The following is a 461373-nucleotide window of genomic DNA, read 5'->3' on the forward strand; positions in this document are numbered from 1 at the left end:
AAAAAGCGTACTAATGAGGATGATTGTTATCGAGACTTAATTCGAAAAGAAGTTGCTTTAAAACCGTTTTTGCAGAGGGTTCTAATGTCCAAATACCGAGCATTCTGTTCAACGCGGCGCGATATGCTCTGTTTTTGAGTAGGAAGGCGAGCGTGCTCGTATCGTTGCTCAAAACATGCATTTGTACGACTGTGAGCTCAGCTTTGTTTTCGATATCAATTTTCTGAAGATTGAAAGCAGGCAGGAATGAACACTCGTACCAAATCTCAATGATCTCTCGAAGTTCGATTTCTTCTTCAGGCACGTCACTGCCCTGAAATATATGATTCTCAGGAATTGCGGATAAGTAAGCAACATCAAGCTTGTCTGCAACGAATGTGTACATTTGTTTCCTTGTTACCTGTGGTATTGGGTCGAATCATCTCTCTCACTTATGATTTTGTCAATTACATCCATGTCGCGAAATGACGAATTGTGAGTAAGCGTTATGATTTAGCTCAAACTGTTTAAGTATTTGTCTGTTAAGCCAAAATATTTCAAGTTTCCATCTGGCTCTAGAACCAAACTCATGTTGGATGTGGCGATTAAGCCGGGATCATTGGTCGAAAAAATGACTGTCTTATTCAGCAACTTATCGCTGAACAAACGGTTAAAGTATTGCGCGTTTTCTTGCTCGGCACCGTTGAAGGGCTCATCAATAATTATCAGAGATTGCTCACAGTTACCCAAGCCAAGGGCCAAACGAAGTTTTTGCTGAATTCCGTTTGGAAGGCCTTTGCACTTATCGACACTCAATTGAGTCGCTAAGCCTTCTGGTAGCCATTCGTCCAGTTCGAAGAAGCTCACCATCTCTTGCATCTTGTCTGTTGGAATCAACCCGTTGTGTAGAATGAAGTTGGTTTCTAGTGAGCCTTCAAAAATATGCAGGTTAAAAGGGATGTAGTTAATTGAGGTGCGATAACGGTAGCTATTGAACTGCTTGATGTTGTAGCCGTCAACGGATACTGCGCCTTGATAACGATCCTCTAAGCCAGCAATGATTGAGATGAGTGTTGTTTTTCCGCAGCCAGTTGGGCCACAAATGACCACTTTTGCACTGGGTGGTATCTTAAAACCAAGGTTGGTTAAGCCGGTCGCCGCACCTGCATATCTGTGACTGACTCCGCTGCCCATAATGCTGCCTTGGAACTGGCGAATAGGCGGGCTCTTCTCTAAGGTTAATTTGTCATCATTCATCGACATCAAGTTATTGATCTGTGCTGATGACGCCTTGATGGATTGAAACTTAGATATCGAGTTATAGATACCCATGATTGGGCCTAGTGCTTTCCAAACGAGAATAACGGTCGCAAGCATGGCACCAGCATCAGAAGTCCCTTCCATTACGCCGATTACTGCGGTTACGATACTTGCAGTACCAATCACCTGAATCAAACTACCGCCAGCGGCCTGAATCTTACTGTTAGTCACGGCAACGTTCTCGGCATCACTGGTGCTTTGCATGTGCGAAGCACTGAATCGAGATTGAACGACACGAAGTAAAGGCAGGCCTTGGATAGTTTTGATACCACGAAGGATTTCATTCCATTGATAAGAGACCATCGCATTAGCGCGAGAGCTTTTGGATGTGGCTTGCGAGTAGATATAGCGAGAATACACACAGAACACCAACATCAAAATTAAGCCACCCATCACTACAAGCGCTGCCGTACCCGACATCAGGGCAATCGCGATGATAAATACAATCACAAACGGCATATCAAAATAGCTAAGTGTTGATTCTGCGGTCACTAAGCGTCGGAAGGTATCGATATCTTTCAAACGAGCCAACTGAGACGAAACCCCAGCGGTTGACGTCATCGCGTAGGGCAGCCAGAGAAGTTTCGATATTACGGCTTGTGAGATGTGCACCGCGAGATCTTTACCGGACGTGGCAATGATATTTACCCGCATTTTCTTAAAAAAGTATTCAGAGAAGCCAACAATAATGGCAAATAAGGTTAACCAATAGAGTGTGGCTTGAGAGCTCGAAGTCAGTGCGAAGTTATACACACTCATAATAAAGAATGGCTGCAATGCACCGAGAATACTGATGACGAAGCTGAGAATGATTAGGCTTTTAAGTTCATTGTTGTAACGATAGAAAGCGTATTTTATCCAATTGCTTCTGTCTTGCGATTCCGGCGGTGGTTCACGGAATAGACGAGAATATTCGCTAATCGAAATCAGCAAACAGGGCTTTTTACACATTGGGTATTCAATGGTGTTGTTGTTCGTGTAATCAAACAAGAGTAACTTTCCATCCTTAGTACCTAAGAAAATGGCGCTAAGGTTCTCTATCTCAATAAAGCATGGGTGAGGGTACTGATCGATATTCTCGAGAGTCTTTAGCTTGGTCACATCACAGCGGTATCCAAGACGCTCTATGGTCGCAGTAAAACTGTCACTGTCTTTTTGTTTGGGAATAAAAGCGTCACTGAGAATAGACGGCGTGCCTTCCCATTCCAGTGCAATTAAGGTGTAAGCTAAGCCACGAATCAGCGGTGACTGACTGTAGCGTTCATCATAACCACTTGCTTCAAAGTCCAACACCCGCTGCGGAACATTGTTGAAATCAACTAGGATGCTCATTGATCACCTCCGGTAAGTTTTACGCGTTTGAGGCGGTGGTTTAGTTTGTCCATCTTGTTACTGGCGATGATTAGGATTTTGTCATTGGCACGATAGGCGGTACTGGTCAGCACCACTCGTGCAAATTCCTCATCATAGACACAATCGATATCATCAAATATCAATACACGCTTACTGGCGAGCAGGGCGTGAACCAATAATAAGGCGTAACCTACTTGGCGTGAGAATGGATTGCGCATGTGGCCTTTGAGTTCTGTGTAAAAACCAGCAGGAAGCCCATCGATTTGTGCCTTGATGTTCATGGTTTCACACAGCGCAAACGCCGTGTTATTAAGGCTTGGTCGAAAACAGGTTAGGTTATCAATAATGGTCCCTTCCACGAATGAGCTTGTTTTATCGACCATCAGCACGCTGTTACGCCAAACGTTGTAGTTGACGTCATCCAGAGGCGTGTCATTAATCATGATGTCCAGTTTGTTATCGCTGTTCTGGCGAGTAATACAGTTGGCAAGGTGTGTTTTGCCTGAGCCACTTTTCCCTGTCAGTAAATAGGCTTGCCCAAGTTCGAACTCGATACGCTGTTTTTCAGAATACTTAACCGAAATACGTTCAACCTCTGTTGTCTCATGCTGATGTTCAACCGAAGCCGCCAGCTCAAGCAGTTCGGCGATACGTTGTATATGGAGTTTGTTTAACTCCCAACGGCTCGCGGTGCGCATCACTTGTTGGTAAGGCGCAAAATAACGGTTGGTTAGCATGATGATCGCGGCCATGATGCCTTGGCTAGATTCCATATTGATAACGGCCGTTGCTAGTACCACAACAACACAAGCTATAGAAAGCTGTTGGATGAGCGCCAATATTAGGCTGAAGTTCGATTCAATCTGCTCATATTTGATGTTCTCAACTTCGCGCTCTTCGACCATTTGTGTCATCAGGCTTTCAACGCGGTATTCCATATTTCGAGCTTTGATATCAAGCGGGCTAGAGATGATCTCGATGATTTTGGAGGTGGTTAACCCTTCGATGTCTGACTTATTCTGCAAACTACCAATCTTTTGTTTGGAAAGGCTCCACGCGAAAATAGCCAAGATGACAGAGGCAATCAGAAGTGTAATACCAGCCCATATGTTGATGAGTCCTATGATAAGGATGGTAATCAAACTGACAGCAAGGTTGATCAGTGCTCGAACCGATTCTCCACCAAAAAAGGTTTTCAGTTCTGGAATGGTCGAAATACGCTCCAAATATTCACCGGGCTCTAAACGGCGGAATTTAGAGATCTCAGCCAAACAGATGGATTGAAATACCTTATTGGTTAAGTTGGTCTCAAACTGCCTCATGATGACAGAGGAAATCTTCTCTTCCTGATTTTTCAGGTGGTAGTCAAGGAAGATGGAAATCAAGATAATCGCAAACAGTAAGAACAGAGTATCTTGTGCTTGGTTGGGTAACACTCGGTCAAAAATGATCAGAATAGAGAAGGGCAGTACCAAGCCAAACAGGGTCGATATTATCGTTGAGAAAGTCAGATAACACTTATCTGCCATATTTATCTTTTGCGAAAATTGCTCAGTTTGCATTACGACCTCCTTTTCTCAATGACTCCGTTGAGAGAAGGTGTTTCGGCACCAAATCTTGATTGTTTCGCCCTTCAATATCGCTCATCAATTGCATGATGCTCTCTATCGATTGAATTGAGAGTATGCCTTTAATTTGCTCAAGCTTGATGGTCTCGATGATGTAGTCGTATCGTGCGCTTTCATAGTCTCTCAAAGCGCTGAACAGTTTACTTTCCGCCGCCAGCAAGTCGGTGATGGTACGCGTGCCTAATTGGTAGGCTCTTTGGATCCCTTTATAAGATGCGTAGTTGGCGCGAATGATGTTTTCGAAACTGCTTATAGACTGCGAGAAATCGTTAATGTTGAGTACTGAGGTGTTCACGTTGTTACGTGTGGTGTAAAGCGAATCTTGATAAAGCAGCTCGGTACGTTCAATCGCCGTCGATGATTTTTGATAGCCGTAGTAATCAGAGCCACCAGACAAGATAGGCACGGCGAGGTTCAAGCCAACACTGGTTGAGTTACTTTCGCCTGTGGCTGTAATGTCGGTTTTGTCGTAGTTATTGGCGTCATCATGTCGATAGCTGGCTGAAAGCGACACGGTCGGTAAGAAGTTCGAACCGCTCTCTTTCAAGCTTCTGCGGCTTCTCTCTACGTTTTTCTTTGCCACCAACAAGTCGTTATTCAGCTTTAACGCCTGATCCATGATCGTGCGTTGTTCGGTTTCGCTGATCTCTTTTAAAGGTACGCTTTCATAGATATCTTGCGACGGAGTGATAGGGTACTGAATTTGAATAGAGAGCCCGTTGAGAATGACACGACGATCTTTTTGCAAGGTTCTTAAACGGTTCGAAACACCTTCTTTCTGAGCAATCACTTCGTACAGCTCACTGGCAGCTGTATTTCCTAACTCCACATTACGTCGCATTTGATGTTCACGCGTCTCAGACGATTTAAGCTCAACTTTAGTCGCTTTTATCTGTGCGTTGTTTTTCAAATACTCAAAGTATTGAGAACCGATTTCCGAAATAGTGCTTTGAATTTTGTTTTCGTGCTTAACTTCTTCGATATTGAAGTCAAGCTTAGCCGTCCCATATTTAAAAATGTCGCCAAGATTGAATATGGATTGCGAAAGAGAAAGGCTGTAGCTGTTTGAGTTATAGCTAGAGGTTTCATCGGGAACGCTCGATAGTAAGGTTTCATTCTCGTTCCATGTGGTATCGGCTGCACCATTGAGTGAAGGCAGAAACTTAGAGCGACTGATCCCTATGTTGTATTCGTTCTCTTCCACACCTTTATCACTGGCGCGAAGGGACAGGCTGTTTTGTAGGCCGAGCTCTACCGCCTCTAGCAGGGTAGTCGCCGATGCCGAAGGTGTCGTGCTTAAAGCAAGCGCAGCCATGATGCTGCTAGTTAAGTTTTTGTACCGCCACATACTTGTTGATCACCTTGATTATTTGGTCACTTTTATAAGGTTTGCTGATCACGTAATCCATTCCGGCTTCGATACAAGCCTGGTGTTCGTTACTGCTGGTCAATGCGGTTGCACCTATGATGGTACAAGGATTTTTCTCGTTTTCTTGTTCAAACTGGCGAATACGTTTTGTGGCTTCAATGCCGCCCATACCCGGCATGATGCAGTCCATGAAAATGATGTCTGAGCGTTTATTCATGAAGTGCTTCACTGCGTCAGCGCCATCGCCAACCATGTCTGGTTCATATTCTTGCTTGGTAAGGATTCGTTTAAGTAAAATCTGCTGAACTCGGTCATCTTCTACGATAAGGAATGAGCTATTCTCCATTTGTTCTTCCGAGGCTTCAGCTTCCATAATGGTGAGCAAGTTAGGAATAAACTCATAAGGAATCGCAGGGGAGTTGATGATCTTATCGACGAAGCTGTGACACTCTTGCGCATGCTGAGTGTTGGTTACCGATAACAGCAACTTGGTATTTGGGTGGTTCTTAAGTTGAGATTTCACTGTCTTACTCAGTGACGGTAACTTGTTGGGTTCAAAGGTATCGGTGAGCATAATCGCATCGTAATCACCAAAGGTCTTCGCCGCTGAAAATAACTCATTGGCAGTCCGAATTTCGGTGATATCTAGCCCCAAATTACTGAGCATTTTCTTCATCACATCGATGCGAACTTGAGTGTTGGCGCACAGCAGTAAACGCTTGCCGTCGAAGCGAGTCTTTTCTGTGTGGAAATTCTTCGCCTTGAGATCAAGCTCAATCTGAAAACGTTCCTGCGTACCCGATTGGAACCAGTGACTTTCGTAATACCCGTAATCTTTTAATACGCTTTTTGCTAAGTCGTCTGTGCTTGCGGTGTGGTCCTTGTGACTGCTCCAATGGAGTTTATTGAGCTTGGCTACAGAGACATCTAACGTTGAAAGGAAGTTTAGATTGATGGTAACTCGGGTATTTTCCATGTCTGAAGCCGCCCCAGATTCAATCGTCACAAATAGTTTCTTATTTGATTTGAGTTGAATGGCATTGGAAAGCTGTAGGAACAATATCCAGAACAAGCTGGTGGATTGGCCTTCTACGCGATTGGGTAAGTTGTCGGAAATAAAGCAGTCCAATTGGCTTTCATTGCGTTGTACTTTGGCGCTGATATGAATCATCAATTCAGATAACACGCTCAGTAGAGAAAACTCTTTCGACTTGCTTTCCGTACCCTGTGAAATCAATCGATTATAGTTTTCTGCTAGCTCGGATAGGGTGCTACATGCAGACGTAATATCCTTCGCCATTAAAACGCCGTTTTCATCGGTTTCTTGAACGAGATATTGGACACCACCATTAATGGTGTTGGTGATCCCACGAATCTCATAGCCGATGAGTGCATACAACTGTTTGTAGAGATCGTTATTGCGCTTCTGGTCTTCCAATTTACTGAAGATCAGCTTGAGATGAGAGTAGATCTGACGCTGTTTGGGATTGATGCTCACTTCATTAAGAAGCTCTTCAAGCCTTTGTAAATCTAACTGTTTTAGTTCTTGATACAGAGCATCGAACTCATAGTCGATTTCGCGTTCGTTAGAGCTGGATTTCTTCAGTTTCAACATGGCGACAGCGTTAGATAGAACCGTTATCACGGCCAGTATTACGACCACCATAAACAACCAAACGAAGAACTCGTTTTTCTCAGACATCAAATCGCTCGCATGGTTGTTGAACATGGTGCGGTAGTTGTCATCCATCTGCAGATAGTTGTTGGTCAGTGAGAGATATAAATCGAGTACATCGGCACGTGCTTTAGCGCTATCGGAGAAACGGTTAATCGCTAATTCCAGTTGCGTGTATTCAGTTGCTCCAACCAAGCTGAACTCTGTTTTGTTCAAAGAGGCTAGCGACCTAAATTCATCTATTTCACGCTTCAAGTTAACTAGATTGAATTCGTTAGTACCACAAGTGTCGTTACTTAAGCACTGCTGCAGAGTTTGAATATCTTGTTCGATGGTCTGATTAAGCTTCTGAGCTTGTATGAGCAGTGGGGCACTTTGCACTTTCGCGACTGAATCTACTTTTGACCAAGAAAAGTATAAATAGAAAGCGAGCGCAGCCAGTACAATGCTAAACAATATGCTCAGTCGCAGGGCGGGTACAGAAATATTGTATGAAGGTTTTCCGCTCATTGATTACCTCTCATCGAAAGCATCTTCGATGGCTGACATCACCGGCTTCGCTGCGTATTCGATCACGCGACGCGAGCCTGTTTTTACATCGGCGGTAAATTCCATATAAGGTGATAATTTGTATTGAGTGCCTCCTCGTTCAAGAAAGTTTCGGTCAATTTCAATCTCTGCTAAATAGAACTCAGCGTCTTCTTCTTCGTATGATGAACGGCTGATTGAGGCGATGGTTCCCTCAACAAACCCGTATTTTGCAAAGTTATAGGTATCCATTTTCACTTTCACTGCCTGACCAATTTCGACAAATCCCATGTCTTTACGTGGGATCTTCGCTTCACCGTGAAGGGAGTTATTGATCGGTGCAATATCGGCGATACTCTCACCTGGCGGAATCACAGCCGAACGGAAATTGAAGTGCAGTTTGTCGACCACACCATCCACCGGAGAGTAGACAACTAGGCGATCAACCTTGTCGGAATGCTGCGGTTGTAAGATTCGCTTCAGCTTTAGGTCTTTATTCGCTTGAATGATTTGCGCTTGATACTCAGAGTTTCGATTCTCAACTAAGTCACGGTGTTGTTTTTCCAGTTTGTCGAGCTGAAAACGTTCGTTCATGACCGACTCATCAAGGTTCTCAATCTCACGTACCATATTGGATTCTTGTACTTTCATGTTGAGGACGTCGACATAAGACGCCATCTCTTCTTTATAAAGCGTATTTTTGATGTTGAGTTGTTTGCGAATGAGCGATAGTTGGTTCTCTGAACTTTTACGACGCTTAAGCATTGATTTAATCAGGGAGTTTTTGTGTTTAATATCGTGGGTAATGAGCTCTTCATTTGAACGGTTTTTAGAGAACTCTTGTCGCCATGTATTCATGTTGACCTGAACTTGTTCTGGAAATTTTTCGATATAAGAAGCGAAGTTGGGTTCTACCATGTCGCGTAAGCTTTCATAACGAATCTTATCGAGCTCTATCTGAATAATCTCAGTATTCACGGTATCGAGTTGTGTGTTGCGGTCTAGTGAGCGAATTCGTGCGATCGGCTGTCCTTCATAAACGACTTCTCCTTTTCGGACTAACATCTCTTCCAATATGCCGCCTTCTAGGTGTTGCACCTTCTCAACGTCAGATTCCAACAACAGTTCACCACGTACAGAAACGACGATGTCTATACGCGCTTGTGATGCCACGGCGATAGCGACTAAAGCGAGTAGGAATATGATGAGCAACGTTTTGTGAACACTGGTCATGGCACTTGCAAGCACAATGGTGTCATCAGCTGTGACCTTAGAAGCCTCATTATTAGAAACGAGCGCTTTTCTTAAGTGATGTTCTATTTGGTTATTGCTCATGACTACCTCGATGACTTGTCATCTATTACTTCCTTAATGTCCAACAAGTGATTGATTTGTCGATTGACGTTGTGCAATTCAGTTTTTACATCCTCTAAAAGATCTTCTGGTGCAGGGAATTCGTGCTTACTCAAATGTTCCAATTTGGCCATTTTGGGTGGCAAGTCTTGATCGCACAGTAAAGTTAAGATGGTCTTTAATCTCTTTGAGTAGTTGTTGAGCTCATCAAAACGGTCACTTTTATGAAGCATTTCTATGTTGATCGCTGCGTCTGAAAAGTCCTTATAAAAATCGCCTAATAGCAATTGAAGCCCTTTGTGGTTGTTGTCGATTGAACGCAGCAAACTCGTCATGTCTATCATCATTCCACCGCCGTAATTGCTTTAATCACAATAACTAAGGATGTTTAAAGGTAGTTTTCAAATTTTTTTTGATTCTTTATGCATAAAAAGAAAAATATGAAAAATGTTGTATAAAAACTTGGTTTTTCAAAATGGTGTCCTTTAATGCCTCTAAATACGATCAGTTAGCTAGTAGCAACGGAGGCTGTAATGGCAGGCGAAAATAACCAAAACAACCAAAATGAAGATCTCAATGACGCGGTAGAACAAACGGACACGAACGACGCGGGTACGCCCTCCCAGCAGCAGAATCAACAAAATCAACAAAATACGATTGCGTCGACAATAGCGACGGGTGCTGAAAACACGGATGCGGCCGACGAGGTTAATCAGGCTTTAGAAGACAATCCGAGTGGCGCAGGTAATGCTGAAGATGCGTCGGCTTCTGGTGCGGCTGTTCAAGAAGAGACGCCAGAAAGCGATGGAGATTCGGACGCAGCACAATCCAATGTAGTCGGTGGTGCGGCTTCGGAAGCTGGCTCGGACAATGCTGCTGGCAGTGGTGGCGGAGCGGGTGCTGGCGCTCAAGCAGTAGGTGGCGATAACGCAGAGTCTGCGACAGGTGGAGCAGACGCTGAAGGTAATGAAGAACAAGGCCAAGCTGCACGTACTTCAGCAGCGCCGAGTGAGACATCTTCAGAGTCGGATGACCAACAAGTTGGTGATGAGCTAGATTCACAAACAGTAGAAGAGACATTTGCAGTTGATGTTCAAGCTTCTGACGAAGAGACCATCAGCGAAGTAGAAGATGACTTTGATTCTGAAACAGTAAGCGAAACGTTCAAAATCAAAGTCGAAAGTGACAATGATGCGCCAGAAGCTGAACAAGATCTGGCTTACATCATAGATGAAGATGGCTCCATAACATTCACTCAAGAACAATTACTCGAATACGCAAGTGATGTAGATGGGGACGAGCTTGTTGCTTCCAACGTTCAAGTTGGTGCAGATGCAACCGTTCAAGATAATGGTGATGGTACTTTCACCGTTGTTCCTTCATCTGACTTTAATGGTGAACTTGGCCTTACTTTCGACATCAGTGATGGCCAAGAAACGATTAGTAGCGCAATTGATTTAACGGTACGTCCTATTAATGACGCGCCTGTTCCTGAAGATAAAACGTTTGAAATAGAGGAAGACGGAACTCTTGTCTTCACCGACGCTGATCTTCTTTCTGGCGCAACGGACATCGAAGGTGACAACCTAACGGTTGAAGGTGTGACCTACGATGGCGGCGACGGTATCCTTACTGATAACGGTAATGGTACATACACCTTCGCACCAAACGAGAACTTCAATGGCGATGTAAACTTTGGTTTTGATGTATCAGATGGCACCGATACAGTATCTGCCAATATTGATGTGAGCGTGACAGCGGTTGATGATGCGCCAGTGTCGGGTGACTTAGCTTATTCAGTAGATGAAGATGGTTCGATTCGCCTAAGTCAAGAACAGCTACTTTCTCAAGCATCTGACGTAGAAGGCGATGACCTAACTGCTAGTGGTCTTACAGTTGGCGGTGATGCAACGGTCGTTGCTAACGATGACGGAAGCTTCACGATCACGCCAGATGAGAACTTCAACGGTGACATCGATATCAGCTTCGATATCTCAGATGGCACCAACACAGTTCAAGCCTCTGCAGACTTAACTGTTAACCCAGTTAATGATTTACCAGTTCCTCAAGATCAACAGTTCAGCGTGGAAGAAGACGGCACGTTAATCTTTACCGATGCAGACCTGTTAACAGGCGCTACTGACATTGAAGGTGACAACCTAACGGTTGAAGGTGTGACCTACGATGGTGGCGAAGGTATCCTGACCGACAACGGTAACGGTACTTACACCTTTGCACCGAACGAGAACTTCAATGGTGACGTAAACTTCGGCTTTGATGTGTCAGATGGCACCGATACGGTCTCTGCGAATATTGATGTGAGTGTTACGGCGGTTGATGATGCGCCAGTATCAGGTGACCTAGCTTACTCAATTGACGAAGACGGCTCGATTCGTTTGAGCCAAGAACAGCTGCTTTCTCAAGCATCTGACGTAGAAGGCGATGACCTGACGGCCAGCGGCCTAACGGTTGGTGGTGATGCAACCGTCGTTGCTAACGATGACGGCAGCTTCACGATTACGCCAGATGAGAACTTCAATGGTGACATCGATATTAGCTTTGATATCTCAGATGGCATCAATACCGTTCAAGCTTCTGCAGATCTAACGGTTAACCCAGTTAATGACCTGCCAGTACCACAAGACCAACAGTTCAGCGTTGAAGAAGATGGTACGTTAATCTTCACTGATGCCGACCTGTTAACCGGTGCAACGGACATTGAAGGCGACAACCTTACGGTTGAAGGTGTGACCTACGACGGTGGCGACGGTATTCTTACTGATAACGGTAATGGTACGTACACATTCGCTCCAAACGAAAACTTCAATGGTGACGTAAACTTCGGTTTTGATGTATCAGATGGTACCGATACGGTCTCTGCAAACATCGACGTAAGCGTAACTGCAGTTGATGATGCGCCGGTATCGGGCGACCTAGCGTACTCAATCGATGAAGATGGTTCGATTCGTCTAAGCCAAGAGCAATTGCTTTCTCAAGCATCTGATGTTGAAGGCGATGACCTAACTGCAAGCAGCCTAACCGTTGATGGTGATGCGACGGTTGTAGCTAACGATGACGGCAGTTTCACGATTACGCCAGATGAGAACTTCAATGGTGACATCGATATCAGCTTCGATATCTCTGATGGCACTAATACTGTTCAAGCTTCTGCAGACCTAACCGTTAACCCAGTAAACGACCTACCAGTGCCTCAAGATCAACAGTTCAGCGTTGAAGAAGACGGTACGCTTATCTTTACTGATGCAGACTTGTTAACAGGTGCAACGGACATTGAAGGCGATAACCTTACTGTTGAAGACGTGACCTACGATGGTGGCGACGGTATTCTTACCGACAACGGCAACGGGACTTACACCTTTGCTCCGAATGAGAACTTCAATGGCGACGTAAACTTCGGTTTTGATGTGTCAGATGGTACCGATACGGTGTCAGCGAACATTGATGTGAGTGTGACTGCGGTTGATGATGCGCCAGTATCGGGCGACCTCGCGTACTCAATCGACGAAGATGGTTCGATTCGTCTAAGCCAAGAGCAATTACTGTCTCAAGCATCTGATGTGGAAGGCGATGACCTAACTGCTAGTGGTCTTACAGTTGGCGGTGATGCGACGGTTGTAGTTAACGATGACGGCAGTTTCACCATCACGCCAGATGAGAACTTCAATGGCGACATCGATATCAGCTTTGATATCTCAGATGGCTCTAATACGGTTCAAGCCTCTGCAGACTTAACCGTTAACCCAGTTAATGACCTGCCAGTACCTCAAGATCAACAGTTCAGTATTGCAGAAGACGGTACTTTACTGTTCACAGACGCGGATCTGCTTACAGGCGCTACAGACGTTGAAGGCGATAACCTAACGGTTGAAGGTATCACTTATGAAGGGACTGATGGCGTACTGACTGACTTGGGTGAGGGCTCATACAGCTTTGCTCCAAACGAAAACTTCAATGGTGATGTAAGCTTTAGCTTCGATGTGTCAGACGGTACAGATACCGTGTCTGCAAACATTGATGTTAGCGTGACTCCTGAGAACGATCCGCCAGTTGCGGGTTCAACGTCCTACACGGTGAATGAAGACAATTCGATTACCATTTCTGATGCACAACTATTGGCAACATCTTCAGATATTGAAGGTGATGTATCGATAGACAGCGTGACTTACTCTGGTAGTGACGGTGTCCTTGAAATCAATGGTAACGGCACTTACACCTTCTCGCCAAATGAGAACTTCAGCGGTGAAATTGCACTTGATGTGGTTGTTGCTGATGAAGATGGTGCGACCGACGCGACGACTGCGGGGATCAATGTTCTTGAAGTGAACGATCCGCCGGTTGCAGGCCCAACGTCTTACACCATTGATGAAGACTCAGTACTGACCTTCAGTGAGTCACAAGTGCTACTGAATGCCTCAGATGTAGAAGGGGATGTTGAGCTTGTTGGTATTAGCTACGATGGCCCTGAGGGTATCTTCTCAGTAAATGGTGATGGCACTTGTAGCTTCGCTCCGAATGAGAACTTTAATGGCCAAGTTCAGCTTGATGTCACCATTCGTGATGAAGATGGTGCAGAGGTTGAAACCGTCATCAATGTTGACGTACTGCCAATCAATGATGCGCCAGTATCCGGTGATTTGGCTTACAACGTTAACGAAGATGGTTCAATCACATTGAGCCAAGAACAGCTGTTGTCTCAAGCGTCGGATGTTGAGGGTGAGGATCTAACCGCAAGCGACTTAACGGTAGATGGTAACGCAACAGTAACCGCCAATGACGATGGTAGCTTTACCATCGTTCCAGATGCGAACTTCAATGGTGACATTGATATTCAATTCAACATCACTGACGGTACTGACACGGTTCAAGCAACCGCCGATCTTACTGTTAACCCAGTTAATGACTTGCCGGTTCCTCAAGACCAACAATTCAGTATTGCAGAAGACGGTACGCTGCAATTTACAGATGCCGACTTACTTACCGGTGCCACCGATATTGATGGCGACGACTTAACCGTTGAAGGTATTAGCTATACAGGTGGTGATGGCGTACTGACCGACCACGGTGATGGTACTTATACCTTTGCGCCAAATGAAAACTTCAATGGCGATGTGAACTTTAGTTTCGATGTGTCTGATGGTACAGAAACGGTCAGCGCTAACATTGACGTCAGTGTGACTCCTGAGAACGATCCGCCAGTTGCGGGTTCAACCTCGTACATGGTCAACGAAGACAATGCCATCACAATTTCTGATGAGCAGTTGCTAGCAAACTCTTCTGACGTTGAAGGTGAAGTGTCGATTGACAGCGTAACTTACAGCGGCACAGATGGTGTGTTCCAAGATAATGGTGACGGCAGTTATACCTTCCTTCCTAATGAAAACTTCAGTGGCGATATCAGCCTTGACGTTATTGTTGCTGATGAAGACGGTTCGATTGATGAGACCACCGCGGGTATTACCGTTCTAGAAGTGAATGATCCACCTGTTGCAGGGCCTACGTCTTACACCATTGATGAAGACTCCGTTCTTACATTCAGCGAATCTCAGATTCTAGTGAATGCTTCAGACGTTGAGGGCGATGTAGAGCTAGTCGGCATCAATTACGATGGTGAAGACGGTATCTTCACGGTAAATGGTGATGGTACATGCAGCTTCGCACCAAACGAAAACTTCAATGGTCAGGTTCAACTGGGTGTGACCATTCAAGATGCAGATGGCGCGACGGTAGAGACACAGATTAATGTTGATGTACTGCCAATTAACGATCCACCAGTATCGGGCGATTTGGCTTACACCATCAACGAAGACAGCTCCATCACACTAAGCCAAGATCAGTTATTGGCGCGAGCTGGTGATATTGATAGCGAGAACCTAGAAGCTATTAACCTTTCTACGGATGAAAACGCGACCATCGAACAAAACGACGATGGTAGCTACACCATTACACCGGACGCTGATTACAACGGCGACCTAGATCTAAGCTTCGACATCATCGACAACGATGGTGGTGAGGTTCAAGTTGGCCTAGATATCACAGTTAATCCACTGAACGACTTGCCACAAGCGCAAAATCAACAGTTCACGATTGAAGAAGATGGCACATTACTGTTTACCGATGAAGACCTACTTGCTGGAGCATCGGATATTGATGGTGATGAGCTATCGATTGAAAACGTACTTTACACAGGTGCAGATGGCGTTCTGAGTGACAACGGTGACGGTACTTACAGCTTTGCACCAAACGAGAACTTCAATGGTGATGTTCAATTCTCATTCGATGTCTCTGATGGTACAGGTTCAACGGCTGCGGTTATCGATGTTAGCGTAACACCAGAGAACGATCCGCCAGTAGCGGGCTCAACCTCTTACACAGTGCAAGAAGATGGCCAAATCACCATCAGTGATGAGCAGCTATTAGCGAACTCTTCCGATGTTGAAGGTGATGTCGCTCTATCAAGTGTTAGTTACACTGGTGACGACGGTTCGTTCGTTGATAACGGTAATGGCACCTACACCTTCACGCCAAATGAAAACTTCGACGGAGACATCTCACTAGATGTTGTCGTCGTTGACGAAGGCGGTGCAACGGCGACAACGACAGCGGGCATTGATGTTATTGCTGTGAATGACGGCCCTGAAACATCTGGTATTCAGGCTGAAGTCGACGAAGATAATTCAATCACCATTACTCAAGAGCAGTTACTTGCGAATGCGACCGATGTTGAGGGTGATGAGCTAACGGCAACTAACCTACAAACTAACGATCCTGACGCGACGATTGTTGCGAATGACGATGGTTCATTCACCATCACGCACACAGAAAACTTCAATGGCGAGTTGGACTTCACATACAGCATCAATGATGCTGACAATGAAGTTCTGACCACTCTCGATCTAACGGTTAATCCAGTTAATGATGCGCCAGAAGCGGGCGAAGAGATCTTCATCCAAGCGCAAGAAGATCAAACGGTTGGTGTGACGCTTCGTGAAGAACCTGCACTACGTTTAGACCAAGCGCCAGAAAACGGCATCATTGAAGCGAATGTTAATGATGAGTGGGTGGTGCTGGAAGTAGGGCAAGAAGTACCGGCTGATACAGAAGTACGCTTTGTTCCAAGTGAGGGGGCTCTTGCTGAAGGCACACATACTACGCAAATTGGTACCTTCGACGATAACGCTAGCGTAGACGATTGGGGTACAGAAGTTGACCCTTACACTCGTGAGTTCTCGGATGGTGATTTAACGGTTACGGTTCAAAGTAACGATGATCCGCTTGGTGCTTGGAATGGTAACACCCACATAGGTCACGGCCTTGGTGATACCGATCGCCAAGGGTTGAGTGGTGATGAAAAACTGACTATTTCAGTTGAAGGTCAAGACATCAATGAAATCAGTTTCCACCTAGATGGTTTAGGTGGTTGGTTCATGGAAGAATCGCGTCACTTTACAGAAGTAGAAATCAAAGCGTTCAATGAGGACGGTGACCTAATTGACTCGATGACTTACCACAAAGAAGACCGTGGTACTTTCGAGACAGACTACACGCTAACCGTTGACCAACCAGTGTCTTACTTTGAACTGGGTACAGTGCAAGGTAATGGTACTTACGTGGTTCAAAACATGACAGTGTCACAAACTTGTCATGATGAAGCTGTGTTTACATCGATTGGTGTAGATGGCTCAGAGATTACTGAAACGGTTGAGTTGAATATCCATGCGGGTGACAACGAAATCGAACTAACGGCTGATCTTCCGAATATTACTGTCGATACCGATGGTTCTGCCCAGTTTGCTTCGGTTGTAATTACCGAAGAGCAACTACTGGCGCAAGCATCTGATATTGATGGCGACGACCTTGATATTGAAAATCTAGAGCTAGTGGGTGAAAACTCAGAGCATGCAACACTCACCGATAATGGTGATGGCACTTGGACGGTAACACCGGATGAAAACTTCCATGGTGAAATCGAACTCGGTTACCAAGTTACGGATGGTGAGCTGACAGACAGCAACATCATCAACATCAACTTCGAATCAGTAAATGATGCGCCAATCGTTTCTGGCCCGATTGTTCTATCGACAGATGAAGATGAAGGTATCACGTTCAGTGCAGATGACTTGCTAGCGAACACCACAGATGTGGAAGGCGATACGCTGTCTATTTCTGACATCACTTACGGTGGTGATAACGGTGACTTGGTCGACAACGGCGATGGTACGTTTACCTTCATGCCGAATGAAAACTTCAATGGTGAAATCGACATCGACTACAAGGTGTTTGATGGTACTGATGAAGTTGCAACGCACCTAGACCTAACCGTTGTACCTGTCAATGATGTACCGGTTCCGGGCGAGCCATTGCATACCCAAATGCTTGAAAACGGCTCCATGATCATCGAAGCGAAAGACCTATTGTCTGGTGCGACCGATGTTGATGGCGACATTCTTCATGTCGAAAACCTATTACTTGCAGACCAAACGCAAGGTACGTTAACGGATAACGGTGATAATACCTTTACCTTCGAACCTGCAGAGAACTTCTCTGGTGAAGTGAATCTGACCTTCAATATCAGTGATGGTCAAGCAAGCGCGCCAAGTACTGCAAGAGTTGACGTTGAAATTGTCAATGAAGGCCCAGAGGTTAGTGGCCCAATTGAAGCCGCTGTTGATGAAGATGGGTCAATCACTATCACTCAAGAGGATCTGTTAGCGAATGCAACCGATGTGGATGGCGATAACCTTGAAGCGGTTAACTTTGCGACCAACGATCCAAATGCTGTGATAGTCGAAAACTCAGACGGTAGTTTCACTATCACACCAAGTGCAGACTTCTTTGGTGAGATTGAATTTACTTACGATGTCACTGACGCGATTGAGACCGTGGCTGCCGACCTCAACTTAACCGTAAATCCAATCAACGATGCGCCAGACGTTCCAGACATGTCTTTCGCTACGGAAGATGGTCAAGCGATTACTATTACCGAAGCTGAATTACTGGCACAAGCGACAGACGTTGAAGGTGATGAACTGTCAGTTGTGAATGTAACGAGCGCAAGCGAAACGGTAGAAGTAACAGACAATGGCGATGGAACATACACATTAACACCAGAGCAGGGCTTCTTCGGTAACGTTGACTTAGCATTTGATGTGAGCGATGGCACTGATGTGGTTGCCGCAAACATCGACCTAAAAGTTGAGTTCGTCAACGATGCGCCAGAAGCGACGCCAATGGTGGCAGATGTCGACGAAGATGGTTCAATCCTCGTTACACAAGAAATGTTGTTGGAGAACGCGAGCGACCAAGATGGCGATGAGCTGTTTGCAAGCGCGCTTGAAACTAACGATCCAAATGCCAGCATTGTAGACAATGGTGATGGCACGTACACCGTGACACCTTCAGAGAACTTCAATGGTGATATTGCATTCACCTATGAGGTGAGCGACGGTGAGCTGAGCACGTCTAATGATATGACATTGACCGTTAATCCGGTGAATGACATTCCAATTGTTGCCCCAGGAATGTACCACATTGAAGAGGATGGCAGCATCCTGTTCACTCAAGAAGATCTGTTGAGCGGTGCGATTGATCTTGATGGCGACGACCTCAGCGTTACTAGCATCAATTACTCTGGCGATGAAGGCACAATCACCGACAATGGTGACGGCACGTTTAGCTTCGTTCCTGAAGAGCATTTCAGTGGTGATCTGCAGTTCAGCTTTACTGTGACAGACGGTACGGATGAGGTTGAACAAGACCTTAACGTTCATATTGAAGCAGTTGCGGATGCGCCGGATCTTGTGATAACCGATGGCGACGGCGTTAACGTTGATGACCAAGCTATTTTGGTTGAGCCCGGCGGCATTGTTGAGCTTAATATTGCGGCTGCGCTAGTAGACCAAGATCTATCAGAAACACTGACGGTAACAGTAGATGGTGTTCCAGAAGGTTCGGTTATTCAATACGATAATGAAGGCGTTCTGAATGACCAAGAAAACGGTATCACCAGTTATAACGATACTGAAATCACAGTAACGTTTGAAGGCGAAACCGCGGGATACCAAAATGCAGCGGGTTACTACAAAGTCGATGAAGACGGCAACATCACAGGTGTTGAAGTTGTCTACGAGAATGCATCACAAGTGGGTGGCGGCGGTGACCTTGTCCCTGGGCAAGATCAGTTCAGCTTCCAAGTTGAGGAAGGTGAGAGCTTTAACCTGTTCTTGATTCCAAACGGACATCAGCACAACGACTTTGATGCGATGCAAGACGGTCAGTACGAGTTCCGTGCTGAGGATGGTTCGCCTGCGAACATGGATACGGTTGATCCTCAACTTGTCTTTGTTGCGGCAGATGGAACCGAGACTGTGATTCAAGGCCAGAATGGTGACGCGATCTTCCATGGTGGTTCAAGCTCTCAGCTAAACCAAGATGGTATCGAACATACTCGCACGACGGTTAATGAAGACGGCGAGCTGGTTTACGGCTTTGAAGATTTGTATGGCGGCGGTGATGCTGACTACACAGATTTCAACTTCACAATCGATGTGGGTGAAGTGAACAGCCAAATCTACAGCGGTGAAGTGACCGTTGGCCCTGATGGTACGGTGAACTTACCGACAACGGCTATCGAAAATTCACTACAAATCCAGTTACCAGAAGACTTCAACGAACAGCTTGAAGTTCATGTAACCGCAACCGCAACAGAGCTATCGAATGATGATTCTGAAACGGTCTCTCAAACCATCTACATTAATGCGACAGGCGCGCACATTGAGCACGCACCTGAAGCGCTGCCTGTTGCAGCAACAGTAGAAGAAGATGGTTCTATCACCATTACGCAAGAAGATTTGTTAGCTAATGCTCGAGATCTCGATGGCGACCAACTAACAGCGCTTAACTTAGCGACTGATGATGACAGCGTAACTATCACAGACAACGGTGATGGTACGTACACATTAACGCCAGATGCTGATTTCAATGGCGATGTGAGCTTTACGTTTGATGTGTCTGATGGTGATGATGTTGTCTCTACCAATCTAGAGTTAACAGTTTCACCAGTGAATGACGGTCCAGAAGCACAAGACCAGGCATTCACAGTCGGCGAAGATGGCGTGTTAACTTTCAATGATCAAGACCTATTAACAGGTGCAACGGACATTGAAGGAGACGACCTAAGTGTTGAAGGTGTAACTTACACTGGCGCAGACGGTGTCCTAACCGACAATGGCGATGGCACATACAGCTTCGCGCCAAACGAAAACTTCAATGGCGATGTAAACTTCTCGTTCAATGTATCAGATGGTACCGATACGGTAAGCGCCAACATTGATGTCAGCGTGACGCCAGAGAATGATCCACCAGTTGCGGGTAGCACGTCTTACACGGTTCATGAAGACAACTCTATTACGATCAGTAACGAACAATTGCTAGCGAACTCTTCGGATATCGAAGGCGAAGTCGCAATTGATAACGTGACTTACAGTGGTAGCGACGGTGTTCTGGAAATCAACGGTGACGGCACATATACCTTCTCTCCAAACGAGAACTTCAATGGCGAAGTTAGCCTAGATGTTGTCGTGACGGATGAAGATGGAGCGACTGAAGCAACAACGGCGGGTATAACTGTCCTTGAGGTGAACGATCCGCCAGTTGCTGGCCCAACGTCATACACCGTCGATGAAGATTCAGTACTGACTTTCAATGAGTCTCAAGTTCTGCTGAACGCTTCTGATATTGAAGGTGATGTTGAGCTTGTTGAGATCAATTACGATGGCCCAGACGGTATCTTCTCTATCAATGGTGACGGTACATGTAGTTTCGCTCCGAATGAAAACTTCAACGGCCAAGTGCAATTGGATGTGACCATTCAAGATGAAGACGGCGCTCAAGTTGATACGTTTATTACGGTTGATGTATTACCAATCAACGACGTACCAGTATCAGGCGACCTTGCATACAGTGTTGAAGAAGACGGTTCGATTACCTTGAGCCAAGAGCAGCTTCTTTCTCAAGCAAGCGATGTAGATGGCGACGACCTGACTGCTTCTAACTTGATTGTTGATGGAGAAGCGACGGTTGTTGCTAACGATGACGGCAGCTTTACCATTACGCCAGATGCGAACTTCAATGGTGACATTGACCTAACGTTCGACATTAGCGACGGTACAGATACGCTTGTTGCGACGGCTGACCTAACCGTTAATCCAGTTAATGACCTTCCACAACCACAAGACCAAACGTTCAGCATTGGCGAAGACGGCATCTTGAACTTCACAGATGAAGACTTGCTAACAGGTGCTACCGATATCGATGGGGATGACCTATCGGTTGAAGGCGTGACTTACACAGGTGCCGACGGTGTTCTTACTGACAATGGCGACGGAAGCTACAGCTTTGCGCCAAACGAGAACTTCAATGGTGATGTAAACTTCAGTTTTGATGTGTCAGATGGCACGGATACGGTTCAAGCCAACATTGATGTCAGCGTGACACCAGAGAATGATCCACCAGTGGCGGGTAGCACGTCTTACACCGTTCATGAAGACAACTCAATTACCATCAGCGACGAACAGTTACTTGCTAACTCTTCGGACATTGAAGGTGATGTGGCAGTCGATAGTGTGACTTACACTGGCGCTAATGGTGTCTTTGAAGACAACGGTGACGGTACTTACACCTTCTCACCAAACGAAAACTTCAATGGTGATGTGAGCCTAAATGTTGTCGTTACCGATGAAGAGGGTGCAACAGAAGCGACAACCGCGGGTATTACTGTACTTGAGGTGAACGACCCGCCAATCGCAGGTGTAACAACTTACTCTGTGAATGAAGATGAAGTGATTACCATCAGTTCTGAACAGCTGTTGGCGAATGCTTCAGATATCGAAGGTGAAGTGGCGATTGATAGCGTTAACTACACAGGCGCTGACGGTATCTTTACTGACAATGGTGATGGCACATTTAGCTTCGCACCGAACGCAAACTTCGACGGTGATGTAAGCCTGGATGTTGTCGTTACTGATGAAGACGGCGCAACCGCAACTACCACTGCAAACATTGATGTTCTGCCTGTGAACGATGCTCCGGTATCGGGCGACTTGGCGTACAGTGTGGACGAAGATGGTTCAATTACGTTGAGCCAAGAGCAATTGCTTGCTCAAGCGAGCGATGTTGACGGCGATGACTTAACAGCGGCTAACCTAACCGTTGGTGGTGATGCGACCGTCACTGCAAACGATGACGGTAGCTTTACTATCACACCAGATGCGAACTTCAATGGCGACATTGATTTGAACTTCGACATTACCGATGGTGATGCGACGCTTCAAGCAACGGCTGATCTTACCGTTAACCCTGTCAATGACTTGCCAACAGTCGGTGAGCCACAGTTTGTGACTCAAGAAGACACGAGCTTTACCTTCACAGAAGAGCAACTGCTGCAAAATGCAGGCGATATTGATGGCGATAACCTATCGGTTGAAAATGTGGCTTCAGATAGTGGTACTTTGGTTGATAACGGCGACGGCACTTACACTTTTGCTCCGAATGAAAACTTCGATGGCAATGTGAATGTGACCTTCGACGTGAATGACGGTACAGCGACAGTACCAGCAGATGCGACGATTGATGTTCAATCTGTGGTTGATATGCCAGAGCTGTCGATTGCGTCTGACTTGGTGATTGCTTCAGACAACTTCGAGTCTGGCTCGAACGGCTGGAATACGGGCACTGAAAGCTCACAAGGCTTCGAATCAGGTGACATGCTAGGTCGTATTGGTGGCACTGGTGGCGATGAAGCAGTCAGCAAAACTTACGACATTCCAAGTGATGTGAGCGAAGTTAATATCTCGTTCAGTTTCTACGAAATTGATTCTTGGGATGGTGAGTCATTCCAAATCTTTGTCGGCGGCGAAGAGCTTACTTCGTTAGACAACTCGGCGTTCCAAACTCAAGATGGCACGACAACGTTGTACGATTCAGCGGGCAATGAAGTGGGTGAAGTCGTTCACGGCGTGTCGCAAGGTGAAGGCTTCAGTGGTTGGAACGACCAAGCACACCAAATCAACCTAACCGTACCAGTTGAAGATGGTCAACTTGAGTTAGGCTTCGGTTCAACCTTGAACCAAGGTGTGAGTGATGAGTCGTTTGGCATCGATAACATTGAAATCACAGTGTCTGATGCGGATTACCAAATTATTGGTACCGAAGATACGCCAGTACCACTGGATATTGATGCGGCGTTAACCGATACCGATGGTTCAGAAAATCTCGCTATCTTGATTGAAGATGTACCAGAAGGCAGCTCGCTTTCTGCAGGTACCGATAACGGTGATGGTACATGGTCATTGCAACCAGGTGAGCTAGAAGGGTTAGAGTTTATTCCTTCAGGTGACTTCAATGGTGATGTGGTTCTAACCGTGAATGCGACATCAACGGATGTTGATACGGGCACCACCGCAACGGCAACGCAAGATGTGACGATTCATATCTCGCCAGCGAATGATGCGCCAGAAGTTGATGGTGATATCAGTGCCGTTACGGCCGAAGATAACAGTATCACGCTAACTCAAGAGCAGTTGCTAGAGCACGCTGTCGATATTGATGGTGATGACCTATCCGCAATCAATCTAACCACTAATGACGAAAATGCGACCGTTGAAATGAACGACGATGGCAGCTTCACCATTACTCCGAGTGAAAACTTCAACGGTAATATCGAATTTAGTTACGATGTCACCGATGGGGAAGAGATGGTCGCTGCTGGCCTAGACTTGACGGTAACACCAGTCAATGACGCGCCAGAGCCACAAGACCAAGCATTCACTATTGGTGAAGATGGGGTTCTTAACTTCACTGACGCTGACCTGTTAACAGGTGCAACGGATGTTGAAGGTGATGACCTGACGGTAGAAGGTGTGACATACACGGGTGCTGATGGCGTTCTTACTGATAATGGCGACGGAAGCTACAGCTTTGCGCCAAACGAGAACTTCAATGGTGATGTGAACTTCAGCTTTGATGTGTCAGATGGCACAGATACGGTTCAAGCCAACATTGATGTGAGTGTGACGCCAGAGAACGATCCACCAGTGGCGGGTAGTACGTCGTACACTGTGCATGAAGACAACTCAATCACGATCAGTAACGAACAGCTACTAGCCAACTCTTCAGACATTGAAGGTGAAGTTGCGATTGATAGCGTGACTTACACAGACAGTGACGGTGTATTCGAAGACAACGGTGACGGCACGTACACCTTCTCACCAAATGAGAACTTCAATGGTGATGTGAGCTTAGCGGTTGTTGTTACCGATGAAGAAGGAGCAACAGAAGCGACCACAGCAGGAATCACCGTACTTGAGGTGAACGATCCGCCAATCGCAGGTTCTACCAGCTACTCAGTGAACGAAGATGAAGTTATCACCATCAGTGCAGAGCAACTGTTGGCGAACTCTTCTGATATTGAAGGTGAAGTGGCGATTGATAGCGTGAACTACACAGGCGCTGACGGTATATTTACTGATAATGGCGATGGAACATTCAGCTTTGCACCGAACGCAAACTTCGACGGCGATGTTAGCCTCGATGTGGTGGTGACCGATGAAGATGGTGCAACGACGGCCACGACGGCAAGCATTGATGTTCTTCCAATTAACGATCCACCAGTATCGGGTGACTTGGCATACAGCATTGATGAAGATGGTTCGATTACTCTGACTCAAGAGCAGTTGCTATCTCAAGCATCTGATGTGGATGGCGATGACCTGACCGCAAGCAACCTAAGCGCAGGCGACAATGCATCCGTTGTTGATAATGGCGATGGCACCTTTACGGTAACGCCAGATGCTAACTTCAATGGCGATATCGACCTAAGCTTTGATATTTCGGACGGTGCTGAGTCAATTGTGGCGAACGCCGATCTGACGGTTAACCCTGTTAATGACCTGCCAACTAACGACGATGTTTATGCCAATGTTGATGAAGACAACACCATTACTATCACGCAGGAGCAGTTACTTGCGAATGCCGCGGATATTGAAGGTGATGAGCTTGTCGCTTCCGACTTAACCTTAGTGGGTGACGATGCAACGATTGTCGACAATGGCGATGGCACGTTCTCAATCACTCCAAGCGAGAACTTCAATGGCTACATCGATGTTGCCTACAGCATCAGCGATGGCGACACACCAATTGCCGCTAACTTAGGCTTGACGGTTGATCCAGTTAACGACGCGCCAATTGTTTCTGCTGATGTGGCGATAACCATTGAAGAGGATGGCTCATACACCATTACTCAAGAAGAGCTCCTACAATTCGCGACTGACATCGAAGACGATGACATGACCGCAATTATCGGAGAGCCGGGTGATGAAACAACCGTAACCGGTACCGTGTTGGATGCTGAAACTGGCAATCCAATCGCAGGTGCGGATGTGACGTTAACCGACAATGCGGGTCACTCTTACACAGCGGTGACCGATCAATCAGGTAACTACTCTGTGAGCGGTCCTGTTGTTGACCAAGGTACCGTTACTATTGAACAAGAAGGCTCTATTACTAGCAGCTTCCTAGTTCCAGCTGGTGAAGATACCAACGGTGGCGTAACTGCAATATCTGAAGTACTTGAAGAAACAGATATGCGTATCGTGGTCACATGGGGTGAAAGCCCACGTGATATGGACAACCATCTATGGCTCTACGATACAGAAAATGGCAACGAGCTAGACCATATTTATTATCGCGACATGAGCCATGATTTGGGTGAAGGTAATGTCGTTCAGTAAGATGTGGATGACACGAATGGTGGTGGCCCTGAAACCATCACTATTCCAAATTATCAAGATGCTGACATGCACTATTCAGTACACAACTACACCAGCAGAAGTTGGGATGTGGATGGTGTTGAAGATGTACAGGTTCAGGTGTTTGTTGGCGATACATTGGTTGAAACCTTTAGTCCTGACTTATCTGAAAACCCATCGGGTGACCACTGGCATGTATTCGATATCGTGAACGGCGTTATTGTTCCAAGCCAAGATGTCGGTACACAAAACGCGTTTGATTTGCCAACGGCAGAAGAAGCGCTTGCGAATGAAAACAGCATTGATATCTCTGAATTACTAACCGGCGACGAAGATGGCGACTCTGTTGATACCGATGGTAACGAACCAAGTGTTGGTGGTATTTCCATCGACAACGCGCTAATCACTGACAATGGTGACGGCACTTACACCATTACACCGGAAGAGAACTTCAACGGTGAATTCTCCATTAGCTACAACGTGGACGATGGCAACGGAGGGGTTACGCCTGCGGAACTTGACGTTACCGTAACAGCAGTTAACAACCTTTCGGTTATTTACGACCACGACTACACCATTAATGAAGATGGCTCGCTGACCTTTACCGATGAACAGCTATTGGTTGGTGCAACGGATATTGATGGCGATGACCTTTCTGTCGAGTCGGTTAATTACGAAGGCACCGACGGTGTGTTTACGGATAACGGCGATGGCACTTACACCTTCGCTCCAAACGAGAACTTCAATGGTAATGTCGACCTCACTTACGATGTGAGCGATGGTACTGATGTTGTATCGGCGAATATTGATGTTCAAGTGGTTCCAATCAATGACGTACCAGTTGCAGGCACAACCTCTTACAGCGTTGAAGAAGACGGCAGTATTACCCTAAGCGATGCACAACTTCTGGCGAACAGCTCGGACGTTGAAGGGGAAGTGTTTGTCAGCGATGTAAGCTACAGCGGCACTGATGGTGTATTCACTGATAATGGTGATGGTACTTACACCTTTGCTCCAAACGAAAACTTTAACGGTGACATCAGTCTTGATGTCTCTGTTATGGATGAAGATGGCGCAACCGCTGAAACAACCGCAGGTATCGACGTCATTGCTGTTAATGACTTGCCAGTTGCAGGTTCAACGACCTACAGCGTTGACGAAGATAACGTGATTACCATCTCTGAAGCACAGCTTCTTGCGAACAGCTCAGACATTGAAGGTGATGTATCCGTTAGCGACGTTTCCTACTCAGGCGCAGACGGTATCTTTACTGACAATGGTGATGGTACTTACAGCTTCGCACCAAATGAAAACTTCAACGGCAATGTCAGCCTAGATGTCACCGTTGCTGATGAAGAGGGTGCAACGGCTGAAACCACTGCGGGTATTGAAGTTATCGCGGTTAACGACGCGCCAGTGTCAGGTGACTTGGCTTACTCAGTGGGTGAAGATGGTTCAATCACACTAAGCCAAGAGCAGCTGCTTGCTCAAGCATCGGATGTGGACGGCGATGATCTTACCGCTGCCAACCTAACTGCGGGTGATAACGCTACCGTTACGGCAAACGATGATGGTTCATTTACCATTACTCCGGATGCCGACTTCAATGGCGATATTGACCTAAGCTTCGACCTTTCTGATGGTACTGAAGCAGTTGTTGCAACGGCCGACCTTACTGTGAATCCAGTGAATGACATCGCGGTTGTAGAAGATGTCGCTTACACCATTGAAGAAGACGGTTCACTTACCTTTACAGACGAGCAACTGCTAGCGGGTGCTTCTGATATTGATGGTGATGAGCTTTCAGTTGCCGATGTGTCTTACACTGGCGCAGAGGGTGTGTTCACCGACAATGGCGATGGCACTTACACCTTTGCACCGAACGAGAACTTCAATGGTGACGTAAGTCTGGACTTCTCGGTATCTGACGGTACAGAAACGGTTGATGCAAATATCGACGTAACGGTAACAGACGTTAACGATGCACCAGTGGCAGGCGCAACGTCTTACCAAATGAACGAAGATGGCACTATTACATTGAGCCCTGAGCAGTTGATTGCTAATAGCTCCGATGTGGACGGTGAAGTGTCGCTTGATAGCGTGAGCTATTCAGGTGCAGACGGTATCTTGGTTCAAAATGAAGATGGTTCGGTAACGTTCGCACCAAACGAAAACTTTAACGGTGACATCAACCTTGATGTGACGGTTATTGATGACGACGGTGCGACAGCTCAGACTACCGCTGGTATTGAAGTCATTGCAGTTAACGACGCACCAGTGGCCGGAAACGTGGCTTACTCGGTTGATGAAGATGGTTCAATTACGCTATCTCAAGAGCAGTTGCTGGCTAACGCATCCGATGTTGATGGTGATGCACTGACCGCAAGCAACCTATCTGCAGGTGACAATGCGACCGTAACAGCGAACGATGATGGTTCATTTACTATCACTCCGGATGCTGACTTCAACGGAGACATAGACCTAAGCTTCGATGTTTCAGATGGCCTTGAAACTGTTCAAGCTGGCGTCGACCTAACGGTTAACCCAGTCAATGACCTACCAACAGCAGAAGACCAAAACTTTACCGTTGAGGAAGATGGTACGTTAACCTTCACTGACGCTGACCTATTAGCAGGTGCTGCAGACATTGACGGCGATGACTTGTCTATCGCTGACGTGTCTTACACGGGCGCAGAGGGCGTGTTCACTGACAACGGTGATGGCACTTACAGCTTTGCTCCAAACGAGAACTTCAATGGCGATGTAAACCTTGGCTTCACAGTGACTGATGGCACTGAGACAGTCGATGCGAATATTGGTGTGACGGTAACGGATGTTAACGATGCGCCAGTAGCGGGTTCAACGTCTTACCAAATGAACGAAGATGGCACGATAACCATTAGCCCTGAGCAGTTGATTGCTAATAGCTCTGACGTTGATGGCGAAGTGTCGCTTGAAAGCGTGACTTACTCAGGCTCTGACGGCACCTTGGTTCAAAACGATAATGGGTCTGTGACCTTCACGCCAAGCGAGAACTTTAATGGTGATATTAGCCTAGACGTAGTAGTAACCGACGATGACGGTGCAACTGCGACAACAACGGCGGGTATCGAAGTTCTGGCTGTGAACGATGGACCAGAATCTGAGGATGTGAAACTAACCACAGCCGAAGACAGCACCATCCTTATCACACAAGACATGTTGTTAGCTCAAGCTACCGACATCGATAACACCGCAGATGAGCTGTCAGCTTCTGGTCTACAAATCGACTCTAGCTTGGGTGAGTTGCTAGACAACGAAGATGGTACTTGGTCATTTACGCCAAACGAGAACTTCAATGGCGATGTGCCAATGACGTTTAACGTTAGCGATGGCCAAGAGACAATCTCAGTCGACGGCAACATCGATGTCACGCCAGTGAACGATGCACCTGAAGCACCAATGATTGAGATGCAAGGCGAAGAAGATGTGGTCATGGTGATTGACCCTGCTTACATCGCAGATCAAGTAACAGACCTTGATGGCGACGAGATCAGCATCGAGAGCATCACAGTTCGAGCTCCAGCGAACGCAACCTTAACTCAGCAACCAGACGGTATGTATCACTTAGTGACTACTCAAGACTTTAATGGCTTAGTAGAACTCGGTTATCAAGCTACTGACGGTGAAGAAGTGGTTGATGGCTCGCTGAATGTGGATGTCATTCCTGTTAACGACGCACCGTTTAACGTCGGCAACGCAATGATGACCACAAACGAAGATGGCGCGTTCACCTTCGATGCTGGCGACTTGATGAACTTGTTCGGTGACATTGATACCGCTGACCTTGTTGTTTCTCGCATTATCACCGCAGACGGTGAAGATGGCGGAGAAGTAACAGACAACGGTGATGGTACTTGGACATTCACACCAACAGGCGACTTTGCGGGTGTTTCTGACCTACAAGTTGTCGTGAGTGACGGTGAGTTCGAAACGGTTCTCGATGTTCCTGTGTTCGTACGTCCTGTCGCAGATGGCGCGGTTATTTCAACTGACCATGACGGTCCATTGGTGTTCGGTGAGGATGAAACCGGTCACTTAGGACTGAATGTTGGCCTAGTCGATGATTCAGAAACACTAAGTAACCTAGTGATGACAGGTTTCCCTGTTGGATTCGAGGTAACAGATGGTGTGAATACCGTGATGATCACCGAGCCGGGTCAATACATCGACCTGTTCGATTGGGATATTTCAAACATTCAAATGACGCCGCCTGAAGACTTCCATGGTGAATTCTTCGTAACAGTAAGCGCAACAACGGTTGATTATGGAGATGAGCCTGAAGCGTTTGAAGATGGCATCGATTCAGGTGACTTCGAAACTGTGGCGGGTGATTCCATCATCCTAACTGCTGATGACCTAATCGGTTTAGCTGAGAATGTGGATGCTGACAGCGACGATGAAGTGAAACTGGTTCATCTTGCCGACCGCAGCCAAGGTGAGATTGTCGATAATGGCGATGGCACTTGGACGTTCACACCAGCACCAGGTTTCACGGGCGAAGCAGACATTGCTTACGTAGTTGATAAAGATGGCGTGCTTCATGATGAGCAGACTGGCGTGGTCGTGAAAGAGGGCGATTCACAAGAGAATGCAGCACCAGAAGTTAACAGCATCACAACCACTGAAATCGCAGCCGATGCAACCTTGTCGTTCACTGATGAAGACATGTTAGCGAACCTGACCGATGCAGAAGGCGATAGCTTGAGCATTGAGTCAGTGAGCTTGATGGAAGGTCAGGGCGTAATTGAGAGCGATAACCAAGGTAACTATCAATTCACACCTGCTGAAGACTACACCGGCGATGTTCAAGTTGGGTTTATAGCGACTGATGGCGAAAATCGCATCGAAAGCTTCTTCAATGTGGATATCCAAGGCGGAGATGAAGCAGCGGCGAGTGAAGGTTATGCCTTAGCTGATGATGGTTCACTAACTATCACGGATGCACAGCTGGTGGATGAGTTGGGCGTGAGTGATTCTGCACAAGTTGTTGATGTTGCAGACGTGAACGATGCTGGCTTCTTTGCCGAATCAGGTGAAGGTGAGTGGACTTACTGGCCGAACGAAGACTTCGATGGCAATTTAGCGATGAATGTTGAAGTTAACGACGGCGGTGAAGTATCAAGTCACAGCGTAAGCATCCAAGTGGCCGATGAATCAGTGCAAAGTGATGAACCACAAGTCCAAGCTGCTCAAGAAACAGAAGAGCAACAAGTGGAAGTGGCTCAACAAGCTGATGACCAAGCTCAAGATGCTGAAACTGAAGACAGTACAGCAGATGTAACCGCGGCACCGGGCGATACTATTTCTATCTCGATTCCAGATGAGGTGAGTGGTAACGAATCGGTTGATTACGCTGAAATGTCTGGCTTACCTGAGGGTTCCACTGTGAGCAACGCACTGGATAACGGTGATGGTAGCTTCACTATCAGTGGCAACTTAGAGCAACCGGTATCCGTTGAACTTCCAGAAGGTTACGAAGGGACTAGCGAAATCCAATTCCAAGGTTACGACGAGTTGGGTAGCTCAATAGACGGAGCAAGCGGTTCTGTTGAAGTTGAGGTCGATGATCAATACACCATGCAAGGTTCTACTCAAGAGCAGCAACCGGATATGGCAGGTATGGAATCTGGAGGCAGCGACTGGACAAGTTCAGGTGGTCAAGATCAAGGTGTTGACTTCACGGATGACTCTGGAAGCTTCGATTCAGATTCTCAAACTGGAACCGATCAAGGCAACGACTTCGACCAAAGCTCGATTTAATCGAGAGGGCTTAGTTTTAGTCTGAACCGACATTTAGTCTAAACCAACAAGTAGATAGGGCAGCGTAAAGTTGCCCTGAGCAAAGCCATGTAGAGTGACCTTTGCATGGCTTTCTTGTTTGTCGCTGAGATTCATTCTTTGGCTTCAAAAAACTTGAGAATCCACAAGAATGTTCTTAGTTACTATAGAGAGAGTTAAAAAGGAGTGAGGGCATGTATCGTTATGTCAGTTCACCGCAAGCGTCGAAGTACATAGTGCCACCGCCTCAACATCGTGAGTTGTCGAGTGTGGATGTGCCTGAGTCCGAATTAGAGATGCGAGAAATATTGAACAATTGGTTTGCTGATGGTTTAGCGCCCATTATTGAAAGTGAAGATGACTACATCTCTGCGAGCGAACACGTTCGATTTGAAAAGCTTAGCCGCACCGTTGGGATGCTGTTGAGAAACAAAGATTATTATTTTGCGGCTAAGCGGATTTTATCTGTGTGGGAACAAGATTGCCTTGAAACCACTTACATCAATTATCTCATTTTACGCAGTGAGCGAGTCACTTCTTTAAGGTAAATGAATGCTGTGGCATTTGCCAATAGCGATTAGCCATTTAGGGTTCGTGTTCTTACGATCTTTTTGTTTTTCTACCGAATTAGGTAAACAAAACAGGCAAACAAAAAGGGCAAGCTTTGAGGCTCACCCTTAAGGTTCTTTCTTTAATTAACGTTGTTGCTCTCAATTAACGATGCTTTTGTCTAACGTTATTGTTTTACCTGTCGTTATTACTTCTCAGTAGGGTTGAGACTTACACCCAACCATCAAATTTGAGTCGTTTTTGAATTCTCTCGACTGCTTCTTTCTGCATTTGTCTAACACGCTCATTAGAAACATTCACATCTTGCATTTGTCCCACCTCAGACAGTGTTTTCACCTTGTTATCAAAGAAACCAAAACGGTGAATGAGAACCTTCTGTAATTTGGGTGGCAGTGTGTTTATGATTTGCTCTAGAGCTTGGGTAAAAGACTGATCTTCACAATCTTTTTGCGGGTCAGGGATATACTCACTTTCACACTGTTCAAGTACTATCGATGCGTGGCTGATACCAACCGTTGTTGTCACGTCAATAAACCCGCTAAGCGCTACGAGTTGGTCGACACGTTTTGCCTTAACGCCAGAGCTGTCTGACAACTCTGAAATAGAAATCTCTTTACTCATTTTTTTACTTACATCGAGCTTCTTGGACGCGAGGCTATTTATTTCTTTGCATACGTGGGCGGGCAATCGGACAGTACGACCTTTGTTCATCAATGCCGCTTCAATATTCTCTCGAATCCACCATACGGCGTAAGTCGAAAAGCGATAACCGGGTTCGGGGTCGTATTTATCGATTGCTTTGATTAAGCCGATGTTACCTTCCTTGATCAGGTCGAGCAGCGTGAAGTTGTTGCCTTTACGTTTTAGGTAACTCTTTGCGATTTTTACAACAAGTCGCAGGTTTGATTCGATCATGATGTCACGTGCTTGCTTGTCACCAGCGCGATTCAATTTTGCGTAATACACCTCATCTTCACGCGACAGCAGATCAATCCCCACAATATCCTTTAGATAGTGAGCATAAGGTTCTGCAGTGGTAGAAAATGATTCGGTAATGGGTGTTTCATCCGTGAGCCCCTGAAACGCAGCAAAACTGTCATTGTTCATTTCCTTGTCCTTTTTTAGCCGACTGAACGTTTTATTTATTTATTTTATTATTATGCTACCAAGTGATTAACACTTGGTTTCATTAGAGTGTAGATAACAGTTTTTTCTTTACCAATAAATAAAATGCAATTTCGTATGTTTGTGTCACAAAAAGATATACAAATATTTAACTATTTTGCATCTCATCAAGTCTGTTGGTTTTTCATTTAAAACATCAATATAGCGGGTTTATAAAACGCGCGTTATGCATCAGTTCATCTAGATAAATAGGATGAATTTATAGGTATGGGCTGGCTGTATAATTGATAGGGGAAATGAGGCGAAAATTGCAAGAGTAGAGGTTCAATGTTTCCAAGTACCTCAACTCTTTTAGTTGTTTAGATTATAAAGTATCGCCACGTAAGTCTTAATTCTATCGGCTAATAAGTGCTAAGAACCTCATCGATTTGCTGATTGATGATCTTCATTTCGCTGTAGATAACGGAAAGATCATCATCTTGTGGTGCAAGCTTGTTGAATGTGTTTTGTTCAACTCTTTCTAATGCAACAGTCGCCGTTTCTTCCCCAAAACTGGCTAGGATGCCTTTTAAGGTGTGCACGGTAAAATGAAGCTTGCCCCAATCCTGTTGTTGAACCAACTCTTCGATCTCTTGTAGCGAATTGCCATGGTCTTCTTGATATGTAGACAAAACGGCGTAAATGACTTCTCTGTCGTTGTCTAAGTAGGCGTTTAAAGCATCAAAGTCTAGCATGTGGACTCCTGTCGGCTGCATGTTGAAAATGGGCTGGGCGGCTTAGTAGAAAAACCAGATCTTAATGAATCACTGAGCCATTGGCTCCATCTTGGTGGAAGCTCTAGCTGCGCGAGCTGTTTCAAGTATTCGTGTCTAAGGTTTTCTTCTATATGAGCTTTATGGACGGCATATATATAGTCAAGTTTCGCCGCAATTGAATATGGGTAATTGTGAATGTAGTCCTTTAGTTCTTGGATGGAATCGGAATTTTCGATATTTACACAAGTAGAAGGGTCTACATCTTGTGATTCGAGTTGATGGTTTATTGTTTCCCCTCGAGCTTTTAAGCACTCTGCAACTAAGTGGTACAGGGAGTACTCGCCAAAGTGAGTTAAAAGAGGCAGCAATTGAAGCAATAAGTGAGTGGGTTGGTTATAAAAGTTATTTGCTAACAGTGTCGAGGCTCGAATCACTTTCTTGTGAGCAACTTGAGGGCTGTTCTCAATGAGTAAAATATTACTTTGAAATAGGGCAAGGCTGGCCAGAACTTGTTGCTGTTGTTTTACCGGAAGTTTGAGATTTACCAACTCTGTGAATTGATTAGCATGTTCCAGCAGAATACGTTTGTACTTTAATTGAGTCTCACGTTGGTAGGTCGCCTTTAGTGAACTGAAGTGAGCGCTAATGGAATGAATAATATCAATATCGGCAGACGATATATGCGTCGCGTACATGTCACCAAGCTTGATAAGCATCAGGGTGTTGTCGACGTTTTCTGCCAAGTCGATTGCTCTTATCGCACGGTGACTGATGCTAGGTGTCATTTCAAACGCTCTTATGGCCAGTTTAAGTGCGGGCAGTAACATATTATGTTTTTCATAAATGCAGCTTAAACAATCAATAACGTTTAATGACAACGGCTGAGCAATCAGGTAATTGTGGAGCTTTTCTATGGCTAGGTTCGGTTTACCCAAGCTGTCTAGAATTAATGCCTCTGCGACTAATTTGGTCGGGTGCATTTTCGTGTTCGAGTTGTTGATTGTGCTTGAAAGCAAATCCCATTCTTTGCCTCCAATTAAGTGTTCAATCAACGTCGCTTCAAACTGAACGCTATTGCCATTAGGGGAGATCGCTAACGCTTGTGTCAATCGTTCCAGATTAGTGATCGGATATAAGTCATTCAGTTGGGTGAGTTTCTTCGAAACGGACACAGCACTTTGAATCTTCTTGCCTAAAGATTGAGTATTGATCGGTTTAGAAACAAAGTGATGTGCTTCGCCAGAAAGGGCTGTCAATACGGTTTCCTGACGCATATCCCCAGAAACAAGAATTGTGGCGACTGTATGATCGATGAGCCTGTTTCGATAGAGGATCCCCAAAAGCTCAAACCCCGTGAAGGATTGCTCTAAGTGGTAATCGATGAGGAGTACATGAAATGAGTGCGTCTCGACCGCCTTGATGGCTTGTCGATAATCGGTCGCAATAAAGATGCAATCATGTGAAATGCCCAAGCTCGAGAGTTGCTGCTTAATAAGTATTGTTGCGCTCTTAGAGTCGTCGACAATCAAAACCCGCAGGTCTGTTGGTAAGGTCAAATCCATTTTCCTCAATACCAAATGTTATGTTTAATTTAGGTGTCAGGTTGCACATTGTCAAGGTGCCTATATCACATACAAACACTCAATAAACTATTGGTAATTAAAGAGTATTCGATAACATTTATGAAAGCCTTCAAACGTAGGCTACGTTTACCTTATTTTTGTGGGGTTATCCGTGTTTTAGAAATAAAAAAGAGGTAAGCCGATAAGCTTACCTCTTTGTTTTCTTACTCGATTGTTTATTCGAAATGTTGCCTTTTTTGAAGATTTACTTACTAAAAACCAGCGCTAATCACGCATGTTCAAAATCAATACTGCCGCTAGAGCCAAGAACGCCGTCATCATTAAGAACACATCGTTGTAAGCCATAATGGCAGCGTCACGTTGCATTGTACCAAGTAAGCTTGCTTGCGCTTGTTGCATCGCCGTTGCGGCATCACTTCCTGACTGAATGAAAAATGCTTGTTGTTGCTGAAGCGTCTGCCAACCAAGTTGACTCACGGAAGGTAACGACTCCTTGATGTGAGCCAGATGCTCACGGGTTTTGTTGTCGAGTAGCGTAGCGATAATCGCGATGCTGAAAGCGCCACCTAAGTTTCTCATTACGTTGGTTAACGTTGATGCATCTGGTGTATCCATTTTACTGATGTTTTTCATGGCAACCAAAGACAGCGGAACCATAATAAATGGGCTACCGATAGCACGCAGAACCATAGACAAAATCAGCTGTTGCCCACCAAAATCGATTGTCATGTGCGTATTCACGTAACAACTGAAACCGAACATTGCGAAGCCAAAGGTCACCAAGTACTTAGGCTTAATTATCTGTGTTAGCTTGGGCACAATTGGGAATATCAGAAGCTGTGGGAAACCCATCCACATTAGCACTTCACCAATTTCCATCGCGTTATATTGCTGAATTTGAGTGAGATACATCGGCAGCACATAGATAGAGCCAAGCAACGCCATCCCCAAAATCAAATAGGCGATACAGGACATAGCAAACTGCCCATCCCGCAATAGCCGCAGGTTAACCAATGGCTTTTTGTGTTGGAGTTCGTTTATAACGAAATAAACCAAACTCACCGCCGACACGATACTCAAGCCAATAATAAAGCTCGAACTGAACCACTCTTCACGGTTACCTTCTTCTAGTACCACTTCCAAACAACCTAGCCCTAACGCCATGGTGGCAATACCAAACCAGTCCGCTTTTTTCAGGGTGCCAAGGTCGAGCTTTTCATCATCCAAGCCATATCGGATCATGGTGATCACAAGCAAAGCGGGCGGAATATTGATGTAGAAAATATAGTGCCATGAAAAGTTCTCCGTCAGCCAACCACCAAATGTTGGGCCGATCGATGGAGCAAAGGTCGCGGTTACGCCAAACAGTGCCATACCCACGGCACGTTTGTTAACAGGCAATAACTGAATCACTAACGAGAAAGCAAGCGGGATTAAAGCGCCACCACTGAAGCCTTGCATCGCCCGGAACACGATCATCGAGGTCATGTTCCAAGAAAACGAACACAACAAAGATGAAATGGTGAAAATGGCCGTCGTCCACGTGATATAACGGCGTTTACCGAGTGCTTTGGAAAGCCAACCACTGAGTGGAATAGCAATCATCTCTGCGACTAGATAAGACGTAGAGATCCACGAACTTTCATCTAAGGTGGCAGACAGCGCGCCTTGAATATCTTTGAGAGACGAGTTGGTGATCTGAATATCCAAAATCGCCATAAACGCGCCAATCAAACCGCCAAATAGGGCGATCCAATGACGTCTTGAAACCTCGCCATCATCATTAGTGTGGGTGACAACACCAGCGTTACTCATGGTCTAGCCTCGTTTATCGATGGTCGCTACCACAGACAAACCAGGAAGCAGTCGACCTTTCAATTCTTGCTGATCTGGAATGATGATTTTCACCGGTACACGTTGAACGATTTTAGTGAAGTTACCTGTCGCGTTTTCTGGCGGCAGTAGCGCAAACTTTGCACCAGTGGCAGGGGAGAAGCTGTCGACAACGCCTTCGAGTGGTTGTCCCGGAAAGGCATCTAGTTCGACTTCTACCGTTTGGCCTTTGTGAATGCCGCTTAGCTGTGTTTCTTTGAAGTTAGCTTCAATCCACACTTGGTTGTTTGGTACCAAGCTCATCAATGGAGCGCCGGCTTGAATCAACAGACCTTCTCGCACGCTGCGTTTGCCAATTACACCATCTGCTGGCGCGTAAACTTTGGTGTAATCAAGGTTAAGTTGTGCTTGATCTCTTTGTGCTTGAGCTTCAGTCACGGATGCGTTTGCTTGTTCGATTTCACTCGCAATCACGATTAGCTGATCATTACTTGCGACGAGGTTTGCTTTTGCTTCTTCAAGTTCTGCTTGGGTGACTTTTTGTTGTGCGACCATGCTGTCTACTTCATCTTGCGAAGCATAGTTACGCTTTAATAAGCTACGAGAACGCACGACTTGTTGGATTGCACGCTCGTATTCAGCTTGTGCGGAATCAACACGGCTCTCGGCTTGATTTATTTGGCTACGTTGTAACGTTTGTTGAGCGATAAGGTTGTGTACGCTTGATTGAACGACGCTTAAATGCGCATTCGCCTGAGCAAGTGCAGATTGGTAATCACGATCATCAATTTGAACCAACAAGTCACCTTGTTTAACCGATTGGTTATCACTCACGTAAGACTTAACAATATAACCCGACACCTTCGGGCTAATATTAGTGATGTCGCCTTGTAGGTAGGCATTGTCGGTAGATTCAAAGTATTGGCCATAGCCGTACCAATATCCGGCGCCAGCTAGACCTAATGACAGCATGATCGCAGTAGCAATAAGCGGAGCTTTTTTACGTTTTTTTGTGCTTACTGATTGCGAAGCGTTGTTGTTCTCTGTCATTTTTTATTTCTCATTTTGTTTTTATTTAGATGTAACGAATTGTAAATGAATTCGATTGATTGATAAGATAGGAAAAAAAGGAAACACTGTTGCAGTAATCTTACCAATAGGGCTTTTGGAGAAGTACGATGGACTTAAATGCTGTGACTGTTTTTACACAAGTTGTTGATTGTGGGAGTTTCACGCACGCAGCTGAAGCATTGAACATGACCAAGTCGACCGTCAGCCGAAAGCTTGACGAGCTCGAGCAGCACCTAGGTGTGAGGTTGATCACTCGTTCGACACGAAGTTTAGTTTTAACGCCAGAGGGTGAGCGCTTTTATCAGTCGAGCATGCAGATGCAAGAGATCATGAACCAAGCTGAGTTAGAGGTTTCTGCCAATCAGGATTTGATCCGAGGGCAGTTGAAAGTTGTGTTGCCTGTCGAATTGGGACATCAAGTATTAGCCACATACATCCACAGTTTCCTAAAAGAGCACCCAAACGTGACTTTGAACTTAGAACTGTCGAATCGAGAAGTTGACATCATTGCAGAGGGGATCGATCTTTACGCGCAAATTGGTGAGTTGGTGGATTCGAGCTTGGTTTCTCGCTACCTCACAACATCGAAGCGTGTATTGGTAGCCAGCCCTGAGTATTTAGAGCAGTTCGATGAAATCTCTTCGCCCAATGATCTTGAACCGCCATTCAGAATGATTGAGGTGGTGAACAAGGCGGCACGTCTACCTAAGTGGCATTTGCAATTAGAAGGCGGAGAGTCGATTTTGATCGATCTGCCGTGTCAGTTACGGGTGAATACCATCACGGCATGCCTAACAGCTTGTGTGGATGGGCTCGGCTTGGCGGTGCTTCCTGAATTCATTTGTCGGGAACACTTCAAGACAGGTAAGCTGATTCGTTTGTTACCTGAATATGAGATGCCAGAAGTTTCAGTAAGCCTAGTGTATGCAGACAGGCAGTTGATGCCGAAACGTAAAAAGGTCTTTATCGACTATCTACTGACTGCCTTTCAAAATAGGAAGCAAAAGTAACGGGGAAAACCTTAGCGGGTAAATAAGTGCTTAGGCTTCCTATTAATCGCTTTTGCCTAAACCGTATTGAAGCTAACTATGATTGGGCTGCCAGTTGACGACTTGTCCATTCGCCAATATAGCTTTGACCGACAGGGCTGCAATATCAATGTTATCGTGACGAAAGGTCTTGTTGGAGAAGTTGGCAATGATCTTACTCCCGTCACTGAACTCGGTTTGTTGAACTTCGCCGCTTTTGTCTAACCAGTCGAAATCGACCAACTGTTTATCCCATAACTGTTCGTGCATCGGTTCAAAGCCATCTTGATAGTGTTTGAGTGCTTTGATCCTTGGACTTGAACTTGATAAAGCTTCATCTCTGGTCAAGTGAACCATCGGTGGTGTGTTGTACAACATGGCGGTTAAGTCTCGTTCTGCTTGTACATTAGTGAACTTAAGGCTGTCTGAGTGCCAATGGTGCGTATTGATTACTTCATCATGGAAAACGGCTTGGTATAACGGAATTCGGTATTGAGGCGAAAACAGTAGCGACTTGTAGGGCTCTTTAACCTCGGCGGGTTTAAAGAAGAAGTCAGGCTTGTGGTCTGGATACCAACGACCCAAGTAATAGGGAGATCGGCGATTCTCTTTCATGTCTTTATCTGTCCAGCCAAAACCAACCGTTTCTATGCCGTGCGCAAACGCGATGCCTTTTGTTGTTAGGCTGTTGCCGTCTTCAGATCCTAATACTAACGATGGTTGCTCGCTTAGCCACTGCATTCGGTTGTTGAAGGCAGAAAGCATATCCGATTCGTTTGTATCGCCATTGCTGTTGCTATGACTCTTGTTATGACTATCTGTAGAGCCGCTGTAATCCTCACGTGCCATAGCGGTTGCATCAACATCTAAGAACAAGCTGTTGAAGTTGCCGAATTTCATAATGTCTTGAGCGCGCTGCTTTACGTAATCTAAATGGCAATTCGGATTGAGGTAGAATCCGTTACCTCGAAACCCTTTTTTTAGGCTGCCATCCGCTAGTTCAATGGCACAACTCTCACGCATCAGCTCTGGTAATTGAGCGGTTAGCCAGTTGTCGTTCAACTTCGCAGGAATGGCTGTGTTGTAGGAGTCATAGGTGCCGACCAGATATCCTGACTGTTTTGCCAGACCCACAGCGTTAGGTTGATAGAATGCTGGCATCCAATTATCGAATCCGAGCCAAAGTTTGCTTAAGCCTGCCTTATTTAGATTGGCGACCATATCTGAAGACAACGCTTGTCCCCAAGTGTCTGACGAGTTTAGGTAGGGGGAGGCGTGTTCAACCAACCAATTTTTCTTATTCTGAGCTGCCACGTATTGAGCTTTGATCGTGTTGTTTTCGAGTGTCGCAGTACCGACTGGAAATAACACCTGCAACGACTGGCTAATAGAGTCCAACAATAACTGTTTGTGGTACTGACTGAACCAATCTTTGCCCTTGGAGAGTGATGAAAGCTCTCTTTTTGCTTCCTTGGAAACGTTGAGTTTAGAGCCCTTTAGATACCAAGCTTTCAATCCCCACCAGTTACTCACATCTTGGACGCTTAATGGATCTTTACCAAACAAATAAACGTGGCTCGCGCCGATCAACTTACTCACATCTGGATTGCGCTTTTGCTTTGCTACAAGTGTTTCAGACTGGTCATTATCGATGCGCGAATCTCGGTATTGTTTGGCACCATCTAACCACGAGTCTCCGAGGGTGATACGAACAATAAAAGGCTGTGACTGATTGAGCATCGTAAATTGGTGTGATGCCTTCATATCAATTTTTGTCTTTGTATTTGAGGAAGCATTAGAGGATGCATTTGAAAAGAGCAGTTGATTGTTGGTTGCATTGATCATCTGATAGCTAATGAAGTGGTTGTTCTGTTGTGCTGTCCAAAAAGGCATCTTTAGGTCTTGAGTGGTGTTGCTTCTAGAATGGTTGTCGACTAGATAACTACCCCAAAGCTTGTTATTTGTAGGTACACGCATGCCTTCGCTAAAAGGAAGAAATAGGGTCTGAGTTTGTTTTTCTGCAAGATCAAACCACGCCAACTCTACGAGCTGGTTACGTTTCACCTGTATATTTGAAGGGAAGCTGAATTGAAAAGTGAGTTGATCTTGATTTAGTTCCGCCTCAACGTTTATCCCACTAGGTACTAAGGTCCAAGTTGCGGTCTTTGCCGAGTTAGATTTATCGGCAAGACCAATGACTAGATTCGTCACTTTCTGTGATTGGCTATCAACGGAGAGAGCGCCGCTGTTAACGCTTAAGCCGTTCCAATCTATCTCTAAAGTATTCGATGAAATAGAGACGGTATTGTTGTTAGCACTGTTAGCACTGTTAGCGTTGTCGCGAATACTGCTGCCGCTAACGCTGCTATTACTGGTTAGCGTTATTTGGCTCGCTTGTGCATTGGATGAAAACAGACAAGCTGTTGTTAAAGCTACAATGGCACAAGTAGAAAGATTGAGTGGGTGACGTACGCTGAGCATATCTAGATTCCTTAAAGGGTAAGTACGGTCATTACACCCAAGTAGCGTTAGTGCTTTGTCACCTATATGTCTCTATTTTCTGCATTACCTAGTTTTTAATCTTCTTCTGAAAGCATTCAATTAGAAAGGCACCGCGACACACGCTGCACATATTGGACTTCAATCGCGCCTTGGTATTCAAACATTTCAACCGAAGCACTCAAGTGTTTGGCATTAGTCCCTAGTGGGCTTTCTGTGGGAACGGGTGCTTGCGCTGTCTTGATTGGCACTTTGTAGCCTAACAGGTTGTAGTTCTCATCAAACCATTGCCAACTCACATTGGCGTTAGGGCAGTTGTCGATCACCTTCGGTGGCGTGATCACGATATGTGGTTCGCTGAGTTTACTTTCGAGTGTTAACCATCGCTTGCTGTTGTCTAAAGCGACAACAATAGGATAGTGGTTCGAACCTATCCTTAGTTGATAAACACCAGATTCGGGTTTGATAAACATTTCACTAGTCTCAATCTCTTGATACTCATTGTTAGAAGCGAGTTGTCCATCGAGAAGGATTTTACCTCTTGGGGAAGCCAGAGAGATAGGTTGTGTTTGGATTTTCGTGTCTTCACTGAGTTGCTCTGCAGCGACTTTGATTTGATAACCTTGCGATGACAGGCCGTAGCGTCGAATGAAGCTAACTTGAATGTGATGTTTCGTCTCGGTGTCTTGTCTTAGTGAAGTTCCGCATTGAGTTTGACTCAGTATCTCTTGTTTAACTGGCAACCAAAGCTCGCTATCAAGTGTTTGTTGATTGAGTGCGATTTGAAGCTCTTGCCACGCGACTTGAGGTTGTTCATCAAGCAGAGATTGATACGTATGTTGCAATGGTGTGTTGGTAAACCAAGCGGCGTGACACGCAAACGGCAAAGCGCAGATCAACGCGATTAACGAAGTGACTCTCATTATGATTCCCCAGCTAAGCGGTAACCAACGCCGCGATGTGTTTCGATCTTTAGGGTTGGCAGCTTCTGGCGCAAGCGCAGTATGTGATTATCCACGGTTCGGGTACTTGGAAAGGCTTGATAACCCCAAATCTTATTGAGTAATTCATCACGATGAAACACACGACTTTGGTTCTGAACAAACAAGACCAATAACTGGAACTCTTTAGGTTTTAACGTGATCGGGCTTTCATCCAAATAAGCGATTCGTTCAGACAAGCGGACTTCAATGTTGGCGTAATTTAGTTGGCTCACCCCTAACGGACGAAGTTGGGTAATGACTCGAGCAAGCAACTCCTCGTTTGAGAAAGGTTTAGTGACGTAATCTTTGGCACCTGCCATTAAGCCTTCTACGCGTTGCTGGACTTCCACTTTAGCGGTTAACACAATCACAGGAAGCGCTTTGAGGAGTAGCCAATTCGGCAGGTGTCGCAAGCTGTCACCGTCTTCGAGTTGTCGATCCAGTATCACTAGATCGGCGCGGAACCATTGCTTACTGGCACTCTCTGAATCCTTCGCCCAAAGGCATGGGTAACCATTGGACTCAAAGAAGCTGACGAGGCCTTGTCCAAGCAGATGGTCGTCTTCAATCAGCAGTAGGGTGTTCATAAGCTATTTCCAAAATACATCGGGTTGGGTTACGAAGAATAATGAGACGGCCATTCGCTTGTTTCATCAAGTGTTCGACAATAGTCAGGCCAATGCCCATGTTGTCTTGTCTGTGATTGATATTCGGTGTTGCTCGAGATACAAACCGTTGCAGAAAAGAAGGGAAGTGACCTTCGTCTTGCACCTCAATCCTGAGCTTATCAGCGAGTTCTACCATGACCAAAACCTCACCTATACCGTGCTGTTTAGCGTTCTTAATCAAGTTATCTAAGCAGATGGTTAGCCAGTAATACGGTAGGTTAAGTTCAGCATCACTTGAATCACATTTATACTCGATATTGTGCTTTTCACATACATGATCGAGCCACTCTTCTAAGGAAGCGTTTTGCTTCAACAAAGGTTCTGACTGATCCGAACTTAGGTACACTTTACTGTTTTCGGTGAGCTGAGAGAGCCTTTGATAGTCGGATATTAAACGCCAAACCGCATTTTGAGTTTCATCAGAAAAGTCATCGTAGCGATTTCTAAACATCTCGACGGTTAGACCTAGGCTAGTAATTGGCGTGCGCAGTTCATGAGTAAGAAGCTGTAAAACGAACTGCCTCTCTTTTCGTTGCTTTGTTCTTAGGTATAAGACTCTACCGAGTCCGGAAATCAACGTTAACAGCAATGTAAAGATCAAGGTTTTCATGATCAGATTGTCATTGCTAGGCTCGCTTAAGCACACGTTGCTGTAACGAAAAGTACAGGTTTCACCCGTCAAAGATACCTCTTGTCGCTCTGCAATAGGTTGCCAAACATTTAAGGGAATGGCTTTCCAGCCTTGTTCGCCACTTAACCAAAGCACATCATCTTGTTGCCAAGCACGGTATCCACTGAGCAGTGCTTCTCTGCCTTGTGCGCTTAGGTTTTCTAGCTTGTTATATAAAGGGTGCTGAGGGTTGGTAAGACTCAAAAATGGGCGTATCTGCTCGGTCACATCTGGGTAAGCGGCTAAATAACGATCAGCAAAGCTGCCGCCGGCAGGGTGACGTTTGGAGTGTGCTGCGAACCAAATGGAATCCAATGCTTGTTGCTGACACAGAGCGAGCTCGAACTCGATGGCGTCATGTAATGAAGGGTTTTTGTTTTCAATTGCTCGGCAGTGATCGTGTATTGACGCTAACGCTGCGATGTCGTCCCAACTGAATTGGTTGAAATCAGGATAGCGGCTACGTTCATGAAGCAGAACTTTCGGATACTGAGCCAACTCTTGTTGAGATACTAGGATTGGGGATGATTGCCAGCTCAGTTGATACAGGGTTTGCCACTTGTCTTGCAAACTTTGGGCATTGGCTAGAGTTGGGAGCCAAAAGATCAAGCAAAGGGCTAATGTAAACCTGCGCATCCAATCATTCTCGTTAAAAGTCGTGGGGCGAGTCTAAAGAGTTTTGGACGTGATTTGTAACCTGAATGTCAACAAGTGTTCCTTTAACAACAAATTGTCGAGTGGGTCATGTTTTATAAGAATAAGTTAAAAATACAGTAAGTATCATTTTAATGGATTAAACTAGATAATTGTGTACTTATTGTCATTATTAAGCGGATGGAGGGGACTATACTGGGCTCATACCTAATCAGAGGAACCACCATGAAAACACTCATTAAATCAGTATTGGCACTTAGTATCTTAACAGCTGGCTCGGCTCAGGCATTCGAATTAACGAGTAATGATATTCAAGAAGGTCACCCAATGGCGAAGACGTTTGAATATTCAAGTTGGGGTTGTGACGGCGAGAACTTGTCACCGCAGTTGATGTGGAAAGATGCTCCAACAGGAACCAAAAGCTTTGCAATCACGGCTTATGATCCAGATGCACCAACTGAAAGTGGTTTCTGGCACTGGGTCGCGTTTGATATTCCAGCAACAGTGAGTGCGCTACCTCGTGGTGTCGACATCTCTAAAGTGGGTGGCAAAGAAGGCCGCATAGATTATGGAACGGTAGGTTTCGGTGGCGCTTGTCCTCCTGAAAAAGATGGCATGCACCGCTACCAGTTCACGGTTTGGGCATTGCCAACGGATAAGCTCAACCTAGACGAAAACACGCCGTCGGCTGTGGTTGGATTCACGTTAAACAGCATGGCTTTAGGCAAAGCGAAACTGACTACAACTTACACACGTTAATAGCTTTATACACGTTAGTAATTGACACAAGCTAATAAAGCGACCAGTTATTGGTGCGAAAGCTGGTCGTTGATAATAAGTAAACAAGGGGGATGAGATGAATCATCAATATCAAGTGACGATCTTTCGTGCAGAGCAGTTACAAAAACTGCGTAATGTGAGGATTCTATCTCCTAGTATCATTCAGATCATTACAGGCAGTAAGCGCCTGTTTTGGAAAGACTCAGCGGCCGAACTCTCACATTCTGAGCTGTTATTGTGTGAGGCATCAGCGTCATTAAGCTTTGAGAATATGCCCCACAAAGGGCGCTTCTTATCACGAGTGTTCAGCTTTCAATTCCAACCTTCTCAGGCGATGCTTGATTTAAGTGAGGAACGCTCGAATGATCTGGGGCTGCCTAAAGTACAAGCGGATCGTAGCTTACAAGATTCACTCAATGCTCTGTTTTCCTTTGATAGACAAAGCATGAGTAAAGAGACCCAGCAGTTTTGGTTGCAGGGCTTATACCAGCAATTAGCCGAAAAAGGGGTGTTGCATCGATTGTTTGTCAGTGCCAACGTCTCTTTTAGCCAAAAGCTCAGCCATTACCTTTCACATTCACCGGACGAGAAACATCCGTTAGAGTCGGTAGCAGAGCGCTTTGCGATGAGCCGCGCCACGCTTATCCGAAAATTGAAACTTGAAGGCATGCAATATCGAGAGGTTTTGGCTGAAGTTCGGTTGAGTCATGCGCTTTATCTGATGCAAAACGGACAGCAGAATGTGGCGATGTTGGCTCAGTCTTGCGGTTATCAATCGGAAGGGCGTTTTAGTCAGCGCTTTAAAGGGAAGTTTGGTTTGTCGCCAAGTGAATACATCAAAACCGTCGTCAGCAATACAGTCGCGAGCAATAAAGTCGCGACACCATAACCATTCTGTTTGTCCTAAACGCTCACTTTTTTGTCTCGTGCTGCCAATGCAGCGAAAATCGTGCACGCAAATGCAACAGATGCGATCAGCAGAATGGGAACGCTCCAAGAATCGGTTTGAGCATGAAGCTTACCCACCAGCGTTGGACCTGTTGCCGCTAAAGCATAACCAATTCCTTGCGCCATACCCGACAGCGATGCGGCTTGGCTGCTATTCGATGTACGTAAGCCGACAAAAGAGAGCGCAATAATAAACGTAGAGCAGTTGGCTAATCCAAACAGTCCCACCCAAAAGATCGCAAACTCAGGCAAGTACAGCAGCCCAATCAATCCAATAAATACACTCGAAGTACAAAGCGTAATGAGCCATTGTTGGTTATCGCTTTTACCTAAGAACGGCAGTAACAGCAATCCCGGAACCATAGTCGAAAATTGTAGAAATCCGTAGATATAACCCGCATCGATTTCGCTGTAGCCAAGGTCGTTCAAGATCTGTGGAAGCCAGCCTGCCAAAGAATAGAAGGTAAATGAGTTCAGCCCAAGAGCTAGTGTCACTTGCCATGCAACGCCACTCTTGATCATCTTTTTCATCGGAATCGGCTTTTCTTGATGCTTGTTATTGGTCGATGAAGAAGAGCGTTTTCTGATTTTAGGCAACCAGATCATCAGAGCTAATATTGGGAATATTAGGTTCATTAACAGCGCTAATTGCCAACCCGTTATCTTAAATAAGGTTAGATTTGAAAACGGCACCATCAAACTTGAGCCTAACGTCGAACCGATGCCCATCGTAAAAATGTACAAAGAAGTGACTGTCGCAATACGAGTAGGGAAGCTAATTTTCACTACAACGGGCAACAACACGTTACCAATCGCGATACCAAGTCCAATCATTACTGTGCCGATGTATAACGTCGGAATTGCTCCAAAAGAGCGCAGTGTAATACCCGTAGTGATCAAAACTAAGCCTAAGAGCAGGCTAGGTTCTAGACCAATTCGTTGAGATATCTTGGTGACTAATGGTGAAAATAAGGCAAAAGTTAACAGTGGCAAAGCTGTTAAGAATCCAGCAGCCGACGACGTAAGGTTGAGGCCTTCCATAACCTGAGAAAGCACAGGAGCCAAGCTCGTAAAAGGCCCACGAAGGTTAAGTGCTAGGAATAGAATCCCTAACATGACGAAAATGCTATTACGAAGAGAGGCGCTCATAGGTTGTTCTACTGTTTGCTTATGAGAAGACGGGCTAGCCTACAGATCATTGAATGATTACACAAATACCGTTTAAATAGGTTTACTAATGACTGAACCAGCGTCGCGCGCGCTTTACCAAAAAAGGTAATCCATGACCATATTGAATATCCATAAACTCATCTCAGATTTCCCGTTACTTCAACAATTGATTGCATTGGAAGAAGTGGTTTGGTTTAACCCAAATGTGACGACTCTGGAGCGCGGTTTGCCTTATGTGGGTTTAGGCGAACAAGATATCCATGATGCGAGTTTGAGGTTACAAAGGTTTGCCCCTTATCTGGCGAAGGCATTTCCTGAAACTCATGTGACGAATGGCATCATCGAATCTGAGCTTATCGATATCCCTGCAATGAAGTTAGCATTAGAAGCTCATTATCAGCAGCCAATAAAAGGGCGCTTGATGATGAAGAAAGACAGCCATTTACCGATTTCAGGTTCAATCAAAGCGCGCGGTGGTATCTATGAAGTACTAACGCATGCCGAAAAGCTTGCCATTGAAGCGGGGTTACTGTGTGAGAGCGATGACTACAGCAAGTTGCTTGAACCTGAGTTTCGTGACTTCTTCCAACAATACAGCATTGCGGTAGGTTCAACGGGTAATCTAGGCATGTCGATCGGTATCATGAGTGAAAATTGGGCTTTACTGTCTCTGTTCATATGTCGGCAGACGCGAGAGCTTGGAAGAAAAGTAAACTGCGAGAGCACGGTGTTAACGTGGTCGAGTATCAACAAGATTATGGCGTTGCAGTAGAACAAGGACGGAAAGAAGCGGAGCAAGACCCGCGTTGTTTCTTCATTGATGATGAAAACTCACAAACACTGTTCCTTGGTTACTCTGTGGCTGGAGAAAGGCTCAAGAAGCAATTCGAGCAACAGGGGATTGTGGTTAATGAACAGCATCCTTTGTTTGTTTACTTGCCTTGTGGTGTGGGTGGCGGCCCCGGTGGTGTTGCATTTGGATTGAAGATGGCTTTTGGTGATCACGTGCACTGTATTTTTGCTGAGCCAACCCATTCGCCTTGTATGTTGCTCGGTGTTCATACCGGTTTGCATGATGAGATTGCGGTGCAAGATCTGGGTATCGATAACCTCACCGCCGCAGACGGTTTGGCGGTGGGTCGGGCTTCAGGTTTCGTGGGTCGCGCGATGGAGCGCTTGCTTGATGGTTATTACACATTAACCGATGAACGCATGTATCAATTGCTAGGCGAACTGAACCAAGCAGAGGGTATTCAACTTGAACCTTCAGCGTTAGCGGGTATGCCAGGTGCGGTTTATGTTGAGCGAAATAGCGAATACCTTGCTCGTCTACAAATTGATGAATCGACGCTAGCGAATGCAACGCATCTTGTGTGGGCGACTGGTGGAGGCATGGTGCCAGAAGAAGAAATGGCCGCTTACTTGGCGAAGTCATCGGTTTAACCCTAAAGATTTTATAGGCTAAGATTTTTTAAAATATCAGCGGTTAAAAAGATAAGTCATGATAGAAGAGTGTTGTTTATCGGTTGAACGCACTCTTTTTTACTCCTAAATCCAGTCGTTATTCAAACAATAACTTGCGCAGATCGTTATCCGAAACACACATTTTATAAATTAAGCTTCTTAGATGTTCTAACTATCAGTTAGGTTGAGTGGCATTCAACTTGATGGGGATTTAGCAATGCAAACGGATAAAGTGATGCAGACAAGACACATAAACACACCAGAAAAATTACTCCAGCGTTTAGATGCGATTGGGGAGTCTTTGGAAGCATCGGGTAAGGCTCATGCTTTACTGGGATTGGGCTCGGTAGGTATTGAAACAGAACGACTTGATCAGTATTCAGATGTCGATTTTTTCGCGATAGTACAAACGGGGCATAAGCAGTATTTCTTAGACAGCTTGCATTGGCTATCTGATATTCACCCAATCGACTACGCGGTGAGAAACACCGTCGATGGCTATAAAGTCTTATACGCTGACGGAATCTTTTGCGAGTTTGCGGTGTTTGAATCCCACGAGTTAGCGCATATTCCATTTGCTGAAGGGCGCATTGTTTGGCAGCAACCTGAATTTGATACTCAGTGCTGTATCCCACCACAAAAAGGGGCGGCAGAAGCTAATTCGCAAGAGTGGATCATAGGCGAAGCATTAACCAATCTTTATGTGGGTATGTCTCGTCATAACCGAGGCGAAAAGCTGTCGGGCAGTCGGTTCGTTCAATCTTACGCACTTGATCGTTTGATCGATCTTGTGGATCAAACTGAGCATTCTGAGCCTGAATTCGTCGATGAATTTATGTCGGATAGAAGGCTAGAAGCACGCTTTCCTAAGTTTGCTCAATCGCTACCAACCTTTACCCAAGGTTACGAGCGCACGGCTGAATCGGCACTTGCCCAACTAGCGTTCCTCAACACCCACTTCACAGTTAACCAAGCCATGTGTGACCGAATCACTGAACTGTGTTCCAGTAAAGATTAAGCCTATAACCTGTTAATCTTAAGACCTATTTTCTTGGTGCGCGTAAATAACAGTTGTCGCTCGTCTGTATTGTTGATAGGTTTTAACCATGAAATTTAATTCTGCTTCAACTTCAACTTCAATTTTCTTTTGGTGGTGCTCTCAATAGAGCAGCACGGAATACTTACATTCTTTAGCTGCTGGACGGTAGCTAAGAATGTCATCAAAAATGTCGCCTCTTTTTATCTCCAGTAGCCTTTCTAACTTGGAGATACACCATGAATACCAACTCAAACAGCCATACCGACAGCAATAATATTGGCAGTAAGAACAATACCAACAAGCCTGAAATCATTCTGACTGGCGATAGAGCTACTGGGCCTTTGCATTTGGGTCATTACGTCGGTTCACTTAAACAAAGAGTCTCTTTGCAGCATATTCACGACCAAACGATATTGGTCGCTGACATGCAAGGGCTTACCGACAACGCCCATAATCCTTCGAAGGTTTCTTCCAACATTCTCAATGTAGTCGCTGACTATCTTGCGGTGGGTATCGACCCGACCAAGACCACGATTTGTCTGCAATCACAGCTGCCGGTGTTAGCTGAGCTCACCATGTTCTACAGCAATCTTGTTTCTATCGCTCGCTTGGAACGCAATCCAACGGTCAAAAGCGAGATTCAGAACAAGGAGTTTGGTCGCTCTATTCCAGCAGGCTTCCTCACTTATCCAATCTCACAGGCGGCAGACATCACTGCTTTTAACGCGACTTTAGTGCCTGTTGGCGATGATCAATTGCCGATGTTAGAACAAACCAATGAGATAGTAAGGAAAGTGAATTCGCTCGCTGGCAAATCAATCTTGAATGAATGCAGACCGCTTCTCAGCAATGCATCTCGCCTCCCTAGTACCGATGGTAAAAGTAAGATGTCTAAATCGATGGGCAACGCCATTAATTTGGGTGCAACAGAAAAAGAGATCAGAGCTGCAGTCAAATCCATGTATACCGACCCAAATCATCTACGAATTGAAGACCCAGGCAAGGTAGAAGGGAATATCGTGTTCACTTATCTTGATGCTTTTCACACAGACGATAACTATGTCAGTCAACTAAAAGAGCATTACCAAAGAGGTGGGCTAGGCGATGGACAAACTAAGAAAGTGTTGGAAGAGTGCTTACAGGAGATGCTTCGTCCTATTCGTGAAAGAAGATCAGAGTTACTGGATGATAAAGCGCAACTCATCGATATTTTGCGCCAAGGCACACAAGTATCGAGAGAAAGAACAGAAACCGTGTTGTTTGATGTTAAAGAACTATTTGGCCTGAACATCTTGTAGGTCTCTTCAGCGATTATTATTCATCTTTCCCCCTTTCATGCTCACCTATTCATCGGTCGAGTGCCCGATAGCGATCTGATTTCGCCATCGGATACTCGACCTGTGTGAAACCACCAAAGAGGTTATCGTTTACGTGACTTCTTTGGATTGGTTTTAATGCTTGTTACTGTGCGATTTATCACTCCCTATTTATAGAAATAACACTTCAATATTTAGCTAACTATAAGATTTTAAATAAATTTTGGCTGTATATCTCAGTTCGAAATACATCATTAATTATGTTTTGAATTAATCTCACATATGCAACTTAGTTGGTTTCTTTATGTGTAATATCTATCGTTAAGATGTGCGCTCATCGAGTTGATGAATTTATAAAACATAATTATAAAGGTGATGTATGCGTAGTACACATTTACTAATGCTATTTCCGATAGCTTTCACGTCTCAAGCAGCCAACGTTGTCCACTATTCAAAAGTTGATTTGTCTAAAGTGCTTAATAATACAAAACAAGGGTTTACAGCCGTAAGTGAGCCGCTTTCTTATCAAGATATTACCCAAGTCAACATAGACACAACAACGCTGTTACGTAAGAAGCAATTCCATTATGGAGTACCTGTCTACGGACAATCTGTGGTCGTGGATCTTTCTAAGCAAGGTATTGCAACAGCCGTTGATGGCCAAGTCTTAACAGGCATCGAGTCTGATATTGGTTCAACACTACCGCTGATTAACGCTAAACAAGCCGTTGAAATTGCGAAATCAAAGCACAAAGGAATTGCAGCAGCGACCATTCGTGACCCTAATACCGAGCTTGTTATCTGGCTTGATCAACAGGAACAAGCACGCCTCATCTACAAGATTGATTTCTTACAAACCAAAGGAATGGGGCCTTCAAGACCAATTACGCTTGTTGATGCGAAATCGGGAGAGTTACTCGATCAGTGGGAAGGCATTGCTTTCATTGAAGCTGAGGGACCTGGTGGAAACGAGAAAAGCGGTCGTTACTACTTTGGTTCAAATACGGGATTTGGAGGATTTCAAGTTAACTCGAATTGCCAAATGGACAGCCAGAATGTTGTCACTCTGAACATGAACAATCAGCAGAGTTCAGGACAAATACATCGGTTTAGTTGTAACGGTAACAATGGCGTGAACGTTAACAATTATCGCGCAGTGAATGGTGCTTATGCGCCTATGAATGACGCTCATTATTTTGGACAACGTGTATTCGACATGTACCAAGATTGGCTAAATACACGTCCGATTAAGCAAAAACTTACGATGCGTGTTCACTATGGTTCAAACTATGGGAACGCATTTTGGGATGGTCGCCAAATGACATTTGGTGATGGCGACCAATCTATGTACCCGTTAGCGACATGGGATGTAATTGCCCATGAGGTGAGCCACGGTTTTACTGAACAAAACTCCGGACTTGAGTACCGTGGAATGTCAGGCGGTATGAATGAATCTTTCTCAGATGTGGCCGCTGCCGCATTAAGTGAATTTGTGCACGGTAGCTTCAATTGGAAGATGGGCGAGCATGTAATGAAAAATAGTGATGCAATGCGTTACTTCATTCAACCAAGCCAAGATGGTATATCTATTGACCACGTCAACCAATACTATAGCGGCATTGATGTACACCACAGTTCAGGAGTCTTTAATAAAGCGTTCTACCATTTGTCGACAAGTAATAACTGGGGTATTAAAAAAGCGTTTAAGGCCTACGCGACGGCTAACCAGCTTTACTGGACACCTAACTCGGATTTTCAACAAGGTGCTGACGGTGTCTGCAAAGCCGCTAAAGATCTTGGTTATGAAACCTCAGCTGTAAGTTCAGCGTTTAGTCAGGTAGGTATTGATGTTCAAAACTGTGGTGCGGGCCAACCAAATCCAAATCCTAACCCGCCAACTCCAACTCCGGGTGTTGTAGAGCTAGAGATCAATACACCAACGCCTATACAAGGCGAAAGTGAGAATCAACAACAATTTGTGCTTAAGAACGCGCCGGCTGATGAAGTGTGGATTCAGACTTATAATGGCTACGGCGATGTCGATATGTACGTTGCAATCGGTCGACCAGCAACGATCAATGACTATGATTGTTCTTCGACCAATCAGGGTAACCGCGAATACTGTGGTTTTAGTGGGATACAGGGAAGTGACGTATACGTGATGGCTGCTGGGACTCAAGGTTCGATGGATGCGTATGTTGCTGTGAGTGCTGACTTAGAAGCTCCTCAGCCTGAGCCAGAACCAGAACCACAAGGCTTGTGTGACAACCTTCAAGAGTGGAATCCTAACTACTACTATCCTACTGGTGCGGCTGTTCAATATTATGGCCACCGATTCACCGCATCGGTGGACAATTGGGGTGCAGATCCGTTCGATAATTATTGGTATTGGGCATTTGAAGGTGCTTGTTACTAGTTAAAACGGTTTAAAGTGACGTAATACCTATGATAAGGGAGCGCAGTCAGTGCTCCCTTTATTCGTTCAAAGTGAGAAGTGAAGATGTACGCTTATCTTGTGTTAGTAAATCTAACATTAGAGTATGTAACTTAGCGTTATTCAGCATTTAATATTCAACATTTAGTAACGACGAGACAAGGACGATTAAATTGGAAATCAGTCATTTAGATCATTTGGTATTAACCGTGACAGATTTACAAGTTACGGTCGATTTTTACCAACGGGTACTTGGAATGAAGTCTATCGAATTTGGCGAGGGCAGGTTGGCGTTGTCATTTGGGACGCAGAAGATCAATTTACACCTCAGTGGTAGCGAGTTCGAGCCAAAGGCGAGGCGTGTGCAGGTCGGTAGTGCAGATCTCTGCTTTATTACCAATATACCAATATGCCAATTGCTGAAGTCGCCGAACATATCCAAGCGCAAGGCGTCGCGATAGAAGAAGGACCAGTACAGCGAACTGGTGCGACGGGAAATATTGTCTCTGTTTATATTCGAGATCCTGATGGAAACCTGATTGAAGTCTCGAATTATTAGTTTTAGACCTACAATCGTACGCTTTTCTTTACTCTTCAAGTACATGACATTTCACTTTTACGCTGCTCGGTGCTGGATGTAGTTAACCAAATAAATTACAATCGAACGATGTTTTATTAATTCGTGCTTTATCACTATGATGAGAAACTTACTCATATTCATCGTTAGCCTGTTTTTCTTAACAGCTTGCTCTTCAACGAGTCATCATCAGCTAGACGAGAATACATTGAGCAACGAAGACGCAATGTCGAAAAGCTTGGAAGAAGAGAGCAATATCGATGTTGCAACTGATACAAGTGCTGAGACCAACGTTGAATCTTCCCATGAATCGTTCGTTAATCATCAACCAATAACTGATCATGAATCAAACTCAAACCTTGATTCAAATAATGACACGATAACTCACGCCAATGCAGAGCCAGAATCAGTGGAACCTTCTCAAGTAGCAGCGACAGATACAACTCAAAGCGATGCTAAGAGTGGCGGTGAAAAAGGTATCGGAAGCTATTTTATTCGTCATAACCAACCGACTAAGACCGTGATTAAATCACTAGAGGGCGTGACAGATGCATTAAACGTCATGACGTTTGGGATATTTGCCACCGGTAATGGTTAAACCGTTAACCAAGAATACCAACCTAATAGATAGAATTAAACGTGAAGGCGAGCCCAGTGGTTCGCCTTTTTTGATCCTAAATCTGGCCATCACTGTGCTTAATAATCGAGTTCACCTATCTGAGCGTTTGAGTCAAGTGACGGTTAACGAAAATAGGAAATTATTAGTTCTGGAAGGGACTCGCCGAATTTAACGTGTTTGACTTGTTATATGCATCAGAGGTTCTAATACTCATCCGAAAGTAAGCAATGAAATCTAATCTTACAAAGACAACTCTTATATTCATATGTGAGCATAGTAAGATGTTTGCTGTTAGGTTCGGTTTAGGTTTAGTTATCAATATTCTAGGGAAGAAAAATGAACAACAAGAGTGTGTTTTTAAGTGTCGCGATGGTGATGTTGTCAGCTCATGCAAATGCATCAGACGCGAGCCATGAGTCTGTATCAGATGGTGTTATCGCAGAACAAAGAGCGAAGCTTTCTGAAAATACCCAAGGACAAGGTTTTGGACCGCAAGCCCCACGAGATTTGGGTTCATTGAAAGGAACAAATACCAGACTGTTTTCGGATGCCCCTGATTCGACAGCGATGAACTTATGTAATATTCACTTCCATAAAAATGCTGAGCATAAAGGCGGCGAGTTTACTCAATATGCTGGCAACGGTGATGGTAAGGGATTCCAGAGTGGCTTTAAATACACAGGCAAGTTGAGTTCTGCTGAGCTGAAACCATTTGAGGGCAAGGTTTGTCCGAGCGATCATGGTTCTTTGCATTCGGGCGACACCATTGAAGTTCACTATGTTTATTCAACGGCGCAAGTTGAACCGGGTGAAACACTGGGTGCTTGTTTTAACGACGCGATTACCAACCCGCAACTGCGTGTTGAAACTCAAGTCTATGTATTAGTTAATGACGACAAAGCTCTCGACTTTGAAGCATTAGCGAAACACTCTAAAGTCAACGGTTTAAACCAAGCACCAAATATTCCTCAAAATACGGGTTCAGCGATTCAATACGCAGGCTCTACAACGGGTCCTGGTTACAATGAGCAAGGTTCACCTTTCCAAGTAACATGGAGCGTTAGACCACAAGTCGCGAAAGTAAATATCGCGACAGTGGGTAGCTGGTGTGAAGGTAATGACTTTAACGAAGATCACGCCCACGGTGTAAGAAATATAGTCGTAAACCCAGAGTTACTGTCTCCAATCGCTAACTAATCTTGTCACGTTGATTTTCTATCATTGTTTTCGAAGGCGAGCCTCTAGGTTCGCCTTTTTTGTGTCTTAACGAAAAACACTTTGGTGACTGGTGACTGGTGACTGGTTTAAGTTTAAGTTTATGTTTGGGGCTGGTGGGGCTGAGGCTAGGTTTAAGCTTAGTGGGGAAATTACGTGTCACACTTATTCAAAACATGAGTTGTGTTAAACGTGCTTAGTCAAAAACGTTCTTTACCCGAATCGAAGCTCCATGATACGTTCATGATCAATTATGTTGGGTTATAGATAAGGACAGTCCAATGTCATTAGAAGGTGCGATTACATTCTTTATTGCTATGTTTATATTTGGTATTACTCCGGGACCTGGCGTATTTGCCATTTTAGCTCGAGGCATGGTTAATGGTTGGCGAAAGTGCATCACTCTCTCGTTAGGGATGATATGCAGTGATCTTATTTACCTTGCGCTTGCCTGTTTTGGTCTAGCAACGATCGCCGAGAATTGGTCGATTGCGTTTGAGGTGATTCGCTACGTCGGTGCAGCTTATTTGATTTACTTGGGCTATAAGATGTTTAAGAGCTTACCTGAAGTGCAAGGCTCTGCGGAACTTGCGGCCAAACAGAGTCAGAAATCCGAACTCGCAAGTTTCGCGCAAGGCTTTTTGATTTCAGCTTCAAACCCTAAAGTGATTCTGTTTTATATTTCGTTCTTGCCGACTTTCATTGATCTGACAGTTCTGCGCTCACAAGATATTGTCTTGGTTTCTGGTTTAGCATCTGTTGCTCTAATGTCCGGTTTAATGCTTATCGCTGTAGGAGCGGGCAGAATGGCAGGTTTGCTGAAAACGCCACGCGCGCATAGAAGATTAAATCAAAGTGCTGGTGGAATAATGATTGCTGCGGGCTCATATTTGGCGATAAATCGATAAACAAGACTCCTTAAGCAGAAAGGCGAACCGATTGGTTCGCCTTTTTAGTTGCAGGAAAGTATCTAATGTTCGTGCATTACGCGTCTACAAAAATCACTTCACCAGTAAGAAAACCATCGACCGAGCGCTCAAATGCTTTGCCAACAAGCTTGCTCGGTACAGGTTCAAAACCGGGCATCATTTCACCGTAAACATCCCATGCTTCAGCAAGAACGGTCGGGTTAATGACATTGATACGTGTGTTTCTTGGCATTTCATAAGCGACAGTCTTAACGAAGGTATCAATTGCTCCGCTAGTGGTTGCATCAGCAATCGCAAAAGGAATGGGTTTAACATTCAAGATACCGCTAATTAGAGTAAATGAACCGCCATCTGCAATGTACTTTTGGCCGATGCGAACAAGGTTGATTTGCCCCATCATTTTGCTCATTACCGTGGTCATCCATTGACCTTCAGTCATATCCACAAAGGTATTGTATTCGCAGAGGCCAACGGTGTTCACAACCGCATCAAAGTGTCCCACGTTCTTGTACAGCGCTTCAATTGATTGCGGGTCAGTGATATCGACGATGTGGTCGACATCGCCAGAGCGACCCGCTGTGATTACGTTGTGATTGCCTAACCCCATTAGTGCTGCTTGACCCATCTTGCCACGTGCGCCAATTAGAATGATTGTTTTCATGTTGTTCTCCGATCTGTATGTGTTTCGTTTCGATGGAAGAACTTTAATCAAATAGCTAAACAAGTAGAAACAAAGCTTAATTGTGAGTGTTACTGGTTTTTCTTGTTGAGTGTTACACTGACATGGAATCCAACTTCACCGAGCGAGTGCGTGTGAGCAAACTAGACCGATTAGACATAAAGCAACTTAGAGTTTTCCAAGCTTTAATCCGTGAAGAGAACGCCTCCAAAGCCGCGAATCAATTGGGGATGACCCAGCAAGCTGTTAGTGAGCATTTGAAGAAACTGCGAGAAGTGTTTGATGATAGGTTGTTTGTGAGAAAAACCAACGGCTTTGTTCCGACCACCTTTGCACAAGAGTTATCTGTCGGTGTCGATCGTTTACTGATCGACTTCAATTTATTGTTATCTAAAACAAACTTCGTACCAGAGAAAGCAAAAGGGACATTTGTTATTGCAGCGACAGATTACGCACAGCAGATCATTTTGCCGAGCTTAATCGCGCAATTAAGGGAAAAAGCACCGAACTTAAAGCTGATTGTGCGTGATTTTGAAATCGATAATCTGCATGAGCTAATGGAAAGCGGAAAGGTCAATTTAGCGATCGCGTTTCCGGACTACATTCCAAGCAGCTACAAAGTAATCAAGCTGTTTGAAGAGCACCATGTGTGTGTTGCATCTCCTCATGCTTCAATAGCACAAGCCACACCTTCATTGGAGGAGGTGGCTACTTATCCCACCATTATTGCTTCACCATCGCGTCCAAATTTCAAAGGATCGATTGATGAATGGTTTGGTCAGTTTGGGTTAAAGCGCAACGTGGTGGTCTCCGCACCGTGTTTCTCCATCGTGCCCATGTATTTAAACACCACAGATTCTATTGCGTTCTTGCCATCCAGAGCTATTGAAGGGCTCAATTTGGTGACGATCCCAATGGAGCATTCCCCAGAGAGCTTTTCTGTGGTGGCTGCTTGGCACCCGAGGTATAACGAAGATCCACTACAAAAATGGGTGACATCATTGCTCAAGGCTGAGAAATAATTGCTAAAAATAACAGGTCGTATTGACGCCTTTACTGCGACAGAAAACGGGTATTGATAGATGACAGTAAAGTAGGGCACATCTACTGAATCACTCGCATTGTTAAACGAAAGGTTCAACCGATGATTATCCACTACTTGTTTGTTAGTCACATAGGTGCAATTATTTAACGAGTGATATTACTCGGATGCATGTCTTATGATGACTATCGAACAACAGCTTTCTCGGTTGGACCTAAACTTATTAGTGTCGTTGAGTGTTTTAATCAAAGAGAGGAACGTAACGCGCGCAGCCAATACCTTGTATCTGTCTCAGCCTGCGATGAGTCGTACCTTAAGTCGCTTGCGAGAGTTATTTGATGACCCACTGTTTTATCGAGAGTCTAATGGCTTAGTGCCCACGCAAAAAGCGCTAGAACTGCAAGCACCTTTAGAAGAGTTGCTATTGGCGATGCGCAGCCTAGTAACGAAATCTGCGTTTGATCCTGCTGAATGTGTTCAAACCTTTGTTGTCTCTGTACCGCCATTAATGAGTCGGATGCTTTCTGTTCCCCTTGCTGAACGCTTCATGCACGATGCTCCAAACGCCAGTCTTATCGAATATCCCATTGCGAAAACGCCCACCAGTCAGCTGCTGTCACGAGATGTAGATTTTACTATTCACATCGAAGCCCCGAGCAATCCAATCGAATTCCCATACGTGAGTCTTGGACAGATCTATCCGGTATTTTATGTTTCTGAACATCACCCTTTAGCGAAAGCGAAAAATGTCACGCTTGAGCAGTGCCTCGAATCTCGTTTTGTCGACCTCACGCTCGATATTCGCTCGAATTATGGGCTGCAACACCCTGTAGACACTTACTTAGTTAAGAATGGAATGCAGAGAGATATTGCCTTTAAAAGCGGGCAGCTTCTTACGTTGGTGGAAGTGATGCAGAGTTCGAATACAATTTTGGTTGCGACCCACAAATTGACGGAACTAGAGGGAATAGGCGACAAAATAGTGCCAATATTCTCTCTAGATAATGTTCCCGAGTTAATGTTCGAGCTGTTTTTGATTGAGCATAAAAGAACCGTTACCAGCCCTGCCCATCAATGGTTTAAGAACTTAGTGGTGTCTGTGATTGAAGACGTTGTTTGTGAAAGCTGACCTCAACGTCTTTGCTAACACCGCAGCCTAAGTTAAGTTCACCGCTTAGTTCAGATTCCAATTAAACCTAAACGGTGTTCTTTGGGTTTTGGGCGAGTCATTGATGGCTTTTAACAGTGTTTTGGCTTCTGTTAGTGAAACTGAGAGGGAGAAAGAAACTGAGCCTTCAGTATTTTTTGCGTAGCCAAGCTTCAATAACTTCTTCCAAATGTCGTTTGAGTCAGAATCTAGAGGCAGTTGAAGCGTGCCTTTCGACAAGGTTTTTCGCCCCGTAATCTCATAGATAGTTTGCACCGCTTTGCTGTACTGCTTTTCTTCAACGTGTCGACAAAATTGAATATTCAACTTTTTGGTATTCAATTGCTGGCGTGCGACAAAATAACGCTTTAAATCAATAAAATGCTTTCCGATTAGGCGAGCAATCGCAGCAAGGAATATTCCCGCAATGACCAAGTAATACCAATATTGGCTTAGCCAATTCGATAAGGTTTGAGACCCGTCGTTCGATCCTAAAGTGTTGCTTAGTGAGTCTAATAACTTTGCGTCACCGACTTGAAGCGTTTGCTGCTCTACAGTCAACGATTGCAGCTGTTTGGTCTTGGTGTTCCACCATGTCATGGTCTGTTTTGGTAAGACGACTTTCCCTTGTTCTTGCAGGATTAACGTTACCTGTTGTTTGAGTGTCGCGGTATTGGTTTTATTCAGGCGATTAAATACGTTTTCTTTGACTGCTGGTTTGCGATACAACTCAACGCCGGAAATGTCTGGGATGTTGATCTCCGGTAGCAGCATCATGTGTGAGTTTGCCACGCTCAATGTATACGTTGCAGTGACAGCGTGGCCAACTTCGAACTCGTCGGTTAACGGACGATCAGTTGATATTGAAAGCTCAGCATTTGGGCTAACAATCAACGCGTCTGCATCAATGTTGCTCACGGGCATTTTGGATGTAAAGTTAATGGGTTGCGATTGAATCGCACCTTCAACAACGTTGTTGTTGGTAAGCTCTACACTAACGGGAATCTTCAATTCAGGGACGGTAAACTCGCCAGCTTGCATTGGGTATAAGTAGTAACGTGCTTTTTGTGTAAACCACTTAATGCCTTCAATTGTGCGTGCTGAACGAGCGACTTTCTGCTCATCTTTCTTTACGACGGTGTTGGGCATATCTAAGTAAGGTAATGCCAACTCTTCTTGAAAGGGGCGGGTACTCAATACTTCAACGTCGAGTGCGGCTTGTTGTTTCACAGCGACATCTTGAGCTTTAATTTCAACATTCAGCTTCAACTCACCGTCACTGACGAGCTGGTCTAGGTTAGTAGCATTGGCAGGCATTGAAATTAAAAGCATCATCGCTGATAAGACCGCAAACCAACATTTCAGAAGGGCGAATGCTCGGGCTGTCGATTTAGTTTTGTTCATTGCTGTATTCCTGCTGAAATTTTTGTCTTAGAAACTTAGATGGATTCTGTCTGACCTGTTTTAGCCAAACTTGGTCAGAGATCACGAGCTCCTTCTGACTCCCTTCTTTTGGTTCGTCGTCGACCAATTTCCTATCATCAATGACTTTTTCTGAATCTTGTTTTGTCGGTGGTGTGTTCTTGATCTTCTCTATCGCAGCTTCCACAACGGCTAGGTTGTTGGCCGCTTGTTCTGAATACGTTTCGTTGTTCAACAGTTCGTTGTAAAGCGCAGTTGCTTTATCAAATTGAGCTGTATGAGCGTAGCTGTTCGCGACGATTAACTTAGCGAAATCAGTCAACGTTGTCGGTTCGCCACCTTGTTCACCTTTTTGTGGGCTTAATAGGTCAATCGCGCCAAGGAAATCACCTGACAAATAACGACTGTAAGCTTTCCATGTTGGATCATTGAACAGAGCGGCACTTTGCGCGTAGTTGCCTTGCTTGAACTCGACATAAGCGTGTTGATCGCTAGATAGCCAAAAATCAAAAAATGAGTGCTTATCGGAAATTCCCCAAATCAGATTTCCTGCAGTAAGCATAAGCAACAAGTGCATTGGCTTAAGTTTGGATAACCAAGCTAAACGACTGGATTGGTTCGGAGTCGAAGAGGTTGGCTTCGTCAGATTATCAATATTTTGATTGATTACCTTTGGGTTCACTATCTTTTTATTATTTACCACTGTAGCGTCCACCCTTTTCTAAACCACATCAATTGGATAGGCAGCAACAAGAACAGCAACCAATAGCCCGCGTCTAACCAAGGTAGGGCGTTATCGCTGACCGCAAACAGGTTGTTTTGAATGCTTTGATAAACCGCTTCTACATCGCTAGCGTCGTGGGTGAATGAAACCATGTTTCCATGACCTGCTTGCGCCAGTTGTGACAGTGAAGCGAGTTGAGTTTCTGTTAAACCTGCCGTGCCATTTCCGCCACTTTGTGGGTTTTCACCCATCGCCCAAACGATCACTTGGTGTTGCTGTTGTTCAAACGCTTTAGTGAATTCTTCTATCGCTTCGTCATTGGTCTTGTCCGTCAGTATAAAAACCGTTGATGGTGCTTTTGCTTGTGAGATTAGCTCGAGCGTTGGCTTTAACACCGAAGCCGGCTTACTCTCGTTATCTGGCAGCAAGCTTCCATCCAATACATCGAGGAAGTATCGCGTTAACTCTTTGTCTTTGGTGACAGGCATAGCGACATGCGCACTGCCGCCGTATATTACTAAACCAGTTTTTGCGTCGCCTCGCAGTTCAACGAGCTGATTGATCTTCTGTTTAGCACGCTCTAATCGTGACGGCTGAATATCGGTTTTATTCATTGAATCCGAGACATCCAAGGCGATCACCAGCTCGGAATTGTCTTCAAAAAATGGTGAAGGTTGTTGCTGCCACGTTGGGCCCGCCATAATGAGCGTGGCTAGAACCGCAAACACCAAAAACAATCGATTAGGAGAAACTATACGCGCTCGATTTTGGTTGAGAGACAGATGTTCCACCATGTTTTTAGACATCACAGGTTGCCACTGCGCGACTAAATCGTCTTGTTGAACGAGTGCACGATAAAACAACACGAACGGGACCAGTGCAAACAACCATAATGGGCGCATGAAATGAAACTGGGTGATATCGCCACCAAACAATGTATTGAAATCAGTCATTAGTGAGCTCCTCTCTACGGCGAATAACGCGCTTTATTTCTTTTCTACGACGCAGATTTGCACCAAATACGATTAAGGCGGCGAGTAGGTTGCTCACCAGACATACGCCAAATGCATAGTGGTGCAAGCTGTGTTTAGGACGGTGAGAAAAAAGCTCGAACTCTTGCTGTTCTAGTTCATCTATCGTTGCGTAAGCTTGATCGAGTTGCTTTCGGTCCATGGCATGAAACATCTGCCCGCCAGTTGCTGCTGATACCTTCTCCAATGTTGGAAGATCCATCTTGTAGCGACCTTTGGTACTCGGATCACCAATTGCAATGGTGTAAATCTTCACGCCATATTTGGCGGCGATTTCCGCGGCTTTGACAGGAGGCATTTTCGAACTAGTGTCATCACCATCGGTTAGCAGAATCATCACTCGTTGGCGGCTCTGTTCTTGTTCGAATACGGCAATTGATAAGCCAATCGCATCGCCAAAAGCGGTTTGAAATCCAGCGTAGCCAAGCTCAACGTCTTCGAGTAGCGATTGCCACACGTTAATATCTTCAGTAAATGGCGCTTGAACATAAGCGGAGTCGGCAAACAAGATTAACCCTAAGCGGTCATGTTCTCGCTGGGCTGCGAACTCTCGCAACACCTGCTTTGCAATCGTTAAACGGTCGTGTTTGTTACCTTGTTTATCGGCAAAATCCTCTTCTGACATCGAACCTGACAGATCAAGTGCGACCATAATTTCACGAGCGGATTTCTTTTGTTCTATTGGTTCGCCCACCCACATCGGTTTGGCAATCGCGACGATAAGAGCAAGATAGCTGATAATGACCAATAGCCATTGCACTTTACGACGGTTCATCTTGACCGCGGTTTCAGAGGGCTCTTGTGAAGACACGGCAATAAGGCGATCAAAAAAGGGCACTTGAATCGCGCTTTTTGACTCTTTGTAAACAGGCAATAACCAATACACGGCAAACGGTAAACAAAGTAATGTAAACGCTATCGGGTATTCAAATTCAATCATGTGACACCTCGTGATGTTTTATCCAAAGTGCAACGTTCTCCATGATGGCGTTTCGTTTTTCTTCCGTTAATGTCGCTGCTGAAGAGTAGGCGAGTTGAGCAAGTACGCCTGAGAGTTCTGATGTAGAGAACTCGGTTGAAAATTGGCGATTAGTGCAATGGTCATCTAACCATTTTTCCCAATCTGTGCCGGTTAAAGGGGCGACCTCTGTACGAGGGAAGGCGTACAATGCGGTTCTTCGTAGCAGTTGTGGTAGCTTTTGAAATGATGAAATGTCACCAGACTGAGCCTCCAAAGAGAGTTGCTCGAGTTCTACCAAGGCAGCGCGTCGGTATGTGTTTGCTAGGTACTTTTGAATAACTAAATAGACACGATATAAAGTGAAGCACAACAGCAACAAGAGTAGCCAGTACCAGCCTGGGGCATTCGGTAGCCACGAGATACTTTCTGGCAAAGAAGGCTCAGACAAAGAGGCCATTAATGGATTCACGTTGTCTGGCTGTAAAGGTTCAAGCCCAGTGTTAGTCGTCATAGTCTGCATTCTCAGTTATTTAACTCGCGCCGAGTGCTTTTCTAAGCTGAACATCGGTTGGGTCGACTGTGTTGAAAGGCAATACAGGGATTCGATATTTCTTCGCCACTGCCGTGAAATTATCAATGGCTTGAACCACGTCTTTGGCGAATGCATCGCGTAACTGTGCTTCTTGGCCTGATACGGATAATTGCAATTGCCCGTCGCTAAGTACCATCTTGTTAAGCGTGGCTAAATCATGCTCTAGTGGGTCGGTAACATGACACAACACCACATCGTTGTGCTGACAGAGCGCCTTGATTTGCTCTTCGCTACGCTCGTTATAGCCGTAGCCATCGGTAATCAAGATCACTAACCCATCATGCTTAACCAACCTCTGCGCTTGATGAAACAATTTAGCGAAGGAATTGGATTGGGTGTCTTGAGCCTTTCCCGCTTTGAGCTGCTGATTCTTACTCGCAATCTCATTGAGTATTTTGAGTACATGATTTGCGCTGCGTTGTGGTGAAATAGGCAGAGCAGTGCTGTCGTTATAGATAATGGCGCCCACACGATCGGTACTGTCTATGACTTTCCAAGCAATCAAAGCTGCGATTTCTGCAGCAACTACAGATTTCATTCGACCTGTGCTGCCAAAGAACATGCTCGTGCGCTGATCGACCATGACATAAACGTTACGCTCGCGTTCTTCAGAGAATATTTTGACGTGTGGCTTGCCCGTTCTATTCGTCACTTTCCAATCCATGGTGCGAATATCGTCACCAATCTGATAGTGACGCATCTCTTCAAAGTTCAATCCTCGCCCACGTAGCTTCGAAACATGGCGACCTGTTAACGCACTGTTGATTGGCTGATTAGGTAGAAAGTCAAAGCCATGCGCCTTGTATTTCAACAATCGCAATGCCTTTAGATTGGTATAGATATCGGGATCAAGTGTTGGTTTCGTATCCATGGTGACCTCTCGCGTTACGCTACTGCAACTTGAGACAAAATCTCATCGATGACTCTGTCTGAACTGACGCCTTCAGCCAGTGCATCGTACGATAGAATAAGGCGGTGGCGCAGAACCCCATGAACCACGTTACGAACATCATCAGGGTCGACAAAGTCCTTACCGTTTAGCCATGCCATCGCTCGTGAACACTTGTCTAACGCGATGGTTGCACGCGGGCTTGAACCAACACCAATCCATTGTGAAAGGGGTGACTCTGGGTACAACTCTGGTTGTCTTGTTGCCACCACAATCGCGACAATGTATTTAAGAACCGCGTCGCTACAATGAATGTCGCGTAGCTGATCACGAGCATCAAAAATACACTGCGGATCAATGGGGGCGGGCTTCTCAGTGCTTGGTTTTTCCTCACTGCGAACCATCTTAATGATCTGCTCTTCGGCATCCGCATCTGGATAATCGAGATTTATTTTCATGATAAATCTGTCCATTTGCGCTTCTGGCAGCGGATAAGTACCTTCTTGTTCAACCGGGTTTTGTGTCGCTAAAACCATGAATAGATCAGGCAGTTTGTAAGTCTTGCCAGCTACAGTGATTTGACGCTCTTCCATTGCTTCCAACAATGCAGCTTGTACCTTTGCTGGGGAACGGTTGATCTCATCCGCCAGCAATAGATTGTTGAAAACTGGGCCCGGTTGGAAGGTGAGCGTTGGTTTGCCATCTACGTCTTGATATACCTCTGTGCCTGTTACGTCCGAAGGCAACAAATCTGGAGTGAATTGAACACGACCAAGGTCAACTTGTAGGGCAGAAGCCAATGATTTGATAGAACGAGTTTTTGCTGTTCCTGGTAATCCTTCAAGCAATACATTGCCGTTTGTAAGGAGCGCAACCAGTAATGTGTCGACCATATGTTGCTGGCCGATTACTGCGGATTCCATCTGCTGCTTTAGTTGGTTTATAGCGTCTAAAGTTGGGTTCATTTGCTTACCTATTGATTAATTAATCAAGTGAGATTTAGGTCACCAGATGGCGAAAATATAAATATTGTCAGTTAAAGCAATTGTTTAAATCACCTTTGCTAAGGGTAGTCGAAAATAATTTCGTCACACGCGATCAACCTATCCTTATTTACCACTACTTTGGAAATACCAAATATCATGGTCTATAAATAGGCTACTGTATTGTTAGTATTTCAATCAAGAATAATGCTTGATAAGTAACATTACTTCGCTGCATATCTATTATACGGCGATGTCATTTGTGAATTTGTGCTGTCTTGATAACATTGTTCACAAGTTGAGCGGTTAACGAACTAACTGTTCGAACAAAAACAAATGGACTATGTATTGATTTAGCGTTATCGATTTTATTAAAGGTCAACAATGAAAAAATTAGCATTAGTAGTTTTAGGTTTAAGCGCAGTTTCTCTTTCTTCTTACGCAGCTGAAGAGGTTTCAACTCTGACAGAGTTCTTCAATGCCGATGGTGAAGTAACTACCGTCGACAATTACGCGGTGTACGAAACGTCACGCCAATATTTGAAAAACCAAGAGCTTGTTGGCGTTAATAAATTCCTACACAAACGCGAGCTAACGCCAACTGATAAACAGCCTGTGGTTCGAATGAACCGAGACACATACTACTCAATGGCTGTGATTAACGTTTCGCAAGGCGCGACGATTACGCTACCTGAGATTCCTGAAGGTAAATACATGTCGATGGAGGTGATTACAGAAGACCACCGCATTCAGCCAATGCAATACGGTTCTGGTACGTTTGATCTTTCTACACATAGTGGTGACCACGTGTATGTCATCGTTCGTACCGACGCGACGTTCACCAAAGATGAAGTTCACAAAATCCAAGATCAGATGAGCATTGATGCAAAAGCAGACGCTGAATTCATGGCAATGCAAGTGGATGAGAAATCATTCGAGAAGGTCGAGAAAAACCTTAAGATGGAAATGCCAAAGCTACTGAAACGCGATGGTGCTCAGGCGACGTTTGGTATGTTTACCAGCCCTGAAGATGCTTCAAAAGAGATGTTTACCAAAGAGAAGTACGCGGTGGGTGCAGCTATCGGTTGGGGCGGCGCGCAGTTAGATGACAATATCTACGAAGTCTCTGGTAACTTCCCGGCAGACACTTGTCATCAAGCGACCTTTGATGATCCTAAGAACCAAGCGTTTTGGTCGGTAACTGTCTACAACAAACAAGGTTTCATGTTTGGTGAAGTGGCGAACGTAAGCTCAAACACGGCTGAGAAAAATGCAGATGGCACTTACACAGTAAGCTTTGGTTGTGGTGATGATGCGGTAAACAACATCAAAACAGAGAACGATTCTGGTGTGTTTAACTTGGCTTTCCGCCATTACATTCCGAGCCAAAAAGTACGTGATGGATTCCGAGTGCTTCCTTATGTGAAAGTGATTAATTAAAACGATATAGCTTAAACGGAATAGCTTAAAACGATATCGCAAGATATCGATTCAAGAAGCGCGTTATTGCCACTGGCAGTAACGCGCTTTTTTATTTGTTCGATAGCAGTGTCTCTGGCCTATTGCTGTGTATTCGCGCATGTTTTTCTAAACGACTTTATTAATTGTTAATCGGATTTCCCAGTGTAGATTCCGCGTTAGATACGCCATATGTTATGCAAGTGTGACTAACATATGCTTTTCATATAATTTAGCTAAAGTTATCGAGATTTTGACAGATAAAGGATTAGTGGGAGCTCTAACACGAGACAGAACGTGCGAGCTTTGGTTTCAGTTATTGAAACCTTCAGAGAATTTTTAACAAACTTGCGTCGAGACAACCTAAATGAAGAAAACAATCCTATTTGCCGTTTTTATTATGTTTGGCATTGCAGTCGCTGCGAGTATGGCGTCAACCTATTTCATTTCAAGTGAAAAAATCGATGAGATAATATTGAACAAATCTCAAGTTCAAGCTGAATTCTTGGCTGGAAATGCTGGGTATATCTTAGAGAATTCGGATAATCCAGTTCAAGACTTACAAAAGCTGGTGGGTGAGCTGAAACAGCGATCTGATGTCACTTATGCAATTGTTATTGATAGTAACGTAAGCGCTGTTGCACACAGCGATAAAAATAAACTTAATAAGGTTTACGAAGATAGCTATACCGTTAAAGGTGCAACCCAAGGCGTACAATAGTATTCAAAATGGTACGCTGATGTTCAACAAGTGTGGGTGTTTGACATTATGGCACCTATCTACGTCAACGGTCAGCTGTACGGTACCTTTGATATCGGTATTCCGATCACGGAAGTGAGCCAAGCAACGAATGGTATTATTAGCTACCAGCTCGCTTCAATGGTTTTCATTTTTGTTGTTTGTCTCGTTGTTCTATCGCTTCTTCTTAGCAAACTGATGCAGCCTCTCTTGGTATTGAAAAACACATTACACGATATTTCTGAAGGTGATGGTGACCTATCGGTACGTTTGCCCATCAAAGGGAATGACGAAGTTGCTCAAATCTCATCGGCTTTCAATGTGTTCGTTGGCAAGGTGCACGAGATAATTACGCAAACAGTGAATACGGGTGTTGAATTAAATAGCACTGCTATTGGGCTTCGTGAACAGTCACAGCAAGCATTGCAAAGAGGACAAGAGCAGAACGAACAAACCATGTTGGTCGTGACATCTATGAATGAAATGATCGCCACGGTTAATGAAATTGCGTCTAGCGCGGCTGGTGCTGCAAGCGCGGCAAACATGGCGGCGAGTGAAACTCAAGAAGGTCATAAGACGATCGAGAAGACCACAAATTCGATTGCAAACCTTGAAGCCGAAATGAATAGTGCTTCTAACATCATCGTGAGCCTTGCTGATAATACTCAGTCGATCGGTACTATTCTTGACGTTATTCGAGGTATTTCTGAGCAAACAAACTTGCTTGCACTGAACGCTGCGATTGAAGCTGCACGTGCCGGTGAAGCTGGTCGAGGCTTTGCGGTTGTTGCTGATGAAGTTCGTAACCTTGCGACAAAAACAGCACAGTCGACCGATGAAATTGACACTATGATCAACCAACTTCAAACCGAAGCTAAGAACGCTGTTAGCTCGATGAGTAATAGTAAGAACCTAATTGAAGAGGGTACGACTGAAACTGAAATGGCTCGCCAAGCTTTGGAAAAGATTTCAACGCAAGTTTTGGCTATTCTCGATATTAATACGCAAGTCGCAACGGCAACGGAGCAGCAGTCAGCGGTAGCGAATGAAATTAATATGAACATGGATACGGTTAATAGCTCAGTCAAAAACGGTTTGAGCGCAAGTGAGAAATTAGAGCAATCAAGCCAGCACCTGGCAGAGCTATCACAAGTTCTCGATCGTTATGTCGGTTCATTTAAAATCTAGAATTCCCAACATATCTCTTTAAGAGAGGTGTGGGTCTCCAGTTATTTAATAGCGCTTATGTCATACATGAGCGCTATTTTTTTGCGATATGCAGACGCAGATCTCCGATAGAGCGCGACAGAAATGAAGAATGTACCTGCAGTGTAATATCGAAAATTTGACCTATTTAGAAACAACGCGATCAAATAAGACAGTGACAGCAGGCACTTGCTTTTATTTCCGCATGCGTAAGGTCAAAAAATCGACTAAACAACAGCTCTGACGCGACACATAAGGTGTTCCGCCTCTCATCACGATGTATAGTTATTGATAGTTCATTCAGTAATTGTATCTTTAGTTGTCAGTTGATGTGGGTGTTATGAAGAAAAACGGATTTACTTTAATGGAATTAATCATTGTCATCGTGATACTTGGAGTCTTGGCCGTTACAGCAGCTCCGAGGTTTCTTAATATCCAAGAGTCAGCGAGAGAAGCGGTACTTGAAGGTGTTGCGGGTGCAATGGAAGGGGTTATCAAGCAGGTGACTTCTAAAGCCATTATTGTTGGGCTTAACCCGGACGCAACAAACCCAGGTGATCAGAGCAACTATGTAATCGATTTTGGCATTGGTAGCGTTGAAGTAGATTGGGGAACACTTTGCCCTGAAAGTGAAGGCGAATCAGGAGATGCGTTAAATATGCTCGATTTCCTAACTTTGTCGGATGATGACAGCATCATCTCTGAATTAGGTAACAGACACACGGTTGTGGGATATACTCAGCCATTTAGTCAAGCTGACCTTAACAGCAATAACATAACTGATGATGCCTTACCTTCAGGTTGTTATGTTCTTTATGATTCTTTTGGCGGCAGGACAAGTGGAGACACATGTCCAGTAGATGGTTGTGAGTGTACAGTTCGTGTTATGAACGATGAGTGTTAAACCAACCACATCATCTGGTTTATAGAAATTCAATAAAAAAGCGCGTTATTGCCGAGTAGCAATAACGCGCTTTTTTGTCTTAGCTTAATGATTTGTCTTAGCTTAATGTTCGGTCTTAGTTTACCAATGGAGCACTTGCTGGTGGCAAGTCACGCTTCTTAATCACGTATCGCAAGCGAATTAACATCAGCGTCGCTGAAACGCTCAAGCCCGTTAGGATACCAATCCAAAAGCCTTCTTCACCCATTGCTGGAACAATGTGGTCTGTTAAGCCCAACACCATGCCGAGTGGTAGTGCTAAGCCCCAGTATGAAGCGATAGCTAAGATCATTGGGATCTTAGTATCTTTATAGCCACGCAATGCTCCATTAGCAGACGTTTGCAATGCATCGCTGAATTGGTACATAGCTGTAAAGGTCAACAATACCGCTGCCGTTGCACTTATCGCAGGGTCGGTGGTGTAAAGCCTAATGATCCACTCAGGGAATAGAAGGAACATCGCAACCGAAAGTAGCGATATTAATGCTGCAACCAAGATACCGACTTTGCTGCGTTCAATTGCGCCTAGTTCGTCTTTCTCGCCTAGTGCATGTCCAACACGAATCGTAATGCCAAACGAAATACTCATTGGAATCACGTAAGTTAGGCTCGAGATGTTAAGTGCAATTTGTGCGGCTGCTACGTTCTCTGCACCAATACGACCAATCATCAGTGCGATTACCGCAAAGATACTGCCACATACAGCGATGTTCATCCCGATAGGTAAACCTAATCTTAGAAGGTGAAGCATCTCTTTTGCTTTTGGTTTAGCGTCTGCAAAACTAATAATGGTTTTGTAGTGGTGATGACCTTTAATGTAGGAATACAGCATTCCCGACATCAACCAATACACCAAGCTTGTCGCCCAACCACAACCCACAGCGCCCATTTCAGGGAAGCCGAACTTACCGTAGATAAGCACGTAGTTGACCGGAATATTCACCAACAAGCCAACCACAGAAATGATCATTGGCACTTTGGTGTTGTTCATACCTTCACAGAAACCGTTCAAGGTGTAGAACAGGGCAATACCCGGCACACCGAAGGCTAGGGCAAACGCATAGTCACTGCCGATAGGGATGATCTCAGCGGCTACCCCAATCCATTCTAAGATTGGTTTCGCACTCACCAAGTAAGCAATGAGTAATACGCTAGCAATTAATGCCAACCAAACCATCTGGAAGAACTCAACAGAGATACTTTGAAAGTCACGTGAGCCGCGGTGGTAAGCGACAACAGGCGTTAACGCCATAATAACGCCACGCAGTAACAGCAACACAGGAATCCAAAGGCTAGTGCCAAGTGCAATAGCAGCAAGATCGGCAGGGCTTACTTGGCCAGCCATTGTCGTATCGACAAATCCCATCGCTTGGGTCGCTATTTGAGTCAAAATGATTGGAATCGAAAGATGCATAAGCGCACCCGATTCACGAGTAAAAGGACGAAGTTTCGTTAGCATGGAAGTTCACAACACCAATATAAATACACGAATGATGGCAGGATGGCCGGTGTGTATTTTAGGATGTGCCCCGTTGGGCGGGCGACAATATAAACACCTTACCGTATAGGGTCAAGCATTGGATTTATTGAGTTTCACTAGCTTTGAGGTAGGGGCCGATTCTGATGGTCAAAACACAACACTAACTCTCGTAAGTTATTGATTTATTGTAAATCATGCTAGTTGGATAATTTCTATATTTGCCACGCTAATCACTAAGGTTGTGGTATAAGTGATTGTTATGGAAAGACAAAGGCTAGTACAATTGGTGACTAATGAACTAGGCAGAATTTTCTGTAGCACAGCTGTTATACAAATACAGGGATGAAAATGGAAATTACAGTTAAGAAAATATCGAAAAGGTCTCTTTTCAAAATGCTCTTTATCGGCTTTAGCCTGAGCTTCTTTGTCTTCTTTTTAGTATGTGGTATCGCATCTATATTTGGTGCGGAGACTGTAAAGTGGGATGAAACACCAGTAACGGGCATATCAGGCCTGCTGCTCGCCTTGGCTATGTGGCCAATATTTAGTTTGTTTCTAACATTATTTATGTGGTGCTTTGTAGCATTTGGCTTGTGGATTTACTCTTTGGTTAAACCTCTGAACCTGCTCTTTAAAGAAACTGCAGAGCACAATTAACCACTTGTATAACAAGAAGGTTAAGTTTGATTCACAACGTTTGGCACTTTCAATTCAAGCCGATTTTGAGTTTATGGCAAAATGGATTAGCCAAGGTGTTAGCATTCAATTGAGGTCGTAATGTACGAAGTTGTTTATAATATAAAGTTTGAAGGGTTGTGGTCACTTTATTTCGCTCTTCCCGGTTTGTTATTTATATATATATCGGCTGAAGGTTATAAAAATAGAAAGAAATTATCCAGTTGGGATGTGCAAGTTGTTGGTAAGCCAGCGACTGAACAAAGCATAGGTATGGTTTTCAAAATACTCCTTATTTTTTCAGTGCTTTGGACTGCTTTAAGTGGGGGCAGCTTAATAATTCAATTATATTCCCTTTTATCTGATTACGGTCAGGGTGAATATGATGTTGTTGAAGGAAGTGTTGAGAACTTTAACCCGATACCTTATGGAGGGCATCAACAGGAAAGTTTTACTGTTGAGGGTGTTAAATTTAGTTATTCAGACTTTAGTATCTCCCCTGGTTTTAATAATACTAAGTCGCATGGCGGGCCTATAAGAAAAGGGTTAAGGGTGAAGGTATCACATATAGATAATGTAATCCTGAAGCTTGAAGTGATGCGCTAAACACCGTGGTTTTTTATGCTACTTAGGTCTCTACTTAAACAGCATAGTTTTCCTATTCTGTTTGATTGTATAAAAGCGACCCTACGGAAATTATTGGAGGATGTGTCGATGACTTGTCTTAAGTGCCAAGAAAAAAGTGTTACTGATTTTTGTGTTAAAGTGCCTAAAAAATTTCTTTGGTTTTCATGGTATGGATATCAAAGACAGACCTTATGTCGAGAACATTTATTATCGGAATATCGCAAGTCATTTACTACGTCACAAGCACGATTGGTTGTCTTCTCCCCCGACTTTGAATACAAAAGAAAAGGTCTCTATCAATACCTTCCAACTCCATTGCGTGAATTTGAAGAGTTTGCCCTTCACGATAATAAACAAGGGGAAAGAAAAGAAGATTTAATTGCTCTGAAAGAGACCTTTCGAAAATTACGTGGGTTTTGCGAGAAATGCGGCAAACCGGCACAGGTTGCTTTTTTTTGCACTGGTTCTTTTGCATGGGAACAAAAACCTTTTTCACCATGCACGACAAGTGATCAGGTCATCATTTCTTCTATCTGTGCGCAGCCTGAAATTCTGTGTATGCAGTGCTGTTATTCGCAGGTTGAACCCTCATTATCCGCATGCGATTTAAAGCGAATTGGTGGGATTCACGCTCTTCCTCAACATGGAGAGCATTGTATAATTGGGGTTGAAGAATGAAACATGATTATATTTTGCAGACCCGGTTAAAGATGGGGCACACAAATATTACATACTAGTTCTGTTTTTGGTTGTCTCTAAGGCACTGTTGAAAGCGTCCCTTAAGGGCTCAGCTCAAATTTATTGCCACAAAGCTAGTAGAAAAACAAAAAGACCAATCCCAAGCGTTACTTTTAGAAGCAAGCCAAGAGGGGCTCCACCTTTTGGCGCTTTATTGCAACATACCATAATCAGTTCCTAATTCATCGTTGGTTTCACTCAACCTTAAACCTTTCCCTTACGGTAAGGTCAATGCTTTCTTAGTCATATAATCTGAAAAACAAAAAAGCGAACCAAGTGGTTCGCTTTTGTTTATCTAAAATCTACAAAAATTAGTCTTCGTAGTTGTCGATGCTTGGGCAAGAACAGATTAGGTTACGGTCGCCGTATACGTTGTCTACACGGTTAACTGTTGGCCAGTACTTCGAGTTCTTCGTTGCTTTCGATGGGAAGCAAGCCAGTTCGCGAGAGTAAGGGCGATCCCATTCTGCGCCTGAAAGGTCAACTTGAGTGTGCGGTGCGTTCACTAGAGGGTTGTTGTCTAGTGGCCATTCACCGGCTTTCACTGCTGCCATTTCGTGACGGATTGCGATCATCGCTTCACAGAAACGGTCTAGCTCTTCTAAATCTTCAGATTCAGTTGGCTCAACCATTAGCGTGCCTGCTACTGGGAAAGACATCGTAGGTGCGTGGAAACCGAAGTCCATTAGACGCTTAGCAATATCTTCTTCGCTGATGCCTGTGTCTTCTTTAAGCGGACGAATATCGATAATACATTCGTGCGCTACGCGGCCGTTAGTGCCACGGTAAAGAACAGGGTAGTGAGGACGTAGTTTCTCCATCACGTAGTTCGCGTTCAGAATCGCTACTTTCGTTGCGTCTGTTAGGCCAGGTTCGCCCATCATTGCGATGTAAGCCCAAGAGATCGGTAGGATTGAAGCACTACCTAGATCTGCAGCTGATACCGCGTAGTCAGAACCTTGTACACCGTTTTCGATGTGACCTGGTAGGAAAGGTGCTAGGTGCGATTTAACGCCGATAGGACCCATACCCGGACCGCCACCACCGTGTGGGATACAGAATGTTTTGTGTAGGTTCAAGTGAGATACGTCTGAACCGATGAAGCCAGGTGAAGTTAGACCTACTTGAGCGTTCATGTTCGCGCCGTCTAGGTAAACCTGACCGCCCGCTGCGTGTACTTGTTCACACACTTCTTTCACTTGCTCTTCGTATACGCCGTGCGTAGAAGGGTAAGTGATCATGATGCTTGATAGGTTTTCTTTGTGCTTCTCGATTTTCGCTGCTAGGTCTGTCATGTCGATGTTGCCATCTTCATCACACTTAACAACCACTACCTTCATTGAAACCATTGATGCTGTTGCAGGGTTAGTACCGTGCGCAGAGCTTGGAATCAGACAAACGTTACGGTGAGCTTCACCGCGGCTTGCGTGGTAACGTTGAATCGCGATTAGACCTGCGTATTCACCAGATGCACCAGAGTTAGGCTGTAGTGAGAAATCGTCGTAACCAGTGATTTCACATAGCTTCTCTTTTAGATCTTTCGCTAGCGCTGTGTAGCCTGCTGCTTGATCAAGAGGTGCGAATGGGTGAATTGAACCAAACTCAGGCCATGTTACTGGAATCATCTCAGCAGCAGCGTTCAGCTTCATCGTACAGCTGCCCAGTGGGATCATGCCGTGCGTTAGTGAGAAGTCTTTGTTCTCAAGCTGTTTTAGGTAACGCATCATTTGCGTTTCGCTGTGGTGCGTGTTGAATACTGGGTGAGTTAGGAACTCTGATTCACGACGGCAGTTTTCTGGAATTGCTGCAAACTCGTTTGATGCAATGTCAGAAGATAGTGCTTGAACGTCTTCTTTAACGTCGAAGATTGCGAACAGTGCGTTCACGTCGTCGATCGTTGTTGTTTCATCTAAGCTGATACCGATCTTGCCAACAAGTCGACGAAGGTTGATGTCTGCTGCTTGTGCTTTCGCGTACAGTGCATCTGTCTTCTCTTCAGAGTTGATTGTGATGGTATCAAAGAAGCTGTTGTTTGTTAGCTCGTAACCCGCTTTAGTCAAGCCAGCAGCTAGGATAGCTGTCATGTGGTGTGTACGACGAGCAATAGTACGTAGGCCTTCTGCACCGTGGTAAACCGCGTAGAAAGACGCCATGTTTGCTAGAAGTGCTTGAGCTGTACAGATGTTCGATGTCGCTTTCTCGCGGCGGATGTGTTGCTCACGAGTTTGCATTGCCATACGTAGTGCTTGGTTACCGTGCGTATCGATAGATACACCAATTACACGACCTGGCATTGTACGCTTATGCTTTTCACGAGTACCCATGAATGCAGCGTGTGGACCGCCGTAACCCATAGGAACGCCGAAACGTTGCGCTGAACCGATGACTACGTCTGCGCCCATTTCGCCAGCAGGCTTAAGTAGAGCAGAAGCAAGTAGGTCAGTAGCCACTGTAACCAGTGTTTTGTTAGCTTGAGCTTTCGCAATGATGTCTGTTAGGTCACGCACTTCACCCGTTGTACTCGGGTATTGAAGAAGCGCACCAAATACGTCTTGCTCTGGAAGTGTTTCAAGAGCACCAACCATTACTTCAAAACCGATGTACTCAGCACGAGTTTTAACAACTTCTAGTGTTTGAGGGTGAACATCGTCAGCAACGAAGAATACTTTGCTCTTGCTTTTGCCAGCACGCTTACACAGTGTCATTGCTTCGCCAGCCGCTGTCGCTTCATCAAGAAGGGATGCGTTCGCGATTTCCATACCGGTTAGGTCCATTACCATTTGTTGGTAATTGAGTAGAGCTTCAAGGCGACCTTGAGAAATCTCTGGTTGGTATGGTGTGTAAGCTGTGTACCAGCCTGGGTTCTCTAAAACGTTACGTAGAATAACGTTTGGAGTGAATGTGTTGTAGTAGCCTTGGCCAATGAAAGTACGTTTCACTTGGTTTAGGTTAGCGATCTCTTTAAGAGAGGTCAGCATGTCCATTTCGCTCAGTGGCGCAGCAAGTGTCATTGGTTTTTCAAGACGGATTTGTGCAGGAACCGTTTCGTCGATCAGAGCGTCTAAGCTAGTCGCGTTGATCGCATCAAGCATTTTTTGCTGGTCTGCTTTATTAGGGCCGTTATGACGAGCAACAAACTCGTTTTGAGTACCCAAGTCTTTTAGTAATTGGCTTTGAAGTAATTCAGTCATGATATGTTCTACTTTCTCTTTGGAGCCGTGAGCTAGCCCCTAAAATTAAGCTGCTCCAAAGAGCAGCTTTATCGTAATGAGGAACCTATTAGTCTTCTTCGATAGAGCTTAGGTATTCTTCCGCATCTTTAAGGTTGTTTAGTTCAGACGCATCAGACATCTTCACTTTAACAATCCAACCACCTTCATAAGATTCTTCGTTAATTAACTCTGGGCTATCTTCTAATTCTTCGTTGATTTCTACGATTTCGCCAGAGATTGGTGCGTAGATATCAGAAGCTGCTTTCACTGATTCAACTAGAGAGAAGCTTTCGCCAGCTTCGATTTCGTCTCCAGTGTCAGGCAGGTCAACAAACACAACGTCACCTAGCATCTCTTGAGCATGCTCAGAAATACCGATTGTTACAGTACCGTCACCGTTGTCTTTTACCCACTCGTGGCTGTCTGCAAACTTTAGTGTATTGTCCATTGCTTATTCTCCAAAAATTTATGAGGTTTTAATTTAAATCTTAAAAACGGTTTAACGATAAAGAGGGAAGCGTTTGCAAAGCTCTTTAACTTGCTTGCGAACACGTTGCTCAACTTCAGCGTTGCCTTCAGGGCTCTCAACTAAGCCATCAAGTACATCGCCGATCCATTCACCGATAAGTTTGAATTCTTCAGTGCCAAAACCACGACTGGTTCCAGCTGGCGTACCTAAACGAATACCCGAAGTAATCATAGGCTTCTCTGTGTCGAATGGTATGCCATTTTTGTTACATGTGATCCCTGCACGCTCTAATGCTTCTTCAGTTACGTTACCTTTCAAGCCCTTAGGACGAAGGTCAACCAGCATTAGGTGTGTGTCAGTACCGCCAGTCACAATGTCACAACCGCGAGTTTGCAACACTTCAGCAAGAACTTTTGCGTTATCGATCACTGAATCAATATAAGTATTAAATTCTGGGCCAAGTGCTTCGCCAAACGCCACTGCTTTAGCCGCGATAACGTGCATTAGTGGGCCGCCTTGAAGGCCAGGGAACACTGCAGAGTTGATCTTTTTGTTGATGTCTTCGTGATTCGTAAGAATCATACCGCCGCGTGGGCCACGAAGTGTTTTGTGCGTTGTTGTAGTAACAACGTGTGCGTGTGGTAGTGGGCTAGGGTGAGCACCTGTCGCGATAAGACCCGCGATGTGTGCCATATCGACCATTAGGATAGCGCCAACTTCGTCAGCGATTTCACGGAACTTAGCGAAATCAATAACACGTGGGATAGCACTACCACCAGCAATAATCATTTTAGGTTGGCTTTCGATTGCTAAAGCGCGAACCGCTTCGTAATCAATTTCAAGTGTGTCGCGGTCTACGCCATATTGAACGGCGTTGAACCATTTACCAGACATTGCAGGGCGTGCACCGTGTGTAAGGTGGCCACCAGCGTCAAGAGACATACCTAGGATAGTGTCGCCAGGTTGAAGTAGCGCAAGTTTAACTGCACCGTTTGCTTGAGCGCCAGAGTGAGGCTGTACGTTTACGTATTCACATTTGAACAGCTGTTTAGCGCGTTCAATCGCGATAGCTTCAACGGTATCTACGTGCTCACAACCACCGTAGTAACGACGGCCTGGGTAGCCTTCTGCGTATTTGTTGGTTAGGCAAGTGCCTTGAGCTTGCATTACTGCTTTAGAAACGATGTTCTCAGAAGCAATAAGTTCGATTTGTTCGTTTTGACGAGTGTTCTCTGCTTGGATGCCAGCAAATACTGCGTCGTCAGTACCAGATAGGTTCGTAGTGAAAAAACTGTCTAAGCTATGGTTTTGGTAAGCGTTCATTGTCGAGACCTTTCATTAAGCTAATGGTGATTATTTTTATAGTCCATTAGGTCTTACGTTGATTTCTGCATCGGTATCGTTTGCGCTATATAGGTATAGATAAACGTGAATTGCGTTATAAATATACTCTTACAGCGTCTAAGCGATCGTTGTAGGGTCAATGCAGCACGAATTGTTTCCCAAAAAGTTCGGGTAAAAAACAGCTCTTACAAATGTTAAATCTATCATTTGCTGCAAGCCGAAGTAGCATCTCTTCATCTAACAAGTCGATAACATAGCTCCGATAAAATCAATTTTCAACAAAAATTTCCAATAGGAAACAACTTTTCTTGTTTTGCTACGGGGAGCACGCTTTATTTCTCTGTGTGCTCTTTAATCAACAAAGCGCTTCATGCAACAATGAAATTAATAGACAGGAAGCAAGAATTTAATGAGGGACCTATGTCAGAAGACATTTATGATGAGTACCCATCTTTAACGTTGGCGAAGGAAACGTTAGACCAGAATATCGAACCACTTAGGCTTGGCCAGCGTATTAAAGATATCCGCGGCAAGCTTGGGATTACGTTAGAAGAAGCGAGCCAACGTACTGGTTTAGCTCGCTCTACGCTCAGCAAAATTGAGAACGAGCAAATCTCGCCAACTTTCCAAGCGATGCAAAAACTAGCGATGGGCTTACAAATAAATATGCCCCAACTGTTTGAGCCACCAAGGAAAAAGGTCGCAACAGGGCGTCGTGATTTAACAAAGGCCGGTCAAGGTAAACCTCACCCAACCCCAACGTACGAGCATGAACTGCTTGCAACAGAGCTGTCTAATAAGAAGATGATGCCCTTTAAGAGTCGCGTGAGAGCGCGTACTTTTGAAGAGTATAACGATTGGGTACGTCACGACGGTGAAGAGTTTTTGATGATCATCTCTGGTGATGTGATGTTCTACTCAGAATTCTACGAACCTGTGCCAATGAGTGAAGGTGATAGCATGTATTATGATGCCAATATGGGTCACATGCTTATCTCGACCAGCGCAGAAGACGCGCTCATTTTGTGGGTGACAGCAAAATAAATTAACAAAGTTGGAATTTCTTATAGTGAATGCAACCGTTTGCTATTGTTTCTAACGTTAGCCAACAGACGCGATATTGATGTGATAATCATCAATATCGCGTTTTTGTATGCATCGAAAAATTGTTTTTAAATTGTTAAATGTCACATTTTGAACTGTTTTACTATTGTTAAGGGTGTAAAACTGACTCAGGCTTGTTTATTATAGTGAACACGGTTTACTCATGTTGATTGAAGTTTACTGAAGTGAATTCTTAGAAAGTGACTTGTAGAGCTTTTGTACAGCTAACCTGATTTATCAAGCTAACGATATAAGCCTATATAAAAGACATCACTTTTTACTATCTACTGTTTCTAAGGTTAAGACGTCAAGGTGACTAACGCGAATACGCTGAGGTGACTAATGATGAGACTTATCGTTAGAGGCGACTCTAAATAGAGATATAAGCGGCAGACTCGACTTTGGACAGCCTGCAACGCTTCATGGAGAAGAAAATGACTCAAGAACACGCTAATCAAGACCTACTAACAACACCACTGCATGCACTTCATGTTGAAGAGGGTGCAAAAATGGTTCCTTTCGCTGGCTACGATATGCCAGTTCAGTATCCACTAGGTGTAAAGAAAGAGCACTTACACACTCGTGATGCTGCCGGTCTTTTTGATGTTTCTCACATGGGGCAACTTCGTCTTCATGGCGCAAACGCAGCAGCTGTCTTAGAATCTTTGGTTCCTGTAGATATTATTGACCTTCCTTCTGGTAAGCAGCGCTATGCGTTCTTTACCAACGAGCAGGGCGGCATTATGGATGACCTGATGGTGGCTAACCTAGGCGATCACTTGTTTGTTGTTGTTAACGCGGCTTGTAAAACACAAGATATCGACCACCTAACTGCGCACCTTCCAGCTGACGTAGAAATGGAAGTGATTGATGATCGCGCTCTGTTAGCACTTCAAGGCCCTAAAGCGTCTGAAGTTCTTGCTCGTTTCCAACCAAGTGTTGCAGACATGCTGTTCATGGACGTTCAAAAAGTCGATATCGACGGCGTAGAGTGCATCGTAAGCCGCAGTGGTTATACCGGTGAAGACGGCTACGAAATCTCAGTACCGAACGATCACGCTGAAGCACTTGCTCGTAAACTAACATCAGAAGCAGAAGTAGAGTGGATTGGCCTTGGCGCTCGTGACTCACTTCGTCTTGAGTGTGGTCTATGTTTATACGGTCACGACCTAGACACAACGACAACACCAGTAGAAGCTAGCCTTCTATGGGGTATTCAAAAAGTTCGTCGTACTGACGGTGAGCGTGCTGGCGGTTTCCCAGGCGCTGATATCATCCTTGAGCAAATCGCAACGAAAGATGTTCAACGTAAGCGTGTTGGTCTAGTGGGTCAAACTAAAGCACCAGTACGTGAAGGTGCTGAATTGTTCGATGCTGAAGACAACAAGATTGGCGTTGTAACGAGCGGTACTGCTGGCCCTAACGCTGGCAAGCCTGTTTCTATGGCGTACGTTCGTACAGACCTAGCAGCAATTGGCACTGAAGTATTCGCTGACGTTCGTGGCAAGAAGCTACCAATGACAGTAGAAAAAATGCCTTTCGTACCTCAGCGTTACTACCGTGGCTAATCTCTTTTAAGAGAAACCACTAAGCTAAATCAAAGCCTATTGTTTGCTTCTCTGTATTTGAGGGTGTTAACGGTAGGCTTTTTTGTTTTTCGCAACGTATAAACTTAGGATGATTGGCTGAGATAAGTTGTCGATAAATCCGTTTATAAAATGAGAGATGTGGCCATATCGTTACAAATACTTACTATACTCAGGGTCACGCCGTGTTATGGTGTCCACATATCATTTTTATAAATAAGTCGTAGCGGTTACAAGGAGTTAACTATGAATGTGAACTATGCAGTGAGTCCGGTTCGTAAAGCCGTTTTAGGGCTTTTAGCGCCATTGATTTACACATCAAGTGTTATGGCGACAGAAAACTCGGTCGAAAGTACTCCTAATACGGGTGTTACGCCTTATATCGTGAATGGTAGCAATGCTTCGGTCACTGAGTTTCCTTCGATGGCGAGCTTGTTCATTGATCGTATTGATTATGACGGTGTTTACTCTACAGGCCCTTACTGTGGAGCAACAATTTTAGATCCAACGCATATTCTGACGGCAGCACACTGTATTTACGGCAATGAAGAAGGGTAGTTATTTACGGTTGTCGTTCCTCAAATTGAAGATACTTCTCAGTTTCCTAATGGGAACATCCAAAAAGCGCGAGTCTCAGAAGTTTACTATCGCAGTGACTATTCAAATGCGTTGAGTGATCTATTACGCAATGATGTTGCTATTCTTAAGCTAGAAAGCGCACTTAATATCGATTCAGTTAACGATGTGGTTAAGCGTCCTTCCGATGAGAGTTACCGTGTTGGTGTTAATGACTTTGTTGCTGTTGGGCATGGTGATACACGTTCAGGCTTTGACGGGACAACTTTGTTGCAGAAGGCTGACCTGAATTACGTAGACAACGCTACTTGTACTTCAGCCTTTACTGACGGCTCAGCGTTAACTGATAATCAAATCTGTTTTAACGGCGATTACAGCGCATTTACCGGGCTATTTAATGGTACGTGTCAAGGCGATTCAGGCGGCCCAGTGTATTGGAAAGATGGTGCTGACTACAGACAAGTTGGTATTACCAGCTTTGGACCAGATACTTGTGGTGGTAGTGCTACTGTGACATCGGTATTCACTGAAATCCATGATTATGAAGCTTGGATAGACAGTGTGATTGCAGGAACTGAAACCGCTAAGTTTGTTTCTACTGATGCTAAGCGAACAGCTTATGTGAATGCACGTACATCGACTGGCTCTGGTAGCAGTGGCGGTAGTGTTTCATTTGGTTTGCTAGGTATGCTGATGTTGTTCGCGGGTCTTAGAAAAGCCGTGTTACGTTAGAACTTCAATGTTTTGAACAAGTCGACGCTGTATCTAACGATAGCGTCGACTTTTTTATGTCTGCAGGTTTAGCTGTTTAGTCATTTACCCGCTTAGTTGCTTAGTTCTACAACTGCTTTACGGCTGTACCTTTCTAGAATCTCGTCCATCTCTTTTATTGCATCGTTGATGCTTTTAATACCGCCTTGCGCGACATCTTTTTCATCTTGGTTCAACGCAGAAAAAGCCTGTCTTAATTCCTTGTCTTCCAACATGTTCCCGTGCAACAACACTTCTTTGTAAGTGAGTAGCCTATGCTGTACCGCGATAATTTGATTGCGGGTATTTTCTGATTCTAATGCGTGCTTGATACAAGGAAATGCCAATGTATAGCGATTCGCAATTTCCAATTTGACGCCTTCATTATTCGCAATTTGCAATTTTTCTTATTTCCCAACACTTGAATATTCAAGTTTACTAGCCTGTACGCTCGCGACCGATCTAAGTGTCAAAGTTTATGAAACGTAACGTTTTTTAATAATCGAATAATATGCCTTTAATGGCGTATGTAAACCGTTGCGAGTCAATATGGTCTGCTTCTTGCTGAAATTAGGTCATAACTGTCTATTGAGGATAAGCTTATGTCACAAGAACCCATAATCATGGCGCTGATTGATCGCAGGAAGCTCGCCAATTTGTCCCAGGAAAAATTAGCCTCAAGTGCGGGAATGAGTTTAAAAACCTATCAACGAATCGAGCGTGGTGAAGCTGATATCAAAATGTCTCAGTATCGTTCGCTCACGAGGACGTTGAAAGTTACCGATTTGGATGTGGTACTGGATGTCGTTGGCGCATCACAAGCGACAGCGGAAGACGTAGCGGCGGTAAGTCGTTTACTGACTAGCGAAGAGCGCATGCTGTTAATCAAGCTGATTTTGTCGGTCAAAAAACAGCAGTAGAGTTTTGTTCTAATAGGTATCGTCTTTTCTCTAAATAAATAGAGTTAGAGCGGTTGTTTCATGGGTGACGTGTTCACTGGGTGACATGAAACAATTATTCTACTCTTCCACGCAGTTGCTTGGTGGTGCTTCTTTGTTTCTTTCCTTCTAAACGTCTTTTCTGAGAGCCACGTGTCGGCTTAGTTGCTCGTCTTACTTTTTGAACTTTTGTTGCTTCCAAGATAAGTTCTTTCAAACGCACCAAAGCATCATCACGGTTTTGTTCTTGAGTTCTATACTGCTGCGCCTTAATGATAATCACGCCATCTTTAGTGATGCGGCTATCTTTGTGTGCAAGCAGTTTCTCTTTATAGAAATCTGGTAGGGTGGAGTGCTTGATGTCAAAACGCAAATGTATCGCACTTGATACTTTATTGACGTTTTGGCCGCCTGCTCCCTGTGCTCTGATCGCAGTTAACTGGAGTTCCCAGTCTTGAATCGAAACAGAGTTAGATATTTGTAACATAAACATCCATTTTGAACGGTAATATGGGGTCATGATACTGAATATTGGTTATGGTATCAGTAACTTTCTCAAAGAGTGGTAGTAGTGATGAAAATAGATTTAACGGCATATGAAGGATTAATCTTTGATATGGACGGTACGTTGATCGATACAATGCCAGCACATGTAAAGGCGTGGCAGCAAACGGCTGAAGAATTCGGTTTTCATTTTGAAGCGTCTTGGCTGCATAGCTTAGGTGGCATGCCGAGTTATAAGATCGCGGGTGAGGTGAACAGTAAATACGGTTTATCGCTCGACCCACAAGCGGTTTCTACGTTTAAGATGGCGTCGTTTGCTGCGATTGAAGACAAAGGAGATATCATCCCTTGTACGCATTCTCTGTTATTAGAAAATTTAGGTAGCAAGAAGATTGCCGTCGGGACGGGTAGCCAACGTAACAGTGCAGAACAGTTGTTGGACAAAACAGATATCTTGAGCAAGCTCGATATCCTAGTGACAGCAACAGACGTTAAGAATCACAAACCCAACCCAGATACCTTCTTAGATGCGTGTTTTGGTATGGGATTACAGCCAAAGCAGTGTGTTGTGTTTGAAGATACGAACTTAGGTAAACAAGCCGCTCATGCTGCGAAGATGGATTGTATTCTGGTGGTAGAAGGGAACAAGTTAGAGTTTTACCCGGCTCCAAGTTGATCGAGAGCCTAACAAGAGTGCTTGTACTATCTATTGTTAGGCTATTTCACTCATTTCTTTGTCTAGGAATAAGCATACATTGTTTCTACCTGCTGCTTTAGCTTCGTATAACGCTAAATCAGCGCACTTGTAGTTCAGCGCTGGATCATTGGTGATGTTAGTAATGCCGCCACTCACAGTGACTACGTTATCGAGTTCAAGGCTCACAGCAATTCTCAGCCTGTTGAGAACGTATTCAGCTCCTTCTGTTGTGGTGTGAGGCAGAATAACACCAAACTCTTCGCCACCAATGCGAGCAACAAAATCTGTTTCACGGCATTCACGCTGAAGTACTTGAGCGACTGTTTGAATGACTCGATCACCGTAATCGTGCCCAAATCTGTCGTTAATGCGTTTGAAGTAGTCAATATCCAAGATAGCTAAGCAAGATTGTTCGCGAGTAGGGTAACGATTAACACGAGAACATTCGTCACGAAGTTCAAGGTCAAACTTTCTTCGATTCCAGCAACCAGCTAATGCGTCTTTTTCACTTAGATTTCTGAGCTTTTTTTCGAGTTCTTTATGTTTACTAATATCGACAAAAGAAGCGACGTAAAACTGAATCACATCTTTCGAATCTTTGATGGTTTGGATTCGTAGTATTTCAGTGATCAAAGACCCGTCTTTACGGCGATTGACCACTTCACCTTCCCAAACTCCCGTCTTAGTGATAATGCTCCACATCTTGATGTAGAACTCTTGATTGTAGCGACCAGAGGCAAACATCGAAGGCTGACGTCCTTTTACATCTTCCAAATCGTAACCACTCACGCGAGTAAACTCTTGGTTTACTTTGATGATTCGGTTATTTCGGTCAGTAATTACCAAGGCTGACATGCCATTCATCGCGGCTTTAGCCAGTTGGCTATCGATGCTGTTCTTTTTATGGTTACTGTTCCAAAGCACAAAACCTGCTGAGATCATCGAAATTAAGAAAGATAAGGTGATGATCTGTACGAATATGGCTTGTTTTTCTTGTCGGTATTGGCTGCTAAATTGTTGGTTTTCAACATGAAGAACCAAATAAATTGGTCCTTTAAATTGCTTTATTTTAGGGCTGATATCTGAGTGAAAATACCAGTTTTTACCATCAAAGTAGCTAGAAGAGGTATTTTCTTGAATGGCTTTCCAAAGCTCTGGGTAAAGCTTCGCATAGGTTTTATCTGAACGAGATTCAATAAGATGCCCAAACGATTCTTCGATATCAGGGCCCATGATGACATGTCCGGTTCTGTTAAGAATGACAGGGACGGCTGATGATGTACCGATTTGATAAAGAAGGCGGTCGTAGACCTCGAGCATATTAAGGTTAGCAATAAAGTAGCCAATAATACGATCTTCTGAGGCGACGGGTGTCATTATCCTTAGGGCTGGCATCAAAGGGTGGACGACTTCACCATTCTCAATCTCTAAATCGATACCGTTGGAGCTTACTTCTCCAATCTTCAGTCGGTGGAGGTCTTTAAAGTAGCTACGAGCTGATTTGTTCTGCAGTTTATTCTCAGGAACTATTGTCGCTTTATTGTTGTTGTAGTTGATACGGTAAACCTCGTTACCTTCTAGGTCGAGGTAGCGGAGTTGAGAATAGTATTGTTGTCCGCGAGCTAACATCACCCACAGATCTTGCAGAGCTTGTTTATGAACAATTGATGGTTCTTCAATTGCGCGAAGTAACGTTTGAGAGTCTGCGATAGAAGGAACAGAATTAGATATTTGCTCAACAATAACGGCCAGTTCGTGAAAACTGTATTCGATTTGGTTTTGGCTAGACTGCTTAATATTTAGAGTATGCTGAGCATCAATTCTGTCAAGTTCAGAATTGATGTAGAGGGCAGGGACTAATCCTAGGGCAAATATGGTGCATAGAAATTGGCTGACTAGTTTTTTTATACTCGTATTCATCACTGTCCTCAAAGAATCAGCGCAATACTATATATTTTATGGGGTTTTTAATGTGATCTTAACCCAGAACTTAAAACAAGATTTGCATATAACTACGATTTTAGTGCAACTTTTTGCATTCAAGCTTGATTGTTGAGCAATCACTTCGTTAGGAAATGATTGCTTAATATAGAACGCTGGTCTGAAATTTGAGCCAAACTAATCGCGATTAATTGCCGTTTATCTAGCTAAGGACACCTAGTTTAGGCCGATAATATTTCCATTACTATCAATGTCTAATGACATGAAAGCCGGTTTGTCAGGTAAGCCTGGCATGGTCATTACGTTGCCGCACAAAGCGTAGATGAAGCCGGCACCAGCACACAGTTTTAACTCTCTAACGGGTACGTTAAACTGAGTGGGTGCACCCTTTATTTGAGCTTCTGTTGAAATCGATAATGGCGTTTTTGCCAAACAAACCGATAGGTCGCCATAGCCGTGTTGGTTGAACTCAGTCAGTTGTTTTCTTGCCAGTGGTGATAGCGAAATACTTGCTGCGCCGTATCCGACTTCAGCGACTGCCATCAGTTTCTCTTCTAAGCTTTGCTCAGAGTAGTACAAAGGCTTAAATTTACTCTCTGTTTGGCATGCTTTTACCACGGCGTGAGCCAACTGAATTGCACCTTCACCACCTTGACCAAAGGCTTCACTTACTTCAACGCTGACACTTGGGTCAAAGTCGGTGATCATTTGTTTCAAAGTATCGAGCTCTTGAGCTGAATCTTGTGGGAATCGGTTGATCGCAACGACAGTAGGTACTTGGTATTGTTTAACGTTGTTGATGTGCCATTTAAGGTTCTCAAAGCCTGCTGTGAGCGCGTCTTGATCGTCATTAAAGATTGAATCAGGTAATGGAGTACCCGGTCTCAAATCGTATAAACCAGAGTTGGCCTTTAATCCGCGTAATGTTGCGACAACTACGGCGCAATCGGGTTTCTTGTTCGATGCTTTCACTTTTATGTTACACGCTTTCTCAAAGCCCATGTCTGAGCCGAAACCACCTTCTGTCACGACGAAGTCACTCAGTTTTAACGCTATCTTATCAGCAATAATAGATGAGTTACCGTGTGCGATGTTAGCGAAAGGTCCCGCGTGTATTAGAGTAGGAACGCCTTCAAGGGTTTGCATCAATGTTGGTTCAATAGAGTCCTTCATCGTTACTGTCATAGCGCCCGCGACGTTGAAGTCTTCTGCGGTTAATGGCGAACCTTGATTGTTGTATGCGAGTACCACACGGCCGATACGCTTGCGTAGGTCTTGCAGATCATCGGCAAGAGCGAGAATAGCCATCAGCTCTGAAGCGGCTGAGATATCAAAACCATCTTCCCGTTCAAGGCCATTAATTGTTTTGTCTGCTTCGTTTTTGCCTACTGTGATCATGCGTAATGCACGGTCATTATGGTCCAGTACACGTCGCCAAACGATTCTACTAGGATCAATGTTGAGCGCTTTTAAGCCTGAACGTGCTTCAAAGGCTTCTAACCCTTCACGGTGTTCATGATATAAGCGTGCATCAATGGCTGCAGAGGCGAGGTTATGAGCGGCTGTCACGGCATGAATGTCACCAGTGAGGTGAAGGTTTAATTGCTCCATAGGGGCGACTTGAGAGTAACCACCGCCCGCTGCGCCGCCTTTTACACCAAATACTGGGCCCATTGAAGGCTGGCGAATGCAGGCCATCGCAGATTGGTTAATCTTTGCGAGGCCTTGTGCTAATCCAATAGTAGTGACTGTTTTGCCTTCGCCAAGAGGCGTTGGTGTGATAGCGGTCACCACGACCAATTTACCATCTTGTTGGTTGGCGAGGCGTTCAAGTGATGTCAGAGACACTTTAGATTTGTATTGCCCTAATGGCTGATGTTCGTTGTGTTGCAGGCCAACTTGTTTGGCAACTTCACTGATGTTTTTAAGGGGAGTAGAGCGACAAATATCAATATCAGATAGCATATTTGATCCTTATATCAGAACCGAAAGGTGGTACGTAAACGTTTGCGTGGCGATAGTACTGTATAAATTTGCCAAGTAAAGGCAAACCACACGAATTATGTGCTGGAAGATAACAGATCTAAAGAGTCATTGCGCGAGATCAAATCTTAAACGAGCAAAATATTCGTTCTGACTGCCTTCATCTGCAGTTATATTAGTGCTGAATACAAAAAGGGCTGCATATAGCAGCCCTTCAGGAATGGATAGTCTAGCTGGTCATCAACCTCAATGAGTTAACAACCTGGCATGGTTGATTAACGATCCCAGTATGTTTCTTCTAAGCTATCTTCGCGTTCAGGTAGCGCACGAGAAAGGCGAGGAGAGTGCTGAGTCAACACCTCATAGCTTACACGGTTTGCGTACTTACAAATTTGAGACAGTGAAGAGTAAGTTAGACAAGCGTGTTCGTGCTTCTCAGAGTTCGGTACGTTAACGTGATGGTAGCTGTTTGCTGCCATGTCATGTAGCAGTGCTGAAAGTGCACCATCACCAGCGCCGTTGGTGTTCTTAATCTCAAGTGGGCCGCCTAAGTAAGGGCCAATGTGAGAGTACACTTTTACTGGGTCTTTACAGTCTTGCTTACGCATCGCACGGCTGAATTCGTATTTGTTAAATTCAGGAATGTTACCCGGCAGTAACGGAAGCGTTGTTTCGCGTTTCGCTGGTTCGTCAGTGTAGCCTGCCATGTATAAGCCGACAGGGCCTGCCGTGCAGAGAACTAGGTCAACCCACTCAAGAGCTTTGTTCGCAGCCAATAGCGGATCTTTTTCACCCGTTAATGCTTCACCTTCATCTTCATTCATTGCGACGATGGTTACGTTTTCTTTCAGGTATTCTTGCCACCATTCAGCGTTACCTTCGATCACGTACTTCGTGCCAAGTGTCAGTACAACTGGCACATTGTACGCTTTCGCGTATTCAATCGCTTTTTGTACCGCTTTTGGCATCGGATCTTCAGGCTTACCGCGCATTAAGTATGAAGACACAACTAATGCAGACGCTTTTTCAAAAATCTGTTCAGGAATACTTTCAGGAAGCAGCTGGTTCATGTGTCCTTCGTTGATCGCAAACGTACGTTCGCCATCTTCGGTAATGAGCGTGTAACAACGACCAATGGGACCATCAACGGTTTGTAAGTGGTTTAAGTTCATACGAGAAGAAGTGCGGCAAAGGTAGCGGTAACCAAATGAGCCAACTTCAATCTTCTTAGACATTACGCCAAGTAGGACAGATTTGCTGTCTGCAAGAACAGAATAGTTGTGCAGTGTGTTGCCGATAGTATCGCCAGGGTATTGGTGCGTGATCAAACCGCGCTCAACTAACTCTTCATACAGCGCATCTGCTTTACTTTCTTCCAAAACCAGTGAGTGGCCTTTACTCAGCTCGTATTTTTCTAGGAACTCGTTGTCAACACGGGCTTCGATATCAACAATCGTTTGACCTATACCGACAACTGTTGCGCGGTGTAGCTTAGGTGTTTGTTGAATTTGGTTGACCAACGGATCACGGGCGTGAGTTGGAAAGTAGTGTTTAGATTTACGCTGTCCAGGAAATTTCATATGACAAATACAGTGAAAAAATTTTGCCGCATGATATCACATTTTGTTTCTGTTTCTTTCATTTTTATTACATTTTGAATCACCTGCACAATGTCTGTACAGGTGATTCAGCTTACTTTTGCTTCAGACCATTCGCGTGAGACTATTCGGCTGGTACGAGTGTTGCTGGATCTACGTAAGCCTTTGTACCCCATAGCGGAACGGTTGAAAGGCTATGTTTGAAGCTGCCTTCTGTTTCTTTGGTTGTGTAAGATAAGTAAAGCAGCGATTGATTCTCAGCATCGTAGATACGACGAACCTTCATCGTTTTGAAGAAGATACTTTTCGACTGCTTGAATACCACTTCACCTGATTTACTTTTGTCTATTTTAGCAATCATTTCTGGAGTGATTTCGCCTGTTTGACGACAAGAGATAGAACTATCGCTTGGATCGGAAAGACTCAGGTTTGCTTCGATTGATGCAATGTGACAAGTCACACCTTCGATCTTATCGTCATCTAACGATGACATTTTGATATCCTTCATTGTGAAGAATCCCAGAGATACGTCGCCAACCTCGTTGTCCGAACAGCCTGCCAACATTGTGATGATACCTGCTGCTATTAAGGCTTTTTTCATAAGAAGTCCTTTTTATTTATATAGTTCTGTTTACTATAAGGATATTGAAAGCTTGAATACGAGTGTAGAGCTTTTCACCGAGTTCTTAAAGGATGTTATGAGAGAATGAAAAATATGAAGCATTTAAAGTACTTGTTGGCGTTAGTCATGCTCTGTATCCTTTCTGCATGTAGCTCGGCTCCTACGCCGACCATATGTCTCCCAAATAACTGTGATATTTGGGGTTACTAATCTTAGGTACTAAAAGAATGAATAACGAAATACCTGAAAGCGCACATAAGAAAAACCAATGGCTGTTTAGCCAACTCGACATTGCTTATCCCGCAAAGGAGAGCTTGCTAGGTCGAGAACTTTATCAAAGCAGACTCCCATCCAAGAATTACCAACTCCTCGCTCAAGATCAAATTCCTTCCCAAATTGATGAACTGCATAAAGTCGATTTCCATAAACTGACGGTACTTTTTTCACTTAACCAAGCCAGTGTTTATCACGATGAAACCGAAAGGGCACATATGCTTGAGTTCTTGAGTCAGATTATGTTGTCTGATGAGCATGTTTTATACATTGGAACTCAAAATGGTGATGTTGTGGCGAGTGCTATTGTCACAGAAGCGGAAGACTCTCTGTTGATCTCCGACGTGATTATTGAAAACGGTCAAGATATCAACGGCTTTGCTAAGCAGTTACATGATTTTTGGGCACAAGATCATGCTTCTCACGATAAAGTGTGGGTCGAGAACTAAAGATTCTTTGAGAAAGCGTTAATCTAAGTACAATACCCCATCTTTTATAAAGGGTTTTGTATGTACAAGCTATTGATATCAATCGCTGTATTGTGTGTTAGCGCTTTTTCTACAGTCAGTTTTGCTACCGACTGGGATATCAAACGCATCCTAGTTTTACACTCATACGAACCTTCTTACCAATGGACTGCTGACTTTCAGAAAGGGATAGACAGTGCGTTCAGCCAATCTCAAACCGAAGTTAAACTCTCAATCGAGTATTTGGATACAAAGCGCGTCCATAGCTCTGAGTACTACGACTATCTCGCCGATTACTTACAAGCCAAATACGCAGGTTATAAATTTGATGGGGTTATTGCGACTGACGATAACGCGGCTAATTTCCTTGAATCACTGAGTGCGTTGATTGATCGTGCGACACCTATTGTTGCAGCGGGTATCAACGACATAAGCACCGATATGTATGCAGTGTCTGATAGAGCGACTGTGCTTTATGAGAACGATCAGATAGACGTCAATATCAAGCTGATCTCTAAACTAAGACCTAATCTAAAGAACCTCTATTTCATCAATGATTACAGTGTCACTTCTGAGCTAATCCGTAAAGATATAAGCCGTATTATGGCAGACTTTCCATCGATTAATTTGGCCGAAATACGCGATTTGTCACTCAAGCAAACAAGTGAGTTCTTGAAAGGAGTTTCTGCTGACGATGCGGTCTTACTGAGCCACTACAATACTGAGTTAGATCAAGGTGTATATCATACCTATCAAGAGGTCGCGGAAACCTTATCTGCATCGAGCGCCGCACCAGTGTTTGCGTTATGGCAGTTTAATATAGTCGGTGATGTACTCGGAGGTTATGTAAACCACTCGCGTAGCATGGGTGAAGAGGCCGTTAGTGCGTTGGATAAGTATGTGCCTCTTAATTTTTCTACACCTTTAGTTCCTGGTGACAACAAGCGTTTTGTTTTCAATTATCCGGCGCTTAAAAAGTTTGGTATTGGTGATAATGTACTGCCGACAGGATCTGTGATTGTTAACGAGCCTTCCTCCTTTTTACAAAAGAACTTTCAATTGTTGTTGGGCTTAATCATGGTCATTACAGGGCTGAGCGTGATTATCGTGATGCAATTTATTACCCTGCGCCAAAAGAAAGAGTTGGCAAAAAAGAACAAGCGAATCCTTGCACTACAGAAACAAACTTTGAATGTTCAAAAAGACATGATTCATGTGCTGGGTGAAGCCATTGAAACTCGCTCTGGTGAGACGGGTAATCACGTTAAGCGTGTAGCCAAGTTATCCGCTTTGCTTGCTAAGTATCGTGGCTTGAGTCATCGCGAGGTCGAGATGATTGAGATCATCAGCCCAATGCATGATGTCGGTAAGATTTCGGTTCCGGAATCTATCTTGGATAAACCAGGTAAATTGACAGACCAAGAGTGGGATGTAATGAAACTTCACACCACTGCGGGCTACAATTTACTAAAGAGCGGAGCGGGTGATATTACCAACCTCGCGGCAATCATTGCTAACGAACATCATGAGCGTTGGGATGGCGCTGGATACCCTAATGGCAAGGTAGGTGAACAAATTCACTTGTTTGCTCGTATCACTGCCGTAGCCGATGTATTTGACGCACTGCTTAGTGCCCGTTGTTACAAAGAGCCATGGCCATTAGAGATGGTGGTCGACTTGTTCGAGAGAGAGTGTGGCTATCAATTTGATCCTCAGCTAACCAAACTGCTACTGAAACACCTGCCCGAGTTTGTCGCTATCCGAGATTCGTATCCCGATACTGGAGCTGTAGAATATGCGTCTGTACCTTCGATTGAAGTTAAGGTTCTAGAAGAGTCGGTTGTTAGCTAACTCTCGCTCTATCTGAATAGTCTACAAGTCTTGGTTTCTTTATCAATTCACCCTAATCCGACTAGGACGTGGCAATTTATATTTTCCACTAAAATTAAGTCGTTTATGTAAACCTTGTAGTATTTGGTTTTGCAGATTCTGGGTTAATTTGATGAAAGCTGTTGCTTATGTCGAGCCATAAGGTGATCAAGTCCATATTTCGCGAAGAGAAATAAGCCTGCGTCCGCAAACTGTTATCTTAATCATCCCGCGCATTGAAAGAACACTATAGGATAAAACTTGAATTCAATGCGAGTGAGAGAGCTATGCGGTTAGAACAGACTAAATGTGTAATTTTCGATTGTGATGGAACACTCATCGATAGCGAAAAGCTGTGTTGCCAAGCCTTGGTGAATGTATTCACCGGCTTTGGGGCGGAGCTAAACGTTAATGACTGCTATGCGCACTTTCAAGGTGGAAAGCTGGCCGATATCTTAATGGATACACAAGAACGTTTAGGGCTATCTATCTCGATTGATACGCTTGAGCCGTTATATCGTATTGAATTAGAAGCTTTGTTCCAACGTCATTTAAAGCCGATGGATGGTGCCATCGAGCTCATTGAATTCCTAAAGCGACAGGACATCGAATTTTGTATCGCTTCTAATGCGCCTAAGTCTCGGGTTGAATCTTCATTGGCAATGACAGGAATGCTCGATGACTTTAAAGGTAAAGTGTTTTCAGCTTTTGATGCCAACAGCTGGAAGCCTGAACCTGACCTGATTATGTATACAGCCATGAATATGGGCTTTTTACCCAATGAGTGTATCTATGTGGACGATACTTTGAAAGGAATTGAAGCGGGTGTTCGTGCGGGTATTCAATCATTCCGATTGCGCCCAAGTATTAATGAATCAATCGTAGATCCCGAAGCCGACTCATCAGAGGTAGCGGCTCAGGATATCTACAGTTTGGAAGAGATTTCGGTTTGGATTAATGGCAAGCACTGCTCAAGTGGTGGAATACCGAACCCTGCAGCTTTGGTGGGGTAGAGCCTAACTGAAGGCTGACTACCTTACTAAATTGTTTAGTGTGAAAACCGCAAGATGCACAAGTAAATTTTTCTCCACTTTCTGAGAGTAGATATTCGTCGTGTTGGCATAAAGGGCATGTAATGTCGTCGGTGTTTGGTGTTTCTGTTTTATTCATTATGTGTCACCTGCAGCAAGAGGGTAAGCGAAAAAAGACCCGTTTAATTAGATTACCCCTAAGCTCGAATATTAGACAGTTTTGACACTTGATAATCTCGCCTTTGCGACTTGCTTCATGGTAATGATAATCTCATCGTTAAAGACCATGTTTTTCCTGTTGTTATTAAGGGAAGCTGTTATTAACGGAAGTTGTTATTAGTGAAAGTTGCTATTAACGGGCGTTGCTATTAGCGGACGTTGCTATTAACGAACGTCGATAAAAAAGGACTCATGATGAGTCCTTTTTAGTTTCGCTGAATTTAACTTGGTCAGCCTAAGTGATCACTCAAATCTAAGTGCGGTATCTTGCCAAAGTTTTAGACAAAGAAACTGATGCGTCTGTCAGTGTTGACACGCCATTTGAAGAGTTTTGAGCCACTTCTTTAATCACATCGGATTGACTGCGAATATCGTTAAGCTCAGCTGCGATGGTGTTCGCTACGTTGCTTTGCTCGTCCGCTGAGGTTGCAATCTGAATACTCATATCCATTAGCGCTTGAGCGGAGTCAGCAATCGAGTTTACATCGTCCCCAATGTTTGAAATCAGTTGGCTGCTAGTTTGCGCTTGATCGACCGTTTGCTCGGTGATCTTAGCGATATTTTGGCTCTCTTGCTGTAAGCGTTCAATCATCGCTTGGATTTCAACCGTAGCCGACTGAGTGCGACTTGCAAGCGTTCGTACTTCATCAGCAACAACAGCGAAACCACGGCCTTGTTCACCCGCACGAGCAGCTTCGATCGCCGCGTTCAGTGCAAGCAAGTTAGTTTGCTCTGAGATTGCGTTGATCGTCGTGATCACTTCATTAATTTGGCTAGTGTTCACATTCAAGCTGGTAACTGAAGATGAGGTTTGCTCAATCAAAGAAGAGAGTGTGGTGATCTCTGAGATGGCTTGTTGAACTTTCGTATGGCTGTCGTTGATTTGCTGCGCGTCTTGTTCAGTTTGTTCAGTTGAACGTGCTGAAATGTTAGAGACTTCATTGGCTGAAGCCGTCATCTGATCCATGGCAGTAGCAACAGAGTCTAGAGACGCATTCTGGCTCATAATTTGTGTTTCACTGCGCTTCATCTCTGCTTCGAAAGAAGCCGATGTTTCACTCAGCGTTGCTGCACTGTGGTTTACGTTGTTGACTAACTCACTAAGCGTGTCCATTGAACGGTCAAGCGCACAACCAATCGTGCCGAACTCGTCTCGGCCAGGGTGGAAACCAAGGCGTGATGTTAAGTCGCCATCACCAATCTTTTGAGTCGTTGAGTAAAGCACCCACAGTGCGCCGCCTAGGAAAGTCGCTACCCAGTAACAGAAAAGACCAAAAGGCACACACCACAAAAAGCTCAGTAATAAAGTGTACAGTGCTTGCTGCTTTTGATTCTGCGTATCGAGATTTGAAACGGTAAGAGAGTAGTAATTACCATCTTGTGCAATGGCTGTTGCTGTAACTGGACCATTCTTCAATATGGTTGTTTCTTGAGGACGTGTTTGTTGGCTAACTGAACGAACGGAAGCTGGGGAATCTGACGCTGATAAAATGCCTTGCAATTGATATTCAACCTGCTGTTTTGCACTCGCGTCAATTTGTTCCATATTGTTGACGTAGTTGAGGCCAGCGAGGCTTGCCACAGCGACAAAAAAGATAAAGAAAATGACCCAAAACTTGTCGTTGATAGACATTTTAATAAACAGTTTGTCTATCGTTCGAAATTGTACTTCTTTCATAAAAACTCCACGGTAAATCCTTTACCGTGGACTCTAAATAACCGACCTCAATAAAAATGTGATGCCAATCGACTAATTGTGAAAATTAATGATACCAACATATCGTTTATGAGACATCTATCAAGTATTTTTGTTCTCTATGGGTTTATTAGCCCAGAGAAGGCAATAGCCCTACTGAAATAAGGATTTGAATCGCAATGATAAAAACGCCTACGCTGCCAACTAAAAACAACGCTTTACTTCCACCGAGCACTTGGTAAGTCGCTTCTGTACCTTGAGGTTCTACAGAGAAATCCGTGTAACGAATCTTGTATACCATCACTGTCGGCAGCAAAATTGCGAGCACTGAAAGTGCTATGGCTGCGTAGCCCAGAGCTGTAATGAAACCCTGTGGGTAGAACAAGGCAAAACCTAATGGCGGTAAGAAAGTGATAGCGGCCGTTTTAACGCGTTTTGCACTGCCTAGTTTCTTGCTCAGTGAATCCCCCATGAATTCAAATAACCCCAAGCTCACACCAATAAAAGAAGTCAGCAGTGCAAGGTCTGCGAATACGCCAACGATAACGCTAAGGTTTGATTGATGAACGGTTTGTGACAATGAGACTAACAGTGCGCCCAAACTTGTATCCGACAAAAGCTGCTCTTGGCTAATCACACCTAGAGTCACACTCTGCCAGAAAACATAGATGACCAAAGGGAGTGCAGAGCCAATAATCATGACCTTACGTAGAGAGCGAACGTCACCATCTAGGTATCGAACAATTGAAGGGATGCTGCCGTGGAAGCCAAAAGAGGTAAACACGACTGGGATTGCTGCAACAATCAGCCCTTGCTGTAAAGGCATGCTCATTAGGTATTGAGAGGTGATGTTTGGTGCTAGGAAGCTGAGTACCAGTACCATCGCAATCAGTTTAAGTCCGAATAAAACGCGGTTAACTTTATCAACACTGTGCGTACCAATCGTCACAACGCCAGCAACTAACAGTGTGAATAGAAGGGTTGTGATTTGGCCATTAAGCTCAATGCCTGAAATATCCGAGATACGTTGATTAAACTGCGCACCACCGCCTGCAATATAAGCTGCACACAGAGCGTAGAAAAGGAACATAACTGCAAAGCTAGCGATCCACTTACCTTTTGTCCCTAAAATTTTGTCAGCTAGCGTGTGTAGGGTTGCGTCAGAATCAGCGAATTGATGTAGTTCTACCATTAACAATGCAGTAAAGGCCATTAGAGCCCATAAGCCAAGCATTAGAAAAAGTGAGGTTGAAAAGCCAATACCTGCAGAAGCAAGTGGAAGAGCGAGCATGCCAGCACCAATAGTGGTGCCTGCAATGATCAAAGTACTACCAAAAACCTTTGATTTATTCATTGTATATAATTCTTTACGTTAGGGTGTGTTTTCATTGTAATTCTTCTAGCTTAAGCGCATAAACCCAAAGAATATCTCGATTTTTAAGTATTCTGATTGAGTTTAATTCCAAATGCAATGTCTAATGTAATTAAAAATATCCACTGTAAACTATATTTTACGATTGGTGAGTTGGAAGCGCTCAAATGCCCGAAGCAAACGTTTGACCATGATCTGCTTCAAAATTTGTAGAGTAATTTGTTGTACTTGGTGTAAGGTGACAGTACATATGTCGTTCGCGTATACCCCTTTAGCGTAAACAAGCGCTAATGATCGCGAGTAGCTTCAAGCTATAAATATGGAATGGGTAGAGTAGAGTGCGTTCATCAAAGTGACATAATATAAGTCCAAGATGGTGCACTAGTTAATCGGACATCATGTCCGCATCAAGGAATAGAGGGGGCACTATGAGTGACCAATCTTTTAATGACGAAAGTCTTGAGTTGTTAGATGCCATGGAAATTGGCATTGATTTATCTGACTACGAGCAGGCGGTTAAACAATTAGCAGAAGAACTTTTTAAGTCTTCGAACTAGGTTTTACCTGAACTAAAGGTTTCTGTAGTTCAACGTTCTCAAATTAGACAATTCTTAAACTGAGCAAATCTCATTCGCTCACACGTCATAACAAAACTATCCTCATTAAAGTTCGCGAAGATAAACGAGTACGTTTACCATGTTACTTAGTTCTCGATACTTTAATGAGGTTCAATGAACTTTCTCGCACACCTCCACATCGCTCAACACTGTAAAAGTAACTTAGCTGGTAATCTGTTAGGTGACTTCGTTAAAGGCGACCCTAATAAACACTATTCAACCTCGCTTTCAGACGGAATAAGACTTCATCGATTCGTGGATAGTTACACAGACCGTCACGATGTATCCCGATCGGCAAAATCGCTTTTTTTAGACCAAACGCGTCGCTTTGCGCCTATTGCACTGGATGTATTTTGGGATCACTGCTTAGCCAATCATTGGACTCAGTTCTCGCAGCAGACGTTAGAGCATTTTTGTTTCGATAGTCATCAACAGATCTTTGCACATCAAGAGCCACACTGGCCTGAGAACTTCATTACGATTCATCAAAAGATGGCAGAACAACGTTGGCTGGAAAGCTATCAAGACATGTCTTCCATAGAAGTTGTATTGCAACGTATGGCGTTGAGAAGGCCCAAGCTAGGGATGCTCAAAAATTGTTACGACGACCTCGAACGTCACTATGATACGTTGCAGTGTCACTTTAATGAGCTGTATCCCAACGTTTTAGAAGAAGCGAAGCAGTTTAATGCACTTCAAATGAAGAAAAATCAAAAGGAAAGGTAAACAGCGTAATGCAGGTTTGCTACAATCCGCGCCTATTTAATCTTTGAGCATCATACTATGTCTGAATCTACCCAATCTTTTAACCAACTAGGATTGTCTGAGCAACTTCTTACAACGCTATCAGAGCTAAACTTTACGGCTCCGACTAGTGTTCAAGAACAAGCTATTCCATTGGTACTGGAAGGCAAAGATGTACTGGCTGGTGCGCAAACGGGTACCGGTAAAACCGCGGCGTTTGGTTTGCCGATTATTCAAAGATTAATCGAGACTAAAGACAATGTTATTCCGAACCCTAAGCTCGTTCGTGCACTTGTGTTAGTGCCAACGCGTGAATTGGCACAACAGGTGTTTGATAACGTAACGAGTTATGCGAAAGGCACCGATATTAAAGTTGTGGTGGCTTACGGCGGCGTTAGCATGAAGGTTCAAACCGATAACTTACGTGGAGGCGCCGACATTCTTGTAGCGACGCCTGGTCGTCTTATTGACCATATGTTCACCAAGAACATTATGTTAAGCCAAACGGAAGTGCTGGTATTAGACGAAGCAGACCGCATGCTAGATATGGGCTTCATGCCTGACATCAAACGCATTCTTTCTCGCATGAACGACGTACGTCAGACGCTGTTCTTCTCTGCGACGTTCGACAATAAAATTAAAGCGCTTGCACATCGAATGATGCAGTCACCAAGCGAAATTCAAGTTACGCCAAAAAACAGCACCGCTGACACCGTTACCCAGATGGTTTATCCGGTTGATAAATCGCGTAAAAGTGAACTATTGGCTTATTTGATTGGCTCAAAAAACTGGCAACAAGTGTTGGTGTTCACGAAAACTAAGCAGGGTACTGATGCTCTAGTTAAAGAGCTTAAGTTAGACGGCATCAAAGCGGCATCAATCAATGGTGATAAGAGCCAAGGTGCGCGCCAAAAAGCACTGGACGATTTCAAATCAGGCAAGGTGAGAGCGTTGATTGCAACCGACGTGGCAGCTCGTGGTATTGATATCCAGCAGCTAGAACAAGTTGTGAACTATGACATGCCATTTAAAGCTGAAGATTACGTCCACCGCATCGGACGTACTGGCCGCGCAGGTAATACCGGTTTAGCGATTTCTTTGATGAGTCAGGATGAAGCGTACCTATTGGGTGACATTGAACGCTTACTTGATACTCGCTTGCCTCAAGAGTGGCTAGAGGGCTTTGAACCAAGTCTAGAAAAAGATGTAGCCCCCGATCGCGGTGGTCGCAGTAAAAGTCGTTCATCAGAAAAACGTAAGATCAAAGCGAAGCTTAAGATTCACCAAAACCGCGGTAAAGCACGTCGCTAACAAGCTGGACAAAGCTCCAGTTTAAAGATCTATACATATAAAAATGCGCCGTTACAGTTGGTTCTGTAACGGCGCATTTTTGTTTTAAGTAAATCAACTTACGACCAAGGAAAATAAAAACACTGGATTAATGATGTTCTTGATTGCACTTCCATACACAGGGCACTTCATAAATTAGCTCTTCTAGGCTAGTTGGGTTTAGCACCCATTGGTCTTCTATTCTAAACTTGCTGACCATCTGCGTGTTGAAAAGCTGCCAATGCTTAAGTAGGGCATCTTCGGGCGAGGTGACCATATCGCCTTCATTCCAAGTGCTCTCCATGAAGGGAGTTAGGCATACCGCTCCGTGCGCATACATGATCATTTGCCACTTAATCTCATAAATGTTGATCAAATTCTCTGGATTCGCATCGTTATATTGTTCAGCTAACATGTTGATTTCTTTTTCGACATCGCCAACATTGTCGATAAAATAATCGACCAAGTTGTCTTTTTGGCGAACAGAGTCAGTGATAAGTTGCATCGGTTTTCGTGAGTGAATCATGTTGCTAAAAAGGCGCATACTAAATAAATAGATAGTAATGTTTGGTGCGACGCCTTTTGGTAACTCTTCTACTATCTTAGCAATATAAGACTGAAAATAGGCGTGTAAACAATCGCTTATCGCATGCCAGATTTTTTCTTTGCTGCCAAAGTGGTGGCGAATAAGGCTATGCGATACACCTGCTTTCTCACTGATGTTACGAAGCGAAACGCTATCATAACCATGCTCACAGAACATATCCGCAGCAACACCCATGATCAAAAATCTCGTCTCTTCAGCGTCTTTTGCGCTTCTTCTGCCTTGTTTCTTTTCAGTCATCTTCATTTCACACATTTACCTGATTACCACATTCTACACTGTTTTTACTCAAATAAAAAATACTGCACAGGTGGAAAGTAAAGCTTGTGGATTACGGGATTTTGAATATACTGCCCACCTGTGTAATAAATCATAATAATTAAATGGAGAGACATCATGCAGTCCAATTTGTCTATCAATGCCATATCGAGCAAGCGCATGGGAGCTGTAATTACAGCACTATTGCTCGCAGGCTCTTTGACCGGATGTAATAAGGTTCAGTCAGAAGAAACGGTTCAAGTTGTTAAGCCTGTAAAGCTGTTTGAGATTCCTTTGCAGACGGATATCGAGCTTGATAGCTTTATCGCAAAAGTGGATGCAACCGACCGTGCTGCGCTTTCCTTCCAAGTAGGAGGCGACATTGAAACCTTCGATGTTCGTATGGGACAAGAAGTGAATAAAGGTCAGGTGCTCGCCGTATTAGATGCGACGGATTACCGTATTGCGGTTGATGCAGCACAAGCCAAATTTGATCTTGCGAATAGCCAATACAAACAAGCTTCTGAGTTGTACGCGAAAAAGTTAGTCAGTACCGATTACTACGACCAAGCCGTGAACACCTTTACTGCCGCTGACGTTGAGTTGGACCAAGCAAAAACAAACCTTGGCTACACCACCTTAGTTGCTCCATTCGATGGCGTGGTATCGATGGTGTTTGGAAAACAATATCAATTGATCGCAGAAAAGCAGCCTGTACTGAATATTTTGAATCACAGTGAAATGGACGTGACGTTTTCTATTCCAGTATCAAAGCTTGAAGATCGTTCTATTCAAGACCTAACGAGCTCAAACATGTGGGTTGTGATGGATAGCCACCGTGGTATTCGTATCCCGACTCGCTTTAAAGAAATCTCTACACAACCAGATGAAGACACCAACAGCTACCAAGCGGTTGTATCTATCGAAAAGCCGGAAGGCATCAATTTACTTTCTGGGATGACAGCGCAAGTTGAAGTTCAGAAGCATAAATCTGACTACGGTATTGGCATTGTTGATTCAGCTTGGTTAACCAAAGAAGCTGACCATGGTGAGCTATGGCGCTATAACCCTGATTCTCAATTGATTTCTAAAGTACAAGTCCTTCTTGATGAGCAAGGCAAGGTTATTGATGGATTGTCGTCTGGCGACCTTATCGTTGAAGCGGGTGTGGATGTGTTATCCGATGGACAGCAAGTAAAAGCTTGGTTACGTGAGGGCGGTATTTAATGAACCTTTCCAAATTATCAATTGTTGTCGCGTCGGCTATATTGCTTCAAGCCTGTAACAGTGAAGCCGTACACCGTGAACAACCCCCTCTGCTAGTTTCTACCTTTGAAGTTGGCGCGCCGCTGACTGATCAATTCAGAAGTTTTAACGGTCAGGTAATGCCCGCTGAATTGACCCCATTGGCATTTAAGCTCGCAGGCGAAATCCAACAAGTCTTGGTAGAAGCCGGTGACAACGTCGAAAAAGGCCAGCTACTTGCAACCTTAGACAACGCAACGTATCTCCAAGATCTGACTGATGCTAACTCTCAATTCAAACTGGCGAGCAAGCAGTTGGCCCGTGGTACGGAGATGTTTGGTAGCAAGATGTTGTCGCAGTCAGAGTTAGACCAACTAACGGCTAACTATAAGCTGGCATCGGCGAATTTGGCAGCTGCAGAACGCAAGCTAAGTTACACAGAGCTTTTAGCGCCATTTTCCGGGACCGTTTCTACCGTGGACAAGCAACGTTTCGAAAACACGACACCGGGTGAAACACTATTAAGCGTGTACCAGAACGATAAGGTGTATGTACGAATTCAAGTATCAGATTCGATCTTGGCATCGATCAGTCCAGACATGCGTTCAAATAGCTATCGTCCTGAGGCGACCTTTGGCGGTCACACTGGCCAATATCCCCTGACGTATTTGGAGCACACCAGTGAATTGCACCCGCAATCGCGTACTTACGAATTTTGGATGCAGATGCAACAACCTAAAGACGAAATCCTGCCGGGTACCAGCGTTACGGTGAACGTGGATATGGCGAAAGCCGGCTTGAGCGATATTCAAGGCTACCAATTACCAATGACAACTTTAGAAGCGGGTTCTGAAGCGAATCAGTTTTATGTGTGGAAAATGGAAGAAGGACAAGCATTCAAAAGCGAAGTAGAAGTCGACAAGATCAGTGGCCAAGGCGCATTAATCGCTCATGGTGTTGAGCAAGGTGATCGACTCGTAAACTCGAATCTAAGAAAACTCCGTGACGGAATCAAATTGTCAGGAAAAGCAGAATGAACATCGCAGAATATTCAATAAAAAACAAAGTAATCAGCTGGTTATTTCTCGTCATATTGGCCATTGGTGGCGTGACGTCTTTTGGTAATCTATCCCGTTTGGAAGACCCAGCTTTTACTATTAAAGATGCCATGATTATTTCAACTTACCCTGGCGCTACGTCAATGGAAGTTGAAGAAGAGCTGACTTACCCGCTTGAAAAAGAGATAAGACAGCTGCCTTATATCGACAAGATCACTTCGACCTCGTCGAATGGCATGTCTCAAATTATGGTCAGCATGAAGATGGACTACGGTCCAGACGAGCTACCACAAATCTGGGATGAAATGCGCCGTAAGATCAACGATCTACAGCCAACACTACCAAGTGGTGTTAACTCTGTTCAGATCATCGATGATTTTGGTGATGTGTTTGGCGTGATGATCATGTTGACGGGTGATGGATACGATTATGTCGAGCTCAAACAGTATGCTGATTATCTCACACGCGAAATCGAACTGGTTGAAGGCGTAGGCAAGGTAAGTATCGCAGGCGACCAACAAGAGCAATTGTTCGTTGAGATGTCACTTGAGCGTTTAGCGGCGCTGAATCTAGATATGTCGATGGTTACGTCACTGCTATCACAACAAAACAGTGTGGTATCAGCTGGTGAGGTAATGCTCAATGGCCAAAACCTAACCATCAAACCGAATGGCACTTTAAGTACGGTTGAAGAACTAGAAAACTTAATCATTCATGGCCGCGATACAGGTAACTTGATTCGTTTGAAAGATGTCGCTGAGGTAACTCGCGGTATCCAAGAAAAACCGGGCAATGTATTAACTTACAATGGCAAACCAGCAATTAACTTAGGTATTGCGTTCTCTTCAGGCGTAAACGTCGTTGAAATTGGTAACGCGCTTGATGCGGAACTTGATCGCTTAGAAAGCATTAAGCCAGCCGGTGTTGAGTTGAATTACTTCTACAACCAAGCGCAAGAAGTGGACAAGTCCGTTGCTGATTTCTTGATCAGCCTAGTGGAAGCGGTCGCAATTGTTATCATCGTACTTCTGTTCGCGATGGGCTTACGCAGTGGTTTGATCATTGGTTTGGTTCTGCTGCTGACTGTATTCGGTACGTTCATTCTGATGGACTACAACGATGTCGAACTGCACCGTATTTCACTTGGCGCATTGATCATCGCGCTTGGTATGCTGGTGGATAACGCAATTGTTGTCGTTGAAGGTATTCTGGTTGGCCTGAAAAAAGGTAAAACCAAGCTTCAAGCAGCGAAAGACATCGTGACACAAACACAATGGCCACTGTTAGGTGCGACCATTATCGCTATCACAGCGTTTGCACCGATTGGTTTGTCGAAAGATGCAACGGGCGAGTTCATGGGTTCGCTGTTCTGGGTACTGTGTTTCTCACTGTTTTTGAGTTGGGTAACAGCACTAACACTAACGCCATTCCTTGCCGAGATGCTGCTTAAAGAAGAAGACAAGGTTGATGAAAACGTAGACCCTTACAAAGGCATCTTGTTCGTTGTATTTGGTGCGTGCCTGAAAGTAGCTCTTCGATTTAGATGGCTTACTGTAGTAAGTATGGTCGCGCTATTAGCAGTTTCTGTCGTCGGTTTTGGTATGGTGAAGCAGCAGTTCTTCCCGCCATCAAATACGCCAATGTTTTATGTCGACATGTGGATGCCGGAAGGCACTGATGTTCGTGAAACGATCAAGCAGACAGAAAAAGTCGAAAGCTACATTCGTCAACAAGATGACGTGGAGTTTGTGACAACAACGGTTGGGCAGGGTATGCAACGTTTTGCGCTGACATATCAACCAGAGAAAAGTTACGAAGCCTACAGTCAGCTACAAGTTAGAACGACTGACCGTGACACCATGTTCGAAGTCCTAGAAGAGTTAGACAAGGACTTAGCCAACAAATTTGAACAACCTACGTTCCAATTCAAATTGATTGAGTTTGGCCCGTCACCAGCTTCAAAAATCGAGGCTCGTATTAGTGGTGCCGACCCACAAATCTTGCGCAGTATTGCGGTTGAAGTAGAAGATATCTTGTTAGCGGACCCAGGCTCTCGAAATGTTCGTCACGACTGGCGTGAACGTACCAAAGAGCTCGTGCCACTGTTTAACGAATCAAAGGCTCGTCGTCTTGGTATTTCAAAGACGGATCTGTCCGAGACGTTACAGATGGCGTTTGGTGGCTACAACATCGGTTTACTGCGTGATGGTACTCATATGTTGCCTATTGTTGCGCGTTTACCTGAAGCAGAGCGTTTTGATTTTGAATCACTAAACAATGTGAAGATTTGGAGCCCATCGCTGCAAACCTACATTCCAGTTGAACAAGTGATTGATGGTGTAGAGCTTCAATGGTCTGAACCACTGATTCAACGTCGTGATAGAAAACGTACGCTAACCGTACTGGCTGATCACGATGTATTGGGTGATGAAACGCCGGCTAGCTTGTTTGCTCGTGTTAAACCAAAGGTAGAAGCATTAGAGCTACCAGCAGGTTACAACATTAGCTGGGGTGGCGAATACGAAAGTTCGAAAGATGCACAAGAATCTCTATTTGGTTCACTGCCAATGGGTTACTTGTTGATGTTTATCATCACCATGCTTTTGTTTAACTCGCTTCGTAAGCCACTTGTGATTTGGTTTACGGTACCACTTTCTATCATTGGTGTTTCGATTGGTCTGCTAGGGACTAATATGCCATTCAGCTTCACGGCGTTCCTTGGCCTACTGAGCCTAAGCGGCATGATTTTGAAAAACGGTATCGTCCTGCTTGACCAGATCAACACGGAACTCTCAACAGGTAAAGACCCATACCTAGCGGTTGTCGACAGCGCGATCAGTCGTGTGCGACCGGTATCTATGGCAGCACTAACAACTATCTTGGGCATGATTCCCTTGGTATTCGATGCATTTTTCGGCTCGATGGCGATTACCATCATGGCAGGCTTAGGCTTTGCTACCGTACTAACGCTAATAGTAGTACCAGTGATGTTCGCTATTCTATATAGAATCAAACCGTCCACTGCGGGTTATTAGGGAATGATATAAAACAGATTCTTTTAAGCCAGCCCAGTCAAATTCGACTGGGCTTTTTTATTCGTGTTGTCCCGTCATGAAATGTGTTAACACATGAGAGTGGCAAGCGGATACGAATAGGGAAGTATTAAAAAAGCCGCTAACCAATGGTAAAGCGGCTTCCTGTAGAATAGAGAATAGAGGGCAGTTCTAGATTGCGAGGCGGAGATCTAACTCAATCGGCTTTGGCATGGCTAAGTGATAACCTTGATACATATCGAAGCCTAAATTTTGCATCGCTGCGAGTTGTTGTTGGGTTTCTATCCCTTCGATTACCGTCTTCGCACCGATTTGAGTAGCAAGCTTTAGGGCCAACTCCATTTCACTTGTGTCACCTTGTTCAAAATCCAACATCACAGAGCGATCTATCTTGATGATATGAGGATTAATATGGCGAACCCGCTGTTCTGTTGACGCTTGTGTTCCGAAATCATCAACAGCGATTTGAAAACCATTTTCCGCTAATGAATGGGCCGCGTCTTTCAAACGTTCTTCACTCTCTACATTAAGCTCGACCAACTCCATCACAATTTGTTCGCACGATAAGTTAAGCTCATGCAGGCGTTTAGCTAGCAAGCTGTCGCTCACTTTCTCTGCAGCAAATAGCTCGCCAACATTAGGAAGAACATTCAAGAATAGGTGTAAATGACGGATAGTCGACTGTGCGAAGTTGCGTATATGAATGGCTCGGCTCAGCCTCTCGACATTAATTTTGTCTGTGCATGAGGTTTCGTCGGAATGAAAGAAGTGATCAGGGCGAACAATGGCACCTTTGCTGTTCGAAATTCGAACTAAAGCCTCTACACCTATCTGAGTCATAGAAGAATCAAATATAGGTTGGTAGACACTTCTAAGTGTTAGGTCTTGATATTTCGCAATAAACTGCATATCGGCATCCACAGATATACAGCTAATAAATTCACTTCTGTCTGATAAAATCATAGTCGCTAATAAAGGTGTTTATTTAATGACGAGAATATACGTCACGGCTGTCACAATATTGACAGGTGTTACTAAATTGTCAATTAATAAAAATTCATTTGTAACGTCAATATTTAAATTAATATAACTAACGAAAAATCAGCATGATAAATGACATTAACCATTAAATTTACTTATCATTGACTGCATTTGATAGCTTAAGTGAATCTAATGGCTGAGTAACGTCTCACATATTAATCCCAACCAATATAAGGCTAGAACGCTGATACACCAGAGAAAAGTAGGGTTAATGGCTTAAATTATGGGGGAGTGTCAAAGTTATAAAATAGATTGACTAAGCGAGTTACACAGAAATGATATCTATCTCTCAAAATCGAGACTGTGAGTCGATCGGCTATTAATAATTAAAACAGGAAGTTCGAATAATTAATGAACAGGGAATGAGTTGTCTTTTATAAAATACTGGGGTGAAGGTCTAACAATTTACTTTCAATATTGAATGAAAAAGTTGACCCGTATTATCACTGCCATTGAAGTACCGCATAAAGTTGCAGATATTTACGTACTAACTGATGATTTCCTGACCGTTTTAACGGGTGGCCAAATTTAATAAAACAGGGGCTAATTTTAAAGTTAATATTCAAATCAGCGGCAAATTGAGACTCGCTCTCTCTTAGGGTGATGCCTTGTTGGCTGTATTCAGTTATCTCGTCTGGGAGTTCTCCCATCCACCAATGCAATAGTTCACCGCTGTTTTTACTTCGGGTTATCCAATGGTCGGAGACAATGATCAAAACGTCATTGGGTTGGATTGCAAATCCATACTCTGATTGCCAGTTATGAATGTCCAACATCAACTTTCTACGACAAGTTTTTCCCGCGCTCACCATGTGGTGGCTGATCATCCAAACTGTTCCTATTTCAGAGGAGATTCGGAAGTGTCGTGGGGTTTCACCAGAAGAAAGCATTTCGAGTGGGCTGATGTTGCTTGCATGATTAAAGCTAACGAAGGTGTGCTCCATTCGTCGAGCAAAAGCTTTTCCTATATGGTGCTCACTGATCCCTTGATTGTGTACCGTAGGGTAGTGGCGCTCACAAAGCTTTAGGCAATCGTCTTGAAACTGGTTGACGCTTTTAATCACTAGATCTAATAACAATGAAGTCCCTTATACACAGTTACTATCTTATTGATGGGCAATAGTACGGTAATTGCAGTGCCATTACCTATCGTCAAAGTGCCAGTTCATGATCCCTCTATCAAAATTAGCCATTGCAGAGCGTTTTTATGGATAGCACTGGCGCTCTACGGGTCTGTAATCTAAATTATGAGAAATAATAGTGAGTTAGCAGGCTCATGGTGACTTAGTAAAGTTATCGATAGTTAACCTAATCTTAGTCAGCTAATCACAATTGTTCTACTTACTCTTTATTTGGACACATTCATGACCATTCAATTAGATTCGAAACAAAAGTCTGAGCTCACTCATACATTACAAAAGTACCTGCAAGATGAACTCGATGTAGATCTTGGTCAGTTCGACACGGAATTTTTGGTCGACTTCATTAGCAAAAAGTTTGGTGCGGTGTATTACAACAAGGGAATAGAAGATGCTCAGAAAGTCATGGAACGAAAAATGTTAGATATCTCAGATGAGCTCTATGAAATTGAACAAATCGTTGAAATATAGACCCAGCAAGCGATTGTTCGACAAAGAAATTTGTCAATAAAGCAACTTGTTCAAAAATTTTGAATAACTTGTTTAATTTGAAATGATGTAACTAATGTAAAGCTTGGTAAATAATATGTTACACAAACTTAGTGTAGGGTACGCTTTTCAAAATTACACGACTCGTTAACATTCGGAACAGATGTATGGACAACAACGTTAAAAATTACAATCCCTTAGCAAGAGCAATGCATTGGATTTCAGCACTAGCAATATTTGGCTTATTTGGTGTAGGCCTATGGATGGTTGATCTTTCATACTACAGCGAGTGGTACAAAACAGCGCCAGACTACCACCGTTCGGTAGGCATTCTTTTGGCTACAGTTACTGTTCTCCGTTTGCTTTGGAAACTAGTTACCGCGTCACCTAAGGTGGAAGGCAAAAGTTATGAAGTTGCAGCCGCTAAGATAGCGCACGGCTTTATGTACATTAACCTAGCGGTTTTATTTATTTCAGGTTATTTGATTTCAACATCAGATGGCCGTGGGATCGACGTGTTTAATTGGTTCACTGTTCCAAGTATGGGTGAGCTATTTGAAAACCAATCGGATCTCGCAGGAACGATTCACTACTATGCTGCATGGGTACTGATCATTATGGCATCAGTGCACGCCTTAGCGGCGATAAAACACCACGTTATCGACAAAGACGATACGCTACGAAAAATGATAGGAGCTTCAAAATGAAAAAGTCAATTATCGCTACAGGATTAGCACTTGCTATGGCAATGCCTTTCGCTGCGAACGCCGCTGATTACGTGATTGATACAAAAGGTGCGCATGCTTCAGTTAACTTTAAAGTTAGCCACCTAGGTTACAGCTTTATCCAAGGTCGTTTTAACACGTTCTCAGGTGATTTCTCATTTGATGAAAGCAACGTTGAAGCGTCTAAAATAAACGTAACGGTTGATACTACAAGTCTTGACTCAAACCACGCAGAACGTGATAAGCACATCCGTAGCGGTGATTTCATCGATGCAAGCAAGTTTTCTGATGCTACATTCAACAGCACGAAAGTGGTTGATAAAGGTGACGGCAAACTTGAAGTAATGGGTGACCTTAAACTTCATGGCGTAACTAAGCCTATCGTTATCGAAGCTGAATTCATTGGTGCTGGTCAAGACCCATGGGGCGGTGAGCGTGCTGGTTTCGTTGGTACAACTCGTCTAGAGCTTGCTGACTTCAACATTCCAGTAATGGGCGCTTCAAGCTATGTAGACATGGATCTGCACGTTGAAGGTGTAAAGAAATAATCTAGCTTTCTAGTTTTCTAGCTTTCTACCTCTCTACCTCTCTGACAGGTATCAACATTTTTTAGAAACATCAAAAGTTTGGTCGATACTAACAAGGTCAGCAGTTAGCTAGTTGGCAATAGGGAAAGTAGCAAAACCGCTAGAAATAGAGAAAGGCGCAAAGTTTTCACTTTGCGCCTTTTTTATTGAGGTAAATGGCCACGCGTTTAGGTCTGTTTTGTGTCAAACCTTTTACAGCGTCTTAAGCCACCATTTACTTCTGCCAGTCAACGTTGCCATGACTGAGTTATCTAATTGAACTACTAATCCCTAATAGTTCAACTTACGATTAGTTAAGCCGTTTCTAGTTCAGTTTGAGGAACCACGTTTAGTCGGTCACCGTAGATTGGACGTAGTGCTTGCATCACTTCAATGCGAGTTAATACACCGACCATTACGCCATTTTCTAATACTGGCAGCATATGTGGTTGGCTTACTTTCATCGCTTTTGCACGCTCTTCTAGAGAAAGAGAAGTCAGGCGAGTTGCGAAGCCCATGCTTGTAGTCGGGTACAGTTGTTCTTTGTCGATGCATAGGAACTCAGCAACGTCGACTAACTTGTCGTTTGCATCGATAGCCACAACGTCACGGCTCATTAGGTCTACGACTTTCTGACCTTTTGTCGGGATGTAATCTTGGCACCAAAGGTCAACCATTACGTCGTGAACAGAGAAGATACCCACTAGACGACCTTCAACATCGCAAACAGGAGCGCTAACAAGTTGAGCGTCTAGAAGGGAATCAATTGCGACTGATGTAGGCATTTCTACGCTCAGTGTAATTGGTTGGGTGTTCATGATTTGCTTGATAGTCGTTGCTGTGTTCATAGTGATTTCCTTAACTGACGTAATTTCTGTTGTTTGTGTAATTGCTGTAATTTTTGCTGCTTTCAGCTGCGGGCGACGGTAAATGCTCCAATTGGCTAAGCCGACCAATACTGAACCACCTACAATGTTGCCGATCGTCACTGGTATTAAGTTTGCGGTGACAAATTTCATGATGTTTAAGTCTGCGTACTGAGCAGGCGTTGCTCCGATTTGCATCCAAAAACTCTCTGGTGCGAATGTTTGAATCGTGATGCCTAGTGGAACCATGAACATATTCGCCACACAGTGTTCAAAGCCTGAGCTAACGAACATTGCAACAGGTAATACGGTCATCATTGCTTTGGTCATGGCGTTCGCAGAGCTGAACGTTAACCAAATCGCTAAACACACCAATAAGTTACAAAGCACACCCAAAGCAAAAGCTTGAACAGGGCTGTGGTGTAGCTTGTGTTGAGCAATGTTCAGAGCGTTTAAGCCCCATTGCCCGCCATCCAGTTGATACAAGCCTGCTGCGCTTACCAAAGCCAATAGAAACATGGCACCGATGAAGTTACCGACGTAGACCTTGCCCCAGATAGACAGCATCTTAGTGAAGGTGATTTGCTTGTTAGCCCATGAAATGCTTGATAACACTGAACTGGTAAACAGCTCGCCACCGCAAATCACAATCAGGATTAACCCCATACTGAATGCAAGACCGCCGGCTAAACGACTCAATCCCCATCCAGCATCAGCGCTACCCGTGGTCACCGTGATGTAGAATAAAAAAGCAAGCCCGATGAATGCGCCAGCCATGATTGCCAAACTCAATGTCATGCTGCTGGTTTTATTTGCTTTGCTTAATGCAAACTTCTCGGCTTCCGCCATCATTTCTGTTGGCGAGAACAGTTGCTGATTTTCAGAAGTGCTGGTTGCCATATCCCCCCCTTGAACAATCCGTCATGTGTAATTCCTAGTGTTAATGACTTGGTTAATCCGTAATGGTTAATCAGTGATTTTTTGCAGGGCTCGTTGTGTCCTGCCATTCCAGATTAGGGGGTTGAGGGGTAGAGGTAAAATTGATAATTTTTAGAAACCACATCAAATTTATTGATATAGATTGGGTTACGCGTAGAATGAAATTGATTGCTCATCGGCTTAACAAAAAACGAGCTACAGGACACAAGTTATTAAAAGAATTAAGGATGAATTTTGCGTTATTCATTAAAGCAACTCGCGGTATTTGATGCAGTGGCAGATTCTGGGAGTGTAAGTCAAGCAGCAGACAGATTAGCGTTGACTCAATCGGCGACAAGTATGTCTCTTGCACAGTTGGAAAAAATGCTCGGCAGGCCTTTGTTTGAAAGGCAGGGCAAGCAAATGGCTCTTACTCATTGGGGTATGTGGCTAAGGCCTAAAGCGAAGCGTTTACTGCAAGATGCGCAGCAAATTGAGATGGGTTTTTATGAGCAGCATTTACTGAGTGGAGAGCTCAAACTCGGTGCAAGCCAAACACCAGCGGAACACCTTGTTCCTGACCTCATCAGTATTATTGATAACGACTTTCCTGAGATGCGAATCTCGCTCGGCGTGCAAAGTACCGATGCGGTTATTGATGGCGTATTAGATTATCAATATGACTTGGGTGTTATCGAAGGTCGTTGTGATGACAACCGAGTTCACCAAGAAGTGTGGTGTACTGACCATTTAACGGTGGTTGCATCGGCTCATCACCCGTTTGCGAAGCGTGAACGAGTAAGCTTGGCGCAATTAGAACAAGCAAAATGGGTATTACGTGAACATGGTTCGGGTACTCGCAAAGTTTTTGATAGCTCTATTCACCATTTAATTGGCGATCTCGATGTTTGGCGAGAGTATGAACACGTTCCTGTTTTAAGAAGTTTGGTTGCAAACGGCCCATATTTAACGTGTTTACCTTATCTCGATGTCGAACAGTTTGTTGAGTCTGGTCAACTGGTCACATTAAATGTCCCTGAGCTTGAAATGGAAAGAACCTTGTCCTTTATTTGGCGTGCAGATATGTCTGAGAACCCACTTGCTGAGTGTATTAAGCGAGAAGGTAAGCGCATGATGAAAGGCAAACCATCGGTTCTGTAAGGTAGATTTGATAAAAGGCGAGGGGCTGTTGACCTTTCGTGGTTAAGTTTTGTTCGAGGTAAAATCGTTTTAGGCGCGGCGAAGAGTATGTAGCCTAGTCATTCTAAGCAAATATTCTTCAACAAAGCATAAAGCGATTTTAGCCGAACCCTTCGGGCAGCCCTTGTGGTTCATTTCTACTGCGTTATCGGCTTTTCATGTAGGCTAGCTACACGTCAAAGCCTCTGTCTTGTATAAATTTCCCACAAAGGCTGCAAAATCGACCTCGAAAGGCCAATAGCCCCTGATAACTAATTGTGTTGGATAAGCGATTCCGGTCTCTATCTAGTGATAAATGCACAACTGCATACATTATTAATGTGACCGCGATCGGCTAAAAAAGGGCGATCTTCCCATAATATGCTTACTTGATTTTAAGTGAGGCTAAATCCGGTTGCGATGAATTACGTAATTAGGCTTTAGAAATAGTATGAGTACATTAGTCGCGATTTCATTAACAACAGGTATTTTGTCAGGTCTATGGGGATGGATTGCTATCTCTTTCGGCTTATTGTCATGGGCAGGTTTCTTAGGTTGCACAAGTTATTTTGCTTCGCCAACAGGCGGCGTAAAAGGACTAGCCGGTAGCTTATTGACTAACATGACAGGCGTATTCTGGGCAATGGTGATTATCGAAAGCTCAACCTTCGCAGGTTTAGAGATTTTAGGCTACATGATTACCGCTATTGTGGCTTTCTTTATGTGTATCCAAGCGAAACAAGCGTGGCTAGGTTATATCCCAGGAACCTTCATTGGTTGTTGTGCGACGTTTGCTGCAGGTGGCGATTGGCAACTTGTAATACCATCTTTACTGCTTGGTGGTGTATTTGGATACTTGATGAAAGCAACGGGGCTATGGCTTCACGAGAAATCGACTCAATCTTCGGAAGTGGTTGAACAACACACTAAGCAAGCTAAGGCTTAATTCGTTAACCTAACCTCAGTTTAGTCACTGTAAACTCTTGCAAGATAACCCCCAATTAATTTGTATATCGATTTATACAGGCACACCACTTGGTGTGCCTTTTTTGGTTTTGGTTAGGCCCATCAGTTAAAAAAATCATCTGCAGAAGAACCAATAGCATCTATCAATTAATTAAAGCGCTTAGGTGTTCCCGTTTGCCATGGTGATGACACGTTTTAGCGTCCACCTTAATAACAAGGGAATACAGTCTTGTCCTTGATTCTCACAATGAGACACGATCGCTAAAGCCAGATCTGGTTTTGCGTGTTTCTTAAGAACTTTAGCCACGACTTTTTTCGCTGGGATAGGGTGGTCGTAAGGAATCTTAACCATGTCTCTGAAAAAGTTCTCAAACCCATTCATATACAAGTAGTGTTCGATGTCTCTGTCAGGAAGCTCTGTGAGGCGATGTCGCTCTTGATCGTTCCCGAGTTATAGCACTGTTGCCGCATATTTTTTGCCTGCTGCATCACCATCGGTGACGACATGCCAATCGATGCCAAACTCTTGGGCGACTTTGATTAATGCCTTTAGTCCTGATTGAGCGAACTCAATAATCTGAACGCCTTCCGCAGCAAGGTTATACCCACATTGGTTGGCTAACTCGTTAAACAACCAGACTTCAGTCTCACCTTCTACCAATAACCAACAGCGAGCATACAGAGCACCTGAACGATGGAAACGAATATGAAAACCAATTCGACGAAGCTCATCTTTGCTAAAGTGGTTCATGTTGAGTTGGTTAGCGATGGTTTTATCGGACTGACGTACCAAACGACGAATCGATTGAAGTGGTACAGCAGCAAGTAGATCGCCACTGTTGGTGGTAAGGATTTTTTGCATCGGTAACTTCTGCATCAAGCTCCAAGCCCTTGCTAGGTGCGTTGGGTGCAGTCGACCCTCTGGATCTTCAAGGATCAAAAGAGGGCGCGCACATCGTCTTAAGTCTGTCGGCCCTTTGGCCTGTAGATAAGCGTTAAGTAACCCCATGAATAACAGCCGAGTTTGTTTATTCTTGGTCTCCTCGACCAATTGATGAATGCTCTTGTCGTTCGCTCCAGCTGAGTACAGTAGCCCGTCACGCGGTTTTCTCGGATTCTTACGTGAGACACTCTTAAATGAGAAATAGTGTTCTATTAAGCTTTGCATTGACTCAAGACTACTGCGCATTTCACCTTTATTAACATGTCCGGGTATCGCCATAAGACGGCGGCAGGTGTTGTCGATCCGCTTTTCTATTCTTGCCTGACGGCCATTGCCATTGCTGGCGTTTCCATTCGTGCCATGACCATTGGTTGTGTGATTATGTCCGTTCCCATGCCCGTTATTTGGATTGTTGTTCCCATTTCCGTTTGCATTGTTAGCGTGACCGTTATTAGCGTGAACATTAGTCGGCAGGTGAGCATTGTGGTTGAGTGAATTTCCGTTGAAAGGGCGGTCAAAGTGCCTAGCGTCTCGTAAACGGATCACGGGATGTAAGGTCATTAATTCTTGAGCGAGCTTTTCTGAGTGATGGAGTTTGAGCGGATTACCGTCTAAACCTAAGAATGCGTAGTTTGTGGTCGTTTCATATTGTTCTAATGTGGCACTGATTCGATAATAGATACGATAGACGCCAAATTCATCTTGAACCCATATAGGTTTAAGCTTGCGATAACGACCAGCGTTGAGTTCGCTCTTGTCATTGGCTTTTAATGCGAGAACAATTTGAAGATGTTGAGACTGTGGATGTGAAACCGAGTAATCGACATGAAAATCAGTCATTTCGAAGTGATATGGCACACCGTCTGAGGGCAGAACGACGGAAAGGGCATCCAATAATGAAGACTTACCCCAGGTGTTTTCACCAATCAGCGTGGTTAGCTCGTCAAACGCGAGTGACATGCGCTTGATACCTCGAAAGCCAGAAATCTCGATTCTTTCTAGTTGCATAGGCTTACTCCTAACGGAAGGCTCTGCTAATTGTTTGAAAGCTAACAGATATCTTTAATCATAATCGAAAAATACCAATCCGGTATGCTCACCTGTCACAAAACCCGTTGTTTATTTATACGGTTCAAAATGGGATTTTTGATCTATCTCGAGAATTTTTTTGCAGTGCAGTTTCATAAAATTCACGATTCTGTCATGATTCTCGACCTAGTATGAAGGGACAAAGAGAGAAGAAAATATGACTAAAAAGAATAAGCCGACAAAAATAGTGTTGGCACACATCAACGACACCCACTCATACTTTGAACCAACCTCGTTACAGCTATCACTTAAAATGAACAACCACATCATTGAACCTTATGTCAGTGCTGGTGGCTTTGCTCGAATCTCAACACGCTTTAAGCAATTAGAGCAAGATGCTAAGCGTCAAAAGGTCGGAACCTTGTTCCTGCATGCTGGAGACTGCTTCCAAGGCACGTTGTACTTTTCTTTATTCAAGGGAAAAGCCAACGCCGATTTGTTGAACGCCCTTAATATAGATGCCATGACGCTCGGCAATCACGAGCTAGACATGGGTAATGAGCCGGTCGCCATTTTCGCTAAAAGAATCAGATTCCCATTGTTGGCGGGTAACTGGAATTTGTCGAATGAGGATATCAATAAAACTCATACCTTAGCGGACAACGACATTGTTAAGCCTTATCTAACTGAAACGCAAAGTGCTTCTTTTATAACGAAAGAGTTTGATGGCGAGAAGGTCGCAATCTTCGGGTTAAGCATCGATAAAATGGCGGGCATTGCGAATCCAGACTTTGATACACCATTTGAAAACGCGTTAGAAACGGCAAAAGCAACGATAGAACAAATTCACCAGGCTGGTATTAACAAGATAGTGCTGCTTAGTCACCTTGGTTATGAAGCTGATTTAGAGCTAGCTTCGAATGTGCAAGGCATCGGTGTGATTGTTGGCGGTCATAGTCACCGCTTGCAAGGCGATTTCTCAGATATCGGCTTAGTGAAAGACGATGACTACGGCGTAAAAATTGGCGACACCTATGTTGTACAAGCCGGTTTCCACGCAATGAGCCTCGGACACTGTGAAATTGAGTTCGATTCTGCAGGCAAAGTGACACACTTTAATGGCAAGAATGAACTGCTGTTGGGACGTCGATTGTTTATAGACGCCAAATTAAGTGAAGTAGGGCAAGGCGATGCTCACGATATGGCGTGTGAGTTTTTAAACAACCACTCGAATATCGCGGTATGTAAAAAAGATCCTGAACTGCAAAGCATTCTGACGGATAAATATCAGCCGAGAGTTCGAAAGCTTCAACAACAAGTTATCGCTCATGCTGGCACAAAACTCCGCCATGTTCGTATCCCTGACGAGCAAGGGCCTAGTCAACTTGCGCCTTTGGTTGCCCAGTCGTTTCAATATCTGATGAACAAAAAAGGACACGGCGTAGAATTTGCGATCCACAATTCTGGTGGGGTGAGAAACTCACTCAATAGCGGAGACGTCTCCGTTGCCGATATTGCCGGAAAACTACTACCGTTTGCCGTACCTATTGGTGTGTATGACGTAAAAGGTGAAACGATCGCAGGCATGTTAGAAGGGGCAATTAACAACGCGCTGGATAATGGTGTGGTAGGTACGGGTTCTGGCAGCTTTCCTTATACTCATAACTTGAGATTTTGTTATCACAAAGAAGCACCCTTAGGACATCGTATTCATCATCTAGAAATACACTCTGAAACATCCGGTTGGCAGCCAGTGTCTCGCGACCGAATTTACCGAGGCGCGTCGTCAGCCTATACCATGAAAGGAAAAGAGGGCTATAACGCCGTCTTGGATATGATAGGTGATGGCATGGTCACGACCGACTCGATGGCAGACTGTTTCATCGAGTTTCTACAAGACCACCCAGAGTCGCTGCAACACAACGAGCCGCTGAATTGTTTGGAGTGTTTTAGATAGGTACAGGTAATGCTTTTGATTGGTGTTATTAGTTTCGTCTATTTATAAATTTGGCATTGTTTATGCTTTATCTCTGCAGGTCGCCTTCTTGTGGAGATATGCATGGATAAGAAAGATTGGTTAGATGCGGTAGCGGTTGTCGGTTGGGTATCGGTTTGGTCCGCGTTAGTGTACTTGGTACCCGCTGCAGGTTTATAACGTAGCGTGCCTTGAAGTGAACTGTAAGACAAAGCGCGTACAAGACTCGTTCGTTATTTGTATCATTGAGTAACGGATTTGTATCATGAGTAACGGTATTAGGGGTTAACCCTCTCAGTAGTATTCTCAGAATCAATACGAATGTCGTTTTGACAAGCCTATAGAAATAAATGAGGAGCGTTTTGCTCCTTTTTTATTTATTTCCGAAAATTTTTCTAGACGAAACAAAGATAGAGGAATATTATCCACGCGTTTGGGGAGTAGTTAGCGCAAGTTTACATATCGTCATCTCGTTAGGCCAAGAGTCTATCCGGTATGTAAAGGTGAAATCCCATATTTCACTTCAACGAGACCAACGCAATCACAATCAAGATCCATCGTGGAACTTGATAGTTTTGTTTGCGGAAGGTCTTTGTACAGTTCTTCCGCCCGGAGGAATAATGAACTCAACTCAATCTCTATTATCTACAAATAGTGAATCCTTTTTTTCATCGCCAATCATGACGACTTATGCGGGCTTTTTCCTGCTGACAGTCATTCTTGTCTCTATTGATATCTATCAGACTCGTGGTGGTAGTGTAACCATCAAGAAAGCGGCAATTTGGAGCGTTTTCTGGTTTGTGCTCGCGTTTTTATTTGCTGGTTCCATTTACCTTTTTTGGGACATCTATGCGCCGAATAGTGAATACACAGCCCAAAAAGCAACCGTGTCATTCATTACCGGTTACTTGCTAGAAAAATCATTGAGCGTAGACAACTTGTTTGTTTTCGCGATGATCTTTGCCCAGTACCAAGTTCCTGAACATCTAAGACCTCGTGCGCTTCTTTGGGGCGTAATTGGTGCATTGGTGCTTCGTGCAATTATGATCGCATTAGGTGCTCAGCTATTGGCTGAATACCATTGGGTGCTTTATGTATTTGCTGCATTCCTAATTGGTACGGGTATTAAACTAGCGCTAGACAAGGGCGAAGAGGAGAGTGTGAATACGCTACCTGAGAAGTTACTTCGTAAAGTGATGCCAGTGACAGAAGACTTCCATGGTCCAGCGTTGATGATCAAGCAAGGCACTAAATGGGTACTCACGCCAATGATGTTGGTGATTGGTGCCATTGCGGTTATGGATGTGATGTTTGCACTGGATTCTATTCCTGCAATTTTCGCCGTTACGCGAGAGCCATTCTTAGTACTGGCTGCAAACGTATTTGCATTGCTTGGCCTTCGTTCTTTGTACTTTGTTCTCCAAGGCATGATGGATAAGTTCATCTACTTGAAGCCTGCACTGGCATTCATCATGGTGTTCATTGGTGTGAAAATGCTATTGGTTGACAGTGAGTGGGCTATCCCAACGTATTGGTCGCTAGCTGTTCTGATTTCTACTATGACGATTGCGGTTATAGCGTCGATTTATGCGAAGAAGCCAGACATTGAACAAGTAAATTAAAACAAAAATAACTTATCGAAAACTCGATAAGGATTAGGTGGTCAATGAAGCTTGAAATTTATTTATGTAAATTTTTTGTGACACTGGCCACTGTTGTTTGAGGGTTATTTGTACTAAATGCATGATTTAGGCACTGTTGTGAATTTTTACTCATCAAGCGTGAATATGTATTTCGAGGTGTTGTTAATGGTTTGTTTTATTAGAAAAACTAATCTGAATTTCTAATTTTAGTCATTTTTTAACCTGCAAAAGATCACCTATTATTCTTGTCATCAGAACGAACCACATAAACAAATTTATAGAGAGGCAATCATGGCTCAAGCAATGCAAATGAATACTATCGCTGTTCCTAACTCTATGGATAAGAAGACCTACTCGGTTAACATCAAAGGATTGATTGCACACATTTTCGATATTCTTTTCGTAGACAACTCTCCACGTAGTTACTACGCAAGCGACCTATCTGGTCACATGCAACGCGATATCGGTATCAACCGTTAATCTCTGCGTTAACATGTAAAAATATAGAATTTAAAAAACGCCAGCTTCTAAAGCTGGCGTTTTTGTATCTGAAACAAGCTGTGTATCTAAAACAAGCTGTCTATCTGAAATAAACTAAGCATCTGAAATAAACCCAGCACCTGAAAGAAACTCATCACCTGAAAGAAATACTTAGGCATAACGGTCTGTATTTGAGCGCCAGTAAATTCGCTTTGTACAAGGATCATGGTATGTCACACGCCACACGCAATTCATCATTGATTAAACTCTGTTTACTTGCCTTGCCAATCGGCGCCCATTCTTCTGTGTCGTTTGCACAAACGTGGAGTAACGAAGGCCAGCCTGCTCAGGTTATTGAGCTGTTTACCTCTGAAGGTTGTTCTAGTTGTCCGCCTGCTGACACGTACCTCAGTACTTTTGCAGATCATCCAAAACTTTGGACCGAGGTCATACCGCTTGCTTATCACGTAGACTACTGGGACTACTTAGGCTGGGGAGACAAGTTCGCCAGCAAGGCATTCAGTCAGAAGCAACGTTTATACAAAGCTTATGGGGTAACAAGTGGCGTTTATACACCGGGCTTTGTTGTCGATGGAAAAGAGTGGCGTGGTTACTTTAATTGGCTAGACAGAACGTTGCCTTCGATCCAACAACAAACTAATCCCAAATTAACAGTGAACCATAAAGGCGATACGTTCAACGTGAGTTACGAAGGCAAAGGGGATTATGTCGCTCATATTGCCTTGTTGGCGATGAACGAAGTCACCAGCGTTAAAGCGGGCGAGAATAGAGGTAAGAAACTTAAGCACGATTTTGTCGTGGTTTACGACGGCTATCAACGTGGTGAGTCTGATTGGCAATTCAATATCGATTTCTCTCCTTTAGTCGCCACGCCAGATGCTGTAGCCGTGTGGTTAACTGAGCTCAACTCGTACACGCCAGAGCAAACGGTAGCGGGGTGGCTTAACTAAATTTGCGATAACTTGATATCTGGATGTGTTTTAGAGGGGCTTAATCGCTGAAACGCGGGAGAAAGGGGCGATTTAGTTACGTAATACTGCTGAAATACGTTAATATAGCGCGCTATTATTTTAGCTTTGAGTTCCTGCAATTAATGACTAACACCACAACACCAACCAACTTCTCTGATCTTGGCTTAATCTCTCCTTTGATGGCTCGTTTAACAGAGCTTGAATACCAACAGCCAACGCCTATCCAAGCGCAAGTTATTCCAAGTGTGTTAGCAGGACGCGACCTAATTGCAGGTGCAAATACGGGTTCAGGTAAAACTGCAGCATTTGCACTGCCGCTGTTACAACAAATCCATGAAGATGCGCCTTTAGACCGCAGAGCAGGCAAAGGTAACTTTGTGTCTGGTCTTATCTTGGTGCCTACACGTGAACTTGCTAAGCAAGTGGCTGACAGCGTTAAGTCTTACGCAGTACACTTCAATGGTGCGATCAAAACGGTTTGTGTATTTGGTGGTGTATCGGTAAACACTCAGATGCAAGCGCTACGTGGCGGCACTGATATCTTGGTGGCAACACCGGGTCGTTTGCTGGATCTGATCTCAAGCAACGCTATCAAGCTAGATAAAGTAAAAACGTTAGTGCTTGATGAAGCTGACCGAATGTTAAGCCTTGGTTTTACAGAAGAACTAGACGCGATCTTGAAACTTCTGCCAAGCAAAAAACAAACCTTGTTGTTCTCTGCGACTTTCCCCGAGCAAGTTAAAACGCTGACTCACGAACTACTGAATGATCCAATTGAAGTTCAACTTCAAAGTGCTAATGCGAGCACATTGGTTCAGCGTGTATTCGAAGTAGAAAAAGGTCGTAAGACAGCATTGTTAGCGCACCTGATTCAACAGCACGAATGGCGCCAAGCTCTTATCTTCGTAAACGCGAAAAACAGCTGCGAGCACCTTGCAGACAAGCTTTACAAGCGCGGTATCATTGCGGAAGTATTCCACGGTGATAAAGGGCAGGGTTCACGTACTCGTATTCTTGAAGATTTCAAATCTGGCGAGATTGACGTTCTTATCGCGACAGACATCGCGGCACGTGGTCTGGATATCGAAAAGCTACCAGTAGTAATCAACTTTGACCTACCGCGTAGCCCATCAGACTACATGCACCGTATTGGCCGAAGTGGTCGTGCGGGTGAGGTTGGTCTAGCGCTATCTTTGATCGACCACGAAGATTACCATCACTTCACAATCATTGAGAAGAAAAACAAAATCCGTCTTGAGCGTGAGCAAATTGAAGGTTTTGAAGTGGATGAAGAAGCTACGGCTGAACTTGTTGCTGCATTAAAACCCGTTGCGCCACCGGCTGGCACAGGCAAGAAGAAAAAGAAGAAAGCACCTAAAAACCAAGATGTTTGGTTGAGAAATAACTGATATTGAGTCAGTCAAAAATAGAATTTCCAAAGGCGCTTAATTGCGCCTTTTTTATTTTTAGCCCTAAGTTTAACGAATCCGCATAACGAGATTAAACGACACTCTTGACTCTAAAGAGGTCAGTAAATAGTTTGCCGATCATCAAAATGATGAGCAGTGTGGTTAACATCAGTAATGGTGTTTGAATCTGATAAACCGGTGTTAGATTAAGCGCGCCAGACGTCAGTACGACCAGCAGGTTAATGCCAAGTATTCGGTGCACCATAAGTTTAGGCGTTGCGAATACTTTCCATATCACCATGCTATTAATGAAATAGAACAATGCCAATTGCCACAACTCAGTCATCATCGGCATGATAAAGATGTATTGAAGTAAAATAATGCTACCTGTGCCTATCACTCCGAAAAACGCATCTTTGATCACACTTGGTGGCATCGTCGGCAACATGGAAGAAAATACGCCTGCAATCATCGGAAAAATAAAACCACCCGGCACAGGTAGATATATCCAAACCAGTAGCGACGTTACGAACATCAAGACTCCTTGTAAGACTTTTCTCCCATCTTCATCCAGATGTTGAACAAAGGTACGGTGCTCATGGTGCCAAGAAACGTTTTTCTTCTCACTCTTCACAAACGGCACATCATCAATCAATGACAAGTTTGGCGCCATTAACTCTAGTTTTTCCAGTTTTTCTGTGAGAATTGGCCAATCAATAGGTTGAGTAAGTTCATCCGAGGCGAGTACAAGCAGACGATCTTGAATATGAGCCATTTCACGGACACGTAAGCGCCACGCTTGGATATTTTGCTTTAGGTGATAACTGCCAGTGAGCGGTAAATCCAACAGCTGATAAAGCTTTTTAATATTAGCGGTATTGGACTCTAAGGCTTCTATATCAAGGTTATTGGTATCGCTCATTGCTGTTATCAGCGTTTCTCTGCTTGTTTCAAATCGTTGTACGAAGTTTTGTTCAGTGCTTACCGGCCAGATTAGACGATAAACAATCGAGAAAGTGATAACGCCTAGCAAAGTTTCTTGTATTCGTAGAACTGCAAAATAGAATGTAATTTGGTTATCGAATCCCCCCATACAAGAGATGATGGAGCAGACAGCAAAGCCTATAGAAAAGACATAACCGTATTTTTCATCACTCGACATGAAGATGCACGTACCGAGAAATAAGGTGAAAAACATCAGAAACAGAAAGCGGTCCTGAGAAAACATCGCAATCAAGAAAAAGGCATAACCCGTCCCTAACAAGGTTCCCATTAATCGGTTATGGCCTTTGTTTATTGAATGGGCAAAACTCTCGTTCAATGCCATGACAGCAACCGCAATTGCCGCCCAATAGGGTTTTTCCCACTGAAACCACAACGCAAGGCAGATAGAGATAACAATCGCGAGAGAAGCCTTAATTGCTTCTTTGGTCGATGCACTGAACATAAATGCCATCCAACTATTTGATTATTTTGATTGAAGCTGTCATGCCGACACGAAGTTGCAAGTCTTCAGGCACGTTATCGAGTACTACTTTAATTGGTATACGCTGAGCGAGGCGAATCCATTGAAAATTTGGGTTCACGTTGGGAAGAAGGTCATTACCAGTACTGCCATCTTGTGTCGCAATGCCAAAGCCAATGCTTTTGATATGGCCTTCCAATTGAATATTGTTGTGCATCATAAGAGTGACAAGCGCTTTGTCGTTAGGGCTAACATTAACCAGATCAGTTTCTTTGAAATAGCCTTCGATCCAGAAACTGTCTTCATCGATCAGCGCAACTACCGGTGTATTAGCGACGACTTGAGAGCCTTCTCGTAGGTTTAAGTTTGTGATGAAGCCATTCGTTGGAGCGTAAACCTTGGTGTATTTGAGATTTAAATGTGCCTCTTCAACATTGGCCTTTGCTAGTGCAACGTTAGCTGCATTTGTCTCAACCGCGTTGTTCAGGTTATTCAAGGTCAGCACTGGCAGCGCGCCAGGCGTTCTTTTTTCTAAGTTCAACGCGCGTTGCTCTTCGTTTTTAGCTTTTGCTAAGAGCGCGCGAGCCTGCTTCTGTGTCGCGAGTGCTTTATTGTAGGCCGCTTGATAAATACTTGGGTCGATCTCAAACAGTAGATCCCCTTTAGCTACCTGTGAGTTGTCCTCAATATGGACTTTGGTTACTTGCCCGGTGACTCGAGGGGTAATAGAAACTATGTATGCGCTGACCTGACCATCTCTAGTCCAGGGATTACTCGAATAAGATTGGTAATAGCTATAAACCACAGAGCTTGCGGCAACGACCAGTAGTAGCGTGATGAGATAACGTTTAATCAAGGTGAATGCCTCAGAAGATGGTAATGAATTGACCGATAACGCCGACGAAAATCACGATTAGGCTTAATTCGGCAATTGCAGGAAAAGCGACATATTTATGTAGCCCAAGTTTTGTCGCGATTGAGCCAGTCAATATCGTCAATACATAAGCTAACGCGATAACCAATAGCAAAGGAGGGAAGTAGATCTCACCCCACACGAGTTCATGTGGCATTGTGTTCATGGGTCTGTCTCTATCGTTTTAAGAAGGTAACGATAAAGGAAATGCGGTGATGTTAATAATCGTATATAGAGGATCAGATCCATCAAATACAGACAGGTTTAGGTATATACTAGGAAGGATAGGCAGCAAAGGTACAAATCAGTATTCACGTTTGTTCAGTCTTTTTATCATTATTAATTCTGATGCAGTAGATATTTTTCTATCTCGTATGCATGACCAAGAAAGTAAGTACATTAAAATGAACTTTAGTATTGAACAACTTCTCGCGTTTGTGACTGTCTATGAACAGCGGTCATTTAGCAAGGCGGCGGTAAAGCTTAACAAGCACAGAACGACCGTGGGTCAGGTGATTACAAACTTGGAAGATCACCTTGCAGTGAATCTTTTTGAAAGGGTCGGGCGCTCTGTTGAACCAACGGAGGACGGGCACCTCCTTTATCACTATGCAAAACAGACGATTGAGCAAGCTCGTACTTTTGACAAAGTGGCGTTGAGCCTCTCTTATGGTGGGTTAGAGAAAATAACAATCGCGTATTCTAGTTTCGTTCCACAACGTGTTTTGGTCGATATACGAAAACGACTTAAACACGATTTCCCAATGATGCGAGTGAACTTTCTGGTTAGGAATAAGAACGAAATTAAACAAGGAATACAAAGTGGGGAATATCACTTTGGACTTGTGAATGCTCACAATAGCCGAGCGATGCATAGTTTTGATTCTACTTTCCTTGGGCATTTTGAGTTCTATCCATTCGGACAAAAAGGGGGAGAACTCTCACATATCGATAAAGACGAAGTATTAGTCGCACTTAGGAACTCTAAACAGTTCGTATTGAAGTCTCTGATTGACGAAGGTATGTCTGAAAAGATTATCGTGAGCTCTGACTATGAAGAGATCGATCAGCTTTCGTTAATGATCAAAATGCTTGAAGAGGGTTTTGGATGGGCACTTCTTCCTAAGGCTTTTTTTACCGACTCTGAATTTTCAAAACATTCAATAGAGCCCATTCACTCTGCGCAAATGGTGGAAGGATTCAAATTTGGATTCGCGTTGTGGTGCCCGCACTCGAAGCAAGTCAGTGGTATCAAAGGCTCTTTAGTGTCTGTCATTAAAGAGTACCGCGAGCAACTTATTGATAGTTTTAAGTCGTGAAAATTTGAGATATTAAAAAGGCGCTAATTATTCATTAGCACCTTTGAGATTTTGTTCAGCTAAGAGAAGAATTACTTCTTACGGCAGAACTCAGCGATTACGTACATTGATTGACCGCCGTTTGTTTTACCAGAAACAAGCTTAGGGTCGTCACCAACGCTGATGCCACGGATAACAGTACCTTGCTTAATCACTTGGTTAGTACCTTTGATTGGCAGGTCTTTGATTACTGTTACGTCGTCACCTTTTTTAAGTTCAACGCCGTTCACATCAAGAGGCTTGTCATCAGCAGACATGCCGATTTGTGCCCAAACTGATGTTTCTTCTTCAAGGTACATCATGTCTAGCGCGTCTTGAGCCCAGCTTTCAGAGTTCAGACGAGTAAGTTGACGCCATGCCATTACTTGAACTGGCGCTTCTTGGCTCCACATGCTGTCGCTTAGGCAACGCCAGTGGTTGATATCTTTTGGATCGTCAATCTCACCAAGGCATTTGTCACATACCATGATGCCGTGATCCACTGTTACGTGGCTGTGTGGCGGTACTGCGTATGCAGTAAGAGAAGAATCAGAACCACATAGTTCACATTTAGATTGGCAGCGTTCTAGCATCGTAGCTTCAGAAGACATAATGGACTCACATTTATTAGGTATTAAATTACGGGGCTATTATCCACTTTATTTACAATAAAGAAAGAGGTCGTACGGTATTCTGTCTTGATTAATTTTAGCTGAGATCAACCATTTGTGTTTTAAGGTTCTATGCAAACGGTTAACTAGGGACGATGGGGTGTCGATAGATACAAAAATGCCAGCGGTTAGGCTGGCATTTGTTTACTTGCAACTATTACTTATTCTAAGAAGGAACCAGTAATGGATCCTGAAGTTAACGCGTTGTCGATCAAGAAGTCTACAGCTTGTGTCTGCATGCTTGCATGATGACCTGCGTCCAAAGGTGTTGGTGTAGTGGTATCTTGCGGTAATACAAATGTACTATGCGCAGCAACATCACTGAACTTAACAAAGTCCTTCGCACCGTCAGGGGTCGTGTTACTCGAATCAACGACTGTTAGGCCAAGCTTCGTTGCCAACGGTGTGGTTCCCGCGAACGGAGCGTTTGCCACAGTGTTTGGTACTGTGTCATCACCTTGTACTTGCCCCATATAAATAGGCAGAACAGGTGAGCCAGAAGCAACTAGATAAGCAGCATTGGTAAATGGGTCAACAGTATCTAACACAGTTTGTGCAGCGTAAGCGAACTGTTGAAAAGCGGCTGTCATGGTTGCTTTCTGTGCTGCAGTCGCGTTTGCTTCAAACGTTTGGTAGCACTGCTTATTAGAAAGGCTTCCACAGTTTGCGGTTGCGAAACCTGCGTATTCAGTTGAAGCGCTCAATGCAACGCTGTGCTTAACTTGAGGACCAAACTCTGTAGAACCCAGTAGAAGGTTAGATATCTGACCGCCTGAGTTCTCTATAGCTGCTGCACTGAATGAGTAAAGCGAATTAGCTGCGACACTGCCGAGCGTACGGTTAGAGGCTGCAACTGCAGTCGTTCCAACAATACCGCCTAGTGAGTGACCTAGAAACTTAACTTGCGAGCCTTTGGTTAAATCAAAACCTTTAAGTGGTGACGCGCCTAACAATGTTGCTTGTGATGATACGGCTAAAGCCGCGCGTAAGCCCATTACATCAAGTGCACTTTGGCGTACGTTATCGCGAGCGACGGGTAAGTTCGCTAAGTTTAGATAAGCCAAAACGTCAGCGTTTGCCGAACGAGTATCATCCAAACTACGTGTGCCGTGAATTGGAAGGTCAATTGCTAGAACCGCCGTATCATCTCCCACTAGGTTATAAGCAAAGGCATAAGCATTCTCTTTAGCTGAGGTAATGCCATGCTGATAGATGACAACGTTTTTTGGCGTTGCCCCTTTCTTAGTAAATAACAAGAACTCAACAGATTCTAATGATTTAACTTGTGGAACTGGAGAGTATTTGGTGATTACTCTGTCACTATCAAGCGCAGAACCGTCAGCAAGCGTTAAGTTTAAGCCGATCAACTTAAGCTGCTCAGTTTGGCTTGTCGCTAATACGCTTGTATCTATGCCTGCAGTAACCAATTGAGCAGCCATATTTGCTTGTTCTGCGCTATCGCTCAAAGCATTTGAAACTTTAGCTAGGCTAGGCATGCCAGATTCAAAAGGTTGACTGTCCCATTCACTGCTACTTGTCTCGAGATAATGAGGAAGTTGCACAGCCCCTTGGGTTACATTGACATCGGCACCTGAAATATCATACATCGCCTCGATGGCTGTTTTTGCTTCAGCAATCTTAGCCGCGTTGCCACCACCGATATACTTATCAAAATCGGTGTCATTGGTAAGTGCATCTTTGAAAGGTTCTGACGTTCCAAACTGCATTACGTATGCTGTTGAAAGGTCGACAGAATTAGGGTTTGCACTGCCTTTCCAGACACCATTAAGGTTTGCAGATGCTAATCCTGTTGCGGTTGCAGCCTTTGTTGCGAAAAGAGAGCTGCCAACCGATTCGGTTGTAAACCACGTCGAATAGATGATGTCTTTGCTATCAAGGCTAACCTTGCCGGCTGCATTAGCCCCTGCAAAGATTGTCTCTACACCCTGAGTTACCTTCTGCGCTTGAGCAAGGCTACCTTCGGTGTAAGTTACCGCACTTGATTTCAGCGCAGCGTAACTTGCCGACATGCCAACAGGATCGCCATTAACGTCCGTTAGTTCATTGGAAAGCGCCAATACGTATTCACTTGAAGCATCAAGAGAGTCTTTGAATACGATCGTGAAGGTGTCGGTTGAAGCACTAGACAGAACATTAAAATGAGTGCCTTGTGCCAATACGCCAGTAACAGTTGGTGCTGTGTCTGAAGTCAGCGAACCACTAAGCTTTAATAGGTAAACCCCACCAGTAGCTACGCCGTCAGCTAAGCCAGTACCTTCAAAGTTCATGATGATTGGCATCGAAGTTGACCAACCATCCATTGTATTCATTGCTGCAATAGGGTTGGTTAATGAACCATCACCACCGGTCGGCAAGCCAAGTGTACCGTCGGTAGCATCCATCAACGCGAAACTAGGAAGAGGAACAGCAATATCAGCACCCGTTAATTGAAACTTGATGCTCGTCGCTTGTGCGAGTGAATCTTGAATGTATTGCTCATATTGAATCGCTGTTGAAGCACCTGAACTCGAAGAGTCATCACCACAACCAGCAAGAAACATTGCTGAAGCGAGCAGCGAAACATTAAATAACTTTTTCATGTTTTAATTCCGTTTAGTTGAAGGTGTAGTTCATTTGAATTGCAGATAGGTAAGCGACTGCATCACCAGAGAATTCAAGTTCCTGACCAAGTTCATTGGTTTCAGTGAAATCACCTTCTTTACTTTGAACAAGAGCGAAACCAGCATCGATTGAAAGGTTAGGGCTGTATTGATATGTCAAACCTGCGCTGTACCAGAAACGATCGCTATCTGGAATACTCAATGTCGCTTCACCAGCTTGCTCGTCATAAGCTAAACCAGCTCTTAAGGTCCATTCTTGGTTTAACTGGTAAGTTGCACCCAGTGAGTAACGGTTATTGTCGTCGTAGTCTTCGGTCTTTTTAAAACACTCGCCATTTGCGCAATCTGAACTCGTCGCTTTAAGTTCTTTAAAGCTACTCCATCCAGTTTGTTGCCAGCCGTAGTGAATTGCCCATTGGTCGGTCAATTGGTGGAAAGCTGAAATTTCAATAATTGAAGGCAACGTGATTTTTAGACGGCCTGTTGTTGTCGTAGCACTACCTTGCACGATGCTGCCCGTGTAATCAGTAAAGTCACCATCATCAAAGTCGAGGTCTACCTCTGAACGATAAGCAATAGAGAATCGGTTGTTTTCATTCAGTTCATATAACGCACCTACGTTCCAACCAAATGCAAATGTTTCACCTGTCATGCTGATCAGTTTTGTAGAGGCAGAGTCACCAGTAATGTTAGAGATAGAGCCTTGGTGACGATTAAGTTCAGCTTCTGCGTAAACAAGGTTTGCACCCGCACCGACACTAAATTGATCATTAATACGATACGCGACATTAGGGTTTACGTTTACTGATATCAGTGAAGTATCACCAGCAAGATCACCCGCATAAATATCATCTGGGTAATCGGTAGCAACTCCATAGTTAGAGAACATACCGATACCCCAAGCCCATTTATCGTTGATTGGGCTGATGTAGTAAGCAGCAGGAACGACTTGCAGTGGCGCTACGTCTTTGGATACTTGGCTCTGTCCGCCTGAACCTGGAACATTGTTTTGAGTAATATCCACCTCTGGATCAACGATAGAAACCGCGCCTGAAAATTGGGCTGTATCAAATAGGGTCATTGCGGCGGGGTTTCTCGCTAGTACACTCGCGTTATCAGCTACAGCACCTTCACCTGAAAATGCGCGACCAAGACCTGAGGCAGAGTGCTCAGCAACTTGGAAACCAGCCGCAAGTGAATTACATGCAAATAGCACAGAAAGTGAAACGAGAGAGCGTTGTATTGTTTTCATCCTTGACCCTCCTAGGGCATCAAATCTCATTCTTATTGTTGAAAACACACTGAGCGTTGTTGGTGTTTAAGCTCTAATGTAAATGGCATGTTAAATTCATGTTTAATATAAAGTCAAAGAATGAGTTGTCATTTTGTGAAGTAATATTTTTAAGGGGCGGCACTCTAACACTAATAATATAACTATAATCAATGATTTATGGGTGGTTGGAGGTGTGACCAGAATGTTTATGTTAGGTGCTGGTATAAATAGTGTTCAACTGCTCAATATGTAACAACTTTGTTTATGTTTACCGTTAATCGCTAAATCGGCATAATATCGATTCATATTGATAGTCATTAAATTGGAATTAAAGTTTGGAATTACTCGCGATAGAGTTTCTTGGAAAACCACTTCGTTTAGAGGGGTCAATGGCAGGGTGGCAACAGTTGTATTGGGACAATACTTTGGTGTCCCAATTAGACGCAACCACAGATCAAGGTGATGCTCGAACCCATGCATTTACTCTGCGCGCAGGTGAAGAAACGTTGCAGTGTAACGTTGAGGCGACCGTTCAGTGGCAACCGTTTGAGATGACCTATAAAGCGACCGTGAATGGCCAAACCGTTACCGAAGGCAATCGAAACACCAAAGATATTGAGCAACAAACCCCGGTTGTCGCACCAAAACCAGAGAAGCGTTTTAGCTTAATCGGGTTAGTTTCGCTGGGAATGAAAGCCCTCAAGAGTGCCAAGTTAATCAAGGTGGTACTTGCCTCTGCGAGTTTAGCCGCTTATTCGTGGCTATTTTCAATTCAGTTCGCTTTAGCCTTGATCGCTTGTTTAATGTTCCATGAATATGGCCACATCAGAGCAATGAAATACTTTGGAATGAAGACCAAGGGCATCTATTTAATACCGTTCCTTGGTGGCTTGGCGTTATCCGACGAAAAGATCAATACGCGCTGGCAAGATGTGGTTATCTCGATCATGGGACCATTGTTTGGCTTGATATTGTCATTGATATTTATGGTGTTGTACTGGGCGACTGGCGAAATGTTCTTCGCTGGGCTTGCGGTATTTAACGCGTTATTAAACTTATTTAATCTATTACCGATTTTGCCTCTCGATGGCGGACATGTACTAAAAAGTATCAGTTTCTCGATGAACAGTGTGCTTGGTATTGTCCTGTGTGTTGCGGCCGCTATTGCTGGCGTGGTACTGAGTTATCAGTTGAATTTGACCCTGTTTGGCTTCTTATTGATCATGGGCAGTGTGGAAATACTATTCGAATGGAAAGGGCGTCACCACAGTCACTTGTTGCCATTAGACAAATACGGTCAAGTCGTGTCGTTTGTTTGGTATGTGGGTTTAGTGAGCAGTTTGATCGGTGTTATCTGGTATTTTGCATCTACTGGTGATCAGCTATTAAGCCTACCATTGCAAATTCTTGGTACTTAACAAGAATCAAAAACAAAAAAATGCCCTAACCAATATGGATAGGGCATTTTTGTATTCGAAGTTTAGCGTCTAAACAAATGTTAGATTACGCTTTGCAATTTGGTCTTGGTGAACCCGATTGAGGTAACGTTTTTATCGTCGCCTGTAGATCTTTGATACGCGTACTGTGGGAAGGGTGCGTAGACAGCAATTCTGGCGGTTGGCTACCACCTGATGCTTTCGCCATGTTTTGCCACAAGTCGACGCTCTGTTTAGGATCGAACCCTGCCTGAGCCATATATTCTAAACCAACAACATCGGCTTCTGATTCCTGAGTTCGGCCATACGGTAGAATAACCCCATATTGAACACCTAAACCTAAGGCAGCCATTGTCATGCCTTGGTACTGTTTGTATTCTGATGCGCCTAACGCGACGCTAGTAATAGATAAGCCAGTATTAGCGATTTGAGACTGAGATAGACGCTCATTACTGTGGTCAGCGAGTACGTGAGCCACTTCGTGTCCGATAACCGTTGCGAGTTGGTCTTGATTGACCGCTACCTTAAGTAACCCTGTGTATACGCCAATCTTGCCACCCGGCAAAGCAAAGGCATTCACTTGGTCACTATTAAAAACAACAACTTCCCATTCACTAAAGCCTTGTTTTGGAATATGTTGAGTAATGCTATTTGCAACGCACTGTACATAAGCGTTTGTTTTCGCGTCTTTACTTATTGGCTGTTCTTTCTTCATTTGTTCAAAAGATTGCGCCCCAAGTTGAGACATGTCTTGATCAGAAAAAAGCAGTAATTGGTTTCTTCCTGTCGGGGAAGCGCTACATGCGGTTAGGCCTGCAAGTGTGAGAAGCGAGGCAAACTTCATCCATGACGTCATACAATATCCTCTGTGTATTCGGTTTTTATGCATGTTAACATCAACTTGCGTAATAACTAAGAGCTGTAAGAAAAGTATTGTATTTAAAAACATGGTTATCGTTAAAATCACTATTAACGATAATGAAGCTATTCACTTACTAATAAAGCGATTCACGCACTAATAAAGTCAATAATTAAGGAACCCATATGAGTATTTGGAAAAAGCCCGTTGACCTAGATACCTTCAACGCGACCTCAAAAAACACCTTAATTGAGCACCTCAACATTGTTTACACAGAAGTAAACGACAATTCCTTAGTGGCAACCATGCCGGTTTGTCATTTTACGCACCAACCACTAGGCATGCTTCATGGCGGCGCATCGGTTGTGCTGGCTGAAACGCTTGGCTCATTGGCGGCTAATTTCTGCGTACCAGAAGGCTACTATTGCGTTGGATTAGATATCAACGCGAATCACGTAAGATCAATGCGTGAAGGCCATGTTATCGGTACTGCTGAACCTATTCACCTGGGTGTCTCTACCCAAGTATGGCAAATCAATATCACTGACGAGCGTCAACGCTTAGTTTGTACGAGTCGATTAACGATTGCCGTGAAGAAACATAAGCGATAATAGAGTAGGCAGCAGTTAACTGTGTTCTATTTCGAAAATAGTAATTTGTATTTAAAAGAAGTAGCTAGAGAAACCGATGGTTATAACGTTTAAAAGTGGAAAAGTTATCGCAACCGCACATGAGCTGGTTGTTCGTTTAGATGGTGAACATAGAGTCACGCTGCAAGCGCAAGTTGATGCGATTCAATTAATTGGAAAAGGGGCAAATGTCATTTCGGCGAATGGCTCTGAGTGCAAGTGGTCAATTAAATTAGATAATGAACAACAGCTTCGTGACATCGCCAATGAAATCGGCTGCGATGTGATGTAACCGTATGCTGCAAAAGTACTTAGCCATTCTGTTTGAATAACATCTTGGGACGTCATACCCAATAATTCGCAATAAAAACACGTCAGTAAGATTGATTTTATGTCTTAAAATAGGGAAACTGAATTCAATGTCCTTTGAATAAGTTTTCCTCTTTATGAGCAGCCCAAGACTTCGCGTTCAATTTGAAACCCTGTTTGAATACTTCGATGGTAAAGATTCTGATGTTCAGCTCGATGACATAACAGATGTACTCTGTTGTACGCGTCGTAATGCAAGAATGGTACTCAACAAACTTGAAGAACAAGGCTGGGTAGAATGGTTACCGGCGGCAGGCCGAGGTAAGTTATCTCAACTTATCTTTAAGCAGAATCGTTGCGATGTCAGTGAAAACTTAGCGAGGCGGTACTTACAGGAAGGTAAAATTGGTCAGGCGCTGTCAGTGCTTGACCACAATGCAGCCAAGCTTACTCAGGTTATTCAAAACTATTTGGGTGTGCAATATCAAGAAGGTGAGCAGGTCATTCGTTTGCCTTATTACCGACCGCTCTCAATGCTTAACCCGACAAAATCGATGCGACGTTCAGAGCAGCACATTGCCTGCCAAGTCTTTAGTGGGTTAACGCGACTGGATGAAAATGATCAGTTACAACCCGATCTTGCTCATTCATGGCAAAAAATCAGTGACTATCAATGGCGATTCTTCTTAAGGCCGGGTGTCCGTTTTCATAACGGGGAGCCTCTATTAACGAATCATGTTGTCGACACGCTTCTTGCGCTCGAACCACTCAACTTGTTCTCGCATATTAAAGATGTCTCTTCACCCGCAAATTGCGTGGTCGATGTCTTCTTAACGCGCCCAGATAAGTATTTCCCACTCGCGCTCACGGAGTCGGTCGCTAAGGTCACTTTACCGATGATTTTACGTGGCGAAGACTACGATATTCGACCAATTGGTACGGGGCCGTATCGCATTGAGAAGAACGATGAGAAGCAACTCGTACTAACGGCTTTCAACGGATACTTCGGTTTCAGGCCGCTGATTGATCGCGTTGAGGTTTGGGTGGTTGATGAGGCGTATTCTTCTATGGTTTACCCAAGTCTTTCGAAACCGGTAATGGCCGACCGTGGTGATAGTGATGAAGTAGAGCTTGATCCCGGCTGTACGTATTTACTGTTGAATAGAAAGAAGGGCATCGCACAAGATCCCGCATGGGCGGAGTTTTTGTCTAACGCATTGAATGCAGCTGATCTGTTTGTTCATATCCCAAAAGAGACCGTCATCGATTTGGGCGTTCTACACGCCTATGGGATAAAACCTGGTTGGTATGACATAAAGTTAAACACGCCGGTCTGTCCACCAGCAAATGCGAAACCAACCATTAGATTGGCGTACCAATGCCAACACCCGATGTTCCCAACACTTGCCAAAGCGATTGTCACCGTGTTGAAGCAATATAATGTCGATGTTGAGCTTATCGGTTACGAAACCGATCCTCCACACGCCGATAATGTTGATATTTGGATTAATCCTATGGGTATCGCTAACAACAGAGACGATGCATTGGCCGGCTGGTTAATGGACTACAGTTTTCTTGATGAATCTAGCCCAGCTGAAGATTTCGACCAATGGTGTCACATGATTGATCGTTGGCGTTCGGGAGAATTCGAGCAATTCCCAGCACGACAGTTAGGTAAACAACTGGTGCAAAGCAATCAGTTAATTCCGATGTTCCACTGTTGGTTGGGCGTTAACAAAGATCAATGTGGTACGTTGCAGAACGCAAAATGTAATGCATTAGGTTGGTTCGACTTTAGTCAAGTTTGGGTGAAGCCTGACGTTGATTGAAATCTAACGTTGATTGAAACCCAAGAACACTTATTAGGACCAAACAACTCAATTAGGACAAAACGATGCAAACTGTGATGGTTACATTTATTACGCTGGTGGCCTTTGCTGCTAATTCAGTTTTGTGTCGCTGGGCTTTGATGGATCAAACGATTGATCCTTTGAGCTTTTCGATCGTGCGCATCTTGTCTGGTGCACTTACACTTCTGATTTTATTCACTTTATCTTCCCAACCTAAGCATAAACAGGAGTTAGCAAACAACAGCACATCGGTATATACAAAGCTAAAGTTACAGTTTCAATTCACATCAATATTGTCACTGCTTGTGTATATGTTTGGCTTCTCATTCGCTTACTTAAAGCTTGGCGCAGGTCTTGGTGCGCTGGTGTTGTTTGTCGCAGTACAATTTACGATGATTGCCGCGCACTTGTTCTCTGGAAACAGAATGTCATTACTTGAGTGGGGCGGATGTTTGTTATCGGTGGCAGGGCTTGTTTACTTGTTAATGCCAACTGAATCGACACAGGCACCAGACTTAGTTTCTATCATCTTGATGTCTCTGGCCGGAGTTGGGTGGGGTATTTACACATTGGCAGGAAAGAAATCTTTAAACGCACTGCAATCGACGACCGCTAACTTTGGATTTAGCTCGCTAGTTATCCTTGCAGGTTTAAGCCTTCTAGTTGTAATACCTAATGCAATGCCTCAAGTCTCTATCACTGAGCAAGGTTTGATTTACGCGGTTATATCGGGCTCGGTGGCTTCTGGTGTGGGTTATAGTTTGTGGTATTACGTGGTGAAAAAGCTGAATACAGTGGTCGCATCCATTGCACAGCTTTCTGTGCCGGTTATCGCGACACTCGGTGGCGTCTTGTTACTCTCCGAGCCAGTCACCATGCAATTCATTATCTCATCGACCGTTATTTTACTTGGGATAAGCTTGGTTTTTGTCGCACCTAAACTTAAGAAATAAAGAGCTCAATCATTAACTTCTATGGCTAAACCAAACAAGAAACAACCGACCAAAACGGTTCAGATTTTCTGTGCGAAATGCAAAGCGCAACTTTTTAAATATCGGAAAGGTGGCAAAGGTGCACTCGTGAAGTGTTTTAAGGAACGTATTGTTGAAGATTTCACTAAAGAGCCATGTGTGTGCCCTGAATGTGGGATTGAATTCGCGCGAGATACCTTGGTTCGAGGTACGCCAGCCTACAAGTTTGTTGGTGGCAAGGTGACTATGAAGTAGAAAAGAACAAATGCCACGACACAGTTTGTGTGTCGTGGCATTTAAATCGACTAATTAACTTATAAGCAAGAAGTTGAGCGGGCTATCCACGAACTACTGAGCTCTAACTCGCCCTTGAAGTTTCAGAAGTAACAACGAGACTATCGCTCCGGTGGTGTCGCAAAGCATGTCTTTCTGCGCATCCCAAATATCACCTTGTGAGCCAAGGAACGCGATACCTTCATCACCACCTGCAATCTCCGCGTACCACCACTCAATAATCTCATAACCTGCTGCAACACTCATGATCGCAAATAAGGCAAAGAAACATGCCAGTACCGGTTGAGCCAGTTTCTTACGAATCAAATACTCAGCGAGTGGGTAGGCGTAAAGGCCAATAGAGAAATGCGCGACACGGTCAAAATTATTACGTTCAGAGCCAATCATGTTGTTAAACCATTCAAACGGCACTTCTGCAAAGGTATATTTCGCGCCTATCGTATGTAGTATCAGCCAGATAAACATCAAAATGTAGGCTGTCTTAGTGAAGGTCAGCTTGGTTGATAGCCACCAGATACCCACCAATATCGCTAGAGCCGGGACAATTTCGGCAATCCATACTGCTCTTGAAGAGGGAGCAAATGCTGAAAATAGAAACACAATCAGATAAAGCGTCGTGAATGAAAGCAATGGTCGATTTTGAGCAAGCGGCGTGATTGTCATATCAAGATCTCTCTTCGAAGTTTTTAATAGTGTCACACAATATTGAACAGTGTTCAATTGGGTTGTAATCACCATATTTGTTGAAAACTGGCGTTATCGCCCAGTATCTAGACAAACGGTTGCGAGAGTTTCACAAAAGTTTGATTTACAACAAAGCGATCCTTAAAATCGCCTCATCACTACATAACAAGAAAGAAAAGTCATGAAACTGGAAACTGTCGATTACCTTGCTGACGACGCAGCAGAACAATTTGTTCGCTCTCTACGTGAAACTGGTTTTGGTGTTCTTAAGAACCACCCAATCCCGAAAGAGCTTGTTGAGTCTATTTACGAAAACTGGTACCAATTCTTCATCTCTGAAGAGAAAGAAAACTTCCACTTTAATGTTGAAACACAAGATGGATATTTTCCACCTTCAGTGTCTGAAGTTGCTAAGGGCCACACTGTAAAAGACATCAAAGAGTACTTTCACGTATACCCTTGGGGCCAAATCCCTGAGCAGCTGAAAGAACAGATTCTAGATTACTACCAACGCGCGAATGCTTTTGCTCAAGAGCTTCTAGGATGGGTTGAAGCTCATGCTCCTAAAGAAGTACAAGAGAAGTTCTCTATCGCGTTGTCTGAAATGATCAACGGCAGTGAGCAGACTCTGCTTCGTGTTCTTCACTACCCACCAATGCAAGGTGACGAAGAGCCAGGCGCTATCCGTGCAGCAGCACACGAAGACATCAACTTACTGACTGTTCTTCCTGCAGCAAACGAGCCGGGCCTTCAAGTTAAAGCTCAAAACGACGAGTGGTTAGATGTTCCATGTGACTTCGGCAACATGATCATCAACATTGGTGACATGCTTCAAGAGGCATCGGGTGGTTACTTTCCATCGACAACTCACCGTGTAATCAATCCATCAGGTGAACGCCAAGAGAAATCTCGTATCTCTTTGCCTCTATTCCTTCACCCGAAACCGGAAGTTGTGCTGTCAGAAAAGTACACAGCAAACGAGTACCTAATGGAGCGTCTAAGAGAACTTGGCGTTATCTAATTAGCGAAATATTTCGTACTAAAATTGGTAAAGATATCAAAGGTCAGCTAAATTGCTGACCTTTTTTGTACCTGTATTTCAGGGTCACTTCTGCATTGATGGCGGTTGCACTCACTTAACGACTTTCAGTTTCATGATGAAAGGGTGCCTTTGAGCCAAGCGTTTGAAAGTTGTTGGTCCATTAGCTCGACAAATCGCAGAAAATCGCTTTCAATTAAAAGAGATACGCCAATGGTTATGATGTAGGTTGCTCATTGTATCCAATACCTTAGTCATCCATTAATACAGAAAATCTAACTGAGTCCACTATGTCGAATCATCAAGAGGTGAGAGCAAACTTTCATTGCCATATGGAGAATCCATTGCTTTGGCCGATTATGGAAGTGCTTAAGCAAAAGCCAAGCGGCTGGAAAGTACACACATTGGCGGCTCACCTTAACGACCTTGGGTTTGTGCCGGTGTTAGACCCGGCACCTGAGAAAGAGTTGTTTAAAAAGAACTTCCTCATCATGAATGCGCTTTATCAGCTTCAAGAAACCTTACACCCTGATGGTTGGCTACAAGTCCAAGCGATGGACATTGAATTGATGAATGGTCGTTATCACGGAAGCAGTCACAGCATCGATCATCAAGACCCACTGCGAGAATACTACATTAATTGGATTAACTATGAAGCGGACGAGGGCGAAGTCAAAAGGCTGCTGAACGAGTTCTGGACTCGGTACAGAAAGTTTGTCGGTGGTGATGAACTCGATATGGATAGAAGCCGAGCGTTAAATTTGTTTGAGTTACCGTTGGACGCGACTCACCATGAGACTAGAAAGCGCTGGCGACAATTGGCTTTGCGCTGGCATCCAGACAGAGACGAGGGCAACACGGCGAAATTCCAGACGCTCTGTGAAGCATGGAATGTATTACGAAGCTCGTAATCGAAAGTAACTCTTATTGCGCGGTTTATGACCCTTTAGATAAAGTGAAATTTAGGCCCTAATATATAAAATTGAAAAGCCCCACATTGTGAGTGACACAAGTGGGGCTTTGTCGTCATTACGCGCTGTTTCTACACTATGTTCTGCAACTATATTAAGCGTCGTTACTACTTCATTTAATGGTGCTACGAGTGGTCTTTGCTTTCACCACTTTTATGCTCAAATGCATAATCGAGTACTTTACGGATATATGGCGCGCCAACTTTTGAACCGCCGTTGCCGTGCTCAATGACCACCGTCGCGACATACTCAGGGTGCTCGTAAGGTGCGAAAGCCGTGTAAAGCGCGTGGTCGAGTAAATGCTTAGCCAACTTCTTCGAGTTGTAGACCTGATCTTTCGCAAGATCAAAGACTTGTGCCGTACCTGATTTTCCGCCGCTGGTGTAGCTAGTTCCCTTAAATGCACGTCTACCGCTACCTCGACTACCGTGGTTTACCAGTCTCATTGCATTGATAGGTACATCCCATATTTTGTCAGGGACTTCAGTGATAGACGGCATAGGTTCAGGTGTAACGAGTTGTTGTGTGTCAAAGTCCTCACCATGATCCAAGATTGCTCTCAGGATATGAGGTGGCATCACCTTTCCATGATTGACCAACACTGAAGTCGCTTTGGCAAGTTGCATTGGTGTCGATGTCCAATAACCCTGGCCAATGCCAATTGGAACTGTGTCACCTTGATACCAAGGCGTACGATAACGCATCATCTTCCATTCTCGGGTTGGCATGTTGGCGGTACTCTCTTCATAGATATCGATACCTGTAGGTTCACCAAAACCAAAGCGATTCATCCAACTTGATATACGGTCAATGCCCAAATCAAAAGCGGTTTGATAGAAGAACGAATCCACAGACTCTTCAATGGCCTGAGTAACGTCGACAGGGCCGTGACCCCAGCGTTTCCAGTCTCGCCATGATTTAGAGTTTCGTTTGGAACCGGGAATTTGCCATGAGCCGTGGTCATTACGAATCGTATCCTCGGAGATGACATGTTCTTGCAGTCCCGCTACAGCCATAAATGGTTTCACGGTTGACGCCGGAGGATAAACGCCGAGAGTCGTGCGGTTTACCAATGGGTGAGCAGGATCATTCAATAAACGTTGATAGTTCTTGGTAGAAATACCGTCGACAAAGAGGTTCGGGTCGTAGCTGGGGCTTGATGCCATTGCAAGTACACTGTTGTCTTTCGGGTCAAGAACGACCGCGCTGCCTGTTCGGTGATCAAGCTGGTCGAATACGTATTTTTGTAGTTCGAGGTCGATATTTAATACGATATCTTTTCCTGCTACCGGAGCTACATACTCAATGGTGCGGACGACTCGCCCACGGCTGTTTACTTCGACTTCTTGATAACCTTTGGTGCCGTGCAAAATGTCTTCGTAATAGCGTTCGACACCAAGCTTACCGATAATGGTCGTCGCTTGATAATTCGCTTCGATGCCTTTTTCTTCTAGTCTCTTAAGATCGCTATCATTGATGTGTGCGACATATCCTAAGACATGGGTAAGTACCTCTCCATTTGGATAAAATCGTTTCAAGTTGGTATCGATCGATAAGCCGGGGAATTGGTACTGGTGCACTGAGAACTTAGCAATTTCTTCTTCACTTAGGTTCTCTAATATCGTGACCGATTTGAAACGGCGAGTGTTGTGATAACGCTTTTTGAAACGAGCGATCTGCTCAGCCTCTCGCGGGATGTATTTGTCCAACTTAGCAAGCATTGCATCGACATCATCAGTTTGCTCTGGAATCATCGTCAGATTAAAGACAAGTTCATTCTCGGCGAGCAACACACCATTGCGGTCGTAAATAAGCCCGCGAGTCGGGGGAATAGGTAATACTTTGATTCTGTTGCCATCGGCACGGGTTTGATAGCTTTTAAAATTTTCGACTTGAAGTCGGTAAAGGTTGCCGACTAAGACAAGAGTGAACAGCAAGATCCCACAAAACGCAACGGTTACACGGTTTTTGAACAGATTTACTTCTTTTTTATGGTCACGCATCTTAACGCGTTTATGATTCATTGAAGCCTCAAGGGTTTGTTACATTTAGTTACACCTGTCGAGTCGGAACTTTATATGAATATCGCCATAGTTTTGTAAAAGCTGTGTCATGATTTTTAGGATAAGCACAATATTGGTGGGTTTTATCTTCAAACAAGAAAAATGAGGCAGGAGACGGTCTTAGGGCTTTAGATCTAGATATAGAGCTAGCGAATAAAAAAACGGCCCTCAGAATGAGAGCCGTCAATACAATTTATGATGCTTGAATCTAACTTAGTTCGAAGGTTTGAACTGAGACTTACGCATACGGTTTAGTGCGGCCATTACATCCAATACTCTTGGTTTCGCTAAGTCACCGTAGTTTGGCATGTTCACGTGCCACTCATCGCTTAAGATAGCGCTAAACTCTTTAGCAGGGTTGTTTGACCAACCTGGAGTTTGTGCAAACTGGAACCATGCCCAACCAATCGCGTTAACTTCTGATGTTGACTCTAACTGCTCCAATGCAGAAAGGTCAGCGAATTCCTTACCAAAGCGCAACGACTCTTTGCCTTTCGCGTTAACACGGAACTTACCGTCAGTAAGAATATTCATCAGTGCTGCGCGGTTTAACGAACGAGGAACAAACGTTTCTAATGCCGTCTCACATTCGTTAGTACGTTGAGTAGGGTGTTGAGCTATCACTTCTTGTGCTTTTTCAGTGACGTCTACCGCTTGGTAATCGTGCATTTGAATCACAGTGTCAGCCACATCTAGGTAATCGCCAGAACCACCCATTACAACAATGGTAGAGATATCCATCTCTTCACGTAGTTGGCCAATACGGTCAACAAGTGGTGTGATTGGCTCAGCCCCTTTAGATACTAGCGCTTGCATACGTTCGTCACGAATCATGAAGTTAGTCGCTGACGTATCTTCATCAATAAGTAGCGTTTGAACGCCTGCTTCAATTGATTCTTGTAACCAAGCCGCTTGCGATGTCGAGCCAGACGCATCTTGTGTACTGAAATCAGATGTGTCTTTTTGCATCGGCAAATGGTTGATGTAATTTGATAGGTTCAAGTTGTGAACACAGCGGCCATCTTCAGCGCGGATCTTCATCGTATCAGTCTTCGTCACGATACCTTCACGACCGTCACCAGGAATATGGTTGTAGATAGAACGTTCAACGGCGTTCAACAGCGTAGATTTACCATGGAAACCACCACCAACGATTAGCGTGATACCTTTTGGAATGCCTAGGCCAGTCACATCACCTTGGTTCGGTGTGTTTAAAGTAACACTCAACGATTCTGGAGCAGCGAAAGGCACCGCTCCTTTCATTGGTAGGTCACAGTTACCAGCAATACGAGGTAATACGCTGCCATTTGCTACGAATGCCGCTAGGTTGTTTTCTTCCAATTGAGCACGCAACGCGTCTTGGTCTTCAACGGCTTCACAATGCTTAATCATCGCTTCAATGTTGAGTTCGCGTTCAAGCGTTGCGCGACGAATAAACTTAGGCAAATAGAATGTAATGATGTTGATTGCTTTCTTTGCAAGAATACTACGCCCATCAGCCGGTAGGTTGATACGAAAACGAATTTCGATACCGTGCTCGGTGAAAACCACTGAGGTGTTATCCAAAACAGTTTGACCTGTTAGTGCAATAGACACAGTCGTTTCTTGTTTAGCAAATTCAGAGAAGCTACGTGCAATGAAATCACGCGCTGCTACTTGGTATTCGTAAGACTTTTCTTTCAGCCAACCTAACCCTGTTAACGACCAGGCGCGTGTTGCGCGAAAACGTGAAGAAGATGCGTACGGGTCACCTTGAACGTGGTCGATGTGTAATTCGAAATCAGCAAAGTCGTATTGACCTTTAATTTGTTGATATGCGCGGAAGTTTTGTTTTTCGAGCTTTTTAAGCTTTGCAGTCAACTGATCCATAACGAGGAATGCCTATATAAAGGGAAGATTAAAACAGAAAGGCGGCGATTATAAAAATCACCACCTTTAGAGTAAAGAGAAAGTAGGCCTAAATCCAAAACAAACTGCTCTTTTTCGCTTTAAGCGTAACAGGTTGTCCCCAAATAGTTTTGATTGATTAAACTGTGTTCGAATTCTTGGCTCGGCATTGGCCGCCCATAAAGGTAACCTTGGCCCACATCGCAGCCCTCGTTGATAATAAATTGCTCCTGAACTTCCGATTCTATACCTTCAATCGTGACTTTTAGGTCGAGCTTCTTCGCTATTTGGACAATAGAACGAACGATTTCCGAGTCTTCGTGTGAGTTAAGCATCTGATCGATGAAGCTCTTATCAATTTTAATCGTATCGAACGGAAATTTCTTGAGATAACTGAAAGAGGCGTAGCCCGTCCCAAAGTCATCTAGTGACAATGTAACGCCAATGTCATGCAGCGATTCTAAGGTATTCTTGGCAACCACTTCATCGGCAATCAGGCCACTTTCTGTCACCTCGAGTTCCAAGAAGTGGGGTTCTAGGTGATAGGTTTCGAGTAGGTGAACCACTTGTTCCGCAAAGTGCACATTCTTGAGTTGAATTGCAGATACATTCACAGCCATCTTGAAATCTTCAACGTATTCGGACCACTCTTTCGCTTTTTCAATCGCATTACGCAAAACAAAGCTTCCGACTTCGAAAATCAAACCGTTTTGCTCGGCCATATGTATCAAGGTTTCGTTGGAGATATCACCTAAGACGGGATGGCGCCAACGTAGTAGGGCTTCAGCACCAACCCAACGATGCGTTAATGGACATACCTTAGGTTGAAAGTAGAGCATGAGGTCATCATTGCGGACAGCTTGAAGCAAATAACCTTCAATCTTATTGATGTGACTTTGTTGTTCAGTATGAGATTGAGAGTAGTAAGCGAATTTTTGCCCGGAATCTTTACAGGCGAGCATGGCTTCTGATGATTTCTGTAGAATACTTTCCGCATCGTCTTCGTTGTCAGTAATCGCAATCCCGATAAACGCATGCAAATGTACTTTGTCACTGTCGATATCGAACTCTGAATGGCCGACTTTAACGAGCGTCTGGCAAAGTTCTTCTAGGCGTTGGTGCAAATCTTTTACGCTGAACGCCAGTACGAGATCGATAGAAGTAGGGCGTGCAGTTAGTACCTCGATATCAGAGATACTGTCGATACGTTTTCGGTATTCAACCAGCACTTGGTCTAACGCGTCATAGCCATATCGAGCCTGTATGCGCCTTCCATTCGTAAACCCTATATGAATCACCGCAAATGAACTGTCCGTCAGCCTTTGCTGTGACGACAGTTTGTTATTTAGGCGAGACTCGAATGCGGTTCGGTTCAAAAAACCGGTGCCGATGTCATGATTCTTTTGGAAGTTTATTTTTTGTTCAGCCGCTCTTCGCTTATCGATCTCTTGGTTTAAAGAATAATTGAGGCTCGCGAGATCTTTAGTGCGAGTGTAAACCCGGTTCTTTAAGTCACGATTCATTTGGGTGAGCTTAGCGTGCTGAAACAAGGTTTTAAGCTGGGATTCTATCGAGGTACGAAAGCTTTCTAATAGCTTGATATAGGTAGGTGTGTAGTGGTTCTCTTTCGAGTCCAAGATACAAATAGTACCGAACAATTCGCCGTTAGGCCAAAACAGCGGAATGCCACAATAAGAGATTAAGCCAAGCTTTGTGTCGGGGTTGTTTTCCCAATCAGGATCGGCAAGCGCATTGGGCACCACAAGCTGTTGCTGAGATTCCATCACCGTTTCGCAGTAAAGCCCATTTCCTAAGGTCTCAGAATCGCCTTTGTTGTAAGGGTTATCCTCACTGCGGCTGGTAGAGAAAACTTCAATGTAGTTGGTGTGAACGCGCATGATAAGTGCAGCGGGAACTTCAGTGATTTGAGCCAAGAGGTCGACAATATTCTGCCAACTGGAGGCCATATCGTCAGGGATATCTAAGTCTATCGTTTTTATCTTCTTCATATGACTCCGAGTCAATTATGCTAAATGCATCAACACATCCTGTGTTAATTAAGATGAACCAAATAAACTGTGAATCTTACATTTACTAAGTATAAGAAATGTTGCACAAAAAAACCTCTGCAATTTTGCAGAGGTTTTCAAATGTGAATCTGGGTCTCAGTAATGAGATAAGTTTCGATTAAGGCTTTAACTTTATAAAATCATCAGTGTTAAGTTTCTCTTTATAGTCTACCGACGGCTGAGCAAAACCGTTCAACTGTAAAAACTCTTCTTTGAATCCTTGATAGTCGCCAATTGCTTGGAAGTTGTTTTCATCCATAGCTTCAAGTAGCTCAGTTACATGAGCTTGGGTTTCTGGATCGAGTTCCCATTCATCCATACGAATTAGGCGTTCGCCGTCCAGAGGGACTTTTGATTGACCATAGAGTTTGCTATTAAAAAGACGCTGCATTTGTTGGATACAGCCTTCGTGCGTCTCTTTCTCTTTCATCACTTTATATAAAGCGAGCAGATAGGGGCTTAACCCCGGAATGAATACACTGGCTTTGGTGACGAGTGCCTTACACACAGTCGCGTAGGCATTACCGCCGAAGTTTGCTAGTTCAAGGTTCAGCGCATGGCTGGTTTGATGAAGGTCTATTTTAGCGCGCCCCAAAGTGCCGTCTAAGTAAATAGGGTGCGTAACTTCTGGACCAACATAGGAAAATGCGATGGTTTTACAACCAGGGGCAATGGATTCAGCGTTGATGAGCTCATCTATCCACTGTTCCCAATCTTCGCCGCCCATGACTTTAAGTGTACTTTCGGCTTCTTCTTCCGTCGCTGCAGCAAGTGTGTTTGTCACCCAGTTGTCGTGCTCTAGCGAGATAGTCGCGCCGGTAACGCTTTCACCAATAGGCTTAATGGCAGAACGCCAAAGCTCATCAGGATTTGGCTTAGGTCGAACGCCAGCCGCTAAGCTATAGATAATCAGATCCACTTCACCTTCGAAGTAGGTTTCAATGGCTTCGACAACTTGTGTACGTGTTTCTTGTGAAAATGCATCGCCAACGATGTTGATAGCAGTGCGTTGCTCTCGTTCGGCTTCTTTCTTGAAGTAGATGTTGTTGTACCAACCAGCACTACCGAGGGACTTTTCGTTAGGACCGCGCTCGAATGAGACGCCGATGGTGTCAGCTTTTGCACCGCCAAAGGTCACGGCAATACGAGCTGCAAGGCCGAAGCCTGAGGAAGCGCCGATAATCAGTACTCGTTTAGGGCCATCTTTGATTTGCGGCGCACTCTTAACAAACTTGATTTGTTGCTTTACGGCTTCTTGACAGCCAAGAGGGTGAGCGCTTTTGGCTACCACACCCTTGATAATAGGTTCGATCAGCATAAATAACCTTACAGTTAACGGTGATATGCACTCAGGCTAACGTAAAGCTGTGTAAAATTTATTGAGCTAGACCATTAAAACTTAAAGATACTGATATAATTCTTCGGCGACGAATTCCGCGATCCAAGGTTGAGCTTCTGGTTTTGGATGCAGTCCGTCGTTCATCATCCACTCAGGTTTAAGGATGATATGCTCTAGGAAAAACGGCAAAAGCGGCACATTTTGTTGATCAGCAAGCGCTGCAAAAACGTACTCAAATTGCTGGTTGTAACGCTTACCGTAATTCGGTGGGATTTTAATCTGCATCATAATTGGCTTGGCGCCCGCAGCTTTTATCTGCTCAATGATTTGATCAAGGTTTGCAGACATCAGCTTAGGTGGGAAGCCACGAAGGCCATCATTTGCACCGAGTTCGATAAGAACAGTGTCTGGAGCATGTTCTTCAAGCAATTGTGGTAAACGAGCTAACCCGTTGCCGGTTGTGTCACCTGAAATACTGCCGTTAACCACGGTAACTGTTTTGTCATGCTTCGCTAATGCGTTTGGCAATAGACTTGGCCAACTCTGTTTGATGTCCATGTTATAACCAGCACTCAAGCTATCACCAAGTACCAGTAACTTAGAATCTAACTCGGTATCTTGAGCCAAAGAAGCGGTTGAAAATATAATAAAGAATAAAAAGGAAATTAGTCGAGTCATGCATACATCCATCATTAAAGCAGAAGCTGTTTCGAAGACAGTGTCTACTAATCAAGAACATTTAACAATCCTAGAGCACGTCGATATTGATATTCGTGAAGGTGAAACTGTCGCGATTGTCGGCACATCTGGCGCAGGCAAATCAACCCTAATGACGTTGCTTGCAGGGCTTGATGTCCCAACGAAAGGCGAAATCAGTTTATTAGGGCAGCCGCTTTCACAGCTTGATGATGAGGCAAGGGCTAAGATCCGCAGTGAATCGGTAGGGTTTGTATTTCAAAGCTTCTTATTAATTCCAAGCCTTTCTGCGCTGCAAAATGTCACGCTTCCTTGTTTACTTAAAGGTGAAGACGAAGACATCGAACGTGCGACGGCTTTGCTTGAATCAGTGGGCTTAAAAGACAGACTTGACCACCTGCCATCTCAGCTATCAGGCGGTGAACAACAAAGGGTCGCTTTAGCTCGCGCTTTTATGATCAAGCCAAAAATCCTTTTTGCTGACGAACCCACAGGCAACCTAGACCAACAAACGGCAGCCAAAATTGTCGAGTTGTTGTTTGAGTTGAACTCATCACATGGCACAACGCTTGTTCTAGTGACGCATGATCCTAAACTCGCACAACGTTGCCAACGAACACTTAAGATGCATGTCGGTCAGATAGAGGAAGTCTAAATTGAATTCATCAAACGGACTGAATAAGCGCCTGTTCTCATGGAGTGTCGAAGAGATTCGACACGGTCAGTTGTGGCCAGTTTCCATAGCATTAACACTGATCATTGCGTGTGTTTTTGCATTATCGGCATTGGCCGAACGTATGGAGCAGGTGATTGTTAAACAAGGCAAAGATGCGCTTACTGCCGATAGTGTGTTTATCTCAGCAAACCCAATCCCGCAACCCTTGCTAGACCTCACTCAGGTTGAACAGTTAGAAAGCTCTCAGTTGACCCGTTTTTCAACCATGGCATTCAGTGATAACTCTATGCAGCTAGTGACGGTGAAAGCGGTTGAAAGTAATTATCCATTACGCGGTGAAATGATTTTAGAGGGTGCTGATAAAGCATCAAGTAACCATGTTGAGCCAGGTGAGCTTTGGTTAGACGAGCGTATATTTGCGCAGCTAGAGGTTGAAATTGGTGACAATGTCACTATTGGCGATGCCGATTTAACGATAACAGGGCGCATCACCCAAGAGCCAGGCTTGAGCTTTAACCCATTCCAACAAATGCCTGCTGTGCTAATTCATACCAGCGATATCGAGGCCACTGGAGCTATTCAACCGGGCAGTCGTGTAAGCTTTAGGCTGTTTCTAAACGGTGATGATACAAAACTGAAAGCCGCGCAAGACAGCGTAGAATTAACACCAAGCGATCGCTGGCGCACGCAAGACTCTGCGAGTCGTACTAACGACATGTTCGAGAGCACAACTCAATATCTTTCTCTAACGGTTGCTATCGTTGTGATCATGGCGGCGACCACTTTGGTACTTACGTGCCAGCATTATGTTGCGAGTCGCCGTAAAACCATTGCGATGCTTAAAAGTTTGGGGGCGAGTAAGCAATGGATCATTAAATGGTTGTTTGTACAGGTGTCTCTGTTAGTGGTCATCGGCGCTGTACTTGGAATTACAATAGGGGTCGGCTTAGAGTTTCTACTTCGTATACCTTTAGGTGATTTGTTGCCAACACCACTTCCTAGCTATGGTATTGAACCTGTCATTTTGGCGATTTTATCAAGCATCCTCATTGGTGTGCCTGCTCTTGGTATTCCGTTAACTGGCTTGGTCAATACCTCGGCAATCAGCGTGATTCAATCAAGTCATCAGTCCAATGAAAGCTATAAGAAATACCTGTTGTTGCTGGTGCCTATTATTCCAATGATGCTGATGTACGGCGATAACCTGTTGGTATGGATAGTTCTAGCGGGTATCGCTTGCCTGTTCTTAGTGCTCGCGATTGTCAGTACGCTTGTTCTGCGTTTGGTCGGCAAGCTGCCGACGTCGACATCTATGCGCTTGGCATTGAGCCGAATTAATCGCACACCATTAGCAACAGGGATTCAATTTGGTTCTTTAGCGCTGTCTTTGATGCTGCTATCGATCATATGGCTAGTGAGAAGTGACTTGCTGTCGGATTGGCAGCAAACCTTACCTGAAAACGCGCCAAATGCGTTTGCGCTGAATATTGCGAGCTATGAGAAAGACAGTTATCTCGAGACGATTGATGCAAACGCAGTAGAGCGTACTCAAGCGTTTCCAATTATACGAGGAAGACTCACAACCATTAACGGCGTTGAGGCGAAAAAATACAGCGAGACCTCAGAAGAAACAGATGCACTAAGCCGCGAGATCAACTTCACATGGGGAGATAGCCTGCCTGAGTATAATGAAGTGTTAGAAGGCAGCTGGACACAAGAGCAGGGCGTATCTGTAGAATCCGATGTCGCGGAGCAGCTGGGTCTAAAGATTGGCGATGAGTTATCGTTCACAATCAACAGCCAGAATGTCTCTGCCAAGGTGAACAGCATCCGAAAAGTAGAGTGGCGAGAAATGAAGCCGAATTTCTACTTCATATTTACGCCAGATGTTTTGAGCTCTATTCCTTCTACTTGGCTCGTGAGCTTCCGACTGGAAGAACAACATAATCAGATGCTCAACGAACTCTCTCGAAATCACCCAACCGTGAGTTTGATGGATATTCGTAAGATGGGTAGCAAGATCCAAGAGTTGCTCAAACAGATTGTTTGGTCGATAACCGTACTTGCGGCTTTGGGTGTGGTAGCAGGGTTGTTGCTAATCTTTACTCTGTTGCGATTGAGCTTGTCTCAAAGACAACAAGAGATACGTTTGTATCGCACTCTAGGTGCGAGTAAGAAGCGAATTCTCAACACTATTTGGTGTGAATACGGGTTAATGGCGTTAGTGGCTGGCTCTATTGCTGCGATGGGTTCTGAGCTCAGTGTCGCAGGGGTAATGAACTTTGGGTTCGAGTTAGAACCTTCACTCCACCCAATGCTATGGATAGCGCTACCCGTGCTAACGTTTATCACATTGGCCGCGGTAGTGAATAGCTTAATCAAACGTTTGTTGGCACCAGTAAACAAGGATTTTGGCTAGTCTCTAGCGAGATCTCACAAATGCTTAAAACGGTCTAAAAGTGACATTATTTATATTTAGTCATGCACTATTTATAAGGCGTCGCTTTAGACCGTTTTTTATTTGACCAATGCGTAGCACAAGTAACGAATATCGCACCTTAATTTTCCAATTTTTTAGTGTTTTTTAAAACTAATCGCACAATAATGCCGATTTAATGAACAGCGGTTAGTCCCTGTAAACAAAGGGTTTGCGCAACTTAGCAAGAACGTTATCAACAGTTATCCACAAAAACGGTGGATAACTTTAGGGATAAGTTAACATCTATGTTTTAAGAGTACGGATGTAGCCTTTATGTGGCGTCACTTAGGACAATTTTGACTGTTAGAATAACCTTTAAAACTCTATCTGGAGTTATTGAGTCAAGAGATTATTTATGTTTTTTACATAGATATTAAATCCCACTTAACTAAGACCTTGATAAAAATGTGTTTTAATTCATCGCAGAACAAAAGTAGAATAGCGGCAGTTAATCTTATTCTACAGAACACGATGAACCACAACAAAACGGATACAAATCAGCCTTCTATTGCCATTGTTGGTGGTGGTATTGCCGGAACAACAAGCGCGATTCACTTTAGTGAGTTGGGTTTTAAGGTCACTATCTTGGAAAAAGGGCCGAGTTTGGTTAATGGTCCACCAATTTGCCACCTGCACGCTGGCGGCAATTTGTATCGAGATATTTCTGTAGAGCAGTGTCTTCAGTTGCTCACTCAGTCAATTGATACCGTCCGCTTGTTTCCCCACACGATCAATATTCGTCCGACAATTATCGCTGTTCCACACAGTGATGGTGGAGAGCCGTTGGATCTACTTCCGCGTCTAAAGATAATCAAGAACGCTTATGCTGAGCTTGTTAATCAAGATAAAAGTAACCAAGTGCTTGGTAAGCCTGAAGAGTATTACAAGCTGTACAGCAAAGAAGAGTTACTAGCACTTGCTACCCAAACACAGCCTCTGAAACCAACATCGCTTGATGATTGGTGTATTCCTTTCGCTAAACATACGGATCTAGAAACCCTTAAGTATCCTGTTGCTATGGTTCAAGAGTATGGCTGGAGCGTATTCCGCTTATCTGCAACCGCTCAACTGTCTTTGGGGCAACAATCGAATTGCTCAGTATTAACCAACAGCCGATTGCAATCTGTTGAATCGTTAGAGCAAGGCTGGTCTTTGACTTATACAGACGCTGAGAACCAAAGCTGTCATCTAACGACCGACTACTTGATTAATGCAAGTGGCTTTGAGACGGGCATCGTGGATGACTTTGTCGGTTCTAAGCAACAAAGGCTTGTTGAGTTCAAAGCCGCATACGTTACAGAGTGGCCGTATTCGCAAGAATGCAAGGAAGAGTGGCCAGAGGTTATCTTCCATGGCCCGAGAGGCACACCGCAAGGCATGGCTCAGTTAACACCGTACGCTGATGGTGTATTCCAACTTCACGGTATGACAGAAGGGATTACTCTGTTTGAGGGTGGGCTTGTTTCATCGTCAACAGATTCATCACAGCCTCAGCTGCCTTCTAAGCTTCTTAAGAAAATCGTATCAGGTTGGAGTGAAGAGCAGCTTGAATTAAGAACTCGCGCTGCGATAACGCATATGTCTCAGTTCATCCCAAGTTTTAGCTCTGCACTGGTAGGTGGTAAGCCTCTGTTCGGAGCACAGCAGATTCCGGGAACCGATCCGAGCTTAAGAGCTTCAGACGTTTCATTCTGTGGTGATCGCTATGCTCGACTTGAAGTAGTCAAAGCCTCCTCAACCCTAGAGGCTGCACAAAAGGTCGCTGAGCATTGGTTTGATGTCGCAGAGTCAGTATCGATTGAAGATACACACTCAGTGACAATGTCACTTAATCTAAGTGATATTGAGAATAGAGCGATAGATTTGACACAAGAACGTGGATACCCAGAAGCCCTTGCAAAGGTATCAGGCCAAGATCACGCTTAAAATTGCGCTGATTCACCTAGCGTTTAAATCATGATGGCCTTACCAAAAAAATCTAGCTTGCTGCAAACAGTAAGTTGGATTTTTAGTTTATACGTCTTACTCATGTTCTTAATTTAAGTGGCTTTTATCTACAGGGGCGCATCAATAGCCGAAAAACTGAGCCCATTGGCACCACACATCTTGTAATCCTAAGCGATCGCCTTTACTAAACGAGACCTCATGTCCCGGTTTGGCTTGTGCTAAGCGCGGTAAATCGACTCTGGCGACACATCCAATCTTCGGATAGCCACCAATGGTCTGTCTGTCATTAAGCAACACGATAGGTTGCCCATCTTGGGGGATTTGAATCGCACCCAAGGCAATGCCTTCTGACAATAGCGAAATATAAGGTGAATCAACCGCTTCACCACTCAGTCGATAACCCATGCGATTTGAATTTTGGTCAACGTGATATTGTGCGTTATACAAAGTCTCTTTTGCTGACTCGGAGAACAGCTCGCTTTGATAGCCTTCAATCACTCGCAGGCTCACAGGTAGGTTGTAATTAGGCGTGTATCGAAAGGTGACACTCAACGCTTTAAACGGGCGAGAGAGTTTGTGTTGGGTAAACGCAATTTGTTGCCCTTGCTGGCATGGCTCTCCATCTTGCGTTAATCCACCAATCTTTTCACGAGTCACCGTAGAACAGCTATCAAGAGTTGATGGAACATCGAAGCCCCCCTTAACGGCTAAATACGCCCTTAGACCATTTTTAGGCAAACCAAATGAGAGAACTTGCCCCTTAAAAGCTTGAAAAGTACGCCAGTTCGACTGTGGTTTGCCATCGAGCTTCGCTTGTAAATCGCCACCACATAATGCCATCTCACAATCAAAATCGATTCGTAACGCGCATTGCCCAAGCGTGATTTCCAACGCCGCTTGGTTGACTGGGTTTCCGAGCAGGTGATTGGCCCAGCTATACGAGTAATCATCAACAGGACCACCTTGTGTTAATCCAAGATGAGCAACACCAAATCGTCCGAAATCTTGAATCAAACTCAACGGGCCGGGTTTAATCACTGTTAGTGTTGGTTTAGCGATTGTATTAACCATTAGCGACATCTCCACTAATCTCCATAAGCCTAAGCTCTACAAATTCTTGTTTTGAAATCGCGATGAAACGGACCGCATCACCAACATTAAGTAGAGACAGCGGCGTTTGCGTGGTATCAGCGTTCTTTAATTGGCTGTGATCAAACAGTGCGAGTGGGCAATTGCCAATAATATTCCAACCGCCCGGTGAGTCCGAAGGATACACCGCCGTTTTCGTATCCGCGATGGCGATGCTGCCTTTCGGTACACTTAAACGTGGGGTTGAATGACGAGGCAAAGCAAGCTCGTTGACCACATCAGACATAAACGCAAAGCCAGGCGTAAAACCAATGGCACTGACGCTGTATGTTTGTGAGGTGTGATGTTGAATGATTTCATCCAGCGTGATGCCTTTGGCTTGATATCGGTCTAAATCGAGTGCTGTTTCTGGTGAGTAATAAGCGGGAAGCTCGATAGTGTTACGCGTGTTACTAACGCTAGAGAAAGACGAAAGAGCGTGATTCAACAAATTATTGAGTTGTTCCATGAGCTGCTTTTCTGATATTCGATAAGGTAGGTAATCGACCAATATTGTTTGGTAAGCCGGCGTCACATTCATCAACACCGACGCTAAGTTTTGACGAATAGCATCGGAAAAATGAGCCATGTACTGCGCATATTGAGCGCTAGATTGATTATTTGAAGGCGATAGCGTCAAGGTCACCAAAACGCTGCATTCTGCGACTGGCGCTATATTGAACTCAATTTGATTCGTCGTCATTTCGTTTCCATACGTTTGTTTGCCTTTGATTTACTTACTGCCTTTTATTTGCGTATTTGGCGTTTTTAACATCCGTGTCTAAACCAATACAAAGCGATTAGACCTTACGAGCAATTGGCTAGATGCTCGGTTAGGCGAGTGATAAGGCCATGCGCCATACCAATCAAACGCTACATACTAGTTAAAAGCATTAAGGTCTTGTCTGATTTTTCTAATTAATGCGATGGATTGGGGGTTATCACCATGAACACAGATGGTATCGGCTTCAATAGGCAGTCTTTCACCTTCAATGGTCGTGACCGAACCGTAGTTAATGATTTGCATGACTTGGTTGTAGATGTCGTCTTGATTGACGTAAACAGAGCCTTTTTGAGTTCGCGGCGATAACTGCCCATTATTCAAGTACGCACGGTCGGCAAACGCTTCAAACAATAGGGGTAAGTCATGATCGTCAGCAATATCTAAATACTGCTGATTGTCTGATGAAGAGAGAATCATTAAGGGGATGTTAAATTCAGCGACGGCTTGGGCTACCGCATTAAACACATCAATGTTCGCCATCATATCGTTGTAAAGGGCGCCATGAGGTTTCACATAGCCAACAGATGCATGGTGATATCGGCAAAGGGCTTGTAGTGCACCGACTTGATAACAAACCAGTTCACTGATCTCGTCCATGGTATGAGGAATAGAACGGCGACCAAACCCAACCAAATCTTGATAACCAGGGTGAGCACCAATTTGAGTGTGATAGTGCTGCGCCAGTTTTATGGTTTTGGACATAACGTGCGGATCAGACGCGTGAAAGCCACAAGCGATGTTTGCCATATCGACCCATTCCATGACCGACTCATCATCGCCCATCTTCCAATTGCCGAAACTTTCTCCCATGTCGCAATTAAGCAAAATCTTCGTTGTCACGTGGTGCTAATCCTTTACGTTGAGGTAAGTAATGACGGTCTTATAAATGCCATAAATAAACAGTGACCTGACTCAAACTTTCGACACCGAAAATTTACCAGTATGGCATTTCATATATAGTTGAACTATTGATTAAAGGATTAATATCTATCTGTATATTAGGTGAGCACATGATATCGCGCCAGGTTTGCTTAGGACTAGCATTAACGACACCTGTTTTTGTAGCTGCTCAAGAAAACTCTTTAGACCAACTCATGTCGATGAGCCTTGAAGAGTTGTCTATGTTAGATGTTGAAATGGAAACGGCTTCGAAAGTGACACAAAAACTTACCGACATTCCCTCATCGGTTTATGTACTTTCTAATGAGCGAATTCAACGCAGTGGGGCTAAAACCATTGCTGAAGTGCTGACGCTAGTACCCGGCCTCAAAGTGACCAAGTTTAACGAGACCTCGTGGTTTGTTTCGACGCGCGGCTTTCATGATGGGCTGTATAACAAAATGCTCGTGATGATCGATGGACGAAGCTTATTTAGCCCAGTGTATGGCGGCACGTATTGGAGCGATGTTGACTATATACTTGCCGATATCGAACGCATCGAAGTATTAAAAGGCCCCGGAGGAACGATTTGGGGAGGCAATGCGGTTAATGGTGTGGTGAATATCATTACTAAGTCTGCCAATGATACTCAAGGGACGTATCTCTCTGGTGTCGCCTCTAATACTGATAATTACGAGTTTAGTGTTCGTCAGGGTTTAAGCCTGAATGACGATGTGAATGCGCGTGCATTCTATAAGTACCGAGAAGAACCCACGTATCGCACAAACGAATCTGAAAAATGGAAAGCGCAAACAGCTGGGATGGTGTTTCAACCAAGTAATGCCGAAGAAAGTTGGTCATTACGTATTGGTGGTGAGAAAAGCTTTTATGAGTCGGAACTCTATACGTTCCAATATGATAACTCAGGCTCTTTTGTCGGTTCACAAGCCAATGATTTTGATAACAAGAGCCAATCTGTTTATGTCCAATTCAACGACTCTCGCCATTTTGATGAAAGTTCGACACTCTCATATTCGCTATGGGGTGAATATAATGAGGATAATGCCCCAGACGCCCCTGGAAGTTATTCCACAATCGATTTTGACTCGACCTATATCAACCAGCTATCTGCAAAGCATCAGATGACACTCGGTGGTGGCCTGCGATATATGTATCTTGATTTCTCGTCTAGCCAAGTTTCGGACGTTGATTGGTACAATCCCGATTACGAAGGTCGAGCCTACAATATCCAATCTGCCAACGATTATATTGCGAACGCTTTTATACAGTCTCAAATTCAAATGACGGAAGCGCTATCGATTACTATTGGTGCCAAGGTTGAACACTTTACACAGAATGACTCAACAGAACTTTCACCTCAACTGCGTGGCTTATATAAGTTAACTCAACGTCACTCCGTGTGGGCGGGGCTTAGCCGTGCGGTTGTTGCACCATCTTATATGGATTCAAATTCTACATACTACTTCAACAGTTATAACACCGATTCAAACGACAGTTATCTGGATGTCTATAAATCAAACTCAAACCTTGAAATAGAGGACGTCATAACGGCTGAAATGGGGTATCGCTACTCTAACAATTCAAATTTCGAGCTCGATGCAACAATCTACCTGAGTGAACATGACAATCTTCGCTTCCACAGCTATGACCCGAATGATATCCCCGCCAATCATATCTATGTCGGCGCATTATCTGATGATTATAAAGCGAAAACCTATGGCTTAGAGTTAGGCGCAAGTTATCAAATTACAGAAGATCTCACCAGTTACCTTAGTTATGCCTATTCAACGTTAGAAGGCGAAAACAAGGGTGATGACCCTAAATCTAGCCCACAAACTGGCGTCTATCATGACATTGATAATGAACATTTAGCCACGGCACAGTTGATGTGGAATATCACCGATAGCTGGCAATTCGATGTTATCGGCCAATACATTAATGTGAATTACCCAGACTATTGGATAGCAGGCGATGGCACTCAATACGAATGGCAATCTTACCCACATGAAATAACCTTTGATGCACGTCTTGCATGGAAAAAATCATCCGCAGCACCTTTAATTGAAGTGGTCGTTGAAAACATTGGTAAGAGTGACGGCTATCAAGCTGAATTCACGTCTGAGAAAAGTGTCAACCAAGAGTCTGTATATGTGAGGGTCTCTCATGAATTCTAAGTGGCTCAAGCACCGTATTAAGCTTGGTTTTACTAAACTCAGCCTTGCCACGTTAGCTATGTTTATTATGCCTTTGAATACATCGGCGGCTAGTTTCAAGCCTTATGAAGTGAAAGCGGTGTACCTTTTTAGAATTGCCAACTTTATTCGTTGGAACGACGAAAGCACCATGAATACGGTTAACTTCTGTGTGATTGGCGATGAGAAGGTAAGCAAAGCACTGACGTCGATTACACAAGGAAAATCTATTCGTTCTCACGCTATTCAAGTACATCAATTGGTGACTCCTAAGTGTGATATCACTTATCTATCTGATCTCGATAATGATGAATTTAGCCGTAAAGCCCACTCACCACATACTGTGACGATTAGCGATATCCCAAACTTTACGGACATGGGAGGAGTCATTGAGCTAACGCACATCGATAATAAGCTAAAGCCTAAGATCAACTTAGTGAATGCAAGGCGCGGTGAATACGTCATCGGCTCAAACCTATTACGAATCGCTATAGTGGAGGGCCAATAATGTTGTCTTTCATTAATAATTTATCGATTAAAAACAAGCTGATATTACCGATTGTCATCTTCATCGCGGTTACTTTTGTGACGATTCAATCAGTTAATTACACTGTCACTTTTGAGAGAGAAAAAGAGAGTCTTATTCAGCGAGTTAAAGTGTTAGCACAAGGTGTTGCCTATAACCTACAAGCCGCGATTCTATTTGAGGATAAATCTTCGGCTCAGGAGATTTTGTCAGCCTTCGTTGCGGATCAAGATATCGTCAGGGTGAAGCTCTATGACATTAACGAACAGCTTTTTGCGAGTTATCAAGTCAGTAATACGCTGGTTCCAAGGCCGAATACAGATGAATTAAATGACATCGCGGATCATCAATTTGCCATCTCCGAGGATTTCATCTTTTTGCTTGTTCCGGTGACGCTAGATGACGCTGTGATCGCTAACTTGAGAGTGACAATATCAAAAGAGACGTTTAATGCGATCTTAACGAATATTTTCAAGGTTGCGGCCGTCTACTTGCTGTTTCTGGTGATCTTAGGCGGGGGATTGGTCAAATTGGTTCAACGCTTAATTATCGATCCAATGTTTGACCTTAATGAGGCGATGCAAGCCTTTGTTGAACGTCGTTCAGAACAACCAAAATTAGTCGCAACGAACCACGATGAGATAGGGGATCTGGTTAGAGCTTTTAATACCATGCTCGAAAGACTTCAACATCGTGACAACCAAATCAATTTTACGCTAGATAAACTACAAGAAGAAAAGTCGTTTGCGAATGAGGTAATTGAAACTGTTCAGCACTCGTTGTTGGTAGCCGATGAAAAAGGGTTCATCGTTCATGCGAACGCTGCCACTCGTGACATTTTTAAGTGTACCGAAGCGTTTCTTGAAAATTTATTGATCCAAGAGTTGATCGCAACAAAGCAAACTGGGTTCTTACAAGAGGTTATCGACGCTAATATTGAGCTGAATGACGAACTACTCGAAACCACCGATCTCTTTAACTCAAAACGCTGGCTTCGTGTGAGCAGCCGTTCGTTGTCAAAGCACGGTCGTATTCTTTATGCAATCCAAGATGTCACGGGGATAGAAACGGCCATGAGTCGCCAGCGTATAGCCGCGGGTGTTTTTGAGAACAGTAAAGACGGCTTAATCGTACTGAATTCATCCAACGTAATTACCATGGTTAATCCAGCGGTCACTCAACTTCTCGGTTATCACGCCGATCTGCTGGTGGGCAAAACACCATTTGACGTTTTTTCTTGGCAACAGTTTTCATCCCTAATGCCGACAATTCGCAGTTCATTGGAAAATTATGGGCAGTGGCAAGGCGAGGTATGGGAGAAGAGTGCATCTGGCACTTTGGTTCCAATGTTTGTAAAAGTGAATCGAGTTTCGTCAGACAACGAGAAAGACGAGTTTGATATGGTACTCACACTGTCTGATTTATCTAATGTCAAAGAGATGGAAAGGCTTGAACACTTGGCTCATCACGACGCATTAACGGGTTTGGCCAACAGAGCTCAGCTGTATAAGGTGATGGATGATGTCGTCACCTCTAGCCATTATTCTAATCAGCATTTTGCGGTTATCTACTTGGATCTCGATGGCTTTAAACACGTTAACGATAACTATGGACACGATGCGGGCGACGAAATCCTCAAAGAAGTATCGAGCCGGTTGCTATCTCAAGTTCGTGCAGGAGATTTGGTAGCACGTTTGTCGGGTGATGAATTTGTTCTTATTATTAAACAGACCAACAAAGTCTTGTTAGCAAAGTTAGCGGAGCGACTGTTGGAGCTGATCGGGCAAGAGGTGACCCATAAACAGCGTTCGCTTCATGTTGGAGCGAGCTTGGGCATACACTTAGTTGATGGTTCAGAGCGTGATATAGACGTGATTCTAAAGGTTGCCGATGAGGCGATGTACCAAGCAAAACGCAAAGGAAAAGGTCAATTTGTGTTCTCTCGTGATAGTTAATAGCCGTAGGCGTTTGTGACCTCTACCTAAGTTGTTGTATCATAAGTGATAGGTTGAATATTTTTAATTAAAAGGTCTGCTAAACATGAATGTTTTAGTTACAGGTGGCATGGGTTACATCGGTAGCCATACAAGTATCCAGATGATCAACGCAGGAATGACACCTGTACTTTTTGATAGCTTGTATAACAGTAAACCAAGCGTTCTAGAGCGTATCGAAAAAGTATCTGGTGTTCGCCCTAATTTCATTGAAGGTGACGTTCGTGATAAAGCGCTTTTGACTGAAACCATGAAGCAACACAACATTGAAGCAGTTATTCATTTCGCTGGCCTAAAGGCGGTTGGTGAATCTGTGGCTAAGCCTCTTGAATACTATGACAATAACGTCAACGGCACGTTAGTCCTTGTTGATGCAATGCGTGACGCTGGTGTGAAAACCTTAGTATTCAGCTCTTCAGCAACGGTCTACGGCGATCCTGCGAGTGTGCCTATCACCGAAGATTTTCCAACAAGCGCAACCAATCCTTACGGTCGTAGTAAGCTAATGGTTGAAGAGTGCTTAACCGATTTCCAAAAAGCCAATCCAGATTGGAGCATTACGCTGCTGCGTTACTTTAACCCAGTAGGTTCACACCCAAGTGGTGAGCTAGGTGAAGACCCGCAAGGTATTCCAAATAACCTAATGCCATTTGTCTCTCAAGTAGCCGTGGGCCGCCGTGAATTCCTATCGGTATTTGGTAGCGATTATCCAACAAAAGACGGGACTGGTGTTCGTGATTACATCCACGTCATGGATCTGTCTGATGGCCACATCGCAGCGCTTGAAAAAGTAGGGCGTAAAGACGGTCTTCATATCTACAACCTTGGCACTGGTAACGGTTCGAGTGTATTAGATATGGTTAAAGCGTTCGAGAAAGCGAGCGGTAAACAAGTCCCTTATAAACTGGTCGATCGTCGCCCAGGTGATATTGCAGAATGTTGGGCAGACCCTGCTAAAGCTCAGAAAGAGCTCGGCTGGAATGCGACGCGTACATTGACTGAAATGACGGAAGATACATGGCGCTGGCAGTCAACGAATCCTAATGGTTTCCCTGGCTGATCTAGTCGTTTCATGAATGATTAATATACAAAAAGATGCTTTAGGGCATCTTTTTTGATCTAAATCGAATAAAAAGTGAATTAGTGGTTAAAAAGTATCATTCTGTATCGGTTGTTGTTATCATGCTCGCGAATTATATGTTTAATGTTAATTTTCTTTGGAGTTAATCATGGAACTAGGCCTAATTATCACTTTCATCATTGCTGCTGCAGTAATGGTTAAGAAAGAGATGGCAGAGAAGTAATTTCACTTTATCCCTTTTTGATACAATTTTTAGTGAAATAATAAAAGCCAGCATTTAGCTGGCTTTTTAGTATCTGCTGTATACGTTTCTGTGGTTCAGCTTTCTAACGAATTAGAATTCGTATTTAGCTGAAATGCCGTAGTTTCTTTCCGCTTGAGAGTTCTCTTTGTAAAGCTCATCATCGCCACGAATGTCGTTCCAACGGTAGTACTCTTCGTTAGTTAAGTTGAATACACCACCACGGATAGTAAGATCCTTCATTGGCTTGTAGTAAGCTGTCAGGTCAACAACCGTAGCGCTTGGAAGCTCAGCTTGACCAGCGTTGCCGCCGCTTTCGTCATCGAAGTTGATGTCTGAACCAGACTTGTTAGCCGTGTAGTTTAACTTAAGGCTAGTACCCCAGTTTTGGTTTGGAGCATCATAGTTAAGACCTAATACAGCATTCCAAGGGTTAACACTATTCAGTGCATTACCGTTTCCGTCTTCACCTTCTGTATATGAAGCAACGAAGTGAGTTGAAATCCCCTTAGGTGCACCTACCAAAACATCCCATAGTAACGTGTTAGAGAATTCAACACCCTTAATTGTTGCCGAATCTAAGTTAACGTTAGAGTAGTGTGTAGTTCCGCCAACTTTGTTCGTTACCACTGTTTCGATAAAGTCATCGTAATCACTGTAGTAAGCCGCAATCTCAGACGATGAAGCCTGTGTATTATGACGGTAACCTAGCTCATAAGAGATACTGGTTTCTGACTTAAGATCCGGGTTTGGATCGTTTACGTAACCATGTCCTGGGTTGTCATACGTGTAGTACAGTTCATCGAAAGAAGGGGCTCTAAAGCCTTGGCTAATTTGGCCAAAAATGGTGCCTGTATCAGTAAGTTTGTATGTTGAGCCTAAACGTCCAGTTACCGCAGAATCAGAGAAGTCCGTAAGTGACTCACCTGTATTTTTACCAGGGTCTGTAGAGAAGTGATCGAAACGAACACCTGGAGTAACAATAAGTTTGTCGTTCATTAGGCTAATTTCGTCTTGTACAAACAGACCAAATTTTTGCTCTTTAGCATCAGGAGTGTATACATAGAGCTTATCATCAGTCGCAGTATCAGAGTTGTACTCCATATTGGTATTGCTGATGTCGCTATGTGTATAAGTTGCCCCATAAACTAGGTAATGGTTGTTAATCTCTTTATCTAACTGCGTTTCAATCTCAAGCTTATCTTCTGTGTACTCGTAATCTTTGGTTTGAAGATTGTCGTTGTTAGCAGGAACGTAAGGTGGAAAGCCCGGACCTGCGGGTTTAAAGCGTTTCGTCACACCATTTTCTTCTTTGGAAATGTACGACACTTTACTGGTCACGGTATCGGCAATTGCGCCATCAGCGAACCAAATGTGTTTAATCGCAAATCGATTTTGCTCTGTATCATCTGCACCCGTGTAGCTATCGTAGCTTGAGTGATAAATGTCAGAGTCTGAAGTATCTTTGATTAGTTCAGCTAGAAACTCAATACGATGGCTTTCATTCAATTGATATTGCAATTTTACCAATAGGTTATCGGCTGATGTGTCTTGATCTTCTACTGCGTAATTCTCTAAGTTATTAGAGTCGCGGAAGTTTTGAAGCTCTTCACCGTCACGGCGAGTGTAGGCAACCAATGTTTCTAAGTCACCAAATCGATTAGCTAATGCAACGTGCTCACTGAAAGAGTTATCTTCTGAAGAGTAAGACAGTTTCGCTTGGCCACCGAAGTCTTCGCCATCTTTCAAGAAATCAGAAGGGTCTTTAGTTTCAAAGGCAACAACACCGCCAATAGCATCACTTCCGTGTAAACTTGAAGCAGCACCTTTGATAATTTCGACACTTTTAAGCATGTCGGGATCGATTGAAATACCGCTAGAATTGATAAATGCGTATGGACCACCATCAAATGAACCTGGCTGAGAAGAGCCATCGACTAAAATCTTAACGCGTTTACCTTCCATGCCACGAATGTTGATAGTCTGTGCGCCTTGGCGAGAGCTTGAATTCATCGTTACACCCGGAGTGTATTCGAAGATTTCATTCACATCTTTCGCCATGTTCTCTTCAATTTGCTTATCCGAGATGACAGTAACAGAAGCCGCAGTATTGATAAGTGTTTGATTCGTACGCGTTGCCGATACAACAACCTCGTCAAATAGGGCATAATCGTCAGCAAAGGCTGATGTTGATGAAAGCGCTAAAACGATTGAAGCAGAGAGTAGGGATTGCTTATACATCTGATAGTTACCTTAGTTCCATAGTATTATCTTGATTTGCGAAAGATAATATTGGATCTAAATGATAATTACTATTATTTGCATTTAAATAATTTTCAATCTTATCAACTAATTCATAATTAATACTCTTAAACACCTGTATTAAAAAGACTTTTACAGTTCCATTCACAGCCTGAATGCTTCTGTTTTTGTGATTCAAGTCTCATTTATAAAGTAGGAAAGCTATGCATAGTCCAATAACACTTGAAGCATTACACATATTAGATGCCATTGATCGTCGTGGGAGTTTCGCAGCTGCAGCGAATGAACTGGACCGAGCGCCTTCTTCATTGAGTTATCAAATCCAGAAGTTAGAGCAAGACTTAGATATCATGATTTTTGATCGCTCAGGCCACCGTGCAAATTTCACGGAAGCGGGGCAGTTAATATTAGAGCAAGGTAGAATCATTCTTGGTGCGACTGAACAACTCGTTAACGATGCGAGTATTCTTGCTAATGGCTGGGAGCTAGATTTAACCATTGCGTTTGATGGCATCATTCCTATTGCCAATTTCTTCCCGTTGGTCGACGAACTCGGGAAAATCAGCAAAACACGTGTTCGCTTACAAGAAGAGATCTTAGCCGGATGTTGGGAATCCCTGACAGATGGCCGAGCCGATTTATTGGTATGTCCCAAGCTCGACACGATTCCAAACGATATGAAAAGTGACATCATTGGTAAGATGGAAATGGTATGGGTCGCGGCATCAAACCACTACGTTCATAAGCGCTCTGGCGAGTTCGACCAAAAGGCGAGGGAAAGTTACAGGGTTATTGCAATTGCGGATACTGCACGCGACCAACCAGCGTTGAGTCGCAACATTCTCGAGAAACAACCTCGTTTAACCGTAACAAGCTTCCCTGCAAAGGTAGAGGCTCTGACAACAGGATTAGGGATTGGCACCTTGCCGAGTAGTATTGCTAAGCCGCTGATTGAATCTGGCGTTCTGCAACAGATTTCGGGGACAGAACCACAGCCGATCGATATCGTCATGGCTTGGCGACGCAACAAAATGGGCGACGCCAAGTCTTGGTGTATCCAACATCTTAAAAAGACATGGGCGTTAAAGTAACGGTAACACCATATCTGCAGTACCATCTTCAAAACTGATATCTAGCTCGAAGCCGAGCTTTTGAGCTAGTGTCAGCATCCCTCTATTCGTTGGCATCGTCATGCCCGACATCTGTTTAGTCTGCTTCGCACGGCAGTAATCGATAACCTTAGTCATAAGAATACGACCTAAGCCGACACCTTTCAGATCGGAACGTATCAGAATCGCGAACTCGGCATCGGTGTTCTCTGGGTTAATTAGCGCTCTCGATACACCAATAATCGCAGGCACACCTTGTTCCTTACGAACCACCACAAACGCGATTTCTCTATCAAAATCAATCTGAGTAAAGTTCGCTAATGCCTCATGATTGAATTCACCAACATCACTAAAGAAACGCTTATAAAGATCCTCTTTAGAGACGCGATTAATAAAATCGGCATGAAGCGGTTCATCTTCAGGAAGAATAGGGCGTAGCAACACTTCGGTGCCGTCCTTGAGTACGATATTCTCTTCAAGTTCGACCGGATAAGGGCGAATCGCAAGACGTTCTTGTGGATCGCCTTCGTACGCTTTCAAGATGATATCGGCATCTAATATCGTGAACTTGTCGCCATTGGCCAGTACTGGATGGATATCCAAATCATGTATTTCAGGGCAATCCACTACCATTTGCGATATACGAACCAGCAACTCAGAGAGCCCTTCAATGTCGATCGGGTTAGGCAGTTTTTGCAGGCGAATCTTGCCACTTTTTATCGCCCTGATGATCAAGTAACGCGCCAGTGTCATGTTAAGCGGTGGGAAAGCAGCCGCGGCATCAATCGATTCATCCCACTCAGAGCCACCTTGGCCAAGTAAAATGATAGGGCCAAAGGTTTCGTCCGTTGTGACCTTAACTCGCAGTTCTTGGCCGCCTGCAAGCTTGGCCATACCTTGAATCAACAAGCCATGGATATGAGCAGTAGGGAACGACAATTGAGATCGATCGAGAATTGCCTGAGCGGCATTCGCGACTTCACTACTGTTTCGTAAATTGAGCATCACACCTTGAACGTCTGACTTATGCGCAATGTCTGGCGAGCGAAGTTTTACGGCGACCGGGTAACCGATCGTTTCAGCAATGTGCACCGCTTCACTTGGGTCGGAAGCAATCCAAGTTGGCAACACATCAAGATTGAAGTGCTTGAAAAACTGACTGTTTTGATGGGTATCAAGACTAACTGTGTCTTTATCCAGTAGTTGGCGCTCTATCCAATTTTTGGCATCTGCCAAGTCTTCAATGTGCACTTTTTCTGCCGTGGTCGGCGTTTCCATCAACTGACGTTGGTTGCGTCTGTACTCGACCAAGTGCATGAATGCGACCACTGAACTTTCAGGCGTTCGATAGGTTGGGAAACCCGCTTCAGTAAACAGCTTTCTCGCCGGCCTTGCGGTTAACTCCCCAGACCAATTCGTTAAGATATTAAAGCGCTTGTGGCGAGGATGCTTTTTAATCGCTTCAATAATTCGCTCAGCTGTTCTGGCTGAATGTGCGACTGCAGAAGGGCTGTGCATGATAAGAATGGCATCCGCTTCATCGCCATCGAGCAAGATGTTTATGGTGTCGATATAGCGTTGTTCGCCAGCATCGCCAACAATATCGATAGGGTTACTATGAGACCAGCTCGATGGCAAAACCTTACTGAGTTTATCGAGCGTATCTTCAGATAATTCTGCGAGCTTACCACCGCGGTCAAAAAGGGTGTCCACGGCCATAATTGCAGGGCCGCCACCATTGGTAACAATAGCCAAGCGCTCGCCACGCAAGGGCACTGAATGAGTCAGTGTCTCTACCGCAGCAAACAGTTCATGTAAGTTCTTAACTCGCAACATACCGCTGCGTCGGATCGCAGAGTCATAGATAATGTCTAAGGTATCGGCACCACCGGTATGTGCCATGGCCGCCGCTCGGCCTTTCGCTGTTCGTCCGCCTTTTAGCACTAGAATTCGTCGGTTGCGTGACGCTGCACGCGCTGCAGAGATAAAGCGCCTCGCATCAGTAATGCTATCGACATACAGCAATATCGCTTCGGTGTGAGAATCAGTACTCAGATAATCCAAGAGTTCCGAGAATTCAATGTCACTGCCATTGCCGATCGAGATAAACGCTGAGAAGCCAATCTCTTTGTCGTTCGCCCAATCGAGAATCGTAGTACACACTGCAGCAGACTGAGAAACAAAGGCGATTTTACCTGGCAGCGCAGTTACCGGAGAAAATGAGGCGTTTAAATTTAACCATGGGACAATAATCCCCAAGCTATTAGAGCCAAGCACCCGAATGTTGTGTTTTTTAGCAATCGCTAGGCATCGTGCATCATACGTTTCGCCATTATCGCTTTGTTGCTGCATGTCGGAAGAAAGCACAATGACAGAGGCTATGCCTTTCTCGGCCAGCTCTTCAAAAATAGCCACATTACGGGTTGCATTGGTACAGAGAATCGCAAGGTCAGGCACGATAGGCAGTGACAAAATGTTCTTGTATGAGAGTACGCCTGCCACCGAGTCATATTTTGGCGTAACGGGCATCACCGCACCTTTAAAATCCCCGTGCAACAAATTGTTCATGACGATATATCCCGCGCGCGTTTCTCGTTGAGAAGCACCAACAACTGCGATTGAACGGGGTTTAAGGAGGGGATCAAGATGATTCATAGACATATCCTAGCAATGCACGTAAGTTCATCGTAACTTACTTTTGACTCACGGGTTGATGGCAAATTCACCGAATTCAGATGAATAAGCAAACACTGCATAAAGTTTGTGAAATAGGTCACCCACTAATGGTGTATAATCTCAAAGTTAACTTGATTCTAAACCGACGTATCGGCATGATTTATAGTAATTATTATTAAGGATATAGAGCTTTCCATGAAAAAATTTGCAATTGTGACTTTGCCACTGCTCTTGGCTGCATGTGTATCTGACGACTACGTTACCAATGTAACTTCAGATAGTTATCAAGAAGAGTACAAAACGGCAAAAGTTGAAGCTCCAGTTGTATCTCAATCTGAGCAAACAGGCGTTGTTGAAGAAAACGTTGTTAACGTGATTAGAACCGAACCTGTTGAGCAGAAAGTCACTCAAACAACTAAAGCTAAGCCAGTTGCAGTAGTGACAGGCCCAACGAAGAAACAACAAGATATGAACCAGCGCTTTGGTTACACGGTTCAAGTTGTTGCTGTTGGCAGCCAGAGTAAAGTCGATTCTTTCGTGAAAATGCTACCTACGACTTCTCAACCAGTTTGGGAAAACTACAAAATGGTTAACGGCACTAAGTGGTTCACCGTACTTTACGGTGATTACGCAACACGCTTAGAAGCTAAAAAGGCAATCTCAACGCTGCCAACCACTTTCCAAAACTTGAAGCCGTTTGTTAAGAGCATTGATGACATCAAGAACTCTGAATACCCAACGCTTAACAAGTTGAACTAAGTTTTAATTCAAAAAGAGGGAGCAAATGCTCCTTCTTTTGTTTTAAGACCAGCAGTTTTGTTTAATAGTTAATCGCTCGTTCTTTCGAACACAATTTTAACGTTCAAAACACTGTACCTATTTCGACTTTTGTTTATCATTGAAGTCAGTATTCCTAGTTTCAAGGACCGAATTTACCCATGAACACCATTAATATCCTTCTACTTTGTGGCGGTGGATCTTCAGAGCATGAAGTATCTTTAGTTTCAGCCAATTACCTTTTTGAACAACTGAATAGCGTTGCAGATTTTAACGTTGTCAGAGTTGAAATTAAAAACGAAGGCTGGTGTCTTGATTCAGGTGAATTGGTTTATCTAGATATCAATAATCAAACCTTACGTGGCGACAACCTAGAGTCTAAAGTCGATTTCATTGTGCCTTGTATTCACGGCTTCCCGGGTGAAACAGGTGACATTCAATCATTGTTTGAAATGGCTAAGATTCCGTACTTAGGTTGTGGTTCTGAAGCGAGCAACAACAGCTTTAACAAAATCACTTCAAAGCTTTGGTACGACGCACTTGGCATCCCAAACACGCCGTATCTGTTTTTATCAGACAACAACGACCAAGCGCATTCGCAAGCGATTCAAGCTTTTGAAAATTGGGACAAAGTGTTCGTGAAGGCGGCTCGTCAAGGTTCTTCTGTAGGTTGTTACCAAGTTAACCAAGTGGAAGACTTAAGCGAAGCGATCAATAAGGCGTTTACCTTCTCTGATCAAGTGCTGGTTGAGAAATCAGTTGTGCCTAGAGAGCTCGAAGTTGCCGCTTATGAAATCGATGGTGAGCTACACATCAGCAAACCGGGCGAGGTGATTGCACCTAATGGCGCATTTTACTCTTACGAAGAAAAATACAGCTCAGACAGCCACTCAATTACCGAAATTGAAGCAAATAACTTAACAGACGAACAACTAGAGTTAATTGCAGACAGTGCTCGTAAAGTATTCACCCAAATGAAGCTTCGTCACTTATCTCGTATCGATTTCTTCTTAACGCAAGACAACGAGATCTACCTGAATGAAGTCAACACCTTCCCAGGTATGACGCCAATTTCCATGTTCCCTAAAATGGTTGAACATGATGGCCACAAATTCAGCCAGTTCCTAGAGAACTGTGTGAGAACAAGCATTTCTTAGTTGTTCCAAAATATCTTAGCGAGTCTTACACCACTGGCTAAATAAAAAATAGCGCCTTGAGCTTACCCGCCAAGGCGCTATTTTTTTAAGATTCCGAGCTTTTTTAGAGTCAAAGCTTTTTGTTTTTAAAGTCAGTCGTCTATTGATCACGCCGTTTTTTTAACTAGCTGTCTATTAAAAGCCAACTATAAACAAGCTAACTATTCAAAAAGAGGCCATCAGCTTACAGCCAAGATACCATTAGTTTAATGCCAACAGGTAGTCAGCTTATTGCCAAGGGATCAGTGCTTTAAACTTCATCTTCTCAGTCTCAGCCGTCCCCGAATAACCCACATATTGCGCAGGCATTGCAGGGCTGAGCCAACGACCAAAATCCTGAATCTCCCTTACCTTAAGACCTTGTTTTGACAACTCTTGTGCGGCACCCACACGAATCGAATTCCCTGAAAAATGGTGGTTATCTGCGAGTTGAAGTAAGTCGCTTGCACTTCTTAGTATCCTATAGATCGACGAATCATCTAAAGGTTGCAGACTGATATTCTCATGCTTGTCTATCGCACGAAACACGGGTAACTCACCTTGTGTCCCAGTAAACGCAAACCAACGCTGAAGTGCAGCACTTGCTACTTGCGACAGCCGATACGCTGAATCTTTTACTGTAATCTGGTAATCATTTTCAACGCACTCGACATTACCCATTGATAACGCCTTAAGTTCTGATCGTTTTAAAGCACACTCAAACATCACATTATAAATGGCGATGTCTCTGATCTCTTTTAAGCTCGATTTCTCATTTGAAAGTAACGTGTTTAACTCTGCGAGGTGTGCAGATGTCATGGCATTGGTTTGCTTAGCGTCGCCGGCCATTTGAGCTTGCAAGTGGAGCAGGGCAAAACGAACTTGTCTATGCTTGATTGGGTTGGCAAAGCTCAACACAGTATGCAACAAACTAAGCGTTGCAGTGTAACGTTTTAAAGATGCGTATTTTCTGTCACTGGATTCAGTCTCAAGAAAACGACGAACAGCAGTAATAGAGGCAGGGAGTGTGTTGATACGATTTTTAGCACAGAACGCATGGTAGCGATTCCAATCACTGTAGATACCCAGCAGTGAGTTACGAGAGTACTGGTATCCTGTTAACTCATCTATAATTTCAATTGTCGCGTGCCTGTTCAATTTTTCAACAAATGAATTAATTGTCACAGAGTCGGTTAAAATAGGGACTTTTTTTCGCAAATTACCGTACCTCGACAGGTGTTTTTACCATATTATGCTTGATATCATTATAAGTATACTTATGATTAATACAGTGAAAACAAAAAGATGATTAATAGATATGGCTAATTCAATTTACCGTAGCGTCCATCTGCAATCGATGGATGCGAATAACACCATTTGGCGTGCTAAGTTAAAAAACAATGTGATTCAGGGCAACCTAGCTGCCGTGAAGAAGAGTATTGATTGGTGGATTGACACGGCGTCTATTATTGACCCTAAAGAGTTCACTGCATTAAATAAGTCGAGAGGAACTGGTGGCCTAACTGAAAACTTCAACGGCTATCAGATCAAGAATGACACCGGTGAGCCTAACGCGTGGTATTGCATGTTTAACGGGCGTCTTATCAAAGGCGGCAAGATTGCAATCCAGCGTCATATAGAAGCTTACTTACTCGCAAAACAAAAAGCAGAGCAACAAAAGAAGTAATTTATGAGCCTAGTATATTCAACAGAAACAGGTCGCATTAAACCTGAAGAAGAGAAAGTCCAACGTCCTAAAGGCGATGGTATCGTTCGAATCCAAAAAGAAACCAAAGGCCGTAAAGGCAAAGGCGTTTCTATCGTAACGGGCTTAGACCTAGATGACGCACCATTAAAACTAATGGCCGCGGAACTCAAAAAAGTGTGTGGCTGCGGCGGCTCAGTAAAAGATGGCAACATCGAGATTCAAGGCGACGCTCGTGACAAGCTCAAAGCGCATCTTGAAAAAAAAGGCTACAAAGTTAAATTTGCTGGCGGTTAAGCTCTAACTAATGCCAGGGGTAAAATCGAAGATTATTATCACTGGTTATTAGGTATTTTATGGTAAATAGCCAATATGGTTAAATACACAGTATAAATCAGAGAATATCGACACCAAATAAAGGCAGGGCATCACACAAAGATACTTGCCTTATAAACGCCAAAACCAATTTAACATAACGTACATAATACGCACTGAATCGTGGGGTCAACTGGGGTGGTCGCCAGTAACGCCAAACTACCACAAGCCATTGATACACCTGACATATTAAGTCCGTTAAACTTTTTTGCGATGTTCTGCCAAGCCATCTGAGCCTTATGATTTTTGCTGCGGTCAGCGGCTAAGTACACTAAGACTTCTTCTTCTGACAAACCAATCCTTTCAGCAATAAAAAGTGCTTCTGTTTCAGTTAGATAGCGGATGCCTTTTCTAATATTACTTATCTTCTGACGACTTAACGCTAAGTCGTGTGCAATCTGCTTATCTTGTACGTAGTTTTGAGCCTCTTTATAGGCATCTAACAGTTTATTCTGGTACATGGTTGTCCCTCCAATTCCTTCAATTGTATACCGACAGTATCCAAAAAGCGGGCTTGTCAGTCCTGTTTTCTGCATATTATAGTATGCACAAATCAGGACTCACTTGATTTGGCTGTCTAGGTTTGGGCTGTTTGCCCTTGACGCTTATAGCTCGGCTTAGATGGTCACTCCAATTCTCAATAATCAGTCAAGGTGGTTGTTATGTTTAACGTTCTTTTAGTTTCTGGGTGTTTTCCTCGTTACTTTGCAGGATTTGGGATTTCGTCTTTTGGTAAGCCTTTTGTGATCACTACAGGACAACACTTTCACAGTAAGTTCCTTTCCGCGTCTGACGCACACAGCATTGTTGAACACCTCAAAGACTCTTGGCCTCTAGCTCAAGTCTCTTATGTTGTGAGCGATTAATCATGGATTCTATCTACTTCGACAACGAACCCAATCACGGCATCAACGCCTATTTTCCTTGGGGTCATAACTTCTTTAAGTCTCAGCGTGAGTTCTTCCAGTTCATGGAAGTTCATTACGGCATGGTGTCATTTCAGATTGTTGAAATCACCGATGAGAACTACCAAGAGCTTTTGGTTAAGGGTGTGTTCCATGCCATCTAAAAAACCACATAAGTTTCATGATGAGATTCGTCCGGTTCAAGTGGATCACCTAGCCTTTTCGTTTTCGTATGGCTCGCTTAGACACTTGGACAGCTCGAACGAACAAGACTTTATCAACATGCAGTTTCCTGAGTTTAAAAAGAAAACCGTTAACGGTCGCCTTAACTCACCTGAAGCGATAGAGAAATCAATAGAGTCACACCGTAACAAATGTCGCAAGGTTTTAGCCGATAGGTTTGATGAGTTCATGTCTAAAGTCTTTAACTTTCGTATCTCTCCTATGCGTGGCCGTGGCTTACATGGTTATGAAGATTCGATGGTGATTTACGATTCTACGGGAACGGTTGAATGTGGCTTGGTTGGTGTTGGCGGTAACAACGATACGGTCTACGTGCAAATCAATGGTACGGGTTGCGCTAAGTTGTTCGACTTCACCACACACAAAAAGGTGCACTGGTGGTTGTCACTTTTGGGTATCACTCGCCTAGCCCGTTTGGATCTATGCGTGGATGACTACACCGGAATCTTTGACTGTAAGTATGCTGAGAAATGTTTTTATGAGGGAGCATTTCGCACTGCTTCTCGTGGACGTGGTCCCACAATGGTTCCTCATAAGCGCGTTTCACAATCCGGTGAATTATCAGAGGAAGCCGTTCTTGTTGGCTCTCGTACCTCTGCAATCTACTGGCGTGTGTACAACAAGAAGTTCGAGCAAAACATCGCTGACCCTGAAGTAATTTGGTACCGCAATGAAGTGGAATTGAAGAAGTGCGATTTGGCACTACTCGCCTCGCCTGCTTCGGCCTTTGCTGGTCTGTGTGACTTCTCGGCCAGTATCGACCCTGCTGAACCAATGAAGATTGAGCTTAACAAGAAAAAAGCGGGTCTTGAGTTCTTCGCTCGTATTGCTTGGGTTCGTCGCCAATGTGGCAAAGCTCTATCTGAAGTTGTTGCAATGACTGAGGGTGACTTGGGTGAAGCATTCGGAATGCTCATTCCTACGCACCATAGACGCGCAAACTTTGAAACCTCGTTGGGTATTCCTGACGAATACACTAAACAGAAAATCGAAATTTTGGAGTCAAGAATATGCCTACAATAACTGGTATTGCTATCAAGCGTTTCCCTAAATCCAACATGGAATTTGCGGAATTGTCTGTCCTACGTGCTGTTGAAGAAGTCGATAACGAGAAGTTTCAGCAAACGGGTATCGGTTACTCGACTGACATCCCTTACAACAAACAAGCGTTGAAAATTGATGTGGCCTACGCTCGTCAGCTTATCCAATCTCGCGCTTTTGTTGCTAACCGTGACTACGAACTGAGCTTTGGTGCTAACCCAAACGATCCACTTGATATCTTAGTGAACAAGCTTGTCCCTGTTGATGATGAAGTTAGAAAGCACTTTGATAACTTTATGAAAGCTAACAAGGCTTAATTATGGAAACGGTCGTTTATCAATTAACTGGCGATGATTTGGATGTACTGATTGAAGCCCTAATTATTACCATGGTCGTGTTCTCACTGTTTGGTCGTGTTTGCTCGTTTGTAATTGATTGGATTGACCGCTTGCTTCTAACGAGAACGATTCGAGATTTAGAGCTAAAAAGAGACTTTCTTTTGTCTGAAATTGGCTCTCTCAATCGTCAAAAAAGTGCTTCAAGTAAGGCTTAACAATGAACTGCATTACGACCACTCAGCAAGGTTATCTAAGAACGTCAACCGACTTTGATTGTCAGCTCGTAATGCTCACAGATTCTGAATACAACAATTTAGTCTCTGCGTCTCAATCTTTGAACATCGACAGTGAACTCTACACCGCTGTTTCAGGTTGGATTTTATTATCTTTCGTTTCTGGCCATGTGCTAGGACGAATCTTAAAAACTCTTGGCAAAGGCTAAGGGTCAACTTTTAGTAACACACTCTTAAAAAAGGAAATATCATGAAAAAACGTCTATTGGTTCTAGGTTCTACTGCATTTGTATCTGCTTCTTCATTTGCTGATAACACTGCAATCACAACGGCTATCAACGAAGCTGTAACGACTGGTCAATCTAACTACGGTTTAGTTGTGGTTGGTCTTATCGGTCTTGCTGCGATTGGCTTTGGTCTTCGCGCTATCATGAACTCTATGGGGAACTAATGGGAGACATTGTCTCTCAAGTCGTAACCGTCCTGTTTGGGGTGGTTATGGCTATGTCATTCGTATATGGAGTATATACGGGTATCAATGCCTCCTAGTTTGGGGGCGTTTTCTTATCTGGGGTTTTACAGTGAAACAATATCAAAAATACCTCTCTCTTCTTTTAGTTCTTGTCGCTTTCAATTCCAATGCTTTGCAGTGTGGCGCGGGTAAAGTTGAAGTTGATGGTGTATGCGTTAGTTCTTGTAAGATACTGGAGGGAACAGGAAAAAACTTAACCTGGGACGCTTATATTTGGGGTGATAATCCTCGCTCTTACTGCATTGGTGATCGTTCAACGGGTGCTGCTTGTAGGATGACGGCGGGTTCAGTTTCTATATCTGTAGAGGGTAATAAGTGGACGAATAAATTTACTTATACGGGTAGCACTTGTGCTTTTGATGAGATTAACCGCTTCTCTGGTGATACGCCTGAGCCGTTCCCTTTTGAAAATGATGTTAACCAAAATGGTGTTAACGACGATTTAGAAGATTGGGATGGCGATGGAACTCCCAACGGTGAAGACCCTGACCCATATAAAAGTGATCGAGTTGTTGTCGATGATAATGATAATGGCGTCCCCGACTCTATTGATGATTTTTACGACCGTCTTTCAGATGTTAATGAGCCTGTCGGTTGTAATACAGATGATGAAGACTGTCGCTCTTATCGCTATACAATAAAACACTTAACCGAAAATAACCGTGATTTAGCGGGTGCATTGCGTGACCTTAGTTTGAGAAGTGTTAGGCGTACGGATTTTAGAGAGTCTATCGGTTCCCTTGTTTCTACAATTAATAAGAATGATGGTTATTTTAAATCAAAATTAGACGCTTTATCGCTGGCTCAAGGTAATACTCAATCATCTATTCTTAATCAATTAAGTGATACTAAATACTCTTTAAAAAGTGCTATTGAGGGTGGTTTTTTTGTTGTTAATAGAAACTTAGATGATATTAAAGATGATGTTTTTAGGGCTCGTCAATCGTCTGGTGAAGCTGCTTCTAATTCACGTTATGTAATGGGACAAACAGACGATATTAAAAATGACCTTTCAGAAGTCTATCGACGTACGGCTGAAATCATTAACAAGTTAAACACCGACGGGTCTGGTGGTGATGGTTCAGGTTTAACACCTTCACAAATCAAACAGTTAAAAAACGCGGCTAAAGCTCATCTAAACAATAAGCTACTTAAAGAGCAAAAAAACAGTATTGATGGCGTTAACTATGGCTTAGGTGAGGTTTACGAGTTGGCTCTGGCTCAAGGCGAAAAGTTAAACCAACTAGATAGCAAAATATCATCAATTTCAGGCGGCTCTTCAACGGTTGATTTAACTAGTTTAGAAACAGGCCTTCAGTCTTTATCTGACAAAATAGATGGTCTAGATACTTCTGACATGTCGGGCGTAGAAAGCAAATTAACTGACCTGATTGATGGTGTTACTAACAACAATAACTTTGTTGAACCTAATTATGGCTTTGATGGTGAGGGCTTCATTGTCACTCAAAATCAAATTGCTGAAGTGCAAAATGAAGTCCTAGAAATCAAACAAGAAATGACCGATGAATTTGAAAAGTTCAAAGCGTTATTCTCTATCGATACCAGCTCTTTCAACAACGGTACTTATAAAGAGCACTCCTTAAATCTCAATGTTAACCATGCTGAACGCTCTTTCAAATCGGGCGTGCTCTCTGCCCTACTCGATAACGCCACGCTCATCTCAGCCGTTGTGATGTTCTTGTTTGTTTTGTCTGGAATCAGAATGTTAGGTAAGGATTAGTTATGGATTACATCTACTCTTTTATTGATTGGATTAGCCTACAAATGTCATTCATCACTGACTTCTTTAAAGCTATCCCCCAAATGACGCTAGACCTCTTTTCATACATTCAGATTTTCATGATTAAGATGAAATTAAAAGCTGAATTGGAGTTCATTAAGCTCTCTTATAACTCGGCTCAAATCCTCTTAAAAGAGATCGGCTTTAACGACATTTTGTCCAAAGCTTTTAATGCTTTGCCTGACGAGTTACGATTTTATGCGTTTAAGTTTGGCGTCCCTCAAGGCCTTGCTGTCTGGGCTAACTTCTTCACTACCGCTTTAGTGATGAGGTTATCTAGATAATGGCTATTACTATAAGAACGGGCGCTAATGGCTCTTACAAGTCGGCATACACGGCTTACTTTTCTATCTACCAAGCTTTAAAGGCAGGTAGAACAGTTGTAACTAACATCGAGGGTATGCAGCCCTTAACCGTCATTGAAGAGCGATTTAATATCCAATTCCCTAGCACCGCTAAACTCTTTCGTATTAGCTCTAGGGATGAATCTGGCGTTCACCTTTGGACGCATTTCTTCTGTTGGTGCCCTATTGGCGCACTCATCGTTATTGATGAGTGCCAGGATATCTTCTCTAAAAACGTTGGCTTTGACATACGTAAAGTGAAGTACAAACCTTTGTCTGACTTCATCACCCAATCGCCTCGTGACGGTTTATTGCCGAAAGACTATGAACGCTTTTTTAACTCTCGTTACACCCCTGCGAACATGGACGAACTAGAAGACTCAGAAATAGATGATAGAGGGATTGCTGAGTACGATTCAGAAGGCAGAATTATCTATCCTCATAGCTTCAATGAGGGGTTCATGAGACACCGAAAATATGACTGGGATATCGAGTTGCTTTCACCAGATTGGAAGCAAATCGATTCAGGGATTAAGGCATGTGCTAACCAGAACTTCTTTCACAAGGGGCGCGATCAGTTTTTCTGGACGAAACGAAATCCCTATATCTTGAAACATGACAAATCGGTATCGACTCCAGTCATACCCAAAAAGAAAGACGTCAACTTAACCAATCAAAAAATCCCTCTAGATTCTTTCCTGCTCTACAAATCGACGGGGACAGGCAGCGCTAAACAACAACTCGCTATGAATACGCTTTTTCGTAGCCCTAAAGCTATTTTGGTTTTCCTTTTATCCATATTCTGTTTCGGGTACATAATCTATGACTTATCCAATCGTTATTTTGAAACTACTGAGACGGTGGAGGAAGCGGGACAAGCAACGTCTTCAGCTGCCGTTCCTAAGCAAAGTGAAACACTACCTATCAAAAATAGTGAAGCTTCTGGGGATGTATCTTCTAGTGGGGATAGCAGTAAAAGCACTGACAAAGATAGCCTTTCTCATGTTCCTATAGCTGAGGTGCTTCCTTTTGAGGGAATTAAGAAAGCGTTTGTAACGGGTGTGAACTTCGCTATTAAAAACGGCTCTATTGAACGTCATGTTAGCATCGAGGTGGAAGCGCTCGATGGTTTCTACTCTGTAAACGAACACTTCCTAAAAGCTTACGACATTACGTTTGACCGGATTGATGATTGCTTGTTGAAGTTGAACAGAGGCCAGCTGTCGAAGTTGATAACATGTAAGCCTTACGCAGCTGCCTCGGCCACTTTGCCAGAAGTGAGTCGAGCTGATGTCAGTTTGTTTTAACTCGTTGGGTAATGCTATCAAAACACGAACCGGTGTTTTGATCGAGAACCTTGGAATGCTATCAAACCAAGGTTTTTATCCTGGAACGAATCACCAAAAATGCTATCATAATCAAACCAGGATAAACCGGCATTGAGGAAAAATGATGGCTATTACTATTCGAGATACTGAAAAGCATGAAGAAATGCTATCCAAGCTAAAAGAATTGACGAAGACATCAACCATGTCTAAAGCTCTAGTTCAAGGTGGCTATGACGCACTTAAGTATCAAGAGTTGTATCAAAAAGAACGAATGCTAAATGAGAAGCTAAAGCGGAAGCTCTACGATAATGAGCTTGCAGTAAATGACTACCTTGATGCTTTGAAAGGATTACAGTCTATCGTTGAGTAGCCCCGCAGGGATAAGAGAGAGCGAAGCGCGAACGAGGCACCGAGCCACACTGTAGAGGTTATTAGTCCGTAGGTCTCAACTGGTGAGTGTTTCTAACTGCCCATGCTCATCTATGTAGCACCCTCCCTCATCCTGCCAGAATAGCTTTTTAAGGCCTTGCCACATCGGTAAGGCTTTTTTGTGTTCACTGGCTTTCTTTAAGATCATTTGAGTGTCGAAAAGGATCTCTTTTAGTGCTGACGGACAACAAGTGAGAACGACGAAGACTGAGGAGGACGAGCGCGGCGGGAGGAAGCCAACCCCCGTGTTGTATCACGGGGGTAAATTCGACCTACCTATCAACACTCACATGACTAATCTTTAGTTTTAAGTTGTTCAATTCAAAGAAAGAATGTAATAATCTCAGTCAAATTACAATGTCAAAGGTGTCTTTATGGCTGCAACTATTGGTGGAATGCAAGTTATCCATACCGAAACTATTCTTCTACCACACGATCAAGAAGCATGGATAGAATTCAAAGCTATAAATTGGGACGTTAAATTAAAACTAGTACTTAAAAAAAATAGTGATGAAAATATATCAACTACTACAGTTGAAGCTATAGATGATTATGGTCTATTTACATTAACGAACTTTGAAGGTATCGGCGTTTCATTTCCATCAATGAAAATGGGAGAAACTGAAGATAGAAGCCTGTTCGTATCTGGTTTCGGTACATCTGCAGGCGGTGTTACTCATATTACGCTCCAATTCACCATAGAAGGTGAAAATTGATGTCAGAAAATGGCGGTTTCACAACTAATCACCTAGAAGTTAAGCAAGTATTTTCCAATACGGAACAAAAGCTCATTCAAATCCCTGAAGATAAACTAAAGTTAATTTTGACTGAACACAGCATTTCGATCGAGAAAAAAGGCGCATGGATAGCTCCTCTTTCAATACTGTTAACGATACTTGCTGTCTTTGTGACGACAGAATTTAAGGCTTTCTACTTTGACGCAGCGACATGGCGTGCGTTTTTTCTGTTTGTTTCATTAGCTACTGTATTTTGGCTAGTATCTTCGTTGTATAACTTAGCTCGCTCGAAGAAGATAGACGACATAATTGAAGCGATAAAGGGCATCAGTCCATAACAAGTTATATATAAAAAAGCCGAACCCTCTCGATAAAGGTTCGGCTTCTTTCTCCTTGATATGACCAAAAAGGAGGACTGGCTACTTAAACAAGGAATTTCAATGTTCCAGTCGCAGCTACTCTACCAATAAAAATCACATCACGTTAATTGTGCTCACTCAACTCAGAACTCGCGCTAGAAAAATCATACTTTTCTAATCCTATTTCTTTATATTAGCTATCGCTCTAGCAAGACCAAGTAAGTGTGTTGAAGTCTTAATCTCTAGCTCCGATTGAATCCCCAACAACGCAATTCCGGCTAAAATTTGTTGTGGCCTCACGACTTGGCCTGTCGGCAGCTCCATACTGTCGTATAACATTTTGAACTGTTCCCAATCCTCACTTACGCTGAGTTCCCGACCTTTTGCCATACGCATAAGCCTTTTGCATTCGGGTGGCATCGGTTTTCCTTCATCCCAACCCGTGACAGTCCTCACAGTTTTAAAACACAGTTCAGCGACCTCTTCCTTAGTCATTTGGCACTCTAACTCTCGAAAAATGTAATTCTTACTCATTTCGCGATACTTCAATGATAAAACCTCTAAATACAAGAGGTTGCACTGATTCAAGGAGATATGCACGATTGAACATAAGCAGACATAATACGTACTGAGCTTGTAAGCCCCAGATAGTAATGTCACTATTTTCCAAAGTTATCCTTATCATCGTTTCCCCTTAAAACCCTTATTACAATTGGTGTCTCAAGCATATTGAGTTCACCAGCATTCTCTAAACGCTCTTTTAACCCAACCATTATATGTGTGGCCAACATCTACATGATTCGTTTACACAAGGCAGATCAACGAGAACATTTGTTCCGTCTGTCTGACTTACATCTTCTTGTACTCATAATTCACCGCGCTGTGTGTAAACCTTGTGGGCATTGCTGTCGTTTCTTTTTCAGATTTTACACACGCCACCGTGTTTCTTGTTGGCTACACGCGTTGAATTCTGTTTTGGGTTATCCACTAAGCCAGTTAAGTTTTCTCACACGAGCTCGTCTGTAAGTCTTCATGCAGAGTTTTTTTAACCAAACTTACAGCTCGCTCTAAAGTTTATATTTGTTGGTTAGATTGTTGGATTACTCTGTGTTCCTCAGATCTACGTAATGTCACGAACAGATATGTTCAAATCAGTTAAGTCACTTTACCGAAACCACAAACATCCACGCTCGCTGTTACTTGACCTTAGATCATCGTTGGAATGGATTTAAGATACACTTTGCCCGTGCTACCTTGATCACGCCTGAATGTGCGACCAAACTTAACCTAACTAATCCTCAATAGTTTTGACTGATAATCTATAAGGCTATTTAGTCTTCGACTCTTAACACGACGTTGCCCTGCTCTAGCAGCTCAACAATCGCTTGTTGGTACGCTTCTTCGACGATGGTTTGTTCCCAAACGCGCTCATAATTAGGTAAGACTTGCGGTCTGGAGATGGTCGACACACCGAAGCTTAAGGCGCCCTCGATACGGTGTCGCTTGATGGTGATCAGTTTGGCCTCAGCCCATGGAGGCACTGGTTTGGTGAGACGTTTAGATTGAAGTGTTTTTTTCTTTTTCGCCATGTTGAACCCTCACCGATGTAGACCATCAGTCTATCAGAGTTGGCAAAAACGCTTTACTGTTTGCTCAGCAAAAATCGACGTAAATCTCGCTCCGCGCGCATCACAAACAAGATGTACACTTTGTCACCGTCTTGCTTGTAGAAAACTCGACATGGATTCACTACGACTTCGCGATAATTTAAGTGCTCGAGCCCTGGAGGCAGACGCCCAGACTCGGGAAAGTCGCTGAGACGTTCAACTTTGTCGAAAATGTTTCGAACCAGCTGTTTGGCCGCGACTAAGTTTTCAAGGGCTATGTATTCCGCGATATCGTTAAGGTCCGATAACGCGGGCTCACTCCAAATCACTTCAGCCATTTTGACATCTTGTCTTTGGCTTCGTCATGGCTCAGCGACTTGCCTTCAGAAATGGCGCGCTCACCGCGTGCGATCCCTTCGAGGATAGCCAAGCGGTTTTGCATAAACTGATAGTCGTCAACATCCACGAGATACGCTGAAGGTTTGCCATGCTCGGTGATCAACACGGGCTCTTTGGTGTCGTGTAGGTCGGCAAGGATTTTGGTCGCTTGACGCTTAAGGGAAGTAACGAGCTCGACTTTCATGGGAATGCTCCAACAAAAAACAGTAAAGTGACACTATTGTATCACTCTTTATCTAACAAGTTTAGCGTACAAAAACACCATGCCTTCGACATTCTTCCGACTAATTGATTCTGGCTATTTTACGTTGCCGTACATCGTAAGAAGTTGTTTCGAAAGATCCGAGATTGTTTGATCTTTTAGGCTGCTATTAGATTCTTCTATTTTTTCAAGCACCTGTACACTCATACCTACAGCGTTGATGCGTTCTAATATGGCAACATACTCTTTGGCTTGTGACATTGTTGATTTATAAAGAACCAAAAATGTAGCTCCGATAAAGTTAATCAGTAGACCGGTCACTGCAGAGAGTATAGCTGGTGTTAATAGATCAGGATTCTCAAAGGCTTTCACCACACCAAAGCCGATAAGAATGAACCCCACAATCATAACAAGAGTTGTAAGCCAAAAAATTGAACGAACTTGATTCAAATTTCTATTTAAATATGACTCAAGTTTTAAGCGAGCAAGATCCCAGGCTGCTTTGGGTTGATTGGGACTTTCAATTACTCTTTTCTCAGCTTCAACGACTTTTGCATCATCTGCGACAACCTCAATTGAACGTTGAAACGCAAAGATTATGCTGACTATAGTTCCACTAATTGCTGCAAAGGCTAGTGCTGCCTCCTCAAATAATGGCTGAAATTCCCAAATAAATTTACTTAATACTATAGCTATAATTGATAAAAACACGCTCGTACATGAGGCAATTATCGCACCTTTAATCAACTTATTGCCGCGACTCCAAGCAATGAATAACTCTTTCATTATATCGATGATTAAATTCATCGAACCTCCAAATTTACGACAACCGCCTTGAGGTAGAAGTAACCCTAACACCGAGCCTAAACACTGTGCGTTTCGAGTCACTCTTCATAACAGATTAAACAACAATGTCTTCAGCATTGTAAAATCGACCTGAACTATTTGACTCCTGAATCCAATCGGCAATTTTCACTTTAAAACCTTGCCTCGCGAATTTAGTTCCAGCCGCTTTTAAATACTCTTTGTTCGCTCCAAATTGTGCTAAGCTCAACACTTCTTTACCTATTGTTGTAACTAGATAAATAGACTTATTTGCCAATTTCAAAGGATCTTGATGCTCTAAAATCATACAATGATTATATGAAACGAAAGCTTTAACGTATTTGGATTGTTCTAAGCTTTTCCATTCTGAGTTTAACCCCACAGCTTCAACTCCAGATAACATTCCTAGCTCTTGTAAATACATCAAAACTTCAAAACTAATCCCTGATTTTAATAAAATCTCATCATGCTCTCTAAAAATAACACCATCTACTACAAACTATGCCGCATTCGCGATAGTTTCAGCATCAGATTTCGATAAAGTCTTTAGGAAGTCTAATGTCCTATAGGAATAAGATCCCGGCTTCCTAATTTCACCTGCAAGAATTTTACCCCAAAGCTGTTGTAAGTCTTCTGAAGACACACGGCCAGCATACTCTTGCCAATTGAACAACCAGTCATCTTCGACATTTTCCTCGCTTACATGATCTGCTTCATTTGTTAGTAGCTCTTCTGCAATCAAAATAGACTTAGCAACGTTTACTTCTTTGCGAATATTCTCACTAAGATCTTTTTCGATAGTTCGAAGAATAACGTTGTCTGCCCCTAGCGTCGGCTCGATTTCCCCTTGCCTATTTTCAGAAAAGCTTTCTAATAGAGGACTTTCGAACTGGACTTGTCCCTTCCTAATTCGATCAGCTATCCTCTCTGTTTCAGCTATTTTCAGTATTTCTTGCTGCCTTAGTTCTAACCTACTTTCGCCAACTCTACGCTCTTGCCAAGGTTGGAGCATACCGCCGATCCCCTTATCGACTAAAGAGTCCCACATTTTAATTATTAACTTTTCACCTGGAATGTTCATATTTTCCTCTGGTTGTCTAAGCATTATGTTAAACGTATTCTACTGAACTTTTATAAAATTTTTTTCTTTCTCTGGTTCAAGCCATTCACTTTTCGGTACAGCAATACCCAAAGAAACTTTAATTTTTTGGATTGAGTAACTGTTTAAAATGGCTTGGTTAGCTAAAATACCACCACGACTATTAGATAAACGAATAAGTTCTTTTGTAGCATTTAAAACTTCTCGTTCTGTTGGCAGGCCAAATAATCGACAAGAAATATTATAAAAAGGGACTAAATAAAAATGGGCATGCAAATTTGATGAGTGCTCTCTCATAACCATACGCGCTTCAGTAAAGTTCTCTTTCTCAGGATTTGTAGGGTTGGCTAAAACATTAGCTAATTTAATAAGATCGTAAGCGATTTTCGATACAAGCTTCCTTAATTCTTGTATAGGTTCAATAAGCAGCTTTAATACAAGTTGTCCCATCACAAAGACTAAGACACCAGATAAAACTGTAAAAAAAACGGTCATACATACTCCTCACTTTAACGCAACACTAAATCGAGCAACTCAAACTAACCCTTGCCAAGACAAAACTCGCTACCTGCTCCGAAAATGCCTGACATAAGAGACCTATCATAATGGATACGAATTATAACCAATAACCCTATTTATAACAGTGATTTAAATCATTAGCTATAAAACTAGATGCTTATAACTCAGTTACTTATAGAAGATATGTAAAAAGAGCCACTTTTCTACGAAAGCGGCTCTTTTGATTGGTGTGAATTATCAGCGTTTCTTGTAGCGTTTTCATGTAGTGTTCGCTCTCACTACGCGCCCGTTTTTGAGCGTATAACCTTTCTTAAGTTGGCCGTTTGGTCGGCGGCCTTTGCACTTATGTCCTTTCATTGGGATCTTCCAATTTTCGTGTCCGTTGCTCTTGGTCTTGTTGCGCTCGTTTTATCCAACTGATGTCGGTTTTCAGAGCCGTAATCGTGCCAAGGCTTGAGACTCCACCTGTAATAAGAGCGATGATTAACGCATTGAGGTACGCCATCACTTCGTTTTCCATCGTGATGCGTAGTATTCAAATAGGTATCGCACCATCACGCGCATGCCTAGTGTATCGACAACAACGGAACCTACGACAAACCAATAAGGATTGGTGATGTTCTGCAGTGCATTGAAGCCTTGTTCTACATATGGCGCGTAATTGGCAATGAAAGACAAGATGAGAGGTACGGACGCTCTCATAGACAACAAAGTTTTCGATAAAATTGAGTTTTATAAAGTGACACTGCAACATAACTGCGCTCCACTTTAATTGATGAACAGTAACAGTGGCCTCATGACTCGTTATCACAGCAAGCCATAAAACTCGCACACACTACTCTGATTACAACAAACCGAGCGACTTTAAATTTAACTGTATAAATATACAGTTAAATTATTACCCCCGTAAAAACAGTACTTATTGAGCAAATAACATTCAGAATCAAGGCTCTGCGTTCAGATTTTAAACTTCCATTTGGTTAAATGAATCTCTATCCTGTATAACCTCAGCTCTGCGTTAGTTTTAGGTATACCGATTTTCCACCTAAGGCGATACTCAAATAGAATCTTCGATTGCGCCAACTCTAAGGCATTGCGCATTACATTCGAATCACGTGTACGGGTCAGTATCATGAGCGACAAAGCATTCCGAAAACTCAACATATTCCTTTCGATTTTTTGCCTAGCAATCACGCTAGTGTCGTTGATCTCTTTTAATACGCGCATGAATAAGAGCTACGTTATTACACCCGACAAATACCCTACACGCGTTAACACAGACAGAGACCACGATGGTGGCACCGTAGGCTCATTACATAAGTCAGAAGATGGAATTGAGTTACAGTGTGACTTTGAACGGACCTATAGCTTACCCTTCTGCGAAATTGAGTTCGTTATATCGACACAAGGTAAAGGGCTCGATCTCTCTACGTTCGATTCGGTCACCATTAATATGGATTACCAAGGCCAAGAAGACCCAAGGTTTCGCTTCTACATTCGTAATTACAACAAGAATTACAGCGTGAAAGGTGATGCTATGTCGAACAAGTTCAATCGCTTAGACTTCTCGCTACCAGATAAAAACCACATCGACTTAAACTACTTCAACGTTCCTTTTTGGTGGATTGATCATTACAACCAACCTATTACTAGTAGCGCGGTAGACATCACAAACGCGGTGTCTGTTGAGCTCGGGCTTGGAGCCAGCACGCTTGATGGACATCATTCACTTAAGATCTCCAGCATTGTTTTCCACGGTAAAATCATCAGCAAAGCTTTGTTAGGTGAACTCTTAATTGGATTATGGGTGACCTATGCCATCTGTTATGTAGGTTGTGCGTTACACATCGCACAGCGAAGCAGAACGCGTGCAGCAGAGCAACAACGCAATTTGACCGAAGAAATTGAAGAGCTCAAGGTAAAGGCAACAACCGATCCGTTGACCGGATGTAGAAACCGAACCGAAGCGTTAGATACCTTCTATGATTTCGAATGGCTAGCGCAACAAGGAAAAACGATTCACATCGCGTTGTTTGATTTAGACCATTTTAAGCAGATCAACGATCAACATGGCCATGAAGTGGGTGACAAAGTACTTATTCAGTTTGTCGCAATTGCGAACGAGAGCCTTGGTGAGCAGTATTTACTTTATCGCTGGGGTGGTGAGGAGTTCCTTTTAGTTTGCCTGGAACAAACTGCGCTACAGTGTAACGAATCTATCGATAATTTTTACCTAGCAATGGACCAAAGCCCTTGGCCTAAAGCGCTTAAAGTAACGGCTTCGACTGGAGTAACGCAGCTTAAGGAGCATGAATCGATACGTACGGCCATCAAACGTGCAGACAAAGCGCTCTACCAAGCGAAAGACAACGGACGAAACCAAGTCGTTACGTTTTATTAAGGCTCGCTAGACTGGACTGCAGCTACATATTCAACTCTCTGCTAATACTCAATCACACGCCATTAATGCCCTGTCGATATCTACTCTCCAATTAAGCACCCGTTAGATTCTTAAGTGCTGACCAAACAGGCCCATAAGCTTTGCTGTCTCGTCAGAACTTAAATCGATTCGTATGCCTATAAGCGCGCTCTCGCCATCTGCTATAACACCGTTTGCTACAACACCATCTGTAATAACGCCATCAATATCATTCTCAGGTTGATACGTATCGTTCCTGAGTCGCTCTATAAACCGCTCTTGCGTACGCCTCTAAGCGTCCTAACCACTTGTTTTAAAAGTCTACATATTTGGCTAGTAAAGCGCGCTCTAACCGGTGGTCAGTCACTCGCGGTATCGGTTTTCAACATTACCGTCGTCACTTATCTCGCACTGTTCTTAGATGAAATCCTCATTTGTCTGCTTCTGAACATTCATGTACTCGTATCCGCTAAAAATAGAAGTCACAACGTCACTAGCCTTAAAAAACACCATATATTTAACCACTTAGGCGTGGTGACATAAATGCTGACACCTAAAATGGCAATTGTTTTACTTTCAGATCTTGCTGTAATTTAATTACACCCCAAAGCCAAGGAAAGCCTGAAAAGTGAATTACTCCGACATAACTTGCTGAATATATGGTATTTAATGGTTTTTGGTAGATCGGGATTTAGGGTAACTAAAGAGTTGGGATGTACGAGATAATATACTAGAGGGTAATATATTTAGTTATAGTGCACTAAGGGCTAAAAAAGAAGGGCTGATGCCCTACTCTTCTTTATTACTCATTTCTTCACGAATTTGCTCAGCAACAATTTTAATCGCTTGTCCTGTGCTGATGCCCTGAGTCATCATTTCTTGAATTCGTTCAACAGCTTTCTGTTGTTCTTCGTGAGAAAGGGTTGGTAAGTCGTTTAGCATGCTCTGCTCCTTTATTTAGGAGCAGAACTATATAAGGACTGTTAGTAACTAGCAAGGAAATTGATTGAAGCACCCATTGCATTTTCGTTTGTGTAGTTCGCACTTAGATCTAACTGGAACAAGTTGAGTGGCGAGATACCAATACCGGCTGTGACTGTTCCTTCCGAATCAGAGTAAGCTAGGTTCTTGTAGTACCCTCCCCTTAACTTAAGCTGACGCAGAAGATCGACTTCGGTACCAACACTAATCATCTGTTCGTTATCAGCAAACGAAGTAAACTTCTCAGTCTCGTTTAGGTCGTAATCAACACTGAAAGAAAAGTAATCCGATACGATGCCGGCACCCACTGTGTATACCGGTTCAAGTTGATAAGTGTATTTACCACCAACTTGGTGTGTCGCAGTACTTGTGCTGCTGTTTAGCGTTCTCGTCGTATCTTTGGTTTCGATGTCTCGAGAGATTAAGTTAGTTGCTGCAACACCCACTCGGAATGGGCCGAAGAACCAAAGCGCACCTGCATCCATGTTAAATGCCGTTTCGCCGTCACTGTTTTCTCTTACATCAGATAAGTCGTAATCATCAACCGATGCAACATAGTTGTACGTGTAAATACGTTGGATTTTAGGTGTGATACCAAATGAGATGTGTTGACCCATAAAGGTTTGGTATTTTGCTAAAGAAAGGCCGACTTCTGCGACACCGATTGAAACCGCTTCAACGGTAGACAGTTCCACTTTATCTGCATCCGAACCTGTTGTGTAAACGTTAGGTGTTGCAAATGATTCTGTGTAGGCTTTTGCGAAAAGGTTTGCCGCGATAAACTGATTAGGAAGAGCAAAGGCGACTACACCACCCAGTTCAACATTGGCTTGGTTGCCATCCAATTTGTTCAGCGCCGCATCGAGTTCTGCGGTGTTTGATGCATCAACAACACTATCGATGTTCGATTTCATGTCGTTGGGGTCGTTATAGCTACCACCAAAACTTGGCGTGATCATTCCCATATCATCGTTACGACGATAAATGGCAACAAGTGCTGGGTTATAGAATGGAGCGGTTAGGAAGTTTGCTGAAACAACACCAACACCACCCATCGCATCACCACGCGCTTCAATGGCGTAGTTTGCTGCTGAAAGAGGAAGACTGGCGAATGCAATTGATGCTGCGAGTAGTTTAGTCGTATTTTTCATGCCGTTTATCTTTGTTAGATCCCTTACATAGTTAACGGCTCAATTCTAAATTACTTTAACTCTTCTTCGCTAGAAATATCATAAGTTTTACTGATAGTTTGTGCTTGTTCTATCGCTATGTCACCTTGCCAGCGTGAATGCACCATTGAAACCGCCAAAACGTAGCGATCATTTGGAAGTTCTTCGCCAGTTAGGTTCATTGGATAATCAGATTCATAGCTCTTGCCCCACACCTGCTCATAGTGTTCATCGACGTAATCGTACAAACCAATTTCGAGCTTAGGAAGCGGACAATAAGGGTTCAGCAGTTCTTTTTTATCGATGCGCCACGTGTCTTTTGATGCCCAACGAACTTGCTGTCGAAAAGCAACGTCACCAAGAATAATCCAAGTACTCCATGAATTACCGCCATCGCCTTTCACACTTAAACGATACAGGCCTGACTCAAGTTGAGATGCTAAATTGTAACGCTTGCGGTATAGGCTCACCGATGCGTTGTTTACCACTTCACTGTCTTTGGTTAGCTCACTGTCCGATGAAACAATCTTATCGACCCATTTCTCGAAGGTGATATCTTGAATGTTGTTTTCGGATTCAACATCAATCGATACGCGAAAAGTATCTCGGCCAGGGCTTTGAATGATGTGTCTTTTAACGACGACTGAACTGATCCAATCTGGGAGTGTTTTTCTGGTGAGGGTTTTACCACAATCTTTGTTCAATGCTTGATCGAACAGCTCATTGAGGTGGTCTTCTCGTGATTGAGAAGAGTTGATTTGCCAAACTTCCACTAGTGAATCAAACATCTGAGGTAAGTCATTATCCAACAGGTGTTTATGAACTTGAGTTAGAGTATCGCTACTCTTAAACCAATCTGCAGCTTGCGCGGTATTCACCACGCAAGACAACATTAATAGTGGAAGGAAGGCTTTTTTCATTACGCTTTCATCTTGTAACCAACGCCACGCAGCGTTTCGATTTCGAGACCCGGCAGTTTCTGTCTTAGTTGCAGAACGTGCGTGTCTACCGTACGTGTTGTTGGGAAATGGTTGTAACCCCATACATGGTCAAGCAGCTCATCACGTGTGAAAACACGGCCAAGGTTGCTTGCCAAAAATAGCAGTAGGTCGAACTCAGTACGCGTTAACGTGACTTCCAGTTCATTGAAAAACACTTCACGTGTCGCTTTATCGATAACCAGATTTTGAGCCATCACTTTTGATGCGTCTTGATCTTCAGCATCAGGCAGGCGTAACTGCGCGCGAATTCGAGCAAACAATTCAGCTTCAGCGAAAGGCTTAGTTAGATAGTCGTTTGCACCTGAGTCTAGGCCCGCAACTTTGTCTTTTACTGTGACGAGAGCCGTTAGCAAAATAACTGGGATGTCTTTCTTTTTCTTCCAACCTGGAAGTGAATCTACTGAGTCACCATCAGGAAGTTGACGGTCTAGAATCACTAGGTCCGCTTGTTCCCAGTAGCCTTCAACTTCAGAGATCAGTTCTGCATGCAAACATTCATATCCAGCTTGCTCAAGGCTAACTAATAAACCGTCAGCTAAATTTTTATCATCTTCAACGAGAAGCAATGTCTGTTTCACAAGGTATCTCCAAAATAAATGTTGTTGGGGGGCCGATAAGCGTCATGTGACCGCCCATTTTTCCGACCATAGATTCCACTATCGTCAGACCTAAACCGAGTCCACTCTTACTTACGAATGGCTTTCTTAGTTGCCCCCAATCTTTGCGGGACAAGTCTCCATTATCTATAACTTTGAATGTCAGCTTCTTGTCAGAAGTATTCAGTTCTAGTATCACTGGTGCGACACCGTATTTCACGGCGTTTCTGATCAGGTTGTCGATGCACGTTCCTAACCAATATACGTTTATTTTTGCAGCAATGTCTTTGTTTACACGGAGTTCAATACCCGGTGCAAATTCTTCTTCAACTTTGTATTGAAGCCACTCTTCAACGCTTGGTACCCACTCTGTTGCGAGCGGTTGGTTGTCTGATTGCAAATAGTCTTTACTTGCTTCTGCCAACTGTCTTAAACGGCGTGTATCTTCACACAGCCTACGAAACTCATCATATACTGATTCTGGTAAGTGTTCGAACTCGCGTCTGAACCCTTCAACCGTCAATGACAAACTTGCAATCGGCGTTCTTAATTCGTGCGTTAGGATTTGAAGCACCAGCATGCGGCTCTTCATCTCTTGTTTCTTACTGTTCCAACGGTAAACTGCCCACCCCAAAACAAGCATGATGTTGGCGAGCACCAAGATAAACATGGCGACTTGCAGAAGCTCTGAATGATCTTCTATTTCCCAACATACATTACCGCGCTGAACAAAACAGCTTTTGCCTTCTGAAGATAAACTGAACGATAATCCAGAAAGTGTCGCGTTTTCATTCCAGTCTGATTCTTTGTACAGGTAATATCTGTCGCCGCGTTTTACCCACATTTCGTCAAGCTCGACAAACATGCTAGCACCGGCTAACAGTGCCGTGATGGCCTCACTGTCCATGTTTTGTAAACGAGATAACAGTTCATCATGTTCAGTGTTTGGACGCTCTTGAATATGCATAAAGCGTTTCAAAGAGTCGAACTTGTCAGGGTACTTCTCTACGTATCGCGCCGCATAGGAACCACCACCTGGGTGAATCAAGCCACTACGGCTAAACCAACGGTCAGAAAGCTTGGTTCCTTTACACATTGCACGAGTAAAGACCAAAGGCTCGGTGATCAACGGGCTTAACGGTAATTTCCCGCTACAGGTTTTTGATAACTGGTATAAGCGCTGTATGTCTTTTAATGGGTACTCTGCGGTTTGTGGCAGCATAGAAGACGGCATGATCAAACGTGTTGGATAATCAGCCTGCAACAATCGAATATCATAAGATTCGATTGCGGTTTCATGATCAAAGAGTTTGGTGAAATTATCGATACGCTCAGGTAAAGAGTCAGCAAGCGCGTTTGCAGACACAGATAACGTAGCGATAAGAAGAGTAAATGTTCTTTTGATGATCACAAACCAACGCAAATTCATATAGATCAAACAAATATATACCATTCGCTATCAAAGATAAATTTTTAACCGCATGAAAAACAGTGGGAATGGTGAGATATAGCGATAAGTTCCATCATATTAGGATTGTGTTGCACAGGCGTACTCGCAAGATGCTTGATGAATCCAGCCATCATTCGAATGGATTTTGCTTTGGTTTCTTTACCCCATTTGTTGTCGGTTTGAGTTAAGACACGTTCTGAGGATCAAAAAAAGGAGCTCAAATGAGCTCCTTATCGAGTTATTACAGATTGCTTAGAGGTGATCTCTATAGATGCTCTAAGATGCTTAGACAGCTCTTTTTAGCATCACCAAACAGCATCTGCGTATTCTCTTTGAAGAACAGTGGGTTTTGCACACCGGCGTAACCTGTGTTCATCGAACGTTTGAATACGATAACATTCTGAGCATTCCAAACTTCAAGTACTGGCATACCAGCAATTGGGCTGTTTGGATCTTCAAGTGCTGCAGGGTTCACGGTGTCATTTGCACCAATAACCAATACAGTATCTGTCTCATCGAAGTCATCGTTGATTTCGTCCATTTCAAGAACGATATCGTAAGGCACTTTTGCTTCAGCAAGTAGTACATTCATGTGACCCGGTAACCTACCAGCAACCGGGTGGATACCAAATCGAACTGTGATGCCCTGCGCTCTTAGCTTGTCAGTGATTTCATGCACTGGGTATTGAGCTTGAGCTACTGCCATTCCGTACCCTGGAGTGATGATGACTGACTTTGAGTTTTTCAACATGTCTGCCACATCTTCAGCTGATGTTTCGCGGTGTTCACCCTGCTCTTCATCGCCATCAGATACAACCACGTCTTGGCCGAATCCACCAGCGATAACACTAATGAACGAACGGTTCATCGCCTTACACATGATGTAAGACAGAATCGCACCTGATGAACCTACCAACGCACCCGTTACGATAAGCAGATCGTTCGCAAGCATGAAACCTGCTGCCGCTGCTGCCCAACCGGAGTACGAGTTCAGCATAGAAACAACCACTGGCATATCTGCGCCGCCAATCGATGCCACTAGGTGGTAACCGAATGCGAATGCGATAAGAGTCATCACCATTAATGCGAACATGCTGCCGTCAGCTTTAACGAACATGATCATGAGCAATGTAGAAGCAACGATAGCCGCTAGGTTCCACTTGTGCTTATGAGGGATGTTCAGTGCCGACGAAGAGATAACGCCGCGAAGCTTACCAAATGCGACAATAGAACCGGTGAAGGTTACCGCACCAATAAACACGCCTAGGAACACTTCCACTAAGTGGATAACGTGCTCTGCATGCGTTGCCGCTTCTGGTGCATCAATGTAGCTGTTGTAACCAACAAGTACCGCCGCCATACCTACGAAGCTATGCAGAATTGCCACCAGCTCTGGCATTTCGGTCATTTCTACTTTCTTCGCGAAGTGGATACCAATACCACCACCGATCACCATAGCAATGATGATCCACACAATTCCTGCAGAATGAGGGCCAAAGATCGTCGCGATCAACGCGATTGCCATACCCGTGATACCGTAATAGTTACCTGCACGTGCAGATTCCTGTTTCGATAACCCGGCCAGGCTCATTATAAAGAATACAGCAGCAACAATATAAGCTGCTTGTACTAATCCTTCAGACATCTGTTACTCCTTAGTCTTTACGGAACATTTCAAGCATACGTTTGGTCACGGTAAAGCCACCAAAGATATTGATACTTGCAATTAATACGGCAATAAATGATAAAAATGTGACGACGCCACTTCCTTGTCCTATCTGTAACAGTGCGCCTACTACAATGATCCCTGAAATCGCGTTAGTTACGGACATCAGAGGTGTATGCAGTGAATGGCTTACATTCCAAACTACGTAATAACCCACCACACAAGCGAGAACAAAAACGGTAAAGTGAGATAAGAACGCAGCAGGAGCAACCGAAGCTATCCAAGCGAAAGCACCAACAGCAACTGCCATCCCCGCCGCTTTTTTAATTGGAGAGACAGGTTCTTGAACTTTTGGTTCAGGTCTCACCGCTTTAGGCTTAGCTTGTTGTTGTGGTTGAGCAGAAACTTGAATTGGTGGAGCTGGCCAAGTCACTTCGCCCTCTTTAACCACCGTTACGCCACGTAAGACGACATCTTCAAAGTCGATATTGATGTTGCCATCTTTCTCTTTGCAAAGCAGTTTCAGCAGGTTAACTAAGTTAGTCGCGTATAGCTGAGATGATTGAGTCGGCAGTCGACCAACCATATCGGTGTAACCTACCACTTTCACGCCATTAGCGGTTGTGATCACTTTATCTGCAACCGTGTATTCACAGTTACCGCCATTCGCAGCGGCAAGATCCACAATGACGCTACCTGCACTCATGCTGTCTACCATCTCTTTGGTAATCAGCTTAGGTGCCGGGCGACCTGGGATCAGCGCCGTTGTAATAATGATATCGACGTCTTTTGCTTGAGCCGCATAAAGCTCTTCCGCTTTCTTGTTGAATGCTTCAGACATCTCTTTTGCGTAGCCATCACCCGCGCTGGTATCTTCCTTGAAATCGACTTCCAAGAATTCAGCGCCCATAGATTCGACTTGCTCTTTTACTTCAGGACGAACATCGAATGAACGAACGATCGCACCCAAACTACCTGCAGCACCAATAGCCGCTAGGCCAGCAACACCCGCACCAGCAACCAATACTTTCGCTGGTGGAACTTTACCTGCCGCCGTAATTTGACCCGTGAAGAATCGACCAAACTCATGTGCCGCTTCAACAACGGCACGATAACCGGCGATGTTTGCCATAGAACTCAATGCATCTAGCGCCTGAGCTCTCGAAATTCGTGGAACTGAATCCATCGCCATCACGTTGATGCTACGAGTAGACAATTGTTCCATCAATTCTGGATTTTGAGCAGGCCAAATAAAGCTGACCAATGTTGCGCCATCTTTAAGTAGATCGATTTCGTTTTTAGACTCGTCAACGATCGGAGCGTTAACTTTAAAGATAATATCGGATTTCCAAGCTTCATCTGCGGTAACAACTTTTGCTCCAGCTTGTTCATAAGCTGCATCTTCAAAACTTGCTAACGCACCTGCTTGTGATTCAACACAAACTTCAAACCCTAATTTTAGAAGCTGTTCTACCGATTTCGGCGAAGCAGCGACTCGCGTTTCACCTGCGAGTGTTTCTCTTGGTACACCAATTTGCATAGCTATTCCTTGACTATTGGCACGAATGACTTATTCGTTTGTATCTAACGACAACTAATACTTCAAGCGTTTTGTTCAAAGAACAGGAAAAGTTATTACTTATAACGATTTGGATGGAATTTGAGCGCTTCATTTGAAGAAATGACGACCGTCTCGAACTAAGAGGTCAAACCACTTGCAAATAATCCTTTAAATAACAACTTACTAGCTGTTCTTTGTCCCTAAAACTAAAAAGAGCTTTCAGCATATACACTGAAAGCTCTCTAAATTATGACCAACATCAATTCTAACCCTATTTGGTTAGCTAAATATATTGTCGCCCATTTGGTCGATGAGCATCTGCGATTTTTTGAGCATCAATTCATCGGCATCTTGTTTGTTTGAAACAACATCTGAACGAATAAAACGATGAGTTTTGATTTCACCGTCGAATTCTTTCTCGATTCGCCCAGCAACACGGTATTGACCAGATTCTGCAATGGCATCTTGATAGATATTGAAACCTTTATATTCGACTGGCTCAATCTCTACTTTTTGTTCGGTTTTTTCTTTGCCACCAAATAATCTAGAAAAGAATCCCACGTTTTTTACTCCTTAAATGACCGTATTAACCCTAAACTATCACGACTGTTTACGGTTCAACAATGGCTTTTCATACCATTGCAATTCTACGTCATCATCAAAATTGTGTTGACTAAATATAACGGGCACATTGTCGTCACGTTCGCGTCTTCTATCGTCAATAATCATACTTTCAGCATTCTTGACCGCGATCTCACTATTTCGTTTATAGAGTACCAGTTTGTCTTCTGGCAATGCCGAAAGAAAATCGATATCGAAACGAATATAGATGGGCTTAAGTTGACCTAAAGCCAAACACGCCAGATCAGCCAACTGTTCGTTGTTATAACTAGACACATATTCCTCGGTAGCCAAAACCTGACCCACCAGAGTTTCCATATAGTTGTGAACATCAACACTAATTTGCATACCACACCTCCATTTGTAGCTATCACGACAGATCGAGTTCTAGCCTGATTGGCAACGACCTACATATTGTTACCTTACTATACCCTACTCATTACTACAGATTTACTAACTGCATGTTAACTAACTATAACGACTAATTAATTTCTCATATATACTGTGTAGTTGGTTCTATGGTTAATAGCAACTCAAATACATATAAAAATGGTTGCATCATTAGCGACCTATGACTATGTTTTTGCTCTGATTTAAGCAAAAAGCTTGGCATTCGCTTGTTTAACCGTATCCTACGTATAAAATTAAATTACAAGATCATCAGTATAATTAGGCTCACCACGTAAATGGCATCTTCTTTTGTAACGTCGAGCATGTTTCGATTTTGCTTCCCTCTATTTTTATTGGCAATTTTATTCGCTGGTATGAACAACGTCATTCTCGTGACGGATTCAAACCTAGGGTTTGCTAGCAACCTTCCATATATCTTATTGAGCGTTGCCGTTTTGCTATGCCATACATTCAGACAAGGACGCATGGCCATGGTGTCATTAACCATGCTAGTAGCCTATCTGATCATCCAAGTTCGCTTGCAAACCCCTTTGAACACTGGAACCACCTTATTAGAGCTGTCGTTACTTGCGGCATTAGTACCGGTCACTTGCTTATTGGTGTATGCCTTCCCGGATAACGGTGTCAATTCAAAGTCGATGCTCCTTTACGCCATCGTTCTCGTGCTGTTTATGGTTTGGGCACAATTGATCGTTTCTCATTTCCATGCTGGCGGTTTTGAATCATGGAGTGAAGGCCTACTGTTCATTGTTAGAGACTTCTCCAAACTGCCTTTTGTTTTGGTGTTGTATAGCCTTTGCTTGCTTGGCCTTACAGCCATCCTAGTGCTGGTGTACAACCGTTCTATTGATGTTGTCGTTTATAGCACTATCTTGCTGTCCTCTTGTACGTTCATCTTCTTTGACGTGCAGTACATCTCTAGCACTATGTTCTCCTTATCAGGCACGCTGATCATCGTCTATGTGATGTCTGCTAGCCACGATATGGCTTTTAATGACCAACTGACTAACATCCCAGGTCGACACGCCTTAGAAGTCGATATGAAGCACTTAGGCCGTAAATATTCGATGGCGATGGTTGATATCGACCACTTCAAGACATTTAACGATACCTATGGCCATGACATTGGCGACGATGTGCTGAAACTGGTGGCTCGTATTCTTAGAGAAACCACCGGTGGTGCGAAAGCGTATCGCTATGGTGGAGAAGAGTTCACGATTATTTTTAAAGGCAAATACAAGGAACAGGCTAAAGAGCACCTTCAAGTTCTGATTTCAGAGATCCAAAACTACGACATGACCATTCGTAATAGCCACGAGCGTCCTGATGACCATGAAGTGGGTATCAAAAATCGTGGTCAGAACGGGAAACCATCGGAAGTGGTGAATGTGACGGTGAGTATTGGGCTGTCTGATAGTACAACCACCAAGCATCCTGAAGAAGTATTGAAGCTTGCTGACAAGGCACTCTACAAAGCGAAAGAAACCGGCCGAAACAAGCTGTGTGTTGATAGCTAAACGTGAGTGTCGATAGCTTAAGTGTCGATAACTAGACTAGTGGGAGCTTAATCTTGGTTAAAGAAAATAACTAAGCTCCCACCTTTCAAACTGCTTCCGTAATTGATCGTAAACCCTATTCCCACATTATCGACCCAGTCATTAAACAGGTTTGGGTTAAGCAACCAACCTACGCTGCCCTCGTAGTAAGATGTTGTGCCCATAGAAGCCACGGTGTCACCACCTATATCAATTCTTCTTATACTCGAGTACATCGATGTGATGTTTTTATCCCAACGAACTAGATCATAGAAAATCTTGGCTTCATTGGCGATATACCAACCTTCAGGGTGACCAATATCGCCGTTATTGGCTTCTCCCCATCCGAAGCCATTAAAGTAATGCCAACTGGTACTGAGTTTGTATCTTCCCCAATCATTTTTGTCTTCAAAGGTCAGCTTGATCTTGGGCTCAATTATGTATGCCCATGCATCGGTATTGTAATAGACCCCGTCCAACTGTTCTTGAATAGGCTCAAGTAATGGAGATCGATATTCGAAGTCATTGCGGTAATAAGAAATATGATTACCAATTGCAGAGCTGAAACTCCAGTGTTCGTTAAGTTGAGACACATTGGCAAACGCCACGTAACCAGAAATCACCGACTCTTTTTGAAAGTCACTTTTGATTGTTGACGCATATTCTACATCATTCTCAATTCGTAACGCTGACAGGCGTAGCGTTACCTCTTGATGGTTGTCTTCAATGTAACTTGGCAATTCAAATGTGTAAGGAAGACTGAGAGATGTGATGTTTTGTCGACGACTCACCGAATCGTTCGAACCAATGTCTTCATTGTCCAAACTCAGCACTTTGTTCGGGTCGAAGTTATTAATACCAAAAGTAAAAACATCGGTATCGTTAAGTAATACACTGGTAGCAAAGCGCTGCTCTAGTTCCTTTCTGAAAAGATCAGACACGGAGTTAGCATTAGCGGTGGTTGGCACTACAGTTAAAAATAGAGGCACTGCAGTTAAAAATAGAGGCACTGCAGTTAAAAATAGAGGAGCCGCGGTAAAAAATAGAGGAACCGCAAGCGTCCAACATGTGTTAGTCACATAAAATGACTTTGAATCTGGCATTTCTCTTATCACTTAAAGCACTTCCTAGCTAAAACGCCAGTAAAGTATAAATTCAAATATCTCAAAGAGCTCGCCAACTAACGAGCAAGCTCCAAAATGTTGCGTTGTATGAAGGTATTTCTGCCGCTTTGTTTCGCTTGGTAAAGCGCTTGATCGACCTTTTCGTAAATAGAGGCGGTAGATTCTCCCCCATCAGGCACGAATGAGAGCACACCTTGTGACGCTGTCACTCTATCGGATACCGTTGAGTGCTCATGAGCGTAGTTCATTTCATGCAACGCTTCTTTTATACGTGTCGCCTGCAACATAGCAGCATCGCTGTCTGTGTCACTTAGGATAAGGACAAACTCTTCACCGCCGTAGCGACCGACAAACTCTCCCGCACGCACAAAAAGCTGCTTCAAGGTACCGGCAAGCCCTTGCAAGCACTTATCCCCTTGAATATGACCGTAATTATCGTTGTAAGGCTTAAAGAAGTCTACATCTAGAAGTATGACAGTCATGGGGATATTACGTCTTCCGTGCCATGCAATGCTCTCTTCAAGCTTAGTATCCATATATCGACGGTTATACAATTTAGTCAGACCATCTTCATTGGCTTGTTGCTGAAGGAGAATATTCAGTTCTTCGAGCTTGGCGGTACTCTGTTTTAGCTCTCGTCTCATGTGCGCAATACGCTGCATCGCAATCAACTTAGAGTTCAAAACAACTTTGTTTACCGGTTTGATTAGATAATCATCACCACCAGCATCAATCGCTTTCGCGATCATCTCCGGCTCTTCATGACCACTCAAAAAGATGATGGGAACCCATTCTGGGAATTGGCCACGAACCTCATTAGCCACTTCAAATCCATCCATGTCTGGCATGCTAATATCAAGTAACACGAGTTCAGGATCAAAATCAGAATAAACATTCAGGGCTTCTTTTCCGCTACCAACAGCTTCTACAACATGACCCAATTGCTTGAGTCGAATAGCGAGTTGCATCCTGTCTAGTTGAACGTCATCAACCAGCAATATGCGCATCGAAGATCCCTTTTCTATCATCACATCACCTTTATCTAGTGTTGAATATTCAAAGTAGCTCAAATTTGGGCTTAAATCATGCCCTAATCTCTATATTATATTGACTTTTTTACAGATCTTTTTAGCATTGTTTCTTTTTAAAGAGAAATACTATGTCAGACGCTACAAACAACGAAGTACAAGAAATCGATTTAACCACTATCTCACCAGAGCTTCGCCAAGTTATCGAATTTGATGAAGTGCCTAAAGAGATGCACAACATGGTTACTTCTATTCATGAGGTGTCTGAAGAAGCAGTGCGTGAAACTTGGAGCAGCCTTCCAGCAAGCGCACAAAATGTTTTGGACAACTTTGAGCAATTCCACGCTCTAATCTCTGTTAGCCAAGCTTTCGCTGGTGTAAACATGATGGAGGAGTTCCCTACTCTTAAACTTCCAGAAGGCATGTCTGATGAAGAAAAAGAAGAGTACCGAGCTCAACTGCTTGACCAAATTTTACATAACTGTGTAAAAGACATGGCTAAGCAAATCAAGAAAGCGCGCCGTGATGCTATCTTGAAGCGTGATTTCAAAGAAGTTTTCATCCGCTAAGCTATTCATCACACCTAAATTTGGGTTGAATGCTTAACGAAAACTTAATGATTAAGCCGTATGTTATTTAAAACATGCGGCTTTTTTGTGCCTGCAGCTTTTTCTGTTCGTTGCTTGAGAGTTTCGCTCACAATATGTTTGTGTTTTTGCCACTGAAGCTCTTGTCAGTGTCGCTTTTGACATTTTACAAATAAGCAATATGCCTTAACACTCATACAGTGTGGCGCAAAACTGGCAGTTATACCGTAAAAAAGTGACGCATGTATCCATTCATGGAATCAAGATCAATATTCATATCGCGGAGAAGTATTCATATTGCAGACAAGTATTACACTCGCTGGCAAGCAGTAAGCATCACTGACAAACGTTAGGCTCGCTGACAAGCAGTAAGCATCGCTGACAAACGTTAAATTCGCTAACAAACAGTAAACATCGCTGAAAAGCAGTAAACATAGAAAAGACAATGATCGAACTTATCTCACTCATTGCCTCAAAGGTCGTGCTTGAATCAGTGCGTGACGGCAATATCTCGCTGAGCGACACTCACGCCTTTAATTTGCGCGTAGACTTGCTGACCGATTTCCAAACTCAACTCGTCCAGAGCCCACAAGGTTATGGTGGCCCACAAGTAACAACCAGGCTCTAGCTCCAGTTCTACTGCAACACTCTGCTTGTTTGAGCCTTGCTGGTGCGTCTCTACGCTTTTAATAGTCACAGAGAGGATATTACGTATAGAAGTGCCTTGCGGCTGTTCTAGCGTGATAGAGACATCATTTGCCCTAACTTGTAACCTTACCGCAGCTCCAATGTCGCTCGACACCTTCTGAACCCACAACGATGTCGATTTACCAAGCTTCAGTCGAGACAACGCGTAATCGTCATTGTGCTCAGCCAACGTCCCCTCAAACAATGAACTTTGTTCTGAGAATGATTGCCACGGCTGCATGGCTCTCGATGCCCATACCTCTTCCGTCACACCCGACGAGATGACTTTGCCTTGCTCTATGATCACAAGGTGATTCGCCAAGCGTAGGATCTCATTAAGGCTGTGCGTCACGTAGATGATTGGAATATTCACTGTTTCAGAGAGGTTTTCCAGAAACGGCATCACTTCACGCTTACGAGGTAAGTCGAGAGAGGCCAATGGCTCATCCATCAACAAAATACTCGGCTTAGACAACAAAGCACGTCCAATTGCCACACGTTGCTTCTCACCGCCAGACAGGCGAGCTGGATAGCGATCAAGCAATGAGTCCAAAGACAACAGCGAGACTATTTGCTCAAAGTGCGCTTTGTCAGTACCTTTCATGCCGTACTTAAGATTCGCCGCGACTTTCATGTGCGGGAACAATCGCGATTCTTGGAACACATAACCAACGTTGCGCTTATGGGTTGGCAAATTAATGCCATTGCGACTGTCAAACAGAGTAGTTCCAGATACGCTGATCAAGCCTTTGTCTGGCTGTTTAAGGCCACTAATCGCATTGATGAGGGAGGTTTTCCCCGCACCAGAACGACCAAAAATCGCTGTAATTCCGCTGCTAGGGAGTTCTAAGTCGATATCGAAAAAGGTTTCACCCAACTGTTGCTGATATTGGAGGATCAAAGCACTCATGCGTTCCCTCCCAAGCGTTTTGCTGACTTTTTGTTGAGCCATTCAGATAGCATTAATGAACCGAGCGCTATCACAATTGAAATGACACACAAACGCGCCGCTTCCATCTCCGCGCCAGGGGTTTCGATAAAGGTATACATGGCCAATGGAATGGTTTGAGTTTCACCGGGAATATTTGAAACGAAACTGATGGTCGCACCAAACTCACCTAGGCTTCTTGCGAATGAAAGCATGGTGCCGGTAATGATCCCAGGGATCATCAAGGGTAAAGTGATGGTGAAAAACACACGAAGAGGTGAAGCGCCCAATGTGGCCGCGGCCTCTTCCAGTTTACTGTCTACGGTTTCTAGGCTCAGACGAATAGAACGAACCATCAATGGCAGCGCGACAACAACACACGCGAGTGCCGCGCCCTTCCAGCTAAAACTGAATACGATACCAAACACGTCATTAAGCCAAGAGCCAATAACGCCTTGTCTGCCCATCATCACTAGCAACAAGTAACCGATGACCACAGGTGGAAGCACCAAAGGCAAATGGACAATACTTTCTACAATGCTTTTGCCCACAAATTGTTTCTTAGCAAGCAACCATGCCAAGCCGATGCCAATAGGAATAAGCCACAAGATGGCAAACCCAGCGACTTTCAAGCTCAGCATTAAGGCTTGGTATTCGTATTCCGATAAATACATCATTTAGCGCACTTCAAATCCAAAACTGTTCAAGGTGTCCTTCGCTTTTTCGCTATTAAGGAAAGTATAAAACTCTTCTGCGACGACTTTATCGCTCAATTTCGCTACAGGGTAACGTATTGGCGTATGTAAATTTGATGGGAACGTCGACACGAGGTTCACTTCTTTAGAAAGCAACGCATCTGTTTTGTAGACAATGCCAAGCTTAGCTTCACTACGCTCTACCAAAGCCAATGCCATACGAACATTGTTACTTGGTGCCAATCGAGTCTTCACATCGTCCCAGACACCTAACGTTTCTAGCGCTTCTTTCGCATAGATACCTGCAGGAACCGACATAGTATTGCCAACCGCAAGTCTTTCATTCGTTAGTAGTTTAGCCCATTGGTCACCGTTTGAGAGATCCAACGATATTGGCGTCTCTTTCGGGGAAATCAGCACCAGTTCGTTTTCGCACAAGTTTGTGACATTGTCACTAGAAACCAATTGACGATCGACTAAATGCGTCATCCATTTTTCGTTTGCCGAGATAAAGATGTCTGCTGGCGCGCCTCTTTCGATTTGGCGTACCAAAGATGACGTGCTCGCATAGACTGGAATAACATCGACAGAATGATCTTTCTCAAACTCTTCGACCAACAAGTTAACCGCATTCGTCATCGACGATGCAGCGTAAACTCGTAGCTTTTCCGCAGCCAAAAGATGACTAGAACTCAATGCCGATGCTAAGGCGATGGTTAAAAGGATGACTCGCTTTTTCATTGTGATCACTTATCTATTGTTCGTTTCAGTTCTTGAGCTCGCTTTTAAGTCAGACGTAAGCTTTTGAGTTCAAGCTAAAGCTTTTAAATTCAGACCTAAATGGTTAATTCCGGCCAAAGCAAGTCAAGATTTAAATGCTCTTCGATGGCATCAGCGATTCGATTGATACCCAGCTCTTTAAGCTGTTCATGGTCAATCGCTGTTACATCGTTGGCTCCTGCCCATTCGCAAATAAGCGACAACGCATCGCTGTTATCGAATACGCCATGCAGGTAAGTACCAAAAATCGAGTTATCTTGATTCACAGCCCCATCTAGGCTGCCAGATTCTAACTGAACCGGTAATACTGTTTCTTTGACATCAGTCCTACCTACGTGGATTTCATACCCTTTTACCTCTGCTGTTTTTCCATCCAGCGTCATGGTGCCGCGTACGTTGGTTAAGGTTTTCTGTTGTGTTAGCGTCGTTTCTGTATCGAGATACCCTAACCCTTCGCTGCTTCCTGGCTCACCTTCAACGCCATCTGGATCGTGGATGATATTTCCTAGCATCTGGTAACCACCACAAATACCCATCACTTTGCCGCCCAAGCGTAGATGACGCTGAATATCTTTATCCCAGCCTTGTTGTTTTAGGTAATCCAAATCTGCTCTTACCGATTTTGTACCCGGCAAGATAATCAAATCTGCATTGTTTACACGTTCACCTTTACCGACATAACGTAAATCAATAGAAGGATTAAATCTTAACGCGTCGAAGTCCGTATGGTTGCTGATTCGGGTTAGCACTGGCACCACGACTTTAAGTTTAGCTTCTCCGTCAGACTCTTGGGCTGAGGTAATGGCATCTTCCGCTTCTAGGTTAAAACCATGCAGATATGGCAATACACCAATTACTGGCTTGCCGGTTTTCTCTTCTAACCAATCAAGTCCAGATTGAAGTAACGCGATATCGCCTCTAAAGCGGTTTATCACAAAGCCTTTTACGCGAGCTTGTTCAGATTCAGATAACAACTCTAATGTGCCGTAGAGGTGCGCAAAAACGCCACCACGGTCAATATCGGCAACGATGATCACTGGGATGTCCGCTTTCTCAGCAAATCCCATGTTAGCGATATCATTTTCGCGAAGATTGATCTCGGCTGGGCTACCCGCACCTTCAATCATCACGCTTTCGTATTCTTCAGAAAGTCGGTCAAATGAGTCAATAACGGTATCCATCGCCACTTTCTTGTAATCATGATAACCCGTAGCTTCCATATTACTGATCGCTCGGCCTTGCAGAATCACTTGTGCGCCAGTATCTGAATTGGGTTTTAGCAATACCGGGTTCATGTGAACAGTAGGTTCAATGTTACAAGCTTGCGCCTGAACGGCTTGAGCGCGGCCAATTTCGCCGCCATCTTTTGTCACCGCACTGTTTAACGCCATGTTTTGTGGCTTAAAAGGTGCCACTTTGATTCCTTTCCTTGCCAAAACACGGCATAAACCTGCCACCAAAACACTTTTTCCGGCATCTGACGTTGTCCCTTGAACCATAAGGGCGTTTAACGGTGATCGCATCTGTACTTAAATCCTTAATTTCTTAATTTCTTAATTTCTTAATTTATAGCTGTAGCCAATATTTCTCTGCCTCCATCTTAACGTCATTGCCGAGTAGATGCTCAATAAAATGAATGGAAAATGAATGTGTTACTCACTCTGGATTCAACCCCAGTGTTGTTTAATAGCTCCATCGAAACGAAGCTTATGAACGATAAGCAGCGCATTAACAAATAAAACGTACTAACGAAAAGAAACGTTTCAAATTCAGAAAAACGTTTCTACTAAAAACAACATTAAGGGATTCACCATGAAAAAAACTGTATTAGCTATCGCATCTACTATTATCCTTGCCCCTACTTTCGCAATGGCTAGTGACCACCACAGCAGCAATAGCAATAGCAAGCATGAGAGCGCTATCGCTTACACAGGGCCGATTGAAACCGTTTCTGTTGCGACACTACTTGCAGACACAAGCATGTTCGCAGAGCAAGAAGCGATTGTAGATGGCAAGATTGTTCGTCAGCTAAAGAATGATACATTTGTCTTCTCTGATGGACAGAGTGAAATTCAAATCGAATTAGATGATGATATCCGCCTAGCGCAACCGCTAACTGCTGATACTAAAGTACGCATCTTTGGTGAATATGAAGGCGGCAAGACACCGGAAATCGAAGTGGATCATATCCAAGTTCTATAAGCGATAAATACAAAACATACTGACTTCAAATAATTGGCCTGCATATTGCAGGCTTTTTTGTATTATACTGCCGAAAAATACAATTTATATGGAGTCACCATGCTAGGTTGCACGAATAAGACTGTCCTTTTAGGACTAGCTGCACTGTGTTCATTCTCTGCGTCTGCAAACAACTTTAACTACAACACATTCGAGCTACGCATGGGTACTAGCCCAAGTACTTTCGGTGGTGAAGTCACAACAATGTTCACTCAGAACTCTCACTTTGTTGCTCGTATCGATTCAGAATTTGAAAGTGACTGGGATGCAGCGGTAGGTATGGGGTTCAACGGCCCAATTAATCAATTTGCTGACGTTACTGGTCAAATGCTACTACACAACATTGAACGTAATGACGACAATCACATCAAGACTGAAATCAACATCGGTTTGAGAGCGTGGTTAATGGCAAACGTTGAAGTTAACGCGCGCCTTGGTCAACTGATCGACAACGACGACTCTCGCTCAGTTGTTGGTATCGGCGCTCGCTTTCACTCAACGGATCAACTGTCTGTTGGCCTTGATATGCGAAACAACGGTACTTATGGCCACCAAATCTTAATGTCTGCTCGATTCGGCTTCTAAACTGAATTAGCTGCCTAGGTTTTATTGATAAGCTAAGGTTTCGTCACTAAGTAATAAATAGCTGTACAAATTACATAGAAAAGCCCCGAACACATTAATGTTCGGGGCTTTTTTGTTTGTTAGTTTCGCTGGCTTTTAGTCGTTCACGCCCTAAGCCAGCGACTTACTTTATAAATTAACCATCAGCATCTTTTTCTGATGATCTAAGTACTCTTCATAAGTACCTTGGAAACTAACCAGTTGCTTGTCTTTCACATCAATAACGTGTGTCGCCAAAGAAGAAACGAACTCACGGTCATGGCTTACGAAGATAAGTGTGCCAGTGTAAACCTTCAACGCATCGTTAAGCGCTTGAATTGCTTCCATGTCCATGTGGTTCGTTGGTTCGTCCATTACCAGCACGTTGATGTCTTGCATCATTAGCTTGCCGAACAACAGACGGTTCTTCTCACCACCAGAACAGTTACGCGCTTTCTTGTTCGCGTCATCAGCAGTAAACAATAGACGACCTAGAATGCCACGTACCATAAGATCATCGTGCTTCACTGTGCGCCATTGAGAGATCCAATCGAAGATGCTCAGGTCGTTGTCAAAGTCAGTCGTGCTATCTTGTGGGCAGTAGCCTACCGATGCGTTTTCAGACCATTTAACGATACCTTCGTTTTGCTCTAGTTCTTGAACTAGGCAACGTAGCAGCGTGGTTTTACCCACACCGTTCTCACCGATAACAGCAAGACGTGTGCCCGCTTCAAGCAGCAAGTTGCCACCAGCAAACAGTGTTTCGCCATCGAAGCCGTGACTAAGCTCTTTAAGTTCAAGCGCTTGACGGTGCAATTTCTTGCCTTCACCAAAATCAATTGATGGGCTCATACGGCTCGATGATTTCACTTCATCAAGCGTGATTTTGTCCATTTTCTTAGCACGTGAACTTGCTTGCTTCGCTTTAGATGCGTTTGCACCAAAACGGTTAACGAAATCTTGAAGTTCGCTAATTTCAGCCGCTTTCTTAGCGTTGTTTGCTAGAAGTTGGTCACGAATCAAACCAGAAGCTTCTAGGAAGTACTCGTAGTTACCAGGGTAAACACGTAGCTCACCGTAGTCGATATCAGCCATGTGCGTACACACAGAGTTCAGGAAGTGTCTATCATGCGAAATGATGATCATTGTACATTTACGCTGGTTTAGCTCTTCAGCAAGCCAGTTGATCGTGTGAATGTCCAAGTTGTTGGTTGGTTCATCAAGAAGCAGAATATCTGGGTTTGCAAATAGAGCTTGCGCCAGAAGCACACGCAGTTTCCAACCTGGAGCAACTTGCTGCATTAGGCCGAAATGGAACTCTTCTTCGATACCCGCTTGAATTAGGATATCACCTGCACGGCTTTCAGCTGTGTAGCCATCCATTTCAGCGAATTCACTTTCAAGTTCAGCGACTTTCATACCATCGTCTTCGCTCATTTCTGGCAAAGAGTAAATACGGTCACGTTCTTGTTTTACTTCCCACAGTTTTCTGTCACCCATGATCACAACGTCGATAACGCTGTATTGTTCAAAAGCGAACTGATCTTGGCTTAGCACACCCAGCTTTTCTCCTGGAGTGATAGAAACGTTGCCCGAGCTTGGCGTTAATGCACCACTTAGGATTTTCATGAACGTTGACTTGCCGCAACCATTGGCGCCGATCAAACCATAGCGGTTGCCGTTACCAAATTTAGCAGAGATGTTTTCAAACAGCGGCTCTGCGCCAAATTGCATTGTGATGTTCGCGGTAGATATCAAAGAACTAATTCCTAAGCGTGTACTGACAGATAATTATTAGGCTATTTCAAGAACCTAAATAAGAAGTACGAAAGTATGGATTAAACAAAAATCGAAGCGCGGATTATATAGAGATCTCGATCACGTTGTCGAGGCCAAACCGTAAACGAATCGTAAACATAGACCATTTAGATGCTTTTCATACGTTATTAACGTGTAAATAGAAAAATCCCCACCAGTTGAACTGACGGGGATTCTATTTATCGACACTAAAGTGTTCTGTTAAAACTATCTCTCTTCAAGTCTAAAAGCCCTGATTATGAGACGAAGTGTTATTTAGTAATTTTCTTTTGAACGTACTTTTGGCTTACATCCACTACCGCAACATCTCTAAAGAAACTTCTACCCAATAGAATAGGGAAAGAAAGATGCGTTCGGTCTGCTAACGTAAACTCAGTTTTGTCTTTCAGCTCGCCGATTTGAATTGAAGCTACGACAACAGCACGTCGTTGTGTGCCTTCCGCGCTCGACTGCTTGATCTTAACCCAACGCTCTACCGGTAAACTGATCTCTTTGGTTGTGATACCGTCATGTTCAATTTTAAACTTAACCCAGTCTTTTCCGTCACGCTCAAAATCAACGATATCTACAGCACTGATCGAAGATGTTGTTGCGCCTGTATCAATACGAGCTTTAAATGCTTCTTTCAAACCAGGAACAAACACCCACTCTTCTTCACCAAGAATCAGTTTTCCATCATCCGTTTTTAACGGTTTTGCTGGTGGCTTTTCAACTGGCTCAGGTTTAACTTCTGGCTCAGTTGGTTTTACTTCTTCTGGCTTCTCTGTAGGTTCCGTTACTTTCTCGCCTTCAGTTGCGTCAGTCTTTGAAGAGTCATCCACAACAGGTTGTTCTACTTGAGGCTTTTGCTCTGGCTCGACAGGAACTTGAGTCGTCGTCGAACAAGCAAATAGGCCACCACTTAGCATTAAAACTACAATCGCTTTCCAATTATACATTCAGTCACCTTTTATTTCGAAACGTTAGCTATCGCTTTAGCTACATAAGGAATATGGGATTCAGAAAGGCCTGCGATATTGATGCGTCCGTCGCCAACACCATAGACTCCATATTCTTCACGTAATTGATTCATTTGAGTTTCTTTAAAGCCTAGTACACTAAACATACCTTTATGGCTTTCAATGAAGTCAAAGTGTGACGTGTTGTAAGTATTTCGCAATTCATCACATAAACTTTGGCGCAGATTTAACAAACGTTGCTGCATTTCACTCAATTCTTGCTTCCAAATCGATGTTAGCTCTTGATTCTGAAGAATTGTTTTAACCAAAGCGGCACCATGATCAGGCGGCATTGTGTAAGTTGAACGAGCAAGCGTTAGAAGCTTACCTTTCGCGTTACCAACGTGTTCGCTGTTTTTACCAATCACAATCGCTGCACCCGTTCTTTCACGGTACAAACCGAAGTTTTTTGAACAAGACGTAGTAATCAGCATCTCTTCTACGTTGTTAGCCATGTGTTGAAGACCTTTGGCGTCTTCTTCTAGGCCATCGCCAAAGCCTTGGTAGGCAATATCAACGAACGGTAAGAAACCATTCTTCTGAGATAACTTGGTGATTTCCTGCCATGCTTCAAAGTTGATATCCGCACCCGTTGGGTTATGACAGCAACCGTGCAGTAGTACCACGTCTGATGGACCCGCTTTTGAAAGATCATCCAACATTTTCGCAGTATCAACTTGCTTCGTTTCCGGACTGAAGTAGTTGTAGTATCGAACTTTTAAGCCCGCTGCTTCCATCACCGGTTTATGGTTAACGTAGCTTGGGTTTGAGATCCAAACGGTGGTGTCTGGTTGAGAGACTTTCATTAAGTCGCCCAACATACGAAGTGCACCACTTGCACCTGGTGTTTGAATCGCAGCAACGCGATCCATTGCTGAAGTCCCTTTAAGCAGTAGATCAACCATGCTCTGGTTAAACTCTTCACAGCCTGCTAGGCCAACGTAAGCTTTGGTTTTCTGAGTATCGACAACAATGTCTTGAGCCATAGAAACGGCTTTCATGATCGGTGTTTCGCCTTGGTCGTTTTTGTAAACGCCAATGCCTAAATCGACTTTGTCAGTACGAGGATCGCCGCGGTAAGCGACAGAAAGAGATAAAATTGGATCTAAAGTTGGTTTTGGTAGATGTGAAAACATGAAAGTCACAACCCTTTGAAATTCAAGTATTGAATTTCACGTTAACATTTTCGTACTAAAATCAGAAACATTTTTTAATAGAAGAGCTTAGTTACCAGAAGTAATCAGAGATTGGTCATTTTAAGCCAAGATAAAGTGAACATTTCGGGTATTTAATGACCAATCACAAAATAAACGCGCTTATTGTTAAGTCTTTTGTTACGACTTCAATTAAGTGTTGTGTTTGAATTGCCTCGGTGTCATTCCAGACCACGCCTTAAACCGAGTACTAAAGTTAGCGGCATTGGGATAACCCACTATCTCGCCAATATGTTGAATCGACCAATCACTCGACTTCAGCAAGCGTGCTGCATACTCCATCCTCATGCGCATGATATGAGTCATAGGGCTATGTGAATAATAACGTTGGCACAAACGATGGAAATGGGGCTCTGAACACGGGAATAAGCCTGCCAGCTCATGAACGTTCCATTCCTTGTGGAGCTGCTTTTGTACGTTATCGAACACTCGTCTTAAACGAATCAAATTGCGTGACTGTTGCTGCGGTACCGGCGCATTAATCATGTATTCTATTTGAGCCACACTATGATTAGCAATTGCTCCTCCTAAATCGATGGGTAAGGCAATACTTCTGAGCAAGGTATGAATGCAGGACGACACCACCTCAGCTGCTGGCGAAAGCGTGTAGTTAACTTCATCACTCACGACACCCTCCCATTTTTTATCTGGCGAGAGAAAGATCCATGCAATTTGCCATGTTTCTTCTTCAATCCCGAATCCATTCTCAATGCCCGCAGGCACGGTAATACACGACCCTGGCTCTAGAATGTAGCGACACGCCCCACTTTCTAACCAACCCTTTCCTCTCACGGTATACAGCAACATGTGTTTTTGTTGGTTTCTCCTATGCACTGAAAAGAAATCTCGACACGACGCCGTCCCACACTGAACGATACCTAGTTCTTCGAATGCCAATACATGGCTTTGGTCGACAAACTCTTGATGCGTGTTTTCAGAAATCTCATACCGTTCTTGCTTGTCATTCATTTCACTTTTCGCTCATTGGATTTGCCTGCAACTGAGTCACCACGTAAGTAATTCGATAGCTTTGGAAAATAGATAGTTTGGCAAAAGTTTGTGATGAGCCTGAACAATACAGTTAAAACAAATGCCGATAAACTTCTCGCATATTCACTAGAGGGGAAATGCGATGCTCTCGACATATCGTCATTTAGACAAAGAGTTTTGGCAAAAACTATTACACATTGGTTTACCTGTCTCGCTGCAAACCATGTTGTTTTCATTGCTAGGCGTGGTCGATATTTTTATGGTCAATCAGCTTGGTGATTCTGCAACCGCCGCTGTTGGCGTTGGCAACCGCATCTTCTTCTTCAACTTGATCATGGTATCGGGGATTAGCGGAGCTGTGAGCGTGCTAGCTTCGCAATATTTTGGCGCAGGTGATTTCAACGGAATTAGACGCACATTAGCGCAATCATGGGCATTGTCGATTGTCGCCATCATCCCGTTTGTGTTCATTTATACATTGGCTCCTGAATCAGTCGTGTCTGTGGTGGCCTCAGACCCTGATTACGTCCGATTGGCAACGGATTACCTTTGGATAACAGGAGCCAGCCTTATTGGAACCGCGATAGTAGTGCCACTAGAAAGCGCACTGCGATCGGTCGGCGAAGCAAAACTACCTACCAAGATCAGCATCTGGGCAATTATCATCAATGCGATTCTCAATGCATTATTGATCTTTGGTTTATTTGGCTTTCCTGAACTGGGTGTGGTTGGCGCGGCAATCGGTACTACGGTGTCTCGATTCTTTCAAACTATTTCCCTGCTTGTGATTGCAAAGAAACACTACGCCCACCTATTCCCAACACTAAGCAATTGGCGCGATGCAATATTGCCTAAGCATAGAAATAAGTATTTCAAGATAGCGATTCCGATGTTGATTCATGACACGGCTTGGGCGGGTGGCATTCTGATTTATAACGTTATTGTTGGTCAGATGGGTGTTGGCGAGCTTGCGATCATTTCACTGTTATCGCCTGTTGAAAGCATCTTAATCTCGGCGTTCATGGGGTTTGCCGTCGCGGCTTCAATCATTCTAGGTAACGAGATCGGCGCGAAGAACTATCAACGTGTTGAAAATACCGCTTGGGGGTATGTATTGGTCAGCTGTGGGCTCGCGGCTCTATTAGCCTTATTGTGCTGGTTTGCTAAACCCGCGATCGTATACATGATCGATCTTACTCACTTAGAGCTCAAAGATACGGCCGTTAACGTTACCTTAGTCATGGCACTCGGCATGATATTAAGAGTCTTCAATATGGTTGGTATCGGCGGAGTGCTGAAAAGTGGTGGCGATATCAACTACAGCGTCTTCATCGACCTGTTTGGCCAATGGGCAATCGGTATTCCCCTCGCCTACTTTACCGCGCTGGTGTGGGGGTGGCCGCTAGAATGGGTTTTGATGATTGTTCTGCTGGAAGAACTAGCCAAAATCGTTCTAACCAGTAAGAGGATTCAATCCAAAAAATGGATAAACAACCTAATCGACGAGCCTGAGAACATTCCTATTTAAACAGGCGCCAAACCGACACTTACGTATCGGCGATAGATTCAAAAGAACTCACACCCAAGGGCTGATTTGTAGCATTGCGCTAACGATGAAGCCCTTTTTTCTGTTTCTGTTTCTGTTTCTGTTTACGAGAATACTGAATCAGAACAAATCTTATAAGTCAGTAAAGCTATAAGTCAGTAAACCGATGGATGATTTGGTTTGAACTACCACGCCAATCTAACATTGGATCCGCTTTATCTTGCTCGAAGCGACCATCAATCAAGGTATCAACGTATTCCAATACTTGCTTCTGCTTTTCATCAAGCTCATCTAGCTCGTAGCCCGTCCACATCCAGATGTCTTTGCCTTCGCATTCCGCTTTTACACGTTGAACCAACTTAAGCACTTCAGACACGTTTGCCGGATGCATTGGGTCACCACCAGAAAGTGATAAACCACGACGCTTGATTCGCGGATCATTGAGATCAGCGATAATTTGGTCTTGCAGTTCTTGAGTAAACAAATGCCCAGAGTCCAATCGTTGTGTCGACTGGTTATAACACCCGCGACACTGGTGCACACAACCCGACACAAACAAAGTGCAGCGTGTTCCTGGGCCGTTTACAACGTCGATTGGGTGATATTGATGATAATTCATAAGGCAGTATTGAAAACTCGTTATTGCTTAATAGTTTGAAGCGAAATGCTGTAAGAACTGAAACAAAAGAATTGGTATCGACATAGCGCCGATACCAATCTTATTTATTGAAACGTAGATCTTCTAAGTTAACTCGCTAACGATCGCAGATCTTAACTAAGATCCTTCGTTAGATTAAAGGTGCTTCACGCGACGTTTAACTTCTTCTTGCTTACCGAAGTTAAATGGTCGTGCATCTGGGCTACCAAGGTAACCACATACGCGGCGCGTTACCGACACTTTGGTTGAGTCATGGTTGCCACACTTAGGACACGTAAAGCCTTTACTTGTACAGTCGAACTCACCGTTGTAACCACATTCGTAACACTCATCAATCGGCGTGTTGGTGCCGTAGTAAGGAACACGTGTGTAGCTGTAATCCCATACGTTTTCTAGCGCTTCGATGTTCTTCTGCATGTTCGGGAATTCGCCGTAACAGATGAAACCACCGCTAGAGATTTCTGGATAAGGCATCTCGAAATCGATCTTGTCGTATGGGTTCACTGTCTTCTGTACATCTAAGTGGAAGCTGTTGGTGTAGTAACCACGGTCTGTTACGCCATCAATCACACCAAACTCTTTGGTATCAATGCTGCAGAAACGGCTACATAGGTTTTCACTTGGTGTACCGTATAAGCTGAACGCGTAACCTGTTTCTTTCGTCCAAGATTCCACTTCACGCTTCATGTATTCCACCAGCTCAAGCGCTTTAGCACGCATTTCGCCGTCGTCATACAGGTGAACATCTGTGCCGTAAAGCGCAGTCATTGCTTCGTGGATACCAATGTAGCCAAGAGAAACAGAAGCACGGCCGTTCTTGAAGATATCGGCAATGGAGTCGTCTGCTTTCAATCGAACGCCACAAGCACCTTCCATGTAAAGGATTGGAGCAACGCGCGCTTTCACGTTTTCTAGACGAGAAATACGAGTTTCTAGTGCACGACGAGCCAGCTTCAGTTTTTCATCAAGCAGTTCGTAGAACTTAGTCATATCACGCTGCGCGTTAATCGCAATACGTGGCAAGTTCAAGCTAACAACACCTAAGTTGTTACGGCCTTCGTGAATCAACTCACCATTTTCTTCGTAAGTATTCAAGAAGCTACGGCAACCCATAGGCGTTTTAAATGACCCTGTCACTTCTACTACTTTGTCGTAGTTAAGAATGTCTGGGTACATACGCTTAGACGCACACTCAAGTGCCAATTGCTTGATGTCGTAGTTTGGATCTTGCTTCTGGTGGTTCAAACCATCTTTGATTGCAAACACCAGTTTAGGGAATACCGCTGTTTTGCGGTTCTTACCCAAACCTGCGATGCGGTTTTTCAAGATAGATTGCTGGATAAGTTTCGAACCCCAGCTTTCGCCTAGACCAAAACCAAACGTAACGAATGGAGTTTGGCCATTAGCCGTGTGTAGCGTATTTACTTCGTATTCCAAAGATTGGAACGCGTCGTAACACTCTTTCTCTGTACGAGAGATAGCAAAAGCTTCTGGGCTATGAATGTCCCACTCTTTCGCTAGTGATAAATGCTTCTCGTAGCTCGCCATAACGTAAGGCTCTAAAACCTCATCGATACGGTTAATCGTAGTACCGCCATAGATGTGGCTCGCGACTTGCGCGATGATCTGTGCGGTTACTGCTGTTGCTGTAGAAATAGACTTAGGCGTGTCGATCTCCGCATTACCCATCTTGAAGCCATGCGTTAACATGCCTTTCAGATCGATAAGCATACAGTTAAACATTGGGAAGAACGGTGCGTAGTCTAGATCGTGGTAATGAATGTCACCACACTCGTGAGCTTGTACGATGTCACGCGGCAAAATGTGAGTTTTTGCATAGTGTTTAGCCACGATACCCGCCAGTAAGTCACGCTGAGTTGGGATAACTTTACCGTCTTTGTTGGCATTCTCATTGATCAGATCAACATTGCTTTCTTCGATCAAGCCTTCGATCTCACGAGTTAAAGCGCTTTGCTTTTCACGTGCGATGTCGCGGTCATGACGATATTCAATGTAGGCACGAGCCAGAGACTTATACGGTCCCTGCATTAGCTCATTCTCGACCAAAGTCTGAATTTCAGAAATATGAACTTCATCGTAGTCTTCGAGCTTCAACTCAACTGCTAATGCCACATTCAGAGCATAAATAGCAATTTCCTTATCGGCTTTGTCTGATGCTGCTTCCACTGCAGCTTGGATACGATCTCTACTGAATGGAGCTCTTGAGCCATCACGCTTGATTACGATTGATTTCACCACTTCTCCTTACTCTTGAGGTATTCACAGACTTATCCACAAACACACTATATAGAGCGATTTATCGTTTAACTAACACTAGATATTGTGGCGTATTTAACGAGAACCACCAACTTTGAGTATTGATTTGGATCAATAAAACGCGCACGCTGAACAAGATAAATCCAATATTATTACGTGAGTTCTCAAGTCGAAAAGAAACAATGTAACAATAAAAAAACTGCTAAAAAGAGTTGAATTTTTGGTAAGTGTTGTAGGATAACGGCTCAACTATATTGGACACCAAAATTAGGGAGATTTGGGATGATACGACTTCAAAAGTGGATAATGTTAGCTTGCTTGCTCAGTGGCCAGACATTTGCTGAACCTTTGACCATATCCAGTTGGAATATCGAATGGTTATCAACCAACGAGGCTGTGAATAAGTTTTCTGCCCAACGTGATCAAGCGGATTTCGATAAGCTCGAACAGTATTTCCAATCCTTAGATGCGGATGTGGTCGCCTTTCAAGAAGTCGACGACGTCAATGCCATTCAACGCATCACCGGCGATCAATACAAAATATTGATGTCTGACCGCGCATTGCCCAAAAACAGTAACCGACAATTCAAAGAAGTGAACCAATATACAGGCTTCGCGGTTCGTAAAGGAATCACACTCACCGACTACGCTGACTTTCCTCTGGAAACGAGTGCTAACAGCAAGCTCAGATTTGCCAGTTATATGGTTGTGGAAACGGATTCAAATCCAATTCACATGTTGTCAGTGCACTTAAAGGCCGGATGCAGCGGCGCTTACAAGTCGAACCGTGACTGTTCAAGACTTAAAGACCAAGCTAAGCAACTGAATAAGTGGATACAGCAAAGAGAACGTAAAGGCGAAGACTACGCGATTCTGGGCGACTTTAACCATAACCTCTCCTATTCACGAGATTGGATGTGGAAAGATATGACGCAAAATACCGATGCTCAGTTGGCAACAAGAAAAACTCGAGCAGATTGTAAGGTGCGCTCAAACCGCAACAATCACCGTACACATCAATTTCGTTCGGTGATTGACCATATTGTTGTGAGCAAGTCCTTAGATGCCTCTCCTGCGAAACAAAAGGTATTTGAAACGCAAGATGTTCTGGACTACAAACTCAGTGATCACTGTCCAGTTTCAACAACGATCAAACAGTAAGTTATAGATAACTGCAGATTGTAGATAAGTGCAAATAATAGAAAACAGTAGATATAGAAAGAGGCTGACTGGCTTTTACTGAAAGCGGGTCAGCCTCTCTGTTTGGTCAGATAAGATCGAATCCTCTCAGCCATGCAATAAATGGTAGGCGCACTGCTAGCAGCTTTTATTGGTTCGACCCGCCAGCCACATCCCCACCAGCATACTTAAGACGAACAGCCATACCGTAGGGTTACCGCCACTAAGGCTAGTTACTGCTGGGCCCGGGCAAAAGCCTGCAATCCCCCAGCCTAAACCAAAAGCTGTAGAGCCAAGAATCAGCTTTCTGTCGATTAGTGGATTGTTACTGCTATCTAAATGTTCGCCATTGACGGCTTGAGAGCGCTTTTTAATGACCAGATGATAAAACGGAGCGAAGACCAATAGCGCGCCACCCATAACGAATGCCAAACTAATGTCCCAGTTACCGGTAATGTCTAAGAAGCCGAGTACCTTGTTAGGATCAACCATGCCTGAAATGATCATGCCAGAGCCGAAAAGAATACCTGCGAGCAAGCCGATAACGATAGTAAATGAAGAGTTTTTCATTATGCCCCCAAGCCAATCAGGTTTTTAACCAACACTGTTGCCATCGCGACACTCATAAATACACAGGTCGCGACAATTGAACGTTTAGATAAACGAGCCATTCCGACAATGCCATGTCCGCTAGTACAACCGTTCGCCATCTTGGTACCGAAGCCCACCAATAGTCCGGCTATGATTACCACCGCGAAGTTGATCTCTTCTAATTGCGGAAGTTGGTAGCCCGTTGGAATCAATAACCAACCGCTCGCGACCATTCCGACAACAAAAGCAAGTCGCCAATGTTTTTCGGTTTTCTCTGTGTTGGTGTCCGATCTGGATTCAGATCCTGATTCTAATCTTTTGTTGTTTCTAGACGGCAATAAGCGGCTAACGATTCCGCTGATCCCCGCAACTCGCCCGATCCCCAACATCAGAACAATTGCCGACGCGCCTAGTAGCATGCCACCGAAAAATGCATCCCAAGGTATTAAACTCATCACTGACCTCTCCCATCCACAAACTTAAATTTAACTCGTCGCAACTTTAAATTAGGTCTTACTAATAAACTTAGATTAGAGTTTACTAATAAATATAAATTAGTCAATGCTAATGTAATGGTGTTATGTTTCGATTTGTAAGTTTGGAATTTAAAAGCGTCCCTGTCTCGTCCTAAAATACGTTGACGATTTTAGTTAGCCAGTAACGCAAGTTGCTGGCTTTTTTCATGCATCTTATTTGGCGTATTCATACCTAGGCTGAGATGTGGCCTCATTTCGTTGTACGTATATATTGACTCTTCAACAAGTGTTTTCAACTCGCGAAGATCTTTGCACTGAGTAAGCAAGAACTCTTGCTTGAGGATACCATTGACCCGCTCAGCTAACGCGTTTTGGTAACAGTCATAACCATCCGTCATTGATGGAGTTATACCATGCTTTTTAAGTTTCTCTTGATAGAGGTTTGAGCAATACTGAAGCCCTCTATCTGAGTGATGGATTGTCGCATGACAATAACATCGAGTTTTTACCGTCATATCTAAAGCCTTCACAACATCGCTCGCTTTCATTTCATTGCTAACTTCATACCCCATGATTTTACGGCTGAAGGCATCGGTAACCAATGACAAGTAGTGAACGCCCTCGTTTGACTGAACATAAGTGATGTCGCTCACCAGAACTTCTTCTGGTTTTGACGGAACGACTTCTTTTAGCAAGTTCGGATGTTTTTTCATCCAGTGTCTGCTGTTCGTTGTTTTGGTGTAACTTCGTTTCGGCTTAACGAGTAAGCGCTCTTCTCTGAGGTAATTAAACAAAGCATCACGGCCAAGTTTTATTCCCTTAGCTATCAACTTCGGCTTCAGTAAGAAATAGAGCTTACGAGCTCCCAGCCGAGGCATGAATCGTCTTAGCTCAAGCACCATCCCTTTCACAGGAGCAAGCTCAGCCTGACGAGTGGTCTCACGCTTTTCTCTCTGATAGACACACTGACGAGATATATTGAGCAATGAACAAGCTTTACTTAAGCTTACTTTCTTCTCTTTTTGAAGGCTTCTTGCTCCTTCGCTATATACTTTTTTCTTAGCGACATCCCGTGCTCAGCATCAAGAATATCAACAACCCTATTGAGAAGAAGGCATCTGAGACGTTCATCTTCGAGCTCTTGTTCAAGTCGTTTTATTTTTTGGGCAGGCGTTTCATTCGCTCTCGGTGATTTAGGCATCGTGTTCTTCCTTGGGTTGGTAGTCCAATCCATTTTGCCATGCTTTCTTAACCAAGTAAGAACAGTCGAACGACCTTGTATGCCGTAAATTGATTGGGCTTGTTTATAGGTCATGTCGCCTTTTTCGATGGCGTCTACAACCTGCAATTTAAAGCCTAGTGTGTAATCACGCTGAGTGCGCTTAACGTAGTGTTTATTTGGAATGGTCATCATTAGTCCTCAATGTGTAAACACATTTCAGGACGGGACACCCACATGAAAAAAGCCCCTAGGCGTTAACCTAAGGGCTTAATGTTTTTTCTGTCTTTGGTAAAGAACTGTTATTTAATCTTGTTCTTCTCAGCTATCCACTGCGACATGTACTTGGTACTCGCCATACTGTGGTGTTTAAGCATCGAACCAAAAAAGTTATCCAGTCGATGAGACTCAAGCTCAGAATCTAGCGCATTCAGTCGCTCGATCAATTTGTCGCCCAGTTGATTCTGCTCGTAGTGCGCTTCAAGGATCGAATGACATTGGCTTTGAGCCTTAAGCCACTTCTCTTCATCTTTATAAAGAGCAACAGCTTGTTCAACAAACTCGTCGATATCGTCTGCAACTGCGCCAGGCCATTGCAACTCACCTTGCGGTAACATGCTTTCACTACCAATTTCGCTCGTCACATTCGGAGTTTGTAGCTTCATCGCATCAAGCAATTTACCTTTAATGCCCGCGCCAAATCGCAGTGGTGCAACACACACACGAGCTTGCTCCATCACTTCTTGAGCGTCTTTAGCCCAACCTTTGATATGGAAACCGGTTTTAGGGTTATGCAAAGCCGTGGCTTTCGGTGGCGGATACGACCCATAAATATGAAGTTCAGTGTCAGGCAGCTGCTTGCGGATCTTCGGCCAAATCTTCTGTAACTGAAGCACTGCGTCCCAGTTCGGTGCGTGTCTAAAGTTGCCTATCGTCATGAAATGCTTACGTTCTTCAAAACATTTCGTGTTTTCAGGTAGAGTGTTGAGATCAACCATGAACGGCAAGTGATGAAGCAGTTTTGGATCGATATTGAACTCAGATTGAAGCAATTCCATTTCATAGCTAGAAATGATCAACGAAAGATCACAGCGTAAAATCGCAGCAATTTCACGTTTAGCCAAGTCACTGTATAAATGCGCTTTGGTCAGTTCAGTCTCTTTCTTAACGGCTTCGTGGCGTGCATTACGTAGAAACTGCAAGTCTTCGGTATCCAATAACTTAAATGCACTCGGACATACCTTCTCCACACGCCAGCCAAACTGCTCTTCCATCATAAAACGGTCAAACATCACGACATCGGGTTGCAGATCTTCGATGTACTGGTCAAAGCTATCGCAATTTAACTGTATGGATTTGCTCGAGATGCCCTCTTCAGAGAGATCGATCATGTGCTCGGTTTCTTGGGCTGGCGTTGCAAATTCAACTGACCAACCTTGTCTCTTGAACAGGCGTAAAAGAGACATCATATGGCTGCCCGCCGCCGATGAATTCGGTTCTGGCCAAACGTAGCCAATTGCTAAAACTTTCTTCAAAACACTTCCTAAGAAATAACAAAAGGGACTGTAGAAGTCCCTAATTAAACGTAAGTCGATTTATACCGCTGATTATAATTAGTTCTAAAAACTCAGCGATCAGATTCGCTCACCTACATTGCGAGCTATCATAAGCACTTCATCAGCTGAGTACAGGTTTGAAATCGTGGTTTCGACTTCTGCACCCAACGTAGATTGATAAAGCTTTTGTGCAAAGTTGTCTGCTCTGGTGGTCACTAGCACGTGTTTGAGCGTCGAGCCTTGATCCGCCAAATGCTGTTTTACCTGCGGCAGGGAATCTAGAATCAGCGTTTTACCCAATCCTTGCCCCTGCGCGCTTGGTAACACGGCAAGTTGCTCTAGTTCTAAAACAGCTTCAGGTCTAAATCCGCTTTTCTGAACCCAGATGATGTAACCCACGACCTCACCTTCACTCTCCGCAACAAAGTTAAGAAAGCGTGGTGAAGCGTTTAAGTTACATTGTAACCAAGTTTTTGAGTTTTGCTGTCGAACAAAAGTAGCTTGGTGAACTAAAGCCGCCCCATTGAGGTCGGCTTTCGTCATAAGACGTACTTTGACGACTGTACCCATCAGCGTTATTCGCTCGCTGAATTCGGGTGCGTTTTACAGTGTAAAATGGCTCTTTCTAGAAGCTCTAAAGCAGATTTGTCGGCTTCTGGAAGCTTAGCATCTGATTGACCTAGCGGTTCAACACGGCTACCCCATTTAATATGGCCAGCACCCCACGTTAAACCCGCACCAAATGCCGCAACAAGAATGTTGTCGTTAGGCTTAACGAAACCTTGCTCTAGCGACTCACATAATGCAATTGGCACAGTCGCAGCGGATGTGTTGCCGTAGTTTTGGATGTTAACAAACGCTTTTTCGCGATCGATACCCGCCATATCACACAGAGTTTGGATGATTCGGATGTTCGCTTGGTGCGGAATCACAACGTCGATATTGTCGGTTGAGATACCTGCGCGACTCAATACTGTGTGTGCCGCTGCGCCCATGCCTTTGACAGCACGCTTAAAAATCTCTTTACCAACGAAATCGAAGTCCCAATAACCGTTATCAGCCGCAAAGCGGTCCATAGATGTACCGAATTTTGGTACCGCTAGAATATCACGACCTTCCGCGTCACAACCGATTTGAGCTTCTTGTAAACCCACTTGCTCTTCAGTACGCGATAGAACCACAGCGCCAGCGCCGTCACCGAAAAGAACCGCAGTGTCACGCTTGGTCCAATCAATGAAGAATGACAGACGCTCAGCACCCACAACGATGGCATTGCGATAGTTACCCGCTTGAATTAGTCGAGTCGCTGTTTCAACACCGTAGATGAAGCCAGTACACGCTGCGTTAAGGTCGAAAGCCGCTGCACTCTTAATGCCTAAGTTCTGTTGAACCTTAGATGCGGTATTTGGAATAAGGGAGTCTGGGCTGCACGTCGCGATGATCACGAGATCGATATCTTCGGCTGTTAGGCCAGCACACGCCATGGCATGTTTCGCTGCAACAGTCGCTAGCTCAGAGGTATTTACATGACTGATACGACGGTTTTCGATACCAGTTCGAGTTCGAATCCACTCGTCAGACGTATCAATGAAAGTGCTTAGATCATCATTGGACAGCACGGCTGGTGGTAGACACTTTCCCCAGCCAGTAATTTCGGCGTAAAATTTTGTCATCATTTACCTGTTTATTGTTTGTTTTTATTTAAGTATCGTATTCTAGTTTTAAACAGTATAAGCGCTCCGTGCGTGATTCGTAAATCGCGTTAGCAACGGAGTTACAATAAAAAGAGAAAGTTATGTCTACATTCAACACACGATGCCCTTCTTGTAATGGCGTAAACCGAGTTCCTTCAGAAAGAATTTCAGAAAGCCCAACTTGTGGTAAATGCAAAACAGCATTGCTCGATGGCGCTCCCATCGAGGGAACGTCACTTAATTTCCAATCTATCTTGAACAGTTCACAGCCTGTGGTTGTCGATTTCTGGGCGACATGGTGTAACCCATGCGTGGGTTTTGCGCCAGTGTTCAGTGACGTTGCTAAAGAGCGTTCGGGAGATGTTCGATTCGTTAAGATTGATACTGAAGCTCAGCAACAGCTTGCCGCGATGTACCAAATCAGAAGTATTCCCACGGTGATGGTGTTTAAAGATGGCAAACGTGTCGATACGATTAACGGTGCGTTACCAAAAGGCCAATTTGATCAATGGCTTAATCAAGCTCTAACCAAGTAACACTATTATTTAAGCTATTGGTTAAGCGATTGAATTAGCTTTGGCTTTATTCTAAGTAAGCACACAAAAATAGGTTAGAGAGTCTTACCAAATCAAGACTATCTAACCTACTGTTTTATTTAGGGTTATCACTTAATTTCTTGAATCAAACCACAGCTTCGCCTTTCGCTTGAATGCCAGATTCTTGCTTGCCAAACCCGTATTGCTGTTTGATCTGGTCTGCGACTTTCTCGGCAATCATAATGGTTGGTGCATTGGTGTTTGCCCCAATCAATGTCGGCATCACAGAAGCATCAATGACTCTCAAGTTATCCAATCCATAAACTTTAAGATCGTTATCTACCACGGCTAATAAATCACTGTTAGGGCCCATTTTACAGGTCCCGACCGGGTGATACTGAGTGTCTGCACGATTGCGAATATCTTGCTCGATAGCCTTGTCATCACTGGCGTCCACTGGGTAGAAAGCATTGCCACGGATGTCATCAAACGCCGAACTCTCTAACATTTGATACTGCTTCTTCCAGCCCTTAATCATAATCTCCATATCTGCAGGATGACTGAAAAACGCAGGATCGATCTTGGGCGGATCATAAGGATCATTACTATTAAGCGTTACGCTGCCGTTGCTTTTCGGACGCAACAAGGTGACATGAGAGGTAAACCCATGACTGGTATGGATTTTTCTTGCATGGTCATCGACAACTGCGACCACAAATACAAACTCTAAATCCGGCACGGCGATATGATCTTCGGAACAAAGAAAACCAATCCCTTCAGCGAAGTTGCTACTCATCTTGCCACGGCGTTCTTTGTGCCATAGCGGCAAAGCTTTGGTCATTTCAGAGGCCATTTGCAACGAGATGCCGAAGGTTTCGCGCTTTTCGCTGCATTTGTACGAATGCACTAAGTCGATATGGTCTTGCAGGTTCTTGCCCACTCCAGGCAACTCATGAACCTGTTCGATGTCATGCGCCTCCAAATCGTCTTTAGCACCGACACCAGACAATAATAACAACTGGGGAGAACCAAATGCACCAGCAGATAGAATCACCTCTTTGTTGGATCTGATCTGATAACGCTGTCCGTCCGAGCCATATTCAACGCCAACCGCTTGCTTACCTTCAAACAAGACCTTATGTGTGGTGGCTTTAGTAACGACCGTGAGATTCGATCGTGAAAGGTTTGGCGTTAAGTAAGCCTTGGCAGCGCTGCATCGTTCACCATTCAGCTGAGTGACCTGGGTCGGCATCGCCCCAAACTGAGCCGCACCGTTAATATCTTCATTGCGAGGCACGCCTATCGATTCACAGGCCGTTAAGTAGCGTTCAAGCATTGGGCTTGGCGATCTAAGGTTTGCCACATTAAGAGGACCACCTTGACCATGAAACTCATCTTGATGAACTTCGTTGTTTTCGGCTTTCTTAAAGTAAGGCAGACACGAATCATAGTTCCAACCAGAATTACCCAAGCTTTCCCATGTATCGTAGTCGTAGCGGTGCCCACGAGCGTACATCATGGCATTGATAGAACTTGACCCGCCAAGTGTCTTACCTCTTGGTTGGTAACCTTTGCGGCCGTTCAAACCCGGCTGTTCAACCGTTTCGAAGGCCCAATTATTGAGTTTGGTTGGCATCATAGCCACCACGCCAACCGGTGTATGAATGAATGGGCTCGTGTCTTTACCGCCCGCTTCTAACAAGCAAACAGTGACATTAGGATCTTCCGACAACCGAGAAGCCATGACACACCCCGCAGAACCACCGCCAATAACAATAAAATCATAACTATCCATTAGTCACCTCCGCTATTTCTAGTGGGTGCAATTCGCGCTTCAATATTTTGCCGGTTGCTGTCATGGGTAAGGCTTTGCGAATGAATACCTTACGCGGATATTTGTAATCGGCCAATTGCTCACGACACCATGTTATCAGAGCTGCACTATCACATTGCGTATGTTCGTGAAGCACCACATGAGCGTGAATCTCCTCGCCTAGGCGATCATGATGTTCACCCACAACCGCGACCATTTCGACATCAGGATGACACATCAATACTTCTTCGATTTCGCGCGGATACACGTTGTAACCCCCACGGATGATCATGTCTTTCACGCGGTCAACAATGAACAAGTTGCCGTGCTGATCGGTGCGTCCAATATCTCCTGTTAGGAACCAACCGTCTCTTATCGCTTCTGCTGTCGCCTCTGGCCTTTGATAGTAGCCTTTCATGACACTTGGACTTTTGATGCAGACTTCGCCCAATTCACCCATTGCAACAGAGTTACCTTGTATATCAGTGATCTTGATAAGGTGACCACACAAAGGTTGACCCACACTGCCAGACAATCGGTCACCATCAATATGATTAAAGGTCGCAACTGGCGCTGTTTCTGATAAACCATAGCCTTCTAATACTGGAAGCTCAAAGCGAGACTCAAACTGTCGTATTACTTCAAGAGGCATAGAAGCACCGCCAGACACGCCAAGTCTCAAGCTGTGTTTAACCTGTTCAGAGCATTTGCTTGTGTTTTCTAAACTATCAGGAGACTCTTCTCCCGCCTTTAATAGCGAGATATACATAGTAGGAACACCCGCAAATACGCTTACTTTGTGGTTAATGATCTGGTCGATCACCAGTGACGGTTCGAAACGCGGAATCAACACCATGGTCGACCCTGTTAGCACACTCGCGTTCATCATCACCGTCTGGCCGAAGCTATGGAATAAAGGCAGTGTGGCCATTGTGGTGTCGCTGTACTCCAATCGCATTAGATACTGTGACGACATCGCATTGGTTTGCATATTGGTGTGAGAAAGCTCAGCTCCTTTTGGCTGACCTGTCGTACCTGAAGTATAAAGAATCACAGCGGTATCATCACCATGGCAAGCCACAGACTCAAAAGGAATCAAAGGTTGTGCTAACCAGTCAGCGATTGATTCATGCTGCTCGTTTCTTTCTGAAGTAGTGTCTGCGCCGGCTGGGATGGGCATCTCGACAAAGTGTTCACAATGGTTTGCCTGTTCGAAACCTTGTAAGCCATAGCGACCGATGGGCAGCTCTTCACTGCCCTCAAAGCATAAATAAGCTTTCGCGTCCGAATCATTAAGGTGGTAAGCGATCTCTCTTGCTTTAAATAACACGTTCAAAGGCACCACGACGCAGCCTGCTTTTAGAATCCCATAATAGGCAATCGGGAAATACGTGACATTCGGACACGACAACGCGACCTTATCTCCTTTCTTGAGTCCCAGCTTTCTTAAATTAGCGGCGACGTTTCCAGAAAGTTGTTCCAACTGAGAAAAGCTGACTTCATCCGTCCCCATTCGCAGAGCGACTTTATTTGGGAAAAGCGAAGCGCTGCGCTCCAAGTTAACAGCAAGATTGTGCATCCATGATCTCCTTATTCGGCTTAGACCTATTAATCACGGTCACCGTAGACGTTGTTGTATTTTGTTTCGAATATGTGTTTAACCTATGTTCATTTGCTCTTTGTTTTCGTTTCCAATCTATTGTTATTTCAGCCCTATGCACACGTGCCCGTGTATGGCTTATTAAATTACAACATTTTGATAACATTCTGCAAAGGTTGCAAAAAGACAAAAAACGGTGATATTCGGACATAATTGCAACACAGCCGACGAAAAGATGTTCGTGGTTAAGATAGAATAAGAACACTCAACAAGAGGCATATTATGGAATACACCGCAGTTTACGAACCGGATATGCAGGCATTTGGTATTCTTGATCTTCAGCTATTGTCTCGATATTTTTCATCATCCTTGACGGTCGATACGTTATTGAAAGGCAGTAACATCGATGAGTTCCAGCTCAATACGCCAGATACCCACATCACGCTCGCACAAAAATTAGCGGTGTTCAGTAACGCGCTTGAGAGCTCCAACGTAGAGGGGTTAGGACTAAAAGTTGGACAGGAAGCCCGATTCAGTGATTTTGGTGTGTTGGGTTACGCAGTGTTCAGCAGTGAGACACTGTTAGACGCTCTTTTAATGGGCTTCAAATATCTGCGTCTTGCGGGCCCTGTTCTCAAGAAGACCATGTCCGTTGAACATCAAACCGGATACTTTCGCGCAGAACAACTTATCGAGCTCGACTCTTTGTTGCCTTTCTGTTGTGAGTATTGGTTTTCCGCGATTCAAAGTTTGTGTGAAGAAGTGCTACAGCAGCCCTTTCCCTCTCTTGTGATCCGCTTCCCTTACCCTAAACCTACCTACGGCGATCTTTATCAGGAGATTTTCCGTTGCCGTGTAGAGTTTGATTGCGAGCAGCTTGAGTGGCAGTTCGATGCAACACGCCTATATGCACCTTTACCAACGGCTAACCCAATCACGTTACAAATGTGTTTGAAATCTTGTGACGACATGTTGGCTAGAGTCAGTGCGCCCACCAGCCTTAAAGAGAAGATCTCACAGATGTTTATTGAAAGGCCTGGCTGTTACCCTTCCATTGAAGCGCTATCCACAGAATTGGGAATGTCTTCTAGAACACTACGTAGACACCTTAAAGCCGCAGATACAAGCTATCAGAAAATATTGGATCACGTGCGATTTCACCTCTCTAGGCATTATCTTTCATCGACGCATATGAGTATTGAAGAGATCTCCGATAGAGTGGGTTTTTCGGACAGTGCGAACTTTCGGCATGCCTTTCGTAGGTGGAGCGGAAGCTCTCCAAGGCAATACCGTAAAGACATCGGATAATGTTTTTTGATACCTGAATTAAATCCAAATGATGGAAAATTAGAGGCCTATCATCTTCCAAATTAAATAACCAACGAACAAAGGCTTAATAGCTTTTCGACCGCATAAAATCTTGCCAAATCATAAAATGTCGCAATGGCATTTTAGTTTAGATGAACGATAGATTTCTTTTATCTTAACGACCATTTTTATTCGTTTTACCCAATTCGGTTTCTCCCCCATAGTCGCGGAAAATTCATCGTTTCTTTTACTATTTAGAGGCTCCTGCATTGGACAACATCCAACCAACAACTCGCATAACTGTTCCTGTTATTGCATTGTCTTTTTACGCGATCGCTTCAGGCTATTTAATGAGTTCATTACCATTAATGCTGTCTGAGTATGGCTTAGACAGTAATCTATCGAGTTGGTTGGCGAGTGCCTTTTATGCAGGCCTTTTAGCGGGTACGTTATTGATTGAGCGTGCGATCGCTCGCGTTGGTCACAAAGACGCGTTCGTCATTGCACTTAGCGTATTTATCGCCACGATTCTTGTATTACCGTTGGCGCCACATCAATCAGTTTGGTTGTTGGCTCGTTTCGTCGCGGGTGTCTCAGTCGCTGGGATCTTTGTGATTGTGGAATCTTGGCTAATGAGCGGTGAAGAATCTCAACGTGCGAAACGTTTAGGGGTTTACATGTGTTCGTTATATGGCGGTTCGGCCGTTGGTCAACTTGGCATCGGATACCTTGGTATTACGGGCGGCGTGCCTTTCATTGCAATGTTCACCCTGCTGTTTGGAGCAATCATTGTATTGATGTACGGACAAGCGACAGCACCACAAATTCACGATGCGCAGTCTTTATCACTGAAACAAATCAGCAAGCTAAGTCACAGCGCTTTGATTGGCTGTATTGTATCTGGGTTAACACTTGGGTCTATTTACGGATTGATGCCTGTCGAACTCGCTCAGCGTAACATCGCACACCAAGACATTGGCGGTTTGATGGCGTTAGTGATTATGGGTGGTATGGCCGTTCAACCGATGGTGACGTGGTTGTCTCACCACATAGGACAAGTGTTATTAATGGCTCTGTTCTGCCTGCTAGGGGTTGCAAGCATTGGTGTACTAACGATAAACCATGATTTCTACGTACTAGGCATGAGCCTATTCGTACTGGGCATGGCAACATTCGCACTTTACCCAATTGCGATTAACTTAGGTTGTCGTAACTTAGACCCAAGCTATCTAGTGTCAGTGACTCAGGTTATGCTGTTGTGTTACAGCATTGGTTCAGTCGCAGGACCATTGGTAGCAGATAGCTTTATGGATTCTCAAGCAGGACTATTTACTTACCTGTTTGCGTCTCTGCTAGCGACAACGATTTACATGTTAATCGCAAGCCTAAAGCGCTCTCCTCTACAGATTGCTGGCGAGTGACATAGCAAGCTCATTAGATAGAGAATAGTGGGGCTCTTCGTGTGACTAATAGTCTAAATGAAGCGCCCTTTTCTTTAACTGTAATAATGCGAAGAAATATAAAACCAGCGAACAGTGTTTAAGGTTGGAACACGTAACCTTCACCCGTTATCGTCATGATCAGCCCATCACCAAACAAAGATCGAATTTCCGAGATGGCGACGATCACAGAAGAATTGGTGACTTTCTCACTTTCCCAGCCAATCTTCTTTAATTGACTAACACTGAACAGTTCGCCCCGATGTCGATTCATAAATAAAATGATCTTTCGGTACGCCAAAGGCATAGTAGCCAGTACGTAACCATTTTCAACATTGCGGATGAGTTTGGTGTTGAGTTCAACAATTTTACCGTTTAATTCAAGTACTAGGTTGTTTTCAGAGTGGTTCATTTCTATTGCAGGATAAGAGTCCATTTTTATATCATTCCCTTACTATATAGCCAGCGACAATGTCAGATTCATTCATATTTATATAACGTCGCTTATAAGTGGACGTTTTAGATTTGACGATAATCAATGGAATTCGTACGGTAAAGAGATTAAATTTTTATTATTAAGATATTAACAGGATATAAATAGAGGATTATTTATTACTCCATGACATACCCTTCGTTGGAAACGGTTTGTATACAACGGCAGTCAAGAATCCTCCTTATCTCGTAAATAGCAACCAACACAGATGCAGATGTCACCGCTTTACCTGCCCAGCCTACACGCTTCAAAATTTGCTTGCTCACCACTTGGCCTCTGTTCAGGTAAAGATAGAAAAGTACTTTACGATGAGGCTCAGCAAGCGTTCCTATTATTGAACCACAACCCTGCTTGCGTACGATTTTAGTGCCTGATTGAAACTCTTTATTGTTTAAAATGAGCTTCGACGGAAGAGCTAAATCATCCGTCTCACTGATAACTTGGTGCATTAATTCCTCGTGTTGCATAAGCAGTCGTCTTCTGAGATATTTCCAATACTATCGAATAGAGCAAAAATACTAAATTGATAGATAGCTCAATACAGTAATATTACTGCAAAGCTTGATCTTGCGTAATTGATCGAGGAAATAAGCAAGGCTAACCAAGAAGTCGATGGCTTTTTCGATATTGGCTGGGTGACAGACCAAAATGTTTTTTAAAGCGATGTGAGAAGTTATAAGGATCTTTGTAGCCTAAACGGTTGGCAATCATAGAGACTGACCAATCTTGATATTTCAGCAAACTGGTGGCTTTATCCATGCGCAATTGAATCAATTTACTGCGTGGTGAGAGGTTGAATAGCGTCTTGGTGACTCTATTTAGCTGCTCTTCACTGATGAACACCCTTTCGGCCATCCCTGCGACGGTCCATGGCTGGTGCAGACTGCTTTCAATCTCATTATAGAGTGCTTGAACGCGTGCGGTGGTGCTGGTCGATTTGGGTTCAAACCCCGTCAACGTTCGGATGATTTCACTCAAGAGCAACTTACGGTAACTGGCTCGCCCTCCTATCTCAAAGTAAACCAAGTTCATTAATGACCAGATCTGTTCACACTCTCCGAACGGCACAATCCCCTGACCTAAACTTGCTATGTGCTGCCATTGCTGCGTATCAGGCGTCAGCATCCACGCCATTTTCCAATAATTATATTGAGGATCGAGTTCAAAACGAAATGGGGTTTCGGCAGGAAGAACCACCAGCGTATAAGGCGTAATCGCTTGTACCGAGGTTGAAGTGGTTAGAATTCCACCCCCTTCTTGAGTAAAAATCAACGTATGAACATTGACGGATTCTCGCTCAACCCAATAACCATCGTATAGCTTTGCCATACCGCCCATATAGACACCAAAGCTTTTCATCTCTGGGATATCTTCAACGGTCAAAAAACGTTCTTTGCACTGTTCGGCAAGAAAAACGTCATCGTGCCAAGTGGATTTTGGCTTCATTGATTCAATGACGGATTTGCACAGGTTTTGTTGTTTTTTAAACATGTTGTTACTTCGCTCAAAACACTATAGTTCTGCCATAAATCGGAGAGCTTATGACAACTAACATCAACCCTAACTCATCTATGAATAACAAGCCAGAGAGCATCTTACCTCGTATCGTTAAACTTGGTTTACCTGTTGCTTTGCAAAGTGCGCTTGTCGCTATTCTTGCCCTTGCTGACGTATTAATGGTCAGTGATTATGGTATGGAGGCAGCTGCAGCTGTGGGAATTGCGTCAAAATGGCACTTCGTTGCTATTATGATTATGGCAGGGTTGGCCTCAGCAAACGGTACATTAGTCGCTCAATACTGGGGAAAGAATGACCGAAAAAGCGCACGAACAGTATCCTCGATTGCGATGATATTTGGCTTAAAAGTTCTGCTGCCTGTTACCGCAATCATCACTCTTGGTTCTCAGTTTTTAATGATGTTGCAAACCAGCGATCAAACCGTGATTGAACTTGGCGCGACTTACCTATGGTATGGCTTCCCTGTTCTACTTCTGACTCACATTGTTGTCGTGGTAGAAGCAAGTATGCGCTCATCAGGTGACACCGTAACTCCGCTGTTATTAGGTGGCGTTACCATCGCACTTAACATTGCGCTTAACTTCGTTCTTATTAAAGGTGCTTTCGGCATTCCAGCAATGGGCGTAGCAGGTGCGGCATTGGCGACAACCTTAGCGCGATTGATTCAAGTGGGCTTAATGTATAGCTACATGCGTATGCGTAAACATTGGCTATTAACGACACCGAGCTCACCACATCGCCCGTCATTGTGGTTGTCTTACCGTCGCATTGCTTTGCCGTTGACGATGAATGCTGTGTTGTGGGCAATGGGTACCATGGCATATCAAATGATTTTCGGTCACATGGGCACGACTGAGCTTGCGGTGTTCTCGATGCTCGCACCATTTGAATCGCTGTGTTACTCGATCTTCTTTGGTATCTCAGTGGCGTGTTCTGTTTTGTTAGGCCATTCATTAGGCCGTGATGAATTTGATGACGCGATGAGCATGGGTCTAACCTTCATTAAAGCCGTTGTTGGTTTTGGCGCGGTCGTTGGGTTGCTACTGTTTATGGGTAAAGAACATGTTCTATCATGGCTAAACCTTTCTACCGATGCATTGTACCCACTCGCTGCACCTGCAATGACTATTATGTGTTTTGCAGTAGTCATTCGTATGCTCAACATGGTGATCATTAACGGTATTATTCGTGCTGGTGGTGATAACGCTTTTTGCCTGCGAATGGATTTCATCGCGATGTGGATGGTTGGGATTCCAGTGTGTGTTTACGGCGCATTTGTCGCTGGATGGGATTTCAAATACATCTATGGTCTGATGTTGGTAGAAGAAGTGGTGAAACTGGCCATCTGTTCACACCGATACTTGAGCCGACGCTGGATCAATAACCTGACGGTTACCTACGAAGAGCCTCAAGCCGCGTAATCTCTTACGTTCTAGGTTTAGTCATCGAATATAAAAACAAAAAGGTCTGAGAAATCAGACCTTTCTTATTTCTAAACCGTTTTCCACTGCAAACAATACGTTACTTTTTGTTCATTCGGATATGGCGGTTCGACACATTCGGCAATGGCTTCTCAGGCACTTTTCGTTTTTCATGTATCAAGTGTCTGATCGCTAAAATCGGATGCTTGAGTAACATTCTTGGTCCAGCATATCGCATCACTAAACGCATCTGCTCTTTAGGGTCAGGCTTATAGCAATGAATCGGACACTTATTGCAGGTTGGCTTCGCCTCGCCATAAGGACAGCGATCAAGTCGGGTTTCGGCATAACGCAATAGTTGCTCGCACTCTTCACATAACGCGTTGTCCGAACGAACAGCACCGTGATGATCTTTGCAATAGATGTGCACCATAGCAATAACAGTTTTGTACTCGGTTGCGAGTTCGCCTTGAAGAATGTTGTTATGTTGAAACATGATTAATTACTCAATGATAGACCGTACAGGTTGAGATTGACGCTTTCATTGATCGCCTCTTCAACTCGCTCAAACACAAAACCCAACTTAGTCAGCAGTGCGATGCTTCGAATATTATCAGAGGTCGTGATGGCAACTAAATGATCGATATCAGCATTATGTTGAGCTTGTTCAATTATCGCTTGTGCCGCTTCCTTTGCATAACCTTGGCCATAGACTTCAGGTACAAAGCCATAACCAATATCATGCGCCTCTAGTGTGTCTCTTTTAATCAAACCACAGACACCGATTGGCGTTGAAGACTCTTTAATCTCGACCATCAGTAAACACACACCCTTCTCTCTATACATCTTAAGAATGTTGTTTTCGATGTATTCAACAACCTTGCCAGTATCTGTAATTTCCTTGTCTCCGATGTAACGTAAGAAATCTTCTGAGCTATATAATCGCTGAATAAACGCCGCATCTTGAGGTGCGATCATTCTTAATCGTAAGCGTACGGTTTCGACTGCCTGCATAGTGATATTTTCCTTGCTGGATAGCATGTAAATATTGAGTTCTAGATCTAAAATGATTATCCTCCACCGCATAAACTAAATACAAGGCTATGCAGCAATGAACCGTAAGAAAAAAATCAATCAAATTCTAAAGAAAAGACAGAAACAGGCGACGTCTAAACTGCATGGTAGCAACAAGCCTCGCTATATTTCTAAAGCTGACCGCGCAAAAATGGAAGCTGAAGAGCAAGCGAAAGCCGCTCAAGAGCAAGCTGAAGGCACAGTTGAAGCTTCTGTTGAATCGGAAGAAGCGGGTATCGAAACTAAAGAGACAAAAGCTGCAGAGTAAGTTTTTAACTCACGATACTCTGCCCAGCACTCTGAACCAAAACTCAGACTAGAGCCAACGGACAAGAACAAAAAAAGCAGCCTCTATTTGGGCTGCTTTTTTGATCGTATTTTTTGAACGAGCTATTTATTAGCTAACGGTTTATTAGCTAACTTGTTTTAGCCACTTAACCTTTGAAAGGCTGAACTTCCCAGCGAGCAAATGGCGCTTTTGCGTTAATCCCTGCTCTTCCCCAACGGTCTACAGAATCAACAACAAGAATTCGCTCATTCGGCACCAGTGACTTAATCAAAGTTGTAGGCTTTTTCGCTGTGACTAACCAGAGTGCATCGTCTTCTGAAAACATGGCTTTGAGTTTCGCTTTGTCTTGCTCTGTCCATTCCAGTTCTGCTTTGAACATGCGCTCTTCAACAAACAGTTGGCTACCTGAAGCGAAATCTTCCAAACTTTCTGAAAGCAACAATACTGAATCTACGTCGTTATCCAATAACACCGCTTGTTGCTTGTTAATCAGTTCACGAACATCAAGCATCACGCGTTGTAGGTTGCTATCAATGGTCTCAGCTTGCGCCGGCCACAACAACTTAAAGTCATCAGCCACAATTGCCGCCATACGCGTTAGATTGGTTGGGTTTAACCACGCGTATTTAGACACTTCACCATTTGATAACGTCAGCGCAGCGACACCTTGCGCGCGCGGTGTAATCGCTTGAGCAGCATCCACCTCAACCAAATGGATGTTGCCTTGTCTTGCGTATACAAATGTAGGATCAGCTTGCCAGATAGATGACAGCGTTAGTGCAACGGTCGCCTTTTCTCCTGATTGAAGGACTTTGCTCGCCCCCTTAGTACCAAACCAGTTAGGCAGACGATCAATACCGTAGCGTTTTGGTGGTAGATATTCAGTCGTAATGTCTGTGCCTTTGGTTAGCTCTGTCGCTAGCGCATAAGTCACAGGCGTACTGGTGAGGATATCTTCAGCATTAACATTGAGAGATACCAATAAGCCAACCAACAACAGACTACTAAGTGCACTCACTTGAGCCGCTGCTTTTACGGAGATTGAGATACGATTCATTAAAGAAGTCATGATTATGCCTTTCTTATAATTCGGTATAGCGTTGCCGCTAGGAAAAACGTTGCAGAAACGATGATGATTGAAGCGCCTGATGGCACTGGCAATTTAAGCTCCATCGGTAATACCGTTCCGACCAAACACGCGATGGTTGCCAACAACGCAGAAAGCAAAACAAAGCTGCCCATGCGTTTTGTCAACAGTCGAGCCGTCGCGCCTGGGATGAGCAGTAATGCCCCAACAAGAACCGCCCCCACGATCTTCACTGCTGCAATCGTCACTAAGGTGATCATCATGACAAACAAGTAATCATAAAAGCTGGTGTTATAGCCACGAACCTTGGCAATATCAGGGCTAATACAAGTGAGAAGAATACGGTTGAACGTCGGTATCAAGAGCAAAATAATGAGTGCGCAGCTGCCTGCGAGAATCGCTAAGTCTTGATCTGTTACCGTGAGAATCGAGCCAAACAGCACGTTCTCAAGCATGTGGATATTGATCTTACGAGCCACGTACATCAACAATGCCGCACCGACCGCTAACGCAAGTGCCAGGAAAACGCCAACTAAAGTATCGTATGGCACGTTGGTTCTATTTCTTACAAAGTGAAGAAGCAAAGCGAAGATCATACAGAAGCTAAACAAGCCAATAATTGGATTTTCTGGTGGCTCACCAAGCAGAACACCGATAGCGATACCGGTTAAAGCCGCGTGGCCGACTGCTTCAGAGAAGAAAGCCAGACGCTTTGCAATCACCAAAGTACCCAGGCCACCTAGTAACGGGCCCAGTAACAACGCAGCAACCAGTGCATTCACCATGAACGCATACATAAAGCTGTCTGATAACCAGCCCGCTTCCACACCACTAATGGCAAGTTGTCGTAACCATTCCATTACGCAACCTCCTTCGATTTAACGATAGCTACGCCACTGCTGTAGTGCTGGAACAAGCTTTCAATCTTACTTGGGTGCAGCACTTGTTCGTGTGGACCACTATCCACCAAGAATCGATTCACAACATGTACATTGGCGTCAAGACGACGCACTGCAGTTACATCGTGATGAACGGCAAGAATGGTGCGACCTTCATCAACGCATTCACGAATTAGAGATTCAAGATAACGAACGCCCTGCTCGTCCATCCCTGTGGTCGGCTCGTCTAAAACCAATAAACTTGGGTTATCCAATAAGGCTTGAGCAAACAATACACGTTGTTGCTCACCACCCGACAACTGCCCCATTCGGCGATCGCTACGTGTCGCCATACCCACTCGATCTAATTGTGCTAATGCAAGATCCAACTGCTTAGACTTGCGACGCCAAAATAGCGGAATTCGAGTTTGGTTAAGCAACACGAAATCCATTACCGTCAGGGGTAAGCTCGATTCGAAGGCCGCTTTTTGAGGAACGTAACCAATACTTGGCTTTTCTGGCCAATGAATATTGATTTGCCCAGAGAAAGGTGTCAGACCAAGAACAGAGCGCAGCAAAGACGTTTTGCCTCCGCCGTTTGGCCCCATGATCACATGGCACTGACCCGCTTTAAGTTCTAGTGAGATATCGTCAAGTATGACGTTATTGTCGTATTGCAGACCGAGTTGATTGATTGAAATCGATGGACCTAACATTATGCGTTCCCGCTTTTAGCTTGGTTCGCCGCCGCAAATTTCATTGCTTCGATCAACGTCTCGAGGTTCTTCTTCATCTCAACTTCAACTTTGTCGTCTTGATATTCGCCATGCGTCATGTGAGAGAAACGGTAAAGCTGAACACCCGTTTCCGCTTCAATCGTGTCTACAAAACGGTTTGGCATGTTTAGCTCGTAGAACAGAACATCAATGCCCGACGCGCGGATCTTTTCGATCGTATCTTGCAGTTGGCTCGCACTTGGCTCAACACCGTGTGCTGGCTCTATCACCGCTGCTACATCAACACCAAACTCTTGAAGGATATAACCATAAGCATTGTGCGTGGTCGCTACTTTCATGCCTGATGTATCGAGTTCACCTAATGACAACATCGCATCACGCTTCATAAAACGAAATTGCTTGGCGTACTTACGCGCATTTTTACGATAAAAAGCCGCGTTGTCAGGATCGAGCTTAGACACTTCACTGGCGATTGTGTAAACCTTTTGAATCGTTGTCGAAAGCCCAACGAAGGTATGCGGATTAACGGCACCTTGACCAACAGACTGACCAAGAGCAGGAAGTAAAGGCACTTCTTTGTTTGCTTCGATAACCACTAAGTCATCACGTTGCGCGGCTGAAATCACTTTAAGCGCGAAGTCATCGTGACCAATACCGTTTACCACGATGGCGTCCATCTGGCTCAATCGCTTTAAGTCGTTCGGTTGTGGTAAATAGTTATGCGGATTAAAGCCAGCATCAACCAAAGGAAGGATGTTCACTTTGTCACCCACTACCGCTTTTACGTAGCTGTAGTAAGGTTGAAGCGTGATACCAATCGTCAGCTTATCGCTATCGATCTTGTATTCTTTTGCCAGTGCATTGGGTGTCATTAACACCGCCAATAACGACATGAACAGAGTCATAATTCGCATAGTAAATCTCTTATTATTTTTGAACATTTTGTTTTTCGAGAATCTGGGGTTAATGAGAAGAAGCATCATGCTGATCAGCAACTTCTGACTCATTCACCACCAATTTCCAACCAGTAGACTCAAGCGTGTGTTGGTCAAAAGTAGCTGGCTGTTTCGCTACACCACCAAAGAAAATCCAGATTTCAGGTGAAACGCTGTTGGCGTTTAAAATAAAGGAATCAGCAAAGCCATGATCGCTTGGCGTAGAAAAGTAGTAACCACGCTTATCCAATACCCAAGTATGAGAACCTTTACGCTTCCAACTCTGGTCTTCAACAAATGGCGCGACCCATTCATCCTTAAGTGACACAATACTTGGCCATTCACCGTCTGAGTCCATACGCAGGTCACGAATTTCTTCATGTGCTAAACGCAGCTCTGACAACATTGCCAAGTTTTCTTGTTCAACATCAGTTACCAGAATTTGATGATCAAGTACCACTTTCGCATGGGATTCTGCTTGATGAAATGGGATCGCGACCGTGGCAAAGCTCAGGATGAATACAATGATCAGCCCTACCCATTTACCCTCTCTGCCACCCGTATCAGCACGTACGCCTTGGATCATCATTTTTCGCTGATCTCAACAACGTCGACTTCAACAGGAAACTCGTGGCCTGAATCAAACACAAGGTAAAACTCAGTATCTGGGTTTGGAAACTCAACGATGGAGCGCTTATCCGTCATCTGTTTTGCAATCAAGTTGTCTTCGTAGTCGTACATTTGAACCGCGTAATCAATCGCTTTACTACCATCAGAATAACCCGCTTCACAGGCCACAGTTTTGCCTTCAAACCAGCAGCTCATCAATGGAAAGTGTGCTTGCGCAGGTAATGCAGCGAAACCAAGTCCTAGAGCTAAGCAAGGAGTCATCAAAGCGTTAAATTTTGTTTTTATTGTCATGGTTCATACCCTAGCCACAGTGCAAATTCTCAGTAGTAAACTGAGCGATAAAGGGCTCAAATGAGCCCTTAAGTTTTTTGGTCTTTTAATCAGGGATCTAGCCCCGATATCACAATTATTGAAGCAGTGCTTCGAACGTTAGGTGAACGTTCGCGCTTGCTTTGTCAGCCAGTGGGTTGTCAATCAACTCACCTTTGTAGTTCGCTTTCATTACGTAACGGCCCGCTACGTCTGGAGTGAAGGTAATTTCACCGTTCTTGTCACTCACAACATCAATCTGCTCTTGGTGGTTGCGGTAAAGCGTGCCTTCACGAGTGATCTCCGCTTTCACGTCTTTTTGAATTTCACCGTTGTAGAAGAATTGGAATGTCACCGGTTCGCCTTCAATGATGTCTGAAGGGTGCGTTACTGGCTTCATTTCAAGTAGCTTGCCTTCAATTTTGAAGACTGAATCCGATGGCTTACCTACTGTGATGTAGCTTTCTGCACGAGTGAAGCTGATTTGTGTTACCACGTCACGCGACTTTTCAGGAAGAACTGAATCACGTTCCGCTTTGTTTGCTTTGATCCATTTCACTGTGTCACGACGACCCGCTTTGTACTGTGTGTAGTAAGATGGCTGGTTGTTGATCGCAACTTTGTGTGTACCTTCTTCTTCAAAGTAGAAATCGAAGATTGAACGACGTTTGCCGCGAACAACAAAGTTAGGACGTTCGCTACGGCCATCAGGCATGATGACATGTGCATTTTCACTGCCTGCAGGCTTATCAAAAACAAACGTACCGTGAGACGCAGTCACATCGAACGTTAGCCAATCACCGCCTTCTTTCGATACGGTAAAGTGTGATGGCAAAATCCAGCGTGGGTGAGCTTGTGCTGTTGTCGTAACCGCTAGGCCGAACGCCATAACACCCGCTAGTGCAAGTGCCTTAATTTTTGTCTGTTTCATCATGTTCAATTCCATTATTTATAATTGTTAGCCGTGTCGCTCTATCTGAGCCTACGATGACGACTGTCTATTCTGTTCAGTTTGCTTTTGCTATTCGCACTTACTATTTAGCGATGTAGTTCAGAGTGATTTCACCCGTCTCTTCTGTCGCCTTTAACTCATAAGAAGCGTTTGAATCTGTTAGCGATACTTTTTGACGAAGGTAATTACGGCCGCCGTGTTCACGTACAACCTCGATATGAACCGTGTACTCACCCTGTTCTAGAGTTTGACCATCATCGCTCTTACCATCCCAAACGAAACGGTACTGGCCAGCAGGGCGCGTTGCAGAGGTCACTGCATCAACCAATTCACGATCGTAACGTCCCACTTTTCTCCACCAGCTGCGTAAGTCTTTAAGCCATTCATCTTTACCGACCCAAAGCTCAATGGTTTTCACTGACTTTCGTTCGCTGTTCTCTACCCACACCGCCACATAAGGACGCGCGTACATAGAGGTATCAATCTTTGGAAGCTTAAAGTTCACATCAAGTTTTGCCGTATCAGGGATCGCTTGTGCCATACCTAGGCTTGGCAAAAGAGATAAAGCAAGAAGCGCCTTGCTCCAGTTCATTTTTTTCATGTTTAACAACCTTTTAAATCCGTTTAACCTTTAGTTCGTTCTTCAGGCTGATTCATCAAGCAGACTCATCAACCTAATGGAGGGTTAAGGTACGGCGACAAAATAGATAGCAAGCGAGATTGCAGACCCAAATACCATCCATTTAATGGAGGTATTCAGTGTTTTTTTCTTAGGTAACAGTAAGCACACGCCTGTAAGTACAAAGAAGATCATCAGTAGCGCTGTGATATCGATGAACCATTTCCACACCTCACCGCTGTTACGGCCTTTGTGTAGGTCGTTCAACAGTGCAATCGCGCCGTAGTTCGTGGTTTCGACCTCGACCATTTCAGATGTCACGTCAACAAATACAGACGCGTTGTAACCTGGTCCTTTAAAGTCCATGGACACTTCTCCAATCAGCAACTCACCGTCTTCAATTTCGGCGTAGATGTCTAAACCAGAAGGAACGCCAGACAAATTAGCCTCTTCAAACAGAAATGTTTCGAAGGCACTTTCGTCGGCTTTTAATCGTCCGTCTTGGATCGTGAACAAACTCGTAGGAAGCTCTAAAGTAGAGCGTTGGATATTAGGTTGGCTTGATTCAAATAACTCAGGTCTATTCAGGGTGATGCCTGTCACTGAGAAGAAAAGAACAACGAACAGAAGTGCCATTGAAATATAAACATGAAGTCGACGAGCCCATGATTGAACCGCCCTACTTTTTAACGACATACAAACCAATACCTATAAATTTTATGGCGTCAATTTAGTTGATAATCATTCGTATTGGCATTCAATTTACATTGTTTACGTTTGCCGAGCGGCGTAAGGAAATTTACATAACATTACATGGGAAGTAATCGAACTGTATGCATATTCTTGCTAACTTGTACTAAAGGGAATTGATAGCTTGTATTTGAGGTCATCGATAGTAAGGTCAAACCTCGAAAAATCTCAATATCAACATGCTTGATTGAGGTTGGTTTAAGGTAGCAGTTGTGGCTTTAAGGAATGAAAGTTGGGACTATTTAAGCTTCGTGACTATTAACCTTTGGGGCTATTTGATCTTTGGAACATTTTGAAGATCATACACAAACGGCGGACTCTTCGGTTGATGCGGTTTGTTAAATACAGACTAATAACCGATTTAACGATAGCTAATAAGGCTTAAAGGGATTTTGAAATGCGTATTATTGTTTTGGCTTTTACAGCGCTCGTAACAGCGTGCAGTAGCTAAATGAGCAACACAGAAGAGCACGTCCAAGAATACATCGGCTCAGACATAACCGATGCACAAGAGCAGTATCTAACCGAACGCTCACGCCCTGTTAGTTTTTGGGCATCTAGAAACTATGCCTGGGCTGAGACGAAGAAACCACTAGATAATGGTTACACTTTACATGCCTTTAAGAACCCTTATCGTGACTGCACCATTAACTGGGTCGCTAACACCAGTGGCGCAATTCAAAGTGCAACGCTTAGTGGCACGATGTGCGAGCCTTAATCAATCCATTCCAATCGAACAATAACGCTAGATGAGCTAAAGTCCCAAGATGGGCTTAAGTCGCCTAAATTAAAAAGGGTGTCATTTGAACGATCAAATGACACCCTTTTGCTTTTCTTGTTTCTTATGCGCTGTTCTTGTCTTCTGTTTGCGATGAGCGGTTAAACGTTTCCGTTGTCACTAACCGTTCTAAGCTGAGTCAGGTATTTAATCCAGCCTTTCGCCTCAGAAGATGGCTCAATGTTATTGGCACGCTTGGCTTGAGCAAGGGCGTTATCAAGATTCTTTAGCTTGTACCATGAACGCACTTTCGCTAAAGCAACGTCGGCTTGTTTGTTTTTGTCTTTCACTTTGTCTAAAACAACCAACGCTCGGTCGTAGTAACCCTGCTGAACCAATAGCTGTGCCACATTCCAGTGGTATTGAGTGTCTTTTTTAGACGCTAACGTCCACACTTCAATGGCATTGTCCCACTCTTTCGCTAGCTGCCAGTAGGTTGCTTGCTCAGCCAAAAGTTGAACGTCACTGTTCGCGTCATCTAACTTACTTATTTCTTCAGCAGCTCGCTCTGGAATACCTCGTTTGGCATAAAGCTGTGCTAATAAACGGCGATCCGAATTTTTAAGCTCAACGCCCTGTAAATCAGCCAGTGCTAACGTGTTCAATGCATCACGATTACGTTCCAATCTTAGCTGAATACCGACAAGTTGACGCCACCAGTTATCTTTCTCTGGTTGAAGTTCAATGAGGCTTTCCAGTGTCGGAATAGACTGCTTCCACTGTTTTAACTGAAGCTGTGCGCCCAATTTTAGCGATAGAGGCGACAACTCTGCTTTTGAATTGAATTTGTCTCGATTACCGATGGCCACTAGGACTTTCGACCAGTTTTCAATTTGGTATTCAGCTTGTGCAATTCGCATCCAAAGCGTGTCTTTCTTTTCCTTTTCTGGCGCTGTTTTCACTAACTCGTAATAGTGCGAAAGCGCATTTTTAAACTGCTGATCGTTCAACAACAAATCAGCCAGCATGCGCTTGGTTATCCAAGCTTGCTCATCAACAAGTAAATTACTGTCGACCGCATAAGTAAGCTGCTTAATTGCCGTGTCGGTTTTTCCATCTTGCCAGTAAAACACACCCAGCATACGAGCTACGTATGCTTTGTCGTAGCCTTTAGAAAGCTCCAAGCCTGCAAGTACGTCAATCGCCTGTTTAACCTGTTCATCTTGAGCAAGCTTATGCGCCTTTTGAACACGAATAGCAGTATATTGAGTCAGCTCTTTTGCTTGTGTTGTAAGGGGCATTAACAACAAGCCCACTAATATCCATATCTGTTTCATCATTTTGCCAACTTAAACTCTAGTTTCACGGTTTGACCAACCTGAGCTATCGCTTTTCCATCGACGACTTTTGGTTGATATTTCCATTTTTTAAGTGCTCTCATCGCTTCACGTTCAAACATACGACGTGGGTTTGCGTCAGTGACTTGAATGTCAATTGGGCGTCCCGTTTCATCGATGGTAAAAGACATAATGACATGGCCTTCAGCGCCGCGCTTCAGCGCTTTTGCTGGGTAACGAGGTTCTACTCGATATAAAGGCATTGCCTGTTGGTTCGACCCAAAATCCGAAAATGTCGGCGCGTTAATCGCGAGGCCATCAACCGATGTATTCAAATCCAATGAAGGCAGTGAAGACATCGAATTCAGAGGCGTAACTTCAGCTTGTGACTGAGACGTTTTCGCTTCCGGTGGCGGCTCTGGCATTTCTGGTTTTTCAGGGACTGCACGCTGTCTTCTTTGGACTTCTTGTTCTTGTTCCACCATCACCATATTGAAACTTAACGTCTCACTATTATCTGGTGAACGTTGGTGGCCATTATCGACCATCCAAGCCATAAAAGAAAACAGAGCTAAGCCCAATGCGCCCGCTAGCGGTAAAGCAAGAAATAGGCGAATCATTTATGAAGATCCTCCAAGATCATCGCTTTTCAGCAGCAAGCGCAATGTTTTTAACACCCGCACCTTTAGCAGCGTCCATCACTTTAACAACCGTACCGCTGTAAGCGTGTTCATCCGCTTGAATAACCAAAGAAGCATCAGGTTGTTCTAGCAACAAGTGTTCTAACGTTGCTTGGACACGCTCAACATCAACAACACGTTTATCTATGAAGATGTCATTCGCAGAAGTAATCGCTACAAAGATGCCCGCATCTTTTTGGCTTACTACGTTAGAAGCTTGTGGGCGATTGACTTCAACCCCTGATTCACGAACAAATGAACTGGTCACAATAAAGAAAATAAGCATGATAAATACAATATCAAGCATCGAAGTAAGGTCTATTTGAGCCTCTTCGTTTTTAGAATGACGTCGACCGAGTCTCATCGTTGACTCCTTAAAGATTTTTCTAATTTCAATTCTAAGCGGTTACACACTTTCGCTAAACGAGCGTGAACAAACATGCCCGCTAATGCAGCAACCATACCCGCCATGGTTGGCAGTGTTGCCAACGAGATACCTGAAGCCATCAATTTAGGGTCACTGCTTCCTTGAGTCGCCATGACATCAAAAACAGAGATCATACCGGTAACGGTACCTAACAAGCCCAACATAGGACAAATCGCGACTAACAGCTTAATAAAATTCAAGTTTTGGTTAAGTAAGATACTCGCTTGGCCTAACCAACCTTCACGAATGGCTTTAGCATGCCAAGAAGAGTGATCTTCTCTTTCATGCCACTTTGTAATCCAAGCTTGGCGTTGCTTTGGAAAGTAGAACGCTAGATAAAGCACACGTTCTACCACAAGCACCCAATACACTAGGACAACAGCGGCTAGCCACCACAGGACGAAACCGCCCTGCTCCATAAAGCTTGATAAAGACAGCAGCCAGTCACTCGTTAACCAACTTGCTGGTAATAGAGAACCCGACAAAATATCCATTACGCAGCAGTCCCAACTGGTGAGACAACAAGTTTTGATTCAACCGTCTTTTCTGCCTGCTCAGCAACAAGGCCAATCCCTTGTTTCTCAAGAATATTGCGAATGTTCTCTGATTGAGTGCTAAGAATGTTATGTGCCAGTAGTAGTGGCATTGCAGCAACAAGACCAAGTACGGTTGTTACAAGCGCCATCGAAATACCACCCGCCATCACTTTAGGGTCGCCATTGCCAAACTGTGTAATCACTTGGAATGTTTCGATCATGCCGGTTACGGTACCCAACAAGCCAAGCATAGGTGCGAGCGCTGCTAGAAGTTTCAGCATCGACAAACCTTTCTCTAGGTGAGTCTGTTCATCAACGACCGCTTCTAAAAGACGTAGCTCAAGTGCTTCAACCGTTTGGTTTTGTTCTTTGTTGTAAACCGCAAGAACGCGACCCAGAGGGTTGTCACCCGCTTGTTCAGGGTTCTTAAGTTGTGCGCGAATTTTCTGACGAGCGATAGCCAAAGAAATACCACGAACTAATGCGATGATTAAACCAATTGCCAACAAGCCAAGAATCACTTTACCAACAACACCACCCGCTTGAAGGCGGTCAGTTAGGCTTGGTTCCAAAGCTAATTGATCTAGCATGAATCCACGGGAGGGATCGACTACCACGTTAGACACTTCGCCATTAGCTAATGTAGAAAGCGACGCCAGTGTTGGACCATTTGATGGCTGCTTCAAGTAAACAATCGCATCTTGGTGCTTAGAGTCCCACCATACGTAACCTGGTTCTGCAACCAAACCAATAGAACCAAGGCGATAAACTTCTGCACTTTCAGTTACTCCCTCATCATTAACAAGAGCAACAGTCGATTTGCTTATCTCCGAGCTCGCTTTGATTTGCTCCATCATGCTTAACCAAAGGCCTGTTAATTGAGACATCGAAGGCAATGATTTAGCGTCCACGATGTCATAAACAGTTTCTGTGTAAACAGCTCGATCGACATTAGTAACGGTGTCAGATAGTTCATGATCGAGATCTTTCGCGTTTTGTCTTACAACTCCAAACAACTCACCTAAGCTACCAGTCTCTAAACGCAGTTTCTCTTCTAAACGAGCCAGTTTATTTTCGTTATCACTGAATGTACTCGTTAGAACGTCTGTCGCGTTTTGAACCGATGTACGTTTCGCATCAAGCTGTGCTTTGATGGCTTTGAGTTCTTGTTCTGTCTTTTTGAAGTCAGCCTCACGCACCACGTTGTGAGAAGCTTGAGTGCGGCTTTCTGATTTTGCTTTATTAACTAGCTGAGCAGTCGTGTCTGATGCAGAGAAAGCAGAAAATGAAATGGACGTAATACAAAGCAATGCTGCTAATGGCTTAAAGTTCATTACTTAACCTCCGCAACAGTTAAAGAAACAGGTAAAGTGATTAAGCTTGGAGATGCTTGCTTATTAGCAATATCGTACGCTTTGTCCAACTCAGATTTCATCGAAGAATCAAGCTCTTGCCATTGAGCGCTATTTTGGTCCCAAGACCAATATTGAGTACCATTCAAGTTACGAGCGACTAGTGAAATACGTCCAAGATGCAAAACGTCAACTTCAAGTACTTTATCTTTACTTAACTCGACACGGCTTGAATAAGAACTGAGCTTAATACCGTAATCCACTTCAATTTGATACGCCTCTAAGATACGGCGATATTTTTCAGCGTCGCTGACATCAGCACGAGTTATCATCGCTTTCAGCTTTTCAACGCGACGCAGACGGCTCTTTTTCTTGAAAGGAAGATCACTTTCAATAACTTCTTGGAGGCCATCGATCATCTTGTACATTAAAGGCACAACACCTTGACGCGTTAGCTTAATTTCATCGATCTGCCCTTCAATGCTCTGAGCTTCTTGATTCTGGCTTTCAACCAATGCAGCAAGGTGATCGTGATAGATTTCTAGATTTTTCACTTCTTCTTGCAGACGCTCAATCTCAGCTTGCAGCATTAAAGTCGCTTGTGAGCTTTTATCAATAACCTTTTGGCTCGAAGCCGACGCGTTATTGGTCTTGTTTTGAATTGATTGAGCTTGATCCAAGCTGTTTGCCATAGAAGACGTTGCAACCAAACTGATGGCAAGCGCTAGGCTAGTTTTTAAAAGATTCATAATTGTAGTCATTTACTATAAGAAGAAGGTCAAATGAGTTTTATTGATAAGCAGTCTCATTATCATTAAAAGTCACTCGCATTACTAGGGATATTTTTACTAAATAGCAGAATCACGAAAGGGGAAAGTCGAAACCTTCCCCTTAGTATTTAAGCTATCAATGACATCCTACAGACAAATTAGTATTTAACCTGCAGTGTTGCCATGTAGTTGCGGCCTTCGCCGATTACTACGCTACTTGTGCTGCCGCCTTCAAGGTAATCTGTATCAAACAGGTTTTCTACATTGAAACGAGCAACGAAATCTAGGTTTTCGTCATACTTCATTGTATGGGCGATACCCATGTCTACACGAGTGTAAGCATCTTTCTTAAACGTGTTAGCGCTTTCTGTGTAACGCTCACCTACATGGTAAACACCTAGGTTTACATCAGTACCATTGTTGAATGCATAAGTAGACCAAATACTTGCAGTAAACTCAGGAACGTCTGCTGGAGTTTTACCTTCAAGTGCAGGATCATTTTGGTATTCAGCATCCAAGAACATGGTTGATGCACTCAAAGAGAATGCTTCCGTCATGTAACCAGTAGCCGACAGTTCTACACCAGTATGAACTTGTTCACCAACTTGGCTTGTGCGTGTCTCTTTGCCGTTATTATTAGCTGGATCTAGATCTTCAGTCACCTGCATGTTCGATTGAGTGATCTGGAAAAGCGCTCCAGATACGAACAGACGTTCGTCAAACAGTTCCCACTTAGAGCCTAGTTCGTAAAGCGTACCCTTCTTAGCATCTTGAGACTGACCAAAGTTCACGTCATCTTTATCTGTGATTTCGCCAATAGGTTCGAAACTTTCAGAGTAAACCGCGTAAATCGAACCATTAGGCGCTGGTGAATAAATCACACCAAGCTTAGGAAGAATGTTGTTGTAGCTTTCTTCTTGATTAGAACTGCTCGTCGTTTTGTCGTAAGCGAAACGCACGCCACCAAGTACTTGCCACTGTTCAGTCAGTGTTACTAGATCTTGAACGTAAAGACCGTAGTGTTGGCTTTCAGAGTGAGACACTTCATTGTCGTTCTTGTAGCTAACGTTAGAAGGCATATTAAAGCCGTTACCACATGCAGCGGCAGCTTCTGCTTCTGTTGCGTTAACACATGTGTAGCCAGAATCGTATAAACGCTCGTAATCGTAATGAAGACCATTCACACCAACAAGTAGGCGGTGGTTTACACCTAGTGCATCGAAATCACCAGTAAAATCTACATAAGCCGTATCAAACGTCCATTCATCGTGACGGTCTGATACCTTGTAGCCGTAACCGCCGCTCTTATCGCTATATACTGTGTTGTTTGATTCTGTACGTTGACGTTCATAGAACTGACGGCTGATGCCTGTCTTCACAGACCAAGCGTCGTTCAAGTTAGCGGTTACCGATGCACCGTAGTTTGCAACGTCGTTATCTGTTTGAGCAAAGCGTTGGTCATTAACCGTGTTAGGGTCGATAACTTTACCAGTAGAAGTATCGATTTTAGAACCGTTGTCTAAATCGCCCTCTTCAATAGTGCGGTCGTAGTGCACAGACAACATGATGTCTTCGTTAATATCGTAATCAACAAATAGGCCACCAACAAAGCGGTCTGTCTCTACATCTGTACCATCAAAACGTGTGCGGTAAGAGTCTTGATTTTCTTGTGAAACAATAAGACGAGCACGTAAGGTTTGGTCATCGTTCAATGAGCCACTTACATCAGCAGTAGTACGAGTGTAGCTATCAGAACCAATATCTTGGCTTACGTTAACTTGAGTTTCATATGTTGGCTTCTTAGAAACCATATTCACAAGACCGCCAGGAGCAGACTTACCGTAAAGTAGACCAGCTGGGCCTTTCAATACTTCAACTCGCTCCAAAAGCTCTACTGGCTGACGGTAGTGAGACCAGTGTTGGACGCCATCACGCAGGTAGCCAGAGCTACTCTCCAAATCAAAACCACGAAGCGTGAAACGCTCACGGTTAGTTGACTTAGAACCCGCACCAACAGATGCGTCGTTTTTAAGAACTTCACCTAACGTACTTGCACGCTGTTCATCGATGATTTGCTCATCGATTACTGAAACTTGTCCCGGAGTCTCTAATTGAGTCGCCTCCATGCGCATTGCTGTTGTGTTTGTATCGGCCTTGTAACCGTAGTCACGACCTTCAACAACCATGTGTTCGTCTGTTTTTACTGTTTCTGCCAATACTGCTGGTGAAGCTAATACTGCGCCGATCACTAAGGCCAATGGGCTCTTTGAAAACATGTCCTTTACTCCGCTTTTATTCTTTTGTACGAGCACTTTGTTATTTATTCGATGTGCTCGGTTGAACCGTTTCCGGTACCACTGAATCATTTCGGGAGTGAATATAAGTGATAATTATTACCATTTGCATTAAATTTACATTCTTTGCATTCGTAAAGATTTGTAAAGCCCACTGAACGTACACTTTCTTTAGCTCAACAAAATCAATTCAATACGTTAATTGAGCGTGCAGATCTGTAAACATGAATTCAACATTTCACTATAAGGTCATTGGTCTGATCAATCTAAGCAGCCAAGATCAATACAAATACTGTCTTGTCTTATTTACTACCTTTGAAACGACTGATTGATGTATAAAACCCTCGATAAATGTAAATAAATGGTGAATTATTTTGTTTTTATTTGTTTAATTTACACGATTATCAGTGATTCTGATCACATCTATAATTTCAAACTCATTTTTTGTTTTTCGATTTGATCAACCGACTGCTAATCTCCCGCTCACTTTGAAAAGGTATCAAAGTTATAAATAATAAGGAGTGTTCTAAATGAATACCAAGAAACCTATGTCTTTAACTGGTCGAGTTATCCTCGGTATGGTCGTGGGCATATTAACGGGATTTGCCATTCAATCCCTTTTTGCAGACAGCGGATTTGTTAACAACTACATCGTTAACGGACTCTTTGAAGTAGGCGGACAGATTTTTGTCGCCAGTTTAAAAATGCTTGTTGTGCCACTAGTCTTCGTTTCACTAGTGTGCGGTACAAGCTCTCTTAAAGACTTATCAACTCTTGGCCGTATGGGTGGCAAAACGCTTGCACTTTATATCGGTACTACAGCCGTTGCTATCACTCTAGCACTCACTATCGGTAACCTGTTCCAACCTGGAGCTGGTGCGGATCTTACTGCTGCGAGCTCTTTCAAATCAGCGGACGCCCCTTCTTTGGGCCAAGTAATCATCGACATGTTCCCAACCAACCCTATTCAGGCGATGGCTGAGGGCAAAACGCTGCAAGTTATCGTATTTGCTGTGTTGTTTGGTATTGCAATCAGTGCAGCGGGTAAACCTGGCGAGCGTATCGCAGCGGTTTTCTCTGACTTGAACGAAGTGATCATGAAGCTTGTTGCTCTTCTGATGAACCTGGCGCCTTACGGTGTGTTCTTCTTGATGGCGAAGCTGTTCTCTGGGCTTGGTTTAAGCGCAATTTGGAACCTAGCAGAATACTTCTTAGTACTTGCTGGTACCCTACTTCTACACGGTTTGGTTACCTACAGTGCAATGCTTAAAGGATTCACAGGCCTAAGCCCGATTACGTTCTTACGTAAGATGGAAGATGCAATCATGTTTGCATTCTCAACGGCATCTTCAAACGCAACGATTCCAGTAACGATGGAAACGGCTAAAAACCGCATGGGCGTAGACAACAAAGTCGCTTCTTTCACTGTACCGCTAGGTGCAACAGTGAACATGGACGGCACTGCTATCATGCAGGGTGTTGCAACGGCATTTATCGCACAGGCATACAACATCGACCTGACCATGGGTGATTACCTTATGGTTATCCTAACAGCGACATTGGCGTCTGTTGGTACTGCAGGTGTTCCAGGTGTAGGTCTTGTTATGCTAGCGATGGTATTGAACCAAGTTGGTCTACCGCTTGAAGGTATCGCGCTTATCATGGGTGTTGACCGTCTTCTTGATATGATTCGTACCGCAGTAAACATCACAGGTGATAGTGCCGTAACTATCATTGTGGCTAAGTCTGAAGGTTCTTTTGACGAAGCTCGCTTCAATGACCCTGCTGCTGGTGAGAAAGAAGAAGAAGTTAAGCTAACACGCCAACAGGCATAATCTAGCTTTTCTGTCGCTCTTACCTTCAAGCTAAGGCGTAATTAATGGCTATGCCTAGCTGATAATCAAAAGCGTATAAACAAAAACGCCACTGCTGATGCAGTGGCGTTTTTTATTGGGCTATGTTTCTAAGTTATATTTCTAAGCTATATTTCTGAGCTATATTTCTAAGCTATATTTCTAAGCTATGCTTCTTAGCACGCTTTCAGTCATAGTTATCTATGGAGCAAGACAGGTAACAGCAGGAAGCTAATCAGCGATTGGGAACATTAGATTTACTCTCAATCCCCCATCGTCTCTATTCTCAGCAGTAACCTGCCCATTCATCACACCCATGGCTTCCTTCACGATCGCTAGCCCAAGACCGTAACCACCAGACTGTTTATCACGGGCTGACTCTATGCGAGTAAACGGATCGAAAATCCCTGCAATCTTGTTATCAGGAATGCCATCACCGTCATCTTCTACAGATATGACACTGTAACGTTTATCGGTTAACAGTTCATAGGTAGTCACGACAACATGAGCATTCTCACCCGCATATTTGATCGCGTTACTGACCAAATTACCGATAACTCGCAGGAGTAACCTTTCATCAACATTAACCATTGATGTCGGCGTCTCTAAATCACCAATCAAAGTTTGATTCGGTTTTAAATCATTTTGCATCTGCGCGATTAGCATCGAACAATAATGCTCAAGGTGCATCAAGCTTGACTTGGAGTCATAGCGAGACGTTTCTAGACGGCTGAATTCAAGGATCTCACCCACCAGCTTGTTCATCTCTTCCGTTTCACTTTCCATTCGCTCAAGCAAGCCTATGCTCTTATCATCTACCTTACTGCGCAACAGGTGCAATGCGAGGTTTTGCCTTGCCAATGGTGTTCTAAGTTCATGAGACACATCGCGAATCAAACGACGCTGCTTTTCAGCGAGAGACTTGATCTCAACTGTCATATGATCAAAATCATGAGCAAGTTCGTTGAACTCCCGCGTCGTGGAATTTAACTCAGACACTACACTGACAGTGAAGTCGCCTTGCGCCAACCTTCGGCTCGCTTCTCTTAATCTATCCAGCGGCTGCTGCAGGCTTTTCGCCATGATAATTGAGAACAGAGACAACACGATCAAAGCTATTACCGCTTTCAACATGTAAGAATATGGCGCAAAGGATTTAGCCGGGTGAAACTGGTGTGGGAGTTGGATAACCAGTGTTTTACCGTTATTGAGTGGCAGGCCGAATATCGGCTTACTCACACGATCACTAAGTTGGTGATCTAACGTTCTTAAGTATTTGAGCTTAAATTCAAAATGCGGGTGCATGTGACGATGTGTAACTGGTCGATTGTCTTTATCGATGACAAACAGATAATACTGCTGAGCATTGCCCCAATCCGCGAGTTCATCCATGTCCCCTTCTTCAATCAATACATTCGCTTGATAAGCAAGGTCGAGCATTTCAGCTTTAACCGATTCTGGCACTTTAAGCAGCGCTTTCATCAAGGCTCTTTCAGCGACACCTTGTAGGGTCAAAATGCTAACTAAAATGACGGTCAGGTAACTGAATAATTGGAAAGTGAGTCCGTCTTTGCGCTTAGCAATAAAATCAGGGCAACGCAGCAGTTTTTTACTCATACTCCTACCGACTCTAGGTAGCTATAACCTTTACCACGAACAGTTTTGATATGTTGCTTCGACAAGCCAGCTTGGACCAATTTTCGGCGTATATTACTGATGTGCATATCTAAATTACGATCGAAAGGACAAAGCTCTTTCTTTAGAACATGGATTTGCAGGTCAGATTTTGAGACGACAATACCGTCATTTTTGACAAGATAATCAAGCAAATCTTTTTCAGTGCCCGTGAGAGGTAAACGAGAGAGTTGTTCGCACAAACCGTGATTAGAGGAAGCTAAAGATTGTCTCTGGCGTTCAAAACCGACTCGGCGCAAGATCACCTTAATACGGGTTAGGAGCTCAGGAACATTGAAAGGTTTGGCGATGTACTGGTCGGCTCCAGCTTGGTAGCCATCCAGCATAGAGGCATCGTCGTTCAGCGCAGTCAGCATAAGAATGGGAGTAGCAAAACGCTGACAAATACGCCTCGCCACTTGAATTCCGCTCAAGTTTGGAAGCATTACGTCTAGTAGAACCAAATCGACAGGGTTCGATTGAATAAACTCTAGCGCAGATTCACCACAATGAACGGTATCGACGTGATACCCCTCATTTTCCAATACTTCACCCAGTAACTCACACAACTGGATATCATCATCAACAACTAAAACGCGAGACATTGCACACACCGATAAATAAGAACAGTTTGCATTCTAATTATCGTTATTATTGATTTCAATTATAAAGTGTGGGATTTCCTCTATAGAAGAAAATCTTTTTCAATCGGTACAAATTTTGAGGCAGAATCGATAAGATTTTGAGCAGTTAACCCCGGAACGCCATACACTTCAACAGGTTTGCCAAAACGCTCTTTGATTCGCTCTACAAGGATTTCGAAATCACCATCTCCTGATACCAAAACAATCGTATCAACCGTCTCAGCAAGTTCTATCGCATCTAACGCGATACCTACATCCCAGTCGCCTTTTGCACTGCCATCTCGGCGCTGAATAAACGGCTTTAACTTCACATTAAAACCCACACCACGAAGGATATGGTGAAATTGACGCTGCTTTGGATCTTGGCTTGAGATTGCGTAAGCATTAGCTGCCACAACGTTACGCCCTTCCGTGGCAACATACCAAAACTGGTTATAGTCGAAGTTAGAACGGTATTTGTCACGCGTTGTGTAGTAAACGTTCTGAACGTCGACCAAAATTGCTATGTTTTCCATAATTTCATACCTTTAGATTTTCCGTATACCCTATTCTATTCAACTCTAAAATGCGAGCCGCTTTCTTTAATAAAAATGAACTCATTAGCTATGCTTAACGTAGTTAATATTGGCTTAACGTAGCTATTATTAGCTTAACGTAGCTGTTATTGGCTTAACGCAGCTGTTATTGGCTTAACGTCGCTACTATTAGCTCAACGTAGCTGTTATTCGCTTAACTCAGAGCTTGTTTGAGTTTATCAAGGAAGGTGGGACATGCAGCACCAACAAATAATCAGATCATACCTTGGCAACAACACCAACGGCTCAGTGTTGGCCTTTTGCTGTTCAGGGATAACCAAAGCAATATCCAAACCATTGAAAACTCTATTAACAAGCGCGGTTATGTTTATGATTCTATCAGTCAACTCGTTGCACGCTTACCCAGCCTACTCTCACTCCAAGGCCTTACCGCACCGCAGTGTGATCTATTTTGCGCCGAAGGAAGACTCCGCCGTCAAAGAGTTTCTCAATGAAGTGTTAATCAATAACTGTCAATTGGATGAACGAGACGTGGTTATCATAGTCATCGCGGAAAGCGGCTACACAGTCCCTACTTGGCTTGAAGAAGAATTTAACTTAGAGGCGGTAACCGACAGCTATGGAATACCGAAAGGCTCACATACTGCTGTTTTGATAGGTAAAGACGGAAAAGAAAAGCACCGATGGAATGGGAAGACGGATTGGAACCTTATCACCGACATTATTGATGAGATGCCTATGCGCCAAAAAGAAATGCAGCGACAAAGTAGCCGCTGCAGTATTTGATTCTTAGTCAGCTAAGCGTTCGCTTAACACACTAACTTGTAAATTAATCAATTAAGCTTGCGTGTTAAACCAAGCCAATTTTTCATGAAGCTGAGCAACGCTACCTACCACAATCAATGCTGGGCTTTTTGCAACGCTGGCAAGATTGGCTAGGTCACTCAACCCACCACGGAACACTTTCTGCTCTTGACGCGTACCATTCTCAATAATCGCAACCGGCATGTCTGCTCGCATACCGTTATCCAGTAAGTTTTTCTGAATGTTCGGGCTCTCTTTCAGACCCATGTAAAACACGATCGTGTGATTGTGTTGAGCAAGCGAACGCCAATCAATATCTTCGCCATCTTTCTTTAGGTGGCCAGTAATGAATTGAACGCTTTGTGCGTGATCTCGATGTGTCAGCGGAATACCCGCGTAAGCAGTCGCCCCTGCAGCTGCGGTGATACCGGGTACCACTTCAAATCTCACGCCGTTTTCAGCCAGAGTTTCACACTCTTCACCACCACGACCAAAGATAAACGAATCACCACCCTTTAGACGGACAACGTGCTTGTTTTCTTGTGCTTTGGTCACCAATAATTGGTTGATCTGATCTTGTGGTACACAGTGATGATCGAGCTTTTTCCCCACATACAGCATTTCTGCATCGGAGTTAGCCATTGCCAAGATATCTTTAGATACTAAGCGGTCATAAACGACCACATCAGCCTGTTGAATAACGCGTGCCGCTTTTAGGGTAAGTAAGTCTGGGTCACCAGGGCCCGCGCCTACTAATGAAACCAATCCTTTGGTTACTTCTTTAACATTCGATGACGATACTTCTGACATGCTGTGCTCCGAAGGTTTGCTTGTTTTATCTCAAGCTTTAATCTATGTGATAAGTCACTGTATTCATGATGACTTATCCAAATCCTTAACCCTTAGACTATCAGGTGTTGAGTTAAATATTCAGTCTAAATACTAACGAAGATAGAAGTAATTATAACAAAACAGTCTATTGCGAGTATTTTACTCAATAAAAATCAACGCATTGATGATGTTTAAGGCGTTCGAACTAAAAAAGCCCCAAACATGATGTTGGGGCTCTAAATCTCATACTAAATTACGTTTCACCGTATTCAGAATTACTTAGCACCTAGAGAAGGAGCTGTTCTAGCGTGTGTTAGGAACAAAGGTACACATGTTAAGAACAAACCACCTACGATGTTACCTAGGATTGTTGGGATAAGGTTGAAGTTCAACCATGTCGCGATACCGAAATCAGCGCCAAGAATCATACCCAGTGGGAATAGGAACATGTTTACTACTGTATGCTCGAATACTAGTGCGAAGAAGATAAAGATTGGGAACCACATCATTGCGACACGACCAGACACTGTACGTGCTGTCATGTTACCAATCACACCTAGACAAACCATTAGGTTACAGAAGATGCCGCGTACGAAACACGTGATCCAGCCGTCCATACCCATGTTTTCAAAACCTAGGCTGCGACCAGTAGAAACAGCGATGAATTTCTGCGCTACTGCATTTGGTTCTAGAGAGAAATTACCCGTTAATGAGATAGCAACCAGTACCGCAACGATTAGAGAACCGATAAGGTTACCAAGGCCAACGATACCCCAACAACGCAGTACACGACCCCAAGTCACACCTGGTCGGTTATCGAATTTCGCTAAAGGTGCAAGGCCGAATACGCCCGTTACTAGGTCGTAACCCATTACACTTAGAATCACGAAGCCTACTGGGAACACAAGAGCGCCAACGATGCCGATACCTGTTTGCACGATAGCCGTGATTGCTACAACAACGGCTAGAGAAAGAATGATGCCTGCCATTGTGCTTCGAATCAGAAGATCACGAGTACTCGTTTTCGTTTTCGCTTCACCCACATCGATCATCGTTTGAACGAATTCAGCTGGTTTAAAATCAGGAGACATAAGGTTGTCCTTAAAAAGTTAAAATTAAAAGTTAAAATCGGATAGGAAAAGGTTCTAGTTGCCGAACTAAGGCAATGTCGATAACTAGAACCCTTGATCTATCAAATCTTGTTACGTATTCGATTATGCTGAGATTTCAACAGCACCTTTGGTAATACGAGCTTTATACGCTTTCACGCTGAAGTTCTCGTCTTCCATGCACACACCTGTTGCTAGGTTAAAGCGTTGCTTCTTAAGTGGGCTCGCCACCCAAAGCTCACCTTTGTGCTCAACCGTTAAACCGCGAGATAAAACGTTTGATTGGAAAAACGGATCAGTATTACTAATAGCGAACACTTCTTCGGCTTTAGTTGGGCGGAAAATAGCAACTTGCTCACCACCAACCAATGCACAAACACCGGTACCTGGAATAATATCTTCGATCTTACAAACTTTGGTAAATGCCATGATGTCGTCTCCCAATTAAACCAGTTCAACGTGAAGGATGTCGCCCTTCGCTTCTGGGTGTTTTTCTGTAAATGTTGCTGGGCGGTGTTGTTCACGGCCATCGTCAACAAACACAACGTTTTCATCGCGATCATCAGCATTGATGAAGTGTGAGAAGCGCTTAAGTTGAGCTTCATCGTTGATAGTGTCAGTCCACTCACAAGCAAAGTTACCCACTAGGCCAGCGACGTCAGCTTCAAGCTGGTCGTTGATGCCAAGTTTATTATCAACAATCACTTCACGTAGGTAGTCAACGCCGCCTTCTAGGTTGTCCATCCATACCGAAGTACGTTGTAGTGGCGCAGCCGTGCGGATGTAAAACATCATGAAACGGTCGATGTATTTCAGCAGTGTTTCTTGGTCTAGGTCGCTTGCCAATAAATCTGCGTGACGAGGCTTCATACCACCGTTGCCACACACATACATGTTCCAACCAGCGTCCGTTGCGATAATACCTAAATCTTTACCTTGAGCCTCAGCACACTCACGAGTACAGCCCGACACACCGAACTTCATCTTATGAGGAGTACGGATGCCTTTGTAACGGTTCTCGATCATCACGCCTAGGCCAACTGAATCTTGAACGCCGTAACGACACCAAGTTGAACCAACACATGTCTTAGCCATACGAAGTGCTTTTGCGTAAGCTTGACCCGTTTCGTAACCTGCAGCGATTAACTTCTTCCAGATTGCTGGTAAGTCATCTTTCTGAGCACCGAATAGACCGATACGTTGTGCACCAGTGATCTTCGTATATAGGTTGTATTCAGCCGCAACATCCGCAAGAACGCTTAGAGCTTGAGGCGTTACTTCGCCACCCGCCATACGAGGGATAACCGAGTAAGTACCATCTTTCTGAATGTTACCTAAGAAGTTGTCGTTGGTATCGTGCAGTTTTACTAGTTCAGGCTTAAGGATGTGGTCACCCCAGCAAGAAGCAAGGATAGAACCCGCTAGAGGCTTACATACTTCACAGCCGTAGCCTTTACCGTATTTCTCAAGTAGCTCGTCGAATGTTTTGATTTCTTCGATACGAATCAGGTGGAAAAGCTCTTGGCGAGAGTAAGCAAAGTGCTCACAAACGTCGTTCTTCACTTCTACACCCGCTTTTGCAAGTTCAGCGTTTAGCACAGAAGTCACAAGCGGAATACAACCACCACAACCTGTACCTGCGCCGGTCACTGCTTTGATATCACCAATGGTATGGTGACCTTCAGCGACCGCTTGAGCGATCTTGCCTTTGGTTACGTCGAAACAAGAACAGATAACGGCAGTTTCCGGTAATGAGTCGGCGCCAAGCGTTGGTTTTTCACCACCAGCGTGTGCTGGAAGAATCAATGCATCTGGGTGTTCTGGTAGGTCAATTTCGTTCAACATAAGTTGAAGAAGGTCACCGTAATCAGAAGTATCGCCAACCATTACTGCGCCAAGCAGTTTCTTGTTGTCTTCAGAAACGATTAAGCGTTTGTAAACTTCTTGCTCTTCGTTTTGGTAAACGTAGCTTTTGCAACCAGGAGTACGACCGTTTGCATCACCGATTGAACCTACTTTCACGCCCAGAAGCTTAAGCTTCGCAGACATGTCAGCACCTTCAAATGTGCTTTCGTTACCAACAACGTGGTCAACGGCAACTGTCGCCATCTTGTAACCAGGAGCCACTAGCCCGTAGAACGTTTGGTTCCAAGACGCACACTCACCGATTGCGTAGATATCTTTGTCTGTCGTTTGACAGTGATCGTTGATCTCGATACCACCGCGAGGCGCAATACCTAGACCCATTTGACGAGCAAGTTTGTCTTGTGGGCGAATACCAGCAGAGAATACGATGAAATCAGTTTCTAGCTCAGTTCCGTCTGCAAAACGCATCACGTTACGAGCTTCAGTGCCTTCAGGAGCAATTTCAAGCGTGTTCTTGCTTGTATGGACATTGACACCCATACGTTCGATCTTTTGACGAAGCTGATTACCACCTGCAAGATCAAGCTGCTCTGCCATAAGCTTTGGAGCAAACTCAACAACGTGAGTGGTTATGCCAAGCGCTTTAAGTGCGCCTGCTGCTTCAAGGCCAAGTAAACCACCACCAACAACAACACCAGATTTAGAATTCTTAGCGGTTGCTTCGATAGCTTTTAAGTCTTCGATAGTACGGTAAACAAAACAGTCTTTGCCTTCGTGGCCTTTAATCGGCGGTACGAATGGGAAAGACCCCGTAGCAAGGATAAGCTTGTCGTATTGAATTTCACGACCAGTGCTTGAGTAAACTGTTTTCTTTTCACGGTTAACGTTGATAGCACGTTCGCCGATCAGCATATTGATGCCATGTTTCTCGTAGAAACCTTCTTTAACTAAAGAAAGTTCATCTGCAGTGTGGTGTGAAAAGTAAGAAGAAAGGTGAACACGGTCATACGCAACACGTGGTTCTTCACAGAACACCGTAATGTCCATGTTTGCAACATCTGTCTTCTCGACTAAATCTTCGATATAGCGATGGCCTACCATCCCGTTACCGATTACGACTAGCTTCATCTTGCTCATAAGAATTCCTGAAGGTTATATATTTCTTAACTACACGAATAATGAATTATGAAAGAAAATGAAAATATGATGTAAATCAATTACGAAAACGAACTACCCGAAAGGGGTAGAACAAAAGAGGTAGATCTGCTTATTTATCGAGCTAAGCAAACGAATAACCTTGGTTTTGATAGGGTTTAGCGGAATTTTATATACACTTTGGCGCACTTGAAAGAGTGTTGTAAAGTTTCACAATAGGTTAGCAATAACGTAAGTAAATGACAATCATTTTCATTTACTGACTTAACACAACGCTGAAACTTACGTTAATTTCCAAATTCATGAAGAACTATGTGCAGTTATGAAAGGGTTTAGCCGAATAAATGAACATTGAATCATAATGTCATCCATTTTATTAAATCCGAATCGTGACAAACAACTCGCAAAATGTCCTTAGATTATTAACGAGCCTTGAAGACAAAGCTTTCCCAGTTATCAAACTGTTAATTTAATTGATCCAGCACATATAGCGTTCAAATTCACCGAGGCTATATCAAATCAAGCTTTCAACCAAACGGTGAATAAATTAAAATTATTGGAAATAATTCTCATTTGATAGAGCCAACTACTATGCGTGTACTTCTACTGATCTTAACTATCATTGCCACTCCTGCACTTGCTGAAACAAAAGTCATCAAACAAGTGATGGACATGAATTCTGAGAACATCGACAAGATGTATCAATTTATTCCTGATTACGTAGAAATCGAACCTGGTGATAAGGTGCTTTTTAAAGGAACCGTTGGCTCTCATACAGCCCATAGTATTCAAGGGATGCTTCCTAACGGCGCTAAACCTCTTATGATATCCGGGTCAAACGCTCAGGAAGTCACTTTTGATAAACCCGGAGTTTATGGCATAAAATGTAAAGTACATCACCGACACGGAATGGTGGCGCTAGTGGTCGTGGGTGACCCAAGTGTTAACTTAGAAGAAGCTCGCACTGCGGCCAAAAAACGTGTGAGTCGCCGAGCTCAGAAGAAGATGCAAGACTTGCTCGATCAAGCAGAGCAAAAGGTTCAATAACCTTTGTCCCTACTTTTAAAGCACCGACTCTCCATTTGGTATTGAGATAGGAATGCCTGTCTGAAAACGGTTTTCGGGAGTCAGTAACAATAAACAGCGCCGAATTAGCGCTGTTTATTGTTATCTACTTAGACATGGTCAAATGTTCCGCACTAAACGTACAAACATATCAAACTAGCCACCCCGTTCTAAATGAAACTCCGACAACCACAAACAAAATTGAAATAATGGTCACTGGCACAATGTGCAGTGCCATATCAACCAAGTTGTCCTTCGATAGTTTTGGAATCACACGAAAGCGTGCGTCTAGGGCCAGCAATACCGTCAGAGACAGCAACGTCAATTTAGCGGCAATGCCATGAGCCAATGGAATCGACATATCAAACCATAAGCTAACGTCCGGCAACATGTGATAAGCGAGCATCAACCCGGTCACCACTTGAACTACCAAAGCAGGCATTCCCACCTTTTCGTACCCTTGCTCGAATTCCAATAACATTTCTGGAGAACGGTGTTTCAAGACTTTAGGAAGGATAACGACGCTGAGAATAATGTGCCCTCCCGTCCAAATGGTGGCAGCCAATACATGCAAAACCAATAATACGCCAAACATAAACTTCCCTTACACAATGTTACGTGGTGCAAAGGAGAACCCTTCAAACTCACGCTTATATTTTGATTCACCAATTTTCTTTATTTTGGCGACGCCCATTTTATAGTTGTAGTTACCACTGATTTGGTCAACTACCCTTGTTGTTAAAGCATTCGCTGGGTTCTTCATGTCCATCATATTGCAATACAACACACCTTTCTTGGTGGCTGAGGTGACAATCGCAACGGCTTTAATCTCCGCGTAATCCAGTTGAATGTGACCATTTTTCATTAGGTTACTAAACTGAAAATCGTCTGACTCGATACCCAGAATCGTATCTTTAAAATTGGCCACCCGCTCCGAATACACCAGTACTTCATCTCCGGCTTCTATGCCCCGTTTTTCCGCATCTTCTGGGTGTACTTCAATCCAGTTTTCAGGCCAACGATGAGTGATGTAAGGCCTGCGCTCGGTATCATCAAACCCTGACTGCCAAATCTCGTTAATACGACCATTCGAAAACCATAACTCGTCCTTTTGGGGGGTAAGCCAAGCGTGGAAATCACTGAACAGATCCCAAGGGTGCTTTTGAAGATTGACCTTCCCCGTCTGACTATTAAATTGAGTGAGCTGTTTACGCATAATATTGGCGCCTTGAGGCCCATCTTGCAGCCCTTTTTCGACCAGATCACCCCAACTCATTTCAGTATCATGTAGGCGTTTAGTGCCAATCAGCTTTTTGGTGTCATAGTTATAAAATACAGGGCCTTGGATCCCTTCGGTACCAAATTCAGCGAGCTTTTGATGAAGTGTTTTTCCTTCAGAATGTGCTGCAACTTTGATCATATTGAAATCTTTACGGCTACCGCGACTAAATCGCGATGACTCTTCGGCTACGTCATTCGAGTTTTGCCAATCAAACCCGTCATACCCCATCCGGGAAGCCATTTGAGCAACGATCCACCAGTCTGGCTTAGCCTGACCCGGCGCATCAGCGAACTTTTGGTAAAGGCGTAGACGACGCTCACCATTAGCGCGCATGAAATCCTCTTCCCCCCAAGTCGCGGCCGGAAAGATGATATCAGCGAGTTGTTTACCTATAGGATCACGTAAATAAATATCTTGATTGATGACGACCATTCCACCGGAATCTGCTCGTTTTTTGAGAGTATCAATAATGTGTTGTTTATCACGTCGCGTCACTTGGTGAGGGTTACGTGTTGTTAAATCGGTGAATTTCTCTTTCAACCCATAACTACCACACATAGCTTGAATCCATGTCGTACCAATGACATGGGCCATACGGGTATGCCCAGAATAGAGATATCTGTCGGTGTCTATTGAGCGTCGACGTCTACCTGCCACTTTTTCAGGTGACTTATTCCTTGGTAGTTTCCCACCCGCTAGCCCACCTCGTTGATGCCCACCAAATCGACCAATAACACGCCCTTCTCGGCCACCAGTACCGATTATCGTTGCAAGGGAGGCGATGGCATTGGTATTCCCGGTATTATTCGACCAATAAAAGCCCTTCTCTATACCAATTGAGGCTTTAACTCGTTGACCGTTGACAGGCATTGCCAACATCTCAGCGGCTTTGTGGATCTTCTCCACATCAATACCCGCGATCGATGCGGCATACTCAGGTGCGTATTCTTTCTGCTCCAAATTCCATTGCTTATAATCATCAAAGCCATTCGTTTGGAATTTGCCCCAAGTGGTTCTCCACTGCCATGGCGTATTACGAGTACCCTGACCAAAACCAGAGCTAGATTCCCATTTATTATTGACCCAGTTTTTAATCCACTCGTTGTCTTGCCAGCCTTGCTCTAAGATCACTCGAGCAATTGCACCAATCACAAGATTATCGCTACCGGGATTAATATCGAGGTGCAATCCACCTTGAGATTTAAGCCACGCTATGCCTGCGGTTTCACGAGGGTTCAAAATTACGGTTTTCATTCCACGATGCACCGCAGGCATAATGAACTGCGTAAAAATGATGGTTTTGGTCTCATACGGATCCGTTCCGCAGATCATCAAAGTATCTGCCGCGCCCCAGTCATCATAACTTGGAGCAAAATTATCAAAACCCGCATCTCGAAACCCTGGGGTTGCAGTGACATCTGACGGCGTGTCGTGAAACGAAAAATTCGCGGTATTAACATGACGCAATGCATACTTTGTTATCGCATAGGTGTTTTCAATATACTGATAGGAATAGGTTTTTACGCAGTAACTGTTGGAGCCATGCGTATCAATCACATGACGGCCGACTTGGGCCGCTATATCCAACGCAAAATCCCATTCTACAGGTTGTAACTGACCGTTAATTCGAACAAGTGGTTGCTTCAATCGATCTTTGGTTGGTGTTTCTGGGTTATAAAGCTTTCTTGCGAGCAGTCCACCACGAACCGAAGAATCACCGCCTTTATTGACGACCTGTATGTCTTTGTCTGCGACTACAACCACATGGTGTGGTTTGCCATTATGCGAAACAATATTATGTTGCTGTGGCGAAACCCAAGCTTGTAATGCATGAACGGGGAAGTCGACAGCAAACGCATTTTCGTTAGAGCGAGCTCCACCTGAAGGGCTATTTACAGGCCAACGATAAACCTTATAACCGCACGCCACGATACAATAATCACAGGCTGTTGTGATAACTTCAGCATGAACAGGAGGCAGTAAAGTATTAGTCGGTTGGAGGTACTGACGGTTTAAAGGAGATTGATTGCTTGAAGAAGATTCACTCATTAAACTACCTCCACATCGATCAGGTTTTCCATGCGACCAAAGATCAACCCCATAACGCCAACTGCATAGATGTCGTCACCTTCGAGCTCGAGCAGTACTTGAGGTAAGCTCTCAAAGGCTTGACCAGACACCATAATTCCATGGCGACGCAAATCAAATGTAGATAGGTGGAATGGGCACTGCCCGACAATGCGATGCTCCCCTGTTGCTTTATAAGCACCGGTTAAAGGCCCACCTTGATGAGTACATGTCATCGAATAGGCCACAATATCGCGCTGTAACCCTATCCCACCGCCACATTCGATGTCGGATTTAACCAGCATCGCAATCGAATTTTTTCCTTCATCTGGATATTGAAAGTGAACCGGAATGTGGTTGATGAGTTGACTTAACTTTGCGATTTTCTTACGCGGGTAACCGACAACACGACCTTCAACTTGAGTTTCAGAATCAGTCCCTGCAAATAAGGTAAGAGGAACCATAGATACGGCAGTAGCCGCACCGGAATAAAGTAAAAAATCACGTCGTGACATCATGCATTTGTTGTGTCGTTTACTTGAATTTTGCTCTGAGTTGGCGATCATTTTTCTGCTCCAGCAAGTTCTTCTTTAGTAAATAGCGGTTGGTATTCTGGAATGGTTGGCTCTTCAATAAAAATCTGCTCACCTGAAAATGCTTCTACAAAGCTCAATAAGTTCTTTTTATCTTGTTCCGTTAAACCAAGAGGTTGAATTAGAGCAGATTTAGTCTGAGGGTATCCAGTAGTGCGCCCATCATCTGCCACACCACCTCGGTCGTAGAAATCAATCACCGCTTCTAAAGTTGGAATGGTGCCATTGTGCATATAGGGCGCAGTGTATTTTGTATAACGTAGGCTCGGTGTGCGGAACTTACCTAACATCTCTTTGCGTTTAGCTCGAAAGTAAGCACCGGGGTCGGCCTTTGTGGTGCGGTACATCTCTTCGGTGACACCTTTAGAATAAAGCTCAAATCTAAATGTTATCTGCGCTAATCCATCATCATTCCACCAAGGACTTGGCGGCACACCAATGTTGTAGAATTTTTGGTCAGATGCCAAAGCCCCGTTGTGACAAGCAATGCAATTCGCTTTGCCTTCAAACAGAGCTTTACCCTTCAATTGGGACTCAGACAAAGCGGTTTTGTCACCGAGTAAATAGTTGTCTATTGGTGTGTCACGTTGAACCATCGTGCGTTCAAACGCGGCTATAGCGCGCCAAGCGTTATGTATTTTCGGAGTATCATCACCAAACACTCGCTTAAAGCGTTCAACATACTCAGGAACTAAGGCTAAACGCGCTTCCATGATGTCGTCTTCACCATTACCCGCGACCGCGCCCTTCGCTGCATCTTTGGCTTGCGCTTCCAATAACATAGCGCTGCCCGCCCAGAAAAATTTGTCGTAATAAGCCGCATTAATAATCGTTTGGCTATTGCGCCAATGTACCGTACCCGGATATCCCATGGATAAGTCATCAGGAAAACCCCAGCCCTGCGATTGAATATGGCAACCAGCACATGGGCTAGTCGTATCGCCACTTAGCCGACCGTCATAAAATAAGATCTTTCCCAACTCTATTTTTTCGGGTGTTTGTTTATTATCCACAGGCACAGGCACCTCCCCTAGAGGCTCAAACTGTACCTTTGCATTAACAACATTGGGAAGCCCCGTCATCCCAATAAGAATAAAGAGTGCTGCCTTTAATACAGAGCGCTTAGTTACGAGCATTTGACCAATCCTCCGTGTATTCGTAGCCGAAGTCATAGTCTAACCATTCGTATTCTTCGCCTATAAGGGGATCTCCAGATAACGATTCCAAAAAAGCCACCAGCGCCTTTTTTTCGTAGTCCGTTAGGGAAAGCGTGGTGAGTCGAGAGTCTTTGTTTGAGTCTTCGCCACCACCTTGATTATAAAATTCAACCACATCTTCAAGCGTGGCAAGCATGCCATTGTGCATATACGGCGCAGTTTGACTGAGCTCTCGCAGCGTTGGCGTTATGAACTTACCGCGATCGCTACCATCCGCTTTATGAGTTTGAACATGAGCACCAACATCGCGCTTTAACGTTAAGTAATCTTGCACACCCATAAACATGTTGTAGGCAAGAAAAGATTGATGTCGCATGGGGTCTAAAAATATCTCATGATTTTCAGGCACTCCGGTATTGTGTGCCTTTCCGTCCGAAAACAGAGCGCCACGATGGCATTGGCTGCACCCCGCTTTGCCTGTGAACAGCTTTTCTCCCTGGATCGCTAAGTCGCTAAGCTCGCCCTTGTCAAAAGGGACATTCTTCGAAGTCAGTGTCTTTAGGTATTCAGGCAGAGCTTTGCGCACTCCGCCATTTGACGGTTCTCCAAGATTGGCCGCTTTAAACATCTCGACGTATATTGGGTCTTGTTTGAGGCGTTCCTGCATCAAACGCATGTCCATATTCATCAGCCAGTCTTCAGTGATATTTTCCCGAACCACATCGTTTAGGTTGGTGCCAATACGACCATCGTGAAACCACACCTCTTTATAGGCTGCATTAATAAGTGTTGGAGCATTACGAAATCCATCACTCCCCGTATACGCAGGGCTTAACGGTTCAGGGTAAGAAAAACCATTAGACGGAATGTGGCAACTGGAACACGAAATCGAGTCATCCCCGGACAAGCGCGTATCAAAAAACAGTCGTTTGCCGAGTTCTGCTTGAGCTGGATCGATATCTAAAGGAGGCAAAGCAGCATGTAAACTCATCGTAAAAAAGGAGCACAATACTACGCAGACTTTTCGAGCGAAGCTTTGAAGTGTGGACTGTGCTCGTAAAACACTCATCGGCATTCCGTTTTAAGGATTGTTATCAATGAAGCCTATTATTAACACGTGAAACATTAAAGATATGATTAGGATCATACAATTCGGAATGATAAGAGTTATTATTCAAACTTGTTAGTTCAGTGGTACTAAAACCTATGTCTCTCGATAAATTCCTTCTCTGTGTCGAACATACCTATCTTGCTGGGAACGTATCCGATCAAATTCTAGCAACTCAGTTTCTCGCTCAATTTTCGCAAACTAAACACCTCTTGCTTACAGGTTTAGAATCCAACGTTGTAGATGTTGTTATCACAAGCCTAGAATGTTTAGCTCAAGACAAGCATGCTCCTATCAAAGACATCATCCACTGCTTTCAACTGTGGGATGACAGCGAAGTAAAACTAGCCGCATTGAATGCTGTTGAGCACAACAACGATTCAGAACAAGCGAAGGGATTATTGATAGACGTCGTTTGTGACGATATCGATTACTGGGAGGGTGAATGGAATGATGGTGATGATATCCGTTTGAATGCTGCACGTATTTTGGATAACCATGAAATTAATTTAGATTATATTCAAGCGAGTCGTTTACTGCCCCTACTTCGAAGTGACCCAGAGCCTGATGTTCAGGTCAAACTAGTCTCAGTGCTATCGCGTCACTCACCGGCACTACTTAAAGAGAACTTTGCAGTAACGCGCACAAACGATATGCGTATGTTATTGAAAAGCACACCGGATAAAATAACGTTATTCAAAGCCACGCAACACCAAGATCTACGTTGCCAGCAAATCGCCTTTCAACGGCTGTCTCAAATGAACAGTCGTGAGTATTTGCAAATGTTTTTAACTGGCCTTTCGCACTTAGACCCACTGATAAGACAAACATCTCTCAGTACATTGGAAAAATGGAATTACCAAGTCGACATTAAGCACCTTGGTCAGAACGACTTATTACAAGAAATTCCAATCGATATCCTTTCGGCACTGCTTAGCGACAATCACAAGCAACAACTCGTGAATCAATGGCAAGATAAACGGCACCCTTCTCATTCAATAACGGCGATGCTTCAATTAATTTCGAGCTTAAACCCGCAGAGTAAACAAGCCCAACTTAGCCGCTTTATGCCAGTCTTTTATGAGAAGTTTTCGAGCTTAGACGAAGCGACTCAACTTGATTGCTTGAATGTTTTATTAAGTGACATATCACAAACCCTAAGCCTTGCCTTTATCCGTCAGCAACTGCAATCGGGCACTTGCAGCAATTCAGTGAAGCGACAACTCATTGAGCACCTATCTCATACTCTAGCACCGAGTTCTCAGGCCTATCTAAAAGAGCTCATTGTCGACTTACCTGTAATTATTACAACCAATCAAACAGAAAGAGAAACGGCGACAACAGAAGTACCACATCGACAACTTAACGATCCGAATGATGACGCTAGTGCCACACAACCTCCTATCACTTCCACGCTTGATTCGTTGAGGCAATCAGCGCATTCAAAACCTTCAACAAGACATGCTCGAACCAAACGAGTTGCAATCGAAAGCTTGTCAAACCTAGCGTTAGCGATTGAATACTGTCAAGACAAGCAATATCTGGTGGAGCTTTGCTCTACTGAAAAACTTACCAGCCTATCCAACGCTGAGTTTCACGCGCTAGTCATTGCCTTGCGTTGTCATCATATCAACTTGACCGACGTTGAGACCCCCTACTTCAACCAATCGGTATTAGATCTAGTCTTGAATGATGATTGTTCCAACCTCGAAAGTATCATCGATTGGCTTGGCACTCTCTGGATCGATCAACACCGTTTACAACTAATAGCCTCTGAAAGCCTCCCTCTAAAAGTCTGTTTAGTGCGATATACCACTGACGAAACAGAATTACTCGGGCTACTAAAGCACCCTTATATTGGTATCCAAATCGCGGCGCTGAAGCAATTAAAACAGTCTGGTGGTTCACATGAAGAGCTAGTTAGCTTGATCTTAGAAGAGCCAGTACTTTATCCTCAAATCTCTCTTTTTGATGCTAATACAGTCTACAACGTACTTGCTGAGAAAATCCAAGGTTCACCTTCAATAGCTCTACAAGCTGCCCTTGCGTTTCTTTGTACACAAAATATGCAAATCACATAACCTATTAGCACTAATAATCGACCCATTTAAGGTTTGACACACTATTTTTCGATTGGTCGGCAGGTTAAAACAACAGAGCCAACGGATCACGGGCATTGTAAGACATTGTATGGGTATGTATTACGGCAACTGCAATCACCCAATATCACGCGACATCTCGGTATATTAGCACCACGTTCTAAATCATAAGATGTGTACCATGAAAGTGTTATCTTTAACTGCGTTCGCTGCCACTGTTCTTCTTGTCGGTTGTAATAGTTCAAACCAAAGCAAGCCTGTGACAAGCCAAGAAAATGTCAAACCATCCGTTGTTCACAGGATCACAATAGAAGCGGTCCCTTCTCAGTTCTCTGCGTATTCCAAAGCAGGTTATAACCGACATGTCGCGGTCAATGCCCCTAATGGCAAATCTATCCATATTCTAATTATGGATCGCCTGAGCAATTATCAGATAGTCAAAGCAGTCAATGTTCTCAATCACTATCTAACCCCCGTTGATGGCACTAAATACGGGAGCGCTGACTCAAAACGCGATATTGCAAATGCTATGGCGAACAATGGCGCAATATTGAAACTAATGAATTATCACGATGAGCCCCAATATAACGACGATTTGGATGGCCAACCCTTGTTCGAAGAGGAAATTCAAGTAGAAGGCGGAGAATGGTACGTTCGACAGGATTATGAAGAGCATCGCGATGCGTCTTACGAAGAAATTCTCCACCTAGTCCATGACTATGGTATTGGTGTTCTTAACTCCCCTCAAAGTGGCGAATCGGCATTACCTTTATTTCAAAAAGAGCTGAATACAATACAGACTCAGGCTTTACATAATGCCTATACACCTCCAGTTGACACTTTGGTAGAGTGGCAAGAAGAAGTCAGTGTTGACCAAGAGTACTTTGCAGCCGTCATTGATAGCTATTACGGGCTTTGGGGGGCGTATAGTGGCGAAGGTATGTGGGGGTTATACAAAGTTAAAACTCGCGACGACTTTTCTACAAGAGATCCTAACGCGCAATATATTACTGAACAGATTTTCTCTCCAACACTGGCTTACGACGCATACATTGCTGATACATTCACCGGCACTTTTAAAATGCAATATGACCCAGCAACGCCCTACACTCATCACTCTCAATATCTGACGAAACTAACGCTATCGGGCAAGAATAACGCAAATATTGAGATCAATGGATATGATAATAAGGTAGCCGGAAATTTAGGTGTTAATACGATTGTAGTACATGGTCCTAAAAGTGAATACCAAATCCACAATCTTGGGGGCGGTAAATTTCAGCTCAATGACACCGTTACTTCACGCGATGGCTTGAATACCCTATCAAGCATTGAACAAGTGCAGTTCACTGATCAGCGTTGGACTCTTTGACTAGCAACTTTCTCTTTGATTCAGCTCTAAATGTGTCTAACCTTTCGAAGGTAATGAATGGGTTTTACGGGCGTTCTTCTATCTGAAAAGGTAAAAGAAAAGCATTCAAAAACCAAAACCACTTTCCTGCAGACGTAAAAAAGCCCGACCATTTCTGATCGGGCTTTCAAAATAATGGAGGCGCCTCCCGGAGTCGAACCGAGGTCCACGGATTTGCAATCCGCTGCATAGCCACTCTGCCAAGGCGCCTTCAATAGTGTTTTAAGAGAACAACTCTTTTGAACATTACCAAACAAGGTAACAATCAAATAGATGGTGCCCCGGGCCGGACTTGAACCGGCACAACGCGAACGTCGAGGGATTTTAAATCCCTTGTGTCTACCAATTCCACCACCAGGGCACGCAATTCTTTATTGCGATGCCGATTACTGAAAAGTAAAACACCATCTTAATGTCAAAATGAATCAACATTACAAAATTTGGAGCGATACATCGGGTTCGAACCGATGACCTCAACCTTGGCAAGGTTGCGCTCTACCAACTGAGCTAGTATCGCAATTTCATTCATCTAATTTCTCATCGATTAAATAAGAGAGAAAGAGAATGGAGGCGCCTCCCGGAGTCGAACCGAGGTCCACGGATTTGCAATCCGCTGCATAGCCACTCTGCCAAGGCGCCTTTATCAACATAAAAATATATTGAAGTGTTTAAAGAGAACCACTCTTTGTTCAACACTCTACTTAAAGTAGAAACTAGATAGATGGTGCCCCGGGCCGGACTTGAACCGGCACAGCGCGAACGCCGAGGGATTTTAAATCCCTTGTGTCTACCAATTCCACCACCAGGGCAACGCAATCATGCGATGCTGATTACCGAAGAGTAAAACACCATCTCTCTGCGACCTAAGCCGTGAGAACGAGGTGTACTTTAACGGATAGAAAAAATTCGTCAACAGTAAATTTTATCTTTCAATTCAAGTGATTAATTATCGAACTCAAACGATTGAAATTACTACAGATCGCACAAACTGCACACACAACACCCTACATACAATACCTAATTCGACCTCGGATTATCTATTAGACTTAACTATGGCTACCGAATTCGAATAAGAAAGCCAGTCAACAGACTGGCTTTCTTACAGAAAAGTAGTTTGAAAGCTAATCCAAACTTAATAATTTTCTTTTAAGAATTGGTATGTAGGCTTGGGAACTATTGCTTCTATACTGCTGAAATCTCGGCTTGCTAAGAACTCCCTTACTTTAGAAGCACTAATCACATCGCCATTTGTTGAAATGCGCTCAATGATTTCAACTTCAATATCATATGCAGGGAGTAGTTCCTGCATTTTTTCGTTGTATTGTTGGGTGATTTGACACTTTGGCTCATTCCCAAGGAATATCTTACTAATATTCAGCGCCTTAGCTATGTACTCACAGAAAAACCAGGCTTCCATTGATGCATCAGCTTTAGCTTCAGAAGTTTCTTTATCGAAGTAATCAGGGTAAGTCAACTCAGTACAAATAAACTTTCCGCCTCGAATAACGGTTACGTTGCCAATATGCTTCGTACTTTCAAAGACTAACTTAAATCGATCTTCGAATTTAAAGAAAGATTTATCTTCTTCGATAACAAAAATGAACAACTTATCGACACTTCTTGCCGCGTGCTCGATTAAGTGCAAATGTCCTTTAGTAATTGGATTACAGTTGACAGCGACACTGCCAATAACACCTTCACAATCTGATTCATACTGTTTTAATAATTCTAAGTAAGACTTCATTTCGCAAGATTCAACCGCCTGAGCAGTGTGTCTAAATAAAAAGTATTTGAACTTTTCTATGACCAACAGAATGCTCTCATTTACTTTATCTCCTCGGTTAACTAGCTTTAAAGCTTTGTTATGCAACAAAGGGAGTAACTGATCTTTAACTATTACCTCCGATAGCACTTTATTGCCTCTAGATGAGTAGTGACCTTGTTTATTGTTTAAGTCGATAAAAAAGTCGCTGCCTCTGTCAATATCATTCAAGTCTATTTTATTTGATTCTGGAAGATCAACATGTCTAAACTCGTCAAAGTTGAAGAACACAACTATATCATTTTTTTTGATATTTGTTTGAACCAAGTTATTCATCGCTTGTAGTAGTTTCATCCCGATAATCCCATGATTCTCAACTACTACATCAGAAAAGAATTCATTTACGTTCTTTTGTACTTGAGAAACGAGAGTGTTGCTATCACTCATACCACTAGAATATGTTGTAGACGAGCCGAAAAACAAAACCCTACGATTTACATCATTCGGCTGCCCCACTGTAACTCTTAAGCCATTTTCCACTGACATCATTGGCTTATCACTGTCTAGAAGCGCGATTTTTGTACCTTTTATCACAGGGCGCGAGTAATCAAAAAGTGAAGGTATACATTTTTTTTCAGCGTCGTCATACAATGAGAGTATATAGTTAGGAACTTTACGTCCTTGCCCCCAAAGATTACGTTCACCTGCATACTTGTGAGTATTCGACATAAGATCTTTTTCTTGAGCGGACTTTATTTTTAGATCTTTACCAATACCAACAACATCAATTAATAAGGGGGTAGCACCTTGGCTCTTAACGTAATCAGTTACAAATTTAACTTTTTCAAAATCATTTATTGTGTTATTTAAAAGCCCCATACCATTTACGATATCACTATCAATGAACTCAATTGATTTGTCTTCCTGCAAACGACTTGCTTTTGATAACTCATCTTTCATTAAATATAAATTCAGCAACATAAAATAGTATTCATGTTTATTGAATTCATAAATTAATTCTTCTAAGACTCGAGTTGCACTTTTATAGTCGCTTTTTTGCACGTATAGCTCAGCAAGCCTAAGGTTTTTAGACATCTTAATTTTCGAAGGTAGTATAGGAAGCAATCGATATAAATTTCTCAATATTTTGTATGACACTAATTTATACGATTGACTTTTTGATAGCATGAATAGAGCCTTTTACATTATCTTTAGAAATTAGAAACTTTGATGATGCTACCATATTTTATTTTCAGTAATGTAAGGTTAAGTAAGGTATTGTATTTATCTTAGTTACATATCATATCTCATAAAATCTAGCTTATTTATCAGTCAAATCTAAATTATTGTTAAGATAAATTAACTAATATTACAGATTAAGACTAGTTAGGTTGTTTAGATTATTTTTAATACTAATTTAATACAATTCCATAGTTCGTTTAAACACCTTCATCCTCGTTTCACAATCTAAGGCTATTGTAATTAAACTACTTTAAAACGATGTGCGCCCGTGAAACCACTAAAACGATACCAATATGAACGCTACGCTGTGCTCTGCAACCTCGCCTACCCAAGAGTTTTTAAACAAACTCGTTACGGTTTTGATCCTAATGGACAGCGCATCATAAAGAATCAATTTGGTAAAACCATGATTCGAGTCTTATGGAGCAGCGACAAAGATGAAGTAGTCGTGGTTATCAAGGGATCACACAGTGTTTCTGACTGGCTACTCACTTTTGCGCTATGGACCAGAAGCTGTAAAAGAATTGGGCTGAACTATCGTGTTCATGCTGGTTTCTATCATCTCATGTTCCAAGAAAGCCAACCGAGTCGTAACGAAGACAAGCTTGGGCAAACCGTTATCGAACGCTTAGAAGCCACGCTCACACCTTTATTAGAGCAAGGGAAAAGGATTTCTATCACCGGCCACTCTTCTGGCGGCGCTATTGGCTGTGTGTTTGCTGACTACCTAGACCAAAAATACCCGGGTTGTATTAAACGAATCGTCACGTTTGGGCAGCCCGCGGTCGGTGATTGGAGTTTCAAAAAGAACTACCGTTTGAGCAAGAAGACCTACCGAATATGTTGTGACATCGACATCGTGACCTTTATGCCCCCGGTTCCCCTATTGTATTGGCATGTAGGCAAAGTACTTTGGCTCTATAACGGCAGGATTTACGAAAACACACCGACGTTAATACGCCTCGGGCGATCAATATTCAGTTGGTTAATCCGGCCTTTCTCTTATCACCTAATGAGTAAGTATATTCGTAACAAAGACTTCTTTGACAAACATTGAGCATGCTCTATAAATAAAAAAGAGCACACGCTTTAACAGCCAGTGCTCTTTCTAGTTTCTAATTGATCTTTGTGCTTAAGCTAATATTAGCCTGAACTTAAAGCTTGAATCGTGACAGCTCTTGTTTCAAGTCACTTGCTAAATGACTTAGCTGATCGGCTTGTGAAACCGCATCGGTCGCATCAACTGCCATTACATCACTTACTTCACGGACAGATTCCGTATTCGCATTGATTTCCGCAGTGACTAAAGACTGTTCTTCAGCAGCTGAGGCAATCTGAGTCGCCATATCACTGATCATCTGAATCGCTTCACGGATTTGAGCCAAACTCTCTCCGGCCATATCCACATCGTGCACGCTTGTTTTCGCCATATCGTGACTTTGTGTCATCACTTTAACCGCACCATTAGTCGCTTGCTGTAGGCGTTTTATCTTGTCTTCGATCTCTTCTGTTGAAGCATGAGTACGTTGAGAAAGCACACGAACCTCATCAGCAACCACAGCAAAACCTCTCCCTTGTTCACCGGCCCTAGCCGCTTCAATAGCCGCATTAAGAGCGAGTAAGTTCGTTTGCTCCGCTATTTCGCGAATCGTCGCCAAGATAGACGCGATTTGCTGACCATGCTCTTCAAGCTCACTGATGATAGACACAGCGCTTGTTAGCTCAGTAGCGAGGTCATTGATCGATGATTGGCTTTTAGCCATCTGTTGGAAGCCTTGCTCGCTCAACTCCACCGAGTGAGTCGCGCTTTTGGCCGTACTCTCAGCATTCGTGGCGATTTCGGCTGTTGCTGTTGCCATTTCTGTCACAGCCGTTGCCACCATCGTGATCTCATCTTGTTGCCTGCTTACACTATCACTGCGCTTCATCGCACTGGTATTAGCATGCTCGGCACCGCTGTTCATCGCGGTAGAAACTTGAGTGACGTTTTGCATCATTTGATGGAGCCGATCAACGAAGACATTAAACTTATCGGCAAGTTGACCCACCTCATCTTGGCTCGACACTTGTAGTCTTTGTGTGAGGTCGCCTTCCCCTTCCGCAATATCAGCTAATGCTTCACTCACTCGACCCAGCTCAACTAATTGACGAGCCACAAACCATGAGGTTGCTGCAGCCATAACGATCAATACAACCAAACCTGTAGTGATTTGGCTAATCAACATATTGAACAGAGGCTGCTCTAGTACGTCTTTATCCATTTCAATCACAAGTAGCCAGTCGGTGCCTTTAATAGGCTCAGCCATGATGACGCGCTCATCACCATCAACTTGTGTAAAAATTGTCGTTAAGTTTTGTGCAGCACTGTTTAATCCAGAAACACTTAATTCAGGTGCTATCTCTTTGACTTGCTTAAGGATGAAATCTTTATTCTTATGAGCAACGACCGTGCCTTGCTTATCAATTAGGATCGCTCGTCCATTACCTGGAACCTGAATGGCTAATACGTCTTCAATCAATTTGTCTAATGCCAAGTTTGATGCCACAACACCAATGATCGATCCATTCTCGGTCACAGGATCGGTCAATGTAACCACTAAGGTTTGCATGGTTACACTCACATACGGCTTGGTTGTTACTGCACGGTTCTCAGCTAAGGTTTGTTTGTACCAACCTCGAACTCTTGGGTCATACCCCGCTTTATTCAATGAAGGATCATGACGGAACATCTCACCTTCTTTGTTACCGTAATAACTCAATCCAAACCCACCAGATACCAAGGTTTGACGTAAATGAGGAACGATATCTATTGAAGGGTTAAGCTGTACTTGTTGTTTAAGCCCATGTACTGCTTGTTTCTTATCGTAAAACCAGTCACTGATGCCCTTTGCATGGGCTTGAAGTGTATTACGACTTTCACTTTCTATAGCTTGCCAGCTGTTTGTTTGAAAAGTCTTATAACCCATGAAAAGAAGAATGGCAGATGTAACAGCAATCGCCAAAACTACAGAGAAAACCATTTTTCTCTTTAGACTAAATTGCATATTTAAGAACCTCTTATAGAATAATTAAAGAAATATAAAGAGGGACACTATCACTCATGCGCATGTTTTAATTAGGGTTATCCCATAAAACAATGAAACAAATTGAGCATTGTGGTTAATTGTGACTTTGATTTATTTAGCGGTTTATCAACAAAGGCTCGACTTAGGATTCCACCAAAACGGCGTTGGGCTTAGCAAATATCAAAGGGAGAAATGAAGAGGTAAGGATGAAGAAACAAGAAGCAAAGCACCAGAAACGAAAAAACCAGCCACGAGGACTGGTTTTTTCTAAATGATGGAGGCGCCTCCCGGAGTCGAACCGAGGTCCACGGATTTGCAATCCGCTGCATAGCCACTCTGCCAAGGCGCCTTCAATAGTGTTTTAAGAGAACAACTCTTTTGAACATTACCAAACAAGATAACAATCAAATAGATGGTGCCCCGGGCCGGACTTGAACCGGCACAGCGCGAACGCCGAGGGATTTTAAATCCCTTGTGTCTACCAATTCCACCACCAGGGCACGCAATTCTTTATTGCGATGCCGATTACTGAAAAGTAAAACACCATCTTAATGTCAAAATGAATCAACATTACAAAATTTGGAGCGATACATCGGGTTCGAACCGATGACCTCAACCTTGGCAAGGTTGCGCTCTACCAACTGAGCTAGTATCGCAATTTCATTCTTCTAATTTCTTACCTTATCAAAACGTAAGAGAAAGAGAATGGAGGCGCCTCCCGGAGTCGAACCGAGGTCCACGGATTTGCAATCCGCTGCATAGCCACTCTGCCAAGGCGCCATTTTTCAACACGTTAGTACCGACTAAACGTTAGCCCCGCTGTGTTCGGGTGCCTACTTTACGGATTGAGTGAAGATAGTCAAACAAAAATGTGAATTTAAATTCTGTTTGCTGACATTTAAATCAAATTGCTGCATGTTCGATCTCTTCAATCAAAAAACACACAGCAAAAACGATTTAAATAAGATGTTCTAGCGCTACCACTTCTTCATGAAGCGGCCAACGAGACTCGGATGATACGACCAACAGTGATCAAACATGGTCATAAGTTGAGGGTTACCATACTTAGAAAGACTAACCGCATGGAAACGGTTTTTGTGCTCTTTCAATTTTTCAACCTGAGCAATCATTTCATCAGATTGCTTAGGGGCAATAAAGTCAGAAAGTACGATCAAATCTGCGTTCTTGTATTTATCACCCGTCATCAGGTCAATCGACTTCATGAGTACAGGTTCTAGATCCGTACCGCCGTGGAATGAATAGCTTAAGAAGTCACTCGCTTCACGCAGGCCATCTTGTCTTGTTAACTCATAGGTAATCTGCTCAGAAGAGAACAGAATCACGTAACAATCTCTCTCTTCCGCAAGCGCGATTTGCATCAAAGCGTAAGCCATTGCTTTGGCTGACTGCTCTGGGAACCCACTCATAGAACCAGAGGCGTCTACACAGACGATGAACGGACCTTTTTCAATATCGACGTTTTTGCTATCGGGCTTTTGCGTTTTTACTTTACGTAACGTGCGTGACTTACCTTGCGAGCGATAGCTAAGTAAACGTTTGTCAGCCAAATGTTTATAAAAGATAACCTCAAGCTCAGGATAAGCTAGGAACATGGTCTCGTTCGGCAGCATTTTGTTCAGGTCATCACTTTCATGAATCCCAACAATATCATCGACCGCCTCATCACTTTTCTCTTCAACCATCTGCAGTTCTTCTACAGGGGCTTTGTGTAAAGAAGGATCATCTTCCTCGCTCGCCATACGACCTAGCTTTTCAGCGATCTCTTGTAGGCCTTTGTGCTTATTCAGGAACTCAGCATGACGCTTCATGATGGTGAGATCAGTTTTGCTTAATTTGGCAGACGCCATGTCCCACAAGCGCCCTACGCTACCCTCATCACCCGACTCCGTCACTTTATCCATGTTTTTCATGGTTTCCATGCGTTGATAAAGATCAGCTAAGACTTTTTCTTTGCTTGTTTCGAGTTCGGTTACTTGAGCTTGTTTAATGGCGTCTGACAGTGATTGGTACCATTGGTCGCAAAAATAGTGTGGAAACATCGCGTTATAAACGCCTTTGTTGTTTTCCATCAAGCGCCTTGCTTGTAGGTAGAACGCCGAGTGCCACTCCAGCTTTTTGATAACACTATCGATCTCGTCAAAGAACTGCGGTTCATCCCAATAGATCACTTCTTGGTAAAGTGCGATTTCCTCTTGGAAGCGGTCAGTTTCACACACTTTAGTGACGCGTTTTTTTACTTTACCGCGCCATTTAACTAAGTGGTTTTTGACTGATGTTTTAACGCCTTTGTTCTCAGCAGCCATCATGACTTGAGAACGAGCGATGAGATCATTCATCGCGGTATCAATAATTCCTGAATCAGCCACCATCAAAGCGAGGTTTAAGCCGTCTGCTCCTAACATATGCTCTCCCCTTACTCGAAGTACTGACTCATGAACTTAATACGTTGTGCGATCTTGCTACTCTTCACTTTTGTCGTTTCGAGATCTTGCGTTACCGCTTGCAAGCTTGATTCCATCGCTTTCGGTAAATCAGGGTCGATATAGTTATGAGGTAGCGCATCATGGAATTCAGTGCGAACTCGTTTTAACTTGAATTCAGCTTCAGTTAACTGCTCTAGGGCTTTCTCAGCACCACTCAACCACTTGTTGTATAATTCTTGGTCTAAACCGTCAGTTGTAACCACACTCACCAGTACAGAACGATTGGCAATATCTTTAATAACTAACTGGTTCGATGCATCTAGGTCGAGCTTTAAGCGGCATAGATTTTTGTTTTCGTTTACGTAACCGTAAATATCGCCATGGCCTTCTTTAAGAACTCGGTCAAAATCATCTTTGGCGACATACACCCAACGGCTATCGCCTTTCTCAGATTCAGACACCGACATGTTGCTTTGCAGCATCACCAGTTTAACTAGGTTGTATGCACTGCCGACGCTGTACATTTTCGCGTTCTTGATATCATTTTGGTAAACGTCTTTACGCAACAAGCCGCTGGTTGACTCCATAGAGAGCGACACAGACAGCGTTGATTCAACATCGTCTTGAATCTCTTCGAGTTCTTCACGGGACATTTCAATTTGAGCTTTCGACTCTTGTTGGTCAAACGCTCGGTTCAATGCAAAGTCTTTTACCACACTACGAACCACATCACGCGATTCTGGGCTATGCCATAAACAGTCTTGCAGTAGCATAATATCCAGCGGATTTACGCTATCACGACCACTGAAGAATGCGCTTGCCTTCAACAGCTTGACCGCTTTCTTCCAGCGTCTATCTGATACATATAGATCAGTTTCAGTACCCGAGCTTTGCTTTTTGACAGTCTCTTCGAGCATGGTTTTCAGTTCAAAGAGCTTGTTGAACGAGTTATCTGTCAATTCCAGGTTATCGAGCTCTTTCTGCCATTGATGGTATTCAATATCAGTAATCGCCAAACCTTTGGGAATCACAGCTTCTTGAGAAGTACCCGTCGTCAGCATTGACTTGAAGTTTTGTTTGTTCTGAATACGGTTTACAAATACGCGAACCAACATACGGTCATAAAGTGCTTCTAAGCCGCTGTCTTCATCTGGAAGTTCGTTGGATGCAGACACTAATAAACGCATCGGTACGCGCTCGATGTCTGCGCCATTTTTGAATGTCTTTTCGTTAACGACCGTAAGCAAAGTATTTAGGATTGCAGGACCTGCTTTCCAGATCTCATCAAGAAATACAACTTGTGCTGTTGGTAGGTAGCCTTCGGTCAGTCTGACATAGCGACCGTTATCTTTTAATTCTTGAATACTTAGTGGGCCAAACACTTCTTCTGGAGTAGAGAAACGGGTCATCAAATATTCGAAATAGCTACTGTTGTCAAAAGCCTGGATGAGGCGTTTAGCGATAAGGCTTTTTGCGATGCCCGGAGGACCTAATAGAAACACACTTTCGCCAGCCAGGGCCGCCAGTAAACAAAGCTTAATCGTGTCTTCTCTTTCATAAACGCCATCAGAGAGAGCATGTGCCAATTTGTTAATTCTTTCAGAGAGTAGCGCCTTGTCAGCATGTGAGGAAATAGAAGGGTTCATGCGTTACTCCGAAAATCTTTGAACAGTTGAGAGTGTAGATACGTTTTTATACATTTGTTAGCACTTTGTTACAAGTATCTTTTATTATTGAGTTGCCTTTATATCAGATGGTTACGCTGCAATTTTCGCGCAATCATAGATTCCAATTATGAGAGTAACATCACGAACGGCGTGAAATTAAATCTATTACTAAGCCTAATTTTTCTTTTATTTTCGACACCATAGACGTTAAGGTGGTACACGTCTTCAGTTATAAGAAAAATTGGCAAGGAATGTGGCCAAACTGCATGAGTAAAGTTATCCATCAATGGAAAAGTATTTCTCTCATCGAAGAGAACGTGACGCTCCCTACGAACGTCGTGGTAAAACATACAACAATACACCACCCTGGCGCGGCCGTTATTCTTCCTATCACTTCGTCAGGAAAAATCATCCTCATTAATCAGTTTCGTCCTTCTCTTAAGAAATGGCTTTTGGAGCTACCTGCAGGCACGATGGAAATTGATGAGACACCTCTTCAATGTGCCCAGCGCGAACTGGAAGAAGAAACCGGTTACAGTGCAACTTCTTTTCAGAGCTTAGGACAAGTCACACCTTTGGCTGGATTCTGTGATGAGATTCAGCATTTATTTGTCGCAAAACATCTTAGCCTCACTACCCGATTTGAATGCGACGAAGATGAAGTGATAGAAGTGATAGAGCTGAGCTTAGAAGAGCTGCACAACAAAATACGACACGATCAAATCACCGATACAAAAACTATCGCTTGTTTAAGCAAAGCCCAACTATGCGGCTATCTATAGCCAATTATATGACTACCTAAAGTACTCTAGGAGAGAAACATGGACTTTCGTTCTGATACCGTAACTAAACCTTCGCAAGCTATGCGTGACGTAATGGCAAATGCAGAAGTGGGCGATGATGTTTATGGCGATGACCCAACCGTAAACGAATTGGAACAGTGGGCTGCCAATGAAACCGGCTTTGAAGCAGCGATGTTCACTTCTTCAGGTACACAAGCCAACCTACTTGGTTTAATGGCACACTGTGAGCGTGGTGACGAATACCTTTGTGGCCAACAAGCGCATAACTATAAGTATGAAGCCGGCGGTGCTGCAGTGCTCGGCTCGATTCAACCTCAACCCATTGAGAACAACCCAGACGGCACACTTGACTTTAAAAAGCTTGCTGCTGCAATTAAACCAGACGACAGCCATTTCGCTCGCACCAAGCTTCTAAGCTTAGAAAACACGATTAATGGTAAAGTACTGCCAATGTCGTACTTGGCAGAAGCTCGTGAGTTCGTAAATCAACACGGCCTGCAAATGCACCTAGATGGCGCGCGTGTTTATAATGCAGCAGCGGCGCTGGATGTACACATCAAAGAGATCGCACAACACTTCGACTCTATGACAATTTGCTTATCAAAAGGTTTAGGCGCTCCAATCGGCTCACTACTTCTTGGAAACAAAGCGTACATCGCTAAAGCTCGTCGACTGCGTAAAATGGTCGGTGGCGGTATGCGTCAAGCAGGCATTCTTGCCGCCGCAGGTAAAATGGCGCTGACTGAAAACGTTGCTCAACTCAAAACTGACCACGAGAACGCGAAAAACCTAGCGATTGGCCTAAGTAAACTAGAAGGCTTCTCTGTTAATCCTGATTTCATTCAAACGAACATCGTGTTCGCTAAGTTAGATGAGTCTGTGGATATTAACCGCATCACACGAGAGTTAGGTGAACAAGGCATTACTATGTCGCCTGGTAATCCAGTACGTTTTGTTACCCATAGAGATATCAGTTCAGAAGACATCGTTACTTTCCTAACAAAGCTAGAGAATGCGCTTTAACTCTTGACGAGATTAGCCTCTATAGCAATTGAGATTTGAGCTTCCCCTGTGGGAAGCTTTATTCTTTCAGCAAAATCATTAACCAATTCCACAGCCCAAATAGCCTTCGACACCTGCTAGTTTTCTAATAAACACACTTGATTGACTGGAACAGAACGCAATCTCGTTTTGGCCTATGAGAATACCCTATGAGAATTATTCTAACATTTAAACATTAAATTATTGTTTAAGTTTAATTTATATTAATGGCTTATCAGCACTGTATTGTCACTAAAGGTAAATGACTTAGTCATAATAGCTTAAAGTGTTTAATCATCACGCACACGGTAATTAAAAATAGAACACATCAATCCTAATAGATTCTTGTAAAGAACTAATTTCAATAAAGAAATAGTAGATAGTCGCTGTCCATTATTACAATTTAGAATCGCTACAATCAACTTATAAATTAAATAATAAAATTAGTGTTTTCGTTAATAATGCTGTCACATTCATGATGACAGTAACCCATCAAAAAACCCAAAACGTCCGTGTAGACCATAGTCCTATTTTAATCAATTAAATAATAAACCTCCGTTAATACTAGCATAGAGTAAAACCAACCTATCTAATTGAATATTAAATTATTCTCTAATAATTTCGCTTCTACCTCTCTGCTTAAAATCATACTAAAACTCATACTTCTCCTAAATAATAAACTTTTTTTACTACTTCACCATTTTTTAAAGCACTTATAGTTTTGAAAGTTAAGCAACAAGTTACATTCAATCAGTGAGAGGTGGAATTATGGTTAGAGTATTTCGGATTCTTCATAACTTCATCGTCTCCGTGTTAATTTTTAGTCTGTCACTTTCATTCTATGCTAGAGCTAACAACTTAACGTTAGGAATTAGTGGTCAGATCAAAGATCGATGCGAAATAAACTTTTTCTCTGGCAATATTATGAATTTTACGGAACACCGTGATGTGCAATCGCTGCCTTTTAATATGTATTGTAACCGTCCGTTGGGTATAACGATCAACTCAAAATATGGAGGCTTAAAATATCAACACCAAGGGGTTGATATTATTGAGAGTTACAATTTGTCATTACAAATAGACGAAATTCGTCTTTACGAAAGTAGGCACAGCAGCCAACTTACTTCACCGGTAATGATAAACAGTTCTGGTGTTATTCCTTTCGCTCAACATGGGAGCCTTAGGGTAGCACTCGAAAATAGCTTGCGTTTCGCAGGTTATTATCAAGACGTTATTGAGATCGAAGTTTACCCTTCGATTCATAGCGTGACAAAGTGAAAACTCTGCAATGTATCTGCAGAACAACAAACGCTCAGCAGTATTCGAGCCAATCATTTAAGATAAAGGAATTTCTAATGAAAAAGCTAACACTCTACGCAGCAACAGTCACTGCTATTTTTGGTGCTCAAGTCCAAGCCGCTCCTGGTGATGTCCAGTTAGTTGGTTTTGTTTCACCTGTATGTGAAGTTACTGGTCTTTCAACGCAACTGATGGACTTCGGTAACGTCTCTCAAATTCAAAACCTTTCTGTTAGTGGTCTTAACATGAAGTGTAATGACGTCGATGGTGCAACTGTGACACTGACAAGTGCTGAAGGTGGTCTAGAGTCAGACGATAGCGAAGACTACGCTCTTACCTACGATGCAACATTTAATCCTTCAGGTTTAGCTGCTTTCACGCTTAATGCACCAGGGGGCCCAGGTCTAAATGACGTTTCAGTCAGTAATTCTTATGGCGGTTCTGGAGCATTAGCGACAGGTGTTGCCGCATCTATTGATATTGTGACGACAGAAACCTCCCCATGGGCAGGTGGCTACTCAGATACATTAACCGTAAATATCACCTCAAATTAGAGGTTAATAAGTCGGGGGCTAGTATTTGGCCTCCGACTTAATCTCATCTCAATATCAATATCAATATCAACGACATAAGTTTAATTTGGAGCTCTTCGCTATGTATAAATGGATCGTTCTTTTCCTATTGTCATTCACTTGTCTGTCCGCTCATGCGTTCAAAGTCGAACCGATGTCTATGGAAATGACACCGCTTGGCAAAAGAGCTCAAATGACCATGAGGGTTGAAAATTCTTCAACCGAACCGCTCACGGTTGAATTGTCTCCAGTATTTATGACCATGAACGAATATGGAAAAGAGACCACGACGCCTGCAGATGACGAGCTATTAGTGATACCGGTGACCGCAATAATAGAACCTGGACGATCACAATCCATTATGGTGCGGTATTTAGGCGATCCTTCCATCACAGAATCTAAAGCGTATCGCATTGCTGTTAAGCAAGTAAAAGTTCAAAGAGCGAGCAGTAATCAAGGGCAAGTAAGTCTTTTACTTCAGTTTAATACGCTTATCAACGTGCGACCTCAGAACACAGCTTCCCAGCTAGAAATTAAAAGCATCGAGCAAAATGACAAAAAGAACAAATGGGTTCTTGAAGTACTTAACAGTGGTAATAGTTATGGTCGATTAACCAATACAACATGGAAGATATCTGATGGTAAAAATTCAACCTATTTAAAAGGCGTAGAAATCGCTAAACGTATTCCGGGTACTTTGGTTCTTCCCTACTCCACTCGCTTTTTCGAAATGCAGCCTCTTAAAAATTATAACGTGAACACCCTGTCGATTGAAATAGAGCAGGATCAATAGCAATGAGACGTTATATCTTGGGTGGGCTCATTTATTGGCTTCTGTGTGCACATACGTTTGGCTTAACATTGTTTCCAACCGTCATTGAGCTCAATACAGATCACCGGGCAACATCGCAACTGGTTGTCACTAACAATTCAACACAAGCTCTCCCACTAGAAGCTAACGTTCGTCGTTTGAACTTCTTATCTGATGGCACGTTCCAAACATCAGATCTATCGAGTGAAGAGATGTTTGTGTTTCCACCAGCTGCGATGTTGGCACCCGGTGCACGCCAAGTATTCCGTATACAGTGGTTGGGAAACCGATCACTCGAAACCTCCCAGAGTTACTTCGTTCGCTTCAGTACCGTGAATATTGGCCAGAACAACGCGAGAATAGATAAACCCATCGGCTTAACAACCGGTATCAATTTACAAGTTCACTATAATGCGTTGCTGCACATTCACTCATCCTCTTTAGAGCCTGACGTGAAATTACACATAGATGAACAAGGCAAACTAACACTCACTAATTCTGGGTCACGATTTACCTATACATCGTTACTTAATTTTTCGGGGCTCGAATCTCAGAGCCAAAAAGTACATGAGGCTTTAGGTGAGCAGTTTATTCCACCACGCTCCATTATTACTTTGCCTTCTTCTTTAAATTATTTACCAGTGGGCACTTACCATGGGCATGAAGACTGAAACCTATCACAACATATGGCAAGTTTTGTATGTCTTGGTATTAGTACTTTTTTATTGTGCTGCCTTAAGCCCTGCTGCTTGGGGTCAAGAAATGGTCTTGAACCCCACTGGACGAGATATTCAACTTACCTCTTTGTTAAGGATAAGTGACACCATACTTGGCGAAGCGGACATTATCATTACCGCAAACAATGAAATCTTGTTACCGAAGGAAAGTACGCTTTCTCTCCTTTCGTCCGTCGTAACTCAAGAAGGTATTGGGAAACTAACTGACACAACAGACGATAATATGCTGTCTCAGCACCATTTTGAGAGCGTAGGACTGGGCCTTAGTTTCGATTTCTCTTCATTAGAATGCATCGTGACGGTACCGCCTGAATTTAGCTTAACCCAGCAATTGTCTATGAACGGTGCAGATGATTTTTATAACTATGCCGAGCCAAGTTTGCTTAGTGGATACGTTAACTTTGCCCTTTCGGCTAATGAGAGCCAATATGTCGATCAGAATTCGTCAAGGCAGGACCTCTATCGCAGTCAGTTTGACTCAGCACTTAACATTGGTTTTCTAAACTTTGAATATGAATCCTATTTAGAAAACAGTTCATCACAAGATTCGCGATACGTAAGAGAAGGATCTCGTCTTAATATTGACTTTGCAGAACAAGGCACACGACTTGTACTCGGCGATATGTACAACAGTGGTCAATCTTTTCAGGACAGCACCGACATACTTGGTATTGGCTTAACTCGAGATTTCACACTCATTCCAACCAGAAATGCACGACCACGGGCCAATCAATCATTCACACTTCAAAGAGCTTCAAATGTCGATGTCTATATAGATGGGATTGCAGTCCAGCGATTAACGCTAGGCGCCGGTAGCTATAACCTTAGTGACATACCTCTAGCGCAAGGTAGCAATGATATTGTACTCGTCATCACCGACCGCTCCGGGAATGAAGAACGCATCGAGTTCTCTGTTGCGACCGGGAACGACTTGCTCAATAGCGGTGAGTTTGAATATAGCGTCATGTATGGAGCACCTTCTGAATTACAAAATGGACAACTAGAATACCTAACCAACGAGCGTATTTTCCATGGTTATGTCGATGTGGGTATTAATCCTTGGTTAACGTTAGGTACCAACTTCCAAACCCGTGAAGATCTTTACCAATATGGTGCTACCGCGTTATTCGCTTCTACATGGGGCGTCACTGAACTCAATGCTTCGCGTAGCGAACACCCTACATTTGGAACTGGCGACGCTTACAAATTTGCGTTCGATGCGGAATTTTCCAATACGAATACGCTGTCCCCACAACTGAGTGTGAGCTATGAATATCTGACCAACAATTTTGCTGGGGTCTCAGGGTTTGATGCTTCCGATATCGATATCAACTTAACCACCCATTATGTATCTGCATTCAGCTCTATTTACCTTGGTCAGTCTTTACGCGCGGCCATGACCCTCAATTATCGCTCGGGAGTAGACAAAGAAAACGATTATTGGCTGATAAGCCCGAGTTTATCGGACGGACTGTTTGATACCCCCGCCACCTGGAGTGCCCGCGTTAACTATCGGCATAACGCAACCGAAGACGATGATATCAGCACTACTGTCACCATAAGTTGGCCTCTTAGTCGACAAACTCGTGTAGTCGGTCGTTACACCACAGAGCTTAATGAAGCCGCCTTAGATTACAGCTATCAGAATAATATTGGTAACACCGGGGGGATGTCGGCGTTTGCGAGTGTCATTACTAACGAAGAAACGGATGCCGATATGGATGCTGGGATTAACTACACGGCTAACCGTTATGAATTAAACGCGACCCACGCTTCGCGGCTTGAAGACATTAGTGGTGAAACACGAAATCACAGTACTGATGTGACGATAAGTAGTGCCCTTGCTTTTGCAGGTTCATCTGTGACGATCGGCAGACCGGTGCGCGAAGCATTTGCTATTGTTAGCAAGCACGAAAGCCTCGCAAAAAATGATGTGGCTGTCGACCCAACAAGAGATGGTGAGTACGCACGCGTTTACCTTAAAGGAGATGCAAGTGCCATGGTTCCTGACCTTGTTGCTTATAATGGCCAAGTAGTCGGTTACGAGGTCGATAACTTGCCACCAGGGTATGACTTAGGCGATGGTGCTTTTTGGATTAAGCCTGGTTATAAACGGGGATTCCAGCTACAGATCGGATCTGATGCTGTATTAACTGTTATTGGCAAGCTATTCGATCGTCAAAGTAACAACCCTATTTCACTTGTCGCTGGTGTAGCACATTACCTTGGTGAAGCAAAACAGTTGCCGATTGACTTCTTTACCAATCGTAACGGCATATTCGCAATCTCTGGATTAAAGCCGGGGAAATATCAATTGGTACTCGACACCAAAGAACAAGAATCAGTCATCATTACCCTCAGTGAACGCAGTGACAACTTGATAAGACTAGGAGATGTTTATGTGGAATAAACAAGTTCTTTGGGGATCCTTGTTCCTCATCGCCATAAACCATGTACCTTCGGCATTGGCGTGTGAAGCCAGTGCCTTGGCGATTCAACCCGTCTCATCGAAATCACAATATGATGTTTTCAGCGCAGGAACGTTCGCAACAATAAACACTTACCGTATAGATGCGATCATAATAGGTGAACCCTGCAAATTAGACTTAATTTTACAACTTAACGATACCAGTCGATCGTTAAAAGGGGTAAACCAAGCAAAACTCGACTTTGAATGGAGTGGGCAGATTGGTATATCAGTGGCTAATCAATGGCACTTATCATTAACCGAAAACCAACCTTCGGCAACGATACAAATGCGTTTCCCAAGTAAACAATGGTTAGCGTCAGGAACCTATCGAGGCTTATTGGAAGTCTCGCCTTCTTATACCTCAGATAGTAAACAAATAGAAATTAGCCCTAGTTCACTCCCGGTATCTGTTAACGTTCCGCCTGCTGCAAAAATTCATTTTTATGGATTGACCCAACAACATTATGACCTTGATCTAGGGACTTTATATTCCAACAAGGTTATTCGTTCCGCACCTAACCTATGGGTTCAAAGCAATACAGCTTATACCATCGTATTGGAATCATCCCATCAAGGAATGCTACGTCATGAATCTAATGAGGCAAAATGGGACATTCCATACCAACTTTCCCTCGAAAACGACAGAGTAAACCTTGAACAACTTGACGCAAGAATTCAACGTCTTTCCGCTACGATTGGTCAGCCTATTCCTTTGAGTTTTGTCATCGGTGAGACAGAGAACAAACCAGGAGGACAATATGACGATACATTACAAATTTCTATCGAACCCCAACTTTCACAACAACCATAACTATGTAATTATATAAAAAGTGAGATATGCAACTCAATTATATAAAATCTATCATCATACAATCAAACGTGATTTTTCAGTTTCGGAGTAAATTATGTATGAAAATAAAAATAATTTAAAGCACATACTCCTGGTAGGTGACAACGGTATTAACAACCAGTTTATTCAACGAGAAATTGGGAAATACAGTGATTTTTCTTTTAGCAGAGAATGTATTTTAAGCATTGAGCGCTCTCGTAATCATAAAACGTTCGATGTCGTTCTCATTAGCTACTTACTCTTGGAAAATATCGAAGATATCAACATCATCTTATCAAAAATAGAGTCCAGTAAATGGGTAGTCTATGACGTTCCCTCAGATATTACCGGACAGAGTATTACCGTAATGCAGCTATTCAACCTGTTTAATATAAAAGGGATGATTTATCAAGATGCTCCTATTGAACACCTTACACGTTGTTTAAAAACAGTATGTGATGACGATCTATGGCTACCTAGGAAGTTAATGTCACATATTTTATCCAATGCGTGCTCTTATACTTTCAAGTCTCAGGTAATACTGTCTAACCTGACGAAAAGAGAGGCTCAGATATTTAAACGAGTTGTCAGAGGAGATTCAAATCTAGAGATATCAAGCGAACTATTTATTTCAGAAAGTACGGTAAAAACGCACGTATACAACATATACAAAAAAATAAATGTCACTAATAGAAAAGAAGCGATAAGAAAAGCACATTTTATCAATAGTTTAGAGACTATTATACAACCAGACATATAGTTGAAATTATGAACATAAATACAAAAATGCAGATTGCAGTTCTTTTTCAAACAGACGTATTAAAATTAAGCCCTTGAAAATTAGAACCTAAACTTTCAGCCTTCCTGGTTTATCATCAAAGAAACAGACAAAATCACTCACACTAGGAAGTTAACAACCAATTCAAGTTATACACCAACTTGCATTCATTCAACAACAAGCTAGCAAATTACGTCTTTATTTCCTTATAGCATCTTGAATGTTACGAGCCGTAAACAGCTGGCCTACTGTTATTAAAGCAATCGATATTGCTGCTGAGTTAGAAAAACTGCACAATTTTTCCAACTCAACTGTCCATCACTAAGCCACGCAGAGAGTCATAGTCATCTTACAGAGGCAACCCGATAAACAGAAATCACAGAGACATGTAGTGCCAACTATTCCAGTAACCCAGCTTAAGCAAGCTTAATCATTTCGAAATATTGGGTAGGCTTAACAATTTCATCTTGCGCTGAAACCGTTCTGAGTTCCCAACTCCCGTCGTTGTAGGTCTGTTTAAGCACACCATAACAGGCGGCGTTACAATGTTGGAAAGCTTCTCGTATAGATAAGCCGTTTACGATCAAAGCGGTGAAGATCCCCGAAATCAAATCTCCAACACCGACGGGCTGGCGTTCAAAATCGAAGTAAGGACGTTGAACGAGAAACACACCTTCACCACTCGCCAATATCATCGTAAAGTGCTCTTTTGAAATAACATGGAGATGCTTAACAAACACAACTTTAGGACCTAGCTCTAAAGCTTTTTGACAAGCATTAATGGCATCTTCTTTTGTTTTAATATCAACCCCAGTAAACTGAGTTAATTCAAATTGATTCGGCACGATAACGTCAGCAATTGGCATGATGTCGTCAATCAATCGTTGAGTAACACCAGCAGGGAGAATACAGCCTTTATCTACGTCGCCCATCACAGGGTCACAAACATATAAAACCGAAGGGTTGGTTTGTCTTACTCGATTTACTGCAGCAATAATCGAATCGCATTGACTCTCACTGCCTAGATAGCCAGTTAAAACAGCATCACACTCAGGTAGTTTTCCGATCGCATCAAGACCATCCATCAACGTGTCGATATCGCTTGGTGGAAATACGCTACCACTCCACCCTTCTGGATACTGAGTATGGTTAGAAAATTGTACTGTATGTATCGGCCAGACCTCACATCCTAAACGTTGCATTGGGAAGACAGCAGAACTGTTTCCAGCATGACCGTAAACAACATGAGATTGAGCCGATATTATATTTTTCATATTACATTTATGCTCTTTATAGGAAGGCTTGACACTAAGTTATCACAAGAGACTAACCTACCGATTTTTAAGTTAGCTCTTCTTTTTGGTAGTTCATAATAATCAAAGCAATAGTTTTTCATTTTATCAACATCGGATAACAATAATTCATTTAATTTAGTAACATAAGTAGGATGAGATTTATATAAACCACTTATATCCTGCCTATATTTTACTATATTATAGCCACTCACCTTTAGAGCAATTTTTCTCTCTTTATTACGATTGATTAGATCAAAATCACAATTGCTACAACGCGACATTTGCGCGAGTATCACTTCACCCTGACCTTGAGAAAAAACTTTGACTTCAGTATGATTTGTACTTAGTACGCTATCGTTCTCATTATTAACTTTTCTATAATCAAAATCACCAAGGTATTGAAAGCTCCCATCGACTTCAAATAACCTATGCGTCCCATCCATTGAGATAATATGCTCATCAGCGATTAATGAGTGTGCACATCCGCCTATTAGAAATATAAATATGATGCTCGTTATAAATTTTAACTTCATCATAACTCCTATTTTTTGTGTAATTTCGAATCAACCTGCGATAAATAGCAACATCGTACGCTTATTTATTCGATAGTGACAAGTCAACAAACCCCAACGTATCGTTGGGGTTTACATTTACTCAAAGGATTAAGCTACAACGTTTTATGATCCATCAGTTCTTTCTCCGTCAGGTATGCTTCAACGATCTTTTCAGCAGAAAGATCGATGTCTTCGGTCGAAGTATGACAACTCAGAACAGAGAACAGCATCGTCTTCAAGCCTTTGTAACCCGAAGTTGATGGATATAGTGTTCCTTCTTCCTGTAAACGATGAACAACTCGATCCGTGAGTTCATTGCGGTAGATATCATCACCTTCACCAAATTGTGCTGAAAAACGATTGGACACAACATCGTTCAGAATTGTGATACCTTCTACTGCGGAAAGTTTTTTCGCCATACGTTGTGCTAGTTCAGTACAACGATCAATGTGCTCAACAATCCCTTCTTTACCTAATGATTTGAACGCTGCATACACAGGAACGCCACGTGCTCTTCTTGATGCAGAAATACCAAAATTAATCGCATTTCGATCTGGTTTTTCCATTGCATCATTAAGGTAGTCACCCATGTTACTACCGCCCATCGCTTTAGATAATGCAGCTGCATCTTTTACGATGATCATTCCACTGTCATACGGCATGTTGAACCATTTATGCCCGTCAGTATCAATAGAGTCTGCACGTTCAATACCTGCTAATAAATGCTTTTGTTTATCACTTGCGGCGGCCCATAAACCAATTGCACCATCTACGTGAAGCCACGCGTTGCCATGATTCTCGACAGCATCAGCCAATTCATTAAATGGGTCGAAAGCACCGGAATCAATACAACCAGCTTGAGCGCAAACAAGCGTTGGGCCTTCTAAGCCTGAAATAATTTCTTTTAGGTTATCTGGGATAATGCGTAAGTTATCGTCAGTTGGTACTTTGACAATCGTTTCAAGACCAATGCCAATCATGGATAGCGCGCGCTTGATCGTTGAATGAATTTGATCACTGACAACAACGTTAATACGAGGAGCTCCAAACAAGCCTTTTGTCACCACATCCCAACCAGCGCGTTCAAGCAGTGTATTGCGGGCTGTAATCAAACCGGTGTAAATCGCTTCTTGAGCACCAGAAGTAAAACCTACTGCCGTACCTTGATTTAAACCTAGTAGTTCAACCATCCACTCTGCCGCTGTTTCTTCAACAACAGACATAGAAGGGCTAGAAACGTAATAAGGAACATTTTGGTCCCAAGCACTCACGAGCCAATCGGCTGCTAGTGAAGCAGGAAAAGAGCTGCCAATCGCGTACCCAAAGAAACGTGCACCACCAGACGCCATTAAACCAGCATCGACATTCTTTACCATGTCATTAATCACTTGTGATGGGTCTGTTGGTCGCAATGGTAAATCCCCGCCGATAGCTTCACGTAACGCCTGTGAGGTTGTACCTTTGTCTACTGGTCTATCTGCTAAAGATTCTAGGTAAGAAACTGCATGTTTGAGAGAGCTTTCAAGTGGTAAGCGATATTCATTAAAACGATGTGACATGATGATTCCTCTATTTGTTGTCTACCCAATAATGTTATTGGATTAGAGCTTTGAGGAATTGTCATATCGCGCCACGTGAATGCGATTTACTAAAGTTCTTATGGCTAGAAAAAGAAAGAAAGCAAAGTGTCACTTCTAAAAACAAGATATCGAGTTTTGAATCAAACATAACGCTTCCCCATAAACACAAACCTATAAACACTGATGTCTACCGCGGAACTGTGAAGGAGTAAGCCTTGTTTTGCGTTTAAAGAAACGAGTGAAGTTAGCAGACTCACCGTAGCCGATATTGGTCGCTATTGACGTTATTGAGTCGTCCGAGTACTTCAGTCGAACCTGAGCCTCATTTAAAATAAGATCATCTAACACTTCACGATAAGTTACACTTGCGCCGAATAAGCGCCTCTGGATAGTCCTAGGACTCATTCCCAGTATGTTCGCAGCTGTCGATATAGGTAGCTTTCCCATCGACAAATATGGTTGCATGGCATGTTTGAATGAGCACAAAAAATCACTAGGTATGCCTTCTCGATCTATGACCTCTCTTCCTGAATTTTTTATTAAGTTAACTTTCTGATTCAAAAGTTCGTTATTTAGGCGAATACCTGTGACTGAACGGAGTGTGAAAAACTGAACATGTGCTAACTTTGAACATTCAAAAAAGCACTCCGTATGTGGGCTAACAATTGTCACATACTTTTCTGTGCTGTTTTTTTTTGTCAAAGCTGTTATCAACTCATCCAGAAAAATGATCGAGAAAATTTCCGCATACTTAAACCAGTCTTGTGTCGCGCCCTCTTTTTCACGAACTAACCAGTAACAATCATTATGGAGCTTTAACGATATTCTAACTCCACTTGAGTAATATCGAATGATTTCACAGAATTCTTCTAGCGCTTCTTTTACAGTGCCCTCCCTTGCTTTAACCAACTGAGCAATCACGCCAGGTATATAGGTGTTCTTACACATTAACCAAACACGAGTCACAAATGTGTCCAACGAAACACTTTGACCAAAAGTTCTGATTATGTTGAGTAAAACAGTCTCAGGTATAAACGGGAAGTCACACGTTTGTATGTCAACAGGTGCTTTAACACCAGTGATCAAAGAATAAACATTAATATCTATTTCACTAAAGAGTTCAGCCAGATCATGAACACAATCTGTGCGAACAAGTGGTACTCCTCTATTCGGTAACGCCATACGTTGGAACCTTCTTTATCATTAGATATTTCTCGTTTGATATGTTGACAGTCGTGCCTAAGAATTAGAAAACCCCTGACTTGGTAAATCAAATAAGGGGTTAAATTCATACTATTTAGTTGTATTGAATATAGAGCATCTTTCTAAGGCTATTGCATCGATTCTTATCTAAAGGGTCTCCTAAATAATCGCCATCTTCTGCAGCCCTTTTCATTAATAACGCTCGTGCACGTTCATCACTAGGTAGATCTCGGTACTTTTCGTAGGTCTTCATTTTGAGAATTTTATATTTCGAATTTTGGCTAGGGTCAGAAAAGTTATCGTAGCAGTAATTCATAGCACCTGAGTTTGCGCCAATCTTACTGGCATCTGTGATTGCATACGCGTTGGCAGTCAACACAATCATAGATAATGCGAGAGTCTTTATCAGTTTCATATCCAGTCCCTTTAACGTTAGTCTTGTTTCAATTGCAGTTCTCGAACCTCTTAATTGGCTGCAATTGATGTTCAAAATCCATGTTAATCATTCATCTAACGTCATGCTTGCCATTTGGTGACACATCAAAAATAACCAATTTAATTAATACCGATTTGACTCTGCCTAGCATAGGCTTCAATTTCATCACGCAAATAAAAAATTAAATGTCACGACATGGCCATTAAATCAAGATATTTGATCTTATTTTCATCTTAAAAATAGTTCACTCTCTCATTAATAACGTGATGGTTCATTGATGGGAGTAGAACACCTAACTCCCTACATATCAGAATCTTAAATTGAGAGCCTCACATGTCAGAAATAAAAAATATCGACACTGAAACGCAAAAAAAGAAACCAATCAATAAAGTAAAAACAGCGACAAACAGTCTGTTGGCATTCACCATACTTTCTATTGGCATCGCTGTAGTTTCAGACAGGATTATTCCAACTACCGACAACGTTAGAGTTGAAGGCAACGTCATTTCCTTAAAACCACAAGTATCAGGTTTAATAGAACAAATTAATATTACAGCAAACACTAAAGTAGAGAAAAATGACGTGTTGCTCAAAATTGCCTCTACCGACTATGAGATAGCCGTTAAACAAGCAGAAGCAAAATTGAAGATAGCCGGGCAGCAAGTTGGGGCGCAAATGGCCAGTATTATTTCCGCTCAAGCACAACTCACAACATCGTTAGTTGCACAACAAAATGCTCGGCGTCAGGGTCAACGAGTATTAGCGATGGCAGACAAAGGGGTTGTATCAAAGTCTGATGCAGATACAACACGTGCCACTATTGATAAAGCTAATGCTGAGGTCATGAACGCTCGCGCTAATCTAACAAAAGCCAAAGCTCAAGTGGGTCCTAACGGAGAGGAAAATGCACAAATACAATCAGCACTACTTGAATTACAAAAAGCCCAATTGGACTTATCGCGCACAACCCTATCTGCGCCTTCAGTTGGTGCGGTAACCAACTTGGGTTTATCAGAAGGCTCTTACGCTTCTTCAGGCTCTCCATTGGTCACCTTCGTAGAAAGCGACAAATTATGGCTTGAAGCTTATTTTAGAGAAAATAGTCTCGGTAATATAAAACCAGGCGATGATGTTGAAATCGCATTAGATCTTGCTCCAGGCACTACGTTCAAAGGCACAGTTTCTTCAATCGACCTGGGAGTCACATGGGGTAAAAACGAACAACTTGGCGACCTTGCGAGTGTACAAAACCAAAATGGATGGTTAAGAGACACACAACGTATTCCAGTTACGATCAAAATAAACGAACCATCAGCGATCCAATCAATGCGAATTGGAGGCCAAGCAGATGTCATCGTTTATACTGGCGAAAACACTCTATTTAATCTACTTGGAAAATTCTGGATTAACGTAGTGAGCTTGTTCTCTTATGTTCGATAAAATAGATCAAGCACAAGAGCGTAGGATTTTTCGCTACGTCACGACAGTCGGCTTGGCAACATTCCTTGCACTATGGTTTAACTGGCCATTAGCTTTTTGTACGCCACTTCTGACCGCAAAATTTATCACTGATAAACCTCAATTTCATATTCTCCATGTCAAACAGTTGGCCTATGCGCTTCTATCCACCGCTGTAATTGGATTCGCAGTATCAACGGGGCTCCCTGAGTATAAAATTGCCTTTCTTTCTATACTCACACTCGGGATGCTTTGGGCATACTATTTATTTACCGACCCTAAATGGGTCATGTTCGCAACATTCTTAATGATCGAACTGATATTACTTCCATCTATAACGATAATCGATCAAGCATCCGCGCTGACTGTAGGAATCGGTTTTGCGTTTTCAGGCACTTTGGCCGTAGCTTTGTATGCCCTTTCACACGTTTATTTTCCCGAAGAAGAGAAGACGGACTTTGTTGGCTTTCCCGCATCTCCACTTACCAAAGAAATGCGATGGACAGCCGCTATACGCGCATGGGTGATTTCATTTCCCCTCGTATGCTTTTACTTCTATTTTCAACTTTCTCAGATACTGCTTACCGTTGCATTTGTAATGTTATTATCGTTAATGGCGAGCAGTGAAACGTCCGGTAAGACCGCGTTATTTTTCACAGTAAGTAACATCCTCGCAGGTCTAATTACATTCGTCACTTTTCTCATCATATCTTTAACACCTAATATGTATGTATATATGATGGTTGTACTCAGTGTCATTACGCTTTTCGGAATAAAGATTTATACCGTTCCACAAAAGGCGCCTATATATATTACGGCTTTTACGGGGTTCAATGTACTTATGGGGACATCAATGAGCAGCGGCGCATTGGATGACAAATTTTACGTACGTATTTTCCAACTATTTTTAGTCCTGCTATACATGGTATTTATGACCTACTTCATAGAGTCTAATGCAAGGAAGTAACCCGTCAAAAAGCAACTTTCAGTCATTTGTACAATCTCACCCATTGTTACTAGGTGTTGTTAATGGCAGGGAAACTCCTGCCATATCTAGTCATGCGACATCCATAAATCCTAGGTAACACTGTAAAGACATGGCTTCAGGTACAACATAGCGCTTTACACGCCCTAGCGAACCCTTACAATGTGCAGCAAATATATTTATCAAGGTTTATCTCTATGTCTATTCAATGGTTTCCGGGACTACTGAATTAAACAATCACCCCAATCCACCAAGACCAACCATTCCATTTAAAACAATAGCTTATATAAATAATTCAATTCACACCCTCTCATACCAACTCATCACTCCTCATGTTTTTTGTACCCCATTATGTACCCCAAGCAATAAACTAGTGTAGAATATGTAACAACTTATTGGGGAGTTCATATGCCAAAGAAAACCACTAGTTTGTCTGACAAACAAATCAAAGCAGCCGAGATCAAAACGAAGGAATATATTCTGTCTGACGGAAATGGGCTTAACCTCCGCATTAGACCGAATGGCACCAAATCATGGCAGTATCGATACACCAATCGTGTAACTGGCAAAGTTAAGAAGCTCTCGCTAGGTTCATACCCGACGTTAAAGCTTGCTGACGCAAGGAAGATTGCTCAAGATCACCGAAATCAACTTGCCAATGGAGTTGACCCTCGAGAGCACATTGAGCAACTAAAGCAGGATACCCTTCGTAGTGAATCTAATACTTTCATTTACGTTGCCGAGCAATGGTTCAAAAGAAAGAAAAAAACAATTAGCAAGGATCATGCTGAACGTGTATGGCGAACTCTACAAATATACATATTCCCCAAATTTCAAAATGTTCCCATAGAGTCGATTACGCGTAGAGATGCCATTCAAATCCTACGTCCTCTCGAAGAAGCCCAGAAACTTTCTACGATTAAACGAATCTGTCAGTCACTGAATCAGATTATGGAATATGGCGTTGATAGTGATGCAATTGATGTCAACCCATTGACTAGAATGATCAACGCGTTTGAGCATCATAATGTTAAACATATGCCAACAATCCGCCCAGAAATACTTCGAGATTTCCTTTACAAGCTTCATGAAAACAACACGCTACAAGATAAAACCAAATACGTCATTCTTTGGCAACTTCACACAATGTTAAGGCCTAAAGAGGCTGCTAGAACTCGCTGGAGCTACATTGATATTCACAAAAGATGTTTGACAATGCCGCCTGAAGAAATGAAAGGCCAAAGAGCACATAAAGTTCCTTTGACTGATGAGATGATAGAGATACTAAACAAAATACGCCCTCTAAGTGAAGGTAAAGAGTTTGTCTTCCCTGGTGAGCGCAACTCTAATACTCACATAGGCGAATCCACAGCTAACGCTGCAATAAAACGCAGTCTTGGTTATAAAGGTGAGCTTGTGGCACATGGCTTACGGTCTATTGCGTCTACAGCCCTACACGAACAGGAGTATGATTCACTGCATATTGAAGCCTGTTTGTCGCACGCTGATAGAAATACAACTAGGGCAAGCTATAATCGAACCGATTTTTTCGAGCAAAGAAAAGACATCATGGCTTGGTGGAGTGAGTTTATTAAATCGTCATCTTCATAGTATGAGTTCATTCTTAAACCCACAAGTTTAGGTTTATGAGGTACAGTTTGATTGCTTCTTCAGTGTTGGTATGTAGGGTGTCAACAGAGGCGATGTAGCCCCCTTCAGTTACGACATATAAATGTCTACATAGCCCACTATGGCTAACTCATCAAATCGTCATTTCGTCCGAAAGGACGGTGTGTGAGATGTAAATTACCCAAGGCACTTATAAAAATTTAGCTAACTGTGATAATAGCTTATCGATAGCATTAGCTACCTGAGCTAGTATTTTGACCTTATCTTCTGCTTTCTTTAAAGCTACTTTAGCTCCTTTAGCTTGATTAATAAGCTCCTTAACACTTCCTTGTCCTTTAGCTAGTGTGACCGAATTCTTTTTTAGTATGGCCGCATTGTAAGCATAAATTTGATCACCCAGCTGTTCGCATTGTAGTAACAACGGTTCATCTTCTGGATCTAACATGACAGAGTCAAGGTAGCTTTGAAGTTCGTCGTACATACTTTTCAATTCATCGTAAGCAATCTTGTGGCTATGAGCCATTTGTTAGTCCTCTAGGCTATCGCGAAACTCTTTGATCGCATCGATCTGAGTCTTCGTTGATTTGAGCGCTTTCTTGGCGGCGTCTTTTGTTAAATCGTCATCATTTTTTAAGGATATGATTATCGATTGGTTCAACTCTTGAAGATTAACTAGAGCACTTGCAAGTTTTGTAAACTTCACATCTAGCTCGTTGATGCGGACTCGGATCTTATAAGCTTTCTTGTAAGCATCAGCTCGTTCTTCAAGTGAATGATAGAACGTCACACAACGCTTGCTATCACTGGTCTCACAGCGATTAGGGTTATTAAGTAAATACAAACGAATACGTAATTCTTTTTCCAAAGAAACCCTTGTCGCTTCCTGCCAGGAATCCAACTCACCTTCTAATGATTTAAGTGCGCTTTGAACTATGCTTTCCGAATCAATGACTATTTCCTTTAAAAGGTCATAACGCATTTTCTCCGTATAAGCTCTCGCTATTGCATTCACGCTAGTTGAAAGTAACTCAACATCCTTTACATCAATCTCTCCCATTTGGGGCATCTGGGATAAAGATACCAGCGATGAATTGAGTTTCTCCGAGTATTTATCTAGGTCTTCGCTTCTATCGTCTGTCGCAAGAAGATAAATACTTTGGGAAAATGTGTTCAAGTTCTTTAGTAAGGTCTCTTGGCCTTGATTGTCGATGGTAGAAATATCTAGATCAGCCCCAGTAGCCCCGTCCCTTGTTGCTTTCATAAGTTCGGCGTTAATACGCACTTCATCTGTATATTCATATACAGCAATTAGCTCATTTTGAACCTCTGTAGATTGCTTGGCGTATTCTCCTACCATTGAAATCGACTCATTAGATGCACAGCCACTAAGGCCTATCACTACCAACGAAGCCGTCGCAATAAGCTTTAACCTTGGAGCAATGGATACTTCAAACCACTCAGTCATGGATTTACCCTTTTTACTATTGAGGAGTGGATGCACTAAGCGATACAAATTCCGTACTTAGGCAGTACATCTCTGATCACTTCTATCCGATAGGTTTTGAGCGCGTCATGGAAGAGTTTCCAGTCAGAATTTAGAAAGGATAGCGAGTATCGATAGACCAGTTGACCATCTTGCGTAAAACCTTGCCCCCTCGCCCGTTGTTTCCAACTGTTATCTCCATTCTTGTCAAATGACAAATCGACCGCAGTAAAGCCAAACCTTCCATCTCGCAACCACTTAAGCCACTCGGCATGGCGAATTTCCCCATCTTCATCATCTATGGTTGTTAGAGCATGTTCTATTAAAGTTCGCTGTTGCGAGCTCAAACCTGGTTGATTATCAATATCGACCTCAACGTCACCTTGTTTCCAACATTGCAGTGCTTTGCACATCGCATCCGCAGCTTGTAGAAATATAGAGGTATTGTCTCTTACAACGCTTTCTCCCTCACCATTTCGATAAGTCCAAGAAGCATAAGGTCTATCAGGAAAAGATAGGGCCGCACCATGCCCAAGAGGAGAAGAAGCGGATACCCCACAGCTCAACAAGTCATCTTTAATTCGTTGTAACAAAGAGCTCGCGCTCGATTCGAGACTATCTACTTTATTGTAATCGTGGATCACCCCTGCAAAACCTTGATGAGCAAAAGTATCCGCATAAACATGCATTGCAATCCCCATAAGGTGAGCACCGTAAGGCTTGTTCCAATGTGTAGCTACCATTCTCAGCATATCTCTTGCAACAGCGCTGTCTGGTTTACAAACTAAACGATGTATGAACCGTCCGTCAGGTTCAACATTTGAAGGGTAGCCTTGATTGCCAGGAAGAAAGTGGAATGGAATCCATACCTGATGATTTGCAAGCTCTTGCGTATTTCGATAGTCGAGCATTTTGTGAGCGGACACAATGCGGTCATACATCGCACCATTATCAAAATGGATTGGTTTATCATTTGTTGCCTCATCTACATATTGTGCGGAATACGCAACTTTTTCAGCGTCATAATGCTCAATACCCGCATATCGAGCGATAACGTAAGTGAGTGTATGATGTCCATCTATTTGCATTCGAGCCTCCGCAGGCATGATTATCAACATTGAGCACGCAGCAACAAATGAGGTGACTACCCCGAATAGCTAAACAGCATAAATTTCGGCTGGCTTGCACTTCTTGAATGAACTATTTATATCACCGCATATAGAATATGAAACGTTGACAATATAACAGACAGTAAAGCTGAACTCATATGAATTACGGATACGTAAAAGGCATGGGTCACAAATATTTATACAAATTAGTTAAATACTTGATCTAAGTAGGATATCGCTGGAAAGAATACGCCAATCCCTCCAGAACCTAGCCGTAATAAAGATATGTTTAATAGACTACGTTCTGGAGTATCTGAAGTGCGGCTATTAGCTATCAAGAACAACGCAGGAGTCCTTCGCTACCTTACACACACCTTCAGCTATATCTAGCCCTTGGACAAAGCCTGTCACCGTGTTCTTTCAGCTCAAACTGACTCACGCAGACGTTGTTAGGAAGTAATCAGCACTCCATACAACTATATTGTATTTTGTGCTACATCCCTGAGAGCCTAAAGTTGTGATTATTCCTACTTCGTTCACAACTTTGTATTTGCCTGATGCTATAAGCTTGAAAATCACAACGCTAACCTAAACATATCGAGGTATGCAACTCTTGCTGCATATCGAATAGAAAAACAATAGGAGGGAGTGTGAAGATAGATAAACAATTAATACGTTACATCGATCAGCTTGTCGGTGCTCGTGAACTTGAAATGACTTTGTTTCCTGAAAAGTTTGAAGATACAGGTATCGATCTAAATACTTTCCGTAAGTTCTACGGACAAACTGTGACTTCATTCGATCGCAAGGAACTGACTGCATACCACAACCTATTTGTTAACTACTGCGCTAAAATTATGGATTACAGGCTTTTTAATGGGCAATCTTCTGCCCATAATTGCCATGAGTCATGTGAAACAATTATGCGAGCTATTCACCAAGAAGATAGCCTTAAGCTTCGTGAGGCTCTGTTTGATTTAAAGCCACAGGTAACAATTGGGGATGTATTGATTGAGGGACAACCACAATATAAGGTTACAAAAAAATCAATCAAAGACATAATTGCAGAAGGCTTTAATCCCAGCAAGACCCTCAATGTTCATGTATGGATAACATTATTTGATGGTACTGTTTTTGACCCAACAATCGCTGCGACGTTGGTAGCAAAAAAAATGCTACCGCCTCAAGAAATGAATAGTATGCATATACAACCTTTTGGCATGGTTAATGATATAAACATCACCTACAGGCCTTTGCTTATTGATGACGAATTCTATTCCAGAGTAGATCGTGATAGAACTATTTAGTGATTTGAAGTTATTTTATGAGGCACCGAACATGTACATCAATGCAGGTGGAAAGTTCAGGCGTAGCGCTAAAAATTGAGACTTTCCTGTCAAGTTTTTTACGACTAACCGTAAGAGAATTTATGGTAGTTTCAGTGGCACGTACTACCATTGAGTCATTAAGTTAAGACACTTTGGAGAAGCCCTGAGCTTGCTGGTACTTTCAAGAGAAATATGCCACGAGTAAAAATTCAGGTCTATGGAACCTCTGGACAAAAGTGAGCTAATGCATTTATACAGTTTTAGTTTGATTGGATTAGTTTTGGTAAGGTGAAAAGCCCCGCCTCCTCAAACCTCCATTTTACTACCAAATCAAAGCGAGCAATTAGATTGATACTCATCAAAAGCCTCTCTTAGCTCTTTTACATCAATAGCGTATGCGAGATCTTTAGTATCGTAACTCAACGTTTCGTCTATTTTGTCAGGTATGGTCTTATAGTTTTTATATGTCATGTCAATGCTTACTGAATCAACGTTTGAGAACATGTCTATTATCTTGCCGTAGTGATAGACATCTTTCTTAGAGAAGAAAAAACTATTGTTTCCATGATGCCCTGCGTCAGTGATGTAATACGTCTCGTATCCCGAAGCACTGAGCGCAACAACTTCGATATCGGAAGTATACGGCATATCAATAGGTGTGGGAAAGTATGCGACTGCAAAGAATAACTCATCTTCTGTGCACTCTCTCATTTCTATTTGAGCACACAGGTTTTTTACTGATCTCATATCAATGCAGCCTAGACTAAAGAAACCATCTTTTTTGTAAAAAGTTGAAACATCCCAACTAATTACGCCTTTCTTATCCTCGACTTTGTACTTTAACTCATTAATACCGCTCATTTCTGTCGCAAAACAGAAAGACGGAAAAAGAAGCAGTAGAGTTTTTTTCATTGGATCACCTAACAAGTGAGTAAAAAGCCACGAGATAGCAGAATATTTTTTGATTTTATCCATCAATCATACTTTATTTCCCGATCTGGAAACATCAAAAGAACCAATGGTTTTATCAAGTGAATTTCAAGTTACTCAAAATAAGGAAAACTTACTTCCGCGTGCCACTGGGTGTCTGTAGTTAAAACACACATTGGGCAGCTCCTGAACCAGCGGTGATAACAAACTCAAGCCTGAACATAGTTATGCTATAGGTAATCTAAGGCATCAAACTAATATACATGGATGTAAAGGTCTGACCCATTTGCCCCGTCAGTATGCTCAAGGGTTAGGCCAAATACTTTGAAAATAGAGTATATGGCTGCTGAAACATCACTAAAATCTTCATAATCATCTAGTTTATCGTTCTCATACCTTTCCGTTAGGCTTTCGAGAGCATTGCTCAAATCAGCTAATGAATGTTTTAGTTTTGAGTTAGAAATCGTGTTTGCTAGATTTGGGAGATACTCTTGAAGATTAATGTTGATTGCATGAACGTAACCAATAGCATATGCGTAGGAATTGACTATGAGCTTTACTCTCTTTTTTACTTCGAAGAACATTGCATCCAGTGAGATTTTCCTATTCATATAGTTCCAAACGAAGCTATCAATTTCGCTAGGGACTTCATTGAGCACCGTTTGAAAGTTCTCAAGAAAGCAATCTATAGTTTCTTTAGGTGCTGTTGGTGAAGACATAAAATTGGCGAGGTATTCAGACCAAGATCTTGTCGCTGAAAGGAGAAGCGCTTCATCATAGGCATTGACACGTAAGCTTTGATCTAGACAGGTCAGCGTGTTTTTTTCGTGGACGTGCACTAGCTCGTGGTGGAGGCGATGTAATACAGGCGGCAACCTATCCTTATCAACAGCAACGGTTCCATCTTCATTAAACCACTCCACAAAAAAGTTTACCGACAAAACAAGCGTATATTCAATGCACAATCCATCAGAGCCCATTTTAGAAACCAGTTGTCCGATAGCCGTGCTCTGCTTGCTATTGGTGAATGAACTTGGCGATCTATGGTTGTACTCAGAGGTTACTTTTTGTAGAGCTGACGCAAAGTCATAGGTAATTACGACTTTTTTTAACTTAGATATGTCAAGTTCGTGATGTTCAGCTAGAACTTTCGCAGCTAGTAATGTGTTGTTTCCTAAGCAATTTGCATCTTCTTCAGTAGCAAAGCCTTCTAAGGCGATATTTAAGTCTGGTTCCAAAGTACCAATCTCCATAAAAAAACTGATCGCATATTCATCTAACAGAACCTCGGAAAAGATGCCCTCGTGTAAGGGCTTGAAAAGAGGTTGACTCCTAACCATTGCAAAGCTGAAGCATCACTATAAAAAGGACAGAGCTTTGTTAGCCTCCCGCCTACCTCGGCGTGCCCCCGATAGGTTAATAATATTAGTAAACTAAACACATAATGAAGCATTAGTGAAATTTGGTCAAATGACAAATATTAAAGCGGCTAAGAGCAATGGCAGTAAATGATAAAGGGGCACTTCTACGTTACAAAGTGCCAACTGTGAAGATTCTGGACAGAAACCATTTAGAACAAACGCTCCATTTGGTTTCTGTCTGATTAAGAAAAATATGTTGAAGGCTTAGAAGTTTGTTATGTTTGATTTAAGTTAGCTGATTTTCTTGAACCAGATTGAGTATTTCGTATCATTTCTATAGAGCCTAGATCGTCGTCAAAAAAATTCGAAGGCATAACTATAGTTTTACTCATATCTTCAGGTGTTCCGCCAACACGTAATGCTACATGAAATTGCATATTTGGGACGTAAAATGTGTAATGCTTCCAGTCGTCTAGGGCATCAAAAACGGTTGCTGTTGAGACCAGATTGAAGCTAGGTTGTGAGTTATGCAGCCTCACGTGGAGCATAAACGAACAAGTCGATCCATTTAATAGATAGTTTTGGAGAAGGCGCTTTTCACTTTCAGGTATTGTGTAAGAATTGTTGAGCAACTCCCTATAAATATATGAAATAGCAAAATATTCCAATATGTGAATTTTATCGTAAATAGGATTTGACTTTAGCAAAGCATCAATCGACTTTTGATCATAGCCTTTTTGTTCAAGTTTATTTATTTCTGAATCATCCAGAACTGCATATGAAAACACTGCCTTTTCACTCTCACTGCTTTCATTAATCTGCTTAAATATTTCCGAAAACGCTAGTTCATTTTTGCTGAGTAACTGTTCACATTCAAAACAGAACAATTCTTTCTTTAGCTGCCTGTTTGACTTTTGCCAAAGGTTTAAGTACGAATGATATTGAGTTAGATAGCCATCAGTAACATTGAGCATGTATCTGTATAAAAATCGTGGGATAACGTGGCTGCTCTTCAGTTCTTTCTCTCTCTCGCAGAGCTTACAAATCATTGCTATTTCCTTTCAAACATAACGTCTAATTCAATGGTGCATAAACATTGCTGTTACAAAAACCATACGACTCTGTATAACTCAATGCTCAACTAGACTAATATTCTGCCATTAGGAAAACTAGGTCAAGGACTGACGAGCGAAAGTGATCAGGAATCTGTGGCTAAACAATTTTGGGGCATTTTCGAGCTAGAAAATGCCGTGTGTTAAAATTCAGGTTGTGAAGGTTTTGGACAGAACCTTCTTACGATTTCTAAACGATGGACATATTTTAAGATAACTTAGCTAAGGTAAACCAATCAATTAATTACCAGATGGTTGGGCAGCTTGCTGAACAGTGACCTCTTCATTATTTAAAGGTAATCCAGATGTATTATCTTCCTCTTGTATAAGAGCCTGTTCCTTCCAACATCCATCGACACAAGGCTCTTCTATCCAATCCCACGTTTTACTGAAAAAGCAGAACGGATTTATATAAATGAACATAGCTATTATGGCAGCTAAAATTGTTGATCTTAGGCTGAGTGGTATCTTATCTTTCCAAGTAAGCCCCAACTCAATACAGAACCACTTGTTATTGTGCTCAGAAAAGAGCTTGTAATGGGCATACCAGGAAGCAAGAAAAACGGGGGAAGGTTGATAAACCTCTTTGTGCTCGGTCTGGAGTTTTCGCAGCTCTACTCGGCCTGAAGCTTCTGATTCTGAAGGATCTATTTCTGAATGGAGCAATTCAAGTTTTTTACTGATATCCGTAAGCTCATCACCAGCTGTACAATATTTATCCTTTTGCATTTCTCGTGGTTTAAGCATTAGCCCAACCAAACCTGCTATCAATAGGAATGAAGCAAGTGACTTATTGTTAAAAGTCTCAAATGAAAGCCCAAGGATACCTAGAGATAATGATAGCAAGCTGATGATACTAGGTAACTTCTCACAAATATCCAAAGATGCAAGGTTCAGTTTAGACCCATAAATTACATTATAATATTCTCTAGCTATTTGTTTTTTTGTTGTTTGCTCTGACATTTAAGCATTACTCCTAAGCAATAGGAACCTCTATTCTATCTCTAGCAACCACTACGTTATTTTGTAGTGCGTAGCACTCAACTACGTGATCACCATAAAAATCTGCTGTCTCAGTTTTAGTTCTCGTACCATCATCGTTGACAATTTGACCGCGAATATTACTACGTTTATAAGCGATATCACCTTGGTTAAGAACTTTCCATTTAAGTTCGAAATCACCAATTATATCTATGTTCATCGCTGTAAACTTCAACTTCCTTTCTGGCAAAATCCGTTCATTAGAATCTAACATTCGTGACAGGAACCTAGTCACCACGTCTTTTTTGACTTCACAATCTAAAACAATATTATATTTCAAATCTTGTTCATATTTATGTTCAATAAACTCTTCTGTTGTTTCTGCTTTAGCTACAGCTGTATTGTTCGGGAACTTTCTGCCAAAAACGCTTTTATAGCTTCTATTACATTTATCATATTTCGCTTCAGCTCTCGCTGTTATGGCCTCATCACAATCCTCTCTTGCAGCCTTCGCATCACTCTGAAATTTCTTTTTGACCTTTACATGCGAGTTGCTTCCTGGAGCAAGGTAGTATTGTTTATCAGGTTCGTTTTCTAAAAACTCAAAAAAGTCTCTCACTAGCACGTCATATTTACCATAGCTAGCGTTGTCAAAATCTTCATTTTTATCGATAAAACGATAGCAAAGGGTATCAATCAGAAAGCCACTCATTTCGATATTATTCCTAGATTTCCACGCTCGTACCATCTTAGCTAGCCGTCTTAAGTTGCCATTCCTTTCCTCATTTTTTTCTTTGAACTCTTTTAACTCGGCTTTTGGATCACATACCAGCCAACTACCTCCATTATATGTATCTGGATAATAGTACTTACCATTTATAAGCTTGAAAACAGGAACAACTTCAATGACGTAATTACTGAAGCTTACGACGATAACATTGCGATCCTTCTTCGTTTCAGTTTGAGGATAAACTTTTTTGATCTGTTCTTTGCAAGCATCTAGTAAACCAGCTTGATCTTTCTTGTAGGTGTCCCAGAGACTAGGAGGCATGATGTAGAGCATATCTAAATCAGAGATACCATCTATTCCAGTGTATCTTCCGTAAGATCCAACTTGTAGAGTGTTCGCTGTTTTGTTTTCACTATCACGAAAATGCATATTTAGACGGCGGGTAATACTACCGTATCGCTTGCTAATTTGACCTGCGTTTTTAATCTGAAGGTTAGTTAAGAAAGATTTGAAATCACTTTGAACAGTCATGCAGCACTCCTGAGTTCTTTAGCCATATACTACATGGGGGTATTTGGATTAAAAACAACTGGTTGAATATAAACTTTAACTATTGCAACTCTGATGTTTGTCAATTTCAGAATCAAAAAGTAACAGAACCAATCTTCTACTAGATTTAAAACGACTTTGTTGTGGATCATTAAATCTGTCCTCCTCTTTGGAGGTTTGGTTATTAGCTATTCTAGGCAAAAGTAGGCTTTCGTTCATCAGTACAATAAGCGGCTGTAACTCGTTTTGGGGCAAAAGTAACTCAGACTGGATTCGGCAACAAGTGAAGGGGGCTTTCTCGGGTACTATGCCATTTCTGTACACAGTAAACCCTAAAGTCGAAGACCGAAATTGTGAAAAACTTCAGAATAAAACGACTAATTAAGAAAAACGTCAGAATAAAACGGCCAATTAGGAAAAACGTCAGAATAAGGAAGATCACAAGGAAACCAAAATCAAATGAAATGGGGTATTCCCGTTTCAGATACGTTAACCCACTCTACTTCTACCGCTTTGATAGTTATGCTAAATTTGGGGCTAAGCTCATCTAAAGGAATGACAATGAAAACATGGATAGCATTCACAATATTAACATCAGGGATCTTGAGTGCTTCTGAATTTCGGACGCCAAACTGCCCAATTGGCTGCCCTAGCCTTGAAATTGACGGTAATGTTGTCATCTTCGAACGTTTGTACACGCTCTCTCAAAATAAGAAAACGCAGTTCGCTGATTGGGTCGCATATGAAGTCGACATTCTTAACTTCGGTACAACAACTAATAGGAGTTGGAAAAATAACCCTCTACTTGTTGAAGCTGAGCGATTAGAGAAAGGTGATTATACAGGGGCTTCAAGTAAGCTCGATGTTGATCGTGGGCACCAAGCTCCTTTAGCCAGCTTTGTTGGCAGCCGCTATTGGCCTACTCTTAACTATTTGTCGAATATCACTCCCCAAGCAAAAGGCTTAAACCAAGGCGCATGGAAAAACTTGGAAGAAGCAGTTAGGGATGCCGTTGGGTTTCGAGAGAACCTGTTCGTTATTACTGGGACTCTCTACCGCAACGAAATGGATGCTTTGCCAAAAGCTGATGAGCCTCATGCAATACCCTCGGATTACTACAAAATTGTGTACGATGAGAAAGGCAATTCTGTAGCCTTTCTAATGAACCAACACACAACCAGAGATACAAATTACTGCACTAAAAAGTTAGCAGTATCAGAGTTGAGATCAATCGTCCCATATACCCTACCAAGTGGTTTAGCTGATAGTAATGAAATATTGAAACGTTTAGGTTGCTGATCACTCGGGTTATTTAGGCTCGAATTCATCAGCTCAGAACATCCTAGAAGCTTGTAGCTATGCCGCGCTTCCATTTGAATACCCGATTCCAACATGCTGAGTAACTACGAATAAGTAATTAAGCTATTTAGTCCACTACATCAAGAGCAAGTAGCTCTTCATAGGATTGAGATACTTAACTTACCTAGAAACAACCATGAGCTACGCTCATGAACCAATCGAAATCTTTCAAAGCGTAGCTTTGGTATGTCTTCATGAGGGTCACTTTTACTCTATATATAATATTAAAGTGAAAGTGACCTATACATTTAGCCCATTTCAAATTAACAATCCAGTGAAAGAACTAACCAGTTACATGGATGAGTGTACTAATGAACTGTCCAAACGACTGCATGTTAAACACCAAGCTACAAATTTAAACACCAAGCTACAAATCTAGTGAAGTGGGTGATTTTCAAAGTTCATTACGTGAGTGACAGCGGTCGCAAGTACGATCTCGTCATACTGAGTAGTTAAATCAATATCGGTTAAGACGATCAGCAGTAACAGGTCGGGATCCGATACATCGTTCATCAAATGCAAAGCTATGTCGTCAGAATCGACCTTCATCACAGCTTGAGTCATCAATGCAAACAATTGGTTTAAACAGCTATCGCAATGAGTATTTGCGCGATGGATATACTCTAGAAAAATTGATTTAGTATTCATACGTACAGAATAATAAAAACACTCACAGTTAAAGTATTGGAATAGACTGCCACCATGTGAAGAAAATCACGATTCAGTCGCTCGCGTAGCGGATTAGTTCAAACAAGCCCAACTTTTAAAAGTGAGCTTTATTAACTCGAACATAGGCTAATTAAACCGCACTTAGTTTTACAAACATTGACGGCTTCAGAATCTATACTGTATATTTATACAGTATAGATTCTGAGATCGTAAATATGAACATTCTACCGCTTTCCTCATCCAGTATATCTTGCTCACTCACCTCATGGGAATCACCAGCGGCTGAGTATGTAGAGCTTGGTGTTTCACTGGATTCTGTCTTAGTCAATAACCCTAATGCTACATATCTTGCTTATGCTAATGGAGATTCCATGGAAAGAATTGGCATCTTCAACGGTGACTTGTTAGTCATCGATAGAAAGCCACAAGCTCAGCATTTTGATACCGTTATTGTCAGCTTAAATGGTGCATTTATGTGCAAGATCCTTGATGTGAATAACAGGCTTTTGCTGTCAGCAAATCCTCATCATTTACCTATTGAGATCCATCCAGAAGATGCCTTTGCTATTGAAGGGGTTGTGATACGTTCTATTCGTCTACATAAACCACTGCCTGAGTTCATGTAATGTTTGCTCTTATAGATTGCAACGCTATGTATGTCGCTTGTGAACAAGTATTTCGACCTGATTTACGACACCTACCCTGTATTGTCTTATCAAACAATGATGGTGCCGTTGTAGCAGCAAATAGGTTGGCAAAAGAAGCTGGAGTTAAGAAATTTGAGCCCTATTTCAAGCAAAAGACACTCATTGAAAAGCGTGGTGTGAACGTTTTTTCATCAAACTATGCTTTATATGCTGATCTGTCTGCAAAAATGATGGCCACAATTACTGCTTTCTCACCGAGGAGCCACATTTACTCAATAGACGAATGCTTTTTAGATATCAGCCGTTTTTCACATATTGAGTCAGACTTAACCTCTTTCGGTCAACGAATTCGTCAAACCGTCTGGAAAGAATGTCGACTGCCCGTTTGCTTTGGTGCTGGTGATACTTTGACACTATCCAAAATGGCTAACAGAGTTGCAAAAGTTGACAAAGAATTGAATGGTGTCTGCATCATTGATTCTGAATGCAAACGCCAACAATATTTAGCATCACAACCTGTATCTGAAGTTTGGGGCGTTGGAAGAAGATTGACACAACCGGTGTTTTTCAAGGTAGTTGTCATCATTTGCTTGCTTATTAAGCAGCTTCTCTTTCTGGATTTAGATGAACGTCACCAACAGGTTCACAGTTTCTGATATCACCAGGCCAGCGTTCAGGATTTTGCTCTTTTGCAGCGAACAATACCTCAGCACGACGCTTCAAGATCTCTTTATCTTTTCCATTGTGACGCTCTGAAGGCGTGACGTAATTTAGCTTACTGTGCTTGTGCTCGGTGTTGTACCAGCGTACGAAGGCTTCAACCCAACTTCGACTACTGTCGAGAGTTTCAAAGCCCTTTACTGGCCAACTTGGCATGTACTTTACCGTGCGGAACAATGACTCGACATAAGGGTTATCATCACTGACTCTTGGGCGACTATATGACGAGGTTATACCTAACTCTTCCATTTTAGCTTTGAACGTCAACGACTTCATCGGCGCACCATTATCTGAATGAAGAACCAGCGCTTGATTAAAGCATTGCTCTCGCATCAACGTTCGTTGCAGAAGTTGTGACGCCAGCTCACCGCATTCATGCTCATACACTTCATAACCAACAATTTTTCGACTGTAGATGTCCTCAATGACATACAGGTAAGAGTGTTGGCCTCGAACTTTTGAAGGTAAGTAAGTGATATCCCACGTATAGACTTGATTCGAGTCCGTCGCTGTGTAACTTGTTGGCTTCGCTTGCTTCTGTCTGCTCCGCTGACGACCTCGTTTGTGAAGTTGCCCCTGCATACTCAGCACTCGGTAGTAGCTCGACTCAGAGGCGATATACTCACCTCTATCAAGCAGTGTCGGGACGATTTGAGTTGGAGGCAAGCTTGCGAACTCAGAGCGGTTACACACCTCGATAATCGCATCACGCTCTTCCTGCGAGAGCTTGTTAACAGGCTCAGGTCTGATGCATATCGGCCTTCTGTCAGCTTGAACTTCACCTTGCTGATACCAGCGACGATACGTTCTCAAGTCAATTTGAACTTCATGGCAAGCTGGCTCTAAACGACATCCGCATTGCTTCGCTTCAAGGATAAGAGTCACTATGGTCTGCCTTTCATCGGTTGAGGTTAGTCGTCCTCTGGCTCTTCCCCGTAAAAGGCTCTCAGCTTTTTTCTGAGTACCAAGAGGGCGGCCGTTTCAGCGAGTGCTTTTTCTTTGAGTCGTAAATCTTTCTTTAACTCTTTGATTTCAAGTTTGTCAGCTTTCGCCTGCTTCTTTGCTTCAGCTTCCTGCTCTTTACTCGACTTAAACCCTTGCATACATTCGCTGCGCCAGCTTTGGATTTGTTCTGGAAAAAGACCTTTTTCACGACAATATTGGCTGAGTTCACTTTCTGTCATTGAGTAAGTTTCAGCGACAATGGCGAGTTTAGTTTGAGCAGACCACTGCTCTGATGAAGTGTTGCTATTTGGCACGGCGGCTCCTGAACGTCTGAGTTGCTGGCGCCAATGATACAGGGTTGCAGTGCTAATTCCTTCCTCTTCCGACACTTCTTTAACTGACATCGAATAGGGAGGCAACAGCTTCTTCAATATAGCTTCTTTTCTTTCCATTGAGATACGAGACACAATTACTCTTTATCGCCCAAACTGGTTAAATTTTAACAGTGACAACTACCCTGCCAGATAGGGCAACGTATGAAGTTAATGGGGATAGAAACAGCTCTAGATCTAGCAAATTTAAACCCTGAGCAAGCGAGGTGCTCTTTCAATGTAGAAATAGAACGAACCGTTCGTGAGTTGAATGGCCAACCTTGTAAAATTTGGGACGAATGCAGAGTGGACAAACAACAGATATTTAGCACTCGCAGCGTCGGCAACCGAATAACATCACTTGAAGAGCTAAAGCAAGCTCTCGCCTTTCACGCTGCCACAGTAGCAAGAAAAGCACGTAACCAAAAAAGCTCATGCGCTATTCTCATGGCTTTTGCCAACACCTCGCCTTTCGATGATTTACCACAAAATTTCAAAGACACCTGCACATTTGAAGTTCCAACTAATGATACAAGTAAGTTGACTAAAGCAGTGACGTTGATGGCAACTAGACTGTTTAAACCAGGTGTCAGCTATTACAAGATTGGCGTAGGTGCGATGAATCTAGTATCCGATCGGCAGCGTCAACAGGACTTATTTTCAGAACCTGACAACCCAGCATTGATGCAAGCCATCGATAGACTCAATAACAAACTGGGGCGAGATTCGATCTTCCTAGCCGCTCAGGGAACTACGCATGACTGGACTATGAAGCGTAACTTTTTATCCCCTCAATACACGACAAAGTTAAAAGACCTACCGAGAGTGCTTTGCTAGTAAACAGTCTTAATACTAGAAACCAGTTTTTGGACAAAAGTGTGTCAGTTATTTCGCTAATTTAACAAACAATGAATTAACTCAAGTATGGGAACCTTTGACAAGCAAAAAGCAAAATGCGCCCCCATGAGCCCCATACCTATCAATCAACATGAATTACCAACGAAGGTATTACTAATAGTTATATCTGAATGTAAGCCAGTATCACAAAATCCTGGCCAAACATAAGAAAAACGTCTATTCAGGAAAATGATGTAAACAACTTGTTTTCCGATTTCATTGGCTGTTTGTAATGTCTATAAATGCTAAAGTTCGCATGAGTTATACGCTAATAAACACTTACTCTTTCGCATACTTACTCAGCCAATCAGAAATCAAGAAATCCAGTACTGCATCGCCTGTTCTGTTCTCAAAACTAAACAGGCTTTTACTACACCTAAACTGCTCATAATTTACATATGCTTCACGTAAAGATTTTTCTTTTATGCCTGAAAACTTCTTTTGATTAATATTTTCAATTTCCGCTAGAATCATATATACGAGCTCAAGAGTCTTATCACTTTCGGTGTCAAAAATATTCCCAGAATGCTTCAATACTTCTGTAACCGCCCCTATGTCTCTTTCATATAAATGCAAAGAATCTGTAAAGTGTCGCTGATACCCAACTTCAACTCCTATTTTTTGTGCCAAGTAACAATGTAAAACTTGAAACACAAAAAAGTTATATGGAACGCCCCAGTGGATATCATTAGACCTATTTGTAACAGTAAAGTCCAAAGCTCCATTTCTAATTTTTATCATTATTGATGTATTACATGGTATGTCCTTGGATGTTTTATTAATGAGGTCATCTGGGGAGTACATGTTAAGAATACATCGACGTGAATCAGGTGTGGTTTTTAGTTCTTTTATCACAAACTCAATCTGATCATAACCAAAGTGATTTCTTAGCCTATAGCCGTAAGCCCCATTGAGGCTCACTCCATCATCAGAGAAACTGTCATATGTTTTCAGATAGTAGTTCAATGTGTCTAAACTATTGAGTCCTCCAACAACCCAAGCAGCTTCAGCAATAGCAAAGAAAGGATTTAAAGCTCTCTTATTAAGAGTTAGTAAATTGAGTCTGCCAGGAGTCAATTCAAAAGCGACAGGGCCAAGATCATAGACCATTCCTACACGAGAAGGAGTGGGTAAATTTACAGCTAAGCAGTCTTTGAGTGCATTTATGTATAAACGGTCACAACTATCACCTTGATATAGCTTCACTCTAAGCCCCCAAATCTCTTTTGGTTTTTGGCGAGTTTATTCAAAAAACCTTTCTCTAAATCAACATCAAATTGATTAGCGATTTTTATCAGATAAATGAAAGTATCGACCAGCTCTTCATCCAAATCTGACTTAGAATCATCTAAGGATTTATCTCCTCGAACGATCTTTTTCGTTAAGTTGGAGAACTCTCCTAACTCACCAAGCATACAAACAATCAAATGTTCAAGTTCCTGAAGATTTGTTCCATCGATATCTGTATAGAATGGTTTACCCTTAATTGAGGTTTGTTTGTCGAATTGCTTTTGTCGTTGACATATTTCTTTCAAGGTAAGACTCATTTGGCAAACTCCTCAGCTATAAGCTTTAAGTTGTTAGATATTGAGCTGCTCAATTCTTTGAGCTGATCATCATGCGAGTGCTGTTTTCGAAATTCTTCTAACTGATTAATAGAACCTATGGTTATTTCTAACAATGAAATCAGCCGAGGTTTGTTTTCTTGAATCCATTCGCCTTCAACAAGTTCGAGAATATGTTGAATAGAAGTACTACTAAGCACTGTTTGGACTTCGGCCATTTGTTCAACATTTCGTATAAATGTAGGACGATCATCCTTCATCATACTAAGAATCTGATATTGGCTCATCAAATCTAAGTTCGGTTTCTCCAAAGGATTAAAGTTTGGTACGTGATGAGCTCGACAAGCTAGAATTACCAGTCGCACCTTAGTGAACGACAATGATGACCTGGCGATTTTTTCAATATTTAATCTAATTTCTTCTAAGTTAATCCTCAAGAACGTACTAACTTCTAGAGCTCTCAGGTACACATTGCAGTATAACGTTTCATCATCAAGGATGCTTTGAAACAGCATAAAAGAAGGAATGGGACTATCTCCAGAGCCCATTATGGTTTTTTGGTCAATCAATGAGTACAGTGCTCTATTACTAGATGGCTTTTCTTTGAGCTCACTAATAATATTATCTACACCATCAACCTTAAACTGCCCATGGTTAAAGTATAAGTTTTCTGGGCATTTATCAGCGTTCCACTGTTGCGCTTTTTCTTGCACATCAGACAGTGCATTCCTTACGAGGTCTTGGGCAGGAAGCTCATAGGACAACAACAAATTAATCTTATAACCGTTTGCTTCGATCGCAGCACAAGCATCACTTGCAACAGTTTCAAGAGATGCTGTTTGTTTATATTCTAGTTCCAAAATAGTTTACCTCGTTAACCTCATAATCTTTACTCCTCTTCTCGCTTTTTCAAAGACAAAGCTATCAATTAATACTTCATCATTTGTAACCTTGTAGTGATTAAACGCATTCAAATAACCCGACTGTTCAAAGTTTCCACTTCGTGCTGAAATTACAGGGGTAGAACTCTTTCCTAAGTGGTAAAGTTGCTCTGTATGCTGATGTCCATGAAGTGCTAAACAGAATCTATTTTTCTCAATAAACTGAACTAAATCATAACCATTCCTAATTGCAGATGTATCACCGTCAAACTGGTTAAGAATATGATGATGAAAAACGAGAATTTTTTTCATATCACTATACTCTGATAGATCCACATCAAAGCAGCGGTCATCCACCAATCCAAAAGTGTGATTTAGATGATAAGAGCTATTCAATACCACGAAAAGTATGTCTTGGATGGCTATAACTTTATAAGTATCATTGCTGAAATCTAAACTGTGATCACGTCTAAGCCCATATACAAACCTGTCAAACGCTTGAAAACCGCCATCAACAATGTCGTGATTACCAGGGCAAACACACAAGTTTTCCTTATTTACTTTGCCAAGAGACATTAGATTACCAACAAAAGTAGAGGCTATTTCATAGCCACAAGCCTGCCCTTTTATCGTTATGTCGCCGCTGATAACGACAATTGGGTTATCTGTATTTTCTAAAATATACGTGGACAAAGCTTCAGAAAGCTCTCTTTCATTAAATGGAGCTTGTGCATCTCCGAAGTGTAAATCTGATAAGTGAATAATTTCCATTGTACTAAACTCCTGATTTTATGGAAATAGTATCATATTTAATTGTGTGATATGCAATTATGCGCTCTCAAACGTATCAACTAAAGTTTTAGGGTTACTTAATTAACAAGCGAATATATTAGACTGTGAGGTATACGTTTTAGTAGGGAAAACACACATTAACAGGATGTAAATGGATAAAAGGGCTTACACCGATTGGGCCACTTTTGATGTAAATAGTGCCACTGGTCATGAATCAGACTACCGTGATCTTGAATAAAAATCGTATTGCTACCAGGTTCGTATGAACTAAACCATTAAGGTACACTATAAAAAACGAATTGATCACGAGTAGTCATGACAAGTAAAACAACTCTACAAATCATTGAACAATTAAAAGAATCTAGTCACCCTCCTATAATTCTGCTTGATGGAGCTTGGGGTATCGGGAAAACTCACTTAATCGAGAATGAACTACGCCCATTAATCGAATCCGCCCCTAGAGAGTTCGGTGACTATCACTACATTTCAGCTTTTGGTATCAAAAGTGTCACGGAGTTCCAAGATCAGATCGTCTCTCTTTACATATCTAATCAAGAGGAAGGGTCTAAATATTTGAATGGGTTAACAGGTCTTAGTGGCAAGCTTGCAAGAATATGTGGCGCAGATTCTAGTGAAGCAGGATTAATTCAAGGCGTTATATCTGGTACTACAGGATTTCTACGCCAAAAAGCCATTCAAAATATGAACAATATGACTCTTATAGTCGATGACTTAGAAAGGTTGACTGATAAGAAGCTGATCGCCGAAATTATGGGAACCTGTTTACGATTTGCGGAACACAACAAAATAAAAATTATTGCTGTTGCAAACGCAACAGCATTTAAAGATAAGACGAAAGTTGAGAAGTCTTTCAGTGATGTAATCAAACTCACTCGAACTAACGAAGAACTATTAACCATTATTACTGATATTTATAATGGCCAATTGGAACCAATGATTAAAGAAAACTTGTTCAAAGCACTCTTCCTTGCACAAAACCAAAAAATAGATATCTATAACTTACGAGTGCTTCAACGAGCGATAAACCGAATCATTAAACTAGTCGCAATAATTATCAAAATCGAAGGGATCGATAAAAGGAGGTGTACCGAAATATTAACTCAACATATTGTTCTTATTACACTCTATTGCTACTCAAACAAGTGCGATCTGGATACTTTTACATCAATACTTAGAAGTAAAGAAAAGTGGCAATCTTATCGAATAACTGAAGCCAAAGCAAAACGTAATGGTGACAGCAGTAAGGTAGAAGAACTAACGAAAGATGATCAACAGCAACAAGCTTTGTTCAACCAGCTGACTTCCCTACTTAATGGTTTGTCTTGTACCGAGCACTTGGCTGAATATTGCTTTACTAACCTTATACCAGATCTTAGCGAACTTGAGTTTATAGAGCGCTTTCAATTACCAAGGTTAGCAAACCCAATAGATATATTTAAAACACATACCTTTTATAGTTTTTCTTCTGAAGAGGAGTTTGAAGAAGGCGTTGAGCAATTAGAGCTCCTACTCTTTACAGTTACCAAAGCCAATTGGTCAGATTGGATAACTTGTTGTGATACCTACATATTCATGCATGAGCAAGGGTATTTTGAAGGCACAAACATTGAAGAGCTTAGTAAAAGGCTAGTAAACAGACTATTAAATACAGACACCATTGACCTAGATACAATTAACCAACATCGCTACCCTACCAGGAGCTACTCCTCAAATAGCTTTAACACCCCTTTTTTTAATAAGGCAATCGAGGAGATTACTGAACGCTCTCGACTTAAACAACGCGAAGACATTACAGGTAGCTTCCTAACAGACTGGCGAAAAACCATCTACATGCCTCAAAGCAACATTGAGCATCAGCCATTTTTTCATAACATAGATAGCAATAGACTGGCTGAAGCAATTATACAGTGGAAACCCATGGAAATTGCTGAATTCACAGGGTTCATGATAAATAGGTACCGTGTAGTTAATAATCCAGAAAAAGATCAATTAGAGCTGCCAGTTCTGAGGCTGCTTTCTAGTCAGTTGAGCCAATATAGGGATAATATTCAAGGACAGCATCGGCTGCAAAAAGGTGTGCTTAATGAGCTGGTAAATGGACTTAAAATCGCCACTAATATAATTGAAGAAAGACATGGGAAAGAGAATCCACATTAGCCGTCTGATCCATGGCTAGCCACTGCTACTAAAAGAGATAATAAGGGAAGGATTCCGAATTATATAGGGGGTCGCTATGTCAGAAAACCTATGCTCCCCCCCTCCGATTTAGAGCAGGAAGGAAGTTTGATTCAATAGAAATTTTCACTCCCGAGCACTGGTTATTCTATGCGATTTGCTATTAGTAACAGCCTTATCTTGGCCAAACTATAACACCAGACATATTCCTTGTTGTTCAGCGTCTGGCTGAATAGAGTCACTTAGCCCTTCTCCTCATGGGTACTTCAAGATTAAATCTAAAATCATGGACTTTAGCTAACAATACAAGAATTCGTAGACACAATCTTGGACAACATAGTTAAGGCAAATCATCTTTAGAATTTTCATATATAGAACCCCGCCCCCTTCTCTATATGAAGGGAAAATATGGGAAAGAAAGTACCTAACATTCTTAAGACTTACCACCAGGTATAGTAGGATGACAAAAAATGAAGTACGCCGCGAGACTCACCAAATTCATGGCCAAATATTCACCTAGTTTGCCACTATGACACCCCCCTAGTTTTGTTTCTTTGACCGCTTTTTGTCTCTCACCCACAGTACAGAACCGTTCATTTTTTTCATTTCAAATAGATCAATTGCCACAAACAGATCGCTTAGTTTTTTGAACCCGTAATTCCGTTGGTCAAATGAGGCATGATTAGATATATGGTTGCCAATTGGCCCCAAACTAGCCCATCCATTCTCCTCTTCAGTTGCCTCTACTGCTTGGCGCAGTAGATTCATTAAACGTGTATCTCTATGTAGTTGCTTGTCTTTTACTACTGGATGACGAGCCTCTTTGGGGTCGTCATCAAGATACAAGAACTTAGAACAACTATTAACAAATGGCGACGGAGCCTTTCTTTCTCCAAATCCAATAACGGTCTTACCATCTGCAAGTGTTCGAGTAACCAAAGGCGTGAAGTCGCAATCAGATGAAACCAAACAAATTACATCAATATCCTTGGTATATAAGACATCCATAACATCAATGACTAATGCCATATCTGTCGCGTTCTTACCTTTTGTCAAATCAAACTGCTGAATTGGCTGAATCGCATATTCGTGTAGAACATCTTCCCATGCCTTAAGGTTCTGGTTTTTCCAGTTGCCATATGCCTTCCGAATATTAACAACTCCATAACGAGCGAGCTCAGACAGGATTTTATCTATCTTTTTTGCTGGAGCGTTATCGGCATCGATGAAAAGGCCAATTTTTTCTTTTTCTTCTTTCATTTTATTATCCTAGCTATTTGAAGTTATATAACCCTTTGCTCATCCTAGACTTGGTTATTAAACCAGCACGTAAGCTCCAGGAATATGCCCTCCAGCTTTAGCTATGTTTTGCTTAAGTTCGTAGAGGTTATCTTGCTCTAAACCTTGCCATTTCCTAAGTTCTTCTATCTGTCGAAACAAATCCAAAGTATTAACATTCTTAATCACTGCTATTCGATCACGTTCGCCAACGGCGGCATCGTAGTTACACCATTCGAAACCCTCGGGGATAGTAGATTCATGAGAAAGGTCTAATGGCTCTAAGTTACCGTGAGACATGTGAATCAATAAGTGATAGTTCATATTCTCACTCAAATACACCTCTACACGTACAGTGTTCCAATGATCCAATTTTGGCAGGTCACGTATGGATGGAAGGTAATCACTAATTAGACTGATTAACTCTTTCCCCACTAATTCGTTCGCTGGCCCATCATGCATTAGATTTTCTGGCATAAATGCAGCTATTCGCTTTCCAGTTAGAACAATAGGTGTTTTTGGTACAATAAGGTCAAGTCCATGATTGGTTTCACTACCAAATTGAAACTCGTCAAGCGCCCCGTTGAGTGACCACAATTGCCTCAAAACATGAAACGTCCCTTTGTCTGAACTCTGAAAACCATATGACTTAGTAATCGAAGAAAGTTGCTCAATGGAGGAACTCGTTACCTTTCTATTGAATTCAATATCTTTACAAACTTTCGCAAATTCATCGGACTTTACTAATTGGTTTACACTTCCAATCTGGTCATCTCTAGATGCCGATTCAAAACAACACTTATTAAGAACCTCATCAATAACACGGGGGGTAGACATGTATTGATAAACGTCACGCTGAAATCGATTCAAAGTTACAGGTATGTACTGCTCAAAGAACGACTCTAAGCTATCGTACAACTCTGCGAGCTCAAATCGACCAGGATCTCTTTTAGGTGACCCACACAAATCAATAATTTGCCTTATTTGGTTAGGCGTAACTTTAAGAGGTTTCTGTAAATTTTTGAGTTCGCTCAACCTTGATTCTGGAATACCAAAATCTTGCGCGAGATCTTTCTGCTTCTTACCCAAATTTTCGTAAAATGCAATAGCATGATTAATCCACCTAATGGACTCTTCTTTAGTCATGTTCATATTTAGACTTCCTCTTAATTTGTTGTAAGCAGACTATCACCAACAACAAAAACTGTAATTACATAATCCGTGTAATTATCCGTAATTTGTTACACGCAAGGGTATTTCCATTAAGCACAAGCAGATCATATAGAAGCCTGCACCTACTACTAGAGAACTAGCCCGCAGCAAAATTAACGTCAGCATTACTTAGAATCAAACTATTCCTAGAGGTCTTGCATCCCTCTTCTTGAACTCGACTCTTAATTTTGTCCGCTAATTTTTCAATGTTTGTACGTCTACATAATTCATTTAACTAATTTTGTTTATTTCAAATAAAAATATTGTGGAAAAAGACTAACTTTTGTTAGTTGTTTATAAATAAAAATTGGTTATAATTAATTAAAAACAAACACACTTGAGAATATGTTCACCTTTATAAATATGGTTTTTAGAAAATCAAAAAGGCGCAATATTAAAATAAATTTAATACATAACAATTAAAAACTTCAATGTCAGTTGATTAGTAAATAATTAAACTTTATTATATAAGAATGAATACAAATAAATGGTTATTCATAGCTCTTTAAAAACTTAGTAATTAACTAATTTAAGAAAAACACCTTATCTAAAATTAGTAAACATATAATTCAGCGCACACGCGCACTGCAAAACAATTAAGAATAAAGCTTTTTAGCTACCCTAAATTCAAATAGTAAGCTTGTTCTTATTTTTCAAATATTTAAATAATTAGCAAGCTGGAGTTTCAGAGGATACGTAACTTCGTTACTACCTCTTCAACTGCTTGAACTCCGTTGGCTCTTTAAAATTCGCTTCGCAATTTTCGCTAGCTTGGCCGTTAAACGGCCAAAATGGCACCTCTGGTGCCAAAATCGACTTTATTTGGGTTTCGCATCCCTAGCTTGGCAACACTGATGCCTCAAATGGCAACAACAGTGCCAAACACCAAAAATTAACTCACTACCAAAAAAAAATAATAATAAAAATGGTACTACTATGAAAAACAATAACGATTATAAAGAAAGCAAAAACAAAGGTGGCGCACCTAAAAAAGAAGCTCACCTTAAACAAAGTAAAGATCTACGATGCAAAATCACTAATGCTCAAAACGACGCTATAGTGAGAGCATACAAAGATGCTGGGTATAAGTATAAGTCAGACTATGTTCGAGACTGCGTCTTTAGCGCAATTAAGCCTAAAGCAATAATCACTAAAACATCGCTAGAATTTCTTAAAAGCTCACGAAGTTATTTCAGCAACTTCAACCAACTGATGCACTCTTTACATCGGGGAGAACAGCTGAATGGGCACATGAAAGTATTCGTTGAAGACACAGTAAGTCTTCGAGATGAAATCAGGGGGCTTCGCGAGGAAATTAAAGGCGACATAAGCACCGACACCATCATCTCACTCGCCATCAATAATCTATCACTTGATGAAGTTAAAGAAGTAGTGAATGGCTATAAGCTTAAGAACAGCAAAGCGAGAGGTGATGCATGATTGGATTTGAATGCAAGCCTAAAGAAACTGTCCAGACTGCAAAAGACGTCGTCCAAATGATGCGTTATGTGTCTAGATCGGGTAAAGGCGGCATGGAAGCCGCCGTCCCTCTTGAGGTCATCGATGACACCGAACTAAACGCAGAACAAATGCTTCTATATAGCGCGAACACAAAAGAAGGCAGTGTGAGCGAGTTCATCACTTCAAATGAGATGCTCTCAGCAGACGAGATGATATTTAGACCCAACGCGACCGTTGAAAACTGGGATGATGTGATCGAAGAGCTGATTGAAGTTAGTAGCAGAAACGATAGATGCCAACGTCCTTTGAAGCACTGGGTGCTCTCAAACCCCGAAGGCGAAGATATGGCAAATCACCAATGGGCCAAGGTTGCAGAACAATTCATGACAGGCCTTGGATACGAAAACTGTAAATGGATCTGCTTCAAGCATGCAAAAGAGTCCAACCCACATGTCCATCTTATTATCAGTCGAATTGACACGCTTACTAACAAAGTCATTCCCGACTGGAAAGAACACGAGCGCTCCTTCCCTATCATTAGAAAGATAGAGCTAGACTTTGGCCTAACCCGTCTAGCAAGCCCAGGCGACTTGATGAAGCCAGAAAAGCAGGAGAATGGCGACTATATAATGGTGCCAAACAACTCTGAGCAGGGCGACAGAAGAAAACCTCATGTAAATGACATCATCAGGCGCTTAAACGTTGTGCATGACCAACTCCTCACGGAAACCCAATTAAAACCCTCTCTGTCTGAGTGGATGCTGGCACTACGAGAAGCCAGTATCGGCGTTCAGTTTACATACACTAAAGATGGCGCAATCAAAGGCATCTCATACAGAATCAAAGCTCAAAGCGGTGAGAACTTTATCTGTTCAGCCTCAAAACTAGGAAAGCAAAGCAAGTTTGGATTCAAAAAAATCAAGGACAGACTGTCTCATATCACCGATGAGCAACTTGGTATTGCGAAAGAAATATCAGCTCGTGAAACCAGGATGAGAGATGATGAAGAAAAGGACATCATCGCATTCAAGAAGCTTGATGACATAAGATTGTTGGGCAAAAAAGTTTACGATGTTCAAGTCAAAATGGACGAACTTCATTTCTCCAAACATATTCTCAAAATGCTGCGTAAGAAACGAAACTTTAGAGCTCATCGAAAAGATGGAGTTTTTATTGTCAGTCGTCGATTTGCAGTCAAAAATCTCGAAGAAACACCGAGAATGACAGGCCCCGAGTATCGTGCTTATCTTGAGCTAAAATGGGCCGAGATGTTTATCGATATGATTCTAGAATTTTTTGGATTTGACACTCGGGAAGTGCGCCCACCATCGACAGATATAAAGTTTGCAGAAGTACTTCTCGATAGTGACTACCAAAATCTCTTCGGCTTTACTGAGAATCAAGAATATCATCATGATGGCCGCAAAAACGAAGTCATTGATACTATCGACCTCGAAATGCACATTAAAGGCAAACAAGACTCAGGAGACGGGACAAAGAGCACTGCTAGAGCACGAACTATCGCAAATGACCTATCCCCTTCCCTATAAACGAAAAACGCCCCTGTGAGTAGGGGCGATGAATCTCCAGATTACCTTTTTATACGCTTTTCGCAGTCGCTCTGCATTATCTTCTCCCGAAGCATCTTGCGATGGCAGCGCGGGTGGAGGGGCTTTTTCAATCCGACTAATCCCTCTCTTACCTTAGATTTAGTGTAGCTGAAATAGCTTATGCGAACAAGCCTTGCCGTTTGGAAGAGTCCATCAATATACCTACAATAAACCTGCGAACTTTAAATTATTGATAATTCGTTATTTATATTTAAATTTCATAACTTTGTTTGTTGATTATTAATTATTACCTTATATTTTTTGTTTATAATAATTACTCGCACTAAATTTATTTAAATAGAGAAAACCTCAACTAGATGAATATTAACTTTAATACAACAATAGGAAAGTAAATTGTTAAGCCTTACTAATTGGTAATATTTATTTGTCAACTATCAATAAGAATCATTGCTATATTTATTCATTCCAATTAATATATCTAAATACCAATAAAAATAATAAAAATGGTTAGAAGCATGAATAATAAAGAGCGAATAATCGAACTTGAATACAAATTAAAAAATGACATTAAAATGCAGGGTAGTGATAATTTAACTGTACATTACCAAATTCAAAAGCCAGATTTCCAGCACATTGATGAGCTTCAAACGAATGATAAAAAACAAGTTTCATTACACATTCGAGCCACAGTGAAAAAGGACGGAAAGAAAGTTAAAGACGAGAGCGGCGTGATATTGAGCGCTAAGCTGCATTTAGCAACGAAAAAGCCAGTTTCAAAAAAAGAAGCTTTCGAGATGTTTGGTACTGAGCTATACCAACCTGAAATCATGCAACTGAAGGATACTCATTTCAGTGCACTCCAGGATTATTGCCAGGTTGCTGCATACAAAAATAATATTAGAAAGCAAAGAGAAGTCCAAAAAGGTCGAGACAAAGTAGAATTACAACATGGAATTACCACACATAGTCTCGCTGCCCCAATCCATCATGTTTGCGAGCAAATTGGTGAAATTGAATCTGTCGATCGAGTTACGGCATTTGAAGCAGAATCTTTACTGCAAGCAGTCTTCAGACTTGAAGAAATTCTTAGAGCTAAAGGCATGGACGAGAAGGCTCTTCACAAACCTCTATCGGACTTCTCGATGCTGAACGACACTATCGCATCGCAAGTGCACGTAAAATATCAAGTCGCAAACAAGTCAAGAAAGAATCAGATCGAAGCCGATATTTTTGGAAGTCTGACAGACGAAGATGTACTTAGCATTCAAGAGATGACTCACAAAGATCACTCCTATCCTAGACAAGGACTAGAGAAAAGGAAGAAAAACATATTGGCAACTTCGCCGCAGGCGGTATTTTAAAATGTAAACACATCGCAACATTGATAAAGCAGTTAATAATTGGAATTCTTAAAATTTCTTTCGTTTTTTAAGAATTCTTAATTCGCTTAAGAATTGCTAAGAATTAACAATAATCGCTCCGAGTACTCACAGCTAAACATCCAGATCAAACCTCCGTCTGAGATTGGCCGTTCAATGTAAGTTCTCCTCTCGCTAACTAACTTATGCCCCCAAATGAGTTTGGATAGGAGGCAAATGCAATTTTAATCAGCCTGTTTTATCAAGCTGTCAAATTGGGAAACAACCTGTTTTGTGATTACCGAGGGAGGTTGACGGTCTAAATACCGAAGGATTCTGTCGCTGCTCTATTCATAGTAGTCCACTATTGCAGATTAGTTTCTATTCGATAATTGATTCCTCGGCACGTGCCTCCCGTAACTCTCTTGTATTCAGCTTTTCTTCAAGCCAGATGTTCCTTACTGTTGAGTGACTAATCGAGATGTTAAAACGCTTTCTCATCTCACCACTTATCCTAATAGAGGTTAGGTGAGGCGATTTGAGTGTTAATGAGATGACGATATTTCGAGTCTTTTCATCGATGCGATTATTGTTGTGTGATTGACCATACAGACGTTTCAAAGCAAGTGGGCCATGGGCTTCAAGCAATTGACGGTTGTTGTGAATGCTTTTGACAGAACAACCGCTTTGTCGGGCCGCTTCTCTAACATTCCCTAACTCATTGGCAAGCTCTATAGCCTCGATCTTTTTCTGAACCTCTTCTCCGTATTCTTTCCTAGAGCTAGGCTCAGTAAGCTCTTTAATCGATAACTCTCGGTCAGCAAAGTAAGCCGTAAAACCACCATCAAGTTGCTTACGTAATTCGACTTGTTGACTCACGATAGAGTGCCGTAATGGGGAGGTGATTTGATACATTGCGTTGGCGTAACTGAAGGTATGATCTCGACGGATTTTTCGATATTCTTTTTGAATACATATCGCGTCAATGTTGAGGTACTTCGGAACGGGTGTATGCTCAGAGCGCATTAATTTGGCGTTGACTGTGAGGGTCGTTGCCCAATACTCAGGGATGAAGGTATTTTGTAGGTAGTTATTTGCACTGATCATATCAGTAACCCCAGCCAGCCTTAACTCAGGGACTAGACGATCTTGGAACGTATCAAAGGCACGTTCGATGCGACCCTTGCCTTGAGGCGAATTGGCAAAAATAATTTCTATACCCAGCTCTTCACAGGCTCGTTGCATCTGGGAGAAGTGGCAACGTTTTGGTCCACCGAAGATGCCAGCTCTATCGACATACAGAGTCTTAAAAAGACCTTTTTTCTTGATATAAGTTTTCATTACTTTGAGGCATCCTTCGGTGGTTTCTGAAGGAAAAAACTCCGCATGAACCTCACTGGTTGCATCATCAATCATGGCGATAAGACAGGATTTTTTATCACCGAACCAAAGGTGCGGACTGCCGTCCATTTGCAGCATTAAGCCTTCGGCTTCCATACGCTCACGTCGTCTTCTTACCTTAGAACGTCGATGTTTGGCTCGTTTTACATGATGGATTTCATGTGCCCAGGTACGAAGCGTCTCCCGTTTTACTTTGATACCTTCAAATACCTCTAACATATCGGCGAGATGAAGCATGTTAAAGTCGTAATACTTGGTCTTTATAAGAGCTTGAACTTGTTGCTTTAAGGTAATGGGGATTTTATTAGCGGGTGCCCTTCCTGTGTTGCCATGAACCACAAATCGGATACCATCAGAGCGATATCGCCTGAGATAACGTTCGATGGTTCTGCGAGACTTCTTGAGGAGCTTAGAGGCATTAGTAATTGAGATTTTACCGAGAGCAACTTTTGCGATGATATCCACGGTAAGCTGAGATTGAGTATCCATAACGATCATCCTATACACCCCTGACTAATTCGTAGCACTAGTCAAAGGATTACGTAAAAATAGAGACCGTCAATTTCCCTCGGTAATTAAGCGAATGACAAAGTCGCTTGGTAGTTACGATACGACAGAATCGCTTGGTGATCACAGGGAAACAACCTGTTTCCTAAATTATTCCTGCCCCTTTATGCGTTAGACCTTTTACTCATTCACATCCTGTTCATGCACTTTTGCTCTACTAAAAGTTATCCATTTTATTAATGCGGTTCGCAGTGAACTCCTGCAAGCAGGTTCCGCCAGTGTTTTAGCGATAGCAATTCTTATATCCCGTAAAGCAACGGGGGGAAAGTCTAAGTTATTAATTATCCTTATGTGCAACTAAAACATTGTCATGAAAGTGATTTGCAGTACTTTATATAAAAAATGAAAACTCAATAACTTAATGCAAAAGAATAGCAATGGAAGTATTGGGGGCTGTACGCTTTACCCGACAGATTAAAACACTTACTTTACAGTAACTTCATTAAACCACACAAAATCGACGGTTCTGTATGTCTAACTCATTTAAAGTCTTAGACATACAGGGAAGTCAATCATTTATTTAGGCTCAGTAAGTAAGTTCGCTCGGTGAACCGCATAAGCATTTTCGTACTCTGTTAGATCGATAGAGCTAGGTAAGAGTTTACCCAATAACTTGGTAACTAAAGTACTATACGTCTTCTCTTTATTAAGGTCATCATAGATACGCCAGTACAAAGAACTATGTCTGTATAAGTTAAATAAAGTGTTGTAATGTCTAATCGTCGTATAATATTTCCATAGAATTCTATGAGCATCATTAAATAGAGAAGACATTCCCTGCGAAAAGCTAAACAAATAGCATGAATGTAACAAATTTAATTCGATATTAGACGGTTTATACTCACTATCTTTCAATGAAAGTTTTGCTTTTCTAGTGACGGCTCTCAACTTGTTGTACTGATTTTTACTTGGACAAGAGATAACTCTATCTAACCAGCGAACTTTAGCTGCAGTACTTGTTTCTAAATCGCTAAGTGATATCGCTGCATTGTCTGCTGCACCATAGCGTTGTTTATTTCTAAATTTCTCCTCCATTGCTTTTAACTTACTAATGTCACTGGTATTTGACTGAAACTCCAAGGTTAACTTAGCATCTGCATCGGATGAATCTAACTTGATTATTTTTTGAGCATATTCGATTGCTTTATCGCTGCTATCCTCTGTTCGCTCATAGAGGAACATTAGATTAGTCATTGCTCGAATTTTCTCCTTTTTCGTAAGATACTCACCGTCATCTAATGAGCTTTTCAATAACTTTTCAGCATGATCATAATCAGAAAGCATCCTAGACGATCTACCTTCTACCAAGTAGAAAAATGCTAATGATTTGATCTTATCTGATTCCTTAGCCAAGGCTCTGACTTGTTTGGAAAAAGACACTACTTCTTTGTGCTTTCCTACATCTGATACTTTTAGTGCGTACTCTCTACATGCTCTAAACGCTGCGTCTATATCTCTTCCAATATCTAACTCAATTGCACACTTCAGAAGTTGAGCTAGCAACATATGCGTGCTACCTGCTATTTTGTCATTTTCGGAGAACTGAGCTTCTGTCAAATTGCAGAAATTAATTTTTCCGTTTCTCCAGTCATTACCGAGATGAACATTCGCCACATTTTTAGAAATTTCATAAACAGCCCCAACTGTGAGCTTACTGTAGACATAACTTCTAACTGCTGCTGGTAGCTTCAAAATCTTGATCTCACCAGTGCTAGAAGGCTCAACCAACAATGTTTTGGTGACCTTTTCTATCTCAACTAATTCTAAGCCTATAAGAATTTCTAGATGTTGTTTATTGTAAGAAAAGCCACTATTACTCTTTCTTAGATTAGTGAAAGTATCGCCAAACTCTAAAACTGCAAGTGTTTCTAGAAGGCTGTATGCTCGTTTCTGCATCTGTTCTTGGCTATCAGCTAATAACTCTACACGTTTAACTAATTCCGCAGGCAAACTATCATTACTGCTAGAATTGTATGACTCAGGCATGAAATACTCTTCGTATAATTCTTCTGACGTAAAATACTCCGAGTCTCTTAAACAACTCTCTATTGTGGTAGGCACACCTTTTGCGATATCAATGATAGTATCTATATCTCGTGAGCCAAGGTTGTTAGGGGCACTTGTATGATTAGCTATAAATGCCTTTGTATCAAATGACTCTAAGCGAGATAGTTCTAAATTAGTAAAACTCCCTTTTATAGCTTTTCTACTGGCAACAATAACTCGTGAGTTATCATTGAAGTCAGTTATGATTGAGACTATTTTTTCGAGTTCAGATATAAATGCTGAAGATTCTGCAAAGTTGCTTATAACTCCTTCAACATTGTCAAAAAAGACAACGTGTCTTGGACGCGGTAACTTAGAAATGAAAACTTGTAGAGGTAAACCCAATTCAGTTTCAACTCTCTCTAGTAATGCGCTTTTGTTTCGGACATCACTCAAGTCTACTCGATAAATTTGCGATTCTGCGTAGTCATCCATAGAGTTTAGTGTACATACGAACTCTTTGTGCCCAATACCCCATTCAGCGATCAAATTGATACATTTGTTCTCATCTAAACAACTAACAAGATAACTTCTTTCAGTAGTTCTTATTACATTGTGAGCAGTATCGTAATAATGAACCCAGGGAGCAATATCGACAGTTTTATCTTCAAATGATTGAGGTTGATGACTAGGCACATCATTTGGCTCCACTAATGGAGTGATAACTTCCTTCTTGGGTTCGGCTTCATCAGGTTTACTCTCATTAGCCAACTCAGGCAAAAACTCGTGGCAATTAATACCGCCAAACACCTTAAATCGCCCTCGTTGAAGAGCTGGTTTTACAGATTCTAAAAGTTTTCCGTATTTGCTATTTATAACGTCTTCATTTGATTCGTAAAATGACCACAAAATATCAAAGTTAGCTCCGTTATCTTTAATTATAGAGAAAAGAGCTTGAGTGAATACGTCATCCCATCCTCCGTACCCCAAAACAACTAGCGTTTTGTTATTTAGCAATCGGGTTAGAGATTGCTTAAGTAAGGGTCTATCTATGGTTAGTTGATCTGATGTATGTAAGGTATCCGCCTCCAACCAATGTCCATGAAAATGCACGATGTTAATATTGGAACTAGACTGAAATTGTTCAAGATTGCTGTCACCATGAAGGACTGTCCGTGTTGGTGAATGTCCTAGTTTGGTTAACGCAATAGATATCAGAGGGTCAAAATTGGGTGTTAATACTATATTAGATATTTTATCCGAAAAATGAAGAACGTCAGCTAACCCTTGAGTCGCAGGAGGGATAGACCATAGTTCAACCTTTTTCTGTAGATTTTCTAGTGCTTCAATGTTGTTAATGTTTATCTCTTGCGTACTTTCGGATACTGCTTGTAATGTGGCACTACGAATTATCCCATTAACAGTATTCGGGCTAGTATTTAGCCTCAAAAAGTCAAAAGAAGCTTGATACTTTTCTGTATCAGCTTGAATATGCCCCACTGTTTTGTGATAAGAGTCATGGGTTCTCTTCCTTTCAGATACTTTAGCTTCAATAAGTTCAAGCATATCTTTAACACCAGGAATACCCTTAACATCTCCATAAGTGCAAGAAAGAGGTGAACCGACCAAGAAAACAATATCATTGTCACAATAGTCTATTGCACTTAGCAATGACTCACTATTACCCACAGTAAATCCCATTTTATCCCCACTATCCATTGAACGACTCAAGTATGCCCTAAAAGGAATATTGTAAGTTACTGTACAATAAGAATGTTTTCAACTTTTGTACCAATGCTTCGTATAGCTTATCTCTCTCCAAAAGGCGTCACTGAGTGCAAACGTTTGCTGCCATATTTTTGTTACGAGCATTGATAGCAAGCTGCGATTTCTTAAACACATTGACTATTTAAGCACGAGAGCCTTTACCATACCTGTAGTTATTGATGGTTTTCTAATTTAGCAAAATCACTGACAAGCTTTTGTCCACTTTCGCGTCAGAATGATTTTTAGCCTCTTACACTTTCTACCTCAGAAGCCTAACCCGTACTTTTAGACCAAAGGAAGTTGACTATTTAACACGACTTAATCGTTGGGTCGTATACTCACATTCCCATTGAACAGTTCATTTGATTTAAATAGGTCACCACCATTTCACACTCAGAGATATTATAACTTAAATAATTGAATTATAAGAAGTTATTGACAAACACCGACAGTCTGGCACTCTTGAGTCCTGAAGTTATTAAGGAGCTCTAGATATGAATGATGTAAAAACAACAGTTGAGAAAATTGTTAAAAACTTCTCAATGTCGGCATATCCACGCGAGGCGTTTAATTATATCGATGACTCAATCGAACTTATAATCAGAAGCCCACTTAAAATGCCAAGAGAGCTATTAGAGGTTGGAGAATCTGAACTTTTTGATTCATCAATACCTGGAGCCATATTAGCTCTTCAGAAATCTTGCCCTGCAATCGAACGTATTGAAATTCTTGACTTAGAAATGCGAAACAAAGGGTTGTTCAATCTACTTGTAAAAAAGCTATTGATGCTCGATACAGTCAACTATGTTTGTGTCTGTGGAGTTACTAATCAATTGTTTCGTCAGTCTTTGAGGAACAATGACAAGTGGGCACACTTAATTACAAGTGAAAGCATAGATCAGAGAGCTATAATGAAAAGTGTTCCATTTTTTAGACGAAATAAGGTGGAATATAAGAAATTTATTTATGCTCTGGATCAATACTCAAACTCGACAAATCACATGTCGAAATGGTGTAAAGACGCAAAAAAGCAATTAATTGAATTGGTTGAAAGTGAAACATCAGATGACGAGTTTTTAGCTTCTAATATGAGAGGCGCTGGTGTATTCGAAGGTCTTCGTGATAGTTTTATAGAAGCTTTTCGAGAGAGAGAGGTGGATCACTACACGTTTATAGCGACAGGTTATCACAACAATTTTTATACGACGTGCGACTTGTTTTTTGACAACAAGGATCATTAGTTGTATCAGTTCCGACTAGATCTGACACTTCATTTTGAAAAGAAGAGAGTTACCCACTTTGATTAAAGGTACTTAATCACTAATCAAAGACAATAGAGGTAACTCTCATGCTTCATACTAGCAATCCAATCATCAAACACAAAGCTGGGCTTCTCAATCTTGCAGAGGAACTTGGCAATGTATCTAGAGCTTGCAAGGTTATGGGTGTCTCTCGAGACACGTTTTATCACTTGAAACTGGCGGTATTGATGCTCTGATTAATCAGAGCAGAAGAACACCAAACTTAAAGAACCGAGTCGATAGTGAAACTGAACAAGCCGTCCTAAAATACGCCATCGACTACCCTGCCAGATAGCGAAAGCAACGAACTGCGTAAACTGGGGGTCTTTATCTCTCCAAGTGGCGTGCGCTCAATCTGGCTTCACAACGACCTAGAAAACTTCAAAAAACGCCTCATTGCCTTAGAAAAGCAAGTTGCTGAGAACGGTATCATTCTAACGGAAGAGCAAGTCGCTGCTCTAGAACGCGAAGCATGATGATGAAGCTTGTGGTGAGATAGAAACAGCACACCCAGGCTCTCAAGACACATTCTATGTTGGCAACCTTAAAGGTGTTGGGCGTATCTATCAGCAGACGTTCGTTGATACCTACAGCAAAATAGCGTTCGCAAAGCTCTACACGACAAAAACACCAATCACGGCAGCAGATATGTTGAGTGACAAGGTTCTGCCGTTCTTCGAGAATCATAAGCTGCCAATGTTGAGAATCTTGACTGACCGAGGCACTGAATACTGTGGTCGTGTTGATCAGCATGTCTACCAGCTCTATCTAGCCATCAATGATATCGACCACACGAAAACGAAAGCGATGTCACCGTAGACAAATGGTATCTGCGAACGCTTCCACAAGACCATATTGAATGAGTTCTACCAAGTCACATTCAGAAAGAAACTGTATGGTTCGATGGAAGAGTTACAGAAAGATCTGGACGAATGGATGGACTACTACAACAATCATCGTACCCATCAAGGAAAAATGTGCTGTGGCAGAACGCCAATAGAGACATTAGAGGATGGTAAATCAATCTGGGCTGAAAAGAATTTAGCCCAGATATAATCTGACAGGCACCGAGTCTAAAAGTGGGTAACTGTCAGATCAGGTCTGAATTACTACAGCTAATCCCAAACCTATTTTCTGAATGAATTGATTTTCACCCCCTCATCCGACAATCTTATTGAAGATAATAATTCGTACTCTATGCAAACCATCAACAATGCGTAAACAGTAGGGTTATAAGGGTAAAAGTTAACACTAAGGGGCCATTCAGAACCAAGTGCTTGTTCGGCTAAACTATCAATTTTGCCTTTGTGGTGAGGTACTTGACCAATAATCAGGTTAAGCTTTTCATTTAGAGTAACTTTCTCACTTTCAAGAAACTTTACGATTTGACTCTCATTTAGCTTAATTACATTTTTAATCCCAATTTCAGCTAAATGTCGTGTTAAGTCTTTTCCATTTTTTTTCTTTATAAGGCCTGTAAATGGAGCTTTTACCACAACTTCTTGTGCAAACATTGGAAACCAATACTCAGATGGAATCGAGGCGTTCAAGTAATCAGTCCAGCCTGATAGCAAAACCTTCCTATGTTCCAACTCTACTCTAGGAAGCAAAGCACAAAAATCATCTTCATCTATTTCAAAACTTTTTTGCTCAATTAGTTCTGGGTACTTCTCAATCAAAAAATAGGCGCTATCAACATCACTTTGCTGCAAGAGTTCGAAAAGCTCTAATGATGGTTCTATCATTTCATTATGTACAAAAGACTTAAGCTTAGATGGTGTTAGTTCAACTAGCTCTTCATTAGAAAAACTCAAATTAAGAAGACTGGCATAATAAGTAAAGGTTTCTGAGTCTTTGGTATACTCGATAAGAAAGGCTTTTATTATTTGATTTTGCTCATATGAGCAGTTAGAGGTGTCATTTGCTAGCTTTTCCTTAACTTCTTTTTCGGCTAAGAGTTCTGATAACCAGTTTGAATCAATTTGATTCTCCTCTTCTGTCACTTTAATCAGAGTTTCTACTACGTACCAATTAATCTGTAACTTATGGCTTTCTATTAATGGTACCCAATACTGTTGAGGAACTTTGTCTAAGGTCACCAACTCAAATTCAATACGCTTCAATGAACTAAGCGTTACCTCCTCACTTAGCTCTGATTGTAGAACTTTTAAAATAAAAGTATCGGGGCATTTAATAATCTTTCCTGTGCTAGCCAGCTCCACTTCCTTTGTGAAATCGCTATCAACAAATGACCTAACTTGTTCGAACTTACTTATTAACTTGTAGGATGCTGGTAAGCTAATATGTTTTTCTGAATAAGCAGAAAGCGCCGACTGTAGCGTTGTTGAGTTTAGCTCGACAATACCAAATTCAATAGAACTTCTAACTAATGATCTAAGATGAGGAGCTTCATCCAAGCTACTGATCACTATTTGTTTATTCTTAAATGATTCAATAGTTTTTTGGGGATTAGAGTGCCTACTTATCGCCTCTAGTAATAATGGCTCTTCTTTAAGTTGAAGTTGCACAAGGGATTTCTCCTCGGTAGAGAGATCTTCCACATGATTAACTAAGTCAGAGAGCAACTCAATACCATCGACTTTTGGTAGATTTTTTATGCTAAATAAAAGATCTGAGATGACAGTTGGCCATAAAAGTTTGTTCCATTCAGGTAGAACACCTCGAAGTTTGTATAAGCGCTCAGCACATGATTCGTGCTCAATGAACTGAATATGCATAATTTTATTCCGTAATACTGAATGCTCTTCAGAACTAGAAAGGAATCGCAACAATCCATAATTTTGAGCCGCTGGTGAGTAAGCATCATTGTCAGATAGGTATGACAATACTTCGTTGTAATTGCTAGACTCAAACATCAAATCAAACTCTTGACGATCTCGCAACGCTTGTAAAAATGCAAAGTCTCTATCTGTAAGCCTCCCTTCAAGGACATGATTAAGGTACAAACCGTAATGCTCATCAATTAAACCATCCCGAAGTAACATCTTTAATACAGGCATATCATGAGGAACCCATTCTTCATCTGGCATCAGTTCCATTGCTTCAGATAAAGGCCAAGTCATAGATCTAGTCTCTAATAACATTTGTTTAATTTTAGATAATTCGCGCTGCCTTTTCTCAGCTAGTTCCGTGTTTTTGCCACGAATATTACTCAGTCTTTTTTGCACTAATTCTGGGTCTAAAGCAGGGACTCTTAACTGCTTTGACTGATAATTATTAGTTTGATGGTTCCCGTTAACAATGACAGTCAGCTGCTTAAAATGCGGTGAGTCAGAGTGGATAAGGTTAACAAGTTCCTCTGTTTCCATCTGCTTAGTTTCAATCCCTGAAATTAGCCTTATTGCGTCCACATTCAAAGCTCTTGATAGCTGCCCCAATAATACCCAAAAATACTCTTGTTCATCCTGCAAAAGTTCCAGAGAAGAGTTTTTATCTTGTTGAAGTAACTGGTTATATTGCTCAGCTAAGTTTTTTTCTTGCTGTTGGCGGATCTTCTCTTTAACGTTAACGGCTTGATCAATCGCACTGGTATCATTTGTATATAACTTGGCAAAGTCATGGCTATAAAGGTTTTTGTATACAATAAATGACAGCAATCGGGCATAATTGTTTTGACAGTTCTGTGTCTTCAAAATTTTTCTATATGAGTTGAACTCATTCACTGTATTCCTTAACACACGCATATCAGGTACTGCTACAGATACTCTTCTTAAGACAGGTTCTAACTGAGTTGCTATTGCGGGATCTGCAAACAATTGTTTGAATCTTTCATATGAGTTGAATGGCGACATAATAGGGATAAGCGGAACTATTGCATCGAAAAACTTTGCTCTACCGCTCCCTTGAAAGATATCATCACGAACAGCATATACAAACCGCACAGGGCTTAATACTTGGTCGCTTTTGTTTACGATATTGTTTAATTCTTTCAGACTTTCAAAAACCTCAGGAATTTCATATCTATCTAGATCCTCAATCACTACTACATCAGTCTTTGTAGCAATAAAAAACCTCAAAAGCTCTTCAAGGTGTAAACTAAATGACGTCCCCTCTTTTGCTGTAGGTTGAAAATCGAAACTACCTTCTTTTGGGTTAATACTAGACAGTCTATTTTTAGACAAGTACTTATACACATCGGCCAGAAGGCAAATCGGAACAGCGAAAAAGAAACTAATCCCCCACACCTTCATGTTAACCCAGTCTGCATTCAGCAAAACATTGTATAGCAAGTTTAATGACGTCTTTAACCCCAATGAAATACCATACCCAGCCAATACACCCCAACAAATCAGAACGGCTGCTTGCATATATGCAGATAGCTTTTTTCCTTTTTTATAAATAGGAAAACTAAACCTTGAGCCGATTTCATCTAGTCCGCTATATTGATAAAGTAACTGTCGAGCAATTGCCTTTTCTAAGTCTTCTACTTTTTTTTCATCTTTAGAAGGCAAGTAAGTCCCTAAAGATACAAACTTAGTTTTCAAGCTAGGTCGCTTACTAAAGTAGGTTCTTAATAGTGTTGATTTTCCGCTACCATAGGGCCCAGTCAGAGCTATTTCCTGTACATTACTTGAGCACTCATTAATGAAGTAATCTAGCTGATGGAAGTAATAGTCGTAATCATTTGGAGTCTCAACTATCGTAGGTGCCAGGTAAAGCATCTCACTGTTATTACCATCTGAGGTATCGGTAATTGATTTAATTCTACGTATAGCCCAGCGTAAAACAGATATAGCTTTTAACAAAAGATAACTCTTTAACTGCCACATGATTAAATTCTCTAAAATAGTTCTATTTACTGATATATTATGCACTTACATATATCAAGTGACAATCATATAGAGAGATTCATACTACATCTCAACACTTCTATTGCTACTACTAACATGGACAGCCTACTAGTTATTCTCAAAGTAAACTCAATCAAAAAACTCAAATTCAAATGTTCAATGTATAGAGAGTACGCAAGCAAAGGCTAAATCTGAGTTGTACTAGTTTGAAAACTCTGTGAATCAGTTTTTCCACGAACAAGTCAAAGAAGTAATCAACGATTTTTGTTTACCAAAGCAATCTTATAGATCCTTAATTCCCGCTCTATTTAGCAAGTAAGAAAACTATGAGTTGAAGGGCTCGCATGCGCAGTAGTATTTCCTCATTAGGATTTTAGCAGCGTATGTAACTTTCTAGACTTAATAAGATTGTTTTCAAACCCGTCTTCATGTGGGTATCCGACTTGGTTTGAAACCTGTCTTACGCCCTCAACAATTCGATCAAAATTATCGTGAGTGTGTCCACTAACCATAACAGTTACTCCAAGACTAGCTAACTCTCTGATTAACTCATTGTCGTCAGAGCAGAAATAACACGTTAAAAGGTCAACTGGATAGCCTGAATGTTTCAGTTCAAAGCTCTGTGGAAAGTGTGAAACAACCAGCTTGTTATTTTTTAGAGAGTTAGACATAGATTCAATACAAGAACTCCTAAACTTAGCATTCAACTCCCTCATTTTTGTTGGTGTCAAAGTTTGATTATTCACGGTTATGTACTTGAAATCATTGATTCTCATCTGTAGAGAAAGTGTGTTGACGTCATTTAGCCCACTGAGGTTTGTCCAACCAACCCCTCCAAATATCTCAAGATCATACTTATCAATAACTACCGACGTGTTTTCGAGAAAGTGCAAGTTGCAACTTAATTGATTCCAAAGAGGCAAACAGCTCAAATAATCAAGATAATCGAAACCTTGAGGATAAAACTCATGGTTACCAGCAATCACGATAAATTCAATGTCAGGGTTTGATTTAGCAGCTTGAAAAGCGAGTTCTGCTAGCCCTACCCCATGCGTAATGTCCCCACCTAGTATCACAATATCAGCGTCAGGGTTAACCAATTGTTTAATAGTGGTTCCACTAAACTCTTCATGCAAATCTGAAATCACTTGAAACAACGTATCCACTGGCAATCCCTTAAAAAATGACTGTTATAACAGGGTAATAGTAGCTCAAACCGATGTCCAACAAGTCATGTACGACTCCATTGATACGTCAGATTAATTGGCGATATAACCCTTATAGAGCACCACCAAAGCGGTGCTTTGAATAAATCGACAGGTTCTTGAGCGAAGCTCATGGGAAAATTCTTACCGATTCTTAATCCATTTAAGAATTCTTAAATTTGGGTTGGGATGTTAAGAATTTTTAAAGTTGAAATGACTCAATAATAATGTACCTCATCACGTATTAACTGATACCCCACTAAAATTAGGTCTGTTGTGTAATGTCCTTATAATGATAAGAAGATAACACCATAAAACCAGAGCTGGTTTCCCGTATGAGGCCCCCCGATGCTCTCTGACATCCACTATGATCAGTATTGATTTCTGTACAATCTCAGAGTAGCCATAATGAAGTTATTCAATCAGAAGTATTGGTTTACTATCTAGGTCAAGCCAGTCATTTGTAGCAGATAATGAGCTCATGACTTTCATCAAATCAATTGGAAATTGATGATCAGAGTGACGATTCATCATTTCCTGGTCGTATGTATATCGCGCATGAGGGTGCTGCGTTTCATATTCAAAATAAATATAAATGGCTTCCGCCCTATCAAACCCTGAGAGACCTTTAGCTGCCTTTCTAGCCGCACGAATATGTTTTCTGTAGAAAAAATCTATGTCTTTTACAGGCATATACTTATACCTCCGTAGACACGTTAGTATTAAGTGAGCTCTGGCTTGATTTTGGTACAAATGTTTCAAATTGCTGATTCATTCGCTCAACAGTCCAGTCTGGAACACCGTGTATATTTTGATACTTCCCTTCAGCTTCAATAACCTCAACCTCCAAATCAATATCAAGGCTCTGCGTAGCATTGATGTAACTTTGAAGCTCCCAGCCTTTAATAAAGGTATTGGCTACGACAACATCATATCCAGCTCTTAGAAGACGTTTCATCTCAAGTCGACACCATGCATGAGCATCTTTAATGTAATGCGGGCAATGGCTGTACTTACCATCTTTATCTACAAAAAACATATCTGCTTCGACCAAACGGGCATCAAGTTTTGAAGCCATTGTTGTTTTTCCTGACCCAGGAATGCCTCTAATTAGTGTGAGCTTTTGTTTCTTCATATTATTTACCTCAAATTGATTAATGGTAGAGGAGCCCCCCTACTTTCGTAGTAAATAATACTAAAATTGACTGCTTTATCAATTAGCAGTAATGGATATTAATCTTTTAAATCAGTAACTTAATCTAGTTTATTAAATCTAATAATACTAAAATTTAGATTGAGTATGAACTTATACATCTAACTCAATCAGTTAGCTTGCTTCATAACTTTCTTAATGAAAATAGTATCTAGTTTCTATGAGGTTTTAATATTTAGACTCAGATCACATAAATTAATCTATACGTTATTCAAAGGATGTAACTACAAAATCATGCCTAGGGCATCATTTACAGAAAAAATTTCCATGAGCAATGCTCATGAACATATCGATTTAGTTTACAGCTAAGCTTTGGCGAACTTTAAAACAGGGGGCACTTTGAACTTATTTTATACATACAGAAGAAAGTGGCCCTTTAAGAAGCAAGACATGTGAACCATCTTGAAAAAATACAATCCGTAACATATTGATTAACAATAACAACGTTTAAAAAACCACCTAAGCCATTGATTTTATAAGTAGTAGTATATGGTGTCAGAACCGTATCTACGTTAAGGTTTGACCAAATCAACGGTAAACCACCATGAACAAACTTATCTATAGAAGAGCCTTAAAACAAAACTCAAACTCAAACTCAAACTCAAACTCAAACCGCAACATAAAAGCTTTGAAAACTCTTAGTGCATTAAAAGGCCTTCCTTTTCTTGTCGAATGCTCAAAATATAAGCATCTCGAGCAATTCAAAACGAAGTTTTGGAAAACTGCTCATAGGGACACTTTCCCTTATTTATATATAAACACTTCAAAGTGCCCCCTTTTACTAAAGGCAACGCTTTGCTGATAAATGTCAGTAGTAAACCCTCCAAAGAGTCCCTCTTTGAATCTATCGATTATGGTTCATTCTAAAGGGCCAATTTTAAACAATTTCCACCACGTAAAAACGAAAATAACTATAAAAAGGTAAATATGAAAATTACTAATAAATCAACAACATCAGAACACATTGTCATGACTGGTCATGCATTCGATAAAGTCACGATTCTCGTATCAAATGGTGTTGAGTATTCTTCATCAGATAGAAGGATCGTGGCACCAATATATGGTCAAAAAAACATTATGGAAATTTACCGATCATATAAACAAGCAGGATTAAAAGACATACGGTTTGCAATCGATTCTCAGTCACTTCCAGAGGCTTCCTCGACTCTAATGCTTGAAAACTTCAAAGCCGACAAAAAGCATATTATTGATGTAGTAACGGGCGTTGACTACTCTAGCTACCATTCATTTCAGTACTTATTTGAAGCTTACAAGATACATCCAAGTGAAGATTTGGCATCATTCCTTTCTAGGTACTTAATTCAGCAAATCCCGCTTCGGTTTGACTCAGCCGAGGCTTGCCTAAATCACTTTGTTCCAGGTGGCTCCGATGATAGTTACAGAAAGCTTCTCTCCAAGTTACAGGAACTTGAAGCGTCGCACGAAAGCGAACTCATAGAGGCAACTAGAGTCTCCAACTTTGACGATATTGTTGAAGTCGAAACTTTTGCGGATGTGGGCCACTACATTAACTCTGAAAAGTACAACACATATGCACTCTTAGGTAGAGCAGGAACAGGGAAAACTAAAAATGTACTGCAACCTATCTCGAAGTCTGCTCATAACAAAAAGCGTATCGTGTATCTTTCATATCTCATTCCACTAGTTGAACAGTTCTGTGAAATGACTGATGCAATTTCCTATAAAAAAGCGCCCTTATATGAGATAGAAAATGCAGATGCACTTGGAGTTGTAGTTAACAGTAGCTACAAAGATCACATAGCGTCTTTCGTACTTAGTTGCGACGTACTTATTATCGATGAATTTGAAAAAGTCACTTCGACTGTTTGCTCAAACAGCAACAATACAATGCCGCGAGAAGAAGTCTTTGAAATCTTGAGCAAAGCAATTAAGAGGGCTCCCAAGGTTGTTGTTGCTGACGCTGATATTACTGACACAACTCTACGTTGGCTGAAAAAACTAGGCAAAAACATTCAGGTTATCAAAGCAACACATAATCCATACAAAAATGTGAACGTCACAATTGCAGACAAGCTCCATGTTTTCACAAATACAAGAAAACAGTTTAAAAATGAAAAGGTCATTTTATTTGACACTCTCAAATCACTCAGACTTGTAATGATAGATTTGGGATTGAAAGATAGCTCTGGGCAACCATGCGAAAAAGTAGCTTTACGTAAGAAAACACTTGTTATTACAGGTGCTAACAAAGGCTCATCAGAACAAGCCAAATTTCTAGAAAACCCTTCTAAGGAATGCTTGAAATACGACAAGATTTTCGCATCTCCATGTCTAGCTTCAGGTTATTCGATAGAAAGTGACTATACAGACAATGTGAACGTCGTGAGTGATCTCACGCTGGGTGTGAAAGAACTGATTAATTTTTCAAAGAGGTTCAGAACTAGCACGAAAATAACGTTCTATTTAACATCAAATTTTATGTACGACTATCAGCCAATACAAAACAATTTTCTTGATTCAGATTGTGACCTATTGAATCTAGAATTTGTTAACAAGCGGAAACTGTTCAATAGCAACCAACCATTAAGTATGAGATGGGCGCTAAAACAACTTGGATTCAATGTTCAAATATTAACAACCACCCATGAGTTATTGGAGAAGGGACAAAATCAGCTCAATGTATTGAATGGATTGGACAAAGAGAGTCGAATACAAGCAATCTTGGATGCGCCTCTAACCACGCAAACAGAAGTAGACAGGCTCATGGCAACAAACCAAGTAGGTTTTAAAGAGCAAGCGATGATAAAGAGATTCGAGATCATGCGTGACTATCAGATTAGTTCAGTAAAAGAAGAAGATGTTCTTTTTGATATGTCTTTTACGAATAAACAGCTTTTCAAACACGTCTGGACTAGTCAACTGGACAAAAGCACAAAACACCTCGTTGAACCTGCCAAGATTCTGAATTCAATGATCTTTGAGAGTTCTGAATATAGTAATCGGGATGAAAAACTTAGACTTTCACGTCCACAGGTTCTTGAAATATCGCGAAAAATTTATGACAACCATGAATATTTTCATGAGGTACTTCCAAGAGTAAAGTTTTATGAGGAATGTACACAGGCCCGAGCAACCAAACTCTTAAAATCCCTATTAACCTCATTGGGGTATATATGGCCAAAGCATGGATACAATGGCAACAAAAACTTAGTGAGAATTAAACTTGATGATAGAGCTTTAGCTTTTAGAAACACCATCAGCTAGGATTCAGATCGAAGCCCCCTAAATGCCACTACACACGCGGCATTTAGGGGGTTATATGATTTAACTTTATCGTATTAATCATTTAACTATATAAACCAACAACTTGAATCGCTTACACATTAAACAAAAAGCACCACTAAGCGTGAGGTTAATCACAAATAATTGCATGTGCAAATGTTTGACCTTTACCAAGCAAATAAGTAGCAGTTAACATATTCACCTCGTAAAGCTGTCCTCACAGTTTACTTTGTATTCAACTTGAAGGAGTTACTAACAATATAGAGCCTTGTTTGCTGGCGATAAATTATGCAAACGATTATTCCCTTGGCACATTATGCCACTTAGTTCTCATAAACATTTGAAAACCATCCACTCATTTCACTGATTTGAACAGTGACATATAGGTTTTTTATGAGCATTAAATTCAAGATCGAACGTAAAAAAGACGTTTTAGCACGCATCCCATTTTCGATGGCAACACTTCATCGCAAAATTAATGATGGAACTTTCCCACCTTCAATATCTCTTGGCGCGAACTCGGTTGGATTTCTTTCTCATGAGATTGATAGCATAATTGCTGCAATGGTCTTGGGCAAAGACCTCAAGGTTGTGGTATCAGAGCTAGTCGAAAAACGTCAGTACTTTCTTGATGATAGCTATTTAGCATTAGCCGCATAACTCTTGCTTTAGGCTTACCATGATAAGTGGGATTTTCACTTCGATATGTAAACGCAAAATTCCACTTTACAATTAATTGCTATAGAGCACTGTTATCCCGCAACATGATGAGTTAAGCGCATTTCTTTACGTAGAATTTGACTCACCCATACACAGTAGCGTTGTGTTACTTCAGAACCTCTTCATTTTAAAAACTACCTCCTTGATATACGCACCTCTCCAATCACTAGAACCAAATTAAGATATAGCTAAGAACAGGAGCTCCATCGCTTTCTATCTGCTTTATCCATCGCAATCATCCCTAGAAATTTATTTTAAATACTCTCTACGCCTTCACACCTGTTATTCGATTCACGCTACCCTTATAAAGTGTTAAGATCTCTTTATCAAAGTTTATTGTGGCGACGAAACAGTACATGTATTGTGATTTCCTTATCAAATCTTATGTACCCCACTTTGTACCCCACATTAAACAACTAAAATTTAAAGGTAATAGTTTCAAATGGTTAACAGTAGTATTCAATGGTTTCCGGGTCACATGCATAAAGCCCGCAAAGAAATCGAAGAAGTTATCCCACAGGTTGATGTGATCATCGAAGTACTGGACGCTCGTATCCCGTTCAGTAGTGAAAACCCAATGATCTCTTCACTGCGCGGCGATAAGCCTTGTGTAAAAGTGTTGAACAAGCGCGACCTTGCTGATCCTGAGCTTACTGAGCGTTGGATTGAGCACTTCGAGAAAGAGCAAGGCGTTAAAGCGATTGCCATTACCACCAGCGTAAAAGAAGAAGTTAACCACGTGATGGAGCTAGTACGTAAACTGGCACCGCACCGTGAGCAAATGGGCAAGAATATTCGAACAATGATTATGGGTATCCCTAACGTGGGTAAATCGACCATTATCAACTGTTTGGCTGGACGTACGATTGCGGTAACGGGCAACCAACCTGCGGTAACTCGTCGCCAACAACGTATCAACCTGCAAAACGGAGTGATCCTTTCAGATACTCCTGGGATCCTTTGGCCTAAAGTAGAAAACCCACACAGCGGCTTCCGTTTAGCTGCGACTGGTGCGGTAAAAGATACAGCAATGGAATACGACGAAGTGGCATTCTACACAGTAGAATACCTAGCAAAGCAGTACCCTCACCTACTGCAGGAACGCTACCAAATTGAAGAACTGCCAGAGTCTGACATCGAATTGATGGAAGCGATTGGTCGTAAGCGTGGTGCACTTCGTGCAGGTGGTCATATAGACATTCACAAATGTTCGGAAATCCTTCTTCATGAACTTCGCAGTGGTACTTTAGGTAAAGTAACGCTAGAACTACCAGAGATGATCACCAAAGAGTTGGTTGAAGTAGAAGAAGCGGCTGCACTGAAAGCTGAGCAGCAGATTAAGAAGAAAGAAGAGCGCCGTAAGCGTTACTTAAAGAACAAGCGCTAATCGCTATTAGTTTTTGTTAATCTCCATTAGTTTCTGTTAACCACTCTTACACCAGCCTCTAAGATATTCACGTTCTACCGATAATAGAGCGTGAATATTGCCTTGTACCGTTTGTTGATCTAGCTAACATACTGACAAATCTATAGAAATGGTCATTTACAATCCCAAAGACTGTGACATACTACGCAAATTATTGTGTATTCATTTCGGCTAGTTTCTCAATGCGCTCTTATTCTGGGTTCAAGAATCAAAGATTTAAAACCTATTTCGATAATGAAATTTATTTGCCGTACATAAATTTCATCTACATCCCGATCTCAATATTCTGTGCTTTCATTGTTACCGACTACATTCACTTTGGTACAGAGTGTGTAACGCCTATCATTTTCCGAGTCTTACTTTTTCTATTGATGATGGCTGTCGCCCGATACTGCATTACAAATAAACCCAACGTTTTAGAACTCATAGAAAGTACCTTCCTTGTAATTAGCTCGCTTTTCTTGGTCTATGTAGGCCGACTCGCTATCGAGCTGAGTAATTTCGATTACCAAGGTGGCATCATTCTCGTCATGATCTACATCGGAACCTTTTCAAGACTGTCTGTTAAATACAGTATCTCTACGCTGTCATTTATCTTTTTGGCTTATCTCGTTGGCCTTGCCCCTCAGCTTTATGAAGCAGAGCCTAGTCACGAAATAGAAACCATTTCCGTATACGTTTCAGCTTATATTCTTATTGCAGCTTCTTGTTTAAGACGAGATTTCGAAGTGCATAAACGCTTCACTCAATCCGAATAGCTTCGTAAACAAGCAATACAACTCCGCAAGCAATCTAATATGTTTGAAGCCCTTTCTTATCAAGATGCGCTAACGGGTTGCTACAACCGCCTTTATCTTCATCAGGTGATCGAGCCAAGCATAGACCGTCAGTTATCCATAACATCGATCATGATAGATATTGATCATTTCAAATCGATTAACGACACCTACGGCCACCAAATGGGTGATATGGTGATCAAAGAACTGGCCGATGAGATTCAAAAAAGGCTACCAACCAGCAGTAACTGCTTTCGATACGGCGGCGAAGAGTTTTTGGTGATGGTCCAAGGAGAAACTGAGGCTTCAATTGAATCGCTCGTTAATTCCCTTTTAGAATCCCCTTCTCGCCTTAGGTTAGAAGTAACGATTTCAATCGGTGTGAAACATGCACCTCAAGCCCTCGGTTCTGTCGAGCAGCTTATCGACGATGCCGATCAAGCACTCTACATTTCGAAGAAGAGCGGTAGAAATAAGATCACATGGAGTGATTAATCGCCCAGCATTTCACGCGCTCTAGCGATTCATTATAACGACCATTAATCCAATCAAAAAAGCCCCGAACAATTGAATGCTCGGGGCTTTTGTCTTTGTTCTTGTGCTTTAAAATAGCTTCGTTAAGAACCTGCTACTCAGCGAACAACCAGTACTCAACAAGAATCTACTAAGAATACACAACGCTCGCTGTTTTCTGTTCAAGTTCAACGGGAGAGCTCCAAGAAATCACTTTTTCATTCACTTGGCTGCCACATGGTGCGTTCCAAACTTGCTCTAGTTCTTCTTTGCCACCAATCGCCTGATAAAAAGCAATCGCTTGGTGGTTCTCAGACATCACCTCTAGGTAAAGCCCCGAATCAGAATAGTATTGCTGCAACCACTTTGACAATTCAGACAATAGACGCTTGCCAACACCACGACCGTGGTAATTATTGTCTACGTGTAACGCATCAATGAACGTACCACGTTCAAAGTTGTGATTACCAAACGCGCAGACGAAACCAACCAGTAAACCGCCTTCTTCAAGCAATAAAACATGTTGGTTGAAAGGAGGATTAATCAAACGAGTCTGCCAAATAACAGATCTGTCCTCCAAAACATCATTTTCTAGGTAATCATCAGCAAGAATGCCACGGTAATATAGCTTCCAGCTATCCGCGTGTAATTGGGCAATCCGCTCATAATCTTTATATTCAGCTACCTTAATTTCCATTTATTAGCCCTTAGTACTTCCATTTATGACTTGCTACTACATTTCACACTACCTTTATACAATATTTAAGCAAAACATACTAATACACGTTTACACTTTCAATATTGACTTACACGTGTACGCTGATATTCTAGCGAACAGATGTAAGCTCAATGGAAATTTACTAATGAATAGTGCCGAAAAACCATCAACAAAAAAGCCACCACTAATCTGGCTCAATATTTTTGTATTCTCTTTTAGCATGCTGTTAGCTGTTGTCGCGGCTCCCGTTTATGGCTACTTTTTTGGCTATGGTATGGAGCACTGGATATGGCTAGCGATCTGTTTTACGTTCTGTAACCTTTCTATCACGACGGGTTATCACCGCTTATGGTCACACAAAGCATTTGAAGCGCATTCAAGCCTAAGATTTCTATTTGCATTAGGTGGCGCATTTGCTTTACAAAACAGCGCGCTACACTGGTCTTCTGATCACCGTGTGCACCACAAGCATGTCGATAACAACGACAAAGACCCATACTCAGCAAAGCGTGGCTTTTGGTATTCGCACATCGGCTGGATGATTCGTAATTACAACACTGCAATGTACACAGATTACGAAAATTGTCGCGACCTGAAAAAAGATAAGATTGTTATGTGGCAGCACAAGCATTACGTTTTATTGGCACTACTTATGAACTTCGGTGTTCCAATCGCATTAGGTGTAATTTACGGTGACGTGCTTGGCATGTTGTTAATTGTGGGTGCAGTTCGTTTGGTCCTCAACCACCACACCACATTCTTCATTAACTCTCTTGCTCACATCTGGGGTAGCCAACCTTTTACCGACAAAAATACAGCGCGTGACAACGGTGTGCTAGCGGTACTCACTTTTGGCGAAGGCTACCACAACTTCCACCACATCTTTGAGAACGACTACCGTAACGGCATCTACTGGTGGCAATACGATCCAACAAAATGGTTGATTAAGAGTGCTTCTTTAATGGGCTTAGCAAGTAAGCTTAAGAAAACACCACAAGCTCGTATTGAAAAAGCCGAAGCATCAATGTTATTAAAGCGCACGCAGCAAAAAATCATGCACCGTGCCGATAAGCAACAAATCGCGGAAAAGCTTCAACAAGAGTTCGATGCGCTTGTATCAAACATGAACGAATACTACGAAGTCAAAAAGCAGCTAATTGAAAGTAAACGCGAAGACGTTGTGAAAAAGTACGAACACTCAGTACTTAAGGTTCGTTACCAACAAATCAAAATGAATTTTGAACAGCAGAAGAAAAATTGGGCGATGACAGTGGAACAATATGCTTAAAGTAAAGCAATACGCTTAACACCCCAATAACAACACTGTTTGATTCTTAGACGAAAGCCCTCATTTTGCTATGAGGGCTTTTTTAATTCACAGCTCTAATTAAACCCATGAATTTTAAGTCTTTATTCTAATAAAAGACACTAGTTCCAAATGTCACATTTTCAATGCAACAAGATGTCACCTTGGAGCTCTACCTGTGACAAATATCACTTATAGAACAATACCCATCCCATAACATGCGCGTCCCAAAATTCTTTCAGCAATTAGCGGACCCACTTTATGAAATTGTTAAAAACATCTATCGCTTTCGCCATCTCTTCCGCACTTTTGATCGGGTGCAGTAGTGACACAGATTACGTTCAACCTGAAGAAGTAAAGATCGCGACTTACAACTTGTCTTTTGATCGTGCCACCTTCCAAGACCTTGTAACGGAAATGCAGATTGAGCCAAGCGCTCAAACAAAACTAGTGACCGACTATTTGGATAACACGATTGATGACGCTGACAAAGAAACGGCAGCAAAAGTTATTCAGATCCGCAACGTCGCAGCTGTGATTCAAAAGAATCGCCCTGACGTGCTTATGATGGCTGAATTTAACAATGACGGCACAGGTACTGATAAATCAGCGCTAGAAGGTTTTCAAAAGAACTATCTCTCTGTCGCTCAAAGTATTGAAGGCGCAGGTGGCGACGCGAACCTAGAGCCAATTTCATACCCATATTTTGAAAGCTACTCTACTAACACAGGTTTACTAAACGAGTTTGGTTTTGACTTAGATAATGATGGTACTCCTGGAACATTGCCAGGAGATGCATGGGGCTTCGGTTTCTACCATGGTCAATACGCGTTTGCTCTAATGTCTAAGTATGAGATAGACACTGCCAACACCCGTACATTCCAAGAGTTCAAATGGAAAGATCTTGAAGGTGCGACTATTCCAACAATCACTGTTTGTGATGGGTCAAATACGATCCCTGCAGGCATGAGCTGCGGCGATGAATGGTACTCAGCTGAAGAGTGGGAAGAAGTTCGTTTATCTTCAAAGAACCACGTTGATGCACCAATCCTAATTCCTACCAAAGATGGTACAGAAACCGTTCACTTATTGATGTCACACCCTACTCCACCCGCTTTTGACGTAGGTAAGAACATCGAGCAAAACGCAGCAGAAGTAGACTTCTGGCACCAATACATCCAAAACAAATCGTTCATCTATGACGACTCAGGAAAAACTGGTGGTTTGGAACAAGGTAAACACTTTGTCATGATGGGCGATCAAAACCTAGACCCAGTAGATGGCGATGGTATTAGTTCTGTAATGCAGGACTTGCACAATGATGCATTAGTTAACCAAGATGTCACCAATGGCAGCTTGTATCCGACAAGTTACGGTGCTGCTGAGCATGCCGTCGATAAATCATCGTCTCACCCACAGCCAAACCGTATCACTTCGACGTTTGGACTTGCTGTTGATTACGCACTGCCGTCAGCTTCACTGAACATTGTTGAATCTGGTGTTTATTGGTCAGCTTCGTACGAAGAAGGACGCAAGCTATTCAATGACTCACGAATTGGTGATTATGGTAACGGAAAGGATGTTTCTTCAGATCACCGTATGGTTTGGATCAAAGCTGATTTCAGTAACTAACCCAATTAATTGAGATCTAAGAAGCCCTCATTTTGGTACGGGGGCTTTTTTATGAGCGTAACCTACTCGCCACCAACTTTATGCTCTCGAGTTTGAATTGTGGATGCTAAGAACCATAGTTATTGGATCCCAGAACTCTTTTTTCAGTCTGAATTTATACTTATATTACTTGCACTTATTGAGTGGAACATCGAGGAATAAAGAATGGGCAAGCTAACGATTATTGCAACAATCGTCTCTAAAGAAGATAAGATTGAGTTAGTGAAATCAGAGATGATTAAATTGATCGACAAAACCCGTGTTGAAGACGGCTGTATTAACTACGATCTGCACCAAGATAACAGTAACCCTGCTCACTTCGTTTTTCATGAGAACTGGGAGTCTGAAGCTCATCTAGAGAAACACTTAGCGAGCCAACACATCGCCGAGTACATGGCTGCGACTGAAGATTGTATCGAAACCTTTGTGCTTAATAAAATGACTCACATTGCCTAACCAGTCACTCAGTACTGATTCAATAGAAAACCCTGCTCTGATCGCAGGGTTTTTCGTTTCTACAAGCTTATATCTGCTCATTCTAATAATGAAAAAACCCGCCAGAGTAGCGGGTATGGTCAATAATCATGACTGTCAAAGACAGATAGGTAACAACCATCAATCCAATATTGAGAGCCACCTTGCAGTGGCACTCTGACATTTCTTTTGCTTTAACTAGCACGGGGGCACTAGTTAAAAGCACGAGCCAAAATGCCATTCCCTTGATATTGGTAAACACTTGAATTACTACTTACAAAGACCGATTCTCCAGGCTTAAGAGAAACTGTACAACCTTCTGAGGTGACGGCCGCCTCTCCTTCCACACAGAACAAGATCTCCGCGCTACGTAGATACTGTGACTTGCTCTCATCAGTCGCAGATAAGATATCAAATCCAAAGTCATCCACAGGAATCGGATAGCTCATCTTGCCCTCTTTCAATACAGGCTTAAGACGAATATCTTCTGGCTTAATCGGCTCAAAGATCGTGTTATCGATAAGCTCAGGAACGTCTATGTATTTGGGTGTAAGACCGGCGCGCAGCACATTGTCTGAGTTTGCCATAATCTCCAAACCTGTGCCTTGAACATAAGCGTGAGGTGTTTCTGCGAACAGGAACATCGCTTCACCGGGCGCCAGTTCAACCGTGTTGAGCATCAATGGGGCAAACAAACCAATATCACCCGGATAGTGCTGTTTGAATTCAATGCTGTATTGCAGAGCTTCACGCCCCATGACCGTTTTAGCTGGTCGCGCATGTGCAGCATAAAGCTCATTAAGCGCAGACGCTTTGCGGTCACCTTCAAGAGACATAATTGCGCTAAAGAAAGACTTCAGAGAATCACTGTCGGCATTGGCTTTAAGTACATTAAGCTCAATCGCTAACGAAGGAATATCTGCTTCTTCGAACAAGGCAATAATATCGTCGATTGGACGAAAGCCATTCATCGCTTTGTAGAAGGTCAACGCATAAACCAACTCAGGCTTGTGGTTTGGATCTTTGTAATTACGATTTGACGCATTCAAGGGGATACCAAGTGCATTCTCTCGCTCAAAACCTAATTCAGATTTACGCTTATTCGGATGAACCTGAATCGACAACGGTGTTTCAGCTGCTAATACCTTAAATAAGAAAGGTAGTTCACCGAAACGTGCCGCCGTGTACCCACCTAAGACATCGATTCTATTTTCATCAATCATGTGAGAAAGCGGCTCACCGGTATCGCCTACTTTTGAGCAACCATTAGGATGAGCACCCATCCAAATTTCTGCTTGAGGTTCTTGGTTTGGGTTCACAATACCAAACAGTTGGTTAATGGAGTCTTTGCTTCCCCATGCGTAGTTTTGAATAACGTTGTCGAGTTTAAATAGAGACATAATTACTTCTCATTAAAAATCTGGCTGCCAAGCTTGAGCGTGGCGGCGATATTACGGGCAGTACGAGTCAGGTTTTGATTCGCTTCTAATAAAACTTGGTCTAAAGACTGAGGTGAACGTACAGTTCCAAATAAGCTAGACATTGAACCGTAAAGCTTTTCAACGTCTTGCCCCAAAGAACCCGCAATTCCTATCGTTGGAATATTCAGCTTTTGAGCTCGCTGAGCGATACCGAAAGGTGTTTTACCTTGCAGGGTTTGGTTGTCCATCTGCCCCTCTCCAGTCACGACCAGTGAAGCACCGTCAAGAACCTTATCTGCACCCAAGGCATCTAGTACCATCTCAATACCCGCTTTAATTTGGATATTGAATGCAAGACTTAACCCCAGTGGTGTACCACCAGCCGCACCAAAACCAGCTGTGTCTCGATGATTAATACCCGTACGCGCTTGAGCGATATCGGCAAAGTGTCCGATCGCAGTATCAAGTTGTTCAACTTGAGCTTTTGATACTCCCTTCTGCGGACCAAACACAGCACTTGCTCCGCTTTCGCCACACAGTGGATTATTTACATCACACGCGACCACGAACGTGACTTCTTTACATCTCGGGTGCAGCCCATCAAGATCGATGCTTGCTAGCTGACTTAATTCGGCACCGCCACCAGATAGCTCGTTGCCTTGCTTGTCTAATAACTTGCCTCCCAACGCTTGTAAAATGCCTGCACCTGCATCGTTGGTTGCGCTACCGCCCAAGCCGATAATGATTTGTTCAACGCCTTGATCTAAAGCATCTTTAATCAATAGCCCTGTGCCAAACGAAGATGCAGTTAAAGGTGATCTTTCTTCTACCGTTAATCGGTCTAAACCCGACGCTTGGGCAAACTCTACCAAGGCAGTGTTTACGCTTTTGCCATCAACCTGTTGTTCAAGTGAAGCCCAATATGCCGTACATTCACGTCCGATTGGATCCGTCGTTTGCAAGCTTTGCTTGGTACCATTGAGCGCTTCTAGCAACACATCTACCGTGCCTTCTCCGCCATCGGCGAGTGGCATTTTCACAAACTCTGCATGAGGAAAAACGTCGGAAAATCCACGCTCAATACAAGACGCAACTTGATGCGCGTCGAGTGATTCTTTAAATGAATCGGGGGCAATTACAATTTTCATTGTCGTTCACCATTCCCGCCCACCAAGGTGAGCGGGTGATTGAAATTAGAATTTGATTTGGAATGTTTTTGCTTGGCAAGATGCCAATTCGCCAAAAGATAAGTCACTAAAGGTTTCAATTGCTACATCACCTTCACGAACGCGCTCGTCCATGCTTGTCTCTTTCCAGCTTGAAACCGTTTGAATGAAAGAGATTGAATCCGATACTGAACCCGTTTCTGCTGGGTTGTAGACACGCATGATCAGTGCATCCTCATCTTCCGCTTTCTTAAGTACGCTTAGTACCGCACCTGCTTGTTGCTTCGATAGCAAGCTGAAGCTCATCGGTAGGTTCTGCTCACCTACGTTTAGCTTCATCGCGTTGTAAGGGATCTTGTTGTAGCATTCGATTTGAGTGACATTGTCACGTGCTTGCGCCATGACGTTCGCGTCAATATGGTTGCCAGAGAAGCCACACAGTGTGAATTCACACACTAACTTACCGCGTACTTGTGAATCTGGTGTCGGGATCTTGATGCCTGATGGACGGCCCGGACGAAGCAATAGCTCTTCTTTACCCAATACGCCGATACCACGGAACAATGTCAGTGCGAAGGTATCTCTGTTTTCGTCACCTTGAGATGCAATCACTTCAAATTCACGCAGACCATTCGACATAATAGCCATACCCGCTTTGCCGTTTTCTAGCGCAGCAAAGTTCATTAGCTGATACACAGGAACCGGTGCTTCTTTCCACTTCTCTTCTTCCCAAACTGCCATTGCTGGGTCATTGGTTGGTCGAGTAATACAACCGAACTGGTTGTCTGCAACCACAGTTTCAGAAACGAATGGCGTTGGTACTAAGACACGTACACGGTGATCGTCGGCTTGGTTATCTAGCTCCATACGGACTTCAATGCGGCGAGAACCTTGCTTCAATACCACTTGGCATTCCGCTTCAACGAATCCATTTTGACCCGTGCGTTCTTCACGCTCTGTAAGGTTTGCAGGCACGCTCATGCGGAAAGCGATGTTCGCTACCGATTGGAAGCCTTGGTGATCAATCGATGTTTCGACTGGGAATTCATCTGAGTACAGTAACCACTCTTGACGAGATGGAGAGTAATCGTATTCATCGCCGTCATCAGAGCCGTCTTCTAAACGAAGGACTTGGTCGAATACTTGCTCTGTCTCTTTATCGAAAATAGTCAGAGTACCGTTGTCGTTTACATTGATTCGGTAGTATTCGTTTTCTAATAGGTAGTCCTTTTGCTCGGCAACTTTTACAGCGCCCTTCTCGTTACCTTGGATGTGTAACGTGCTGAAGCCCATTGCTGGAACACTACGTTTGATTTGAATATCAAACTCCATGAACGGGTCGTAGTTACCGTAGTGAACGATTTGGCGGTCTACTTTACCCGGGTCAATTTGGCGCTTGTCTTGGATGAAGTACTCAACTGGGTTTTCGTTTTCATCAAAGATTGAGAATTCTTGAGCACGGATAGTAATGGTTGTGTTCACCACTTCTTCACGCTCGTATGGAGAAAGGTTAAACATCGCCAGCTTGTCGCAACCTTCGCGATCTGGCATGTGGTCAACAATCTTACGCTTGTAGAAATGAATCAGGTTGGTCGCCATGTCGTCCGCAAGGATGTAACGGTTAAGGATCTCAGCGTGAACCTTGTCAGAACAGCAGCAGCCAATCGAGTCATGAGCGTGGTTCTTCATGCTCTCTTTCCACATTTTCTCAATCAAGCCGTGGTGGTATTCGAAGCCCAATGTCCAAGCGATAGACGCTAGCGGCTCTAAGATATTTACAATCTTGTTTTCGATTTCTGCATGGATCAGTTTGATGTCCATACGCGTAGAAGAGATCGTACGGTGAACACGCATGTATTTACCGTCGTTGAATTCGCCTTTAATTGTGTCGAGTTGATCGCGCGCCGCTTCTACTTTCTCGAACACTTCTTCAAAGCGGCTCATTGAAAATTCACGATCTGGGTAGATTTCGCGAAGTTTGTCCATTACTTCAAAGATGTCTTTTTGAATCGGCATTTGGTCATGGCCATTCGGCAGCAAAATGTCTTTCGTTACCGATGGCTTTTCTAGCACTGGGAAGTACTTATCTAAACGAGCACGCAAGCCTTCTTCGTCTTGTGGAAGGTATTTGCCAATTGCGTAACCTAGCGGAAGCACTTGTGCCGTAACTTCACTGCCGTCGTTTGATTGCCATAAGAATTCTGTTTTATTCGTGCCATGACGTTCTGAACAACCACGCCAGAACATTGCACGCGTGATGTCGAAACCGTTGTAGATCATCGGCAGCTGTGAGCTCATGCTGAATGAATCTGGTAGGTAACCAATCTTCATTGCATCGCCAAGTTTCATACAGTCACGAATGCCATACATCATGTTACGCACAATCGACTCACCAGAAACTTGCATTGTGTCGGTTTGAGAATACCAAGGGCCAATAATAAGCTTGCCCGCTTCAACCAATGCTTTTACGCGTTCTGTGTTCTCTGGTTTGATCGCAAAGTAGTCTTCTAGAACAGCGGTTTGACCATCTAGAACGTAGTATTTGTATTCTGGATCACTCTCCAGACGGTTCATGATTTCTTCCATGTTGTTCACAAGAAGAATACGAGACTCTTCTGTTGTGAAATACCATTCACGATCCCAGTGCATGTGTGGAGTAATATGTACGCGTGATGTAGTCATAATCATTTACCTAAATGTGTCGCTTCGAGTAAATCTAAAATTCGAACTCAAATACGACTAAATTAAAGTTTTTCAAGGGGTTAAAATTGACTGCCACTAAATTTAGGGTGCAGAAAACCACGCCCAGAATCTGTGTGAATAAAACCGTTAGGAGCACAGGTATTTAGGACAGCCAAGTTGTTCGTTATTTTTTATATGGTGTTTTAATTGCGAGTTAGAAGTTAGCTCAAAATTTAGTTAGTTCTGTGTTGCAGTACTTGCTTCAAACTTACCCTTTTTTACAGCGTGACCACGCCACATCAGAAGAGTAACAGTTGAAATCACTGTGCCGACAATCGCAGCACCGAACCAGATTGCAGCAGCAGAGAATGCGCCCAAACCTGAATCGTGTAACAAGAAGATAGAGAAGATTCCTGCACCCGGAGTCGATAGACCGATACCTGCCGCGCCAACCATCGCACCTGTAACCACTGATCCTAGTAAGAATGAGCCGATTACACGGATTGGATCTTCAATCGCCATTGGGATTGCACCTTCGGTAATACCCGCTAGGCCAAGTAGCCATGTAGATTTACCGGTTTCAATCTCAAAGTCTTTGAATAGGCGTGGAGCAATCATGGTTGAAGCCGTTACGGTGAACGCCGATACCATTTTTACTGAACCAAAGATTGCGTATGGGCCATAAACACCGTTCGCCATTGCACCTAAACAGAATGCGTAAGCGGCTTTGTTTACCGGACCACCTAAGTCGAATGATACAAACAGACCAAGAATCGCACCCAATAACAGTGCATTGGTGCCTGACATACCGTTCAACCAGTCCGTTAGACCTTGGTTTAGGAACGCTACAGGTTTACCGATAACAAATAGCATCAAGCTACCTGCCACCAAAGTACCGATCACCGGATAAAGGTAGAAAGTAAGAAAGCCGTTAAACGCAGGGCCTAAGCGAACATGCTCTTTTACCCAACGCATCACGTAACCAGCAATCAAACCACCAACAACACCGCCTAGGAAACCAGAGCCAATGATGTTTGCTGCAATACCTGCGGCAAAACCAGGACCAAGTGCCGGTTTATCTGCTAATGAGTAAGCTGTGTAAGCTGCCAGTACTGGCACCATCAATGTACCCAGTAGGCCGCCACCTAGTTTGCGATACATCCATAGCCAAGAATCTTTTGTTGCATAGAGCTCTTGCAGGTCAAAAATTTGCGCGATAAGAACAGCAACCGCAAGAACAGTACCACCAGCAACGATAAGAGGAACCGCGTAAGAAATACCAGAAAGCAGTGCTTGTTTGAGCTCAGTTTTCAGTGGCAGTTTCTTCGGTTTATCATCAGTAGCTACTTTACGCTCTGCACCGTTGCCTTTTTTCGACTCTTCGATCGCTTCGTTTAAAATGCGCTCACCGTGTTTAATCGGTTCTGCGACTGGCGTTTCAATACGAGGAATGCCGTTAAAGCGCTCAGATTCTTTAATCGCCACTTCAGCAGCAAACACACACGCTACAGCATTATTAAGTTGTTCCGCAGTTAAGCGATCTTCAATACCGTTTGCGCCCTGCTTTTCAACATGAACCTTGTAGCCAAGCTTTTTGCCGGCTTTTTCTAGGTATTCTGCCGCCATATAAGTATGAGCAATACCAGCAGGGCAAGCAGTAACGCATACAATTGTCGGTGCATTTGTATCTAAGTTGTCTTGTTTTTCTTCTTGTTGATTGTCGCCATCAAGAAGCGCAAAGATTTCTTCAGCGGTTGTCGCTTTTAATACCGCTTCGCGAACATCGTCGTCAACCAATGTAGTTGTCAGTGCGGTAAGCAGATGCATGTGGGTAGAACCCGCTTCTGCATTTGGAATCGCAATTAGGAAGATAAGATTCACATCTTCGTCTTCATCCAAGCCTTTCCATTTCATGTCTTCTTTAAGCGTTGCTACAGCGAAGCCAGCTTCTTTAACCGCGTCAGTCTTGCCATGCGGTACTGCTAGGCCTTCGCCAAGCGCTGTCGGGCCTTGCTCTTCACGAGCAAATACTGCATCAAGATACTCTTGCTTGCTATGCAGTTTGCCTTGCTGATCCAGTTGGTCAGCAAGTGCGTAAATCGCTTCTTCTCGACTGCTAAACGTAGTTTGCAGATTTACGAGCGACTTATTCGTTAGAGTTGTAAGTTTCATAACCTTTGTCCCATAGTCACGGATTAGTACGACAGTCGTCTCTGTCGACGAGAAGAATAATACAACTTCAAGACATTTAATCCGTGATCACGATCTCACCAATACATATTTGTATTTAATTTGTATTCAAATCGTATTGGCAAATCCTTTAAGAAAGCTTGTTATGTATCGTTTAATTTGTATTATATGTACTACAAAACGCCGATACGACGCTCACACTAACCTTTAAAGCAAGGCTTATATAGAGCAAATTTACGTATTTAAGGTACAGGTTGTTAATCAAAGTCTAGTTGTTCTAGCGCACAAATGAGGCAAAAATGGCAAGACTCCCTATGTATCGCCAAATCGCAGATGCAATAAGAGAAAAGATCAGTTCTGGAGAATATAAAGTTGGAGAAGCACTCCCAACAGAAGCGCAATTGCGTGAAGTATTCTCGGTAAGCCGTGTGACGGTTAGGCAAGCGTTGAAACTACTGATCGAAAACGATGAGCTTGAAAGCGTTCAAGGCAGCGGCACTTACGTCAAAGAGAACAAGATCAATTATGACATCTACAAACAGTCGAGCTTTCAAGAAAAGTGGGCGCATTTGGATGTGGTTACACACAGTGACGTTCTGGCCTTTGAAATGAAGCCGTGTTCTTTGGCGATGTCTGAGCATTTAGATATCAAAGAAGGCGAATTGGTTTTCTACGTAAAGCGTGTTCGTTTCATAGACAACAATCCAATCACGGTTGAAGAAACTTGGTTACCTGTTGCCCTATTCCCAGATCTCACCTATCAAGTGATGCAGACATCAAAGTACGACTTTATTGAGAACACCAAAGGCATGGTGATTGATAGAAGTGAGCAAGAATTGGTGCCGATTCTTCCGCCTGAAGATGTTGCGAAACAGCTAGGTATTGACCCAGCTCAGCCTATCATTGAAAAACGTACTCGCGGTTACCTTGCCAATAACACGGTGTTTGAATACAGCCGTAACTACTTCACATCTAACGATTACCGATTTACTTTGGTCGCAAGACGCCAAAGATAATACCCATCAGCGAGTTTCTATAATAGCAAATTGACCAGCACAGAGAGCGCCTTGTTCTCTGTGTTTCTGTGGTGTTATTTTAATCATAAACCTAGCTTTCTCCCCAAAATATTCCTAAACCAATATCAAGTAACCTCACGAAAGATCATTCACGTTCATTTAAATACTGTTCGCGCGCTTTGAACATAAACTAAGCGCCAAATGACAAGAACAACAGTCGACAGGAATGTAGATGAATACCAAACAACTTGAGGACGCGGTAAGCGAAGTGAGCTTATTCAATCAGCACCTCCACTTAATCCAATCCGTGCATACCATTCCGACCCCAAAAATGAATTGGGAGTCGATTGCGATGGAACCTGCGCCGGCAATGCCAACGGTCCGATTCGATCATAAAGTCAAAGCCATGGAAGCACTCGATGAGTACAAACCTAACTGGCTAGATATGTTGCTGGGCAGCAAGTCGAAGTTGTACACCCTCACCAACAATATTGAGCGTGCCGCCGAAAAAGACATCGAACAATACAAAACTGAGTTTATAAGTTGGGTTCAACACTACAGCTACTGGGCCAAAGATAATCAGTTGTCGAAAGGCATTTTAAACAACGACAGTGGCGCCAAACTTTCTGCCCTTTCAGAAGCGCAACAGAACCCTGTAAACGCAGCCGTAGTCGACACCAAGCTGATAAACCATAACTTTAATACCTATAAGAATGGGCACCTGTTAGAAGTCAATATTCAGGTTAATAAGCACAACGTGATCCCAAAAGAGAAAAAGGTATTGTGCCAAGGCGAAGTGAAGCTTGAAACGATGCCTCTTTCTGAAAGCAACACCTTATATCGTGAGTATGTGTGTAGCTGTATTCTTAAATGCGCGCAAGATGCTTTCAACGTCTTGCCTGAGACGAGCGTCTTAATTAATGTTGAACAGGTTATAGCTGACTATTCGAGTGAGACCATTGTTTCATGCCATGTCGAACAGGGATTACTCGAGTTCCTATTAATCGAAGATGATAAACCCTCTGAGATACTTGAATTCTTTGTGCATATTGAAGATTTCAACCCTCATCGAGGCAACGGGTTTTCTGCGATTAAAACCATCTTCTCGCCTTTGCCTATCGCGTCATAACTCACGCGCATTTTCGATTCAATCATTGACGACTCTTCACGACTAGCCTTGCGTTCGTCGTGTCCAATCACCTTATATACCAAATCATTATGTCGAAACACACTACCTCACAAACAACGCGCCCATTAACCAATACAGTTTCATACACACGATCCCGAGCAAAACTGCCTTTATTTCTCATCGCGTTCTCTATGCCCGTATTTGGAGAAGAAGTTGAAGAAGTTGTACTCGAGGACGACGTCGTATTAAGCGAAGCTTCTGAGTTAAAAGAAGAAGCTGAAGAATCCCCTTTTACGACCCTGACTAAGCTCGGATTTATCTACTCACAAAACACAAGCTCATCTTTGTCGATCAATTCTGGAATCTCTGTTGGATACAAAAAAGAGAACTGGGGCCAACGAGTTCAGTTTGATACCTACTATACCGATGCTGAAAACGACGAAGACGGCACCAATCGCTATACCACAAACTATGGCATCAGCTATGACTTGAATGAAGTCACCTATTTGGTCGCGACAACACGTTTTGAACACGACCACTTTGGTACTTATCGTAAGCAATTCATAACAGCTACAGGATTGGGTCGCCACTTTTATGATACTGAAAGAATCAAACTTCAAGGCTCTGCTGGCCCGGGTTACCGAATCAGTCAACGACAGTCTTCTGATGAAGAGTTTCCAAACAAAGAGAACTATGAACTGATCGTCAATGCCAATATTGATGGCTCTCTGACGCTCACAGAGACGTTTTCTATGGGAGCAACGGCTAACATGGCTTACGGTGAAGAGAACACCAATTACAACCTCAAAGGCTATCTAAAGAACATCTTGATGGGCAATTTGGCGCTAACTTTTGATACCGAATACATCTACAACACTACTGTCGCATCAGACCAAAGTAACGCCGAAATCTACAGCTCAATGAATCTAAACTACGATTTCTAAATAACGCTTCCCCCATCGAACATGCAAAAGGATTTGCATGTTCGTCTAAGCTTCTCCATCACTCCGTAATTTGTTCATCACTAACTATTCCTGCCGCTTATTGACTTAAGCAGAACCGCTAAGCCGCTATTTTATTATATAGAAAAAGTTAATTCTGTTTTGCCCAGCACCCCGTTTATCTACAAACCTTGGTGTAATAGATTGGTCGCAAGCAAACAAAAGGAGCGAACACATTATGTTATCTAATCAACTAGAGCGCGCACGCGCCATCGATTTACCTACACGAGAAGCTATGCTTCAACGAGCTCCTTCTGTACAACAGTTTTGGGACAACAATAAGGGCTTGTTCAGCGAAGCTTGGAAAGAATGGGAAGCAAGTGCGGAAGGCAGCCAATTGGATTTCGATGATTCGCTGTTAGATGCCCGCCTGCGTGAAGCTGTCAGAGAAGCTTGGCAAAATCCAACGAAAGAAATCGCGGTAAAAGACTTGCTCGAAGAAATCTCTCCTGGAGTATTTAAGTTTCAGTTCTTTGATGCTGAACGTCTCGCCGAGTTGCGTGATTACTTGGAAGCGGTTTCTAACGCTCAAATTCCGCTGCGCCCACCATATGGCATAGTACTTAACCGCGGTGGAGCAATGTTAGACAGCCGTTCTGAAGGTTATTTAGCAGCGCCAAGTTTCCAAGCGTTTTACCGTGATTTGCTCGACAGTTACATGCGCCCTATCGCCCGTTTATTGTTCCCAGAAATCATGGGATACGATACACAAACTTTTGGATTCTCAATTCAGTATCAAGCGAACAAAGATACGTCTTTGCGCCTTCATACTGATGCGTCTTCTGTCACGCTCAACATTAACGTAAATATGCCAGATGAAGAGTTTTCAGGGTCAGAACTTAACTTTTATGACCCTGCTACGGGTAAGATGAACCAAACAACATTCACGCCCGGTGTCGCTATGATTCATCGAGGAAACGTTGCCCATGCGGCGCTGCCGATAACAAGTGGTGAACGTTCGAACTTGGTATTGTGGTTGTATGGCGACCGTGGACAAATACCACACCACAATTCGCTACCAGAGCCTATAGATGCGCATCAACGTTGGACGGTACCAACCGTGGTACATGACGATTTTGCACCGTTCTAGACAGTTTTGTACCGTTCTAGGCAATTGAGAGAATAAATACAAACGCGCCCACCATGGTTCATGGCAGGCGCGTTTTAGTTTTCACTTCAATTAACTCGTCAATCTATATAGCGAGTTATACAGGTTTCGTTCTCAATCGAGTAAGTATGTCCATCTGTTTTAGATTCGCCATACCAACGTAAGCCACTGGCACTAAGAACAGTGAGAAGAAGGTTCCGGCTGTCAAACCTCCGACCAACACCAAACCAATATTGATTCGACCTAATGAACCCGGACCATCTGCTAATGCCAATGGCAATGAACCAAGGATCATCGTCAATGAGGTCATCAAGATAGGACGCAGCCTTGAACGCGCACTGCTGATCGCCGCTTCTTTTGCACTCACGCCAGATTTGCGTTTTTCGTTGGCAAACTCCACCAGCAAAATACCGTGTTTGGTCACTAGGCCAACCAATGTCAGTAGCCCGATCTTCGAATAAATATTGAGACTTTGACCAAATACCGACAGCGTCAAAATCGCACCCACGATACACAATGGCACCGTCAGCAAGATGATCATTGGGTCGACAAAGCTTTCAAACTGCGCGGCCAATATCAAGAAGATGAAAATCAACGCTAATACGAACAGCACTTGTGCGCCTGCTGTTGAATCAACCAAGTCTTTAACTATGCCATTGAACTCGTAGCTCTGCGCCGGTTTCAATAAGCTTGGAACCGTATCATCAATGTAGGCTTTCACATCACTCGCCGTGTATCCGGGCATCAAATCTGCGGTAATTTCAGCGCTGTCTTTACCCATGAACGTCTTAAAGTTAGATTCCGATGTCACTTGTTTGATTGATACAAACTGAGACAAAGGAAGCCTTTGCCCCGACTGTGAATCCACATACAGCTTATCGAGAACCTTAAAGTCGCCGAGATCCTTTCGGTTTACTTGAACTTGAATGGGGTATGTATAACCGTCATCGGCTTGCAAATCTGCCGCCTTCACAGATCCAAGGAAGGTCGATAACGCGTTGGTTACGTTACTGTAATCAACACCAGACAACACAATCGCATTACGGTCAATCGACAAGTCATAACGTAATTGGTCGCGTAACATCGAATTATTAATGTTGGTCACGCCCTCATAACCCTCAAGCGCCTCAACGACCTCACTTGCGGTTTCAGACAGCACCGAGGTGTCGCGGTTAACCGTCGTCAGCTCAAGGATCATATTGGTCGCTATGCTTAAGTTATCTGCCGAGCGAACCTTGAAAGACATGCCATAAGCAGAGACCGAACTTTGCGCTTTGGCGATAAACTCGTTAACCAGTTCATCAGCTGACTGGTCACGCTCGCCCCATGATTTCAATAAAACGTGATTGGTCGGAGTCCCTTCGATGTAAGACAAGTTTGCCTCTACCGAACGATCACCTTTGAACACACTGTTAAGTTGCTCGTTGTTGTCGAGGTGATACTGACGCCCTACCCCTGTTGGTGGCGTTGAAGTCACCTCGACAAAACCAGTGTCTTCGGTTGGAAGTAGCACTTGAGGCATTTTCCAAACCGCCAAAACAGACAGAGCAATCAACACCAAAGCAATACAGCTCATCAGTGTTTTACGCTCAAACCATTTGCTCAGTTCTTTGGTGTACAAGTCAGACAGAACATTCAGCTTCGCATCAACTTTTTTGTACCACCTTGCTGGCTTTGTAACTGGCTTCATTAAGTAAGCACACATCATGGGTGAAAGCGTTAAAGCGACAAACCCTGAGATGATCACTGCAGCAGCTAACGTGAAAGCAAATTGTCTAAATAGATCAGCGGTTAAGCCTGACATCAGACCAATAGGTAGATACACGACCGCTAACGTGAGCGTCATCGCTATCACAGGAAAGACGATCTCTCGACACCCTTTGATAGCGGCATTAAAAGGGGTTTCGCCCTCTTCGATATGCCGGTAACAGTTTTCAGCCACAACAATGGCATCATCGACAACTAAACCAATTGCAAGAATGATGGCCAGAATCGTCAGTACGTTGATGCTAAACCCAAGTAAATGCATGACGGCAAATACACCTATCACACACACTGGGATGGTAATGATCGGAATCGAAGCCACACGAACAGAACCAAGGAACAAAACCACGACCGCTGAAACCAGAACAATCGCTTCAACTAAAGTCATGAAGCCTTCGTCAATTGCGGTTTTAATGAAATCAGCTTGGTTGTAGACCATTTTCATCTCAATGCCTTCAGGCAACTGAGGTTGAATCACGTCTATTTGCTTCTTAACCTTATTGGCAACCGTCACTGGGTTTTCACTTTTTAGCGGTAACACCTGAATCGACATAGCTAAATTGTCATCTACACGAAGAATGCTCGGCGTAAGGCTCTCTTCGCCCATTTTGACTTCAGCAATATCTCCGACACGAATGATCTTGCCGTTATCGACACGAACCACCAAATCTCGCACATCATCAACACTGGTCACTTGGTTGACTGGGTTAATGGAGAAATCTCGCACCTGACCTTTGATAGTACCCGCGGTAAACGTCGCGTTGTATGAGCTTAATGTACCGACCACGTCTGACGCACTCATGTTAAGCGCCATCATTCGATCAGGTTGTAACCACACACGAACCGCTTTTTCACTGCCACCATACGGCCCCCAAATCCCCCCCACACCTTGTATGTGCTTAAACTGGGGCACGACTTGCTGGCTAATGTAGTCATACATGTCTTGCTTAGACATCTTGCCGGTATTCACAAACGTGATGATATTACTCGGCATGCTGGTATCAGAAGAGTCATCCGTTACCGTTGGCTTGTCCGTCATACTAGGAGGGAAATCACCAATCGCTTCAACACTGCTACGCAGATTGTTCATCAAGCTCGTGTATTCGACGTCATTAATGTCATCTTCAAACATGATTTTTAGATTACACGTGCCTTCCTGACAGTCGGTCGTCATGGTTTTCACGCTGTCTAAGCCCGTTGCCGCCGTGATCAGTTTATCTGCCACATTACGCGACATGAACTCAGCGCTCGCACCATTGATCGCCGCGGTTACAGTCGCCGACGGTGTTTTATGTTCAGGAAAGTATTGGATTGAGAGCTTTTGAAACGACAAAAGCCCAAGCAAAACAATGGTGATACTCAGAACAGACGCAAACACAGGGTGCTTGATACAAATCTCAGGAAGCTTCATTCAGATTCTCCTTCGTTACGGCTTCCTTGCTTTGGGTTTGCTTGCTTAAAGTTTCCTTGCTGTGAGTTTCCTTGCTTTGGATTTCGCTCGATGAATCCTCAACAGTCGCGCTAGTCTCTGCTTGCTCGCTGTTTTCATTGATCGCTTCGTCTACACCTTTTGTTGCTTCCGTCCAATCAACCGAAGGCTCAACCGGATGTGCTTCATCAATCTGTGTTTCGGTCTTTTCTACCTCGGGCTTAACGGTCTGCTTAGTGACCTCTTTGTCTATTGGCTCCGTTATTAGCTCAACCGTTTTCTGCTCCGCATTAGGGTTCATTACCTTAACTAGAGACGCTTTCTTTAGGTTCTGTTGTCCCGTCACCACGACCTGATCACCCAGTTTCAATCCGCTTTCAACAACGACGTACCCATCGTTAGTATTCACGCCCAATTCAACAATGCGTTGCTCGATTTTTTCGCCATTCACAATCCATACAAAGCGTTGTGCATTTTTTGCTTGAACGGAATTTTGAGAAACCACCATTTGAGTCGTGTCTTCGCTCGTCATTTGGCTTACTTTGGCAAACATACCCGGAACTAAGCGATGATCTGGATTGGTCACGTGCGCGTGAACTTCTACACGGCCTGAGCTCTCGTCCACCGCGGGCGCAATGTAATCCACCACACCAGAAAACGCTTCATCGACAAAAGCATCAACTTGGATAGAGACATTCTGCCCAAGTTTTGCGTTGCCTAAATCCGATTGTCCAATCGAATACTGAACTTCGACAGGATCGAGTTTAATCAAACTCACCAACGCGGTTGCGCCATCAATCTTACTGCCCACTGAGTGGGTAAAATTAGTTAACTGCCCATCAAATGGCGCTACCAATAAATAGTCATTCATCAGCGCTTCTTTCTGTCGGTAATCCGCTGCTGCTAGATTCGCCTGCTCTCCCAGTTCTTCCACATCTTGTTGAGACATAGAGTCGGGCTGTTTCTTTAGTAATTCTTGTACTCGCTTTAATTTCGACTTTGCTAGCGCTAGAGAGCTTCTTGCTTTGTCTAAATCGGCTTTCGCTTTGGTATTGTCCAGTTGAGCGATCAACTCGCCTTTTTTAACTGAATCTCCATCTTTGAAATGGATATTGAGAATTTTGTCGGAGGCACTGAATGTCAATGCAGCAGAATCCGTTGCCCTGATTTTGCCAACCTCGTTGATTGAAGATGTGAATGCTTGTTTGTGCGCTTTTTCGATAGTCACAGGAATCAAGTTTGAGTCTTGGGCAAACGATGGAGAGATATGTAAGGCAAACAGTGCCAAACAGATTGTTTTACTAAGCTTTGTAAATTTCATTTTTAATAACCATAACCGTTTGAATTCGTCTGAATTAAAACGTTTTTCTAAGCAGCTATTTCTTACTTAATGAGCTTCCAGCTATTTAAATAATGCTAAAACAGCTAATAATGAGAAAAGGGCTCAACTCACTGTCGAGCCCTGCAATTTTTATATGATTCCTAAATTTTTACGTTCTGAACTCCAAAGTAAAAGTTAAAAACGATGTTGATATTGAACACCAAGCAAGAGAGCATCGGCAGTCACATCAGCAGTTATATTGGAACTCGTTCCTGGAATCGTCGTCAGGTTTTCGTCAATATCTTGTGATTCTCCGATGATAAATCCGACTCCAACGTCCACAGAACTGGCATCGGTGAAGTTATACGTCCCTCCGACTGTTAACCAGTGACGGTTAACATCAGGAATAGAGAGCGATGTGAGTTCGTCAGTCGGGGAAATGTCGTACATGTAGCCAGCTCTTAGAACGACGTCTTTTGACATGGTGTATGTACCACCGACAGAAACATGTCCTGCGTCTTTCCATTAATACTCTTTAATTGAGTCATCATAAGAGTCAGACGTTAATGAATCAAACTCAGACCAATTCACCCACTGCAGGCTGTAGTGAAAAGCCCACTGTTCGTTGAGCTGGTGCCAACCGGAAAACTCTAGAGTGTCTGGTAGAGGTACGTTCATCTTGTCGGCAGGGACACCGCCTTTGGTAATGTCACCTTCCACTTCGATATCTGGGCTGTAACGGTAACTAATACCGAACTTGTTATGTTCGTTGACTTGGTAAGTCGCACCAACATTTGCACCCAGACCGAAACCGTCTGCATCTACATTTAACAAGTTTTGACGGTATATCTCACCCTCACCGTAGATAACATCTAGCCCTGCGCCCAAATTGATTTTTTCAGATAACTCGTAAGCCACAGCGAAACCAACATTGATACTGGAAAGCGCTGTTTTCCCTCCGAACTCATCCGCTTCGAACGACTCGTCAAACTCAACATCAGTACCGAAATTGGAATGAACTGTTGCGCCCAAGGTAAATTTCGAATCTTGAATTGGGTGAACATAATGAATGTTTGGGACTAGTGTCCCTGCGTCCAATGATTGGTCATCTAACATTTCAGTATCACCAATCATTGGTGTGTAGCTAACACTCGACACATCAATACCACTATCGATATAGATAGCGCCGACAGAGAGTGTTGGTTGCTTTATGTAAGCCATCGCAGCGCTGTTCTTAGCCACAATTGCCGCACTATCGGCCATAACAGCATCACCCGCGAATGCACGGCCTAAACCCGTTGCTGATTGTGCGTTAAGTTGGAATCCTGCGGCGTTTATTAAACATGGAATGAGAGCAGCTGCGGTGCCCAATATGAGTTTATTCTTCATTTTGAGGCACCTCTGTTTCGATATGGTCTTCGTTATTAATGACAACAAGCGAACCGTCAGTCATCACCATCGAAGCAACAGCTAATTGTTGGGTTGTCACGGCTTCACGTACATCTGACATATTTTCGCCAGGCATACCCGGTAGGCCATTTTCATCAACGGGGCCTTCATAAGGAAACAAATACGTACCGTGTCCACCGGTTGTCGTTCTTATGACTCCACCGAGTTCGATCTGATCACGCTTTGTACCCGTTATAGGGTCTAAACCAAGGGCCGTAATTAAGGGCTCAGTGCCAGTTCGAATATTATCTGGCGCGGTATTAGGAATTACGCTATCAGGAACGTAATCAACGCCAACGTCACAGGTTTCGCCGCAATCTCCAACTGCAGCTAACAAAAGAGTCGGTTGCTCAGCCTTAACTTGACGAGAGATGAAGCTAGCAGGGTCTGCACTATCAATTGTTGCTTGAACCCCTTGTTTAAGGTCTGTCACAACCAAATCGAAGATGTCGTTCTCTAGCTGACTAACAAGCAGCGCGTTATCAGATGAAAGCTCTACAAACTCTCTAAGTGCTTCAATACATTGTTGATTCGTTGCTTCTGCTGTACATGTATCTGGTATGACAGTTTCAGCAATGCCACGCTGAACATCTGGAGACTTCTTAACACCTTCAGACATTTCAGGGCCTAAGGTTTGAGAAGACAGAACCAGGTTGGTTAGCCCCTGCCCCGGAACAACAAAGTTCACCGTGTTAAATTCAAAATTGGTATTGGTATCCGAGTGAAAATCAGGGCTTACTTGACTAAACTCACTCACCATTACCGACATGATTCCACCCAACGATTGTCCAATTAAGTGGACATCATCTTTTTTCACCCAATCTTCTTGGCTTAGCGCATAACGAAGACCTAAAAAGTCAGACACTGATTGCTGTAGGTTAGAGCGCAGTGCTAAAGGCGAATCTATGTTGATGAAAAACGCTTTGTTTGCTCTCGCGCTGATTTCCACGTGTTCCGGACTTGAGTCATAACGCATTCGCTCCCCGTGATATGGCATATCGATCGCAACAACGGCATAGCCTTTTTTCGTATATTCCGCAGCCATCAAAGAAGCAGTACCACGCTCTGCTGTAACACCATGAATAAAAATAGCTGTAGGTAACTGACTACTTTTATCCCATCCATTAGGAACATAAATATCTGCAGTTATATCTAACTCTTCGGTTATCTTCGGGGTTGGTTCTCTTTCTGTAGGAAAACCACCGTCGGTGTTTGTAATCCATTCGTAAAGTGGCGGACAATTCTCCTTCGGTTCAAATTCATCAATGATACACTCTGATTCTCTCGCTTTAGTAAAAGGTAAATAGGAAGGAATTTTAAGTTGTTTGGTATATAGATCGTAATCTTTCTTCCGTTCTGTAATCGGATTTAACTGACCAGTAAAAGCGCTTCCAAATGCCTCATGGTTGTATTTCATCGCATCCAATGGAGAATAAGCACTCTGAGTTTTAAATTGTGCTGCATATACAGGAATACCCTTATCTGGATATAACGCATAATATGAATCAATAGCGCTTAATACTTGCTCTTGAAGAACTTCTTCTTTTTCGCTATTTAATGGAGCGTCTGAATAAATCAACTCATCAAAGCTGGCATCTGATTTTAAAGGTTCGTCAAATTCAGTTTTTACACCATCAGTAACAACGATCGAATAAGTTGTTTCTTCTTCCAAACCTGATTCACATTGAATAATAATATTGGAACCATCAGCGGATATTTGAGTCGCAACTTCCGAACCAGTTGACTCATTAATTAACACCACATTCCCGGCTAAGGTTTCATTATTGAGTGGATAACGTTTGTCAGAATTTACGCTTTGTAGCAGAATTAAAATCGGTTCTGCACAAAGTCCCCAGCCGTCTAGGGCTGCGTATGAATTATTGTAGTCCTGATAATAAGCATCATTGGTCGATGACATTGCGGCAACGTCTTCACCGACACCGGATATTGTTCCATCGTCGTCATACCCATAACCATCATTTGGTTTTGGTAGTTCATTAATGTTGTAGGGAACCAATACCGAAACGGCCTCTTGAGTCGAGTCTTCAGACTGACAGCCGAGTAAGGCAAGCGTAATTAGTCCACATATATATGGCTTATTGAAATCTTTCAAAACAGCTCCTTCGTAGCTTTCGCATTTAACTGGTGTGGTCATGCGATTTATCGTTATTTGAGTTGCCAATTGAGTCGGAGGTAAGCTCGACTTTTATTCGTAGAGAGCAAGGCAACACAGAGTTGGAATGACACGTTGATAAAACTACGTAAGAAATTTGAGCAGTTAACCCACACCCACTAAATCAGCGTCACCCGTTAATGATCCAATAGCTACTAACGGCAAGCACCTAAAACCGCATTAAACAACCTCAAAAAGGTATATAAGAAAATCTAATTAGGTTAATAATCAACATAAATTCAGTCACTTAAATATCAAAGACGATAAAATCAGTAAGTTTATGTTTGTTGTAAGATTTGTTATATTTAGGTTAGAACGCTTATAACAATGAGAACCCAGATGTCTGCTGAATTTATTATCAATGATGATATACAGGTCAATTTAGAAGAGAGTGAAATCCATCACTTCAAGACGGGCCGTACCTACCCAATAGGTTCTAATGAATCAGAGCTGCTTAAGTTTTTTATCTCGAGACCCAATGAGGTGATCACTCGCCAAGTTCTGATTGAACAAGTGTGGGTGTCTAAAGGTATCTACGTTGAAGATGGCAGCCTAATGCAGACCATCTCGATTTGCCGAAAAGCATTAGAAGATAAGAGCGGGATGATCATCGTCACTGAGCGCGGTAAAGGCTACCGATTTGCAGGACAAGTGACACAAGACAAAGAACGCGCGCTGCGTAAAATTCAATCGCAACCCAAACAAGAAACGAAACAACCTGAAGACAACACGGCGACAGATAGCATAGCGACAGAAAATTCAACAACCGAGAAAACGCCCGCTACGAAAAAAACAAACAGTGTATTAGCACTGATTACATTATTTGTAGTGACTGCGGGGTTATACCATTATTTGTTTTCTTATTTAGATAGAAATAGCCTAGGCGAAGGTCTCGTGGGTCAGCATTTTATCTCTTGTAAAATCGAATCCGACGAATTCACTTTTAACGAGTTATTCAACGTCACGCTTTATGAACATAAGGGACGAAAAATCATCATCGATAATTCAGGAAAATCTCTGAGCTTTCCAGCAGGATTTAAAGGAGTGACTTGTGAATAACAAAACGAATACAGCAATTTTTGTGGTACTGCTTGGCGTATTAGTCGGCTGGCTTTCTACTTTTATTCCTAAATCACACCTTGAAGGGCATTATTTAGCAAATACAGCATCAATTATTAACCCGTCCAATAATATGATTCATAACCAGTCTTCTATTAACATCGAATTTAAGAAGAATGACAGTTATGACCTATTATACGTGTCGACCAAGCAAGTCGGTTTTACGTCATCAGGATCTTACTCTGTCACTCAACACGACATCTCACTGGATGAGAACCAACACCAGCAAATCATCCCGAATCGCGAGTTGTCGTTTTACGAAAAAGTCATGATAAGTGAAGGTTCTACACTATCGTCTGACGCCATGCCTTACATTCCATTGAATAGAGAAGAGTTTTTACTGGTGACGCGCTATGGGATGATTCATTTTTGTAAGAAGGTAGTCTGCTCTGAGCTGCCAACGTATTCAAATGACATTCCTGACGTTGATATGAACTAAACTGACTCGCTATTTTTAACGCTAATTATATTCTAGTCCAGCTTGTGTTTTAACGCTTACTTAGGGAAATAAGTAGGCGTTAAACGTCAGTAAGCGTCAAAGCTAAGATTCTCACCTCTTTACTCCGATAAATACCCACTTCGTTACACATTTCCTTCCAAAGTACAAAAAACACTCACTGTTTATAAAACAACGCATCCATATGCAACTAGAACAACCAAAAGTGATCCAAGTTATATTCTAACAAGCTACAAAATTTGTTTATTAACATCTGAATAACAGTAGTTAATCACGATTTACAACCACAATTAACATCGAAAAAAATGTTTGTCTTAGATCATATCAACCTCAACTATGCCTCGTGCCACAGTGCAGTTTTCTGTACATTCATTGTCATATTCTGAAACACTTTCTTATATTTTTTAAACTTTGTGGAGATTTCTATGTTAGAGCTCTTGATCGGATTAGTGATTACTATCGCTGTTGGTTACTTTATTGTGAAAGGCTATAAAGCAGCAGGCGTATTACTAACTGCTGGCCTTGCCCTGCTTCTTATTACTGGCCTTATTGGTCACACAGTCTTACCAGCTAAGGTCGCTTCAACAGGTAACATGGTTACCGACTCACTAGAATTTGTTAAGTACATGCTTCAGTACCGTGGAGGCGGCCTAGGCATGCAAATCATGCTTCTTTGTGGTTTTGCTTCTTACATGACGCACATCGGCGCAAACAACGTGGTAGTGAAACAATTCTCTAAACCGCTTGCTGCTATCAAATCTCCATACGTTCTTCTTGTTGCGGCTTACATCGTAGCGTGTCTAATGTCTCTAGCAGTAAGTTCTGCAACAGGCCTTGGTGTGCTATTGATGGCTACCCTATTCCCAATGATGACGGCAATGGGTATTTCACGCCCGGCAGCGGTTGCAGTTTGTGCGTCACCTGCAGCAATCATTCTTTCACCAACCTCTGGTGATGTGGTTATTGCAGCTGAAAAATCAGGCATGTCTCTTGATGTGTTTGCCGTTCAAACGGTACTACCTGTTTCTATCTGTGCAATCATCGTGATGGCTGCGGCCGCTTTCTTCTGGAACAAGTATCTGGATAAGAAAGAAAGCACACCAATGGAAAAAGTAGACGTTTCAGACATTGAAACAACGGCACCCGCTTTCTACGCTGCACTGCCATTCCTGCCTATCATCGGTGTATTCCTATTTAATGGCCGTACGATTCCAGGCCTTTCACTTGATATCTACACCATCGTCGTGGGCTCTATCTTCGTGGGCGCAATCATCGATTACGTTGTGAAGAAGTTCGACGGCGAAAAGACGCTAGAAGATCTAGACTCTTGCTACCAAGGCATGGCAGAAGCATTCAAAGGCGTGGTAATGCTGTTGGTTGCGGCGGGCGTATTTGCTCAAGGCCTAATGTCTATTGGTGCGATTGATAACCTAATCGGTCTTGCTGAGTCAGCTGGCGCCGGCGGCATCGCGTTAATGCTTATCCTAACGGGTCTAACGGTTGCAGCGGCTATCGCGACAGGTTCTGGTAACGCACCGTTCTATGCATTCGTAGAACTGGCTCCGTCACTGGCTGCGAAAATGGGCTTGAACCCTGCGTTCCTAATCATCCCAATGCTTCAAGCATCGAACCTAGGTCGTACCATCTCGCCAGTCTCTGGTGTAATTGTCGCGACATCTGGTATGGGTAAGATCAGCCCATTTGAAGTAGTAAAACGTACTTCTGTCCCTGTAATCTGTGGTCTTATCACGGTTATCTTCGGTACGCTTGTTCTAGTACCAATGGCAGCTTAATTGTCAGTAAAACAGACATGATTATTTGGATATAAAATGCCCTAACAAAAAGGCGCTGAACTTAATAAGTTCAGCGCCTTTTTTCATGTCACGTGTTCAAAATCATTAGAGGCTATTTAGATGCTAAATTAAAAGTAATCACGAGAAACTGTCGTTAAAACCTCGCGTTATTTGCCCCTAATATTTACAACCAACAGTACGGCTTGAAATAGTTTTATTTCAAAGGAACAAGCCCTACTTCATGTCACCATAGCGTTCTAGATACAGAACCGTTGCTGCAGTGCGTGAAGGAACTTGTAGCTTTTTCAGCAAACTCTTCATATGTACCTTAACTGTCGATTCAGAAATGAACAGATGGTCTGCGATCTGCTTGTTGCGGTAGCCTTTTGCAACTTCTTGAAGGATCTGCATTTCACGTTCAGTCAGTTGGTCGAAGATGTCGTTGCGGCTCTCAGCATCATTTAAGTAACGAGATACAACACTGCTGTAGGCTTTGTCGCCATGGTGCGCTTGTTTCAGTAATTCGATGAGTTCATCGGGTTCAGTGTCTTTAAGCAAGTAACCATCAGCGCCCGCTTTTACAATTGCTTCAATATCTGCAGGGCTGTCAGAAACCGTTAGAATAACGATGTTAGCGCTTGAGCCATCAGTACGAAGTGCCTTTAACGTATCAAGGCCAGACATGCCTTTCATATTAAGATCCAAAAGGATCAAATCAGGTTCTTCTTCATGGGCAAGAGCGACCGCTTCAGTACCGTTACTTGCTTCTGCAATCACTTCGAATTCATCTTCAAAGCTCAGTAATTGGCTTATACCTCTGCGCATCAATGGATGATCATCAACCAGCATTACTTTACAAATCGTCAACTTTAACTTCCTTCAAACTTTTATATTTCAATATGACTGTACAGCCTTCACCTTGAGCTGCTTCAATCGTTAAGTCGCCATTCAGTCTTGCCGCACGCTCCTGCATAATGCTCATCCCGTAGTGGTTCATCTTCGAACTACTTGGGTCAAAGCCATCTCCATTATCCTTAATCACGACGAATACTTCACCTTCCTCATCGATACAGCATACATCTATCAAGTCGGCATTGGCGTGTTTTATTGCGTTTATTGTTGCTTCACGAATCAATTGAAGCAAGTGAACCTGACTGTGCGCATCAAGCTCAATCGATGAAAGATTATTGGTTAGGTTAATCTTCGCTTCTGTTCTTTCGCTGAGTTCTTCAAGCATGGTGCTCAAAGCCTCTCCGAAGTTGCCCTCTTTTATCGTCAACCTAAAGGTTGTGAGCAACTCTCGTAACTGAGTATAGGCATCAGCCAAACCGTTACCGATTTCCGACGCTATTTGTTCCGATTGCTCTCGGTGTTGTTGCTCTGGCAGTTTGCCAATCACACGTTTCAGCAATGTCACTTGGATTTTCAAATACGACAGTGATTGAGCCAGTGAATCATGCAGTTCACGTGCAATTGTTGCACGCTCTTCCATAATAATAAGCTGCTCAGCTTTTTTTTGCGCACGATTATAATAGATAGCTCGCGATAAGAGTTGGATAAAACTATCAATTAGCGTCCTCGTTGAATGGCCATGATGATATGAACAATATAAATAGCCCAAGATAAGCTCATTATCATCCAGCTTCATTTCAAATTTTTCATAGTCTAAGTTCGAGTCGTACCCTTCATCCATAATCAGTGAACGACCTGAGTTGTCTACAATCTCTAGCCTTAACGATTCGATGCCTTCTAAGCTCACGAGGTGCTGCAGGATGGCTCGGAAGTTCTCTGGGGCGATACGTGTTACGGTCAGCTCTTGTGAAGAGTGATACAACGCCTGGAGTGATTGGTTAGCATTTTGTAGCTCTATTGTCTTAGCATCCACAACGTCTTCAAGGTTTCGATAGAGCGCACCCAAGTCTTTCGCCATTGAGTTAAATGTCTTGGTCAAAATACCCAGTTCGTTGTTATTGGTGACCTTCAACTCGACTTCAAAATCACTGTTTTTGATTCGCTGACTGGCGCCAACGAGTGCATGTAACGGCTTAACAACTTGTTTACGGACAAAGTGAACAACAAAAAGAGATATGACCAGAATTCCACCTAAGCCAATACCACCAGCCCACGCCAACTTTATCAACTTATCTTCAGAGAACTCTTGCAGCTTAAAAACGAAGCCATCAATTTCAGTAACGAAGTTTTCAACTAATACGAGATAGTGCTTTCGATCTTCACTGCTTAATACCTGTTTAAGCTCGTGCCAACGACCAATAATTAAATAGTAATCTTCGGTGATGTCTGTAGGAACTTCCCAACTGACCAAGTTGGCCATTGATGGGGAATAAAGAGAACTTTCGAATTCACGAATATGAGAATCATAATCAGTTGATTCTATTTGAATATCATGCGCTAAACGATAGCTTTGCATACGCATTGAGCCAGCCACGTTAACCGCCTCTGCGTCGTTGAGACTTGACGCCAATGTGAAGATAGCAAAACCAGTAGTGGCAACCGAAAGGAGCAGTATGGACAGCAATGATTTAGCTATTGTACTCGTTACAGATGAAACTGGTTTAATAAGCAAAATCAAAATCCTGAAGGTATATAAGTGGCTGTCCGAAACCTATTGTCACACATCAAAAAACAGAGCTCCATTCAATATGTGACCAAACGCTTCGTAATTTATTGATCTAAGACAATATAGGATCCTATTTAGCCCTTAAGGGGTATTTATACAAATATTTCTAAAACTACACTACTTGTGAGGATAAATGACAAGATATTAACAAAACAATGATCTACAATTACAACATCTTAGCAACATTAGTAGGCATTTAGTGGTAGACCTATCGAGACGACGCCTATTTTCTAGGCGAAAAGTAGATTCAAGCCAGATTCGATTGCCTTGGATTAACAGCCTAGAAAGCTTTACAGATGACTGCACTCGTTGCGGTAAATGTATCGAAAATTGTGAGACTAAGATAATCATTGTAGGCGATGGTGGTTTTCCTACTGTCGACTATTCAAAAGACGAATGCACTTTTTGTTATCAATGTGCTGACGTTTGTCCTGAACCAATTTTTAAACCCAAGGAAGAAACACCTTGGCAAGCAAAAGCAAGTATCTCTGGTAAATGCTTAGCGCAACAAAATGTTGAATGCCGAAGCTGTGGTGACATGTGTGAACCTATGGCCATTCAATTTCAACTTAGAGCAGGCAGTGTTGCTCTACCAAAAATCGAGTTAGATGAGTGTAACGGTTGTGGAGCCTGCGTAGCAGTTTGCCCTACTTCAGCTATTCTTGTGAGTAATGCATAAAACAAAAATAACGAGAGCAATTTATGGCACTAAATGAAGTGCATATATCAAGTTTAGTCGTGCATGTGAGCCCAGAGCATCTAGACGAGATCAAAGCACAAATCGAGAAATTCGATAACGCAGAGATTTACGGCAGCAGCCCTGAAGGCAAAATCATAGTAGTCCTAGAAACCGAAAACCAAGGTTTTGTAACGGACACCATCGAAGAAATTAATAATATTACGAACGTTTTAGGCACAGCTTTGGTTTATCACCAAATCGAAACTGAGCTCGACGAAACGGATTTAGAAACTGGAAGCAACAATTCTCAACTTGAGGGTGAAGTATGAAAATGACAAGACGCGCGTTTGTGAAAGCAAACGCAGCTGCATCAGCGGCAGCCGTTGCAGGTGTAACTCTGCCAGCAACAGCAACCAACCTGATTGCTAGCTCTGATCAAACAAAAATCACGTGGGATAAAGCGCCTTGTCGTTTTTGTGGTACAGGCTGTTCGGTACTAGTTGGTACTCAAAATGGTAAAGTGGTTGCGACTCAAGGCGACCCAGAAGCACCTGTAAACAAAGGCCTTAACTGTATTAAAGGCTACTTCCTTTCAAAAATAATGTACGGTAAAGACCGTCTTGAACAGCCTCTTCTTCGTATGAAAGACGGCGAGTTCCATAAAGATGGTGATTTCACACCAGTATCTTGGGACCAAGCTTTCGACGTAATGGCTGAGAAATGGAAAGCGGCACTGAAGAAGAACGGTCCAACAGGCGTTGGTATGTTCGGTTCAGGTCAGTGGACTGTAATGGAAGGCTACGCAGCCGTTAAGCTGATGAAAGCGGGCTTCCGTTCAAACAACATCGATCCAAACGCTCGTCACTGTATGGCTTCTGCGGTAGGTGCATTCATGCGTACCTTCGGTATCGATGAGCCAATGGGTTGTTACGATGACTTTGAACACGCAGACGCATTTGTACTGTGGGGTTCAAACATGGCAGAAATGCACCCAGTACTATGGACTCGTATTACAGACCGTCGTCTAAGCCACCCACACGTTAAAGTAAACGTACTGTCTACTTACTACCACCGTTCTTTTGAGCTTGCAGACACGGGTTACATCTTCGAACCTCAATCAGATCTAGCGATTGCGAACTTCATTGCTAACTACATCATTCAAAACGATGCCGTTAACTGGGATTTCGTGAACAAACACACGAACTTCAAACAAGCAACGACAGACATCGGTTATGGCCTTCGTGACGACGATCCACTACAGCAAGCCGCTGCTAACCCTAACTCAGGCAAAATGACTGATATCAGCTTCGAGAACTACAAAGCTTCTGTTGCTGAATACACCGTTGAGAAAGCGTCTGAAATGTCAGGTGTATCTCAAGATGACCTTATTAAGCTGGCTAAGCAATACGCGGATCCAAACATCAAAGTAATGTCACTTTGGACTATGGGTATGAACCAACATACTCGTGGTGTATGGATGAACAGCCTTGTGTACAACATCCACCTTCTAACAGGTAAGATTTCTACTCCAGGTAACAGCCCATTCTCACTAACTGGCCAACCATCTGCGTGTGGTACAGCTCGTGAAGTTGGTACGTTCTCTCACCGTCTACCGGCAGATATGGTGGTTGCTAACCCTAAACACCGTAAGATCGCAGAAGACATCTGGAAACTTCCAGAAGGCACTATCCCTGCTAAACCAGGTGCTCACGCTGTTGTTCAAGACCGTATGCTTAAAGACGGTAAGATCAACGCTTACTGGGTAATGTGTAACAACAACATGCAAGCTGGTCCAAACATCAACACTGAACGTCTGCCAGGTTACCGTAACCCAGACAACTTCATTGTATGTTCTGACCCGTACCCAACGGCAACAGCTCAAGCGGCTGACCTTATCCTTCCAACAGCAATATGGATCGAAAAAGAAGGTGCTTACGGTAACGCTGAACGTCGTACACAAGCATGGTACCAACAAGTGAAAACGGTAGGTGAAGCTAAGTCTGACCTATGGCAAATCATGGAATTCTCTAAGCGCTTCACTATTGAAGAAGTTTGGGGCGAAGAACTGGTTGCGAAAATGCCTGAGTACCGTGGCAAAACCATGTACGACGTGCTTTACAAAAACGGCAACGTTGATGCATTCCCACTGTCTGAAGCTCAAGAGCTTAACGACGATGCACAAGCTCAAGGTTTCTACGTTCAAAAAGGTCTATTCGAAGAATACGCAGCCTTTGGTCGCGGTCACGGCCACGATTTAGCACCATACGATCGCTACCACCAAGTTCGTGGTCTACGCTGGCCTGTTGTTGATGGTAAAGAAACACTATGGCGCTTTAAAGAAGGTTCAGATCCATACGCTAAGAAAGGTTCTGACTGGGACTTCTACGGCAAGCCAGACGGTAAAGCACTGATCATCAACGCACCATACGAAGCGCCACCAGAAGTACCAAATGATGAGTACGACATGTGGTTATGTACAGGTCGTGTTCTTGAGCATTGGCATACAGGTACTATGACTCGTCGTGTACCAGAACTTTATAAAGCAGTACCGGATGCACTTTGTTACATCCACCCTGCAGATGCAAAATCTCGCGGCCTTCGCCGTGGTGATGAAGTTCTTATCGAAAACAAACGTGGTGAAGTACGCGTTCGTGTTGAAACTCGTGGTCGTAACCGTCCACCACAAGGCTTGGTATTCGTACCATTCTTTGATGCAAGAATTCTGATCAACAAGTTGATCTTGGATGCAACGGATCCTCTGTCTAAGCAGACGGATTATAAGAAGTGTCCAGTTAAGATCACTAAGGTTTCTTAAGCGCCAATTGCTTTTAGAACCTAGATACAAGATCTAACGTATTTAATATTGCGACTACTTTTTTCATCACTTTTTGAAAAAAGTAGTCCACTCAAAGAATTAGCCTTTAGGCGGAGAAATTAACCATGAAAAAACTGATTACTGCCCTACTATCAGCTGGTCTTTTGCTAGCTGGTGCAGTTCAAGCTCAAGCTGAGCTGGATAACCCAGGCGGCATTGGTGGCGTAGAATCTCTACGTGGTGCAAGTGAACTTGAAGCTACTCGCGCAGCAGATGACTTCAAAAAGTTCCCTCGTGACCAAGTACTTGAGAGTGACTACGTATACCAACCACCTCTAGTGCCTCATACTATTCGTAGCTATGAAGTTTCTCTTAACGCTAACAAGTGTCTTTCTTGCCACAGCTGGAAAAACGCAAAAGAAATGGGTGCTACTAAAGTGAGTGTAACTCACTACATGAACCGTGAAGATGCGGTACTTGCAGACGTATCACCTCGTCGTTATTTCTGTCTACAGTGTCACGTACCTCAAGCTAATGCTAAGCCACTAGTTGAGAACGAGTTCAAACCTGTAGATTCACTGCGTTAATCGTAGCCAGACGGTAAGAGAGGCTATATATGATAAAATTACTTAAAGCGTTTTGGAAAAGACTCGCGACACCAAGTAAAGCAGCGGTAGGCGTTGTACTTTTCTTGGGATTCGCTGGCGGTCTTTTATTCTGGGGTGCATTTAACACAGGTATGCAAGCAACCAACACGGAAGAGTTCTGTTCTGGTTGTCATGCGCCTATTGTTGCTGAAATCCAAGAAACAATTCACTACTCTAACCGCTCAGGCGTTCGTGCTATCTGTTCAGATTGTCACGTACCTCACGAGTGGACAGATAAAATTGTTCGTAAGGTTCAGGCATCTAAAGAGTTGTACGCGCACTTTATTGCAAAAACCATCAACACTGAAGAGAAATTCAAAGCACGTCGTGCCCACCTTGCTGAACGTGAGTGGAAACGTATGAAAGGCAATGACTCACTTGAGTGTCGTAACTGTCACCAGTTCGATTACATGGACTTCTCAGAGCAGAGCCCTCGTAGTGCGAAACAACACTCAACTGCGCTAGCTTCTGGTGAAAAAACGTGTGTAGATTGCCACAAAGGTATCGCACATAAACTACCAGACATGCACGGCGTTGAAGGCTGGCAATAAGGAGCGATTGAATGAGTACTTTAGAAAGCGTAATTTGGCACATCCTAGGTTACAGTGCTATGCCAGTTATCATTCTTGGTGGCTTTGCAGGTGTTGCAGCCGTATCTCTTTGGCTTTTATCTATGACTAAAGACAAAGAAATCGATTAGAAATCGAAATTGCGTCAACTTTTGCCAGTTATTTTTGAGATGAGTTGATACTAGAAAGCCACTGAATTCAGTGGCTTTTTTATTGTCTGGCATTTCTTACTTCTACTGTTAAGTAAGAGGCAAGACGTTAAGCTTGGTTTTCCGAAGCTTCTGGGTCGACGGTCTCTTTATCGACAGCTTCTTTATCAAGAATCGGCAGCACCTGCTTTACATAGTTACCCGGAGCCTTGCCAATCACAGGATGAAGCTCGGAACCTTGATTGAAAGGTTCTATTTTCTCGTCAGCTTCAAAGCCTTGTAACCATTGATCCCAGTGTGTCCACCATGAGCCTTCGTTGTGACTTGCGTTGTTTAGCCATTCGTCAGCAGAGTCGTCTAGGTTGTCGTTCAACCAGTAGCCGTATTTCTTTTTCTCTGGATGGTTAACAATGCCTGCAATGTGGCCAGACTCGCCCAGAACAAACGTTTTGTTGCCACCCGTGTTCAATGCACCACGGTAAGTCCCTTGCCACAAAGCAATATGGTCTTCTTTGGCCGAGATAAAGTAGCTCGGAATTTTGATCTTATTCAAATCAATCCAAACACCGCCGACTTTCACGCCTTTGTCTTGAACCAGTTTGTTTTCAAGATAGAGCTCTCGCAGCAAGAAGTTATGGCATTTAGCCGCCACGTTAGTGCTATCACTGTTCCAGTACAATAGATCGAACTCCATCGGGCTGCTGCCTATGAGGTAGTTATCAATATAGTAGTTCCAGTATAAGCTGTTCTCTCGAAGCAAACTGAACGTCACGCTCAACGAGCGACCATCCATGTAGCCTTTCGCGTTGTTCTGTTTCTCAATCGCGTCGATTATCGTTTCATTGATGTACGCCCCAACCTCACCAGGCTGAGAGAAATCTAGTAACGTGGTAAAGAAGCTCGCCGTTTTTATGCGTTTCTTCATACGCTTAGCTGCATAGTAAGCCACAGTAGAAGCGAGTACCGTACCGCCAATGCAATAGCCTGCCGCATTAATTTGCTCTTTACCGGTAATGTCTTCAATAGCGGTTACCGCCTTAACAACACCTTCCGTGACATAATCTCCGAATTCTTGGTCTTTCTGTGCCTCACCCGGATTGCGCCAAGACATCATAAATACGCTATGCCCTTGTTCGAGCAACCAACGTACCATCGAGTTCTTTTCACGAAGGTCGAGAATGTAGTACTTATTGATGAAAGGCGGAACGATCAACAATGGTGTCGCATTAACTTGTGGTGTCTTTGGGTGGTACTGAATCAGCTCAAACAGCTCGTTTTGAAAGACAACATCACCTTCAGTATTGGCAACATCCACACCCAATCGGAATGCATTATTGTTGGTCATGCGGATCTTAAGGATGTCGGCACTCGCTTCCACGTCCGCTTGCAATTGTTCTAACCCATCAAGAAGGTTCTCGCCATTTCTCTCAAGAGTCAGTTTCATCAGCTCTGGATTGGTCGCGATAAAATTGCTTGGGGACATTGCATTGATTGCCTGACGAGAAAAGAACGCGACACGCTCTTTGGTTTTCTCGTCAATGCCTTCAATCGAGTTGATGGTATCGATATAGCTTTTACTAAACAGCAAATAAGATTGCTTGATGAAGCTATAGAAAGGGTCGTTCTTCCATGCATCATCGATAAAACGCTTGTCACCACGATCTTCAGTGATAACGCTTTCAGTGTTACCCATCAGTGCTGCGTTTTGCCAGATTTGTAGTTGCTGTTCCCACCATTGAGATTGCAGCTGAAGTAGAACGGCTGGTTGGTTTGCGGCTTGCTCAAAAATTTTCGATGCATCATCAAAATTCAATTCTTGCATCGCTTTATTTAAGGGAGATTGCGCGGCTTCCTTGTTTTGTTCAAAATTTTCCCACCATTGCTGGTTCGTTTGTTGAAGCTTAACAAGGTAGTCCGAAAAGAAGTGTTGAAACATAACATGACTCCAATAATCGGAAAATCGCCACCAAGCCGCACAGGCCAACCTGTACTAACTCGATGGCGACTAGTTTTATGCAGGTGTAACTGTTTTCAAGTTTTCAGTTGTTAGTGTTTCAACATCTTCTTTGAACTCTTTTGCAGCAGCTTGCATTTTTGAGCTATCACTCATCATCTGTTGAGACAATTGAGTGAGTGCCGTTAGTTGCTGGCCATTAAAAGCGGTAAGACTATTTACGTCTTTGATTTCACTTACTGCTTTCATTTGTGCAAGACCCATATCGGTATAAGTCTGCAAAGCATTCATTTGAAGTTCAGTCATTGTTTGAACGTTCTTTGCAACCAACTTATTGAATTTCAAGTACGGTTCGAACTGCTTTTCAGTTTGGTCTGTGATTGTTTTGAAAATATCCGTGTACATAAGTAACTCCTGGTGAATACATAGTTAGTGAAGAAATAGCTTAATAAAGAAACAGTTAAAAAATAAATAGCTTAAAAAACCAATTTGCCTCGCCTACGGCACGTCGAGTTCTAACCCTCAATACCTTTAAGTAAAACAGCGGTTCCCATTCCCCCGCCCACACAAAGCGAAGCAACACCATAATTGGTATGCTGCTCGATCATTTCGTGGATGAGTGAAACAATAATTCGGTTACCTGATGCCCCTAGAGGGTGACCAAGTGCGATAGCACCACCGTTGACATTAACTTTAGATTTGAACGCTTCAAGCGGCAGAACATGTTGTTCAGACAACTGGTACATTACGCCTAACGCCTGTGCAGCGAAGGCTTCATTCAACTCAAACAACTCGACTTCTTCTAAAGTTAAGTCCGCTTTGTCTAACGCTTTAGATACCGCTTCTACTGGGCCTAACCCCATGATTTTGGGATCTAAACCAGATTGCGCGTAGCTGCTCAGCTCTACCAGTGGTGTCAGGCCGTATTTCACGACCGCAGATTCAGACGCTAAGATGATGGCACTTGCGCCATCATTGATGCCTGACGCATTACCAGCGGTGACCGTTCCTTCTCGGTCGAAAGCTGGACGAAGCTTTTGTAGAGCTTCGAATGTCGCGTCTGACTTCGGATACTCATCGGTATCAAAAGTGACGGTTTGTCTGCGCTGCTTAACTTCTACAGGCACGATTTGCTCATTGAATTTGCCCGCTTCGATAGCGGCTACCGCCTTCTGCTGGCTTTCTAACGCGTAGTTATCTTGTGCGAGACGCGAAATATTCAAAGCGTTGGCGATGTTTTCAGCCGTCATGCCCATGTGATAATGATTGAACGCATCTGTTAATCCATCTCCAACCAGCAAGTCTTTCATAGAGATGTCACCCATCTTGTGCCCGTTGCGAATACTCGGTGGCACAACAAAAGGGATTTGAGACATCACCTCAACACCCGCCGCAATAACGACTTCAGCGTCTTGTGCTTTGATGTGCGCCGCTGCGTCCATCACCGACTTCATGCCGCTGCCGCAAATCATGTTCACACCGTATGCAGGTGTTTCCTCAGGTAACCCTGCATAGATGGAAGCCTGCCGTGCAACCCCCATACCTTGACCTGCCGAAATCACATTACCAACGATCACTTCATCAATCGCATCCAACGAAAGATCTACGGACTCCAACGCGCCTTTGATCGCAACGCCAGCCAACTCGCCCGCAGATACGTTTTTTAGCGACCCGGTGAATGCTCCAATAGGAGTACGCTTAGCCGCAACAATAAATACTTTTTCCATTATTCCATTCCCTTCAGTTTCGCCGATTAGTGCATGTACAAGCCGCCATTAACAGACAGTGTTTCGCCTGTAATGTACGCGCCAGATTCACTTGCTAAAAAGCCCACTGCGTCTGCAATTTCTACAGGTGTCGCTAAACGTTTCATTGGAATTTGGTTTTTAATTGAATCAAGTACTTCAGGCTTCATTTGCTCAACCATAGGGGTGCCGGTGTAGCCAGGGGCAACCACGTTTACCGTCACGCCGCTTCTAGCCCCCTCTGCTGCCAAGGCTTTAGAGAAACCAATCATTCCAGCTTTTGCTGCCGAGTAGTTAGTTTGTCCAAACTGACCTTTTAGGCCATTGACGGAAGAGATGTTGATGACTCGGCAGTTACCCTTTTCGCACATAGGTGCAAACAGAGGCTGTGTCACGTTGAAAAGGCTGTTGAGGTTAGTCTCAATCACCTCTTTCCACGCTTCGGCATCCATCTTTTTAAAAACGCTATCACGTGTAATACCGGCGTTATTGACCAGCACATCCACCGTGCCTTCTTCTTCTAACAACTTGCTTAAGCTCAGCGCGCATTCCGCAGTATTGGTAACATCTAATTCAAACAATCTCACTTGATCTTCAGTGAATTGTTTCTCGTTAAACCAATCCAGTGCACATTGGTAATTTCCAGTAAAATAAGTCGCGATAACACGATAACCGTCTGCAACTAATTTAGAGGAAATTGCTGAGCCGATACCGCCTTTTGACCCTGTAATTAAAGCAAGCTTTTTCATTAATGGTTCCATCCCTTACAAGCAATTAAATAACAATGATGTTAATAAGATAATGTCTTAGTTGATAATTAAAATTTACGTTTTGCTTTAATTAAACCCTACAACTCAAAATCAAAAATTATTATTACAAATAAAAAACATTTTCGTATTATGATTAAAAACTAGACTTCCATCCCAAAACCAATGAAATGTTACATGGATGTAAAGCGACATAATACTTTGATTTTAATAAGGTTTATTTAATTTCACTTTTATCACCAAGCAGGTAAGTCTTTGTTAATACGAGACAAACCTATATCTCTCAGCTTGTTTCAAGAAGAATGCAATGTGGAAATTTGAAATGATTGATCATGAGAATAATAACGAAACTCTAATTAGCCATTAATAAATGGTTCCTTATCATTCTATATAAACCTCAATATAATTAGCGTTCTGGATTGGAAAGCTGAACATTATGAATAGATAAAAAAAGCCCACTCAATCTATGAGTGGGCTTAAGTAAACATTATTAACAAATAGGGCGTTGGATTCTACTTCGTAAATATTTCATTTGTATTTACATCTAAATAAATTTTATTTTCAAGCGATAGTCCGCCGCAATAAATAAAATAGACATCTCGGTCACTGTACTTCACCGATTTCACCCAACCACCTAACTCCTCGAAATCACTTGGGTCACATTCGCCATCAGAGATCAGTTCTGCCACCGTATTGCGGAACTTCTCTTTATGGATCTTAAGATCGTCGGATTTAACCAAATATGAATCCAATATCTCTATGCTTTCTTTCTCGGAAATAATCACTTCATCATTAGATAGGCCAGACATCGAAACCCATTCGGCTGTCTGTGGCCCGCCTTCTTTTAGAACGATGTAATCTGAGATACGAGCCCATTCGCCTTGTTTCTCTAACACTTCGACCTTTTCACCTTTATAGAGGTAATCTGTTATCAACCCATCAATTTCAGGCTGCTCTACCACTTCGAGCTTTCTATCCAAAACGTAAAATTCGGTCTGTTCTGGTTCAGGCTGAAGATCCATGATAGGTGCGAGGTCAGAATCTGACTGCTGAGCAACTTCTGCAGCTGGCTCTTCCATTTTCTCTGGTGGAATTGGGTCTTTATTCATGACCAAGAAGTAATACGCCGCTCCTCCGCCCAATATTAACAACACAAGTAAAGCGATCAGCGCTTTTTTCATCAAATCCACCAGCTCTTCCGTTTTAGGTATCTTTCAAGTGTACATCAACTCATGCTGCTGCTCATCTATACTCTCTATAGAGAACGCAGTAAGTAGAGGAAAGTCATGAGTTTTTGGGTGAAGGTTATCATTGTGAGTGTACCTTTGAGTGCTAATGTCGCGCTAGCAAACCATTGTGACCGTGAAAACTGGCAAGTACTGTTGGACCGCCAACTATCATTTGAAGGGCGGTACAACCAATACACTAAAGAATTCAACCAAGTTCTCTCAACCTATGAATCACAAACGCTGTTATCCAAACATTTCACCAAAAAGCAGATAATTGAACTTTGGGCAAAGTACGAACAAAGATTTAATGTACAGCTCAATAGTCATATGAATACTGCTTACGATGTCTCTGAGGTTCTATTAAAACAGGCATACGTTGTGTCTACCGAGCTAGATGGGGCGGAGTCTCTAACGCATTCTTGGCAAGCCGTCGCTAAACATTGCACCAACGCAAAACTACCGCGACAGACAGAAAGTGCGCAGGTGCATGTACAAAGCTCACAATCACTCTCGCAAGATCTCCATACACTCAGTGAAAAGTTCCGTCAGCTGTCTTCAAAATACCGCAAAGAAGCCACGATGATTGACGAAGCACGCCACACAAACCAACCGACAAACGATGGTCCAAACTGAAAGCATTACTAGGTTTCATCGCTTTATCGACTGGATTTTTCCGACAAATATGCTTCCCTCAAGCCAAAATAGTCAGATAACTCGTTAATCAAAGCTTTATCAATAAGTTGTAAAACTAATGTGCTAACTATCAACAATAAAGTTCAATTTCCGACCAATGCAAGCGAGTATGTGAGATATTCATCACAAAATAGATTTACAAACGCCAAGAAATTGTTATCATGATTATTCATATAACTTAATAACAAGAAACATTTTGGCTAGGTAATATGCAAAAAACTATGGCTTTCAACTGCTTGAGTAACACGGAATGGACTGCGGAGATAAGAGGTAAACTTTTATCTGTAGCTAAACACATGGAAGAGTTCGGTTCAGTAAGTGAGCTAGAGCTATGTAAGATATTTGGAGAGACAATTTGGAATGACGGTGTGGATTATCATTCACATGCTTTCTCATTCAGAATTAACGCTCAAACTGGGGATTGTTCAATCTCTAACTTTAAGTATCACTAAGTTTTGCACCTATCATATGCGGAGTGCCTTTCACGAGGCGCTCCGTTTTTTATTTCTGCGCATCTGGTATTTGACGACAGTCTTTAAGAACAGCGGCACCCTAGTTTAACAACGAAAGTCATTTCGTTTTCAGCTCATTTCACCCAAAGACGTATCCCTACTACTGTTCAGTCAGTGTAAACCGGAAGTGGCGCATTGCCTTTCACTTGCCTAATCGCAAGGTGAGTATGTATATCTTTTACGTTAGAGAGACGCTGTAGCTTTCTTGTAAATGCTTCATAAGCCATAAGATTTGGACTGACAACTTCTAAAAGATAGTCATAAGCTCCGGATACAACGTGGCAGCTGATGACCTCTTCCATCTCGACAATTGCACTTTCAAATTTATCGATCGACACTTCTTGGTGGTTGTTTAAGCTCACCTCAACAAACACACTCATTGCGATGCCGACCTGTTCTCGTGACAGGCTCACACGATAGCCATCAATAATCCCTTTTTCTTCCAGTCTTTTGATGCGCCTCGCGCACGGTGAAGCCGATAAGCCAACCTCATCAGCTAACTCAGCCGTGGTTAGCCTGCCGTCTTTCTGAAGCAACTCAAGAAGATGTCTATCAATCCTATCCATAGCAAATACCGATCATTGGTTAAATTCGTTAACAATAGGGGAAATATTAGCAGAAATCATCAACCATGACTCAAGTTCGAACAAAACTTGCCAACTTGTGGCACACCAAGTACCCCATAATGAGTCATCATCCACTTTCCTTGTTTATTATGAAGCTTGGCTACCTATCTATTATTGTCACTCTGCTCATCTGGGCGAGCTTTTTCCTTTCTCTTAAAGGCGGCGCAAATTCAGACTTAACACCTGCAGACATCGCACTGACTCGATTCCTCATACCTGCATTGGTGCTATTGCCTTTGATGTGGAAAGCACGCAGCACGATCGCTGCTGTCCCTAATCGATACTTGGTCGGTATGTTTGTGGGGTGTGGGTTGCCTTATTTACTCGTTGCAGGGACAGCCATGCAGTTTGTTCCCGTATCACACGGGAGTGCTTTGGTTCCGGGAACGCTTCCTCTGTTCGTAACAGGAATCGCGGTACTCTTTTTTAAACAACCGCTTAGCGGACACCGTGTCGTTGGTTTAGGTCTTGTTTTACTCGGGATATTGTTGTTTCTAGGAAATAGCTTAAGCAGCTTCAACTTTGAATACACCAAAGGTCACTTGTTGTTTTTGTGTGGCAGCTTAATGTGGGCGACTTTTACCATCTCAGCACGTGTTGCCAATCTTAATGCGCTTGTGAGTGCGGGTTTCATTTCATTTTGTTCCACTTTGCTGTTGCTGGTCCTTATCCTAACAGGAACCCTCCCTAGCCATTTAATGAGTACACCAATTGCTCAGTGGCCAGTCACAGAGCTTGCCGTACATTCAGCGGTGCAAGGCGTCGGCGCAGGCCTAATAGCGGCATTCACTTATCTCTATGCTGTTAATACACTAGGAGCAGAGCGATCAGCCGCCTTTGGCAGTGCAACACCCGCCGTTGCAACGTTGTTGGCGATCCCACTGTTTAACGAGATTCCAGATACGATGACTTGGTTAGCGCTTGCTTCAATTTGTATTGGCAGCTTGGTCGCGAGCAACATTTTCATGAGAAACGATCAGTCTATGCAATATCAACCGCCAAGCCATAGCAAAGCCTGATACTGCGTTCAAACCTAAATACAGTTCCCCTAAACATCAATTTTAGGGCTTGTAGTGAATAGATAAGCCTACAAACGTAGGCTTATCTAAAATCTGCTTTTTCTGAACTCGCTTCTCCATTAAACTGTCCGACCTTTTTGCAGATCCAAGAGAACACCATGCAACGCGATTACACTTTAACTTGCTTAAACAACATGCCTCGTGAAGAACTAGAAGAATTTAGTTTAAGAATGATTCATCGCCTTGTCCCTGAAGATGCAATGACGGAACTGTTTACGTTCGAACAGGAAGAAGTGACCAATGAAGAGCGTATGCAATCAGCGAAGTTTGATGCGATGTTGCGAATGACAGCAATCGCGCTGAGTGAAATGAATCTTGCGTTTAGTGAGTCGGATAACTCACAACAAAACATCGAGCGCATGACTCGACTATTGCTTTGGCACTTCTATGCAATGTCGTTCAACCTTGAGCAAGCGATCAGCCTTGAAACTCACTGTGACAAAGTCGAGAAGATTTTGTCGAAAGCACCGACAGAAGCATTTGGTTGGGTAAAAGAGCTCACAGAGTTGCTGCACTTCTATGCTGAACTAAATGAAGGCGATGAAGCCCAAAAAGACGCATAAAGTCCCTTCAACTTAAAAGCTGCTCAACGAGTTGTTCGTTACTCAAGGAACAACTCGACTATCCCCTAGAATAGCGGCAAGTAGAACGATATCGAAAGAAAATAGAACTAAAGCGAAGGCAGTCAGGGCTATACCGAAGGCAAATAGAAACTTTGTTGAAATGAGTTTTCTGCTTGTGTTGTTTCTAAAACACTATGATGCAACATCAGTATCGACTGAGCGATTTTGGTGCCAATACCTAACGAACCATTAGGGGCCTCTCGTTCAACTTCATTATGGATAACGACCTTCACCCGTTTTGAATCCGATTCTAAACCTACATCTAACGACACCATTGTTCCGCTCGGGCTATGCCTCAACGCATTATCTAGCAGATTCAAGATCAGCCTCTCAAGTAAATCACCGTCACCCACAGCCTTGATTCCAATAGGTATATTGACGTTCAACTCAACATTCTTATGGCGATACTGGCTTTGTATCGTTTCTAAGCATTCGTTCATCAACACATTAAAATCGATTGAAGCGTATTGATACTTAGGCACAGGATTATCATTTTTGGCGCTATCGAGTAGTGAATGGAGTTGTTCAGACAACTTGTTGCCATTGCGGTAAGCGACGTCAATCAACGGGTCTGACTTCGGATTTTGAATCTTCCACGTTTCTAGGTAGCCAAGAACACTCGATAATGGCGTTTTCAAATCATGACTGAGCTGTAATAAGCTTTGTCTGCGGTGTGATGACTGATACTCAAGCTGCAAAAACTGTTGTTGGATGTGTTTCGCCATCAATTGATAAGAACGTGCAATGGGCACCAATTCTGGTACTTGATGGACAAAGTTAGGTTCCAATCTAAAATCTTGCTCAGCTTGTTGCAGCAATTTATTGGTTACCGCCTCTATTGGGTTCAACAGGCTGCGTTTCACTAGCAGATAAGCGCCAATCGCAAAGCCAAAAATAGAAACTAGCACAAGCCCTGCAAGTGCGATGTATGGTGTATCAACCTGAGAGTTGGTGATCACAGTATGGCGATTACTTCCTATCACCACATACAAATAACCCACCGTCGATCCTAGCTCTTCAATTGCCGCCACAGAAAATACTTTAGGAGAGCCTGGGTTGATCGGGTCTTCGCCCAAAATAGGATAAGGCTCGTCATTTAAGAACTGTTGAATGGGCGCTAGATCTATCTGATTCGCTAACACAGTGCCTTCCGGTGCAGCATTGGTGGTGATATTGCCCTGACTATCCAGAAAATAAATATCAAAATCAGGCCCTATCAGCATCAAGGTGTGGAATATAGATTTGAGTGCTTTGGGATTGTAGTCGGTACCAATCATGAGAGGATTATCATCGCGCATATGAACCGCGAGCTCTTTATGTAAGCTCTGCTTAGTTCTTTGTTCTATGGTTTCTTTTTGCCAATGATAAGTGTAAGCAATCACCACACTTACCAACAAAAACCACAAACTTGTGAACAGCACTAAACGCGATTTGAAACTCATGTTCTCTCCTCGGTGGCTCATAGATCTTACTGGCTTTTTAGTAAACTTAGGACGCGACACATAGACCTAAGCTTTTGACTCAAACTTATAGCCAACACCCCAAACGGTTTTAATGAAATCATCATCACTATTGGGCATCGCAAGCTTGGTTCTTAGACGGTTGACCGTGCTACACACAGTATGGTGATAGCCAGAGTGATGAGTATTCCAAACGTGATCGAGCAGCTCGTCTTTGCTATACACACGCCCCGGGCGGGTTGCTAAGAAGTGAAGTAAGGTAAACTCAGTTGCAGTCAGCGGTACGTCTTGGTTATTGAGTGACACCTGATGGCGTTCAGGTTGAATAATGAGCCCACCAAAATTCATAATCGATTCTGTCGTCATAGCCTCTTGAGTGACTGATTCAACATGGCTTAAACGGCGAAGTACGTTCCTCACTCTTGCTTGAAACTCGAGAACGCTGAAAGGTTTCGTTATGTAGTCATCAACACCGGCTTCTAAACCTGACACCTTATCTAGCTCAGCATCCCTTGCGGTTAGCATGAGTACCGGCGTCCAATCTTCTTGCTGACGTAACATTCGACAAAAATCGAGTCCATCTCCGTCAGGCAAGCCACGATCCAGTACGATTAAATCGAAATGACCATCTTTATAGAGCGCCTGAGCCTTTTCAATCACATTAGTTCTTATTACGTCATGGCCTTGGAACTTAAGATGCATCTGCACCAGTTCAGCTAGGTCATCATCGTCTTCAACCAACAATATGTTTGCCATCAAATTTACCGCAGCACTATTCATGATCCCTGCTCTATTCGGAGTCTGCCTACCTTTCAATTGACCGGAACAGAGCAGGAATTCTTTCATCGTACTTTCAACCCTATTACTCAGTTCGAGTAATGGTGATTCTTGCTCCTGGGTTGAGGAAACGATGGTTAGCACTTAAAGCAGACGTCGTAAGGCCGTCATCTTGGCTGATTACACCAGAGTGGAAACTCACTACATCGGTGTCGTCTCGTGTGGTATTAAAACCCTCACCACCGCCCGCAGGTCCCGGAATCGTTGCAGCAAGCTCGTCGTTCAATTCCGTTCCTGAATCCCAAACATTCATGTTCATCACAAAGGTATCACCCACCGCTAATGACTTGAGTGACAAACCGGATTCACCAACAAACGCATCATTGGTGTTCACCAACATGGAAGCAACTGAGATATACCCTTCTTGATTTGGGTCGACACGAATAGACACCGTGTCTTGCTCACCTGAAAGAATCAGCCCATTGCCTGAGATGCCTTGATAAACATTGGCGTCACTGTCACTGAGCGCAAGCAATTGTGCATTACTGCCTCCTTCCGCCAAGTATTCCAGATCGACAGAGGCACTTTGCCCAACTTCAAACAGGTCAAAATTCGTATTGTGAGTCAATACCGCGAGGGGCGACATTGGTTGATTGGGGGTGAGGTTAGTCACACTCACATCATAGCGATAGTAATCGTCGTCATCGTCCGGACAACCTGCTAACACAGCTACTGATGCAGCGATAAATAGAATTCTAGCTTTCATACATCCCCCTTACTTCACAACAATGGTGATAGTAGCTACAGGGTTTAACCAACGATGACTACTGCTATCGAGGTCACTGATGCCGCCAGCCGCGTTACTATCACCGATGTTACCCGGATGAATATGAACCTTAGCGTTTGACACTGCAGTTTCAACTCCCGTACCACCAGCACCAAAGGTTATAAATGGCGGGTTTGGCATGCTGCCAGCCAACTCATCATTCGCTTCAGTGCCTGCGTCATAGCCATTGAGGGTCGCTTTGTAGGTGCCCGCTTGAGTTGGGATTTTCCAACTGTCTAAGCCAACAAACCCGTCGTTGGTTGGCAGCAGCATTGCACCCAATGACAAGTAAGCTAAATCACCAGTGTCGATATCAAACGTAGTTGCGACGCCTGGATTAAGAATGCCGGTAGCTGGGTTTTCAACCACCACGCCTCCTGCGTTAGCAATGACACCAGATAAACCTGAAATATCGCCACCTTCGGCCATGGATTCTAGTTCCGCAGAAGCCGTTTCACCCGTTCTAAACATGAACAAGCTTGAGTCATGAGCCGCCGCTAAGATAGGCGTAAAGTAGATCCCTTTCGTTGCATTAGTGACAGTGACTTCAAGCTCAGCAGCCTGAACTTGAGCCGCTCCAAAGGCCAACATAGCCGAGCTGATCACTAAGCTGATTTGAGTACGTTTATTCATTTTGATTCCATCCTTTATCGAGTCCTATCGTTGCCGCCAAAACGAATAACAGCGATATACCGTTACCTTTGCCAGAACGAACTGTGGTGTTGTTGACTCTAAGAATGGCGATCAAATCTATCAGCAACTTCATTGAATTCTCATAAAACTCTCACAAGTTTATCCAAACTTCTTACTGCCAATAAAAGTAGCGATAAGGTACTTATATTTAAACGAAAACTATCAATTCATCATTTGCGTAGGAAGGAGGACAAAAGAAGGTAATAAATAGAAGTGGAGCGAATTAAACGCAAAAAAGCCGAATCGACTTACCGATTCGGCCTTTATTCTGGCGTCCTGTTGTTGCTCTTTCCTAAGCCGTATTTGGCCTTCAAATTAAGCTAACAACACAGAATCAATTTAGAACGCGTAGTTTGCGTCAATCAATTCGCTAACTTCCACTTTGCTTACTTCAGCACGAGCTTCAAGCCATTGTGCAACTTGCAGTTGTTCTGCTTCTGTAACTGAACGGTAGCGCTCAATTGAGTATAAGAAACCTTCAAACAGCTCAAGGCCGCCACCACCAAAACACAGGCCGATGCTGTCGATAAAATCGATAAATTCATCGATGAACACATCGTATTGGTCAAAATCAGCAATCGAAGTCGTGCAGCTTACTTCAAAACCTAGAATAGCGAATTCACCTAGGTATAACTTCTTGCGTAGGCGGCGATTTTTGTTTTCGATTTTATCTAATTTCATAACTGTCTCTCTTTTCGTTTGATAAAGCATTTATACACAGTTCTCCGTTAATTCCCAAGAGTTTTGTATTGCACGAGAGGGTTAGCAGCAAAAATCGTGCTACAGAAACAAAACCTTAATCAAAACTATAAAAATCTGTCACTTAACTGCTTCACGATTGCTCACACATCAGCCCAAGTTATTAACCAATTCATTAGTAAGTGGGTAAGTCATAAATAACGAATAATAAAGTCAGCCAACAGGAAGCAGTCCCGATGAGCAAGGAAACATTTGATAGCACTCGATTCAATAAGAGTAACAACAAGCCTTTCGAAGAAGTTCTAGATGCGAACCTTTCAAGAAGAAACGTTCTGAAAGGCGGTTTAGGCATCAGTGCAATGACCGCATTTGGCGCGTTTGGTTTAGCGGGTCACAGCACGGCTAACGCTGCGACAATGCAAACAACGGGCGCACAAAAAAGCACTGCAACACTTGCATTCGAATCGGTTAAAGGATCATTGACAGACAGTGTCGTTGTGCCGAAAGGCTACACAGCACAGGTATTAGTTCCTTGGGGTACTCCACTCAACAAACAAGGCAACGCTTGGTTAAAAGACGGCACCAACAACGCACAAGATCAAGCCAACGCATTAGGCATGCATCACGATGGCATGCACTTCTTCCCACTTAATGGCAACAGCAATGATGGCTTATTGGTGATCAACCACGAATACATCGACCAAAAAGCGCTGCACGCCAACGGCCCAACATACAACGAAGGCGCTCGCCCTAGCCTTGATGAAGTACGTAAAGAGATCAACGCGCACGGCGTGAGTGTTGTTCGAGTGAAACTTGAAGGCAACCAATGGGTGATGGTCGATAACGATCCACTGAACCGCCGCTACACAGGCGCAACAGTAATGGACCTGTCTGGCCCTGTTGCTCACAGTGAATTTACCAAAACCAAGTTCTCACAAGACGGCAGCCAAGCTCGTGGCACGTTGAACAACTGTGGTAATGGCTACACGCCATGGGGCACTTACCTAACGTGTGAAGAAAACTGGCCGGGTTATTTCGTGAACAAAGGCGAGACAACGCCAGCACAAGAGCGTATTGGTATCGCAACCGACAAAACACGTTACGGTTGGGACACACTTTCAGGTAACAAACAAGAACGCTTAGACGAGTTTGCACGCTTTGACGTAACACCAAAAGGTGAGTCAGCAATGGACGATTACCGTAACGAAGCACATGGTCACGGCTACATTGTTGAAATCGACCCATACACAGCAAACTCTCGCGCTAAGAAACGTTCTGCACTGGGTTGTTTCCGTCACGAAGGCTGTACGTTTGGTAAGTTGACTGAAGGCGAGCCGATCGTATTCTACTCTGGTCACGATTCTCGTTTTGAATACCTGTACAAATTCGTTTCTGAAGAGAAATGGGACCCACGTGACGCAGAGCCGAGTAATCGCCTAAGTGCGGGTGACAAGTACATGGACAAAGGCACACTGTATGTGGCTAAGTTCAACGATGATGGTTCAGGCACTTGGCTACCACTGACTCTGAGCAGTAAGACCACAAACGGCGGTAAGCTAGGTGATTCATTTGATTCTCAAGCAGCACTTATCATTAATACCGCAGGCGCAGCCGACCTTGTAGGCGCAACGCCAATGGATCGCCCTGAATGGTGCTCTGTTGACCCAATGACAGGTACGGCTTACCTTACGCTGACTAACAACAACAAGCGTAAAGAAGCGAACTCTGCGAACCCTCGCGTAGACAACAAGTTCGGTCATGTTATTCGTTGGGATGAAGGCAAAACAGCAGGCGAGTTCGATTGGGATATCTTCGTATTTGGCTCTCCAGCAGTAGAAGACAAATCTATTAACCGCTCAGGTCTAACAGACATGAACCAATTCGCCAGCCCTGACGGCTTAGCGTTTGATGCTCGTGGCATCTTGTGGATTCAGACTGATAACGGCGCAGATGAAGTAACGGGCTACACCAATGACCAAATGCTGGCAGTTGTCCCATCTCAGTTAACGGATGACAACGGCAACAGCGCGGTAATTGATGCAAACAACCAAGCACAACTTAAACGCTTCTTTGTGGGTCCAAACGGTTGTGAAGTAACTGGCTTTACCATCAGCCCTGATTACAAATCACTGTTTGTGAACATTCAACACCCAGCAAACTGGCCATCGTCTGAAGATGCAACGGCTCAGACTCAGGGCAATGTTCGCCCAAGAGCATCTACGGTTGTGATTCGTCGTGAAGACGGCGGTGAAATCGCGGTTTAAATATACAACGCAGGCTAAGATCAGAAACATTTCGGTTATCTAGTCTCTGTTCGCTAGCTAAGTAAAATCAAAAAGAGCGATAAGGCCAAATACCCTATCGCTCTTTTTATATTCTATGCATTCTTCGGTTTAAGTAAGAATCCGAATTTTCAAAACTCACGTAATCCTAAGTACTCATCATCCCAAGTACGCGTCATCCTCGATAAGGAGGAACGACTGAATTGGGGATCTCTAACCGTTATCGCAGCTCAGAATTAGCTAACGAACAACCACACACCAACGCCCATCATTAACGTACCTGCAATACGGTTCATCAACTTAACGTTATCGGCTTTGCCCAGCATATGTTTTAGGCTCTTACCGCCCGTAGCATACAAGGTCATGCAGACAAATTCAGAAACCAGAATAATAGACACTAAAATCAACAACTGCGGTGCTAAGTCTTTATTACTGTTAATAAAAGGAGGCAATAACGAAATCATGAATGCCCAGCCTTTCGGGTTCGCGATTGCCGTTACGAAGCCTTGAACCACCAAGTCCCAATCATTGCTGACTTTTGTTGTTTGGTTGTCAGTGCTGATCGCCAGCTTGCCTCTTGAACGCCACATCTGAACGCCTAAATAGAACAAGTAAGCTGCACCAACAAATTTGAAGCCCGTAAATAGCCACGGGTAGTTCAACATAATGGATGCAATACCCAATACCGCAGCAATAGAAACCACCGCAACACCAGCCAATTCACCGATCATCATCCATAATGTACGCTTGTATCCAACACTCATTCCTAGCGTCAAAGCCAAGGTCATACACATACCGGGCGTAATTGACACAAAGAAAAATGTGGGAATAAAAGCCCAAAGTAGTGCGCTATCCATATTATTACCTTATCGACTTATTTTTATTTAAGTGTTTAGCTAGTTGAGCTGTCTTTCTAAGGAGCTACCTTATATTTAGCGACACAACGAAAAAGAGCCACAATACAGCGGCTCTTTTCCATTACCAACCGTAATTTTACTTACGACGGTTTTTAATTCGCTTCATCATAGTCAAACGACGTTCTGCGCTTGCTTGATCTTGAGGCTCTTCGTTCGCGTTGTTCTTACGACCTTGGCGGTTTTTGTACGCCGATTTAGTGTTCAGCTTCTCGATGTAAGCATCACGTTTCTTCGGTTCATAACCCGGTTGTTCAACACGGCGAATACGTTGTTGAATCAGTGTTTCAACTTGAACAACAGTCAACTCTTCTTCGCGGTTAACGAAAGAAATCGCATGACCTTGTTTACCAGCACGACCTGTACGGCCAATACGGTGAACGTAATCTTCCGCTAGGAAAGGCATGTCGTAGTTAATTACATGTGGTAAGTCTTCGATATCAAGACCACGGGCTGCAACGTCGGTTGCTACCATCACACGTGCTCTGCCTTCTTTGAAGTCATCCAAAGCACGACGACGAGCGCTTTGTGCTTTATCACCGTGACAAAGTACCGCTTTAATGCCGTCTAATTTAAGCTCTTTAACAACGTCATTCGCTGTTTCTTTGTAGTTCACGAACACAAGCACTTGGCGCCAGTTTTTACGGCCAATCAGCTCAGAAAGCAGTTCTGTTTTACGCTCTTGATCCACAGGGTAAACCACGTGACCAACAGTAGAAGCCGTTGAGTTTTCGCGCTCAACACTAATACGTTTTGGTTTACGTAGAATATCAACAGACAGTTGGTTTAACTGAGTAGAAGTCGTTGCCGAGAACATCATGATTTGCGGCGATGTTTCTACATCCAACATGATCTTACGAACGGCATTGATAAAGCCCATATCAAGGATACGGTCAGCTTCATCGAATACTAGAAATTCTAGGTTTGCGATAGACACGTTACCCGCTTCTAAGTGTTCTTCCAAACGGCCAGGTGTTGCAACCAAAATATCCACACCCAGTTCTAATTGACGAACTTGTGAAGACATTTTGTTACCACCGTAAACCGCTGAAACGCTTAGTTCAGTGTATTTAACGTAGTCTTTAATGTTTTGAGCGATCTGCGCAGCTAGCTCTCGAGTTGGAGCAAGAATAAGGCCGCGAGCCGTTCCTCTAGACGCCTTTTTACCGCTGTTCAAAAGGTGCTGAATAACAGGCAATGAAAATGCCGCTGTTTTACCCGTACCGGTTTGAGCAGTAGCAAAAATATCATGGCCTTTACGAGCCATTGGAATCGCTTTTTGTTGAATTGGAGTGAGTTTTTCATAACCACACTCAGTCAACGCTTTGACTAATTCAGGAGCAAAACCTTGAGAGGAAAATGACATTGTTACGGGTTCCTTAAGCAGACAGCCTACATTCTTATTTCAGCCGAGCACTATAAAGTAATTAGAGTGATTTATCTCACATTTATCGTGATATAACGCAAACTTTCTCATTTAATCTGGTGTTTACCCCACCTTCAACGAAGTAAACACCGAGATCATCAGTTCAAACAGTAAAAATGGCGCTATTTGATGCCACACAGCTTGAGTAGAATCTGCTCGAGATCGTCCCAAGGCATTAACTGCGAGTCGATCACTTCCAGTCTTGATTCAAAACCATCCAGTGTAATTTCGTTCACTGACACCACTTGATTCGCCACGTTAAACGCATAGCAACCTTGGTCAGTATTCACCACGGCTTTTACACGCTCAGCCGTAAGATCTGACAGCATTGAAAACAGCGCATCAAAGTCGAACTTGTGCTCTGCGCCAAATAGCCAACCGCAACTGAAATAGCCCTGACCTTTATTCTCTTTACGGATGAACGCTTCACCGGGAGGAAGTTGGAATTGAGGCTCTTGTTCAGCGTGATCGTGATGATGCGCTTCAATATGAGAGGAAGCACTGCCGTATACTCTTTCAATGTCCAACACTTCCAATGGCACTTCACCATCGTGAATTAGCTTATGGAAGACTTTTGCTGGCGTTTGATCCGTCACCCAATCATTAAACACATCGATGTCTTCAGAATGAACAAGGTCAACCTTAGTACCAAGAATCACATCTGCACTGTCCAGTTGATCATTGAAATTCTGATTCGACGTGTACTTTTCATTGGATAGGTTTCGTGGGTCAACCAAGCCAAGCGTCGCTTTTAAATCAACATAAGGTGTGTATTGCTCTGAAGTGAGTGTCGCAATAACCTGTTTAGGGTGACCAAGCCCAGTTGGCTCAATCAATAAACGGTCCGGCTTTTGGCGCAGTAAGGCATTAATACCTACCGACATAGGAACACCTGCAGTACAACACATGCAACCACCCGGTACTTCTTTAATTAAAGCACCTTGGTCTGTCATTAATGCGCCATCAATGCCGATTTCGCCAAATTCATTAACCAGGACAGCCCAGTTTTCATTCTCAGGTTTATTTTTGAGCAGGTTCAAAATAGCTGTCGTTTTGCCAACACCCAAGAAACCCGTAATTATGTTTGTAGGAACTTTTTTGGTCATATCAGTTCTCCTTTTTAAGGGAGTATATACACAATCACGGAGAAATTGACCCCAATCGCTTGTTTATACGGAGAATGATTTAAGCCAGAAGTTGTATGAGTGTCACTAGAAAAGGGGGGAACGAAGAAAAATGAATGCTCCAGACGAACTAAAGGCGTACTTACTCAGTACGCCTCACCCTCGTTACTCAATCGTGAGTTCGCGAATCAGGAAGCCTTAAATATCGACCTGAACATTTAACGAGGAACTAAAACTTTGTTTCTGAATCCATCCAAATTGTGTGTAAAACCTCACTTCTCCTTGCGGTTCGTTATGTTGCTTTACGATTTAACTATGGTTCATTTTTGGGGATATTCAAGCCACCACCAGAGAATCGATCAAAATTGTGACGGCGATTCCACAATTGCCCATAGATTCCATTTATGTAACACGTACATTCCATAAATGAAATTCAACTTTTCATCTTTGCTGCTATAGGATATGCAGAGGACGCGTATAATTTATGACAACCCCGCCTTAACCCATTCAGGAGCCTTATCTCAATGACCAGAAGAGAGAAAATTAAGCAATCCTTATTAGCCAAAATGCCAAGGGATGCTATTAATCAATTTCTCTCAAGAGATAAGACACCCGCTTCCGTTCTCTTTCTTTCTTGTATTGTGGGTGTACTTGCTGGCGTGGTGGGTACCTATTTCGAAGTCGCGGTTCATTTCATCACAGAAACTCGTACCGATTGGCTTAAAGATGAAATCGGTAGCTATTTACCCCTTTGGCTAGCCGCTTTCCTTATTAGTGCTGCATTTGCCTTTATTGGTTACTTCCTCGTTCACCGCTTTGCTCCAGAGGCTGCAGGTTCAGGCATCCCCGAAATTGAAGGTGCGATGGACGGTATGCGCCCAGTTCGATGGTGGAGAGTATTGCCAGTAAAATTCTTTGGCGGTATGGGCGCATTAGGTTCTGGTATGGTTTTAGGCCGAGAAGGACCAACCGTTCAAATGGGCGGCAGTATTGGTCGCATGGTCACCGATATCTTTCGAGTCAAAGATGACGACACTCGCCACTCACTATTAGCTTCGGGTGCCGCAGGTGGTTTAGCCGCCGCATTCAATGCACCACTGGCTGGCATCATGTTTGTAGTCGAGGAGATGAGACCACAGTTTCGCTACTCACTCATATCAATTAAAGCCGTCATCATCTCCGCGGTTTCAGCCAACATCGTTTTTCGATCAATCAACGGACAGTCTGCCGTTATCACAATGCCTCAGTACCAACCGCCTGAACTGGATGCTCTGTGGTTATTTTTGTTGTTAGGCGTGTTGTTCGGCCTGTTTGGTGTGATTTTCAATAAGTTGATTACACTTTCGCAAGACCTGTTTGTGGCAATACACAAGAATGACCGTAAACGCTACTTAATGACAGGTTCCCTGCTGGGCGGTTGTTTTGGCTTATTGCTGCTCTATATACCGGAGTTGACTGGCGGTGGTATTGGTATCATCCCGAACATCACTAATGGCAACTACAGCGCAAACGTGCTGCTGTTAATCTTCTTAGGCCGAGTGATCACTACCCTGCTTTGTTTCGGCTCTGGTGCACCGGGTGGTATCTTTGCACCAATGCTTGCTCTAGGAACGCTCTTTGGTTACGCGTTTGGGCTTATTGCGGCGGCATTCTTTCCTGAACTGAATATTGAACCGGGTATGTTTGCGATTGCTGGCATGGGCGCCTTATTTGCCGCCACCGTACGAGCGCCTATCACTGGCATACTGTTGGTTATTGAAATGACCAATAACTACTACCTGATCCTGCCGTTGATCATCACCTGCTTAGGCGCGGTAATCATTGCTCAAATGTTAGGTGGGCAGCCAATTTACAGTCAGCTGCTTAACCGTACGCTGAAAAACGAGAAGCTAAGACAACAAGACCTCCCTCAGCAAGAGGAAGTACGTTAACGACATTGAGAACGATAGTTCAAATGTGGAACTTAAACGTAACTCGTTAAGTTCCACTAATACAGTCAAGTTCCACTGATACATGAGCAAACCAAGCTCTGTATTTATAAATCACTCAAAAAATAAAGCACACTTTCCTCGTGCTTAATGTCCCGATTTCGTATCAAAATCAAAAAAGCAAACGTTAAACTTGCTATCATCCACTCAAAATTATTTGAGTGTCCTTAACATCTATTGAGGACACAGCTGAGCGCTCACTCTAGAGCAAAAATTCTATAATTGACTCATATTATATAAACAGCTCACATTCTATATAACTCATATCCTATAAATAACTAGTTGGAGAAAGGCGTTGAACTGGAGAAGGTTAACCCAAGTAAAAAATGTGCCGCCATCTCAGGCGTCTTTGGCACTTGGTGTTATTGGACTAGGACAAGCTTGGGCATTATATCTGCCTGGAGTTGGTGAGATCATTCGCCCTTACCTTGCTGCATTTGGCGCACTGTTATTGCTACCCGTTTTACTTCGTTATCTCACCAGCTTTAATACTTTCATCAATGACATTCGTCATCCGCTTAGTGGAAGCTTGATGGCACCAATGAGCATGGCGTTATTGATTCTATGCGACTATTTAGCCGAAATCTCACCAGTCATTGCTTACCCTGTCTGGTTCTGCGCGTTGTTATTGCATTTTACCATGATGGTGTTGTTCTTTAGTTTCCAGATCATCAACTTTAAAATGTCGAACATTGTACCGAGTTGGTTTCTGTATCCGGTGGGGTTAATCAGCAGTTCCTTAGCAGGTTCACAATTTGGGCACACCGTTTTTTCAGAAACACTTGCGGCCACTTGTATCGGTATCTATTTCCTAATGCTGCCAGTGGTGTTGTACCGCTTGGTATTCGAAGGAAACCTGCCACGCCGAGCAAGACCAACCTTAGCCATCATGGCAGCACCTGTGAACCTGTCTTTAGCGGCTTACTTGGTTAACTTCGACAACCCAGACCCGATTCTAACAGGCGCGTTGGCTGGTATTGCTATCACCATGACGCTACTGATCTACTTGTGTTACATACGATTGATGCGTCTGAAATTCCAACCTTCGATTGCTGCCGTCACTTTCCCTTCCGTGATCAGCGCTATTGCCATGCATCGTCTAACTACGTTTTTCGGCGCGGAATACCCGCAATGGTATTGGCTGCACAAGTTTGGTTTCTTCGAGTTAACCATCGCAACCATCCTAGTGATTTGGGTTGCAGGTGGATACGTGAAAATGTACTGGCCTGAGTTTTTTGATACTGACTACATGTCTAAAAAGGTCAAACGTTCTTAGACCTAAGCTAGAAGAGCTTAGTTTGCTCGATCGAATTCTCCAATATTCGATATGTCAGACAGCAGAACCAAACAAAAAAAGGCCTCACAATGTGATAATGCCGTTCGGATAAGCATTATTGCTTGAACCTGAACGGATATTTGGCTGGGACAAAGAGGACTGAACGTGGAAACGTTCGGTCCTTTCTTTTATCTGGAAGAATGAAGTGACTCAAACTGTCTCTCATCCTTTTCAGTTTTACAGGTAGAGTTCCGTCTGGGCTTAAAGCTAACCAACGTAATTGCGCATCAATAAGGTTAATTGCGGCGGTAAAACTGACCCTAGTCGCTCGAACCCCGGCTTCTGAAGCTATCTTAACCATCTCTAATCGCACTAAGTTATAGGCAAGTAATACGCCCCAAAGCTCTTGCTTCACACCGGCAGAAAAACGACTTCGTAAAGTGACGTGACTTTGCAGTTGAGTCTGTTTAATTTCACCATAACCTTCTTCTATCTCCCAGCGTTGCCAATAAATACGCAGCAGGCTTTCTAGCGAGTATCTACTAGGGTCTGTAAGTGAAGTAATAAAACCTTTTATCTCACCTTTTGGCTCTTGATATAGGACTAATCTAGCTTCCCAACGTGCGGGTAAATTCGGATTCTGCCGTTGAGCTTGAGGAGATATGGGCATTGAGATGAGCATGTCGTTCTCCGCATATTTCTCCAACACTTCATAGCGTAGCTTACGTTTTGCCGGCATTAACCAGTGAGCATTTTCCGCACTCTCTTGCCACGACAACAAGAGGTCTGCCGAGAAATAACAACGATCAAATAAGGTCAATGAATGTGCGGGGATATCATTGAATAGACGCTTAGCTAAGGTCGTTTCACCGACATGACAGCCATCAAAAGCCGCCCCCATAATCATTCGAGTTTCTGTTGACATCAAAGCGACTAAACGAAGTTGAGGGTAAGGTTTCAATTTTTTAGAGATGAACCCAAATTCTTCAGCGTTCTCTGGGGAATCTTGGCACCTAAATGTTGTTCCATCCACAGCAAGAACATTAAGCTCCAAGTCTTTATCTTGTTGAAGGATATCTCCGTTCCAAGCCTTTACCGTTGTGTGAAACAGAGCCGCTAATGGACTCTCATCTAGACGTCGGCGTGAATCAGTTAGGACACTAGGTGCAACACGAGACCAGCTATCTTCAGGTTTAGGCTGAAGCGCAATGTCTAATGAACTGCATACCTCTTTGATAGACATGTTGCGTTGCAGCCCCATCCAAATAACTAACCAGACAGCTTGCTGAGCGGGAAGCCGACGTCGTCTTATGCTCGCTTTATTGGTTTCAAGAAGAGCTTGTTCTATCCACTCAATCTGAATGGCGTCGACGACAGATTCATAATTGTCGGCATCTTCAATGGTCTCGTGTGCCATTGCTAATTCTTGTTCAAGCATAAAAAAATCCCCATCAACGTTGTTGATGGGGATTATCTGCTAACTGCAAGATCGTTCAAGTCTTCTTAAACGATCGGCATTATCACAATGTGAGGCCTTTGAATAGGCAAGGTGTTAATAGTTCAGGCGAGTGTTAATAGAACTAGTGAGAGCTATTAGAAATTAGCGTGAGGGCCAAATACTTCGTAGTGTACGCGTGAGCGATCTACTTTAAGTGCGTCTAACTGCTCTACGATGTTCTTCATGAAACCAACAGGTCCACAGATATAGAAATCACTCTCTTCAAAGCCTTTAGTATCAGAGATAGACGCTAGATCCATTTGACCTTGATGTGTGTTCTCACAAGCAGACTCGTCTTTGTTCATGTACCACGTTTTCGCTTCCCAACCTTTGTCAGCAACAATATCTTTAACACGAGTCGTGAAAGAGTGTTGGCCTACGTTTTCACAAGCGTGAAGGTAAAGAACCGGTTCGTTTTTCTGCTCGTTGTTCAAGAACTCAAGCATAGACTGCATTGGCGTTACACCCACACCTGCAGAGATGAGCGTTACTGGCTTGCTGCGCTCTTGATACATAAAGTCACCTGCTGGTGCGTATAGGCTAACCTCATCGCCGATAGCAACGGTATCGTGCATGTGGTTAGAAACAACACCTTGCGTTTCTTGACCTTGCCCTTCACGCTTCACAGAGATACGGTAGTATTTTCCGTTCGGCTTGTCTGACAGTGAATACTGACGAATTTCGCTGTATTGTGCGCCTTCAGGTTTCACTTCAATGCCGATGTATTGTCCTGGTGTGTAATCCAAAACCTCACCGCCATCTTTTGGCTGTAAGATGAAGCTTGTTACGAGTGCTGACTCTTCGATCTTGTCTGCAATTACGAATGCACGTGCTGCTTCCCAGCCACCAACAGCCTGCTTGCGCTGTAGATAAAGTTCAGCTTCACGGTCGATGAATACTTGCGCTAAGAATAGGTAAGCGGCAGTCCATGCTTCTTCTACTTCTGGAGTAAATGCCTCAGTAGCTAATTCACGCAATGTTTCAATCAGGTGCAAACCAACAATTTGGTAGTGCTCTGGTTGAATGTTAAAGCTTGTGTGTTTCTGTGCAATACGTTCAACCGCGGTGGTTAACGCTGCTAGGTTTTCAATGTTTTTAGCATAAGCCGCGATAGCTTCAAACAGTGCCACACCTTGGCGACCTGTTCTTTGGTGAGTCATATTGAAGATATCTTTCAATTCAGGGTTATGCGTGAACATACGTTGATAGAAGTGTTGAGTTAAAGCAGGGCCTGCGCTTTCTAAAAGAGGAATCGTCGATTTGATGATGTTGATATGTAGATTGTTTAGCATTGATTTACTCCGAACACTTAGTCTTTTGACCACTTGAGTCAAATTGACTAGTTTTATTTAAAGATGACTTTATACCAATTCATTCTCAATGAGCTCTCTGGCTACATTTTTTATGAGAATCACGTGGACTGATAAATGAGCATTAATTGATTCAAATCAACTATAGGTCAGTTATTCAGTCATATAGACAACACGTAATGGACACATTGCACAAACGGTGCCAACATGCGAAAGCTTGCTGTGTCTGGCATCCTTTCAAAAATCCACTTCAAACTTTAGTCAAAAAGACCTTTTTTTTGTGTCATAAAGACTCTACCATGTATAAAAATACAAACAGTATGAGCCCTTTATGCAAGATATCTCAGCATCCACTCTCATGGAAATGACCATTGGTTTAGCCAGCGGTGTGAACGATCAAGACCGTTTTAATCGCCTAATCGATGCCATTCGTAAAACCATAACGTGTGATTGTGTCGCGCTTTTAAGCCTTCAAGGCGACACGCTAGTACCCATCGCAATGCAAGGGCTCAGTCGAGATACATTCGGTCGCCGCTTTATCATTTCGGAACACCCTCGCTTTGATGAGATTTGCGCATCACGTTCTCCTGTTCGTTTTGATGCTGATAGCTCATTGCCTGATCCTTTCGATGGCTTACTGATCGACCACGACGGCGATTTACCAATGCATGCCTGCATGGGTTTGCCTCTGCTGTTTGGTGACAAATTGTTAGGAGTGCTAACCCTAGACAGCCTAAAACCTGATGTCTTTGCGAATATTCCTGCTCGTAACCTAGAAGTTCTCGCTGCTATTGCGGCTTCAACCATGCAGATGGCGATGACTTTCTCGCAACTTGAGCATCAAGCAAAACAGTCAAAACAATTACTGGAAGAGTTGAACGTAGAAGCGTGGGAACGTGACGGCGGCGAGTTGATTGGTAACAGTGACACCATGGTCGCGCTTAAGAACGATATTGCGGTTGTAGCGCCGTCTGAGTTTAATATTCTGATTCATGGTGATACTGGTGTTGGTAAAGAGCTCGTTGCTCGTACCCTGCACCACCAATCGCAACGTAAGCGTAATCCGCTGGTCTACGTGAACTGTGCTGCTATTCCTGAGAACTTGGTAGAGAGTGAACTCTTTGGTCACGTTCGTGGCGCATTTACTGGCGCAGACAAAAACCGCTTAGGTAAGTTTGCTCTAGCCGATGGCGGCACACTGTTCTTAGATGAAATTGGTGAATTGCCTTTGGCAGCACAAAGTAAGTTACTGCGTGCGCTGCAAAACAACGAAATCCAACCGGTAGGCCAAGACAACATCCAAACCATTGATGTTCGTGTTCTGGCTGCAACCAACCGAGACTTAAAGCAAGAAGTTGAAGACGGTCGATTCAGAGCCGACTTGTATCACCGACTTAGTGTGTACCCTATCGCGGTACCTGCATTGAAAGAGCGTGGTGACGACATCAGCTTATTAGCTGGTTTCTTCCTAGAACAAGCGCGCCGTAAGCTTGGTATAAACCAAGTTAAGTTCCGTTCTGATGTTCTGGTATTCCTAAACCGTTACGGTTGGCCAGGTAACGTTCGTGAGCTTGAACACGTTATCAGCCGTTCAGCACTGAAAGCATTGGCTCGCAGCACTAACAAAAACCTCGTGACAATCACTAAAGAAGATTGTGGTCCACTCGACCAAGATCAACCGATTGCGACGACACAGGTAAAAAACACACCATTATCAACACCAACGATCGACCTATCCGCTGGTTTACGTGGCGCGACGGACGATTTTCAACGCAGCATCATTACTGAAGTGTTGGAAGATGCCAACTTTAACTGGGCGCAAGCAGGACGAGTTCTGAAAACAGACCGAGCAAATCTGACTCGACTGTCTAAGCGTTTAGGACTAAATGTGGCTAAGTCTCACACGATCGAACGGACAAAATAGATATTAGCGGTTTGTTGCGAGCATCTAGCAAAACTTGTGTATATAATGCTGCAAATTGTAACGCTAATTTTAAATATGTAGAGAGAGTTATGAAGTTTATCCGTTGGTTCTTAGGTCGTGTCATCTTGTTATTGAATTTTGTATTCAGCCCACGTGGTGTGAAACGTTCTCAAGAAGAGCAAAGCAAAGTGAATGAGCAGGCAAAGACGCACACGTTATACCAATTCGAAGCGTGCCCATTTTGTGTAAAAGTGCGCCGCGCGATGAAACGTCAATCGGTTCAATTTGAACTTCGTGATGCAAAGAACAATGATCAACACCGTGCGGAGCTTGAAGCTGGTGGCGGTCGCGTTAAAGTGCCTTGCCTACGTATCGAAAAAGATGGCAAAACTGAGTGGATGTATGAATCTTCGGATATCGTTACTTACTTAGAAAAGCAATTCGCATAAGCTAACCTGCGAAACGAAAGTCAGATACAAAAAATCCCTCAAATATGAGGGATTTTTTATGTCTGTTATTTGGATCTCGTCGCTTTCAATTTAGGGAAGAAAGCTCAAATGACTACTTCGACACAATCAGCATCAATTCTACACGGCGATTACACGCCTTGCCTTGCGGCGACGCGTTAGTACAAGCCGGAACGTATTCGCCAAAGCCGCGAGTGTAAATAGCACGACTCGAAACATAGTTACTTTCTAAGCGCGCTTTCACTTCTTTTGCACGTAGCTCAGAAAGCGGATCATTAACACGATCACTGCCCGTATTATCAGTATGGCCCTCAATCACCACATCAATATCTTGGCGTTGAGAAAGGTAACTGCCTAAAGTATCCAGCCATTGATTGTAGGCTGGCTCAGGGAATGCCGAACCCGTTTTAAAGTTCACGTGCTGTTCCAGCTTTACCATCACATGGTTGCCCGGCAGTACTTCAAAATCGATACGGTTTTGTCTTAAAAAAACTTCCAGTGGGTCATTAGTCGAGACACCACGTCCATAGTTGGTTGTGATGGTTTTTTGTTGATGAGTGCTGTTCTGGACTGAGTAACTGCGATTGCTCGCTACAGATGTCGTTTGAACCACACCCCATTCAGGATGCATAAGGTCGTAACCGGTTTGCGGTGCAGTTTCTAGCAGATCGTCACCTAACATACCTGTTGGTAACGTCGTTTCACACCCTGCCAAAGCTATGCTTAACATTATCGCTAAATATCTCATTACTTCACCAACCACTCATGCAGATAAACCATTCACTAATGTCTATATCGGCACCAAGGGAAAAACTTTAGATAAAAACTTTATACGAAAAGAAAGCACATCCCAAAAAAGTGCTTTTGATCACAGTTAACCGTCAACTAGCCTGTCATCACCCTCTAGTTCGAACTGTTTGCATTTATTTACCTTATAATTGTTTTCCAATTCGTACTAAATAGTTAGAATCTCACGACTTCTCAACGCTAGAGCAAACATTATGTTTAAACCATTTACTAAATTCATCACAGCACTCGCTGCCGTACTTATTATTGCGGGTTGTAGTGAAACAGACGAGCCACAGAAAGGCGTTCAATACGAAGCACTTCCTACTGCTCTAACTGAATTTAACCTGTCTCCGATCACTGAAATCTTCTCTCTAAACTGTGGTCACTGTCGTCAAATGGAAAGTGCAATTCCAGAGATTGAGTCGCTAACAGACCAAACTATTGGCAAGATGCATGTAACGTTCAATGAAAGTGCTCAAATCAGCGCAATGATCTACTACACAGCAGTGATGCAACTTGACGCGACACCTGACCACGCGTTCATGGACGACCTATTTGGTGCCGTTCAAATGGGTGCAGATGCAACGCCAGAACAGCGTCAACAAGCATTAGAGACAGCGTTCACTTCTCGTGGTTTGGTTAGCCCATACCAACTGAACAAAGAACAGCAAGTTGCTCTATTTGACTACGTTAAGAAAGCAGAAGAGATCTCAGTAAAAGGTCAAATCAACTCAGTACCAACATTTATCATCAACGGTAAATACCAAGTACTCACAGCAGGTCACCAAGACGTTGCTGGCATCGCAAAAACGATCAACTACCTTTTGACTCAACCCTAATAACGGCTTTAGCCAATTGATTAACACACTCTGTATTAACTGCGAAATTCTGCATTAACTGTCAAATTATGCATTAACTATGAAATACAGCATTAACTATAAATAGGTTTTACTATGTCTAAATTTATCATCCCGGTCATTGTCTTTATTTTGGCTGGCTTCATGATCTACCGCACTTGGATGAATCATAAATCTGGCGAAGAAAATATCGAGCAAGGCCAACAGTTCCTTGTCGAAAACGGCGCTAAAGAAGGGGTTGTTACGACTGAAAGTGGTCTTCAATACCTAGTGCTTGAAGAAGGTACTGGTACAGAGCACCCAACTAAGAACAGCAAAGTAACGGTTCACTACCACGGTACACTTATCGACGGCACTGTTTTCGACAGCTCTGTTGAGCGCGGCGAGCCAATCTCATTTGCTCTTAAGCAAGTAATCAAAGGCTGGCAAGAAGGTTTGACTTACATGGTTGAAGGCCAAAAAGTTCGCCTGTTTATCCCGAGCCAATTGGCTTACGGTAAAGGCGGTTCAGGCCCTATCCCACCGTCATCGACTCTGATTTTTGATGTTGAGTTAATCTCTATCAAATAATCGAAGAGACTGATATAAGCCCCAACATACGAGCTATGTTGGGGCTTTTTTATATGTGAACGTTTGAATAGTTGAAGCCACTTTTGCAACGACTGAATATACCGTCAAAAACCGATCACTAGACGACTGGTCTAATTTAATTTATAGTACTGCCCATGAACGAAAAAACGAATGACACACGCCTGCATGTTTTAGATGTTGGCTACCAATTAATAGTGAACAACGGCTTTAACGGCGTTGGCTTATCGCAATTGCTTAAAGAAGCGGACGTGCCGAAAGGATCGTTTTACCACTACTTTAAATCGAAAGAGCAATTTGGCGAGGCTCTGATCCAACACTATTTTGAGACCTACATCAGCAGAGTTGAAACTATTTTGGTTCATGGTGAAGGCAACCATTACCAGAGAATTATCAGTTATTTCACTCGATGGTCACAGATTGAAAACGGTACCTGTAACGCTCATAAATGCTTAGTAGTTAAGCTCAGCGCTGAAGTTTCTGATCTTTCTGATCCTATGCGTCAAGCCTTACTAAAAGGGGCTGAAAAAGTGACATCTACGATACAACACTGTGTTGCTGGTGGTATTGAAGATGGCTCCATTAAAGTTAAAGACAGCCAAGAAACCGCTCAAAATCTATATTCTATGTGGTTGGGCGCAAGTTTGTTGAGCAAACTAAGCCAGAGCTCAAGCAGCTTAGAATCAGCTTTAAACCTAACCCAACAGATTTTAAAAGGTAAAAACTAACCACGTACTGTGTTTAGTCTTTATTAACGACAGATAACCCGCCCTCTTATCAATTTGATGACGGCGGGATTTTTAGACAACAAGACTAGACGACTGGTCTAATTCCAAATGAACATAATATAAAATTAAGGATATCCAATGACTCAACAAGACAATCGCCGCATCGTATTGGCTTCTCGCCCAGTTGGCGCACCGACTCAAGATAACTTCCGTTTAGAGTCAGTAGCCGCACCAACAATTAAAGACGGCGAGATGTTACTTCGCTCAGTTTATCTTTCTCTAGACCCATACATGCGTGGTCGTATGAGCGATGCTAAATCTTACGCAGACCCAGTTGCGATTGACGAAGTGATGGTTGGTGCAACCGTATGTCAGGTTGAAGAATCAAACCACGCTGATTACCAAGTTGGCGAATGGGTACTGGCTTACACAGGTTGGCAAGATCTTGGTGTGTCTAACGGTGAGGGCCTAATCAAACTAGGTAAAGAGCCAACACACCCTTCTTACGCACTAGGCATCATGGGTATGCCTGGCTTTACTGCGTACATGGGGTTACTTGATATCGGCCAACCTAAAGAAGGCGACACTCTAGTCGTTGCGGCTGCAACAGGTGCAGTAGGCGCAACAGTTGGCCAAATCGGCAAGCTAAAAGGCTGTCGCGTCATTGGCGCTGCTGGTGGCCAAGAGAAGTGTCAGTACGCAAAAGAGGTACTGGGCTTTGATGAATGTATCGACCATAAAGCTGACGATTTCGCAGAACAACTGGCTAAAGCGTGCGACAACGGTATCGATGTTTACTTTGAAAACGTTGGCGGCAAAGTATTCGACGCGGTAATGCCTTTGCTTAACACAGGTGCTCGTATTCCTGTGTGTGGCCTTATCTCTCAGTACAATGCAACATCACTTCCTGAAGGCCCAGATCGTATGTCTAGCCTTATGGGCACTCTTTTGGTCAAGCGTATTAAGATGCAAGGTTTCATTATCTTTGATGATTACGCACACCGTTACAATGAGTTTGCTGTTCAAATGACAGAATGGTTGTCTCAAGGCAAGATGCATTACCGTGAGCACCTAGTTGAAGGCCTAGACGAAGCGCCACAAGCATTCATGGGTCTATTGGAAGGCCAAAACTTCGGTAAGCTTGTTATCAAAACAAACGAAGCTAAATAAATTTAAAAACTGAACCAGTTAACTAGGTAAAATCATGATTACTTTGCATCACCTAAACAAATCTCGCTCAAAACGAATCATCTGGCTACTGGAAGAGCTTGGTGTTGATTATCAAATCAAACCATACCAACGAGACAGTGTAACGTTTCTAGCACCACCAGAATTGAAGTCCGTTCACCCTCTTGGTAAATCTCCGGTTATTGAAGACGATGGTGTTGTGATCAGCGAATCTGGTGCTATCACCGAGTACCTAATCGACAAATACGGTCAAGGTAAGTTCGCACCAGTGCGCGGCACAGCTGACTATGTAGAATATTCACAGTGGCTTCACTTCGCTGAAAGCTCTGGCATTCTGCCAATGCTACTTAAAATCTTTGTGATGAAAGACGGTTGCGAGACTAATTTCCTTGGTGGCTACGCTGACGATGAAAACCAAAAGATCTTAACTTACGTGAATAATGCACTTGAAGGTAAAACCTACTTGGTTGCAGACACACTAACAGGTGCAGACTTTATGATGTCGTTCATCGTAGAAATCGTTGGTAACTTTGGTGCAACTGCGCTTTACCCTAACATTGCTAAATACGGTAAGCTTTTGGCTGACCACCCTGCTTACCAAAAAGCAGAGCAATTAGAGCTAGAACACTCGAACTGATCGAGTTTCAATCAAGCTCGGACACACTTAGGATAAGCACAAGCAACTAAATGAAGCCAAAGCCGATTTATCTTTCGCTTTGGCTTCTCATTTGCCTTGATTTCGACAACAATACCGAACTCTAACTGAACAGCCATAGAGTTTGATTTTCATGTCAGCAAACCTTGCTCAATACACTCCACTGCTTCCCTTAAACCAAACCGCGACTCAAGACTTGTCGATACCGACTCGGTTTACGTTTCCGTATTACTATACCCCGCACCCTACGTGTGAATTAGCTATGCTGCAGCTTCAACAGTCACTCACCGACTGTGGTGTAAACGAAACCTCGCAAGGTAATCTCTACGCTGTTCTTCTTGTTCAGGATCCAACAACTCAAGAGCTAGGCTACCTTTCTGCATTTTCCGGTTTGCAGTTAGATCCGTCTTTGGCCTCTCAGTTAAACAACATTAACTTTGTTCTACCAGCCTTCGATTCAGAACAGTTTCAATCTCACAATAGTGCAAACCTCGCTCGCCAATCACAACTAGCGGATGACATTAAGAAGCTACAACAATCGCACAACCTAGACGTATTAGTGGCTGAGCTTGAAGAGTTAACAATCGAATCAGCACAAGCCATCGAAGCCTTTCAGTTGGCGATGACCGCGAATAAAGCTCAACGTAACGAACTCAGAGAGCAAGCCAATCAAGAAAAGGCATTGGGGAATCTAGAGTCAGCGGCGAATTTGCTCAAACAACTGGGCAATCAAAGTAGCCAAGAGAAACGCGACCTAAAAGCGCTTCGTATCGAATGGAAGCAAAAGATCGCAGAACGCCAATCACAAGTTGATTTGATCGAAAGCGAACTGAAAAACCGTAAGCAAGACCACCAAGCCATTTCAGAACAGTTGGAAACTCAACGTCTCTCTCACTATCGCTTTATCAATCAAGCTCTCGAATCAAAGAGCCTACTTGAATTGTTAGATGGCAAAGACGCACTTGAAGGCTCTGGCGACTGTTGCCTGCCCAAGCTGCTTAACTTTGCTTTTGAACACGGGTTTAAGCCATTAGCTTTGTCTGAGTTTTGGTGGGGATTACCTCCAAGGGCGGTCATTCGCCAACACGGAAACCTCTACCCGGTTTGTCAGAGTAAAAGCTTTGAGATCCTCGACCACCAGCTAAACGGCATCGAGCTAGAAGATAATCCGCTTATCGTGAACCCTGCGGTTGGTAAGTCTTTTGATATTGTTTATGAAGACAATGAGATCGTGGTGGTGAATAAACCCGAGGAGTTCTTGTCGGTTCCTGGTAAGTTTATCGAAGACTCGGTTTACACACGCATTAAAGCGCGTTACCCGAATGCGACAGGGCCTTTGATCATCCATAGATTAGACATGTCGACGTCAGGCTTGTTGATCTTGGCGCTCACGGCGGAGTCAAACAAGCACATTCAGAAGCAGTTCATTGATAGAACCGTAGAGAAGCGCTACACCGCTTTGTTAGATGGTGAGATAACGGGTGAATCTGGCGATATCAGCATGCCTTTACGCGGTGACATCACAGACAGACCAAGACAACTGGTTTGCCATGAACACGGCCGAAACGCAGACACCTATTGGGAAGCGATTGGTACCAGTAATGGTAAAACCAAGGTTCACTTGTATCCGAAAACAGGCCGTACCCATCAGCTGCGTGTGCATTGTGCTCATCCATTAGGCCTTGGTGTACCGATTCGTGGTGACGACTTATACGGATACAAACGCGAACGCTTGCACCTACACGCGGGTTACCTAAAGTTGATTCACCCAACAACCGGTGAATGGATGGAATTTGAAGTGCCTTCTGAGTTTTAAGCTGTTCTTATCGTGCTAAAACTATTAGCGCGATAAAACGATTACCGCGATAAAACGATTGCCGCTATGAAACGATTACCGCGCTAAAATTTTTGTCCCATTAAAACTTTTTCTCGTTAAAGCTCTTATTTCACTTAAATTATTGTTTCGTAAAATTTTTATCTCATTAAACGCATCAGGGTTCTAAATCTGCTTGAGATATAGAACCCTGAAGTTTAATTTTTTTATGTGCTTATCACAGGCCGGTAGCGTACTTTCGTTACTAACTTCAATGTTGCAGACGCCTAACCCATAACATCAGTGCGTTGTTCCACACACTCGTAAGAGCCCATTTCGAACTCACGGCAGATCCAAGGTCGGTTTTCGTAAATAGTACACATCAGTGTTTCTCTATCTACCGCAGAGCACCAACCGTCATCTAATCTCAGCATGGTTTCGCCGCCCCACTCGTCATAAGCAATATGCTCTTCAGGAACGCCGGTATCTGTGATGATCATAACCTCTAAACGACAACAGCATGCCTGACAATTGGCACAAGTTACTTCAGGTTCGGTTACGTTCTTTATCTCTATGGTCATAAGTGACTACACTGCTAAATTTTGCGTATAGTAATCGAAACCGTCCGCTACGGCTAATAAAGAAAGTAGATGACGGTGTTTTCATGGATGTAGAAATAACAATGGGCGTTGTGATTTGCTCACAACGCCCATTAAGTTTTCTCGTTTTAGCTGAATAACGACCCTATTTAGAATAGGCTCGCGAAAAACAACTTAACGTAATCCATCAGACGTTTGAATATTCCACCTTGTTCAACAGCCTCTAGCGCAATCAATGGCTGAGTTTGCACATCTTCACCATCGACTGTGTAATGAACCACACCTAGTGTTTGACCTTCTGCAATCGGTGCCTTCAACTCAGAATTAAGTTCAATCGATGCCGTTAGCTTTTTACTGTCTGACTTAGGCAGTGTGATAAACGTGTCTTCTGCAACACCCAGCTTCAATGTATCTTTGGCACCAAACCATACCTTCTCTTCAGCGACTTCATCTCCACCTTGATGTGGGTTTAAAGTATCGAAGAAGCGGAAGCCATAGCTCAACAACTGTTTGCTGTCTGACTCACGGCTCTTAACGCTTGATGCGCCCATAACAACCGCGATAAGTCTCATCTCACCTTGTGTCGCCGAACTCGCTAAACTGTAGCCAGCGCCAGAGGTATAGCCCGTCTTCATGCCATCAACCGTCAAGCTTCTATCACGCAGTAAGCCATTACGGTTGTGTTGTGTGATGCCGTTGTAACTGAACGAACGTTCGCTGTATAAGCCATAAACATCCGGTAAATCACGAATAATCGCACGACCTAGTAGTGCAATATCGTAAGGAGTCGAATAAAGATCGTCAGCGTCTAAACCATGCGCGTTGGCAAAATGGGTGTTTTCTAATTTCAGAGACGTGGCCCAAGAGTTCATAAGATCCACAAATGCATCTTGTGAGCCCGCAACGTGTTCCGCAATCGCTACACTCGCATCGTTACCTGATTGAATAATCAGTCCGCGGTAAAGGTCCATCATTGCTACATCGGTATTCACTTCGATGAACATTTTTGAAGAGTCAGGGAAGTTCTTCGCCCACGCGTTCTCGCTGATTCGTACCTGATCGTCAGCAGAGATGTTGCCTCGCTTCATTTCTTGCCCAGCCACATAGCTAGTCATCAGTTTGGTCAAACTCGCTGGGTTTAACTTAGTGTGTGCGTTTTTTTCTACCAGCACATCACCAGAATTAAAATCAATTAACACATACCCTTTTGCGCCTAGGCTAGGTGGGCTTGGTACTATAGAAGGTGCTGCGATAGCTGCATTACTTACCATCGCTGCGTTACTTACAATGAATATACTTAATAGAGGGAGAGAGTATTTGGAAAACAGTTTCATTGAATCAAACCTAAGTTAACGTTTTGAGCAGTATAGACAAATGCTAGCAAAAGAAGCGCGAACTTTACGTTGCTTTACGTATTTGTACCATTCGTTACAAATAAAAAAGTATAATCTGCGATCTGACCATATTTTCAACAACTAATATTGACTCAACAAATACATCCAACGCCTAATTCTATCGCTCAGGCATACGTCTAAATAACATTTCAACAAAGCCAGTAATACGCTGTTTGCTTTCGCTTGGCTCTAAATCAGGTTGAATGCCAGACTGTGCTAATGCTTGCCATTGTACGACCTGAGAGTTAGGTACGAAAAAAGCAATGTACAGCGATCCTTTCTCGGCGACCTTTCCGTCACCATCATAAAATGGCACCCCTGTTGAAAGCTTAATCGCATCGAAAATCGAGTCATCATTTAACTCTGATTCTTCGGCCAATCCAAAACCGACAACAACATCACCAACTGCACCATTTTGATTCAGTTGATAACCTTTCGTAGCGAGTTGATCTTCAATCGCATCACGCACTAGATCGGTTACTACGGTCTCATCGTATTTTTGAGAAAGGTAAACCTGCTCTGATTCAGGGTGCCAAGAGTACGTCGTCACTCCGTGTTCCATGAACTCAAAATCACCACTGGTGACCACACCATAATTGTGCGTTGGCGGCATTTCTTGTGTGGTACATGCTGTCAGTCCAATCGCTATCAAAGCCAATAATGCTGCTTTTTTTATGCTTTTTGTTGCACAAATGGATCGTTTTATCATTCGCGGCTTCCTTACCTATATAAGAATAAATATCAATTAACCTCCCAACATAAATAGTAATTATGTTAATAGAAAGGTCATTAAACGTTTGCGTAATCGCTAACCTTCACTTCTGCCCGTTTTGGGGGTTTAATCACAAAAACAGAGTTGGTATAGTCTACCTCGTTAAACATAACCAGACCATTCGAGGCACGGAGCTTCCTCAATCATCTCATGAAGAGAAGAATTGGTACCGACAAAGTATCGGCAAATTTAAGAGGGTCAAACAATGGAATTCAATATGGTTGAAATTTTAGGTTACGCGGCATCTATTATGGTCGCAATTTCATTAACAATGAAAGATATCGTTCGTCTGCGTGTCCTTAACTTTATTGGCTGTACTCTCTTTACAGCATACGGCGTTATGATTGACGCATGGCCAGTGGTCGCGACCAACGGTTTCATCGCTTGTGTAAACATCTACTTCCTTGCAAAAATGCAAAAGGAAAAAAAAACGGAAGCGATGAAAGCAGCGAAAGCTTAAATTAGCGATTAGCATTTCAAATATTTCTGAAAAAGCCCAAATAGAGCGATCTATTTGGGCTTTTTTGTGTCTGTCGTTCTCAAGAGCATGATTTCCAATTTTCTAGCCTTTGAAGACATCGATTCTTTCAACTGGTCACATATAAGCAACGCGATATTCGTTCTTTTGATACGTCTGAGTATTGTTACGTCCCCTCTCTTTTGCTTGATAAAGCGCTTTGTCAGCTTTATCGATCGCTGTTTCAATATCAGTGAGCGCTCGAGCGTGACAACAGCCAGCGCTGATTGTGACAGGTGACACCAAACCTTGCAGTTGCTCTACACTTCGTCTTAGTTCTTCAGACAATTCGAATAATTCGCGCTCATCACAATCAAACGTCACCAAAATAAACTCTTCACCGCCATAGCGTGCAATCAAGCGGCGGCGATTAACAAATCTCTTCAGTGATTTTGCGACCTCACAGATAACCCTATCGCCTTGAGCATGACCATATTGATCGTTCACCCGTTTGAAATGGTCAATATCAAGCAAAATGACACCGACATTTGTTAGCGGATAAGGCGACCTTTGAGCAATTTTCAGCTTTAACTGCTCGATAAAACTCCGCCGGCTAGGAAGACCAGTGAGGTAATCAAGGCTCGCAACATCCAAGATTTTGAGATGACGATGCCGCAGGTAAAGCACCAACACGATGATAATGCTCAATAGGCTCACGACCAAAGCCATCAAGCTAATGAACAGCAAACTATGATTTCTATTGAGCTCCTGCTCTAAAATACCGGCGGAAATGACCCAATTCAGATAGGGGTAAAACTTATAGAAGACGTTTTTGTTGGTCGTACCATTGTCACTGGAAATTGAATAGCTAAAGTGACCTTCTGGCTGGGTTGCGATTCGATCAATTAGCAGTTCGGACGAGTAGCCTATCAAAGCTTTCAATGACTTGTGTTCATAATCAGGATGAAGCACTAAGTTGCCCTGAAGATCAATAATGTACACATATCCGCTATCACCGAATGCGTACTTTCTCAGCTTGTCTTTTAAGCCTTCAAGATCGACCAAATACATCAATTCTTCTTTATAGGTCGTCGCGACCAAAGTATTACCACTCGGTAGCCTCATCGAATAGGCAACTTTTGCACGCCGACTTATCTCATGAGGATTAGCATGAAAGTATTCGATCATACCAGAGTCGATACTGAGCTGTTTTTGGATATGAGTAAGATGCCCGCGCTTCTTTCCTTGCAAGAAAGGATGGTAGAGGTGAACGCCTTGCGGTGACATCAAATAGATATAACCTGATTGTCCAATGTGCAGTTCACTGGCGATCTGGCTTACTTGTTCAATTTCTTGTTCCGGTGTGGCATGCCATACATGGGACGCAACGGTATCGGTAATTCCTTTGAGATATGTCTTTATCGCCTCATTAACTGTTGTGTCGACAATATCGTAACTCGCATTCACAATCGTTCGAAAAAATAGCTGGTTGGATTCCAATAGTGACCTTTCAGTTCGGTTAAATTGAAAGGCCGAAAGAATCATCGACACAATGGCGAGCGCAATGGAAAAACTAAGAATGTATTTACGTCTGACTTTCAAGATTACCCCATAGATTTATAATTTTAGGTAACGCTGTGACTTCTCTTATATACAGACTGTTTTATATCATGGTTTTATTTTTTACTGAACGAGTATCGATATTTTTAAGGGTTTCTATACGCAATCTGTGACTTAAAGCAAAAACGCCGAACTGGATTCAGTTCGGCGTTTTAATTTTACGTTGAAGTTGATTACTTAAATTACACTAAAACCCTGATAAATAGACTTAAAAGCATTCGTATTTACTGGCTATTACTGCGATCTATTGTCTATAAATGGATTAGTTAGCATTAAATTAAGAACAAACCTGAGTCCAGCTACCATCACTACCCGGTTCAGAACTTGTCCACCAGTTCGCTTGGTAAATACTACCGTTATGAACCACTTGGTCGCCAGTGTTTGCATGGCTTGGGTTACCCGCCCAATCTTTCTGAGGTAAGTCTGGGTAAACCGCTAAACCGGATGTATCACATGTACCTGGGTTGGTGCCACCATCGCCAGGGTTACCGCCACCTGAACTGATATCACCTAATGGTAGGTCTGGTTGCTCAAAGCTAAAGGCATAATCGACTCCGTTCACGCTTACTGCATAGTTAGCAGGGCCTGAGATTGGCAAGTAATACACCATATCTAGCTCATACACACCACCAGCTGGAAGCTCTTCCCATGTAGGCAAAGTAAACGCCACTCGGTGCATAGTGCCATCTAATCCACCAATGTTATCCGCACGAGTATGACCCGAAGCAATCACAGTTAAACCACCACCCGATTGATCTTTTGCATTATCAGGTGCTGACACTGGGATATCGAACTGGAACTCGGTACCGCCCGGAAGTGCTTGGCCTGTGTTGTTTGTAAACGTGATCTTAGGGTTAATTGGGTAGTTTTGGTCACCGACTTTGAAGCCACCAACTGATACCGTAATATCTAGTGCTTCTGTCGGGATAGCGCCCGTCGCTACCTTGTTTCCGTATGGGGTCGCAGACTTAAACTTATCGTAGATAGCTTTCGTCATGGTGTTACCCATGTGGAACTCACCGTTACCGCTGTTACACGCTTGTTCTGTCGTATCGATAGACGTTCGGTTGCCACTTTCATCGAGTACATAACAGTTGTAATCCCCTGCTAGTTCCCAGAACATGATACCGCCGATCTCTTTGTCGATAACGTAGTCTGCTTTCACGTTGATAGAATCTTTATCTTCCGTTGAAAGGAATACGCCCTTCTCTGCGTTCCACAACCAAGGAGCAACCGCTACACTGTCGTAGTTGCGCGTGTAAGTGCCCGTTAGAACATCAGATGGATCATTCACAGGATCAAGCTTGTAAGCCTCTGCATAAGAACCCCAAATGCCTTTCTCTAGGTTCTTCGCGTGCCACATAGGGTTAGAACCCGCGCCCATTTCGTTACCTTTTGGATCGGTATCGTGCCACATGTTGTCGATACCAATTGCACCATGGCCACAGTTATTCTTCTCACCTTCCCCCGTACCTGCTGAACATTCAGCTTGGTTTGGAAGTGCAGCTCGGCCCCAAAGACCATTTTCGCCTCCGGTTACACCTTGCCAACCACGAGTGTAGTAAGGCACACCGATATTAATACGACCTGCTGGCATAGAACCACGGAAGTAATGGTAAGCCCAATCCGTGTTCAGATAACCGATACCACCGTAAGCCGCGGTGCCGTAAACGTTCCACTGTGCTAACTCCGAATCTTTACCTGTATCAAACAATGCAGCGTTATGACCAACGTGATCGTTCCACGCACCGTGAAGGTCATAAGACATGATGTTTACGTAATCAAGGTACTTAGTCACATCGAATGTTTCCATACCGCGTAACAGGTAACCAGAAGAAGGCGCCGCGATAGTTAACATGTAGTGATTGCCATCTTGCGCAGACGCCGCATCAAGCTTCTCACGTAATACTTTCATCAACACTTGGTACGAAGCCCACAGGTATTGACGACGTGGTTCCATGAAGTCTTTGTCGTACGGATTACCGGCACCCGCCATAGAAGTTGGGTATTCATAATCGATATCTAAACCATCGAACTGGTACTTACGAAGCATTTCAACCGCGGAAGTTGCGAATGTCTCGATACCTTGATGGTTAATAGAACCGTCGGCGTTGGTCGTCATGGTGTAAAAACCACCATCAGCCACTCGGCTACCGTCTGTCGCGAAATGACCACCGGTTTCAGCCCAACCACCGATTGAGATTAAAGTCTTAACATCGTGTTTTTTCTTAGCGGTCGCTAATGCACCGAAGTGACCTTTGAAGCCTAAGGTAGGATCAACTTCAACGCCCGGCCACTCTTTACCAACCGCTGCGTTGTTCGGATCGTTCACATCACCCACGTTTACTTTGCCATCTGAGCCAATGCTCACAAAAGCATAGTTAATGTGTGTAAGTTGTTCCCAAGGAATATCATTGACTAAGTAAGCGGCTTGCGGGTCATCCCCTGCACGCCAGCTGGTGAAGTAACCAATGACACGACGTGGGTGATCCGCGCCCATCTTCTCACGGCCTTCATCATCGTAAATCGTACAATAAGGAACATCGACACCTTGAGTTTGATATAAGCCATCAGGGCGACATGTGCTTACTGTTGGCGCGCCATTCACCGTCAAAGAAGCCAGCGCTGAATCTGTCGTTGCGCCTTGATTGTCAGTCGCTTTTGCGTAAACCGCTAAAGAACCCGCTTGAGTGGTTGTGTAATCAAGCGTGTAAGGGCTAGTTGCAGCTGTGCCAATAAGAGCGCCTGCCACATAGAAATCTACCTTATCAACCGTGCCATCGCTGTCTGCTGCTGTTGCGGTAAGCGTTACTACACCACCAACATCGACCGAAGCTGCTGAAAGCGCAACCGAAACTGTCGGAGCTTCATTTCCTGGCAGAGCTGAATCAACAACCACTGAAACTTCACTAGCAAGGCTTGCCGCGCCTTCGTTATCTGTCGCGACAACAGAAACCTGATGATTACCCGACGTTGCAGCCCACGTTGCTTCAAATGGTGCCGCTGTCACAACCGCGACCGAAGAACCATCAACAAAGAATTCTACGGAAGCAACACTACCATCAGCGTCCAGTGCTGTTGCGCTTAATACGACATTGTCGCCTTCAACAATCACATCTGATGCTGTAGGCGTTGTTAATGAAGCCGTTGGTGCTTCGTTTGGTGTACCACCACCGCCATTACCACTACACACATCGACTTTCTTCCATTGTGCGTAATCGCCTTCAAATTGGCTTGGGTTGTTATTTTGATTCCAGTAGTTTGCTGAGTACGCGCTGCCGTCATGTGAAACCTGATCACCACCGGTATATACAGTGGCAGAGTCCCACGTTTCTAACGTTGAGCAATCCACAGCCGCATAGCTATTGAACGCCATTAAGCATGACGCGGTGAGAGTAGTGAGTGTAAAAACCTTCTTGGCCACTCTTCCTTGGTTTAGGTGCATGTTAGCTATCCCTTAAGTTGTTGTTTCAAGATGTTTAATTTAAGTGGGACTTTACTCATCACTTAAATCTCTTCGCAAAACAACTGTAGGTAACAACGCAAATTTAACACCTAAAATATTCTCTATTTATAAAATGACTCGCATTAATTTGTTTATAGCATGCAATGAGTCGACACTTATTTTGCACCAACAACTAATATTAATTTATTTCGGAAAGCTAAAAAATAATGTCTCAAAAATCAGAAATGTGACTCAGCGTTGGGAAAAAATTCGTATCAAAACTAACCAAAAAGTAGAGATTTACAGTCGATTTGGCTTTCTTTTTGGAATTCGCCCACCTTTTGATAACAAATGTGTTAGTATCTGCGGCTTTTTTGACGAACCTCACACTTCTATGCAAGTGTGGGAGAAATACATAGGCTTGAAAGAGCCAAATATAGCGAAGAAATAATGTCCAACTTGACGCAAGTCGCCAACGAAAACATCAACGCAGAAGCTACTTCTATCGATTTCAATAAAGCTCAATCTTTGGGTGAAAAACTGGAACTCGGAAACCCAGTATTTTGGCTTAGTGGGAGTTTTTTAACCCTCTTTGTCGTCCTTGCTTTCACCAACACCTCCGTGTTGTCCGAACTTGTAAACATCGGCTTTAGTTACTCAACTAAGTGGTTCGGTGCTTTCTGGCAAGTCCTACTACTACTCAATTTCATTATCGGCTTAGTGCTTGCACTAGGACGCACAGGCCACGTTCGTTTAGGAACGCTTGCTCTCCCTGAAATGACCACCTTTAAATGGATGTCTATCGTCCTATGTACGCTGCTAGCCGGCGGTGGTGTGTTCTGGGCAGCCGCAGAGCCTATTGCTCACTTTGTTTCAGCTCCGCCACTTTATGGCAACGCTGATCCTCAAGCGATGGCGTTCAACGCCCTATCACAATCTTTCATGCACTGGGGCTTCCTTGCATGGGCAATCTTAGGTGGTTTGTCTTCCATCGTGTTAATGCACCTGCATTACGACAAAGGTCTTCCTCTTAAGCCTCGTACGCTGCTTTACCCAGTGCTTGGCGACAAAGCAATCAACAGCTGGATTGGTAACGTAGTCGACGCGTGCAGCATCGTCGCTGTAGCCGCAGGTACTATTGGCCCTATCGGTTTCCTTGGACTGCAAATCAGCTACGCGTTGAGCGAACTGTTTGGTATTTCCGACAGCTTTGCAACTCAAAGTGTGGTTATCGTTTTCGCTATCGCAATGTACACACTGTCTGCATTGAGTGGCGTGAACAAAGGTATCCAACTGGTTAGCCGTTACAACATCATCTTATCAGTGTGCCTAATCGGCTACATTCTGCTAGTAGGCCCAACGAGCTTCATCATTGATGGCTACCTACAAGGTATGGGCGAAATGGTGGATAACTTCATCCCAATGGCACTGTACCGCCAAGATACAGCGTGGCTAGGTGGCTGGACGGTATTCTTCTGGGGTTGGTTCTTAGGCTATGGTCCGATGATGGCGATCTTTATTGCTCGTATCTCACGTGGCCGTACGATTCGCCAAATGATCGTTTCTATCAGCATCGTTGCACCGCTAGTAACATGTTTTTGGTTCAGCATCGTTGGTGGTAGTGGTCTAGCGTTTGAATTAGAGAACCCAGGCGTAATTTCTAGCGCGTTCGAAGGCTTTAACCTTCCTGCTGTGCTACTGGCAATTACCGCTCAACTGCCGTTCCCTACTTTGATTGCGATTCTGTTCCTTATCCTGACGACCACGTTCATCGTGACAACAGGTGACTCAATGACCTACACGATCAGTGTGGTAATGACAGGCACTACAGAGCCAAACGCAGCGGTACGTACCTTCTGGGGTATCATCATGGGTGCGGTAGCGATCGCACTTATCTCAATGGGTTCAGGCGGCATCTCCGCTCTACAGTCGTTCATTGTGATCACAGCCGTTCCTGTATCGTTCATCTTGCTGCCGTGTCTATGGCACGCACCAAAAATCGCGAAGCAGATGGCAAGAGATCAAGGTCTCGCTTAATGCCTAATCCGATTTAGTTTCGGGTAGCGTATAAAATTAAAAAGCCACTCAAGTGATTCACCTGAGTGGCTTTATTTTATCTGCTCGTTACTTGTATCGACGAAGCTTATTTCTACCGATAGTTCGGCTTATTGAAACTTTTCACCCGCAGCAACCATAAACGACATCTCAACCAATAGCTCAGGATTAGCCAGTTCTGCTTTCACACATGCACGGCTTGGCGCACAGCCTTCAGGGAACCACGATTCCCACACTTCATTTAACGCGTCAAAATTGGCAAAATCTGTTAGGTAAATCGTTACCGACAATACGCGAGATTTGTCACTGTCGACCAAGCTCATCATTTCTTCAGCTTGATCAAAAATTTGCTGAACCTGACTCTTAATTCCTGCCGTTGTATCCGTCTCTGGTACTTCCACAAAGCTTGCGATGCCATTAAATACAGTTACATCTGACCAACGTTTGGTCGGGTTAATTCTATGGATTTTCACGAGCGATTCTCTTCTTATAATTAGGGATTTGCGTCAACGTAATCTAATCCAAATCGTGAGTATTGAAAACAAAAATTGGAAAGCTCGCTGTACCTTTTGAACAGCACTATCGCCTAAACATTGCTTCGGTTCTCAACATCACCAGTATTTAAGTTCATATCGAGACAATAAGTCTCTACCTGTAAAATCTCTAGATAAATATATTAATTATTATTCTCAATGCGAAATTTAATCTGAACTCCTGCGGTCATATTCAGGGATTTTATTAAATGGAGTACTTTTATGCATGTTCAAACCTATGATTTAAAAAAGAGTAATGTCGGATACAACCTAGGCGTGATTGGCGTAGCATTAGTGTTAGCTTGGATTGGTATTTACAAATTTACACCAACTGAAGCGATGCTTATAGAACCCCTAATCTCAAACCACCCAGCAATGAACTGGCTTTACAATCTGTTCTCAGTGCAAGCCGTGTCTAACATGGTGGGTGGTGCAGAGATCATCGTCGCGATTGGATTGATCGTTGGATTTAAGAAACCGACGGTTGCCTTCTACTCAGGCATTGCGGCAGCGGCTATCTTTGTTGTGACACTCAGCTTCCTGATTACAACGCCAAATGCTTGGAAAGTATCGGATGGCATCTTAGTCACTAACTTCTTCCTAGTGAAAGATATTCTATTTTTGGCGATCGCGATTAGCGTAATCGAACGTAACAAACCTCAGAAGTAACCGTAAATCTATAAGCGGCCGAAACTAGAAGTAACCTTAAACCTGAAAATAAAAAGGCTCGAAGCTGGCTAGAAGGAAGCTGCCAGCTTCTAATATATAAGGCGATAATCTAGATGATAAAGTTTAATTAAAATAACAAGTTAAGATCCTAATTAACTTCGTAGAGTAAATGTAACCTATAACAAAAACTCGAACTCTTGAGACGCCTTGGTCGGCAACATCTCGATGACTTCATACTTAGCGATATTCTCTCGTAGAAAGGGATCCTCGGTCAAAATCATGTTTAACTGTTCCCTGTTACTAAGCGTGGATAAAATAACACCACCAGTTCGAGGGTTCTTACGACCCGACAACTGAAAGTGCCCGAGTTCATACTGCTTGTTTAAAAACTCAACATGTTCTGGAATGAAGCGATCTACTTCTTCCAAAGGCACTTGGTATTCAAGAGAAACAATAAACATAATCTTTCCTTACTATAAGAGGAGTTAACATTGAAAGTATTCAGTTACACAGATAACGATTTGCGATAATAATGAGCATCTTGAGCCTTCCCTTTGAACACAGCGTAACTTTCAACGCGTTCAACTAAATCAAATCCTGTATTGGATAATATTTTATTTGAGCCGACATTACCCACTAACGCATAGGCATCAACATATTTAAGGGATGAGTGCTCGGCCAAGTAGATAAATAACTTCCTCACCGCGTTAGACGCAATACCCTTAGAACCAAATGCGTGACCTACTCGATAACCTAGTTCTCCACTTCCAGCGTTCTGGTCAATATCACGAACATTGATTCGCCCACAAATAGTGCCATTAGCGTCTTTGATCAACATAGGAATCATCTCGCCATTGTCATACTCTGTTAGAAAGCTTGTCACTTGCTCGACAACACCCGTATTAGAATAGAAACGGTCTTCCCGAGCTGGGACAAATTGCTCAAACCACTCTCTATTTTCGACTTCAAACTCCAATAAAGCACTGACATCGCTTGGGTGAAGTAAGTGTAAAAATACATCCATAATCAATACTCTGTCGCTTATCTAAAAAGCCGCACCTTATGATTCATACAGCTCAGCTTGTCTATGAATCTAAGGTAAGTCTCTTAACTTCTTAGCAGGGTTGCCAGCATAGATACCTTTCTCGGTGATGTCTTTTGTCACCACACTGCCCGCACCGATTACCACTCCTTCACAAACACTGACAGACAACATTGTCGCATTAGAACCGATGGTAACGTTATTTGCGATAACGGTCCGTCCCCAACTGTCTGGGTTTGGATCTGGTTTGCCATCTTTGAACAAGTCATTGGCAAACATCACCCCGTGCCCAACAAAGCAGTCACTTCCGATGGTCACATACTCACAAATAAAGGTATGAGACTGAATCTTACTTCTGTCACCGATAACCGAGTTCTTTTGAATCTCAACAAAAGGGCCAACGAACACATCATCTTTAAGCTCACAGCCATAAACGTTGCTTGGTTCGATGATCGTGACATTCTCGCCACAGGTAATGTCAGTAATCTGTACCTTTAACACTCTTAGACTGGCCATACTTCCTCTCGACATTAGCGTCACAATTCAACATAAGCGATTGTGCCGTAGCCATTTAAGCACAAGCAAGTTGGAGTAGAGAGAGTTGGCGGTGGATCAAACATTCCACGAGTCTGTTTACTAAAACAACCCAACCAGCAAAACTGACAATAACACTCCACTGATAAAACTTGGGGCATGAAATGGGCGAGCTTTAGATTTTACGTACTCTTTCTCAAGATCTTCTTGATAAGTTTTAACAGCGAGTTCTTTTACGTAGTTATTTTGCATAATAAGCTCCTTTTCAATGAGTAAGAGAAGCTTAAGACTTGAAGTTAGGTTGAGGTAAAGCAAAAATTCAGATTAATTGAACACTTTAGTTTTGTTACTCGAGGACTACTCTGAACACATCGTTATTCACACCGCCAACATCCACTAACTCTCCCGGCTCCATATGAAGCGAAGTGGTGAGCTGTCTAGTCGATTGACGCGTTTTATCTTCTCGAATCACTAACATATCGACAAAGTAGCCTGAGTTTTGCTTTGATATTGAGCCCGAGAAAGTAACACTCTCCTTTCTATTGGCTAGCACCGAACTAAATGTTTTATCCTCTAAAACACCTGCAGAGATGGATGTATCACCATAAAATAGCGTGATGGTTGTTGGGTCGGGTACCAACTCTTGATTGGACGAACACCCTATTAGGGTAAGGCATAGCAGTAAAATGGCTCGAAATTGCATAAGCTGGTTTTCTTTATGGCGTTAAGCGTCTGTTTTTCATATTAAAACACTTCGACTTAATAATCACCATATGTCGGGTCGAAGCTTGGTTATATTGCTTCGAATAAGTTGTGTAGCGAGGCTTGAGATTGGCAGTATCTGTGGTGAGTTAGCAGATCAGACCGCCGGCTTATGTTTCGACTCAATGTTTAAGAGCTAAAGCCGAGATCTGATCGCTATTATCGAGAAGGGTGCAATTAATTTAAGCAACGACGTATTGTGGAGGTGTACCTTCACAGTTAGAAACGACAGCATCAATTTGCACTAAAGCATTCATTGGAATTTCTGAAACCCCTACTACCGTTCTTGCAGGCAGCTCAGCATTAAAGAATGCGGTATAGATTTCGTTCACCGCATCAATATCTGAAATATCCTTAAGTTGAATATTAATTTTCACCGTATCGTCCATGCTATGGTCAACACTTTCAATTATCGCCTTAATATTTTTTAAACATTGTTCCGCTTGCTCTTTTACACCACCAGCAACAATTTCATTTGTTTTCGGGTCTAAAGGCAATTGTCCTGAAATATGATTGTAGTGAGAGAAAGCAACGGTGTGCGAATAAGGCATAAATGGTGCAGCAACAGTATTATTAGCTTCAATAACCAACAAACGAGTGTCTTCAGGCAATTGCGGCGGTGTACCGTCGCCATGTGAAACGGATGTATCAATTTGAATTAAAGCGCCCATTGGTAGTTCAGCGGCATTAACAACCGTTCGCGCTGGTACATAACTTGGGAAGAATTTAGCACATACTTCATTTACCACTTCCGCATCTGCGATATTTTTTACGTAGATAGTCGTTTTAACCACATCATTCATGACATGTCCGATGCTTTCTAAAATAGCTTTAATGTTTGATAGACATTGGGCTGTTTGCGCTTCGATACCACCATAAACCAACTCACCTGTAGTTACATCTATCGGTAACTGAGCTGAAAGATTGTTGTAGTGAGAAAAAGCCGCAGTCTGCGTGGACACAGCACTTTGAGGCGCATTATCCGTATTTCTTGATACCTTAACTAGTGCGCAAGGTGCTTGTGGTTTAGTGCCTTCGCCGTTTGAAATAAGAGCATCCATTTGAACTAAAGCGTCACTGTTCGGCAGCGCAGCGACACCCACGACAGTGCGTGTTGGCAGGCTGTTGTGGAAAAAGCTTTTGTAAACTTCATCAATAGCATCGATATCAGAAATATTCTTAACGAAAACATTAATCTTCACCACATCATCCATAACATGGTCGATGCTTTCAACAATCGCTTTAATATTATTTAAGCATTGCGTTGCTTGGTCTTTAATATCACCAGTTACTATTTGACCTGTTTTGGGATCAACAGGTAATTGAGCAGAAAAATTATTATAATGAGAAAAAGCGACCGTTTGTGTAGATACAGAATTAATTGGTGCATTTTCAGTATTTCTTGAAATTTTAATGATATCGCTACTCATCGGAATTATCCTTTTAATAAAATAGGCATACGTATTTATATTTAACAATCGTATTGGAAAGAATGATTAAAGTAGCGCCATGTTAAGTGAATTATTTTAGGGTAAACGTGATATCCATCAGACTCTCAGTCGACTATAAATCAGCAAGTTACAGAATAATTAGTCATCAAACGACTAATTATCCGTCATACTAGGCTTTATCAACTGCTAAATTCTCTTTAATTTTAAGTCTATTCAATAATCCTGAATACTCTCTCTGAGAATACGGTGAGTAATTACCGAATTTTAGATAATATTTGATAGGTTGTTCACACTAAAACTTCGTTAATAGCTAAGTTAGTGAGTTTCTCCCCTATACCCGTGCATAAACTCTTAGGCTATTTAACTAATTATTTTAGCGGGCTCATTACACATAAATCCGGTTAATAATATATTCAAAAATCCAATACCAACAAACTGACAATACCTATAATTAGATACATTTACTCATATATTTAAACAAGTGTGATACTCAAGGGTGTCTGCGTGATAAAGATGGTTTATATACTAGGAAGTCGTGCTTTCTGGAATGAAAATGGCGTCAAAAATGAACGATCGACGCCATTGTGTTTATCAAAGCTCTGCTAATTACTAGCGAACAACTCTTGCTGAGCGCCTACCAAGGCCTTTTGGTGGCGATATTTCTTACCTTGTAAAGTCTCATTAAAAGCATCGTCTTGGCCATTCTCGATTACAGTGTCCACTGAGTAGCCAGTAATCACAACCTCACCCACTTCATCTAATTTTCTGTGTATATGTAGAACACATTTTATTGCAGCACCATGAGTGAAACTAATTTGTTCAGATAGAACATCCTGTTTAAAGTCTTTGTCATTCATAGAAAAGCTAATGCTTTCACCCTCGTAAAAGCCTTTCCATTTATGTCTTCCATTACGCAGTACCGGTGAAATAATCTCAACTATCGCATCTTCTTCAACTTGTACGGGTAATGCATTGGAATGCAAGATGAAGCGTTTGAAGTCTGTACGTTCAACCATCACTTCCTTGAAAGCTTCCTCACCATCTTGATCTAATCCATTTATTCCTACCTGAGTAACTTTAGGTGTATTGTTTAATTGCTTATAAAAATTAGACTTACGGGAGACAACTTTGTAATTGCTATCAACTAACTCAGCTACCTTTTCAATGGTATCCCGGGATAAGTTGTCTTCATCAATTTCCATTTTCAACTTAGCTAGGCGAGCCTTGCGCTCTAATATGCTGAGTTTAAGATCTTCTTTCTGTAAATATTCAAGCTCTGGATCTGAGCTAGGAATACGAGAAACGACAATACCTACCACGCTTACAATAACTGATATAACAGCGACATTTGCATTCACAAACGTGAATATATCTCTCAGCCCACCCTCTTTGCGTGCTTCTGCTTCAATTACGATATGAGTATTGAGAGCTTTAGCCACCTCTTGGACAATTGCTATAATTTCTGATTCACATCGATTACGAGCGAGAGCATCCATACTGTGAGAACTATTCTCAAGGTAATAATGTAATTGAAGCTTCGTTGAATGGGTTAATTGCATGGACTCACCTTTTGATATTTCCATACTGTATATGTGGTTTATTAGCCAAATTTCAAGAAGTTAAAAGAGATTAATCTCACAGTTTTGTATATCTCCTTAAATACTAGACATTAAGAATCTACACAACATGAAATGCCGCACGTTTCGGGACATAGATATTGAGTAAAGACTAAACCGCTCTTGGGGTTGTATTGAAGTGGCGCTTAAACTCGCGGCTGAATTGGGATGGGCTGGAGTAGCCGACTCGGCGTGCAGCATCACTAATACGAAGGCCTTCTAGCTGAATCAGTTCTTTGGCTTTGTTTAACCTTACCTTCTTCAAATATTGAAGAGGTGATTCAAAGGTGACATTACGGAATGCATTGTGGAAGGCAGACACGCTCATGTTGGCTTCGTCGGCAAGCGATTGAACAGTGATGGTTTGGTCGTACTCTTCATGCACTTTAGACAGTGCTTTAGCGACACGTGCGTAATGACCGTCATGATGGGCCAAATCAAACAGCACACGCCCTTCTGAACCTGTTAGGGCGCGGTAGACAATCTCGCTGACCATGACATCGCCCAATATATTGGCTTCAATGTCACAATGTAGAGTTTTGACCAATCGAGTAAAGCTCTCCAGCATTTGCTCTTCCATTCGCGCCGATTCTAAGCCGCTCGAATTCTGCTTGTGCTTGTTGCAGTAGCTCTCTAGAAAGCCTTGGTCTTCCAGCTTTTTGACTAAGCTATGCAAGCGCTGAGAATCGATGCTTATCGACAAACCAAGCAATGGCTCGCCATTTACAGGCAAGGCTTCACACTCCAATGGCATTGGCACGCCTACCACAAGATAATCACCAGCAGCGTAAGTAACGGGTCTGTCGCCAATGTAGATGTTCTTTTTGCCCTGCCCGAGCATGATAATACCCGACTGGTAAGTGAATGGCTGACGCTGATTCCCGCCACTGCTTCTATACAACCACACACCGCCAATTTCAGTTTCTCTGATCCCTTCAAGATCATCCCAACCTTTGTGTTCTACATAAGACTGTAACAACTGCGCGAGTGTTTTCATAAGTGGCGACTTTCCATTCCAAGTGCTAAGAGTAAGTAAGCTAAAGCAGAGAAAGAATATCAACTTTGTAGAAATAGGCAATTTATTTGGAGGATCAGCTCTTCATCACCCTAGATTACTGTACTAATATGCAAATATAGAAATTGAGCAATCAAATAAAATAACAAATTGAGCTTTACACAAGGAATCTCTAATGCAATTCACTTATGTTAACCCTACAGTTATCCACTTCGGCCAAGGCCAAATCAACGCTATCAGCCAAGCGGTTGATACTTCGAAGAAAGTACTAGTCATCTACGGTGGCGGTTCAATCAAAAGCAACGGTGTTTATGACCAAGTTGTCGCTTCTCTAAAGGATCACGCTTGGATTGAGTTCGCTGGTGTTGAAGCTAACCCAACGAAAGAGACGCTAGATAAAGCCGTCGCGCTTGTTAAAGAAGAAAACGTAGAGTTCATTGTCGCTGTTGGCGGTGGTTCAGTAATCGACGGTTCTAAGTACGTTGCTGCAGCGGCTAAATACGACGGCGACGGTTGGGATATCCTAGCGGGTAAACACCAAGTAACAGAAGCGACACCAATTGGTGCGGTACTGACACTTCCTGCGACTGGTTCTGAATCTAACATGGGCGCTGTAATCACTCGTAAAGAAACTCAAGAGAAACTGGCATTCATGAACCCTGCGGTACAGCCTAAGTTTGCGGTTATGGACCCAGACGTAATGAAGTCTCTACCTGAACGCCAACTGATCAACGGCTTAGTTGATGCGTGGGTTCACGTATGTGAGCAATACATCACAATGCCAACAGACGCGATGGTTCAAGACGGTTACGCAGAAACACTGCTTAAGAACCTACTTGTACTGGGTAAGCAATACGACGAGCGTGACAACGACGCATGGCGTGCAAACCTAATGTGGACTGCAAACCAAGCGCTTAACGGTCTGATTGGTACTGGCGTTCCTCAAGATTGGGCAACACACATGATTGGCCATGAGTTCACAGCACTATGGCACGTAGACCACGCGCGTTCTCTTGCGATTGTTCAACCTTCACTACTTCGTAACCAAATCGAAGCGAAGCGTGGCAAGCTAGAGCAAATGGGTCGTAACGTATTTGGCCTAGAAGCGGGTGCTGATTTAGCCGAGCGTACAATCGCGGCAATCGAAGCCTTCTACCACAGCCTAGACGTTCCAACCATGTTCGACGGTTACGAAGCAACTAAAGCGGCAGCAATCGACAACGTTGTTGCTCAACTTGAATCACACGGTTACCTGCAACTTGGCGAAAACCAAGCAATCACGCCAGAGAAAACGCGTGAGATTTTAGAGTCTGCGATTCACTAAGAATTGCTAAAGTGGAGAGAAAGCAAAGACAATAGTCACACAAAGATGGTTTTTTACATCTGACTGAACCCGTTACTTATTTCTTTCGTACAAACAAAGCAGCGTTCATTTTGGGCGCTGCTTTTTAATTTGCCCTACAAGATGCTATTAAATTCTCATAAGTCCTTAATTTTATGTGCATTCAGATTTCTATATTGGTAAGGTAAACTTGTCTCTTTACTAGGTATGAACAACGATTTGAACAATCTCAAGGAAATGGTTAAGTTTAAGTCACTTAACAAGTGGTATGGTGATTTTCATGCCCTAAAGGATATCGATTTAAATATTGAACAGGGAGAGATAGTGGTGATTTGCGGGCCATCAGGTTCGGGTAAATCAACTTTAATCCGCTGTATCAATCAGCTAGAACCCTTCGAAAGTGGCGAGCTTTCTGTGCTAGAGCAAGTGCTTCCAAGCAAGTTCAGCACTCCAGGTCAAGTCGGAATGGTGTTTCAGCACTTTCATTTATTCCCCCATCTTACTGTGCTTGAGAACCTAACTCTGTCGCCGATTCGTACGCTTAAAAAAAGCAAACAAGAAGCCGAGAAGATTGCAATGCACTATCTCGAACGCGTACACATTGCAGAACAAGCCAACAAATACCCTGTACAACTTTCTGGTGGCCAACAACAACGAGTGGCTATCGCGCGTTCACTGTGCATGAAGCCTGAATTACTGCTTTTTGATGAACCAACTTCAGCGCTTGATCCGGAGATGATCAACGAAGTGCTCGACGTAATGGTTGAACTGGCGAGCGAAGGTATCACCATGGTGTGTGTGACCCACGAAATGGGCTTTGCGAAACAAGTGGCCGACCGCGTTATCTTCATGGATGAAGGACAAATTGTGGAATCGAATACGCCTCAAGCGCTTTTTGAAAACCCGCAACATGAACGTACTCAAGCGTTCCTAAATCAGATCCTGACTTATTGATGTTGATTCGAATTATTAAACCCGCCCTATCCGCTTTGGTACAAATTATTGTACTGGTGGCTGCGGTTGTCTGGATCCTTGATTCTGGCGCACAAACCATGGGATACACCTGGCAATGGGAGCGCGTGCCGGACTATATTGCTTTCTATGAAGATGGTGAATGGTGGCCAGCAGAGTTGGTTGAAGGGCTACTGGTTACCATCAATATCTCTTTGATTTCGCTGGTCGCTACGTTGATCATCGGTTTGACGACAGCGCTATTGAGAAACTCAAACTCTGTAGTTGGACGCACCTTAGCCACCAGCTATGTTGAGTTGATTCGTAACACGCCGTTATTGGTACAGATTTATTTGCTCTATTTTGTATTTGGCCCCGTATTAGGGCTGGATCGATTTAGCACTGCCGTTTTAGCCTTGGCACTTTTCCAAGGAGCTTACACCGCCGAGATATTCCGTGCCGGTTTAAATGGTATTGCGAGAGGACAATTTGAAGCAGCTCAATCCTTGGGCTTATCAAGGACCTATACTTACTGGGATGTGATTCTTCCTCAGGTGGTGCAACGCACCTTGCCACCTTTGACTAATGAAGTGATCTCTCTTATTAAAAACTCTTCGATTGTGAGTGTCATGGCTATTTTCGACCTGACAACCGAAGCCAGAAACATCGTTTCTGAAACCGCGATGCCATTCGAGATTTGGTTCTCTGTGGCGATCATTTATCTTGCTCTTACACTTTCACTTTCTGCCGTTGCTGCTTGGCTTGAGCATAAGCTCGGAGCTAACTGGCGAACACAATAAGGATTTATCAGCATGAAGCTATTTAAAACCGCGATTACAGCCCTACTTGCGCTTGCCGTAAGTTTGCCTGCACTTGCTTCTGAAACGCCTAACCTCGATAAAATCAACGAACGTGGCTCACTGCGCGTTGGTATGTCGACATTTGTTCCTTGGGCAATGCGTAACAAACAAGGCGATCTCGTTGGCTTCGAAATCGACGTGGCGAAACGCCTTGCCGAAGATTCAGGTTGGAAAGTCGAATTTGTACCTACGGCATGGGATGGCATTATCCCTTCTCTATTATCGAAGAAGTTTGATGTGATCATCGGTGGTATGTCTATCACTGAAGCGCGAGCTAAAAGCGTACTGTTCACTGAACCTTACTCGCACTCTGGTGTTCAATTGGCTGCTAATAAAGAGCTAGCGGAAGGTTTTACTCAGATCTCTGATTTTGATTCTCGCCGCGTAAAAATTGCAGCACGTCGTGGAGCATTCACGGTTCAAGTCGCTCGTGAAACCTTCCCTAAGGCGAAAGTTCTGCAGTTCGATGACGATGCTCAAGCATTCCAAGAAGTATTGAACGGTAACGCACACGCGGTTATCGCGTCTAGCCCGAAACCAGAACACGAAACGATCAAAAACGCAGACACGCTATTTATTCCATTTGAAGAGCGTCTATCAAAAGGTAACGAAGCATTTGCAGTTCGCCTAGGTGAAACTGACAAGGCAGAATTCTTCAACGAATGGATCAAAGCACGTACTGAAGATGGTTGGTTGAAAGAGCGTTACGAGTACTGGTTCTCTACTCTAGATTGGCAAGACCAGATTGCTCAAGGTCAGTAATCAGAACTTTTGCTAGTGAATCTAGGCAGTGCGTTGTCTGCACTGCCTTCTCATCGGCAACTTGATTCGCTTTATTGATGATCTAAAACTCAACAAAACAGCCTACTAATTATTATTGTTTAAACAGGAATGACGTGAGTAGTACTAGCGCATTGACAACACCTAAGCCCAACGTTCATATGAAGCCTTGGTATCAACGCCTTAACCTTTTGGATGGCGTGTTACTCGCTGTCATGTGTGTGTTTGCCGGCTGGCTTTATTATCGCTCTGCTGTTGGTATTAACTACCAATGGCGCTGGGAAGATGCGTTTACCCTGATTTTCATTCCACCTTCTCAAGGCAATATTCCTTACTTTTTCCAAGGCTTGGTCGCGACACTGCGCTTAAGTTTATGGAGTATGGTGTTAGCACTCTCTTTTGGCACATTGTTAGGTGTGGCAAGACACTCAAAGATCGCTTTCTTCAAAACACCGGCACTGATTTTCATTCAGTTGGTTCGTAATATTCCGCCGCTGGTGTTTGTCTTTATCTTTTACTTCTTTGTTTCTAACCAGCTGATCCCATTGCTTGGTTTAGAAAGCATTTTACGTGAACACAACGGCGAGATTAATGCTGTTCAAGATTTCCTGTTCGGTCCAGCTAACCTTTGGGAAAACTTGGCGTCTGGTGTTATCTGTATTGGCTTGCTCTCTTCTGCTTATATTGCTGAAGTAATTAGAGCTGGCTTAGAAGGTATTCCTAAAGGCCAATGGGAAGCGGCCGATTCACTCGGTCTGTCTGCATTGTCTAAGTATCGATTTGTAGTCGGCCCGCAAGTATTAACGGCCATTACACCGCCATTGGCTGGCCAAGCAATATCTTTGGTTAAAGACACGTCGATTGTGTCTCTGATTTCTATCCAAGAGATGACGTTTGTTGGTACTGAGATGGCAAACTCTTCAGGTTTGATCTTTGAGATCTGGCTCATTGTTGGCTTCGTATATTTTGCTTTGTGCTTTGCGCTTTCACGTCTTTTCAAAGTGATTGAGCAGCGCTCTAGTGCCTATCTCAACCATCAATGACACCACCAATCAAAAATACGAATTCACCAGACTATTCATCGCCCTTATCAATTTCACCTGATTGGTTTAAGCTATTGACCAATCAGGATTTATCCCTTCATATTTCTTCTTAGAAACACAGCAAAATGCTCGCCTAATCACTATACTTAACGTATCGAACTACGTTGATTCTTCTCAAGGACATCACTCAACATGGACAATCATAAAGAAAGAGCTTTTTACGCCGTTGTTGGCGCATTGGTTGGAGACGCCGCTTCAATGGGGCTGCACTGGCTGTATGACCAAGAGAGGATCTTAAACGTGGCTGGTTTTGAGCCTGAATTTCGCTCACCGAATCGGTTCGATTATCAAGATAAAGGCTACTTTGCGCACCAAGGTAAAACCGCAGGCGAGCAATCGCAATATGGTGCTCAGTTATTGGCGATGGTCGACAGCTTAGTCGAAAACCAAAAATACGATGAAGCGAACTATATTCAACATTTCCGCTTCTGGTTTGATTTTGGCGGCAGTTGGCAAGGCTACATTGATAAAGCGACGCGCATGAGCTTGCTGAACATCCATCAATTAGAACTAGAGGACGCCCCAATTACTGCCTGTGGCGCAGACGATACGCAACTTCCCGCAGTCTCGAAGATCATCCCATTGGTGGCGTGTACTTACACCTCTCACACTTTGCCAGCCATGGTAGAGAGTGCGGTGCGAGTCACTAACAATAACGACAAAGCAGTGGAGTGGGCGCAAGCCATCACCCTATTGGTTCAAGCGGCAATTCAAGGCAACTCGCCCTTGCAGTCGGTAGAAATGGTGCGACAAACCTGCAGCAGATTTATACACGATCAAATCGATGAAGCATTGGCTGAACCTGAGCTTTCGATTACAGATGCCGCGAAGAAGTTCGGATTGCATTGTGAACTGAGTGCCGCATTTCCCATGCTGATTCGCATCATTGCGGGTGCTCAGAGCTATAAACAAGGTATTCGAGACAATATCTTATGTGGCGGTGACAGCTGCGGGCGTGCGATTGTTATTGGCGCGGTATTAGCGGCGTGTTTCTACGAAGAAGATGGTGGAATTCCAACCGAATGGCTAAAACAAGTCGAACTCAATGGCGGTGTGCTGTCTTTGCCTATTGAATGACTCCCACAATAACGAACAAGGCAAAAGCGCCTTTCTTGCTCAAGAGCTCGAAAGGCGCTTTTCTTTTCCCTATTCACTTAAAGTAGTCACTAAAAGTAATCACTAAAAAAGAATGACTTAAATGAATGCTTTACACGACCGACTTAAGAAATAGCTTCAGTTTTGGGCAATAGCCTTCCGGATCCCTACGACCGTGAGTTTATTGCTCTAATCAAATCTAAGAATTAGAGCCTTTTCTAGAACTGGTACGCGGCAGAAAGCTTGTAGTTACGGCCCGGTTCATAGTCATCCAAGGTAAAGCCTCTTGCTGTACCCGAACGAGAAGCGTGTGAGGTGTATTGCTCATCAAACACGTTATCGATACCAAAGGTGACAGACAATCCATCCACATTTGATGGCACCCACTGAGCATACAGGTTATGAACGTCATAGCTTTCTTTGATCGGTTGACCATCGAATACATTGTCTTCGTCTTTAACAAACATTGAATTCCAACCAAAAATCGTTTCCAACGCTTCAGATTGATAGTCCAGTGTTAGCGTAATGCTGTCGCCCATATCAATACTGCGTCCATTGCCACCCGCGACAGCGCCGCCTGTGTCTTTGTTTTTAGTATCTGAACGAGCATAAGAAAGCTTGCTGTTAAACATCTCGTAACCATAAGACAAGCTCGCCTCAAAACCCTTTATCTCGACATCACCTAAGTTGTAAATCAAGTAACTCTGGTTTGCGGGCTGATACTCTTCGGCAATGTAATCATCGATATTGGTTTGGAATACAGTTAAGTTTGCGCCAATAAAGTGATTATCTAAACGTTTATCGAAGCGCACACCACCTTGGGTGTTCTGCCCTGTTTCAGCCTTAATGTCGTCAGCTAAGAACGCTGCGTCTTGGTAAGCAATAAAGGTCTCCATCAACTCGGGTCCTTTGAACAGCGAACGGGTGCTCGCGAACAGCGTCCAATCTTGGGTCACGTCCCATTGCGTTGCCAACGACCATGTTACGTCGTCAAAGTCATCGTTTCCTGTTTCGGCTTTACGCTGGTAATCATCAAAACGAACACCAGCAGTGATCGAAAAGGCGTGAGTAAAGTAGAACTGGTCTTCAACAAAAAGTGCGGTAGAAATTGCTGACTCATCCATAAACTTACTGCTGCCGTAATAGCTGCTCGATGACTTGTCCATGTAGTCAAAGCCATAAGTCGCGATATTATCAAACGACATCAGGCGATAGTCCGATTGGAACTTAGCATTCAGGCCAAAGTTTTGGTTTTTCGCCGTATTGTGAGATAAGCGGTTCGATGGCCAACGCGGTGCCATAACACTTTCATCACGCTGAATCTCGGTCTCTGTGTTGTACAGAGTGACGTTACCTTGATGACTTTCGCCACGTAGCTCATAACTTGCCGTAATAGTGTCACGGTCATAATCAGTTGGAATCAGGATGTCGCTAGACAAGCCTTCATTCGCACCACCTGACATATCTGGACGCGGGCTGTAATCACCACTATCGCGATACAGATCATAAGAGAGTTCAAAACGGTGTAACTCACTTGGCTCAAAACCAATCTTACCGAGAATGTTGTAAACATCGCCTTCTGACCCAAAGGTTTCATTGCCGGTGCCGTCTTCGAAGTTATCACGACTCATGTAATGACTGTAAAGCATGGCATCGACGTTATCTGACAACAAACCATACACAGTGAGTGAACCTTGCTGGCTTGCGTTGGTTGCGTAGCCGCCATAAACACGAGCGCCAAAACTCTCGTCATAACGAAGCAGGTCTTTGGCATCTTTGGTTTCAAACAGTACTGAGCCACCTAAACCACTTTGCGTCACCGAGTTATTACCCACTTGAATATCCGCCGACTTCAAGATGTCTGGGTTTAGGGTTAAGTTACCGATATGGTGAAACATATTTGCGTGTTGAGAAGCACCATCCAGTCGAATATCTAAGTCAGTTTCACTTAGGCCACGAATAGTAATTCGTTGGTTGACCGAGTGCGTTCCCCCAACATCAACACCAGGGATTTCACGCAGCAGATCTGACATATGGTCAGCTTGCTTGAGTGACATGTCATCGGCAATGATCGATTCAGTGTTGCTTGATACTCTCGTTCCCCACACCACGACTTCATCAAAGTGCGATGTGTTCTCTTCTGCAGTTACAGGGCTGCTAAATGCGCTGGCAATAGCAATACAGAGGGCTGAAAGCTTGATTGTTGAGCTGACGGGGCTTTCCATAAATTCAATCCTAGATGTAAATGATAATAATTCTCAAATATGATAGAGTTGTAATTTATAAATGCACAGATGATTTTCTTATGCAAAAACGCACAGATGTTATGAGGAACGGTCAAATGGGTGAAGTAACATCAAAGCAGACTAAACTTGCCGAAACGGCTGTGGAAAAAGCAAATGTAATAGCCAAAAAGTCAACATTAACTAAGAAAATAGCCCTGACCAAAAAGCTAGAACAGACGGAAAAGCAGATCATCGTGACGCAAGGCCAAACCAAGCAAACGTCACTTGCTGAGGGGAAATTCCTTTCTTACCAATACAATGACCAGATTTTTGTACATGGCGGTCGTTGTGTTGAATTGGTCGACAGCAACATCGTATCGACCGCCCACTCCGCCATCCTGATTACGATTCTTCTTGAGGGAAAGCTCACCTTTGGTTACGACGATCTCGAGTTCGATCTCGATGCCAACTCTGGCCCACAAGGTGTGGTGGTTAACCTTGCCAAGCCTGCCAACTTTAGGCGCTCTTTAATCCAAGGTAATAAAATAAATAAGATCAACATCTTGGTTAAGCCGCAATGGGTCGAGCCTCGTTTAAGTGACCACTGTTCTAGCAAATCATTCCTCGATTCACATAAGGCGTTTTACAACGTAAAGATTAACGCTGACATCATTCAACTCACGAACGCACTTACCAGCCAAGCCACACCAACCAACTTCCAAGACAAGCTTGTCGTAGAGACGCTGACCCAGCAGTTACTTGCTCAAACCTTGTCTCAGATGCCAATTCAATGTTGCCAGCAGTGTACTTCCGATGATGACCTCACAAATACAGAGAGCACAGATCTAGTCATCGCCTCACACAATACAAACTCGAGTGTAAACCTTGATATGGCCAGTACATCAAAGAGTTTCGATGCCAAGATTGAAGACATCATCAGCTACATTGAAATCAACCTAGATCAACAACTCAGCCTTGAAAGCATCGCGAGTAAGTTCTCGATGAGCATTTCCAATCTTCAGCGTCGATTTAAGCAATCTTACAACCTGACTATTAACGGCTATATCCGGTACCGACGTCTGGATATCGCGCGCCAACACTTAGAGCGTGGCTTGGTTTCAATAACCGAAGCGGCCTATGAAGCGGGTTATCAGCACCCTTCTAACTTCACCAGCGCCTTTAAGAAAACTTTTGGTGTTCCGCCCCATGAACTTGCCAAAAACTTTGTATCCAAAACGAACTAGAGTCTGACATAAGACAAGCCAACTTCTAGGTCGGAGGCTATCGTTCCTATAAGGTTGGAACACACTGCGATAACTCATTTTTCAGCCAAACCACAAACGGACTTTCTGGCTCATCGCAGTTGTCATCTTTTGTGAGCAATATGTACTGATGACCAGAAGGTACAAAGCCAAACGGTGCGATTAAGTTGCCTCTGTTCAAATCATCAACCACTAATGGATAAGAACCAAGAGCTGCTCCTAGCCCATCAACGGCCGCTTGAAAGCAAAAATAGAAGTGTGCAAATGTCTGGCTTGAAATAGCTTGCGACACCATTCGGCTATCAAATTCACTATCTTTGGTGATGGATGCCCAGTGGCTCCAAGCGTTTAGTCGCGTGCTGCTGTGCAATAATTTGACATCGGCTAGCTTGTCTTTGACCTGTTGCCAATAATCAGGTGAGAACACAGGGCCAACCCATTCTTCGACTAACGGAATCTGTTTGTAGTGCTCGGTTACGTTGAAGTCGTCTCGGCGAATGGCCATATCTAATCCAGTTGCGCCTAATGTCACAGGCCCACCTGCGGTAGACAAGCGAACATCAATTCCGGATTCGTTATAGAAATCACCGAGCCGAGGCATTAACCAACGCATGGTCAATGTGGGTTCGCATGAAACTTCCAACGCTTGATGATTGAGCTGATTAAGCTTATGGACTCCAGTTTCCAAGGCTTGGAACGCTTGTTCTGTGTAACCTTTGAGTAATTCCCCTTCTTTGGTGAGACACACATTCCTACCCTGTTTGTAGAACAAAACTTGGGATAAGTGATTTTCCAATACCTTGATCTGCTTACTCACTGCGCCATGTGTGATATTGAGTTTATCCGCCGCATCACTGTAACTGCTCGAATGCGCTGCTACGTGGAAAATATGAAATGCTTTCAAATGTCTCATGTGTGATTTTTTCTCACAGATAGGTGGAATTCATTTCGATTATAGGCAGCAATAAAAAACCATACAATGCTGGCTCATCAAATATAAAGAGTTGGAGTCATTATGGAGTGGTTAAGCCTAGCAGTATTGGGATTATTGATTGTTATTAGTCCAGGCGCTGATTTCGTTTTAGTTTTGAAAAACAGTGTCAATCAAGGAAGACAAGCAGGGATTTGGACTGCAATAGGTGTGAGTTTAGCGATTTGTGTTCACATCAGTTATTCAATGCTTGGGATCAGTTACTTAATCTCACAGAATGAGCAGCTGTTTGACATGATCAGATACGCAGGCGCAGCCTATCTTATTTATCTAGGACTAAAAGGTATCTTGAGTGCGGACAACAAGCTTGCACCTATGGAAGATGCAAAGCAAAGCACCAGTGTTTGGCGCTATTTAGCCCAAGGCTTTTTATGTAACGTGCTCAACCCAAAAACCATGTTGTTCTTTTTGAGCATCTTCAGCCAAGTCATCTCACCTGATGCAGAGAACCAACATGTCGCACTCGGCTATGGGCTTTACATGATCGTTCTTCACGGCTTGTGGTTTGGCGTTGTCGCTATGCTGTTTACTTCGAGTACATTGCAAAAGCATCTATTGAGAGCCAAGAAAAGGCTCAATCAAGCGTGTGGGGTTGGATTGGTATCTTTTGGCTTAGCGCTAGCATTAAAATAACCCGATGGGTCACAGTATCTATGGCAGCAATAAAAGCTGCCATAGTGATGAACTTATTTAGCCTTCAAAGCCACCCACTTCCCATTTATTACTCACTTCGTTCGTTAGTAGATTCTGGAAATGCACAACATCTTGCGATTGCCAAATACCAACGTTTAAAGCAAAAGACCGATCTTCATCTTGAGTCGCTTGAATGAAGTTTGAAGACATCGTTATTGTGTTCGCCTTGATGGTATGTTCAGTTTCTAGGTCAAGACTGAGATACGACCTGCCATCGTTAGCAACAAGGCCACGACGCATATTGCATCGAAACTGAGTTAATACATAGTTGCCCGGTTTGATACCATCAAACAGTGCGTACTTCGTGTCTTCATACACAAATACACGTAAGGTTTGTGGTTCAGAGTCAACTAATTTACCATCAACTTTTTCTTGTATATCAAACGAAAATGTTTCGCATGGGTAACTTGAGTCGTACTTAGAGATGTTGGTCGCAATAGCTAACGAATGACATGGATTCCCCCTACCGAGGATCTGCCACACTTATGTGGTACTTAAATGCATCGGAGGCACCATGTCTGATTATTCTTATTTCTGCGGTATCGACCTAGCTAAAAACCACTTTAGTCTTCATGCCGTAGACCAAAATGGTAAGGTCATACTTCATAAGTCGGTAACTCGCTCTAAACTACTGACTACAATAGCAAATATGCCACTCATGCGTATAGGCGTTGAAGCGTGTGGTGGTGCACATTATTGGGCAAGAACACTCAATAAACTCGGGCACGACGCCCGCATTATGGCTGTTAAATACGTAATTCCTTATCGAACTAAGGGAAAGAACGACCTTAATGATGCTGTTGCTATCTGCGAAGCTGTTCAGCGACCATCTACTCGCTTTGTGCCTGTAAAATCCCCCGAGCAACAAGCCATCTTATCGGTACATAGAATGAGAGAGCATTGGGTTCGTGAGCGCACCGCGCTTATGAATCGCATGCGTGCCCTACTTTCTGAGTTCGGGTTAACCATTCCTGTTGGCCGCTCTTCATTAATGAAACAGGTTCCCTTAATGCTGGAAGACGCAGAAAATGAACTACCACACCTCGCGAGAACAGTGATTGCCGATGCTTATCGCCACCTTGGTGAATTGAATCAACGTATCGCCGATACTGAACAAGTCTTCGATTCTTTTGCTAAGGTCAGCACTAATGTTCAACGAGTGATGAAAGTTCGGGGCATTGGACCGCAAACCGCTACTGCGATACTTGCTTCGATAGGTAACGGCTCTCAATTTGATAAAAGCCGTGATTTCTCTGCTTGGCTAGGACTCGTACCAAAACAATATTCGACGGGAGGAAAGCCACGCTTAGGTCGGATAACCAAACATGGCGATAAATACTTACGAACACTATTAGTTCATGGCGCAAGGACCGTAATTGCCAACCTTGGCGACAAGCAAGATAAGTTAAGTCAGTGGTGTCGAGGCGTTCTAGAACGAAGAGGAATGAACCGAGCGATAGTGGCACTTGCCGCGAAGAACGCACGAATTATATGGTCGCTTTTACACAATCAAACAGAATACGAAAACTATGCTGCTTAAGTAAAAAACTAAGCAGCATAAAGAGTTAAACCCACCGGGTCATTGCAGACGCTAATGATGGAGATAGGTTAAGACCACTTGCGGAGAGCCTGTTAATGCGGCGGACACACTAGATGTCATCTAACGAATAAGGCACCGCAGTCGCGCAAGTCATCAGGGCCACGACGTATGCGAATCGTCGATAAGTAGGCCGAATGTAGAGCGGCAGTCCAAAACCCATCAACATAAGTTTAGCGGATGTTTGACAACCGGGGGAATCCATGTAGCCCCGTTACCTTGAGGTTCTGACAACGTGTCCGTAGCCGAATTAGGAATACTTTTGCACCCTGAGATACTCGCAGCCGCAGATAACGCAACAATCAGAAACTTATTCATATAAAGCCTTTATTCTTATCAATACAATTATTCGGCGACCCTATCATTAAAAAACCGGACCGAAAACACAGATTCATAAAATATTGATATAGTTGGCATTATTTTATAATTAAACTGACAATTCTCTTATTTACACGACCTCTGTTGGCAGATGAAGGCAACTATCTGATAGAGATACAGGCTAAAAGGAATGAGTTCATCTCTATTATTACTAACTATTTGCGACACATATAGACAAACTGATCGTTTTGCGAGGTGATGTCGAAGCCAAACCTAAGATACAACTCCCCAACTCGATTACCTTGCAGGTAACAAAGTTCGACGGGTTTATTGAGGCTGTCAGCTTTAATTAAGCAATCTTTCAGTACTTGGCTGCCAATGCCCTTTCCATGATACTCAGGCAGTAAGAAGAATCGACAAAAATAAAAGTGCTCGCCTTTGTCTTGCAACAATATACTGCCAATCGCTTGACCTTGATATTCAATGATTTCAGGTCGTTCTTCTGCCCACTCTTCAGCATGTATATCTCGTTGAACCTGCTCATCCCAGCCAAATACGGCCTTGATAGGTTCAAACTCAGCGGCCTTCTTAAGCTCAAACAGAAATTCATAATCTGATAACTGAGCATGTCTTGTTGAATACTTCAAAATACCTCCAACAATAATTGGCTATGGTTTCATTTTCGTTTAAGCCGGAACTCGACAACCCCGATAAAACTAAATGCCACGCTTAAATGTTCATTTTGGTTCTAGTTGGTAACGTAAAACTTCGTGTTTATCTTGCTCCGAGTAAAAGGTATTCAGGAATTGTCCACCGCACTTCTCAATGACCTTTTGCGAAGCAATATTGCCCCTCTCACACGTAATAATAGCGCTTTCGGGCAATACGTGCCGTTGAACCCAAGACAACATATGACTTGCGATACCCCGCCCTCTGGTTTGCGGCAGGGTCTCATACCCGATATGTCCAATGACATCGTGAATGTACGGACTGGTGCCATGACGAACTCTTATCACTCCAAGAATACGTCCAGACTCGAAACAAAAATAAGTAGAAGCGGGCGTCCACCCTTCTGGCAAGCCCTCACCTTTTGAATAAGCAATTCGTCTTTCCAAATAGGCATCACTGCCATCAGAAATGCCCGTGTAAATATCTAACCCATCTTCAGTACAGGCATTCACATAGTGATGAAAGGCAGTTGAATGCGAAAGAGCTGCTTTAACCATGTCCATATAATGTTGATTCTCCACCGGTTTTTACGCTATTTAGTTCAGTAGCAACTCGCAATTTTGACCGATTATCGACTATTGCTTCTTAACGTACTTCGCGGTAACGAGCATTTCACCGCCACCATCCAGCTTGCAATCTAGCTGATGATCTTTGCCTTCATTAATTCGTCTGATTACCGCTTTAGTACCAATTTTCAGTACGCTAGAACTGCCTTTAATTTTTAGATCTTTAATGAAGGTAACTTTATCGCCACTTTCCAATACAACGCCATTCACGTCCTTAACACGCGCGGCTTCTCTTTCTAAACGCTCTTCTTCTGGGTTCCATTCGTAGGCACACTCAGGGCAGATTAGGTTGTTTTGATCTGGGTAGACATATTCAGATTGGCATTGCGGGCAAGGAGGTAGAGACATACGTTAATACTTCATTTAAATAGAATTTGTTTCATTTTAATGGCTCTTGTTAGGCTTAGCGAGCATAAATCTAACAAGTTTTACGAAGAGTTAATTGTCTTAAAAAAGATCCGTACCTAAAACGAACAAACACAGCCGCTAAGCTGTGTTTGTTTAAAAATTTGAGAAGCGGAATTTAACGTTCGACTTTTGGTGAGTAAATCGAGTAAGCGGTGATTTGCCCTGCCACGATTGCAGAGAACATGAATAACGCCGACAAACCAATACTAGGAATAGGCAGAATCGACTGTTCAAACACCGACTGGCTGGCACTTACTAATACTCGGCTACCCGGAACCAAAATGATAATCCCTTGCACGATATAAATAGAGCCCGTGAGCTCCATCTTCTTGGCAATCCAAGTCCCGTACAAAGTAATAAGAACCGTCGTAACCCAAGTACCGACAACCCAACCACTATCAAAACCTAGATAGAACGGGCCCCACATACCGAGAACCGCTACTGGTAAACCAAGTAAGATGTCTTTAGGTCGCGCATTGAACATCACACCGATAGAAACAGAGATCAGCACCAAGCCAGATATGTGCATCCACATTGGTACCGCATTGGTATAGTCGATGGAGACCGCTTGTCCCCATATCGCTTCACCGATGTTGAGCCCCATGATAATCCCGACAAACAGCTTAATCAGAGTTAAGGCGCTCTGCCCTAGCAAGCTGGTACCAGAAACCAAGTCATTAAACGCCAAACATTCTAGTGCGTTGGCTATGGATAACCCGGGGACAAACAAGACGATCGAGGCGATACACAACGCCCACACTGGTATCGGCAACCCTGTGCTCGCCAAAAACGCTACAAAGATACCCGTTAACAATGCCGAGATGAATTCAACTGCGATAGCGCGACGTGAATGAAGGACTTGCTGACAGACCCAAACCATCAAACCCAATAACGCAGAAAAACCCACCGCTTCCAACGTACTGCCCACCAGCATCAAATACGCAGGCGGAATCCCCATATTGGCTAGTGCAGTCACAAATTTAGAGTAACCGACAGGCTCTGGTACAGGCTCACTGCTCGGTTGGTTAATACGAATGATCGTATTGGCCAACAAACTCAGGTTAATTGAAGCAGGCTTTAGACGCTTTAGAATCACAGCGTTGTTATCGTCTGGAAACTGATAATTAATCGCGGTTGGCGTTGCTTGGATCATCACATCCACACCATGCTTTTTAGCATAATATTGTGTATATTTTTCAAGCTTATACGGAGCGCAACCACTGCGGTGAAGAGTATCACCAATTTCAACAATTTTGTTAATTCGGAACTGAGAAGGCATGGGTATTTTAGCGGAGACAAAATGTGCGGCAAATGTACCAAACGACAGACGGAATGACGAGGCTTTTGCGTGAATTATCAACTGAACTCGTTACTTTTTTCTGCAAAGGCTTAGAAGTCTCTATAACTCTACTCATTTGGGATTAGTTTACTGAATGTTTTGACCGGTTGATAAGTTAAATTTATGCATTCAGATTGTTATTAACGGATGCCAAAACACGAATAAAAATCAGTTTATGTTAACACTCCAAATTCCTTAATTTATATGGGTTTTATGACAAACTGACACCAACAAACTGGTTTATAAATCAAACCATATTTGTTACAGAAATAGCGGGGGATTTTCCATTGTTTCTCGCCCTCCGCTTAACGAGAGTTTAGTCACATTTTATTCACTCTCATAACGCCAGATATGATTGAAAAACTAGCGGAGTGGTGGTTATGCGAGCACTTAGAATAAAAATGAAAGAAAAAGGTTTCGTTTTCAGTTAGATGTGGCATTATCAAACTCGTTAAGACGATGTGCGTACATCGTATAATGGCTATTACCTCAGCCTTCCAAGCTGATGATGCGGGTTCGATTCCCGCTGTACGCTCCAGTCTTCTTGATGCCTCAGTCTTACTCTTAAGACAGTGTGCGTGCATCGTATAATGGCTATTACCTCAGCCTTCCAAGCTGATGATGCGGGTTCGATTCCCGCTGCACGCTCCAACTTCTCCTTAAGCTCCATGACATGCTTTCTTCCAGCGATACCCTATTCAAAAACTTTCTCCGTTCGATAAATCCATAGTCATTAAATCTATACTGATTAAACTAATTTGGTTTAAGCTTAGATTGACGAATCAACGCTAAGTAACCAACCAAAGCTATTAACTCCTTAAATCGCTTCGTATTTCTGACACCTATCCAAATCACACATTACAGTTCAGCTTTTAATGATTTTCAAAATTGTTCCAATTTAATAATCTTGGTCAATATCCGAAAAAACAGTTGTGTTAATGTGCGCGCATTAGCAACAACCCATAAATAATAAAAAATGTTTAAAAGCAATGAGTTAACAATTAATATCGATGCAATTAATGTCGCACTGTCAAAAGTAGAAAATGCGAACAAAATTCAGCTAGATACATTGAAAGGTTATGTGAACAGCGAGCCTGAACAGGCTGTACTAGCTTTTCGATCGCTGAATGAAGCAGAATCAATCGACGACAAGTTTAAAAAGATCATGGCAGAGCTACCGCACCTGAGCGGCGAAGCACACCACCTGCTTGAAACTTCTATCTTGCTACAGTGATTCTAACTACAGATAAGCCTCAGCCAATACAAGTTAGTTCATGTATTCCTGAACAGGTTGAGACTTATCTTTAACTGGTCACAATGTTTAACCAATGACTTAGCTGTCACACAAAGCTGTGCTGATAAGTTGAAATGAGTTGGTGATGTAACGCCCTCGTATTACTCCCAGAAGTTCCACCACTTTTTGCTGTTTTCTTCACGCTGCTGTTGGCCTTTCTCTGACCCTTTTCCTTCTTCTTTACGCTCTTGTTCCGCTTTCTTGTCTTTCTGCTTTTCTAATCCCGACTTTTCTTCGTCATTATCTATATCATCTTCAAGCTTTTCTTTCTTATCTTTAAGCTTCTCTTTACTCTCTTCGAGAGCTTCTTTCTCGTCTTCCAAATCGTCGAGTTCTTTATCTAGTTTCTGCTTATCTTTTTTGTTCTTACTTTTTTTCGCTTTCTTATTTTTCTCTTCGATCATTGAATCAAGCTGCTTCTCACGATCATCAATTTCGCCTTCAACTTTTTTAGCCTCAGCGAGCGTTTTCACTTCTTCTAAATCGGGCTTACCTTTACCAGCCCACTCAGGTTTAGCAGCAATGCTGTGGGTCGACCACGTTATTAAAGCACCCGTTACTGCAAGTACTAGAACTGTCTTATTCATCCTTAAACTCCTATTCCTATAGTCTTTTAAAGCTAATACCTAAATAGCACTAAAACAAGGTAGCCATACCTAGCACTCATCCCTTTGAACTAGATATGGCTTGTGTATCACCTTATAGCGTTAACGACTTCACCATACCCGCTTCAGCGTGACCAGGGATATTGCATGCTAACTCTACGTTATTATCACCATGGAAATGCCACAACAATTGCTTCGCTTTACCCGGTTTAACCGTAACTGTGCTACCCGAGTCATGAGCGTGATTACCCATGTTTTTCATCATTTCACGGTGCTCTAACTGCTCTGAAGCAGAACCAATCGAGAATTCGTGATCAATCTTGCCCGTGTTCATCACAACAAACTGCACTACGTCATTTGGCTCAATATCGACCTTGTTCTTAAAGGTGATTTTCATATCGTCACTTAACAGAACATGAACCACTTTATCCGGCTTTTCGCCTGTCGCAGGCATACCCACTTCAGACATGCCTTCCATATTCATCATCGAATGGTCCATCTTTCCACCCTTCATCATGCTGTGGTCCATTTTTGAATGATCCATCTCTCCACTTTTCATCATTGAGTGATCCATATTTGAGTGATCCATTTCAGCAAAAGCAGTTGCAGTGGTCAGTGTTAGAGCGATAGCAATTAGTGTCTTTTTCATGGTCGTTCCTTAGATTAATTCTGTTTTATGTTAGTTTTACATGTTCATGTGGTGCGCCCTTACCTACTCCTGTCTCGCAAGTAAGGGCTTTATAGTCAGTGCGTTATTTACTTGTCTCGTTTTGGCTCTGAGTAACCTCTCGCTGTTTCCAGAGCTTAAAGATTGCAGGCAACACTAATAGGGTGAGCAACAGCGCAGAAGCCATACCGCCTATCATTGGTGCTGCGATTCGTTGCATCACTTCTGAGCCCGTACCCTCGCCATACATGATTGGAATGAGGCCGATAATCACCGTAAGTACCGTCATCATCACAGGGCGCACACGCAGTCCTGCCCCTTCACGGATCGCATCCGTTAAGTCTTCACTCTGAAGTGCTTGTTGGTTCTCTTCTGCATCCAACTTTTTGTAGTGCCAAGCTTGGTTTAGGTAGACCAACATGATGACGCCTATCTCAACAGCAACCCCGGCAAGGGCGATAAAGCCAACCCCCACCGCAATGGAGAAGTTGTAATTGAGGACATGCATCAGCCATAGGCCGCCAACCATCGCGAGTGGCAATGTCAGCATGATCATCATCACCTCACCGACACGGCGGAAGCTTAGATAGAGCAACAACATGATGATGGCGATGGTGATTGGCACAACGACACTTAAACGTTCTTTGGCGCGTTCCATGTATTCGTATTGACCAGACCATGCCAGTGAATATCCGGCAGGCAAGACGATTTGATCGGTGACGACCTTTTGAGCCTCTGCCACGTAAGAACCAAGGTCACGCCCTTCGATATCGACAAATACCCAACCATTAGGACGTGCGTTCTCCGTTTTAATCATCGGAGGGCCATCTTCGTAACGAATATCTGCTACGTCCGATAGAGCGATGCGAGCTCCGTTTGGTGTTACTAACGGTAGGTTCTGTAACTTGACGACAGAGTCACGATAGCTTTGTGGATAACGGACATTTATTGGGTAACGCTCTAACCCCTCAACGGTTTCGCCCACGTTCATGCCACCAACCGCAGTCGAGATAACCTGTTGCACTTCTTTAATGCTTAAGCCATATCGCGCAGCAGAACGACGTTTGATGTCTATCGTGACATAACGACCACCCGCAACACGCTCGGCGTATACAGAAGCTGTACCACTAACGTTGTTAAGAATAGGTTCAAGTTGAGAGCCAATATCCTCTATCACGCTCAGATCTGGGCCGGCGATTTTGATACCAATTGGCGTTTTGATACCGGTCGCTAACATGTCGATACGCGTTTTGATTGGCATGACCCAAGCGTTGGTCAAACCGGGGAATTGAATCAGTTCATCAAACTCTTTTCGTAGTGACTCAGTAGTGACACCGTCACGCCACTCATCTCGCGGCTTAAGCTGAATCACGGTTTCAATCATGGTTAACGGTGCAGGATCGGTTGCTGTCTCTGCTCGGCCAATTTTGCCCCACGTGGTTTCGACTTCTGGAATGGTTTTGATGAGCTTGTTGGTTTGTTGCAACAACTCACGAGCCTTGCCTATTGAGATACCCGGATACGTGGTTGGCATGTACATCAAATCCCCTTCGTCCAAAGGAGGGATGAACTCGCTGCCAAGCTTACTGGTTGGGTAATAAGCAGACGCCATTAAGCCAAGTGCGATAACAATCATCACCTTGGGATATTTTAGGCTTAGGTTCAGAAGCGGTTTGTACATCGCCACTAGGCTGCGGTTGACTGGGTTTTTGTGTTCAGGTAGCACGTTGCCGCGAATGAAGTAACCCATTAGCACAGGCACAAGCGTGATAGCCAAACCCGCCGCTGCCGCCATCGCATACGTCTTGGTAAATGCAAGTGGCGAGAACATCTTTCCCTCTTGCCCTTCTAGCGCGAACACAGGCACAAAACTCAAGGTAATGATTATCAAAGAGAAGAACAGCGGTGCGCCAACTTCTTCTGCTGCCTTACCAATCACCTGCCAACGGTTTTTGTCAGTGAGCGGAGTCCGTTCAATGTGTTTATGAACGTTCTCGATCATCACGATGGCACCATCCACCATGGCACCAATCGCAATCGCGATCCCGCCAAGAGACATGATATTGGCGTTGATACCCTGCCAATGCATAACGATGAATGCGCCTAAGATACCGACCGGCAGACTTAGCGCGATAACCAATGATGAGCGGATATGGAACAAAAACAGCGCACACACCACGGCGACTACGATGAACTCTTCGGCCAGCTTCTTCCAAAGGTTTTCAACGGCTGAATCAATCAAAGTCGAACGATCATAAGTCGCGACAATCTCGACACCATCAGGTAAGCCGGCTTGCAGCTCAGCGAGTTTGGATTTCACCGAGTCGATCACTTCGCTGGCATTTTCACCAAAGCGCATCACGATAACGCCGCCAACCGCTTCTCCTTCACCATTGAGTTCCGAGATACCACGACGCATTTGTGGGCCAAGGTTAATGTCAGCGATGTCACCCAATAACAGCGGAGTACCTTTGTCAGTCACTTTTAGCGGCAGAGATTGAATGTCTTCGATGCTTGTAAGGTAACCGGTCGTACGAACCATATGTTCGGCTTCCGCAATCTCAACAACAGACGCTCCTGTTTCTTGATTACCATCTTGGATTGCCTTGTTGACCTGTTGAAGTGTTAGGTCATAAGCACGTAACTTGGCAGGATCAATCTGTACTTGATACTGCTTCACCATGCCGCCAACGGTCGCCACTTCAGACACGCCTTCGACGGTTTGCAACTCATACTTCAAGAACCAATCTTGCAAACTGCGAAGTTCTGCTAAGTCGTGCTGACCGGTTTTATCTTGCAACACGTAGCTGTAAACCCAGCCCACACCGGTTGCATCTGGCCCTAGTGTTGGCTTAGCACTCGAAGGCAAGTTAGGTGCAACTTGGCTTAGGTACTCCAGCACTCGTGAACGTGCCCAGTACATATCAGTATCGTCATTGAAGATGATATAGACATAGGAATCACCAAAGAACGAGTAACCACGAACCGTTTCAGCTCCTGGTACAGCTAACATGGCGGTGGTTAATGGATAAGTCACCTGATCCTCAACCACTTGTGGCGCTTGCCCCGGATAACTGGTTTTGATGATCACCTGAACATCTGACAGATCTGGAATGGCATCGACAGGTGTGTTTTTAACGCTGTATAAGCCGCCAAATACGATGGCTACAGTAGCAACCAGCACTAAGAAGCGGTTGCTAATAGACCAGCGAATGATTGCATTGATCATAGTTCGCCCTCACCCGTGCTATTCGTCGGTTCGAGAGATTTGAGCACATAATCAGAACCCTGCTTCGCCACTAGAAACCGAATGGTTTGACCCTCGGCAAACTCAGATAAATCAAGGTCATCACTGGCTTGGAAATTCATTTCACCCGCTTTCCAATTCCACTCAGGGACTGGCTGATGTTTTACAGTGATCATGCCAAAATCTGCCATCAACATGGTGATGTCACCCGTTACCCAAACTTCGCCGGCGATCTTGTGTTTGTTGACCTTGTAATCAACAACCTCGTACTGCCCTGACTCTGTCTTTCTCATCTCAAAATCAATCGCCTTACCACGTTTCACGTCACTCATGTCTAAGCCTTCCGCAAAGGTGAAATTCATCACCATGCCCGGCCAATCCCATTCAGGAACAGGCTGATGGTTAATCGTCACCATGCGACTGCCTTGCATAACATCGGAAATTTCGCCATTTGCCCACACGGTTTCAGCTTCTTCCTCAACACCATTGATGCGTGACAGATCAGCAGATTGGCTCGATTCAGAATCCAACATGAAGTGCGCAGAAGTGACAATACTCTCACCTTGCTCTAGCCCTTGAAGCACCTCTATTTTTTCGCCAGCTTCACGACCAACCTCAATACGAGCAGAGCGATACTTGCCAGAACCTTCTGACATCACCACTCGAGTCATACCACCGGAGTGAATCACCGAAGATCTTGGGATAGTAAGAACCGCTTCATCACTAATGGGTTTCAGCGCAATATTGGCAAACATATTTGGCTTAAGCTCGCCATGGGGATTGGAGAACTTCAAACGAACGCGCAAGGTTCGAGTTTTTGGGTCAAGGATTGGGTACACGTAATCGACATTACCCAACCACTCTTTGCCAGGAATGGCATCTAGCGTCATCACCGCATTGCTGCCTGACGAGATCCAGTGCGCTTGACGCTCAAACACCTCAGCATCAACCCATACTTCGCCTAATGGACCAGCACTGATCACCGCTTGTGCAGGTGAAAGGTAACCACCTTCTCGGATATTCAAACTCGCTATAACACCATCGGCTGGCGCTTTAATTTCAATGGTTTGCGAGGCTTTGCCTTTGCGCGTAATAGCGCGGATTTGCGTCTTATCAACACCCAAGGTAATTAAGCGTTCAGTCGAGCCCTTGATCAAACCTTTGCGGCCCGTTTTATAAGCACTGATCAACTCTTCTTGTGCTTTAACAAGCTCTGGAGAATAGAGTGTGAAAAGCACATCACCTTTGTTTACCTTCTCACCCACTGCGTTGATGTAGAGCTTCTCAACCCAACCAGCTGCTCTTACGTTGGTTTGCCACAATGTACTTTCATCGAACGCCACATAACCCACGGTTTCAATCCGAGGAGATAGCGCTTCGAACTTAACTTTCGCTGTTTTGACACCCAGATTATTTTCTACCGACGAATCAATGAACACGGTACCGGGCTCATCTTTAACACCACTTGAGTCATCCGCGTAAACAGGGATTAAATCCATCCCCATAGGTGACTGACCCGGCTTATCACGCTGATAATTTGGGTCCATCGGAGCCACCCAATACAAAGGCTCATCGCTGGCCTGTTTACTTACATCTGCGCCTGTACTCGTTGCCATTGCTGACATGTCGTGCGCTGGATTAATCAGAAAATGGTTCACCCCAAAACCCAATGCACCACCGACCAATAAAGCGATTGTTGCTACTTTTACTGTATTCATTGTCTATTCCCCTATTGATTGGCTGTGTGTTTAGTTGCGCTTGAGTTGAGTTGTGGTTGGTTTACTTGGTATTCAAAG

At 43.2% G+C, this 461373-nt stretch carries 377 protein-coding genes, 11 tRNA genes and 12 pseudogenes (1 of these 400 running past the window's edge); 172 read left to right on the forward strand and 228 right to left on the reverse strand.

Annotation, left to right across the window (positions count from 1 at the left end):
* Window positions 1–10: 10 nt before the first annotated feature.
* The 7 genes from OCU90_RS19185 to OCU90_RS19215 form a co-directional block, all read right to left on the reverse strand.
* A complete protein-coding gene (locus tag OCU90_RS19185) occupies window positions 11–385 on the reverse strand; it encodes a hypothetical protein (RefSeq protein ID WP_061023017.1) in 375 nt (124 codons plus the stop codon).
* Window positions 386–492: 107 nt separating this feature from the next.
* Complete coding sequence (locus OCU90_RS19190; RefSeq protein ID WP_061023014.1) at window positions 493–2631, reverse strand: ATP-binding cassette domain-containing protein; 2139 nt, start codon at window positions 2629–2631, stop codon at window positions 493–495.
* Window positions 2628–4214, reverse strand: a complete 1587-nt coding sequence (locus tag OCU90_RS19195; RefSeq protein ID WP_061023013.1) for an ABC transporter transmembrane domain-containing protein — start codon at window positions 4212–4214, stop codon at window positions 2628–2630. Before OCU90_RS19195 ends, OCU90_RS19190 begins: the two co-directional genes overlap by 4 nt.
* The gene (locus OCU90_RS19200) at window positions 4204–5628 is read right to left on the reverse strand and encodes a TolC family protein (RefSeq protein WP_061023012.1); all 1425 of its coding nucleotides are present in this window, start codon (window positions 5626–5628) and stop codon (window positions 4204–4206) included. The genes OCU90_RS19195 and OCU90_RS19200 overlap by 11 nt, the downstream gene beginning before the upstream one ends.
* Window positions 5603–7834 carry an ATP-binding response regulator gene (locus OCU90_RS19205; RefSeq protein WP_061023010.1) on the reverse strand — a complete coding sequence of 744 codons (2232 nt, stop codon included), beginning with the start codon at window positions 7832–7834 and terminating at the stop codon, window positions 5603–5605. Before OCU90_RS19205 ends, OCU90_RS19200 begins: the two co-directional genes overlap by 26 nt.
* Window positions 7835–7837: 3 nt before the next feature.
* Window positions 7838–9187, reverse strand: coding sequence for an HlyD family type I secretion periplasmic adaptor subunit (locus tag OCU90_RS19210; protein ID WP_004730526.1), 1350 nt, complete (start codon window positions 9185–9187; stop codon window positions 7838–7840).
* Between the two features lie 2 nt (window positions 9188–9189).
* Complete coding sequence (locus tag OCU90_RS19215) at window positions 9190–9552, reverse strand: hypothetical protein (protein ID WP_017092940.1); 363 nt, start codon at window positions 9550–9552, stop codon at window positions 9190–9192.
* A gap of 186 nt (window positions 9553–9738) precedes the next feature.
* On the opposite strand from OCU90_RS19215, the gene OCU90_RS19220 reads away from it, so the two are divergent.
* From OCU90_RS19220 to OCU90_RS19230, 3 genes and pseudogenes are all read left to right on the forward strand, one after another.
* The gene (locus OCU90_RS19220) at window positions 9739–26010 is read left to right on the forward strand and encodes a tandem-95 repeat protein (RefSeq protein ID WP_240513390.1); all 16272 of its coding nucleotides are present in this window, start codon (window positions 9739–9741) and stop codon (window positions 26008–26010) included.
* Window positions 26011–26376: 366 nt separating this feature from the next.
* A pseudogene (locus tag OCU90_RS26185) lies at window positions 26377–31830 on the forward strand (tandem-95 repeat protein); the annotation flags it as partial.
* Between the two features lie 212 nt (window positions 31831–32042).
* The gene (locus tag OCU90_RS19230; protein WP_061023008.1) at window positions 32043–32396 is read left to right on the forward strand and encodes a hypothetical protein; all 354 of its coding nucleotides are present in this window, start codon (window positions 32043–32045) and stop codon (window positions 32394–32396) included.
* Window positions 32397–32628: 232 nt separating this feature from the next.
* On the opposite strand, the gene OCU90_RS19235 is transcribed toward OCU90_RS19230, so the two are convergent.
* The 5 genes from OCU90_RS19235 to OCU90_RS19255 all read right to left on the reverse strand — a co-directional run bounded on the left by OCU90_RS19235 (window position 32629) and on the right by OCU90_RS19255 (window position 38764).
* Window positions 32629–33525 carry a sigma-70 family RNA polymerase sigma factor gene (locus tag OCU90_RS19235; protein ID WP_061023006.1) on the reverse strand — a complete coding sequence of 299 codons (897 nt, stop codon included), beginning with the start codon at window positions 33523–33525 and terminating at the stop codon, window positions 32629–32631.
* Window positions 33526–33944: 419 nt separating this feature from the next.
* A complete protein-coding gene (locus tag OCU90_RS19240; RefSeq protein ID WP_017082339.1) occupies window positions 33945–34277 on the reverse strand; it encodes an Hpt domain-containing protein in 333 nt (110 codons plus the stop codon).
* Window positions 34271–35860, reverse strand: coding sequence for a response regulator (locus OCU90_RS19245; protein WP_017082338.1), 1590 nt, complete (start codon window positions 35858–35860; stop codon window positions 34271–34273). The genes OCU90_RS19240 and OCU90_RS19245 overlap by 7 nt, the downstream gene beginning before the upstream one ends.
* Before the next feature lie 285 nt (window positions 35861–36145).
* Entirely contained in the window at window positions 36146–37696 is a 1551-nt protein-coding gene (locus tag OCU90_RS19250) for a DHA2 family efflux MFS transporter permease subunit (protein ID WP_017082337.1), read from the reverse strand.
* 3 nt (window positions 37697–37699) lie between these two features.
* The gene (locus OCU90_RS19255) at window positions 37700–38764 is read right to left on the reverse strand and encodes an HlyD family secretion protein (RefSeq protein ID WP_061023004.1); all 1065 of its coding nucleotides are present in this window, start codon (window positions 38762–38764) and stop codon (window positions 37700–37702) included.
* 128 nt (window positions 38765–38892) lie between these two features.
* On the opposite strand from OCU90_RS19255, the gene OCU90_RS19260 reads away from it, so the two are divergent.
* Window positions 38893–39795, forward strand: coding sequence for a LysR family transcriptional regulator (locus OCU90_RS19260; protein WP_017082335.1), 903 nt, complete (start codon window positions 38893–38895; stop codon window positions 39793–39795).
* A 72-nt stretch (window positions 39796–39867) separates the two neighbouring features.
* On the opposite strand, the gene OCU90_RS19265 is transcribed toward OCU90_RS19260, so the two are convergent.
* The 4 genes from OCU90_RS19265 to OCU90_RS19280 form a co-directional block, all read right to left on the reverse strand.
* Window positions 39868–42294: a glycoside hydrolase gene (locus OCU90_RS19265; RefSeq protein WP_061023002.1), complete on the reverse strand. Its 2427-nt coding sequence runs from the start codon at window positions 42292–42294 to the stop codon at window positions 39868–39870.
* A 116-nt stretch (window positions 42295–42410) separates the two neighbouring features.
* Entirely contained in the window at window positions 42411–43235 is an 825-nt protein-coding gene (locus tag OCU90_RS19270; RefSeq protein ID WP_061022999.1) for a DUF2861 family protein, read from the reverse strand.
* Complete coding sequence (locus OCU90_RS19275) at window positions 43235–43882, reverse strand: response regulator transcription factor (protein ID WP_017087069.1); 648 nt, start codon at window positions 43880–43882, stop codon at window positions 43235–43237. Before OCU90_RS19275 ends, OCU90_RS19270 begins: the two co-directional genes overlap by 1 nt.
* Entirely contained in the window at window positions 43860–45269 is a 1410-nt protein-coding gene (locus OCU90_RS19280; RefSeq protein ID WP_061022997.1) for an ATP-binding protein, read from the reverse strand. Before OCU90_RS19280 ends, OCU90_RS19275 begins: the two co-directional genes overlap by 23 nt.
* Before the next feature lie 243 nt (window positions 45270–45512).
* Here OCU90_RS19280 and OCU90_RS19285 point away from each other — a divergent pair, with 243 nt between their 5' ends.
* Window positions 45513–46046: a YbhB/YbcL family Raf kinase inhibitor-like protein gene (locus OCU90_RS19285; protein ID WP_061022995.1), complete on the forward strand. Its 534-nt coding sequence runs from the start codon at window positions 45513–45515 to the stop codon at window positions 46044–46046.
* A gap of 97 nt (window positions 46047–46143) precedes the next feature.
* A complete protein-coding gene (locus tag OCU90_RS19290; RefSeq protein ID WP_061022993.1) occupies window positions 46144–46956 on the forward strand; it encodes a helix-turn-helix transcriptional regulator in 813 nt (270 codons plus the stop codon).
* A gap of 14 nt (window positions 46957–46970) precedes the next feature.
* On the opposite strand, the gene OCU90_RS19295 is transcribed toward OCU90_RS19290, so the two are convergent.
* The gene (locus OCU90_RS19295) at window positions 46971–48164 is read right to left on the reverse strand and encodes an MFS transporter (protein WP_061022991.1); all 1194 of its coding nucleotides are present in this window, start codon (window positions 48162–48164) and stop codon (window positions 46971–46973) included.
* Between the two features lie 133 nt (window positions 48165–48297).
* On the opposite strand from OCU90_RS19295, the pseudogene OCU90_RS19300 reads away from it, so the two are divergent.
* From OCU90_RS19300 to OCU90_RS19335, 8 genes and pseudogenes are all read left to right on the forward strand, one after another.
* A pseudogene (locus tag OCU90_RS19300) lies at window positions 48298–49628 on the forward strand (D-serine ammonia-lyase).
* Window positions 49629–49866: 238 nt separating this feature from the next.
* Window positions 49867–50667, forward strand: a complete 801-nt coding sequence (locus tag OCU90_RS19305) for a hypothetical protein (protein ID WP_054541136.1) — start codon at window positions 49867–49869, stop codon at window positions 50665–50667.
* A 257-nt stretch (window positions 50668–50924) separates the two neighbouring features.
* Window positions 50925–51986 carry a tryptophan--tRNA ligase gene (gene trpS / locus OCU90_RS19310; RefSeq protein WP_061022989.1) on the forward strand — a complete coding sequence of 354 codons (1062 nt, stop codon included), beginning with the start codon at window positions 50925–50927 and terminating at the stop codon, window positions 51984–51986.
* Between the two features lie 397 nt (window positions 51987–52383).
* Window positions 52384–54420: a M4 family metallopeptidase gene (locus tag OCU90_RS19315; RefSeq protein ID WP_019350993.1), complete on the forward strand. Its 2037-nt coding sequence runs from the start codon at window positions 52384–52386 to the stop codon at window positions 54418–54420.
* A gap of 191 nt (window positions 54421–54611) precedes the next feature.
* Window positions 54612–54997: pseudogene (locus OCU90_RS19320) on the forward strand (VOC family protein).
* 136 nt (window positions 54998–55133) lie between these two features.
* The gene (locus OCU90_RS19325; protein ID WP_061022987.1) at window positions 55134–55613 is read left to right on the forward strand and encodes a putative periplasmic lipoprotein; all 480 of its coding nucleotides are present in this window, start codon (window positions 55134–55136) and stop codon (window positions 55611–55613) included.
* A gap of 357 nt (window positions 55614–55970) precedes the next feature.
* Window positions 55971–56831: a delta-class carbonic anhydrase gene (locus tag OCU90_RS19330; RefSeq protein ID WP_061022985.1), complete on the forward strand. Its 861-nt coding sequence runs from the start codon at window positions 55971–55973 to the stop codon at window positions 56829–56831.
* Between the two features lie 299 nt (window positions 56832–57130).
* Window positions 57131–57757 carry a LysE family translocator gene (locus OCU90_RS19335; protein ID WP_017079152.1) on the forward strand — a complete coding sequence of 209 codons (627 nt, stop codon included), beginning with the start codon at window positions 57131–57133 and terminating at the stop codon, window positions 57755–57757.
* A 76-nt stretch (window positions 57758–57833) separates the two neighbouring features.
* Here the strand turns inward: OCU90_RS19335 and OCU90_RS19340 are convergent, their stop codons facing one another.
* Complete coding sequence (locus OCU90_RS19340; protein WP_061022983.1) at window positions 57834–58439, reverse strand: short chain dehydrogenase; 606 nt, start codon at window positions 58437–58439, stop codon at window positions 57834–57836.
* A gap of 152 nt (window positions 58440–58591) precedes the next feature.
* Here OCU90_RS19340 and OCU90_RS19345 point away from each other — a divergent pair, with 152 nt between their 5' ends.
* Window positions 58592–59479: a LysR family transcriptional regulator gene (locus OCU90_RS19345; RefSeq protein WP_061023089.1), complete on the forward strand. Its 888-nt coding sequence runs from the start codon at window positions 58592–58594 to the stop codon at window positions 59477–59479.
* A gap of 198 nt (window positions 59480–59677) precedes the next feature.
* Window positions 59678–60628 carry a LysR family transcriptional regulator gene (locus tag OCU90_RS19350; protein ID WP_017092124.1) on the forward strand — a complete coding sequence of 317 codons (951 nt, stop codon included), beginning with the start codon at window positions 59678–59680 and terminating at the stop codon, window positions 60626–60628.
* 45 nt (window positions 60629–60673) lie between these two features.
* On the opposite strand, the gene OCU90_RS19355 is transcribed toward OCU90_RS19350, so the two are convergent.
* From OCU90_RS19355 to OCU90_RS19385, 7 genes are read right to left on the reverse strand one after another with little or no spacing between them, the layout of a single operon-like run.
* Window positions 60674–62050 (reverse strand): BatD family protein, encoded by a 1377-nt coding sequence (locus OCU90_RS19355; protein ID WP_061022982.1) that lies wholly within the window; start codon window positions 62048–62050, stop codon window positions 60674–60676.
* Window positions 62037–62771, reverse strand: coding sequence for a hypothetical protein (locus OCU90_RS19360; RefSeq protein WP_061022980.1), 735 nt, complete (start codon window positions 62769–62771; stop codon window positions 62037–62039). Before OCU90_RS19360 ends, OCU90_RS19355 begins: the two co-directional genes overlap by 14 nt.
* Complete coding sequence (locus tag OCU90_RS19365; RefSeq protein ID WP_061022979.1) at window positions 62765–63745, reverse strand: VWA domain-containing protein; 981 nt, start codon at window positions 63743–63745, stop codon at window positions 62765–62767. Before OCU90_RS19365 ends, OCU90_RS19360 begins: the two co-directional genes overlap by 7 nt.
* Window positions 63738–64763 carry a vWA domain-containing protein gene (locus tag OCU90_RS19370; RefSeq protein ID WP_061022978.1) on the reverse strand — a complete coding sequence of 342 codons (1026 nt, stop codon included), beginning with the start codon at window positions 64761–64763 and terminating at the stop codon, window positions 63738–63740. The genes OCU90_RS19365 and OCU90_RS19370 overlap by 8 nt, the downstream gene beginning before the upstream one ends.
* On the reverse strand, window positions 64756–65295 hold the full coding sequence (locus OCU90_RS19375; protein WP_061022976.1) for a DUF4381 domain-containing protein: 540 nt from the start codon (window positions 65293–65295) through the stop codon (window positions 64756–64758). Before OCU90_RS19375 ends, OCU90_RS19370 begins: the two co-directional genes overlap by 8 nt.
* A 19-nt stretch (window positions 65296–65314) precedes the next feature.
* Window positions 65315–66247, reverse strand: a complete 933-nt coding sequence (locus tag OCU90_RS19380) for a DUF58 domain-containing protein (protein ID WP_061022974.1) — start codon at window positions 66245–66247, stop codon at window positions 65315–65317.
* A 14-nt stretch (window positions 66248–66261) separates the two neighbouring features.
* Window positions 66262–67230 (reverse strand): AAA family ATPase, encoded by a 969-nt coding sequence (locus OCU90_RS19385; protein WP_061022972.1) that lies wholly within the window; start codon window positions 67228–67230, stop codon window positions 66262–66264.
* A 402-nt stretch (window positions 67231–67632) separates the two neighbouring features.
* On the opposite strand from OCU90_RS19385, the gene OCU90_RS19390 reads away from it, so the two are divergent.
* From OCU90_RS19390 to OCU90_RS19400, 3 genes and pseudogenes are all read left to right on the forward strand, one after another.
* Window positions 67633–68688, forward strand: coding sequence for a DUF1254 domain-containing protein (locus tag OCU90_RS19390; protein ID WP_061022970.1), 1056 nt, complete (start codon window positions 67633–67635; stop codon window positions 68686–68688).
* A gap of 418 nt (window positions 68689–69106) precedes the next feature.
* A pseudogene (locus tag OCU90_RS19395) lies at window positions 69107–70633 on the forward strand (methyl-accepting chemotaxis protein).
* Between the two features lie 382 nt (window positions 70634–71015).
* A complete protein-coding gene (locus tag OCU90_RS19400) occupies window positions 71016–71555 on the forward strand; it encodes a type II secretion system protein (RefSeq protein ID WP_061022968.1) in 540 nt (179 codons plus the stop codon).
* Between the two features lie 115 nt (window positions 71556–71670).
* On the opposite strand, the gene OCU90_RS19405 is transcribed toward OCU90_RS19400, so the two are convergent.
* The gene (locus OCU90_RS19405) at window positions 71671–73053 is read right to left on the reverse strand and encodes an MATE family efflux transporter (protein WP_061022966.1); all 1383 of its coding nucleotides are present in this window, start codon (window positions 73051–73053) and stop codon (window positions 71671–71673) included.
* Between the two features lie 363 nt (window positions 73054–73416).
* Between OCU90_RS19405 and OCU90_RS19410 the strand changes: the two genes are divergently transcribed.
* The 3 genes from OCU90_RS19410 (at window position 73417) to OCU90_RS19420 (ending at window position 75054) form a co-directional block, all read left to right on the forward strand.
* The gene (locus OCU90_RS19410; protein WP_026012397.1) at window positions 73417–73731 is read left to right on the forward strand and encodes a hypothetical protein; all 315 of its coding nucleotides are present in this window, start codon (window positions 73417–73419) and stop codon (window positions 73729–73731) included.
* A gap of 120 nt (window positions 73732–73851) precedes the next feature.
* The gene (locus OCU90_RS19415) at window positions 73852–74355 is read left to right on the forward strand and encodes a hypothetical protein (RefSeq protein WP_061022965.1); all 504 of its coding nucleotides are present in this window, start codon (window positions 73852–73854) and stop codon (window positions 74353–74355) included.
* Window positions 74356–74463: 108 nt separating this feature from the next.
* Window positions 74464–75054 carry a hypothetical protein gene (locus OCU90_RS19420; RefSeq protein WP_061022964.1) on the forward strand — a complete coding sequence of 197 codons (591 nt, stop codon included), beginning with the start codon at window positions 74464–74466 and terminating at the stop codon, window positions 75052–75054.
* Between the two features lie 371 nt (window positions 75055–75425).
* Here the strand turns inward: OCU90_RS19420 and gcvP are convergent, their stop codons facing one another.
* The 3 genes from gcvP to OCU90_RS19435 form a co-directional block, all read right to left on the reverse strand.
* On the reverse strand, window positions 75426–78305 hold the full coding sequence (gene gcvP / locus OCU90_RS19425) for an aminomethyl-transferring glycine dehydrogenase (protein ID WP_061022962.1): 2880 nt from the start codon (window positions 78303–78305) through the stop codon (window positions 75426–75428).
* A gap of 88 nt (window positions 78306–78393) precedes the next feature.
* Window positions 78394–78774 carry a glycine cleavage system protein GcvH gene (gene gcvH, locus OCU90_RS19430; RefSeq protein WP_004730871.1) on the reverse strand — a complete coding sequence of 127 codons (381 nt, stop codon included), beginning with the start codon at window positions 78772–78774 and terminating at the stop codon, window positions 78394–78396.
* Between the two features lie 51 nt (window positions 78775–78825).
* Entirely contained in the window at window positions 78826–80118 is a 1293-nt protein-coding gene (locus OCU90_RS19435) for a serine hydroxymethyltransferase (protein ID WP_054546921.1), read from the reverse strand.
* 441 nt (window positions 80119–80559) lie between these two features.
* Here OCU90_RS19435 and OCU90_RS19440 point away from each other — a divergent pair, with 441 nt between their 5' ends.
* The 3 genes and pseudogenes from OCU90_RS19440 (at window position 80560) to OCU90_RS19450 (ending at window position 84137) form a co-directional block, all read left to right on the forward strand.
* Entirely contained in the window at window positions 80560–81183 is a 624-nt protein-coding gene (locus OCU90_RS19440; RefSeq protein WP_017082298.1) for a helix-turn-helix domain-containing protein, read from the forward strand.
* Between the two features lie 494 nt (window positions 81184–81677).
* Complete coding sequence (gene gcvT / locus OCU90_RS19445) at window positions 81678–82811, forward strand: glycine cleavage system aminomethyltransferase GcvT (protein ID WP_029223675.1); 1134 nt, start codon at window positions 81678–81680, stop codon at window positions 82809–82811.
* Between the two features lie 264 nt (window positions 82812–83075).
* A pseudogene (locus OCU90_RS19450) lies at window positions 83076–84137 on the forward strand (S1 family peptidase).
* 92 nt (window positions 84138–84229) lie between these two features.
* Here the strand turns inward: OCU90_RS19450 and OCU90_RS19455 are convergent.
* Window positions 84230–84556 (reverse strand): hypothetical protein, encoded by a 327-nt coding sequence (locus OCU90_RS19455; protein ID WP_004730914.1) that lies wholly within the window; start codon window positions 84554–84556, stop codon window positions 84230–84232.
* 201 nt (window positions 84557–84757) lie between these two features.
* Between OCU90_RS19455 and OCU90_RS19460 the strand changes: the two genes are divergently transcribed.
* Window positions 84758–85075 carry a helix-turn-helix transcriptional regulator gene (locus tag OCU90_RS19460; RefSeq protein ID WP_004730913.1) on the forward strand — a complete coding sequence of 106 codons (318 nt, stop codon included), beginning with the start codon at window positions 84758–84760 and terminating at the stop codon, window positions 85073–85075.
* 94 nt (window positions 85076–85169) lie between these two features.
* Here the strand turns inward: OCU90_RS19460 and arfB are convergent, their stop codons facing one another.
* Complete coding sequence (gene arfB, locus OCU90_RS19465; protein ID WP_004730912.1) at window positions 85170–85580, reverse strand: alternative ribosome rescue aminoacyl-tRNA hydrolase ArfB; 411 nt, start codon at window positions 85578–85580, stop codon at window positions 85170–85172.
* Between the two features lie 87 nt (window positions 85581–85667).
* On the opposite strand from arfB, the gene OCU90_RS19470 reads away from it, so the two are divergent.
* Complete coding sequence (locus OCU90_RS19470; protein ID WP_004730911.1) at window positions 85668–86273, forward strand: beta-phosphoglucomutase family hydrolase; 606 nt, start codon at window positions 85668–85670, stop codon at window positions 86271–86273.
* A 36-nt stretch (window positions 86274–86309) separates the two neighbouring features.
* On the opposite strand, the gene OCU90_RS19475 is transcribed toward OCU90_RS19470, so the two are convergent.
* From OCU90_RS19475 to OCU90_RS19490, 4 genes are all read right to left on the reverse strand, one after another.
* Entirely contained in the window at window positions 86310–88214 is a 1905-nt protein-coding gene (locus tag OCU90_RS19475) for a sensor domain-containing diguanylate cyclase (protein ID WP_004730910.1), read from the reverse strand.
* Between the two features lie 237 nt (window positions 88215–88451).
* On the reverse strand, window positions 88452–90200 hold the full coding sequence (locus tag OCU90_RS19480; protein ID WP_061022961.1) for a formate--tetrahydrofolate ligase: 1749 nt from the start codon (window positions 90198–90200) through the stop codon (window positions 88452–88454).
* A gap of 293 nt (window positions 90201–90493) precedes the next feature.
* Window positions 90494–91798, reverse strand: a complete 1305-nt coding sequence (locus OCU90_RS19485; protein WP_004730908.1) for an inosine/guanosine kinase — start codon at window positions 91796–91798, stop codon at window positions 90494–90496.
* A 142-nt stretch (window positions 91799–91940) separates the two neighbouring features.
* Window positions 91941–92417: a CreA family protein gene (locus tag OCU90_RS19490; protein ID WP_017079179.1), complete on the reverse strand. Its 477-nt coding sequence runs from the start codon at window positions 92415–92417 to the stop codon at window positions 91941–91943.
* Window positions 92418–92665: 248 nt separating this feature from the next.
* Between OCU90_RS19490 and OCU90_RS19495 the strand changes: the two genes are divergently transcribed.
* The 3 genes from OCU90_RS19495 to OCU90_RS19505 all read left to right on the forward strand — a co-directional run bounded on the left by OCU90_RS19495 (window position 92666) and on the right by OCU90_RS19505 (window position 96060).
* Window positions 92666–93160 carry a hypothetical protein gene (locus OCU90_RS19495; protein WP_054541112.1) on the forward strand — a complete coding sequence of 165 codons (495 nt, stop codon included), beginning with the start codon at window positions 92666–92668 and terminating at the stop codon, window positions 93158–93160.
* A gap of 60 nt (window positions 93161–93220) precedes the next feature.
* Window positions 93221–95029 carry an HD domain-containing phosphohydrolase gene (locus OCU90_RS19500; protein ID WP_061022959.1) on the forward strand — a complete coding sequence of 603 codons (1809 nt, stop codon included), beginning with the start codon at window positions 93221–93223 and terminating at the stop codon, window positions 95027–95029.
* A gap of 305 nt (window positions 95030–95334) precedes the next feature.
* A complete protein-coding gene (locus tag OCU90_RS19505; protein ID WP_029224226.1) occupies window positions 95335–96060 on the forward strand; it encodes an HAD-IA family hydrolase in 726 nt (241 codons plus the stop codon).
* 490 nt (window positions 96061–96550) lie between these two features.
* Here OCU90_RS19505 and OCU90_RS19510 read toward each other — a convergent pair whose 3' ends face one another.
* Together OCU90_RS19510 and OCU90_RS19515 are read right to left on the reverse strand one after the other, a co-directional pair.
* Window positions 96551–97975: a methyl-accepting chemotaxis protein gene (locus OCU90_RS19510; protein WP_061022958.1), complete on the reverse strand. Its 1425-nt coding sequence runs from the start codon at window positions 97973–97975 to the stop codon at window positions 96551–96553.
* A gap of 148 nt (window positions 97976–98123) precedes the next feature.
* Window positions 98124–99347, reverse strand: a complete 1224-nt coding sequence (locus OCU90_RS19515; RefSeq protein ID WP_004730902.1) for an aromatic amino acid transport family protein — start codon at window positions 99345–99347, stop codon at window positions 98124–98126.
* 446 nt (window positions 99348–99793) lie between these two features.
* Between OCU90_RS19515 and OCU90_RS19520 the strand changes: the two genes are divergently transcribed.
* The 3 genes from OCU90_RS19520 (at window position 99794) to OCU90_RS19530 (ending at window position 102037) form a co-directional block, all read left to right on the forward strand.
* Entirely contained in the window at window positions 99794–99922 is a 129-nt protein-coding gene (locus tag OCU90_RS19520) for a hypothetical protein (RefSeq protein ID WP_004730901.1), read from the forward strand.
* Window positions 99923–100096: 174 nt separating this feature from the next.
* Complete coding sequence (locus tag OCU90_RS19525) at window positions 100097–100708, forward strand: acyl carrier protein phosphodiesterase (protein WP_017081131.1); 612 nt, start codon at window positions 100097–100099, stop codon at window positions 100706–100708.
* Between the two features lie 57 nt (window positions 100709–100765).
* Window positions 100766–102037: a DEAD/DEAH box helicase gene (locus OCU90_RS19530; protein WP_017082286.1), complete on the forward strand. Its 1272-nt coding sequence runs from the start codon at window positions 100766–100768 to the stop codon at window positions 102035–102037.
* 127 nt (window positions 102038–102164) lie between these two features.
* On the opposite strand, the gene OCU90_RS19535 is transcribed toward OCU90_RS19530, so the two are convergent.
* The gene (locus OCU90_RS19535; protein ID WP_017081129.1) at window positions 102165–102905 is read right to left on the reverse strand and encodes a TetR/AcrR family transcriptional regulator; all 741 of its coding nucleotides are present in this window, start codon (window positions 102903–102905) and stop codon (window positions 102165–102167) included.
* Between the two features lie 150 nt (window positions 102906–103055).
* Here OCU90_RS19535 and OCU90_RS19540 point away from each other — a divergent pair, with 150 nt between their 5' ends.
* Genes OCU90_RS19540 through OCU90_RS19550 form a run of 3 tightly spaced genes read left to right on the forward strand, consistent with a single transcriptional unit; the run spans window position 103056 to window position 108255 of the window.
* The gene (locus OCU90_RS19540; RefSeq protein WP_061022956.1) at window positions 103056–104144 is read left to right on the forward strand and encodes an efflux RND transporter periplasmic adaptor subunit; all 1089 of its coding nucleotides are present in this window, start codon (window positions 103056–103058) and stop codon (window positions 104142–104144) included.
* On the forward strand, window positions 104144–105199 hold the full coding sequence (locus tag OCU90_RS19545) for an efflux RND transporter periplasmic adaptor subunit (protein ID WP_061022954.1): 1056 nt from the start codon (window positions 104144–104146) through the stop codon (window positions 105197–105199). The genes OCU90_RS19540 and OCU90_RS19545 overlap by 1 nt, the downstream gene beginning before the upstream one ends.
* Window positions 105196–108255, forward strand: coding sequence for an efflux RND transporter permease subunit (locus OCU90_RS19550; protein WP_061022952.1), 3060 nt, complete (start codon window positions 105196–105198; stop codon window positions 108253–108255). Before OCU90_RS19545 ends, OCU90_RS19550 begins: the two co-directional genes overlap by 4 nt.
* Window positions 108256–108444: 189 nt before the next feature.
* Here the strand turns inward: OCU90_RS19550 and OCU90_RS19555 are convergent, their stop codons facing one another.
* Window positions 108445–109182 carry an EAL domain-containing protein gene (locus OCU90_RS19555; protein ID WP_029405125.1) on the reverse strand — a complete coding sequence of 246 codons (738 nt, stop codon included), beginning with the start codon at window positions 109180–109182 and terminating at the stop codon, window positions 108445–108447.
* Between the two features lie 575 nt (window positions 109183–109757).
* Window positions 109758–110393 carry a hypothetical protein gene (locus tag OCU90_RS19560; RefSeq protein WP_017081124.1) on the reverse strand — a complete coding sequence of 212 codons (636 nt, stop codon included), beginning with the start codon at window positions 110391–110393 and terminating at the stop codon, window positions 109758–109760.
* Window positions 110394–110678: 285 nt separating this feature from the next.
* Here OCU90_RS19560 and OCU90_RS19565 point away from each other — a divergent pair, with 285 nt between their 5' ends.
* From OCU90_RS19565 to OCU90_RS19575, 3 genes are all read left to right on the forward strand, one after another.
* Window positions 110679–110924 carry a DUF2164 domain-containing protein gene (locus tag OCU90_RS19565; protein WP_004730892.1) on the forward strand — a complete coding sequence of 82 codons (246 nt, stop codon included), beginning with the start codon at window positions 110679–110681 and terminating at the stop codon, window positions 110922–110924.
* A gap of 185 nt (window positions 110925–111109) precedes the next feature.
* Window positions 111110–111649 carry a cytochrome b gene (locus OCU90_RS19570; protein ID WP_004730891.1) on the forward strand — a complete coding sequence of 180 codons (540 nt, stop codon included), beginning with the start codon at window positions 111110–111112 and terminating at the stop codon, window positions 111647–111649.
* The gene (locus OCU90_RS19575; RefSeq protein ID WP_004730890.1) at window positions 111646–112215 is read left to right on the forward strand and encodes a YceI family protein; all 570 of its coding nucleotides are present in this window, start codon (window positions 111646–111648) and stop codon (window positions 112213–112215) included. Before OCU90_RS19570 ends, OCU90_RS19575 begins: the two co-directional genes overlap by 4 nt.
* Window positions 112216–112547: 332 nt before the next feature.
* Here the strand turns inward: OCU90_RS19575 and focA are convergent, their stop codons facing one another.
* Window positions 112548–113999 (reverse strand): formate transporter FocA, encoded by a 1452-nt coding sequence (gene focA / locus OCU90_RS19580; RefSeq protein WP_017082281.1) that lies wholly within the window; start codon window positions 113997–113999, stop codon window positions 112548–112550.
* Between the two features lie 273 nt (window positions 114000–114272).
* Between focA and OCU90_RS19585 the strand changes: the two genes are divergently transcribed.
* Both OCU90_RS19585 and OCU90_RS19590 read left to right on the forward strand, forming a co-directional pair.
* On the forward strand, window positions 114273–115178 hold the full coding sequence (locus OCU90_RS19585; protein WP_004730888.1) for a LysR substrate-binding domain-containing protein: 906 nt from the start codon (window positions 114273–114275) through the stop codon (window positions 115176–115178).
* 469 nt (window positions 115179–115647) lie between these two features.
* The gene (locus OCU90_RS19590) at window positions 115648–116142 is read left to right on the forward strand and encodes a DUF1097 domain-containing protein (RefSeq protein ID WP_061022949.1); all 495 of its coding nucleotides are present in this window, start codon (window positions 115648–115650) and stop codon (window positions 116140–116142) included.
* A 180-nt stretch (window positions 116143–116322) separates the two neighbouring features.
* Here OCU90_RS19590 and OCU90_RS19595 read toward each other — a convergent pair.
* Window positions 116323–118113, reverse strand: a pseudogene (locus OCU90_RS19595) (DUF2813 domain-containing protein).
* Between the two features lie 238 nt (window positions 118114–118351).
* Here OCU90_RS19595 and OCU90_RS19600 point away from each other — a divergent pair.
* From OCU90_RS19600 to OCU90_RS19620, 5 genes are all read left to right on the forward strand, one after another.
* Window positions 118352–120091: a bifunctional metallophosphatase/5'-nucleotidase gene (locus tag OCU90_RS19600; protein ID WP_061022946.1), complete on the forward strand. Its 1740-nt coding sequence runs from the start codon at window positions 118352–118354 to the stop codon at window positions 120089–120091.
* A gap of 638 nt (window positions 120092–120729) precedes the next feature.
* A complete protein-coding gene (locus OCU90_RS19605) occupies window positions 120730–121731 on the forward strand; it encodes a TerC/Alx family metal homeostasis membrane protein (RefSeq protein ID WP_029222116.1) in 1002 nt (333 codons plus the stop codon).
* A 312-nt stretch (window positions 121732–122043) separates the two neighbouring features.
* Window positions 122044–122232 (forward strand): hypothetical protein, encoded by a 189-nt coding sequence (locus OCU90_RS19610; protein ID WP_017079198.1) that lies wholly within the window; start codon window positions 122044–122046, stop codon window positions 122230–122232.
* A gap of 230 nt (window positions 122233–122462) precedes the next feature.
* Window positions 122463–123203, forward strand: coding sequence for a DUF1223 domain-containing protein (locus OCU90_RS19615; RefSeq protein WP_061022945.1), 741 nt, complete (start codon window positions 122463–122465; stop codon window positions 123201–123203).
* A gap of 143 nt (window positions 123204–123346) precedes the next feature.
* Window positions 123347–124633: a DEAD/DEAH box helicase gene (locus OCU90_RS19620; RefSeq protein WP_004730920.1), complete on the forward strand. Its 1287-nt coding sequence runs from the start codon at window positions 123347–123349 to the stop codon at window positions 124631–124633.
* Between the two features lie 91 nt (window positions 124634–124724).
* On the opposite strand, the gene OCU90_RS19625 is transcribed toward OCU90_RS19620, so the two are convergent.
* Genes OCU90_RS19625 through OCU90_RS19635 form a run of 3 tightly spaced genes read right to left on the reverse strand, consistent with a single transcriptional unit; the run spans window position 124725 to window position 127177 of the window.
* Complete coding sequence (locus tag OCU90_RS19625) at window positions 124725–126080, reverse strand: FUSC family protein (protein WP_061022942.1); 1356 nt, start codon at window positions 126078–126080, stop codon at window positions 124725–124727.
* 13 nt (window positions 126081–126093) lie between these two features.
* Window positions 126094–126954 carry an HlyD family secretion protein gene (locus OCU90_RS19630; RefSeq protein WP_004730922.1) on the reverse strand — a complete coding sequence of 287 codons (861 nt, stop codon included), beginning with the start codon at window positions 126952–126954 and terminating at the stop codon, window positions 126094–126096.
* Window positions 126955–126964: 10 nt separating this feature from the next.
* Window positions 126965–127177 carry a DUF1656 domain-containing protein gene (locus OCU90_RS19635; protein ID WP_004730923.1) on the reverse strand — a complete coding sequence of 71 codons (213 nt, stop codon included), beginning with the start codon at window positions 127175–127177 and terminating at the stop codon, window positions 126965–126967.
* A 238-nt stretch (window positions 127178–127415) separates the two neighbouring features.
* Here OCU90_RS19635 and OCU90_RS19640 point away from each other — a divergent pair, with 238 nt between their 5' ends.
* Entirely contained in the window at window positions 127416–128330 is a 915-nt protein-coding gene (locus tag OCU90_RS19640; RefSeq protein ID WP_032555132.1) for a LysR family transcriptional regulator, read from the forward strand.
* A gap of 71 nt (window positions 128331–128401) precedes the next feature.
* Here OCU90_RS19640 and OCU90_RS19645 read toward each other — a convergent pair whose 3' ends face one another.
* From OCU90_RS19645 to OCU90_RS19655, 3 genes are all read right to left on the reverse strand, one after another.
* Entirely contained in the window at window positions 128402–128959 is a 558-nt protein-coding gene (locus OCU90_RS19645; protein WP_004730927.1) for a PhnA domain-containing protein, read from the reverse strand.
* Between the two features lie 221 nt (window positions 128960–129180).
* Complete coding sequence (locus OCU90_RS19650; protein WP_061022939.1) at window positions 129181–131619, reverse strand: VolA/Pla-1 family phospholipase; 2439 nt, start codon at window positions 131617–131619, stop codon at window positions 129181–129183.
* Between the two features lie 13 nt (window positions 131620–131632).
* Window positions 131633–132892, reverse strand: a complete 1260-nt coding sequence (locus OCU90_RS19655; RefSeq protein WP_048608352.1) for an outer membrane protein transport protein — start codon at window positions 132890–132892, stop codon at window positions 131633–131635.
* A 356-nt stretch (window positions 132893–133248) separates the two neighbouring features.
* On the opposite strand from OCU90_RS19655, the gene OCU90_RS19660 reads away from it, so the two are divergent.
* Window positions 133249–134331, forward strand: coding sequence for a site-2 protease family protein (locus OCU90_RS19660; protein WP_061022936.1), 1083 nt, complete (start codon window positions 133249–133251; stop codon window positions 134329–134331).
* 85 nt (window positions 134332–134416) lie between these two features.
* Here OCU90_RS19660 and OCU90_RS19665 read toward each other — a convergent pair whose 3' ends face one another.
* Entirely contained in the window at window positions 134417–135205 is a 789-nt protein-coding gene (locus OCU90_RS19665; RefSeq protein ID WP_061022934.1) for a M48 family metallopeptidase, read from the reverse strand.
* Window positions 135206–135393: 188 nt separating this feature from the next.
* On the opposite strand from OCU90_RS19665, the gene OCU90_RS19670 reads away from it, so the two are divergent.
* The 5 genes from OCU90_RS19670 (at window position 135394) to OCU90_RS19690 (ending at window position 139222) form a co-directional block, all read left to right on the forward strand.
* Window positions 135394–135819: a hotdog fold thioesterase gene (locus OCU90_RS19670; protein ID WP_004730936.1), complete on the forward strand. Its 426-nt coding sequence runs from the start codon at window positions 135394–135396 to the stop codon at window positions 135817–135819.
* Window positions 135820–135895: 76 nt separating this feature from the next.
* Window positions 135896–136129: a DUF3389 domain-containing protein gene (locus OCU90_RS19675; RefSeq protein ID WP_004730938.1), complete on the forward strand. Its 234-nt coding sequence runs from the start codon at window positions 135896–135898 to the stop codon at window positions 136127–136129.
* A gap of 154 nt (window positions 136130–136283) precedes the next feature.
* Window positions 136284–137975 carry an SgrR family transcriptional regulator gene (locus OCU90_RS19680; RefSeq protein ID WP_017079218.1) on the forward strand — a complete coding sequence of 564 codons (1692 nt, stop codon included), beginning with the start codon at window positions 136284–136286 and terminating at the stop codon, window positions 137973–137975.
* 65 nt (window positions 137976–138040) lie between these two features.
* A complete protein-coding gene (locus tag OCU90_RS19685) occupies window positions 138041–138949 on the forward strand; it encodes a DMT family transporter (protein ID WP_061022933.1) in 909 nt (302 codons plus the stop codon).
* 21 nt (window positions 138950–138970) lie between these two features.
* Window positions 138971–139222, forward strand: coding sequence for a hypothetical protein (locus tag OCU90_RS19690; RefSeq protein WP_004730943.1), 252 nt, complete (start codon window positions 138971–138973; stop codon window positions 139220–139222).
* Between the two features lie 93 nt (window positions 139223–139315).
* On the opposite strand, the gene OCU90_RS19695 is transcribed toward OCU90_RS19690, so the two are convergent.
* Complete coding sequence (locus tag OCU90_RS19695) at window positions 139316–139924, reverse strand: DUF2238 domain-containing protein (RefSeq protein WP_061022931.1); 609 nt, start codon at window positions 139922–139924, stop codon at window positions 139316–139318.
* A gap of 202 nt (window positions 139925–140126) precedes the next feature.
* Here OCU90_RS19695 and OCU90_RS19700 point away from each other — a divergent pair, with 202 nt between their 5' ends.
* Window positions 140127–140966 (forward strand): isopenicillin N synthase family dioxygenase, encoded by an 840-nt coding sequence (locus tag OCU90_RS19700; protein WP_004730947.1) that lies wholly within the window; start codon window positions 140127–140129, stop codon window positions 140964–140966.
* A gap of 308 nt (window positions 140967–141274) precedes the next feature.
* Window positions 141275–141895 carry a DNA-J related domain-containing protein gene (locus tag OCU90_RS19705; RefSeq protein WP_061022930.1) on the forward strand — a complete coding sequence of 207 codons (621 nt, stop codon included), beginning with the start codon at window positions 141275–141277 and terminating at the stop codon, window positions 141893–141895.
* 185 nt (window positions 141896–142080) lie between these two features.
* On the opposite strand, the gene mrdA is transcribed toward OCU90_RS19705, so the two are convergent.
* From mrdA to OCU90_RS19730, 5 genes are all read right to left on the reverse strand, one after another.
* On the reverse strand, window positions 142081–143979 hold the full coding sequence (gene mrdA / locus OCU90_RS19710) for a penicillin-binding protein 2 (RefSeq protein ID WP_061022928.1): 1899 nt from the start codon (window positions 143977–143979) through the stop codon (window positions 142081–142083).
* Window positions 143980–144231: 252 nt separating this feature from the next.
* Window positions 144232–145887 carry an ABC-ATPase domain-containing protein gene (locus OCU90_RS19715; protein ID WP_061022926.1) on the reverse strand — a complete coding sequence of 552 codons (1656 nt, stop codon included), beginning with the start codon at window positions 145885–145887 and terminating at the stop codon, window positions 144232–144234.
* 119 nt (window positions 145888–146006) lie between these two features.
* Window positions 146007–147914 (reverse strand): bifunctional diguanylate cyclase/phosphodiesterase, encoded by a 1908-nt coding sequence (locus OCU90_RS19720; RefSeq protein WP_061022923.1) that lies wholly within the window; start codon window positions 147912–147914, stop codon window positions 146007–146009.
* Between the two features lie 178 nt (window positions 147915–148092).
* The gene (fabV, locus tag OCU90_RS19725; RefSeq protein WP_061022921.1) at window positions 148093–149292 is read right to left on the reverse strand and encodes an enoyl-ACP reductase FabV; all 1200 of its coding nucleotides are present in this window, start codon (window positions 149290–149292) and stop codon (window positions 148093–148095) included.
* An 81-nt stretch (window positions 149293–149373) separates the two neighbouring features.
* Complete coding sequence (locus tag OCU90_RS19730; protein ID WP_004730957.1) at window positions 149374–149991, reverse strand: arylesterase; 618 nt, start codon at window positions 149989–149991, stop codon at window positions 149374–149376.
* On the opposite strand from OCU90_RS19730, the gene OCU90_RS19735 reads away from it, so the two are divergent.
* The 3 genes from OCU90_RS19735 (at window position 149990) to OCU90_RS19745 (ending at window position 155090) form a co-directional block, all read left to right on the forward strand.
* Window positions 149990–150664, forward strand: coding sequence for an ABC transporter ATP-binding protein (locus OCU90_RS19735; protein WP_004730959.1), 675 nt, complete (start codon window positions 149990–149992; stop codon window positions 150662–150664). The genes OCU90_RS19730 and OCU90_RS19735 overlap by 2 nt on opposite strands.
* A 1-nt stretch (window position 150665) precedes the next feature.
* Complete coding sequence (locus OCU90_RS19740) at window positions 150666–153104, forward strand: ABC transporter permease (protein ID WP_061022919.1); 2439 nt, start codon at window positions 150666–150668, stop codon at window positions 153102–153104.
* A gap of 531 nt (window positions 153105–153635) precedes the next feature.
* On the forward strand, window positions 153636–155090 hold the full coding sequence (locus OCU90_RS19745) for an NAD(P)-binding protein (RefSeq protein WP_017086443.1): 1455 nt from the start codon (window positions 153636–153638) through the stop codon (window positions 155088–155090).
* 141 nt (window positions 155091–155231) lie between these two features.
* Here OCU90_RS19745 and OCU90_RS19750 read toward each other — a convergent pair whose 3' ends face one another.
* The 3 genes from OCU90_RS19750 to OCU90_RS19760 all read right to left on the reverse strand — a co-directional run bounded on the left by OCU90_RS19750 (window position 155232) and on the right by OCU90_RS19760 (window position 157863).
* Complete coding sequence (locus OCU90_RS19750) at window positions 155232–156182, reverse strand: 5-oxoprolinase subunit C family protein (RefSeq protein WP_061023087.1); 951 nt, start codon at window positions 156180–156182, stop codon at window positions 155232–155234.
* A complete protein-coding gene (locus OCU90_RS19755; protein WP_061022918.1) occupies window positions 156175–156942 on the reverse strand; it encodes a 5-oxoprolinase subunit B family protein in 768 nt (255 codons plus the stop codon). Before OCU90_RS19755 ends, OCU90_RS19750 begins: the two co-directional genes overlap by 8 nt.
* Before the next feature lie 177 nt (window positions 156943–157119).
* Window positions 157120–157863 carry a 5-oxoprolinase subunit PxpA gene (locus OCU90_RS19760; protein ID WP_017064591.1) on the reverse strand — a complete coding sequence of 248 codons (744 nt, stop codon included), beginning with the start codon at window positions 157861–157863 and terminating at the stop codon, window positions 157120–157122.
* A gap of 170 nt (window positions 157864–158033) precedes the next feature.
* Between OCU90_RS19760 and OCU90_RS19765 the strand changes: the two genes are divergently transcribed.
* The 4 genes from OCU90_RS19765 to galE all read left to right on the forward strand — a co-directional run bounded on the left by OCU90_RS19765 (window position 158034) and on the right by galE (window position 163695).
* Window positions 158034–160097, forward strand: a complete 2064-nt coding sequence (locus OCU90_RS19765; protein WP_061022916.1) for a TonB-dependent receptor plug domain-containing protein — start codon at window positions 158034–158036, stop codon at window positions 160095–160097.
* The gene (locus tag OCU90_RS19770) at window positions 160087–160623 is read left to right on the forward strand and encodes a YfiR family protein (protein ID WP_050053078.1); all 537 of its coding nucleotides are present in this window, start codon (window positions 160087–160089) and stop codon (window positions 160621–160623) included. The genes OCU90_RS19765 and OCU90_RS19770 overlap by 11 nt, the downstream gene beginning before the upstream one ends.
* On the forward strand, window positions 160623–162596 hold the full coding sequence (locus OCU90_RS19775; RefSeq protein WP_061022914.1) for a diguanylate cyclase domain-containing protein: 1974 nt from the start codon (window positions 160623–160625) through the stop codon (window positions 162594–162596). The genes OCU90_RS19770 and OCU90_RS19775 overlap by 1 nt, the downstream gene beginning before the upstream one ends.
* Before the next feature lie 85 nt (window positions 162597–162681).
* A complete protein-coding gene (galE, locus tag OCU90_RS19780) occupies window positions 162682–163695 on the forward strand; it encodes a UDP-glucose 4-epimerase GalE (RefSeq protein WP_017079232.1) in 1014 nt (337 codons plus the stop codon).
* A gap of 355 nt (window positions 163696–164050) precedes the next feature.
* Here galE and OCU90_RS19785 read toward each other — a convergent pair whose 3' ends face one another.
* Complete coding sequence (locus OCU90_RS19785; RefSeq protein ID WP_061022912.1) at window positions 164051–166198, reverse strand: TonB-dependent hemoglobin/transferrin/lactoferrin family receptor; 2148 nt, start codon at window positions 166196–166198, stop codon at window positions 164051–164053.
* A 224-nt stretch (window positions 166199–166422) separates the two neighbouring features.
* On the opposite strand from OCU90_RS19785, the gene OCU90_RS19790 reads away from it, so the two are divergent.
* Window positions 166423–167310, forward strand: coding sequence for a LysR family transcriptional regulator (locus tag OCU90_RS19790; RefSeq protein WP_004730984.1), 888 nt, complete (start codon window positions 166423–166425; stop codon window positions 167308–167310).
* Here the strand turns inward: OCU90_RS19790 and OCU90_RS19795 are convergent.
* A complete protein-coding gene (locus OCU90_RS19795) occupies window positions 167302–169983 on the reverse strand; it encodes a bifunctional acetate--CoA ligase family protein/GNAT family N-acetyltransferase (protein ID WP_061022911.1) in 2682 nt (893 codons plus the stop codon). The genes OCU90_RS19790 and OCU90_RS19795 overlap by 9 nt on opposite strands.
* Before the next feature lie 216 nt (window positions 169984–170199).
* On the opposite strand from OCU90_RS19795, the gene OCU90_RS19800 reads away from it, so the two are divergent.
* Both OCU90_RS19800 and OCU90_RS19805 read left to right on the forward strand, forming a co-directional pair.
* Window positions 170200–170763 carry an SPOR domain-containing protein gene (locus tag OCU90_RS19800; RefSeq protein ID WP_004730988.1) on the forward strand — a complete coding sequence of 188 codons (564 nt, stop codon included), beginning with the start codon at window positions 170200–170202 and terminating at the stop codon, window positions 170761–170763.
* Window positions 170764–170942: 179 nt separating this feature from the next.
* Window positions 170943–171938, forward strand: coding sequence for a D-alanine--D-alanine ligase (locus OCU90_RS19805; RefSeq protein WP_061022910.1), 996 nt, complete (start codon window positions 170943–170945; stop codon window positions 171936–171938).
* Window positions 171939–172205: 267 nt separating this feature from the next.
* Here OCU90_RS19805 and OCU90_RS19810 read toward each other — a convergent pair whose 3' ends face one another.
* Window positions 172206–173174: a tyrosine-type recombinase/integrase gene (locus tag OCU90_RS19810; RefSeq protein ID WP_061022908.1), complete on the reverse strand. Its 969-nt coding sequence runs from the start codon at window positions 173172–173174 to the stop codon at window positions 172206–172208.
* 100 nt (window positions 173175–173274) lie between these two features.
* Here OCU90_RS19810 and OCU90_RS19815 point away from each other — a divergent pair, with 100 nt between their 5' ends.
* Window positions 173275–173643 carry a DUF3319 domain-containing protein gene (locus OCU90_RS19815; protein ID WP_004730993.1) on the forward strand — a complete coding sequence of 123 codons (369 nt, stop codon included), beginning with the start codon at window positions 173275–173277 and terminating at the stop codon, window positions 173641–173643.
* A gap of 3 nt (window positions 173644–173646) precedes the next feature.
* Window positions 173647–173958 carry a stress response translation initiation inhibitor YciH gene (gene yciH, locus OCU90_RS19820; protein WP_009845368.1) on the forward strand — a complete coding sequence of 104 codons (312 nt, stop codon included), beginning with the start codon at window positions 173647–173649 and terminating at the stop codon, window positions 173956–173958.
* Window positions 173959–174128: 170 nt separating this feature from the next.
* Here yciH and OCU90_RS19825 read toward each other — a convergent pair whose 3' ends face one another.
* Window positions 174129–174497, reverse strand: a complete 369-nt coding sequence (locus OCU90_RS19825; RefSeq protein ID WP_061022906.1) for a DUF3693 domain-containing protein — start codon at window positions 174495–174497, stop codon at window positions 174129–174131.
* A gap of 201 nt (window positions 174498–174698) precedes the next feature.
* Between OCU90_RS19825 and OCU90_RS19830 the strand changes: the two genes are divergently transcribed.
* The 13 genes from OCU90_RS19830 to OCU90_RS19890 all read left to right on the forward strand — a co-directional run bounded on the left by OCU90_RS19830 (window position 174699) and on the right by OCU90_RS19890 (window position 182305).
* Window positions 174699–174902: a hypothetical protein gene (locus tag OCU90_RS19830; RefSeq protein ID WP_016793341.1), complete on the forward strand. Its 204-nt coding sequence runs from the start codon at window positions 174699–174701 to the stop codon at window positions 174900–174902.
* Window positions 174903–174904: 2 nt separating this feature from the next.
* Entirely contained in the window at window positions 174905–175105 is a 201-nt protein-coding gene (locus OCU90_RS19835) for a hypothetical protein (RefSeq protein WP_016793342.1), read from the forward strand.
* Window positions 175095–176207 (forward strand): replication initiation factor domain-containing protein, encoded by a 1113-nt coding sequence (locus OCU90_RS19840; protein WP_061022904.1) that lies wholly within the window; start codon window positions 175095–175097, stop codon window positions 176205–176207. The genes OCU90_RS19835 and OCU90_RS19840 overlap by 11 nt, the downstream gene beginning before the upstream one ends.
* Entirely contained in the window at window positions 176195–176542 is a 348-nt protein-coding gene (locus OCU90_RS19845; protein ID WP_061022903.1) for a DUF1293 family protein, read from the forward strand. The genes OCU90_RS19840 and OCU90_RS19845 overlap by 13 nt, the downstream gene beginning before the upstream one ends.
* A 2-nt stretch (window positions 176543–176544) precedes the next feature.
* Window positions 176545–176778: a hypothetical protein gene (locus OCU90_RS19850; RefSeq protein ID WP_061022901.1), complete on the forward strand. Its 234-nt coding sequence runs from the start codon at window positions 176545–176547 to the stop codon at window positions 176776–176778.
* Between the two features lie 2 nt (window positions 176779–176780).
* Window positions 176781–177005, forward strand: coding sequence for a hypothetical protein (locus tag OCU90_RS19855; protein ID WP_016786877.1), 225 nt, complete (start codon window positions 176781–176783; stop codon window positions 177003–177005).
* A 41-nt stretch (window positions 177006–177046) separates the two neighbouring features.
* Window positions 177047–177247 carry a hypothetical protein gene (locus tag OCU90_RS19860; RefSeq protein ID WP_055319872.1) on the forward strand — a complete coding sequence of 67 codons (201 nt, stop codon included), beginning with the start codon at window positions 177047–177049 and terminating at the stop codon, window positions 177245–177247.
* Window positions 177248–177377: 130 nt separating this feature from the next.
* The gene (locus OCU90_RS19865) at window positions 177378–179069 is read left to right on the forward strand and encodes a hypothetical protein (protein WP_061022899.1); all 1692 of its coding nucleotides are present in this window, start codon (window positions 177378–177380) and stop codon (window positions 179067–179069) included.
* A gap of 2 nt (window positions 179070–179071) precedes the next feature.
* Complete coding sequence (locus tag OCU90_RS19870; protein ID WP_055319869.1) at window positions 179072–179413, forward strand: hypothetical protein; 342 nt, start codon at window positions 179072–179074, stop codon at window positions 179411–179413.
* Window positions 179413–180780, forward strand: a complete 1368-nt coding sequence (locus tag OCU90_RS19875) for a zonular occludens toxin domain-containing protein (protein ID WP_061022897.1) — start codon at window positions 179413–179415, stop codon at window positions 180778–180780. The genes OCU90_RS19870 and OCU90_RS19875 overlap by 1 nt, the downstream gene beginning before the upstream one ends.
* A 145-nt stretch (window positions 180781–180925) precedes the next feature.
* The gene (locus tag OCU90_RS19880; protein WP_061023085.1) at window positions 180926–181171 is read left to right on the forward strand and encodes a hypothetical protein; all 246 of its coding nucleotides are present in this window, start codon (window positions 180926–180928) and stop codon (window positions 181169–181171) included.
* Window positions 181172–181604: 433 nt separating this feature from the next.
* Window positions 181605–181946, forward strand: coding sequence for a hypothetical protein (locus OCU90_RS19885; protein WP_061022895.1), 342 nt, complete (start codon window positions 181605–181607; stop codon window positions 181944–181946).
* Window positions 181946–182305, forward strand: a complete 360-nt coding sequence (locus OCU90_RS19890; RefSeq protein ID WP_061022893.1) for a hypothetical protein — start codon at window positions 181946–181948, stop codon at window positions 182303–182305. Before OCU90_RS19885 ends, OCU90_RS19890 begins: the two co-directional genes overlap by 1 nt.
* A gap of 201 nt (window positions 182306–182506) precedes the next feature.
* Here OCU90_RS19890 and OCU90_RS19895 read toward each other — a convergent pair whose 3' ends face one another.
* The 9 genes and pseudogenes from OCU90_RS19895 to OCU90_RS19935 form a co-directional block, all read right to left on the reverse strand.
* Entirely contained in the window at window positions 182507–182875 is a 369-nt protein-coding gene (locus OCU90_RS19895) for a phage protein (RefSeq protein WP_061022891.1), read from the reverse strand.
* Window positions 182876–183657: 782 nt separating this feature from the next.
* Window positions 183658–183915, reverse strand: coding sequence for a hypothetical protein (locus tag OCU90_RS19900; protein WP_061022889.1), 258 nt, complete (start codon window positions 183913–183915; stop codon window positions 183658–183660).
* 53 nt (window positions 183916–183968) lie between these two features.
* Entirely contained in the window at window positions 183969–184271 is a 303-nt protein-coding gene (locus OCU90_RS19905) for a type II toxin-antitoxin system RelE/ParE family toxin (protein ID WP_017106966.1), read from the reverse strand.
* Window positions 184259–184516, reverse strand: a complete 258-nt coding sequence (locus OCU90_RS19910) for a type II toxin-antitoxin system Phd/YefM family antitoxin (RefSeq protein WP_061022887.1) — start codon at window positions 184514–184516, stop codon at window positions 184259–184261. Before OCU90_RS19910 ends, OCU90_RS19905 begins: the two co-directional genes overlap by 13 nt.
* A gap of 114 nt (window positions 184517–184630) precedes the next feature.
* Complete coding sequence (locus OCU90_RS19915) at window positions 184631–185341, reverse strand: TRADD-N-associated membrane domain-containing protein (protein WP_061022886.1); 711 nt, start codon at window positions 185339–185341, stop codon at window positions 184631–184633.
* 94 nt (window positions 185342–185435) lie between these two features.
* Window positions 185436–186464: pseudogene (locus tag OCU90_RS26190) on the reverse strand (DUF2806 domain-containing protein).
* Window positions 186465–186479: 15 nt separating this feature from the next.
* Complete coding sequence (locus OCU90_RS19925) at window positions 186480–186953, reverse strand: hypothetical protein (RefSeq protein WP_061022881.1); 474 nt, start codon at window positions 186951–186953, stop codon at window positions 186480–186482.
* 367 nt (window positions 186954–187320) lie between these two features.
* Entirely contained in the window at window positions 187321–187485 is a 165-nt protein-coding gene (locus OCU90_RS19930) for a hypothetical protein (protein ID WP_155647277.1), read from the reverse strand.
* Window positions 187482–187667: pseudogene (locus OCU90_RS19935) on the reverse strand (hypothetical protein); the annotation flags it as partial. The pseudogene OCU90_RS19935 and the gene OCU90_RS19930, both read right to left, overlap by 4 nt.
* A 403-nt stretch (window positions 187668–188070) precedes the next feature.
* On the opposite strand from OCU90_RS19935, the gene OCU90_RS19940 reads away from it, so the two are divergent.
* Window positions 188071–189378 carry a GGDEF domain-containing protein gene (locus OCU90_RS19940; RefSeq protein ID WP_061022877.1) on the forward strand — a complete coding sequence of 436 codons (1308 nt, stop codon included), beginning with the start codon at window positions 188071–188073 and terminating at the stop codon, window positions 189376–189378.
* A gap of 807 nt (window positions 189379–190185) precedes the next feature.
* Here the strand turns inward: OCU90_RS19940 and OCU90_RS19945 are convergent.
* The 9 genes from OCU90_RS19945 to OCU90_RS19985 form a co-directional block, all read right to left on the reverse strand.
* Window positions 190186–190338: a YoaH family protein gene (locus tag OCU90_RS19945; RefSeq protein WP_017073513.1), complete on the reverse strand. Its 153-nt coding sequence runs from the start codon at window positions 190336–190338 to the stop codon at window positions 190186–190188.
* A gap of 41 nt (window positions 190339–190379) precedes the next feature.
* Window positions 190380–191528: a conjugal transfer protein TraF gene (locus OCU90_RS19950; RefSeq protein WP_061022875.1), complete on the reverse strand. Its 1149-nt coding sequence runs from the start codon at window positions 191526–191528 to the stop codon at window positions 190380–190382.
* 50 nt (window positions 191529–191578) lie between these two features.
* Window positions 191579–192466 carry a DUF2861 family protein gene (locus tag OCU90_RS19955; protein ID WP_061022872.1) on the reverse strand — a complete coding sequence of 296 codons (888 nt, stop codon included), beginning with the start codon at window positions 192464–192466 and terminating at the stop codon, window positions 191579–191581.
* Window positions 192466–193125, reverse strand: a complete 660-nt coding sequence (gene vxrB, locus OCU90_RS19960) for a response regulator transcription factor VxrB (protein ID WP_009845363.1) — start codon at window positions 193123–193125, stop codon at window positions 192466–192468. The genes OCU90_RS19955 and vxrB overlap by 1 nt, the downstream gene beginning before the upstream one ends.
* Window positions 193100–194572 (reverse strand): sensor histidine kinase VxrA, encoded by a 1473-nt coding sequence (gene vxrA, locus OCU90_RS19965; RefSeq protein ID WP_017081079.1) that lies wholly within the window; start codon window positions 194570–194572, stop codon window positions 193100–193102. Before vxrA ends, vxrB begins: the two co-directional genes overlap by 26 nt.
* 286 nt (window positions 194573–194858) lie before the next feature.
* The gene (gene pntB, locus OCU90_RS19970; RefSeq protein ID WP_061022870.1) at window positions 194859–196238 is read right to left on the reverse strand and encodes a Re/Si-specific NAD(P)(+) transhydrogenase subunit beta; all 1380 of its coding nucleotides are present in this window, start codon (window positions 196236–196238) and stop codon (window positions 194859–194861) included.
* Window positions 196239–196248: 10 nt separating this feature from the next.
* Complete coding sequence (gene pntA / locus OCU90_RS19975; protein ID WP_061022868.1) at window positions 196249–197799, reverse strand: Re/Si-specific NAD(P)(+) transhydrogenase subunit alpha; 1551 nt, start codon at window positions 197797–197799, stop codon at window positions 196249–196251.
* A gap of 300 nt (window positions 197800–198099) precedes the next feature.
* Window positions 198100–198381, reverse strand: a complete 282-nt coding sequence (locus OCU90_RS19980; RefSeq protein WP_061022867.1) for an HlyU family transcriptional regulator — start codon at window positions 198379–198381, stop codon at window positions 198100–198102.
* 39 nt (window positions 198382–198420) lie between these two features.
* Complete coding sequence (locus OCU90_RS19985) at window positions 198421–198789, reverse strand: late competence development ComFB family protein (RefSeq protein ID WP_004731025.1); 369 nt, start codon at window positions 198787–198789, stop codon at window positions 198421–198423.
* 338 nt (window positions 198790–199127) lie between these two features.
* Here OCU90_RS19985 and OCU90_RS19990 point away from each other — a divergent pair, with 338 nt between their 5' ends.
* Complete coding sequence (locus OCU90_RS19990) at window positions 199128–200369, forward strand: GGDEF domain-containing protein (RefSeq protein WP_061022865.1); 1242 nt, start codon at window positions 199128–199130, stop codon at window positions 200367–200369.
* A gap of 47 nt (window positions 200370–200416) precedes the next feature.
* On the opposite strand, the gene OCU90_RS19995 is transcribed toward OCU90_RS19990, so the two are convergent.
* Complete coding sequence (locus OCU90_RS19995; RefSeq protein WP_061022863.1) at window positions 200417–201490, reverse strand: Solitary outer membrane autotransporter beta-barrel domain; 1074 nt, start codon at window positions 201488–201490, stop codon at window positions 200417–200419.
* Window positions 201491–201567: 77 nt separating this feature from the next.
* A complete protein-coding gene (locus OCU90_RS20000) occupies window positions 201568–202539 on the reverse strand; it encodes a diguanylate cyclase (protein WP_017079249.1) in 972 nt (323 codons plus the stop codon).
* A gap of 131 nt (window positions 202540–202670) precedes the next feature.
* Between OCU90_RS20000 and OCU90_RS20005 the strand changes: the two genes are divergently transcribed.
* A complete protein-coding gene (locus OCU90_RS20005; RefSeq protein WP_004731036.1) occupies window positions 202671–203108 on the forward strand; it encodes a DUF3069 domain-containing protein in 438 nt (145 codons plus the stop codon).
* Window positions 203109–203616: 508 nt separating this feature from the next.
* On the opposite strand, the gene modC is transcribed toward OCU90_RS20005, so the two are convergent.
* From modC to OCU90_RS20025, 4 genes are all read right to left on the reverse strand, one after another.
* Window positions 203617–204723, reverse strand: a complete 1107-nt coding sequence (gene modC, locus OCU90_RS20010) for a molybdenum ABC transporter ATP-binding protein ModC (protein ID WP_061022860.1) — start codon at window positions 204721–204723, stop codon at window positions 203617–203619.
* Window positions 204720–205418, reverse strand: a complete 699-nt coding sequence (gene modB / locus OCU90_RS20015) for a molybdate ABC transporter permease subunit (protein WP_004731040.1) — start codon at window positions 205416–205418, stop codon at window positions 204720–204722. The genes modC and modB overlap by 4 nt, the downstream gene beginning before the upstream one ends.
* Window positions 205419–206177: a molybdate ABC transporter substrate-binding protein gene (gene modA, locus OCU90_RS20020; protein ID WP_061022858.1), complete on the reverse strand. Its 759-nt coding sequence runs from the start codon at window positions 206175–206177 to the stop codon at window positions 205419–205421. It lies immediately after the preceding gene.
* A 95-nt stretch (window positions 206178–206272) separates the two neighbouring features.
* Window positions 206273–207739, reverse strand: a complete 1467-nt coding sequence (locus tag OCU90_RS20025) for a cobyric acid synthase (RefSeq protein WP_061022855.1) — start codon at window positions 207737–207739, stop codon at window positions 206273–206275.
* A 289-nt stretch (window positions 207740–208028) separates the two neighbouring features.
* Between OCU90_RS20025 and OCU90_RS20030 the strand changes: the two genes are divergently transcribed.
* Together OCU90_RS20030 and OCU90_RS20035 are read left to right on the forward strand one after the other, a co-directional pair.
* Window positions 208029–208418 carry a YgiW/YdeI family stress tolerance OB fold protein gene (locus OCU90_RS20030; RefSeq protein ID WP_017093584.1) on the forward strand — a complete coding sequence of 130 codons (390 nt, stop codon included), beginning with the start codon at window positions 208029–208031 and terminating at the stop codon, window positions 208416–208418.
* A gap of 99 nt (window positions 208419–208517) precedes the next feature.
* Window positions 208518–209042 (forward strand): hypothetical protein, encoded by a 525-nt coding sequence (locus OCU90_RS20035; protein WP_054546838.1) that lies wholly within the window; start codon window positions 208518–208520, stop codon window positions 209040–209042.
* 168 nt (window positions 209043–209210) lie between these two features.
* Here the strand turns inward: OCU90_RS20035 and OCU90_RS20040 are convergent, their stop codons facing one another.
* The 4 genes from OCU90_RS20040 to OCU90_RS20055 form a co-directional block, all read right to left on the reverse strand.
* Window positions 209211–210818 carry an ABC-F family ATPase gene (locus tag OCU90_RS20040; protein WP_076648427.1) on the reverse strand — a complete coding sequence of 536 codons (1608 nt, stop codon included), beginning with the start codon at window positions 210816–210818 and terminating at the stop codon, window positions 209211–209213.
* A gap of 311 nt (window positions 210819–211129) precedes the next feature.
* Entirely contained in the window at window positions 211130–211816 is a 687-nt protein-coding gene (locus OCU90_RS20045; RefSeq protein ID WP_017079253.1) for a putative ATP-dependent zinc protease, read from the reverse strand.
* An 11-nt stretch (window positions 211817–211827) separates the two neighbouring features.
* Complete coding sequence (locus tag OCU90_RS20050; RefSeq protein ID WP_029224363.1) at window positions 211828–213012, reverse strand: amino acid aminotransferase; 1185 nt, start codon at window positions 213010–213012, stop codon at window positions 211828–211830.
* Between the two features lie 210 nt (window positions 213013–213222).
* Complete coding sequence (locus tag OCU90_RS20055; RefSeq protein WP_061022853.1) at window positions 213223–214059, reverse strand: AraC family transcriptional regulator; 837 nt, start codon at window positions 214057–214059, stop codon at window positions 213223–213225.
* A gap of 163 nt (window positions 214060–214222) precedes the next feature.
* Here OCU90_RS20055 and OCU90_RS20060 point away from each other — a divergent pair, with 163 nt between their 5' ends.
* Complete coding sequence (locus tag OCU90_RS20060) at window positions 214223–215608, forward strand: MATE family efflux transporter (RefSeq protein ID WP_061022851.1); 1386 nt, start codon at window positions 214223–214225, stop codon at window positions 215606–215608.
* A gap of 166 nt (window positions 215609–215774) precedes the next feature.
* Here OCU90_RS20060 and nrdG read toward each other — a convergent pair whose 3' ends face one another.
* Together nrdG and nrdD are read right to left on the reverse strand one after the other, a co-directional pair.
* On the reverse strand, window positions 215775–216245 hold the full coding sequence (nrdG, locus tag OCU90_RS20065) for an anaerobic ribonucleoside-triphosphate reductase-activating protein (protein WP_017090409.1): 471 nt from the start codon (window positions 216243–216245) through the stop codon (window positions 215775–215777).
* Between the two features lie 174 nt (window positions 216246–216419).
* The gene (gene nrdD, locus OCU90_RS20070; RefSeq protein WP_061022849.1) at window positions 216420–218540 is read right to left on the reverse strand and encodes an anaerobic ribonucleoside-triphosphate reductase; all 2121 of its coding nucleotides are present in this window, start codon (window positions 218538–218540) and stop codon (window positions 216420–216422) included.
* 303 nt (window positions 218541–218843) lie between these two features.
* On the opposite strand from nrdD, the gene OCU90_RS20075 reads away from it, so the two are divergent.
* Window positions 218844–219722, forward strand: coding sequence for an endonuclease/exonuclease/phosphatase family protein (locus OCU90_RS20075; protein WP_061022847.1), 879 nt, complete (start codon window positions 218844–218846; stop codon window positions 219720–219722).
* A 156-nt stretch (window positions 219723–219878) separates the two neighbouring features.
* On the opposite strand, the gene OCU90_RS20080 is transcribed toward OCU90_RS20075, so the two are convergent.
* From OCU90_RS20080 to OCU90_RS20105, 6 genes are all read right to left on the reverse strand, one after another.
* Entirely contained in the window at window positions 219879–220310 is a 432-nt protein-coding gene (locus OCU90_RS20080) for a YeeE/YedE family protein (protein ID WP_061022845.1), read from the reverse strand.
* Window positions 220310–220786 carry a YeeE/YedE family protein gene (locus OCU90_RS20085; protein WP_061022843.1) on the reverse strand — a complete coding sequence of 159 codons (477 nt, stop codon included), beginning with the start codon at window positions 220784–220786 and terminating at the stop codon, window positions 220310–220312. The genes OCU90_RS20080 and OCU90_RS20085 overlap by 1 nt, the downstream gene beginning before the upstream one ends.
* Window positions 220787–220977: 191 nt before the next feature.
* Window positions 220978–222218, reverse strand: a protein-coding gene (locus OCU90_RS20090; RefSeq protein ID WP_372114074.1) for an IS3 family transposase whose coding sequence is annotated in 2 segments (ribosomal slippage) — window positions 220978–221846 and window positions 221846–222218 — 1242 coding nt in all. Because the reading frame shifts where the segments join, the coding sequence is not laid out codon by codon here.
* 110 nt (window positions 222219–222328) lie between these two features.
* Window positions 222329–223561 (reverse strand): glycosyltransferase, encoded by a 1233-nt coding sequence (locus OCU90_RS20095; RefSeq protein ID WP_061025179.1) that lies wholly within the window; start codon window positions 223559–223561, stop codon window positions 222329–222331.
* Window positions 223562–223660: 99 nt separating this feature from the next.
* Complete coding sequence (locus OCU90_RS20100; RefSeq protein WP_061025178.1) at window positions 223661–224125, reverse strand: GNAT family N-acetyltransferase; 465 nt, start codon at window positions 224123–224125, stop codon at window positions 223661–223663.
* Between the two features lie 32 nt (window positions 224126–224157).
* Window positions 224158–225255: a ketoacyl-ACP synthase III gene (locus tag OCU90_RS20105; RefSeq protein ID WP_061025176.1), complete on the reverse strand. Its 1098-nt coding sequence runs from the start codon at window positions 225253–225255 to the stop codon at window positions 224158–224160.
* Between the two features lie 122 nt (window positions 225256–225377).
* Here OCU90_RS20105 and trxC point away from each other — a divergent pair, with 122 nt between their 5' ends.
* Window positions 225378–225812: a thioredoxin TrxC gene (trxC, locus tag OCU90_RS20110; RefSeq protein ID WP_004731082.1), complete on the forward strand. Its 435-nt coding sequence runs from the start codon at window positions 225378–225380 to the stop codon at window positions 225810–225812.
* Window positions 225813–225957: 145 nt separating this feature from the next.
* On the opposite strand, the gene OCU90_RS20115 is transcribed toward trxC, so the two are convergent.
* Together OCU90_RS20115 and OCU90_RS20120 are read right to left on the reverse strand one after the other, a co-directional pair.
* Window positions 225958–227607, reverse strand: coding sequence for a GMC family oxidoreductase (locus OCU90_RS20115; RefSeq protein WP_061025174.1), 1650 nt, complete (start codon window positions 227605–227607; stop codon window positions 225958–225960).
* Window positions 227600–229204 carry a long-chain-fatty-acid--CoA ligase gene (locus tag OCU90_RS20120; RefSeq protein ID WP_061025172.1) on the reverse strand — a complete coding sequence of 535 codons (1605 nt, stop codon included), beginning with the start codon at window positions 229202–229204 and terminating at the stop codon, window positions 227600–227602. The genes OCU90_RS20115 and OCU90_RS20120 overlap by 8 nt, the downstream gene beginning before the upstream one ends.
* A 303-nt stretch (window positions 229205–229507) precedes the next feature.
* Here OCU90_RS20120 and OCU90_RS20125 point away from each other — a divergent pair, with 303 nt between their 5' ends.
* Both OCU90_RS20125 and OCU90_RS20130 read left to right on the forward strand, forming a co-directional pair.
* Complete coding sequence (locus OCU90_RS20125; protein WP_061025170.1) at window positions 229508–230533, forward strand: AraC family transcriptional regulator; 1026 nt, start codon at window positions 229508–229510, stop codon at window positions 230531–230533.
* A gap of 269 nt (window positions 230534–230802) precedes the next feature.
* A complete protein-coding gene (locus OCU90_RS20130) occupies window positions 230803–231954 on the forward strand; it encodes an MFS transporter (RefSeq protein WP_017079268.1) in 1152 nt (383 codons plus the stop codon).
* A gap of 118 nt (window positions 231955–232072) precedes the next feature.
* Here OCU90_RS20130 and OCU90_RS20135 read toward each other — a convergent pair whose 3' ends face one another.
* The 3 genes and pseudogenes from OCU90_RS20135 to OCU90_RS20145 all read right to left on the reverse strand — a co-directional run bounded on the left by OCU90_RS20135 (window position 232073) and on the right by OCU90_RS20145 (window position 233956).
* Window positions 232073–232408, reverse strand: a complete 336-nt coding sequence (locus OCU90_RS20135) for a winged helix-turn-helix domain-containing protein (protein ID WP_061025168.1) — start codon at window positions 232406–232408, stop codon at window positions 232073–232075.
* 147 nt (window positions 232409–232555) lie between these two features.
* Window positions 232556–232914 (reverse strand): annotated as a pseudogene (locus OCU90_RS20140) (winged helix-turn-helix domain-containing protein).
* Between the two features lie 148 nt (window positions 232915–233062).
* Window positions 233063–233956, reverse strand: a complete 894-nt coding sequence (locus OCU90_RS20145) for a helix-turn-helix transcriptional regulator (protein WP_019351042.1) — start codon at window positions 233954–233956, stop codon at window positions 233063–233065.
* A gap of 50 nt (window positions 233957–234006) precedes the next feature.
* Here OCU90_RS20145 and OCU90_RS20150 point away from each other — a divergent pair, with 50 nt between their 5' ends.
* The gene (locus tag OCU90_RS20150; RefSeq protein WP_017081061.1) at window positions 234007–235404 is read left to right on the forward strand and encodes an MATE family efflux transporter; all 1398 of its coding nucleotides are present in this window, start codon (window positions 234007–234009) and stop codon (window positions 235402–235404) included.
* A 100-nt stretch (window positions 235405–235504) separates the two neighbouring features.
* Here the strand turns inward: OCU90_RS20150 and OCU90_RS20155 are convergent, their stop codons facing one another.
* On the reverse strand, window positions 235505–235900 hold the full coding sequence (locus OCU90_RS20155) for a nitrous oxide-stimulated promoter family protein (protein ID WP_017087039.1): 396 nt from the start codon (window positions 235898–235900) through the stop codon (window positions 235505–235507).
* A 2-nt stretch (window positions 235901–235902) separates the two neighbouring features.
* Window positions 235903–236418, reverse strand: a complete 516-nt coding sequence (locus OCU90_RS20160) for a GNAT family N-acetyltransferase (protein WP_061025166.1) — start codon at window positions 236416–236418, stop codon at window positions 235903–235905.
* A 97-nt stretch (window positions 236419–236515) separates the two neighbouring features.
* On the opposite strand from OCU90_RS20160, the gene OCU90_RS20165 reads away from it, so the two are divergent.
* The gene (locus OCU90_RS20165; RefSeq protein ID WP_004731171.1) at window positions 236516–236746 is read left to right on the forward strand and encodes a DUF2986 domain-containing protein; all 231 of its coding nucleotides are present in this window, start codon (window positions 236516–236518) and stop codon (window positions 236744–236746) included.
* 166 nt (window positions 236747–236912) lie between these two features.
* Here OCU90_RS20165 and OCU90_RS20170 read toward each other — a convergent pair whose 3' ends face one another.
* From OCU90_RS20170 to OCU90_RS20210, 9 genes are all read right to left on the reverse strand, one after another.
* Window positions 236913–237836, reverse strand: a complete 924-nt coding sequence (locus OCU90_RS20170; protein WP_061025165.1) for a metal ABC transporter substrate-binding protein — start codon at window positions 237834–237836, stop codon at window positions 236913–236915.
* Window positions 237837–237838: 2 nt separating this feature from the next.
* A complete protein-coding gene (locus OCU90_RS20175) occupies window positions 237839–238714 on the reverse strand; it encodes a metal ABC transporter permease (protein ID WP_012600593.1) in 876 nt (291 codons plus the stop codon).
* The gene (locus OCU90_RS20180; RefSeq protein WP_017082153.1) at window positions 238714–239448 is read right to left on the reverse strand and encodes a metal ABC transporter ATP-binding protein; all 735 of its coding nucleotides are present in this window, start codon (window positions 239446–239448) and stop codon (window positions 238714–238716) included. The genes OCU90_RS20175 and OCU90_RS20180 overlap by 1 nt, the downstream gene beginning before the upstream one ends.
* Window positions 239448–240383, reverse strand: coding sequence for a metal ABC transporter solute-binding protein, Zn/Mn family (locus tag OCU90_RS20185; protein WP_061025164.1), 936 nt, complete (start codon window positions 240381–240383; stop codon window positions 239448–239450). Before OCU90_RS20185 ends, OCU90_RS20180 begins: the two co-directional genes overlap by 1 nt.
* 49 nt (window positions 240384–240432) lie before the next feature.
* Window positions 240433–240993, reverse strand: coding sequence for a DUF6162 family protein (locus OCU90_RS20190; protein ID WP_061025163.1), 561 nt, complete (start codon window positions 240991–240993; stop codon window positions 240433–240435).
* The gene (locus OCU90_RS20195; protein WP_061025162.1) at window positions 240990–241325 is read right to left on the reverse strand and encodes a hypothetical protein; all 336 of its coding nucleotides are present in this window, start codon (window positions 241323–241325) and stop codon (window positions 240990–240992) included. Before OCU90_RS20195 ends, OCU90_RS20190 begins: the two co-directional genes overlap by 4 nt.
* Window positions 241326–241440: 115 nt before the next feature.
* Entirely contained in the window at window positions 241441–242277 is an 837-nt protein-coding gene (locus OCU90_RS20200) for a DUF4198 domain-containing protein (protein ID WP_061025161.1), read from the reverse strand.
* A 100-nt stretch (window positions 242278–242377) separates the two neighbouring features.
* The gene (locus OCU90_RS20205; protein ID WP_061025159.1) at window positions 242378–242896 is read right to left on the reverse strand and encodes a DUF2271 domain-containing protein; all 519 of its coding nucleotides are present in this window, start codon (window positions 242894–242896) and stop codon (window positions 242378–242380) included.
* 84 nt (window positions 242897–242980) lie between these two features.
* Window positions 242981–243610: a PepSY-associated TM helix domain-containing protein gene (locus OCU90_RS20210; RefSeq protein WP_061025157.1), complete on the reverse strand. Its 630-nt coding sequence runs from the start codon at window positions 243608–243610 to the stop codon at window positions 242981–242983.
* 505 nt (window positions 243611–244115) lie between these two features.
* Here OCU90_RS20210 and OCU90_RS20215 point away from each other — a divergent pair.
* Window positions 244116–244382: a hypothetical protein gene (locus OCU90_RS20215; protein ID WP_240513411.1), complete on the forward strand. Its 267-nt coding sequence runs from the start codon at window positions 244116–244118 to the stop codon at window positions 244380–244382.
* Window positions 244383–244543: 161 nt separating this feature from the next.
* Here the strand turns inward: OCU90_RS20215 and OCU90_RS20220 are convergent, their stop codons facing one another.
* The 7 genes from OCU90_RS20220 to OCU90_RS20250 all read right to left on the reverse strand — a co-directional run bounded on the left by OCU90_RS20220 (window position 244544) and on the right by OCU90_RS20250 (window position 251760).
* Complete coding sequence (locus tag OCU90_RS20220) at window positions 244544–245722, reverse strand: tetratricopeptide repeat protein (RefSeq protein ID WP_061025156.1); 1179 nt, start codon at window positions 245720–245722, stop codon at window positions 244544–244546.
* Window positions 245719–246339, reverse strand: coding sequence for an energy transducer TonB (locus OCU90_RS20225; RefSeq protein ID WP_054542423.1), 621 nt, complete (start codon window positions 246337–246339; stop codon window positions 245719–245721). The genes OCU90_RS20220 and OCU90_RS20225 overlap by 4 nt, the downstream gene beginning before the upstream one ends.
* Window positions 246340–246358: 19 nt before the next feature.
* A complete protein-coding gene (locus tag OCU90_RS20230) occupies window positions 246359–246763 on the reverse strand; it encodes an ExbD/TolR family protein (RefSeq protein WP_054542424.1) in 405 nt (134 codons plus the stop codon).
* The gene (locus tag OCU90_RS20235) at window positions 246760–247320 is read right to left on the reverse strand and encodes a MotA/TolQ/ExbB proton channel family protein (protein WP_004731144.1); all 561 of its coding nucleotides are present in this window, start codon (window positions 247318–247320) and stop codon (window positions 246760–246762) included. Before OCU90_RS20235 ends, OCU90_RS20230 begins: the two co-directional genes overlap by 4 nt.
* Window positions 247320–248696 (reverse strand): MotA/TolQ/ExbB proton channel family protein, encoded by a 1377-nt coding sequence (locus tag OCU90_RS20240; RefSeq protein ID WP_061025153.1) that lies wholly within the window; start codon window positions 248694–248696, stop codon window positions 247320–247322. The genes OCU90_RS20235 and OCU90_RS20240 overlap by 1 nt, the downstream gene beginning before the upstream one ends.
* Window positions 248696–249463, reverse strand: a complete 768-nt coding sequence (locus OCU90_RS20245) for a DUF3450 domain-containing protein (RefSeq protein ID WP_017090377.1) — start codon at window positions 249461–249463, stop codon at window positions 248696–248698. The genes OCU90_RS20240 and OCU90_RS20245 overlap by 1 nt, the downstream gene beginning before the upstream one ends.
* A 179-nt stretch (window positions 249464–249642) precedes the next feature.
* Window positions 249643–251760: a TonB-dependent siderophore receptor gene (locus OCU90_RS20250; protein ID WP_061025151.1), complete on the reverse strand. Its 2118-nt coding sequence runs from the start codon at window positions 251758–251760 to the stop codon at window positions 249643–249645.
* Between the two features lie 548 nt (window positions 251761–252308).
* Here OCU90_RS20250 and OCU90_RS20255 point away from each other — a divergent pair.
* On the forward strand, window positions 252309–253613 hold the full coding sequence (locus tag OCU90_RS20255; protein ID WP_017093555.1) for a dicarboxylate/amino acid:cation symporter: 1305 nt from the start codon (window positions 252309–252311) through the stop codon (window positions 253611–253613).
* Between the two features lie 249 nt (window positions 253614–253862).
* On the opposite strand, the gene OCU90_RS20260 is transcribed toward OCU90_RS20255, so the two are convergent.
* The 3 genes from OCU90_RS20260 to OCU90_RS20270 form a co-directional block, all read right to left on the reverse strand.
* On the reverse strand, window positions 253863–255248 hold the full coding sequence (locus OCU90_RS20260) for a sensor histidine kinase (RefSeq protein WP_061025149.1): 1386 nt from the start codon (window positions 255246–255248) through the stop codon (window positions 253863–253865).
* Window positions 255245–255910, reverse strand: coding sequence for a response regulator transcription factor (locus tag OCU90_RS20265; protein WP_017079290.1), 666 nt, complete (start codon window positions 255908–255910; stop codon window positions 255245–255247). Before OCU90_RS20265 ends, OCU90_RS20260 begins: the two co-directional genes overlap by 4 nt.
* Before the next feature lie 80 nt (window positions 255911–255990).
* Window positions 255991–256464, reverse strand: a complete 474-nt coding sequence (locus OCU90_RS20270; RefSeq protein ID WP_004731130.1) for a LabA-like NYN domain-containing protein — start codon at window positions 256462–256464, stop codon at window positions 255991–255993.
* 255 nt (window positions 256465–256719) lie between these two features.
* Here OCU90_RS20270 and OCU90_RS20275 point away from each other — a divergent pair, with 255 nt between their 5' ends.
* Window positions 256720–257271 carry a DUF4174 domain-containing protein gene (locus OCU90_RS20275; RefSeq protein ID WP_061025147.1) on the forward strand — a complete coding sequence of 184 codons (552 nt, stop codon included), beginning with the start codon at window positions 256720–256722 and terminating at the stop codon, window positions 257269–257271.
* Between the two features lie 51 nt (window positions 257272–257322).
* Here the strand turns inward: OCU90_RS20275 and cobA are convergent, their stop codons facing one another.
* From cobA to nirB, 4 genes are all read right to left on the reverse strand, one after another.
* Window positions 257323–258099 carry a uroporphyrinogen-III C-methyltransferase gene (gene cobA, locus OCU90_RS20280; protein ID WP_017082138.1) on the reverse strand — a complete coding sequence of 259 codons (777 nt, stop codon included), beginning with the start codon at window positions 258097–258099 and terminating at the stop codon, window positions 257323–257325.
* 296 nt (window positions 258100–258395) lie between these two features.
* Complete coding sequence (locus OCU90_RS20285) at window positions 258396–259211, reverse strand: formate/nitrite transporter family protein (protein WP_017079293.1); 816 nt, start codon at window positions 259209–259211, stop codon at window positions 258396–258398.
* Window positions 259212–259334: 123 nt separating this feature from the next.
* Window positions 259335–259658, reverse strand: a complete 324-nt coding sequence (nirD, locus tag OCU90_RS20290) for a nitrite reductase small subunit NirD (RefSeq protein ID WP_004731122.1) — start codon at window positions 259656–259658, stop codon at window positions 259335–259337.
* Window positions 259659–259673: 15 nt separating this feature from the next.
* Window positions 259674–262232, reverse strand: a complete 2559-nt coding sequence (gene nirB / locus OCU90_RS20295; RefSeq protein ID WP_061025144.1) for a nitrite reductase large subunit NirB — start codon at window positions 262230–262232, stop codon at window positions 259674–259676.
* 609 nt (window positions 262233–262841) lie between these two features.
* Here nirB and OCU90_RS20300 point away from each other — a divergent pair.
* On the forward strand, window positions 262842–263297 hold the full coding sequence (locus OCU90_RS20300; protein ID WP_240513412.1) for a plastocyanin/azurin family copper-binding protein: 456 nt from the start codon (window positions 262842–262844) through the stop codon (window positions 263295–263297).
* A 169-nt stretch (window positions 263298–263466) separates the two neighbouring features.
* Here OCU90_RS20300 and OCU90_RS20305 read toward each other — a convergent pair whose 3' ends face one another.
* Genes OCU90_RS20305 through OCU90_RS20325 form a run of 5 tightly spaced genes read right to left on the reverse strand, consistent with a single transcriptional unit; the run spans window position 263467 to window position 269483 of the window.
* A complete protein-coding gene (locus OCU90_RS20305) occupies window positions 263467–263910 on the reverse strand; it encodes a CopD family protein (RefSeq protein WP_004731117.1) in 444 nt (147 codons plus the stop codon).
* Between the two features lie 9 nt (window positions 263911–263919).
* Window positions 263920–266646, reverse strand: coding sequence for a molybdopterin-dependent oxidoreductase (locus OCU90_RS20310; protein WP_206207886.1), 2727 nt, complete (start codon window positions 266644–266646; stop codon window positions 263920–263922).
* A complete protein-coding gene (locus OCU90_RS20315) occupies window positions 266646–267230 on the reverse strand; it encodes an arsenate reductase (azurin) small subunit (RefSeq protein WP_061025140.1) in 585 nt (194 codons plus the stop codon). Before OCU90_RS20315 ends, OCU90_RS20310 begins: the two co-directional genes overlap by 1 nt.
* Entirely contained in the window at window positions 267227–268393 is a 1167-nt protein-coding gene (locus OCU90_RS20320) for a cytochrome-c peroxidase (protein WP_061025137.1), read from the reverse strand. Before OCU90_RS20320 ends, OCU90_RS20315 begins: the two co-directional genes overlap by 4 nt.
* Entirely contained in the window at window positions 268380–269483 is a 1104-nt protein-coding gene (locus OCU90_RS20325) for a cytochrome-c peroxidase (protein WP_081090018.1), read from the reverse strand. The genes OCU90_RS20320 and OCU90_RS20325 overlap by 14 nt, the downstream gene beginning before the upstream one ends.
* 137 nt (window positions 269484–269620) lie before the next feature.
* Here OCU90_RS20325 and OCU90_RS20330 point away from each other — a divergent pair, with 137 nt between their 5' ends.
* Window positions 269621–271603, forward strand: a complete 1983-nt coding sequence (locus OCU90_RS20330; RefSeq protein WP_061025135.1) for a hypothetical protein — start codon at window positions 269621–269623, stop codon at window positions 271601–271603.
* A 199-nt stretch (window positions 271604–271802) separates the two neighbouring features.
* Entirely contained in the window at window positions 271803–272993 is a 1191-nt protein-coding gene (locus OCU90_RS20335; RefSeq protein ID WP_061025134.1) for a hypothetical protein, read from the forward strand.
* 175 nt (window positions 272994–273168) lie between these two features.
* Here the strand turns inward: OCU90_RS20335 and OCU90_RS20340 are convergent.
* From OCU90_RS20340 to OCU90_RS20365, 6 genes are all read right to left on the reverse strand, one after another.
* Window positions 273169–273242: transfer RNA gene (locus OCU90_RS20340), tRNA-Cys, on the reverse strand.
* A gap of 64 nt (window positions 273243–273306) precedes the next feature.
* A tRNA-Leu gene (locus OCU90_RS20345) sits at window positions 273307–273393 on the reverse strand.
* An 80-nt stretch (window positions 273394–273473) separates the two neighbouring features.
* Window positions 273474–273549, reverse strand: a tRNA-Gly gene (locus OCU90_RS20350).
* A 48-nt stretch (window positions 273550–273597) separates the two neighbouring features.
* Window positions 273598–273671 (reverse strand) — tRNA-Cys (locus tag OCU90_RS20355).
* Window positions 273672–273754: 83 nt separating this feature from the next.
* Window positions 273755–273841, reverse strand: a tRNA-Leu gene (locus OCU90_RS20360).
* A gap of 323 nt (window positions 273842–274164) precedes the next feature.
* Window positions 274165–275889, reverse strand: a complete 1725-nt coding sequence (locus OCU90_RS20365; protein ID WP_240513413.1) for a citrate lyase ligase — start codon at window positions 275887–275889, stop codon at window positions 274165–274167.
* Window positions 275890–276304: 415 nt separating this feature from the next.
* Here OCU90_RS20365 and OCU90_RS20370 point away from each other — a divergent pair, with 415 nt between their 5' ends.
* Entirely contained in the window at window positions 276305–277093 is a 789-nt protein-coding gene (locus tag OCU90_RS20370) for a lipase family protein (protein WP_061025129.1), read from the forward strand.
* A gap of 97 nt (window positions 277094–277190) precedes the next feature.
* Here OCU90_RS20370 and OCU90_RS20375 read toward each other — a convergent pair whose 3' ends face one another.
* From OCU90_RS20375 to OCU90_RS20405, 7 genes are all read right to left on the reverse strand, one after another.
* Window positions 277191–279080, reverse strand: coding sequence for a methyl-accepting chemotaxis protein (locus OCU90_RS20375; RefSeq protein WP_457920962.1), 1890 nt, complete (start codon window positions 279078–279080; stop codon window positions 277191–277193).
* Window positions 279081–279376: 296 nt separating this feature from the next.
* Window positions 279377–279450 (reverse strand) — tRNA-Cys (locus tag OCU90_RS20380).
* A 64-nt stretch (window positions 279451–279514) separates the two neighbouring features.
* Window positions 279515–279601, reverse strand: a tRNA-Leu gene (locus OCU90_RS20385).
* An 80-nt stretch (window positions 279602–279681) separates the two neighbouring features.
* Window positions 279682–279757, reverse strand: a tRNA-Gly gene (locus tag OCU90_RS20390).
* Between the two features lie 50 nt (window positions 279758–279807).
* Window positions 279808–279881: transfer RNA gene (locus OCU90_RS20395), tRNA-Cys, on the reverse strand.
* Window positions 279882–280078: 197 nt separating this feature from the next.
* Entirely contained in the window at window positions 280079–281524 is a 1446-nt protein-coding gene (viaA, locus tag OCU90_RS20400) for an ATPase RavA stimulator ViaA (RefSeq protein ID WP_061025125.1), read from the reverse strand.
* Between the two features lie 11 nt (window positions 281525–281535).
* Window positions 281536–283191 (reverse strand): ATPase RavA domain-containing protein, encoded by a 1656-nt coding sequence (locus tag OCU90_RS20405; RefSeq protein WP_061025123.1) that lies wholly within the window; start codon window positions 283189–283191, stop codon window positions 281536–281538.
* A gap of 287 nt (window positions 283192–283478) precedes the next feature.
* Between OCU90_RS20405 and OCU90_RS20410 the strand changes: the two genes are divergently transcribed.
* The 9 genes from OCU90_RS20410 to OCU90_RS20450 all read left to right on the forward strand — a co-directional run bounded on the left by OCU90_RS20410 (window position 283479) and on the right by OCU90_RS20450 (window position 292534).
* Window positions 283479–283994, forward strand: coding sequence for an NUDIX hydrolase (locus OCU90_RS20410; protein ID WP_029222202.1), 516 nt, complete (start codon window positions 283479–283481; stop codon window positions 283992–283994).
* Between the two features lie 39 nt (window positions 283995–284033).
* Window positions 284034–285038 (forward strand): low-specificity L-threonine aldolase, encoded by a 1005-nt coding sequence (gene ltaE, locus OCU90_RS20415; protein WP_017095444.1) that lies wholly within the window; start codon window positions 284034–284036, stop codon window positions 285036–285038.
* Window positions 285039–285809: 771 nt separating this feature from the next.
* Window positions 285810–286334: a hypothetical protein gene (locus tag OCU90_RS20420; RefSeq protein ID WP_181258338.1), complete on the forward strand. Its 525-nt coding sequence runs from the start codon at window positions 285810–285812 to the stop codon at window positions 286332–286334.
* Window positions 286335–286411: 77 nt separating this feature from the next.
* A complete protein-coding gene (locus tag OCU90_RS20425) occupies window positions 286412–286909 on the forward strand; it encodes a hypothetical protein (RefSeq protein ID WP_004731190.1) in 498 nt (165 codons plus the stop codon).
* Between the two features lie 100 nt (window positions 286910–287009).
* Window positions 287010–287720, forward strand: a complete 711-nt coding sequence (locus OCU90_RS20430) for a fimbrial biogenesis chaperone (protein ID WP_061025121.1) — start codon at window positions 287010–287012, stop codon at window positions 287718–287720.
* A 2-nt stretch (window positions 287721–287722) separates the two neighbouring features.
* Complete coding sequence (locus OCU90_RS20435; protein WP_061025119.1) at window positions 287723–288409, forward strand: fimbrial biogenesis chaperone; 687 nt, start codon at window positions 287723–287725, stop codon at window positions 288407–288409.
* A gap of 91 nt (window positions 288410–288500) precedes the next feature.
* On the forward strand, window positions 288501–290885 hold the full coding sequence (locus tag OCU90_RS20440) for a fimbria/pilus outer membrane usher protein (RefSeq protein WP_061025189.1): 2385 nt from the start codon (window positions 288501–288503) through the stop codon (window positions 290883–290885).
* On the forward strand, window positions 290875–291756 hold the full coding sequence (locus OCU90_RS20445) for a hypothetical protein (protein ID WP_061025117.1): 882 nt from the start codon (window positions 290875–290877) through the stop codon (window positions 291754–291756). The genes OCU90_RS20440 and OCU90_RS20445 overlap by 11 nt, the downstream gene beginning before the upstream one ends.
* A 94-nt stretch (window positions 291757–291850) precedes the next feature.
* Entirely contained in the window at window positions 291851–292534 is a 684-nt protein-coding gene (locus tag OCU90_RS20450) for a response regulator transcription factor (RefSeq protein ID WP_004731200.1), read from the forward strand.
* A 434-nt stretch (window positions 292535–292968) separates the two neighbouring features.
* Here the strand turns inward: OCU90_RS20450 and pdxY are convergent, their stop codons facing one another.
* From pdxY to OCU90_RS20475, 5 genes are all read right to left on the reverse strand, one after another.
* On the reverse strand, window positions 292969–293826 hold the full coding sequence (pdxY, locus tag OCU90_RS20455; RefSeq protein WP_061025115.1) for a pyridoxal kinase PdxY: 858 nt from the start codon (window positions 293824–293826) through the stop codon (window positions 292969–292971).
* On the reverse strand, window positions 293823–294383 hold the full coding sequence (locus tag OCU90_RS20460) for a hypothetical protein (RefSeq protein ID WP_143700568.1): 561 nt from the start codon (window positions 294381–294383) through the stop codon (window positions 293823–293825). The genes pdxY and OCU90_RS20460 overlap by 4 nt, the downstream gene beginning before the upstream one ends.
* A gap of 131 nt (window positions 294384–294514) precedes the next feature.
* Complete coding sequence (locus OCU90_RS20465) at window positions 294515–295960, reverse strand: pyridoxal phosphate-dependent decarboxylase family protein (RefSeq protein WP_061025111.1); 1446 nt, start codon at window positions 295958–295960, stop codon at window positions 294515–294517.
* A 192-nt stretch (window positions 295961–296152) separates the two neighbouring features.
* Window positions 296153–297163: a helix-turn-helix domain-containing protein gene (locus OCU90_RS20470; protein ID WP_061025110.1), complete on the reverse strand. Its 1011-nt coding sequence runs from the start codon at window positions 297161–297163 to the stop codon at window positions 296153–296155.
* Between the two features lie 115 nt (window positions 297164–297278).
* A complete protein-coding gene (locus tag OCU90_RS20475; protein WP_240513414.1) occupies window positions 297279–297599 on the reverse strand; it encodes a hypothetical protein in 321 nt (106 codons plus the stop codon).
* Between the two features lie 354 nt (window positions 297600–297953).
* Between OCU90_RS20475 and OCU90_RS20480 the strand changes: the two genes are divergently transcribed.
* From OCU90_RS20480 to OCU90_RS20490, 3 genes are all read left to right on the forward strand, one after another.
* Entirely contained in the window at window positions 297954–299060 is a 1107-nt protein-coding gene (locus OCU90_RS20480) for an HlyD family secretion protein (protein WP_061025108.1), read from the forward strand.
* A complete protein-coding gene (locus tag OCU90_RS20485; RefSeq protein WP_061025105.1) occupies window positions 299050–300045 on the forward strand; it encodes a DUF2955 domain-containing protein in 996 nt (331 codons plus the stop codon). The genes OCU90_RS20480 and OCU90_RS20485 overlap by 11 nt, the downstream gene beginning before the upstream one ends.
* Window positions 300046–300471: 426 nt before the next feature.
* Window positions 300472–301674, forward strand: coding sequence for an integrase arm-type DNA-binding domain-containing protein (locus OCU90_RS20490; RefSeq protein ID WP_061025103.1), 1203 nt, complete (start codon window positions 300472–300474; stop codon window positions 301672–301674).
* A gap of 208 nt (window positions 301675–301882) precedes the next feature.
* On the opposite strand, the gene OCU90_RS20495 is transcribed toward OCU90_RS20490, so the two are convergent.
* From OCU90_RS20495 to OCU90_RS20505, 3 genes are read right to left on the reverse strand one after another with little or no spacing between them, the layout of a single operon-like run.
* On the reverse strand, window positions 301883–302215 hold the full coding sequence (locus tag OCU90_RS20495; protein WP_061025102.1) for a hypothetical protein: 333 nt from the start codon (window positions 302213–302215) through the stop codon (window positions 301883–301885).
* A 3-nt stretch (window positions 302216–302218) separates the two neighbouring features.
* Complete coding sequence (locus OCU90_RS20500) at window positions 302219–303157, reverse strand: hypothetical protein (RefSeq protein WP_061025100.1); 939 nt, start codon at window positions 303155–303157, stop codon at window positions 302219–302221.
* A 35-nt stretch (window positions 303158–303192) separates the two neighbouring features.
* Entirely contained in the window at window positions 303193–304263 is a 1071-nt protein-coding gene (locus OCU90_RS20505) for a DUF6765 family protein (protein ID WP_061025185.1), read from the reverse strand.
* 671 nt (window positions 304264–304934) lie between these two features.
* Between OCU90_RS20505 and OCU90_RS20510 the strand changes: the two genes are divergently transcribed.
* The gene (locus tag OCU90_RS20510) at window positions 304935–305591 is read left to right on the forward strand and encodes a hypothetical protein (RefSeq protein WP_061025098.1); all 657 of its coding nucleotides are present in this window, start codon (window positions 304935–304937) and stop codon (window positions 305589–305591) included.
* Window positions 305592–305942: 351 nt separating this feature from the next.
* Here the strand turns inward: OCU90_RS20510 and OCU90_RS20515 are convergent, their stop codons facing one another.
* The 5 genes from OCU90_RS20515 to OCU90_RS20535 form a co-directional block, all read right to left on the reverse strand.
* Window positions 305943–306587, reverse strand: coding sequence for a hypothetical protein (locus OCU90_RS20515; RefSeq protein ID WP_061025096.1), 645 nt, complete (start codon window positions 306585–306587; stop codon window positions 305943–305945).
* Window positions 306588–306796: 209 nt separating this feature from the next.
* Window positions 306797–307780: a hypothetical protein gene (locus tag OCU90_RS20520; protein WP_206207887.1), complete on the reverse strand. Its 984-nt coding sequence runs from the start codon at window positions 307778–307780 to the stop codon at window positions 306797–306799.
* 398 nt (window positions 307781–308178) lie between these two features.
* Window positions 308179–308952 (reverse strand): hypothetical protein, encoded by a 774-nt coding sequence (locus tag OCU90_RS20525; protein WP_061025094.1) that lies wholly within the window; start codon window positions 308950–308952, stop codon window positions 308179–308181.
* A gap of 303 nt (window positions 308953–309255) precedes the next feature.
* Window positions 309256–309978, reverse strand: coding sequence for an SLATT domain-containing protein (locus OCU90_RS20530; RefSeq protein ID WP_143700569.1), 723 nt, complete (start codon window positions 309976–309978; stop codon window positions 309256–309258).
* 13 nt (window positions 309979–309991) lie between these two features.
* Window positions 309992–311257, reverse strand: coding sequence for an SMODS domain-containing nucleotidyltransferase (locus tag OCU90_RS20535; RefSeq protein ID WP_061025092.1), 1266 nt, complete (start codon window positions 311255–311257; stop codon window positions 309992–309994).
* Between the two features lie 579 nt (window positions 311258–311836).
* Here OCU90_RS20535 and OCU90_RS20540 point away from each other — a divergent pair.
* Entirely contained in the window at window positions 311837–312574 is a 738-nt protein-coding gene (locus OCU90_RS20540; RefSeq protein ID WP_061025090.1) for a DNA/RNA non-specific endonuclease, read from the forward strand.
* Window positions 312575–313009: 435 nt separating this feature from the next.
* Here the strand turns inward: OCU90_RS20540 and OCU90_RS20545 are convergent, their stop codons facing one another.
* Entirely contained in the window at window positions 313010–313282 is a 273-nt protein-coding gene (locus OCU90_RS20545) for a hypothetical protein (protein ID WP_061025086.1), read from the reverse strand.
* 236 nt (window positions 313283–313518) lie between these two features.
* Here OCU90_RS20545 and OCU90_RS20550 point away from each other — a divergent pair, with 236 nt between their 5' ends.
* Both OCU90_RS20550 and OCU90_RS20555 read left to right on the forward strand, forming a co-directional pair.
* Entirely contained in the window at window positions 313519–313929 is a 411-nt protein-coding gene (locus OCU90_RS20550; protein ID WP_061025084.1) for a LexA family protein, read from the forward strand.
* Window positions 313929–314606 carry a Y-family DNA polymerase gene (locus OCU90_RS20555; protein ID WP_240513416.1) on the forward strand — a complete coding sequence of 226 codons (678 nt, stop codon included), beginning with the start codon at window positions 313929–313931 and terminating at the stop codon, window positions 314604–314606. The genes OCU90_RS20550 and OCU90_RS20555 overlap by 1 nt, the downstream gene beginning before the upstream one ends.
* On the opposite strand, the gene OCU90_RS20560 is transcribed toward OCU90_RS20555, so the two are convergent.
* Window positions 314548–316082, reverse strand: a protein-coding gene (locus OCU90_RS20560) for an IS3 family transposase (protein WP_391781982.1) whose coding sequence is annotated in 2 segments (ribosomal slippage) — window positions 314548–315629 and window positions 315629–316082 — 1536 coding nt in all. Because the reading frame shifts where the segments join, the coding sequence is not laid out codon by codon here. The genes OCU90_RS20555 and OCU90_RS20560 overlap by 59 nt on opposite strands.
* Before the next feature lie 69 nt (window positions 316083–316151).
* On the opposite strand from OCU90_RS20560, the gene OCU90_RS20565 reads away from it, so the two are divergent.
* Complete coding sequence (locus tag OCU90_RS20565) at window positions 316152–316823, forward strand: DUF4113 domain-containing protein (RefSeq protein WP_081090034.1); 672 nt, start codon at window positions 316152–316154, stop codon at window positions 316821–316823.
* A 339-nt stretch (window positions 316824–317162) separates the two neighbouring features.
* Here OCU90_RS20565 and OCU90_RS20570 read toward each other — a convergent pair whose 3' ends face one another.
* Genes OCU90_RS20570 through OCU90_RS20585 form a run of 4 tightly spaced genes read right to left on the reverse strand, consistent with a single transcriptional unit; the run spans window position 317163 to window position 320100 of the window.
* On the reverse strand, window positions 317163–318089 hold the full coding sequence (locus OCU90_RS20570; RefSeq protein ID WP_061026047.1) for a thymidylate synthase: 927 nt from the start codon (window positions 318087–318089) through the stop codon (window positions 317163–317165).
* A complete protein-coding gene (locus OCU90_RS20575) occupies window positions 318086–318430 on the reverse strand; it encodes a nucleoside triphosphate pyrophosphohydrolase family protein (protein WP_061026045.1) in 345 nt (114 codons plus the stop codon). The genes OCU90_RS20570 and OCU90_RS20575 overlap by 4 nt, the downstream gene beginning before the upstream one ends.
* A complete protein-coding gene (locus OCU90_RS20580; RefSeq protein ID WP_206207893.1) occupies window positions 318427–319308 on the reverse strand; it encodes a hypothetical protein in 882 nt (293 codons plus the stop codon). The genes OCU90_RS20575 and OCU90_RS20580 overlap by 4 nt, the downstream gene beginning before the upstream one ends.
* 6 nt (window positions 319309–319314) lie before the next feature.
* On the reverse strand, window positions 319315–320100 hold the full coding sequence (locus OCU90_RS20585; RefSeq protein WP_061026041.1) for a metallophosphoesterase family protein: 786 nt from the start codon (window positions 320098–320100) through the stop codon (window positions 319315–319317).
* Window positions 320101–320436: 336 nt separating this feature from the next.
* On the opposite strand from OCU90_RS20585, the gene OCU90_RS20590 reads away from it, so the two are divergent.
* Window positions 320437–322299, forward strand: a complete 1863-nt coding sequence (locus tag OCU90_RS20590) for a P-loop NTPase fold protein (protein WP_061026039.1) — start codon at window positions 320437–320439, stop codon at window positions 322297–322299.
* Window positions 322300–322857: 558 nt separating this feature from the next.
* On the opposite strand, the gene OCU90_RS20595 is transcribed toward OCU90_RS20590, so the two are convergent.
* Both OCU90_RS20595 and OCU90_RS20600 read right to left on the reverse strand, forming a co-directional pair.
* Window positions 322858–323577: an NYN domain-containing protein gene (locus OCU90_RS20595; RefSeq protein ID WP_061026037.1), complete on the reverse strand. Its 720-nt coding sequence runs from the start codon at window positions 323575–323577 to the stop codon at window positions 322858–322860.
* 57 nt (window positions 323578–323634) lie between these two features.
* Window positions 323635–324747 (reverse strand): hypothetical protein, encoded by a 1113-nt coding sequence (locus OCU90_RS20600; protein WP_061026035.1) that lies wholly within the window; start codon window positions 324745–324747, stop codon window positions 323635–323637.
* 996 nt (window positions 324748–325743) lie between these two features.
* Here OCU90_RS20600 and OCU90_RS20605 point away from each other — a divergent pair.
* The 3 genes from OCU90_RS20605 to OCU90_RS20615 all read left to right on the forward strand — a co-directional run bounded on the left by OCU90_RS20605 (window position 325744) and on the right by OCU90_RS20615 (window position 329200).
* Window positions 325744–326247, forward strand: coding sequence for a hypothetical protein (locus OCU90_RS20605; protein ID WP_050648091.1), 504 nt, complete (start codon window positions 325744–325746; stop codon window positions 326245–326247).
* A complete protein-coding gene (locus OCU90_RS20610; RefSeq protein WP_061026034.1) occupies window positions 326244–327818 on the forward strand; it encodes a relaxase/mobilization nuclease domain-containing protein in 1575 nt (524 codons plus the stop codon). Before OCU90_RS20605 ends, OCU90_RS20610 begins: the two co-directional genes overlap by 4 nt.
* A gap of 536 nt (window positions 327819–328354) precedes the next feature.
* Window positions 328355–329200: a hypothetical protein gene (locus tag OCU90_RS20615; RefSeq protein WP_061026032.1), complete on the forward strand. Its 846-nt coding sequence runs from the start codon at window positions 328355–328357 to the stop codon at window positions 329198–329200.
* Window positions 329201–329578: 378 nt separating this feature from the next.
* Here the strand turns inward: OCU90_RS20615 and OCU90_RS20620 are convergent, their stop codons facing one another.
* Together OCU90_RS20620 and OCU90_RS20625 are read right to left on the reverse strand one after the other, a co-directional pair.
* Window positions 329579–331096, reverse strand: coding sequence for an ISNCY family transposase (locus tag OCU90_RS20620; protein ID WP_081090036.1), 1518 nt, complete (start codon window positions 331094–331096; stop codon window positions 329579–329581).
* Window positions 331097–331681: 585 nt separating this feature from the next.
* The gene (locus OCU90_RS20625; protein WP_061025521.1) at window positions 331682–334870 is read right to left on the reverse strand and encodes an SIR2 family protein; all 3189 of its coding nucleotides are present in this window, start codon (window positions 334868–334870) and stop codon (window positions 331682–331684) included.
* A 542-nt stretch (window positions 334871–335412) separates the two neighbouring features.
* Between OCU90_RS20625 and OCU90_RS20630 the strand changes: the two genes are divergently transcribed.
* Window positions 335413–336159 (forward strand): hypothetical protein, encoded by a 747-nt coding sequence (locus OCU90_RS20630; RefSeq protein WP_061025523.1) that lies wholly within the window; start codon window positions 335413–335415, stop codon window positions 336157–336159.
* A gap of 107 nt (window positions 336160–336266) precedes the next feature.
* Window positions 336267–337275, forward strand: a pseudogene (locus OCU90_RS20635) (IS481 family transposase).
* Window positions 337276–337346: 71 nt separating this feature from the next.
* On the opposite strand, the gene OCU90_RS20640 reads toward OCU90_RS20635, so the two are convergent.
* From OCU90_RS20640 to OCU90_RS20655, 4 genes are all read right to left on the reverse strand, one after another.
* Window positions 337347–341009 (reverse strand): YobI family P-loop NTPase, encoded by a 3663-nt coding sequence (locus OCU90_RS20640; protein WP_061025525.1) that lies wholly within the window; start codon window positions 341007–341009, stop codon window positions 337347–337349.
* Between the two features lie 386 nt (window positions 341010–341395).
* On the reverse strand, window positions 341396–342196 hold the full coding sequence (locus tag OCU90_RS20645) for a metallophosphoesterase (protein WP_081090025.1): 801 nt from the start codon (window positions 342194–342196) through the stop codon (window positions 341396–341398).
* A gap of 453 nt (window positions 342197–342649) precedes the next feature.
* A complete protein-coding gene (locus OCU90_RS20650) occupies window positions 342650–342928 on the reverse strand; it encodes a hypothetical protein (protein WP_061025528.1) in 279 nt (92 codons plus the stop codon).
* Between the two features lie 4 nt (window positions 342929–342932).
* Window positions 342933–343370, reverse strand: a complete 438-nt coding sequence (locus tag OCU90_RS20655; protein ID WP_061025532.1) for an AAA family ATPase — start codon at window positions 343368–343370, stop codon at window positions 342933–342935.
* A 1005-nt stretch (window positions 343371–344375) separates the two neighbouring features.
* Here OCU90_RS20655 and OCU90_RS20660 point away from each other — a divergent pair.
* From OCU90_RS20660 to OCU90_RS20675, 4 genes and pseudogenes are all read left to right on the forward strand, one after another.
* Window positions 344376–346694 (forward strand): hypothetical protein, encoded by a 2319-nt coding sequence (locus tag OCU90_RS20660; protein WP_061025533.1) that lies wholly within the window; start codon window positions 344376–344378, stop codon window positions 346692–346694.
* Between the two features lie 411 nt (window positions 346695–347105).
* Window positions 347106–347372, forward strand: a complete 267-nt coding sequence (locus OCU90_RS20665; protein ID WP_016788587.1) for a helix-turn-helix transcriptional regulator — start codon at window positions 347106–347108, stop codon at window positions 347370–347372.
* Between the two features lie 502 nt (window positions 347373–347874).
* Window positions 347875–348819 (forward strand): ribosome biogenesis GTPase YlqF, encoded by a 945-nt coding sequence (gene ylqF, locus OCU90_RS20670; RefSeq protein WP_017090130.1) that lies wholly within the window; start codon window positions 347875–347877, stop codon window positions 348817–348819.
* 284 nt (window positions 348820–349103) lie between these two features.
* A pseudogene (locus tag OCU90_RS20675) lies at window positions 349104–350129 on the forward strand (GGDEF domain-containing protein).
* Between the two features lie 169 nt (window positions 350130–350298).
* Here the strand turns inward: OCU90_RS20675 and OCU90_RS20680 are convergent.
* Window positions 350299–350844, reverse strand: coding sequence for a GNAT family N-acetyltransferase (locus OCU90_RS20680; RefSeq protein ID WP_004731280.1), 546 nt, complete (start codon window positions 350842–350844; stop codon window positions 350299–350301).
* A 166-nt stretch (window positions 350845–351010) separates the two neighbouring features.
* Between OCU90_RS20680 and OCU90_RS20685 the strand changes: the two genes are divergently transcribed.
* The 3 genes from OCU90_RS20685 to OCU90_RS20695 all read left to right on the forward strand — a co-directional run bounded on the left by OCU90_RS20685 (window position 351011) and on the right by OCU90_RS20695 (window position 354298).
* Window positions 351011–352153 carry an acyl-CoA desaturase gene (locus OCU90_RS20685; protein ID WP_029222538.1) on the forward strand — a complete coding sequence of 381 codons (1143 nt, stop codon included), beginning with the start codon at window positions 351011–351013 and terminating at the stop codon, window positions 352151–352153.
* 279 nt (window positions 352154–352432) lie between these two features.
* Window positions 352433–353803 carry an endonuclease/exonuclease/phosphatase family protein gene (locus OCU90_RS20690; RefSeq protein WP_061025535.1) on the forward strand — a complete coding sequence of 457 codons (1371 nt, stop codon included), beginning with the start codon at window positions 352433–352435 and terminating at the stop codon, window positions 353801–353803.
* A gap of 204 nt (window positions 353804–354007) precedes the next feature.
* Window positions 354008–354298, forward strand: coding sequence for a putative quinol monooxygenase (locus OCU90_RS20695; RefSeq protein WP_061025548.1), 291 nt, complete (start codon window positions 354008–354010; stop codon window positions 354296–354298).
* A gap of 230 nt (window positions 354299–354528) precedes the next feature.
* On the opposite strand, the gene manA is transcribed toward OCU90_RS20695, so the two are convergent.
* The 4 genes from manA to mngA form a co-directional block, all read right to left on the reverse strand.
* On the reverse strand, window positions 354529–355716 hold the full coding sequence (gene manA, locus OCU90_RS20700) for a mannose-6-phosphate isomerase, class I (protein WP_061025550.1): 1188 nt from the start codon (window positions 355714–355716) through the stop codon (window positions 354529–354531).
* Window positions 355717–355718: 2 nt separating this feature from the next.
* A complete protein-coding gene (locus OCU90_RS20705; RefSeq protein WP_061025552.1) occupies window positions 355719–356885 on the reverse strand; it encodes a glycerate kinase in 1167 nt (388 codons plus the stop codon).
* 45 nt (window positions 356886–356930) lie between these two features.
* Window positions 356931–359585, reverse strand: a complete 2655-nt coding sequence (gene mngB / locus OCU90_RS20710) for a mannosylglycerate hydrolase (RefSeq protein ID WP_061025554.1) — start codon at window positions 359583–359585, stop codon at window positions 356931–356933.
* Window positions 359586–359822: 237 nt separating this feature from the next.
* Complete coding sequence (gene mngA / locus OCU90_RS20715) at window positions 359823–361757, reverse strand: PTS 2-O-a-mannosyl-D-glycerate transporter subunit IIABC (protein WP_061025557.1); 1935 nt, start codon at window positions 361755–361757, stop codon at window positions 359823–359825.
* Window positions 361758–362074: 317 nt separating this feature from the next.
* Between mngA and OCU90_RS20720 the strand changes: the two genes are divergently transcribed.
* The 4 genes from OCU90_RS20720 to OCU90_RS20735 all read left to right on the forward strand — a co-directional run bounded on the left by OCU90_RS20720 (window position 362075) and on the right by OCU90_RS20735 (window position 366011).
* Window positions 362075–362791, forward strand: coding sequence for a GntR family transcriptional regulator (locus OCU90_RS20720; RefSeq protein WP_004731293.1), 717 nt, complete (start codon window positions 362075–362077; stop codon window positions 362789–362791).
* 232 nt (window positions 362792–363023) lie between these two features.
* A complete protein-coding gene (locus OCU90_RS20725) occupies window positions 363024–363920 on the forward strand; it encodes a hypothetical protein (protein WP_061025558.1) in 897 nt (298 codons plus the stop codon).
* A 191-nt stretch (window positions 363921–364111) separates the two neighbouring features.
* Window positions 364112–364864 carry a DUF481 domain-containing protein gene (locus OCU90_RS20730; RefSeq protein ID WP_061025561.1) on the forward strand — a complete coding sequence of 251 codons (753 nt, stop codon included), beginning with the start codon at window positions 364112–364114 and terminating at the stop codon, window positions 364862–364864.
* 235 nt (window positions 364865–365099) lie between these two features.
* Window positions 365100–366011 carry a 2OG-Fe(II) oxygenase family protein gene (locus tag OCU90_RS20735; RefSeq protein ID WP_061025562.1) on the forward strand — a complete coding sequence of 304 codons (912 nt, stop codon included), beginning with the start codon at window positions 365100–365102 and terminating at the stop codon, window positions 366009–366011.
* 115 nt (window positions 366012–366126) lie between these two features.
* Here the strand turns inward: OCU90_RS20735 and OCU90_RS20740 are convergent, their stop codons facing one another.
* The 4 genes and pseudogenes from OCU90_RS20740 to OCU90_RS20755 all read right to left on the reverse strand — a co-directional run bounded on the left by OCU90_RS20740 (window position 366127) and on the right by OCU90_RS20755 (window position 374147).
* Window positions 366127–369204 carry an efflux RND transporter permease subunit gene (locus OCU90_RS20740; RefSeq protein ID WP_061025565.1) on the reverse strand — a complete coding sequence of 1026 codons (3078 nt, stop codon included), beginning with the start codon at window positions 369202–369204 and terminating at the stop codon, window positions 366127–366129.
* Window positions 369191–370543, reverse strand: a complete 1353-nt coding sequence (locus OCU90_RS20745; protein ID WP_061025566.1) for an efflux RND transporter periplasmic adaptor subunit — start codon at window positions 370541–370543, stop codon at window positions 369191–369193. The genes OCU90_RS20740 and OCU90_RS20745 overlap by 14 nt, the downstream gene beginning before the upstream one ends.
* A gap of 195 nt (window positions 370544–370738) precedes the next feature.
* A pseudogene (locus OCU90_RS20750) lies at window positions 370739–371932 on the reverse strand (outer membrane protein transport protein).
* The gene (locus OCU90_RS20755; RefSeq protein ID WP_061025568.1) at window positions 371922–374147 is read right to left on the reverse strand and encodes a lipase; all 2226 of its coding nucleotides are present in this window, start codon (window positions 374145–374147) and stop codon (window positions 371922–371924) included. Before OCU90_RS20755 ends, OCU90_RS20750 begins: the two are co-directional and overlap by 11 nt.
* A gap of 357 nt (window positions 374148–374504) precedes the next feature.
* Here OCU90_RS20755 and OCU90_RS20760 point away from each other — a divergent pair, with 357 nt between their 5' ends.
* The 3 genes from OCU90_RS20760 (at window position 374505) to dcuC (ending at window position 377534) form a co-directional block, all read left to right on the forward strand.
* The gene (locus OCU90_RS20760) at window positions 374505–375224 is read left to right on the forward strand and encodes a winged helix-turn-helix domain-containing protein (protein ID WP_061025570.1); all 720 of its coding nucleotides are present in this window, start codon (window positions 374505–374507) and stop codon (window positions 375222–375224) included.
* Complete coding sequence (locus OCU90_RS20765) at window positions 375217–375723, forward strand: hypothetical protein (protein ID WP_017092082.1); 507 nt, start codon at window positions 375217–375219, stop codon at window positions 375721–375723. Before OCU90_RS20760 ends, OCU90_RS20765 begins: the two co-directional genes overlap by 8 nt.
* 443 nt (window positions 375724–376166) lie before the next feature.
* Window positions 376167–377534, forward strand: coding sequence for an anaerobic C4-dicarboxylate transporter DcuC (gene dcuC, locus OCU90_RS20770; protein WP_061025571.1), 1368 nt, complete (start codon window positions 376167–376169; stop codon window positions 377532–377534).
* Window positions 377535–377768: 234 nt separating this feature from the next.
* Here dcuC and OCU90_RS20775 read toward each other — a convergent pair whose 3' ends face one another.
* Window positions 377769–378401, reverse strand: a complete 633-nt coding sequence (locus tag OCU90_RS20775) for a response regulator (protein ID WP_004731316.1) — start codon at window positions 378399–378401, stop codon at window positions 377769–377771.
* Window positions 378388–380118 (reverse strand): nitrate/nitrite two-component system sensor histidine kinase NarQ, encoded by a 1731-nt coding sequence (gene narQ / locus OCU90_RS20780; protein WP_061025573.1) that lies wholly within the window; start codon window positions 380116–380118, stop codon window positions 378388–378390. Before narQ ends, OCU90_RS20775 begins: the two co-directional genes overlap by 14 nt.
* Before the next feature lie 253 nt (window positions 380119–380371).
* Between narQ and napF the strand changes: the two genes are divergently transcribed.
* The 6 genes from napF to OCU90_RS20810 all read left to right on the forward strand — a co-directional run bounded on the left by napF (window position 380372) and on the right by OCU90_RS20810 (window position 385013).
* Entirely contained in the window at window positions 380372–380851 is a 480-nt protein-coding gene (napF, locus tag OCU90_RS20785) for a ferredoxin-type protein NapF (RefSeq protein ID WP_061025574.1), read from the forward strand.
* A 23-nt stretch (window positions 380852–380874) separates the two neighbouring features.
* Window positions 380875–381180 (forward strand): chaperone NapD, encoded by a 306-nt coding sequence (locus tag OCU90_RS20790; protein WP_004731320.1) that lies wholly within the window; start codon window positions 380875–380877, stop codon window positions 381178–381180.
* Window positions 381177–383666 carry a periplasmic nitrate reductase subunit alpha gene (gene napA, locus OCU90_RS20795; RefSeq protein ID WP_061025575.1) on the forward strand — a complete coding sequence of 830 codons (2490 nt, stop codon included), beginning with the start codon at window positions 381177–381179 and terminating at the stop codon, window positions 383664–383666. The genes OCU90_RS20790 and napA overlap by 4 nt, the downstream gene beginning before the upstream one ends.
* Window positions 383667–383791: 125 nt before the next feature.
* On the forward strand, window positions 383792–384253 hold the full coding sequence (locus OCU90_RS20800) for a nitrate reductase cytochrome c-type subunit (RefSeq protein ID WP_004731324.1): 462 nt from the start codon (window positions 383792–383794) through the stop codon (window positions 384251–384253).
* 29 nt (window positions 384254–384282) lie between these two features.
* A complete protein-coding gene (locus OCU90_RS20805) occupies window positions 384283–384864 on the forward strand; it encodes a NapC/NirT family cytochrome c (RefSeq protein ID WP_004731326.1) in 582 nt (193 codons plus the stop codon).
* A gap of 11 nt (window positions 384865–384875) precedes the next feature.
* Window positions 384876–385013 (forward strand): TIGR02808 family protein, encoded by a 138-nt coding sequence (locus OCU90_RS20810; protein ID WP_004731329.1) that lies wholly within the window; start codon window positions 384876–384878, stop codon window positions 385011–385013.
* A 127-nt stretch (window positions 385014–385140) separates the two neighbouring features.
* Here OCU90_RS20810 and phaC read toward each other — a convergent pair whose 3' ends face one another.
* The 5 genes from phaC to OCU90_RS20835 all read right to left on the reverse strand — a co-directional run bounded on the left by phaC (window position 385141) and on the right by OCU90_RS20835 (window position 390687).
* Window positions 385141–386967 carry a class I poly(R)-hydroxyalkanoic acid synthase gene (phaC, locus tag OCU90_RS20815; protein WP_061025576.1) on the reverse strand — a complete coding sequence of 609 codons (1827 nt, stop codon included), beginning with the start codon at window positions 386965–386967 and terminating at the stop codon, window positions 385141–385143.
* A gap of 75 nt (window positions 386968–387042) precedes the next feature.
* A complete protein-coding gene (locus OCU90_RS20820; RefSeq protein WP_004731353.1) occupies window positions 387043–387390 on the reverse strand; it encodes a phasin family protein in 348 nt (115 codons plus the stop codon).
* Between the two features lie 110 nt (window positions 387391–387500).
* Window positions 387501–388712 carry an acetyl-CoA C-acetyltransferase gene (locus tag OCU90_RS20825; protein ID WP_061025579.1) on the reverse strand — a complete coding sequence of 404 codons (1212 nt, stop codon included), beginning with the start codon at window positions 388710–388712 and terminating at the stop codon, window positions 387501–387503.
* A gap of 26 nt (window positions 388713–388738) precedes the next feature.
* A complete protein-coding gene (locus tag OCU90_RS20830; protein ID WP_004731355.1) occupies window positions 388739–389479 on the reverse strand; it encodes an SDR family oxidoreductase in 741 nt (246 codons plus the stop codon).
* A 530-nt stretch (window positions 389480–390009) separates the two neighbouring features.
* Window positions 390010–390687, reverse strand: a complete 678-nt coding sequence (locus tag OCU90_RS20835) for an SH3 domain-containing protein (protein ID WP_061025583.1) — start codon at window positions 390685–390687, stop codon at window positions 390010–390012.
* A 96-nt stretch (window positions 390688–390783) separates the two neighbouring features.
* Between OCU90_RS20835 and OCU90_RS20840 the strand changes: the two genes are divergently transcribed.
* On the forward strand, window positions 390784–391359 hold the full coding sequence (locus OCU90_RS20840) for a hypothetical protein (RefSeq protein ID WP_019350829.1): 576 nt from the start codon (window positions 390784–390786) through the stop codon (window positions 391357–391359).
* 269 nt (window positions 391360–391628) lie between these two features.
* Window positions 391629–391871 carry a hypothetical protein gene (locus tag OCU90_RS20845; protein WP_017062621.1) on the forward strand — a complete coding sequence of 81 codons (243 nt, stop codon included), beginning with the start codon at window positions 391629–391631 and terminating at the stop codon, window positions 391869–391871.
* Between the two features lie 167 nt (window positions 391872–392038).
* Here OCU90_RS20845 and OCU90_RS20850 read toward each other — a convergent pair whose 3' ends face one another.
* The gene (locus OCU90_RS20850) at window positions 392039–392497 is read right to left on the reverse strand and encodes an Lrp/AsnC family transcriptional regulator (RefSeq protein WP_017078313.1); all 459 of its coding nucleotides are present in this window, start codon (window positions 392495–392497) and stop codon (window positions 392039–392041) included.
* 149 nt (window positions 392498–392646) lie between these two features.
* On the opposite strand from OCU90_RS20850, the gene OCU90_RS20855 reads away from it, so the two are divergent.
* Together OCU90_RS20855 and OCU90_RS20860 are read left to right on the forward strand one after the other, a co-directional pair.
* Window positions 392647–393576 carry a DMT family transporter gene (locus OCU90_RS20855; protein ID WP_061025588.1) on the forward strand — a complete coding sequence of 310 codons (930 nt, stop codon included), beginning with the start codon at window positions 392647–392649 and terminating at the stop codon, window positions 393574–393576.
* Window positions 393577–393734: 158 nt separating this feature from the next.
* Window positions 393735–394199: a hypothetical protein gene (locus OCU90_RS20860; RefSeq protein ID WP_061025591.1), complete on the forward strand. Its 465-nt coding sequence runs from the start codon at window positions 393735–393737 to the stop codon at window positions 394197–394199.
* A 128-nt stretch (window positions 394200–394327) separates the two neighbouring features.
* Here OCU90_RS20860 and OCU90_RS20865 read toward each other — a convergent pair whose 3' ends face one another.
* The 6 genes from OCU90_RS20865 to OCU90_RS20890 form a co-directional block, all read right to left on the reverse strand.
* Window positions 394328–395701, reverse strand: a complete 1374-nt coding sequence (locus tag OCU90_RS20865; RefSeq protein ID WP_061025592.1) for a sensor histidine kinase — start codon at window positions 395699–395701, stop codon at window positions 394328–394330.
* 66 nt (window positions 395702–395767) lie between these two features.
* Window positions 395768–396499 (reverse strand): response regulator transcription factor, encoded by a 732-nt coding sequence (locus OCU90_RS20870; protein WP_061025594.1) that lies wholly within the window; start codon window positions 396497–396499, stop codon window positions 395768–395770.
* An 82-nt stretch (window positions 396500–396581) separates the two neighbouring features.
* Window positions 396582–397262: a spondin domain-containing protein gene (locus OCU90_RS20875; RefSeq protein ID WP_012600503.1), complete on the reverse strand. Its 681-nt coding sequence runs from the start codon at window positions 397260–397262 to the stop codon at window positions 396582–396584.
* Window positions 397263–397271: 9 nt separating this feature from the next.
* Window positions 397272–397955: a spondin domain-containing protein gene (locus tag OCU90_RS20880; protein ID WP_061025596.1), complete on the reverse strand. Its 684-nt coding sequence runs from the start codon at window positions 397953–397955 to the stop codon at window positions 397272–397274.
* A complete protein-coding gene (locus tag OCU90_RS20885; protein ID WP_169798678.1) occupies window positions 397948–398088 on the reverse strand; it encodes a hypothetical protein in 141 nt (46 codons plus the stop codon). The genes OCU90_RS20880 and OCU90_RS20885 overlap by 8 nt, the downstream gene beginning before the upstream one ends.
* Window positions 398089–398354: 266 nt before the next feature.
* A complete protein-coding gene (locus OCU90_RS20890; RefSeq protein WP_061025598.1) occupies window positions 398355–398696 on the reverse strand; it encodes a YggL 50S ribosome-binding family protein in 342 nt (113 codons plus the stop codon).
* Between the two features lie 254 nt (window positions 398697–398950).
* Here OCU90_RS20890 and OCU90_RS20895 point away from each other — a divergent pair, with 254 nt between their 5' ends.
* Complete coding sequence (locus tag OCU90_RS20895) at window positions 398951–400978, forward strand: PhoX family protein (protein WP_061025600.1); 2028 nt, start codon at window positions 398951–398953, stop codon at window positions 400976–400978.
* 254 nt (window positions 400979–401232) lie between these two features.
* Here the strand turns inward: OCU90_RS20895 and OCU90_RS20900 are convergent, their stop codons facing one another.
* The 3 genes from OCU90_RS20900 to OCU90_RS20910 form a co-directional block, all read right to left on the reverse strand.
* Window positions 401233–401853, reverse strand: a complete 621-nt coding sequence (locus OCU90_RS20900) for a LysE family translocator (RefSeq protein WP_004731394.1) — start codon at window positions 401851–401853, stop codon at window positions 401233–401235.
* A 136-nt stretch (window positions 401854–401989) separates the two neighbouring features.
* Complete coding sequence (locus tag OCU90_RS20905) at window positions 401990–403276, reverse strand: DEAD/DEAH box helicase (protein ID WP_004731392.1); 1287 nt, start codon at window positions 403274–403276, stop codon at window positions 401990–401992.
* Between the two features lie 182 nt (window positions 403277–403458).
* A complete protein-coding gene (locus OCU90_RS20910) occupies window positions 403459–404442 on the reverse strand; it encodes a CobW family GTP-binding protein (protein ID WP_004731386.1) in 984 nt (327 codons plus the stop codon).
* Window positions 404443–404984: 542 nt separating this feature from the next.
* On the opposite strand from OCU90_RS20910, the gene clcA reads away from it, so the two are divergent.
* A complete protein-coding gene (gene clcA / locus OCU90_RS20915) occupies window positions 404985–406391 on the forward strand; it encodes a H(+)/Cl(-) exchange transporter ClcA (RefSeq protein ID WP_004731384.1) in 1407 nt (468 codons plus the stop codon).
* 352 nt (window positions 406392–406743) lie between these two features.
* Complete coding sequence (locus tag OCU90_RS20920; RefSeq protein WP_017078300.1) at window positions 406744–407724, forward strand: TDT family transporter; 981 nt, start codon at window positions 406744–406746, stop codon at window positions 407722–407724.
* A 115-nt stretch (window positions 407725–407839) separates the two neighbouring features.
* On the opposite strand, the gene OCU90_RS20925 is transcribed toward OCU90_RS20920, so the two are convergent.
* Both OCU90_RS20925 and hmpA read right to left on the reverse strand, forming a co-directional pair.
* Window positions 407840–409162 (reverse strand): IS4-like element ISVbsp1 family transposase, encoded by a 1323-nt coding sequence (locus tag OCU90_RS20925; RefSeq protein WP_009845967.1) that lies wholly within the window; start codon window positions 409160–409162, stop codon window positions 407840–407842.
* 155 nt (window positions 409163–409317) lie between these two features.
* Window positions 409318–410514 (reverse strand): NO-inducible flavohemoprotein, encoded by a 1197-nt coding sequence (hmpA, locus tag OCU90_RS20930; RefSeq protein WP_017078299.1) that lies wholly within the window; start codon window positions 410512–410514, stop codon window positions 409318–409320.
* A gap of 349 nt (window positions 410515–410863) precedes the next feature.
* Between hmpA and norR the strand changes: the two genes are divergently transcribed.
* Window positions 410864–412456, forward strand: a complete 1593-nt coding sequence (gene norR, locus OCU90_RS20935; protein ID WP_004731373.1) for a nitric oxide reductase transcriptional regulator NorR — start codon at window positions 410864–410866, stop codon at window positions 412454–412456.
* Between the two features lie 89 nt (window positions 412457–412545).
* Window positions 412546–412905 (forward strand): glutaredoxin family protein, encoded by a 360-nt coding sequence (locus OCU90_RS20940; protein WP_004731371.1) that lies wholly within the window; start codon window positions 412546–412548, stop codon window positions 412903–412905.
* Window positions 412906–413017: 112 nt separating this feature from the next.
* Here OCU90_RS20940 and OCU90_RS20945 read toward each other — a convergent pair whose 3' ends face one another.
* Complete coding sequence (locus tag OCU90_RS20945; protein ID WP_061025782.1) at window positions 413018–413653, reverse strand: OmpA family protein; 636 nt, start codon at window positions 413651–413653, stop codon at window positions 413018–413020.
* A gap of 271 nt (window positions 413654–413924) precedes the next feature.
* Here OCU90_RS20945 and OCU90_RS20950 point away from each other — a divergent pair, with 271 nt between their 5' ends.
* The 6 genes from OCU90_RS20950 (at window position 413925) to OCU90_RS20975 (ending at window position 419544) form a co-directional block, all read left to right on the forward strand.
* Window positions 413925–414551, forward strand: coding sequence for a thioredoxin domain-containing protein (locus OCU90_RS20950; protein ID WP_004731367.1), 627 nt, complete (start codon window positions 413925–413927; stop codon window positions 414549–414551).
* Between the two features lie 114 nt (window positions 414552–414665).
* Window positions 414666–415139, forward strand: coding sequence for an FKBP-type peptidyl-prolyl cis-trans isomerase (locus tag OCU90_RS20955; protein WP_004731366.1), 474 nt, complete (start codon window positions 414666–414668; stop codon window positions 415137–415139).
* A 155-nt stretch (window positions 415140–415294) separates the two neighbouring features.
* Window positions 415295–415885, forward strand: a complete 591-nt coding sequence (locus OCU90_RS20960) for a TetR/AcrR family transcriptional regulator (protein ID WP_026012345.1) — start codon at window positions 415295–415297, stop codon at window positions 415883–415885.
* 138 nt (window positions 415886–416023) lie between these two features.
* The gene (locus OCU90_RS20965) at window positions 416024–417055 is read left to right on the forward strand and encodes an NADP-dependent oxidoreductase (RefSeq protein WP_061025779.1); all 1032 of its coding nucleotides are present in this window, start codon (window positions 416024–416026) and stop codon (window positions 417053–417055) included.
* Between the two features lie 34 nt (window positions 417056–417089).
* Window positions 417090–417710, forward strand: coding sequence for a glutathione S-transferase family protein (locus OCU90_RS20970; RefSeq protein WP_061025777.1), 621 nt, complete (start codon window positions 417090–417092; stop codon window positions 417708–417710).
* Between the two features lie 151 nt (window positions 417711–417861).
* Window positions 417862–419544, forward strand: coding sequence for an RluA family pseudouridine synthase (locus OCU90_RS20975; protein ID WP_061025775.1), 1683 nt, complete (start codon window positions 417862–417864; stop codon window positions 419542–419544).
* A 284-nt stretch (window positions 419545–419828) separates the two neighbouring features.
* On the opposite strand, the gene OCU90_RS20980 is transcribed toward OCU90_RS20975, so the two are convergent.
* From OCU90_RS20980 to OCU90_RS20990, 3 genes are all read right to left on the reverse strand, one after another.
* The gene (locus OCU90_RS20980) at window positions 419829–420122 is read right to left on the reverse strand and encodes a YkgJ family cysteine cluster protein (protein WP_017076090.1); all 294 of its coding nucleotides are present in this window, start codon (window positions 420120–420122) and stop codon (window positions 419829–419831) included.
* 167 nt (window positions 420123–420289) lie between these two features.
* Complete coding sequence (locus OCU90_RS20985) at window positions 420290–421474, reverse strand: D-alanyl-D-alanine carboxypeptidase family protein (RefSeq protein WP_061025773.1); 1185 nt, start codon at window positions 421472–421474, stop codon at window positions 420290–420292.
* Window positions 421475–421652: 178 nt separating this feature from the next.
* Entirely contained in the window at window positions 421653–422243 is a 591-nt protein-coding gene (locus OCU90_RS20990) for a DUF4136 domain-containing protein (protein ID WP_017085600.1), read from the reverse strand.
* A gap of 268 nt (window positions 422244–422511) precedes the next feature.
* Between OCU90_RS20990 and OCU90_RS20995 the strand changes: the two genes are divergently transcribed.
* Window positions 422512–422766, forward strand: coding sequence for a YgjV family protein (locus tag OCU90_RS20995; RefSeq protein WP_010430226.1), 255 nt, complete (start codon window positions 422512–422514; stop codon window positions 422764–422766).
* 135 nt (window positions 422767–422901) lie between these two features.
* On the opposite strand, the gene OCU90_RS21000 is transcribed toward OCU90_RS20995, so the two are convergent.
* Both OCU90_RS21000 and OCU90_RS21005 read right to left on the reverse strand, forming a co-directional pair.
* Window positions 422902–424365 carry a sensor domain-containing diguanylate cyclase gene (locus OCU90_RS21000; protein ID WP_061025770.1) on the reverse strand — a complete coding sequence of 488 codons (1464 nt, stop codon included), beginning with the start codon at window positions 424363–424365 and terminating at the stop codon, window positions 422902–422904.
* Between the two features lie 295 nt (window positions 424366–424660).
* On the reverse strand, window positions 424661–427828 hold the full coding sequence (locus OCU90_RS21005) for a chitinase C-terminal domain-containing protein (RefSeq protein ID WP_061025768.1): 3168 nt from the start codon (window positions 427826–427828) through the stop codon (window positions 424661–424663).
* A gap of 450 nt (window positions 427829–428278) precedes the next feature.
* Between OCU90_RS21005 and OCU90_RS21010 the strand changes: the two genes are divergently transcribed.
* Window positions 428279–429865 (forward strand): BCCT family transporter, encoded by a 1587-nt coding sequence (locus OCU90_RS21010; RefSeq protein WP_004731433.1) that lies wholly within the window; start codon window positions 428279–428281, stop codon window positions 429863–429865.
* Window positions 429866–429993: 128 nt separating this feature from the next.
* On the opposite strand, the gene OCU90_RS21015 is transcribed toward OCU90_RS21010, so the two are convergent.
* Window positions 429994–430356: a RidA family protein gene (locus OCU90_RS21015; protein WP_004731436.1), complete on the reverse strand. Its 363-nt coding sequence runs from the start codon at window positions 430354–430356 to the stop codon at window positions 429994–429996.
* A gap of 282 nt (window positions 430357–430638) precedes the next feature.
* Here OCU90_RS21015 and OCU90_RS21020 point away from each other — a divergent pair, with 282 nt between their 5' ends.
* A complete protein-coding gene (locus tag OCU90_RS21020; RefSeq protein ID WP_061025765.1) occupies window positions 430639–431085 on the forward strand; it encodes a DUF417 family protein in 447 nt (148 codons plus the stop codon).
* A 176-nt stretch (window positions 431086–431261) separates the two neighbouring features.
* On the opposite strand, the gene OCU90_RS21025 is transcribed toward OCU90_RS21020, so the two are convergent.
* From OCU90_RS21025 to OCU90_RS21060, 8 genes are all read right to left on the reverse strand, one after another.
* A complete protein-coding gene (locus OCU90_RS21025; protein ID WP_061025764.1) occupies window positions 431262–431546 on the reverse strand; it encodes a YciI family protein in 285 nt (94 codons plus the stop codon).
* 44 nt (window positions 431547–431590) lie between these two features.
* Window positions 431591–432109 (reverse strand): GNAT family N-acetyltransferase, encoded by a 519-nt coding sequence (locus tag OCU90_RS21030; RefSeq protein ID WP_061025761.1) that lies wholly within the window; start codon window positions 432107–432109, stop codon window positions 431591–431593.
* Window positions 432110–432178: 69 nt separating this feature from the next.
* Window positions 432179–432643, reverse strand: a complete 465-nt coding sequence (locus OCU90_RS21035; RefSeq protein ID WP_061025759.1) for an acyltransferase — start codon at window positions 432641–432643, stop codon at window positions 432179–432181.
* 120 nt (window positions 432644–432763) lie between these two features.
* Window positions 432764–432913, reverse strand: coding sequence for a hypothetical protein (locus OCU90_RS21040; protein ID WP_017091853.1), 150 nt, complete (start codon window positions 432911–432913; stop codon window positions 432764–432766).
* 94 nt (window positions 432914–433007) lie between these two features.
* Complete coding sequence (locus OCU90_RS21045) at window positions 433008–433364, reverse strand: hypothetical protein (RefSeq protein WP_061025757.1); 357 nt, start codon at window positions 433362–433364, stop codon at window positions 433008–433010.
* Between the two features lie 241 nt (window positions 433365–433605).
* Window positions 433606–434853, reverse strand: coding sequence for a RidA family protein (locus OCU90_RS21050; RefSeq protein ID WP_061025755.1), 1248 nt, complete (start codon window positions 434851–434853; stop codon window positions 433606–433608).
* Window positions 434854–435476: 623 nt separating this feature from the next.
* On the reverse strand, window positions 435477–436433 hold the full coding sequence (locus OCU90_RS21055) for a hypothetical protein (protein ID WP_004731456.1): 957 nt from the start codon (window positions 436431–436433) through the stop codon (window positions 435477–435479).
* A gap of 169 nt (window positions 436434–436602) precedes the next feature.
* Window positions 436603–437487: an AraC family transcriptional regulator gene (locus tag OCU90_RS21060; protein ID WP_061025753.1), complete on the reverse strand. Its 885-nt coding sequence runs from the start codon at window positions 437485–437487 to the stop codon at window positions 436603–436605.
* Between the two features lie 193 nt (window positions 437488–437680).
* On the opposite strand from OCU90_RS21060, the gene OCU90_RS21065 reads away from it, so the two are divergent.
* The 6 genes from OCU90_RS21065 to OCU90_RS21090 all read left to right on the forward strand — a co-directional run bounded on the left by OCU90_RS21065 (window position 437681) and on the right by OCU90_RS21090 (window position 443618).
* On the forward strand, window positions 437681–438829 hold the full coding sequence (locus tag OCU90_RS21065) for an iron-containing alcohol dehydrogenase (protein ID WP_061025751.1): 1149 nt from the start codon (window positions 437681–437683) through the stop codon (window positions 438827–438829).
* A 225-nt stretch (window positions 438830–439054) separates the two neighbouring features.
* Complete coding sequence (locus OCU90_RS21070) at window positions 439055–439801, forward strand: amino acid ABC transporter ATP-binding protein (RefSeq protein ID WP_017108097.1); 747 nt, start codon at window positions 439055–439057, stop codon at window positions 439799–439801.
* Window positions 439801–440598, forward strand: coding sequence for an amino acid ABC transporter permease (locus OCU90_RS21075; RefSeq protein WP_061025750.1), 798 nt, complete (start codon window positions 439801–439803; stop codon window positions 440596–440598). Before OCU90_RS21070 ends, OCU90_RS21075 begins: the two co-directional genes overlap by 1 nt.
* Window positions 440599–440610: 12 nt before the next feature.
* Window positions 440611–441420: a transporter substrate-binding domain-containing protein gene (locus OCU90_RS21080; RefSeq protein WP_012600468.1), complete on the forward strand. Its 810-nt coding sequence runs from the start codon at window positions 440611–440613 to the stop codon at window positions 441418–441420.
* Between the two features lie 134 nt (window positions 441421–441554).
* Entirely contained in the window at window positions 441555–442481 is a 927-nt protein-coding gene (locus OCU90_RS21085; protein ID WP_061025748.1) for an amino acid ABC transporter permease, read from the forward strand.
* A 192-nt stretch (window positions 442482–442673) separates the two neighbouring features.
* Window positions 442674–443618, forward strand: coding sequence for an ADP-ribosylglycohydrolase family protein (locus tag OCU90_RS21090; protein WP_061025746.1), 945 nt, complete (start codon window positions 442674–442676; stop codon window positions 443616–443618).
* 236 nt (window positions 443619–443854) lie between these two features.
* On the opposite strand, the gene OCU90_RS21095 is transcribed toward OCU90_RS21090, so the two are convergent.
* Window positions 443855–445861, reverse strand: a complete 2007-nt coding sequence (locus tag OCU90_RS21095; RefSeq protein WP_061025744.1) for a TonB-dependent siderophore receptor — start codon at window positions 445859–445861, stop codon at window positions 443855–443857.
* A 20-nt stretch (window positions 445862–445881) separates the two neighbouring features.
* Here OCU90_RS21095 and OCU90_RS21100 point away from each other — a divergent pair, with 20 nt between their 5' ends.
* A complete protein-coding gene (locus OCU90_RS21100; protein ID WP_061025743.1) occupies window positions 445882–447105 on the forward strand; it encodes an AraC family transcriptional regulator in 1224 nt (407 codons plus the stop codon).
* A 46-nt stretch (window positions 447106–447151) separates the two neighbouring features.
* On the opposite strand, the gene OCU90_RS21105 is transcribed toward OCU90_RS21100, so the two are convergent.
* The gene (locus tag OCU90_RS21105; RefSeq protein ID WP_017082058.1) at window positions 447152–448036 is read right to left on the reverse strand and encodes a LysR family transcriptional regulator; all 885 of its coding nucleotides are present in this window, start codon (window positions 448034–448036) and stop codon (window positions 447152–447154) included.
* A gap of 102 nt (window positions 448037–448138) precedes the next feature.
* On the opposite strand from OCU90_RS21105, the gene OCU90_RS21110 reads away from it, so the two are divergent.
* Entirely contained in the window at window positions 448139–448747 is a 609-nt protein-coding gene (locus OCU90_RS21110; protein ID WP_061025741.1) for a LysE family translocator, read from the forward strand.
* Between the two features lie 57 nt (window positions 448748–448804).
* On the opposite strand, the gene OCU90_RS21115 is transcribed toward OCU90_RS21110, so the two are convergent.
* The gene (locus tag OCU90_RS21115; protein WP_240513420.1) at window positions 448805–449290 is read right to left on the reverse strand and encodes a hypothetical protein; all 486 of its coding nucleotides are present in this window, start codon (window positions 449288–449290) and stop codon (window positions 448805–448807) included.
* Window positions 449291–449321: 31 nt separating this feature from the next.
* On the opposite strand from OCU90_RS21115, the gene OCU90_RS21120 reads away from it, so the two are divergent.
* Window positions 449322–450347, forward strand: a complete 1026-nt coding sequence (locus OCU90_RS21120; RefSeq protein WP_061026117.1) for an IS110-like element ISVisp6 family transposase — start codon at window positions 449322–449324, stop codon at window positions 450345–450347.
* 590 nt (window positions 450348–450937) lie between these two features.
* Here the strand turns inward: OCU90_RS21120 and OCU90_RS21125 are convergent.
* The 4 genes from OCU90_RS21125 to OCU90_RS21140 all read right to left on the reverse strand — a co-directional run bounded on the left by OCU90_RS21125 (window position 450938) and on the right by OCU90_RS21140 (window position 453704).
* Window positions 450938–451369: a GNAT family N-acetyltransferase gene (locus OCU90_RS21125; protein ID WP_061025433.1), complete on the reverse strand. Its 432-nt coding sequence runs from the start codon at window positions 451367–451369 to the stop codon at window positions 450938–450940.
* A 90-nt stretch (window positions 451370–451459) separates the two neighbouring features.
* Complete coding sequence (locus tag OCU90_RS21130; protein WP_017085577.1) at window positions 451460–451954, reverse strand: GNAT family N-acetyltransferase; 495 nt, start codon at window positions 451952–451954, stop codon at window positions 451460–451462.
* A gap of 72 nt (window positions 451955–452026) precedes the next feature.
* A complete protein-coding gene (locus OCU90_RS21135) occupies window positions 452027–452365 on the reverse strand; it encodes a zinc ribbon domain-containing protein YjdM (protein ID WP_004731484.1) in 339 nt (112 codons plus the stop codon).
* A 175-nt stretch (window positions 452366–452540) separates the two neighbouring features.
* Window positions 452541–453704, reverse strand: coding sequence for a threonine/serine exporter family protein (locus OCU90_RS21140; protein ID WP_017058966.1), 1164 nt, complete (start codon window positions 453702–453704; stop codon window positions 452541–452543).
* 523 nt (window positions 453705–454227) lie between these two features.
* On the opposite strand from OCU90_RS21140, the gene OCU90_RS21145 reads away from it, so the two are divergent.
* The 3 genes from OCU90_RS21145 to OCU90_RS21155 all read left to right on the forward strand — a co-directional run bounded on the left by OCU90_RS21145 (window position 454228) and on the right by OCU90_RS21155 (window position 454998).
* Window positions 454228–454302, forward strand: a tRNA-Gly gene (locus OCU90_RS21145).
* 38 nt (window positions 454303–454340) lie between these two features.
* Window positions 454341–454415 (forward strand) — tRNA-Gly (locus OCU90_RS21150).
* 325 nt (window positions 454416–454740) lie between these two features.
* Complete coding sequence (locus OCU90_RS21155; RefSeq protein WP_017078262.1) at window positions 454741–454998, forward strand: hypothetical protein; 258 nt, start codon at window positions 454741–454743, stop codon at window positions 454996–454998.
* Window positions 454999–455159: 161 nt separating this feature from the next.
* Here OCU90_RS21155 and OCU90_RS21160 read toward each other — a convergent pair whose 3' ends face one another.
* From OCU90_RS21160 to OCU90_RS21180, 5 genes are all read right to left on the reverse strand, one after another.
* On the reverse strand, window positions 455160–455645 hold the full coding sequence (locus OCU90_RS21160) for a hypothetical protein (protein WP_017091500.1): 486 nt from the start codon (window positions 455643–455645) through the stop codon (window positions 455160–455162).
* A gap of 112 nt (window positions 455646–455757) precedes the next feature.
* Complete coding sequence (copI, locus tag OCU90_RS21165) at window positions 455758–456312, reverse strand: copper-resistant cuproprotein CopI (RefSeq protein WP_061025431.1); 555 nt, start codon at window positions 456310–456312, stop codon at window positions 455758–455760.
* 103 nt (window positions 456313–456415) lie between these two features.
* The gene (locus tag OCU90_RS21170) at window positions 456416–459559 is read right to left on the reverse strand and encodes an efflux RND transporter permease subunit (protein WP_061025429.1); all 3144 of its coding nucleotides are present in this window, start codon (window positions 459557–459559) and stop codon (window positions 456416–456418) included.
* Window positions 459556–461295: an efflux RND transporter periplasmic adaptor subunit gene (locus tag OCU90_RS21175; RefSeq protein ID WP_061025428.1), complete on the reverse strand. Its 1740-nt coding sequence runs from the start codon at window positions 461293–461295 to the stop codon at window positions 459556–459558. The genes OCU90_RS21170 and OCU90_RS21175 overlap by 4 nt, the downstream gene beginning before the upstream one ends.
* A gap of 11 nt (window positions 461296–461306) precedes the next feature.
* Window positions 461307–461373, reverse strand: the 3' portion of a protein-coding gene (locus tag OCU90_RS21180; protein ID WP_061025426.1) for a TolC family protein. It continues 1376 nt past the right edge of the window; 67 of the gene's 1443 nt are visible here — the last part of the coding sequence; the start codon falls outside the window, past its right edge; the stop codon is at window positions 461307–461309.

Origin of the sequence: Vibrio splendidus, from assembly GCF_024347615.1 — a bacterium.
GTDB classification, from domain to species: domain Bacteria; phylum Pseudomonadota; class Gammaproteobacteria; order Enterobacterales; family Vibrionaceae; genus Vibrio; species Vibrio splendidus.

Excerpts from the sequence above, each read along its gene's own strand:
- OCU90_RS20885 (WP_169798678.1), bottom strand. The coding sequence starts at position 398,088 with ATGAAGTTGCTGATAGATTTGATCGCCATTCTTAGAGTCAACAACACC.
- OCU90_RS20025 (WP_061022855.1), bottom strand. The coding sequence starts at position 207,739 with ATGCGATCACCGTTAAACGCCCTTATGGTTCAAGGGACAACGTCAGAT.
- nirD (WP_004731122.1), bottom strand. The coding sequence starts at position 259,658 with ATGGCATTTACCAAAGTTTGTAAGATCGAAGATATTATTCCAGGTACC.
- OCU90_RS21050 (WP_061025755.1), bottom strand. The coding sequence starts at position 434,853 with ATGAGTAGCGATATCATTAAAATTTCAAGAAATACTGAAAATGCACCA.
- OCU90_RS20085 (WP_061022843.1), bottom strand. The coding sequence starts at position 220,786 with ATGAGTTTAATACCTTGGGATGCATTTTTCGGTGGCATGCTACTAGGC.
- OCU90_RS19190 (WP_061023014.1), bottom strand. The coding sequence starts at position 2,631 with ATGAGCATCCTAGTTGATTTCAACAATGTTCCGCAGCGGGTGTTGGAC.
- ltaE (WP_017095444.1), top strand. The coding sequence starts at position 284,034 with ATGGACTTTCGTTCTGATACCGTAACTAAACCTTCGCAAGCTATGCGT.
- OCU90_RS20565 (WP_081090034.1), top strand. The coding sequence starts at position 316,152 with ATGAAGTTAATGGGGATAGAAACAGCTCTAGATCTAGCAAATTTAAAC.
- OCU90_RS20450 (WP_004731200.1), top strand. The coding sequence starts at position 291,851 with ATGTATGAAAATAAAAATAATTTAAAGCACATACTCCTGGTAGGTGAC.
- pdxY (WP_061025115.1), bottom strand. The coding sequence starts at position 293,826 with ATGAAAAATATAATATCGGCTCAATCTCATGTTGTTTACGGTCATGCT.
- OCU90_RS20630 (WP_061025523.1), top strand. The coding sequence starts at position 335,413 with ATGAATGATGTAAAAACAACAGTTGAGAAAATTGTTAAAAACTTCTCA.
- OCU90_RS20225 (WP_054542423.1), bottom strand. The coding sequence starts at position 246,339 with ATGATTCGCCTATTTCTTGCTTTACCGCTAGCGGGCGCATTGGGCTTA.
- OCU90_RS20650 (WP_061025528.1), bottom strand. The coding sequence starts at position 342,928 with ATGCCTGTAAAAGACATAGATTTTTTCTACAGAAAACATATTCGTGCG.
- OCU90_RS20035 (WP_054546838.1), top strand. The coding sequence starts at position 208,518 with ATGCTAGGTTGCACGAATAAGACTGTCCTTTTAGGACTAGCTGCACTG.
- modA (WP_061022858.1), bottom strand. The coding sequence starts at position 206,177 with ATGAAAAAGCGAGTCATCCTTTTAACCATCGCCTTAGCATCGGCATTG.
- OCU90_RS19910 (WP_061022887.1), bottom strand. The coding sequence starts at position 184,516 with ATGAAAGTCGAGCTCGTTACTTCCCTTAAGCGTCAAGCGACCAAAATC.
- OCU90_RS20265 (WP_017079290.1), bottom strand. The coding sequence starts at position 255,910 with ATGTCTCGCGTTTTAGTTGTTGATGATGATATCCAGTTGTGTGAGTTA.
- OCU90_RS20720 (WP_004731293.1), top strand. The coding sequence starts at position 362,075 with ATGGCAAGACTCCCTATGTATCGCCAAATCGCAGATGCAATAAGAGAA.
- OCU90_RS19390 (WP_061022970.1), top strand. The coding sequence starts at position 67,633 with ATGAAAAAATTAGCATTAGTAGTTTTAGGTTTAAGCGCAGTTTCTCTT.
- OCU90_RS21130 (WP_017085577.1), bottom strand. The coding sequence starts at position 451,954 with ATGGACATGGTTAAAGCAGCTCTTTCGCATTCAACTGCCTTTCATCAC.
- OCU90_RS20910 (WP_004731386.1), bottom strand. The coding sequence starts at position 404,442 with ATGACCAAAAAAGTTCCTACAAACATAATTACGGGTTTCTTGGGTGTT.
- OCU90_RS19795 (WP_061022911.1), bottom strand. The coding sequence starts at position 169,983 with ATGAATCATCTTGATCCCCTCCTTAAACCCCGTTCAATCGCAGTTGTT.
- OCU90_RS19845 (WP_061022903.1), top strand. The coding sequence starts at position 176,195 with ATGCCTACAATAACTGGTATTGCTATCAAGCGTTTCCCTAAATCCAAC.
- OCU90_RS19565 (WP_004730892.1), top strand. The coding sequence starts at position 110,679 with ATGACCATTCAATTAGATTCGAAACAAAAGTCTGAGCTCACTCATACA.
- OCU90_RS19615 (WP_061022945.1), top strand. The coding sequence starts at position 122,463 with ATGTCACACGCCACACGCAATTCATCATTGATTAAACTCTGTTTACTT.
- OCU90_RS19525 (WP_017081131.1), top strand. The coding sequence starts at position 100,097 with ATGAACTTTCTCGCACACCTCCACATCGCTCAACACTGTAAAAGTAAC.
- OCU90_RS19495 (WP_054541112.1), top strand. The coding sequence starts at position 92,666 with ATGAATAACGAAATACCTGAAAGCGCACATAAGAAAAACCAATGGCTG.
- OCU90_RS19705 (WP_061022930.1), top strand. The coding sequence starts at position 141,275 with ATGTCGAATCATCAAGAGGTGAGAGCAAACTTTCATTGCCATATGGAG.
- OCU90_RS20805 (WP_004731326.1), top strand. The coding sequence starts at position 384,283 with ATGATAAAATTACTTAAAGCGTTTTGGAAAAGACTCGCGACACCAAGT.
- OCU90_RS20120 (WP_061025172.1), bottom strand. The coding sequence starts at position 229,204 with ATGCACAATCTTGCTGTTAACTTGGAGCGCAGCGCTTCGCTTTTCCCA.
- OCU90_RS20195 (WP_061025162.1), bottom strand. The coding sequence starts at position 241,325 with ATGACAATAAAAACAAAATTTAACGCTTTGATGACTCCTTGCTTAGCT.
- OCU90_RS20880 (WP_061025596.1), bottom strand. The coding sequence starts at position 397,955 with ATGAATAAACGTACTCAAATCAGCTTAGTGATCAGCTCGGCTATGTTG.
- OCU90_RS20905 (WP_004731392.1), bottom strand. The coding sequence starts at position 403,276 with ATGTCATTTTCCTCTCAAGGTTTTGCTCCTGAATTAGTCAAAGCGTTG.
- OCU90_RS19645 (WP_004730927.1), bottom strand. The coding sequence starts at position 128,959 with ATGTCTTCTGAAGCTACGATGCTAGAACGCTGCCAATCTAAATGTGAA.
- OCU90_RS19185 (WP_061023017.1), bottom strand. The coding sequence starts at position 385 with ATGTACACATTCGTTGCAGACAAGCTTGATGTTGCTTACTTATCCGCA.
- OCU90_RS19850 (WP_061022901.1), top strand. The coding sequence starts at position 176,545 with ATGGAAACGGTCGTTTATCAATTAACTGGCGATGATTTGGATGTACTG.
- OCU90_RS20870 (WP_061025594.1), bottom strand. The coding sequence starts at position 396,499 with ATGAATAGTGCTGCGGTAAATTTGATGGCAAACATATTGTTGGTTGAA.
- OCU90_RS19600 (WP_061022946.1), top strand. The coding sequence starts at position 118,352 with ATGACTAAAAAGAATAAGCCGACAAAAATAGTGTTGGCACACATCAAC.
- OCU90_RS21140 (WP_017058966.1), bottom strand. The coding sequence starts at position 453,704 with ATGCCTTCTCAGTTCCGAATTAACAAAATTGTTGAAATTGGTGATACT.
- OCU90_RS19870 (WP_055319869.1), top strand. The coding sequence starts at position 179,072 with ATGGATTACATCTACTCTTTTATTGATTGGATTAGCCTACAAATGTCA.
- OCU90_RS19490 (WP_017079179.1), bottom strand. The coding sequence starts at position 92,417 with ATGAAAAAAGCCTTAATAGCAGCAGGTATCATCACAATGTTGGCAGGC.
- OCU90_RS19200 (WP_061023012.1), bottom strand. The coding sequence starts at position 5,628 with ATGTGGCGGTACAAAAACTTAACTAGCAGCATCATGGCTGCGCTTGCT.
- nrdG (WP_017090409.1), bottom strand. The coding sequence starts at position 216,245 with ATGAATTATCATCAATATCACCCAATCGACGTTGTAAACGGCCCAGGA.
- OCU90_RS20575 (WP_061026045.1), bottom strand. The coding sequence starts at position 318,430 with ATGAGTCTTACCTTGAAAGAAATATGTCAACGACAAAAGCAATTCGAC.
- OCU90_RS20330 (WP_061025135.1), top strand. The coding sequence starts at position 269,621 with ATGTCTCTCGATAAATTCCTTCTCTGTGTCGAACATACCTATCTTGCT.
- OCU90_RS19790 (WP_004730984.1), top strand. The coding sequence starts at position 166,423 with ATGCATAGTCCAATAACACTTGAAGCATTACACATATTAGATGCCATT.
- OCU90_RS19230 (WP_061023008.1), top strand. The coding sequence starts at position 32,043 with ATGTATCGTTATGTCAGTTCACCGCAAGCGTCGAAGTACATAGTGCCA.
- OCU90_RS20250 (WP_061025151.1), bottom strand. The coding sequence starts at position 251,760 with ATGTTTTCAAAGAGCCCATTGGCCTTAGTGATCGGCGCAGTATTAGCT.
- OCU90_RS20855 (WP_061025588.1), top strand. The coding sequence starts at position 392,647 with ATGAAGCTTGGCTACCTATCTATTATTGTCACTCTGCTCATCTGGGCG.
- OCU90_RS19530 (WP_017082286.1), top strand. The coding sequence starts at position 100,766 with ATGTCTGAATCTACCCAATCTTTTAACCAACTAGGATTGTCTGAGCAA.
- OCU90_RS19335 (WP_017079152.1), top strand. The coding sequence starts at position 57,131 with ATGTCATTAGAAGGTGCGATTACATTCTTTATTGCTATGTTTATATTT.
- manA (WP_061025550.1), bottom strand. The coding sequence starts at position 355,716 with ATGTCTCTATTTAAACTCGACAACGTTATTCAAAACTACGCATGGGGA.
- OCU90_RS19945 (WP_017073513.1), bottom strand. The coding sequence starts at position 190,338 with ATGCTAAACGACTTACCAACCCTTTCTCACGAAGAACAACAGAAAGCT.
- OCU90_RS21110 (WP_061025741.1), top strand. The coding sequence starts at position 448,139 with ATGGAGTGGTTAAGCCTAGCAGTATTGGGATTATTGATTGTTATTAGT.
- OCU90_RS21160 (WP_017091500.1), bottom strand. The coding sequence starts at position 455,645 with ATGAATAAGACAGTTCTAGTACTTGCAGTAACGGGTGCTTTAATAACG.
- OCU90_RS20440 (WP_061025189.1), top strand. The coding sequence starts at position 288,501 with ATGGTCTTGAACCCCACTGGACGAGATATTCAACTTACCTCTTTGTTA.
- OCU90_RS20255 (WP_017093555.1), top strand. The coding sequence starts at position 252,309 with ATGAATACCAAGAAACCTATGTCTTTAACTGGTCGAGTTATCCTCGGT.
- OCU90_RS20895 (WP_061025600.1), top strand. The coding sequence starts at position 398,951 with ATGAGCAAGGAAACATTTGATAGCACTCGATTCAATAAGAGTAACAAC.
- OCU90_RS19700 (WP_004730947.1), top strand. The coding sequence starts at position 140,127 with ATGAAACTGGAAACTGTCGATTACCTTGCTGACGACGCAGCAGAACAA.
- OCU90_RS20545 (WP_061025086.1), bottom strand. The coding sequence starts at position 313,282 with ATGAATACTAAATCAATTTTTCTAGAGTATATCCATCGCGCAAATACT.
- OCU90_RS20655 (WP_061025532.1), bottom strand. The coding sequence starts at position 343,370 with ATGAAGAAACAAAAGCTCACACTAATTAGAGGCATTCCTGGGTCAGGA.
- OCU90_RS20745 (WP_061025566.1), bottom strand. The coding sequence starts at position 370,543 with ATGAAATTTACAAAGCTTAGTAAAACAATCTGTTTGGCACTGTTTGCC.
- OCU90_RS19355 (WP_061022982.1), bottom strand. The coding sequence starts at position 62,050 with ATGAACAAAACTAAATCGACAGCCCGAGCATTCGCCCTTCTGAAATGT.
- OCU90_RS20310 (WP_206207886.1), bottom strand. The coding sequence starts at position 266,646 with ATGAGTGAATCTTCTTCAAGCAATCAATCTCCTTTAAACCGTCAGTAC.
- OCU90_RS19270 (WP_061022999.1), bottom strand. The coding sequence starts at position 43,235 with ATGAGAGTCACTTCGTTAATCGCGTTGATCTGCGCTTTGCCGTTTGCG.
- OCU90_RS21105 (WP_017082058.1), bottom strand. The coding sequence starts at position 448,036 with ATGAGACATTTGAAAGCATTTCATATTTTCCACGTAGCAGCGCATTCG.
- OCU90_RS21020 (WP_061025765.1), top strand. The coding sequence starts at position 430,639 with ATGCATGTTCAAACCTATGATTTAAAAAAGAGTAATGTCGGATACAAC.
- OCU90_RS19365 (WP_061022979.1), bottom strand. The coding sequence starts at position 63,745 with ATGACTGATTTCAATACATTGTTTGGTGGCGATATCACCCAGTTTCAT.
- galE (WP_017079232.1), top strand. The coding sequence starts at position 162,682 with ATGAATGTTTTAGTTACAGGTGGCATGGGTTACATCGGTAGCCATACA.
- OCU90_RS20480 (WP_061025108.1), top strand. The coding sequence starts at position 297,954 with ATGTCAGAAATAAAAAATATCGACACTGAAACGCAAAAAAAGAAACCA.
- OCU90_RS19785 (WP_061022912.1), bottom strand. The coding sequence starts at position 166,198 with ATGTATAAGCAATCCCTACTCTCTGCTTCAATCGTTTTAGCGCTTTCA.
- OCU90_RS19655 (WP_048608352.1), bottom strand. The coding sequence starts at position 132,892 with ATGAAAACAATACAACGCTCTCTCGTTTCACTTTCTGTGCTATTTGCA.
- OCU90_RS20485 (WP_061025105.1), top strand. The coding sequence starts at position 299,050 with ATGTTCGATAAAATAGATCAAGCACAAGAGCGTAGGATTTTTCGCTAC.
- OCU90_RS19880 (WP_061023085.1), top strand. The coding sequence starts at position 180,926 with ATGGCTATTACTATTCGAGATACTGAAAAGCATGAAGAAATGCTATCC.
- focA (WP_017082281.1), bottom strand. The coding sequence starts at position 113,999 with ATGGCAACCAGCACTTCTGAAAATCAGCAACTGTTCTCGCCAACAGAA.
- OCU90_RS19990 (WP_061022865.1), top strand. The coding sequence starts at position 199,128 with ATGGCATCTTCTTTTGTAACGTCGAGCATGTTTCGATTTTGCTTCCCT.
- OCU90_RS19825 (WP_061022906.1), bottom strand. The coding sequence starts at position 174,497 with ATGTACCAGAATAAACTGTTAGATGCCTATAAAGAGGCTCAAAACTAC.
- OCU90_RS19515 (WP_004730902.1), bottom strand. The coding sequence starts at position 99,347 with ATGAATAAATCAAAGGTTTTTGGTAGTACTTTGATCATTGCAGGCACC.
- copI (WP_061025431.1), bottom strand. The coding sequence starts at position 456,312 with ATGAAAAAGACACTAATTGCTATCGCTCTAACACTGACCACTGCAACT.
- OCU90_RS19505 (WP_029224226.1), top strand. The coding sequence starts at position 95,335 with ATGCGGTTAGAACAGACTAAATGTGTAATTTTCGATTGTGATGGAACA.
- OCU90_RS20435 (WP_061025119.1), top strand. The coding sequence starts at position 287,723 with ATGAGACGTTATATCTTGGGTGGGCTCATTTATTGGCTTCTGTGTGCA.
- OCU90_RS19665 (WP_061022934.1), bottom strand. The coding sequence starts at position 135,205 with ATGACGTCATGGATGAAGTTTGCCTCGCTTCTCACACTTGCAGGCCTA.
- OCU90_RS20595 (WP_061026037.1), bottom strand. The coding sequence starts at position 323,577 with ATGAAAGAAGAAAAAGAAAAAATTGGCCTTTTCATCGATGCCGATAAC.
- OCU90_RS21090 (WP_061025746.1), top strand. The coding sequence starts at position 442,674 with ATGGACAATCATAAAGAAAGAGCTTTTTACGCCGTTGTTGGCGCATTG.
- OCU90_RS20640 (WP_061025525.1), bottom strand. The coding sequence starts at position 341,009 with ATGTGGCAGTTAAAGAGTTATCTTTTGTTAAAAGCTATATCTGTTTTA.
- OCU90_RS20900 (WP_004731394.1), bottom strand. The coding sequence starts at position 401,853 with ATGGATAGCGCACTACTTTGGGCTTTTATTCCCACATTTTTCTTTGTG.
- OCU90_RS19340 (WP_061022983.1), bottom strand. The coding sequence starts at position 58,439 with ATGAAAACAATCATTCTAATTGGCGCACGTGGCAAGATGGGTCAAGCA.
- OCU90_RS19840 (WP_061022904.1), top strand. The coding sequence starts at position 175,095 with ATGCCATCTAAAAAACCACATAAGTTTCATGATGAGATTCGTCCGGTT.
- OCU90_RS20495 (WP_061025102.1), bottom strand. The coding sequence starts at position 302,215 with ATGGCTCATAGCCACAAGATTGCTTACGATGAATTGAAAAGTATGTAC.
- vxrA (WP_017081079.1), bottom strand. The coding sequence starts at position 194,572 with ATGAATTTGCGTTGGTTTGTGATCATCAAAAGAACATTTACTCTTCTT.
- OCU90_RS19570 (WP_004730891.1), top strand. The coding sequence starts at position 111,110 with ATGGACAACAACGTTAAAAATTACAATCCCTTAGCAAGAGCAATGCAT.
- OCU90_RS20950 (WP_004731367.1), top strand. The coding sequence starts at position 413,925 with ATGTTTAAACCATTTACTAAATTCATCACAGCACTCGCTGCCGTACTT.
- OCU90_RS21040 (WP_017091853.1), bottom strand. The coding sequence starts at position 432,913 with ATGCAAAATAACTACGTAAAAGAACTCGCTGTTAAAACTTATCAAGAA.
- OCU90_RS20755 (WP_061025568.1), bottom strand. The coding sequence starts at position 374,147 with ATGACCACACCAGTTAAATGCGAAAGCTACGAAGGAGCTGTTTTGAAA.
- OCU90_RS19470 (WP_004730911.1), top strand. The coding sequence starts at position 85,668 with ATGAAAATAGATTTAACGGCATATGAAGGATTAATCTTTGATATGGAC.
- OCU90_RS19875 (WP_061022897.1), top strand. The coding sequence starts at position 179,413 with ATGGCTATTACTATAAGAACGGGCGCTAATGGCTCTTACAAGTCGGCA.
- OCU90_RS20665 (WP_016788587.1), top strand. The coding sequence starts at position 347,106 with ATGAGCATTAAATTCAAGATCGAACGTAAAAAAGACGTTTTAGCACGC.
- OCU90_RS20530 (WP_143700569.1), bottom strand. The coding sequence starts at position 309,978 with ATGTCAGAGCAAACAACAAAAAAACAAATAGCTAGAGAATATTATAAT.
- OCU90_RS19770 (WP_050053078.1), top strand. The coding sequence starts at position 160,087 with ATGAATTCTAAGTGGCTCAAGCACCGTATTAAGCTTGGTTTTACTAAA.
- OCU90_RS19685 (WP_061022933.1), top strand. The coding sequence starts at position 138,041 with ATGCAAACTGTGATGGTTACATTTATTACGCTGGTGGCCTTTGCTGCT.
- OCU90_RS20235 (WP_004731144.1), bottom strand. The coding sequence starts at position 247,320 with ATGGATATTTTGTCGGGTTCTCTATTACCAGCAAGTTGGTTAACGAGT.
- pntB (WP_061022870.1), bottom strand. The coding sequence starts at position 196,238 with ATGTCTGAAGGATTAGTACAAGCAGCTTATATTGTTGCTGCTGTATTC.
- OCU90_RS19375 (WP_061022976.1), bottom strand. The coding sequence starts at position 65,295 with ATGACGACTAACACTGGGCTTGAACCTTTACAGCCAGACAACGTGAAT.
- OCU90_RS19805 (WP_061022910.1), top strand. The coding sequence starts at position 170,943 with ATGAACACCATTAATATCCTTCTACTTTGTGGCGGTGGATCTTCAGAG.
- OCU90_RS19235 (WP_061023006.1), bottom strand. The coding sequence starts at position 33,525 with ATGAACAATGACAGTTTTGCTGCGTTTCAGGGGCTCACGGATGAAACA.
- OCU90_RS20945 (WP_061025782.1), bottom strand. The coding sequence starts at position 413,653 with ATGTTAAGCATAGCTTTGGCAGGGTGTGAAACGACGTTACCAACAGGT.
- OCU90_RS20375 (WP_457920962.1), bottom strand. The coding sequence starts at position 279,080 with ATGCAATTTAGTCTAAAGAGAAAAATGGTTTTCTCTGTAGTTTTGGCG.
- OCU90_RS19260 (WP_017082335.1), top strand. The coding sequence starts at position 38,893 with ATGGACTTAAATGCTGTGACTGTTTTTACACAAGTTGTTGATTGTGGG.
- phaC (WP_061025576.1), bottom strand. The coding sequence starts at position 386,967 with ATGTTTCAACACTTCTTTTCGGACTACCTTGTTAAGCTTCAACAAACG.
- OCU90_RS19205 (WP_061023010.1), bottom strand. The coding sequence starts at position 7,834 with ATGAGCGGAAAACCTTCATACAATATTTCTGTACCCGCCCTGCGACTG.
- OCU90_RS19900 (WP_061022889.1), bottom strand. The coding sequence starts at position 183,915 with ATGGCGAAAAAGAAAAAAACACTTCAATCTAAACGTCTCACCAAACCA.
- OCU90_RS20830 (WP_004731355.1), bottom strand. The coding sequence starts at position 389,479 with ATGAAAAAGCTTGCTTTAATTACAGGGTCAAAAGGCGGTATCGGCTCA.
- yciH (WP_009845368.1), top strand. The coding sequence starts at position 173,647 with ATGAGCCTAGTATATTCAACAGAAACAGGTCGCATTAAACCTGAAGAA.
- OCU90_RS21065 (WP_061025751.1), top strand. The coding sequence starts at position 437,681 with ATGCAATTCACTTATGTTAACCCTACAGTTATCCACTTCGGCCAAGGC.
- OCU90_RS20410 (WP_029222202.1), top strand. The coding sequence starts at position 283,479 with ATGAGTAAAGTTATCCATCAATGGAAAAGTATTTCTCTCATCGAAGAG.
- OCU90_RS19670 (WP_004730936.1), top strand. The coding sequence starts at position 135,394 with ATGAGTATTTGGAAAAAGCCCGTTGACCTAGATACCTTCAACGCGACC.
- OCU90_RS20030 (WP_017093584.1), top strand. The coding sequence starts at position 208,029 with ATGAAAAAAACTGTATTAGCTATCGCATCTACTATTATCCTTGCCCCT.
- viaA (WP_061025125.1), bottom strand. The coding sequence starts at position 281,524 with ATGTTAGGAGCAGACGGCTTAAACCTCGCTTTGATGGTGGCTGATTCA.
- OCU90_RS20865 (WP_061025592.1), bottom strand. The coding sequence starts at position 395,701 with ATGAGTTTCAAATCGCGTTTAGTGCTGTTCACAAGTTTGTGGTTTTTG.
- OCU90_RS19765 (WP_061022916.1), top strand. The coding sequence starts at position 158,034 with ATGATATCGCGCCAGGTTTGCTTAGGACTAGCATTAACGACACCTGTT.
- OCU90_RS20500 (WP_061025100.1), bottom strand. The coding sequence starts at position 303,157 with ATGACTGAGTGGTTTGAAGTATCCATTGCTCCAAGGTTAAAGCTTATT.
- OCU90_RS19750 (WP_061023087.1), bottom strand. The coding sequence starts at position 156,182 with ATGGTTAATACAATCGCTAAACCAACACTAACAGTGATTAAACCCGGC.
- OCU90_RS19330 (WP_061022985.1), top strand. The coding sequence starts at position 55,971 with ATGAACAACAAGAGTGTGTTTTTAAGTGTCGCGATGGTGATGTTGTCA.
- OCU90_RS19245 (WP_017082338.1), bottom strand. The coding sequence starts at position 35,860 with ATGGATTTGACCTTACCAACAGACCTGCGGGTTTTGATTGTCGACGAC.
- nirB (WP_061025144.1), bottom strand. The coding sequence starts at position 262,232 with ATGAGCAAGATGAAGCTAGTCGTAATCGGTAACGGGATGGTAGGCCAT.
- OCU90_RS21055 (WP_004731456.1), bottom strand. The coding sequence starts at position 436,433 with ATGCAATTAACCCATTCAACGAAGCTTCAATTACATTATTACCTTGAG.
- OCU90_RS20460 (WP_143700568.1), bottom strand. The coding sequence starts at position 294,383 with ATGATGAAGTTAAAATTTATAACGAGCATCATATTTATATTTCTAATA.
- OCU90_RS20240 (WP_061025153.1), bottom strand. The coding sequence starts at position 248,696 with ATGAACTTTAAGCCATTAGCAGCATTGCTTTGTATTACGTCCATTTCA.
- dcuC (WP_061025571.1), top strand. The coding sequence starts at position 376,167 with ATGTTAGAGCTCTTGATCGGATTAGTGATTACTATCGCTGTTGGTTAC.
- OCU90_RS20605 (WP_050648091.1), top strand. The coding sequence starts at position 325,744 with ATGAAAAACAATAACGATTATAAAGAAAGCAAAAACAAAGGTGGCGCA.
- OCU90_RS20125 (WP_061025170.1), top strand. The coding sequence starts at position 229,508 with ATGGAATACACCGCAGTTTACGAACCGGATATGCAGGCATTTGGTATT.
- OCU90_RS20135 (WP_061025168.1), bottom strand. The coding sequence starts at position 232,408 with ATGGACTCTTATCCTGCAATAGAAATGAACCACTCTGAAAACAACCTA.
- OCU90_RS20925 (WP_009845967.1), bottom strand. The coding sequence starts at position 409,162 with ATGCTTGAACAAGAATTAGCAATGGCACACGAGACCATTGAAGATGCC.
- OCU90_RS20210 (WP_061025157.1), bottom strand. The coding sequence starts at position 243,610 with ATGTCGTTAAAAAGTAGGGCGGTTCAATCATGGGCTCGTCGACTTCAT.
- OCU90_RS19475 (WP_004730910.1), bottom strand. The coding sequence starts at position 88,214 with ATGAATACGAGTATAAAAAAACTAGTCAGCCAATTTCTATGCACCATA.
- OCU90_RS19735 (WP_004730959.1), top strand. The coding sequence starts at position 149,990 with ATGCATACATCCATCATTAAAGCAGAAGCTGTTTCGAAGACAGTGTCT.
- OCU90_RS20985 (WP_061025773.1), bottom strand. The coding sequence starts at position 421,474 with ATGAAACTGTTTTCCAAATACTCTCTCCCTCTATTAAGTATATTCATT.
- OCU90_RS19480 (WP_061022961.1), bottom strand. The coding sequence starts at position 90,200 with ATGCTATCTGATATTGATATTTGTCGCTCTACTCCCCTTAAAAACATC.
- trpS (WP_061022989.1), top strand. The coding sequence starts at position 50,925 with ATGAATACCAACTCAAACAGCCATACCGACAGCAATAATATTGGCAGT.
- OCU90_RS21175 (WP_061025428.1), bottom strand. The coding sequence starts at position 461,295 with ATGAATACAGTAAAAGTAGCAACAATCGCTTTATTGGTCGGTGGTGCA.
- OCU90_RS20425 (WP_004731190.1), top strand. The coding sequence starts at position 286,412 with ATGAAAAAGCTAACACTCTACGCAGCAACAGTCACTGCTATTTTTGGT.
- OCU90_RS20050 (WP_029224363.1), bottom strand. The coding sequence starts at position 213,012 with ATGTTTTCACATCTACCAAAACCAACTTTAGATCCAATTTTATCTCTT.
- OCU90_RS20465 (WP_061025111.1), bottom strand. The coding sequence starts at position 295,960 with ATGTCACATCGTTTTAATGAATATCGCTTACCACTTGAAAGCTCTCTC.
- OCU90_RS19315 (WP_019350993.1), top strand. The coding sequence starts at position 52,384 with ATGCGTAGTACACATTTACTAATGCTATTTCCGATAGCTTTCACGTCT.
- hmpA (WP_017078299.1), bottom strand. The coding sequence starts at position 410,514 with ATGCTAAACAATCTACATATCAACATCATCAAATCGACGATTCCTCTT.
- OCU90_RS20270 (WP_004731130.1), bottom strand. The coding sequence starts at position 256,464 with ATGGAAAACATAGCAATTTTGGTCGACGTTCAGAACGTTTACTACACA.
- OCU90_RS19305 (WP_054541136.1), top strand. The coding sequence starts at position 49,867 with ATGCAAACGGATAAAGTGATGCAGACAAGACACATAAACACACCAGAA.
- OCU90_RS19680 (WP_017079218.1), top strand. The coding sequence starts at position 136,284 with ATGAGCAGCCCAAGACTTCGCGTTCAATTTGAAACCCTGTTTGAATAC.
- OCU90_RS19610 (WP_017079198.1), top strand. The coding sequence starts at position 122,044 with ATGGCTCAAGCAATGCAAATGAATACTATCGCTGTTCCTAACTCTATG.
- OCU90_RS19690 (WP_004730943.1), top strand. The coding sequence starts at position 138,971 with ATGGCTAAACCAAACAAGAAACAACCGACCAAAACGGTTCAGATTTTC.
- OCU90_RS19775 (WP_061022914.1), top strand. The coding sequence starts at position 160,623 with ATGTTGTCTTTCATTAATAATTTATCGATTAAAAACAAGCTGATATTA.
- OCU90_RS19540 (WP_061022956.1), top strand. The coding sequence starts at position 103,056 with ATGCAGTCCAATTTGTCTATCAATGCCATATCGAGCAAGCGCATGGGA.
- OCU90_RS20955 (WP_004731366.1), top strand. The coding sequence starts at position 414,666 with ATGTCTAAATTTATCATCCCGGTCATTGTCTTTATTTTGGCTGGCTTC.
- OCU90_RS20080 (WP_061022845.1), bottom strand. The coding sequence starts at position 220,310 with ATGAAAAACTCTTCATTTACTATCGTTATCGGCTTGCTCGCAGGTATT.
- OCU90_RS20800 (WP_004731324.1), top strand. The coding sequence starts at position 383,792 with ATGAAAAAACTGATTACTGCCCTACTATCAGCTGGTCTTTTGCTAGCT.
- OCU90_RS20220 (WP_061025156.1), bottom strand. The coding sequence starts at position 245,722 with ATGATGAAACAGATATGGATATTAGTGGGCTTGTTGTTAATGCCCCTT.
- OCU90_RS21010 (WP_004731433.1), top strand. The coding sequence starts at position 428,279 with ATGTCCAACTTGACGCAAGTCGCCAACGAAAACATCAACGCAGAAGCT.
- OCU90_RS19285 (WP_061022995.1), top strand. The coding sequence starts at position 45,513 with ATGAAAACACTCATTAAATCAGTATTGGCACTTAGTATCTTAACAGCT.
- OCU90_RS20215 (WP_240513411.1), top strand. The coding sequence starts at position 244,116 with ATGAGCAACACAGAAGAGCACGTCCAAGAATACATCGGCTCAGACATA.
- OCU90_RS21170 (WP_061025429.1), bottom strand. The coding sequence starts at position 459,559 with ATGATCAATGCAATCATTCGCTGGTCTATTAGCAACCGCTTCTTAGTG.
- OCU90_RS19195 (WP_061023013.1), bottom strand. The coding sequence starts at position 4,214 with ATGCAAACTGAGCAATTTTCGCAAAAGATAAATATGGCAGATAAGTGT.
- napA (WP_061025575.1), top strand. The coding sequence starts at position 381,177 with ATGAAAATGACAAGACGCGCGTTTGTGAAAGCAAACGCAGCTGCATCA.
- OCU90_RS19695 (WP_061022931.1), bottom strand. The coding sequence starts at position 139,924 with ATGACAATCACGCCGCTTGCTCAAAATCGACCATTGCTTTCATTCACG.
- OCU90_RS20170 (WP_061025165.1), bottom strand. The coding sequence starts at position 237,836 with ATGACTTCTTTAATGAATCGTATCTCAATCTCCGTAAAAGCAGCGGCT.
- OCU90_RS19575 (WP_004730890.1), top strand. The coding sequence starts at position 111,646 with ATGAAAAAGTCAATTATCGCTACAGGATTAGCACTTGCTATGGCAATG.
- OCU90_RS20100 (WP_061025178.1), bottom strand. The coding sequence starts at position 224,125 with ATGACGAAAGCCGACCTCAATGGGGCGGCTTTAGTTCACCAAGCTACT.
- OCU90_RS21100 (WP_061025743.1), top strand. The coding sequence starts at position 445,882 with ATGATAATAATTCTCAAATATGATAGAGTTGTAATTTATAAATGCACA.
- OCU90_RS20525 (WP_061025094.1), bottom strand. The coding sequence starts at position 308,952 with ATGATTTGTAAGCTCTGCGAGAGAGAGAAAGAACTGAAGAGCAGCCAC.
- OCU90_RS20165 (WP_004731171.1), top strand. The coding sequence starts at position 236,516 with ATGAACCGTAAGAAAAAAATCAATCAAATTCTAAAGAAAAGACAGAAA.
- OCU90_RS21075 (WP_061025750.1), top strand. The coding sequence starts at position 439,801 with ATGTTGATTCGAATTATTAAACCCGCCCTATCCGCTTTGGTACAAATT.
- OCU90_RS19255 (WP_061023004.1), bottom strand. The coding sequence starts at position 38,764 with ATGACAGAGAACAACAACGCTTCGCAATCAGTAAGCACAAAAAAACGT.
- OCU90_RS19635 (WP_004730923.1), bottom strand. The coding sequence starts at position 127,177 with ATGAACACAATGCCACATGAACTCGTGTGGGGTGAGATCTACTTCCCT.
- OCU90_RS20875 (WP_012600503.1), bottom strand. The coding sequence starts at position 397,262 with ATGAAAGCTAGAATTCTATTTATCGCTGCATCAGTAGCTGTGTTAGCA.
- OCU90_RS20405 (WP_061025123.1), bottom strand. The coding sequence starts at position 283,191 with ATGAACCCTTCTATTTCCTCACATGCTGACAAGGCGCTACTCTCTGAA.
- OCU90_RS19215 (WP_017092940.1), bottom strand. The coding sequence starts at position 9,552 with ATGATGATAGACATGACGAGTTTGCTGCGTTCAATCGACAACAACCAC.
- OCU90_RS20740 (WP_061025565.1), bottom strand. The coding sequence starts at position 369,204 with ATGAAGCTTCCTGAGATTTGTATCAAGCACCCTGTGTTTGCGTCTGTT.
- OCU90_RS19385 (WP_061022972.1), bottom strand. The coding sequence starts at position 67,230 with ATGAACCCAACTTTAGACGCTATAAACCAACTAAAGCAGCAGATGGAA.
- OCU90_RS19950 (WP_061022875.1), bottom strand. The coding sequence starts at position 191,528 with ATGAAAAATACGACTAAACTACTCGCAGCATCAATTGCATTCGCCAGT.
- OCU90_RS19500 (WP_061022959.1), top strand. The coding sequence starts at position 93,221 with ATGTACAAGCTATTGATATCAATCGCTGTATTGTGTGTTAGCGCTTTT.
- OCU90_RS19590 (WP_061022949.1), top strand. The coding sequence starts at position 115,648 with ATGAGTACATTAGTCGCGATTTCATTAACAACAGGTATTTTGTCAGGT.
- OCU90_RS20115 (WP_061025174.1), bottom strand. The coding sequence starts at position 227,607 with ATGGATAGTTATGATTTTATTGTTATTGGCGGTGGTTCTGCGGGGTGT.
- OCU90_RS20725 (WP_061025558.1), top strand. The coding sequence starts at position 363,024 with ATGAATACCAAACAACTTGAGGACGCGGTAAGCGAAGTGAGCTTATTC.
- ylqF (WP_017090130.1), top strand. The coding sequence starts at position 347,875 with ATGGTTAACAGTAGTATTCAATGGTTTCCGGGTCACATGCATAAAGCC.
- OCU90_RS20825 (WP_061025579.1), bottom strand. The coding sequence starts at position 388,712 with ATGGAAAAAGTATTTATTGTTGCGGCTAAGCGTACTCCTATTGGAGCA.
- OCU90_RS19835 (WP_016793342.1), top strand. The coding sequence starts at position 174,905 with ATGGATTCTATCTACTTCGACAACGAACCCAATCACGGCATCAACGCC.
- OCU90_RS20730 (WP_061025561.1), top strand. The coding sequence starts at position 364,112 with ATGCCCGTATTTGGAGAAGAAGTTGAAGAAGTTGTACTCGAGGACGAC.
- OCU90_RS20820 (WP_004731353.1), bottom strand. The coding sequence starts at position 387,390 with ATGTACACGGATATTTTCAAAACAATCACAGACCAAACTGAAAAGCAG.
- OCU90_RS19715 (WP_061022926.1), bottom strand. The coding sequence starts at position 145,887 with ATGGATCAGTTGACTGCAAAGCTTAAAAAGCTCGAAAAACAAAACTTC.
- OCU90_RS19800 (WP_004730988.1), top strand. The coding sequence starts at position 170,200 with ATGAAAAAATTTGCAATTGTGACTTTGCCACTGCTCTTGGCTGCATGT.
- OCU90_RS20150 (WP_017081061.1), top strand. The coding sequence starts at position 234,007 with ATGACAACTAACATCAACCCTAACTCATCTATGAATAACAAGCCAGAG.
- OCU90_RS20705 (WP_061025552.1), bottom strand. The coding sequence starts at position 356,885 with ATGAAAATTGTAATTGCCCCCGATTCATTTAAAGAATCACTCGACGCG.
- OCU90_RS19885 (WP_061022895.1), top strand. The coding sequence starts at position 181,605 with ATGGCTGCAACTATTGGTGGAATGCAAGTTATCCATACCGAAACTATT.
- OCU90_RS19650 (WP_061022939.1), bottom strand. The coding sequence starts at position 131,619 with ATGAAAAAGTTATTTAATGTTTCGCTGCTCGCTTCAGCAATGTTTCTT.
- OCU90_RS20685 (WP_029222538.1), top strand. The coding sequence starts at position 351,011 with ATGAATAGTGCCGAAAAACCATCAACAAAAAAGCCACCACTAATCTGG.
- OCU90_RS19275 (WP_017087069.1), bottom strand. The coding sequence starts at position 43,882 with ATGAACACCCTACTGCTGATTGAAGACGACCATCTGCTTGGACAAGGC.
- OCU90_RS19440 (WP_017082298.1), top strand. The coding sequence starts at position 80,560 with ATGTCAGAAGACATTTATGATGAGTACCCATCTTTAACGTTGGCGAAG.
- OCU90_RS20300 (WP_240513412.1), top strand. The coding sequence starts at position 262,842 with ATGCGTGTACTTCTACTGATCTTAACTATCATTGCCACTCCTGCACTT.
- OCU90_RS20430 (WP_061025121.1), top strand. The coding sequence starts at position 287,010 with ATGTATAAATGGATCGTTCTTTTCCTATTGTCATTCACTTGTCTGTCC.
- OCU90_RS19325 (WP_061022987.1), top strand. The coding sequence starts at position 55,134 with ATGATGAGAAACTTACTCATATTCATCGTTAGCCTGTTTTTCTTAACA.
- OCU90_RS21005 (WP_061025768.1), bottom strand. The coding sequence starts at position 427,828 with ATGCACCTAAACCAAGGAAGAGTGGCCAAGAAGGTTTTTACACTCACT.
- OCU90_RS20960 (WP_026012345.1), top strand. The coding sequence starts at position 415,295 with ATGAACGAAAAAACGAATGACACACGCCTGCATGTTTTAGATGTTGGC.
- OCU90_RS19830 (WP_016793341.1), top strand. The coding sequence starts at position 174,699 with ATGTTTAACGTTCTTTTAGTTTCTGGGTGTTTTCCTCGTTACTTTGCA.
- OCU90_RS19890 (WP_061022893.1), top strand. The coding sequence starts at position 181,946 with ATGTCAGAAAATGGCGGTTTCACAACTAATCACCTAGAAGTTAAGCAA.
- OCU90_RS19855 (WP_016786877.1), top strand. The coding sequence starts at position 176,781 with ATGAACTGCATTACGACCACTCAGCAAGGTTATCTAAGAACGTCAACC.
- OCU90_RS19380 (WP_061022974.1), bottom strand. The coding sequence starts at position 66,247 with ATGGATACGAAACCAACACTTGATCCCGATATCTATACCAATCTAAAG.
- OCU90_RS21120 (WP_061026117.1), top strand. The coding sequence starts at position 449,322 with ATGTCTGATTATTCTTATTTCTGCGGTATCGACCTAGCTAAAAACCAC.
- OCU90_RS20890 (WP_061025598.1), bottom strand. The coding sequence starts at position 398,696 with ATGAAATTAGATAAAATCGAAAACAAAAATCGCCGCCTACGCAAGAAG.
- OCU90_RS20315 (WP_061025140.1), bottom strand. The coding sequence starts at position 267,230 with ATGATCGCCAACTCAGAGCAAAATTCAAGTAAACGACACAACAAATGC.
- OCU90_RS21045 (WP_061025757.1), bottom strand. The coding sequence starts at position 433,364 with ATGCAATTTCGAGCCATTTTACTGCTATGCCTTACCCTAATAGGGTGT.
- OCU90_RS20000 (WP_017079249.1), bottom strand. The coding sequence starts at position 202,539 with ATGATAGAAAAGGGATCTTCGATGCGCATATTGCTGGTTGATGACGTT.
- OCU90_RS19460 (WP_004730913.1), top strand. The coding sequence starts at position 84,758 with ATGTCACAAGAACCCATAATCATGGCGCTGATTGATCGCAGGAAGCTC.
- OCU90_RS19915 (WP_061022886.1), bottom strand. The coding sequence starts at position 185,341 with ATGAATTTAATCATCGATATAATGAAAGAGTTATTCATTGCTTGGAGT.
- OCU90_RS20965 (WP_061025779.1), top strand. The coding sequence starts at position 416,024 with ATGACTCAACAAGACAATCGCCGCATCGTATTGGCTTCTCGCCCAGTT.
- OCU90_RS20690 (WP_061025535.1), top strand. The coding sequence starts at position 352,433 with ATGAAATTGTTAAAAACATCTATCGCTTTCGCCATCTCTTCCGCACTT.
- OCU90_RS19220 (WP_240513390.1), top strand. The coding sequence starts at position 9,739 with ATGGCAGGCGAAAATAACCAAAACAACCAAAATGAAGATCTCAATGAC.
- OCU90_RS19400 (WP_061022968.1), top strand. The coding sequence starts at position 71,016 with ATGGAATTAATCATTGTCATCGTGATACTTGGAGTCTTGGCCGTTACA.
- OCU90_RS20990 (WP_017085600.1), bottom strand. The coding sequence starts at position 422,243 with ATGATAAAACGATCCATTTGTGCAACAAAAAGCATAAAAAAAGCAGCA.
- OCU90_RS20790 (WP_004731320.1), top strand. The coding sequence starts at position 380,875 with ATGGCACTAAATGAAGTGCATATATCAAGTTTAGTCGTGCATGTGAGC.
- OCU90_RS20190 (WP_061025163.1), bottom strand. The coding sequence starts at position 240,993 with ATGATGATCCAAGGCGTACGTGCTGATACGGGTGGCAGAGAGGGTAAA.
- OCU90_RS19730 (WP_004730957.1), bottom strand. The coding sequence starts at position 149,991 with ATGACTCGACTAATTTCCTTTTTATTCTTTATTATATTTTCAACCGCT.
- norR (WP_004731373.1), top strand. The coding sequence starts at position 410,864 with ATGCAAGATATCTCAGCATCCACTCTCATGGAAATGACCATTGGTTTA.
- OCU90_RS20615 (WP_061026032.1), top strand. The coding sequence starts at position 328,355 with ATGAATAATAAAGAGCGAATAATCGAACTTGAATACAAATTAAAAAAT.
- OCU90_RS21080 (WP_012600468.1), top strand. The coding sequence starts at position 440,611 with ATGAAGCTATTTAAAACCGCGATTACAGCCCTACTTGCGCTTGCCGTA.
- clcA (WP_004731384.1), top strand. The coding sequence starts at position 404,985 with ATGACCAGAAGAGAGAAAATTAAGCAATCCTTATTAGCCAAAATGCCA.
- OCU90_RS19995 (WP_061022863.1), bottom strand. The coding sequence starts at position 201,490 with ATGCCAGATTCAAAGTCATTTTATGTGACTAACACATGTTGGACGCTT.
- OCU90_RS20445 (WP_061025117.1), top strand. The coding sequence starts at position 290,875 with ATGTGGAATAAACAAGTTCTTTGGGGATCCTTGTTCCTCATCGCCATA.
- OCU90_RS20810 (WP_004731329.1), top strand. The coding sequence starts at position 384,876 with ATGAGTACTTTAGAAAGCGTAATTTGGCACATCCTAGGTTACAGTGCT.
- OCU90_RS19280 (WP_061022997.1), bottom strand. The coding sequence starts at position 45,269 with ATGCGCAGGTTTACATTAGCCCTTTGCTTGATCTTTTGGCTCCCAACT.
- OCU90_RS19555 (WP_029405125.1), bottom strand. The coding sequence starts at position 109,182 with ATGCAGTTTATTGCGAAATATCAAGACCTAACACTTAGAAGTGTCTAC.
- OCU90_RS20475 (WP_240513414.1), bottom strand. The coding sequence starts at position 297,599 with ATGAAACTGATAAAGACTCTCGCATTATCTATGATTGTGTTGACTGCC.
- OCU90_RS19720 (WP_061022923.1), bottom strand. The coding sequence starts at position 147,914 with ATGAAGAAGATAAAAACGATAGACTTAGATATCCCTGACGATATGGCC.
- OCU90_RS20060 (WP_061022851.1), top strand. The coding sequence starts at position 214,223 with ATGCTCTCGACATATCGTCATTTAGACAAAGAGTTTTGGCAAAAACTA.
- modB (WP_004731040.1), bottom strand. The coding sequence starts at position 205,418 with ATGATGTATTTATCGGAATACGAATACCAAGCCTTAATGCTGAGCTTG.
- OCU90_RS20200 (WP_061025161.1), bottom strand. The coding sequence starts at position 242,277 with ATGATGAAACAGACAAAAATTAAGGCACTTGCACTAGCGGGTGTTATG.
- modC (WP_061022860.1), bottom strand. The coding sequence starts at position 204,723 with ATGAGTGCTTTGATCCTCCAATATCAGCAACAGTTGGGTGAAACCTTT.
- OCU90_RS20075 (WP_061022847.1), top strand. The coding sequence starts at position 218,844 with ATGATACGACTTCAAAAGTGGATAATGTTAGCTTGCTTGCTCAGTGGC.
- OCU90_RS20320 (WP_061025137.1), bottom strand. The coding sequence starts at position 268,393 with ATGCTCGTAACTAAGCGCTCTGTATTAAAGGCAGCACTCTTTATTCTT.
- OCU90_RS19420 (WP_061022964.1), top strand. The coding sequence starts at position 74,464 with ATGACTTGTCTTAAGTGCCAAGAAAAAAGTGTTACTGATTTTTGTGTT.
- OCU90_RS19550 (WP_061022952.1), top strand. The coding sequence starts at position 105,196 with ATGAACATCGCAGAATATTCAATAAAAAACAAAGTAATCAGCTGGTTA.
- OCU90_RS20860 (WP_061025591.1), top strand. The coding sequence starts at position 393,735 with ATGCAACGCGATTACACTTTAACTTGCTTAAACAACATGCCTCGTGAA.
- OCU90_RS20940 (WP_004731371.1), top strand. The coding sequence starts at position 412,546 with ATGAAGTTTATCCGTTGGTTCTTAGGTCGTGTCATCTTGTTATTGAAT.
- OCU90_RS20840 (WP_019350829.1), top strand. The coding sequence starts at position 390,784 with ATGAGTTTTTGGGTGAAGGTTATCATTGTGAGTGTACCTTTGAGTGCT.
- OCU90_RS20185 (WP_061025164.1), bottom strand. The coding sequence starts at position 240,383 with ATGCGAATTATGACTCTGTTCATGTCGTTATTGGCGGTGTTAATGACA.
- OCU90_RS21035 (WP_061025759.1), bottom strand. The coding sequence starts at position 432,643 with ATGGCCAGTCTAAGAGTGTTAAAGGTACAGATTACTGACATTACCTGT.
- OCU90_RS19955 (WP_061022872.1), bottom strand. The coding sequence starts at position 192,466 with ATGAAAAAAGCCTTCCTTCCACTATTAATGTTGTCTTGCGTGGTGAAT.
- OCU90_RS19815 (WP_004730993.1), top strand. The coding sequence starts at position 173,275 with ATGGCTAATTCAATTTACCGTAGCGTCCATCTGCAATCGATGGATGCG.
- OCU90_RS20680 (WP_004731280.1), bottom strand. The coding sequence starts at position 350,844 with ATGGAAATTAAGGTAGCTGAATATAAAGATTATGAGCGGATTGCCCAA.
- OCU90_RS20850 (WP_017078313.1), bottom strand. The coding sequence starts at position 392,497 with ATGGATAGGATTGATAGACATCTTCTTGAGTTGCTTCAGAAAGACGGC.
- OCU90_RS19295 (WP_061022991.1), bottom strand. The coding sequence starts at position 48,164 with ATGAGCGCCTCTCTTCGTAATAGCATTTTCGTCATGTTAGGGATTCTA.
- OCU90_RS19620 (WP_004730920.1), top strand. The coding sequence starts at position 123,347 with ATGACTAACACCACAACACCAACCAACTTCTCTGATCTTGGCTTAATC.
- OCU90_RS20005 (WP_004731036.1), top strand. The coding sequence starts at position 202,671 with ATGTCAGACGCTACAAACAACGAAGTACAAGAAATCGATTTAACCACT.
- OCU90_RS19435 (WP_054546921.1), bottom strand. The coding sequence starts at position 80,118 with ATGAACGCTTACCAAAACCATAGCTTAGACAGTTTTTTCACTACGAAC.
- mngA (WP_061025557.1), bottom strand. The coding sequence starts at position 361,757 with ATGAAACTTACAACTCTAACGAATAAGTCGCTCGTAAATCTGCAAACT.
- arfB (WP_004730912.1), bottom strand. The coding sequence starts at position 85,580 with ATGTTACAAATATCTAACTCTGTTTCGATTCAAGACTGGGAACTCCAG.
- OCU90_RS20160 (WP_061025166.1), bottom strand. The coding sequence starts at position 236,418 with ATGCAGGCAGTCGAAACCGTACGCTTACGATTAAGAATGATCGCACCT.
- OCU90_RS20625 (WP_061025521.1), bottom strand. The coding sequence starts at position 334,870 with ATGGATAGTGGGGATAAAATGGGATTTACTGTGGGTAATAGTGAGTCA.
- OCU90_RS20590 (WP_061026039.1), top strand. The coding sequence starts at position 320,437 with ATGACAAGTAAAACAACTCTACAAATCATTGAACAATTAAAAGAATCT.
- OCU90_RS20105 (WP_061025176.1), bottom strand. The coding sequence starts at position 225,255 with ATGACAAAATTTTACGCCGAAATTACTGGCTGGGGAAAGTGTCTACCA.
- OCU90_RS20600 (WP_061026035.1), bottom strand. The coding sequence starts at position 324,747 with ATGAACATGACTAAAGAAGAGTCCATTAGGTGGATTAATCATGCTATT.
- OCU90_RS20230 (WP_054542424.1), bottom strand. The coding sequence starts at position 246,763 with ATGAGACTCGGTCGACGTCATTCTAAAAACGAAGAGGCTCAAATAGAC.
- OCU90_RS19290 (WP_061022993.1), top strand. The coding sequence starts at position 46,144 with ATGAATCATCAATATCAAGTGACGATCTTTCGTGCAGAGCAGTTACAA.
- OCU90_RS20145 (WP_019351042.1), bottom strand. The coding sequence starts at position 233,956 with ATGTTTAAAAAACAACAAAACCTGTGCAAATCCGTCATTGAATCAATG.
- mrdA (WP_061022928.1), bottom strand. The coding sequence starts at position 143,979 with ATGAATCATAAACGCGTTAAGATGCGTGACCATAAAAAAGAAGTAAAT.
- OCU90_RS20555 (WP_240513416.1), top strand. The coding sequence starts at position 313,929 with ATGTTTGCTCTTATAGATTGCAACGCTATGTATGTCGCTTGTGAACAA.
- OCU90_RS19250 (WP_017082337.1), bottom strand. The coding sequence starts at position 37,696 with ATGAGTAACGCTGGTGTTGTCACCCACACTAATGATGATGGCGAGGTT.
- OCU90_RS20045 (WP_017079253.1), bottom strand. The coding sequence starts at position 211,816 with ATGTATAATTGGAAAGCGATTGTAGTTTTAATGCTAAGTGGTGGCCTA.
- OCU90_RS20735 (WP_061025562.1), top strand. The coding sequence starts at position 365,100 with ATGTTATCTAATCAACTAGAGCGCGCACGCGCCATCGATTTACCTACA.
- OCU90_RS19545 (WP_061022954.1), top strand. The coding sequence starts at position 104,144 with ATGAACCTTTCCAAATTATCAATTGTTGTCGCGTCGGCTATATTGCTT.
- OCU90_RS20055 (WP_061022853.1), bottom strand. The coding sequence starts at position 214,059 with ATGAATGACAAGCAAGAACGGTATGAGATTTCTGAAAACACGCATCAA.
- OCU90_RS21060 (WP_061025753.1), bottom strand. The coding sequence starts at position 437,487 with ATGAAAACACTCGCGCAGTTGTTACAGTCTTATGTAGAACACAAAGGT.
- OCU90_RS19860 (WP_055319872.1), top strand. The coding sequence starts at position 177,047 with ATGAAAAAACGTCTATTGGTTCTAGGTTCTACTGCATTTGTATCTGCT.
- OCU90_RS20540 (WP_061025090.1), top strand. The coding sequence starts at position 311,837 with ATGAAAACATGGATAGCATTCACAATATTAACATCAGGGATCTTGAGT.
- OCU90_RS20760 (WP_061025570.1), top strand. The coding sequence starts at position 374,505 with ATGTCTGCTGAATTTATTATCAATGATGATATACAGGTCAATTTAGAA.
- OCU90_RS19370 (WP_061022978.1), bottom strand. The coding sequence starts at position 64,763 with ATGATTGAATTTGAATACCCGATAGCGTTTACATTACTTTGTTTACCG.
- OCU90_RS19265 (WP_061023002.1), bottom strand. The coding sequence starts at position 42,294 with ATGCTCAGCGTACGTCACCCACTCAATCTTTCTACTTGTGCCATTGTA.
- OCU90_RS19410 (WP_026012397.1), top strand. The coding sequence starts at position 73,417 with ATGAAAATGGAAATTACAGTTAAGAAAATATCGAAAAGGTCTCTTTTC.
- OCU90_RS19625 (WP_061022942.1), bottom strand. The coding sequence starts at position 126,080 with ATGTTCAGTGCATCGACCAAAGAAGCAATTAAGGCTTCTCTCGCGATT.
- OCU90_RS20175 (WP_012600593.1), bottom strand. The coding sequence starts at position 238,714 with ATGGAATGGTTACGACAACTTGCCATTAGTGGTGTGGAAGCGGGCTGG.
- OCU90_RS19350 (WP_017092124.1), top strand. The coding sequence starts at position 59,678 with ATGATGACTATCGAACAACAGCTTTCTCGGTTGGACCTAAACTTATTA.
- OCU90_RS20155 (WP_017087039.1), bottom strand. The coding sequence starts at position 235,900 with ATGTTTCAACATAACAACATTCTTCAAGGCGAACTCGCAACCGAGTAC.
- OCU90_RS21025 (WP_061025764.1), bottom strand. The coding sequence starts at position 431,546 with ATGTTTATTGTTTCTCTTGAATACCAAGTGCCTTTGGAAGAAGTAGAT.
- pntA (WP_061022868.1), bottom strand. The coding sequence starts at position 197,799 with ATGCAAATTGGTGTACCAAGAGAAACACTCGCAGGTGAAACGCGAGTC.
- OCU90_RS20205 (WP_061025159.1), bottom strand. The coding sequence starts at position 242,896 with ATGAAAAAAATGAACTGGAGCAAGGCGCTTCTTGCTTTATCTCTTTTG.
- fabV (WP_061022921.1), bottom strand. The coding sequence starts at position 149,292 with ATGCTGATCGAACCTATTATCAAGGGTGTGGTAGCCAAAAGCGCTCAC.
- OCU90_RS19745 (WP_017086443.1), top strand. The coding sequence starts at position 153,636 with ATGAACCACAACAAAACGGATACAAATCAGCCTTCTATTGCCATTGTT.
- OCU90_RS20365 (WP_240513413.1), bottom strand. The coding sequence starts at position 275,889 with ATGTCTAAAAACCTTAGGCTTGCTGAGCTATACGTGCAAAAAAGCGAC.
- OCU90_RS19415 (WP_061022965.1), top strand. The coding sequence starts at position 73,852 with ATGTACGAAGTTGTTTATAATATAAAGTTTGAAGGGTTGTGGTCACTT.
- OCU90_RS19210 (WP_004730526.1), bottom strand. The coding sequence starts at position 9,187 with ATGAGCAATAACCAAATAGAACATCACTTAAGAAAAGCGCTCGTTTCT.
- OCU90_RS19520 (WP_004730901.1), top strand. The coding sequence starts at position 99,794 with ATGAGTGACCAATCTTTTAATGACGAAAGTCTTGAGTTGTTAGATGCC.
- OCU90_RS20550 (WP_061025084.1), top strand. The coding sequence starts at position 313,519 with ATGAACATTCTACCGCTTTCCTCATCCAGTATATCTTGCTCACTCACC.
- OCU90_RS20660 (WP_061025533.1), top strand. The coding sequence starts at position 344,376 with ATGAAAATTACTAATAAATCAACAACATCAGAACACATTGTCATGACT.
- OCU90_RS19985 (WP_004731025.1), bottom strand. The coding sequence starts at position 198,789 with ATGCAAATTAGTGTTGATGTTCACAACTATATGGAAACTCTGGTGGGT.
- OCU90_RS21155 (WP_017078262.1), top strand. The coding sequence starts at position 454,741 with ATGTTTAAAAGCAATGAGTTAACAATTAATATCGATGCAATTAATGTC.
- OCU90_RS19675 (WP_004730938.1), top strand. The coding sequence starts at position 135,896 with ATGGTTATAACGTTTAAAAGTGGAAAAGTTATCGCAACCGCACATGAG.
- OCU90_RS20980 (WP_017076090.1), bottom strand. The coding sequence starts at position 420,122 with ATGACCATAGAGATAAAGAACGTAACCGAACCTGAAGTAACTTGTGCC.
- OCU90_RS20470 (WP_061025110.1), bottom strand. The coding sequence starts at position 297,163 with ATGGCGTTACCGAATAGAGGAGTACCACTTGTTCGCACAGATTGTGTT.
- OCU90_RS19485 (WP_004730908.1), bottom strand. The coding sequence starts at position 91,798 with ATGAAATTTCCTGGACAGCGTAAATCTAAACACTACTTTCCAACTCAC.
- OCU90_RS19925 (WP_061022881.1), bottom strand. The coding sequence starts at position 186,953 with ATGACCGTTTTTTTTACAGTTTTATCTGGTGTCTTAGTCTTTGTGATG.
- OCU90_RS19510 (WP_061022958.1), bottom strand. The coding sequence starts at position 97,975 with ATGAAAGAAGTACAATTTCGAACGATAGACAAACTGTTTATTAAAATG.
- OCU90_RS20275 (WP_061025147.1), top strand. The coding sequence starts at position 256,720 with ATGCAGCACCAACAAATAATCAGATCATACCTTGGCAACAACACCAAC.
- OCU90_RS20620 (WP_081090036.1), bottom strand. The coding sequence starts at position 331,096 with ATGATCGTTATGGATACTCAATCTCAGCTTACCGTGGATATCATCGCA.
- OCU90_RS20585 (WP_061026041.1), bottom strand. The coding sequence starts at position 320,100 with ATGGAAATTATTCACTTATCAGATTTACACTTCGGAGATGCACAAGCT.
- OCU90_RS20260 (WP_061025149.1), bottom strand. The coding sequence starts at position 255,248 with ATGAGTAAAAAACTGCTGCGTTGCCCTGATTTTATTGCTAAGCGCAAA.
- OCU90_RS21070 (WP_017108097.1), top strand. The coding sequence starts at position 439,055 with ATGAACAACGATTTGAACAATCTCAAGGAAATGGTTAAGTTTAAGTCA.
- OCU90_RS20305 (WP_004731117.1), bottom strand. The coding sequence starts at position 263,910 with ATGTTTGGCGTATTATTGGTTTTGCATGTATTGGCTGCCACCATTTGG.
- cobA (WP_017082138.1), bottom strand. The coding sequence starts at position 258,099 with ATGTCAGAAGTATCGTCATCGAATGTTAAAGAAGTAACCAAAGGATTG.
- OCU90_RS20535 (WP_061025092.1), bottom strand. The coding sequence starts at position 311,257 with ATGACTGTTCAAAGTGATTTCAAATCTTTCTTAACTAACCTTCAGATT.
- OCU90_RS20695 (WP_061025548.1), top strand. The coding sequence starts at position 354,008 with ATGGGCAAGCTAACGATTATTGCAACAATCGTCTCTAAAGAAGATAAG.
- OCU90_RS20180 (WP_017082153.1), bottom strand. The coding sequence starts at position 239,448 with ATGTTAGGTCCATCGATTTCAATCAATCAACTCGGTCTGCAATACGAC.
- OCU90_RS20335 (WP_061025134.1), top strand. The coding sequence starts at position 271,803 with ATGAAAGTGTTATCTTTAACTGCGTTCGCTGCCACTGTTCTTCTTGTC.
- gcvP (WP_061022962.1), bottom strand. The coding sequence starts at position 78,305 with ATGACTGAATTACTTCAAAGCCAATTACTAAAAGACTTGGGTACTCAA.
- OCU90_RS19605 (WP_029222116.1), top strand. The coding sequence starts at position 120,730 with ATGAACTCAACTCAATCTCTATTATCTACAAATAGTGAATCCTTTTTT.
- OCU90_RS21135 (WP_004731484.1), bottom strand. The coding sequence starts at position 452,365 with ATGTCTCTACCTCCTTGCCCGCAATGCCAATCTGAATATGTCTACCCA.
- gcvT (WP_029223675.1), top strand. The coding sequence starts at position 81,678 with ATGACTCAAGAACACGCTAATCAAGACCTACTAACAACACCACTGCAT.
- OCU90_RS19405 (WP_061022966.1), bottom strand. The coding sequence starts at position 73,053 with ATGCTAACGAAACTTCGTCCTTTTACTCGTGAATCGGGTGCGCTTATG.
- OCU90_RS19535 (WP_017081129.1), bottom strand. The coding sequence starts at position 102,905 with ATGAAGATGACTGAAAAGAAACAAGGCAGAAGAAGCGCAAAAGACGCT.
- gcvH (WP_004730871.1), bottom strand. The coding sequence starts at position 78,774 with ATGGACAATACACTAAAGTTTGCAGACAGCCACGAGTGGGTAAAAGAC.
- trxC (WP_004731082.1), top strand. The coding sequence starts at position 225,378 with ATGTCTACATTCAACACACGATGCCCTTCTTGTAATGGCGTAAACCGA.
- OCU90_RS19240 (WP_017082339.1), bottom strand. The coding sequence starts at position 34,277 with ATGCTAGACTTTGATGCTTTAAACGCCTACTTAGACAACGACAGAGAA.
- OCU90_RS20505 (WP_061025185.1), bottom strand. The coding sequence starts at position 304,263 with ATGCAAATAGATGGACATCATACACTCACTTACGTTATCGCTCGATAT.
- OCU90_RS20325 (WP_081090018.1), bottom strand. The coding sequence starts at position 269,483 with ATGAGTGTTTTACGAGCACAGTCCACACTTCAAAGCTTCGCTCGAAAA.
- OCU90_RS21095 (WP_061025744.1), bottom strand. The coding sequence starts at position 445,861 with ATGGAAAGCCCCGTCAGCTCAACAATCAAGCTTTCAGCCCTCTGTATT.
- OCU90_RS20490 (WP_061025103.1), top strand. The coding sequence starts at position 300,472 with ATGCCAAAGAAAACCACTAGTTTGTCTGACAAACAAATCAAAGCAGCC.
- OCU90_RS20285 (WP_017079293.1), bottom strand. The coding sequence starts at position 259,211 with ATGTCTCCTGATTTTAAACCAGCTGAATTCGTTCAAACGATGATCGAT.
- OCU90_RS19905 (WP_017106966.1), bottom strand. The coding sequence starts at position 184,271 with ATGGCTGAAGTGATTTGGAGTGAGCCCGCGTTATCGGACCTTAACGAT.
- mngB (WP_061025554.1), bottom strand. The coding sequence starts at position 359,585 with ATGACTACATCACGCGTACATATTACTCCACACATGCACTGGGATCGT.
- OCU90_RS20245 (WP_017090377.1), bottom strand. The coding sequence starts at position 249,463 with ATGAATCTTTTAAAAACTAGCCTAGCGCTTGCCATCAGTTTGGTTGCA.
- OCU90_RS20975 (WP_061025775.1), top strand. The coding sequence starts at position 417,862 with ATGTCAGCAAACCTTGCTCAATACACTCCACTGCTTCCCTTAAACCAA.
- OCU90_RS20970 (WP_061025777.1), top strand. The coding sequence starts at position 417,090 with ATGATTACTTTGCATCACCTAAACAAATCTCGCTCAAAACGAATCATC.
- OCU90_RS19755 (WP_061022918.1), bottom strand. The coding sequence starts at position 156,942 with ATGACGACGAATCAAATTGAGTTCAATATAGCGCCAGTCGCAGAATGC.
- OCU90_RS21030 (WP_061025761.1), bottom strand. The coding sequence starts at position 432,109 with ATGGATGTATTTTTACACTTACTTCACCCAAGCGATGTCAGTGCTTTA.
- OCU90_RS20610 (WP_061026034.1), top strand. The coding sequence starts at position 326,244 with ATGATTGGATTTGAATGCAAGCCTAAAGAAACTGTCCAGACTGCAAAA.
- OCU90_RS20995 (WP_010430226.1), top strand. The coding sequence starts at position 422,512 with ATGGAATTCAATATGGTTGAAATTTTAGGTTACGCGGCATCTATTATG.
- OCU90_RS20515 (WP_061025096.1), bottom strand. The coding sequence starts at position 306,587 with ATGGATAAAATCAAAAAATATTCTGCTATCTCGTGGCTTTTTACTCAC.
- OCU90_RS20845 (WP_017062621.1), top strand. The coding sequence starts at position 391,629 with ATGCAAAAAACTATGGCTTTCAACTGCTTGAGTAACACGGAATGGACT.
- OCU90_RS19640 (WP_032555132.1), top strand. The coding sequence starts at position 127,416 with ATGAACTTTAGTATTGAACAACTTCTCGCGTTTGTGACTGTCTATGAA.